Annotated in this window: 426 protein-coding genes, 8 tRNA genes and 1 pseudogene (1 of these 435 cut by a window edge); 228 read left to right on the top strand and 207 right to left on the bottom strand. The window is 57.0% G+C overall.

Features of this window, described 5'->3' with window-relative positions; genetic code table 11:
• The first annotated feature begins 116 nt into the window (after window positions 1-116).
• From FIU93_RS19040 to FIU93_RS19090, 11 genes are all read left to right on the top strand, one after another.
• Window positions 117-278 carry a DUF1328 family protein gene (locus FIU93_RS19040; RefSeq protein ID WP_031268407.1) on the top strand — a complete coding sequence of 54 codons (162 nt, stop codon included), beginning with the start codon at window positions 117-119 and terminating at the stop codon, window positions 276-278.
• A gap of 69 nt (window positions 279-347) precedes the next feature.
• On the top strand, window positions 348-1,394 hold the full coding sequence (locus FIU93_RS19045; protein ID WP_152506452.1) for a sensor histidine kinase: 1,047 nt from the start codon (window positions 348-350) through the stop codon (window positions 1,392-1,394).
• A 234-nt stretch (window positions 1,395-1,628) separates the two neighbouring features.
• Window positions 1,629-3,248 carry a CHASE domain-containing protein gene (locus tag FIU93_RS19050; protein ID WP_152506453.1) on the top strand — a complete coding sequence of 540 codons (1,620 nt, stop codon included), beginning with the start codon at window positions 1,629-1,631 and terminating at the stop codon, window positions 3,246-3,248.
• Between the two features lie 75 nt (window positions 3,249-3,323).
• Window positions 3,324-4,859, top strand: a complete 1,536-nt coding sequence (locus tag FIU93_RS19055) for an NAD(P)H-hydrate dehydratase (RefSeq protein WP_152506454.1) — start codon at window positions 3,324-3,326, stop codon at window positions 4,857-4,859.
• Between the two features lie 91 nt (window positions 4,860-4,950).
• Window positions 4,951-5,035 (top strand) — tRNA-Leu (locus FIU93_RS19060).
• Between the two features lie 571 nt (window positions 5,036-5,606).
• Window positions 5,607-6,956, top strand: a complete 1,350-nt coding sequence (gene tig, locus FIU93_RS19065; protein ID WP_055654535.1) for a trigger factor — start codon at window positions 5,607-5,609, stop codon at window positions 6,954-6,956.
• A 252-nt stretch (window positions 6,957-7,208) separates the two neighbouring features.
• Window positions 7,209-7,844, top strand: a complete 636-nt coding sequence (locus FIU93_RS19070) for an ATP-dependent Clp protease proteolytic subunit (protein WP_022998420.1) — start codon at window positions 7,209-7,211, stop codon at window positions 7,842-7,844.
• Window positions 7,845-8,080: 236 nt separating this feature from the next.
• Window positions 8,081-9,346: an ATP-dependent Clp protease ATP-binding subunit ClpX gene (clpX, locus tag FIU93_RS19075; RefSeq protein ID WP_022998421.1), complete on the top strand. Its 1,266-nt coding sequence runs from the start codon at window positions 8,081-8,083 to the stop codon at window positions 9,344-9,346.
• Window positions 9,347-9,678: 332 nt separating this feature from the next.
• Window positions 9,679-12,108, top strand: coding sequence for an endopeptidase La (gene lon / locus FIU93_RS19080; protein WP_031268409.1), 2,430 nt, complete (start codon window positions 9,679-9,681; stop codon window positions 12,106-12,108).
• Window positions 12,109-12,295: 187 nt separating this feature from the next.
• The gene (locus FIU93_RS19085; RefSeq protein ID WP_031268410.1) at window positions 12,296-12,571 is read left to right on the top strand and encodes an HU family DNA-binding protein; all 276 of its coding nucleotides are present in this window, start codon (window positions 12,296-12,298) and stop codon (window positions 12,569-12,571) included.
• Between the two features lie 162 nt (window positions 12,572-12,733).
• Window positions 12,734-13,390: a hypothetical protein gene (locus FIU93_RS19090; RefSeq protein ID WP_055654532.1), complete on the top strand. Its 657-nt coding sequence runs from the start codon at window positions 12,734-12,736 to the stop codon at window positions 13,388-13,390.
• Window positions 13,391-13,392: 2 nt separating this feature from the next.
• On the opposite strand, the gene FIU93_RS19095 is transcribed toward FIU93_RS19090, so the two are convergent.
• Window positions 13,393-14,757, bottom strand: a complete 1,365-nt coding sequence (locus tag FIU93_RS19095) for an FAD-dependent oxidoreductase (protein WP_152506455.1) — start codon at window positions 14,755-14,757, stop codon at window positions 13,393-13,395.
• Between the two features lie 146 nt (window positions 14,758-14,903).
• Here FIU93_RS19095 and FIU93_RS19100 point away from each other — a divergent pair.
• The 28 genes from FIU93_RS19100 (at window position 14,904) to dnaE (ending at window position 45,442) form a co-directional block, all read left to right on the top strand.
• Window positions 14,904-14,979: transfer RNA gene (locus tag FIU93_RS19100), tRNA-Val, on the top strand.
• Between the two features lie 268 nt (window positions 14,980-15,247).
• On the top strand, window positions 15,248-16,906 hold the full coding sequence (locus tag FIU93_RS19105) for a Na/Pi cotransporter family protein (RefSeq protein ID WP_062488654.1): 1,659 nt from the start codon (window positions 15,248-15,250) through the stop codon (window positions 16,904-16,906).
• A gap of 285 nt (window positions 16,907-17,191) precedes the next feature.
• Window positions 17,192-17,268: transfer RNA gene (locus FIU93_RS19110), tRNA-Asp, on the top strand.
• A 55-nt stretch (window positions 17,269-17,323) separates the two neighbouring features.
• Window positions 17,324-17,400: transfer RNA gene (locus tag FIU93_RS19115), tRNA-Asp, on the top strand.
• Window positions 17,401-17,910: 510 nt separating this feature from the next.
• A complete protein-coding gene (locus FIU93_RS19120) occupies window positions 17,911-18,276 on the top strand; it encodes an NADH-quinone oxidoreductase subunit A (protein WP_006934719.1) in 366 nt (121 codons plus the stop codon).
• Window positions 18,267-18,845: an NADH-quinone oxidoreductase subunit B gene (locus tag FIU93_RS19125; protein WP_006934718.1), complete on the top strand. Its 579-nt coding sequence runs from the start codon at window positions 18,267-18,269 to the stop codon at window positions 18,843-18,845. The genes FIU93_RS19120 and FIU93_RS19125 overlap by 10 nt, the downstream gene beginning before the upstream one ends.
• 181 nt (window positions 18,846-19,026) lie before the next feature.
• The gene (locus FIU93_RS19130) at window positions 19,027-19,632 is read left to right on the top strand and encodes an NADH-quinone oxidoreductase subunit C (protein WP_022998427.1); all 606 of its coding nucleotides are present in this window, start codon (window positions 19,027-19,029) and stop codon (window positions 19,630-19,632) included.
• Window positions 19,633-19,831: 199 nt separating this feature from the next.
• The gene (locus FIU93_RS19140) at window positions 19,832-20,275 is read left to right on the top strand and encodes a GFA family protein (RefSeq protein WP_075282144.1); all 444 of its coding nucleotides are present in this window, start codon (window positions 19,832-19,834) and stop codon (window positions 20,273-20,275) included.
• Window positions 20,268-21,452 (top strand): NADH-quinone oxidoreductase subunit D, encoded by a 1,185-nt coding sequence (locus FIU93_RS19145; RefSeq protein ID WP_022998429.1) that lies wholly within the window; start codon window positions 20,268-20,270, stop codon window positions 21,450-21,452. Before FIU93_RS19140 ends, FIU93_RS19145 begins: the two co-directional genes overlap by 8 nt.
• An 81-nt stretch (window positions 21,453-21,533) precedes the next feature.
• Window positions 21,534-22,808, top strand: a complete 1,275-nt coding sequence (locus tag FIU93_RS19150) for an NADH-quinone oxidoreductase subunit E (protein WP_152506456.1) — start codon at window positions 21,534-21,536, stop codon at window positions 22,806-22,808.
• A gap of 9 nt (window positions 22,809-22,817) precedes the next feature.
• On the top strand, window positions 22,818-24,119 hold the full coding sequence (gene nuoF / locus FIU93_RS19155; protein WP_022998431.1) for an NADH-quinone oxidoreductase subunit NuoF: 1,302 nt from the start codon (window positions 22,818-22,820) through the stop codon (window positions 24,117-24,119).
• Window positions 24,120-24,145: 26 nt separating this feature from the next.
• Complete coding sequence (nuoG, locus tag FIU93_RS19160) at window positions 24,146-26,209, top strand: NADH-quinone oxidoreductase subunit NuoG (protein WP_152506457.1); 2,064 nt, start codon at window positions 24,146-24,148, stop codon at window positions 26,207-26,209.
• A gap of 16 nt (window positions 26,210-26,225) precedes the next feature.
• Window positions 26,226-27,284: an NADH-quinone oxidoreductase subunit NuoH gene (nuoH, locus tag FIU93_RS19165; protein WP_031268412.1), complete on the top strand. Its 1,059-nt coding sequence runs from the start codon at window positions 26,226-26,228 to the stop codon at window positions 27,282-27,284.
• A complete protein-coding gene (locus tag FIU93_RS19170) occupies window positions 27,281-27,517 on the top strand; it encodes a hypothetical protein (RefSeq protein WP_006934710.1) in 237 nt (78 codons plus the stop codon). Before nuoH ends, FIU93_RS19170 begins: the two co-directional genes overlap by 4 nt.
• Before the next feature lie 20 nt (window positions 27,518-27,537).
• On the top strand, window positions 27,538-28,026 hold the full coding sequence (gene nuoI, locus FIU93_RS19175) for an NADH-quinone oxidoreductase subunit NuoI (protein ID WP_006934709.1): 489 nt from the start codon (window positions 27,538-27,540) through the stop codon (window positions 28,024-28,026).
• An 89-nt stretch (window positions 28,027-28,115) separates the two neighbouring features.
• A complete protein-coding gene (locus tag FIU93_RS19180; protein WP_031268414.1) occupies window positions 28,116-28,730 on the top strand; it encodes an NADH-quinone oxidoreductase subunit J in 615 nt (204 codons plus the stop codon).
• Window positions 28,731-28,827: 97 nt separating this feature from the next.
• Window positions 28,828-29,136 carry an NADH-quinone oxidoreductase subunit NuoK gene (nuoK, locus tag FIU93_RS19185; protein ID WP_006934707.1) on the top strand — a complete coding sequence of 103 codons (309 nt, stop codon included), beginning with the start codon at window positions 28,828-28,830 and terminating at the stop codon, window positions 29,134-29,136.
• A 6-nt stretch (window positions 29,137-29,142) separates the two neighbouring features.
• Entirely contained in the window at window positions 29,143-31,146 is a 2,004-nt protein-coding gene (gene nuoL, locus FIU93_RS19190) for an NADH-quinone oxidoreductase subunit L (RefSeq protein ID WP_152506458.1), read from the top strand.
• Window positions 31,146-32,672, top strand: a complete 1,527-nt coding sequence (locus FIU93_RS19195) for an NADH-quinone oxidoreductase subunit M (RefSeq protein ID WP_022998436.1) — start codon at window positions 31,146-31,148, stop codon at window positions 32,670-32,672. The genes nuoL and FIU93_RS19195 overlap by 1 nt, the downstream gene beginning before the upstream one ends.
• Before the next feature lie 22 nt (window positions 32,673-32,694).
• Window positions 32,695-34,134, top strand: coding sequence for an NADH-quinone oxidoreductase subunit NuoN (gene nuoN / locus FIU93_RS19200; protein ID WP_022998437.1), 1,440 nt, complete (start codon window positions 32,695-32,697; stop codon window positions 34,132-34,134).
• 8 nt (window positions 34,135-34,142) lie between these two features.
• A complete protein-coding gene (locus FIU93_RS19205) occupies window positions 34,143-34,916 on the top strand; it encodes a biotin--[acetyl-CoA-carboxylase] ligase (protein ID WP_075282115.1) in 774 nt (257 codons plus the stop codon).
• 42 nt (window positions 34,917-34,958) lie between these two features.
• Window positions 34,959-36,644 carry a ribonuclease J gene (locus FIU93_RS19210; protein WP_055654514.1) on the top strand — a complete coding sequence of 562 codons (1,686 nt, stop codon included), beginning with the start codon at window positions 34,959-34,961 and terminating at the stop codon, window positions 36,642-36,644.
• A 44-nt stretch (window positions 36,645-36,688) separates the two neighbouring features.
• On the top strand, window positions 36,689-37,093 hold the full coding sequence (gene mce, locus FIU93_RS19215; RefSeq protein WP_152506459.1) for a methylmalonyl-CoA epimerase: 405 nt from the start codon (window positions 36,689-36,691) through the stop codon (window positions 37,091-37,093).
• Between the two features lie 3 nt (window positions 37,094-37,096).
• Complete coding sequence (locus tag FIU93_RS19220; RefSeq protein ID WP_022998440.1) at window positions 37,097-37,387, top strand: DUF1467 family protein; 291 nt, start codon at window positions 37,097-37,099, stop codon at window positions 37,385-37,387.
• 561 nt (window positions 37,388-37,948) lie between these two features.
• Window positions 37,949-39,277, top strand: a complete 1,329-nt coding sequence (gene proS, locus FIU93_RS19225) for a proline--tRNA ligase (protein WP_031268416.1) — start codon at window positions 37,949-37,951, stop codon at window positions 39,275-39,277.
• Between the two features lie 124 nt (window positions 39,278-39,401).
• On the top strand, window positions 39,402-40,706 hold the full coding sequence (locus tag FIU93_RS19230; protein ID WP_022998442.1) for a lipoprotein-releasing ABC transporter permease subunit: 1,305 nt from the start codon (window positions 39,402-39,404) through the stop codon (window positions 40,704-40,706).
• Between the two features lie 11 nt (window positions 40,707-40,717).
• Window positions 40,718-41,434 carry an ABC transporter ATP-binding protein gene (locus tag FIU93_RS19235; protein WP_022998443.1) on the top strand — a complete coding sequence of 239 codons (717 nt, stop codon included), beginning with the start codon at window positions 40,718-40,720 and terminating at the stop codon, window positions 41,432-41,434.
• Window positions 41,435-41,965: 531 nt separating this feature from the next.
• Complete coding sequence (gene dnaE, locus FIU93_RS19240; RefSeq protein WP_152507639.1) at window positions 41,966-45,442, top strand: DNA polymerase III subunit alpha; 3,477 nt, start codon at window positions 41,966-41,968, stop codon at window positions 45,440-45,442.
• A gap of 84 nt (window positions 45,443-45,526) precedes the next feature.
• Here the strand turns inward: dnaE and FIU93_RS19245 are convergent, their stop codons facing one another.
• Window positions 45,527-46,366: a LysR substrate-binding domain-containing protein gene (locus FIU93_RS19245; protein ID WP_228866622.1), complete on the bottom strand. Its 840-nt coding sequence runs from the start codon at window positions 46,364-46,366 to the stop codon at window positions 45,527-45,529.
• A gap of 198 nt (window positions 46,367-46,564) precedes the next feature.
• On the opposite strand from FIU93_RS19245, the gene FIU93_RS19250 reads away from it, so the two are divergent.
• Genes FIU93_RS19250 through atzF form a run of 5 tightly spaced genes read left to right on the top strand, consistent with a single transcriptional unit; the run spans window position 46,565 to window position 53,588 of the window.
• The gene (locus FIU93_RS19250) at window positions 46,565-48,169 is read left to right on the top strand and encodes an ABC transporter substrate-binding protein (protein WP_152506460.1); all 1,605 of its coding nucleotides are present in this window, start codon (window positions 46,565-46,567) and stop codon (window positions 48,167-48,169) included.
• Between the two features lie 3 nt (window positions 48,170-48,172).
• The gene (locus tag FIU93_RS19255; RefSeq protein WP_022998448.1) at window positions 48,173-49,198 is read left to right on the top strand and encodes an ABC transporter permease; all 1,026 of its coding nucleotides are present in this window, start codon (window positions 48,173-48,175) and stop codon (window positions 49,196-49,198) included.
• Complete coding sequence (locus tag FIU93_RS19260) at window positions 49,195-50,085, top strand: ABC transporter permease (RefSeq protein WP_022998449.1); 891 nt, start codon at window positions 49,195-49,197, stop codon at window positions 50,083-50,085. Before FIU93_RS19255 ends, FIU93_RS19260 begins: the two co-directional genes overlap by 4 nt.
• Before the next feature lie 11 nt (window positions 50,086-50,096).
• Window positions 50,097-51,728 carry an ABC transporter ATP-binding protein gene (locus tag FIU93_RS19265; RefSeq protein ID WP_055654506.1) on the top strand — a complete coding sequence of 544 codons (1,632 nt, stop codon included), beginning with the start codon at window positions 50,097-50,099 and terminating at the stop codon, window positions 51,726-51,728.
• A 21-nt stretch (window positions 51,729-51,749) separates the two neighbouring features.
• Window positions 51,750-53,588: an allophanate hydrolase gene (gene atzF, locus FIU93_RS19270; protein WP_152506461.1), complete on the top strand. Its 1,839-nt coding sequence runs from the start codon at window positions 51,750-51,752 to the stop codon at window positions 53,586-53,588.
• Window positions 53,589-53,607: 19 nt separating this feature from the next.
• Here atzF and FIU93_RS19275 read toward each other — a convergent pair whose 3' ends face one another.
• Both FIU93_RS19275 and FIU93_RS31890 read right to left on the bottom strand, forming a co-directional pair.
• Window positions 53,608-54,804, bottom strand: coding sequence for a PLP-dependent aminotransferase family protein (locus tag FIU93_RS19275; protein WP_173017356.1), 1,197 nt, complete (start codon window positions 54,802-54,804; stop codon window positions 53,608-53,610).
• Window positions 54,696-55,157, bottom strand: coding sequence for a winged helix-turn-helix domain-containing protein (locus FIU93_RS31890; protein ID WP_152506463.1), 462 nt, complete (start codon window positions 55,155-55,157; stop codon window positions 54,696-54,698). Before FIU93_RS31890 ends, FIU93_RS19275 begins: the two co-directional genes overlap by 109 nt.
• A gap of 24 nt (window positions 55,158-55,181) precedes the next feature.
• Between FIU93_RS31890 and FIU93_RS19285 the strand changes: the two genes are divergently transcribed.
• A complete protein-coding gene (locus FIU93_RS19285) occupies window positions 55,182-55,544 on the top strand; it encodes a cupin domain-containing protein (protein ID WP_152507640.1) in 363 nt (120 codons plus the stop codon).
• A 67-nt stretch (window positions 55,545-55,611) separates the two neighbouring features.
• Here FIU93_RS19285 and FIU93_RS19290 read toward each other — a convergent pair whose 3' ends face one another.
• Window positions 55,612-56,013 carry a VOC family protein gene (locus FIU93_RS19290; protein ID WP_209010170.1) on the bottom strand — a complete coding sequence of 134 codons (402 nt, stop codon included), beginning with the start codon at window positions 56,011-56,013 and terminating at the stop codon, window positions 55,612-55,614.
• Window positions 56,014-56,334: 321 nt separating this feature from the next.
• Here FIU93_RS19290 and rpsB point away from each other — a divergent pair, with 321 nt between their 5' ends.
• The 14 genes from rpsB to lpxB all read left to right on the top strand — a co-directional run bounded on the left by rpsB (window position 56,335) and on the right by lpxB (window position 70,863).
• Window positions 56,335-57,135, top strand: a complete 801-nt coding sequence (rpsB, locus tag FIU93_RS19295) for a 30S ribosomal protein S2 (protein ID WP_031268422.1) — start codon at window positions 56,335-56,337, stop codon at window positions 57,133-57,135.
• Between the two features lie 144 nt (window positions 57,136-57,279).
• Window positions 57,280-58,197: a translation elongation factor Ts gene (tsf, locus tag FIU93_RS19300; RefSeq protein ID WP_062488667.1), complete on the top strand. Its 918-nt coding sequence runs from the start codon at window positions 57,280-57,282 to the stop codon at window positions 58,195-58,197.
• Between the two features lie 69 nt (window positions 58,198-58,266).
• Window positions 58,267-58,986, top strand: a complete 720-nt coding sequence (gene pyrH / locus FIU93_RS19305; protein ID WP_022998459.1) for a UMP kinase — start codon at window positions 58,267-58,269, stop codon at window positions 58,984-58,986.
• Window positions 58,987-59,097: 111 nt separating this feature from the next.
• Window positions 59,098-59,661, top strand: a complete 564-nt coding sequence (frr, locus tag FIU93_RS19310) for a ribosome recycling factor (protein ID WP_022998460.1) — start codon at window positions 59,098-59,100, stop codon at window positions 59,659-59,661.
• A gap of 31 nt (window positions 59,662-59,692) precedes the next feature.
• Entirely contained in the window at window positions 59,693-60,460 is a 768-nt protein-coding gene (locus tag FIU93_RS19315; RefSeq protein WP_022998461.1) for an isoprenyl transferase, read from the top strand.
• A 15-nt stretch (window positions 60,461-60,475) separates the two neighbouring features.
• Entirely contained in the window at window positions 60,476-61,318 is an 843-nt protein-coding gene (locus FIU93_RS19320; protein ID WP_055654495.1) for a phosphatidate cytidylyltransferase, read from the top strand.
• 16 nt (window positions 61,319-61,334) lie between these two features.
• Window positions 61,335-62,534 (top strand): 1-deoxy-D-xylulose-5-phosphate reductoisomerase, encoded by a 1,200-nt coding sequence (locus FIU93_RS19325; RefSeq protein WP_152506465.1) that lies wholly within the window; start codon window positions 61,335-61,337, stop codon window positions 62,532-62,534.
• Window positions 62,535-62,646: 112 nt separating this feature from the next.
• Window positions 62,647-63,789, top strand: coding sequence for an RIP metalloprotease RseP (rseP, locus tag FIU93_RS19330; RefSeq protein ID WP_055654491.1), 1,143 nt, complete (start codon window positions 62,647-62,649; stop codon window positions 63,787-63,789).
• Window positions 63,790-63,953: 164 nt separating this feature from the next.
• The gene (bamA, locus tag FIU93_RS19335) at window positions 63,954-66,335 is read left to right on the top strand and encodes an outer membrane protein assembly factor BamA (RefSeq protein WP_031268423.1); all 2,382 of its coding nucleotides are present in this window, start codon (window positions 63,954-63,956) and stop codon (window positions 66,333-66,335) included.
• 79 nt (window positions 66,336-66,414) lie between these two features.
• Complete coding sequence (lpxD, locus tag FIU93_RS19340) at window positions 66,415-67,452, top strand: UDP-3-O-(3-hydroxymyristoyl)glucosamine N-acyltransferase (protein WP_055656567.1); 1,038 nt, start codon at window positions 66,415-66,417, stop codon at window positions 67,450-67,452.
• Window positions 67,453-67,501: 49 nt separating this feature from the next.
• Window positions 67,502-67,966 (top strand): 3-hydroxyacyl-ACP dehydratase FabZ, encoded by a 465-nt coding sequence (gene fabZ, locus FIU93_RS19345; protein WP_022998467.1) that lies wholly within the window; start codon window positions 67,502-67,504, stop codon window positions 67,964-67,966.
• 6 nt (window positions 67,967-67,972) lie between these two features.
• Window positions 67,973-68,770 (top strand): acyl-ACP--UDP-N-acetylglucosamine O-acyltransferase, encoded by a 798-nt coding sequence (lpxA, locus tag FIU93_RS19350; protein ID WP_031268426.1) that lies wholly within the window; start codon window positions 67,973-67,975, stop codon window positions 68,768-68,770.
• Window positions 68,771-68,773: 3 nt separating this feature from the next.
• Window positions 68,774-69,679, top strand: coding sequence for a UDP-2,3-diacylglucosamine diphosphatase LpxI (lpxI, locus tag FIU93_RS19355; protein ID WP_152506466.1), 906 nt, complete (start codon window positions 68,774-68,776; stop codon window positions 69,677-69,679).
• Window positions 69,680-69,690: 11 nt separating this feature from the next.
• The gene (gene lpxB, locus FIU93_RS19360; RefSeq protein WP_286185405.1) at window positions 69,691-70,863 is read left to right on the top strand and encodes a lipid-A-disaccharide synthase; all 1,173 of its coding nucleotides are present in this window, start codon (window positions 69,691-69,693) and stop codon (window positions 70,861-70,863) included.
• On the opposite strand, the gene FIU93_RS19365 is transcribed toward lpxB, so the two are convergent.
• The 7 genes from FIU93_RS19365 to gltX all read right to left on the bottom strand — a co-directional run bounded on the left by FIU93_RS19365 (window position 70,844) and on the right by gltX (window position 79,149).
• On the bottom strand, window positions 70,844-71,893 hold the full coding sequence (locus tag FIU93_RS19365; RefSeq protein ID WP_152506468.1) for an aminotransferase class I/II-fold pyridoxal phosphate-dependent enzyme: 1,050 nt from the start codon (window positions 71,891-71,893) through the stop codon (window positions 70,844-70,846). The two genes, lpxB and FIU93_RS19365, sit on opposite strands and share 20 nt — an antisense overlap.
• Window positions 71,868-72,200, bottom strand: a complete 333-nt coding sequence (locus tag FIU93_RS19370) for a hypothetical protein (RefSeq protein WP_152506469.1) — start codon at window positions 72,198-72,200, stop codon at window positions 71,868-71,870. The genes FIU93_RS19365 and FIU93_RS19370 overlap by 26 nt, the downstream gene beginning before the upstream one ends.
• Window positions 72,201-72,286: 86 nt before the next feature.
• Complete coding sequence (locus tag FIU93_RS31455; protein ID WP_156912487.1) at window positions 72,287-72,448, bottom strand: hypothetical protein; 162 nt, start codon at window positions 72,446-72,448, stop codon at window positions 72,287-72,289.
• 68 nt (window positions 72,449-72,516) lie between these two features.
• Window positions 72,517-72,933, bottom strand: coding sequence for a hypothetical protein (locus FIU93_RS19375; RefSeq protein ID WP_152506470.1), 417 nt, complete (start codon window positions 72,931-72,933; stop codon window positions 72,517-72,519).
• 400 nt (window positions 72,934-73,333) lie between these two features.
• On the bottom strand, window positions 73,334-75,760 hold the full coding sequence (locus FIU93_RS19380; RefSeq protein WP_173017358.1) for a methyl-accepting chemotaxis protein: 2,427 nt from the start codon (window positions 75,758-75,760) through the stop codon (window positions 73,334-73,336).
• 435 nt (window positions 75,761-76,195) lie between these two features.
• The gene (gene gltA, locus FIU93_RS19385; RefSeq protein WP_022998477.1) at window positions 76,196-77,488 is read right to left on the bottom strand and encodes a citrate synthase; all 1,293 of its coding nucleotides are present in this window, start codon (window positions 77,486-77,488) and stop codon (window positions 76,196-76,198) included.
• A gap of 236 nt (window positions 77,489-77,724) precedes the next feature.
• Complete coding sequence (gene gltX / locus FIU93_RS19390; RefSeq protein ID WP_152506471.1) at window positions 77,725-79,149, bottom strand: glutamate--tRNA ligase; 1,425 nt, start codon at window positions 79,147-79,149, stop codon at window positions 77,725-77,727.
• A gap of 422 nt (window positions 79,150-79,571) precedes the next feature.
• On the opposite strand from gltX, the gene FIU93_RS19395 reads away from it, so the two are divergent.
• Window positions 79,572-81,689, top strand: coding sequence for a ComEC/Rec2 family competence protein (locus tag FIU93_RS19395; RefSeq protein ID WP_173017359.1), 2,118 nt, complete (start codon window positions 79,572-79,574; stop codon window positions 81,687-81,689).
• A 4-nt stretch (window positions 81,690-81,693) separates the two neighbouring features.
• Here the strand turns inward: FIU93_RS19395 and lexA are convergent, their stop codons facing one another.
• The 3 genes from lexA to FIU93_RS19410 all read right to left on the bottom strand — a co-directional run bounded on the left by lexA (window position 81,694) and on the right by FIU93_RS19410 (window position 85,002).
• Window positions 81,694-82,404 carry a transcriptional repressor LexA gene (lexA, locus tag FIU93_RS19400; protein ID WP_022998485.1) on the bottom strand — a complete coding sequence of 237 codons (711 nt, stop codon included), beginning with the start codon at window positions 82,402-82,404 and terminating at the stop codon, window positions 81,694-81,696.
• A 121-nt stretch (window positions 82,405-82,525) separates the two neighbouring features.
• Window positions 82,526-83,329: a hypothetical protein gene (locus tag FIU93_RS19405; protein ID WP_209010171.1), complete on the bottom strand. Its 804-nt coding sequence runs from the start codon at window positions 83,327-83,329 to the stop codon at window positions 82,526-82,528.
• 92 nt (window positions 83,330-83,421) lie between these two features.
• The gene (locus FIU93_RS19410; protein WP_152506473.1) at window positions 83,422-85,002 is read right to left on the bottom strand and encodes an acyl-CoA synthetase; all 1,581 of its coding nucleotides are present in this window, start codon (window positions 85,000-85,002) and stop codon (window positions 83,422-83,424) included.
• 153 nt (window positions 85,003-85,155) lie between these two features.
• On the opposite strand from FIU93_RS19410, the gene FIU93_RS19415 reads away from it, so the two are divergent.
• Together FIU93_RS19415 and fumC are read left to right on the top strand one after the other, a co-directional pair.
• A complete protein-coding gene (locus FIU93_RS19415; RefSeq protein ID WP_152506474.1) occupies window positions 85,156-85,965 on the top strand; it encodes an alpha/beta hydrolase in 810 nt (269 codons plus the stop codon).
• 21 nt (window positions 85,966-85,986) lie between these two features.
• A complete protein-coding gene (gene fumC / locus FIU93_RS19420) occupies window positions 85,987-87,372 on the top strand; it encodes a class II fumarate hydratase (RefSeq protein WP_152506475.1) in 1,386 nt (461 codons plus the stop codon).
• A gap of 59 nt (window positions 87,373-87,431) precedes the next feature.
• On the opposite strand, the gene FIU93_RS19425 is transcribed toward fumC, so the two are convergent.
• The 4 genes from FIU93_RS19425 to FIU93_RS19440 form a co-directional block, all read right to left on the bottom strand.
• The gene (locus FIU93_RS19425; RefSeq protein WP_152506476.1) at window positions 87,432-88,583 is read right to left on the bottom strand and encodes a fumarylacetoacetate hydrolase family protein; all 1,152 of its coding nucleotides are present in this window, start codon (window positions 88,581-88,583) and stop codon (window positions 87,432-87,434) included.
• A gap of 196 nt (window positions 88,584-88,779) precedes the next feature.
• Window positions 88,780-89,538, bottom strand: coding sequence for an FCD domain-containing protein (locus FIU93_RS19430; protein ID WP_022998491.1), 759 nt, complete (start codon window positions 89,536-89,538; stop codon window positions 88,780-88,782).
• Window positions 89,539-89,781: 243 nt separating this feature from the next.
• Window positions 89,782-90,150 carry a PilZ domain-containing protein gene (locus FIU93_RS19435; RefSeq protein WP_022998492.1) on the bottom strand — a complete coding sequence of 123 codons (369 nt, stop codon included), beginning with the start codon at window positions 90,148-90,150 and terminating at the stop codon, window positions 89,782-89,784.
• A gap of 9 nt (window positions 90,151-90,159) precedes the next feature.
• Window positions 90,160-90,627 carry a hypothetical protein gene (locus tag FIU93_RS19440; protein WP_152506477.1) on the bottom strand — a complete coding sequence of 156 codons (468 nt, stop codon included), beginning with the start codon at window positions 90,625-90,627 and terminating at the stop codon, window positions 90,160-90,162.
• Window positions 90,628-90,898: 271 nt separating this feature from the next.
• Between FIU93_RS19440 and flgB the strand changes: the two genes are divergently transcribed.
• The 31 genes from flgB to FIU93_RS19595 all read left to right on the top strand — a co-directional run bounded on the left by flgB (window position 90,899) and on the right by FIU93_RS19595 (window position 116,499).
• On the top strand, window positions 90,899-91,279 hold the full coding sequence (gene flgB / locus FIU93_RS19445) for a flagellar basal body rod protein FlgB (RefSeq protein WP_022998493.1): 381 nt from the start codon (window positions 90,899-90,901) through the stop codon (window positions 91,277-91,279).
• A gap of 12 nt (window positions 91,280-91,291) precedes the next feature.
• Window positions 91,292-91,708, top strand: a complete 417-nt coding sequence (gene flgC / locus FIU93_RS19450; protein ID WP_022998494.1) for a flagellar basal body rod protein FlgC — start codon at window positions 91,292-91,294, stop codon at window positions 91,706-91,708.
• Window positions 91,709-91,710: 2 nt separating this feature from the next.
• Window positions 91,711-92,043 carry a flagellar hook-basal body complex protein FliE gene (locus FIU93_RS19455; protein ID WP_022998495.1) on the top strand — a complete coding sequence of 111 codons (333 nt, stop codon included), beginning with the start codon at window positions 91,711-91,713 and terminating at the stop codon, window positions 92,041-92,043.
• A 48-nt stretch (window positions 92,044-92,091) separates the two neighbouring features.
• Window positions 92,092-92,880 (top strand): flagellar basal-body rod protein FlgG, encoded by a 789-nt coding sequence (gene flgG, locus FIU93_RS19460; RefSeq protein ID WP_022998496.1) that lies wholly within the window; start codon window positions 92,092-92,094, stop codon window positions 92,878-92,880.
• A 13-nt stretch (window positions 92,881-92,893) separates the two neighbouring features.
• Window positions 92,894-93,349 carry a flagellar basal body P-ring formation chaperone FlgA gene (gene flgA, locus FIU93_RS19465; RefSeq protein ID WP_055654468.1) on the top strand — a complete coding sequence of 152 codons (456 nt, stop codon included), beginning with the start codon at window positions 92,894-92,896 and terminating at the stop codon, window positions 93,347-93,349.
• A gap of 4 nt (window positions 93,350-93,353) precedes the next feature.
• Window positions 93,354-94,460 (top strand): flagellar basal body P-ring protein FlgI, encoded by a 1,107-nt coding sequence (flgI, locus tag FIU93_RS19470; RefSeq protein WP_055654466.1) that lies wholly within the window; start codon window positions 93,354-93,356, stop codon window positions 94,458-94,460.
• Between the two features lie 193 nt (window positions 94,461-94,653).
• The gene (locus FIU93_RS19475) at window positions 94,654-95,196 is read left to right on the top strand and encodes a hypothetical protein (RefSeq protein WP_209010172.1); all 543 of its coding nucleotides are present in this window, start codon (window positions 94,654-94,656) and stop codon (window positions 95,194-95,196) included.
• Window positions 95,196-95,900, top strand: a complete 705-nt coding sequence (gene flgH / locus FIU93_RS19480; RefSeq protein ID WP_022998500.1) for a flagellar basal body L-ring protein FlgH — start codon at window positions 95,196-95,198, stop codon at window positions 95,898-95,900. The genes FIU93_RS19475 and flgH overlap by 1 nt, the downstream gene beginning before the upstream one ends.
• A 30-nt stretch (window positions 95,901-95,930) precedes the next feature.
• Window positions 95,931-96,431: a flagellar basal body-associated FliL family protein gene (locus FIU93_RS19485; protein WP_055654461.1), complete on the top strand. Its 501-nt coding sequence runs from the start codon at window positions 95,931-95,933 to the stop codon at window positions 96,429-96,431.
• Window positions 96,428-97,171: a flagellar type III secretion system pore protein FliP gene (fliP, locus tag FIU93_RS19490; RefSeq protein ID WP_022998502.1), complete on the top strand. Its 744-nt coding sequence runs from the start codon at window positions 96,428-96,430 to the stop codon at window positions 97,169-97,171. The genes FIU93_RS19485 and fliP overlap by 4 nt, the downstream gene beginning before the upstream one ends.
• Window positions 97,172-97,479: 308 nt before the next feature.
• Window positions 97,480-98,382 (top strand): flagellin, encoded by a 903-nt coding sequence (locus FIU93_RS19495; protein ID WP_031268437.1) that lies wholly within the window; start codon window positions 97,480-97,482, stop codon window positions 98,380-98,382.
• A gap of 167 nt (window positions 98,383-98,549) precedes the next feature.
• Window positions 98,550-100,196 (top strand): flagellar basal-body MS-ring/collar protein FliF, encoded by a 1,647-nt coding sequence (fliF, locus tag FIU93_RS19500; RefSeq protein WP_152506478.1) that lies wholly within the window; start codon window positions 98,550-98,552, stop codon window positions 100,194-100,196.
• Window positions 100,196-100,834, top strand: coding sequence for a hypothetical protein (locus tag FIU93_RS19505; RefSeq protein WP_055654457.1), 639 nt, complete (start codon window positions 100,196-100,198; stop codon window positions 100,832-100,834). The genes fliF and FIU93_RS19505 overlap by 1 nt, the downstream gene beginning before the upstream one ends.
• On the top strand, window positions 100,834-102,330 hold the full coding sequence (locus FIU93_RS19510; RefSeq protein ID WP_152506479.1) for a MotB family protein: 1,497 nt from the start codon (window positions 100,834-100,836) through the stop codon (window positions 102,328-102,330). Before FIU93_RS19505 ends, FIU93_RS19510 begins: the two co-directional genes overlap by 1 nt.
• Window positions 102,330-103,565, top strand: a complete 1,236-nt coding sequence (locus FIU93_RS19515; RefSeq protein WP_152506480.1) for a chemotaxis protein — start codon at window positions 102,330-102,332, stop codon at window positions 103,563-103,565. The genes FIU93_RS19510 and FIU93_RS19515 overlap by 1 nt, the downstream gene beginning before the upstream one ends.
• The gene (locus FIU93_RS19520; RefSeq protein ID WP_173017360.1) at window positions 103,555-104,844 is read left to right on the top strand and encodes a flagellar hook-length control protein FliK; all 1,290 of its coding nucleotides are present in this window, start codon (window positions 103,555-103,557) and stop codon (window positions 104,842-104,844) included. The genes FIU93_RS19515 and FIU93_RS19520 overlap by 11 nt, the downstream gene beginning before the upstream one ends.
• Window positions 104,798-105,373, top strand: coding sequence for a transglycosylase SLT domain-containing protein (locus FIU93_RS19525; protein WP_055654450.1), 576 nt, complete (start codon window positions 104,798-104,800; stop codon window positions 105,371-105,373). The genes FIU93_RS19520 and FIU93_RS19525 overlap by 47 nt, the downstream gene beginning before the upstream one ends.
• A 169-nt stretch (window positions 105,374-105,542) precedes the next feature.
• The gene (locus tag FIU93_RS19530) at window positions 105,543-106,817 is read left to right on the top strand and encodes a flagellar hook protein FlgE (RefSeq protein ID WP_022998510.1); all 1,275 of its coding nucleotides are present in this window, start codon (window positions 105,543-105,545) and stop codon (window positions 106,815-106,817) included.
• Window positions 106,818-106,850: 33 nt separating this feature from the next.
• Window positions 106,851-108,341: a flagellar hook-associated protein FlgK gene (gene flgK, locus FIU93_RS19535; protein WP_152506482.1), complete on the top strand. Its 1,491-nt coding sequence runs from the start codon at window positions 106,851-106,853 to the stop codon at window positions 108,339-108,341.
• Window positions 108,342-108,346: 5 nt separating this feature from the next.
• The gene (locus FIU93_RS19540) at window positions 108,347-109,393 is read left to right on the top strand and encodes a flagellar hook-associated family protein (RefSeq protein WP_152506483.1); all 1,047 of its coding nucleotides are present in this window, start codon (window positions 108,347-108,349) and stop codon (window positions 109,391-109,393) included.
• A gap of 51 nt (window positions 109,394-109,444) precedes the next feature.
• Window positions 109,445-109,795, top strand: coding sequence for a flagellar biosynthesis regulator FlaF (gene flaF, locus FIU93_RS19545; protein ID WP_022998513.1), 351 nt, complete (start codon window positions 109,445-109,447; stop codon window positions 109,793-109,795).
• Window positions 109,796-109,799: 4 nt separating this feature from the next.
• A complete protein-coding gene (gene flbT, locus FIU93_RS19550) occupies window positions 109,800-110,273 on the top strand; it encodes a flagellar biosynthesis repressor FlbT (RefSeq protein ID WP_022998514.1) in 474 nt (157 codons plus the stop codon).
• A gap of 11 nt (window positions 110,274-110,284) precedes the next feature.
• Entirely contained in the window at window positions 110,285-110,680 is a 396-nt protein-coding gene (gene flgD, locus FIU93_RS19555; RefSeq protein ID WP_022998515.1) for a flagellar hook assembly protein FlgD, read from the top strand.
• Window positions 110,681-110,694: 14 nt separating this feature from the next.
• Window positions 110,695-110,961: a flagellar biosynthesis protein FliQ gene (fliQ, locus tag FIU93_RS19560; protein WP_022998516.1), complete on the top strand. Its 267-nt coding sequence runs from the start codon at window positions 110,695-110,697 to the stop codon at window positions 110,959-110,961.
• A gap of 385 nt (window positions 110,962-111,346) precedes the next feature.
• Window positions 111,347-113,437 (top strand): flagellar biosynthesis protein FlhA, encoded by a 2,091-nt coding sequence (gene flhA, locus FIU93_RS19565; protein WP_055654445.1) that lies wholly within the window; start codon window positions 111,347-111,349, stop codon window positions 113,435-113,437.
• A complete protein-coding gene (gene fliR, locus FIU93_RS19570; protein WP_152506484.1) occupies window positions 113,434-114,210 on the top strand; it encodes a flagellar biosynthesis protein FliR in 777 nt (258 codons plus the stop codon). Before flhA ends, fliR begins: the two co-directional genes overlap by 4 nt.
• A gap of 30 nt (window positions 114,211-114,240) precedes the next feature.
• Window positions 114,241-114,621: a flagellar biosynthesis protein R gene (locus FIU93_RS19575; protein WP_152506485.1), complete on the top strand. Its 381-nt coding sequence runs from the start codon at window positions 114,241-114,243 to the stop codon at window positions 114,619-114,621.
• A 179-nt stretch (window positions 114,622-114,800) separates the two neighbouring features.
• The gene (locus FIU93_RS19580; RefSeq protein WP_152506486.1) at window positions 114,801-115,223 is read left to right on the top strand and encodes a rod-binding protein; all 423 of its coding nucleotides are present in this window, start codon (window positions 114,801-114,803) and stop codon (window positions 115,221-115,223) included.
• Entirely contained in the window at window positions 115,223-115,651 is a 429-nt protein-coding gene (locus tag FIU93_RS19585; RefSeq protein ID WP_152506487.1) for a hypothetical protein, read from the top strand. Before FIU93_RS19580 ends, FIU93_RS19585 begins: the two co-directional genes overlap by 1 nt.
• Window positions 115,648-116,103 carry a hypothetical protein gene (locus FIU93_RS19590; protein WP_022998522.1) on the top strand — a complete coding sequence of 152 codons (456 nt, stop codon included), beginning with the start codon at window positions 115,648-115,650 and terminating at the stop codon, window positions 116,101-116,103. Before FIU93_RS19585 ends, FIU93_RS19590 begins: the two co-directional genes overlap by 4 nt.
• Window positions 116,104-116,304: 201 nt before the next feature.
• Entirely contained in the window at window positions 116,305-116,499 is a 195-nt protein-coding gene (locus FIU93_RS19595) for a hypothetical protein (protein WP_152506488.1), read from the top strand.
• 67 nt (window positions 116,500-116,566) lie between these two features.
• Here FIU93_RS19595 and FIU93_RS19600 read toward each other — a convergent pair whose 3' ends face one another.
• The 8 genes from FIU93_RS19600 to motA all read right to left on the bottom strand — a co-directional run bounded on the left by FIU93_RS19600 (window position 116,567) and on the right by motA (window position 122,587).
• Window positions 116,567-116,824 (bottom strand): hypothetical protein, encoded by a 258-nt coding sequence (locus tag FIU93_RS19600; protein ID WP_077292797.1) that lies wholly within the window; start codon window positions 116,822-116,824, stop codon window positions 116,567-116,569.
• A 229-nt stretch (window positions 116,825-117,053) separates the two neighbouring features.
• On the bottom strand, window positions 117,054-117,500 hold the full coding sequence (locus FIU93_RS19605; RefSeq protein ID WP_022998525.1) for a hypothetical protein: 447 nt from the start codon (window positions 117,498-117,500) through the stop codon (window positions 117,054-117,056).
• Between the two features lie 25 nt (window positions 117,501-117,525).
• Window positions 117,526-118,599, bottom strand: a complete 1,074-nt coding sequence (gene flhB, locus FIU93_RS19610) for a flagellar biosynthesis protein FlhB (protein WP_055654437.1) — start codon at window positions 118,597-118,599, stop codon at window positions 117,526-117,528.
• Between the two features lie 52 nt (window positions 118,600-118,651).
• Window positions 118,652-119,716 (bottom strand): flagellar motor switch protein FliG, encoded by a 1,065-nt coding sequence (locus FIU93_RS19615; protein ID WP_022998527.1) that lies wholly within the window; start codon window positions 119,714-119,716, stop codon window positions 118,652-118,654.
• A 69-nt stretch (window positions 119,717-119,785) separates the two neighbouring features.
• On the bottom strand, window positions 119,786-120,178 hold the full coding sequence (fliN, locus tag FIU93_RS19620; protein WP_022998528.1) for a flagellar motor switch protein FliN: 393 nt from the start codon (window positions 120,176-120,178) through the stop codon (window positions 119,786-119,788).
• Complete coding sequence (locus FIU93_RS19625) at window positions 120,178-120,747, bottom strand: hypothetical protein (protein WP_075283157.1); 570 nt, start codon at window positions 120,745-120,747, stop codon at window positions 120,178-120,180. Before FIU93_RS19625 ends, fliN begins: the two co-directional genes overlap by 1 nt.
• On the bottom strand, window positions 120,728-121,687 hold the full coding sequence (locus FIU93_RS19630; protein ID WP_022998530.1) for a FliM/FliN family flagellar motor switch protein: 960 nt from the start codon (window positions 121,685-121,687) through the stop codon (window positions 120,728-120,730). The genes FIU93_RS19625 and FIU93_RS19630 overlap by 20 nt, the downstream gene beginning before the upstream one ends.
• Before the next feature lie 3 nt (window positions 121,688-121,690).
• Complete coding sequence (motA, locus tag FIU93_RS19635; protein ID WP_022998531.1) at window positions 121,691-122,587, bottom strand: flagellar motor stator protein MotA; 897 nt, start codon at window positions 122,585-122,587, stop codon at window positions 121,691-121,693.
• A 185-nt stretch (window positions 122,588-122,772) separates the two neighbouring features.
• Here motA and FIU93_RS19640 point away from each other — a divergent pair, with 185 nt between their 5' ends.
• The 11 genes from FIU93_RS19640 to FIU93_RS19690 all read left to right on the top strand — a co-directional run bounded on the left by FIU93_RS19640 (window position 122,773) and on the right by FIU93_RS19690 (window position 136,954).
• Window positions 122,773-123,561, top strand: coding sequence for a DUF1217 domain-containing protein (locus FIU93_RS19640; protein ID WP_022998532.1), 789 nt, complete (start codon window positions 122,773-122,775; stop codon window positions 123,559-123,561).
• 3 nt (window positions 123,562-123,564) lie between these two features.
• The gene (gene flgF, locus FIU93_RS19645) at window positions 123,565-124,296 is read left to right on the top strand and encodes a flagellar basal-body rod protein FlgF (protein WP_022998533.1); all 732 of its coding nucleotides are present in this window, start codon (window positions 123,565-123,567) and stop codon (window positions 124,294-124,296) included.
• On the top strand, window positions 124,293-125,084 hold the full coding sequence (locus FIU93_RS19650; RefSeq protein ID WP_152506489.1) for a hypothetical protein: 792 nt from the start codon (window positions 124,293-124,295) through the stop codon (window positions 125,082-125,084). The genes flgF and FIU93_RS19650 overlap by 4 nt, the downstream gene beginning before the upstream one ends.
• Complete coding sequence (locus FIU93_RS19655; RefSeq protein ID WP_152506490.1) at window positions 125,053-126,399, top strand: FliI/YscN family ATPase; 1,347 nt, start codon at window positions 125,053-125,055, stop codon at window positions 126,397-126,399. Before FIU93_RS19650 ends, FIU93_RS19655 begins: the two co-directional genes overlap by 32 nt.
• A gap of 328 nt (window positions 126,400-126,727) precedes the next feature.
• Window positions 126,728-127,504: a winged helix-turn-helix domain-containing protein gene (locus tag FIU93_RS19660; protein ID WP_306354511.1), complete on the top strand. Its 777-nt coding sequence runs from the start codon at window positions 126,728-126,730 to the stop codon at window positions 127,502-127,504.
• Between the two features lie 442 nt (window positions 127,505-127,946).
• Window positions 127,947-129,548: a HAMP domain-containing sensor histidine kinase gene (locus FIU93_RS19665; protein WP_209010173.1), complete on the top strand. Its 1,602-nt coding sequence runs from the start codon at window positions 127,947-127,949 to the stop codon at window positions 129,546-129,548.
• 7 nt (window positions 129,549-129,555) lie between these two features.
• Window positions 129,556-131,793, top strand: coding sequence for an EAL domain-containing protein (locus tag FIU93_RS19670; RefSeq protein WP_208993799.1), 2,238 nt, complete (start codon window positions 129,556-129,558; stop codon window positions 131,791-131,793).
• Between the two features lie 280 nt (window positions 131,794-132,073).
• Window positions 132,074-132,784, top strand: a complete 711-nt coding sequence (locus tag FIU93_RS19675; RefSeq protein WP_152506491.1) for a carbon monoxide dehydrogenase subunit G — start codon at window positions 132,074-132,076, stop codon at window positions 132,782-132,784.
• Between the two features lie 232 nt (window positions 132,785-133,016).
• Window positions 133,017-133,508, top strand: coding sequence for a (2Fe-2S)-binding protein (locus FIU93_RS19680; RefSeq protein ID WP_031268448.1), 492 nt, complete (start codon window positions 133,017-133,019; stop codon window positions 133,506-133,508).
• A 216-nt stretch (window positions 133,509-133,724) separates the two neighbouring features.
• Entirely contained in the window at window positions 133,725-136,085 is a 2,361-nt protein-coding gene (locus FIU93_RS19685) for a xanthine dehydrogenase family protein molybdopterin-binding subunit (RefSeq protein WP_152506492.1), read from the top strand.
• 71 nt (window positions 136,086-136,156) lie between these two features.
• Window positions 136,157-136,954 carry a xanthine dehydrogenase family protein subunit M gene (locus tag FIU93_RS19690; RefSeq protein WP_022998542.1) on the top strand — a complete coding sequence of 266 codons (798 nt, stop codon included), beginning with the start codon at window positions 136,157-136,159 and terminating at the stop codon, window positions 136,952-136,954.
• A gap of 133 nt (window positions 136,955-137,087) precedes the next feature.
• Here FIU93_RS19690 and glp read toward each other — a convergent pair whose 3' ends face one another.
• The 5 genes from glp to FIU93_RS19715 are packed head-to-tail and all read right to left on the bottom strand — an operon-like array spanning window position 137,088 to window position 142,558.
• Window positions 137,088-138,293 carry a gephyrin-like molybdotransferase Glp gene (gene glp, locus FIU93_RS19695; protein WP_152506493.1) on the bottom strand — a complete coding sequence of 402 codons (1,206 nt, stop codon included), beginning with the start codon at window positions 138,291-138,293 and terminating at the stop codon, window positions 137,088-137,090.
• On the bottom strand, window positions 138,293-138,805 hold the full coding sequence (gene moaC / locus FIU93_RS19700; protein WP_055654413.1) for a cyclic pyranopterin monophosphate synthase MoaC: 513 nt from the start codon (window positions 138,803-138,805) through the stop codon (window positions 138,293-138,295). Before moaC ends, glp begins: the two co-directional genes overlap by 1 nt.
• Before the next feature lie 6 nt (window positions 138,806-138,811).
• Complete coding sequence (gene trpC, locus FIU93_RS19705; RefSeq protein WP_152506494.1) at window positions 138,812-139,624, bottom strand: indole-3-glycerol phosphate synthase TrpC; 813 nt, start codon at window positions 139,622-139,624, stop codon at window positions 138,812-138,814.
• Between the two features lie 3 nt (window positions 139,625-139,627).
• Entirely contained in the window at window positions 139,628-140,641 is a 1,014-nt protein-coding gene (trpD, locus tag FIU93_RS19710; RefSeq protein ID WP_152506495.1) for an anthranilate phosphoribosyltransferase, read from the bottom strand.
• A 24-nt stretch (window positions 140,642-140,665) separates the two neighbouring features.
• Entirely contained in the window at window positions 140,666-142,558 is a 1,893-nt protein-coding gene (locus FIU93_RS19715; RefSeq protein WP_152506496.1) for a peptidylprolyl isomerase, read from the bottom strand.
• Between the two features lie 231 nt (window positions 142,559-142,789).
• On the opposite strand from FIU93_RS19715, the gene tpiA reads away from it, so the two are divergent.
• The 6 genes from tpiA to FIU93_RS19745 all read left to right on the top strand — a co-directional run bounded on the left by tpiA (window position 142,790) and on the right by FIU93_RS19745 (window position 151,287).
• Window positions 142,790-143,548, top strand: coding sequence for a triose-phosphate isomerase (gene tpiA, locus FIU93_RS19720; RefSeq protein ID WP_152506497.1), 759 nt, complete (start codon window positions 142,790-142,792; stop codon window positions 143,546-143,548).
• Between the two features lie 125 nt (window positions 143,549-143,673).
• Window positions 143,674-144,057: a preprotein translocase subunit SecG gene (gene secG, locus FIU93_RS19725; RefSeq protein WP_022998549.1), complete on the top strand. Its 384-nt coding sequence runs from the start codon at window positions 143,674-143,676 to the stop codon at window positions 144,055-144,057.
• Window positions 144,058-144,190: 133 nt separating this feature from the next.
• Complete coding sequence (locus tag FIU93_RS19730) at window positions 144,191-145,819, top strand: CTP synthase (protein WP_022998550.1); 1,629 nt, start codon at window positions 144,191-144,193, stop codon at window positions 145,817-145,819.
• Window positions 145,820-145,847: 28 nt separating this feature from the next.
• On the top strand, window positions 145,848-146,675 hold the full coding sequence (locus tag FIU93_RS19735) for a VOC family protein (RefSeq protein WP_152506498.1): 828 nt from the start codon (window positions 145,848-145,850) through the stop codon (window positions 146,673-146,675).
• Window positions 146,676-146,970: 295 nt separating this feature from the next.
• Window positions 146,971-148,131: an efflux RND transporter periplasmic adaptor subunit gene (locus FIU93_RS19740; RefSeq protein WP_208984171.1), complete on the top strand. Its 1,161-nt coding sequence runs from the start codon at window positions 146,971-146,973 to the stop codon at window positions 148,129-148,131.
• Window positions 148,132-151,287 carry a multidrug efflux RND transporter permease subunit gene (locus FIU93_RS19745; RefSeq protein WP_152506499.1) on the top strand — a complete coding sequence of 1,052 codons (3,156 nt, stop codon included), beginning with the start codon at window positions 148,132-148,134 and terminating at the stop codon, window positions 151,285-151,287. It begins immediately after the preceding gene.
• 238 nt (window positions 151,288-151,525) lie between these two features.
• Here the strand turns inward: FIU93_RS19745 and FIU93_RS19750 are convergent.
• Window positions 151,526-151,601 (bottom strand) — tRNA-Lys (locus tag FIU93_RS19750).
• A gap of 371 nt (window positions 151,602-151,972) precedes the next feature.
• Here FIU93_RS19750 and FIU93_RS19755 point away from each other — a divergent pair.
• From FIU93_RS19755 to FIU93_RS19765, 3 genes are all read left to right on the top strand, one after another.
• On the top strand, window positions 151,973-152,266 hold the full coding sequence (locus FIU93_RS19755) for a hypothetical protein (protein WP_031268452.1): 294 nt from the start codon (window positions 151,973-151,975) through the stop codon (window positions 152,264-152,266).
• A 448-nt stretch (window positions 152,267-152,714) separates the two neighbouring features.
• Complete coding sequence (locus FIU93_RS19760) at window positions 152,715-153,677, top strand: TAXI family TRAP transporter solute-binding subunit (protein ID WP_209010174.1); 963 nt, start codon at window positions 152,715-152,717, stop codon at window positions 153,675-153,677.
• A 126-nt stretch (window positions 153,678-153,803) separates the two neighbouring features.
• On the top strand, window positions 153,804-154,544 hold the full coding sequence (locus FIU93_RS19765) for a cytochrome c biogenesis protein CcdA (protein WP_022998556.1): 741 nt from the start codon (window positions 153,804-153,806) through the stop codon (window positions 154,542-154,544).
• A gap of 70 nt (window positions 154,545-154,614) precedes the next feature.
• On the opposite strand, the gene FIU93_RS19770 is transcribed toward FIU93_RS19765, so the two are convergent.
• A complete protein-coding gene (locus FIU93_RS19770; RefSeq protein WP_152506501.1) occupies window positions 154,615-155,880 on the bottom strand; it encodes a hypothetical protein in 1,266 nt (421 codons plus the stop codon).
• A gap of 182 nt (window positions 155,881-156,062) precedes the next feature.
• Between FIU93_RS19770 and glmU the strand changes: the two genes are divergently transcribed.
• The 3 genes from glmU (at window position 156,063) to FIU93_RS19785 (ending at window position 159,806) form a co-directional block, all read left to right on the top strand.
• Entirely contained in the window at window positions 156,063-157,418 is a 1,356-nt protein-coding gene (gene glmU, locus FIU93_RS19775; RefSeq protein ID WP_152506502.1) for a bifunctional UDP-N-acetylglucosamine diphosphorylase/glucosamine-1-phosphate N-acetyltransferase GlmU, read from the top strand.
• A gap of 117 nt (window positions 157,419-157,535) precedes the next feature.
• The gene (gene glmS / locus FIU93_RS19780) at window positions 157,536-159,362 is read left to right on the top strand and encodes a glutamine--fructose-6-phosphate transaminase (isomerizing) (RefSeq protein WP_055654399.1); all 1,827 of its coding nucleotides are present in this window, start codon (window positions 157,536-157,538) and stop codon (window positions 159,360-159,362) included.
• Window positions 159,363-159,365: 3 nt separating this feature from the next.
• On the top strand, window positions 159,366-159,806 hold the full coding sequence (locus tag FIU93_RS19785; protein WP_152506503.1) for a GNAT family acetyltransferase: 441 nt from the start codon (window positions 159,366-159,368) through the stop codon (window positions 159,804-159,806).
• A gap of 9 nt (window positions 159,807-159,815) precedes the next feature.
• Here the strand turns inward: FIU93_RS19785 and FIU93_RS19790 are convergent, their stop codons facing one another.
• A complete protein-coding gene (locus FIU93_RS19790) occupies window positions 159,816-160,235 on the bottom strand; it encodes a YbaN family protein (RefSeq protein ID WP_022998561.1) in 420 nt (139 codons plus the stop codon).
• A 122-nt stretch (window positions 160,236-160,357) separates the two neighbouring features.
• Between FIU93_RS19790 and FIU93_RS19795 the strand changes: the two genes are divergently transcribed.
• Window positions 160,358-161,095 carry a DUF502 domain-containing protein gene (locus FIU93_RS19795; protein WP_055654395.1) on the top strand — a complete coding sequence of 246 codons (738 nt, stop codon included), beginning with the start codon at window positions 160,358-160,360 and terminating at the stop codon, window positions 161,093-161,095.
• A 143-nt stretch (window positions 161,096-161,238) separates the two neighbouring features.
• Here FIU93_RS19795 and recG read toward each other — a convergent pair whose 3' ends face one another.
• On the bottom strand, window positions 161,239-163,341 hold the full coding sequence (gene recG / locus FIU93_RS19800) for an ATP-dependent DNA helicase RecG (protein ID WP_152506504.1): 2,103 nt from the start codon (window positions 163,339-163,341) through the stop codon (window positions 161,239-161,241).
• 231 nt (window positions 163,342-163,572) lie between these two features.
• Here recG and FIU93_RS19805 point away from each other — a divergent pair, with 231 nt between their 5' ends.
• Together FIU93_RS19805 and mfd are read left to right on the top strand one after the other, a co-directional pair.
• Window positions 163,573-163,890 (top strand): succinate dehydrogenase assembly factor 2, encoded by a 318-nt coding sequence (locus FIU93_RS19805; protein WP_152506505.1) that lies wholly within the window; start codon window positions 163,573-163,575, stop codon window positions 163,888-163,890.
• 17 nt (window positions 163,891-163,907) lie between these two features.
• Window positions 163,908-167,393, top strand: a complete 3,486-nt coding sequence (mfd, locus tag FIU93_RS19810) for a transcription-repair coupling factor (protein ID WP_152506506.1) — start codon at window positions 163,908-163,910, stop codon at window positions 167,391-167,393.
• A gap of 238 nt (window positions 167,394-167,631) precedes the next feature.
• On the opposite strand, the gene FIU93_RS19815 is transcribed toward mfd, so the two are convergent.
• Complete coding sequence (locus FIU93_RS19815) at window positions 167,632-168,288, bottom strand: protein-L-isoaspartate(D-aspartate) O-methyltransferase (RefSeq protein WP_152506507.1); 657 nt, start codon at window positions 168,286-168,288, stop codon at window positions 167,632-167,634.
• A gap of 243 nt (window positions 168,289-168,531) precedes the next feature.
• Between FIU93_RS19815 and FIU93_RS19820 the strand changes: the two genes are divergently transcribed.
• From FIU93_RS19820 to FIU93_RS19865, 10 genes are all read left to right on the top strand, one after another.
• On the top strand, window positions 168,532-168,753 hold the full coding sequence (locus tag FIU93_RS19820; RefSeq protein WP_228866647.1) for a septum formation initiator family protein: 222 nt from the start codon (window positions 168,532-168,534) through the stop codon (window positions 168,751-168,753).
• A gap of 175 nt (window positions 168,754-168,928) precedes the next feature.
• On the top strand, window positions 168,929-169,978 hold the full coding sequence (pdhA, locus tag FIU93_RS19825) for a pyruvate dehydrogenase (acetyl-transferring) E1 component subunit alpha (RefSeq protein WP_022998568.1): 1,050 nt from the start codon (window positions 168,929-168,931) through the stop codon (window positions 169,976-169,978).
• A 14-nt stretch (window positions 169,979-169,992) separates the two neighbouring features.
• A complete protein-coding gene (locus tag FIU93_RS19830) occupies window positions 169,993-171,390 on the top strand; it encodes a pyruvate dehydrogenase complex E1 component subunit beta (protein WP_022998569.1) in 1,398 nt (465 codons plus the stop codon).
• Between the two features lie 16 nt (window positions 171,391-171,406).
• Window positions 171,407-172,756, top strand: coding sequence for a pyruvate dehydrogenase complex dihydrolipoamide acetyltransferase (locus FIU93_RS19835; protein ID WP_152506508.1), 1,350 nt, complete (start codon window positions 171,407-171,409; stop codon window positions 172,754-172,756).
• A gap of 72 nt (window positions 172,757-172,828) precedes the next feature.
• Window positions 172,829-174,277, top strand: a complete 1,449-nt coding sequence (lpdA, locus tag FIU93_RS19840; protein ID WP_022998571.1) for a dihydrolipoyl dehydrogenase — start codon at window positions 172,829-172,831, stop codon at window positions 174,275-174,277.
• 181 nt (window positions 174,278-174,458) lie between these two features.
• Complete coding sequence (locus FIU93_RS19845) at window positions 174,459-174,707, top strand: GlsB/YeaQ/YmgE family stress response membrane protein (RefSeq protein ID WP_022998572.1); 249 nt, start codon at window positions 174,459-174,461, stop codon at window positions 174,705-174,707.
• 32 nt (window positions 174,708-174,739) lie between these two features.
• Window positions 174,740-174,979: a GlsB/YeaQ/YmgE family stress response membrane protein gene (locus FIU93_RS19850; RefSeq protein WP_022998573.1), complete on the top strand. Its 240-nt coding sequence runs from the start codon at window positions 174,740-174,742 to the stop codon at window positions 174,977-174,979.
• Window positions 174,976-175,416 (top strand): thioesterase family protein, encoded by a 441-nt coding sequence (locus tag FIU93_RS19855; RefSeq protein ID WP_055654381.1) that lies wholly within the window; start codon window positions 174,976-174,978, stop codon window positions 175,414-175,416. Before FIU93_RS19850 ends, FIU93_RS19855 begins: the two co-directional genes overlap by 4 nt.
• A 56-nt stretch (window positions 175,417-175,472) precedes the next feature.
• The gene (gene lipA / locus FIU93_RS19860; RefSeq protein ID WP_022998575.1) at window positions 175,473-176,447 is read left to right on the top strand and encodes a lipoyl synthase; all 975 of its coding nucleotides are present in this window, start codon (window positions 175,473-175,475) and stop codon (window positions 176,445-176,447) included.
• A 29-nt stretch (window positions 176,448-176,476) separates the two neighbouring features.
• A complete protein-coding gene (locus FIU93_RS19865; protein WP_152506509.1) occupies window positions 176,477-176,929 on the top strand; it encodes a type II toxin-antitoxin system RatA family toxin in 453 nt (150 codons plus the stop codon).
• Window positions 176,930-176,947: 18 nt separating this feature from the next.
• Here FIU93_RS19865 and FIU93_RS19870 read toward each other — a convergent pair whose 3' ends face one another.
• The 5 genes from FIU93_RS19870 to FIU93_RS19890 all read right to left on the bottom strand — a co-directional run bounded on the left by FIU93_RS19870 (window position 176,948) and on the right by FIU93_RS19890 (window position 180,470).
• Entirely contained in the window at window positions 176,948-177,382 is a 435-nt protein-coding gene (locus tag FIU93_RS19870) for a hypothetical protein (protein ID WP_022998577.1), read from the bottom strand.
• A 98-nt stretch (window positions 177,383-177,480) separates the two neighbouring features.
• A complete protein-coding gene (locus FIU93_RS19875; protein WP_022998578.1) occupies window positions 177,481-177,957 on the bottom strand; it encodes a hypothetical protein in 477 nt (158 codons plus the stop codon).
• A 171-nt stretch (window positions 177,958-178,128) separates the two neighbouring features.
• Complete coding sequence (locus FIU93_RS19880; protein WP_055654375.1) at window positions 178,129-178,476, bottom strand: hypothetical protein; 348 nt, start codon at window positions 178,474-178,476, stop codon at window positions 178,129-178,131.
• 224 nt (window positions 178,477-178,700) lie between these two features.
• Entirely contained in the window at window positions 178,701-179,210 is a 510-nt protein-coding gene (locus tag FIU93_RS19885) for a CinA family protein (protein ID WP_075283178.1), read from the bottom strand.
• Window positions 179,211-179,216: 6 nt separating this feature from the next.
• Window positions 179,217-180,470: a bifunctional 2-C-methyl-D-erythritol 4-phosphate cytidylyltransferase/2-C-methyl-D-erythritol 2,4-cyclodiphosphate synthase gene (locus FIU93_RS19890; RefSeq protein ID WP_152506510.1), complete on the bottom strand. Its 1,254-nt coding sequence runs from the start codon at window positions 180,468-180,470 to the stop codon at window positions 179,217-179,219.
• A 170-nt stretch (window positions 180,471-180,640) separates the two neighbouring features.
• On the opposite strand from FIU93_RS19890, the gene dusB reads away from it, so the two are divergent.
• The 9 genes from dusB to hflX all read left to right on the top strand — a co-directional run bounded on the left by dusB (window position 180,641) and on the right by hflX (window position 192,479).
• Window positions 180,641-181,645 (top strand): tRNA dihydrouridine synthase DusB, encoded by a 1,005-nt coding sequence (dusB, locus tag FIU93_RS19895; protein ID WP_152506511.1) that lies wholly within the window; start codon window positions 180,641-180,643, stop codon window positions 181,643-181,645.
• An 8-nt stretch (window positions 181,646-181,653) separates the two neighbouring features.
• Window positions 181,654-182,793 (top strand): nitrogen regulation protein NR(II), encoded by a 1,140-nt coding sequence (locus FIU93_RS19900; RefSeq protein ID WP_035909465.1) that lies wholly within the window; start codon window positions 181,654-181,656, stop codon window positions 182,791-182,793.
• Between the two features lie 2 nt (window positions 182,794-182,795).
• Window positions 182,796-184,235 (top strand): nitrogen regulation protein NR(I), encoded by a 1,440-nt coding sequence (gene ntrC, locus FIU93_RS19905; RefSeq protein ID WP_022998584.1) that lies wholly within the window; start codon window positions 182,796-182,798, stop codon window positions 184,233-184,235.
• Window positions 184,236-184,617: 382 nt separating this feature from the next.
• Window positions 184,618-186,882, top strand: a complete 2,265-nt coding sequence (locus FIU93_RS19910; protein ID WP_152506512.1) for a PAS domain-containing sensor histidine kinase — start codon at window positions 184,618-184,620, stop codon at window positions 186,880-186,882.
• Window positions 186,872-188,239, top strand: a complete 1,368-nt coding sequence (locus tag FIU93_RS19915; protein ID WP_022998586.1) for a sigma-54 dependent transcriptional regulator — start codon at window positions 186,872-186,874, stop codon at window positions 188,237-188,239. Before FIU93_RS19910 ends, FIU93_RS19915 begins: the two co-directional genes overlap by 11 nt.
• A gap of 50 nt (window positions 188,240-188,289) precedes the next feature.
• Window positions 188,290-189,666: a Trk system potassium transporter TrkA gene (gene trkA, locus FIU93_RS19920; RefSeq protein ID WP_022998587.1), complete on the top strand. Its 1,377-nt coding sequence runs from the start codon at window positions 188,290-188,292 to the stop codon at window positions 189,664-189,666.
• Between the two features lie 103 nt (window positions 189,667-189,769).
• Window positions 189,770-190,633: a D-amino-acid transaminase gene (locus tag FIU93_RS19925; protein ID WP_022998588.1), complete on the top strand. Its 864-nt coding sequence runs from the start codon at window positions 189,770-189,772 to the stop codon at window positions 190,631-190,633.
• A gap of 187 nt (window positions 190,634-190,820) precedes the next feature.
• Window positions 190,821-191,078, top strand: a complete 258-nt coding sequence (gene hfq / locus FIU93_RS19930; RefSeq protein ID WP_173006241.1) for an RNA chaperone Hfq — start codon at window positions 190,821-190,823, stop codon at window positions 191,076-191,078.
• Window positions 191,079-191,198: 120 nt separating this feature from the next.
• Window positions 191,199-192,479 carry a GTPase HflX gene (gene hflX / locus FIU93_RS19935; protein WP_152507645.1) on the top strand — a complete coding sequence of 427 codons (1,281 nt, stop codon included), beginning with the start codon at window positions 191,199-191,201 and terminating at the stop codon, window positions 192,477-192,479.
• A gap of 40 nt (window positions 192,480-192,519) precedes the next feature.
• Here hflX and mazG read toward each other — a convergent pair whose 3' ends face one another.
• The 8 genes from mazG to FIU93_RS19975 all read right to left on the bottom strand — a co-directional run bounded on the left by mazG (window position 192,520) and on the right by FIU93_RS19975 (window position 201,559).
• Window positions 192,520-193,341, bottom strand: coding sequence for a nucleoside triphosphate pyrophosphohydrolase (gene mazG, locus FIU93_RS19940; protein ID WP_152506513.1), 822 nt, complete (start codon window positions 193,339-193,341; stop codon window positions 192,520-192,522).
• Between the two features lie 76 nt (window positions 193,342-193,417).
• Window positions 193,418-194,563, bottom strand: coding sequence for an ABC transporter permease (locus FIU93_RS19945; RefSeq protein WP_152506514.1), 1,146 nt, complete (start codon window positions 194,561-194,563; stop codon window positions 193,418-193,420).
• A complete protein-coding gene (locus FIU93_RS19950) occupies window positions 194,560-195,450 on the bottom strand; it encodes an ABC transporter permease (protein WP_173017444.1) in 891 nt (296 codons plus the stop codon). The genes FIU93_RS19945 and FIU93_RS19950 overlap by 4 nt, the downstream gene beginning before the upstream one ends.
• Before the next feature lie 152 nt (window positions 195,451-195,602).
• Window positions 195,603-196,409: an ABC transporter ATP-binding protein gene (locus FIU93_RS19955; RefSeq protein ID WP_152507646.1), complete on the bottom strand. Its 807-nt coding sequence runs from the start codon at window positions 196,407-196,409 to the stop codon at window positions 195,603-195,605.
• A gap of 120 nt (window positions 196,410-196,529) precedes the next feature.
• Entirely contained in the window at window positions 196,530-197,987 is a 1,458-nt protein-coding gene (hydA, locus tag FIU93_RS19960) for a dihydropyrimidinase (RefSeq protein ID WP_152506515.1), read from the bottom strand.
• A gap of 69 nt (window positions 197,988-198,056) precedes the next feature.
• The gene (locus FIU93_RS19965; protein ID WP_152506516.1) at window positions 198,057-198,827 is read right to left on the bottom strand and encodes an endo alpha-1,4 polygalactosaminidase; all 771 of its coding nucleotides are present in this window, start codon (window positions 198,825-198,827) and stop codon (window positions 198,057-198,059) included.
• A 100-nt stretch (window positions 198,828-198,927) separates the two neighbouring features.
• A complete protein-coding gene (locus FIU93_RS19970) occupies window positions 198,928-200,184 on the bottom strand; it encodes a Zn-dependent hydrolase (protein WP_152506517.1) in 1,257 nt (418 codons plus the stop codon).
• A gap of 46 nt (window positions 200,185-200,230) precedes the next feature.
• A complete protein-coding gene (locus FIU93_RS19975) occupies window positions 200,231-201,559 on the bottom strand; it encodes an aspartate aminotransferase family protein (RefSeq protein ID WP_022998597.1) in 1,329 nt (442 codons plus the stop codon).
• A gap of 478 nt (window positions 201,560-202,037) precedes the next feature.
• On the opposite strand from FIU93_RS19975, the gene FIU93_RS19980 reads away from it, so the two are divergent.
• The 3 genes from FIU93_RS19980 (at window position 202,038) to FIU93_RS19990 (ending at window position 205,296) form a co-directional block, all read left to right on the top strand.
• Window positions 202,038-202,718 (top strand): TetR family transcriptional regulator C-terminal domain-containing protein, encoded by a 681-nt coding sequence (locus tag FIU93_RS19980; protein ID WP_062488726.1) that lies wholly within the window; start codon window positions 202,038-202,040, stop codon window positions 202,716-202,718.
• On the top strand, window positions 202,715-203,176 hold the full coding sequence (arfB, locus tag FIU93_RS19985) for an alternative ribosome rescue aminoacyl-tRNA hydrolase ArfB (RefSeq protein WP_152506518.1): 462 nt from the start codon (window positions 202,715-202,717) through the stop codon (window positions 203,174-203,176). The genes FIU93_RS19980 and arfB overlap by 4 nt, the downstream gene beginning before the upstream one ends.
• A 149-nt stretch (window positions 203,177-203,325) precedes the next feature.
• Window positions 203,326-205,296 (top strand): PAS domain S-box protein, encoded by a 1,971-nt coding sequence (locus FIU93_RS19990; protein ID WP_173017361.1) that lies wholly within the window; start codon window positions 203,326-203,328, stop codon window positions 205,294-205,296.
• A gap of 10 nt (window positions 205,297-205,306) precedes the next feature.
• Here the strand turns inward: FIU93_RS19990 and FIU93_RS19995 are convergent, their stop codons facing one another.
• Entirely contained in the window at window positions 205,307-206,383 is a 1,077-nt protein-coding gene (locus FIU93_RS19995; RefSeq protein WP_152506519.1) for a D-alanine--D-alanine ligase family protein, read from the bottom strand.
• A gap of 236 nt (window positions 206,384-206,619) precedes the next feature.
• Window positions 206,620-207,114 carry a GNAT family N-acetyltransferase gene (locus FIU93_RS20000; protein WP_055654346.1) on the bottom strand — a complete coding sequence of 165 codons (495 nt, stop codon included), beginning with the start codon at window positions 207,112-207,114 and terminating at the stop codon, window positions 206,620-206,622.
• A 328-nt stretch (window positions 207,115-207,442) separates the two neighbouring features.
• On the opposite strand from FIU93_RS20000, the pseudogene FIU93_RS31895 reads away from it, so the two are divergent.
• A pseudogene (locus tag FIU93_RS31895) lies at window positions 207,443-208,297 on the top strand (aminoglycoside phosphotransferase family protein).
• Between the two features lie 277 nt (window positions 208,298-208,574).
• On the opposite strand, the gene FIU93_RS20010 reads toward FIU93_RS31895, so the two are convergent.
• The 12 genes from FIU93_RS20010 to FIU93_RS20065 form a co-directional block, all read right to left on the bottom strand.
• Complete coding sequence (locus FIU93_RS20010; RefSeq protein WP_152506520.1) at window positions 208,575-208,895, bottom strand: hypothetical protein; 321 nt, start codon at window positions 208,893-208,895, stop codon at window positions 208,575-208,577.
• 194 nt (window positions 208,896-209,089) lie between these two features.
• Window positions 209,090-209,236 carry a hypothetical protein gene (locus tag FIU93_RS31900; RefSeq protein ID WP_152506521.1) on the bottom strand — a complete coding sequence of 49 codons (147 nt, stop codon included), beginning with the start codon at window positions 209,234-209,236 and terminating at the stop codon, window positions 209,090-209,092.
• A 386-nt stretch (window positions 209,237-209,622) separates the two neighbouring features.
• The gene (locus FIU93_RS20020) at window positions 209,623-209,937 is read right to left on the bottom strand and encodes a hypothetical protein (RefSeq protein ID WP_152506522.1); all 315 of its coding nucleotides are present in this window, start codon (window positions 209,935-209,937) and stop codon (window positions 209,623-209,625) included.
• Between the two features lie 65 nt (window positions 209,938-210,002).
• The gene (locus FIU93_RS20025) at window positions 210,003-211,430 is read right to left on the bottom strand and encodes an ISNCY family transposase (protein WP_152506523.1); all 1,428 of its coding nucleotides are present in this window, start codon (window positions 211,428-211,430) and stop codon (window positions 210,003-210,005) included.
• A gap of 182 nt (window positions 211,431-211,612) precedes the next feature.
• Window positions 211,613-212,608 carry an IS30 family transposase gene (locus FIU93_RS20030; RefSeq protein WP_077294751.1) on the bottom strand — a complete coding sequence of 332 codons (996 nt, stop codon included), beginning with the start codon at window positions 212,606-212,608 and terminating at the stop codon, window positions 211,613-211,615.
• A gap of 228 nt (window positions 212,609-212,836) precedes the next feature.
• Window positions 212,837-213,358, bottom strand: coding sequence for a regulatory protein RecX (locus FIU93_RS20035; protein WP_152506524.1), 522 nt, complete (start codon window positions 213,356-213,358; stop codon window positions 212,837-212,839).
• Complete coding sequence (locus tag FIU93_RS20040; RefSeq protein ID WP_152506525.1) at window positions 213,348-214,190, bottom strand: MBL fold metallo-hydrolase; 843 nt, start codon at window positions 214,188-214,190, stop codon at window positions 213,348-213,350. Before FIU93_RS20040 ends, FIU93_RS20035 begins: the two co-directional genes overlap by 11 nt.
• Complete coding sequence (locus tag FIU93_RS20045; protein ID WP_152506526.1) at window positions 214,187-214,993, bottom strand: TatD family hydrolase; 807 nt, start codon at window positions 214,991-214,993, stop codon at window positions 214,187-214,189. The genes FIU93_RS20040 and FIU93_RS20045 overlap by 4 nt, the downstream gene beginning before the upstream one ends.
• A 145-nt stretch (window positions 214,994-215,138) precedes the next feature.
• A complete protein-coding gene (locus tag FIU93_RS20050) occupies window positions 215,139-216,200 on the bottom strand; it encodes a DNA polymerase III subunit delta' (protein WP_152506527.1) in 1,062 nt (353 codons plus the stop codon).
• The gene (gene tmk, locus FIU93_RS20055; protein WP_152506528.1) at window positions 216,200-216,886 is read right to left on the bottom strand and encodes a dTMP kinase; all 687 of its coding nucleotides are present in this window, start codon (window positions 216,884-216,886) and stop codon (window positions 216,200-216,202) included. Before tmk ends, FIU93_RS20050 begins: the two co-directional genes overlap by 1 nt.
• 74 nt (window positions 216,887-216,960) lie before the next feature.
• Window positions 216,961-218,040 (bottom strand): D-alanyl-D-alanine carboxypeptidase family protein, encoded by a 1,080-nt coding sequence (locus tag FIU93_RS20060; RefSeq protein ID WP_209010178.1) that lies wholly within the window; start codon window positions 218,038-218,040, stop codon window positions 216,961-216,963.
• 200 nt (window positions 218,041-218,240) lie between these two features.
• The gene (locus FIU93_RS20065; protein ID WP_152507647.1) at window positions 218,241-219,287 is read right to left on the bottom strand and encodes a septal ring lytic transglycosylase RlpA family protein; all 1,047 of its coding nucleotides are present in this window, start codon (window positions 219,285-219,287) and stop codon (window positions 218,241-218,243) included.
• Between the two features lie 859 nt (window positions 219,288-220,146).
• On the opposite strand from FIU93_RS20065, the gene FIU93_RS20070 reads away from it, so the two are divergent.
• A tRNA-Ser gene (locus FIU93_RS20070) sits at window positions 220,147-220,236 on the top strand.
• A gap of 128 nt (window positions 220,237-220,364) precedes the next feature.
• On the opposite strand, the gene FIU93_RS20075 is transcribed toward FIU93_RS20070, so the two are convergent.
• Window positions 220,365-220,847, bottom strand: a complete 483-nt coding sequence (locus FIU93_RS20075) for a hypothetical protein (RefSeq protein WP_152506530.1) — start codon at window positions 220,845-220,847, stop codon at window positions 220,365-220,367.
• Window positions 220,848-221,272: 425 nt separating this feature from the next.
• Here FIU93_RS20075 and FIU93_RS20080 point away from each other — a divergent pair, with 425 nt between their 5' ends.
• The 15 genes from FIU93_RS20080 to FIU93_RS20150 all read left to right on the top strand — a co-directional run bounded on the left by FIU93_RS20080 (window position 221,273) and on the right by FIU93_RS20150 (window position 235,993).
• A complete protein-coding gene (locus tag FIU93_RS20080; protein WP_152506531.1) occupies window positions 221,273-222,535 on the top strand; it encodes an MHYT domain-containing protein in 1,263 nt (420 codons plus the stop codon).
• A gap of 422 nt (window positions 222,536-222,957) precedes the next feature.
• The gene (locus tag FIU93_RS20085; protein WP_152506532.1) at window positions 222,958-223,824 is read left to right on the top strand and encodes a xanthine dehydrogenase family protein subunit M; all 867 of its coding nucleotides are present in this window, start codon (window positions 222,958-222,960) and stop codon (window positions 223,822-223,824) included.
• Between the two features lie 31 nt (window positions 223,825-223,855).
• A complete protein-coding gene (locus FIU93_RS20090; RefSeq protein ID WP_031268485.1) occupies window positions 223,856-224,356 on the top strand; it encodes a (2Fe-2S)-binding protein in 501 nt (166 codons plus the stop codon).
• A complete protein-coding gene (locus FIU93_RS20095; RefSeq protein WP_077292841.1) occupies window positions 224,353-226,773 on the top strand; it encodes an aerobic carbon-monoxide dehydrogenase large subunit in 2,421 nt (806 codons plus the stop codon). The genes FIU93_RS20090 and FIU93_RS20095 overlap by 4 nt, the downstream gene beginning before the upstream one ends.
• A gap of 130 nt (window positions 226,774-226,903) precedes the next feature.
• Window positions 226,904-227,785: a MoxR family ATPase gene (locus tag FIU93_RS20100; protein ID WP_055654321.1), complete on the top strand. Its 882-nt coding sequence runs from the start codon at window positions 226,904-226,906 to the stop codon at window positions 227,783-227,785.
• A gap of 3 nt (window positions 227,786-227,788) precedes the next feature.
• Window positions 227,789-228,988: a VWA domain-containing protein gene (locus FIU93_RS20105; protein ID WP_152506533.1), complete on the top strand. Its 1,200-nt coding sequence runs from the start codon at window positions 227,789-227,791 to the stop codon at window positions 228,986-228,988.
• A gap of 87 nt (window positions 228,989-229,075) precedes the next feature.
• Window positions 229,076-229,879, top strand: coding sequence for an XdhC family protein (locus FIU93_RS20110; RefSeq protein ID WP_152507648.1), 804 nt, complete (start codon window positions 229,076-229,078; stop codon window positions 229,877-229,879).
• A gap of 21 nt (window positions 229,880-229,900) precedes the next feature.
• A complete protein-coding gene (locus FIU93_RS20115) occupies window positions 229,901-230,506 on the top strand; it encodes a carbon monoxide dehydrogenase subunit G (RefSeq protein WP_173017363.1) in 606 nt (201 codons plus the stop codon).
• Window positions 230,507-230,566: 60 nt separating this feature from the next.
• Entirely contained in the window at window positions 230,567-230,752 is a 186-nt protein-coding gene (locus FIU93_RS20120; protein ID WP_152506534.1) for a hypothetical protein, read from the top strand.
• Between the two features lie 429 nt (window positions 230,753-231,181).
• Window positions 231,182-232,252 carry a putative urea ABC transporter substrate-binding protein gene (locus FIU93_RS20125; RefSeq protein WP_152506535.1) on the top strand — a complete coding sequence of 357 codons (1,071 nt, stop codon included), beginning with the start codon at window positions 231,182-231,184 and terminating at the stop codon, window positions 232,250-232,252.
• A gap of 78 nt (window positions 232,253-232,330) precedes the next feature.
• Window positions 232,331-233,152 (top strand): ABC transporter permease subunit, encoded by an 822-nt coding sequence (locus FIU93_RS20130; protein ID WP_152506536.1) that lies wholly within the window; start codon window positions 232,331-232,333, stop codon window positions 233,150-233,152.
• Entirely contained in the window at window positions 233,149-233,991 is an 843-nt protein-coding gene (locus FIU93_RS20135; protein WP_209010180.1) for an ATP-binding cassette domain-containing protein, read from the top strand. The genes FIU93_RS20130 and FIU93_RS20135 overlap by 4 nt, the downstream gene beginning before the upstream one ends.
• Window positions 233,992-234,001: 10 nt before the next feature.
• Entirely contained in the window at window positions 234,002-235,240 is a 1,239-nt protein-coding gene (locus tag FIU93_RS20140; protein WP_209009502.1) for an agmatinase family protein, read from the top strand.
• Window positions 235,241-235,244: 4 nt separating this feature from the next.
• The gene (locus FIU93_RS20145; protein ID WP_152506537.1) at window positions 235,245-235,763 is read left to right on the top strand and encodes a hypothetical protein; all 519 of its coding nucleotides are present in this window, start codon (window positions 235,245-235,247) and stop codon (window positions 235,761-235,763) included.
• The gene (locus FIU93_RS20150) at window positions 235,760-235,993 is read left to right on the top strand and encodes a hypothetical protein (protein WP_152506538.1); all 234 of its coding nucleotides are present in this window, start codon (window positions 235,760-235,762) and stop codon (window positions 235,991-235,993) included. The genes FIU93_RS20145 and FIU93_RS20150 overlap by 4 nt, the downstream gene beginning before the upstream one ends.
• Window positions 235,994-236,036: 43 nt before the next feature.
• Here FIU93_RS20150 and FIU93_RS20155 read toward each other — a convergent pair whose 3' ends face one another.
• Window positions 236,037-237,995 carry a GGDEF domain-containing phosphodiesterase gene (locus FIU93_RS20155; protein WP_152506539.1) on the bottom strand — a complete coding sequence of 653 codons (1,959 nt, stop codon included), beginning with the start codon at window positions 237,993-237,995 and terminating at the stop codon, window positions 236,037-236,039.
• 470 nt (window positions 237,996-238,465) lie between these two features.
• Here FIU93_RS20155 and FIU93_RS20160 point away from each other — a divergent pair, with 470 nt between their 5' ends.
• On the top strand, window positions 238,466-240,115 hold the full coding sequence (locus tag FIU93_RS20160) for an alpha/beta-hydrolase family protein (RefSeq protein WP_152506540.1): 1,650 nt from the start codon (window positions 238,466-238,468) through the stop codon (window positions 240,113-240,115).
• A gap of 22 nt (window positions 240,116-240,137) precedes the next feature.
• Here the strand turns inward: FIU93_RS20160 and FIU93_RS20165 are convergent, their stop codons facing one another.
• The 12 genes from FIU93_RS20165 to FIU93_RS20220 form a co-directional block, all read right to left on the bottom strand.
• On the bottom strand, window positions 240,138-240,986 hold the full coding sequence (locus tag FIU93_RS20165) for a patatin-like phospholipase family protein (protein ID WP_286202369.1): 849 nt from the start codon (window positions 240,984-240,986) through the stop codon (window positions 240,138-240,140).
• Between the two features lie 343 nt (window positions 240,987-241,329).
• On the bottom strand, window positions 241,330-242,394 hold the full coding sequence (locus FIU93_RS20170) for a BMP family ABC transporter substrate-binding protein (RefSeq protein ID WP_022998629.1): 1,065 nt from the start codon (window positions 242,392-242,394) through the stop codon (window positions 241,330-241,332).
• Window positions 242,395-242,492: 98 nt separating this feature from the next.
• Window positions 242,493-243,407 carry an ABC transporter permease gene (locus FIU93_RS20175; protein ID WP_022998630.1) on the bottom strand — a complete coding sequence of 305 codons (915 nt, stop codon included), beginning with the start codon at window positions 243,405-243,407 and terminating at the stop codon, window positions 242,493-242,495.
• The gene (locus FIU93_RS20180; protein ID WP_022998631.1) at window positions 243,400-244,488 is read right to left on the bottom strand and encodes an ABC transporter permease; all 1,089 of its coding nucleotides are present in this window, start codon (window positions 244,486-244,488) and stop codon (window positions 243,400-243,402) included. Before FIU93_RS20180 ends, FIU93_RS20175 begins: the two co-directional genes overlap by 8 nt.
• Window positions 244,488-246,053 carry an ABC transporter ATP-binding protein gene (locus tag FIU93_RS20185; RefSeq protein WP_062491649.1) on the bottom strand — a complete coding sequence of 522 codons (1,566 nt, stop codon included), beginning with the start codon at window positions 246,051-246,053 and terminating at the stop codon, window positions 244,488-244,490. Before FIU93_RS20185 ends, FIU93_RS20180 begins: the two co-directional genes overlap by 1 nt.
• A gap of 42 nt (window positions 246,054-246,095) precedes the next feature.
• Window positions 246,096-247,109 (bottom strand): xanthine dehydrogenase accessory protein XdhC, encoded by a 1,014-nt coding sequence (xdhC, locus tag FIU93_RS20190; protein WP_152506542.1) that lies wholly within the window; start codon window positions 247,107-247,109, stop codon window positions 246,096-246,098.
• Complete coding sequence (xdhB, locus tag FIU93_RS20195; protein WP_152506543.1) at window positions 247,109-249,445, bottom strand: xanthine dehydrogenase molybdopterin binding subunit; 2,337 nt, start codon at window positions 249,443-249,445, stop codon at window positions 247,109-247,111. The genes xdhC and xdhB overlap by 1 nt, the downstream gene beginning before the upstream one ends.
• Window positions 249,429-250,913, bottom strand: coding sequence for a xanthine dehydrogenase small subunit (gene xdhA, locus FIU93_RS20200; RefSeq protein WP_152506544.1), 1,485 nt, complete (start codon window positions 250,911-250,913; stop codon window positions 249,429-249,431). Before xdhA ends, xdhB begins: the two co-directional genes overlap by 17 nt.
• 336 nt (window positions 250,914-251,249) lie before the next feature.
• Window positions 251,250-252,200, bottom strand: a complete 951-nt coding sequence (locus FIU93_RS20205; RefSeq protein WP_022998636.1) for a LysR family transcriptional regulator — start codon at window positions 252,198-252,200, stop codon at window positions 251,250-251,252.
• 13 nt (window positions 252,201-252,213) lie between these two features.
• The gene (locus tag FIU93_RS20210; RefSeq protein ID WP_152506545.1) at window positions 252,214-253,191 is read right to left on the bottom strand and encodes a quinone oxidoreductase; all 978 of its coding nucleotides are present in this window, start codon (window positions 253,189-253,191) and stop codon (window positions 252,214-252,216) included.
• A gap of 229 nt (window positions 253,192-253,420) precedes the next feature.
• Complete coding sequence (locus tag FIU93_RS20215; protein ID WP_062488756.1) at window positions 253,421-254,137, bottom strand: CDP-alcohol phosphatidyltransferase family protein; 717 nt, start codon at window positions 254,135-254,137, stop codon at window positions 253,421-253,423.
• Window positions 254,138-254,317: 180 nt separating this feature from the next.
• A complete protein-coding gene (locus FIU93_RS20220) occupies window positions 254,318-255,253 on the bottom strand; it encodes a DUF2182 domain-containing protein (protein WP_152506546.1) in 936 nt (311 codons plus the stop codon).
• A gap of 178 nt (window positions 255,254-255,431) precedes the next feature.
• Here FIU93_RS20220 and FIU93_RS20225 point away from each other — a divergent pair, with 178 nt between their 5' ends.
• Window positions 255,432-256,634: a UbiH/UbiF family hydroxylase gene (locus FIU93_RS20225; protein ID WP_152506547.1), complete on the top strand. Its 1,203-nt coding sequence runs from the start codon at window positions 255,432-255,434 to the stop codon at window positions 256,632-256,634.
• A 20-nt stretch (window positions 256,635-256,654) separates the two neighbouring features.
• Here the strand turns inward: FIU93_RS20225 and FIU93_RS20230 are convergent, their stop codons facing one another.
• Together FIU93_RS20230 and FIU93_RS20235 are read right to left on the bottom strand one after the other, a co-directional pair.
• On the bottom strand, window positions 256,655-257,077 hold the full coding sequence (locus FIU93_RS20230) for a DUF1801 domain-containing protein (protein ID WP_152506548.1): 423 nt from the start codon (window positions 257,075-257,077) through the stop codon (window positions 256,655-256,657).
• Between the two features lie 42 nt (window positions 257,078-257,119).
• Entirely contained in the window at window positions 257,120-258,076 is a 957-nt protein-coding gene (locus FIU93_RS20235) for an AEC family transporter (RefSeq protein ID WP_062488760.1), read from the bottom strand.
• 225 nt (window positions 258,077-258,301) lie between these two features.
• On the opposite strand from FIU93_RS20235, the gene FIU93_RS20240 reads away from it, so the two are divergent.
• From FIU93_RS20240 to hspQ, 3 genes are all read left to right on the top strand, one after another.
• Entirely contained in the window at window positions 258,302-259,267 is a 966-nt protein-coding gene (locus FIU93_RS20240; RefSeq protein WP_152506549.1) for a lysophospholipid acyltransferase family protein, read from the top strand.
• An 82-nt stretch (window positions 259,268-259,349) separates the two neighbouring features.
• Window positions 259,350-260,390, top strand: a complete 1,041-nt coding sequence (locus tag FIU93_RS20245; RefSeq protein WP_152506550.1) for a CoA ester lyase — start codon at window positions 259,350-259,352, stop codon at window positions 260,388-260,390.
• Window positions 260,391-260,492: 102 nt separating this feature from the next.
• Entirely contained in the window at window positions 260,493-260,816 is a 324-nt protein-coding gene (gene hspQ, locus FIU93_RS20250) for a heat shock protein HspQ (protein ID WP_022998644.1), read from the top strand.
• A 100-nt stretch (window positions 260,817-260,916) separates the two neighbouring features.
• Here hspQ and FIU93_RS20255 read toward each other — a convergent pair whose 3' ends face one another.
• Window positions 260,917-261,528 (bottom strand): invasion associated locus B family protein, encoded by a 612-nt coding sequence (locus FIU93_RS20255; RefSeq protein ID WP_022998645.1) that lies wholly within the window; start codon window positions 261,526-261,528, stop codon window positions 260,917-260,919.
• Window positions 261,529-261,793: 265 nt separating this feature from the next.
• Here FIU93_RS20255 and FIU93_RS20260 point away from each other — a divergent pair, with 265 nt between their 5' ends.
• The 4 genes from FIU93_RS20260 (at window position 261,794) to FIU93_RS20275 (ending at window position 267,311) form a co-directional block, all read left to right on the top strand.
• On the top strand, window positions 261,794-263,665 hold the full coding sequence (locus FIU93_RS20260) for an extracellular solute-binding protein (protein WP_152506551.1): 1,872 nt from the start codon (window positions 261,794-261,796) through the stop codon (window positions 263,663-263,665).
• A gap of 24 nt (window positions 263,666-263,689) precedes the next feature.
• The gene (locus FIU93_RS20265) at window positions 263,690-265,321 is read left to right on the top strand and encodes a class I adenylate-forming enzyme family protein (RefSeq protein WP_152506552.1); all 1,632 of its coding nucleotides are present in this window, start codon (window positions 263,690-263,692) and stop codon (window positions 265,319-265,321) included.
• Window positions 265,322-265,433: 112 nt separating this feature from the next.
• Complete coding sequence (locus tag FIU93_RS20270) at window positions 265,434-266,516, top strand: hypothetical protein (protein ID WP_209010181.1); 1,083 nt, start codon at window positions 265,434-265,436, stop codon at window positions 266,514-266,516.
• A gap of 120 nt (window positions 266,517-266,636) precedes the next feature.
• Window positions 266,637-267,311: a DsbA family oxidoreductase gene (locus FIU93_RS20275; protein WP_152506553.1), complete on the top strand. Its 675-nt coding sequence runs from the start codon at window positions 266,637-266,639 to the stop codon at window positions 267,309-267,311.
• Between the two features lie 75 nt (window positions 267,312-267,386).
• On the opposite strand, the gene eno is transcribed toward FIU93_RS20275, so the two are convergent.
• Both eno and kdsA read right to left on the bottom strand, forming a co-directional pair.
• Window positions 267,387-268,661 carry a phosphopyruvate hydratase gene (eno, locus tag FIU93_RS20280; RefSeq protein WP_031268504.1) on the bottom strand — a complete coding sequence of 425 codons (1,275 nt, stop codon included), beginning with the start codon at window positions 268,659-268,661 and terminating at the stop codon, window positions 267,387-267,389.
• 141 nt (window positions 268,662-268,802) lie between these two features.
• Window positions 268,803-269,651: a 3-deoxy-8-phosphooctulonate synthase gene (gene kdsA, locus FIU93_RS20285; RefSeq protein ID WP_062488766.1), complete on the bottom strand. Its 849-nt coding sequence runs from the start codon at window positions 269,649-269,651 to the stop codon at window positions 268,803-268,805.
• Between the two features lie 393 nt (window positions 269,652-270,044).
• Between kdsA and galU the strand changes: the two genes are divergently transcribed.
• The 3 genes from galU (at window position 270,045) to FIU93_RS20300 (ending at window position 272,975) form a co-directional block, all read left to right on the top strand.
• On the top strand, window positions 270,045-270,938 hold the full coding sequence (gene galU / locus FIU93_RS20290) for a UTP--glucose-1-phosphate uridylyltransferase GalU (protein WP_152506554.1): 894 nt from the start codon (window positions 270,045-270,047) through the stop codon (window positions 270,936-270,938).
• Window positions 270,939-271,050: 112 nt separating this feature from the next.
• Complete coding sequence (locus FIU93_RS20295; protein ID WP_152506555.1) at window positions 271,051-272,355, top strand: nucleotide sugar dehydrogenase; 1,305 nt, start codon at window positions 271,051-271,053, stop codon at window positions 272,353-272,355.
• Window positions 272,356-272,564: 209 nt separating this feature from the next.
• Entirely contained in the window at window positions 272,565-272,975 is a 411-nt protein-coding gene (locus FIU93_RS20300) for a DUF4864 domain-containing protein (protein WP_286202370.1), read from the top strand.
• 36 nt (window positions 272,976-273,011) lie between these two features.
• Here the strand turns inward: FIU93_RS20300 and tgt are convergent, their stop codons facing one another.
• The 5 genes from tgt to coaD form a co-directional block, all read right to left on the bottom strand.
• A complete protein-coding gene (tgt, locus tag FIU93_RS20305; RefSeq protein ID WP_152506557.1) occupies window positions 273,012-274,166 on the bottom strand; it encodes a tRNA guanosine(34) transglycosylase Tgt in 1,155 nt (384 codons plus the stop codon).
• Between the two features lie 9 nt (window positions 274,167-274,175).
• Entirely contained in the window at window positions 274,176-275,249 is a 1,074-nt protein-coding gene (gene queA, locus FIU93_RS20310) for a tRNA preQ1(34) S-adenosylmethionine ribosyltransferase-isomerase QueA (RefSeq protein ID WP_152506558.1), read from the bottom strand.
• Between the two features lie 193 nt (window positions 275,250-275,442).
• Window positions 275,443-275,916: a peptidylprolyl isomerase gene (locus FIU93_RS20315; RefSeq protein ID WP_022998657.1), complete on the bottom strand. Its 474-nt coding sequence runs from the start codon at window positions 275,914-275,916 to the stop codon at window positions 275,443-275,445.
• 44 nt (window positions 275,917-275,960) lie between these two features.
• Window positions 275,961-276,500, bottom strand: coding sequence for a peptidylprolyl isomerase (locus FIU93_RS20320; protein ID WP_209010183.1), 540 nt, complete (start codon window positions 276,498-276,500; stop codon window positions 275,961-275,963).
• A 40-nt stretch (window positions 276,501-276,540) separates the two neighbouring features.
• A complete protein-coding gene (gene coaD, locus FIU93_RS20325; RefSeq protein ID WP_022998659.1) occupies window positions 276,541-277,047 on the bottom strand; it encodes a pantetheine-phosphate adenylyltransferase in 507 nt (168 codons plus the stop codon).
• Window positions 277,048-277,212: 165 nt separating this feature from the next.
• On the opposite strand from coaD, the gene FIU93_RS20330 reads away from it, so the two are divergent.
• A complete protein-coding gene (locus FIU93_RS20330) occupies window positions 277,213-277,629 on the top strand; it encodes a hypothetical protein (protein ID WP_022998660.1) in 417 nt (138 codons plus the stop codon).
• Between the two features lie 94 nt (window positions 277,630-277,723).
• On the opposite strand, the gene gyrA is transcribed toward FIU93_RS20330, so the two are convergent.
• On the bottom strand, window positions 277,724-280,531 hold the full coding sequence (gene gyrA / locus FIU93_RS20335; RefSeq protein WP_077292873.1) for a DNA gyrase subunit A: 2,808 nt from the start codon (window positions 280,529-280,531) through the stop codon (window positions 277,724-277,726).
• Between the two features lie 226 nt (window positions 280,532-280,757).
• On the opposite strand from gyrA, the gene FIU93_RS20340 reads away from it, so the two are divergent.
• Entirely contained in the window at window positions 280,758-281,393 is a 636-nt protein-coding gene (locus FIU93_RS20340) for a MarC family protein (protein ID WP_022998662.1), read from the top strand.
• 12 nt (window positions 281,394-281,405) lie between these two features.
• Here the strand turns inward: FIU93_RS20340 and FIU93_RS20345 are convergent, their stop codons facing one another.
• Together FIU93_RS20345 and FIU93_RS20350 are read right to left on the bottom strand one after the other, a co-directional pair.
• Complete coding sequence (locus tag FIU93_RS20345; protein ID WP_152506559.1) at window positions 281,406-281,783, bottom strand: hypothetical protein; 378 nt, start codon at window positions 281,781-281,783, stop codon at window positions 281,406-281,408.
• A gap of 128 nt (window positions 281,784-281,911) precedes the next feature.
• Window positions 281,912-282,316 carry a helix-turn-helix domain-containing protein gene (locus tag FIU93_RS20350; protein WP_022998664.1) on the bottom strand — a complete coding sequence of 135 codons (405 nt, stop codon included), beginning with the start codon at window positions 282,314-282,316 and terminating at the stop codon, window positions 281,912-281,914.
• A 106-nt stretch (window positions 282,317-282,422) separates the two neighbouring features.
• Here FIU93_RS20350 and FIU93_RS20355 point away from each other — a divergent pair, with 106 nt between their 5' ends.
• Both FIU93_RS20355 and FIU93_RS20360 read left to right on the top strand, forming a co-directional pair.
• A complete protein-coding gene (locus tag FIU93_RS20355) occupies window positions 282,423-283,457 on the top strand; it encodes a zinc-binding alcohol dehydrogenase family protein (RefSeq protein ID WP_152506560.1) in 1,035 nt (344 codons plus the stop codon).
• A gap of 66 nt (window positions 283,458-283,523) precedes the next feature.
• Window positions 283,524-283,859 carry a TraR/DksA C4-type zinc finger protein gene (locus FIU93_RS20360; protein WP_152506561.1) on the top strand — a complete coding sequence of 112 codons (336 nt, stop codon included), beginning with the start codon at window positions 283,524-283,526 and terminating at the stop codon, window positions 283,857-283,859.
• Window positions 283,860-283,882: 23 nt separating this feature from the next.
• Here FIU93_RS20360 and FIU93_RS20365 read toward each other — a convergent pair whose 3' ends face one another.
• From FIU93_RS20365 to guaA, 3 genes are all read right to left on the bottom strand, one after another.
• A complete protein-coding gene (locus FIU93_RS20365) occupies window positions 283,883-284,404 on the bottom strand; it encodes a hypothetical protein (RefSeq protein ID WP_152506562.1) in 522 nt (173 codons plus the stop codon).
• A 114-nt stretch (window positions 284,405-284,518) separates the two neighbouring features.
• The gene (locus tag FIU93_RS20370) at window positions 284,519-285,241 is read right to left on the bottom strand and encodes a hypothetical protein (RefSeq protein ID WP_031268507.1); all 723 of its coding nucleotides are present in this window, start codon (window positions 285,239-285,241) and stop codon (window positions 284,519-284,521) included.
• Between the two features lie 293 nt (window positions 285,242-285,534).
• Window positions 285,535-287,106 carry a glutamine-hydrolyzing GMP synthase gene (gene guaA / locus FIU93_RS20375; RefSeq protein WP_062488775.1) on the bottom strand — a complete coding sequence of 524 codons (1,572 nt, stop codon included), beginning with the start codon at window positions 287,104-287,106 and terminating at the stop codon, window positions 285,535-285,537.
• A gap of 267 nt (window positions 287,107-287,373) precedes the next feature.
• On the opposite strand from guaA, the gene FIU93_RS20380 reads away from it, so the two are divergent.
• Complete coding sequence (locus FIU93_RS20380; protein WP_075282780.1) at window positions 287,374-288,573, top strand: tetratricopeptide repeat protein; 1,200 nt, start codon at window positions 287,374-287,376, stop codon at window positions 288,571-288,573.
• A 19-nt stretch (window positions 288,574-288,592) separates the two neighbouring features.
• Here the strand turns inward: FIU93_RS20380 and FIU93_RS20385 are convergent, their stop codons facing one another.
• From FIU93_RS20385 to FIU93_RS20400, 4 genes are all read right to left on the bottom strand, one after another.
• A complete protein-coding gene (locus FIU93_RS20385) occupies window positions 288,593-289,885 on the bottom strand; it encodes an RsmB/NOP family class I SAM-dependent RNA methyltransferase (RefSeq protein WP_152506563.1) in 1,293 nt (430 codons plus the stop codon).
• A 50-nt stretch (window positions 289,886-289,935) separates the two neighbouring features.
• Window positions 289,936-291,438 (bottom strand): IMP dehydrogenase, encoded by a 1,503-nt coding sequence (guaB, locus tag FIU93_RS20390; protein WP_022998672.1) that lies wholly within the window; start codon window positions 291,436-291,438, stop codon window positions 289,936-289,938.
• A gap of 204 nt (window positions 291,439-291,642) precedes the next feature.
• A complete protein-coding gene (locus tag FIU93_RS20395) occupies window positions 291,643-292,350 on the bottom strand; it encodes an RlmE family RNA methyltransferase (protein ID WP_152506564.1) in 708 nt (235 codons plus the stop codon).
• Window positions 292,347-294,005 carry a Ppx/GppA phosphatase family protein gene (locus FIU93_RS20400; RefSeq protein ID WP_173017445.1) on the bottom strand — a complete coding sequence of 553 codons (1,659 nt, stop codon included), beginning with the start codon at window positions 294,003-294,005 and terminating at the stop codon, window positions 292,347-292,349. Before FIU93_RS20400 ends, FIU93_RS20395 begins: the two co-directional genes overlap by 4 nt.
• 343 nt (window positions 294,006-294,348) lie before the next feature.
• Here FIU93_RS20400 and FIU93_RS20405 point away from each other — a divergent pair.
• Window positions 294,349-294,422: transfer RNA gene (locus tag FIU93_RS20405), tRNA-Gln, on the top strand.
• A 76-nt stretch (window positions 294,423-294,498) separates the two neighbouring features.
• On the opposite strand, the gene FIU93_RS20410 is transcribed toward FIU93_RS20405, so the two are convergent.
• The 5 genes from FIU93_RS20410 to FIU93_RS20430 are packed head-to-tail and all read right to left on the bottom strand — an operon-like array spanning window position 294,499 to window position 299,964.
• Window positions 294,499-295,740 carry a hypothetical protein gene (locus tag FIU93_RS20410; RefSeq protein ID WP_022998675.1) on the bottom strand — a complete coding sequence of 414 codons (1,242 nt, stop codon included), beginning with the start codon at window positions 295,738-295,740 and terminating at the stop codon, window positions 294,499-294,501.
• A gap of 6 nt (window positions 295,741-295,746) precedes the next feature.
• On the bottom strand, window positions 295,747-296,433 hold the full coding sequence (locus FIU93_RS20415; RefSeq protein ID WP_353621957.1) for a TfuA-like protein: 687 nt from the start codon (window positions 296,431-296,433) through the stop codon (window positions 295,747-295,749).
• 35 nt (window positions 296,434-296,468) lie between these two features.
• The gene (locus tag FIU93_RS20420; RefSeq protein ID WP_173017365.1) at window positions 296,469-297,638 is read right to left on the bottom strand and encodes a YcaO-like family protein; all 1,170 of its coding nucleotides are present in this window, start codon (window positions 297,636-297,638) and stop codon (window positions 296,469-296,471) included.
• Window positions 297,639-297,689: 51 nt separating this feature from the next.
• The gene (locus FIU93_RS20425; protein WP_031268516.1) at window positions 297,690-298,112 is read right to left on the bottom strand and encodes a hypothetical protein; all 423 of its coding nucleotides are present in this window, start codon (window positions 298,110-298,112) and stop codon (window positions 297,690-297,692) included.
• A gap of 25 nt (window positions 298,113-298,137) precedes the next feature.
• Window positions 298,138-299,964: an SARP family transcriptional regulator gene (locus FIU93_RS20430; protein ID WP_152506566.1), complete on the bottom strand. Its 1,827-nt coding sequence runs from the start codon at window positions 299,962-299,964 to the stop codon at window positions 298,138-298,140.
• A 281-nt stretch (window positions 299,965-300,245) separates the two neighbouring features.
• On the opposite strand from FIU93_RS20430, the gene FIU93_RS20435 reads away from it, so the two are divergent.
• On the top strand, window positions 300,246-300,746 hold the full coding sequence (locus tag FIU93_RS20435; protein ID WP_055654213.1) for a hypothetical protein: 501 nt from the start codon (window positions 300,246-300,248) through the stop codon (window positions 300,744-300,746).
• A gap of 216 nt (window positions 300,747-300,962) precedes the next feature.
• Here the strand turns inward: FIU93_RS20435 and FIU93_RS20440 are convergent, their stop codons facing one another.
• From FIU93_RS20440 to doeA, 3 genes are all read right to left on the bottom strand, one after another.
• The gene (locus FIU93_RS20440; RefSeq protein ID WP_208984162.1) at window positions 300,963-301,577 is read right to left on the bottom strand and encodes a GntR family transcriptional regulator; all 615 of its coding nucleotides are present in this window, start codon (window positions 301,575-301,577) and stop codon (window positions 300,963-300,965) included.
• A 110-nt stretch (window positions 301,578-301,687) separates the two neighbouring features.
• A complete protein-coding gene (gene argE, locus FIU93_RS20445) occupies window positions 301,688-302,863 on the bottom strand; it encodes an acetylornithine deacetylase (RefSeq protein ID WP_152506567.1) in 1,176 nt (391 codons plus the stop codon).
• 7 nt (window positions 302,864-302,870) lie between these two features.
• The gene (doeA, locus tag FIU93_RS20450) at window positions 302,871-304,055 is read right to left on the bottom strand and encodes an ectoine hydrolase DoeA (RefSeq protein ID WP_152506568.1); all 1,185 of its coding nucleotides are present in this window, start codon (window positions 304,053-304,055) and stop codon (window positions 302,871-302,873) included.
• A 175-nt stretch (window positions 304,056-304,230) separates the two neighbouring features.
• Here doeA and eutB point away from each other — a divergent pair, with 175 nt between their 5' ends.
• The 5 genes from eutB (at window position 304,231) to FIU93_RS20475 (ending at window position 309,743) form a co-directional block, all read left to right on the top strand.
• The gene (gene eutB, locus FIU93_RS20455) at window positions 304,231-305,238 is read left to right on the top strand and encodes a hydroxyectoine utilization dehydratase EutB (RefSeq protein WP_152506569.1); all 1,008 of its coding nucleotides are present in this window, start codon (window positions 304,231-304,233) and stop codon (window positions 305,236-305,238) included.
• Entirely contained in the window at window positions 305,228-306,223 is a 996-nt protein-coding gene (locus tag FIU93_RS20460) for a cyclodeaminase (RefSeq protein WP_075282770.1), read from the top strand. The genes eutB and FIU93_RS20460 overlap by 11 nt, the downstream gene beginning before the upstream one ends.
• Window positions 306,224-306,240: 17 nt before the next feature.
• Window positions 306,241-306,756, top strand: coding sequence for an Lrp/AsnC family transcriptional regulator (locus tag FIU93_RS20465; protein ID WP_173017366.1), 516 nt, complete (start codon window positions 306,241-306,243; stop codon window positions 306,754-306,756).
• Between the two features lie 90 nt (window positions 306,757-306,846).
• Entirely contained in the window at window positions 306,847-308,343 is a 1,497-nt protein-coding gene (locus FIU93_RS20470; protein ID WP_152506570.1) for an NAD-dependent succinate-semialdehyde dehydrogenase, read from the top strand.
• A 32-nt stretch (window positions 308,344-308,375) separates the two neighbouring features.
• Window positions 308,376-309,743: an aspartate aminotransferase family protein gene (locus tag FIU93_RS20475; protein ID WP_022998688.1), complete on the top strand. Its 1,368-nt coding sequence runs from the start codon at window positions 308,376-308,378 to the stop codon at window positions 309,741-309,743.
• Window positions 309,744-309,819: 76 nt separating this feature from the next.
• Here FIU93_RS20475 and FIU93_RS20480 read toward each other — a convergent pair whose 3' ends face one another.
• Both FIU93_RS20480 and FIU93_RS20485 read right to left on the bottom strand, forming a co-directional pair.
• On the bottom strand, window positions 309,820-312,036 hold the full coding sequence (locus tag FIU93_RS20480; RefSeq protein ID WP_152506571.1) for an ABC transporter transmembrane domain-containing protein: 2,217 nt from the start codon (window positions 312,034-312,036) through the stop codon (window positions 309,820-309,822).
• Complete coding sequence (locus FIU93_RS20485) at window positions 312,033-313,679, bottom strand: ABC transporter transmembrane domain-containing protein (protein WP_173017367.1); 1,647 nt, start codon at window positions 313,677-313,679, stop codon at window positions 312,033-312,035. Before FIU93_RS20485 ends, FIU93_RS20480 begins: the two co-directional genes overlap by 4 nt.
• Before the next feature lie 274 nt (window positions 313,680-313,953).
• Between FIU93_RS20485 and FIU93_RS20490 the strand changes: the two genes are divergently transcribed.
• Entirely contained in the window at window positions 313,954-324,255 is a 10,302-nt protein-coding gene (locus tag FIU93_RS20490; RefSeq protein WP_152506573.1) for a cadherin domain-containing protein, read from the top strand.
• A 112-nt stretch (window positions 324,256-324,367) separates the two neighbouring features.
• On the opposite strand, the gene FIU93_RS20495 is transcribed toward FIU93_RS20490, so the two are convergent.
• Window positions 324,368-325,651, bottom strand: a complete 1,284-nt coding sequence (locus FIU93_RS20495; protein ID WP_209010185.1) for an HlyD family type I secretion periplasmic adaptor subunit — start codon at window positions 325,649-325,651, stop codon at window positions 324,368-324,370.
• Between the two features lie 292 nt (window positions 325,652-325,943).
• On the opposite strand from FIU93_RS20495, the gene paaG reads away from it, so the two are divergent.
• From paaG to paaK, 3 genes are read left to right on the top strand one after another with little or no spacing between them, the layout of a single operon-like run.
• On the top strand, window positions 325,944-326,738 hold the full coding sequence (gene paaG / locus FIU93_RS20500; RefSeq protein WP_152506575.1) for a 2-(1,2-epoxy-1,2-dihydrophenyl)acetyl-CoA isomerase PaaG: 795 nt from the start codon (window positions 325,944-325,946) through the stop codon (window positions 326,736-326,738).
• 12 nt (window positions 326,739-326,750) lie between these two features.
• Window positions 326,751-327,176: a hydroxyphenylacetyl-CoA thioesterase PaaI gene (gene paaI / locus FIU93_RS20505; protein WP_022998694.1), complete on the top strand. Its 426-nt coding sequence runs from the start codon at window positions 326,751-326,753 to the stop codon at window positions 327,174-327,176.
• A gap of 38 nt (window positions 327,177-327,214) precedes the next feature.
• Window positions 327,215-328,525 carry a phenylacetate--CoA ligase PaaK gene (gene paaK / locus FIU93_RS20510; protein WP_152506576.1) on the top strand — a complete coding sequence of 437 codons (1,311 nt, stop codon included), beginning with the start codon at window positions 327,215-327,217 and terminating at the stop codon, window positions 328,523-328,525.
• A 132-nt stretch (window positions 328,526-328,657) separates the two neighbouring features.
• Here the strand turns inward: paaK and paaZ are convergent, their stop codons facing one another.
• The 8 genes from paaZ to FIU93_RS20550 form a co-directional block, all read right to left on the bottom strand.
• Window positions 328,658-330,706, bottom strand: coding sequence for a phenylacetic acid degradation bifunctional protein PaaZ (paaZ, locus tag FIU93_RS20515; RefSeq protein ID WP_152506577.1), 2,049 nt, complete (start codon window positions 330,704-330,706; stop codon window positions 328,658-328,660).
• A 31-nt stretch (window positions 330,707-330,737) separates the two neighbouring features.
• Complete coding sequence (gene paaE / locus FIU93_RS20520; RefSeq protein ID WP_055654186.1) at window positions 330,738-331,811, bottom strand: 1,2-phenylacetyl-CoA epoxidase subunit PaaE; 1,074 nt, start codon at window positions 331,809-331,811, stop codon at window positions 330,738-330,740.
• Window positions 331,812-331,938: 127 nt separating this feature from the next.
• Complete coding sequence (paaD, locus tag FIU93_RS20525; protein ID WP_055654184.1) at window positions 331,939-332,451, bottom strand: 1,2-phenylacetyl-CoA epoxidase subunit PaaD; 513 nt, start codon at window positions 332,449-332,451, stop codon at window positions 331,939-331,941.
• A gap of 4 nt (window positions 332,452-332,455) precedes the next feature.
• A complete protein-coding gene (gene paaC, locus FIU93_RS20530) occupies window positions 332,456-333,232 on the bottom strand; it encodes a 1,2-phenylacetyl-CoA epoxidase subunit PaaC (protein ID WP_152506578.1) in 777 nt (258 codons plus the stop codon).
• Complete coding sequence (paaB, locus tag FIU93_RS20535; RefSeq protein WP_006933303.1) at window positions 333,232-333,516, bottom strand: 1,2-phenylacetyl-CoA epoxidase subunit PaaB; 285 nt, start codon at window positions 333,514-333,516, stop codon at window positions 333,232-333,234. The genes paaC and paaB overlap by 1 nt, the downstream gene beginning before the upstream one ends.
• Before the next feature lie 16 nt (window positions 333,517-333,532).
• Complete coding sequence (locus FIU93_RS20540; protein ID WP_152506579.1) at window positions 333,533-334,015, bottom strand: DUF3291 domain-containing protein; 483 nt, start codon at window positions 334,013-334,015, stop codon at window positions 333,533-333,535.
• 5 nt (window positions 334,016-334,020) lie between these two features.
• Window positions 334,021-335,013: a 1,2-phenylacetyl-CoA epoxidase subunit PaaA gene (paaA, locus tag FIU93_RS20545; RefSeq protein WP_152507656.1), complete on the bottom strand. Its 993-nt coding sequence runs from the start codon at window positions 335,011-335,013 to the stop codon at window positions 334,021-334,023.
• 129 nt (window positions 335,014-335,142) lie between these two features.
• A complete protein-coding gene (locus tag FIU93_RS20550; RefSeq protein ID WP_075283938.1) occupies window positions 335,143-336,003 on the bottom strand; it encodes a PaaX family transcriptional regulator C-terminal domain-containing protein in 861 nt (286 codons plus the stop codon).
• Between the two features lie 171 nt (window positions 336,004-336,174).
• Between FIU93_RS20550 and FIU93_RS20555 the strand changes: the two genes are divergently transcribed.
• A complete protein-coding gene (locus FIU93_RS20555) occupies window positions 336,175-337,320 on the top strand; it encodes a zinc ABC transporter substrate-binding protein (RefSeq protein ID WP_152506580.1) in 1,146 nt (381 codons plus the stop codon).
• Between the two features lie 79 nt (window positions 337,321-337,399).
• Here the strand turns inward: FIU93_RS20555 and FIU93_RS20560 are convergent, their stop codons facing one another.
• Complete coding sequence (locus tag FIU93_RS20560; protein ID WP_209010186.1) at window positions 337,400-339,289, bottom strand: L,D-transpeptidase family protein; 1,890 nt, start codon at window positions 339,287-339,289, stop codon at window positions 337,400-337,402.
• Window positions 339,290-339,820: 531 nt separating this feature from the next.
• Between FIU93_RS20560 and FIU93_RS20565 the strand changes: the two genes are divergently transcribed.
• The gene (locus tag FIU93_RS20565; RefSeq protein WP_022998705.1) at window positions 339,821-340,297 is read left to right on the top strand and encodes a hypothetical protein; all 477 of its coding nucleotides are present in this window, start codon (window positions 339,821-339,823) and stop codon (window positions 340,295-340,297) included.
• Window positions 340,298-340,358: 61 nt separating this feature from the next.
• Here FIU93_RS20565 and FIU93_RS20570 read toward each other — a convergent pair whose 3' ends face one another.
• Complete coding sequence (locus tag FIU93_RS20570; protein WP_152506582.1) at window positions 340,359-340,916, bottom strand: single-stranded DNA-binding protein; 558 nt, start codon at window positions 340,914-340,916, stop codon at window positions 340,359-340,361.
• A gap of 584 nt (window positions 340,917-341,500) precedes the next feature.
• Between FIU93_RS20570 and uvrA the strand changes: the two genes are divergently transcribed.
• The 4 genes from uvrA (at window position 341,501) to trmFO (ending at window position 347,518) form a co-directional block, all read left to right on the top strand.
• Entirely contained in the window at window positions 341,501-344,431 is a 2,931-nt protein-coding gene (gene uvrA, locus FIU93_RS20575) for an excinuclease ABC subunit UvrA (RefSeq protein ID WP_022998707.1), read from the top strand.
• A 244-nt stretch (window positions 344,432-344,675) separates the two neighbouring features.
• Entirely contained in the window at window positions 344,676-344,825 is a 150-nt protein-coding gene (locus FIU93_RS20580; RefSeq protein WP_006933294.1) for a DUF1127 domain-containing protein, read from the top strand.
• Between the two features lie 831 nt (window positions 344,826-345,656).
• Window positions 345,657-345,806, top strand: a complete 150-nt coding sequence (locus tag FIU93_RS20585; RefSeq protein ID WP_006933293.1) for a DUF1127 domain-containing protein — start codon at window positions 345,657-345,659, stop codon at window positions 345,804-345,806.
• A 293-nt stretch (window positions 345,807-346,099) separates the two neighbouring features.
• Entirely contained in the window at window positions 346,100-347,518 is a 1,419-nt protein-coding gene (gene trmFO / locus FIU93_RS20590; protein ID WP_152506583.1) for a methylenetetrahydrofolate--tRNA-(uracil(54)-C(5))-methyltransferase (FADH(2)-oxidizing) TrmFO, read from the top strand.
• 128 nt (window positions 347,519-347,646) lie between these two features.
• Here trmFO and FIU93_RS20595 read toward each other — a convergent pair whose 3' ends face one another.
• The 5 genes from FIU93_RS20595 to yajC form a co-directional block, all read right to left on the bottom strand.
• A complete protein-coding gene (locus FIU93_RS20595; RefSeq protein ID WP_152506584.1) occupies window positions 347,647-348,498 on the bottom strand; it encodes a phytoene/squalene synthase family protein in 852 nt (283 codons plus the stop codon).
• Between the two features lie 25 nt (window positions 348,499-348,523).
• On the bottom strand, window positions 348,524-348,901 hold the full coding sequence (locus tag FIU93_RS20600) for an Mth938-like domain-containing protein (RefSeq protein WP_022998711.1): 378 nt from the start codon (window positions 348,899-348,901) through the stop codon (window positions 348,524-348,526).
• 10 nt (window positions 348,902-348,911) lie between these two features.
• A complete protein-coding gene (gene secF, locus FIU93_RS31750) occupies window positions 348,912-349,862 on the bottom strand; it encodes a protein translocase subunit SecF (protein WP_022998712.1) in 951 nt (316 codons plus the stop codon).
• A gap of 16 nt (window positions 349,863-349,878) precedes the next feature.
• Window positions 349,879-351,489, bottom strand: coding sequence for a protein translocase subunit SecD (gene secD, locus FIU93_RS31755; protein WP_022998713.1), 1,611 nt, complete (start codon window positions 351,487-351,489; stop codon window positions 349,879-349,881).
• 71 nt (window positions 351,490-351,560) lie between these two features.
• The gene (gene yajC / locus FIU93_RS20615) at window positions 351,561-351,896 is read right to left on the bottom strand and encodes a preprotein translocase subunit YajC (protein WP_022998714.1); all 336 of its coding nucleotides are present in this window, start codon (window positions 351,894-351,896) and stop codon (window positions 351,561-351,563) included.
• Between the two features lie 243 nt (window positions 351,897-352,139).
• Between yajC and FIU93_RS20620 the strand changes: the two genes are divergently transcribed.
• Entirely contained in the window at window positions 352,140-353,012 is an 873-nt protein-coding gene (locus FIU93_RS20620; protein ID WP_152506585.1) for an ATP-binding protein, read from the top strand.
• A 118-nt stretch (window positions 353,013-353,130) separates the two neighbouring features.
• Here FIU93_RS20620 and FIU93_RS20625 read toward each other — a convergent pair whose 3' ends face one another.
• From FIU93_RS20625 to nagZ, 11 genes are all read right to left on the bottom strand, one after another.
• Window positions 353,131-354,114 carry a peptidoglycan DD-metalloendopeptidase family protein gene (locus FIU93_RS20625; protein ID WP_209009507.1) on the bottom strand — a complete coding sequence of 328 codons (984 nt, stop codon included), beginning with the start codon at window positions 354,112-354,114 and terminating at the stop codon, window positions 353,131-353,133.
• A gap of 674 nt (window positions 354,115-354,788) precedes the next feature.
• The gene (locus tag FIU93_RS20630; protein ID WP_286202371.1) at window positions 354,789-355,481 is read right to left on the bottom strand and encodes a protein-L-isoaspartate(D-aspartate) O-methyltransferase; all 693 of its coding nucleotides are present in this window, start codon (window positions 355,479-355,481) and stop codon (window positions 354,789-354,791) included.
• A 20-nt stretch (window positions 355,482-355,501) separates the two neighbouring features.
• Window positions 355,502-356,260 (bottom strand): 5'/3'-nucleotidase SurE, encoded by a 759-nt coding sequence (gene surE / locus FIU93_RS20635; protein ID WP_022998718.1) that lies wholly within the window; start codon window positions 356,258-356,260, stop codon window positions 355,502-355,504.
• A gap of 189 nt (window positions 356,261-356,449) precedes the next feature.
• Window positions 356,450-357,730 (bottom strand): serine--tRNA ligase, encoded by a 1,281-nt coding sequence (gene serS, locus FIU93_RS20640; protein WP_022998719.1) that lies wholly within the window; start codon window positions 357,728-357,730, stop codon window positions 356,450-356,452.
• A 71-nt stretch (window positions 357,731-357,801) separates the two neighbouring features.
• On the bottom strand, window positions 357,802-358,602 hold the full coding sequence (gene tatC, locus FIU93_RS20645) for a twin-arginine translocase subunit TatC (RefSeq protein WP_022998720.1): 801 nt from the start codon (window positions 358,600-358,602) through the stop codon (window positions 357,802-357,804).
• A complete protein-coding gene (tatB, locus tag FIU93_RS20650; RefSeq protein ID WP_022998721.1) occupies window positions 358,599-359,027 on the bottom strand; it encodes a Sec-independent protein translocase protein TatB in 429 nt (142 codons plus the stop codon). The genes tatC and tatB overlap by 4 nt, the downstream gene beginning before the upstream one ends.
• 41 nt (window positions 359,028-359,068) lie before the next feature.
• The gene (locus FIU93_RS20655; RefSeq protein WP_022998722.1) at window positions 359,069-359,293 is read right to left on the bottom strand and encodes a twin-arginine translocase TatA/TatE family subunit; all 225 of its coding nucleotides are present in this window, start codon (window positions 359,291-359,293) and stop codon (window positions 359,069-359,071) included.
• A 126-nt stretch (window positions 359,294-359,419) separates the two neighbouring features.
• On the bottom strand, window positions 359,420-360,559 hold the full coding sequence (locus FIU93_RS20660) for an ABC transporter ATP-binding protein (RefSeq protein WP_022998723.1): 1,140 nt from the start codon (window positions 360,557-360,559) through the stop codon (window positions 359,420-359,422).
• On the bottom strand, window positions 360,559-361,266 hold the full coding sequence (gene scpB, locus FIU93_RS20665) for an SMC-Scp complex subunit ScpB (protein WP_075283945.1): 708 nt from the start codon (window positions 361,264-361,266) through the stop codon (window positions 360,559-360,561). The genes FIU93_RS20660 and scpB overlap by 1 nt, the downstream gene beginning before the upstream one ends.
• Window positions 361,256-362,086: a ScpA family protein gene (locus tag FIU93_RS20670; protein ID WP_035909502.1), complete on the bottom strand. Its 831-nt coding sequence runs from the start codon at window positions 362,084-362,086 to the stop codon at window positions 361,256-361,258. The genes scpB and FIU93_RS20670 overlap by 11 nt, the downstream gene beginning before the upstream one ends.
• A gap of 20 nt (window positions 362,087-362,106) precedes the next feature.
• On the bottom strand, window positions 362,107-363,126 hold the full coding sequence (gene nagZ, locus FIU93_RS20675) for a beta-N-acetylhexosaminidase (RefSeq protein ID WP_152506586.1): 1,020 nt from the start codon (window positions 363,124-363,126) through the stop codon (window positions 362,107-362,109).
• Window positions 363,127-363,243: 117 nt separating this feature from the next.
• On the opposite strand from nagZ, the gene FIU93_RS20680 reads away from it, so the two are divergent.
• Window positions 363,244-364,257: an alpha/beta hydrolase-fold protein gene (locus FIU93_RS20680; RefSeq protein ID WP_152506587.1), complete on the top strand. Its 1,014-nt coding sequence runs from the start codon at window positions 363,244-363,246 to the stop codon at window positions 364,255-364,257.
• 18 nt (window positions 364,258-364,275) lie between these two features.
• Here the strand turns inward: FIU93_RS20680 and FIU93_RS20685 are convergent, their stop codons facing one another.
• Window positions 364,276-365,199 carry a DMT family transporter gene (locus FIU93_RS20685; RefSeq protein WP_152506588.1) on the bottom strand — a complete coding sequence of 308 codons (924 nt, stop codon included), beginning with the start codon at window positions 365,197-365,199 and terminating at the stop codon, window positions 364,276-364,278.
• A gap of 132 nt (window positions 365,200-365,331) precedes the next feature.
• Here FIU93_RS20685 and FIU93_RS20690 point away from each other — a divergent pair, with 132 nt between their 5' ends.
• Window positions 365,332-366,249, top strand: coding sequence for a LysR family transcriptional regulator (locus FIU93_RS20690; protein ID WP_152506589.1), 918 nt, complete (start codon window positions 365,332-365,334; stop codon window positions 366,247-366,249).
• Between the two features lie 56 nt (window positions 366,250-366,305).
• Here FIU93_RS20690 and FIU93_RS20695 read toward each other — a convergent pair whose 3' ends face one another.
• From FIU93_RS20695 to FIU93_RS20705, 3 genes are all read right to left on the bottom strand, one after another.
• Window positions 366,306-368,702, bottom strand: coding sequence for an SPOR domain-containing protein (locus FIU93_RS20695; protein ID WP_173017368.1), 2,397 nt, complete (start codon window positions 368,700-368,702; stop codon window positions 366,306-366,308).
• A gap of 208 nt (window positions 368,703-368,910) precedes the next feature.
• Window positions 368,911-370,680, bottom strand: a complete 1,770-nt coding sequence (gene argS / locus FIU93_RS20700; RefSeq protein WP_152506591.1) for an arginine--tRNA ligase — start codon at window positions 370,678-370,680, stop codon at window positions 368,911-368,913.
• A gap of 97 nt (window positions 370,681-370,777) precedes the next feature.
• On the bottom strand, window positions 370,778-371,995 hold the full coding sequence (locus FIU93_RS20705; protein ID WP_077293721.1) for a deoxyguanosinetriphosphate triphosphohydrolase: 1,218 nt from the start codon (window positions 371,993-371,995) through the stop codon (window positions 370,778-370,780).
• A gap of 154 nt (window positions 371,996-372,149) precedes the next feature.
• Here FIU93_RS20705 and erpA point away from each other — a divergent pair, with 154 nt between their 5' ends.
• On the top strand, window positions 372,150-372,491 hold the full coding sequence (gene erpA, locus FIU93_RS20710) for an iron-sulfur cluster insertion protein ErpA (protein WP_022998733.1): 342 nt from the start codon (window positions 372,150-372,152) through the stop codon (window positions 372,489-372,491).
• 67 nt (window positions 372,492-372,558) lie between these two features.
• Window positions 372,559-373,341 carry an exodeoxyribonuclease III gene (xth, locus tag FIU93_RS20715; RefSeq protein ID WP_152506592.1) on the top strand — a complete coding sequence of 261 codons (783 nt, stop codon included), beginning with the start codon at window positions 372,559-372,561 and terminating at the stop codon, window positions 373,339-373,341.
• Between the two features lie 650 nt (window positions 373,342-373,991).
• Here the strand turns inward: xth and FIU93_RS20720 are convergent.
• Window positions 373,992-374,849 carry a tetratricopeptide repeat protein gene (locus tag FIU93_RS20720; protein ID WP_173013998.1) on the bottom strand — a complete coding sequence of 286 codons (858 nt, stop codon included), beginning with the start codon at window positions 374,847-374,849 and terminating at the stop codon, window positions 373,992-373,994.
• Between the two features lie 588 nt (window positions 374,850-375,437).
• On the opposite strand from FIU93_RS20720, the gene parE reads away from it, so the two are divergent.
• The 4 genes from parE (at window position 375,438) to FIU93_RS20740 (ending at window position 381,244) form a co-directional block, all read left to right on the top strand.
• A complete protein-coding gene (gene parE / locus FIU93_RS20725) occupies window positions 375,438-377,483 on the top strand; it encodes a DNA topoisomerase IV subunit B (RefSeq protein ID WP_152506593.1) in 2,046 nt (681 codons plus the stop codon).
• Between the two features lie 99 nt (window positions 377,484-377,582).
• Entirely contained in the window at window positions 377,583-378,311 is a 729-nt protein-coding gene (locus FIU93_RS20730; RefSeq protein WP_152506594.1) for a sulfotransferase family 2 domain-containing protein, read from the top strand.
• A gap of 299 nt (window positions 378,312-378,610) precedes the next feature.
• On the top strand, window positions 378,611-380,059 hold the full coding sequence (locus FIU93_RS20735) for a DEAD/DEAH box helicase (RefSeq protein WP_055654145.1): 1,449 nt from the start codon (window positions 378,611-378,613) through the stop codon (window positions 380,057-380,059).
• A gap of 105 nt (window positions 380,060-380,164) precedes the next feature.
• Window positions 380,165-381,244, top strand: coding sequence for a GGDEF domain-containing protein (locus FIU93_RS20740; protein WP_208984159.1), 1,080 nt, complete (start codon window positions 380,165-380,167; stop codon window positions 381,242-381,244).
• A 75-nt stretch (window positions 381,245-381,319) separates the two neighbouring features.
• Here the strand turns inward: FIU93_RS20740 and tenA are convergent, their stop codons facing one another.
• The 8 genes from tenA to FIU93_RS20780 form a co-directional block, all read right to left on the bottom strand.
• The gene (gene tenA, locus FIU93_RS20745) at window positions 381,320-381,982 is read right to left on the bottom strand and encodes a thiaminase II (RefSeq protein ID WP_152506595.1); all 663 of its coding nucleotides are present in this window, start codon (window positions 381,980-381,982) and stop codon (window positions 381,320-381,322) included.
• Between the two features lie 32 nt (window positions 381,983-382,014).
• Window positions 382,015-382,392: a Fe-S cluster assembly scaffold SufA gene (gene sufA, locus FIU93_RS20750; protein ID WP_077292918.1), complete on the bottom strand. Its 378-nt coding sequence runs from the start codon at window positions 382,390-382,392 to the stop codon at window positions 382,015-382,017.
• A 73-nt stretch (window positions 382,393-382,465) separates the two neighbouring features.
• On the bottom strand, window positions 382,466-382,861 hold the full coding sequence (locus tag FIU93_RS20755; protein ID WP_006933232.1) for an SUF system Fe-S cluster assembly protein: 396 nt from the start codon (window positions 382,859-382,861) through the stop codon (window positions 382,466-382,468).
• An 11-nt stretch (window positions 382,862-382,872) separates the two neighbouring features.
• Window positions 382,873-384,129 carry a cysteine desulfurase gene (locus tag FIU93_RS20760; RefSeq protein ID WP_152506596.1) on the bottom strand — a complete coding sequence of 419 codons (1,257 nt, stop codon included), beginning with the start codon at window positions 384,127-384,129 and terminating at the stop codon, window positions 382,873-382,875.
• A gap of 35 nt (window positions 384,130-384,164) precedes the next feature.
• Window positions 384,165-385,484 carry a Fe-S cluster assembly protein SufD gene (gene sufD / locus FIU93_RS20765; RefSeq protein ID WP_152506597.1) on the bottom strand — a complete coding sequence of 440 codons (1,320 nt, stop codon included), beginning with the start codon at window positions 385,482-385,484 and terminating at the stop codon, window positions 384,165-384,167.
• Window positions 385,485-385,498: 14 nt separating this feature from the next.
• Entirely contained in the window at window positions 385,499-386,254 is a 756-nt protein-coding gene (gene sufC / locus FIU93_RS20770; protein WP_006933229.1) for a Fe-S cluster assembly ATPase SufC, read from the bottom strand.
• A 67-nt stretch (window positions 386,255-386,321) separates the two neighbouring features.
• The gene (gene sufB, locus FIU93_RS20775) at window positions 386,322-387,794 is read right to left on the bottom strand and encodes a Fe-S cluster assembly protein SufB (RefSeq protein ID WP_031268546.1); all 1,473 of its coding nucleotides are present in this window, start codon (window positions 387,792-387,794) and stop codon (window positions 386,322-386,324) included.
• Between the two features lie 103 nt (window positions 387,795-387,897).
• Entirely contained in the window at window positions 387,898-389,067 is a 1,170-nt protein-coding gene (locus tag FIU93_RS20780) for a cysteine desulfurase family protein (RefSeq protein ID WP_152506598.1), read from the bottom strand.
• A gap of 300 nt (window positions 389,068-389,367) precedes the next feature.
• Between FIU93_RS20780 and FIU93_RS20785 the strand changes: the two genes are divergently transcribed.
• From FIU93_RS20785 to FIU93_RS20795, 3 genes are all read left to right on the top strand, one after another.
• Window positions 389,368-390,036 carry an alpha/beta hydrolase gene (locus tag FIU93_RS20785; RefSeq protein ID WP_022998747.1) on the top strand — a complete coding sequence of 223 codons (669 nt, stop codon included), beginning with the start codon at window positions 389,368-389,370 and terminating at the stop codon, window positions 390,034-390,036.
• A gap of 60 nt (window positions 390,037-390,096) precedes the next feature.
• Complete coding sequence (locus FIU93_RS20790) at window positions 390,097-390,573, top strand: GNAT family N-acetyltransferase (protein ID WP_152506599.1); 477 nt, start codon at window positions 390,097-390,099, stop codon at window positions 390,571-390,573.
• A 97-nt stretch (window positions 390,574-390,670) separates the two neighbouring features.
• Window positions 390,671-391,462: a GNAT family N-acetyltransferase gene (locus FIU93_RS20795; RefSeq protein WP_152506600.1), complete on the top strand. Its 792-nt coding sequence runs from the start codon at window positions 390,671-390,673 to the stop codon at window positions 391,460-391,462.
• Between the two features lie 27 nt (window positions 391,463-391,489).
• On the opposite strand, the gene FIU93_RS20800 is transcribed toward FIU93_RS20795, so the two are convergent.
• Window positions 391,490-391,972, bottom strand: coding sequence for a DUF2155 domain-containing protein (locus FIU93_RS20800; RefSeq protein ID WP_152507659.1), 483 nt, complete (start codon window positions 391,970-391,972; stop codon window positions 391,490-391,492).
• Window positions 391,973-392,149: 177 nt separating this feature from the next.
• The gene (locus tag FIU93_RS20805; protein ID WP_152506601.1) at window positions 392,150-395,080 is read right to left on the bottom strand and encodes a valine--tRNA ligase; all 2,931 of its coding nucleotides are present in this window, start codon (window positions 395,078-395,080) and stop codon (window positions 392,150-392,152) included.
• A 219-nt stretch (window positions 395,081-395,299) separates the two neighbouring features.
• Between FIU93_RS20805 and FIU93_RS20810 the strand changes: the two genes are divergently transcribed.
• On the top strand, window positions 395,300-395,692 hold the full coding sequence (locus FIU93_RS20810; protein WP_286202446.1) for a DUF1284 domain-containing protein: 393 nt from the start codon (window positions 395,300-395,302) through the stop codon (window positions 395,690-395,692).
• Between the two features lie 21 nt (window positions 395,693-395,713).
• On the opposite strand, the gene FIU93_RS20815 is transcribed toward FIU93_RS20810, so the two are convergent.
• The 3 genes from FIU93_RS20815 to FIU93_RS20825 form a co-directional block, all read right to left on the bottom strand.
• Window positions 395,714-396,457 (bottom strand): DUF2497 domain-containing protein, encoded by a 744-nt coding sequence (locus tag FIU93_RS20815; protein WP_152506603.1) that lies wholly within the window; start codon window positions 396,455-396,457, stop codon window positions 395,714-395,716.
• Between the two features lie 284 nt (window positions 396,458-396,741).
• Entirely contained in the window at window positions 396,742-398,133 is a 1,392-nt protein-coding gene (locus FIU93_RS20820; protein WP_235814873.1) for a TolC family outer membrane protein, read from the bottom strand.
• 210 nt (window positions 398,134-398,343) lie between these two features.
• Window positions 398,344-399,006: a protein-L-isoaspartate O-methyltransferase gene (locus FIU93_RS20825; protein WP_031268553.1), complete on the bottom strand. Its 663-nt coding sequence runs from the start codon at window positions 399,004-399,006 to the stop codon at window positions 398,344-398,346.
• Between the two features lie 250 nt (window positions 399,007-399,256).
• On the opposite strand from FIU93_RS20825, the gene FIU93_RS20830 reads away from it, so the two are divergent.
• Both FIU93_RS20830 and FIU93_RS20835 read left to right on the top strand, forming a co-directional pair.
• Window positions 399,257-399,330: transfer RNA gene (locus FIU93_RS20830), tRNA-Cys, on the top strand.
• Window positions 399,331-399,734: 404 nt separating this feature from the next.
• Window positions 399,735-399,974, top strand: coding sequence for a hypothetical protein (locus FIU93_RS20835; RefSeq protein WP_152506604.1), 240 nt, complete (start codon window positions 399,735-399,737; stop codon window positions 399,972-399,974).
• Between the two features lie 4 nt (window positions 399,975-399,978).
• Here the strand turns inward: FIU93_RS20835 and FIU93_RS20840 are convergent, their stop codons facing one another.
• Together FIU93_RS20840 and FIU93_RS20845 are read right to left on the bottom strand one after the other, a co-directional pair.
• Window positions 399,979-400,527 carry a hypothetical protein gene (locus FIU93_RS20840; RefSeq protein ID WP_152506605.1) on the bottom strand — a complete coding sequence of 183 codons (549 nt, stop codon included), beginning with the start codon at window positions 400,525-400,527 and terminating at the stop codon, window positions 399,979-399,981.
• A 143-nt stretch (window positions 400,528-400,670) separates the two neighbouring features.
• The gene (locus tag FIU93_RS20845; RefSeq protein WP_152506606.1) at window positions 400,671-401,000 is read right to left on the bottom strand and encodes a hypothetical protein; all 330 of its coding nucleotides are present in this window, start codon (window positions 400,998-401,000) and stop codon (window positions 400,671-400,673) included.
• A 35-nt stretch (window positions 401,001-401,035) separates the two neighbouring features.
• On the opposite strand from FIU93_RS20845, the gene FIU93_RS31460 reads away from it, so the two are divergent.
• A complete protein-coding gene (locus FIU93_RS31460) occupies window positions 401,036-401,185 on the top strand; it encodes a hypothetical protein (RefSeq protein ID WP_173017369.1) in 150 nt (49 codons plus the stop codon).
• Between the two features lie 49 nt (window positions 401,186-401,234).
• Here the strand turns inward: FIU93_RS31460 and FIU93_RS20855 are convergent, their stop codons facing one another.
• From FIU93_RS20855 to FIU93_RS20885, 7 genes are all read right to left on the bottom strand, one after another.
• Window positions 401,235-401,585 carry a hypothetical protein gene (locus tag FIU93_RS20855; protein ID WP_152506608.1) on the bottom strand — a complete coding sequence of 117 codons (351 nt, stop codon included), beginning with the start codon at window positions 401,583-401,585 and terminating at the stop codon, window positions 401,235-401,237.
• Window positions 401,585-401,803, bottom strand: a complete 219-nt coding sequence (locus tag FIU93_RS20860) for a hypothetical protein (RefSeq protein WP_152506609.1) — start codon at window positions 401,801-401,803, stop codon at window positions 401,585-401,587. Before FIU93_RS20860 ends, FIU93_RS20855 begins: the two co-directional genes overlap by 1 nt.
• A 186-nt stretch (window positions 401,804-401,989) precedes the next feature.
• Complete coding sequence (locus FIU93_RS20865; RefSeq protein ID WP_173017370.1) at window positions 401,990-402,706, bottom strand: peptidoglycan-binding protein; 717 nt, start codon at window positions 402,704-402,706, stop codon at window positions 401,990-401,992.
• Window positions 402,707-402,783: 77 nt separating this feature from the next.
• A complete protein-coding gene (locus FIU93_RS20870) occupies window positions 402,784-403,800 on the bottom strand; it encodes a late control D family protein (RefSeq protein WP_152506611.1) in 1,017 nt (338 codons plus the stop codon).
• Between the two features lie 4 nt (window positions 403,801-403,804).
• Window positions 403,805-404,020 (bottom strand): tail protein X, encoded by a 216-nt coding sequence (locus FIU93_RS20875; protein ID WP_209010189.1) that lies wholly within the window; start codon window positions 404,018-404,020, stop codon window positions 403,805-403,807.
• Window positions 404,021-404,022: 2 nt separating this feature from the next.
• Window positions 404,023-404,460 (bottom strand): phage tail protein, encoded by a 438-nt coding sequence (locus tag FIU93_RS20880; protein ID WP_152506613.1) that lies wholly within the window; start codon window positions 404,458-404,460, stop codon window positions 404,023-404,025.
• Window positions 404,461-404,470: 10 nt separating this feature from the next.
• Window positions 404,471-406,840, bottom strand: coding sequence for a phage tail tape measure protein (locus FIU93_RS20885; RefSeq protein ID WP_152506614.1), 2,370 nt, complete (start codon window positions 406,838-406,840; stop codon window positions 404,471-404,473).
• A gap of 146 nt (window positions 406,841-406,986) precedes the next feature.
• Here FIU93_RS20885 and FIU93_RS20890 point away from each other — a divergent pair, with 146 nt between their 5' ends.
• Together FIU93_RS20890 and FIU93_RS20895 are read left to right on the top strand one after the other, a co-directional pair.
• Entirely contained in the window at window positions 406,987-407,334 is a 348-nt protein-coding gene (locus tag FIU93_RS20890) for a hypothetical protein (RefSeq protein WP_152506615.1), read from the top strand.
• Window positions 407,331-407,651, top strand: a complete 321-nt coding sequence (locus tag FIU93_RS20895) for a hypothetical protein (RefSeq protein ID WP_152506616.1) — start codon at window positions 407,331-407,333, stop codon at window positions 407,649-407,651. The genes FIU93_RS20890 and FIU93_RS20895 overlap by 4 nt, the downstream gene beginning before the upstream one ends.
• A gap of 33 nt (window positions 407,652-407,684) precedes the next feature.
• On the opposite strand, the gene FIU93_RS31465 is transcribed toward FIU93_RS20895, so the two are convergent.
• The 38 genes from FIU93_RS31465 to FIU93_RS21080 all read right to left on the bottom strand — a co-directional run bounded on the left by FIU93_RS31465 (window position 407,685) and on the right by FIU93_RS21080 (window position 441,560).
• Complete coding sequence (locus tag FIU93_RS31465) at window positions 407,685-407,831, bottom strand: hypothetical protein (protein ID WP_173017371.1); 147 nt, start codon at window positions 407,829-407,831, stop codon at window positions 407,685-407,687.
• Window positions 407,831-408,196 (bottom strand): phage tail assembly protein, encoded by a 366-nt coding sequence (locus tag FIU93_RS20900; protein ID WP_152506617.1) that lies wholly within the window; start codon window positions 408,194-408,196, stop codon window positions 407,831-407,833. Before FIU93_RS20900 ends, FIU93_RS31465 begins: the two co-directional genes overlap by 1 nt.
• A gap of 66 nt (window positions 408,197-408,262) precedes the next feature.
• Window positions 408,263-408,775, bottom strand: a complete 513-nt coding sequence (locus FIU93_RS20905) for a phage major tail tube protein (protein WP_152506618.1) — start codon at window positions 408,773-408,775, stop codon at window positions 408,263-408,265.
• Window positions 408,776-408,827: 52 nt separating this feature from the next.
• Window positions 408,828-410,063 carry a tail sheath protein gene (locus FIU93_RS20910; RefSeq protein WP_006933090.1) on the bottom strand — a complete coding sequence of 412 codons (1,236 nt, stop codon included), beginning with the start codon at window positions 410,061-410,063 and terminating at the stop codon, window positions 408,828-408,830.
• An 87-nt stretch (window positions 410,064-410,150) separates the two neighbouring features.
• Entirely contained in the window at window positions 410,151-410,711 is a 561-nt protein-coding gene (locus FIU93_RS20915) for a DUF4376 domain-containing protein (protein WP_152506619.1), read from the bottom strand.
• A gap of 2 nt (window positions 410,712-410,713) precedes the next feature.
• Window positions 410,714-411,694, bottom strand: coding sequence for a hypothetical protein (locus FIU93_RS20920; protein ID WP_152506620.1), 981 nt, complete (start codon window positions 411,692-411,694; stop codon window positions 410,714-410,716).
• On the bottom strand, window positions 411,695-413,359 hold the full coding sequence (locus tag FIU93_RS20925; protein ID WP_152506621.1) for a hypothetical protein: 1,665 nt from the start codon (window positions 413,357-413,359) through the stop codon (window positions 411,695-411,697).
• 9 nt (window positions 413,360-413,368) lie between these two features.
• Window positions 413,369-416,653 (bottom strand): DUF4815 domain-containing protein, encoded by a 3,285-nt coding sequence (locus FIU93_RS20930; RefSeq protein WP_152506622.1) that lies wholly within the window; start codon window positions 416,651-416,653, stop codon window positions 413,369-413,371.
• Window positions 416,653-417,756 carry a phage tail protein gene (locus FIU93_RS20935; RefSeq protein WP_152506623.1) on the bottom strand — a complete coding sequence of 368 codons (1,104 nt, stop codon included), beginning with the start codon at window positions 417,754-417,756 and terminating at the stop codon, window positions 416,653-416,655. The genes FIU93_RS20930 and FIU93_RS20935 overlap by 1 nt, the downstream gene beginning before the upstream one ends.
• The gene (locus FIU93_RS20940) at window positions 417,753-418,604 is read right to left on the bottom strand and encodes a baseplate J/gp47 family protein (RefSeq protein WP_152506624.1); all 852 of its coding nucleotides are present in this window, start codon (window positions 418,602-418,604) and stop codon (window positions 417,753-417,755) included. Before FIU93_RS20940 ends, FIU93_RS20935 begins: the two co-directional genes overlap by 4 nt.
• Window positions 418,605-418,613: 9 nt before the next feature.
• Window positions 418,614-419,012, bottom strand: a complete 399-nt coding sequence (locus FIU93_RS20945) for a GPW/gp25 family protein (protein ID WP_209010190.1) — start codon at window positions 419,010-419,012, stop codon at window positions 418,614-418,616.
• Window positions 419,013-419,015: 3 nt separating this feature from the next.
• The gene (locus tag FIU93_RS20950) at window positions 419,016-419,201 is read right to left on the bottom strand and encodes a hypothetical protein (RefSeq protein WP_152506625.1); all 186 of its coding nucleotides are present in this window, start codon (window positions 419,199-419,201) and stop codon (window positions 419,016-419,018) included.
• 9 nt (window positions 419,202-419,210) lie between these two features.
• Entirely contained in the window at window positions 419,211-419,762 is a 552-nt protein-coding gene (locus FIU93_RS20955) for a phage baseplate assembly protein V (protein ID WP_152506626.1), read from the bottom strand.
• Complete coding sequence (locus FIU93_RS20960; RefSeq protein ID WP_152506627.1) at window positions 419,759-420,574, bottom strand: hypothetical protein; 816 nt, start codon at window positions 420,572-420,574, stop codon at window positions 419,759-419,761. The genes FIU93_RS20955 and FIU93_RS20960 overlap by 4 nt, the downstream gene beginning before the upstream one ends.
• The gene (locus tag FIU93_RS20965) at window positions 420,574-420,957 is read right to left on the bottom strand and encodes a hypothetical protein (RefSeq protein WP_152506628.1); all 384 of its coding nucleotides are present in this window, start codon (window positions 420,955-420,957) and stop codon (window positions 420,574-420,576) included. The genes FIU93_RS20960 and FIU93_RS20965 overlap by 1 nt, the downstream gene beginning before the upstream one ends.
• A 17-nt stretch (window positions 420,958-420,974) precedes the next feature.
• A complete protein-coding gene (locus FIU93_RS20970; RefSeq protein ID WP_152506629.1) occupies window positions 420,975-422,021 on the bottom strand; it encodes a major capsid protein in 1,047 nt (348 codons plus the stop codon).
• Window positions 422,022-422,079: 58 nt separating this feature from the next.
• Window positions 422,080-422,781 (bottom strand): head decoration protein, encoded by a 702-nt coding sequence (locus FIU93_RS20975; protein ID WP_152506630.1) that lies wholly within the window; start codon window positions 422,779-422,781, stop codon window positions 422,080-422,082.
• 39 nt (window positions 422,782-422,820) lie between these two features.
• Complete coding sequence (locus FIU93_RS20980; RefSeq protein WP_152506631.1) at window positions 422,821-424,164, bottom strand: S49 family peptidase; 1,344 nt, start codon at window positions 424,162-424,164, stop codon at window positions 422,821-422,823.
• A gap of 3 nt (window positions 424,165-424,167) precedes the next feature.
• Window positions 424,168-424,410 (bottom strand): hypothetical protein, encoded by a 243-nt coding sequence (locus FIU93_RS20985; protein WP_152506632.1) that lies wholly within the window; start codon window positions 424,408-424,410, stop codon window positions 424,168-424,170.
• Window positions 424,407-425,963 (bottom strand): phage portal protein, encoded by a 1,557-nt coding sequence (locus FIU93_RS20990; protein ID WP_152506633.1) that lies wholly within the window; start codon window positions 425,961-425,963, stop codon window positions 424,407-424,409. Before FIU93_RS20990 ends, FIU93_RS20985 begins: the two co-directional genes overlap by 4 nt.
• 6 nt (window positions 425,964-425,969) lie before the next feature.
• Window positions 425,970-428,063 (bottom strand): terminase gpA endonuclease subunit, encoded by a 2,094-nt coding sequence (locus FIU93_RS20995; RefSeq protein WP_152506634.1) that lies wholly within the window; start codon window positions 428,061-428,063, stop codon window positions 425,970-425,972.
• Window positions 428,060-428,689 (bottom strand): hypothetical protein, encoded by a 630-nt coding sequence (locus FIU93_RS21000; protein WP_152506635.1) that lies wholly within the window; start codon window positions 428,687-428,689, stop codon window positions 428,060-428,062. Before FIU93_RS21000 ends, FIU93_RS20995 begins: the two co-directional genes overlap by 4 nt.
• A 187-nt stretch (window positions 428,690-428,876) precedes the next feature.
• Window positions 428,877-429,452 (bottom strand): phage tail protein, encoded by a 576-nt coding sequence (locus FIU93_RS21005; RefSeq protein WP_152506636.1) that lies wholly within the window; start codon window positions 429,450-429,452, stop codon window positions 428,877-428,879.
• A gap of 9 nt (window positions 429,453-429,461) precedes the next feature.
• Window positions 429,462-429,662, bottom strand: coding sequence for a hypothetical protein (locus FIU93_RS21010; protein WP_152506637.1), 201 nt, complete (start codon window positions 429,660-429,662; stop codon window positions 429,462-429,464).
• 93 nt (window positions 429,663-429,755) lie between these two features.
• The gene (locus FIU93_RS21015) at window positions 429,756-430,547 is read right to left on the bottom strand and encodes a hypothetical protein (RefSeq protein WP_152506638.1); all 792 of its coding nucleotides are present in this window, start codon (window positions 430,545-430,547) and stop codon (window positions 429,756-429,758) included.
• Between the two features lie 296 nt (window positions 430,548-430,843).
• Window positions 430,844-433,636 carry a phage/plasmid primase, P4 family gene (locus FIU93_RS21020; protein WP_152506639.1) on the bottom strand — a complete coding sequence of 931 codons (2,793 nt, stop codon included), beginning with the start codon at window positions 433,634-433,636 and terminating at the stop codon, window positions 430,844-430,846.
• Entirely contained in the window at window positions 433,636-434,127 is a 492-nt protein-coding gene (locus tag FIU93_RS31905) for a helix-turn-helix domain-containing protein (protein WP_152506640.1), read from the bottom strand. The genes FIU93_RS21020 and FIU93_RS31905 overlap by 1 nt, the downstream gene beginning before the upstream one ends.
• A complete protein-coding gene (locus tag FIU93_RS21030; protein WP_152506641.1) occupies window positions 434,127-435,344 on the bottom strand; it encodes a phosphoadenosine phosphosulfate reductase family protein in 1,218 nt (405 codons plus the stop codon). The genes FIU93_RS31905 and FIU93_RS21030 overlap by 1 nt, the downstream gene beginning before the upstream one ends.
• A complete protein-coding gene (locus tag FIU93_RS21035; RefSeq protein WP_152506642.1) occupies window positions 435,341-435,694 on the bottom strand; it encodes an endonuclease in 354 nt (117 codons plus the stop codon). The genes FIU93_RS21030 and FIU93_RS21035 overlap by 4 nt, the downstream gene beginning before the upstream one ends.
• Window positions 435,694-436,881: a hypothetical protein gene (locus FIU93_RS21040; protein ID WP_152506643.1), complete on the bottom strand. Its 1,188-nt coding sequence runs from the start codon at window positions 436,879-436,881 to the stop codon at window positions 435,694-435,696. The genes FIU93_RS21035 and FIU93_RS21040 overlap by 1 nt, the downstream gene beginning before the upstream one ends.
• Window positions 436,875-437,918 (bottom strand): DNA methyltransferase, encoded by a 1,044-nt coding sequence (locus FIU93_RS21045; RefSeq protein ID WP_152506644.1) that lies wholly within the window; start codon window positions 437,916-437,918, stop codon window positions 436,875-436,877. The genes FIU93_RS21040 and FIU93_RS21045 overlap by 7 nt, the downstream gene beginning before the upstream one ends.
• Window positions 437,915-439,330, bottom strand: coding sequence for a helicase-related protein (locus FIU93_RS21050; protein WP_152506645.1), 1,416 nt, complete (start codon window positions 439,328-439,330; stop codon window positions 437,915-437,917). Before FIU93_RS21050 ends, FIU93_RS21045 begins: the two co-directional genes overlap by 4 nt.
• Window positions 439,327-439,530, bottom strand: coding sequence for a hypothetical protein (locus FIU93_RS21055; RefSeq protein WP_152506646.1), 204 nt, complete (start codon window positions 439,528-439,530; stop codon window positions 439,327-439,329). Before FIU93_RS21055 ends, FIU93_RS21050 begins: the two co-directional genes overlap by 4 nt.
• The gene (locus FIU93_RS21060) at window positions 439,527-439,745 is read right to left on the bottom strand and encodes a hypothetical protein (protein ID WP_152506647.1); all 219 of its coding nucleotides are present in this window, start codon (window positions 439,743-439,745) and stop codon (window positions 439,527-439,529) included. Before FIU93_RS21060 ends, FIU93_RS21055 begins: the two co-directional genes overlap by 4 nt.
• Window positions 439,742-440,236 (bottom strand): hypothetical protein, encoded by a 495-nt coding sequence (locus FIU93_RS21065; protein WP_152506648.1) that lies wholly within the window; start codon window positions 440,234-440,236, stop codon window positions 439,742-439,744. Before FIU93_RS21065 ends, FIU93_RS21060 begins: the two co-directional genes overlap by 4 nt.
• On the bottom strand, window positions 440,233-440,676 hold the full coding sequence (locus FIU93_RS21070) for a helix-turn-helix domain-containing protein (protein WP_152506649.1): 444 nt from the start codon (window positions 440,674-440,676) through the stop codon (window positions 440,233-440,235). Before FIU93_RS21070 ends, FIU93_RS21065 begins: the two co-directional genes overlap by 4 nt.
• Before the next feature lie 207 nt (window positions 440,677-440,883).
• Entirely contained in the window at window positions 440,884-441,237 is a 354-nt protein-coding gene (locus FIU93_RS21075; RefSeq protein WP_152506650.1) for a hypothetical protein, read from the bottom strand.
• Entirely contained in the window at window positions 441,234-441,560 is a 327-nt protein-coding gene (locus FIU93_RS21080) for a hypothetical protein (protein ID WP_152506651.1), read from the bottom strand. The genes FIU93_RS21075 and FIU93_RS21080 overlap by 4 nt, the downstream gene beginning before the upstream one ends.
• A gap of 105 nt (window positions 441,561-441,665) precedes the next feature.
• Here FIU93_RS21080 and FIU93_RS21085 point away from each other — a divergent pair, with 105 nt between their 5' ends.
• Window positions 441,666-442,229: a helix-turn-helix transcriptional regulator gene (locus FIU93_RS21085; RefSeq protein WP_209010191.1), complete on the top strand. Its 564-nt coding sequence runs from the start codon at window positions 441,666-441,668 to the stop codon at window positions 442,227-442,229.
• A gap of 750 nt (window positions 442,230-442,979) precedes the next feature.
• On the opposite strand, the gene FIU93_RS21090 is transcribed toward FIU93_RS21085, so the two are convergent.
• Window positions 442,980-443,684, bottom strand: coding sequence for a hypothetical protein (locus FIU93_RS21090; RefSeq protein WP_152506653.1), 705 nt, complete (start codon window positions 443,682-443,684; stop codon window positions 442,980-442,982).
• 382 nt (window positions 443,685-444,066) lie between these two features.
• On the opposite strand from FIU93_RS21090, the gene FIU93_RS21095 reads away from it, so the two are divergent.
• Both FIU93_RS21095 and FIU93_RS21100 read left to right on the top strand, forming a co-directional pair.
• On the top strand, window positions 444,067-444,525 hold the full coding sequence (locus FIU93_RS21095; RefSeq protein WP_152506654.1) for a hypothetical protein: 459 nt from the start codon (window positions 444,067-444,069) through the stop codon (window positions 444,523-444,525).
• Window positions 444,526-444,992: 467 nt separating this feature from the next.
• Window positions 444,993-445,250 carry a DUF2312 domain-containing protein gene (locus tag FIU93_RS21100; protein WP_152506655.1) on the top strand — a complete coding sequence of 86 codons (258 nt, stop codon included), beginning with the start codon at window positions 444,993-444,995 and terminating at the stop codon, window positions 445,248-445,250.
• Here FIU93_RS21100 and FIU93_RS21105 read toward each other — a convergent pair.
• Window positions 445,247-445,516, bottom strand: a complete 270-nt coding sequence (locus tag FIU93_RS21105; protein WP_152506656.1) for a hypothetical protein — start codon at window positions 445,514-445,516, stop codon at window positions 445,247-445,249. The two genes, FIU93_RS21100 and FIU93_RS21105, sit on opposite strands and share 4 nt — an antisense overlap.
• A 113-nt stretch (window positions 445,517-445,629) precedes the next feature.
• On the opposite strand from FIU93_RS21105, the gene FIU93_RS21110 reads away from it, so the two are divergent.
• The 13 genes from FIU93_RS21110 to FIU93_RS21165 all read left to right on the top strand — a co-directional run bounded on the left by FIU93_RS21110 (window position 445,630) and on the right by FIU93_RS21165 (window position 452,912).
• On the top strand, window positions 445,630-445,893 hold the full coding sequence (locus FIU93_RS21110) for a hypothetical protein (RefSeq protein ID WP_152506657.1): 264 nt from the start codon (window positions 445,630-445,632) through the stop codon (window positions 445,891-445,893).
• Between the two features lie 19 nt (window positions 445,894-445,912).
• Entirely contained in the window at window positions 445,913-446,674 is a 762-nt protein-coding gene (locus tag FIU93_RS21115; RefSeq protein ID WP_152506658.1) for a DUF2158 domain-containing protein, read from the top strand.
• 9 nt (window positions 446,675-446,683) lie between these two features.
• A complete protein-coding gene (locus tag FIU93_RS21120) occupies window positions 446,684-446,998 on the top strand; it encodes a hypothetical protein (RefSeq protein WP_152506659.1) in 315 nt (104 codons plus the stop codon).
• The gene (locus tag FIU93_RS21125) at window positions 446,995-447,621 is read left to right on the top strand and encodes a hypothetical protein (RefSeq protein ID WP_152506660.1); all 627 of its coding nucleotides are present in this window, start codon (window positions 446,995-446,997) and stop codon (window positions 447,619-447,621) included. Before FIU93_RS21120 ends, FIU93_RS21125 begins: the two co-directional genes overlap by 4 nt.
• A gap of 4 nt (window positions 447,622-447,625) precedes the next feature.
• Complete coding sequence (locus FIU93_RS21130) at window positions 447,626-447,883, top strand: GntR family transcriptional regulator (RefSeq protein ID WP_152506661.1); 258 nt, start codon at window positions 447,626-447,628, stop codon at window positions 447,881-447,883.
• 13 nt (window positions 447,884-447,896) lie between these two features.
• On the top strand, window positions 447,897-448,616 hold the full coding sequence (locus FIU93_RS21135) for a hypothetical protein (RefSeq protein WP_152506662.1): 720 nt from the start codon (window positions 447,897-447,899) through the stop codon (window positions 448,614-448,616).
• A 4-nt stretch (window positions 448,617-448,620) separates the two neighbouring features.
• Window positions 448,621-448,929 carry a hypothetical protein gene (locus tag FIU93_RS21140; protein ID WP_152506663.1) on the top strand — a complete coding sequence of 103 codons (309 nt, stop codon included), beginning with the start codon at window positions 448,621-448,623 and terminating at the stop codon, window positions 448,927-448,929.
• A 4-nt stretch (window positions 448,930-448,933) separates the two neighbouring features.
• Window positions 448,934-449,209, top strand: a complete 276-nt coding sequence (locus tag FIU93_RS21145) for a hypothetical protein (protein WP_152506664.1) — start codon at window positions 448,934-448,936, stop codon at window positions 449,207-449,209.
• A gap of 277 nt (window positions 449,210-449,486) precedes the next feature.
• Window positions 449,487-449,684: a hypothetical protein gene (locus FIU93_RS21150; protein ID WP_152506665.1), complete on the top strand. Its 198-nt coding sequence runs from the start codon at window positions 449,487-449,489 to the stop codon at window positions 449,682-449,684.
• Between the two features lie 10 nt (window positions 449,685-449,694).
• The gene (locus FIU93_RS31470) at window positions 449,695-449,871 is read left to right on the top strand and encodes a hypothetical protein (protein WP_173017373.1); all 177 of its coding nucleotides are present in this window, start codon (window positions 449,695-449,697) and stop codon (window positions 449,869-449,871) included.
• Window positions 449,872-450,126: 255 nt separating this feature from the next.
• Window positions 450,127-451,041 (top strand): tyrosine-type recombinase/integrase, encoded by a 915-nt coding sequence (locus FIU93_RS21155; protein WP_173017374.1) that lies wholly within the window; start codon window positions 450,127-450,129, stop codon window positions 451,039-451,041.
• Between the two features lie 276 nt (window positions 451,042-451,317).
• Entirely contained in the window at window positions 451,318-451,683 is a 366-nt protein-coding gene (locus FIU93_RS21160) for a hypothetical protein (RefSeq protein ID WP_075283005.1), read from the top strand.
• A 98-nt stretch (window positions 451,684-451,781) separates the two neighbouring features.
• Window positions 451,782-452,912, top strand: coding sequence for a carboxylate-amine ligase (locus FIU93_RS21165; RefSeq protein WP_152506667.1), 1,131 nt, complete (start codon window positions 451,782-451,784; stop codon window positions 452,910-452,912).
• A gap of 32 nt (window positions 452,913-452,944) precedes the next feature.
• Here FIU93_RS21165 and FIU93_RS21170 read toward each other — a convergent pair whose 3' ends face one another.
• Window positions 452,945-453,187, bottom strand: a complete 243-nt coding sequence (locus FIU93_RS21170; protein WP_152506668.1) for a hypothetical protein — start codon at window positions 453,185-453,187, stop codon at window positions 452,945-452,947.
• A 325-nt stretch (window positions 453,188-453,512) separates the two neighbouring features.
• Between FIU93_RS21170 and cobD the strand changes: the two genes are divergently transcribed.
• Together cobD and cbiB are read left to right on the top strand one after the other, a co-directional pair.
• Window positions 453,513-454,514, top strand: a complete 1,002-nt coding sequence (cobD, locus tag FIU93_RS21175; protein WP_152506669.1) for a threonine-phosphate decarboxylase CobD — start codon at window positions 453,513-453,515, stop codon at window positions 454,512-454,514.
• A gap of 9 nt (window positions 454,515-454,523) precedes the next feature.
• Window positions 454,524-455,501, top strand: coding sequence for an adenosylcobinamide-phosphate synthase CbiB (gene cbiB / locus FIU93_RS21180; protein WP_152506670.1), 978 nt, complete (start codon window positions 454,524-454,526; stop codon window positions 455,499-455,501).
• 1 nt (window position 455,502) lies between these two features.
• Here the strand turns inward: cbiB and FIU93_RS21185 are convergent, their stop codons facing one another.
• The 4 genes in view from FIU93_RS21185 to cobN are tightly spaced (at most 50 nt apart) and all read right to left on the bottom strand, a layout consistent with a single transcriptional unit that may run on beyond the window.
• Window positions 455,503-456,993, bottom strand: a complete 1,491-nt coding sequence (locus tag FIU93_RS21185) for a cobyric acid synthase (RefSeq protein ID WP_152506671.1) — start codon at window positions 456,991-456,993, stop codon at window positions 455,503-455,505.
• 6 nt (window positions 456,994-456,999) lie between these two features.
• Window positions 457,000-457,299, bottom strand: coding sequence for a YrhK family protein (locus tag FIU93_RS21190; protein ID WP_152506672.1), 300 nt, complete (start codon window positions 457,297-457,299; stop codon window positions 457,000-457,002).
• 50 nt (window positions 457,300-457,349) lie between these two features.
• Window positions 457,350-457,988 carry a cob(I)yrinic acid a,c-diamide adenosyltransferase gene (gene cobO, locus FIU93_RS21195; RefSeq protein WP_022998764.1) on the bottom strand — a complete coding sequence of 213 codons (639 nt, stop codon included), beginning with the start codon at window positions 457,986-457,988 and terminating at the stop codon, window positions 457,350-457,352.
• Window positions 457,985-461,373 carry the 3' portion of a cobaltochelatase subunit CobN gene (gene cobN / locus FIU93_RS21200; RefSeq protein ID WP_152506673.1) on the bottom strand. 370 nt of this gene lie beyond the right edge of the window, so 3,389 of the gene's 3,759 nt are visible here — the last part of the coding sequence; the start codon falls outside the window, past its right edge — the gene reads right to left on this strand; its stop codon occupies window positions 457,985-457,987. The genes cobO and cobN overlap by 4 nt, the downstream gene beginning before the upstream one ends.

Consider the following 461,373-nt stretch of genomic DNA (forward strand, 5'->3'; position numbering starts at 1 on the left):
ATCCGGCGCTGCCGGGTGCTTTGCTCCGATGTACGGGCAGTTCCTGGCTGATTTCCGGAATGAGGAACCATCCCCGCCCTTACGCGTTGCAGAAGAACTGGAATATGGAGACGGCTATGCTTTTCTACGCTTTGGCTGTGGTGGCCATTGCTCTCGTCGCAGGTTTGTTCGGGTTTTTTGGAATGGCGGGCATGTCGGCTTCGATTGCACAAATCTTGATCGGGCTGTTCCTTGCAGTTTTTGTGCTTTCCCTGATTGCGGGCATGCTACGAAGGTAGCAACGAATATCCTGGACCCACGAAACGCCATCGGGGTTCGCTTCTTTTGAGTTTAATGTGAGGTTATCCGTGCGCAGGCTCACATGGCATAACGCCAGCCAGTCTGATGAGCAGCTTCGAGAATATCTCATTCTCGCATTGCTTCGTTCGCGTGCCTGCGTGACCTTGCAGGACGACGCGCTTCAATACCTTTATATCGCGAACCTGCCTCACATATGGTCGGTGCCCGAGGGAGAGACCCCGAAGGACGAAACGGTCTTCGGTCATTCCGTGGGCAGGCAGCTCGATGACGCCAAGAAGACAGTGCTGGAGACGGGGCGTTCGGAAAAGCTCGAGGTGATGGCTGAAGGTGGCCACGTTTTCGAGATCCACATCGAAACGATTTCCGGTGTTGAAGGCATCACCCAGGTGCTGACAACCGTTGTCGATGTTACGGAAAGCCGCCGACGAGAGCAGGCGCTCAAGGATTTGCTGCTGGAAGTCAGTCACAGATCGAAGAACCTTCTGGCTGTCATCCAGAGCCTGGCAGGCCAGTCCGCTCGCTACGCCGGGTCGCTCGAGCAGTTTCTTGCCGAGTTTCAGGGGCGGATCTTTTCCCTTTCAAATTCACAGGATCTTGTGACGGAAGCTGACTGGTTCGGTGTTCGCCTGTTCGATCTTGCCCGAGCTCAACGCGCGCTGTTTGATTCAAAGCGGGTCATTCCCATCTCCATGACGGGCGAAAACCCTTTGCTGACCCCCAATGCTGCGCTTTACATCGGCCTGGGCTTGCATGAATTGATCGCCGCAACACTGGACGTCGGCTGGGCTTCGGCTGACCAGGGAATATTGCTCACCTGCAAAACGGTGATGAGGCAGGGCCGGTTGTGCCTCGTTCTCAACTGGAATGCAGGAGAGAGGGGCAGGGTAGACACCAAAAAGGCGCTTGCCGCAGGTGAAGCAGATGGTGACAGAACCGCATTTTCCGCCTTGCTGCTCGAAACAGTGCTGCCGCAATCCCTGAGCGGGTCTGCCGAATTGAGCATCTCCTCTGACGGAATAGATTACAGCATGGTGTTTCCGAAAACTGAGTACAACGTTCGGCAGGAGATGGGTGAAGACCTCCTCCGGGCTTAAATTCTGCGTTCAAATTCTTCACTGCTTGCAGTAACTCATTCGGCTGGTCGGCGGTTGTAGGGCGTTCTCGGAATGGTTGTTTTTAAATACTTCAATGAATATTGAAATTAACAAATGTTATGATGATATTTTGAAATTTGTTGTTGGTTCTACAAGTGATTTTTGTTGCTTGCATCGTGAAAACTTCCTAATTCTGTTGTCCCCATACCTTCTTCCCGGATCAGGCCCGCGGCGATGAAAAGACACATTCCCCTTCTTGTGTTCGTGATAAGTGCCGCTATTGGCCTGTCGCTGACCTACGTCATTCTGGACAGGGAGCGAGCGGTTGAGCGGCGGGAATTCGAAATACTCGCAGAAGAGGCTGTCGACCGGATCCGCGGGCGCACCGAGCAGAACTTTTCTCTCATTGCAGCCACGCATTCGTTTTTCGAAGCGGATGGCGGAGCCATGTCGAGGGCCAAATTCCAGAGCTTTGCCCTTGGCCTGTTCCTGAAGGGGCATTTGTCCGGCATGCAGGGTATCGGCTTTGCCAAGCTGATGCAGACCGGCAGGGAAGATGAAGCAAGCCTGGCATTGCAGCAGAATTACGAACTGGACCGTCAGGTCTGGCCCGAGACGGACCAGGCGCATCGTACCCCCATCATACTTCTTGAGCCGCTGGACCTGCGAAACAAGGCTGCACTCGGCTTCGACATGTTCAGTGACGAAACCCGCCGCAAGGCCATGCTGGCGTCCGCAGACACCTTCACAGTCAAGGTATCAGCCCCTGTCATGCTGGTTCAGGAAATCACGGAGGAGAAGCAGACGGGATTCCTGGCGTATCTCCCGCTGGCAAGTGAAGAGGAAGCTGCCGGAGAAAAACTGAACGGCGAAGAAAGCATCCAGGGCTTTGTCTATGCGCCTTTCCGTGCCGGGGATCTGCACAAGGCTGCCCTGACTTCTCCGACCCCGGTACCGGTTCTTGTCAACACGACCGACGTGACGGACGAGCAGCCGGAGCACCTGTACACCTCTGAAGACTATGAGGCGCGTGCCGCGGAAGCTGAAAATCTCGTGACACGGCAGATAGAAGTCGGTGGACGAATTTGGGAAATCTCCGTTATCGAAGCCGCTTCAAAGGACAACGCCTTTCTTTATTGGCGTACCTTCATGCTCGGGTCGATATCTCTGCTTTTCTCCGCTGCGCTCGCGGTTTCGATTCGCTCCCGCCTGCGGGCGAGAGAGGCCAATCAGCGCCTGAAGGAAATGTCTGAAAAGACGATCCAGGAAAAGGATCTGATGCTTCAGGAAATGAAGCACCGGATCAAGAATTCAATTGCACGCATTCTCGCGATTGCTCGCCAGACCGCCGGTGCCTCCGAAAGCCTGGAGGAATTCAATGATTCGTTCAGCTCTCGCCTGCAGGCCATGGCGAATGCGCAGGATCTGTTGACCCGGTCCAGGTGGTCGAAGGCGGACTTGAAAGCATTGCTTCTGCAGGAACTGGAGCAGGTCTTTGGTGAGGGGGCAAAGGGCATTAAGCTTGCAGGCCCGGCCGTTCAACTGAACGAGACCGGCACCCATGCGCTTGGTCTGGTGTTTCACGAGCTTGCAACGAATGCGATGAAATATTCCGATGTCTTTGCTGATGACGGACGCTTCGAGGTTATCTGGAAGGTCTTGCCGGCCAAAAAAGGCAAGCAGCTTGAGCTCGACTGGCTTGAGGAGACCGGAAAAGTGATTGAAGCTCCGAAGAACTTTGGCTTCGGCAGCAGGCTCATGGAAGCGCTGGTGGCTGGTGAGATGAATGGCAAGATCGATCGGCAGTTCACCGAGAAGGGTGTTGCCATCCGGATTTCCGTGCCTCTGGTCTGAGAATCGGCTGCTGGGCCATGATTTGCCCGAGTGCATTCTCAAGCGCCGTTTGAACATGGAAGGGACTGCCTAAAAATGAGCCAGCATGGCACGGCCCTGGATTATGTGTTGCTGACCCCGCAGGAGATGGCGAAAGCCGATCGACTGACCATTGAGGGGGGTGTTCCAGGTATCGAACTCATGGAGCGGGCCGGCCAGGCTGTGGCACGTGCTGCGGCGCGGATGGTTCCGGCTTCAGGTCGGATAGTCATTCTATGCGGTCCTGGCAACAACGGGGGTGACGGTTTCATTGCGGCGCGTTGTCTGGCGGCAGCCGGATACGGCGTTGATGTCAGGTTGCTCAAAGCGCCCGATGCTCTGAAGGGGGATGCGCTTGAAGCCTTTCGGCGCATGGGGCTTTCTTATGCACTTGCTGTTGAGGGCGATCATATCGCGAGCGATCTAGGCGCTTTATTGGATGGCGCCAATCTGATCGTGGATGCTCTCTTCGGGGCAGGGCTGGACCGCGCTTTAGGCGGTGCCGCCGAAGCTTTGGTGAAAGCTGTCAACAAGTGCGGCGCACCTGTTCTTGCTGTTGATCTTCCTTCCGGAATTCAGGGCGCAGACGGTGTTGTCAGTGGTGAAGCAGTCAGTGCGCAAGAGACGGTCACGTTCTTTCGGCAAAAGCCGGGGCATTTGCTTTATCCCGGTCGTCAAGCCTGCGGCCGGGTTACAGTTGCTCAGATTGGCATCGATGCAACCGCTCTCGATCAAATCGCGCCCGATACTTTCATCAATGGGCCGGACCTCTGGCTTGACCATTGGCCACAATTTGCGCCGACCGGTCACAAGTATTCCAAAGGGCATGCGGTTGTCTTTGGCGGTCCGGTCACGGCAACCGGTGCTGCGCGGTTGTCGGCCGGCGCTGCGCTGCGGGCGGGGGCGGGGCTCGTAACATTGGCGTCACCGCCGGATGCGCTTCTGGTCAACGCAAGCCATCTGACGGCGGTAATGCTGAAGAAGGTTGCCTCTGAAAACGGTATTCGCGAACTCTTGTCGGACAAGCGCCTCAACGCGGTACTGATCGGTCCGGGCTATGGTGTTGGTGAAAAGACCCGATCGGCGGTAGCGGAGATCCTGGACTGTAACCGGGCAAGCGTGTTCGATGCCGATGGTCTGACGAGTTGCGCCGATGATCGCGCTCCGTTTTTCGAAAGCATCAGGTCGCATAACGCGCCGGTCGTTCTGACGCCGCATGAGGGAGAGTTTGCTCGCCTTTTCCCGGAACTTGCAGGTAGCAAGCTGACCCGTGCCAGGGAGGCAGCACGAATGTCCGGAGCTGTCGTGATTCTGAAGGGGCCGGACAGCGTTGTCGCTGCGCCGGATGGGCGTGCGGCAATCAATTGCAACGCACCTCCATGGCTTGCAACGGCCGGGTCTGGTGATGTGCTTGCCGGAATTGTAGTCGGTCTGCTTGCGCAGGGTGTTTCCGGCTTCGAGGCGGCTGCCATGGCCGTTTGGCTACATGGCGAAGCAGGCCGGGAGGCCGGGCCGGGGCTGATCGCAGAAGATCTTGAGAGTGCCCTGAAACCCGCGCTTCGCGCACTTGTGGAGAAATCCGATTTACGGTGAGGCAGGGCACTGCTTTTTCCTTTGACGGGAAAATCAGCGATGCTATAGAGGCCCCGCTTCAATCGCAGGGTGGTTTGCCACTTGTTGCGACGCGGATGTGGTGAAATTGGTAGACACGCCAGATTTAGGTTCTGGTGCCGCAAGGCGTGGGGGTTCAAGTCCCTCCATCCGCACCATTCTTCAAAGTGATTTCCATCCTGTAGGCATTCGGCGCTTGTCGTTCGACGTTGCGCTTTTTGTCGAGAACCATCGCATTTGGTAGCCGGGTTTTTGGTCACGAGGTACTCGGCCTGGTCGGTCACCGTTGACTGTGCGGAATTGTTGCGCGGCGCAAATGTGCGTTCCGTGTGGCTTCAGCAGTGCGGGCCGGTCTGGTCAAGCTCTGGCCAAGCTCTGGTTTGGCGTGGTCTGGCATTTGGTTGTCAGGATCGGCGACGGGGAGCGGTTCTTAACTGCAGGCCAGCGAGGTGGGCGGAATTGGCTTCCGGCTCCTGGAAGAGACCAAATCCCTTGGTCGAAAGAGCTTATTTTAGGCGATTTACGCCAGCAAAACCCCGCTCTCCCCTTGACACTTTCGGGCCTACGCAGTATCGCGCTCCCATCGTGCGTCTTGGAGTCTCTTCAAGGCGATGCATGGCCGTTTGAACGCTCCCGGCAAAAGGGGAGTGCAGGCGATGTGGCACACGGGATTTTAAAAACGAAACCTCCGGGGCGGATTGCCGCTCGGGACCGAGGACGACAAAACCCATGCAGGTAACCGAAACCCTCTCCGAGGGCCTCAAGCGTGAGCTGAAAATCGACATTCCGGCTGGTGATCTCGCCGCCAAGCTCGACGATTACATGGCCGACCTGAAATCCAAGGCCAACATCAAGGGCTTCCGCCCTGGCAAGGTTCCGCTCGCCCATCTGAAAAAGATGTATGGCCGTCAGGCCATGGCCGAGATCCTGTCGAACACCATCCAGGAAACCACCCAGAAGGCTGTTGAGGAGCGCTCCGAGCGCCCGGCTCTTACCCCGGAAATCGATCTGCCGGAAGAAGATGCTGAAAAGATCATGGCTGGTGACGCCGATCTTTCCTTCAAGATGACCTACGACATTCTGCCGAGCTTCGAGATCGTTGATTTCGCCGGTATCGAAATCGAGCGTCCGGTCGTTGAAATCGCTGAAGAAGAAGTCGACGAGCAAGTTTCCCAGATCGCTAAGAACAACGCACCGTTCGATGCGAAAGACGGCGCGGCTGCAGACGGCGACCGCGTGACCATGTCTTACCTGGGCAAGATCGACGGCGAGCCTTTTGAGGGCGGTGCCGACGAGAACGGCATGCTGGTTCTGGGTTCCGGTCAGTTCATCCCGGGCTTCGAAGAGCAGCTTGTTGGCGTCAAGGCTGGCGACGAGAAGGTCATCGAAGTGTCCTTCCCGGAAGAATATCCGGCTGCACATCTGGCCGGCAAGGCTGCCACCTTCGACATCGTCGTCAAGGAAGTTGCCGCACCGGGTGAAGCCAAGGTCGACGACGAGTTCGCTAAGAACCTCGGCCTTGAGTCTCTCGACAAGCTGAAGGAAATCGTCCGCGGCCAGATCGAAGGCCAGTTCGGTCAGATGACCCGCCAGCGCGTGAAGCGTCAGCTGCTCGACAAACTGGACGAGCATTATTCGTTCGATCTGCCGGAAAAACTGCTGAACTCCGAGTTCGACGTTGTCTGGCGCCAGGTCGAAGAAGACATGAAGCGCAACGAGAAGACCTTCGAAGATGAAGAGACCACGGAAGAAGAAGCGAAGGCGGAATACCGCAAGATCGCTGAGCGCCGTGTTCGTCTCGGTCTGGTTCTGTCCGAAATCGGTGAGCAGAACAACATCCAGGTGACCGACGAAGAACTGCAGCGCGCGCTTTACGACCGCGTCCGCCAGTTCCCGGGCCAGGAACAGCAGGTGTTCGAATTCTACAAGAACAACCAGCAGGCTCTGGCTTCCCTGCGTGCGCCGATCTACGAAGAAAAGGTCGTCGACTTCATGCTGGAGCTCGCCAAGGTGACCGACAAGACGGTGACCAAGGAAGAGCTGGAGAAGCTGGTCGCCGAGGAAGAAGACGAGGCTTAAGGTCAATCCGCTTTCGGGGGAATGCTCTCGAAAGCGGCCAGATTGGCCGGTTGGTTTTCCCGTCTATCCCCAGATGTGGCCGCAGATTTAACCTTGCATTCACGCCGCATCTGTCATGACTTTGCGTTGAGGGCGACATCCCATATATACGGGGTGTCGCTTTTTTCGAGTCAGGCCCTGAATCGATGCGCTTCATGGCCTGTTTCCTGCCCGGAGACCCTCCGGGCAACATCTCAAGCATATGGATGAGGTATGAAGGATCCTGTCGATATCTACATGAACACTCTCGTGCCGATGGTTGTCGAGCAGACCAACCGGGGAGAGCGGGCCTTCGATATCTATTCGCGCCTGCTGAAGGAGCGCATCATCTTCCTGACCGGCCCGGTCGAGGATCACGTGGCAACCCTGGTAAGCGCACAGCTTCTGTATCTGGAAGCTGAAAACCCGACCAAAGAGATCGCGATCTACATCAATTCGCCGGGAGGTCTCGTGACCTCCGGTCTTGCGATCTATGACACCATGCAGTTCATCCGCCCGGCTGTGTCGACGCTCTGCATCGGCCAGGCAGCCTCCATGGGCTCGCTTCTGCTTGCCGCAGGCGAGAAAGACATGCGCTATATCCTGCCGAACGCGCGGGTCATGGTGCATCAGCCGTCCGGCGGGTTCCGCGGTCAGGCTGCCGACATCATGCTTCATGCACAGGAAATCCTGGCTATGAAGCGCCGGCTGAATGAAATCTACGTGAAGCACACCGGACGCACACTCGACCAGGTCGAGGAGGCACTGGAACGTGACAACTTCATGACCGCTGACAAAGCTAAGGAATTCGGGATCGTCGACAAGGTGATCACCGACCGCAACACGCTTGGCGGCGACGAAGAGAAGTGAGGGACTTACCCGGCTTTAATCATGGATTGAATTTCCACGCTTAAAGCCGGAAAATCCCCAGGTGATGCCGGGTTTTCATCTTCGCCTTAAACCTATATTGATTTTTAATGGCGAAGCATGATGACATTACATGGTGAGGTGGCGACTGTGCGCCGCTTCAGAACCGGTTCAGTCATAATTTGGCCGCAACCGGAGAGATAAGGGGAAACACTCCCCGTAAACGCGAGGTTGACTACATGACCAAGGCCAGCGGCAGCGATTCCAAGAATACGCTTTACTGCTCCTTCTGCGGCAAGAGCCAGCATGAGGTTCGCAAGCTGATCGCCGGCCCGACTGTTTTCATTTGCGATGAATGTGTCGAGCTGTGCATGGATATCATTCGCGAGGAGAACAAATCCTCGCTGGTGAAGTCACGGGACGGGATCCCGACCCCTCAGGAAATTCGCGACGTCCTGGATGACTACGTCATCGGGCAGGGCAGCGCGAAGAAGGTTCTATCGGTCGCCGTTCACAACCATTACAAGCGCCTCAATCACGCATCGAAAAACAACGATGTCGAGCTGGCGAAATCCAACATCCTTCTGGTCGGCCCGACCGGTTGCGGCAAGACCCTGCTTGCGCAGACCCTTGCCCGCATTCTGGACGTGCCTTTCACCATGGCTGATGCCACCACGCTGACCGAAGCCGGTTACGTGGGTGAGGACGTTGAAAACATTATCCTGAAGCTGCTGCAGTCCGCCGACTACAACGTCGAACGCGCGCAGCGCGGCATCGTATACATCGATGAGGTCGACAAGATCAGCCGCAAGGCCGACAATCCGTCGATCACCCGCGACGTTTCGGGCGAAGGTGTTCAGCAGGCACTTCTGAAGATCATGGAAGGCACCGTTGCTTCCGTGCCGCCCCAGGGTGGCCGCAAGCATCCGCAGCAGGAATTCCTGCAGGTGGACACGACCAACATCCTGTTCATCTGTGGCGGCGCCTTTGCGGGCCTCGACAAGATCATTTCCGATCGTGGCACGCAGACCTCCATCGGGTTCAAAGCGCAGGTCCATGCACCGGAAGATCGCCGGATCGGCGAACTCTTCTCGGTACTTGAGCCGGAAGATCTGCTCAAATTCGGTCTTATCCCCGAATTCGTCGGCCGTCTGCCGGTTATCGCAACCCTGGAAGACCTCGACGAGGAAGCCCTGGTTACGATCCTGACGGAGCCGAAGAACGCTCTGGTCAAGCAGTACCAGCGTCTTTTCGAAATGGAACAGGTGGAACTGTCCTTCCACGAGGAAGCCCTCAAGGCGATCGCTCGCCGGGCCATCGAACGCAAGACCGGTGCACGCGGCCTGCGTTCGATCCTCGAAGCCATCCTGCTCGATACGATGTACGAGCTGCCGGGCCTGAAGGGTGTCAAGGAAGTCGTGATCTCTCCGGAAGTCGTGAAGGGCGAGGCACGCCCGCTCTATATTTACGAAGATCGGGAAGAAACGTCGGCTACCAGCGCCTGAGGCGCTGAGGGCTGTTTCAAGAAACCGTGAATAAATGCCGCTCAACTTGAGCGGCATTTTGTTTTTGGGCGGTCATGCACTTGTTCGGGGCCGTTTTCCACCGGTGCAATGAGTCGTCAACAGACAAGACTTGTGGGCAGCAACCGATTGCCTTGACACCGGCAGGTCTGGTGTCCACCTAATAGACCTAAGGACGGCTTATGCGGATTGTCGGCGCGCCCATCTGGGGTGCCGTGATCTGGCCTTCAGGACCTTCCGGTTCGGAGCCGTTTTCCAGTGTTTTGGCTGCCTTTTACCGAGTGGGGCCGGGACACGCTGAGAAAGGAAAAAAAATGAGCGACGCAGAAATTCGCGCCACAGATCAGGACAGCACGTCTGTCTACCCCGTCTTGCCCCTGCGCGACATCGTTGTCTTCCCGCATATGATCGTGCCGCTGTTTGTCGGCCGCGAGAAGTCAATCAAGGCGCTCGAAGAGGTGATGACCACCGACAAGCACATTCTTCTGGCAACACAGATGAATGCAGCTGACGACGATCCCAAGCCTGACCAGATCTACAATGTCGGCACGCTCGCGACCGTGCTGCAGCTTCTCAAGCTGCCCGACAATACGGTCAAGGTTCTGGTGGAAGGCGGTGCCCGTGCACAGATCGGCGAATACACCGACCGTGCCGACTATTTCGAGGCCTCCGCAACGGTTCTGCCGGAGCGTGATGGCGAGAACATCGAAGTGGAAGCACTTGCGCGCTCGGTCGTGTCCGAGTTCGAGAACTACGTGAAACTGAACAAGAAGGTTTCGCCGGAAGTTCTGGGCGCGATCAACCAGATCGACGATTATTCCAAGCTCGCCGACACGGTTGCTTCCCATCTTGCGATCAAGATTCCGGAAAAGCAGGAAATCCTTGGCGTCGTTTCCGTCGCCGAGCGGCTTGAGCGCGTCCTGGGCATGATGGAGAGCGAAATCTCCGTCCTGCAGGTGGAAAAGCGCATCCGTTCCCGCGTCAAGCGGCAGATGGAGAAGACCCAGCGCGAGTACTATCTGAATGAGCAGATGAAGGCCATTCAGAAGGAGCTTGGCGACAGCGAGGACGGCCGCGACGAGGTCGCCGAACTCGAAGACAAGATCAAGAAGACGAAGCTGACCAAGGAAGCACGCGAGCGCGCTGCAGCCGAAATCAAGAAGCTGAAACAGATGAGCCCGATGTCCGCGGAAGCGACCGTCGTGCGGAACTATCTGGATTGGCTGATCGGCATTCCGTGGAACAAGAAGTCCAAGGTCAAGCACGACCTGGCCTTCTCCGAAAAGGTTCTCGACACCGACCATTATGGCCTTGAAAAGGTCAAGGAACGGATCGTGGAGTATCTGGCGGTCCAGAGCCGGGCCAACAAGTTGCGTGGTCCGATCCTGTGTCTCGTTGGTCCTCCAGGCGTCGGCAAGACTTCGCTCGGCAAGTCGATTGCGAAGGCGACCGGCCGTGAATTCGTACGCATGTCGCTCGGCGGTGTGCGGGACGAAGCGGAAATCCGTGGTCACCGCCGTACCTACATCGGCTCGATGCCCGGCAAGGTCATCCAGTCAATGAAGAAGGCCAAGAAGTCCAATCCGCTGTTCCTGCTCGATGAAATCGACAAGATGGGCATGGACTTCCGCGGCGACCCGTCATCGGCTCTGCTGGAAGTGCTGGATCCGGAACAGAACTCGTCCTTCATGGACCACTATCTGGAGGTCGAATACGACCTTTCGGATGTGATGTTCGTGACCACGGCGAACACGCTGAACATTCCGGGCCCGCTGATGGACCGTATGGAAGTGATCCGCATCGCCGGTTACACGGAAGAGGAAAAGGTGGAAATCTGCCGCCGTCACCTCATCCCGAAAGCCGAGAAGGATCATGGCCTGCGCGAAGGTGAGTTCACCATCGAGGATGAAGCGCTTCACTTCATCGTGCGCCGCTACACCCGCGAAGCCGGTGTGCGTAACCTTGAACGTGAAATGGCAACCCTGGCCCGTAAAGCGGTCAAGGACATCCTGATGAGCGACAAGGAAAGCATCACGGTGACCAGCGAGGTCGTCGAGAAATACCTTGGTGTGCCGCGGTATCGCTACGGCGAAGCCGAACTGGAAGACCAGGTCGGTGTGGTTACCGGCCTTGCCTGGACCGAAGTCGGTGGTGAGCTTCTCACCATCGAAGGCGTGATGATGCCCGGCAAGGGCAAGATGACCGTCACCGGCAACCTGAAGGACGTGATGAAGGAATCGATTTCTGCGGCGGCATCTTATGTCCGCTCGCGTGCGATTGATTACGGCATTGAACCGCCGACCTTCGAAAAGAAGGACATTCACGTTCACGTTCCGGAAGGGGCTACCCCGAAGGATGGTCCGTCCGCAGGTATCGCGATGGCTACGGCCGTGATCTCGACCATGACCGGCATTCCGGTTCGCCGGGATGTTGCCATGACCGGTGAAATCACCCTGCGTGGTCGCATCCTGCCGATCGGTGGTCTGAAGGAGAAGTTGCTTGCTGCCCTTCGTGGCGGAATCAAGCTGGTTATGATCCCGGAAGACAACGCCAAGGATCTGGCGGATATCCCGGACTCGGTCAAGAACTCGCTTGAGATCATCCCGGTTTCGGGCATGGAAGAAGTGCTGAAAAACGCTCTTGTTCGCTTGCCGGAGGCCATCGAATGGGATGAGTCAGCTCACGAAGCTGCAACCAAGGCGCGAGAAAAGGACGACGACACCTCCGGTGTTCTTGCCCACTAATCGCGACATTGCAGCGCACAAATTGGAAAGCCCCGGGAAAACCGGGGCTTTTCTTTTGAATAATCGGTCAAAATGGCTGTTTTCTGCGAAAAAACCACTTGCGTTTCAGTTCAATTCAACCGAATTTCGCGCAACGGCGCTGACAGGAATCGTCGGCACTCTGCCGTTTCTTAGAAAGGTATCTGCTATGAATAAGAACGATCTGATCGCAGCTGTTGCAGAAAAGACCGGCCTCACCAAGGCGCAGGCAGGCGAAGCAGTTGACGCAACTTTCGAAGCTGTCACCTCTACGCTGAAGAGCGGCGACGAAGTCCGCATCATCGGCTTTGGTAACTTCACCGTTTCCGAACGTGCAGCAACCGAAGGCCGTAACCCGCGGACTGGCGAAACGATCCAGATCCCGGCTTCTAAGACGCCGAAGTTCAAGGCCGGCAAAGGCCTGAAGGACGCCGTGAACGCCTAATAGCGCTCACGAGCGATTTCTTCGCTCAACCCCGTATCCGGAAACGGATGCGGGGTTTTTCCTTGCCTGTTTTCTATTTTTGATTGAGCTCTGGCGAATTGCCATTGCCACATTATATTGCGTTTGTCGTGAGGTGATGCCAATTGCTCGACAGGAGTTGGAATGTCACTGCAAGCCTTGATCCGCAGGCGCCAACGCGCGCTATTTGATGCCTGGGTCCGTGACCCCCTGGTGCAGGTTCAGGTGGAACACCCTGAGGCACTTGGACGCCTCGTGTTCCTCGATGATTTCGACGAGGACGTCCAGACCGGAAAAGCCGGTAGAAGCAGCCTGAAGAACGTAGCCATCGTGCAGAAACCCGGAAACGCGGACGAAAATGCCAGCGTATGGGTGAGGGCGGGGTATTCGTCCTATCAGAAAGCCTGGCTGCGCTTTGTCGAGCAAGTCTACGGCATCAAGGCCGCGCCGTCGGATCTTGCCGGGTACAATATCGACCACCTGCTCAACAAGGCACGTAGTCCCAATAAAGCCGGGTTCATTCGCATCGAAGCCATCAACGATGCCGTCAATCAGGCGTGGGGCGGTTTGTTCGAGCGAGCAGCCAGCAATCCAGAATTCAGTGCCAATCAGAATCGCCTTCGCCGGACGATGTCCTGGATCATCGCCGCCAAACTCATGGATCAGCCGCCACCAAGAGGACCGAACGACCAGCAGGGGATTGCCCGTCTGGTGCAGTTCTTCAATCAGAACGGACTTGCCGCGGACAACCCGCAGCGCGGGCTCACCGACATGCTCCAGTTCGCCTACAAGTTCCAATAGACTTAGCGGGCACTTGCGATCACGTCGCGTGCGGCGCGCTGGCCGGAAAGCCAGGCGCCGTGAACTGTTGCCGGATAGTCCTGAGCGGTGGCTTCTCCCGCAAAGAAGACCCTTCCATTGAGGTCGGCAGCCAGTGCCTTTCTTGCTCGCGGCTCCACCCCGACAGGCAGGAACGAGTAGGATCCTCGCGTTCGTTCGTTTTGCTGCCAGGCGGAACTTATGCTGGCGTCAGGCGGCGGTATGTCGCGGCCGAACATGGTCTGAAGCGCTTCGAAGGCCGCCTGTCTGCGGTTCTCTTCACCAAGTTTCTCAAGGTTCTGAGCAAATTCGCCGACGTTCAGCGCACATAGAATCGGTTTTCCGGTCACGGGCGAAAGATTCGGCCAGTAGGCAAAAGTGTCAGGCTTGCCGGATATGCGGCCGAAGTTGTGGACAGTTTCATCCCAGAAGGCTTCCGGGAACGAGAGATAGATTTTATCAAGCACGCCCATGCGCAGGGAACTGACGGCGTTGCGCTTGTTGTCAGGAAGACCAGGTGAAAAGACGATGTCGCCAGCCTTCAGGACACCCAGAGACACTGCGCAGATTGCAAAATCGGCCTCCAGTACACCGTTCTCAGTTCTTACCGAAACGCCCCTTTGGGAATGGTCGATTTGGGTCACGACGGTTTCGGTCTGGATGGTCAATCCCTCCGCCACCCCCAATGCAATCTTGTCATAGCCCTGCGGAAGCACGGCGTCGGGTCCCTTAAAGGCACCGCCTTCTTCAACGGCTGCAAGCGAAAGGTCGCTCACTGGGGCTGCAAATTCCTGCTCCAGCAGAATATGCGCCATGAAGCCGCGTTCAGCGTCAGTGAGGCTCGACAGGGCCCGTTGCCGGCGTATCTTTTCAATGGCATTGGCTGCCGTTATCCGGGTGAGGGAGGTTTCAGTGTCGTCCAGAAAATCTTCCAGGGCGTTCGCGAAAGTCTCGAAGCGTTTGACTGCTCTGCCACCGTTGCCGGTCAGGTCGAAGACCTCCTCGTTGTCGTAGTCCCACTCGAACATCGGCTGTGCGAAGCGCTGCGCGAGCGCAGTGATGGGGTTGGACCGTGTTCCATGGATCCAGCTTGCTCCAAGGTCGAGAGGTGCACCCAACGATCTGTCCGTATGCAGACGGCCGCCAATCCGGTTACCAGCCTCAAGCACGGTTACGGAGAAGCCTGTGTCTGCAAGTGTTCTTGCGGCCGCCAGACCGGCGATGCCGGCACCAACAACAACCACTCTCTGTCCGGCCACGGGTTGTGATGAGCTTTTTCTGGTCAACAGCGGCAGGCCGGTGAGGGCAGCCAGAATTCCAGTCAGAAACAACCGGCGGGATGTCACCATGGGTGCGGCTTTCTCAAGCTTTTGAAGCGGTCAGTTTGCAGGTTTTCGGAGCCGTCATCCACAGGCATTATCATTGAAACGGAAATCTGAGATTTTGCTCTTGCCAAGCAGCAAACGAGCCCCTAAAAGGCGTCTCACCTCGTTGAGGGCGATTAGCTCAGTTGGTAGAGCGCTTCGTTTACACCGAAGATGTCGGGAGTTCGAGTCTCTCATCGCCCACCATTCCCCTTATGAAATCCGTCACTTGTAACCAGGGTGCCTGCGCATCAGGGTGTTTTCTGCTGTTTGCTGCCGCTCTCACATTGCCAGGCAGTTCGCTGTTTCGGAAATTCGCACATTTACAGTCATTTCGCTTTGCCGCCGTTGCTGGGCATACCGGTGGCGGGTTGATTTCGTTTGGCCTTCGAATGGTGAGTTTTCTTTTTCCTTTTTGTCCGATAAACTTCTGCGGCTAAATAAAAAACTCGTTTAAAGGTAGCTACTTGGCAAGATGGGAATCCTAGTTTTCATCAAGATGTTCGGGGCAGTCATGCTGCTCCTTTACGCGGTTCGCATGGTTCGGACAGGCTTTGAAAGGGCGGCCGGGCCAACGTTGAGACGCGCCATCGGCAAAGCGTCCTCCGGACCGGTTGCCGGCGCCTTGTCTGGGACTGCGGTTGCCATTTTGCTGCAAAGTGCGACGGCGGTTGCGATCCTGGCGGCGGGATTTGCGACATCCGGCTTCATTTCCACAGCTGCCGGACTGGCGGTTCTGCTGGGCGCCGATCTCGGGTCGGCGCTTGTCGTGCAGTTTCTGGTGTTCGATCTCAGCTGGCTGGTGCCGTTGCTTCTGGGCGGAGGTGCATGGCTGTTCCTGAAGCTCGACGCTCGATCCGCGAAACAGATCGGACGCATTCTTCTGGGAATCGCTTTCATCCTGATTGCGCTGCAAATGATCGGCGAAGCGACGACGCCGTTGAAGGAAGCGCGGTTCATGCCGCAGTTTGCCGGCTTCCTTGCGCAGGACACACCGACGGCGATGGCGGTTGGGGCGCTTCTGGCGTTTCTGGTGCATTCCAGCGTGGCGGCCGTGCTGATGATCGCAGCCCTGGTGCAAAAGACCGGCCTGCCGCACGAGGCTGCGATTCCACTCGTTCTGGGGGCGAACATTGGCGCCGGCATCGTCGCGCTCTGGCTGACACGCGGAATGGATCGCAAGGCCAAGCTTCTGCCGCTTGGCAATTTTCTCTTCAGGTCTACCGGCGCAGTGCTGGTCATGCTGGCGCTAAAATTCCAAGATCTGCCTCTGGCTTCAATCAGCAATGACCCGGCTCAGCAGATCGTTGCCGTTCATGTGCTTTTCAATCTCCTGCTTGTTCTCGTCTGCCTGCCACTGACAAGACCGGTTGCCTGGCTGGTTGAACGCCTGGTGCCGGACAGAGAGGAACAAGAAGAGGCAGACCGGCTGACACCGCAAAGCGCGCTGGACAAGCAACTGGTCGGCAACCCCAGGCTTGCCCTGGCCAGTGCAACGCGCGAACTCCTGCGTATGGGGGAACTGGTCGAGGTGATGGCAAGACCGGTTCTCATGATGCTGGAGAAGGGCAGTGAGCCGGAAATCAGGCGCTTGCAGCAGTTGGATAAGCAGGTCAATGCGATCCATTCCTCGGTGAAACTCTACATCGCGGAGGTGAATCGTGGAGAGCTGACCGGCGAACAGGCTGAGCGCAGCATGGAACTGGTGGGGTTCGCGGTCAATCTGGAGCGCGCTGGAGACCTTGTGGCAAAGAACCTTCTCGAACTTGCCCTGGAGTTGCAGAAGAACAAGATCAGCTTTTCGCAGGAGGGGCTGAAGGAGCTCACCTGGATGCACGACCGTGTTCTGGCGAACATGGAGCTTGCCCTCAATGTGCTCGTTTCGGCGGATGTCGCATCTGCGCGTGAGTTGATTGCAGAAAAGGACAAGATGCGCACCCTGGAACGCGAAAGTCATAACCGGCATCTGGAGCGGCTGAAATCGAAAACGCTTCAGAGCATGGAATCGAGCAACGCCCATCTGGAAGTCATGCGCAGCCTCAAGGAAATCAATTCGCTGTTCGCAGCTGCTGCGGTACCTATTCTTGCCAGAGAAGGCCTGTTGCGCGATACGCGGCTGGTGCCGGCTGAATAAAACACGGCTGAAGAACGAGAATCTGCGTGGCTCAGGTCGTATTTATGAGCTGGCGAATGTGTTTGAGGCTAAGCTCATCGGAAAACAGTCCGTGGCAACGCGGATAATTCCGTTACGAAACAGGAAGTTATCCACATTGATCGGCAAGGCGGCTCTGGGGAAAACCTGCGATTGGGCGCTTCTTTGTCAAAAAACGGCAATTCGGACGGAATAGGGTGCTTGACTTCCAAAACCAGCCGCCGTACATCAGCGCCACTTCAGGGCGACAACGCGTTGCCTGACGAAGCGGGTGTAGCTCAGTTGGTTAGAGTGCCGGCCTGTCACGCCGGAGGTCGCGGGTTCGAGCCCCGTCACTCGCGCCACTTCCCATAGAAGTGCTTTGGTACTTTCGGGAATTGGCGCATATACCGTGAATGTGCGGGTGTAGCTCAGTTGGTTAGAGTGCCGGCCTGTCACGCCGGAGGTCGCGGGTTCGAGCCCCGTCACTCGCGCCACTCACGGTACCTCTTGTTTTCCCAGACTCTTCAATCGAAAACATCAAGCCTCGCGCAAAGCGAGCGCTTTGCCGCGCAGACAGGCAACCCCTTGGCATTGTCGCCAAGATGGCTATCATGCGCTCAAGGCAGGGGCGACGCAGTCCATTTAAATTTCAGCTCTTTTGGTGTTTGTCTGGCGTTTGCTTCGATTCTGCGAGGGGGGGGGGAAACGAACGCAGGTGCGGCATATTTCCTGAAGGGTTGTGCAAAGTTTTTACCTTCCTGCAAACTGGCTGAAATTAAGGATTTGTCGGGGGTAGGTGCGAAACAGGTGCAAACATGGCAAGAGTTTGACCGCATGTGGGTCTTGCGTTGCACCAAGTCGTAAGCTAAGCGTGCGCTCGCATGTTGGTTTCATAACGCCGACGGGCACAGCGTGACCTGCCGGTATAATGAAGGCAACGGGGCGCGCAGCCCTGGCACCGGATCGCCTCCCGATCCGCCTCCATATGCAAGGACGCGAAAGACATGGAAGAACTCTTGCGGGAATATGTCCCGATCGTCGTGTTCATCGGCATTGCGCTGGTGATCGGCCTTGCGCTGCTGATTTCGCCTTTCATCCTGGCCTACAAGAATCCGGATCCGGAAAAGCTGTCGGCCTATGAGTGCGGCTTCAACGCTTTCGACGATGCACGCATGAAATTTGACGTGCGCTTTTATCTGGTCTCGATCCTCTTCATCATCTTCGACCTGGAAGTCGCGTTCCTGTTCCCCTGGGCAACCGTGTTCGGTGACCTGGGTTGGTACGGCTTCTGGTCCATGATGGTCTTCCTCGGTGTCCTGACCGTCGGCTTCATCTACGAATGGAAAAAGGGAGCGCTGGAATGGGATTGACCACGACCGAGCCGCTCGTTGCACCGCAGCCGCAAGGTATTATCGACCCGAATACGGGCAAGCCTGTCGGCGCGGATGACGCATTCTTCCTGGAAGTCAATAACGAGCTGGCCGACAAGGGCTTTCTCGTAACCTCCACCGACAACCTCATCCAGTGGGCTCGTACCGGCTCGCTGATGTGGATGACCTTCGGCCTGGCCTGCTGCGCCGTTGAAATGATGCAGATGTCGATGCCGCGCTATGACGCCGAGCGTTTCGGTTTCGCGCCGCGCGCTTCACCGCGCCAGTCGGACGTGATGATCGTTGCCGGCACGCTGACGAACAAAATGGCGCCTGCGCTGCGCAAGGTCTACGACCAGATGCCTGAGCCGCGGTACGTCATTTCCATGGGGTCCTGTGCCAATGGTGGCGGCTACTACCACTATTCCTATTCTGTGGTGCGCGGTTGCGACCGCGTTGTGCCGGTCGATATCTACGTTCCAGGCTGTCCTCCGACAGCCGAGGCGCTGCTCTACGGCGTGTTGATGCTTCAAAAGAAGATCCGCCGCACGGGCACTATCGAAAGATAAGGATCTGCCGCCGAAGAGGCGGCGGATTTTTGAGGGAGTGGGCGCCTGGCGCCCGTTCAACTGACTCTCCGGGTCGCGTCCAGCGGGGCGCAACAAAGACCCGGCAAACTGGATCGATCGGCAGTCGGCACTCAATCGGAACCGGTTGAACGCTGCAGATCTACGAGTGAGGTCGAACACGATGGACGAGACGTTGAAGGAACTCGCTGAGCATATCGAGCTCGGTCTGGGTGAGTCCCTTGTGTCCTGGAAGGTCGAATACGGTGAGCTGACGCTGACCGTAAACGCGACCGACATTCTCGATGCGATCCGCTTTCTGCGCGACAACAGCTCGTGCAAGTTCGTCAATCTGACGGATATTTGCGGTGTGGATTACCCTTCGCGCGAGAAGCGCTTTGACGTTGTCTACCACTTCCTGTCTCCCGTTCAGAACCAGCGCGTTCGTGTGAAGGTCGCAACCGATGAAAATACGCCGGTTGCTTCTCTGACCCCGCTGTTTCCAGGTGCTGAATGGTTCGAGCGTGAAGCCTACGACATGTACGGCATTCTGTTCTCCGGCCATCCGGACCTGCGCCGCATCCTGACCGACTACGGTTTTGACGGATATCCGCTGCGCAAGGACTTCCCGGTTACGGGCTTTGTCGAAGTTCGTTATGACGACGAGAAGAAACGCGTTGTCTACGAACCGGTACGCCTGAACCAGGAAATGCGCTCCTTCGACTTCCTCTCGCCCTGGGAAGGCACGGACTACGTGCTGCCCGGTGACGAGAAGGCAACGACCAACTGAAGGGCGGGGCAATGGGTATTAGCGTCTGGCAAATACTTATAATGCTGATCTGGGTGATAGTGTTTGTCGTTCCCTTTTGGCGCATCTTTCCTCGTGCGGGATGGCCAGCAGCTCTTAGCTTGCTGATGTTAGTGCCGCTGTTGAATCTAGTGTTGCTTTGGGTCTTGGCCTTTAAACGTTGGCCGGGAGACGTATGAAAATGGTTGAACGGCTTTCAGGTGGGTGTCTTTGCGGCGAGGTGCGGTTTGCCGCAACGCCGGTAGACGGCGAAATGGGAGTCTGCCACTGCGCCATGTGCCGCCGCTGGACCGGTGGTACCTATATGGCTGTCAGCTGCGGATCGATGGACAGTCTGGATGTTCAAGGCAACGATGCCCTCGGCGTCTACAAGTCATCCGACTACGGCGAGCGGGTTTTCTGCAGCAAGTGCGGTTCCTCGCTGATGTGGCGCATGGCCGACGGCTCGCACGTGAGCGTTTCCGCGCAAGCCTTTGACGATCCGTCCGTTTTCAAATTCACGTCCGAAATTTTCGTTGACGAACAGCCGGCAAACTACGCTTTCGCTAATGAAACCCGCAGAATGACCGGTCCCGAAGTCATCGCCTATTTCACGCAAAAAATGCAGGAACCTCAAAATGGCTGAGGCTCAGGTTCGTAACTTCAACATCAACTTCGGTCCGCAGCACCCGGCGGCGCACGGCGTGCTGCGCCTCGTGCTTGAGCTCGACGGCGAAGTGGTAACGCGTGTGGATCCGCACATCGGCTTGCTGCACCGTGGAACCGAAAAGCTGATCGAGCAGAAGACTTATCTGCAGGCTGTGCCTTACTTCGACCGCCTCGACTACGTGGCGCCGATGAACCAGGAACACGCTTTTGCGCTTGCAGTCGAACGTATGCTTGGTGTGGAAGTGCCCAAGCGCGGCCAGCTGATCCGTGTCCTTTATTCGGAAATCGGTCGTCTGCTGTCGCATCTTCTGAACGTGACGACGCAGGCCATGGACGTGGGCGCGCTGACACCGCCGCTCTGGGGCTTCGAGCCCCGTGAAGAGCTGATGGTGTTCTACGAGCGTGCTTGCGGTGCCCGCATGCACGCAGCTTACGTTCGTCCGGGCGGTGTTCACCAGGATCTGTCTCGTGACCTGCTCGACGACATCTGGGACTTCTGTGATCCGTTCCTGCAGACGCTTGACGATATCGAAGGTCTCCTGACCGACAACCGTATCTTCAAGCAGCGCAACGTGGATATCGGCGTTGTCGACCTTGACGATGCCTGGGCCTGGGGCTTCTCCGGCGTGATGGTTCGTGGATCCGGTGCACCTTGGGATCTGCGCAAGTCGCAGCCTTACGAATGCTATTCCGAACTTGATTTCGATATTCCGATCGGCAAGAACGGCGACTGTTACGACCGCTACCTGATCCGAATGGAAGAAATGCGCCAGTCAGTCCGGATCATGAAGCAGTGCCTGGAAAAGCTGACGGTTGAAACCGGTCCGGTCTCGTCCATCGACGGCAAGATCGTGCCGCCGAAGCGCGGTGAAATGAAGCGTTCGATGGAAGCGCTCATCCACCACTTCAAGCTCTACACCGAAGGCTATCACGTCCCGGCTGGTGAAGTGTACGCAGCCGTTGAAGCACCCAAGGGTGAGTTCGGTGTCTATCTGGTCGCGGACGGTACCAACAAGCCGTACCGTTGCAAGATCAAGGCGCCTGGCTACAGCCACCTTCAGGCCATGGACTTCCTGTGCCGCGGGCACATGCTTGCCGACGTTTCGGCAGTGCTGGGGTCTCTGGACATCGTGTTCGGTGAGGTCGACCGCTGATGCGGACGGCACACAACCAATTTTCGACCCTGGCAGCCGCCCGTCCGGCTCCGGTCATTTTGACAGAACGGGGATAACACCATGGCAGTTCGCCGACTTGCCGCGGAACAACCAGAAAGCTTCGCGTTCACCGAGAAGAACCTCGACTGGGCAAAGAAGCTGATCGACCGTTATCCGGCAGGCCGTCAGGCCTCCGCGGTCATTCCGCTTTTGTGGCGTGCGCAGGAACAGAACGAAGGTTGGGTGAGTGAGCCGGCAATCCGCTATATCGCGGACCTGCTCGACATGCCGAAGATCCGCGTTCTGGAAGTGGCGACGTTCTACACCATGTTCCAGTTGCAGCCGGTCGGCAAGAAGGCCCATATTCAGGTTTGTGGCACGACGCCGTGTCAGCTGCGCGGGTCGGAAGACCTGATCAAGATCTGCAAGAGCCGCATTGCCAAGCACATGCACGAGATTTCCGAGGATGGCATGTTCTCCTGGGAAGAAGTCGAGTGTCTTGGCGCCTGTGTGAATGCGCCGATGGTGCAGATCTTCAAGGATACCTATGAAGACCTCACGGAAGACAGCTTCAACCAGCTGATCGACGATATCGCCGCCGGCAAGGAAGTAACGCCGGGCCCGCAGAACGGTCGCCGTTTTGCTATGGCCGAAGGCGGTCAGACGTCGCTCACTGAAATCGATGACAACACGAAGGGTGAGTTGCCGGTTCCCCACCTGGTCGACGGTTCGGAAAAGGCGTCTCATGCTTTTGCCGGCGCACCGATCAATGCAGGTGGCAACGACTATGACGGCGTGCCGACCCCTGCAGAAGATGCTGTTGCCAAGGTAAAGGCGGCGCATGCAGCCAAATCGGCCAAGGCAAGTGAAGCGCCAGCGGCAGCTGCGCCCAAGAAAGCTGAGGCAAAGGCTGAACCGGCCAAGAAAGCCAAGGCCGAAAAAGCAGCTACGCCTGCAGCGCGCAGTCAGAACAAGGGCAAGCCCGATTCCGACGACCGTGCCGAAGTTGAAGTTGCCCGCACAGCAGACACCAGCGGAAGCACCGACAGTCAGGAAAAAGAACCTGAACTTCTGAAGGAAGCGCGCGGCGGCAAGCCGGACGACCTGAAGAAGCTGAAGGGGGTCGGTCCGAAACTGGAAGCGACACTCAACGAACTCGGGTTTTTCCACTTCGATCAAGTCGCCTCATGGGGACAGCAGGAAGTTGCCTGGGTCGACAGCCGCCTGAAGTTCAAGGGCCGTATCGAACGTGATGGCTGGATTGAGCAGGCCAAGGTTCTGGCATCCGGCGGTGAAACAGATTTTTCCAAGCGCGTGGAAGCCGGTGAAGTGGCCTCCTCCAAGAGCGAAGACTAGGGGGAAGAGATGCTGAAGGATCAGGATCGGATCTTCACCAATATCTACGGTCTCCACGACTGGGGCCTGGAAGGCGCCAAGAAGCGCGGACAGTGGGACAATACCAAGGGCCTTATCGACAAGGGGCGCGACTGGATCATTCAGGAAATGAAGGATTCAGGTCTGCGTGGCCGCGGCGGTGCCGGTTTCCCGACCGGCCTGAAATGGTCGTTCATGCCCAAGGAATCCGATGGCCGTCCGGCATATCTCGTCGTCAACGCCGACGAATCCGAGCCGGGCACCTGCAAGGACCGCGAGATCCTGCGCCATGACCCGCACACGCTGGTCGAGGGGTGTCTTGTCGCCGGTTATGCCATGGGTGCCATTGCTGCCTACATCTATGTTCGCGGTGAATTCATCCGCGAGCGCGAGCGTTTGCAAGCTGCGATCGACCAGGCTTATGACGCCGGTCTGATCGGCAAGAACAACAAGAACGGCTACGACTTCGACATTTATGTCCATCATGGTGCCGGCGCTTACATCTGCGGCGAGGAAACCGCGCTGCTGGAAAGCTTGGAAGGCAAGAAGGGCCAGCCGCGTCTGAAGCCGCCGTTCCCGGCAAACGTCGGCCTTTACGGGTGCCCGACCACGGTGAACAACGTTGAATCGATCGCAGTTGCTCCGACCATCCTGCGCCGCGGTGCTGCGTGGTTCTCGGCGCTCGGCCGTCCGAACAACACCGGCACCAAGCTTTTCTGTGTTTCCGGCCACGTCAACAAGCCCTCGACCTTCGAGGAAGAGCTGGGCATTCCGTTTGCCGAGATGATCGACAAGCATTGCGGCGGTATTCGCGGTGGCTGGGACAACCTTCTCGCGGTTATTCCAGGTGGTTCGTCTGTTCCGTGCCTCACGGCAGAGCAGATCAAGGACGCGCCGATGGACTTCGACACGCTGCGCGGTCTTGGCTCCGGCCTGGGGACTGCAGCCGTGATCGTGATGGACAAGTCGACGGATATCATCAAGGCCATTGCCCGCTTGTCCTACTTCTACAAGCACGAAAGCTGCGGCCAGTGCACACCGTGCCGCGAAGGCACGGGCTGGATGTGGCGTGTGATGGAACGAATGGTCAAGGGCGAGTCCTCCTATGAGGAAATCGACATGCTGTTCAAGGTGACCAAGCAGGTCGAAGGCCACACGATTTGTGCACTCGGGGACGCGGCCGCCTGGCCGATCCAGGGTTTGATCAAGAATTTCCGGCCTGTTATCGAGCAACGCATCGATGACTATGTCGCCAAGTCGAAGTCTTCTTCGACCATGGTGGCGGCTGAGTAAGCGGAACGGGATTTGGAGAGCAACGGATGACGAAGCTCATCATCGACGGCAAGGAAGTGGATGTCCCGGCGGACTACACGCTGCTTCAGGCCTGTGAAGAGGCGGGCGCCGAGGTTCCGCGGTTTTGTTACCACGACCGGCTGTCTATCGCCGGCAACTGCCGCATGTGCCTGGTGGAAGTGAAGGGCGGACCGCCCAAGCCGACGGCCTCGTGTGCCATGGGCGTGAAGGACCTTCGTCCGGGCCCGAACGGCGAGCCGCCGGTGGTCGAGACCAAGTCCGAGATGGTCAAGAAGGCCCGCGAAGGCGTGATGGAGTTCCTGCTCATCAACCACCCGCTGGATTGCCCGATCTGCGACCAGGGCGGCGAGTGTGATCTGCAGGACCAGGCGATGGCCTATGGCGTCGACGGTTCCAGGTTCCACGAGAACAAGCGCGCCGTCGAGAACAAGGAAATTGGTCCGCTGATCAAGACGATCATGACCCGCTGCATTCACTGCACGCGTTGTGTGCGTTTCACCACGGAAGTGTGTGGTGTCACCGACATGGGTCTGGTCGGTCGTGGCGAAGATGCGGAAATCACCACCTATCTCGAAGCGGCCCTGTCGTCGGAAATGCAGGGCAACGTGGCAGATCTTTGCCCGGTTGGTGCCTTGACCCACAAGCCTTACGAATTCCACGCCCGTCCGTGGGAACTGACCAAGACCGAAAGCATCGACGTGATGGACGCGGTCGGTTCTGCGATCCGTGTCGACACGCGCGGCAAGGAAGTCATGCGGGTGATGCCGCGGCTCAACGAAGAGGTCAACGAGGAGTGGATTTCCGACAAGTCCCGTTACATCTGGGACGGTCTGAAGACCCAGCGCCTCGACCGGCCTTACGCCAAGAAGGACGGCAAGCTGCAGCCCGTTTCCTGGGGTGAAGCGTTCCAGATCATCTCCGAAAAGGTAAAAGGCGCGAGCGCCGACAAAATCGGTGCTCTGGCTGGACAGATGGCAGGCGTTGAGGACATGTTCGCGCTGAAGGCGCTGATGGACAAACTCGGCGTTGCCAACATCGACAGCCGTTTCCCGGGGTCTCCGCTGCATCCGAAGAACGGCCGCGCAAGCTATCTCTTCAACAGCACGATCCAAGGCATTGAAGATGCTGACGCGATCATGCTGATCGGCACAAATCCGCGTCAGGAAGCTCCGGTTCTGAACGCTCGCATCCGCAAGCGTTGGGTCCAAGGCGACGTGACCATTGGTCTGATTGGTGAAAATGCCGATCTGACCTATCCGGTAACTTATCTGGGTGCCGGTCCGGACAGCCTGAAGGAATTCGTGAACCACGCTCCGGCAAAGGCCGAACGCCCGATGTTCATCATCGGCCAGGGCGCGCTGAACCGTCCGGATGGGGCTGAAGTGCTCGCGACGCTTGCAGCAGCCGCCAAGGCGCTTGGTGTCGTCAAGGACGGCTGGAACGGTTTCAACATCCTGCACACCGAAGCGTCCCAGGTTGGTGCTCTCGATCTCGGTTTCGTACCGGGCGAGGGCGGCAAGGACACAGGCTCCATGCTGGAGCCGGGTGCACTTGACGTGCTGTTCCTGCTGGGTGTCGACGAAGTTGAAGTTCCGGAAGGCGCTTTTGTTGTCTACCAGGGAACGCATGGTGATCGCGGCGCGCACCGCGCCGACGTTATCCTGCCAGGCGCTGCGTATACGGAGAAATCCGCGATCTACGTCAACACCGAAGGTCGCGTCCAGATGGCCGACCGGGCTGCGTTCCCTCCGGGAGATGCCCGCGAAGACTGGGCGATCCTTCGCGCATTGTCCGCGGTGCTTGGCCAGACGCTTGAGTTCAACTCTCTTGCCGAATTGCGCTCAAAGTTGTTCGAAGCTGTTCCGCACATGACGGGCATCGATGCGATCGAGGCAGGTGATGCTGGCGATATCGCCAAGCTTGGCAACGCCAAGGCCAAGATGGATAGCGCAGGCTTCGCCAACGTGATCCGCGACTTTTACCTGACCAACCCGATCGCTCGCGCGTCCAAGACGATGGCCGAGTGCTCGGCGCTCGCCAAGACGCGAGCGGCAGAAGCAGCAGAATAAGGGGTAGGGGACCGATATGGCTGAGTTCATGACGACCTACGGTTGGCCGTTCCTCTGGATGGCATTCCAGAGCATTCTGCTGATGGTCGTGCTTCTGGTGATTGTCGCCTACGTGCTTTACGCGGATCGCAAGATCTGGGCTGCCGTGCAAATTCGCCGCGGCCCGAACGTAGTTGGTCCCTGGGGCTTGCTGCAAAGTTTCGCCGATCTATTGAAGTTCGTTCTGAAAGAACCGGTGATCCCGTCTGGATCCAACAAGGTTCTGTTCCTGCTGGCTCCTCTGGTATCCGTGCTTCTGGCGCTGGCGGCCTGGGCCGTTATTCCGGTTGCCGACGGCTGGGTGATTGCCAACATCAATCTCGGTGTGCTCTTCGTCTTCGCAGTGTCGTCGCTGGAAGTGTACGGTGTGATTATCGGTGGTTGGGCTTCCAACTCCAAGTACCCGTTCCTGTCGGCGTTGCGCTCCGCCGCTCAGATGGTCTCCTATGAGGTTTCCATTGGCTTCGTCATCGTGACAGTGTTGCTGTGTGCCGGCACCTTGAACCTGACCGGTATCGTGCAGGCACAGGAAACCGGCCTTGCCAACATGCTGGGTGTGCCGTGGCTGTCGTTCCTGAACTGGTACTGGCTGCCGCTGTTCCCGATGTTCGTGGTCTTCTTCATCTCGGCACTGGCTGAAACCAACCGTCCGCCGTTCGATCTTGCGGAAGCGGAATCGGAACTGGTTGCTGGCTTCATGGTGGAATACGGCTCAACCCCGTACATGATGTTCATGCTCGGTGAATATGTCGCCATCTGCCTGATGTGCGCGCTTATGAGCATCTTCTTCATGGGGGGATGGCTGCCGCCGTTCGATTTTGCACCGTTCACCTGGGTGCCGGGCATCGTCTGGTTCCTGCTGAAGTGTTTCCTTGGCTTCTTCATGTTCGCCATGGTGAAGGCAATGGTTCCGCGTTACCGCTATGACCAACTGATGCGCCTGGGCTGGAAAGTGTTCCTGCCGCTGTCGCTGGCCATGGTCGTGGTCGTCGCCGCAGTCCTGATGATCATGGGCTGGGCACCGGGCGCAGCGTGACTATCTCGCTCGCCGGTGCAATCGGTGCCGCCGTCGGTCTTTATGTCGGCTGGCTCGATTGGAAGATCCTGAAGGGAATGCTTCAGGCGGCGGAGACGAAGAACAGACAAGCTGGCGGCGACGGTGGTGTCGCGGCCAGACACAAGGCGCTCCTGGGCGCACTGGTTTTTGGAGTTCCGGTGTTCGGTTTCCCGATCATCGGCTATTGGGCTGCCAGTCAACTGGCTGGTTGAGGAAAGAGAGGCTAAAAGCGATGGGACTTAGTCAAGCCGTCAAATCGCTGTTTCTGCAGGAGTTCGTGTCTGCCTTCGTTCTGGCGATGCGTTACTTCTTCAAGCCGAAACCAACGGTCAATTATCCGTTCGAGAAGGGCCCGGTGAGCCCGCGTTTCCGGGGTGAGCATGCCCTGCGCCGTTATCCGAACGGCGAAGAACGCTGCATTGCCTGCAAGCTGTGCGAAGCTATCTGCCCGGCACAGGCAATCACCATCGAGGCCGGACCGCGGCGCAACGACGGCACGCGCCGTACCACGCGCTACGACATCGACATGGTCAAATGCATCTATTGCGGCTTCTGTCAGGAAGCTTGCCCTGTGGATGCAATTGTCGAAGGCCCCAATTTCGAATTCGCCACGGAAACCCGCGAAGAGCTTTACTACGACAAGGAAAAGCTGCTTGCGAACGGCGACCGTTGGGAACGCGAAATTGCCCGTAACATTGAAATGGATGCTCCTTACCGTTAGGAGCATACCCAACAATGGTTTCCAGCCCGGCAATCCGTCCGGGCACCGCACTTCCGGCCGCAAGGCCACACGACAGGCAGGTCTTCGAAATGATCCTGAAAGCCCTCTTTTTCTACCTGTTTGCCGGCGTCACCCTGGCGTCAGCATTCATGGTGATCGCGTCGCGCAATCCGGTGACGTCGGTACTGTTCCTGATCCTGGCGTTTGTGAATTCCGCTGGTCTTTTCATTCTGCTGGGCGCCGAATACCTGGCCCTGCTGCTGGTGGTCGTCTATGTCGGCGCGGTGGCGGTGCTGTTCCTGTTCGTCGTCATGATGCTTGATGTGGACTTCGTCGAACTGCGACAGGGCTTCCTGCAGTATTTGCCGGTCGGCGCGCTGGTCGGCGTGATCCTGATGGTCGAGCTGCTGATGGGTCTGGGTGCCTGGATCATTGCACCGGGTGTTCTCGGGCATGGCGCAGAGCCGATGCCGGCACTTAGCGACGTGAGCAACATCCAGGCGATCGGGTCTGTGCTCTACACCAAGTACATCTACTTCTTCCAGGTCGCTGGCCTGGTTCTTCTGGTGGCCATGATCGGGGCAATCGTCCTGACCCTGCGCCACAAGCCGAATGTCAAACGTCAAAGCATTCCGGACCAGGTTGCGCGAAACCGCGAAGCCTCAGTTGAGGTCCGCAAGGTGGAAACGGGCAAGGGTATCTGACGCAACCTGGTTGCGTTTTCGAGAAAGTCCGGGAACCGGCACGCTCCTCCGTGCTGTTTCCGGTTGGGGTAAACGAGGGGAGCACGGCGAGGCGCCCATGGAAATCGGTCTGTCGCACTATCTGTCGGTCGCGGCGATCCTGTTCACGATCGGGATCTTCGGGATCTTCCTGAACAGGAAAAACGTGATTGTTATCTTGATGTCTATCGAACTGCTGCTGCTGTCGGTGAACATCAACTTTGTCGCCTTTTCGTCGTTCCTCGGCGACATGATGGGCCAGATCTTCACCATGCTGGTTCTCACCGTGGCTGCCGCAGAGGCCGCCATCGGCCTTGCGATCCTGGTGGTCTTCCACCGGAACCGCGGCTCCATCGCCGTGGAAGACGTCAACGTGATGAAAGGGTAGGAGCTGATGTATTCCGCAATCCTGTTCCTGCCGCTGATCGGCTTCCTGATCGCCGGTCTTTTCGGCCGCGCCATCGGCGCCAAGGCCAGTGAGTATATTACCAGTGGTCTCCTGATCCTCGCTGCGCTGCTGTCCTGGATCACTTTCTTCGGGTTCTGGCTCGGCGGCTCGGAAATGCAGATCGTCGATCTGTTCCGCTGGATCGATACCGGTGATCTGAAGGTGTCCTGGTCCATCAGGGTCGACACGCTGACCGCCGTGATGCTGATCGTCGTGACCACTGTGTCCGCGCTCGTGCATGTCTATTCCATCGGGTACATGCACCATGACCCGCATCGGCCGCGTTTCTTCGCCTATCTGTCGCTTTTCACCTTCGCGATGCTGTCGCTGGTGACGGCAGACAACCTTCTGCAGATGTTCTTCGGCTGGGAAGGTGTGGGCCTTGCCTCCTATCTTCTGATCGGCTTCTGGTATCAGAAACCGTCCGCAAATGCGGCCGCCATCAAGGCATTCGTCGTCAACCGCGTTGGTGACTTCGGATTTGCGCTCGGCATCTTCGGCGTCTTCTATCTGTTCCAGAGCATCGAGTTCACCACCATCTTCAACGACGCGCCGTCCTTCATCCAGGAGCACGGCGAGGTGATGACTTTCCTCGGCTACCATCTTGATCCGCATGCAGCGATAACGGTTGTCTGCCTGCTGCTGTTCATGGGGGCAATGGGCAAGTCGGCGCAGTTCCTGCTGCACACCTGGTTGCCGGACGCTATGGAAGGCCCGACACCCGTGTCCGCGCTTATCCATGCCGCGACGATGGTGACCGCCGGTGTCTTCATGGTGGCACGTCTGTCACCGCTGATGGAACTTTCGCACACCGCGCTGACGGTCATCGTGTTCTTTGGTGCAACGACGGCCTTCTTCGCCGCAACTGTCGGTCTGGTGCAGAACGACATCAAGCGCGTGATCGCCTATTCGACCTGTTCGCAGCTCGGCTACATGTTCGTTGCACTTGGCGTCGGCGCCTATTCGATCGGTATCTTCCACCTGTTTACCCACGCCTTCTTCAAGGCGCTGCTGTTCCTATGCGCCGGTTCGGTGATCCACGCCGTTTCCGACGAGCAGGACATGCGCAAGATGGGTGGTCTTCGGAAGCATATTCCGATTACCTACTGGACGATGATGATCGGAACGCTGGCCCTGACGGGTGTGGGCATTCCATTCACCCATATCGGTTTCGCCGGCTTCATTTCCAAGGATGCGATCATCGAGGCAGCCTTTGCGGGCTCCGTGGGTGAACACGCCAATCCGATGGCTCTCTACGGCTTCTGGATGACCGTTATCGCTGCTGCGCTGACGTCGTTCTATTCCTGGCGCCTGACGTTCATGACCTTCCACGGCAAGCCGCGTGCGCCTGTCGATGTGATGAAACACGTACATGAATCTCCTTTGGTGATGACCGTGCCGCTGTTCATCCTGTCCATCGGCGCTGTGCTGGCGGGCATGGTCTTCTACGGTTCGTTCTACGGCGAAGGTTATGCAGAGTTCTGGAAGGGCGCACTGTTCAACAGTGAAACCAACCACATCCTGCATGCCATGCACGAAGTGCCTGGATGGGTGAAGGTGTCTCCGTTCGTCATGATGGTGCTCGGTTTCCTGGTTGCCTACCAGTTCTACATCCGCTCTCCGGAAATGCCGAAGCAGCTGGCGGAGCGCCATTCCGGCCTCTATCAGTTCCTGCTCAACAAGTGGTACTTCGACGAGCTTTATAACTTCATCTTTATCCGTCCTGCCATGTGGCTCGGCCGGGTCCTCTGGAAGAAGGGCGATGGCACCGTGATCGACGGGTATGGCCCGAACGGTGTTGCTTCCCGTGTTCAGAATGTGACCGCCTGGGTTGTCCGCCTGCAGACCGGATATCTCTATCACTATGCATTTGCGATGCTGATCGGTGTGGCTGCGCTTATCACCTGGTCGATGTTCACCGGTGCAGGCACCGGCGGGGGTGCACACTAATGATTGACTGGCCAATTCTGTCACTCACGACGTTCTTGCCGCTGCTGGGCGTGCTCTTCATTCTCCTGGTTCCGGGGAATGACGAGGGCAGCAAGAAGAACATCCGGATGGTCGCTCTTGTGACCACCTCGGTGACCTTCCTTCTGTCGCTGTTCATCTGGGGCAATTTCGACTACGCCAATTCCGGCTTCCAGTTCGTGGAACACCGGGAATGGCTTGGAAGCAACATCAGCTACCGCATGGGCGTTGACGGTATTTCCGTCCTCTTCGTGATCCTTACGACCTTCCTGATGCCGTTCTGCATCCTGGCCTCCTGGGACAGCGTGCAGAAGCGGGTAAAGGAATACATGATTGCCTTCCTCGTTCTGGAAACGCTGATGATCGGCGTCTTCTGCGCGCTGGACCTGGTCGTGTTCTACGTGTTCTTCGAAGCTGGCCTCATTCCGATGTTCCTGATCATCGGTGTGTGGGGCGGTGCACGCAGGGTCTATGCATCCTACAAGTTCTTCCTGTACACGCTGCTCGGCTCGGTGCTGATGCTGATCGCGATCATGGCGATGTACTGGAACGCAGGCACCACCAACATTGAAGCGCTCCTGGCGCATCAGTTCCCGGGCGGGATGCAAACATGGCTGTGGCTGGCCTTCTTCGCGAGCTTTGCTGTGAAGATGCCAATGTGGCCTGTGCATACCTGGTTGCCGGACGCACACGTGGAAGCACCGACCGCCGGTTCCGTCATTCTGGCGGGTGTGCTCCTGAAGCTCGGCGGCTACGGCTTCCTGCGCTTCTCCCTGCCGATGTTCCCGCTTGCCTCCGACATGTTCGCACCCTTCGTGTTCACATTGTCTGTGGTTGCGATCATCTACACGTCGCTGGTGGCGCTTGCTCAGGAAGACATCAAGAAGCTGATCGCCTATTCATCGGTCGCACACATGGGCTACGTGACCATGGGCATCTTCACGATGACGGAGCAGGGTGTGCAGGGCGGTATCTTCCAGATGCTTTCCCACGGCATTGTCTCCGGTGCGCTTTTCCTTTGTGTCGGCGTTATCTACGATCGGATGCATACCCGCGAGATCGCTGCCTATGGCGGTCTGGTCAACCGGATGCCGAAGTATGCGGTTGCGTTCCTGATTTTCACCATGGCCAACGTCGGCCTGCCAGGTACCTCCGGGTTCGTTGGGGAAATCCTGACGCTGATGGGGGCATTCCAGGTCAATTCGTGGGTGGCGTTCTTTGCTACCACCGGTGTGATCCTGTCAGCTGCCTACGCGCTCTATCTCTATCGCCGCGTCGTCTTCGGCGCGCTGGAGAAGGAAAGCCTCAAGTCGATCCTCGACCTGAACCTCAGGGAAAAGGTTATCCTGATCCCCATGATCATCCTGACGATCTTCTTCGGCTTCTATCCGATGGCGATCCTGGATGTGACCCAGGGTGCGGTCGACAATCTCATCAATCAATACACCGCGGCGCTCGACGCGGCTGGCGTTGTCCAGCACGCAGCGTCTGCCGCGGCGGCCCACTAGGTTTCGAGGACGAGACAGAGCTATGTCTGAATTGACCCTATTGCCAGATCTCAAGCCGGTTCTGCCGGAGATCATCCTGGCCCTCGGAGCCATGGTGCTGCTGATGATCGGCGCCTTCGGCGGCAAGCGCGTCAGCTACGCCGTCTTCGGTGGAGCAATGGGCCTGCTCGGCGGTACCTTCCTGGTGCTTCTGTTCGTGCCGGCCTTTGGTGAAACGTTCGGCGGTTCGTTCGTTCTGGACGATTTCGCCTACTTGCTCAAACTCCTGGTGCTGGCAGGTTCGTTCTTTGCCATCGCCATGTCCTGGGCCTACGCCAAGAGCCAGTCCTTCGACCATTTCGAGTATCCGATCCTGATCGTTCTTGCGACACTCGGCATGATGCTGATGCTGTCGGCGAATGACATGATCGCACTTTATCTCGGCCTGGAACTGCAGAGCCTTTCGCTCTACGTCGTTGCCGCCATCAACCGGGACAGCGTGCGCTCGACCGAAGCCGGCCTGAAGTACTTCGTGCTGGGCGCGCTGTCGTCGGGCATGCTGCTCTATGGCATGTCGCTGGTTTACGGCTTCACCGGGCAGGTGGCCTTCGAGGGTATCGCGGAATCGCTGTCCCACGATGGCGCTTCCATCGGACTGGTGATCGGCCTGACCTTCATTCTTGCCGGTCTTGCCTTCAAGATTTCCGCGGTTCCGTTCCACATGTGGACGCCGGATGTCTATGAAGGGGCGCCAACCCCGGTTACCGCATTCCTCGCCGCTGCTCCGAAAGTTGCCGCTATGGGCATGCTGGTCCGGATCGTGATCGAGGCCTTCCAGCCGGTTACAAACGACTGGCAGCAGATCATCGTGTTCGTGTCGATCGCATCGATGGCACTCGGAGCCTTCGCGGCTATCGGTCAGCACAACCTGAAACGACTGATGGCCTATTCGTCCATCGGTCACATGGGCTACGCGCTGGTCGGTCTTGCTGCCGGCACCCAGACAGGTGTCGAAGGCGTCATTTTCTACATGATCGCCTACATGGGCATGACGCTTGGTGTCTTCGCCTGCATCCTGTCCATGCGCCGCAAGGATGGCATGGTCGAGGAGATCGGCGATCTGGCCGGGCTGTCCCAGACAAACCTGCCGATGGCAATCCTGCTGGGTCTGCTGATGTTCTCGCTCGCCGGTATTCCGCCGCTGGTTGGTTTCTTCGGCAAGTGGTACGTGTTCAGCGCGGCCGTCGAGGCTGGTCTCTTCCCGCTGGCCGTGATCGGCGTGGTCGCGTCGGTGGTAGGTGCCTATTACTACCTGCGGATCGTAAAGGTCATGTTCTTCGACGAACCTGTTGAGGGTTTCGAGGCCATGCCGATGGAGCTGCGCGTGGTACTGGGCCTGTCGAGTGTTTTCGTGATCTTCTTCTGGCTGGCACCGGGACAGATCGTCAGCGCGGCCAGCTCTGCTGCCCAGTCGCTGTTCTGATCGATCGCATGACAAGTTATGGACATGAACGTCCGGCGCCAGGTGCGCCGGACTTTCGCTTTGTGGAGCTGGAAACTGTCGGCTCCACGAATTCGCTGTGTTTCGACAAGGCACGGCAAGGGGACGCCGGTCATCTGTGGATCAGGGCAGACGAGCAGACCACAGGTCGTGGGCGCCGCGGGCGTGACTGGTCCTCACCGATAGGCAACATGTTCGCCAGCCTGCTTCTGATCGACCCAAAACCGGCTGAACGGATCGGCGAATTGCCGCTTGCTGCTGCCGTTGCATTGGCGGAAGCCGTTGACAAAGCCGCAGGTACACTGCAACTGGTAAGCCTGAAATGGCCAAACGACCTGCTTGTAGAGGGCTCGAAACTGTCCGGCATCCTGCTGGAGGCTGAAACGCTTAACGATGGCCGGCAGGCAGTTGTCCTTGGTTTCGGTGTCAATTGTGTTTCCCACCCGCCGTTGTCCTTGTATCAGGCGACGGATCTCAGGAGCTTGGGCTATCAGGTAACAGCTGAACGGTTGTTCGAATGTCTTGCGGAGACGCTGGCGGACAACCTGTCTCGCTGGCAGCAACCGGGCGGCTTTGAAGGAATTCGCCGAGCCTGGCTGAAACGGGCGGCACATCTGGGCAAGACCATAACGGTTCGGACTGCCCAGGAAGAAATTACCGGCACTTTTGCCGATTTGGACGCGCGCGGCCACCTGGTCCTGAAACAGGATGGTGGCGGTGAGCGAACGATTTATGCGGGTGATGTGTTTTTGCCTGGCGCTTGAGCGCCGGGCCGTTGCCCGATCTGACGTTTAAAGGAGCAATCCATGGCTTCGGCCAAGAAAAACAACAACAACAACGACATCGTGTTTCTGCCCCTGGGCGGGGTAGGCGAAATCGGCATGAACCTCGGTTTGTACGGCTATGGTCCGGAAGATGACCGGACATGGCTGATCGTCGACTGTGGTGTGAGTTTCGCCGGACCGGAGCTTCCGGGCATCGATGTAGTCGTTCCGGACATCAAGTTCCTGGAAGATGAAGTCGACAATATCGCCGGCATGGTGATTACCCACGCACATGAAGACCATTACGGCGGGATCCTGCATCTGTGGCCCTTCCTGAAGGTACCGGTCTATGCAACGGCCTTCACTGCCGGTCTGCTCGCAGCCAAAACGGAAAGCGAGCCGGGAGCAGAAGAGGTTCCGGTGACGGTGGTGAAGCAGGGTGAGCGCCACAAGATTGGTCCGTTTGATGTCGAATTTGTTGCGATGGCGCACTCCATTCCGGAGCCCTGCGCGCTGGCGATCCGCACGCCTGCCGGCATGGTGCTGCATACCGGCGACTGGAAGATCGACAGGACGCCTGGCGTCGGCCTTCCCATCGATTTGGACCGCCTTGCCGAGCTCGGCCGGGAAGGGGTGATGGCGCTTGTCTGTGACAGTACCAATGCAATTCGTGACGGTGTCAGCCCCAGCGAGGCAGATGTTGCTGTCGAGCTGAAAAAGGTGATGGCAAAGGCCAGCAAGCGAATTGCGGTTACCACCTTTGCATCCAACGTCGCCCGCATTCGGGCGATTGCGGAAGCCGCCGCCGCGAACGACCGCGACATGGTGATTGTCGGCCGCTCGATGCACCGGGTGATCGAGGTTGCCGGAGAGCTTGGCTATCTGGATGGACTGAAGCCGTTTCACGATGAAGAGGCCTATGGCTATCTGCCGCGGGAAAAGACCGTGCTTTTGTGCACGGGATCGCAAGGCGAAGCCCGCGCTGCCCTTGCCAGGATCGCAGCCGGCGACCATCGCAACATCGCGCTGTCAAAGGGTGATATGGTCATCTTTTCCTCGCGCACGATCCCCGGCAACGAGAAAGCCGTTGGTGAGGTGCTGAACAACCTTGCCGACAAGGATGTCGACATCATCACCGACCGTGACGCTCTTGTGCATGTGTCCGGTCACCCGCGCAGGGGCGAGCTGGAGCAGCTTTACAAACTGGTCCAGCCGAAAGTCGTGCTTCCCGTCCACGGGGAACCGTTGCATCTTGCCGCCCACGCTGCGTTCGCAAAGGACCTCGGAGTGCCTGAAGTGGTGCGCGGCAAGAACGGGGACATCATCCGCCTGAGTGCGGGGCGTGCCGGCATCATCGACGAGGCGCCGTCAGGCATCCTGGTGAAAGACGGCGATATCCTGGACGATCCGGAAGTCACCGGCGTCAAGGAACGGCGCAAGCTTTCGTTCGCAGGCGCTGCGGTGATCGCGCTGGTGGTCAACCGATCCGGGGAGCTGCTGGACGACCCCAATGTTGTCCTGTTGGGCTTGCCGGACACGGATGATGAAGGTGATCCGATGGAGGATATCGTCATTAAGGCTGTCAGGGGCGCTGTTACCAGCATCCCGAAGAACCGGCGCAAGGACAAGGATCTGGTTGCGGAGGCTGCGCGCCGTGCAGCCCGGTCCGAGATCCTGAACGTCTGGGGCAAAAAGACGCTCTGCAAGGTGATGGTGACCCAACTATAGTCATCACGGCGGCCTGAGTGGCCGCCGACAGCGGAGGTTTGCAAATGATCGGACGGCTCAATCACGTCGCCATTGCGGTGTCGGATATCGAAGCAGCAACGGCAGTCTACCGGGACACTCTCGGTGCAGAGGTTTCAGCCAGGGTAGAGCAGCCGGACCACGGCGTCAGCACGGTGTTCATCAACTTGCCGAACACCAAGATCGAGCTGCTTGAGCCGCTTGGCGAGAATTCTCCCATTGCAAAGTTCCTGGAAAAGAACCCCTCAGGTGGCATTCACCACGTTTGCTACGAGGTCGATGACATTATTGCCGCGCGCGACAAGCTGCTGGCAGATGGGGCCCGGGTACTCGGCGACGGTGAACCGAAGATAGGGGCGCATGGCAAACCTGTGCTGTTCCTGCATCCCAAGGACTTTCTCGGTACCTTGACCGAACTTGAAGAGGCTTAATTCATGTCCATCGCGTTTGGCATGGCCATCTATTTCATGCTCTGGTGGATCATTCTGTTTGCCATCCTGCCGTTCGGCATGCGCCGGACGCAGGAGGAAGCAGGCGAGGTTGTACCAGGAACCGAGCCAAGCGCTCCCGAGCAGCCGCGATTCCGTCGGGTAATCATCCTGACCACCATCGTGACCACTGTGGTTTTTGCCGGATACCTCGGTATGCGCAACTCGGGATTCGGGCTGGACGACATTCCGTTCCTCAACCCGCCAACCGGCAGCTACAGTCACCCGTCCAACTGACGGGTGCGCCTCCCGGGGCATATTTGTTCGGATCCCACGACAAGTGCGCCCGGTTGCAAGAAAACTGACGCTATTCCGCAAAGAAAAAAGGCAGAGCCAAGCTCTGCCTTTGTAAAGTTCCGCGTCTAAATTCGACCCTGTACCCTTACTGTCCGGTATTCCCGTACAGCTGGGCGGCTGCAAACCAAAAGGTGCGCCTGAGGGTCCTTCCTCCCAAGACTCAGACCGCGATGTCCTTGAGCCTCTTGGCATTTCTGCCAAGGCATCTTTTTGTTATGAAGATGGAAACTAGCGGATTGATTCAGCCTTGTCACCTATTTGTCGTGCACAGGCTATTTTTTTTGCTTGCCTATTTCCTTGGCGGCAATTGGTACTAAGACCTTAGTTCTGAAGCCGGCAAAAAATTAGGCGGCAAACTTCAGCAAATACCTGCATTTGCGCGCTATTTTGCCGTCATTTCTGTATAAGGCAGGCATGCCTGCGCAAAGGGCTTGTATTTGGTGGCTGCTTGCGCTTTGACTGCGCACAAAACAGGCGATGCCCAAGATTGAGAGAACATTCATGCGTCTTTCCCGTTACTTTCTGCCCATACTGAAAGAAACACCCAAGGAAGCGGAAATCGTGTCCCACCGGCTGATGCTGCGTGCCGGCATGATTCGTCAGCAGTCCGCCGGAATCTATTCCTGGTTGCCACTTGGGTTGAAGGTCCTGCGCAAGATCGAACGGATCGTCGAAGAAGAACAGGCAAGGGCAGGCGCGATCCAGTTGCTGATGCCGACGATCCAGTCAGCCGATCTGTGGCGTGAGAGTGGCCGGTATGATGCCTATGGCAAGGAGATGCTGCGCATCACCGACCGTCACGAGCGGGACATGCTGTTTGGGCCGACAAACGAGGAGATGATCACCGACATCTTCCGTGGCTACGTGCGATCCTACAAGGACCTGCCGCTGAACCTCTATCACATCCAGTGGAAGTTCCGTGACGAGGTGCGCCCGCGCTTTGGTGTCATGCGCGGCCGGGAGTTCCTGATGAAGGATGCCTATTCCTTCGATCTGGACAAGGAATCGGCCCGCCACGCCTATAACCGGATGTTTGTCGCGTACCTGCGCACATTCGCCCGCATGGGGCTGAAGGCGATCCCGATGAAAGCCGACACCGGCCCGATCGGCGGCGACATGAGCCACGAGTTCATCATTCTTGCCGACACCGGCGAAAGCGAAGTCTTCTGCGACAAGTCGTTGTTGGAGCTGCCGACGCCTGCGGAAGATACGGACTTCTCCTCCGACCTGACGCCGATCGTGACCGAATGGACGACGCCCTACGCGGCAACGGACGAAATGCACGACGAAGCCGCCTTCGGTGCACTGGCTGAAGACACCCGCGTGTCGGCGCGTGGTATCGAAGTCGGTCATATCTTCTATTTCGGTACCAAGTACTCCGATGCGATGGGTGCCAAGGTTGCGACAGCAGAAGGCACGGAAGTGCCGGTCCACATGGGCTCCTACGGTGTCGGCGTTTCACGCCTTCTTGGCGCCTTGATCGAAGCCAATCATGATGAAAATGGAATCGTCTGGCCGAAATCCGTCGCGCCGTTCCATGTCGGGCTGGTCAATCTGAAGCCGGGTGACGAGCTGACGGATCCGGTGTGTGAAGATCTCTATGCCAAGTTTGAAGCTGCCGGCATCGAGGTTCTTTACGACGATACGGACACCCGGGCCGGTGCCAAGTTCGCGACGATGGATCTGATTGGCTTGCCGTTCCAGGTCGTTGCCGGGCCGCGTGGACTGAAAGACGGTTTGCTGGAAGTCAAGGACCGGGCAACTGGGGAAAAGGAAATGCTTTCTCCGGAAGCCACCTTGAACAAGCTGACGGCGGCATTGACGGACTAACCAAGTCCGGTGATCCTCTGTGTGGGGATTCGGTCGCGGCGTCTGCTGCGGCCAGCCGGCCTGCCGGAAATATTTCGGTAGGTGGGCTGTGCTGAATTTGGGGCTGTGCTGAACTGGATGGACAATGACAGCGGTAGATACGGCGGACATTGACGACGGTCGCAAACCGGCAGCCCCGACACGCGCCTTTTCCGCATTTGAATGGATGATTGCAGGGCGCTACCTGCGATCAAGGCGCCGCGAAACCTTCATATCCGTCATTGCAGGCTTTTCCTTTGCTGGCATCATGCTTGGCGTGGCAACGCTGATCATCGTGATGGCAGTGATGAACGGGTTCCGGACGGAGCTTCTCGGCAAGATCCTGGGGATCAACGGTCATATGCTGGTTCAGCCGATCGACCAGCCACTGACGGACTATGATGCGGTTTCCGCCCGGTTGCAGGGTGTGCCGGATGTGGTCAGTGCGATGCCCTTTGTGGAAGGCCAGGCGCTGGTTTCCGGGCCTGCAGGGAATTTCGGAGCGCTCGTTCGCGGCCTTTACGAAAGCGATCTGCGCCGTGTGCCGCTTATCGCGAACAATGTGCGGGCCGGAACCCTTGACGGGTTCGACGAGGGCGAGGGGGTTGCCATCGGTTCGCGCATGGCGCAACAGCTCGGCATCACCCTTGGTGACAATGTCACCATTATCTCACCGCGTGGTAGTGTGACCCCCATGGGCGTTACGCCGCGGTTGAAGGCCTATCCGGTTACCGCCATTTTCGAAATCGGCATGAGTGAATACGACGCGACCTTCCTGTTCATGCCACTGGAAGAGGCGCAGGCCTATTTCAACATGGATACCAAGGCGACCGGTATCGAAGTTTATGTCGCTGACCCCGACAGGGTCGGTATCATGAAGGACACGATCGAGGAGGCTGCGGATCGGCCGGCTTTCGTAACCGACTGGCGCCAGCGCAATGTCACCTTCTTTGCAGCCCTTGAGGTGGAGCGGAACGTGATGTTCATCATCCTGACGCTGATCGTCCTGGTTGCGGCGCTCAATATCGTTTCCGGCATGATTATGCTGGTAAAGGACAAGGGCAAGGACATCGCGATTTTGAGGACCATGGGCGCGACGCGTGGGTCGATTATGCGGATCTTCCTGATAACAGGCGCCAGCATCGGCTTCGTGGGTACTTTCGCCGGCTTCTTCCTCGGACTTTTGGTCTGCCTGAACATCGAGAGCATCCGTCAATTCGTTTCCTGGCTTACCAGGACGGAGCTGTTCGATCCGACGCTCTACTTTTTGTCACAGCTGCCCGCGGAGATTGACTCCGGAGAGACGATAACAGTGCTTGTCATGGCGCTTGCGTTGTCACTGCTGGCGACGGTCTATCCTGCGTGGCGGGCTGCGCGGCTCGATCCCGTTGAAGCCCTCAGATATGAATAGGGAGACGGGAGATGAACATGGCCGTTGACCCCAACCAGGCACCGGGACTGGCGCCTGCCGCCCTGCAATTGTCTGGCATTACCCGCAGTTTCGACGAGGGTAATCGCGAACTTCATATCCTGAACGGCGCCGATCTGCGCATCGAGGCCGGTGAGATGGTTGCCCTGGTGGCGCCTTCCGGAACCGGCAAATCGACCCTCTTGCATATTGCAGGTTTGCTGGAGCGCCCGGACGAGGGCGATGTCTTCCTCGGACCGGTCAACTGTTCGGATCTGTCTGATGATGAGCGCACGGCCATCCGGCGTAACGACATCGGGTTCGTCTATCAGTTTCATCACCTGCTGCCGGAGTTTACCGCGCAGGAAAACGTGATGATGCCACAGATGATCCGTGGCTTGCCGCGAAAGATGGCAGCGGAGAGAGCAGACGAACTTTTGAAATACATGCGTCTCGGTGAGCGTGGCAGCCATCGCCCTTCGGAGCTTTCCGGCGGGGAGCAGCAGCGCGTTGCCGTTGCCCGTGCAGTTGCGAATGCGCCTCGTATCCTTCTTCTGGATGAACCGACGGGAAATCTGGACCCCAACACTGCAGGCTATGTATTCGACGCCTTGCAGGCATTGGTGCGGGCGTCCGGTGTTGCGACGCTGTTCGCAACTCACAACCTGGAACTGGCGGGCCGTATGGACAGGGCAATAACGCTGTCCGAAGGCTTGGTCAGGGACCTCTAGGTTTTTCCAGTCAGACAAGCCAAAAAATTGTTTCTACCCCATGTGAGCGGGCTCCTCAGGGCTACCGTTCTCCAGAAGAACAAAGCAAAAACCCTAAGTTTTCAGCAAATTTGATTTGCTTGATGACAAGGGGAACAAAAAGGGCTTGCAATAGGAACAAAAATGGAACATCATCCAGTTACGCAATTAGCAACGGTTGGAGGATGTGATGATCCATATCGCTCGTGATTTTGCCGCTTTCGGTGCAATGGTTTGCTTCTGCACGACGCTCGCTGTCTGGGGCGACGTGCTTCTGTCCGTCGGCTGATCAATCTCTGCTGAACGGTCGTTGTTTCGGCAAATGGTGCCAGTGCGTTTTTTGAGTTCCTTGACTCAGTCCACTGCGGTGTGATGCGAAGTCAGGATTACAAAGAACAGCGGTAACAACTCCTTCGGCGTCTCGACACGCTATTCCGAACACGCTTCACTTGAGCGCTGATTCTGGAAGATGTTATGAGAGCCGCCATGTCTGCTACAGATCCCAATAATTCTCTGTCTTCCGGTTCGTCAGAAAATGCCGGCAGTGAGGCAAGCGGTCCCGGCTATGTTCACCTCCGGGTCCATTCGGCGTTGTCGCTTCTGGAAGGTGCGTTGCCGATCAAGAAGCTTCTCGACCTCGCCAAGGCCGATGACCAGCCGGCGCTGGCGATTGCCGATACCAACAATCTGTTTGGCGCACAGGAATTTGCGACCAAAGCGTGGGGATCCGGAATTCAGCCGATTGCCGCGTGTCAGCTTTCCGTCTTTTTCGACGATGGACTTGAAAGCGGGCGGAGAGGGGAACCTGCGCTTTCGGACGTTGTTCTTCTCGCCATGACAGAAGCCGGTTACGGCAATCTGATGGAGCTGAGTTCTCGGGCGTTCCTCGACACGGAAACCGGTCTGAGGCCACACGTTTCCTCCGGGTATCTTCTATCAAAGTCCGAAGGCGTTATCATTCTGACCGGTGGTGTTGGCGGGCCGATCGGGGCAGCGCTCCTTGCCAGCCGCAAGGACCTCGCAAAAAGCCGGTTGGAAACATTGGCGGACCGTTTTCCCGGTCGTTGCTACGTGGAAATCCAGCGCCATGGCATGGAAGCCGAGCGCAAGACCGAAGACGCGTTTCTCGATCTGGCCTACGAATACGGGCTGCCACTGGTCGCCACCAACGAAGCCTTCTTTCCCAAGCGCGAAGACTATGAAGCTCATGACGCCCTGATCTGCATTTCCGAGGGCAGGGTGCTGATCGAGGACGACCGCAGACGGCTGACACCGGAGCACTACTTCAAAAGCCGCGCGGAAATGTGCGCGCTCTTTGCGGATTTGCCAGAGGCACTTGTCTCAACGGTAGAGATTGCCCGGCGCTGCAGCTTCCGCCCGTTGAAGCGCGCGCCGATCCTGCCCCGGTTTGCCGGTGCGGATGCGGATCCGGAAGAAGCGGAGAAGGCAGAAGCGGAAGAGTTGATCCGCCAGGCACGCGAAGGATTGCAGGCGCGCCTTGATGCCCACGGACTGGCGCCGGGTCTTGAGGAGAAGGACTACTGGGACCGTCTCGACTACGAGACCGGCATCATCGAGCGCATGAAGTTTCCCGGGTACTTCCTGATCGTTGCCGACTTCATCAAATGGGCAAAAGGGCAGGATATTCCGGTCGGCCCGGGTCGCGGGTCCGGTGCGGGGTCCCTGGTTGCCTGGTCCCTGACCATTACCGACCTCGATCCCATGCGGTTCTCGCTGCTGTTCGAACGCTTCCTCAATCCTGAACGCGTTTCGATGCCTGACTTCGATATCGACTTCTGCCAGACCCGGCGTGAAGAAGTGATCCGCTATGTTCAGGAAAAATACGGCCGGCAGCAGGTCGCGCAGATCATCACCTTCGGATCGCTTCAGGCCCGTGCCGTGTTGCGCGATGTCGGCCGCGTACTGCAAATGCCTTATGGCCAGGTCGACCGGCTCTGCAAACTTGTTCCCGCCAACCCGGCAAATCCTGTAACGCTTGGTCAGGCGATCGAGGAGGAGCCACGCCTGCGCGAGGCAGCCAAGGAAGAGGAAATCGTCGAGCGGCTGCTGGGCATGGCTCAGAAGCTCGAAGGCCTTTACCGGCATGCTTCCACGCACGCGGCGGGCGTTGTCATCGGTGACAGGCCTCTGGAACAGCTGGTTCCGCTCTATCGAGACCCGCGTTCCGACATGCCGGTTGCCCAGTTCAACATGAAGATGGTGGAAGACGCCGGACTTGTTAAGTTCGACTTCCTCGGCCTGAAGACACTGACGGTTATCGATACGGCGGTGAAGCTGATTGAACGGCGCGGTATCGATGTCGACGTCGCAGCCCTGCCGATCGACGACGAGAAAACCTACAAGCTGCTGGCGCGCGGCGAAACGTTTGGCGTGTTCCAGCTGGAAAGTCAGGGCATGCGCCGCGCGATTGCAGGCATGAAACCCGACCGGTTCGAAGACATCATTGCCCTTGTGGCTTTGTATCGTCCCGGACCGATGGAGAACATCCCGGTCTACAACGCGGTGAAGCACGGCGAACAGGACCCGGACTGCCTGCATCCGCTGCTTGAACCCATCCTGATGGAGACGAACGGCATTATCGTCTACCAGGAACAGGTGATGCAGATTGCACAGGTTCTGTCCGGCTACTCTCTCGGTGAAGCTGACCTTCTGCGCCGCGCCATGGGTAAGAAGATTGCCGCGGAAATGGAAGTCCAGCGGGCGCGTTTTGTCGACGGCGCGGTGGAGCGTGGGATCAACAAGAGCCACGCCGGAACAATCTTCGATCTTGTGGCGAAGTTCGCCAACTACGGCTTCAACAAGTCGCACGCTGCGGCGTATGCACTGGTCTCCTATCATACGGCCTGGCTCAAGGCGAACCACCCGGTCGAGTTCATGGCCGCTTCCATGACGCTGGATCTGGGCAATACGGAAAAACTGGGCGACTACCGGCAGGAATGTCGGCGCATGAAGATCGAGATCGAGCCGCCGTCAATCAACCGCGGGCAAGTCTATTTTGACGTTGCCGACGGCAAGATCCTCTACGCGATGGGCGCGATCAAGGGTGTCGGCGAGCAGGCGGTTGAACACATTGTTGAGGTTCGGGGCGACAAGCCTTTCAAGAGCCTTGGCGATTTTGCGCGTCGGATTTCACCCAAGGCCCTCAACAAGCGAACGCTTGAAAACCTGGTCGCAGCCGGAGCATTCGATGAGCTTGAGCCCAACCGGGCACGGGTTTTTGAAGGCCTCGACCGGATCATGGGCCTGGCTCAACGCACCGAGGAAAACAAGACGCTCGGCCAGGACGAGCTTTTTGGAGGCAGCGACAGCGAAGAACCCTTGCAGCTGGATGATGTCCATGGCTGGACAAACGAAGAGAAGCTGCAGCGGGAACACTCGGCGATCGGGTTTTACCTGTCAGCGCATCCGATCGACGAATACGCCTCCGTGCTGGAAAAGATGCGGGCACAGCCGTGGAGCCAGTTTTCGGAAGCGGTCAAGAAGGGGGCGTCTCACGGCCGGCTTGCCGGCACCGTTGTGTCCATGCAGGAACGCAAGACCAAGACCGGCAATCGCATGGGTATCGTTCGCCTGTCCGATGCTACGGGCCAGTATGAGGCGTTGCTCTTCCGTGAGAAACTCGAACAGTTCCGGGATGCCTTGCAGGCTGGACGTTCCGTTGTCGTGCTCGTCGGGGCCGACATGCGCGACGACGAGCCCTCCCTTCGAATCGAACAGGTTGATCCGATCGATCAGGTTGCAGCCCGTCTGCAGAAAAGCATGCGTGTCTTTGTTCGCGATGAACGTCCAATCCCGAGCCTTGCAAAGCAGTTGCAGGTGAGGGGTGAAGGTGACGTGACGGTGATTGTGCTTCTGGAAAACGGCGCACGGGAAGTGGAGGTCAAGCTCCCCGGCCGGTTCCGCCTGTCACCGGAAATTGCGGGCGCGCTCAAGGCAGTGCCAGGTGTAACGGACGTACAGGTGGCGTGAGCGTCCAGAGGCGCCAACAATTCGACTTCACTACGGGAGCGCTGGTGCGCCAGGGTTTCTATGGTCCTGAAAATGCTCGCTCAGTCAGTTGCCGATTCGGGCGCTGTGATAGTCCTTGAGCGCAGTGGCCAGCTGCAACGCAAAGCGCGCTGAAGCCACGGGAAGTGTCCGCCCGCGCATCTGGCCCAGAATTAGGTTACCGGGTGGCAGGTCCTTGCTCGAGATCGGTTTGAAAACCAGCGAGCCGTCATCCTGCTCTCTGAGCCCCAGAGGGATCTGGAAGCCGATCAGTTTCTCACAAAGAACGTAGTGCCGGATCAGGTCGAAGCTTTCGGTTTCGACAGCGGGAGATACGCGGCGACTGCCACGCCGGGCGGCAAAGTCCAGCAGATGCCTGACGCCATATTTGGTTGTCGGGGCGACGTGGGGCACGTCGAGACAATCCCGCAGGCGCACCTCCGCTTTTTTTGCCAGTGGGTGGTCGCTAGCCATGACCGCATAAACCTCCTGCGGGATGACATGAAGCACCTCGAAATCCACCAGATAGACTGGCTCGAACACCAGTGCCAGGTCGCTGGAATAGGACACGAGTTCCTGCTCGGCCTGGGTTCTGTCCCTGACGTTGACCGAAAACGTGACGCCCGGATGATCACGCCGGTACCGGGCGATCTGCTCGGGCAGGAAATAAGGAACCATAGCCTGCGAGCAGGCGATGGAAACGTGCCCTCTGCGTTCTCCTGCAAGATCCGCGACCTGGCTCTGCACACGAGCAAGGTCTGAAAGGCTTGCGCGGTAGTGGTGGAGAAGAAGCTCTCCGGCAGGGTTGAGACGTACACCCTTCGGTAGGCGCTCAAAGAGCTGTGCGCCAAACTCCTGCTCGAATCTTTGCACCCGGCGCGTGAGCGCCGAGGCGGTCAGGTTCATGTCTTCCGCCGCTTTTCTGATGGAACCCGCTCGGGCGACAGCCTCAATGAGCTGAAACGTGTATAAGTGTCTCATTTCAATAGGCTTTGTTTATAGCGTTGCATTTTTTTCATCGCATCTGTGAATTTATAGCATTTTTCGGAAACAGAAAACACCTGCAAGCTTCGGAAAGCCAATCGCACAGCGGAGTTTCCGAACATGTCCCTACACAGACGCGAATTCCTCAAAGTCGGAGCTGCCGTCGTCGGCGCCCTCCCGTTTTCCCGGTCCCTGTCTGCCTTCGCCGCAAGCGATACTCTGGTGGCGGTGACCGGTCAGACCATCAACAGTCTGGATCTTCACCGTACCGGTACCAACAGGGCCAGCTATCAGGTTGCCATCAACAGTTATGACCGGTTGATTACGTTCGGCAGCAAGACCCTGGAAGATGGCAGCGTTTCCTTCGACTATTCGAAGCTGGAACCGGAACTCGCGGAAAGCTGGACAATTTCCGACGACGGTTTGACCATTACCTTCAAGCTGAAGCCGAACGCCGTCTTCTGGGACGGCAGCAAGGTGACTGCTGAGGATGTAAAATGGTCTTTCGACAGGGCCGTGTCAGTTGGCGGGTTCCCGAGCACGCAGATGAAAGCTGGCGGCCTTGTGCGGCCGGATCAGTTTGAAGCCGTCGACGAGGAAACCTTTGTCGTCAAGCTCGACAAGCCATCAAAGCTATCCTTGCCGGATCTGGCAGTTCCTGTGCCATTCGTCATCAATTCGAAAGTCGCCAAGGAACATGCGACAGCCGATGATCCCTGGGCGACTGAGTATCTTCACACGACACCTGCCGGGTCCGGGGCCTACAAGGTTGCCCGTTGGGATTCCGGCCAGCAGATCGTTTACGAACGCTTTGACGAATGGGCTGGTGGACCTTTGCCAAAGGTTCGCAGAATCATTGTTCGAGAAGTGCCGAGCCCGGCAACGCGCCGCGCCCTGATCGAACGTGGTGATGTGCAGGTGTCCTTCGACATACCGGATAAGGATGCTGCTGAGCTCGCTGAAAAGGTGAAGGTGTATTCCACACCGATTGCCAACACCATGCATGTGGTAGGCCTGAATTACACTTTCGAACCTTTCCAGGATCCGAATGTGCGCAAGGCTATCGCCTATGCGATTCCCTACAAGGACATCTTCGATACTGCAGCTTACGGCCGCGGCGCACCGTTGTGGGGCGGTAGCGAGACCATTGAAGACACCTCCTGGCCGCGTAAGTCGCCCTATAGCCATGACATGGAGAAAGCCAAGGAGTTGCTTGCAGCATCCGCCTATCCTGATGGCTTCGAAGTCCCTCTGTCGATCAGCACAGACCTTGCATCCTGGATGGAGCCAACTGCACTGCTGATCCAGGAAAGTCTCGGCAAACTCGGCATCAAGACGGAAATCGAGAAGATCCCCGGGGCAAACTGGCGCACGGCGGTGCTCGTGGAAAAGCGCTTGCCACTACATCTGGAAAACTTCGGCGGCTGGCTGGACACACCCGACTACTACTTCTTCTGGGCGTATCAGGAAGGCAACCTTTTCAATTCCTCGAATTATCGAAACGAGGAAATCGAGACCCTGACCTCGGAAACGCTTCACATGGCGCAGGACGATCCTGAGTACGCGCCGAAGATCAAGCGGATGTTCGAGATCGCGATGGAAGACCTGCCGAGGATTCCGCTTTATCAGCCGGCGCTCAACGTCGCGGTCAACAGTGCCGACGGTTACGAGTTCTGGTTCCACCGCCAGCTCGATGTCCGCTCTCTGACGAACGTGGAGAGCTAGGTCATGGCGCGTCGCAGCTCAGCTACGCTTAACCGCATTCTGCAGGCGATACCGGTTCTGATAGGCGTTGTGGTGATCAGCTTCATCCTCACCCGTGCCTTGCCCGGTGACCCAGCAGTGCAATTTGCCGGAGCTGCGGCAACGCCTGAATCCATCGAAGAGGTTCGACGGTCTCTGGGCCTCGACAAACCGTTGCCGGAGCAGTTCCTGATCTATGTAGGAGATCTGCTGCAGGGAGATCTGGGCCAGTCGGTTTCCACCGGCCGGCCCGTTGCGACGGAACTTGCGTCCCGACTGCCGGCCTCGCTCGAATTGACGCTGTCCGCCCTGATCCTGTCCTGCCTGATAGCCGTTCCACTCGGCGTTCTGGCAGCGACACGGCCGGGAACCTGGATTGACCAGCTATGCCGGATACTTGTCACCGCCGGCGTATCTCTGCCGACATTCTTCACTGGCATCGTTCTGATCTATGTTTTCTATTACCTCTTGGGCATCGCTCCGTCGCCCCTCGGCAGGCTCGATTTCATCTATCTTGATCCGCCCAGGATTACCGGGTTCTTCCTGATCGACGCTGCAATTGCCGGAGATTGGGAAACCTGGTTCGGGGCGCTGAAGCAGCTGGTCTTGCCAGCAACGACGCTAGCCCTCTTCACCCTTGCCCCGATCGCGCGCATGACGCGAGCGGCGATGCTGTCTGCATTGGCGGCCGACTATGTCAGAACCGCACGGGCAGCAGGCCTCGGACCAGGGATGGTCCTCTACGGCTACGCTTTCCGCAACGCCCTGCTTCCGGTCGTGACCACGCTGGGCATGGTGTTTTCCTTTGTGCTTGGGGCGAATGTGCTGGTCGAGAAGGTCTTCGCCTGGCCAGGCATCGGGTCCTATGCAGTCGAGGCGCTTGTGGTTTCCGATTACGCCGCGGTTCAGGGGTTCGTTCTGGCGATGGCATTGCTGTTCGTCATTCTCAACCTGTTGATCGATCTGTCCTATTCGCTGATTGATCCACGTTTCGGGACATCTTCGAAATGAGTGATACGACGTTGCCTCCAACCGTCGCGGAGCGGAAGACCGGCTCCGGTGCGCTGGCCCATACGATCTATGTCCTTCGGGAAAATCCGGTCACGGCCCTGTCTTTCGCCATGTTCGCTTTTTTCATCGGATCAGCAGTGCTCGGACCTGCACTGGTTCCCTACGATCCGCTGCAGACGAATGCGGCAAATGCATTGCAGGCCCCCAGCTGGTCTCATTGGTTCGGAACCGACAATCTTGGCCGCGATGTCTTTTCAAGGGTGATCGTTGCAACGCGCCTTGATCTGATCATCTCGGTGTCCGCTGTCGCGCTTTCCTTCGTCATCGGTTCGGTCCTCGGTGCCGTGGCCGGTTACCGTGGAGGCTGGCTGGATGTCGTGCTCAACCGGTTTCTCGACACCATCATGGCCTTTCCATTGTTCGTGCTGGCCATGGGCATTGTGGCGGCGCTCGGGAATTCGATTTCCAACATCATTCTGGCCACTGCGATCATCAACATTCCGTTCTATGCCCGTCTTGTTCGTGCGGAGGTCAACATCCGGCGGGAAGCCGGCTTCACGCTTGCCGCAAAGCTTGCCGGCAATTCGGATACCAGGGTGCTCGCGTTTCACATATTCCCGAATGCCCTGCCGCCAATGATGGTGCAGGTCTCGCTCAATCTGGGGTGGGCCATTTTGAACGCGGCCGGGCTGTCCTTTATCGGCCTTGGTGTTCGTCCGCCCACACCGGAGTGGGGCATCATGGTTGCTGAAGGCGCGAATTTCATCGTGTCCGGCGAGTGGTGGCTGGCGTTGTTTCCGGGGCTCTGGCTGATGCTGGCAGTCTTTACCTTCAACCTGATGGGAGACGGTCTTCGCGACATCGTCGACCCGCGTCGCCGGACCTGAGGAGCTTTGCCATGCTGACCATCAAGGATCTCAAAGTTGCCTTCAAGACGCGCCGCGGTGACGTTCAGGCCGTCAAGGGTATCAGCTTCGATCTGGCCAAGGGCGAACGTCTGGGCATTGTGGGGGAAAGCGGATCGGGAAAATCCGTTACATCTTATGCCCTGATGCGCATTCTGGACGCCGGTGGCCGGATCAAATCCGGTGAGGCGGTATATGACGGTATCGATCTCAAACAGGCGGCGGAGCGCGACATGCGTGAAATCCGCGGTCGGGAGATCTCGATGATCTTTCAGAACCCGCGTGCCGCACTCAATCCCATTCGGAAGGTTGGGCACCAGCTTGAGGATGTCCTTCGCCAGCATGGCCGGGCGACCAGGCAAAATGCGAAAGCAAAGGCAATCGAGGCACTGGAGGCGGTGAAGATCAACGAGGCAGCTGAGCGTTACGAAGCCTATCCCTTCGAGCTTTCGGGGGGCATGTGCCAGCGTGTCGTGATTGCCATTGCGCTTGCCTGTGACCCCAAGCTTCTCATCGCGGACGAGCCGACCACCGGCCTCGATATCACCACCCAAAAGGCCGTCATGGACCTTGTCGATGATCTTGTTCGGGCGCGCGAAATGTCGTCGATCCTGATTACGCACGATCTCGGCCTGGCGTCCGAATATTGCGACCGCATCGTCGTGATGAAGGACGGTGTCATTGTGGAGGAGGGCAGGCCGGCGGACCTGTTTTCAAACCCTCGACATGCCTATACCAGAAAACTGGTGGACGCGACGCCGCGGCGCGGAGCCAGCATTCGTTCATTGCTGCCGGAAGATCAACGCGCGCCGCTGGCCGCACGGACAATCGGCAATTCTCCGATGATGGAAGTCGTCAACCTGACCAAGACCTACCAGGGTAAATCCGGTCCGGTGTACGCCGTCAAGGGCATCAGCTTCACTATTCGCGAAGGCGAAAGTGTCGGACTGGTCGGCGAATCCGGCTGCGGAAAATCCACCACGTCTTCCATGATCGTGCGACTGCTTGATCCGACGTCGGGCCACCTGCTTTTCAGGGGGGAGGATATTGCCAAGCTCCCGTCGGAGAACTTCTCCCGGCATCCACTGCGGCAGAAAATCCAGATGGTCTTCCAGGATGCGACGGACAGTCTCAATCCCAGACATACCGCCCGCCAGTCGATCGCCGAACCCTTGAAGCGTTTGACAGGATTGAAAGGCGCCCACTTGGGCGAACGGGTGGAAGAGTTGGCCGCATTAACAGGCTTGCCGAGCCATCTTCTTGATCGGTTTCCGCACCAGCTGTCAGGGGGGCAGAAGGCGCGCGTCGGCATAGCCAGGGCAATCGCCCCGGATCCCGATCTCCTGATCCTTGATGAGCCGACTGCCGCTCTGGATGTTTCCATTCAGGCCGTTGTCCTGAACCTGCTTGCAGACCTGCGGGCCCGGCTTGGCATGAGTTACCTTTTCGTCAGCCATGATCTCAATGTCGTGCGTCTGCTGTGCGACCATGTCGTCGTCATGAAGGGCGGCAAAGTTGTTGAGGCTGGAGCCGTCGAGACAGTCATGGACACGCCCCAGAACCCGTACACTCGCGAATTGCTTACGGCTGCGCCCCAGGCACCGGCGCGCAAAACCGCCGCCTAAGACATTTTGGAAGGACTAGACATGATCCGCGAACTTCCCTTCACGCTCGCCGGGCTCCGGCAGGCCTACGCCGAAGGCTTGTCTGTTGAGGCCGTGATCGAAGAAGCCTTCAGGCGGCTTGATGCTATCGGCGACCCGGGAATCTTCATTCACCAGGCACGAGAAACGGCACTTGCTGAGGCCCGTAGTCTTGGCAATCCCGATAACCGGCCTCTTTGGGGAATTCCCTATGTGGCCAAGGACAATATCGACGTGGCTGGCATGCCGACGACTGCAGCGTGCCCGGATTTCGAGTATTTCGCTGATAGCGATGCTTTTGTCGTTGGACGTCTTCGGCAAGCGGGTGCAATTTGTCTTGGCAAGACCAATCTCGATCAATTCGCGACTGGCCTCGTCGGAGTGAGAACGCCATACCCCGTGCCATTGAACGCGGTGGATCCGGAAATCGTTCCCGGTGGCTCTTCCTCAGGCTCGGCCGTTGCTGTTGCCCACGGCTTTGCGTGCTTCTCGCTGGGAACCGACACGGCAGGGTCCGGGCGTGTGCCGGCAGCCCTCAACGGCATTGTGGGGCTCAAACCAAGCCTGGGCGTTCTGTCCGGCTCAGGTCTGGTCCCTGCATGCCGGACCCTCGATACGATCTCGATTTTTGCCATGACCGTTGCGGATGCATGGGCCGTATTCGAGACTGCTGCAGGCTACGACCCGGCAGATGCCTATTCCAGGCAGCTGCCGGTCCAGCAATTGTCTGCCAGTCAGGGAACTGTACGGATCGCGGTCCCTGACGATGCTTCACTGAAAACCTTCGGTGACATGGCTCAGGCGGACCATTTCAGGGCAACGATCGCATCGCTGCGTACGCAGGGGGCCGTTGTGCAGGAAATCGATTTTCAGCCGTTTTACGATGTCGCTAGCCTGCTCTACGAGGGGGCCTGGGTCGCGGAACGTACAGCTGCTGTCGGTAATCGTCTGATTGATGCGCCGCAGACGCTTCATCCGACGACGCGCGCAATTATCGAACCGGGTCTTTCTTTGACCGCTGTCGACGCATTCCGTGGACTTTACAAGCTCCAGGACCTGCGCCGGATATGTGATGAGCTTTTGGCAGAGACCGACTTCCTCTGCGTTCCGACGATACCGACATTTGTCTCTGTAGAAGAAATTACCGCTGACCCCATTGGCCCGAATTCGGGCCTTGGCACCTACACGAATTTCGTCAACCTTCTCGATCTTTGCGGTATTGCCGTGCCAACAGGTTTGCGACAGGACGGCCGGCCTGGAAGCCTGACCGTTCTGGCCCGCTGCGGTCAGGATGCAGCCGCCGCCGCGCTTGCCGCTACAGTGGAAGCGGGGCCGCTTGGAGCAACGACCTGGGCTCGGCAGAAATCTGCGCTGACCACAAGCGAAATCGCTGCCGGTGAAATAGCTGTTGCGGTCTGCGGCGCCCACATGTCGGGACTGCCGCTAAACAAGGAGCTGATTTCTCACCGCGCACGCTTTGTAAAATCCAGCAAGACAGCACCGGAATACCGTTTCTTTGCGCTTGCAGGCGGGCCTCCGAAGCGGCCGGGCCTTGTGCAGGTTGGGGCCGGCTCGGGCGGATCAATCAATGTAGAGGTCTGGGCAATGCCGCTTGAGACCTTCGGCAGTTTCATGACGGGTATTCCGGCTCCGCTGTGCATCGGCACGGTCAAGCTGGAAGACGGAACCGACGTAAAGGGATTTTTGTGTGAAGGACATGCAGTTGAAGGGGCTGTTGAAATCACCGAACTGAGTTCCTGGCGAACCTATCTTTCGTCAGTGGTTGCTTCCGTTTCCCAGCCGGATGTCTCGGACGAGAAGCTGACCGCGCATGCAAGCTGAACTTTTGACATACGAGGGTTCAGTCAGTGCGGGAAATTGAGGGTAGGCGGAATGTTTCTTCTGATTGCTGATTACCAAGCTCTTCGCAGGCCAGCGTCCCCAGGCGGTAAATAGCGGATTCAAGCGTGTCCGACCAAACGTCGCCGCAACTGATGCGAAGGCAATGTGCATAAAGGCCTGAAGCGGTGAAAAGACTGCCAGGAGCAAAGCAGATATTTTGATTTAAGGCCTTGTAATAAAGCATTGTTGTGTTGATGTTTTTGTCCATTTCTATCCACAAGACGAAACCGCCGTCCGGATGTGTGACCCTGGTACCAGCCGGAAAGGACTGTGCAATGGCCCGGCGTGCGCGCGCGACATTGGTTTCCATTCTCCGGGCCATGCGAGACACATGGCGCTCGAAGTCCCGGGATGACAGAAATTCAGCCAAAGCCAGTTGAGGTGCCAACAGGTTGCAGATTGAGGCGGAGAACTTGGCCTTGGTGATTTGGGCAATGCGGCCGGGCGCGCGGATCCAGCCGGTTCGGTAGCCTGGGGCGAGGGTTTTCGAGAAAGAGCTGCAATAGAAGATCTCGGTCTCGTGCGGCAGACTGGAAAACGGTGCCGGACGGCATCCGCCAAACCCGAGGCCGCCGTAGGTATCATCTTCGATCAAGGGTGTCTTGTAACGGTCCAGCAGCTTCAGGACAGAACGTTTCACAGGCTCCGGCATCATGGTGCCAAGTGGGTTGGTGAAGCTGGACGACAAGGCAACGGCAGTTACGGTACCCGATTTCAGTGCCAGCTCGAGTGCGGACGGATCGATGCCGTCCCGCGAGGTTGGCAACTCCCAGGCCTTCAGTTTCAGGCGTTCGAGCACCTGCAGCAGTCCGAAATAGGCGGGCGATTCGACGGCAATCGTATCGCCCGGCTGTGTGAGCGTTTGAAGTGCGAGCCCTAAAGCTTCGGTGCAGCCACTCGTAATGACAATTTCTTCCTGGGAAACTGTGCTGCCATGCAGGCACATAAGCTTTGCGATTTCTCTCCTGAGTTCCGGTAACCCCTGAGCAGACCCATAGGCGTTGAGTTGCTGTCCTTTCGAGCGGAGGATGCGTGCCTGCAAGGCGTTCAGCGGCTCTGCGGCCAGCAGAGACGGGGCGGGAATGGCGCAGCCAAGCGGCGCATATGCCGGGTTTGACGCATGTTCGAGCATCTCCAGGTAAGGAGCTTGAAACACGACACTGCGGCTGGTCTCCGGTGGCGTTGTTTACTGGGCTCGATGAGCCTGTGGCTTGCTGGACGGGTGACGAAATAGCCGGACTTTGCCTGTGCCCGGATATAGCCTTTGTCCTCGAGATGGGCATAGGCCTGGTTGGCTGTCGACAGGCTAACGGAATAACTGCGCATGGTGCGCCGGAGGGACGGGAACCTCTCCCCGGGCTTCAAGGTGCCATTGTCGATCAGCTGAGCCAGGGACTGGGCAACGGACTGGTATTTGAACGAAACCATTTCATCTGTATCTGTTCGTTTTCGAGTTTTTGTATCTGTTTTGATATTAGGAGAGATGTCAAACCGGGTCGGACATTTCATCAATCAGGAGTGCCGGACATGGCAATGGAACATCCGATCCGTTTCACGGAAAAACTTGCAAGGCTCGAAGGGTTATGGTCGCCGCGCGTCGTTGCGGAAATGAACGATTACCAGTTCAAGATCGTCCGCATTCAAGGAGACTTCGTCTGGCATGATCATCCTGAAACGGATGAGACCTTCATCGTTCTCAAGGGCGAAATCCGCATCGATTTTCGCGATCGAGCCATTGTACTGGGCGAGGGGGAAATGTACGTCGTGCCGAAGGGCGTCGAGCACAAGCCTTATGCGGAATCGGAAGCCGAGCTGCTGCTGATCGAACCGAAGGGTATTCTCAATACCGGCCATGCGGGCGGAGACAGGACCCAGGAAAACGATCTCTGGATCTGACAAGGTTGTTTGGGCCGGGACTTTTGTGCGTTCCGGCCTGGCCAACGAGGCAGTTCTCGGCGCGCTGTCACTGCCCTGCGGGCCAGATAAATTCGATGCGGATACCACCGGGTTCAGCCAGCATCATGTGCTTGCGCGGGCCTCCGCCGAGAGGCTCCGGCATAAATTCGATCTCGACTCCCGGCCAGGCCTTCACCTTTTCGGCAATTTCCAGCAGCTTTTCTTCGCTTGAGACTTCAAGGGCCAGATGGTGGAGGCCGATATTGGTTTTCCTGTCGAAGCCCGTCACAGGCCTTGTGCGGTCTGCCTGCCAGAGCGTCAGGCGGGCGGTACCGTCGGAAACGGTTGTTCGCGGGTAGTTGTCATCACGTGCCAGCAGTTGCCAGCCGAGCAGCTCGGTGAAAAAGGCGGTGGTCTGGTCCAGATCTCGGACTGTAAGGCCCAGGTGGTTGATGCCTTTGGTGGTCACGGTGGAGTGTCCTTGCTGTGGCGAGTTCAAAATAGGTATAAATGACATGATTGATCGTCAACACATGTCGCTGCTTATCAGGGTATCGAAACGTGAGCTTGCGCCAGGGCGGGAAAATTCGATTTTCAAACAGCGATTGGGTTGAAGAAAACCGGCCCTTGGGCCTTGAAATAAAATTTCTTCCCAACTATAAGGCGCGCATTCCACACGCAAGGGGCGGAAACCGAGCTTATCGGGGTCCTTCCGGTGGCCGAAGGGAAATCTCTCCGGTCCACATCCTCTTGCGGAGGTCAAACCGGAAAAACTCAGGAGATAAGGGCCATGTCTTTGCCCGATTTCACCATGCGTCAGCTGCTGGAAGCTGGCGTTCACTTTGGTCACCAGAAACACCGTTGGAACCCGCGCATGGGTCAGTACATCTTTGGTGTACGCAACGATGTTCACATCATGGACCTGTCCCAGACCGTTCCGCTTCTGCACCAGGCTCTGAAGGCCGTGTCCGACACGGTTGCCGGCGGTGGCCGCGTTCTGATCGTAGGTACCAAGCGCCAGGCACAGGAATCTGTCGCATCTGCAGCGCGCAACTCCGCTCAGTATTATGTCAACGCACGTTGGCTCGGCGGCATGCTGACGAACTGGAAGACCATCTCCCAGTCCATCCAGCGCCTGCGCAAGCTGGAAGAAACCCTGTCTTCCGACGCTGCCAACGCTCTGACCAAGAAAGAGCGTCTGTTCATGGACCGCGAGCGTGAAAAGCTCGAGCGGAACCTTGGCGGTATCAAGGACATGGGCGGCATTCCGGACCTGATCTTCGTGATCGACACCAACCGCGAAGCCATTGCCATCCAGGAAGCCCGTCGTCTGGGTATTCCGGTTGCCGCGATCCTCGATTCCAACTCCAATCCGGAAGGCATCACCTATCCGGTGCCGGGTAACGACGATGCCGGCCGCGCTCTTTCGCTGTACTGCGACCTGATCGCTCGTGCCGCCATCGACGGTATTTCCCGTGCGCAGGGTGCTTCCGGCATGGACATCGGCGCTTCCGAAGAAGCTCCGGTTGAAGAAGTTCTTGCTGAGGCTTCTGAAGAAGCTCCGGCTGAAGCAGCAGCTGCCGAGGCTTAAGCCTCTCCTGCCGCGGTCTGCCGCGGCAGAATACTGTTGAAATTCGCAAGGCGGGCTGCATTTTGTTGCAGCCCCGTCATAAAGGCGCGGAAGGCCATGGGCTAAACCGTGTCTCATCTGAAACCCCCATGCACGAGGCAATCGATGAGCATTACCGCTGCGATGGTAAAAGAGCTCCGCGAGAAATCCGGCGCTGGCATGATGGACTGCAAGACCGCCCTGACTGAAGCAGGCGGTGATATGGAAGCAGCTGTTGACTGGCTGCGTACCAAAGGTCTGGCCAAGGCTGCCAAGAAGGCAGGCCGTGTGGCTGCTGAAGGTCTGGTCGGCGTTGCCGCCGATGGCAACAAGGCTGCCGTGATCGAGCTGAACTCCGAAACCGACTTCGTTGCACGCAACGAAGGGTTCCAGGAGCTGGTCTCCAATGTGGCCAAGGTAGCCGTCGGCACCGATGGTTCCGTTGAAGCCGTTTCCGCCGCAAACCTTGGCGGCAAGCCGGTTGCAGAAGCGATCACCGATGCGATCGCCACGATCGGCGAAAACATGACCCTGCGCCGCACTGCGGTTCTGGCTGTAAACGAAGGCGTTGTCGCGACCTACGTTCACAGTGCTGTTTCCGACGGTCTCGGTAAGATCGGCGTTCTGGTGGCCCTGGAGTCCACTGGTGACAAGGACAAGCTGAATGGCCTTGGCCGTCAGATTGCCATGCACGTTGCTGCAACCAGCCCGTTGTCGCTGAACACCGAAGAACTGGATCCGACCGTTGTCGAACGTGAGAAGTCTGTCTTCTCCGAGCAGGCACGCGAATCCGGCAAGCCGGAAAACATCATTGAAAAAATGGTGGAAGGCCGTTTGCGCAAATTCTACGAGGAAGTTACCCTCGTGAAGCAGGCCTTCGTGATCAACCCGGATCAGACGGTTGAGCAGGCCGTAGAGGCGCTCGCTAAAGAAATCGGCGCTGAAGTCAAACTTACCGGCTTTGTCCGCTTCGCAATCGGCGAAGGGATCGAGAAGGAAGAGCAAGACTTCGCCGCAGAGGTGGCAGCAGCCACCGGGCAGTAAGCTCAAGGAAAAGCGCCGGCAAGTCCGGCGCTTTTTTTTTAGAAAGACAATTTCAAAAAGGGTGCACCCATGACGAATTCCTTGCGCTGGAAACGGATCCTTCTGAAACTCTCCGGCGAGGCCCTGATGGGATCGCAGGCTTTTGGAATTGACCCGGCCATCGTGCAAAGGATCGCCAAGGAAATCGCCGACGCAGTGGCTCTTGGAGCTCAGGTCGGCGTTGTCGTCGGGGGAGGGAACATCTTCCGCGGTGTTGCAGTCGCCGCCAAGGGTGGCAACCGCGTCACCGGCGACCACATGGGCATGCTGGCCACCATCATGAACAGCCTGACGCTTGCGGATGCCCTGCGCCGCCTGAAGGTCAATGCCCGTGTTCTGTCCGCCGTATCCGTTCCCTCGATCTGTGAAACCTTTTCGCAGCGTGTCGCAGACCGCTACATGGAAGACGGCGATGTGATCGTCTTTGCAGGGGGCACCGGCAACCCGTTCTTCACCACAGACAGCGGTGCGGCTCTGCGGGCTGCCGAAATGAAGTGCGACGCCTTCCTGAAGGGGACACAGGTGGATGGCGTCTACTCCGAAGACCCCAAGGTCAACCCGAACGCGGAGCGCTATGACACCCTTGGTTATGACGAAATCATAACCCGCAACCTGAAAGTCATGGACACGACGGCCATTGCCCTGGCCCGTGACAATTCCATTCCCGTCATTGTGTTTTCCATTCACTCACCCGGCGCCCTCGTCAGTGTGCTTCAGGAAACCGGCACCTACACTGTCGTGGGTGACTGAAAGTTTTAAGAACCAATCCCGGTTCAAGCTCTTGTGTTTCGGTGCGTTTATGCCATGTTGGCGCGCGCCGAGACTCTATTAAGCCAAGCACAAAACAACAGTGAGGATAAAATGTCGGTAGAAGGTGTGGACCTTGATGATCTGAAGCGCCGCATGCAGGGAGCCTTGTCGGTTCTGAAAACGGAATTTGCCGGACTGCGTACCGGCCGCGCCTCTTCTTCCATGATGGATCCGATTACTGTTGATGCCTATGGCCAGTCCATGCCGATCAACCAGGTAGCCACCGTCTCCGTTCCCGAACCTCGCATGCTGGCTGTTCAGGTCTGGGACAAGAGCATGGTGTCGGCCGTTGAAAAGGCGATTCGAGAATCCAACCTTGGTTTGAACCCGGTTGTAGACGGCATGCTTTTGCGGCTGCCGATTCCCGAGCTGAACCAGGAACGCCGCCAGGAGCTCATCAAGGTGGCCCACAAATACGCCGAACAGGCAAAAGTTGCGATCCGTCACGTCCGCCGCGATGGCATGGACGCTGCCAAGAAGGCCGAAAAAGACGGTGACATTTCCCAGGACGACAGCCGTGTCGCATCCGATGAAGTGCAGAAGTTGACCGACCAGATGATTGCTGAGGTCGACGGCATGCTGGAGAAAAAAGAGCAGGAAATTTCCCAGGTCTGATCGACCTGGGGAGTGTGAGTTGGGGGAGCACATGAGCGTCAGCCCGGACCGCAACCTGCATGCACCTGCTGCGGATGAAACCGGTGCGAAAATGCCCCGTCACGTTGCCTTCATCATGGATGGCAACGGGAGATGGGCAACTGCGCGCGGTTTGCCACGGACAGAGGGACATCGACAGGGGCTTGCCGCACTGCGCAAGGTGATCCGCCACGCTGGCCGTGTCGGCATCGAAACCATCACGATCTACAGCTTCTCATCCGAAAACTGGAACCGGCCACAGGCTGAAGTTTCTTTCCTGATGGGGCTGCTGCGCCGTTTCGTCCAGCGCGATCTGAGCGAGCTTCACGAAGCCAATGTGCGTATCCGCATCATCGGCGGGCGCAGTGATCTGGAACCCGGGATTTTGGCGCTTCTGAAAGAAGCTGAAGACCTGACCCGTCACAACACCGGCCTGAACCTGGTCGTTGCGTTCAACTATGGTGCACGGTCGGAAATCGTGCGGGCGGCACAGGAGCTGGCAGCAAAGGTTCAGGCTGGAGAAATGCAGCCGGCCGAGATAACCGAAGACGCGATCACGGCGGCGCTGGATACCTCCGGTTTGCCGGATCCCGATCTCATCATCCGCACCAGCGGAGAAATGCGTCTTTCCAATTTCCTGCTGTGGCAGGCCGCCTATTCCGAGTTCTATTTCTGCGATCTTTACTGGCCGGACTTCGATGAGGCGGCCTTCGACAAGGCTTTGAGCTGTTTCTGCAGCCGTGAGCGCCGGTACGGCGGCCTTGACGCCAAGGCCAACTGACCCCCGGCTTGAGCAATGGCAGAACCACACCAGAACCCGAAAAAACTGTCCGACCTTCGCCTCAGGTTCATTTCGGCACTCGTTCTGGGGCCTCTTGTTCTTCTGATCACCTATCTGGGCAATCTGCCCTTTGCTGCGCTGACGCTGGTCGCGTCCGGACTGTTCCTGTGGGAGTGGTTCACGATCACCGGGACACAGGCAAAGTCACCCAGTTCACTCACCGGATTTGCAACGCTGTTTGCCATTGGGGTGCTGACAGTAGCCGGACATCCTGACCTTGGTCTCGGGGCCATGGTTGCTGGTGCTTTCATCGCCTATGCGCTTGGTGGTTTCTCCAAGGCTGGACGATGGGCCATCGAAGGGATCCTCTACAGCGGGCTTGCACTGTTCTCGCTGCTTGTACTTCGTGAAGGAAGCAACGGGCTTCTGGTCGCGTTTTTCCTGCTGTTTGTTGTCTGGGCAACCGACATTTTCGCCTATTTTACCGGCCGTGCATTGGGTGGGCCCAAGCTCTGGCCACGTGTATCACCTAAAAAGACCTGGTCTGGTGCTATTGGCGGGCTGGTGCTCGCCACGGTTTTCGGCGCTGGCGTTGCTTTTGTCGCAAATGCGCAAGACCTGATGCTTTGGGCTTTGCTGGCGGCCGGGCTCTCGGTCGTCTCTCAGGCAGGGGACCTTCTGGAGTCTGCCATCAAGCGGCGGTTCGACGTCAAGGATTCCAGCAAGCTGATCCCCGGGCATGGCGGCATCATGGACCGGATCGACGGTCTGGTGGCCGCTGCCATTTTCGCCGTGCTGATTGGCCTTGTCGCTGGCGGCAGCCTTGCAGACCCTATTGCCGGCCTCGGTCTGATTTGAATTTGGAGTAACAGGCATGGCAGCTGCCTCTGCAGCCCGCGACCCTGGCGCGAAAATCCGGATAACCGTTCTAGGGGCCACTGGGTCCATCGGCCAGAGCTTGGCGGATCTCATTCAAAGAAATCCGGACAGCTATGAAGTCGTCGCGCTGGTTGCGAACCGGAACGCCGCGGGCCTCGCCGACATGGCAAAAGCGCTAAAGACCGGTTCCGCTATCCTTGCCGAGGAAACCTGTTATCCGGAGCTCAAGGAGCGGCTTGCCGGCAGCGGCATTGCAACGGGAGCCGGTGAGGCTGCCGTTCTGGAAGCGGTCACGCAGGACACGGATATTGTCGTCGGTGCCATTGTAGGGTCAGCGGGATTGAAGCCGACCATGGCCGCGATCCGGCCAGGACGCCGCATTGCACTTGCCAACAAGGAATGCCTGGTTTGTGCAGGTGATCTGTTCATGGCCAAGATCCGCGCGACCGAGGCGGAACTCCTGCCCGTCGACAGCGAGCACAATGCCATCTTTCAGGTTTTTGAAACCGACAAGGCCGACATGGTCGAGAAGATTATTCTGACGGCTTCGGGCGGACCGTTCAGGAGTGTCTCGAAAGCCGACATGGCAGGGGTAACACCACAGCAGGCGCTTAAGCATCCCAACTGGGATATGGGCGCACGCATTACGATCGACAGCGCAACGATGATGAACAAGGGCTTCGAGGTTATCGAAGCGTCCCATCTTTTTCCGGTCGCCCACGATCAACTTGGCGTGCTGGTCCATCCGCAATCGACGGTTCACGGACTTGTGCAATACAAGGACGGATCCCTGCTGGCTCAACTCGGCAGTCCGGACATGCGCACGCCGATCGCCCACTGCCTTGCCTTTCCCCGCCGGATGAACGTTCCGGTGAAACGTCTGGATCTTGCCGAACTCGGCACACTCACTTTTGAAGCCCCGGATCTCGACCGGTTCCCGGCGCTCCGTCTTGCACTGGAAGCCATGCGGGCAGGGGGAATGGCACCGGCTGTGCTTAACGCTGCAGATGAGGTTGCCGTGGACGCTTTTCTGAAGGGCCGGATCGGCTTCATGGACATTCCGGCTGCCATTGAAGAGGTGCTGGATGCGATGGGGGCAGGCGGCAAGCTGACGGACGCTGCCGGCGTCGAGGATGTTCTTGCCATCGACGCAGAAGCACGGCAGAAGACTGGTGAATGGATAAGAACACGGTAATCGGGGTGTTGAAGGCCCTGAATTTTTGGTCTCCCACCATTAACACGCCGTAATTTTCTTTTTAGTACAATCCTTCAAAACAATCCTAGCTGCGCAGGATCGGACACAGTTCATGGACCTTCTCGTTTCCGCCTATTCCCTGATAGTCGGCACAATCATTCCCTTTCTTTTTGTGCTTACAATCGTCGTCTTCTTCCATGAGCTCGGCCATTTCGCTGTGGCTCGTTGGTGCAACGTAAAGGTGGATGCTTTTTCCGTCGGCTTCGGGCGTGAGCTTTTCGGTTTTAATGACCGGAAGGGAACTCGTTGGAAACTCTGCTGGATTCCGCTTGGTGGCTACGTCAAGTTCGCCGGCGATGAAAATGCGGCAAGCGTACCAAGCCGTGAAGCGATTGCGCAGATGAGCGAAGAGGACCGGAAAACGGCTTTCATCGCCAAACCGGTCTGGCAACGCATGGCCGTTGTAGCCGCGGGGCCCATCGCCAACTTCCTTCTCGCAATCGTGATCTTTACCGCTCTCTTCGTAACCTCCGGCAAACAGGGTTTCGAGCCTGTCGTCGAACAGGTTTTTGCGGGCGGCGCAGCCGAGCGCGACGGGCTTCTGGCCGGCGATATCGTGAAGGAAATCGACGGCAGGCCTATCCAGACGTTCGGCGAGATGCGTCAGATCGTCCTGATGAACGCCAACACGCCTCTCGTTTTCGAAGTCGAACGGGGCGGGCAAGACGTCACTTTGACCGTTACGCCCGACGCGAAGGAGAAAGAAGTCTTTTTCGGTGAGAGGCAGGTGGCCGGCGATATCAGCCTTCGCGGCGTGTCCGATCCGTCTCATCTCATTCACATCAAATACGGGCTCGGCGAAGCGGCTCTTGAAGGGACTGCGGAAACCTGGCGCATCATCGAAAGCACGGTCAGCTATATCTGGGGCATCATTTCCCAGCGGCAGTCGGCGGACCAGCTTGGTGGTCCGATCCGCGTGGCCCAGATCTCCGGGCAGGTCGCAGATCTCGGGTTCCTTCCGCTCATTTCTCTGGCGGCCGTACTTTCTGTCAGCATCGGTCTGATCAACCTGGCGCCGGTGCCGATTCTCGACGGTGGACACCTCGTTTACTTCGCTGCAGAAGCCCTGCGTGGCAAACCGCTCAGCGAAAGGGTGCAGGACGTTGGTTTCCGGATCGGTCTGGGACTTGTTCTCATGCTGATGGTGTTCGTCACATGGAAGGATATCATGCGGCTCGTGGGAACCAATTCATGACACCCGTGACATTGACGCAACGTCTTCAGACTAAATCGCTTTCCGCCCGGAAGGGCGGTTGCGTTATCGGTAAAAACCTATAAAACACTCGTCGGTTCCGAGAATCTGCTGGGGTGAGTGCGGATTCTCGGGAGGGGTATTAAAAACAAAGGCATAGCGCAATAATGCAGCGATTGCAGAGACTTACACGGGCCGTACTGTTGGCGGTTGCCGTATTTTCGATCGGGACGGTTTTGCCGAAAGCTTTCGGGCCGGTGTCCCTGGTTTCACAGGCACAGGCAGCGGTGGCCAGAAGCATTGACGTGCGTGGCAATACCCGTGTCGAGGATGAAACCGTTGTCAGTTACATGACCATCGTTCCCGGACGCTCCTACAGCGCGTTCGATGTCGACGAGTCACTGAAGGCGCTCTACGCAACCGGCCTTTTTGCAACGGTCGACATCACCCCGCGTGGCAGCGTTGTCGTTGTGACGGTTACCGAGAACCCGATCATCAACAGGGTCTCTTTCGAAGGTAACCGGAAGATCAAGGACAGCGCGCTGGAAACCGCCGTACGGTCTCAGCCGCGCTCGATGCTGTCCCGTGCCAAGGTTCAGGCTGACGTCCAGAATATTCTTGAAGCTTATCGTCGCTCCGGCCGCTATGGCGCGTCCGTCGAGCCGCAGATCATCGATCGTGGTCAGAACCGTGTCGATCTCGTGTTCGAGATCAACGAAGGTGCCAAGACCGGCGTCGAGCGTATCAGCTTCATCGGCAACTCCGCATTCAGCGACGGCCGCCTGCGCGATGTCATCCGTACACGCGAAAGCGGCCTTCTGAGCTGGCTGCGCAGCACCGACACCTACGATCCGGACCGTTTGGCTGCGGACGAGGAGTTGCTGCGTCAGTACTACAACAAGAAGGGCTATGCGGACTTCCGTATCGTCTCCACCAGCGCAGACCTCGATCGCGAGCAGAACATCTTCTACGTGACCTTCACGGTGGAAGAGGGCGAGAAGTACGAGATTGGCGATGTCGAGATCGTTTCCACGATTGCCGACGTTGATCCGGAAGATCTTCGTCGCCTGATCCGTACCAAGAGTGGTCAGACCTTCAACTCGCTGCGCGTCGAACAGTCTGTCGAAGACATCACGCTTCGCGTGTCGGAAGAAGGTTATGCCTTTGCTCGTGTCCGTCCGCGTGGTGCTCGTGACTACGACAACAACACGATCTCCCTGATCTACTACATCGAAGAAGGTCCTCGCGCCTACATCGAGCGGATCAACGTGATCGGCAACGACCGTACCCGTGAGTATGTCATTCGCCGCGAGTTCGACATTGCTGAAGGCGATGCGTTCAACCGTGCGCTTGTCGACAAGGCGGAACGCCGTCTGCGCAATCTCGGTTTCTTCGAGAAGGTTTCCATCACGACGCAGCAGGGCAGTGCACCTGATCGCGTTGTCGTGAACGTTCGCGTCGAAGAAAAGCCGACTGGTGAAATCTCCTTCGGTGTCGGTTATTCGACGGTTGACGGTGTCATTGGTGACATTTCGCTGACCGAGAAGAACTTCCTGGGCCGTGGCCAGTTCGTGAAGCTCGCTGTTGGCGGCGGTACGGACACCCAGTCCTACGAGTTCCGTTTCGTTGAACCGTTCTTCATGGGGCGCCGTGTTGCCCTTGATCTGGACCTCTATCGCAAGGTGGATGATGCCAACGACTACCGTTCCTTCGATCAGAAGAAGACCGGTGGCGGGTTCGGTTTCACTCTGCCGCTTCGGGAAGATGAGCTGACTGTCCGTCTGTTCTACAACATCTTCCAGGAGAAGAACTCCGATCCTGACAACAACTCGACCAACATCAACAACTGTGACACCGCAAGCCTTTCCCTGGCGGTCTGTGACTCCCTCGGCACCTACCTGACGTCTCTGGTTGGCTACGAGCTGCGTTACAACACGCTCGACCGAATCCTGGATCCGTCTGACGGTATCTATGCTTCCTTCGGTCAGGAAATTGCTGGTCTGGGTGGCGACAGCTTCTACATCAAGACCGAAGCTCAGGCTCGCGCCTACAAGGAAATCCTGGCTGACTACGGTCTGATCGGTAGCCTGTCGGTGCGTGGTGGTAACATCATGGCCCTTGGTGATGAGCGTCTGCGTGTGTCCGAACAGTTTATGCTTGGTGGCACTCTCGTTCGTGGCTTTGAGAACCAGGGTATCGGCCCGCGTGACGCAACGACCGAAGACGCTATCGGTGGTCGGTTCTACTTCGCGGCAACTGCCGAAACCCGGTTCCCGTTCCCGGTCATCCCGAAGGAATTCGGCCTGAGTGGTGCAGTGTTTGCCGATGCCGGTTCGCTGTGGGATGCCGACAGCAGCCTGGTGAACCTGGTGGAAACCAACGGTGGCCAGATCGACTCGAACGACTTCAACGTTCGTGCGTCGGTTGGTGCAGGTATCCGCTGGAACTCTCCGTTCGGACCTCTGCGGGCAGACTTTGCTTACCCGATCGTCAAAGACGACTCCGACAAAACGCAGATTTTCCGGTTGAGCGGCGGTACGCGCTTCTAAACTGCGGTCACATAGGATAAAAAACGGCCGCCGACACGTTCGGCGGCCGTTTTTGTTGGCTGGCAAGAAGGATAACATCATGTCCGAGCCAAAATTTTTTGAGTCTCCGGCTCCGGTCTCTCTTTCAGACATCGCAACGTGGGCGGAAGCTGAGATCGCTCGCGGCGAACCTACCCTGGAAATAACAGGTGTAGCGCCATTGGAAGATGCCACGCCCGGTGCTCTGGTGTTCTTCGACAACACCGCTTACCTGAAACAACTGGACGGGACCACGGCAGCTGCATGCCTGGTCAACCGGAAACACAAGGACAAGGTGCCGGAGGGCGTTGCTGTTCTTGTATGTTCAGATGCCTATCGCTCCTGGGCGAAGGTTCTCGCCAAACTTTATCCAGCAGCCATGGTACCGGTAGAACCTGGCGCCGCAGTCATTTCAGAACGGGCTGTAATCGATCCGGCTGCGTCGCTGGAAGACAATGTCACGGTCGAACCTGGTGTCGTGATCGGTGCAGGGGCAGAGATCGGCGCGGGCACTGTGATCCGGGCCAACGCTGTCATCGGACAGGGCGTCAAGATTGGCCGGGACTGTGTGATCGGTTCGAATTGCACGGTTCAGCACACCGTGCTTGGCAACCGCGTCTATATGCATCCTGGCGTTTGCTGCGGTCAGGATGGCTTTGGCTATGCGATGGGGCCGATGGGGCATCTCAAGGTACCCCAGGTTGGCCGCGTGATCATTCAGGACGACGTTGAAATCGGCGCCAACACCACCATCGATCGTGGCGCAAACCGGGATACCATCATCGGCGAAGGCACGAAGATCGATAACCAGGTTCAGATTGGCCACAATGTCGTGGTCGGACGTCACTGCGTGATCGTTTCTCAGGTCGGTCTTTCCGGAAGCTGCACGCTCGAGGATTTCGTCGCCATTGGCGGGCAAACCGGTGTGCGTGGTCACGTAACGATCGGCATGGGGTCGCAGGTGGCCGCGGTGAGCGTAGTCAACGATGATTTGCCTGCCGGGGGACGCTACGGCGGCACGCCCGCAAAGCCGGTCAAACAGTGGTTCCGTGAAGTCGCTGCCGTCAGAAAGCTTGCAGAGCGTGGCGGCGGATCGTAAACGGAATACAAACAGGACTTTGCGGCGGTAATTCGCCAAGGGGTATTATATGGAAGACGCAGAAAACAAAACACTTGCCAGCGCAGACATCATGCGGATCATGAAGCTGCTGCCGCACAGGTATCCTTTTCTTCTGATCGACAAGATCATCGAGATGGATGGGGACAACAGCTGCATCGGCATCAAGAACGTCACCATCAACGAACCGCACTTCACCGGACATTTTCCGGAGCGGCCCGTTTTCCCGGGTGTTCTTCTGATCGAAGCCATGGCACAGACAGCCGGGGCCCTTTGCGTTCATGCCCGTGGTGACGATGCGCCGCCGCAGCTTGTCTATTTCATGACCATCGACAAGGCGAAGTTCCGCCGGCCTGTTGAGCCTGGTGATCAGGTTCATTTCCACGTCAAGAAGATCAAGCAACGCTCCAACATCTGGAAGTTCGACGCCGTTGCCAAGGTAGATGGCAACAAGGTCGCAGAAGCTGAAGTCAGCGCCATGCTGGTAGATGCGTGAGGAAATATGACTGACATACATCCAACGGCCATAGTCGAAGACGGGGCCGTAATCGGCGAGGGCGTTCGAATCGGGCCTTATTCTACAGTTGGCCCGAACGTGAAACTTGCTGACGGAGTTATCCTGGAGTCGCATGTCGTCGTCACGGGCCACACGAGTGTGGGTGCCAAAACGCATATCTTTCCCTTCGCCAGCATTGGTCACAAGCCACAAGATCTCAAGTTCGCGGGTGAAGTGAGCTTTCTTGAAATCGGCGCCAACAATCAGATTCGTGAACATGTCACCATGAGCCCCGGTACGGAAGGTGGCGGTGGCTATACCAGGGTCGGTGACAATTGCCTGTTCATGATGAGCTCGCATGTCGGCCACGATTGTCAGGTCGGCAATCACGCAATTCTGGCGAACAACGCCACGCTTGCAGGTCACGTCGAGCTTGACGACTTCGTCATTCTGGGCGGCTTGAGTGCGGTCCGGCAATGGTCTCGCGTTGGAACCGGTGCGATCGTCGGCGGAATGACCGGGGTCGAATTCGACGTCATTCCCTATGGTTCTGTGATCGGTGACCGCGCACGTCTTGCCGGTCTCAATCTGGTCGGTCTCAAGCGCAAGGGCTTGCCTCGGGAGCAGATCCACGCTTTGCGGGCCGCTTATCGCGCGCTGTTTGAGAGCACCGAAGGAACCTTGCGCAGCCGGGCCGAAGCTGTTGCTGCAGAAGGCGCCGATCAGCCCCTGGTCAAGACGGTTACCGACTTTATCCTTGAAAAGGAAGACCGCCGGTTCTGCACACCGCGCAGCGAAGACTGACGGATGAACAGGGCAGATACGGGACTGGAGCCACGCCTTGCCCTGATCGCAGGCAATGGCAGTCTGCCCTGTCAGATCGCTGAAGCGCTCAGCAGCGCCGGACGTGAATTCAGGATTATCGCTATCAAGGGCGAGGCTGATGAACGCACGCGGGCGCAGGCCGATACCGAACTCGGCTGGGGTGAAATCGGCCGGCTTTACAAATTTCTGAAAAAGACCGGGTGCCGGGACGTGCTTCTGATCGGAGGTGTCTCCAAGCGCCCTGATTTCACGTCCATACTTGGCGATTTGGGCACATTGAAGCGATTGCCGACGATTATCCGGGCACTGGCCGGCGGTGATGACAGTCTGTTGACCAAGGTGATCCGGCTGTTTGAAGTTGAGGGGTATCGCGTTGTGGGGATCAAGGATGTGGCGCCGCAACTGCTTGCCTCAAGTGGTGTGCTTGGCAAAGTTCAGCCGAACCAGGGAGACTGGCGGGACGCTGAGCTGGCCTTGCGGGCGACGGAAAAGCTCGGTGAACTCGATATCGGTCAGGCGGCGATTGCTGTTGGTGGGCGGGTTGTTGCGCTTGAGGGGGCAGAAGGGACCGACGCCATGCTGCAGCGCTGCGCAGAGCTCAAGCGTATTGGCAGGATCCGTTCCAAAGGCCGCGCGGGTGTCTTGGTAAAGACAGCAAAGCCGAACCAGGACTTGCGGGTGGATCTTCCAACCGTCGGCCCGATGACTATTGACCTCGCAGCTGCAGCAGGCCTTGCCGGCATTGCAGTTGAGGCGAGTGGCGCACTGATCGCGGAAAAGGAAGAGACGCTCAAGAAGGCGGATAATGCCGGCCTTTTTGTCATCGGTATAGAGCACGGCACCAGTTTCGGGGTCACCTCAAAGGGACAATCGGACGAGCGTTCGTGATGACAGGAAAAATGCCCACGATTTGCCTGGTTGCAGGCGAAGAATCTGGTGACCAGCTCGGGTCGGAATTGATGAAGGCGCTCAACGAACGGTTGGGCGTAGGTGTTCGTTACTGCGGTGTCGGCGGCGAACGGATGATGTCTCTGGGCCTCAAAAGCTTCTTTGACATGTCTGATGTTTCCGTCATGGGATTGACGGCAGTCCTCGCCAGATTGCCGTTGATCATCAGGCGGGTCTACCAGACCGTGGATGCCGTGGTTGCGGCCAATCCGGATATTCTGGTTATCGTTGACAGTCCGGACTTCACGCATAACGTTGCCAAGCGCGTGCGCAAGCGCGCGCCGCACATACCCATCGTCGGTTATGTTTCACCTTCTGTCTGGGCTTGGCGTCCAGGCCGGGCCCGCAAGATGAGCGTCTACGTCGACGACCTTCTGGCCTTGTTGCCGTTTGAACCTGATGTGCACCGCAAGCTCGGTGGCCCGCGCACCCATTACGTTGGCCATCCCTTGAGTGAAATCGCATCCGAACTGCGCCCCTCGGTTGGCGAAAGAGCGCCTGTAGAGGCAGACGAGAAGATCCTGCTTGTGCTGCCGGGGAGCCGGCGAAGCGAAATTGACAGGTTGCTAGGCGACTTCGCTAAGACTGTTGCGATCGTCAAAGAAAAGTTGCCCGGGCTCAAGGTTATTCTGCCGGCAGTCGCGCACCTTGAAGACAAGATCCGGCAGGATACGGCCCATTGGCCTGTTCCGGTCGAGATTGTGACCGGCCTGGACGCCAAGCGGGCGGCCTTCCGAAAGGCGCACGCAGCCTTGGCCGCGTCCGGCACTGTTTCACTTGAGTTGGCTCTATCAGGCGTTCCGATGGTCGTTGCCTACAAAGTCGACTGGTTTTTCAGACGGATGAAGGAACTCAACCGGGTCTTCAAATTCTCGAGCGTTGATTCCTTTGTCCTGCCAAACATCATCCTGGGAACAAAAGCCATCCCGGAGTTCCTTGATGAGGAAGTGCAGCCAAAGGTGCTGGCGAACCATCTCGTTGAGCTTCTGAACAGCGGTCCTGAACGCCAGAAACAGATCGAGCATCTGCAAAAGCTTGATGATGTCATGCGCTTGCCGGACGGGCATAGCCAGCGCGGGGCTGCGGCCGATGTCGTGCTTGCTGCTATGAAGACAGAATCCTGACGATGTCGTCGCCTCGCTCAAAAGCGGCGGGGAACAGTTTCACCGCGTCTTCATAGCCGGGCAGCCGTTGATAGGCGAGTGCGGGTATTCCACTGTCATTCATCGTGCTGACGATTTCGCTGCAATCGCTGCGTCCGGTGCGTAACAGAAGAAAGTCACAACTGCCAGAAACCGGATGGCATCGGGTCTCCTGCGCGATCCTGCGTCCAGTGTCGTCGCGCATGCCTGCGAGACGGGCTGCCATGCGCCGGAGCTCATCGTATTTGCCGAACAAGCGTATCGCCATGGCTGCTTGAATGGCACTTATCATACTGCTCACGCGCGACTGGAGGAACTCCACGGCAGTTGTCTCGCAACAAAGCATGTAGCCAAGTCCTATGCCCGCGAGACCGCTCTTTGAGGTGCCGCGCAAAAGAACCAGGTTGGGATGCTTCTTCAAAAAGGCGAGGCGGTGTTCTGGGGCTTTTGAGAAAAGCACGTAAGCCTCGTCCAGGAGCACCAGTCCTTCTCTGGCACTCACCAGGCTCTCCAGTTCACAGGGTGAAAGATCCTGCGTGGTCGGATTGTTTGGGGCACTTAGCAGGACAGTGTGATGCGAAGGAGATTTCCTGATCAGCTCGTCCAGTGTCGGGAACTTCTCCTGTGCGATACCGAGTTTCATCAAGGTCTTGTCGAACAGGAAGAAATCCCTGTTCAAGGTCGACACTGGATGGTTCTCGGATCGGGTGATCAGAACCTGCTCCAGGAGCTGGATAATACTGTGGCCGAAGACAGCCGAGACACCATCCGAAAGTCCCAAGGCAGTGCGCGCTGCTCTCTCGGCTTTTTCCTGAAGGTCCGTTTCAATCCCGGTCAGTACGCCCGCGCTGGCAGCTTCGCCAATGTGGGCAGTTATTGCATGAATGTCAGCTTCGAAGGTTTTGGGCCACCTGAAAAGGTCCTGGCGCTCCTTCAGAAGATGATCCAGCCTGAAGGGCGCAGCAGTTCTCGGGTGTTTGAGACGGTTACTGGCTGGGCAAAACTGGTTCATGGTGCAGATATTGTCCGAAGACCGCTTCGCAGTCCTTGAAGTATTTTCGCGTGAAGAGGATGTGGGTGTGCCAGAAGATATCGACGACGTGGGTTGGCTGCAGGTGCACACTCGTGTCGGCGCCACATTGCATCTGGTCTCTGGCAGATTTGAGGAACGACCTGTAGGCCTCTTCAACCTTGCGGGCCGAGGAGACAGGCCAGTTGTATCCGCCGGCGGTATCCGAGGCAGTCAACTTGGTGATGATGCATTCCAGATCAAGCTCATCGACAGTATCGAAGCGCAAGGCAAATTCAGCTGACGGCATCGCATTCCCTTTCTCCTTGATGCCCGATTTCCGGGGCGAACGAAGGCTCACCTTTTCGCCCGGGAAACGGTTAAATGTTGGAAGGGTTACTTCTTTTCTGACGTTTTACGGTCGGCCGTTTCGACCTCGGCAGAGGGATCAATGTGTACAACGCAATGACCGCCGTAGCAGAGAGCCTTGCTGTCGGCCTGGTTGATGTCGTGCGGAAAACGATTTGCTTGTTGGTAGAGTTTCAAGAGATTTTTCATGTGATTTTCTCCCAATTCAATGAATGCGGAAACAAGAAGGAAATTATGGAAGTTTCGGCTTCGCCGGTTCAGGACGCTGACATATCAACGTGGCCGCGGCAGGTGCCATCCGAGAAAGTTCCACGGAACACCGGTTCGCCGGCCAGACCTGTCGCCCACAGCTCAGCTGAAACAGGGTCCGTTTCACCATCAAAGGACATCAGGTAGGTATTGTGAAACGAAACGACCCCCATGTTCTGAGAAACATCGTTGCTGACTACTTTGAAGGAGTGTCCGTTGTCCGTCACCCGGTGCTCGGCGCCTTTGTCAGATGCGCTTGTCTTGTAACCGGATCCATACCTTTTGGTGCACACCGACATGTCGCCGTCAGCTTCGACAGTTGTTATCTTGTCAAAGGAAAGACTTACGTCGGCTGCGATTGCTGGCAACCCGAAGAGGCTAATTGTTGCCGCAACTGTAAGTGATTTAATACTAAGAGCATTCATTATCTTCTCCCTTCATTTCAAAGAAACGAAATGACTAGAGGAGCGTATCAGCAATTTTTTTAAGTGATAACCGAATATAATTGGTGAATTTATACTAACTAACTTTAGGTGAATTTCTGCTTAATCGGTGGTATTTTAACGAATATTGATTGGAATATTGTGAATATTCTTATCTTCTTCAAGTGATTGTTTTTACGCGAGAAAAACTCAGCTTTCGCTGAAATGGCAACTCTGTCGCGACGACATTTTCATGCTGAAAATTAAGACATGAAGCAATCGCGCCCCTGTTTGGGGCACGCTTTTGGAAGCTCCGATGAACCGGTGCAGGCCAGACAGACAAAAAAACCGGGTGCAGTTCGCCCCCGGTTTTTCCAAGTCTCGTGGGATCAGGTTGCTTCGTTCAGGCGTTGGCTACGTTGTCCAGGAAATGCCCGACTTCATTCTTCAGAATATCGGTTTTCTGCGACAATTCGCTTGAAGCGCCGAGAACCAGATTGGCGTTCTGACTGGTCTGGGCGACTGCCTGCGATAGATCCGACATGTTGGTCTTTACGGAACCTGTGCCCTCGGCAGCCCGCTGAACGTTGACCGAGATTTCGCTCGTTGCAGCACCTTGCTGTTCGACTGCCGCTGCAATGGTTGAGGTGTATTCGTTGACCTCTTCCATAGTCTGTGTGATCGCCTCAATTGCGACAACGGCGTCCTTGGTTGCATTCTGGATTTCGGAGATCTGCGAGCTGATTTCCTCGGTGGCCTTGGACGTCTGGGTTGCCAGTTCCTTCACTTCGGCGGCAACGACTGCAAAACCCTTGCCGGCCTCGCCGGCGCGTGCGGCTTCGATCGTTGCATTGAGGGCCAGGAGATTGGTCTGCTCTGCGATCGCCTGGATCAGGTTGACGACTTCGCCGATCTTGGTGGCTGCTGTCGAAAGGCTTTGAACCTTTTCGTTGGTGACCTGTGTGCCTTCGGTTGCCCGATCGACAACCTGCGTGGTCTGGTTCACCTGACGGGAGATTTCCTGAATAGAAGCGGCAAGCTCCTCTGCGGCGCTTGCAACCGTCTGAACGTTCTGTGTCGCTTCGTCGGTTACACCATAGGTGCTATCGGCAAGGCTGGAGTTCTGGCTGGCGATAGCGCTGAGATCCTGAGCGGTGCCATCAAGTGTCTGTGCCGTTTCTGCAACGGAGCCCAGGACTTCTGTCGCCTTCTCACGGAAACCGGAAATCAGAGCCTCAATGCGGGCTTGCCGCTCTGCACGCAGGTGCTGGTCTTGCTCTGTTTCCGACTGCAGGCGCAGTCGCTCAACAGCGTTGTCGCGGAAGACCTGCATGGTTCGGCTCATGTCGCCAATCTCGTCACCACGCCCGGTGCCGTCGATCTCGACATCCGTGTCACCTTCCGCCAGGCGGGACATGGTTTCCGTCGTCCGGCGAAGAGGGCGTGTTACCGCGAAGTTGAGTGCAATAGCCATCCCAACGCCCGCCAGGATGGCTGTCAGAAGGGCGAGGCTGATAACGCCAAGTGCGCTGGAGCTGGAGGCTTGTGCAGCAGCGCTCTGATTGGTGGAGATGGTGGTGATTTGCGTCTGCACTGTCTGAGACAGTTCCGTCATGGTGTCGATCTGTTCGGCGAGCTGGAGCTGATTTGAAGCCAGTTCGGAAAAACTCGCAGCGAAGCTGTCGATAGAGCTCTTCACAGCCGGGACGATGTCGGAGATCGCCGGGAAGTCCTTGGCGCTCGATTCGAGCCGGGACGCCAGTTTGTCGAGGCCCTCGATACCGGTCGTCACGGTCTGCTGAGACGTGTCGCTCGGCGAAAGCATGAAGTAGAACGCGGCGGCCTTTACTGCGTTTGCGTCTGCCTCGATCTGCATAACCGTGTCCGCGACACTGTCGACGACATAGAAACGCTGGTTGATCTGGTCAGCCTGTGCATAGACATTGTCGATGGCCACATTTGCCTGTGAACGGATTTCCTTCACATCGGAAACAAGCTGCTCGAACCCCGCCTTGGCAGCATCTGTCAGGTCGAAGATCGCAATGTAATCCTTCGTCTCGGTCAGTTTGCCGAGTGTCTGCTCCAGTTCGGCCGTTTTGGCAGCAAGCTGCTGGAACTTGCCGGGGTCGACGCCGTCAAAACTGTTTGCTGCCATCTGCTTGGCAGAGGGCACAAGCAGGGCAACCCGATCCTTGATGTCTGAAAGCTGCTTGGCGTTGTTGGCTGCAGCGTTGAAAAGATTTTGAAGAGTAAGCGCCTCTTCCTGGAAACCGGCAGCAGCCTGGCCGACCTTGTTGGCGAGCACCAGCGTCTTGCGTGCGTTTGTCTCGTCCTGGCTGACGCCGTCTCGCGCCATCAGGGCCTTGCCGAGGATCTCCGAAGAGATCTTCTCAAGATTTTGCACAGCGCCATCAAGTTGCTGTTGCTTTGCGGTCTGTGTCTGCGTCAGGCCGACGACCTCTTCGAAAGCCTCACGGAATTGCTTTACAGCGGTAGCTGCTTCAGCGACGGGAACCTGAGCTTCGGGATCAGCCTTGAGCTGGTTCTGGAGCGTTTCAAGTTCGGCACTCAACACACCGATGTCGGAGATTGTTGCTTCAGCTGTCTGAAGGTCCTGTGAGGACAGGAAGCTTTCCTTCTTGCTTGCCAGGTTTTGCAACTGTGCAATGGCGGAAGTTGACTGTTTGGCAACCTCCATGCGCTCCGAGAGGGTCAAGACGCTGTATGCGCCAACACCACCTACAATGCCCGTAAGGGCAACAACGGCAGCAAAACTACCGCCGACTTTTACCCCAAACTTCAAGTCAGAAGCGAACTTCAGGAAACTCATGTTAACCCCTCGAAACCCCAGCGTATTCAATGTGCGCTATTTGTTTGAAAGGGTAAGCAAAGATTCCTTATTATTCGTGAAAATTCTCTATTACGGGAATTTAGGGCGTAATTATAACGATTAATTCTTTATCTCATATGTAAGTGAGGAAAGTTAGAGAAATATCATTCTGAGTTTTAAGTGCGTGTTTTTTATTTTTTGTTTCATTTTATTTTTCGGAAAATATTCGATATTTTCTATTCTCAAGAATAATGACAGGTGAATGCTTTTTTCCTTGCCTCGATTGAACGGGAAAAATATTTCTTGGATTTGTTTTGTTTCCGCTGGGTAACAAAATAAAGAAGACGCCCGGCAATAAAGCCGAGCGTCTTCCGTTTTGATATGCATTCAGCTGAAATGCTGCTGCAAATTCCAGGCGCTTGTCTGTGTACGGCCTTAGCGGCGCTGGTCGATCGGCGTGTAGTCGCGCAGTTTTTCACCAGTGTAGAGCTGACGCGGACGGCCGATGCGCTGGGACGGATCTTCCACCATTTCCTTCCACTGGGCGATCCAGCCGACGGTACGGGCCAGAGCGAACAGAACGGTAAACATCGTGGTCGGGAAGCCAAGCGCGCGTAGCGTGATACCGGAATAGAAGTCGATATTCGGGTACAGCTTCTTCTCGACGAAATATTCGTCGTTGAGCGCGATTTTTTCCAGCTCCATGGCAACGTCCAGCAGCGGATCGTCCTTGATGCCAAGCTCGCCGAGAACTTCGTGCGTGGTCTTCTGCATGATGCGCGCACGCGGGTCGTAGTTCTTGTAGACGCGGTGACCAAAGCCCATCAGACGGAATGGGTCGTTCTTGTCCTTGGCACGAGCGACATATTCCGGAATGCGGTCTACGGAGCCGATTTCCGACAGCATGTTGAGCGCTGCTTCGTTGGCGCCGCCATGTGCCGGCCCCCAGAGGCAAGCGATACCGGCTGCGATACAGGCAAACGGATTTGCACCGGAAGAACCTGCCAGACGAACCGTAGAGGTCGATGCATTCTGCTCATGGTCGGCGTGAAGAATGAAGATGCGATCCATGGCGCGGGCCAGAACCGGGTTCACCTTGTATTCCTCGCAAGGGACCGCGAAGCACATGTGCAGGAAGTTTGCCGCATAGCTCAGGTCGTTGCGCGGATAAACGAATGGCTGACCAACGTGGTACTTGTAAGCCATTGCGGCGATGGTCGGCATCTTCGCGATCATGCGCAGGGAGGCGACCATGCGCTGGTGCGGATCGGTGATGTCGGTCGAGTCGTGATAGAAAGCGGACAGCGCCCCAACCGTTCCGACCATGACTGCCATCGGGTGGGCGTCGCGACGGAAACCGGAGAAGAAACGGTTCATCTGTTCGTGGATCATCGTGTGGTAGGTCACACGATTGACGAAGTCGTCCTTCTGGGTCTTCGTCGGCAGTTCGCCGTAGAGCAGAAGATAGCAGGACTCCAGGAAGTCGCCGTGGTCGGCGAGTTGCTCGATCGGGTACCCGCGGTAGAGCAGGGTGCCTTCGTCACCATCAATATAGGTGATCTTGGACTCGCAGGAGGCGGTGGAGGTGAAGCCCGGGTCGTAGGTGAACATGCCGGTGTCCTTGTACAAGGACGAGATGTTCACAACCGACGGTCCGATGGATCCGTCAAGAACGTCGAATGCGTGGTCGTTACCACCGACATTGAGCTTGGCGTTGTTGTCGGCCATTCAGAAACCCCTTTACGTTAAACGGATGTGCTGTCCTGGTTTGACCCTTCAGGCGATGGGTCCCGTTTCCGGTTGCCGGACCAGCACTGGAGACTTTTTCGCGTCTTGCGTAGCCCATTTACTGCACTGCCGCAAGCTGGCCGATATAACGCTTTGGTCAAAGACGGATTTCGCCAACCAGAGCGACTGCCGGAAGCTTGGCTTTTGCCTAAAAATGCATCCGGCAGTGCTTTGTCTCAGGTTGCCTGATCCTGAATTCTGGCAAGGGATTCTTCCCGGCCAAGAGCGATCAGGACGTCATAAATGCCGGGTGACGTGCCTCGGCCCGTCAGCGCGGCCCGTAGCGGCTGCGCCACCTTGCCCAGTTTCAATTCCTTGTCTTCCGCGTAGGCCTTTACAGCAGTTTCCAGCGGGTCCGCGCTCCAGTCAGAAGCGCTGGAAAGAACTTCGTGAAGATCCTTCAGGATCGCCCGGGCCTCGTCGTCCAGGATCTTCTGGGCCTTTTCGTCGGTGTCGAGCGGGCGCTGACGCCACAGATAGGAGGCGCTTTCCGTCAGTTCGACCAGGGTCTTGGCCCGTTCCTTCAGTCCGGGAAGTGCTGCAAGTGCGGTGTTCTCGTTGTCACCATCGGCAAGCCAGGCGAGAATCTGGTCGCCGCCTTCGGCATGTGCGAGATAGACCTTCCAATGGCTCAGCAATTCGCCGTCATCGGTCGCGCGCATGTAATGACCGTTGAGGTTCTCAAGTTTCTTGAAATCGAAACGCGCAGCCGACTGGCCGACAGCGTCGAAACCGAACCACTTGATCATGTCTTCGAGTGAAATGATCTCCTCGTCACCATGGCTCCAGCCGAGACGTGCCAGATAATTCCGCATGGCCTGCGGCAGATAGCCCATCTCGCGATAGGCTTCGGCGCCGGTGGCACCGTGACGTTTTGAAAGTTTTGCGCCGTCCGGCCCGTGAATGAGCGGAATATGCGCCATTGCCGGCACATCCCATCCCAGAGCCTTGAAGATGAGCGTCTGGCGGGCTGCATTCGTCAAGTGATCGACGCCGCGGATGATGTGTGTGATGCCCATGTCGTGATCGTCCACCACAACAGCGTGCATATAAGTCGGCGTCCCGTCGGAGCGCATCAGTACGAAGTCATCAAGGTCCTTGTTCGGGATCATGACGCGACCCTGAACGAGATCGTCGACCACCGTCTCGCCTTCCTGAGGGGCCTTGATGCGGATGACTGGGTCAACGCCGGCCGGGGCTTCGGAGGCGTCTCGCTCGCGCCATGTCCCGTCATAGCGGGGTGGCTTGCCCTCGGCGCGGGCTTTCTCGCGCATGGCGTCAAGCTCTTCCGGGGTGCAGTAGCAGCGATAGGCCGTGCCGTTGGCCAGCATTTCCTCGACCACTTCCTTGTGGCGCTCAACACGGGAAAACTGGGAGATCGGATCTCCGTCCCAGTCGAGCCCAAGCCAGGACAGGCCGTCAATCAATGCGTCCACCGCTTCCTGCGTGGAGCGAGCCCGGTCCGTATCTTCGATCCGCAGCAGCATCTTGCCGCCGTGATGACGCGCGAAGAGCCAGTTGAAGAGCGCGGTGCGGGCGCCGCCGATATGCAGGAACCCGGTCGGGGACGGGGCGAAGCGCGTGACGATGTTCTGTGCCATGGTGCTTTATGAAAGTCTCTGTCAGTATGACGGCGCGGAGCGCGCCGGATTGGTGGCGCGGTCTTAGCACAGGCTTTGGCGAGGCTAAATAGGGGCTCCGGCCATTTCTTGGACCAAAACGAGGAGCTGAAGTGACGTCACGGTCCGGTCCGCTCGATATTTCTGCCGGCCGGTCGCAAACGGCAACCCTTGACGTTGAGCGCGAGGATTTATCACCTGCCGTGCTCAAGCCTAAATTACGTGAGAAACGGCGTTCAAGGCTAGCGGGCGCTGGTCACACTTATTTTGCTCACAATGCGTCAGCAGATCGTCTTTGGGATTCGCAAGGGCTGTTGTGGTGTGCCTTCGCGTTTGCCGGGGGAATTGGTGTCTACGTTTGGTTGCCCGAAGAACCTTCCTGGGTTCTGTTGGGAGTTCTGGTCGTGCTGGTAAGCGCGGTTCTCTGGCGTGTGAAGCAGCGCGGCACTGTGGCGGTTTCCGTCGTTCTCTTCCTGGCATTCTTTGCCGGACTGGCAGCCTCCAGTCTTCGCACGGCATATGTTTCGGCGCCGCGCCTTGCCGAACAGATGAACGCGGATCTGGCTGGCTACATAGAAGAGATTGACAGCGGGGCAGCCGGTCACCGGATCGTACTGGCCGTATCCTCGGTCAATGGGCGTCCTGTCGAGGAGGGCGAGTTTCCCGCCAAGGTGCGCTTGCGCGTTCCGGCGGGAGGCGACATTGATGTGGGGCGCACCGTGAGCGTCAGTGCGCGGCTGTTTCCCCCCGCGGGTCCCGTCTTTCCAGGAGGATACGATTATTCCTTCCGGGCCTTCTTTCAGCAGATAGGTGCGACGGGTTTCAGTTTCGGGTCCCCCGAGGTCATCGAGACTGAGGAGGCTGGAAATGAATTTCGCCCTGCCGTTGCCGTTGCCAAGCTTCGAATAGACCTCGCGGAACGCATCAGGGCCAATCTTTCGGAAGGGCCGGAAACCGCACTGATCGTTGCTCTTCTGGTTGGAGACCGCAGCGGAATAACCGAAGAGCAGGAAGAGATTTTGCGGGCCGCCGGACTGGCTCACATTCTTGCAATTTCTGGACTGCATATGGCGCTCTTTGCCGGCGGCGCCTATGGCGCGGTCTTAGTGCTCTTTTGCTTGGTGCCGGTCCTGACGCTCAGGTGGCCAGTGCACAAGTGGGCCGCGCTTTCAGCCCTTGGTGCTGCCGTTATTTATCTGCTTCTGTCCGGTGGTGCGGTTGCGACGCAACGATCGTTCCTGATGATCGCGATTGTCTTTGTCGGAATTCTGGTGGGGCGACGCGGCCTAACCCTGCGAAGCGTAGCGTTGGCTGGCCTCGTACTCTTGCTGATTGCTCCTGAGCGGTTGTTTTTTCCCGGCTTCCAGATGTCCTTCGCTGCCGTGATCTGCCTGGTCGCCGTATATGACCTGTGGCGGCAGCGAGATCGTTCCCTGTCATCTGGTGAAAGAGTGTCCGGATGGGGCAAGGCGACTTGTCTCTACCTCGGCAAGTGGGTTGCAGGGTTGTTCGTAACCGCATTGGTCGCAGGGTTGGCGACCGGCATTATAGGAGCTCATCACTTCAGCCGCATTGCGCCCTATGGCCTTGTAGGCAACTTGCTGGGAATGCCGGTGTTTTCACTTGTTGTGATGCCTATGGGAGTACTTGCATTCGTTCTGATGCCCTTCGGCCTTGCGGCTCTCCCTCTGGCTGTCATGTCTTTCGGAGTTTCACTTCTGTTGAAGGTTGCTTCCTTTACCGCAGCCCTGGATGCCGGCGGCGGAACTTCCGGAAGGCTCGACGGGGCTGCTGCATTGCTGTTGCTATCAGCATTATTTGCCGGATTGTTGGTGCCTGGCAGAAAGCGTGTGCTCGCAGGAGTGCCTCTCGTCGCAGGAATATTGATTGTTCTCACCAGCCGGCCTCCGGATATACAGATTGCTGCAAGCGGCTCTCGAATAGCTGCCCGCGATGAAACGGGAACTTTGCGTTACGCAGCTAGGGGGAGATCGTTTGCAAGTGATCTCTGGCTGCAGTCGGAAGGAGTGAGGAATGATGCGATCTTGTCGCGCAAGATGAAATCGCCTCAAAGAAATTGCGATGACGACGGTTGTGTCATCAGGGCCTACGTCAATTCAGAGGACGCAGAACGGCTGGATGGCAGGCAATCGTTTCTTGCAATCGCGCAGCCAAAGACATTTGAAGCGTTTCAGCTGGATTGCCGATATGCCGATTTGGTCGTGACCGATCTTGTCGCTCCGGAGAGCTGCGGCGCAGCCCTCGTCCTGGATCATGGTACGCGCACCGAACGTGGTGCCGTCTCCATCTGGCTATCGCCCGGTGATTTCAGCCAGGCCGCGAATGCTACGAGCGGTGCCAGTGGACCGGGCCATCCGCCAAAGGAAAATCTGAAAATCGAGAAACTGAAGTTTGCCATCCCTGACCCACCGCGCCCTTGGCATCACCAGGGTAAGGTAACGAGAGACAGCCTGCGTCTAGCCGAGCGCGCCTCGGTGGCCGAAGCGCGCGCAGAGGAGTGACTGGTCAATACTGACGAAACAGGGCAACGAGGCGGCCCTGAACACGAACGCGGCCGGGACCGAAGATCCTGGTTTCATAAGCCGGGTTGGCTGCTTCAAGAGCGATGGAAGCGCCTTTCTTGCGCAGCCTCTTCAAGGTGGCTTCTTCATCGTCCACAAGTGCAACCACGATGTCGCCACTGTCGGCGCTGTCGGTCCGGCGGATAAGCACGGTATCACCGTCCAGAATGCCCGCCTCAATCATGGAATCACCACGAACTTCCAGCGCGTAGTGTTCCCCGCGACCAAGCAGGTCCTGCGGCACTGTGATGGAATGGCTGTGTGTTTGAATGGCCTCGATGGGCACGCCGGCTGCAATGCGGCCCATGACGGGGATTTCCGTAACACTGGACACCGGCACCGGTGCAGCTTTTTCAGGCTCCGGTTTGCCGAGTGAGCCTTCAATGACTTCAGGTGAGAAGCTGCCTCTTGGCCGTGGAGCGCCCAGGCCGGGTGCGATGGAGTCCGGAAGACGAACAACTTCCATGGCTCTGGCCCGGTTCGGCAGGCGCCGGATGAAGCCACGTTCTTCAAGCGCGGTGATCAGGCGGTGAATACCGGACTTGGAGCGCAGGTCGAGCGCATCCTTCATTTCGTCGAAAGACGGCGGCACACCGGTTTCTTTCAGTCTTTCGTGAATGAACATGAGCAGTTCGTACTGCTTGCGCGTCAGCATGTAGGCGTCCCCTGACCGAGAAAACATCTGGTACAAATCAAGAACATGGTACCTGTTCTCATTGTGTTCTGCAAGGGTAAATGTTCTCTTACTGTTCTTGGCCTCGAACAAGTTGCCGTATTCAATCCGTCTCCGATATCGGATTCAGGTCATCCTTCGATCCGGTCATGATCAGCAGTTCACAGGTGATCAAAGTCGGCGCGCCACCAGCGGTTAGAATGCCCCGATGCAGTCCACCTTCGAGATCAACGGCGCGGATTGGGACGCAAAGCTCTTGATCCGGTTTCGCGCCAGCGTTTTCAGTCAGGAGTATCTCGGAGATCAGACCTGTCATCGGCTGGGCGTCGCGAAACGCTGCTCCGGCCAGACTGCCCAGTCCATAGACTTCGTAGGAGGGTGCTTTCAGCTCTTTTGCGAGTTCTTGGATGCTGTCCGTCAGGTCGGCAAACGGAGCGAGTGTGGTGATAAGCGCATTGTAGTCGGTTATCCGTGACTGTTCGTCATCCTGTTGCACACGAAACAACGTGAATTCGGTTTCCGGATCCAGCGATGCCACGAAGGCTGCGCCTTGCAGGCCGTACCCTTTGATGGCCCCCTGATGCGCAACCTTCAGCGTATGCGGCAGTAAGTGGCCAAGGTGCTCGACTTCTTCCTCACGCCAAGAGGCGTGTACATGAGCGAACCATTCACCATCTCGTATCCCGAGAATGGCAACTGCGGACTCCAGCGTTGCGCCTTTCGAGGAGTGCGTGTCGCTGTACCAGGCTGCATGTCTGTCATCGATTGCACAGGCAGGCATTACGAAGTCGAACGCTTCGAGCGTGAGCCCGGAAAGATCGAGAACGGCGGAGCTCAGTCCTTGGTGCGTGGCGAAGCGGCCCAGCGCCTCCAGCAAGGGAGTTTGCTCTGCCAGGGAGATTTCCAATGGTTTCGCCAGACATCTGGCATGGGGGAGCCGATTGATGGCAGAAGGGCCGGGATGACGAATGTCGGACAGAGACCTGGGGGCGGGCCGTCTCACAACAGGCCTTTCTCGGTCAAATGCTCCCGCACCAGTTTCTTGGTGATCTTGCCATAGGCACTTGTCGGCATTGCGGGAATGAAGAGATAACGTGCAGGCATCTTGTAGCGGGCGATCTTGCCGTTCAGATAGTCGCTGAGTTCCTGAGGGTCGGGTGAATTGTCTGGGGCAGCCACACAAACGGCTAGGCCAACTTCGCCCCATTGCCTGTCCGGAATGCCGAGAATTGCGACCTCGGAAATATCCGGATGTGTAAGCAGCACTTCCTCGACTTCCTTCGGGTAGACGTTGGAGCCACCAGAAATGTACATGTCCGACGCTCGGCCTGTCAGGAAGAGGTAGCGCTGTTCATCCATGTGACCGATGTCTCCGGTGCGGAACCAGCCGTTCCGGAAAGACTTCTGGTTGGCGTCTTCGTCTTCCAGATAGCCAGCACAGACCGCCGAACCGATGACGCAGACTTCACCCGTTTCATTGGGGGGCAGATGATTGCCTTCCTCGTCCTGAATCGAAACCTCTATACCTGTGCGCTCCGTACCGCATGTGCCGCTGCGTGTCTCAGGTCCATCCTCCAGAAAATGATCCTGTGGCCGCAGCACGGTGATGTTTCCGGTGACCTCGCCAAGCCCGTAGTATTGAACCAGAACGTGCCCCAATTTCTGGAGTGCCAGCTTCTGGTCCTCCCTATACATGGGAGCCCCCGCATAAATGACGTGACGAAGGCTCGAGTGATCGTACTGATCAACAGAAGGGTCTTCCACCAGGCGTTTGACGATTGTGGGAACGGTGAAGAGATTGCTGACCTTGTGTTTTTCGATCAACTCGAATGCAGTCGAAGGATTGAAGCCACCTCCGGGCAGGAGAACATGTGTGGAACCAGCTGATAGCTGGGCAATCAGTTGCAACCCTGCACCGTGTGACAATGGAGCTATGACCAGCGACGCATCGCGCTCCGTCGTCCCGGGCAACAGGTCTGCCATGTAGTTGACGCAAACGAATCCGATCTGCCCGTGACTGAGTACAACCGCCTTCGGGCGGCCGGTTGAGCCTGAGGTGAAGAACAGCCAACAGGGATCGTTATAGTCCACTGCCTCGTTCTGCAGGACCTGTCCCCGGTAACGGGAGAGGAGATCCTCATAGCTTGTGCCAAAGTCGCTGGCTCCAATTGTAATGCATCCTGTCAGCTGATCTCTGGCGTTTCGCACTGCATCGGCCTGAGCACCAAAATCAGCGTCACACAGGAAAACCTTCGCCTTCGCTTTTACCGCAGCATAGGCCGTTTCGCCCGGAGCCTGTCTGAAATTGCAGGGAACCCAGATGGCTCCCAGACGAAATGCGGCCAACATGATCTCGATCATCTGATGCGAGTTCTGGGCCTGGACCAGCAAGCCGTCGCCCTTGGAAACGCCGAATTCCGATTGGAGACCCTTGGCAAGTGCGGAGACGCGCGAATCGATTTGTGACCAGCTCAAGGTGACCCCATCCTCGACAACCGCAGGCCCTGAGGGCCACCGGGCAGCGTTCCTGGACAGAAAATGCGCAAGATTGGCCACGCGATTGGAACAGCGCTCCACCATCTAAGTTTGCCTCCCGACTACTGGTTTTTTCAGACGTTAGGTTGATGGCAGTCCGTTTGACAAGTTGAGATTGGCATTCAGGCCGTTCCGCTTTCTAGGTAAATCGTGCAAGTATGCCGCCGATCGGTTTCGACGTTTGCCTGAGGATTTCGAATGAGTGAGATGACGATTATTGATTGGGACGATGCCTATTCAAATGCTGCCTATATTCCAGGCGCTGACGATTTCATCGTGCGCTGGGCGCAGGAAGCGGAAACCTTCCGGAAAAGCTGGGTCGAAAAGGATCTGGATGTCGTTTACGGGGAAGGGGATCGTCAGCGGTTCGATGTGTTTCGGCCGCAGAGGAAGTCCAAGGGGCTCGTCGTGTTCGTGCACGGTGGCTACTGGCTGAGATTCGATAAAAGTTCCTGGTCGCATTTTTCTAGCGGCTGCCTGGCAAGAGGCTGGACGGTATGCATGCCGTCGTATGATCTGGCTCCTGATGCGCGGATCGCAGATATCACGCGGCAAATCTCTGTCGCGATTACGAAGGCGGCTGCTCGCGTCGGTGGCCCGATCCGTCTTGCCGGGCATTCCGCTGGTGGGCATCTGGTCACACGCATGATTTGCGAAGACAGCCGGTTGCCGAAAGACGTTCTGGATCGAATCGAGCGTGTTGTTTCCATCAGCGGTTTGCACGACCTTCGCCCGCTCAGAAACACGGTGATGAACAAGTCCTTCCAGATGAACGAAGACGATGCCATGGCCGAAAGTGCGGCATTGATGGTGCCCGCCGTTGACTGTCCGGTTGTCGCCTGGGTCGGTGGAGCGGAGCGTCCGGAGTTTCTAAGGCAATCGAAACTCCTTGCGGATGCCTGGCCAATGGCCACCTACAAGGAGGATCCCGGCCGCCATCATTTCGATGTCATAGACGGTTTGAAGGATCCCGATAGTGAACTGACGGAAACCTTGCTGGCCCCTTGAGCCACTTACGAGGAGGCGCATATGCGTACTGAAAGCGACAGCATCGGCGAAATAGACGTGCCGGAGGACAAATACTGGGGGGCACAGACACAGCGCTCCTTGAAGTATTTTTCCATCGGTAGCGACCTGATGCCGATAGAGCTTGTCCACGCTTATGGCGTTTTGAAGAAGGCAGCGGCCCTTGCAAACGAAGAGCTGGGGTTGCTGGATGCAGATCTTGCTCGGTTGATTGTCCAGGCTGCCGACGAAGTTATTGATGGAAAACTTGACGACCATTTTCCGTTGCACGTGTGGATGACCGGCAGCGGAACACAAACCAACATGAACGTGAACGAAGTGATCTCCAATCGCGCCATTGCCCTTGCCGGTGGTGTGCTGGGGTCAAAAGATCCGGTTCATCCGAACGATCACGTGAACCTGTCTCAATCGTCCAATGACAGCTTTCCCGCAGCGATGCACATGGCTGCTGCACTCCAGGTGACGCATCGCCTTTTGCCCGGCGTGCAGATGCTCCAAAAGAGCCTGCAAGACAAAGCCGACGCCTGGGACGACATCATAAAAATCGGCAGAACGCATATGCAGGACGCCACGCCTTTGACGCTTGGTCAGGAGTTTTCCGGTTATGCGGAAATGCTGCGTCAGGACATTGAGCGCATCAGTTTTGCCCTAAAGGATGTCTATGGACTGGCGCTGGGCGGAACTGCAGTCGGGACGGGCATCAATGCTCATCCCCTTTTTGCGGAGTTGTCTGCCACCCGGATCGCGGAACTGACGGACTTGCCGTTCTATACGGCTCCGAACAAGTTTGCGGTTCAGGGGGCGCATGATGCTCTTGTCATGTTGAGCGGAGCCTTGAAGACGCTTTCAGTGTCATTGTTCAAGATCGCAAACGATATCCGCCTCTTGTCCTGCGGGCCCCGCTGCGGTTTCTTTGAGCTGAAAATTCCGGCAAACGAGCCCGGCTCTTCGATCATGCCAGGCAAGGTCAACCCGACGCAGTGCGAGGCACTGGCGATGGTTGCGGCACAGGTGATGGGCAATGACGTCGTCGTCGGGATAGGTGGCGCCAGTGGCTACCTGGAGATGAATGTCTACAAGCCGCTGATGATCAATGCGATCTTGCAGTCGGTAAAGATCATGGGCGACGGTTGCACCAACTTCTCCCTATTCCTGGTGGAAGGCATGGAGCCGAACGAGAAGCGCATCAGGGAGTTTCTGGATCAATCCCTGATGCTGGTGACTGCGCTAAGTCCGGTGATCGGATATGACAAGGCCAGTCATGCCGCACACCATGCGTTTGAGCATGATCTGACCTTGAAGCAGGCGTGCCTTGACCTTGAATTCGTCAGTGCGGAGGAATTCGACCGGGTTGTTGATCCGGCGAAGATGGTCCAGCCGTCGCTTTAGGTCGGCCGAAAGTTTCCTGATGAGCGCTTTCGTGATGCGCTGGGCAATTCGGCGTACGACTACAAGAGACCCCTTTGTGCGAGATTGCGCATGAGGGAGCTTATGCCGAATGTCCATTCCGGACATTCGGTCGAAAGCCGGACCGTGTTGCTCAATCGACCGAGGCCCGGACTTTCGATTGTAACGACGTCGCCCAGTTTGTGAGTGAAACCTTCTCCGGCAACGTCCCGGTCCTGCGTCGGTGCGAAGAGGGTACCGAGAAACAGCATGATCCCGTCGGGATACTGATGATGACGGCCCTGGGTTTGCCGGACCAGATCCACAGGATCCCGACTGATTTCCTTCATCGAAGATCTCCCCTTCAGGATGAAGCCGTCCGCTCCCTCCACCGTCAGGTCCAGTTCTGCCAGTCGAACGTCATCCAGAGAATATCCCTGGTCGAATAGTCGGATCATCGGTCCGATGGCACAGGATGCATTGTTGTCCTTTGCCTTGGACAAGAGCAGAGCCGAACGGCCCTCGACATCACGCAGATTGACATCGTTTCCAAGCGTCGCGCCAACAATCACACCCTTTGAAGAGACTGTCAGAACCACTTCCGGCTCTGGGTTGTTCCAGCTGGACACTGGGTGAAGTCCGACGTCGGCTCCGGTGCCGACGGAGGAAAGAACCTGCGCCTTGGAAAAGACCTCGGCATCCGGGCCGATGCCGACTTCCAGGTATTGGCTCCAGAGCCCCTCGGAGATAAGCGCTTGTTTGACCTTGGCAGCTTCTTCGGATCCGGCTCGCAGGTTACGCAGGCTGTCGCCGATGGTTGCACCTACCCGTGCCCGGATGGCTTCGGCCTTTTGAGGATCTCCTGCCGCTTTCTCCTCGATCACGCGTTCGACCATGGAGTTTGCGAAGGTCACGCCACATGCCTTCACTGCCTGTAAATCGCAGGGAGCCAGAAAATGCAGGTTGGCGAGATCGCTGCAGGTACCAGCCGCGATTTCATCCAGAGTGCCAAGATCTTCTCCTTTAGCTGCGGCAACATAGGCAGCCGGTTCCGTTAGTTCGCAAATATCCCGAACGGTGGGGGCGTCTGCGGACGTGATGTCGAAAACGCGGTTTTCGCGCAGCGTGACGACGGCGGGCCCCCTGACATCGGGTCGCCAGACACGGCCCAAAAATGTGCCGGAGGACAATTCGGTTTCTGAATAGAATTTCATGGCGTTCCCAGGTTGGCCGTTAGGCCATCATTGTTGGTTTTCCATAGTCTGCTGGGAAAATTCTCAGTTGTCCAACAAATGTGGAAACGCAGGCGCCATTCCATAGGTGCGCTAGAGGGAGTGGGTATCTGGTCAGGAAATTACCGGTGTCTCTCTCTGTTTGCCAGACAGACCAACAGGTTTGCCGGCAACCAGGTCACTCCTGGAGGGTCGACGCGACCAGTTTGTCCGCCATGGCCTTGTTTTGCACCAGCATGTCTTTCATGCGTCCACGTGCCAGTTCTGCGTCTCCGGAATCGATCGCTTCAGCAACGCCGACGTGATTGCGACGTGCAATCTTTTCTTCCGGAGGAGTTCGTTGTGAGGCGGCATAGGAAAAGAGCATGACCGCGTAGATCAGATTCTGGAGCTGGGAAAGCATCTGATTGCCACTGGCCTGCAGGATCGTGGCATGGAACATGTAGTCGGCGCCGATCATGCTTTCCTGACCATCCAGAGGATGGATGGCACGCGCGGCCGCAAGAATGGTGTCGCGTTGCTCCCGGCTTGCGTTGACGGCTGCCAGGGCGGCGGCCTCCGGCTCGAAAATCAGTCTGAGGTCGGTTGCTTCCGCATAAATTCTCGCAGTCTGCGGACTTCTTGGGTCATGCCAGCGAATGACGTCCGGATCGAGAAGGTTCCAGTCGTCAAAGGGGCAGACCCGAGACCCATATCTGCGTGCCGTTCGAACGAGCCCTTTTCCGCAAAGCACCTTGATGGCTTCTCGGACAACAGTTCGCGAAACACCGAGGCTGTCGACAAGTTCGTCCTCACGCGGAAGGATCGCGCCTGTCGGATATTCTCCCCGCGCAATCTTTCTACCGAGATGTTCGACCGTATCTTTGACTGCCCCCGTCGGCAGGGATGTGAGGACCTTGTCCGGAAGTTCGAAGAAATTACGCTTTTTATTATCCATTCAACAGACTCAGGCAGTCGGGTCTTTCCAATCGAACTTGATCGGCGAGACCGGCGTTGTGTCCTGCGCATGTTTTACAAGCGAATTTTATAAAATACTAGATTTAATGAGTTGCCACGACGTTTTGCAAAGCTAATACGTCGCTTCTGGAGTCTCTTTATGTCGCTGCTGTTTGAATTATTGACCATTCAGGCAAGGAAATGAATTCGCTGCTTTGAAATTTGTAGGACAATTACTCGGGGCCTAGCCATCCAGAGCATAAAGCCTTTGTGCAAGTTTTCTGACGCCGGTGTTCTTGAAGTGCCGGATACTTGCAGGTGGAACTAAATAGACAACTCCGGCGGCCAGTCCGTCGCGCCAGCGCAGCTGCACTTCGGCAACGGTTTTGGGGACGGCATCGAAGACATAGAACTCTTCCGGCAGGTCGGTAACCTCGTTCAGCACGAGACGGACACCTCCATCGGAAATGTCCCTGATCGTGCAATCGCAAATAAATTCATTGTCCAGACTCGCAAGTTTCGCGGGGCGCAATCTTGTGCGTTGGCGCGGATGCAGGCGACGCTGAATTGCTGCGGCAATGGAGTCCCGTTTCGAAGACAGAAATGAAAACATGGCACAACCTCAGTTGTTGGGTTTTGATGGGGCAAGCGGTCCAGCTGGCCTTAACGGCTCTGGTCTGCCGGAACCGGGGAGTGCGGGCCGATAGCTGGGATCTCCCAGCGTCGAGGGGCGGTGTGTGACTGGTGATTGTGCGTTCCGGCAAAGGCGATATGCAAGATCATACAAACCGCGCCATCCAGCCGGTGTACTGCCAAGGTTGTCTAGCACGGCAAGTGCACCGCCCGTCAATGCACCCCTGCGTGCTCCACTTGGGCCTTCCCAGGCGCCACCTGCAACGGCTCCCTCCATCGCGCCGTCGACGATCGGCATGTCCGATTGATCCGGGTTGATATGCGCATCTGCATAGGCTCTTGCGTAGGCATCGCAGTTCGTGGTCTGGGCTGAGGCTTCTGGAGCCAGGCAGGCAACTGAAGCAGCGATTGCAGCCTGCAGGAGCCCGGCCTTCGCCAGCTGGACACGGTGCATCATGTAGGCGCGACATATGAATTGTTGGACCGAGGGTCTGGCTGCTTTCCTTGCGCAGGTCGGCGGCTGCAGACATTTCATACGCTTCTCCCTAATACCGAATACTGAAAGGGCAGGGGCGCCCGCACCGGTAATGCATGCACACCGAAGATTGCGTGAAACTTGCGTCGCAGGCGTCCGGGAAGGAACCCTGCCAAATCATCACGGTCGAACAGTTTCGGGCAAGCTTGGCTGACTATCCCTTGGGGCAACCTGAGCTGATAGGAGGTCTTCTATGGAACCTGTGTTCCTGACCAAACTCGTTTCGAATAGCAATGACTGGCTGTCCGTCCGCCAGGCGACCATTGCCGAAAACATTGCCAACGCCAATACGCCAGGCTTCCGCTCCAAGGACCTGGAACCGTTCACAACCGTGATCAGCAAAACCCAGCTTGCCATGACCGCAACCCATGACGGCCATCTTGGTCAGACCATGGAAGCCGCGCGCAAGTCCGATGTCGAAAAGGCGGACAGCTGGACGGTCACGCATTCCGGTAACTCCGTCAGCCTGGAACAGGAACTCATGAAGGCAGGAGAGGTCGCGCGCGATCATTCGTTGAACGCCAGTATCGCGAAGTCCTTTCACCGCATGTACCTCTCCACAGTGAAATCCTAAAGGAAAACAATCATGTCTGATCCGCTTTCCGCAACCTTGCAGATTTCCGGCGCCGGTCTCAGAGCGCAGTCGGAGCGGTTGAGAGTTGTGTCCGAAAACCTCGCCAACGCCCGCTCTACCGGTGAAGCAGCCGGCGATGATCCCTATCGGCGCAAGACCATCACGTTCGAAAGTGAATTCAACCGCGCCGTCCAGGCCAACCTGGTGTCCGTGAAGGACATCGGCAAGGACAAAGCCGAGTTCGCGGTGGAATACGACCCCGGCCATCCGGCGGCGGACGAGAACGGCTACGTCAAGATGCCGAATGTCAACACGCTGCTTGAACTGGCCGATATGCGCGAAACCAACCGCTCGTACGAAGCCAATCTGAAAGTCATGACGCAGGCCCGCGAGATGGTCATGCGCAACATTGACCTGTTGAGGAACTGATCATGATCAATGAAATCTCTGCGCTGACATCGTCGACCGACGGCGTCCTGAAAGCAGCCTCCACAACCAGGTACACGGCGAGCACGCCGGATCTTGGCGGCACGGGCGCCGTGGGCGAAACCAGTTTCTCCGATGCGATGGCGAAAGTTTCGACCGATGCGATCGACAAGATCAAGCAAGGCGAAGCGGTATCGATTGCAGGTGTCGACGGACAGGCGTCGGTACAGCAGGTGGTCGAGGCCGTAATGGCTGCTGAATCGACCCTCCAGACCGCAATTGCCATCCGCGACAAGGTCGTGAGCGCCTATCAGGAAATCAGCCGCATGTCGATCTGATCGTAGGCTTGGCCTCGATAAGCGATTGTAATTACCAGGAGAAAATCCATGAAAGCCCTTGCTATCGCCGCGACCGGCATGAGCGCCCAGCAGACGAATGTCGAAGTGGTCGCCAACAACATCGCCAACATGAACACCACGTCCTTCAAACGTTCGCAGGCGGAATTCTCAGACCTTCTCTATCAGGCCGAGCGCCTGCAGGGCGTGCCGAACCGGGGTGGTGAAGATCCTGTACCGGAAGGTGCTCAGCTGGGTCTGGGCGTTCGTACCGCCGGGATCCGCAAACTCCATGCCCAAGGCTCGCTGACCAACACCGGCAACCAGTTCGATGTTGCGCTTGACGGGCGGGGATGGTTCGAAATTACCGGTCCTGATGACGAAACACTGTTTACCCGAGCCGGTTCGTTCAACAAGAATGCCGACGGCAGACTGGTGACCATTGACGGCTATGCCGTCGAACCGGCGATCATTATTCCGCAAGAAACCATTGAAGTTGTCGTCAATGAATCGGGTCAGGTTTATGCCAAGGTCGATGGCGAGATGACGCCTCGTGAACTCGGACAACTGACGCTTTCCAATTTTGCCAACGATGTCGGTCTGGAACCAGTGGGTGGCAACCTCTTCCGTGAAACCGAGGCCTCTGGCACGCCTGTTACCGGTGTTGCGGGTGATCCGGGTTTCGGCGTGGTTCGCCAGGGGTATCTGGAAAGCTCCAACGTTGATCCGGTAAAGGAAATCACTGCCTTGATCAGCGCTCAGCGCGGCTATGAAATGAACTCCAAGGTCATGAAAGCCGCCGACGAGATGGCCGGTACCGTCACCAACGGCATTCGCTAACAGGGAGAAGGTGATGACGATCCGATCCCTTTTCCTGGTGCTGGTCATGATCTTCAGCACCGGGGCAGCGAAAGCAGCCGGAGGCATAGATCTGCCGGTTCCGCGCCAGACAATACCGGCTGGAACCGAAATCACTCACCAGGATCTGATCGAACGATCGTTTCCAACGCGGACAGCACAGCAATTCGCGGTGTCTACCAACAGGGGCCAACTGGTTGGCATGGTTGCGCGGCGTACGTTGCTTCCAGGACAGCCCGTACCGATAAATTCGGTCGAAAAGCCGGTCCTTGTTCGTCGTGGTGAGCCGGCGCGACTGGTTTTCCGTGAGCAGGGGCTGGTGATCATCATGCAGGTGGAAGCTCTTCAGAACGGCGGAGCCGGCAACTTCGTACGCGTACGCAATGTCGATAGCGGTCTGGTTGTTTCCGGGCGGGTTCAAGAAGACGGCACCATACGTGTGGAGAACTGATTTTATGACCCGGTTACTCGTTTTTGTTCTGGCTGCACTGTTGGCCTTGCCGGTGTCGGCAATGTCCATGGTGCGGATCAAGGACATCGCCAGTCTGCAAGGGGTGCGCGACAACCAGCTTGTCGGCTATGGCCTCGTTATCGGTCTGAAAGGATCCGGCGACACGTTACGCAATTCCCCATTCACGGAGCAATCGCTGCAATCGATGCTCGACAGTCTGGGGGTGAACGTACGCGATGCGCGACTGCGGACGCGTAACGTAGCAGCCGTTGTCGTGACCGCCGAAATGCCGTCTTTTATCGGTCAGGGATCGACGATCGACGTAAGTGTGTCCTCGCTTGGCGATGCGACGTCACTTGCCGGGGGTACTCTCATCGCTACCCCTTTGCTGGGAGCTGACGGGCAAATTTACGCGGTTGCGCAGGGCCCCGTTGCAGTATCCGGTTTCTCGGAGCTGGGGCAGGCGGAAAGCCTGACCCAGGGGATACCGACCGTCGGTCGGGTTCCAAACGGTGGTCTCATCGAAAGAGATTTGCCGGCTAAATTTTCGCAAATACCCAACCTGGTTCTCGAACTTTCCAATCCGGATTTCCGCACCGCAGTGCGTATTGCCGATGCGATCAACCAGTTCACCAGGGAGCGATACGGCATCAAGGTGGCCAAGGAGCGCGACTATCGCACTGTGGTACTCACGCCTCCGCAAAACATCAGTGTCACGAGGTTCATTGCGGAAATCGAGGCTATTCGGGTGACGCCTGACCAGATTGCGAAGGTCGTGATCGATGAGCGAACAGGGACTGTGGTTATTGGCAAGGATGTGCAGATTTCGACCGTTGCGATTACCCATGGCAATCTGACGGTTCGTATATCGGAAGCACCCGAGGTTTCGCAGCCGTCGCCGTTTTCGCTGAATGGCCAGACAGTGGTCGTGCCACGAACATATGTCGATGCTCAGGAAAGCGGTGGTCAACTGGCTGTTGTCGGTGGAACGGACCTGCCCACACTGGTGCGGGGTCTCAACCGGATCGGTCTGCGACCAACCGGTATCATCGCCATCCTTCAGGCGATCAAGACAGCCGGCGCGCTGCAGGCGGAACTCGTGGTGCAATAAGTCAGACTTGGTCCTAACCCAACAGGGAAACCAGCACTCATGTGGTCTGAACCCCTGAAGGCCGGGGAGATGTCTCCATCATGTGAGCAATTCTGAAACGCCGCTTTTTAAAGCGGCGTTTTTTTGCGACAGCCTCACGCAAGCTCGATCTCCGATTGTGCGGTCAAAGAGGTTCTGCACAAGGGAAGGCCTTATGCCACGACATTTGGACCGCGGCCGCACACTCACGCTTCTGGTGCTTGCGGCAGTTTCGCTCACATTCGGCGGCCAGGCCATTGCCCAGGCGCCGCGCCAGAAGCCCCAGGCACGCGAAAGCGCGATTGCGCCCGTACCGCCACAGGACAGCGAGCTCTATTGCAAGAACATCGCCGAAGCGGCTTCGGATGCTCGCATTAAGTGGCAGACCTGGAAACTGATCAGCCTGGAGGCAAGCCTCCGGGACAGGATTGAAGAATTGCAGCGCAAAGAGCGCGAATTCGAAAAATGGGTCGAGCGGCGCGAAGACCTTCTCAACGAAGTCGAGGATCAGGTCGTCTCAATCATCGGGCGCATGCGTCCGGAAGCAGCTGCGGCGCAGCTGCAGACGACCGACGAGGAAGCCGCCGTTGGCGTTCTCCTGAAACTGAAGGCCCGTGTTGCCAGCAGCATTCTCGACGAGATGGAGCCTTCCCGTGCTGCCCAGCTGACCCAATCGATGATGGGCCTGACCCATCCCGAAATACAACGGAGTTTCTGATGCGCGCTTTTGTGATCTCCCTAGGAGCTGCGATGCTGACCGGCTGTGCCGGGCAGCTGGAAGACGTTGGTCGCGCACCGGAGATGTCTCCGGTCGGGTACGGCCTTGCCGTTCAACAGCCGGCAGCTTATCCGCTGAGTACTTTCGGGCAGGGCACGGTCAAGGACTACAACTCCTTGTGGGCCAGCGGTCGCGACAATTTCTTTGCAGACCCGCGTGCAAAGAAAGTCGGTGATGTGCTGACCGTGACCATCCAGATCAATGACCGCGCGAACATGGACAACAGTTCGGATCGCCGCCGCACTTCCGATATCGGCTGGGGCGGCACCATGGATTACGACTGGGATGGCATCGGGCATGGTGGCAGCGGCAATCTTGGCGTTGATTCCGGCTCCGGTTCCGCGGGTTCCGGCTCTATCGATCGGTCGGAAGAAATCCAGCTGTCCGTTGCGGCCGTGGTCACGGACCGCCTGCCGAACGGCAACCTGGTGATCTCCGGCTCGCAGGAAATGCGCGTCAACTTCGAGATGCGCATCCTGCAAATCGCCGGAATCGTGCGTCCGCGGGACATTCAGGCCAACAACACCATTCCTTACGACAAGATTGCCGAAGCGCGGGTCTCCTATGGTGGCCGCGGCAGGATCACCGAGGTTCAGCAACCGGCCTGGGGGCAGCAGATCTACGACATCGTGACGCCCTTCTGAGCCCTTCCTGAAAGTACCGGAAAGACCCAAATGCCTAATATCATTGAAGTTCCTTTTGAAGGTGCGCGGGAAAATCAGCGCAGCTCCGGTTTCGTCGCGGCGTTGGTGCTCCTGACGCTGATTGGCGGTGGCGCTGGAGCGGGCCTTGCAAAATATGTTGCGGACTATACGGAAGAGGAAGTTCATGGCCGGCTTCGCCAGCAACAGAGCTTCACCGAAACGCTGCCGTTTTCGCCTTCGACACGCCTGCAGACGCTTGAACCGCTCGTGACAAATCTGGCGTCGCCGCAAGATGCCTGGATCAGGTTGCAGGCTTCAATTCTTCTGGAAGACGATCCGGACGGTGATGTTGGTGTGCTCAAGAAAAAGGTCGAGGACGATTTTCTCGGCTACATGCGCACGCTTACGCTCTCTCATCTGGAAGGTGGTATCGGTTTGCAGCATCTTCGCGAAGATCTCACCGAGCGCGCTCAGACACGCACCAAAGGTCAGGTGAACGAAGTCATTCTGGAATCGGTGGTTATTCAATGAGCCGTCTTCTTGTTGCCGGCCTTGTACTGGTCGCGATGACGGGGGCTGCGGCTGCCCAGGTGCCCGATCTTTCTGCGTTGCTACCAGCAGGAGAGGGCAGTGCCAGCGGCCGTATCATCCAGATGATTGCACTCTTGACGGTGCTTTCTCTGGCTCCGGGCATCCTGATCATGGTGACGAGCTTCACCCGTTTCGTGATTGCTTTCTCGTTCCTGAGGTCCGGTATCGGTCTTCAAACAACACCGGGTAACCTGATCCTCATTTCGCTGGCCCTCTTCATGACTTTTTATGTCATGGCTCCAACCTTCGACAAAGCCTGGGAGCAGGGTGTTCAGCCTCTGATGAACAACGAGATCTCCGAGGAAGAGGCCTATGTGCGGATCACAACACCCTTCCGGGACTTCATGCTCAGCCAGGTGCGCGAAGAAGATCTCGTTCTCTTTGATGATCTTGCGGCCGGCCGCGTGACAGAAAACGAAGCGGCCTCTGCAGAGGAAGTTGAACTGCGTGTCTTGATCCCGGCTTTCATGATTTCCGAGTTGCGCCGGGGTTTCGAAATCGGATTTTTGATCGCGTTGCCTTTTCTCGTGATCGATATGATCGTCGCAACGATCACCATGTCCATGGGTATGATGATGTTGCCACCAACAGTCATATCGTTGCCTTTCAAGGCGTTGTTCTTTGTTTTGATCGACGGATGGAACCTTCTGGTCGGTAGTCTTGTGCGATCATTCTTGTAACCGACGGGGGGCGTCGGGGCGCCAAAGGGCGGGGCCGAAAGGCTCCGCCTTTTTGTTTTTGGCGATAAGATCGTGCGCGACTATATCTTTTGGTCCAAGATTGGGTCTTGGAGAAATTCGAAAAAGATCAAATTGCCCGTATCGACGTAAGCTTCACGCAAGATTGAGCCGCTAGGGTCATTTTCACAGCAGGTTGAACCCCAAACTACCCACGGTTCAAAAGCATGACGCTGCTCCTGCTGTGCCGGTGCAAACCCGGCATGTCCCAATCCAATCCAGTACACACTGACACATTGAAGGGACATATCATGTCTAGCTTGATGACGAACGCTTCCGCAATGACCGCTCTGCAGACTCTGCGGAACACCAGCGCCAACCTGGCAGAGACGCAGAACCGCATCTCCACCGGTTATCGCGTTGCCGGCGCGGAAGACAACGCTGCCTACTGGTCCATCGCAACCACCATGCGTTCTGACAACATGGCTCTTAGCGCCGTTGAAGACTCTCTGGGTCTGGGTGCTGCGACCGTCGACGTCATGTACACTGCTATGGACAGCACTGTTGATGTCATGAACGAAATCAAAGCCAAGCTTGTTGCTGCCCGTACTCCGGGTGTCGACCGCGGCAAGATCCAGTCCGACATCAACGAACTGCAGAACCAGCTTAAGTCGACTGCCGAATCCGCTGTTTTCAACGGTGAAAACTGGCTGTCTTCCGACGTGACCACCGTTACGTCGAAAGAAATCGTCAGCTCCTTCACCCGCGTCGGTGGTGCGGTTTCCGTTCTGACGACCACGGTTGATATTACCGCTACCCAGCTCTATGACACCACTGGTGGTGGTACCGGTATCCTCGATCGTGCTCTGACGAACGGTAACGTTGTCGACACCATCGACATCTCCGCTCTGACGGACAGCGCTGCCGACCTGACCACTCTGGAAGGCATGATCTCGGATGTCGACGAAGCTCTGGGCCTCATCACAGACTCCGCAACCCTGCTCGGTTCCACCAAGAAGCGCGTTGATTTGCAGAAGGACTTCGTGTCCGCTCTGATCGACTCGATCGACCGTGGTGTCGGCCAGCTCGTGGATGCTGACATGAACAAAGAATCGACCCGCCTCCAGGCTCTGCAGACTCAGCAGCAGCTCGGTATCCAGGCTCTGTCGATCGCCAACCAGGGTTCGCAGAACATTCTGTCCCTGTTCCGTTAATCCAACCAGTTTATCTGACCGGATTTCCAGGCAAGAGGACCGCGCCCTTCGGGGCGCGGTTTTTTTGTGTCCAGAATTTCCGTCTTCAGGCCCGGGTGACAGGCTCGCGCAAGGTCCAGTTCCGATAGTGGGTCAAACAGAACGTTACGTGCATGAAGGGGTTATGCATGCCGGGCCGTGAACACGCCGAAAAACTATGGGCAAACCTGATGGAACTGGGAGTGCGCAGACTTATCGCGCTCGCCTTGATCGGGCTCGCCACAATCGCGACCGTCGGCGCGGGAGCATATTACTTGAGCCGACCGGAACAGACCGTCCTCTATACGGGTCTCGATGGTGAAGACGTCACCCGCATCGGTTCCGCGTTGCGGGACGCCGGCATTCCTTTCGACATCAATTCGGAAGGCTCCGCCGTCATGGTGAGCCATGCGCAGACAGCCAAGGCGCGCATGCTTCTGGCCGAAAAGGGGCTCCCGCGTGGAGCCAACTCCGGCTACGAGCTCTTCGACGAGTTGGGGTCGCTTGGGTTGACGTCCTTCATGCAGGAAGTGACACGGGTGCGAGCGCTTGAAGGTGAGCTTGCCCGAACCATCCAGCTCATGAAGGGGATCCGGGCAGCGCGCGTTCATATCGTGTTGCCAGAGAAAGGATCTTTCAGGCGCGATCAGCAGCCGCCGTCGGCATCTGTCGTCATCCGTTCCGATGTGCCAGACGATGTGCGAACCGCCGATGCCATCCGCCACCTGGTTGCTGCCGGTGTTCCGGGCATGCAAGCCGACAAGGTTACAGTGCTCGACACGTCCGGTGGTATCCTGGCGGCCGGCCAGGATCCGACCAAGGCCTCCGCAGGCCAGCTTGCCAGCCTTGAGACAGCTGTCAGCAGCCGGATCCAGGAAAACATTCGCAAGACCCTGACGCCATATCTTGGCCTGGACAACTTCGAGGTCAGTGTCGCCGCGGAGCTAAACACGGACCGCAAGACGATTGCCGAGACGATTTTCGATCCGGACTCACGGACCGAGCGCTCGATCAGGACCATTCGCGAAAACGAGAACGCTCAGAATTCCAGTGTCTCGGCACCGACAACGGTCGAGCAGAACCTTCCGGAAGAGGATGTGTCCGCGGACAACGGTGAGCGTTCCAGCGAAGAAAACGAGCGGCGCGAGGAAACCGTCAATTACGAGATCTCCTCCAAACGCATCGAGACGTCTCAGGATGGCTATCGTGTCGACCGTCTGTCCATTGCGGTTCTGGTTGATAAGTCCCGTCTTGCACAGTCTCTTGGCGGCGAACCGACCCAGGCTCAACTGGATGAACAGCTGACGGAAATCGAAGCACTAGTTGCTTCTTCTGCGGGGATTGAAAAAGAACGGGGAGACCTGGTCAAGGTTGCTGTCGTCGACTTCATTGACGGCGGCCGGGCCATGGAGCCGATCCCGCCGATCAGCATCACCGAGTATCTGATGCGCCAGTCCGGCAACATCATCAATGCGCTCGCAATCCTGACCGTGTCGATGCTGGTGATCTGGTTCGGTCTGCGGCCCGCCGTGGCTGCACTGGTGCCGCAAATGGCCAAGCCGCAGGTCGAAATGGCCGAACTCGGAATGCTGCCGGAAGCTGCGGAAGGGACTGCAGAAGCAGTCGACGGGGATCAGAACTTCCTGATGCCGCCGGATCATTCCGACATGCTGCAGGACCTCAACAGCCGGCGCAACAAGTCCGCGCTCCGGAAGCTGGAATCCTTGCTGGAGTTCAACGAGGAACAGTCTGCCGCGATCCTGCGCCAGTGGCTCTATGAATCGGAGCGCATCTAATGACCACCTCAATCGCTTCCCATATTCCCGTCCTGTCCGCCTCCAGATTCAAGTCCTTCGGTGCATTCGACCCCGCTCTCGTGGACGTTCTGGAGCCTTGCGAGGAAGCTGTGCCCGAACCCAGCCTGGAAGAACAGCTTCAGGCCGAATACGAGCGCGGCTTGGCGGAAGGCAGTGACCGCACGATGGCTCATTTTCAGGCCATCCTGGAACAGGAGCGCGAGGAGCACGCAAGGCAGCTCAAAGACGAGCGTGACCGGTTCGACATGCGTGAATCGGCCAACGTGAGCGCCTCCATCGAAGGCTTCCTCAATGTGATGGAGCAGCGGATCTCCTATTCGCTTTCCAAGCTTCTTCAACCTTTCCTGACAGAGCAGATCGTCGACCAACTGGTCGATGCCTTTGCCGGCAATCTTCGGCAACTGACCGAGGAAACGGAAGGCAAAATGATCAGGCTGCGCGGACCGGAAACTCTGGTCAGCCGAGTGCTGGAGCAGTTGCCGGCCTTGAGAGACCGGATCGACGTTCAGCATGCTGATCAGGTCGAACTGGTGGCTCTGCTTGACGAGACAACCATTGAAACACGGCTCGGACAATGGCTCGGCCAGCTTGAAGCCTTGAAAGGGGAGGCAGACTGATGTTGGACGGCGTCCCGAATGAAATCGTAATTGTCCGGCGCAAGAACGGCTGGGAAGACGATCAGCTGCCACATGGCGTCTGGAAGATTGCCTACGCGGATTTCATGACCGCATTGATGGCCTTTTTTCTGGTCATGTGGCTGATCAACGTGACCGACGACAGCGTGCGTCGCGGCGTTGCGCAGTATTTCAACCCGGTTAAACTTGCCTCCACGGCTCCGAACCGCAAGGGCCTGAACGATCCGGAGATCAACGGCGATACCAACGAAGCCGGCACCAAGCTTTTCACCGGCAAATTGGGTGGGTCTGATGCGCCGGTCGATCAGGATGAGAACTTCGGTGATGGCCTGGACAAGGGACACAGGCTGGAGGAGGTGGTCGAGACACCGGAGATGGGTGGGGCACCGGCCTCTGGGCAGTTTACCCAGACCCATTCGGAATCGATTCTTTTCACGGATCCCTATGCCGTACTCGACACCCTTTCGCAGAAAATCCGTGTCGCCGATGTGCGGGAGGACAACCCAAAGGGTATCGGCACAGGTCTTCAGAAAAACGAAGGCGTTCAGGGTGGGCAGGCCTATCGGGATCCCTTTGATCCGATGTTCTGGCAGTTCCGTCCTGGCCGAGGTGTCGCCAGTGCCGAGGCAGCTCCTGACGTAAGTTTGCCGGGCGATGGTTCCGCGCCTTCTACCCAGGCTCTGGCCGGTGAATTCGCCTTTGCTGCGCCGTTTGAAGATGGCACGCAACCTGAGACCGGCATTACCCGGCAAAACGGAAACGCTGCCCCTGGAAATGGGCCTAGCAACGGGGACTACATGGCGGAACAATCCGGAACGACGTCCTTTGAATTTGTCGGCAACGGCGCACTTCCCGACAACGGGGATACGACGGATCAGGTCGTCGCTCATGTGCTTGGCAAGTCGCTTGAGACGTCTTCAGCCGAGGTGATCGCTGAAGTCCAGACAGAAACGGTCATTGGTACCGGAGACGGTGAGGGCACTTACGAAGAAGACTTCACGGAAAGCAGTGCCGAGGTACTGGTCGCCCGTCTTTCGGAAGTCCTTGCCCAGACTGAAGGGACTGCTCTTGAGGAAACCGCCAGTCAGATTACGGTGACGAGAGAAGGTGAGGGAGCCTTGATCAGCCTTACCGACGACCAGAACTTCGGTATGTTCGCCATCGGGTCTGCCGAGCCGCGCCCGGAACTCGTCAAACTGCTTGAACGGATTGGCAAGGTGGTTGCCGAAACTCCGGGACAGATTGTCATCAAGGGTCATACGGACGCGCGCCCTTTCAAAAGCAAGACCTATGACAATTGGCGCTTGTCGTCGGCACGCGCTCACATGGCTCTCTACATGCTCACTCGCGGAGGTGTCGGCAAGGACAGGTTCAACCGGGTCGAAGGCTACGCCGATCAGGATCTGAAAGTTCCGTCCGATCCTCTAGCTGCCTCCAACAGGCGGATTGAGATCTACTTGCTGGAAGGGGCTCGGTAATGCGCTGCCTCTCCATAAGGATCCCCTGCTTCAAAGGTCTGCTCCTTGGCTTGATGGCGGCCGTCTTCTGGGTGTCGGCAGGCTGGGCGCAGCAGGTTGGCAAGCAGACTTCGGATCCGGAACCATTTGAAATGATCCGGTCGCTGCAGTCCTTGCAGGAGCAGATCGCACAGGGCAACAGCCATGCGATGCAGGCGCAGCGAGCCTTGCTGACAAAGATGGACGCAAGTTTCGTCGTGTTGCCAGCCGATGCGTGGCAGGAACCGCGCAACGCCCGGGCGGCCGTCATCCATCTTCTGAGTGGCGGACATCCAGACGTAATGCGGTATCTCTTGTCTCTCGATCCGGCACCCGCTGTCGACCGCAAACTCATGGAAGCGTCGCTTGCCTATGTCGAAGGCAGGGAAGAGGACATGATCGTTCTTCTGGCGGAGATCGATCCGCTGGAACTGCCGGCAAGCCTGGGGGGGCATGTCGCACTGGTAAAGGCTGCACCCTACATCCGCACGGATCCGGAAAAGGCGATGGAACTGCTTCAGGTCGCCAGCCTACTGATGCCTGGAACACTCGTCGAGGAAGCTGCTCTTCGCCGGGAAGTCTTCGTCGCTGGGATGACCGGCAACGTCGATCGCTTTCGAGTTCTCAGCATCCGATATCTTCGCCGGTTCCGCACATCGGTTTACGCCGGTGATTTCCGCAGGCGATTTGCCCTGTCACTGGACACGCTCGGATTTGTCAAAAGCGAGGACAAGTTCGCGCTTCTGGATGACGTGCTGCACGAATTCGATGCCGACAGCAGGCGCGGTCTTTATCTTCGGCTGGCCCGTTCCGCCCTGCTGGCAGGCCATCTGAATGTCGCGCGAAAGGCAACGGGAGAAGCGCTGACGCTAACCGTCGACGGCACCAAGGAAAACGAAATCCTGAAGATCTATCTTGCGGCAACCCGTCTCGACCCGGAGTTCATTACAGCCAACCGAGACCTGTTGTGGTCGATCGACAAGTCGATCCTGACAGCGCAGGACCTGGCGATGCTTGACGGCGTCTACACCGTGCTCAACTCGGTCCGGCATTTTCCGGAGCCGCCGCACAACGTGATCGGCGAATTCAACGTCGCGACCAATATGGACGCTCCTGAAGATCAAAGCTGGGTCAGCGCGGACATGGAACTTGCGAATGTTCTGTTGCGCCGGACGGGAAAGTCCCTCGCTCAATTGGGAGAACAGGATGAGCGTTAACACTCAGGCATTCGTTCCGACTGCGCCGAAGTCCGGCAAGTCGACGGACGCTGGAACGGGCGAGCGCGGGCAAACCTCTTCCAAGGAAGCCGCGGCTGCATTCCAGGCCGTCATGCAGAACATGAAAAAAGGCGATGCTGCCGAAGATGCGGCAGGAAAACCCGGGTCTGAAACATCTGATCAGGCAGACGGGGCTGCGGGCGACGCCAACGGCAAGACCGGTTCCGGCAAGGAACAGGCGGCAGGTTCAGCGGCGTTTTCGACCAGCAATCTTGTCGACGCCCTGCGTCAGGCTTCCCAGAACGCACTGTCACGCAAGGCGAAGGATGGCGAAGGCCTGGATGGTGCGGCCGAGGGACAAACGGACCCGAAAGCCGAAACCATGTTGCAGAGTTCGGCAGCGCATGTGGGATTGTCGCTAAATGCGGTGCTGGCTGGAAAAAACGGTCAGGTTCCCTCGTCGCAGGCCCAGTCTGGCGCAGCCCCGATGCCTTCGCTCCTGCAAGGGCAGGCCAACGGCATGCCGGTTGGCGATCCCGATGGACCTGCACAGACCGGAACGTCTTCGCTCTTCGCGCAGTTCGGCGTCGAACCGGAGGCAATTTCCGACGGCGAGGGACGTGGGGCTATTGGCCGGTCCATGTTGCCGGACGAAGCGGCGGGCACCGTCAAGGTTCTGCGCCAGGAAACCCACTTTGCACCGAATATGCGACTCTCCCCCGCGCAACAGGTGGGTGACCAGATCGCCGCTGCGGTAAAGGATATGGCTTCCAGCTCCGCATCACTTGACGGTGGCATAACTGCCAAGGCGGAAGGTCCTGTTCTGAAAACACTGGATATCCAGCTCACGCCACATGAACTCGGCACCGTGAAAGTGTCTCTCAGGATGGTCGGTGATACAGTGGAAGTGTCGCTTGTAACGAGCAGGGCGCAAACTGCGGAACTCCTGAAGCAAGACCGGCAACTGCTCGATCAGATGCTCAGGGCGACCGGGGTCAAGGCTGATGCCATCTCGATCCAGGCCGGAGACGACCGGATCCAGGTCCAGGCGGGAAGCAACGCTTCAGGCCCTCAGGCCCAGAACCAGAACCAGAGTGGCGCTGGTGGCGGTAACCCGTTTGACGGCCAACCGCAGAGTTCCGGCAACGGTGCCGGACAGCAAAATGGACGTCCGGGCCAAAACTCCAGAGAAGACGCGTATCAGCCTTCTGAAACAACAAGAGGAACAGGTCATGAGGAAGGTTCTGACATCAGCCTTTCTGACGGCATCTATCTTTAGTGCTCTCGCCGTTAGCGTGCCTGCGGCTGCCGAGACCCAGAACGTTTGCGAACGCGAGATGATCTCGGCAGCGCGAAAGTACAACGTGCCGCTCGGCGTGCTTTATGCGGTCGGGCTGACGGAAACCGGGCGGCGCAATTCGCTGTACCCCTATGCCCTCAATATCGAGGGAAAGTCCGTGTTTCCTCCCAGCCGGCAAGCCGCGAAGCAGGATGTGATGGATGCACAACAGCACGGCAAGAAGCTGATCGACATCGGCTGTATGCAGATCAACCATCATTACCACGGTGACCAGTTCCGTTCGGTGGATCAGATGCTGGAACCACGTGCAAATGTGCAATATGCGGCAAGGTTCCTGAAGGACCTGAGGCGGCGCCAGGGATCCTGGACGATGGCTGTTGCCCGCTATCACGCGGGGCCGAACAATGATCCCGCGCAAAAACGGTATGTCTGCACGGTGATCCGCAACATGGTTGCTTCCGGTTTTGGAAACTGGACACGGCAGTCCAAGCAATTCTGCGGCGCCTGATCTCTGAAAAGCACCGGACAGCTTGCCCGGTGCTTTCGTTTTGTTTGATAGATAAATTTTTACATAATTAAGTATCTGAATGGAAAGAATAATTATTTTCTCGCAACAGCTTCGCGCAAGTTAGGTCGGTTTGACTGTCTCCAGTTGATTTGGACACAGGAGACCTGTCATGGGCCTTTTCGGAGTTATGCGAACCGGCGTTTCCGGCATGAACGCACAGTCGAGCAAGCTCGGCACAGTTGCCGAAAACATTATGAACTCGAGCACGACAGGCTATAAGCGGGCCCAGTCGGAATTTTCCTCACTGGTCGTTTCGCAAGGGGCTGGCTCGTTCAACTCCGGCGGCGTCGAGGCACACACCCAGTACCAGGTTTCCAAGCAGGGAAACATCAGCTTCACCACGTCGAAGCTTGATCTTGCGGTGGATGGCAACGGCTTCTTCGTTGTCGGCAACGAGGCAGGTGAAAGCTTTCTGACCCGCGCCGGTCACTTCGTTCCGGATGGAGATGGATATCTCCTGAATACGGCCGGCTATTATCTCCAGGGCTATCCGATCACGGGCAACACCGCGCCAACAACCGTTGCCAACGGTCTTGGTGGTCTGGAGCGGATCAACATCACCCAGAACCAGCTGGAAGCCACTCCCACCAGCGAAGCGTTCCTGCGCGTAAACGTGAGTGAAGACGCGGCGATTGTACCGGCGGCGGATCTGCCCTCCGCCAACGCAGCAACCGCGAGCTATTCCCACAAGACGTCCATGATCGTGTACGACAACCTCGGCAACGAGGTGAAACTGGATGTCTATTACTCCAAGGTCACGGAAACGGCTGCAGACAGTGATTGGGAAGTCTCGATCTACAACGCGGCAGATGCCGCACCCGGTGGCGGGTTTCCCTATACTGCTCCGGCATTGAATACCCAGACGCTGACCTTCGACGTCACCACAGGCAATCTCACCGGTGCCAGTGCGACCGCAATCAATATTGCGGTTCCCAACGGTGGCACCTTCGACCTGGACCTTGATCAGTCGACCTACCTGAATGCCGATTTCACGGTCACCAACGTTGATGCGGACGGGAACGCACCGAGTGCGGTGAAGAACGTCGAATTCTCCGACGACGGCACTCTGTTTGCCATCTACACCAACGGGGACCGCCGGGCGATCTACAAGATCCCGCTGGCGGATGTACCGAGCCCGGACAGGCTCTCCAACAAATCCGGCAACGTCTACAGCACGTCATTCGATTCCGGTGATGTCCGGGTCGGTTTCGCGGGCGAGGGCGGCCTTGGCAGCATCAAAGTTGGTGGTCTTGAGGACTCCAACGTCGATCTCGGCAACGAGCTCACCTCAATGATCGAATCCCAGCGCACCTACACGGCCAATTCCCAGGTGTTCAAGGCCGGTTCCGACCTGCTCGAGCAGCTCGTCAACCTGGTCCGCTAACACGGCTCACCCGCCAATCGGAAAGTTATTGTCATGAGTTTGTCTGTAGCCCTCAAAGTCGCCCAGTCCGCGCTGGCCGCAAGGCAGACAGAATCCTCTGTGGTTTCGCGAAACATTGCCGGGGCTCAAGACCCCGGCTACTCGCGCAAATCCGTTCTGTTGAGCCAGACCTATACCGACACCGGTCAGGCCGGCGGCCTCAAGGTCGACGGTATCGGCCGGGTGACGGACAGCGCGCTGTATTCGTCGCTCCTGTCCTCCACCTCCACTGGATCCTCTCAGGAAGCGGTCCTGGCGGGCCTTACCCGTCTCGCTGAAACCACCGGCGATACCCAGAACCACATGTCCGCTGCGGCAAAACTCGGGGCGCTGAAGCTGTCGCTTCAAAACTATGCTTCCGATCCCAGCAACGCGATCCAGGCGCAGGACGTTCTGCAGGCCTCCAAGGACATGGTGCAGACGCTCCAGTCCGGAACGGCACTGGTGCAGGATGTGCGCACCAACGCGGATGCGGACATGGCGACCTCCGTGCGTGAGATCAACACGCTGTTGAAACAACTCGAAGATCTCAACTCGGTTATCGTGCGGGGAACGCAATCGGGGGCTGATGTCACCGATGCCCACGACAGCCGCGACCAGGTTCTGCTCAAGCTGTCCGAGGAAATCGGCATTACCACGCTGAACCGCAGCAATGGCGATATTGTGGTCTACACGGACAGCGGCGTGACGCTGTTTGAAACCAAGGCCAGAGCGGTCACCTTCGAGCCGACCATTGTTTATGGTGCTGCCACCACGGGTAATTCCGTGATGGTGGACGGCGTTCCCGTGGCGGGACCGGGCGCTCTCATGGAGATCAAGTCCGGCAGGCTGCAAGGTCTTGCCGAACTGCGCGACGAAGTCGCGGTGACCTATCAGGGCCAGCTCGACGAAATCGCGCGTGGTCTGATCGAAGCCTTCGCCGAAAGCGATCAGAGCGGTGGCGGCAATCCGGATCAGGCTGGCCTGTTCACGTGGTCCGGTGCACCGGCGGTGCCTGCATCCGGCACCCATATCACCGGGCTTGCTGCGGAAATCGTCGTCAATGCCAACGCCGATCCGGATCAGGGCGGCGACCTGGACAGGTTGCGCGATGGCGGCATCTCCGATCCGTTCGATCCCAATTACAACTACAACCCGTCCGGCGCTGCCGGGTTCTCCGACCGTCTGCAGGAACTGGTTTCCGCGTTTGACAAGGACACCGTTTTCGACAGCGGCGTGGAACTCGATCCGACCGACACGTTGTCCGGCTTTGCCGCTTCGTCCGTCAGCTGGCTGGAAGCCGGCCGAAAGACCATGACGAGCAATGTCGAGGTGCAGACCGTCATTCTCAGTCGGACGGCAGAAAACCTCAACAACAAGACAGGCGTCAACATCGACGAAGAAATGACGCTGCTACTGGAAATCGAGCGATCTTACTCAGCGGCGACACGGCTCATCAGCGCCGTCGACGGCATGCTGGAAGACCTTCTGGCCGCGGCGAGGTAACAGTTATGAAAACCACCAATATCTCCACGATCACACTCGCCGATGCGTCTCGCCGGCAGATCCAGAACCAGTCCAGCCTCGTGCAGAAGCTCAGCATCGAGCTGTCCTCCGGCCGCAAATACGACGTCGGCCTGGATCTTGGGACCAAGACCGGCGAAAGCGTGACGCTTCGGTCCGAGTTTCATTTTCTCAATGGCATCATGGATACCAACGCGCTTACCGCGTCGCGGCTCGATGTCAGCCAGGCGGCAATGGGCGACATTCTGACGGATGCGCAGGACTTTCTGGCGACCCTTGTGGCCCTGCGTGAGAACAACGGCAGTTCGGACATCGTCAAGGCGGATGCCGTCGGCAATCTGGAGCTTCTGACGTCCCGTCTGAACACCCAGCTCAACGGCAATTTCGTCTTTGCCGGCATCAATACGGACCAGGAACCTTTCGCGGATTATTCCGATCCGACGTCTCCGAACAAATTGGCCGCCGATGCAGCGTTCATGACCGAGTTCGGGATGGCGCAATCCAACCCGGGCGTTTCGGGCATCACACCTGCGGCAATGTCCACTTATCTGAACGGTGCCTTCGAGACGATGTTCCAGAACCCGGCCTGGGGCACGTCCTGGTCGAGTGCGTCCAGCAACGTGATGGTCAGCCGTATTTCGGCGAGTGAAACGGTGTCCAGTTCCGTCAGCGCAAACGAGCAGGCCTTCAGAGACCTGGCCGCGGCCTACACGATGATGTCCGACCTCGGTAACGAGGACCTTGATCCCGAAACCTGGAAGGTGGTGGTCAACAAGGCGATCGAGAAGCTCGGCACCGGTATTGCCGATGTCACCAGCCAGATGGGCAAGCTCGGCAATGTGCAGGAGCAGGTCAAGCTGGCGAGTGAACGGTTGAAGGTTCAAACCGACATCCTGAACCGGCGCATCAACGACCTTGAAAACGTCAATCTGGAGGAAACGTCGGTGCGTCTCAACACGGCTCTGACACAGCTTGAGACCACCTATGCGGTCACGGCCCGCATGCAGGGTCTGAGCATTCTCAACTACCTGTGATCGTGGCCGAATGTCTGATTTTTCGTATCAAACCCAACCTTGAGAGGGCCCATGTACAATTTGTCTTACGCTGAGGTTATGGACGATCTTTGCTCTGACCAGCGGCTCAACGAACATGAGGCAATGTCGATCGTGATCGGCAAGCTCAACGTCGCCCAGGAGCGCGGCGTCAAGTCTCCCGAAGCCGTCGACGCGCTGTTCTACACACGGCGCCTGTGGAGCTACTTCCTGGAACACCTGGCGGACGACGCCAACGAACTGCCGATCGAAACGAGAGCCAATCTGATCTCTGTCGGCATCTGGGTCCTGAAAGAGGTCGAATCCTTGCGCCAGTGGGAGCAGGAGGACTTCTCCGACATCATCCAGATCAATTCCATCATCCGCGACAGCCTGGACGGTTAAGCTCATGAAAATCGGTTTGAAAGCGGGCGAACGCCTGTTCATCAACGGTGCGGTGATCCGGGCCGAACGGAAAACCAACATCGAACTGCTGAATGATGCCGTATTCCTGCTGGAAGCCCATGTGCTTCAGCCAGAAGAGGCGACGACGCCGCTTCGCCAGCTCTACTTCATTCTCCAGACCATGATCATCGATCCGGCAGCCGCCGGTGCGGTTCAGGACATGTTCCATCTCGTGCTCGGTTCCGTGAAGTCGGCGTTCTCGAACAAGGAGGTGCTGATGCATCTCGACAAGGTTGAGGAGCTGGCAAAAACGGATCGGTGGTTCGAGGCAATGAAGGTTGTGCGTGCGCTCTATCCGCTGGAGGCAAGCCTGATGCTGGCCGAAAAGAACCGGCGCGCGCAGGAGACCCGGCAGACCGCGCCCCGGCCGGCGCCAAGAGAAAATTTTCAGTACGGCCCCAGGTTGGCCGTTGTTTAAGGAGTGATTAGATGACCAGTGTTGAAGGCGTCAGCGCCACCCAGGGTGCTGCCTCGACTGCATCCGCTCAGAAGCAGCTGACTGTCGACTACGACACCTTCCTGCATCTGATGATGGCTCAGATGCAGAATCAGGATCCGACCAATCCCATGGACGCGTCAGAACAGCTCGCGCAGCTCGCAAGCTTCAGCCAAGTTGAGCAGTCTATTCAGACGAACGCCAAGCTGGAAACGCTTCTGACCAACCTTTCGTTCGGTCAGGTAGATGATCTGATCGGGCGGACCGTGACCGACGCCAACGGCACGACAGGTGTCGTGGAAAAGGTTGAAGTCTATTCCGACGGCACCGTGCTCGCGCTCGACAACGGTCAGGGTGTTCTGCTTGGACCGGGTGTAACCATTTCCTGAGCGGATGGAATGACATGAATGAAGTTGATGCCCTGGACCTGGTCCGGACTGCAATCTGGACGATCCTCGTCGGATCTGCCCCCGCGATCGTACCGGCGATGATTGTCGGTATCGGAATTGCGTTGCTGCAGGCCCTGACCCAGGTTCAGGAAATCACTCTTACCTTCATTCCGAAGATCGTGGCGATCCTGGTCATGATCGTGGTCGCCGGACCTTTCATCGGCGGCCAGATCTACTCGTTGACGACCCTGATCTACAATCGGATCGAAACGGGGTTCTAGCGACGGTCCGCAGGACTATTCTTGCATGGTTTCAGGTGCCGTCGTGGTCCTGAATTTATCTGTCGTCCCGGTTTGCAGCGAAAGCTGTAAGCCGGGATCAGGTCCTTTGCGTTGTCGGCGAAACCTTTCACCTTGGCGCATGTCGCTAATGGATCCAGGCCTTTGCCGCGATGACAAGGTAGATGCGTTTCTCGCATCCATTTCTCCTTGAAACACGACTTGCTTCAAGTGCGAAGGCCGCTCCCTTCAGAGCCTGGAGCGACCATCGTCGGTCAGAGCGCTCTACCTTTCCCGAACTTCCCTCCTGAAATCCTTCTTCAAAAAAGCCTCGCGCAAGCTTCAAGGGCGAGGTTGCCAGGTATCAGACCTGCAGCAGAGAGAAGGCATGACAGACACCTCCCTTTCGCCGGCTGCCGGCAATGCGCCGGACAGCCGCCGCGACGTCGGCTTTGCCATAGGCATCGTCCTAATCCTGGCCGTTCTTTTTCTGCCAATCCCGACATTCCTGATCGATATCGGCCTGGCCATGTCGATCGCACTGTCGGTGTTGATCCTGATGGTTTCGCTCTGGATCCAGCGTCCGCTTGATTTCTCGTCTTTCCCGACGATCCTGCTGATCGCCACCATGCTGCGACTGTCGCTCAATATCTCGACAACGCGCATGATCCTTGCCAACGGCCACGAGGGGCTGAATGCGGCAGGCTATGTGATCAACGGCTTTTCGCAATTCGTGATGAGCGGTGACTTTGTCATCGGTCTGATTGTTTTTGCGATCCTGGTCATCGTCAACTTCATGGTCATCACCAAGGGCGCAACCCGTATTGCGGAAGTTGGCGCACGCTTCACTCTGGACGCGATCCCGGGCAAGCAGATGGCGATCGATGCGGATCTTTCCGCAGGCCTTATCGATGACAAGGAAGCACAGCGTCGGCGCAAGGAACTGGAGGAGGAAAGCTCCTTTTTCGGCGCCATGGATGGTGCCTCCAAATTCGTCCGCGGCGACGCGATTGCCGGCCTTATCATTACGGCTGTGAACATCCTTGGCGGCATCGTCATTGGCGTGACTCGCTATGACATGACGGTTTCCAACGCGGCAGACGTTTTCACCAAGCTCTCCGTAGGCGATGGCCTCGTCTCCCAGATCCCGGCGCTGATCGTTTCGCTGGCGGCTGGTCTGCTGGTGTCCAAGGGCGGCACCAGAGGGTCGACCGACAAGGCTGTTCTCGGCCAGCTTGGCGGCTATCCGCGTGCCCTGTTCGTCGCAGCTATCCTGATGGCCATCTTCGCGTTGATGCCGGGTCTGCCGATGTTGCCGTTCCTGCTGCTGGCGATCCTGATGGGCTTTATCGGCTATGCCATTCCGAGGCGTTTGGCAGCGGCGAAAAAGGTCGAGGACGACAAGATACGCGCAGCGGAGGAACAGGCAAAGCTTGAGGAAAAGGACTCCGTCAAGGAAACGCTCAAATCGGCTGAGGTCGAACTGGTGCTTGGCAAGCAGCTTTCCGCCGAGCTGCTGACGCGAACCGGTGAACTGTCTCGCCGCGTTGCCAAGATGCGCCGGAAGTTTGCCGAGCAGTATGGTTTTGTCGTGCCCGATATTCGGGTCACCGACAGTCTGACGCTTGATCCGAAGAGCTACCAGATCAAGATCCACGGCACCATCATTGCTTCGCAGCATCTGAAAGTGGGTGAACTGCTGGTCATTCCGAACAATGACGAAGCACTGCCGGTACCGGCTGACCAGACGCGTGAGCCTGCATTCGGGATGCCAGCCTACTGGGTGCCGCCTGCGTACAAGGACGAACTCAAGCGCCGCGGCATGACGCCGGCCGAGAACATTACGGTCATCCTCACGCATCTGAGCGAAGTGATCCGCAACAACCTGCCGCAGCTCTTGTCCTACAAGGATATGCGCAAGCTGTTCGACAGGCTGGACCCGGAGTACCAGAAGCTTCTCGACGATATCTGTCCGGCGCACACGTCTTTCTCCGGTCTGCAAGCGGTGCTCAAGCTTTTGCTGGCGGAACGGGTTTCGATCCGGAATCTCAACCTGATCCTGGAAGCCGTTGCCGAGATCGTTCCACACGTCCGCAGATCGGAGCAGGTGGTGGAGCACGTTCGAATGCGCATCGCCCAGCAGATTTGCGGCGACCTTGCAGAAGGCGGCCCTCTGAAAGTGCTGCGTCTCGGAAACCGATGGGATCTAGCCTTCCACAATGCCCTGAAACGGGACGGGAAGGGCGACGTCATCGAGTTCGACATCGAGCCGCAACTGGTGGAGGAATTCGGCACGCAAATGTCCGACGCGGTCAAGAAACACATGAAGGACGGCAGCCGCTTCGCGGTGGTAGCGGCACCTGATGCCCGGCCATACGTACGCATGATCGTGGAGCGCATGTTCCCGACCTTGCCGGTCCTGTCGCATCTTGAAATCGCACGCGGAGTGGATGTTTCCGCACTCGGAAGCGTCTCGTGATTTCCGGCGGCCTCTTTTTCAGCACCTTCAGCTCCTCGCTGCTTCTGGCGGTCTTCCTGTTGTTCTGCCGGATAGGAGCGTGCCTGATGGTGATCCCGGGGTTCGGTAGCAACCGTGTGCCGGTGCATGTTCGCCTGTTCATCGCGCTTTCCGTCGCGTTGGCCTTGTCGCCTCTGTTGGCACCAGGCGTACAGGCGTCCCTGCCGGATGAGCAGCTCGGCACTGTTGCCGGCTTCATCGGGGCGGAGTTGCTGACCGGAGCCTTCATCGGTTTTCTGGGACGCATCTTTCTCGCGGCCCTGGAGACTTTGACGACGCTGGTGTCCATGGCAATCGGCCTGTCGAACATGCCGGGCATGCCGATCGATGGCGTGGATTCCCTGCCGCCTGTCGCAAACCTTTTCACGGTGACGGCAACGGCGATGGTGTTCATCACCAACCAGCATTGGGAAATTCTGCGCGGGCTGGCTGCCTCCTATGAAGCGATCCCGGTCGGGCAGCCGCTGGCGGCCGTAACAAACCTGGAGCAGTTCGCCGAGCAGTTGGGCCGAACCTTCATCCTGGCATTGCGGGTTTGCAGCCCGTTCATCGTCTACACGGTTGTTGTGAACTTTGCCGTCGGCCTCGTCAACAAGCTGACACCGCAGATCCCGGTCTACTTCATCTCCATGCCGTTCGTGATCGCGGGTGGTCTCTACTTTCTTTATCTCGTCATCGCGGAGGCCATCATGATCTTCCTCGACGGCTACTTCACTTGGCTCCAGATAGGTTAGGCAAACCTGACCGTGAAAGGTTCCTGTTCCATGGCAAGAAAAAGTCAGGATATTGAACGTTTGTTCCGGATGCAGAAGCAGATTTTCCTGTTTTCATCCTGGCTACTTCAGAAGCTTGACGCTCAGGTCTTTCAGCTGAACGAAAAGGAAAGACGCATTCTGCTGGCCCTTTCGAATGGCGACCTGGCACAGCACGACAGGTTCATCGCCAACGCTGCCGAGCGGCTGAGACGCATCATCGAGGAGATGTCACGGCTCAGCGAAGCACGCGCAAAGGTGAACTCCGAATATGATCGCCAGCGGTTGATGCTGAAACTCATGGCTGAACGTCTCGCCAGGATGCGTGGGGAGGAACAGCGTGCTGAAGAAGAACGGGACCTGATGGATCTGCTCGACCGCAGATACGGGTGAAAGCCACTTGGCGTGAACGGGGCATATTCGTCGCCGTCCAGCAAGAAGACGCAAGCCTCCCGCAAGCTGCGCAGGCTATTCCTGAGGATGCAAACAAGGTTCGGTTCAAGTGTATTGCTTGCCTTGCCCTGTCGCCTGCCGGGCCTTGTTTGCACCTTATGTTTTTCGAGGAGCCCAGCATGGCGATTTCGCCTCCTTCAGATCTGATCCTGGATGTGTCCAAGGCTGCCGATCCGGTGAACCTTGCTGACGCCACGAACCGTCTCAGGTCCATTTCCGCTGGTGGTTCGGGAGATGGCTTTGCACTTGCCTATGCCAGTGCGACGAACCGGGCAGGAGCCACTGAAGGCAGTTTTCGAACCGCCAATTACGAAGGACCGTCCCAAAAGTCTCCTGCGGAGAAATTTGAGGCGATGATCCTCAGCCAGTTCGTTGAAACAATGCTTCCGGATGACTCCGAAGCGGTCTTCGGGTCCGGAACCGCCGGGGAAATCTGGAAATCGATGCTTGCCGAACAGGTCGCAAACCAGCTTGCCGCTAGTGGTGGTGTCGGTATCGCCGGCCTGATTTCAGATACGCTTGAAAAGGGAGTTAAAGCCTGATGGACGCTGCCAACGATGTTGACTTTCAGGACGTTGCCGTGACCGATCTCGCACTTCAGGAATTCACCCCCGATCCGGTGCGATCCATGCCGCTGGTTGTCGCCGTTCGCCGAGCAATAGGCGCTGTGCGCGAGGAAACCCGAGCGCTTCGTGCAAACCCGACAGCGGACCTGAAGATCTTCGAATACGGCAAGAGCCAGGCTTTGCTTGACCTGTCCAGGGCTCGGACACTCGTGCCGCCGGCGTTCTATTCTGAAGAGCTGCGCGAAGACATCGCCGAATTCAAGGAAGTGCTCGATGAGAATGTCGGCCTGTTGCAACTGCATATGAATGCGGTGACGGAAGTTGTCGGCATGATGTCCAGAACCATGATCGACTTTGAATCCGACGGCACGTATCAGGCACCGTTTCCGGAGAGGGCTCGATGATAAAGACCCTCGTTGCCGGCCTCTGGATGTCTGCCACCATGCTGGCGTCCGGTTACGGCACCACGCAGTATCTGGCAGCCCAGAAAAGGGTCGGCGACGATGAGCCGGCGTTTGTAGGGCTGGATTATGAGACAGTGAACCCGGTCAACGTGCCGATCCTGTTTGATGGCACGCTGCAGGGATATGTGGTGATCAAGATGGTCTTCACAGCGGATGGCGATACATTGCGCCGCCTGCCTGTGCCGCCACACCCTTTCCTGGTGGATGAAGCCTTCCGGGTACTCTATTCGGATGAAACCCTCGATTTCCGTAGCCTGGAACGTTACGACCTGGAGGCTTTCACCGAACGTCTCAAGAAAACCACCAACGCTCGTCTCGGCCGACCCGTGGTGCACGATGTCCTGGTGGAGGAATTCAACTATTTCGACAAGGAAGACGTGATCACGCACTAGCCGCCGATCCTTGTCTTGTACTGAAAAACTTCTTCTGCCGCCTCCCAGGCAATTGGCGCCCAGTTTCGGCTGGGCGCTTTTTTTTTGATCCTCACCGCGGCCTGTTTTGTGCTTGATGGAACAGGACTATTCGGAAAACCTACGGAATAGACCGAGCGCAGAGTGCACGACTTTGCCTGGTACGGTTTGGAGGATAGGCCCATGAAGACGATACCGGTATCGAGCAGTAGTGGCTCAATCGATCTGACTTCCGATGATATCCAGGTTTTGGAAAACGCAGTTGAAATCCTGCTTTATTCCGATGTTGAAGACGGTGAGCAGGCGAGGGAAATGCGGCTGACCGGAAAAAGCCTGCACGAAATCATGGAGCGCTTGTCGACGCTTCTGAGAGAGTGACTTGGAGCGATGGCAGGTCAATATAAATTCGTGGTGCTTGTTTCGCGGCATTTAGTGAATGCCGATTTCAGCCATCAGTATCGAAAATCGTGTCGATCGCCTGGAAGATGGTCTTGTAGACACCGATTTCGTCTTTGGCGAAATCTCCGTGTGGCACCGCTCTTTTTGCTTCGGCAATCAAGTCGGCCTTGATGGCTGCCAGATCCACTTGCGTACCCATCGGCCGATTTGAGAGCTCCACGTGCAGGCGTTTGGCGATCCCGGCATAGGCGACGATTGCAGTCACCATGTGGGCGGGATCCTCCGGGATCTGGATTTTCTTCATACGCGCCGTTTCTCTGGTTTCAGTTGCAGGTAGTTTCCAGGTCCGGAAGACCCGAAACGCGCGGCAGGGCCAACAGCATATGGTGCTAGGCTGGCAGAATTGAAGCAAGTTGGCGAATTTCGGTAAGTTGCCGATGGGGCAGGCGAAATAGCGGGCCGGCACACTGTTCGCACCTGTGCGGACGAGTTGACTGACAAACTGCAAATTATTTGGGATGCCTGAAACGCAACTACCGCAACCGGGCGTCCTTCAGGGCCTCAAGCAGCAGTTCCGTTTCTTTCGCCTTGTTGCCACCGGCGTCCGGCACTTCAACATAGGAAACGTTGACTGCATTGTCCGGCCAGGCGAGGACGGCGGTAAAATAGATCCAGACACCCTTGTTGAAGAATTCCAGGTCCAGGGAAATGCGCGGGGTGGTTTCCCACTCGACATCTGCCTGTGCGGCCATGGAATAGCGCAAGGAGCCTTCCTTGAAGAAGAGCTCGGCCGATGTCTTGATCAATTCATCGATATTGCCGTGCTGGTCTGTTCGGATATAGGCGACGAAGTCGACCACATCGACCAGTTTCAGATCTTCGATAAATTCGGTCAGAGCAGAGGCAATTGCTTCCTGGCGCTGCCGGTCGCATTCCAGTGGCGACGGTTTCGTGCCGTTGCCTTCAGGCATATCGTGCATTCCCCGGACCTCCAAATACATTAAATTATACAGCAGTTTTGGTCTGGCGTGAGTACACGTAGCAAATGATTTCCGCAACTGCTCTGTAGAATTCCGGCGGGATCATCCTTTCAACTTCTGTAGCGGCGTAGAGAGACCGTGCAAGTTGCCGGTCCTCGATCACGGGAATATTGTTCGCCTCGGCGATCTCCCTGATCTTCAGCGCAATCAGATCCTGCCCTTTAGCTACAACAATCGGGGCAGGGTTTTGGTCCCCGTCGTAGCGCAAGGCAACAGCGAAGTGTGTCGGATTGGCAACAATGAGGGTTGCTTGCGGCACGGCTGACATCATGCGGTTTCGTGCCCGGTCGCGCGCGAGCGAGCGTTGCCGGGCCTTGACGATCGGGTCGCCTTCCATCTGCTTGTGCTCGTCCTTGATCTCCTGCTTGCTCATGCGCAGGTTCTTGCGCCAGTGCGAGCGGGACCAGAGAATGTCGACTGTAACCAGTAGAATGGTAACGATGCAGACGCCGGCGATCAGCTTCATCGATATCTGAAGGATCGCTTCGGGAAGTGCGCTTGGATCTGTGAACATGGCGTTGATCAGTTCCGCTTCATTCGCCCGGAACTGGCCATAGACAATGGCGCTGACCGTGGAGAACTTGAAGACTGCCTTGAGGAACTCCACAAGGCCCTGGGCTCCGAATATGCGGCTCCAGCCCTTCGCCAGCGAGAGCTTGGAGGCATCCGGCTTGATGCGGTGAAAAACGATGCTGGGCGTGTTCTGCAAAAAGGCGGACGCAAGACCGGACACGGCAAGCAGTGCGACAATCGGGGCGAGGAAGACCATGACCTCGATCGACACCGCATGGGAGAGCAACAATGCGTCGGCGCTGTTTCCAAGATCCACTCCTCCCGAAAGGTCCAGAAGATGCGTCAGCGTTTGCACGAGCTGACTCGATGCCGATGTAACAACGAAACTGCCGATCAAGAGCGTCGCGATAAATGTTGCCAGAACGGGGGCTTCCCGTGAGACCGGGGTGTTGCCCTTTTCTATGGCATCGCTGATCTTTTTCTCGGTCGGTTCCTCTGTTTTTGAATCCTTGTCTTCTTCCGACATCCAGCCACCCGGTGTTCAGGCTCAGATCACGTCGAACCGCTTGCAAAGACGATTACGCAAAGAATGCGCCTTCGTCCTGCTTCGGATTCAGCTCGATTTCGCCACGCGACGCCATTTCCAGTGCGAGGTTGGTGATCGCACTGCGGGCATCCAGAACGTCGCGCTGAGCGGCCGGTTCGCCGGCTGCAAGTTCGTGTTCGGCGATACGACGTGCGCGTGATGTCAGCGATGACAGGATCACTTCCCGGAACTGGGCATTGGTTCCCTTCAGTGCCAGCACGATCCGGTCCGTCGGGATCTGATCGAAAATCGCCATGCGGGTCCGGGCGTTGAGATTGGTGATGTCGTCGAAGGTGAAGAGCAGACCCTTCAGAAGTTCTGCGGTTTTCGGTTTCACCTCGTTCAAGTTCTCCAGAGCGTCTTCCATGTGCTCGCGGTCCATCTTGTTGAGAATGTCCGCCATGCGAGCATGGGAGTCGGCTTCCAGGGTGCCCGACAGGTTGAGCATAAAATCCTCATGCATTGTCTTTTCGACGTCGCGCATGATTTCCGGCACAACCGCCTTGATCGACAGCATGCGCCGGACAAGAGAGTTGCGCGTCTGGTTATTGATCTGGCCGAGAACCTTTGCTGCTGCACTCGGCTTTATTTTTGTCAGGATCAGCGCTGCGGTTTGCGGGTGTTCCTTCAGGAGATAGTTTGCGAACACCGTTTCGGAAACCGTGGTCAACCGGTCCCAGATGGACCGGTTGGAGTTGCCGAGCACGTCCGACATGATGTCTGCAAGCTGATCGTCCGGCAGGACACCTTCCAGCATTTTCTCCACTTCGTTGGCCGAACCATAAAGCGTCGTGCCATGAGAGAACTGCTCGATGAATTCCTCGGCCAGTCGATCAAGTTCTTCCGATGCCACTGTGCCGAGCTGAGCTGCGGAGACGGTGATCATCCGGATTTCTTCCTGATCGAAATGCCGGAGCAGTTTCTGCGAACTCGTCTTGCCCAGCGACAGCAGCAGAGCGGCCACGCGCTGTGTACCGTTCATTCGGCGGGCAGGCGGAGCTGGCGGCTTGGCCAGGTTTGCAGCGGTTGCTGCGGCGGCGTTGGCGGAATTCATCATTTTGTCACTTCAATCCTAAGGAGACAGCCTTGGGCAAACCGGAGAATGTGAGGCCGGAGAAATTCGACCTCAGATATCCATACCGCCGGCCTGGGCGCTCATGATCTCCGTCAGCGAAACGCCGAAGCGCGAGTTGTCGTCTTCCACGACCACTACTTCTCCGCGGGCTATGACACGGCCGTTGACCACGATGTCGATCGGTTCGCCGACACGATGATTGAGCGGAATGACCGCGCCGCGACCGAGTTTAAGGAGGTTGGAAACCAGCATGGTCGCAGATCCGAGAACCACCTGGATGTTCACGGGAATGCCGAGGATGGTGTCGAGATTTCGGTCGTCACCGATGGTATCGCCATTCTGGTTCTTTTCCGGCGATTCCACTTTGGCAAAACTCGCGGCATCGGCCGGGCGGGTTTTCGGGCCTTTTTCAGCGTCGATGTGATCGATGATTGTTTCGGACATTACATCTTATCCTTCTGGTTCATGGAGACCGTGCGGAACGGGCTTTGCAGCGAATTGTCGATACGGTGGACGCGTGTCGGCGCCTGTTGATGGACCTGGCCGCGATGAATGGTCGTTTCCTTGCGCCCGCCGGACTGAGCGGAACCGGCGGCGCCAGCTGCCTGCTCGCCTGCAGTGTCGTCGGCGAAGATGTCGATGTCGTCGCGAACGGGCGCAAAACGTTTCGGGTCATGCAGGACGGCGGTCGCCTTGGAGAGCTCCTTCAGCTCCGCGCGCAGCACGGACTGCTGGCGCTTTGCCTCACGAGTCAGACCGTCGATTTCCGCGATCAGCTCCCGAGCATCGTCCATCCGGTTGCCGAGCGCATTGAGGATCTGTGCACCCTTGACGTTGATCTCCTGGATCGAGACCTCGATGCCGTCGAGCGCGAGGGCGGTCTGATCGAAGATACGCTGGTAGTCATCGTGGTAGCTGCCCAGTCGGCGCAGCTCCCGGTGCATGGAAAGCATCCGGACCGTGGTCGCGACAAGCGCGAGCAGGAGAACGCCATCAACGATTGCGGAGATCATCGAACAGATCCTTTTCTTCCTCATGGATGAGCTCTTCGATCTGCAACGTGTAGGATCCGTTCAACTGTCCAAGCTGGCAGGTGAAGACGGGCTGGTCGTTGCAGGCGAGTGTGACCGGAGAGCGGGCTGTCGCCTGAAGTTCGATGACCTGTCCGACCCGGAGGTTTGCAAGGTCGCCGAGCGACATTTCACGTTCTTCGAGAATGGCTTCCAGCTTGACTTCGGTGCGCTGGATCTCGTTGTGGAAATGCTGGGTCCACTGTTTGTCGCGGCTCGACATCTCACCGGACAGAACCTGGGAAAGGCGCTGCCGCAGCGGGTTGAGTGTCGAGTGCGGCATGACGATGAACACTTCGCCGCCACGCCCGATTGCCTGTTGCAGCAGGCGAGCAACCACGGCAGGGTTGTTCCGCCGGCCGACCACCGCAAAGTCCATGCGGCTTTCGATGCGCTCGATCTTCAGCGTTGTTTCCGCAATCGGGGCAAAGCTCTCGGCAAGTGCCTTGGCGGCTACCTCGAACATGGTGCGCGCGATCCGCGTTTCGATGTTCGAGAAGGGGCGTTCATCATCGATGGGAGGCTCGGTCCCGTCAGCACCGAAGAGGACATCCACTAGTGTGAAGATGAAGTCCCGGTCGAAGCCGACGAGTACACGGGCGTCCCATTCCGGAGAATAAAGCACGGCCACCAGAGCATTGGATTCGAACTCATCGAGTACGTCGCCGATGCGGTTGTTTTCAACGTAGCTCACCGAAATGTAGGACGGTGAGGGGGACTTCTGGCGCATGGCGTCGGCCATCAGGCGGGCCATGCGGTCGAACACCACCGGAAGCATCGGCAGGCGGTCAACGGAAATTCCGGCGGCATCCAGCAGTCTGTCGGCGATCATCGCGCGTTCGGAGCTGGAAGCATTGGAGCTTGCGGTCGCTGCTTCGATCATGGCTTAGGCGGCTCCCTGCAGATCCTGGACGTTATCGGCACCAGCGCCGCCAGCACTCATCGTCTCGTTTTCAACTTCGTCGATGGTTGGACGGTCGTAGTCGGAGATGGTCTTGCGGCCATGCTCCAGGGCGATCTGCGGATCGGCGCCGTTCATGAAGGCAAGCAGGGTCTGCTTGACGACGATGTAGGTACGAAGGCGGGACTCGCGGACGTTGCGGATCTTGGAGGCGATCGGGCCGAACAGCGAGTAGGAGAAGAAGATGCCGACAAACGTGCCCACGAGTGCCGCGCCAATCAGGCTGCCCAGCAGCTGAGGGGACTGGTCGATGGCGCCCATGGCCTTGATGACACCGAGTACGGCCGCGATGATGCCGATGGCAGGCAATGCATCAGCGATGCTGCTCATGGCGTGGTACGGCTTCATCTGGTCGCGGTGGATCGTGTGAAGTTCTTCGTCGACCAGCGCTTCGATTTCGTGAGCGCGGGCATTTCCGACAATGATCAGTCGGAAATAATCGCAGATGAAGGTTGTCAGGCTGGCATTGCGCAGGACCGACGGATACTTCTGGAAAATCGGAGAAGTATTCGGGTCTTCAATGTGCGGCTCGACCTGGTTGCGGCCCTTGGCGCGCAGCTCACGCATCAAGCCGTAAAGAAGTGCCAGAACGTCGAGATATTCCCGCTTGTTGGGAACTGCGTTGCGCAGCGCATCCGACACGGCAACCAGGGTTCCTCTGATTACCTTCATTGGATTGGCAACGACAAAAGCACCGATAGCGACGCCAAGAATAATGACGAGCTCCCACGGCTGCCAGAGGACGGAGACTTTGCCTCCGAGTGCGGCAAAGCCGCCTATAAGGGACGCGCCTGCTATGATCAGGCCGATAAGAATAGTCACCTAACAGCTCCCAACTGGTGTGGATTGCAACTCTGATTGGGAGGACGCTAGCGGCCGAGACTTGCCTGAAGCTGACGCGCGAAAGCCTATTGGAAATCATCTCCGGTCGTCAGCCTGGCGTAAGGTTTGCGAGTGAGTGTTCCCCGAAAGCCTGCCCGCCATGGGCCCGCAATGGGGATAGAACCATGATCAATACATTGAGCCAGGTTCAGCTGGTCAGAACCAATATGGAACGCTCGCTGAAGACGGTCGCCGCGGACCCTATGGTCGAACGTCAGACCGAATATTATCGCGAGAACATCCGCAATATTAAGTCCATCGACGAATTCCTGGCTGATGATCGCATCTTCAACTACGCAATGACTGCCATGGGTCTGGAGGACATGATCTACGCGAAGGCATTTATTCGGAAAGTGCTGGAAGAAGGCACGGACGAACGTGGCGCTTTCGCCAATCAGCTGGCCGACACCAAGTACAAGAATTTTGCTGAAACCTTCAATTTCAAGCGGTATGGCGAAACGACGACTTCTTTTGCCCGGACGCAGGACGCGATTGTACAGAAGTATCATCGGCAGACACTGGAAGTGCGCGAGGGTGAACAAAATCAGGGTGTCCGTCTGGCACTCTATTTCGAACGCCGTGCGCCCGATATCACCAACGCGTACGATGTTCTGGCCGACCGCGCGCTTGCCGAGGCCGTTTATACTTCCCTTGGCCTGCCGCAAGAATTTGCGATGACCGACATCGACAAGCAGGCAGCCTACCTGGAAGAACGTCTGGATTTCAGCAAGTTCGGAGATGCGGACTACCTGGCGAAATTCCTCAACCGGTTCTCGGCACTCTATGACCTTTCCAACGGCCCGTCCGGCAACATGTCGCCAACACTTGCTCTTTATGGCAATGGCCGAGGGGTTATCCAGATGGGCGAGGGACTGTTGGCAAGCATCCAGAATTTCCGCCTCGGAGGCTTTTGATCCATGGAATCCGCTCTTTATGTTGCGCTGTCTGCGCAGGTTGCACTTTCGAACCGTCTGGAAACGGTTGCCAGAAACGTTGCCAACATGAACACAGCCGGCTACCGGGCAGACGAGGTCAAGTTCGCAGAGCTCGTCTCAAAGGCAGCTCAGGACAAGGTCAGTTTCTCCACCGGTGGCGAGAAATACATTTCCCGGCAGTACGGCAGTCTGAACAAGACCGACAATCCGCTTGATCTCGCAGTGGAAGGCGAAGCCTGGTTTGCAATCCGCGATGTCAACGGCAACTTGTCCTATACACGGGACGGGCGCTTGCAGATCGGCAATGACGGAACCTTGCGTACCTTGACCGGACAACAGATCCTGGGAGCAGGCGGGCAGCCGATTGCACTCGATCCGGATGCCGGGACACCCTTGATCACGCAGTCGGGCGAGATTTCCCAGGGTGACGTTGGAATTGTCGGCCAGGTCGGTTTGTTCCTGATCCCCGACGATGCCCAGCTCACGCGTGCTGAAAACTCGGCGGTCATTCCCGACAAGCCGGTTATTCCCGTGCAGACCTATGACACAAACGGCGTTCGCCAGGGATATGTCGAAGGCTCGAATATCAATCCCGTCCGGGAAATGACCAAGATGATCATGATCTCGCGCGCCTTTGAGAGCGCGACGAAGATGATCGATACCAGTAATGAAAGCCAGGAGAAGGCCATTCGCGAACTGGGGGCTACCTCATGACGGCGGTGGATGCAACACAGGCGGTGGGCAAGCCGATGGACCTCAATGCTGTCATGGATGGTTCACCCGTCAAGGCAGCGCGGCCCGGGGTTTCGCCCAAGGCTGAAAACTCTGCTTTCAGTTTCGGTGACTTCATCGACGTGATCAATCCCTTGCAGCATATTCCGGGGATTGCGGAACTCTATCGATCGGTAACGAACGACGAGATTTCCGACAACGCCCGCAAGGCCGGCAATGCTCTTTACGGCTTCGCACTCGGCGGGCCGGTCGGGCTGGGTGCCATGCTCGCCTATAACGAAGTCGGCGATCGCCTGAACAGCAGTCAAGAAAATGTCACGGCACAGCCCGTCGAAGTTGCGGAAGTGGCTCCTGCCGGCGAACCGGCGCCCACAAGCGATGTTCCTGTGCCAGTGCGCAAGCCTGGTGTTGAGCCAACTGCAACTGAAGCCGATAAGGCTGCTGCCACAGCCGTACTTGGTGAAACCGTGGCATCTGCTGGTCGCAAGGGCGCTCCGCCAACTGCTCTTGTCGATCTCATCAACAGCACCGGTGCGGCTCCCGGGCCGGATGGGGAAACAATGACATCACCCGACAAGTCTTCTTCGGGTAATGCCTCATCCGTTTCCTATCTCGACATGCAAGATAGTGCCACGCCATCGGGGCCGGTAATGCCCGACCAGCAGGGCCTTGACCGTCTCGCTTCGCACAAATCCAACCATCTGCCTCTCGATGTCTTGAAAGCTCTTCAGGAACGCCATGCCGAACGCTCCGTATCTGAACGCACTTGATCAAATCTCCGCGTCTTTGGCGGCCCTGGAAACTGAGATCGGGCCCGTCAAACTCAGCGGACGTGTGACCCAGGTTTCTTCCGAATCCATCCGCGTCTCCGGTCTTTCCCGCGTGGTTTGCCTGGGCGATCTGGTGCAGTTCGAAGGGCGGGCCGGCATCCGGCAGGGCGAGATCATCCGGCTCGACCAGAAGGACGTGGTAATCAAGCCATTGGAGCGCGTGACCGACATTGGCATCGGCAGCGTTGCTTCGGTCATGGGCGGACTTGCCATTCATCCGGACATGAGCTGGCGCGGCCGGATCGTGAATGCGCTTGGTGAACCGATTGATGGGGCAGGGCCGCTTGCCCATGGTGTGGAAGCGTTTCTTCTTGACCGCGCACCGCCACCGGCGATGAACCGAAGCAAGATTTCCGAAGGCGTTCGAACCGGTGTGCGGGTGATCGATCTGTTCACACCACTGTGCGTCGGACAGCGTGTCGGCGTTTTTGCTGGTTCCGGCGTTGGCAAATCCACACTTCTTGGCATGCTGGCCGGGTTTGGGGACTTTGACACGGTTGTGGTCGGTCTCGTTGGTGAACGCGGCCGCGAAGTGCGCGAGTTCATTGACGACATCCTGGGCGAGACCTTGGCGCATTCCGTTGTTGTCGCCTCGACTGGCGATGAAAGCGCCATACAGCGCCGGCTTGCGCCCAAGACGGCCATGAGCGTTGCCGAGTACTTTCGTGCGCAAGGTCACAAGGTGCTGCTCATTCTGGATTCCGCCACCCGATTTGCCCATGCGGCACGGGATGTGGCTCTGGCGGCTGGAGAACCTCCTGTCGCCCGCGGGTTTCCGCCAAGCGTCTTTGCTGATCTTGCCCGCCTCATCGAACGCGCCGGACCCGGAAGCAGCGGCGAGGGCTCAATCACAGGGATCTTTTCCGTTCTTGTTGACGGTGACGACCACAACGATCCGGTTTCCGATGCCATTCGTGGTCTTCTGGATGGGCACATCGTACTGGATCGTCAGATTGCTGAGGCCGGCCACTATCCGCCAGTCAGCGTATTGAAATCCACCTCGCGGCTTGCCGACCGGGCCTGGACACAGGATCAGCAGGAACTGATCCATCGGATCAAGGGGCTGATATCCTACTATGAAGATACGAAGGATCTCCGCCTGATGGGCGGTTTCCAGACTGCGGGCGACGAAAAACTGGAAAAGGCCTGCAGACTTGTGCCCAAGATTTACGAAGCGCTGAGACAGCGCGCAGACCAGGTGGCCCCCTCCGATCCCTTCGCAGACCTGGCCCAGGCTTTAGCTGCCGATACGTAAACCATTTTCCACATCTCTAGTATAAATACGAAATTGCCGCCTTGTCTGGCGGCGATTTTTGTATATATCAGTGTTACATCTTATTAAGGATTGCGGAAAAACGCGGTCCCCGGCATTTTAATAAATTTTTCTCTCAGTTTATTGGTAATGTCCGTGATTTTTTATTTAGTTTTCTATGTGGATATAAGAACTTCCCCCACTATAAATTCTGAAATAGTTGTCGAGTTAGGGAAGAAACGTTGACCTTGTGAAGCTCCAAAATTACGGATTCTACATTGGTAAAATCCAAGGGGCTGATATGTTCATAATCGTAGACTCAAGAGAGATAGTGACCGCAGGCTATGCCTCGGCATTCGACCGGGAAGGCTATGCCTCCCTGGAACTTCATCCATCGGAACTTCTTGACTGGCTGGAAATCACCTGTGCCCAGGATCTGGGCTCGGTTGACGCCATCCTTCTGGGAGAGTGTGAAGAAAGATGCGGCTACGTTGCATCGATCCGAAGCCGGTGTCCGGAAGCCCAGATCGTGGCTCTGGAAGATACCGCCAACCTTGAGAGCACGCTCGACCTGTTTTCCGCAGGTATGGACGATGTTCTGAAGAAGCCGGTTCATGTTCGGGAAATCATTGCCCGCGTCGGAGCTTTCCGCCGCCGGATCACTTCCCGGAACAATTCAGCAGGCACCGGTGCCATCGAAGTCTTCTTCGACGGTCGCGATCCAGTCGTCGGTGGGGACGTCATGGAACTGCCGCGCCGGGAACGCCGCATTCTTGAATATCTCGTCAAGAACAAGGGACGGCGTGTCACCAAGACGCAGATCTTCAATGCTGTTTACGGCGTCATGAACGACGGCGTGGATGAATGTGTCGTGGAAAGCCACATCTCCAAGCTGCGCAAGAAATTGCGGAAAAAACTTGGTTACGATGCAATCGAGTCGACGCGCTACATCGGCTACATGCTGAAAGATGCCACGGCCACCAAGCAGAAGGTTGCAGACACCCGGCGTCAGGTTCAGGCCTCGCCAGCAACCGCACACGCTGTAGAGGTTCCGGTTGACAGCCGCACCACCACCAACAAGCCGTTTTTGTCAGTGGTCAATGCCTGATCGGAATAAGCTCTGAATATGAAGACCTTGCAAGGAACAATAATTTGCAATGGCAACGATCGAGCGGACTGGTATGAAAGTTTTGCCGGAGACAATTGCATGATGCGATGCCGCTCTAATTCGTCGAATTCAGGTTTTTCGTAGATGCAAGACTATCTGTTTTGCTGTGGAAAGAAGGCTCTTTCAATTTACAATTGATTTTTATGGAAAATTTAGAAAACCTACCCAGAATATACGACACACTGACGCTCTAATCACATGATCTCCGCTACGCGGCGCATTGATGGGGCGAGGGGCAATGTAGATGTGTCTGTGAATCAAGTATTGAAGAGACGGTCCGCAAAGGCGGTTCGGTTTTCGTCCTTGACCGGAAGCCATTTAAATCGGCGTTCTGCCGGAGTTTTATGAGCTGGAACGGACACCGTGATTTGAGGTGGGCGTCTTGACACTGAACGGCAGTACGTCGTTGCCATATACTCCCAAGGAGATGGGCCGTTCCAGCCTGTCCCGGACATTCATTCTCTATACGCTCGGTCTTTTCGCTGTTCTTGGCGTCATATTCATCGGCATTCTCACGAAGATCACGTGGGACGCCTCTCACGCACGCGCCATTCGTGTGACCGAGGCCTTCTTTCAGGCAACCAAACGCCCGTTTGAACGCGCCATCTGGACAGTCAATGCGGACGCGACCCTGCAGCTCATCCGCGGGTTGGAAAGTCTCGAAGTTGTCGAGAAAGTCTGGGTTGAAACACCGGACACAGGCAATTTCGGTGAACCTGTTACCGGGCTACGCGCAGCCGAAGCTCTTAGTTATACACTCAATTCGCCCAGCACCATCCTGCACAAGGATGCAATCGGGCAGGTGTTCATTCTCATCGACCGCAACACGATTTCCTATGAAATCGTTTCGACTGTCGGGTTCATCGTCACCGCGATCATCGTCTATCTGCTGTTGCTCGCCATCGTCATTAGAACGGTCTTTCGCCGTCTGATCGGTCAACCGCTTTCGGCAATCGTGGACTACCTTTCGACGCCGCGCCTGATCGAAGACCCGCCCAAGGCCGAACTGATGCCTGGCCGTGCGGACGAAATCGGCATTCTCGCCACCAGTCTCCAGTCCATGGTTCAGCGCCGGCATCTGGATTTGCAGAAAATTCAAGAATACCAGACTAATCTCGAGGACTTGGTCGCACACCGGACGGAGCAGCTTAAGTTGGTGCAGGAAGAGCTTATCCAGGCAGATAATCTTGCCGCGCTTGGTGCGCTGGTCGCCGGGGTCTCGCACGAACTGAACACGCCTCTTGGAAACGCGTTGATGGCGGCCACGACCATCAAGGATTCAACCGGTTACTTGCGCACCGAACTTGAAGAGCAGAAACTGAGCAAGGAAGCCCTGGAAAACGAAGTCGAACGTATTTCCGATACCGCGCATATCATCGAGAAGACACTCGGCCGAGCCCGCGAGCTCGTCGGAAACTTTCGTCAGGTGGCTGTCGACAGGCAGAGCGAGAAGAAGCGGTCCTTCAATTTCGACCACATCATTCGTGAAACTCTTGCAACACTGCAGCCGACGCTCAAGAAAACGCCTTTCAAGGTCGAGCTTGATCTCCATGCGGACGAAATCATCGACAGCTATCCTGGCGCGGTCAGTCAGCTTGTCTCGAATTTTGTCGAAAACGCCATCAAGCACGGATACGAAGGTCGAAGCGAAGGTCTGATCAAGCTGTCTTCCCAGGTGGTTCACCCGAAGGACAAGAACCGAAACAATTCGAACGAACGCAAGATTATCTTCAAATGTCAGGATTTCGGTGTAGGCATTCCGGAGAAGAATCTGAAAAAAGTATTCGAGCCGTTCTTCACGACGAAGTTCGGCAAAGGAGGATCCGGTTTAGGGATGGCGATTTGTTACCAGCTGGTCACCGAAGCCCTGAACGGAACCATCTCGGTGACTTCCAGCGTCGGGTCGGGAACGGAATTCATTATCGAATTCCCCGCCATGGTCGCTCAGGATACCAGGAAGCCTCTCGGACAGAAGGTGCATTGAGATGGTGATGGACTTTCTTGCCCCGTCCGAGCCGGAAGTGAAGAAGATCACGAAGGCGCCCTGGAAAATCCTGATTGTTGATGACGATCCCGACGTACATGAAGTCACCAAGATCGCCGTTGGTGGATGCATCTTCGAAAATCGTCCGTTTGAACTTTTGCATGCTCTCTCGGCTCAGGAAGCCCGGCAGATCCTGTTGAAACACCCCGATATCGCGGTGGCGCTTGTCGATGTCGTCATGGAAAGCGATACGGCAGGTCTCGGGCTTGTGAGCTGGATCCGTTCCGAACTCGGCAATCATTTCACGAGGTTGATCCTGCGCACAGGTCAACCCGGATATGCACCGCAGACCGACGTGATCATGAAATTCGACATCGACGGCTACACCGAAAAAGCCGAATTGTCGCGGACCAAGCTGATTACAGCCATCGTAACAGGTCTGCGCGGTTACAAGCTTGTCATGTCGCTTGAGACCAACCGCAAGAAGCTCAAGCAGTTAAACGAGCATTTTGCAGCTATTGTCGAAAAGAACGCCCTGAGTGAATTTGCTGCGGCAGTCCTGAAGCATTTCACGGTTCTTGTCGGGCAACCTGTCGACAGCCTGTTGTGTGGTCTTGAGACGCTTCCCGACTACGGTTCCTTCGACAAGTCCAACGTCCGTGTGCTCGCGGCAACGGGAAATTTCGAGGACAAGATTGACCTGCCGGTGGACGTCATCAGTGACGATGCGATCCGCAATGCCGTGGCAAGATGCGTCGAGACACAGGCAACATGCGCGTCGCCCAAAGGGCTTGCTCTTCCGCTTGTCACTCGTAACGGCATGACAGGCGCGCTTTATCTCGGTATTTCCGAGGAGTTGCTGGAGGAGCTCGTCGGGTCGGAAGTCGTGCAGTTGTTTGTTTCCAACGTCGCGCTTGGCTACGAGAAGACCGGCCTTTTGGAGCATATTCGCAACCTTGCCTATGTCGATCGCGTGACCGGGTTGTCGACATTCTCCGGTTTCATCGAAACCTTTCAGCGCCACGCCGCCAACGGTGCCAAGCTGCTGGTCGTTCATTCCGACATCCAAAGGTTCCGTGTCATTGTCGACGGGATCGGCGACGAAAAGGCGGGCGCGGTCTTGAAACGGACCGGCCACCGCCTGTCGCAGACCTTCCCCGATGCGCTCACCATTGCCAGGAAGGAAAAGGACGAATTTCTGATCCTTCTGAAGGGCGGTGAAGAGAATACGATTCAGGATGTGGTTGCGCGGATCGAAGATGCTTTCCAGCAACCGATAACGCTCGAAGACAACCAGATCACCCTTCGACTGCGGCTGGGGTTTGCATCCACCGGCACCGAGACGCAGGGCGCGGAAGAACTCGTGCGTTTTGCCTCCATCGCCCTTAACGATGTGCGTCAGAAAGGGGTGACCAACCACGCGGTTTTTCATCCGCTGATGCAGGAGGCAGCCTTTGAGCGCCTGCGGCTTGCTTCGCTGCTTACCGGTAGTTCCAACCAGACGAAGTTTTCGCTGAATTATCAGCCGATCATGCACGCCCGGGACGAGAGCCTTGCGTCCTTCGAGGCCCTGATGCGGTTCCGTACCCCCAGTGGAACGTTCCTGAATACCGCTCGGATGATCGAAGCTGCCGAAGCCAGTGGTCTTATTACCGAAATCGGCGCATGGATGTTCAAGACGTCCTTTACCGAGTTCAGCAGCTTGACCGGAATTTCCGATGACGTTCGGTTGAATGTGAACCTGTCTCCCAGGCAGGTTCAGGCAAACCGGATCTACAAGGACATCGAAGATGCTGTGACAGCCGCGGAATTGCCGCTGGATCGCCTGGTCTTCGAGGTGACCGAAGGGCTGTTCCTCAGCAACGATCAGGTGACCCTGGCCTTCCTGACGTGGCTGCGTGACAAGGGGGCGCGCGTCGTTATTGACGATTTCGGCACCGGGTATTCCTCGTTCAGTTATCTGCGCAAGCTGCCGGTTGACGGTATCAAGATCGACCGAAGCTTTATCATGAACATGGATCAGGATGCGGATGCGCTTGCTGTCGTGAAATCCATCATCGCCGTTGCGCAGGCGCTGGATCTGAACGTTACAGCAGAAGGTGTCGAGACTGTCGCCCAGAGAAATATCATGCAGGAGCTGCATTGCGACTACCTGCAAGGATATTTCTACGCCAAGCCTCTGGCGACCAATGACCTGTCCGGTTTCATCCAGAAGGCCGTCGAACCGGGCGTTGCCTTCGGATAAAACAGTTTATCCGTCCGTTTATCAATTTCTGGCCGGAACTGTCAGGACAGAAGTGCCTTTTTGGCGCATACTGCGACAGCTAGGTCATACGTTGAATTGAAGACATCGGACAGTCTGTCAAGGATTGCGTTCTGCAATTCTGTTCACATAAGCGATTGAAAATTTGTACGAAACACGCTCTCATGCGGGAAAACGTGTTTGCGGCGGACGCGTCAATCGCGTTGAATGTCGACTGAACCTTTGTAAATATGCGCTAAAGCGCAACTTGGGGAGAAAACATATGGACATGAGCGGCTCCCACCGGATTCCGGCCAAACGGGAAACCGTATGGCAAGCCTTGAACGATCCGGATGTCTTGCGGGCCTGCATCCCGGGCTGCGAAAGCCTCGAGAAGACCTCGGACACCGAAATGACCGCCGCGGTCACATCGAAAATCGGGCCTGTCAAAGCCAAGTTCAAAGGGGAAGTGACCCTTGAGAACATCAATCCTCCGGAAAGCTACACGATCTCGGGAGAAGGCAAGGGCGGCGTCGCCGGGTTTGCCAAGGGGTCTGCGGATGTGAAGCTTACGGAGGAAGGTGACGAAACCATACTTTCCTACGAAGCCAAGGCGCAGGTCGGGGGCAAACTTGCCCAGCTCGGCAGCCGGCTGATCGATTCTACCGCCAAGAAAATGGCGGAAGACTTTTTCACGAAGTTCTCCGAGATGGTCGGTTCACCGGAAGGACAGGACGAAACTGCGACCGCAGCTGGTGCCGATGACGATCTGGATCCCGGAGTGGCCGAGGAAGCCAAGCGGATCGCGATCGAAGAGTCCCCTGGCGAAGTCATGCACGCAATTGAGGATGCGGAGCATGCAGTCGAGGAAAAGATCCATCAGGCGGAACAAAATATTGAAGCCGCTGCGGGACGCAACGTGTTCGGCGGCCCCATGGTCTGGGGGCTCGTGTTGCTCGCCGCCGTGATTGTCGTGCTTGCACTTGCAAGTTGACCGGGTAGGACAAATCTTGAAATGATCGGGCTCTGACAATTTAGGACGCGCCAGGGCCCCAGCACAAAACACGGTGACAAGCCGGGAAATTGGGTCAGTGACACGCAATCGAATTCGATTGTTTATTCGTACGCTGGTCTGGATCGGACATCAGAGGTCTTGCCTGTCATTTCATGCAGGTGGGTCGGCTTGATCGGTCCGGTTCAGGGAATTTCATGAGGGAGAGGAATTCATGTCGAAAGTATCGATGGTATTGAACGGCAAGACGGTTTCGGCTGATGTCGAAGACCGGACGCTGCTCGTATCGTTTATCCGGGACGTGCGCGGATTGACTGGTACGCACGTTGGCTGCGACACCTCGCAATGCGGTGCCTGCGTTGTGCATGTCGACGGCAAGGCCGTAAAGTCTTGCACCATGCTCGCAGCCCAGGCCGACGGCGCAGAGGTTGTAACACTTGAGGGGATCGGCACAGCCGACAGCCTGCACCCCGTACAGGCAGCTTTCCGTGAACATCACGGGCTTCAGTGCGGCTTCTGTACCCCCGGCATGATCATGACCGCCGTGGACATGATCAAGCGTCATGGTGCTGGAAATCTCGACGAGGCAACCATTCGCCACGAGCTGGAAGGCAATATCTGCCGCTGCACCGGCTACCACAATATCGTCAAGGCGATCAAAGCCGCCTCCGATCAAATGGCCGGTATGGCTCAGGCCGCCGAATAACGGCGTTGGCCTGAACTCCCAAAATTGATGCGCGAACACGTTCGCGCAGCAGGACAGCAAGACCGATCAATCGCATGAAATGCCGGGAGGAACAGGCATCTTCGTATTGACCGCCAGGTCTTGAGAGACAGTTGCCTTGATGGCAGCAGCCGGATTGTCCGGCGAGTGGAGGATGTCCGGTACTGGCGGAGCCGGCAGATATTCGGGAGAGAAGAAATGGCAGTTGAAGGGATTGGCGCCCGTGCCTTGCGCAAGGAAGACAAGCGCTTCATTACCGGCAAGGGCAAATACACCGACGATATGACCATGCCGGGCATGGGGTACGCTGCTTTCGTTCGCTCGCCGCACGCGCATGCAAAGGTCAAGGGGATTGACGCGAGCGCTGCTCTGGCAATGCCGGGAGTGGATGCGGTTCTCACCGGCGACCAACTGGTGGGTGATGGTATCGGCAACCTGATCTGTGGCTGGATGATCCATTCCAAGGATGGTTCGCCGATGAAGATGGGCGGTTGGCGCGCATTGGAACCGGAAATTGTCCGCCATGTCGGGCAGGCCGTTGCCGTGGTTGTGGCCGATACGCAGGCTCAGGCACGTGATGCCGCTGACGCGGTTGTGGTTGATTATGAGGAATTGCCTGCCGTTATCGATCCGCTTGCGGCACTCGAAGCAGGTGCCCCGCAGATTCACCCGGAAGCCGAAGGCAACCTGATCTACGATTGGGAAATTGGCGACGAGGCGGCCACAAACGCGGCCTTCGAAAAGGCTGCTCATGTCACGCGCATGGAGATCCACAACAACCGCCTCGTCCCGAACGCGATGGAGCCGCGCGCAGCTCTTGCAGGTTACGATGCGGCCGAGGAGCACTATACGCTTTACACCACTTCGCAGAATCCACATGTGGCTCGCCTGGTGTTGTCGGCCTTCTACAACGTTGCTCCTGAAAACAAGCTGCGTGTGATTGCGCCTGATGTCGGCGGTGGCTTTGGTTCCAAGATCTACATCTACCCGGAAGAAATGGTCTGCCTGTGGGCGTCCAAACGTGTCGGTCGTCCGGTCAAGTGGGTGTCTGACCGGACCGAAGCCTTCCTGACGGATGCACATGGCCGGGACCATCGCTCTGAAGCGGAACTCGCGCTTGACGCGGACAACAAGATCCTGGGCCTCAGGGTCAAGACGATTGCCAATCTCGGCGCCTACATGTCGTTGTTCTCGTCTTCCGTGCCGACGTATCTCTACGCTACGCTTCTTTCGGGTCAGTACGACATTCCGGCTATCCACGCCAACGTGAAGACGGTCTACACCAACACCACACCGGTGGATGCCTATCGGGGCGCAGGCCGGCCGGAGGCGACCTATCTTCTGGAGCGGATCATGGAAACGGCTGCCCGTGAAGTGGGCTTGTCGCCGGCAGAGTTCCGTCGCAAGAACTTCATCCGAACGTTCCCGCATCAGACACCGGTGATCATGTGCTACGACGCAGGTGATTATGATGCGACGCTGGATGCAGCCCTGAAGGCCGCGGATTACGACGGCTTTGCCGCCCGCAAGGCGGAAGCAGCTTCCCGCGGCAAGCTGCGCGGTATTGGTCTGTCCTGCTACATCGAGGCGTGCGGTATTGCACCGTCCGCTGCGGTCGGTTCACTTGGTGCCGGTGTCGGTCTTTGGGAATCTGCCGAAGTGCGTGTAAACCCTGTCGGATCGATCGAGGTTCTGACGGGATCGCACAGCCATGGTCAGGGACACGAGACAACCTTTGCCCAGCTGATCAGCGAACGTTTTGGCCTGGATACCAATGCGGTGTCCATTGTTCATGGCGATACCGACAAGGTTCAGTTCGGTATGGGAACCTACGGCTCGCGCTCCGGTGCGGTCGGCATGTCGGCAATCGTCAAGGCGCTCGACAAGGTCGAAGCCAAGGCGAAGAAGATTGCTGCTCACCTGATGGAAGCCTCCGAAGGAGACATCCAGATCGAAGGCGGCGAATTGAAAGTAGCCGGTACCGACAAGAAGCTGACCTTCACCGAGGTGGCTCTCGCTGCCTACACGGCGCACAACCTGCCTGAAGGCATGGAGCCGGGCCTGAAGGAAGGAGCCTTCTACGATCCGACCAACTTCACCTTCCCGGCAGGTACCTATGTCTGCGAAGTCGAGGTGGATCCGGATACGGGCAAGACGGAAGTGGTCAACTTCGTCGCGGCTGACGACTTCGGCAACATCATCAACCCGATGATCGTGGAAGGTCAGGTGCATGGCGGTATTACGCAGGGCATTGGCCAGGCACTTCTGGAAAATGCGTCCTACGATGAAAACGGCCAGCTGCTGACGGCGTCCTACATGGATTACTGCATGCCGCGTGCCGATGATGTGCCGTCCTACAATCTGTCGACGCATGTCACGGCCTGCCCAGGCAACCCGCTTGGCATGAAAGGTTGCGGCGAGGCTGGGGCTATCGGATCTCCGCCGGCAGTTATCAATGCGATCACGGATGCGATCGGGGACAACAGCCTGTCGATGCCAGCCTCTCCTGAAAAGGTCTGGGCGCTTTACCATGCAGGTGTGAAGCAGGCGGCCGAATAACGCCACAACGGGATTTTCGGGCGGGGCAACCCGCCCGCCATTGCACAGTTCGAAATCCGGGGAGACCCAGCATGTATGAAACGACGTATCACAAGGCCGGATCGGTAGCGGAAGCTGCTTCACTAATGGCCAATGCCGATGACGGCAAATTCCTTGGTGGTGGCCAGACTTTGCTGCCAACCATGAAACAGCGGCTTGCAGCCCCCAGCGATCTGGTGGATGTGACCAAGATTGCGGACATGAAGGGGATCAGCGCAAACGGCGATGGTGTGACCATCGGCGCAGCAACGAGCCATTTCGAAGTCTCGACTTCCGATCTGGTGAAGCAGAAGCTTCCTGGACTGGCGTCACTCGCCGGTGGCATTGGTGACCCGGCGGTTCGTCATATGGGCACCATTGGCGGCTCGATTGCCAACAATGATCCTGCAGCCGACTATCCTGCTGCGCTGGTTGCGCTCGGTGCTACCGTTGTCACCAGCAAGCGGGAACTGGCAGCGGAAGAGTTCTTCACCGGCATGTTTGAAACCGCGCTTGATGAAGATGAAATCGTCGTCGCCGTCAAGTTTCCGGGTGCTGCGGCCAGTGCCTATGCCAAATACCCGAACCCGGCATCGCGTTATGCCATGGCCGGTGTCTTTGTTGCCAAAGGCAACGATGGCTCCGTCAAGGTTGCGGTGACCGGAGCAGGGCAGGGCGGTGTCTTCCGCATGTCCGCCATGGAAACGGCGCTTGCAAGTAATTTCTCAGCCGACGCCGTCGCCGGCATAGCACCCGACGCAGACGATCTTCTGTCAGACATTCACGGGTCTGCTGCTTATCGTGCGAACCTGGTTACCGTTATGGCAAAGCGCGCCGTCCAGAAGGCGTAACCGACCACGTGCTGATTTAAGAATAAGAACCCGGCCGACACTCGGCCGGGTTTTGTTTTCCTGAGGGAGGAGTAGTAAGCTTCTCGATTGGGGCACGAGCGCAGACAGTCGCACTGCTAGCTGCCACGTCACGTCAGAGTACCAATATGGGCACTTCTGCTCCGGCTTCCAGTGCAGGTGCATGAGGTGGACGGACCACAAGTGCGCCTGATTTGGCGAGCAGGTTCAACATGGAACTGTCTTGCCGGGAAAACGGCGTGACAACCAGATCTCCGTGTTCCGATCTGGATAGCGTTGCCCTGACGTAGTCCTGCCTGCGGTCGTTCTCGGGCAAGGGAGAAGCGAGTATGGCTCGTTGAGGTCCGGACTGTTCCGGCGTCTGACCGAGCATTGCCTGCATGAGTGGCTTCAGAAACAGCAAGCCGCATATAAGGCTTGAGACGGGGTTTCCGGGCAGACCAAGAACCTTGGTGCCGCCAAGACGGCCTGCCATCAACGGCTTGCCCGGACGCATTGCAATTCGCCAGAACGCCAGGTCCATGCCTTCCTGTCCAAGGACACTTTGAACAAGATCGTGGTCGCCGACCGAGGCCCCCCCAAGTGTGACCAGAATGTCGGCCTTCTCCGTGATTGCACGCCTAACGTGGGTCGCAAGTGCCACCGGTTCGTCAGGTGATATTCCAAGATCGAGTGCTTGACCGCCGCAATCTTCCACGAGTGCGGCGATACCTGCGTGGTTCGAGGCGATTATCTGATCCGGTCCCGGTTCCGTTCCTGGGCGAACGAGTTCATCCCCGGTTGCGAGTATCGCAACCTTCGGTCTGCGGTGCACCGGCAGAACCGCGTGGTTCATTGCAGCGGCAAGGGCGAGATGCCGGTATGCAAGTTTGAGTGGCGGTTGCAGAAGCACATCACCTTCGGAAAAGTCCAGGCCGGCCGGACGGACGAATGCGCCCTTGGCCGGGTTCTCCAGAACGGTTATGCGCTCGCCTTCACGCTCAGCGTTTTCCTGGATCAGGATCGTGTCCGTACCGGCCGGCACAGGAGCACCGGTAAAGATCCTCACCGTTTCACCGTTGCCGACCGTTTCGGAAAAACCATGGCCGGCCGGTGCTTCGCCGACAACGGTCAAGGATGTTCGGGAAGCGGAAAGATCTTCATGACGAATGGCGTAGCCGTCCATCGCAGACGCTGCGAAAGGCGGTTGGGTTCGGGTGGAAACAAGGGGGGCGGACAGATATCTGCCGTTGGCGCTCTCGAGCGGAACATATTCCGTTTCAAGAGGTTTTACGCCGGAAAGGAGCTTCGTCAACGCTTCGTCGACAGGCATCAGGCTCATCAGGTGCCACCCAGGCTGCCGTCCTTGTCGAGTGTCCAATGGCCGGATTTGCCACCGGATTTTTCGACCAGACGGATATCTCCGATGACCATGCCCCGGTCTACGGCCTTAGCCATGTCGTAAATCGTCAGGCAGGCCAGCGAGCATGCGGTCAAGGCTTCCATCTCGACACCTGTCTGGCCGCTGACCTTGGTTGTCGCTGTCACTATGAGGCCGGGAAGATCATCATCGGTATCGATGTCGATGGACACCTTGGACAACATCAGTGGATGGCAGAGCGGTATCAGTTCGTGGGTCTTCTTGGCGGCCAGGATGCCGGCTATACGTGCCGTGCCGATAACGTCGCCTTTCTTGGCGTTACCGGACCGAATGAGATCCAGGGTTTCAGTCCGCATGGTGACGGTCCCGCGCGCGACGGCAATCCGATGCGTTACGGACTTCTCGGATACGTCCACCATGTTGGCAGACCCTGCCGCATCCAAATGGGTCAGAATGGCGTCCTTGTTGGCCATGTCCGCCTAAACCGCTTCGGAGAGGGCTGGACGGGCCAGGAGCGTTCTGGTAGCCGAGGCGACGTCTTCCTGACGCATCAGGCTTTCGCCGATCAAGAACGTTGAAATACCAACCTTGTTCATTCGGGATAGGTCGGCTGGAGTGAACAGGCCGCTTTCGCCGACGATGATTCTGTCGTCCGGAATGCGCGGTGCAAGCTCTTCGCTTGTTTCCAGCTTGGTCTCGAATGTCTTGAGATTGCGGTTGTTGATACCGAGCAGACGAGACGACAGCTTGAGCGCACGCTCCAGCTCGTCAGCGTCATGTACCTCGAGCAAGACATCCATTCCGAGTTCGAACGCGGTGTCTTCCAATGCTTTGGCGGTGTCGTCATCAACAGCGGCCAGAATGATCAGGATGCAATCGCCACCCCAGGCTCTGGCTTCATATACCTGGTAAGGATCGTAGAGGAAATCCTTGCGCAGCGCCGGAAGGGCAACAGCGTCACGTGCAGCAGCCAGAAATTCAGGCTTTCCCTGAAAAGAGGGCGTATCGGTCAGGACCGAAAGACAGGCTGCGCCGCCTACTTCGTAAGCCTTAGCCAGGAGAGGTGGATTGAAATCTTCCCGAATGAGCCCTTTCGAAGGGCTGGCCTTCTTGATTTCCGCAATGAGAGCGTACTCACCGTTATCGTGTTTGGCTTCGATCGCCTTGAGAAACCCGCGTGGAGCACTCACGTGTTTGATGCGTGCCTTGAGTTCGTCGATCGAAACGGATGCCTTTGCAGCGATGATTTCCTCGCGCTTGTAGGCTTCGATCTTTTGAAGAATGTCTGCCATGTCTTACCCGTTCGATGCTGCGACAAGCTTTTCCAAGGTGTCGGCTGCGGATCCGCTGTCAATGGATTGCGCCGCCAACTCGACACCATCCTTCAAGGTTTCCACCTTGTCTGCAACCAGCAGAGAGGCAGCCGCATTGAACAGCACCACATCGCGATAGGCGTTCTTTGCTCCGGCGAGGACGTCGCGCAGGGCTTTCGCGTTTTCCGAGGGAAGTCCGCCCTTGAGATCTTTCGGATCGGAAACGGAAAGGCCGACATCTTCGGGTGAAATTTCAAACGAACGGATTGTCCCGTTCTTGAGTTCGGCAATTGCGGTTGGACCGGTTGTGGTTATCTCGTCCATTCCGTCGGACCCGTGAACGACCCAGGCCTTTTCGGACCCTAGCTCGCGAAGAGCTTCCGCAAGCGGCTCCACCCATTTGCGGGCAAATACACCAACCATCTGACGCTTCACGCCTGCGGGATTGGTCAATGGGCCAAGCAGATTGAAGATTGTGCGCGTGCCGAGTTCCATGCGGGTTGGACCCACGTGTTTCATGGCTGCATGGTGCAGCGGGGCGAACATGAAACCGATACCCGCCCTGTTGATGCAATCGGATATCTTCCTGGCATCGATATCGATGTTGACGCCAAGTTCGGCGAGCGCTTCTGCAGCGCCCGACTTGGAAGACAATGACCTGTTGCCGTGTTTGGCGACCGGTACGCCGCTGCCGGCGACGACCAGGGCCGTGCACGTGGAAATATTGTAGCTGCCGGAATTGTCGCCACCCGTTCCCACTATATCCATCGCGTTGGCCGGGGCCCTCACGGGGATCATCTTGGACCGCATGGTCGCGACTGCACCCGTGACTTCGGCAATGCTTTCGCCGCGCACACGCAAGGCCATCAGAAACCCGCCAAGCTGCGATGGTGTTGCAGATCCCGACAGGATCACCTCAAAGGCTTCGCGGGCTTCTTCAGGGCTCAAGGCGTGACCGTCTGACACCTTGGCGATGAAGTCCTTGAATGTGCTCATGTCGTCATTCCACTTTCAAACGGATCAATTCCGGTCCAACCCGATCATCTGGGCGATACCGGCATTGTTTATCTCGACCCCTGCCTTGGTTTCCCGGTCGGAGATGAACTGGCCGAGCAGCGTGTCCTGAATCTGCTGGGAAAGCTGCTGACCCAGGGCCGCTACTTGCGGTGCGTCGCTCTGGAAGTCCGGTACGTTGGAACCGCTCACCTTAAGCACGATCCGACCCTTGCCATCGTTGGTTTCGGTGACCGCGCTTGTTCCAACGGGGCCGTCGAATACTGCCGAAACAGCTTCGCGGCCGAAATCCCCGGACGGCGTGTTGCGCTTCAGGTCAGCCGCGGATTTCACTTCCAGCCCGGTTTCTGCGGAAAGGGCAATGAACGGCGTGCCGCCTTCTGCTTTGGCCAAGAGGTCTGCCGCAGTGTCGCTCAAGCGTTTGCCGAGTTCATCCTGCTTCCAGGCGGCAATGACGTCTTCGCGAACTTCGTCGAGGGTCCGTTCGCGCGACGGAATAACCTTTGCGACGTCATACCAGAGAAAGCCTTGCTCACCGAGCTGAAGGACATCGTTTTCGATGCCGATGTCACTGTCGAACGCACCTGCTACAAGTCCCTCTGCATCAGGCAAGGTTACGGGTTTACCGTCTTCACCGTTTCCGGATGCATCAAAAGCTGACGGAGTTTCTACAGTCAGGGAGAAACGCTCGCCGATTTCGTCCAGCGGAGCACCGCCGGCCCGGGCATCCTCGACTTCGTTAAGCAGATCCAGAATTTCCCGTTCCGCCTGTTCCTTTGCGAGGCTCTGGACGATCTCGTCCTTCACGTCTTCGAAGGGTTTGGTGCTTTCAGGAAGGATTTCTTCGACATTCAGAATGACAGTCGAGAACCTGCCTTCCACCGGACCGCTGGTCGCGCCTTCTTCCAGGCTGAAAGCGGCGTCGCCGATAGCTTCATCGAGAAAATCGGCCTTTGCCATGACGCCAAGGGCAACGTCGTTGTTGGCAAGGTTGCGTTCACTCATGAGTTCGTCAAAGGTCTTGCCGTTCGCGATTTCTTCGGCAGCTTCTTCCGCAGCCTGTTGAGACGGGAAGGACATCTGACGGATCTTGCGGCGTTCGGGCTGGAAGAAATCTTCCGACCGGCGCTCAAACTCAGCGCGAGCGTCTTCGTCGGAAATGTCATCCGGACGAGAGAGAGACGTCGGCGTGAGTGAGACGTATTTGATTTCACGGAACTCGGGTGCGCGGAAATTGTCCTTGTTTTCGTCGAAGTAGGTTGTCAGGACACCTTCGGCCGGATCCTCGATGTCTCCGATGAATTCCGGTGTAACGACCAGGTAATCAACGCTTCGCGTTTCGCCCTGATAGGCGTCAAGAACTTCCAGATAGGCAATCGGCGCCTTCATGCTGCCGGCGAGGCCTTCTGCAAGCTGCGCACGCTCTGCAACCTTGCGGCGTTCGACGACATATTCGTCTTCCCGGTATCCGTTTGCCTGCAGAACCTGCTGTAGCCGGTTCTTGTCATACCTGCCGCCCAGGCCCTGAAATGCAGGGTCACTCTGGATAATGGTCGCCAGGCGTTCGTCCGAAACACCGAGTTTCATGTTTTGTGCGGTGTTGTTCATGGCCGCTTCGGCCACAAGCTTGCCCAGGGTTTGCTGCGGAACACCGAGGGTCGCACCTTCTGCAGGCGTCAGCGGCCGGCCGAACTGTTGAGCCAGCCGTCCGAGGTCCTGCCTGTAGGCCCGGTCAAAATCGAACAGGGAGACTTCCGTGTCACCGACCTTGGCGGCGGTGTTCTGGCCGACACCGGTCAAGAAACCGCTAATGCCCCACACGGCGAAGCTAAAGATCAACAGAGCAATAAATAGTTTGGCAACCCAGGTGCCAGCGCCCTTGCGCAGCGCGTCAAGCATGACGACTCCCGTATTCTTCTTCGTTCCGGCAGCCGGCGTCACCGGCTGAATTCAGGACCGGCCTTGGCCGGAGCGGGCGGATCATAAAGACGCCGCGCCGCCGCCGCAAGGCGGCCTTTTACAAACTTCGGAAGCGATTTGGGTTTTCCCGTCCTTAGGGTGATTGCAACGCGTGTGCGCTTCTGCTCTATAGGCGGCAAATCAAGGATCATGCCGCGGGAGAAACTGAACATGAGCGCAGCGATCAAGCCGCTGGTTGCCGGTAACTGGAAAATGAACGGTCTGAAGGCAAGCCAGGCTGAAGTCTACAAGATGATCGCCGGCATCTGTGACGATCTGGCGGATTCGGTTGATGCGATGATTTGTGCGCCTGCAACGCTGATCGCAGCAATTGCGGAAAAGGCTGGCAGCGGCGCGCTGTCTGTAGGTGGTCAGGATTGCCATACCGCTGTTTCTGGTGCCCACACCGGTGACATTTCTGCTGAAATGCTTGCAGATGCCGGCGCAAAGGCCGTCATCGTCGGTCATTCCGAACGCCGGACGGATCACGCTGAAAGCGATGTTGATGTCAATGAAAAGGCTCGGGCAGCCTGGAGAGCCGGCCTTGTGGCGATTGTGTGTGTCGGCGAGACAGAAGCCGAGCGCAAGGCAGGCCAGGCACTTGCTATTGTCGACCGCCAATTGAACGGATCGGTTCCGGATGGGGCGACTGCCGAAAACTGCGTGATTGCCTACGAGCCGGTCTGGGCGATCGGTACAGGTTTGACACCCACCGCAGGTGATGTTGAGGAAATGCACAAGGCAATGCGGGACAATCTTTCCGCAAGGTTCGGCGGGGAAGGAGCTTCCATGCGCCTTCTTTACGGCGGGTCTGTGAAACCGGGCAATGCGCGTGAACTGATGTCTGTTGCAAATGTCGACGGCGCGCTTGTTGGCGGCGCCAGTCTCAAGGCTGAAGATTTCCTCGGCATACTTGCTGCTTATTCCTGAAGACACCGAATATATTGTGCCCGGCCTTGAAGCTTCTGTGTCGAAGGCGCAATTGAAGGGTGGAAAGCTGGCGGCGTCTGGTGTAGAAGGCCGCCAATCTTGAATTCAATGAAGAATGGCGTTCGATGGAAACCGTAGTCATCGTAATCCACTTGATGGTCGTCCTGGCCCTGGTGCTTGTTGTCCTCCTGCAGCGTTCCGAAGGCGGCGCGCTTGGCATTGGCGGCGGAGGCGGTGGTCTGATGTCCAGTCGTGGGACTGCGAATATCCTGACGCGTGCAACTGCCGTTCTGGCGGTCGCTTTCTTCGCTACATCGCTGACGCTCAGCCTTATTGCAAAGAATCAGGACCGGCCCGGTTCGATTCTTGATGCTGTTCCGACGGCAACCCAGGAAGCGCCTGCCACGACGGACGGCACGACCGAAGGCGGTTCAGGCGGTGTTCTCGATTCGTTGAAACAGCTGAACCAACAGCAACCTTCCGGACCTCAGGTCCCGGCCGCCCAGTAAGGCGGCCGAACGGGTCTTCTGGCCCATTCACCCGACATATGCCCTGCGGCTTAACTCGCAGGGCATTTTTATGTGTTGAGAACGCAACTCCCGAGTGGCCAAGGCGCCCTCGGCAAGGATATGGTATTGGTCCATGGCGCGATATATTTTCATCACTGGCGGCGTGGTCTCCTCGCTTGGAAAAGGTCTTGCTTCTGCAGCACTGGGCGCATTGCTCCAGGCTCGCGGTTACAAGGTCCGTCTCCGCAAACTCGATCCCTACCTGAACGTCGATCCGGGCACCATGAGCCCGTATCAGCATGGCGAATGCTTTGTGACCGACGATGGTGCGGAAACAGACCTCGATCTCGGCCACTACGAACGGTTCACCGGTCGTCCTGCGAACCAGCAGGACAACATCACCACCGGGCGGATCTATCAGGACATCATCGCCAAGGAACGGCGCGGCGATTATCTGGGCGGAACCGTCCAGGTCATTCCGCACGTGACTGATGCGATCAAGAACTTCGTTCTGACCGGCAACGAGGACTACGATTTTGTTCTCGTCGAGATCGGCGGAACTGTGGGCGATATTGAAGGCCTGCCGTTCTTCGAGGCGATCCGCCAGCTTGGCAACGATCTTCCGCGAGGCGATGTCGTCTATGTGCATCTGACCCTGATGCCCTACATCCCGAGCGCCGGTGAAATGAAGACCAAACCGACGCAGCACTCTGTAAAGGAACTGCGGTCCATCGGTATTCAGCCGGATATCCTGATGATCCGTTGTGATCGCCCGATCCCGGAAACGGAAAAACGGAAGCTGTCGCTATTCTGTAACGTGCGCGAGAGCGCGGTCATTCCGGCCTACGACGTCAAGTCGATCTACGACGTGCCGGTCGCCTACCACAAGGAAGGGCTGGACGACGAAGTTCTGGCTGCTTTCGGCATCAAGGGGGCACCTGCACCGGTGCTCGATCGCTGGAACGGCATTTCCGAGGCGGTTGCCAATCCGGAAGGCGAGGTCAAGATCGCGATTGTTGGCAAGTACACCGTTCTGAAGGATGCCTACAAGTCGCTGATCGAAGCATTGGTCCATGGCGGTATCGCCAACCGGGTCAAGGTGAACCTTGAATGGATCGAATCGGAGACCTTCGAGAAGGAAGACCCGAGCCCTTATCTGGAAGGTGTTCACGGAATTCTGGTTCCCGGTGGTTTTGGGGAAAGGGGCGCAGAGGGTAAGATTGCTGCGGCACACTTCGCCCGGACCCGCAAGATCCCGTATTTCGGAATTTGTTTCGGCATGCAGATGGCGGTTCTGGAAGCGGCGCGCAATCTCGCCGGGATCGCCGAAGCCAATTCCACCGAGTTTGGCCCGGCGAAGGAACCTGTTGTCGGCCTGATGACCGAGTGGACGAAGGGCAACCGCAAGGAAGTGCGCGACGCCGAAGGCGATCTGGGCGGTACGATGCGCCTTGGTGCCTATCCTGCTGCGCTCAAGACCGGTTCCAAGATTGCTGAAATCTATGGAACGACAAGCATTTCGGAGCGTCATCGCCACCGGTATGAAGTCAACATCGGCTACCGCGATGAACTCGAGAAATGCGGTCTGATTTTCGCCGGGACATCGCCAGACGGTGTTTTGCCGGAAACGGTCGAAATCGCGGATCATCCCTGGTTCGTCGGTGTTCAGTACCATCCGGAACTGAAGTCCCGTCCTTTCGATCCGCATCCGCTGTTTGCATCCTTCATAAGCGCAGCGATCCATCAGGGCCGTCTGGTCTGATCGACCAAGGCGGGAAGGGGACAAGATAATGGTGCGCGGGCTCGATCACGTCGTTGTAGCGGTGAGGGATCTGGAGGCCGCGGGCCAGGCGTGGGCCGATCTCGGTTTCACGGTTACCCCCGAAAATCGCCATTCCTGGGGAACGGCCAACCGTTTGGTTCAGCTCGACGGTTTTTTCGTCGAGCTGTTGAGCGTTGCCGATCGGGATCTCATTTTCGAGGCTTCTGAAGAGGTTTTCTCGTTCGGGGCTTTCAACCGAGATTTTCTGTCCCGGCACGAAGGGGCCAGCATGCTGGTGCTGGACAGTTCCGATCCTGCGAAGGACAGGGACGATTTCAGCAAGGCAGGACTGAAACTCTACGAGCCGTTTTCCTTCGAGCGCACCGCCAATCTGGCGGATGGCGGCAAGGTGCAAGTTGCCTTCGACCTGACATTTGTCCGTGATGCACTTGCACCGGAGATCGGCTATTTCACCTGCAGGAATCGATTTCCCGAAAATTTCTGGAAAGAAGCCTTTCAGGATCATGCCAACGGCGCGTCAACGATAAAGACAGTCTATCTCGTTGCCGGCGATCCCTCGGATCATCACGAGTTTCTGGGTGGGTTCACGGGCCAACGTGAAATGCGCGCCACCAGTCTGGGTCTGGAGCTCAAGACTGCTCGTGGAACAATATCCGTGCTAACGCCATCTGCGTATGCGTCACTGGTTGGCACTGATGCAGCTGCGCAAATTGCCGGCTCCCTGCCGCAGATTGTTGCTCTGGAAATCGGTTGCAAAGGCCTGGATGAGCGCAAAATAGTGCCGGCAGGCCAGCTCAACGGGCTCACGCTGATCCTGTCGCCAGTTGTCTCATAAATGAAATTCATTCTTTGTGAGAAGGCTTAGCCGGGAGACGTGTTCCGCCCACGGCTCTCTGGCTGGATTTGCTGCACTTTATAGCATTCAGAAAATTTGCCGACGCACAAACCATTAGGTGTGTTTCGTGATTGCCGTGTCGGGCAATGTATACGTGACTTTGAAAACGTTAAGGAATTTTTCCCGCCAAGACCACACGGCAAGGGCACTATTCACTTGTTGAATCAACCAGTCCTTTTATAGTGAACCCCAAATTATGCGCCTTGACCTGATGGTCGGACTGCGGAGTTCCCGAATGACTTTTTTGCCTTTTGCCTCTTTCCCTCGCAATTTTGCACTCGTTGCTGCAACCTCGGCTCTGTTGGCCGCGTGCTCTGACGACTCGCAAAAGGCAGCTCCGGCAGCGCCGCCACCATCGGTGACCGTTGCGAAGATTGCGTCCCAGGATATTCGCCAAAGCGCACGTTTTGTCGGGCAAGTCGCTGCAATCGACCAGGTCGATCTGATGGCTCGCGTCAAAGGTTTCCTGGAAGAGAAAGCTGTGCCGGACGGCTCCGTCGTCAAGAAAAACGACCTGTTGTTCACGATTGAAAAAGCGCAGTATCAGGCCGCACTGACAAAGGCCAAGGCGGATCTTGCAAGCGCAAAGGCAGACGCTGCGCTGAAGGCTGCTGACGAGAAGCGTGACAGGGACCTCCGAGACAAGGGGCATCTCTCCGAGGCTGCTTACGAAGCGACCTTGGCGCAAAAGCAACAGGCGGAAGCCTCTGTCGAGGCAGCGCAATCGTCTCTGCAGGAAGCGGAACTCAACCTCAGCTACACCGACATTTCGGCACCTTTCGACGGCCAGCTCGGCAAGACCACCTACAGCGTTGGCGAGGTCGTCGGACCCACGACAAATTCACTGGCCAGCTTGATCAGCCTTGCTCCTGTCTATGTCAATTTTTCCGTCAGCGAGGCGCAGTATCTCAACGCGGTCAAGACACACGGGATAAACCCTGCCGATATCCAGCCGGATGAGTCTCCAGACCTGAAACTGGTTCTGCCAAACGGGCAGGACTATAATGAAAAGGGCAAAATCGTCTTCATCGACAATCAGGTCGATACGGCGACAGGCACCATCTCCTTCCGCGGACAATTCGACAACAAGGACATCCGCCTGATTTCCGGCACGTATGTGACGGTGGTTCTTGAAGCGCCGAAAACGGAAACGGCGCTGGTTGTGCCGCAGGCTGCCATTCAAAGGGACCAGGAAGGTGCGTTTGCACTGGCAATCACGTCGGACAAGAAGGTCGAACAGCGCTACGTGACTCTGGGTCAGCAGGAAGGCACGGATTTCGTCGTCTCAAAAGGCCTGAAGGAAGGTGACGAGGTCATCATCGAAGGGTTGCAGAAAGTGCGCCCCGGCGTTGTGGTGAACCCGGTACTTGCTTCCAAGCCGGCGGAGAAAAGCTAAATGTTTTCGCGCTTTTTTATCTACCGGCCGAAATTCGCGCTGGTCATTTCCATTGTTATCACTATTGCCGGTGTGCTTGGGTATCTGTCGCTTCCGGTTGAACAGTTTCCGAATATCACCCCGCCGGTCGTAAACGTTACGGCGACCTATACCGGCGCCAATGCCGAAGTGCTGGAAGAAACTGTTGCCGCCCCAATCGAAGGGCAGGTCAACGGCGTCGACGACATGATCTACATGCAGTCGACCAGTAACGACAGCGGCAACTATTCGCTCAACGTTACCTTCGCTGTCGGAACAGACCCGGACATTGCCACGGTCAACACGCAGAACCGGGTCAGTCAGGCCAACAGCCAGCTGCCAAGCGATGTGACCAACAACGGTGTGACAGTGCAGAAAGCCAGCACGAACATGTTGCTGGTCATCACACTGTTTTCGCCAAACGGCAGTTACGATCCGGTCTTCCTGTCAAACTATGCCTCGATCAACCTGAAGGATGCACTTGCCCGTGTGCCTGGGGTTGGTCTGGCAGACGTCATGACCGACTTTTCCTACGGCATGCGCATCTGGCTTGATCCGGACAGGTTGACCAGCCTGGGCATGACGCCGACGGATTTCATCACCGCCGTACGTGACCAGAACATTCAGGTGGCTGCCGGTCAGATCGGCGCACCTCCGGTTCCGGACGGACAGCAGTTCCAGTACACGATCAAGGCAAAGGGCCGTCTGGCCACACCGGAAGAATTTGAGCAGATCGTTCTGCGGACCGGTGCAGACGGCGCAGTCGTAACGATTGGCGATGTTGCCCGCGTCGAACTCGGCGCACAGGTTTACAACGCCTCCGGCGAATACAACGGCAAGCCCTCCACGGTTCTGGCAATCTATCAGGCACCAGGTGCTAACGCGCTTCAGGTATCGGAAAACGTGCTGGCTCGCCTGGATGAACTGGCCAAGAACTTTCCGCCGGACATGCAGTACGGCGTTCCCTTCAACACCACGGATTTCGTTCAGGCTTCCCTCAACGACGTCATCACGACACTTTTCCTGACCTTCCTTCTGGTGGTCTCGGTGGTGTTCATCTTCCTCGGGAACTGGCGAGCGACAATCATTCCAACTGTTGCCATTCCAGTGTCGCTGATCGGCACGTTTGCGGTCCTGCTGGCACTTGGCATGACGCTCAACACGATTTCGCTGTTCGCACTGGTGCTGGCTATTGGTATCGTTGTGGATGATGCCATCGTCGTCGTGGAAAACGTGGAACGCATCATTGCCGACGAAGGCTTGTCGCCGAAAGAAGCCACGACGAAAGCGATGGAACAGATCACCAGTCCGGTGATTGCCACGACGCTGGTGCTGCTGGCGGTGTTCGTTCCGACTATCTTCATGCCAGGCATTACCGGCCGTCTCTATTCCCAGTTCGCAGTCACCATCTCGGTCTCTGTGTTGATTTCCTCAATCAACGCGCTGACGCTGTCTCCGGCTCTCTGTGGCCTGATCCTGAAAGCCCGTTCTGGCCCGCCGCGCGGCATCATGGGGCTGTTCGACCGTGGCATCACCTCGGTACGCAACGGATATACCGGTATTATTCGCCGCCTTGTTCGCTTCGCCGTGATTGGGCTTGCCGTTGTTGCAGGGGCGGTCGCCTTGATCGTGACACTCGGCGGATCACTGCCTCAGGGCTTTCTGCCTTCGGAAGACCAAGGCTACCTGATGGTCGACGTTCAGCTTCCCGATGGAGCGTCGTTGCAACGGACGGAGAACGTGACCAAGCAGGTGGTTGACCTGACCTCCAAAACGCCGGGTGTGGAAGACGTCGTCATTGTCAACGGCTACTCAATCCTCAACGGCGCAACGTCCTCGAATGCGGCGCTGGTGATTGCGACCATGAAGAACTGGGAAGACCGTCAGGCTCCCGACCTTCGCATTGACGCGATCCTTGCAAAGTTCTGGGCGGAATTTTCGACTATTCCCGGTGCGAATATCATTGCCTTCAACCCCCCGCCGATTCCGGGCCTTGGCACGACCGGTGGTGTTCAGGTGATGCTGCAACAAACCGGTGGAGGTTCGCCGCAGGACTTGTCATCGGCACTTGGCTCGATGATTTATTCTGCCAACCAGAGTGCCGAAGTTGGGCGCGCCTACTCGACTTTCCGGGCCAATGTGCCTCAGGTCTTTATCGATCTTGATCGTGAAAAGGCCAAAACGCTCGGCATCAATGTGTCGGATGTGTTCACGACACTGCAGGCTTATCTGGGCTCGTACTATATCAACGACTTCAACATCTTCGGCCGGGTCTACAAGGTGATGATCCAGGCGGAAGGCAAGTTCCGCGATCGGGTGGAGGATATCGGTGCACTTTATGTGCGGTCGAGCGACGGCACCATGGTGCCCATGCGCAGCATTCTGACGACACAGAATGTCCTCGGTCCGCAGATTCTGACCCGCTACAACATGTTCCGTGCTGCTGCCGTGATGGCTGATCCGGCACCTGGAGCCTCAACAGGTGTGGTCATCAACGAAGTCAATGCCGCGGGGGCTGAAGCCCTTCCGGACGGGTATTCTCTCGAGTGGACAGGTACAGCGCTGCAGCAGCTCGGATCGGGGCAGATCGTTCTTTTCATCCTGCTTTTGTCAATCTTGTTCACGTATCTCTTCCTTGTCGCTCAGTATGAGAGTTGGACGATGCCGATTGCGATCTTGATGTCGGTGTCCTTTGCAATCCTCGGGGCGCTTGTTGCGGTCTTTGCGACTGGGGGGGATGTCAACCTCTACACACAGATTGGCATGATCATGCTTGTCGGAATGGGCGCCAAGAATGCCATCCTCATCGTGGAGTTTGCAATGGAGCAGAGGGCCGATGGCAAGTCGATCAAGGATGCAGCAGTAGAAGCGGCTCATCTTCGGTTCAGGGCGGTCATGATGACGGCCTTGTCGTTCTTGCTGGGCGTCGTGCCTTTGATGACCGCATCAAGTGCTGGTGCGGCCAGTCAGAAGGCCATTGGCTTCGCGGTGTTCGGTGGCATGCTGTTTGCGACCTGCATCGGCATTCTCATGATCCCGATTCTTTATGTGAACATGCAGACCATGCGTGAAACCGTCAAAAGCTGGTTTGGCGGAAAAGGAAAAACCCAGACGGAACAGGAGCCTGTTGCGTCCTGACGTGAGAAAATTTTCAATAGGCAAACGGTTTTGCGTTGTTTGAATCTTACTTAAGGTTAGTTTGGCCGGGCGATCCAGATGGGTTGTCCGGCTTTGCTTTTAGGTCAAATGCCAGCAAGTTCTCAGGTCTCGGGATCGCGAACTTGGATAGTGAAAATACAGATCTCGTCCACCGTGCGACGCGCAAGCGGTGGATACTACAAGCTTAAAATTTTTAAGGCTAAGCTTTTGGAAATATTGGTGAGCCGACAGGGGTTCGAACCCTGGACCTACTGATTAAAAGTCAGTTGCTCTACCAGCTGAGCTATCGGCTCTCACCAATTTCCGAAGCGGTTCAGTGCGTTGTTGCAGCGCCACCGCGTTGGTGGCGTGTGTTTAGGCCGACCTTGAGGACAATGCAAGAGGCAAAATCGATTTTTTCAACAGGGTAGCAAAAAACAGCGTTGTTCAGTGGTCACTGTTGAAAACACACAACCAAATTCGGGAAATGGTGAATTCTCGCACATGTTATTAGCAACAACGGTCCTTCGATTGATAGTATTATCAAGTACAGTAGATTTTACACTTTTTAACTCTAGTTGCTAATTTTCGCTTCTAAGAAAATAACGATCATTCTCCTGCGAAAACTGTCAGGTAGCGCAATAAAGCTATGTGAGGTAACGTTATCAGGCACATGAGAGGTTACATGCACACAACGACAATCGACACCCACACGAGCTCCGTCGAGTTCGATTTCGTGAAAGGGCACATCGCTGCGACGATGACGCTGATTCACGGATTGATCGACCAGGGCTTGATCGACCGGGAACGGCTCGACCTGTTTTTCGCGTCGTTTATCGGAGACCTACCGCATAGCCGGGAAACGCTCGGCTTGCGTCTCATCCTTGACCAGTGGCGGCAGGGCCTTCGCGACGGTGATGCTGAAGAAGAGCTAAAGGGGAAGCTCTTTGAGGTAATCCGGGGAGGGCGAAACAACTGACGCTGTCTGGAGTATGGCCGGTCCAAGGGGTTGGGGACCGTGGCATATTCTCGTCCGTAGCATTTGTTCAATCGAAATTTGTTCTGACCAGAAATTTTTTCAAACTGTTTGCGCTATCGGTCCAGTCATGGGCTCGGTAACTTGTGATTGAACCGATCGTCCCGAACTGGTGTTGACGCGTCGCCTTTGCTATCCCTTCGACATTGCGTAATCTTGCGGGTGCTCGGCAGCCAGATGTGCAGGCGTCGCACTGCAGCGCCTGATGCTGGGTTGTTGTGGTCGGTGTGTAGCCGCGTTGTTGAAGGATACCGCCATATTTGTCGGCGGCAGAAGGGCGGAACATTTGGCAAAGTCTCTGGAGACCCTCGTAGCAGCGCAGTGCTTTACGCGCCAGTTGTCCGGTTCCAATACCGCATGCAGCCGTCTTACCGCCCTTCTGGGAGCGGGATTGTTGGTTTTGAGCGGTGCAATCGATGGCGTGCGTGCGGATGAACAGCATTTCATCACGATTGGCACCGGCGGCGTTACCGGCGTCTACTATCCGTCCGGCGGGGCGACTTGCAAGATCGTCAACATGACACGCGCCGACCACGGCGTTCGTTGCTCAGTCGAAACCACGCTGGGGTCAATTGCCAATATCGATAAGATTCGTTCCGGTGAAATCGATTTTGGTTATGTACAGTCCGACTGGCAGCATCACGCATTTCTCGGGACCTCTGCCTTTGAAGAGGTCGGGCCGTTTGACGAGCTACGCTCCATCTTTTCACTTCATGCCGAAGTCGCAACAATCGTCGTTCGAGACGAATCTTCTTATCGGGTCTTCGATGATTTGAAAGAGGCAAAGATAAATATCGGCAGCAAGGGATCGGGGTCCGCTGCTTCCTGGAACGCACTGATCAGCGGCCTTGGCTGGACGCAGAGTGATCAGGAAGATCTTGAAGAGCTCAAGACATCGGAGCTGTCTGAAGCGCTTTGTTCAGGCAGAATTGATGCCTATTTCGAATTGATAGGTCATCCGGCTGCGTTGATCGAGGAAACTCAGGCTCGTTGCGATATTCGACTGATTGGTATCGATGGCAAGGCGGTTGACGAGCTTTTGACAGAAGTTCCCTACTACATGCCGGCCAACATCCCTGCGGGCCTTTATGGTCTTTCGCAGCCAGTGGATTCCTTCGGCGTTGTCGCGACCTTCGTAACGTCTGCGCGCATGCCGGAACCGATCGTGACAACACTCGTAGAAGCGGTTTTCGAAAATTTCGACAGCTTCAAGCGTCTGCATCCCGCACTTGGCCGCCTGACCGAAAATGACCTGGTTGCCTACGGCATGCCGGCGCCGCTACATCCTGGCGCATTGACCTATTTCCAGGAAAAAGGCCTAGTGCCCGCAACCGCACCGGCCAAGGCAAACTGACCGGTGTTCACAGCTCTCCAAATGGTGAGCACCTTGTGTCTTTGGTCAAAGCGGGGAAGCGGCTAATAAGGTCGCTCCGAGCCTCGCCGGATTGCCGGTGGGCTGCCTGAACAACCGGAATGTCGAATGATCCAGGAAGTCACCATCATAGGCGCCGCACTTGCCGGTGTCCTATCTTTTGTCTCGCCTTGCGTTCTGCCGTTGGTGCCACCTTATCTGGGGTTCCTTGCGGGCGTTTCGCTGGAGCAACTATCAGGTGAAGCAGAAGACAGCACGGCTGCATCGCGTCGGGTGTTTCTGAGTGCCCTGTTCTTTGTGCTTGGTTTTTCAACCGTGTTCGTTTTGCTGGGGGCGACGGCCAGTTTTCTTGGCCAGTTCATTCGCGCCTATCTCGATTACCTGAGCTATATTGCCGGCGCCGCGATCATCGTTATGGGCCTGCATTTCCTTGGCGTGTTCCGCATAGGCCTGCTTTACAAGGAAGCGCGTGTTCACGTGGAGAAAAAGCCTGCGGGTCCGCTTGGCGCCTATGTCATCGGCCTTGCCTTCGGCTTTGGCTGGACACCTTGTGTCGGCCCAATACTGGCTGCCATTCTGTTTGTCGCTGGCGGAAAAGAAACGGTGGGGCAGGGAGCCTTGCTCTTGAGCGCGTATGCACTCGGCCTCGGTATCCCGTTCCTGATTGCAGCGCTTTTCGCTTCGCCGTTTCTCAAGTTCATGCGGCGGTTCCGCAAGCACATGGGTGTCGTTGAAAAGACCATGGGCGGCGTTCTCGTATTGACCGGGGTCATGTTCCTGACCGGGCAGATGGCGGTCTTGTCCTATTGGCTCCTGGAAACGTTCCCCGCGCTGCAGACCATCGGGTAAACGCAGCGCCAAGGTTCTTCGCCTTGGCGCATTGCATCAACCGACTGAAATCTAACGAGATTAGGTTGCCTTAAAACGCCGTGTCGCGAAATTCCGCCGCAGTCACGAGCGGGTCACCCGCGAACAGGGCCGGGTGACAGAGCTCAGTCACATCCAACAGGTGAAGACACGCAACGGCAGCGTCCGCCGCATTGGCAAACGGTCCGACCATCAAGGCAATACCGCCTTGAGGCGTATTTCGTTCCATCAGGAGCGGGCGAAGGTCACGCATGCGTTCCGCATTTTGATTCTTGAAATCGGCCCAGGCTTTTGCTGCTGCAGCAGTTGAGCTGTAGTGACCGATAATCGCCCCGAAATCGCTTCGCTTCAGTTTGCTGTCACCGCCACCGCGAAGCCGTCCGGCGGGACTGGAAGGCGTGATAACCGCAGGTCGACTTGTCGTCTGGGTAGGTGTTGCGTCGAACGGCTCCGGCGAGGGCGGTGTAGAAGGCGTATTGTCTTCGACAGCCAAGGGTATTGAACCTGTCGCTTGGGGTTCGCCACCTGGCGCGGGCAGATCTACCCTTGGCAGGTCGACTATCCGGACCGGTTCGGCAGGATTGAAACTTCGGGTAGGCGCGTCGACTGGAGCGGCACCGGAATCGATGCTGACCATCCGGGGGGGCGCCTTGGGGACGTCAAGGGCAGGCGTTGCAAATTGATTCTTGGTTTCCACCCGATCTGGTGCCGCAGAAGTCGTCTGGTTCAGCTTTGAAGCATCGCGTTTTGCTTTTGGCGACGCTACGGGGACGGGAAGTGGTTTTTCCAGTTTTTCCGTCACCTCGGTGCGGACGATACCCGGGCTCGGTTCCACTGGTTCGCCGCTGTCTCTGTCGGTATTTCCCGTTTCAGAAAGCCTGGAAAAAGAGGCTTCCTTCTCCAGTGCAGCGATGCGGCGCGAATACGCAAGATTTTGTTCGGCAAGTGCGCTAAGGCGTCGGCGCAACCCGACGATTTCTTTCTGCAGCACCGCGATCTGGCTCTGGTCCAGGCCGGGAAGGGGGGCGTGATCGCTATCTTCCGGCAACTGCATGACTTCTATCGGCACCCCTCTGCCGGAAGTTGACGTGATGGAGGCAGTTGAACCCACGCTTCCGATTGGGGGCAGGGCTAATCCCGTCGGGAAATCGAACTTCGGTGTGAACTGGCCGTGGGCGTTGCTGAACTGATAGGAAGCAAGGCCGACAGTTCCCATGCAAACGGCCGCAAATGCCCAGGAAAGCAGGCCGACACGCGAAGGCGTGAACGTATCCCGGACAACGTCCCGAACAGATTTTTGTGCCTTCCGTTTTGCCAAAAGTCCTGCTTTCCGAGCCTGAAATCGAATCTCAAAGAAGATACCTCATCAGGTGTGCATTATGGTTAATGAAAAGCAAACCGAAGCACTCAGGAAGTCAGATCTTTCAATGTTCTGTGGATCGGGGCATATAGAGGCCGACTTGTGTGGGTGATGCCCGAAAAATTGACAGTGGACCTTTGATGACTTCCCGTTCTTGCCTTTCGATTGTTCTGGCCGCCGGACTCGGCACCCGGATGAAATCCAACCTGCCAAAGGTGATGCATGAGATCGGCGGACTGCCGTTGGTCGGGCATGTGGTAAAGACCCTGAAACAGGCTGGCTCTGACCGAATTTCCGTCGTAACCGGCCCAGATATGCCCGAGCTTGAAAAGCTGGTTCAAAACCTTGCGCCGGAAGCGCATTGTCATGTCCAGCACGAGAGGCTGGGTACGGCTCACGCGGCGCTTGCCGCCCGGTCTGCGCTGGCCCCGCCTTCAGACGATGTCCTGATCCTGTTCGGCGACACTCCACTGGTAACGGCAGACACGATCGGCAAAGTTCGACGGGCCTTGTCGGATGGCGCAGATCTGGCCGTGCTTGGGTTCGAAACCCAACAACCATTCGGCTATGGCCGGTTGCTGACCGATAACGGGCAACTGGTTGCCATTCGGGAAGAGAAGGACGCCTCGGACGCAGAACGGAGGATCACGTTCTGCAACTCCGGCATCATGGGTTTCTCGGGGCAGCATGCGCTTTCTTTGTTGGATGCGATTGGCAATGCCAATGCCAAAAGCGAATTTTACCTGACGGACGCGGTTGAAATCGCCAACAGCAGGGGCTTGAAGGTTGTTGCGGTTTCCGGCTCGGAAGTCGAAACGCAAGGCATCAATACACGTGCTCAGCTGGCTGCCTGTGAAGAGGATTTCCAGGTTCGTATGCGTAATTTCGCTTTGGAAAACGGCTGCACATTGCTTGCTCCGCACACGGTTTATTTCTCGCATGATACCGTTCTGGAATCCGATGTGGTCGTAGAGCAGAATGTCGTCTTCGCCACGGGGGTAAGGGTCGCAAGCGGAGCAAGGATCCGCGCCTTCAGTCACCTTGAGGGGGCATCCGTTGGCAGGAACAGCGCTGTTGGCCCCTATGCCCGTCTGCGGCCCGGTGCGATTCTGGGGGCCGACACCCGTGTCGGCAACTTTGTCGAAGTCAAAAACACGACCTTCGAAGACGGTGCCAAGGCCAATCATCTCAGTTACATCGGCGACGCCAGTGTCGGTTCGAAGTCGAACATTGGTGCTGGCACGATTACCTGCAATTACGACGGCTACCTGAAACACCGGACAGAGATTGGAGCGGGCAGTTTTGTCGGTTCCAATTCCACGCTGGTGGCACCGGTCAGCCTTGGCAGTGGGACTTTTGTCGCTGCCGGAAGCGTGATCACCGATGATGTGGACCAGGATTCCATGGCATTTGGCCGTGCTCGGCAGATCGTCAAGGAAGGCAAGGCAAAACAGCTGCGGGAGCGGCTGAAGGCTGCCAAGGAAACCAAATCCTGACTTTCATACAATTCTCGACCCTTGTCATTTAATGAAACAGGGATTGATTTCTGGTTGGCAGGCGCTGTCGTCTAAAGCAGTGCGGTCCGTTGGATCCATTTTTAAAGGGCTTTTTGCATGTGTGGCATTGTTGGCGTGTTGGGAACGGTTGATGCGGCGCCGCGGATCGTGGATTCGCTGAAGCGGCTGGAATACCGGGGCTATGATTCTGCTGGCGTTGCCACATTGGTGGATGGTGCCATCGTGCGCCGCAGGGCGGAAGGCAAGCTGCGCAATCTTGAAGCTGTTCTCGAAAAGTCCCCCCTGACAGGCATCTCCGGGATCGGTCACACACGGTGGGCAACACACGGCGCACCAACTGTTGCCAATGCCCACCCGCACCAGGCCGGCTCGGTGGCCGTCGTTCATAATGGTATCATCGAAAATTATCTGGAACTGCGAGAGGAAATCGTCGCTGCCGGCGCCGTGCTGAATACCGAAACCGACACAGAAGTTGTGGCCCATCTGGTCAATCTGGCGATGGCCAACGGACTTTCTCCTCGCGATGCTGTTGCACAGGTTCTGCCGCGCCTGAAGGGTGCTTTTGCATTGGCGATGCTGTTTTCCGGTGAGGAAGATCTTCTTATCGGTGCCCGCAAAGGATCGCCGCTTGCTGTCGGGCATGGAGACGGGGAAATGTTCTTCGGGTCCGATGCCATCGCCCTGTCGCCGTTTACCGACCGGATTACCTATCTTGATGAGGGCGATTGGGCCGTCATCACAAGGGCGGGTGTTGAGATCTTTGATCAGGCGAACCAGCCTGTCACGCGCCCGGAAGCAAGGTCGTCTGTCACCTCCAGTCTTATGGACAAGGGCAACTACAAGCACTTCATGGCCAAGGAAATCCACGAGCAGCCGGAAGTGCTGGGCCACACGCTGTCACGCTATTTCGATTACACGACCAAGCGGGCCCGTGTGGAAGGGGCTGACCAACTCAAGTTCAAGGACCTGTCACGCCTGATCATCACGGCCTGCGGGACAGCGTATCTTGCCGGTCTGGTGTCCAAATACTGGTTCGAGAAATACGCCCGTCTTCCCGTGGAGATCGATATCGCCAGCGAGTTCCGCTATCGCGAAACACCGGTGAGCGACAAGGACACGGCGCTGGTGATTTCCCAGTCTGGTGAAACTGCAGACACGCTCGCCTCACTGCGCTACTGCAAGACGAATGGTGCCACCATCGGCGCGATCGTCAATGTTCCGGAAAGCACGATAGCCCGTGAAGCCGACAGGGTTTTCCAGACCATTGCCGGACCTGAAATCGGCGTTGCCTCGACAAAGGCCTTCACGTGTCAGCTTGCGGTGCTCGCCGGACTTGCCCTGCAGGCCGGACGGGAGCGCGGCGTGCTGACGCCAGAGCGGGAGCAGGAGCTTGTCGCGGAATTGATCGAAGTGCCGAGCCTCGCTCTCAAGGCCCTGGCCCGTGAAAGCGATATCGAGAAACTGGCGCATCCGCTCTCCAAGGCAAGCAATGCACTTTACCTCGGCCGGGCAACAAATTTCCCGCTTGCTCTGGAAGGCGCGCTGAAGCTCAAGGAGCTCTCCTACATCCACGCAGAAGGCTACGCTGCCGGGGAACTCAAGCACGGTCCTATAGCCCTCATTGATGAAAACATGCCGGTTTTCGTGATCGCGCCCTTTGACGCGATTTACGAGAAAACCGTTTCCAACATGCAGGAAGTGGCCGCGCGCGGCGGACGGATCGTGCTCATCACAGACGAGCGCGGTGCGTCGGAGTGTGGCAATGCGGCCGAAAATACCGTCATTCTGCCGGACATGTCGGATATCGTTGCGCCGATCATCTACGCGTTGCCTGTTCAACTCATTGCCTACCACACGGCTGTCTTCATGGGCACCGATGTCGATCAGCCGAGGAACCTGGCCAAATCCGTGACGGTTGAATAGTCCATGGACAGCAAAAGCACGCAAGATCGGGTTTTGCCCTTCGAGGAGCGGTACAGAGCCGACGTCATTGCGCTCTGGGAGAAATGTGGCCTGACGCGCCCCTGGAATGATCCGGACAAGGACATCGACCGCAAGCAGACCGACGAAAACGGTGCCTTCTTCGTGCTTCTGCGCGGGGACAGGCTTATCGGGTCCGTCATGGCCGGGTATGACGGCCACCGCGGCTCGATCAACTATCTTTCAGTCGATCCCGAATGTCAGACGGTGGGCCTTGGGAAAATGCTGATGAGCCGCTGCGAGGCATTCCTGGTTGCGAAGGGCTGTCCGAAGATCAACCTTATGGTACGTCAGGACAACGACAAGGTTCTGCGGTTTTACGAACAACTCGGATATGCGGAGGAAAGCGCTGTTTCCCTTGGGAAGCGGCTTATTCCAGACATTTAGCCCGTCGACCTATGACGGATCCTTGCAACCGTCGGGAGGGTTGTTGCCCGGGCCCGATGGACGAGACAGGACGTAGGCTGCGCAGCCGATCATGAACAGTCCGACACCTATGGCAAGCCACAGGTCAGGATGGGCTGAAAGATAGAAGACGCAATATCCGAAGGTCATTCCGGAAATGGCGAAGATCTTTGCCTTCGGCGGGATCGCGCCATGTTCGCGCCAGGCAATCACTGGCGGCCCGAAGATAGGGTGGTTGAGGATGCGCGCCTCAAGCGCGGGAGAGGATCTGGCAAAACAGGCAGCGGCAAGGATGAAGAAGATCGTGCTCGGCAGAATGGGAAGGAACGCACCGACAATCCCGAGGCCGACACATCCGGTTCCCAGAAGTTTGAACGTGGTCCGCCGCAACACTGCCTCCAAATCCGGCATAATTTGAATACATCGCTGAAAAATAAATCAAGCGAAGGATACCGCACTGCGATAAAGATGCTTATCTAATTGCGGGTCAGTTGAAAAGACGAGCACACACAGGGAAGTTTCGGGTTTAACCCATGAGCCGACACAAACATAAAGCAGAAGACGCGCACAAGATAGGCCATCGGCCGGGTGCGGCAACACGTCTTCGCAACTACTTCCTGACAGGGCTGGTCATCGCCGGCCCGATCGGCATTACCCTGTGGTTGACTTGGACCTTCATCAAATGGGTGGACGGCTGGGTCAAGCCGTTTGTACCCAAGATTTACAATCCGGACACCTACCTGCCTTTTCCGATACCCGGTTTCGGGCTCATTGTTGCAGTGTTTGTCCTCACGGTCGTCGGCTTTCTTGCAGCAAACTTCCTTGGGCGCAGTCTTATCTCGGTTGGCGAAAAAATCGTCGGTCGCATGCCGCTCGTTCGTAACATTTACAGTGGCTTGAAGCAGATTTTTGAGACAGTGCTTGATCAGCGCGGAAGCAGCTTTACCACAGCTGCACTGATTGAATATCCGCGCAGAGGCCTCTGGGCGATTGTGTTCATCTCCACCGACACCAAGGGCGAAGTGGAGCGCCGGCTCAAGGACAAGGCCGATACACTTTCCGTGTTCCTGCCGACTACGCCGAACCCGACATCGGGCTTTCTGCTGTTTGTTCCCAAGGAAGATGTGATTGAACTGGACATGAGTGTCGAAGATGCCGCAAAGCTCGTGATCTCGGCTGGTCTGGTCAATCCGAAATATCCGGAAATTCTCGCAGACGATATTGTCGATCCGGCGCAGCTGGAGCGGGTGAGAAGCTCTGAAGACGCCTGAGTGCGTTAGCAAGCAATCTAATCCATTATTCGCTTTGCCCTACGTCGTCAGGCGTCCTTGCCGACTTACGTACGATTGGCTCAAATGGCTGCTGGTGTAGTCGTGCCGACACCTGGGTATTGACTTGCTGCTGTTCGAACTTGTCAGCCGGCCCTGAGGAGCCTGATCGCGGCATCGCGGCCGAACAGATACAAAAGACACCGCAGAGCTTCGCCGCGTTTGGTTTTCAGATCCGGATCCAGTTCAAGGATAAGTCTCGCGTCGTCGCGTGCAACTTCCATCAGATCGGCGTGTTCGTCGGCGCGTGCGATACGAAAACCTGGCGTGCCGGATTGTCGGGTGCCGAGAATTTCACCACCGCCGCGAAGCTTCAGATCTTCTTCCGCGATCAGGAAACCATCGTTGGTCTGGCGCATGATGTTGAGGCGCGCGCCAGCCGTTTCTCCAAGCGGTCCCTTGTAAAGAAGGACGCAGGACGAGGGCTTGTCACCGCGTCCGACACGGCCTCGCAGCTGGTGCAACTGCGCGAGGCCAAAACGTTCGGCGTGTTCGATCACCATAATGGTGGCATCAGGCACATCAACGCCGACTTCAATAACGGTTGTTGCCACCAGCACCTTGGTTGCGCCGGACTTGAAGTCTGCCATGGCGGCATCTTTTTCGTCGGCGTTCATGCGGCCGTGGACCAGTGAGACGCGTTGCCGAAGAGCATGTTCCAGAACCCGGTGACGCTCCTCAACGGCGGCCAGGTCGATCTTCTCGGATTCTTCCACAAGTGGACATACCCAATAGACCTTCTGTCCGTCGGCGACCGCTGCACCAACCCGGCCAATGATCTCGTCCAGGCGGTCCAGGGACACTGATACGGTTGTGATGGGCTTGCGGCCCGCGGGCTTGTCCGTCAGGCGCGATACGTCCATGTCGCCAAAGCCGGTCAGCACAAGCGTTCTCGGAATAGGGGTGGCAGTCATGACCAGAACATCGACGCCGTTGCCCTTGGCTGAGAGGGCGAGCCGTTGATGCACACCGAAGCGATGCTGCTCGTCTACGACGACCATGGCCAGATTGCGAAAAGTCACGGTTCCCTGGAAAAGGGCGTGGGTGCCGACTACGAGGTCGATCTCACCTGCGTCCAACTGCTCCTGTCGAAGGCGACGTTCCTTCTGGCTGTCCTTTCCGGTCATCAGGGCAAGGCGAATGCCTGCCTTTTCGCACAGTGGCAACATCGACGCGTAGTGCTGGCGGGCGAGAATTTCCGTCGGCGCCATCAGGGCCCCTTGCGCACCGGTTTCTATCACCTGTGCCAGGGCGGCAAGCGCAACAACGGTCTTGCCGGCGCCGACATCGCCTTGCAGAAGCCGCAACATGCGCACCGGCTTGGCGAGGTCTTCATTTATTTCTTCGATCGCTTTTGCCTGACTGCCGGTCAATTGAAACGGCAGTGACGCTATCACCGCTTTTTGCAGTTCCCCTTTGGGGCGTCGCGATATTCCGCCAAGCGTACGCATGTGTGCCCGCACCATGGCAAGAGCCAACTGGCTGGCGAGCAGCTCGTCATAGGCAAGCCGCTGCATGAAGGGGGAGGCGGGGTCGATGTCGTTGCGTTCATGCGGTGCATGCAGTGTCTTCAAGGCTTCTGCAAAGTCCGGCCAGCCAGTCTGGTGAAGATGGGCGTCATTCAGCCATTCCGGGAGGTGAGGCACACGGTCGACAGCCGCCCGCACAGCCTTTTGCAAGGTTTTGGAACTCAAACCGGCGGTTAACGGATAGACCGGTTCGATCGCCGGCATTTCTTCCGCTTCCTCAGGTTTCAGCGAATAGTCCGGGTGCACCATCTGAGGGCGCTCGTTGAACCATTCGACCTTGCCTGACACGATTCTTCGTTCGCCTTCGGGAAAAGTTTTCTCCAGCCAGTCATGGCGCGGGTGAAAGAAGACAAAGGTGATCTGGCCTGTCTCGTCGTAGGCGTTGATCCGGTAGGGTGCTTTCGAATGCCGGGGGGGCGCCATGTGCCGGCCGATGGTGACATCCAGTGTGACGATGTCGCCATTTTCCGAATAGGCGATGCCCGGGCGGTGCCGCCGGTCTATAAGGCTATGAGGAATATGAAAAAGCAGATCAGCAACGGTCGCATCACGGTCCGGCTGGCTGCCGACGAGGCCGGACACCAGCTTTTCGATCTTTGGCCCGATTCCAGGCAAAGTCGAAACCGGGGCAAACAGGGGATCGAGGACCGGCGGGCGCATGTTCGGCGTGTAAACCTTCGAGAGACGGCAGGGTATTCGGTATCACGAACCCCTGTTCTGCCACGAAGGCGGAGCGCTGCGCAACAAATAGAACATTCTGTGAACTGGGCGCTGACAAGCTCGTTCTCTGGCGCTATATAACCGACACGAAATCACTCGTCCGGCCGATATCGGCGAAAACAATACTGCCTTTGCCTAAAGGCCGGTCAGCTTCTCATAGGTCTGTTTCTCATGTCCGAAACGTCCGGCGCACACGTCGATACCAATGGTGGCGAACGGGATTCCCGGCGCAAGAAAATACTGTTTCGGTGCTGGCATCGGGGCATGAAGGAAATGGATCTGCTGTTGGGTGGATTCGCGGATGCCAAGATCGACAGCCTCACGGAAGAAGAACTCCTGGAACTCGAGCACTTGCTGACAGCGCATGACCAGGATCTGTACGCCTGGATGACAGGTCGCAAGCCCTTGCCGCAGGAGTGGGACGGTCCGCTTTACCGCCGCATCATTGCCTATCATGAAGCCGCCGGTCCGGCCGGGTTTGGCAGATAACAACAAGGACGCCAGCTGTGTTTGACAGCCTGCTGAAGGATCAGGCCAACGTGACGCTTGCCGGCGTTCCGGATGGGGCCGAAAGCTACGCTCTTGCAAGGCTGCTCGCCGAAACCCGGGCGCAGGGTCTTGCCCTGGTATTTGTCGCTCGCGACGCCACGCGCATGGCCATGGTCAGCGAAGCACTTCAGTTCTTCGATCCCGAGGTCGAAATCCTGCAGTTGCCCGCCTGGGATTGCCTGCCATACGACCGCGTTTCGCCCAACTCTGCGATCAGTGCACGCCGCTTGCTGGCGCTCGGCCAACTTGCGCGTGGCATGACGGACGGCAAGAAAACCGTACTGATGACAACGCTCAACGCGGCACTTCAGCGTGTTCCCGAGCGCTCTTTCATGGCCGACCAGACCTTCTCCATGGCACCGGGTAACCGGGTCGACATGGGAGCGATCTCCACATGGCTGGAGATGAACGGTTTTTCGCGAACTCCGACCGTTCGTGAAACCGGTGAATATGCTGTTCGAGGCGGTATTGTTGATCTCTTCGCGCCTGGAGCGGAGGAGCCCGTGCGGCTCGATTTCTTCGGCGATACCCTTGAATCGATCCGCTCATTCAACGCGGAAACACAGAGAACCTCCAAACAGCTGAAACGCCTTGACCTGGTTCCGATGAGCGAGGTCGTATTGTCCGAGGAAGCCATCTCCCGCTTCCGTCGTTCCTATCTTGCCAATTTTGGTGCAGCCAGCCGAGAAGACGTGCTCTATCAGTCGATCAGTGACGGTCGCCGATACGCAGGCATGGAGCATTGGCTGCCACTGTTCCACGACCGACTGGAAAGTCTGTTCGATTACATCGGCGATACGCCTGTCGTTCTGGACACCAGCATGAGTGACGCAGTCCGCGAACGCGTTGACCAGGTCACGGAATACTACCGCGCACGTCAGGAAGCGCGCGAAATGGGGACAAGCGCCGGAACGGTGCCTTACATGCCGGTGGAGCCGGCCAGTCTCTATGTCACCGAAGAGGAATGGCGTGCAGCTGTCGCCGACCGCGCAAGCGCCGCACTTGATCCCTTTACGCCGCCGCCAGGCAGCGGCAAGAGGATTGTCGAACTGGGTGGGCGTCAGGGCCGGAGTTTTGCTGCCGAAAGGGCAGCGGGCGACATCAACATTTTTGACGCGCTGACAACTCACGTGCGCCAACTGCAAAAGCAAGGCAAACGCACGGTGATTGCCTGCTGGTCAGAAGGTTCGCGCGACCGTCTCGGCCAGATTCTTGAAGACCATGGTCTTGGAGCGGTCAAGAATGCGGACACGCTGAAGGACATCGAGGGCCTTCCCGCCAAGACAACCGCGCTGTGTGTACTGGGCATCGAGCATGGCTTTGAGCTCAATGACGTCGTCTTCATCGGCGAGCAGGACATTCTCGGCGACAGGCTGGTTCGCAAGTCGCGTCGCAAGTCCAAAGGCGCCAACGTCATTACCGAAGCGACGGGACTTTCGGAAGGCGATCTCGTCGTTCACGTGGACCACGGTATCGGCAGGTTCATCGGTCTGAAAACGATCGAAGCAGTCGGCGCGCCGCATGACTGCCTGGAACTTCAATATGCCGGTGGCGATAAACTCTATCTTCCGGTCGAAAACATCGAGCTTCTGTCCCGCTATGGCTCGGAAGACCAGGAAGCCCAGCTCGACAAGCTCGGTGGCGGTGCCTGGCAGGCACGCAAGGCCAAGCTCAAGAAGCGCATTCTGGAAATCGCCGACGGCCTGATAAAGACAGCAGCTCAACGCGCTCTCAAGACTGCGCCGGTGGTGGAAACACCGGAAGGCGTCTACGACGAGTTCGCGACGCGATTCCCCTACGAGGAAACAGACGATCAGCTTACGGCGATCGATGCGGTTTTCGACGATCTGTCTTCGGGGCGGCCAATGGATCGGCTGGTTTGCGGCGACGTTGGATTCGGCAAGACGGAAGTGGCACTTCGTGCAGCTTTCATTGCCGCCATGTCCGGGCGCCAGGTTGCGGTGGTGGTACCTACGACCCTTTTGGCCCGTCAGCACTTCAAGACCTTCTCCGAGCGCTTTCATGGCTTGCCGATCAACGTAGCCCATGCATCCCGCCTGGTGCCCACCAAGCAACTGAGCCTGACCAAGAAAGGCATCACGGACGGGTCAGTCGATATTGTCGTCGGCACCCATGCGTTGCTGGGAAAGTCCATCGAATTCCGGGATCTCGGCCTTCTTATCATCGACGAGGAGCAGCATTTCGGGGTCAAGCACAAGGAGCGGCTGAAGGAGCTGAAATCGGACGTTCACGTGTTGACGCTATCGGCGACACCGATCCCGCGGACCTTGCAGCTTGCGCTGACCGGGGTACGCGAACTGTCGCTGATCGCAACGCCGCCTGTGGACCGGCTGGCAGTGCGCACGTTCGTTTCGCCGTTCGATCCGTTGGTGGTGCGAGAAGCCCTTCTGCGCGAGCATTACAGAGGCGGGCAGAGCTTCTATGTCTGTCCGCGCCTTGCCGACATTGCAGAGCGCCTCGAGTTCCTTGAAAATCAGGTGCCTGAACTGAAAGTGGCGGTTGCCCACGGCCAGATGCCTCCGGGGGAACTGGAAGACGTCATGAACGCCTTCTATGAGGGCAAGTACAACGTCCTGCTGTCGACAACGATCGTGGAATCCGGGCTGGATATTCCGACCGCGAACACGTTGATCGTGCACCGGGCGGATATGTTCGGCCTTGCGCAGCTCTACCAGCTGCGCGGCCGTGTCGGCCGGTCCAAGACCCGCGCCTACGCGCTCTTTACGGTTCCTGCCAACAAGACGTTGACGGCGACTGCCGAGCGCCGATTGAAAGTCCTTCAGTCTCTCGAAACGCTGGGTGCAGGCTTCCAGCTGGCCAGTCACGATCTCGACATTCGCGGGGCCGGGAACCTGCTTGGTGAGGAGCAGTCCGGGCATATCAAGGAAGTCGGATTTGAACTGTACCAGCAGATGCTGGAAGAGGCGGTTGCCCAGCTCAAGGATGGTGGCGCGGATTTTGGCGACGAGCAGTGGTCACCTCAAATCAACATCGGCACGCCTGTGCTTATCCCGGAAAACTACGTCGCCGACCTGCAACTGCGTCTGCAGCTTTACCGCCGTTTGGGCGATGTCACCGAGGCGGAGGAAATCGATTCCTTCGGCGCGGAACTGATCGACCGCTTTGGACCGTTGCCGGAAGAAGTGCAGCATCTCCTCAAGATCGTCTTCATCAAGGGGCTTTGTCGCAAGGCCAATGTCGAGAAGGTCGATGCCGGGCCGAAAGGGATCGTCATCACGTTCCGCAATAGCGAATTCTCCAATCCGGCCGGTCTGGTTTCCTACATTGCCGAGCAGGGTGTCCTTGCGAAGATCCGACCGGATCAGAAGGTGGTCCTGACGCGCGATTGGGATAAAACCGACGCGCGTTTGAAAGGAACCGCAACGGTGCTGACCAAGCTGGCGCGCCTGGCAGCCGCCTGAGGCAGAGTTCGCCGGCTTGCTCATACGTGTGGAACGAAGGCGTGGACCCGAGCAGGGGCCAGCCTAAAATCGCACTGAAGGTGTGGTTATCCGGAGGACCGGGGAGTTCGCGATGGACGAGCTGGTGGCCCCAAGCCAGAGTAACTTCCTGTTTGACAGAGTTTTTCTGTAACAACGCTTGAACCAATAGAAGGGGCCGCCGGGATACCTGATGTTGGTGGTTGACACCCGACAGGCATCAGCCTGCATCCGTCCATCCTTCGGCGCCTACCAGAGGTACGTAGGCGACGGCTCCGAGATTGTCTGTTTTGAACTCGGTTTCGGAAAGCCTTTCGATCCGGATGAGATCTTGCTGCCGCTTTGACCTGCCAACCGGAATCACCAGTCGACCGCCTACCTTGAGTTGCTTTTTGAGAGAATCGGGGACAGCCGGCGCTCCCGCCGCAACTGCGATGGCATCGAAAGGGGCTTCCGCCGGACAGCCAAGTGTTCCGTCGGCGCAAATAACCTCGACGTTCCTGCAACCTGCCTGTTCCAGATTTTCCCTGGAAAGGTTGACGAGCTCCTGAAGTCGATCGATCGAAATGACTTTGTGAGCGAGATTTCCAAGCACAGCAGCTGCGTAACCAGAACCTGCTCCGATCTCCAAAACCTTCGCGTTTTCGCTGATTTCAAGCAGTTCGCAAGTGAGAGCAACAACATAGGGCTGGGATATTGTCTGGCCATATCCGATGGACAAAGGCCCATCCCAGTAGGCTCGGTTTACCTGGCTCTCCGGAACAAAGATATGGCGCGGCACACTGGCCATGGCGGACAGAACCCGTTTGTCGCTAATACCGCGCCTGTGCAGTTGCTGCTCAACCATTTCTGCGCGTGCGGTCGTCCACTGATCCATGGGCTGCTCTCGCCGGACACAAATTTACCGTGCATTTGATTGGCTGTCTCAAGACTCTATTAAACCTAAATCCGCATAGTGAGAGAACCAAGAGGCCAGTGTATCAGCGTTAAGGTCCAAAGAGTGCCCCGAGCAGCTACCCGTCAGCGAAAACAGTCATTTCTCCGTCGATTGATCACGCCTGCAATCGCCATTGCTGCGCTTGGTTATTTTGGCTTCCATGCGATGAGCGGTGAGCTCGGGATGGTTGGCCGAGCAATGATCGAGCGTCAGGTTTCCGAACTTGAAGGTGAATTGGCTGTCTTGACCGCCCAGCGTCAGGAGCTCGTCTCAAGGGTTAGTCTGCTTCGGCCGGAGAGCCTCGATCCTGATATGCTCGATGAGCGCGCAAGGCTCAATCTCAACCTGGTGCATCCTGACGAGCTGGTTGTTCTCAGGCCAGGGCACCGTTACAGCATGAACTGAATTTCAGTTGATTTTGCTGCATTAACAATAATCTGGTTAAATATAAAATTCTGTAGCATTAACAATGCTTTGGTGCTGTTGTTGCAGTGCGAGATGCGTGGATTGGATTGACAGACCCAACCGGATAAGTTGCTCCTACCTATCTTAGGGGAAACGTCACGCCGAGATGAGGGTTATGGCCACAGCATCAAAGACCACTTCCGCTAGCTCCAAGAGCACCAGCCGGACACGCAGCTCCGCCAAGAAGGCGCAGCCTGCGATCGCCGAGTTCGATAAGGACGAAGAACTTCACGCTTACCGCGAAATGCTTCTGATCCGACGTTTTGAGGAAAAAGCCGGGCAACTGTACGGCATGGGCCTCATCGGCGGGTTTTGTCATTTGTATATCGGACAGGAAGCTGTCGTCGTCGGTATGCAGATGGCCAAGAAAGACGGCGATCAGATGATCACCGGTTACCGGGATCATGGCCACATGCTGGCAATGGATCTCGATCCGAAAGGCGTGATGGCGGAACTGACCGGTCGTCGCGGTGGCTTGTCGAAAGGCAAGGGCGGCTCCATGCACATGTTCTCCAAGGAGAAGCATTTCTATGGCGGCCATGGCATCGTCGGTGCGCAGGTGTCGCTTGGCACCGGCCTCGGGTTCGCGAACAAATACCGTGAAAACGGCAACGTTGCGATGGCCTTCTTTGGTGACGGCGCGTCCAACCAGGGTCAGGTCTACGAGAGCTTCAACATGGCCGAGCTGTGGAAGCTTCCGGTCGTTTACGTGATCGAGAACAACAAGTACGGCATGGGCACCAGCGTTGCCCGCGCCTCCGCCACCACAGATCTTTCCCAACGCGGTGCTTCCTTCGGAATTCCGGGCAAGCAGGTCGACGGTATGGATGTGCGCGCAGTCAAGGCAGCCTCCGCTGAAGCTCTGGAATGGTGCCGTGAAGGCAAGGGGCCGTTCATTCTTGAAATGATCACCTATCGCTACCGCGGCCACTCGATGTCGGATCCGGCGAAATACCGCTCCAAGGACGAAGTCCAGAAGATGCGGACCGAACATGATCCGATCGAACAGGTGCGTGCGCGCCTCATGGACAAGGGTTGGGCATCCGAAGACGACCTCAAGGCCATCGACAAGGATGTGCGGGCCAGGGTCGCGGAAGCTGCCGAATTTGCACAGACGGATCCGGAACCGGATGTGTCTGAACTCTACACCGACATTCTGCTCTAAGGCCGGGGGACAACATGCCGATTGACATTTTGATGCCGGCGCTTTCGCCGACTATGGAAGAGGGCAAGCTCGCCAAGTGGCTGAAGGCCGAGGGCGACACCATCTCTGCAGGCGATGTGATCGCCGAAATCGAGACCGACAAGGCTACCATGGAAGTGGAAGCGGTTGACGAAGGCACGCTTGGAAAAATCCTGGTTGCCGAAGGAACCGACAACGTCAAGGTAAACGCGAAGATTGCGGTTCTGCTGGCCGAGGGCGAAGACGCCAGTGCCATCGACGCCGCAGCTTCCGCGCCAGCCGCCGCTGCGGCCCCTGAAGCCCCTGCGGCTGCAGAAGCCTCGAGCGCACCGGCTGTTGCCTCCGCTCCGACGCCTGCTGCTCCTGCGCCTGAAACTGCTGACGATCCGGAAATTCCGGCCGGTACGGCAATGAAGTCCTCCACCGTTCGCGAAGCTTTGCGGGATGCGATGGCAGAGGAAATGCGCCGTGATCCGGACGTCTTCATCATGGGTGAGGAGGTCGCGGAGTATCAGGGCGCCTACAAGATCACCCAGGGCCTGCTGGACGAGTTTTCCGCCAAGCGTGTCATCGATACGCCGATCACCGAGCACGGCTTCGCCGGTCTTGGCGTCGGGGCAGCGATGGCCGGTTTGAAGCCGATCGTCGAGTTCATGACCTTCAACTTCGCCATGCAGGCGATTGACCAGATCATCAACTCCGCCGCCAAGACGTTGTACATGTCCGGCGGTCAGATGGGTGCACCGATTGTCTTCCGTGGACCAAACGGTGCCGCGGCGCGAGTCGGTGCCCAGCATTCACAGGATTACGCTTCCTGGTACGCCCACGTGCCGGGCCTGAAGGTGGTCCAGCCGTATTCGGCTGCGGATGCAAAAGGTCTTCTGAAGGCAGCAATTCGCGACCCGAACCCGGTCATCTTCCTGGAAAACGAAATCCTCTACGGTCATTCCTTCGAAGTCCCGGACATGGACGATTTTGTTCTGCCGATCGGCAAGGCGAAGGTGGAACGCGGTGGAACGGACGTGACGCTGGTTTCCTGGGGCATCGGCATGACCTACACCATCAAGGCGGCTGAAGAGCTGGCCGGAATGGGGATCTCGGCCGAGGTCATCAACCTGCGCACCATTCGTCCGCTGGATATCGACACCGTGCTGGCGTCCGTCCGCAAAACAGGCCGGATCGTGACGATCGAAGAAGCCTTCCCGATGTGCTCCGTTTCATCGGAAATCGCCTACCAGGTTCAGGAAAAAGCGTTCGACTATCTCGACGCACCGATCCTGCGCGTGACCGGCAAGGACGTTCCCATGCCTTACGCTGCAAACCTGGAAAAGCTGGCTCTGCCGAATGTTGGTGAAGTCATCGATGCGGTCAAAGCCGTAACCTACACCGCCTGAGGCCAGGGAGACGGACATGCCAATCAATATTACCATGCCGGCCCTTTCTCCGACCATGGAGGAGGGCAACCTGGCCAAATGGCTGGTCAAGGAAGGCGATCAGGTTTCGGCCGGCGATGTAATCGCCGAGATTGAAACCGACAAGGCGACCATGGAAGTGGAAGCGGTTGACGAAGGCACGGTCGGCAAGATTGTTGTGCCTGCGGGAACCTCAGGTGTGAAGGTCAACGAACTGATCGCCGTACTTCTGGAAGACGGTGAAGATGCCAGTTCCATCGACACCTCCGGTGGATCTTCGGCACCTGCTTCTTCATCGGGAGGCGACAAGGCTCCGGCTGTGCCGGAAAGCTCGCCGGCGATTGAGGTCGGGGCAAAGGCGGCAACGGATCCGGTTCCGGCTCCCAAAGCCGCTGACGGAAACCGCATCTTTTCGTCCCCGCTGGCTCGCCGTCTGGCTCAGCTCAACGGTCTTGACCTGAAAGCTCTTTCCGGTTCGGGTCCGCATGGCCGCATCGTCAAGCGCGACATCGAGGCAGCTCTTGCTGCAGGTACAGGCAAGGCAGCGCCCGCTGCTGCTGCTGCGGAAGCACCGAAGGCTGCCGCAGCACCGGCCATGGCAACCGGCCCGTCCGCGGATCAGGTTCTGAAACTGTTCGACAAGGACAGCTACGAACTCGTGCCGCATGACGGCATGCGCAAGACCATTGCCAAGCGTCTCACCGAGTCGAAGCAGACCATTCCGCACTTCTATGTGTCCGTGGACTGTGAACTCGACGCTCTCCTGGCTCTTCGGGCACAGCTCAACGATGCTGCCGCCAAGGACAAGGAAGGCAAGCCGGCCTACAAGCTTTCGGTCAACGACATGACCATCAAGGCTCTGGCTCTGGCTCTGCGCGATGTTCCTGATGCGAACGTATCGTGGACCGACGATAACATGGTCATGCACAAGCATGCCGATGTCGGTGTCGCCGTTTCCATCCCGGGTGGCCTGATCACGCCGATCATCCGCCGGGCGGAAGAAAAGCCTCTTTCCGTCATTTCCAACGAGATGAAGGATTACGGCAAGCGCGCGAAAGAACGGAAGCTGAAGCCCGAAGAGTACCAGGGTGGTACCACCGCGGTCTCCAACATGGGCATGATGGGCGTGAAGAACTTCTCGGCCGTCGTCAACCCGCCGCATGCGACCATTCTGGCCGTCGGCGCCGGCGAAAAACGCCCTGTCGTCAAGAACGGCGAACTGGCTGTTGCCACGGTGATGAGCGTGACGCTTTCGACCGACCACCGCTGCGTGGACGGTGCGCTTGGCGCCGAGCTTCTTGCCGCTTTCAAGGGCTACATCGAAAACCCGATGAGCATGCTTGTTTAAGCCTCATCTCCGGCGCGGCGGCAACGCCGCGCCGTTTTCAATCGATGACTTCATTCGCCGGGGAAATACACCATGGCTGATACCAATTACGACGTGATCATTATCGGCTCAGGGCCGGGTGGTTACGTGACCGCTATTCGTTCTGCCCAGCTGGGCTTCAAGACTGCGATCGTTGAACGCGAGCACCTTGGCGGCATTTGCCTCAACTGGGGTTGCATTCCGACGAAGGCGCTGCTGCGTTCTGCAGAGATCCTGGACCACGCAAACCATGCCAAGAGTTTCGGGTTGACGCTGGAAGGCTCCATGAAGGCGGACGTCAAGGATGTCGTTGCGCGCTCGCGCGGCGTTTCCGCCCGACTGAACGGTGGCGTCGGTTTCCTCATGAAGAAGAACAAGATCGACGTGATCTGGGGTGAGGCCAAGCTCACCAAACCGGGCGAAGTCAAGGTCGGAAAATCTTCCAAGCCTGTTGTCGAGCCGCAGAATCCGGTTCCGAAAGGCGTGAAGGGTGAAGGCACCTACACCGCCAAACATATCATCGTGGCAACTGGTGCGCGTCCGCGTGCTTTGCCTGGCATTGAACCGGACGGCAAGCTTATCTGGACTTATTTCGAGGCCATGAAACCGGCCAAGATGCCAAAGTCGCTGGTGGTCATGGGGTCGGGTGCGATCGGGATCGAATTCGCGTCTTTCTATCGATCCATGGGCGTCGATGTAACGGTTGTCGAGCTGATGGCCAACGTGATGCCGGTCGAGGACGAGGAAATCTCGAAATTCGCGCGCAAGGCTCTTGAGAAGCGCGGTCTGAAGATCATTACCGAAGCAAAGGTGACCAAGGTCGACAAGGCGGCAGATTCGATTACTGCCCATGTGGAGACCAAGGATGGCAAGGTCAGCCAGATTACGGCTGATCACCTGATTTCCGCTGTCGGCGTTCAGGGCAACATCGAGAATATCGGTCTGGAAGCGCTCGGCGTGAAAACCGACCGAGGCTGTGTGGTCATTGATGAGTATGGGCGCACCAATGTGCCCGGCCTCTATGCCATTGGCGATGTCGCCGGTCCGCCAATGCTTGCCCACAAGGCTGAGCATGAAGGCGTGATTTGCATCGAGAAGATTGCAGGTGTGCCTGGTGTTCACGGGATGGATCATCGCAAGATTCCGGGCTGCACCTACTGCAACCCGCAGGTTGCCTCTGTTGGGCTGACCGAAGCAAAGGCAAAGGAACAGGGCCGCGACATCCGCGTTGGCCGGTACATGTTCAACGCCAACGGCAAGGCCATCGCGCTTGGCGAAGACAATGGCATGATCAAGGTTATCTTTGACAAGAAGTCCGGCGAGCTTCTCGGTGCGCATATGTGCGGCGCAGAAGTGACCGAACTCATCCAGGGTTTTGTCGTCGCGATGAACCTCGAGACTACCGAAGAAGAGCTGATGCACACGATCTTCCCGCATCCGACCTTGTCGGAAATGATGAAGGAAGCCGTGCTGGACGCCTACGGCAAGGTGCTCAACGCCTGATCCCTTTTGGCCTCGGGGTAAAACTGCACCGAGGCCGCTTTCCATTTGCCGTACTCTGGATCTGCAAGCAGTGAAAGAAATGCGCAGACCTGAACGTTGATCAGGACATCAACGCTGGACGCTTTTTCTGAAACGGGTAACGTGAAACCGTCTGAGAAAAGGCTGAAAGGAGCCGTCAGTCATGGATGTAAAAGCAATTTTGATCTGGGTTGCAATCGGCATTATAGCCGGTTGGCTTGCAAGCGTCGTCGTTGGCGGCGGTGGTCTGATCCGTTACCTCGTCAGCGGTCTCATTGGCGCGTTTGTTGGTGGTTTCCTGTTCAAGCTCGCAGGTATCAACGTCAATCTGGGCAATGCCTACGTCAATGAAATTGTCGTGGCGGCTGTTGGAGCAATTGTCGTTGTGCTGCTTGCGCGACTGATCGCCTGACGAATTGAAATTTCTGGAAATAGGAGTCCGCGATGGGGTGGATCATCACAATCATCATCGGCCTCATTGCGGGCGCCGTTGCTCACCGGGTGCTGAACAGTCGCGGAGGTTTTCTTGGCAGCCTCGTTGTCGGCCTTGTCGGGGCACTGGTTGGCGGTGAACTCGCATCGCTGCTCAACCTGCATGTGACAGGTGGTATTCTCGATCGTCTGATTATCGCGGTTCTGGGCTCTATCCTTTTCCTGTTCATCTGGAAGAAAATGTTCAAGTGAGCACAAATCCGGACGAATTCGAGAGCCTGGAGGCTTTTGTTCTCAGGACAGGCGACAAGCTTCGTTATGGTGATACGGACCGGCAGGGGCACGTCAACAATGCCGTGTTCGCCACTTTTCTGGAAACCGGCCGCGTTGAATTGCTCTACAATGAAGCGCTGGCTGACCAGGGCGCAGCTTTTGTGATCGCGCGGCTGGAGCTGGATTTCCTGGCGGAAGTCAACTGGCCGGGCGAAGTGGAGATCGGCACAGCCGTGCTTGACGTTGGTCGCAGTTCGTTCAAGCTGTTCCAGAAGGTTTTTCAGGATGGAAAGCCGGTTGCGCAGGCGGTGACCGTCATCGTCCAGATGAGCGAGAGCACGCGAAAGTCTCAACCGCTGTCGGAACGTGCACGCGAGCGGCTTCAGGAACTGACCGGTCCTGCGTTAAGCACATAGCTGGCTCAACGCTAATCCGTCTTGACCTTTCACCGGAATAACGACACTTAAGGCCCATGGTTACGATCGTCGACACGCTCAATCGCCCGCAGCAACAATCCGAAGCGCGCCCGCGCCACCCGGAAAAGGCTCACCGTCCGGACAATCCAATACAGCGCAAGCCGCACTGGATCCGCGTCAAGGCACCGACATCGCCGGTCTACCGCGAAACGCAGAATGTCGTGCGCGAGAACAATCTCGTTACGGTTTGCGAAGAGGCGGGATGCCCGAACATCGGTGAATGCTGGTCGAAGAAGCATGCCAGCTTCATGATCCTTGGTGATACCTGTACGCGTGCCTGCGCCTTCTGCAACGTGCGCACGGGCATGCCAGGGCCTGTCGACCCGAAGGAAGCCCAGGGTGTTGCGGATGCCGTTGCCGCAATGGGGCTCGAGCACGTGGTGATTACCTCCGTTGACCGGGACGATCTGGACGATGGCGGTGCACAGCATTTCGCAGATGTGATCAATGCCATTCGCAAGACCGCGCCATCGACCACGATCGAGGTTCTGACGCCTGATTTCCTGCGTAAGGACGGTGCTCTGGAGATTGTCGTGGCGGCGAAGCCCGATGTCTTCAATCACAACCTTGAGACAGTGCCGTCGAAATATCTGACCGTTCGACCCGGCGCGCGCTATTTCCATTCGATCCGCCTTCTTCAAAAGGTCAAGGAACTTGATCCGGAAATGTTCACCAAGTCCGGGATCATGGTCGGGTTGGGTGAAGTGCGCAACGAAGTGCTGCAGCTGATGGACGACCTCCGGGCCGCCGATGTCGATTTCCTGACGGTCGGCCAGTATCTGCAACCTTCCAAGAAGCACCATCCGGTCGTTTCCTTCGTGACGCCGGAAGAGTTCAAAGGCTATGAGCGTATTGCTTACGCCAAAGGTTTCCTGAAGGTGTCGGCAAGCCCGTTGACGAGGTCGTCTCACCACGCTGGTGAAGATTTCGCGGATCTTCGCGCCGCGCGCAAGGCAAAGCTCGGCCACTAACGCCAAAGCAACAGGACACTGGACACCGTATGCCCAGTTTTTCATCCGACCACAAAGTCAACCACAAGGCGGACGAGATGTTCCGCCTTGTTGCCGACGTAGAGCGGTATCCCGAATTCGTGCCGTTGTGCCAGGATCTTCACGTGCGCGGTCGCAAGGAGCTGGATGGTGGACGGACGGTACTGGTGGCCGACATGACGGTTGCCTACAAGCTGTTCAAGGAAACCTTCACCAGCCGCGTTGAACTGCGCCCGCAGGACAGAACGATCCTGGTTGAGTACCTGGATGGCCCGTTCAAGCACCTGGAAAACAAGTGGACTTTCGAGGATGCAGGCGAGGGCAGCTGCAACGTCGGTTTCTATATATCCTACGAATTCCGCAGTCGGACGCTCGGTTCTCTCATGGGCGTCATGTTCGAAAAAGCCTTCCGAAAGTTTTCAAGCGCCTTCGAAGATCGCGCGGACCAGGTTTACGGGACCTGATTAAGCAGCCTTTTGGGCCTACTTGAACTGCTTGAAGGCGTCGCGAATGATGCGGATACGGCTCGACTGCATGTCGAGGGGCTCTGCCTGGCGACGGATCTGCTCGATTTCCTTCTTCTTCAACCCGAGACTTTCGAGTGTTGCGAAGGATGTATAATCGGTACAGACGGGAGTGCGGCTGGAGCCGACATTCTCTTCGACCACGAGGTTTCTTCCGGCAGCAGCTTCTTCTTCCGTCCAGATAACGGTGTTCGAGGATACCCAGAAAGTGCGGTCGCAATATTGGGCCTGATAGTAGCCCTCTTTCGGCTTTGTCAGAATTTCATGAAATCCGGTGAACGTACCGTTGGAATACTGGGACCTGATATAAAAGTCGCTCTGAGCGTGAGCTACGCCGGCAAAGGTAGTGCCAGCGGCCGTCAAAGCAGCGAAGAACGCGAGGGCGCGTTTCATGTCAGGGTCCTTTTTTCTGCGCGTTTATGTCACCTGTTCCTGTTGAAAGTCTAAGCTGACCAGCTTACCCGAGCCTTACCAGCCCGGTGCCGGCTTTTTTAGTTGCCGTGATATGACTTGGCAGCGTTGTCGCCGTCCGTTGTTTTGAACGCTTCGCGAATGACCGCGAAACGGTTTACCCGCTTTACTGACGACCCGTCATTTTGAACGACAAGTCTCGGATCATCCTGTACGCCGAGGTCTTCAAGCGTCACTTGTTCTTCAGGATGGTCGCAAATCGGCCGCCAGCCCTTGCCCCGATTGAACTCCACCCGAACCTTGTAATCCTGCTGCACTTCAAGCTGCGTCCAGGCGACTGTCGCATAGCGTACAAAATAGGATCTGCCGCAATACTGAACTTCCACCAACCCGTCCGCCATCCGGTCATAGATGCGGTGGGAGCCGCGGAACAGCTGATTGCCGTCGCGCGAAATAATGTAGGTATCACCCGGTTTCGGCGTGTTGTTGCCGGCCTGCGCATTGGCGCACGCAAGGGCGAGGGCACTTCCTGCAAGAAGCGCACGTTGGATTAACATATCCCGTTCCCTTTACCGCGAAATCATTTCGCGAGTTGGTTCCTGCTTACGGTGACCATACGGCAAGTGTTTGTAAAAGTGATTTCGTAAGGGAAATGAGTTTGATTAAAACTTTAAAAGCACTGATTTTGTTGACGAAATATCGAATATCTGTCCAGAGCCGACTGGTTTTTAGCGTGTGTGATACGTGCTGTGGCCTTCTTCGGCGCTATTGCTCTGGAACATTGCGCCGATCGCGGAAAGTCTGCTTTGCGGGGCCGAAGTCTCATCTGGAGCGGCCAGAAGATCGTGCGCACTCATTGTGACGCCGATGTCCTCAAGACTGACCTGTCGCTCGGGATTGCCGCAGATCGGACGCCAGCCACGGCCAAAATTGAATTCCACCTGAACTTTGTTGCCGCGTTCGGTTTCCACTTGCGTCCAGGCGACCGAATGGCTGCGTACAAAATAGCTACGCTGGCAATAAGAGACCTTTTTCAATCCGCGGGCGTTTTCCGTGAACAGCTTGTGACTGCCCACGAAGTGTCCGCTGCGATCGCGTGAAATCAGGTAAAAGTCACCAGGCTGAGGTATGGCACCTGCAAAAGCGGTGGAGCCTGCGCACAAAAATGCAGCCAGAATGGTCGCTGGTTTAATCATAAAGGTTCTGATCTTGAGTTACGTTGAGGTCAAGTTGTCTGGAATATACATATGACCAAGCGGAAGCCCAGCGCGAACTCCCATGAGCGTTAATGAGCATTTACTCAGGAAATTGCATTTAAAATCGATGTGAGGGCAGTTCTGACGGTGGCAAGCCGGATTGATTGCCGGCCGTTGTCTGCAAACCAGCAATGGAGATGATCCGTCGGGCGATCCTTTGCCGCGACGGCAATATGGACAGTGCCAACCGGCTTTTGAGGACTTCCGCCACCTGGTCCAGCGATACCCGTTACAGAGACTGCTACATCCGCATTGGATCTGGCGAGTGCTCCTTCTGCCATGGCTATCGCGACTTCCTTGCTGACGGCCCCATGCTTTTCGATAAGGTCTTTCGGAACGCCCAACATTTCGTTCTTTGCTTCATTGGAGTAGGTCACAAACCCCCGGTCCACGGCGGCCGAAGATCCCGCGATCTCCGTAAGTGCTCCGCAAATCAGGCCTCCGGTGCAGGATTCTGCCGTCGCTACCATTTTCTTGGCGGCAATGAGCCCGTCCAGCACAGCAATTGACAGAGGTGCAAGCTCTTCCAGGTTGTTCGGAGATGTCTCGGTCATTGATTTCTAGTCCTCGTCCTGAAAAGGAAGACGCACAGTCACACTGGCCAGGGCCGCAATACCTTCCTTGCGGCCTGTGAAACCGAGGCGCTCGGATGTCGTGGCCTTGACCGAGATCCTCGAAACAGGCACGGCGCAAATTTTGGCAATCGAAGAGCGAATTGCCTCGCGGTGGGGGCCGATCTTCGGTTCCTCGCACACGATGGTGACGTCGACATGCGCCAGTCTTCCGCCGCGTTCAGACAAACGGCGCATGGCGTCCAGTTGAAACTGGTCAGAAGAGGCACCTTTCCACTGCGGGTCGCTTGGTGGGAAATGCTGGCCGATATCGCCATCACCAATGGCGCCAAGCGTAGCGTCCGTAATAGCGTGCAGCACCACATCCGCGTCTGAGTGACCTTTGAGCTTGCTGGAGTGGGGAATGGCTACTCCGCCCAAAATGACGGCATCGCCATCTTCAAAGGCGTGAACGTCGTATCCGATCCCGGTTCTGACGTCGGCAAGTTCTGAAAGCGGCAACGGGGAGGCGGGGGTAGTCGACATCAGTTGTAACTCGGCCTGTTGTTCTGCACGACGGAGGTCGGCGGCAGTTGTGATCTTGAATGCAGCGGGGTCGCCCTCCGTCAGGACAATGGTCATCCCGTCCCATTCCGCAAGGCCGGTGTCGTCAGTAAAATCGAGTTTTCCCGCAGCTACCGCCTTTTCATGCGCCCTGAGTATGCGCTGCAAGGGAAAGGCCTGTGGCGTCTGCGCTGCCCAGAGCCCGGCTCTGTCAACGGTTTCCAGCGAACGACCCGATTGATCTGCTCTTTTTAACGTGTCGGCCACGGGCAGTGCGGCGAGAACGCCTTCGTTCCCTCCCTGCAGTCGCTCAAGCAATCTGTCTATCACGGCAGATGGGAGGAACGGCCGTGCAGCGTCATGGATCAAGACGTAATCAAATCCTTCGAGGGCGAGGGCCTTCAATCCTGCCAGGACCGATTGCTGCCTGGTTGCGCCACCGTAGACTGCCGGTCCGATCTTGGACGCTGTTTCAGTGGAGGCCGCTCTTGCTGCTTCAGAGTAATGGTTCACGTCGTCAGGGTGAATGACGGTTACGAGGCGGTTGATCCGGGGGTGATTCCCGAGAGCATCCAGTGTATGGCTCAGCACAGGACGGCCAGCCAACGGCCTGTATTGCTTGGGTAACGCATTGTCGGAGCCCGCAAGACGGGTGCCACGCCCTGCGGCAACGACAAGGGCGGCAGCGGTTTTTGTCATTAACGGGCTCCTCGTGCTCTGCATCAAACCGTCAGCTTTGAACCGTCTTTACCTAGGAACCTGTTCGGACCGCAAATTTTGACTTGTTGCATTGCGAAACTTGTCTACAATATAGGCAATTATGAATCTGCACAGTCAATAAGCAGAAAAGAGACGCTGTGTCGCCGTCTATGAAAACACTCACGATTGGCCGGTATCAACTCGCAAACCCGGCCGTGCTCGCGCCGATGTCCGGCGTGACCGATCTCCCTTTCCGCCGGCTGGCTGCCAGATACGGCGCCGGCATGGTTGTCAGCGAAATGGTTGCGAGCGAATCCTTCGTCAAAGGCGACGCCGAAACGCAAATGCGTGCGGAGGCTCAGGACAAGGGTCTTCATGTCGTTCAGCTTGCAGGGCGTGAAGCCCGCTGGATGGGGGAGGCCGCCAAGGTTATCGCTGGTCTTGGTGCCGATGTAATCGATATCAACATGGGCTGTCCCGCAAAAAAGGTGACGTCCGGATACTCCGGTTCCGCACTGATGCGGGATCTCGACCATGCCCTGACGCTGGTTGATGCGACGGTGGCAGCGGTCGATGTGCCCGTCACTTTGAAGATGCGCCTTGGCTGGGATGACAAGAACCTGAACGCACCGGAGTTGGCCCGCCGTGCGGAAGCCGCCGGGGTGCAGCTCATCACCGTTCACGGGCGCACCCGGTGCCAGTTTTACAAGGGCAAGGCCGACTGGCGTGCGATAGCAGCTGTCAAGGAAGCTATTTCGGTTCCCCTGATCGCCAATGGGGATTGCAAGAGTTCTGAAGATGCCTTGCGTATGCTTGAGCTTTCCGGCGCGGACGGCGTTATGATCGGCAGGGGCGCATATGGACGTCCCTGGTTGCCGGGCCACATCGGACATTTTCTGGCAAGTGGCGAACAGCTCGACGCACCAACGGGAACAGAGCTGGCGGAGTTAGTGGCGGAGCACTACGAGGCCATCCTCAGCCACTACGGTGAGCGGCAGGGTGTTCGCATCGCGCGCAAGCATCTCGGTTGGTATCTGGACGAGACAACGTCTGCTGGCGCGGACGACATCCCTGGATCTGTCCGCAAGATCCTTATGACTTCCAATCAGCCGTCGGAGGTTATCCGCCTCGCAAGCGACTGGCTTTCTTCCTCGAACAAACGGACAGCAGCTTGAAGGACATCATGTCTCAGACAGGCCGTACGGCCGCGCTTGCCAGTGACGGGCCGACTATACTGGATGCCTTGCCACACCCGGTGCTTCTGGTTGCGCCGGACGGCGTGATCGAGTCTGCCAACATGGCCGCGGAAATTTTCATGCGGTCCAGTGTATCGGTGCTCCGTCGCCATCCAATCAGCGACTTTGTTCCTTTCGGGAGCCCCTTGCTGACCCTGATCGAGCAGGTGCGCGAACGCAGCGCGCCGGTCAACGAATACAAGGTCGACATCGGTTCTCCGCGCATCGGTGCGCCGAAGGTGGTTGATATCAACGCTGCACCTGTATCGGAGCGGCCGGGGGCAGTGGTGTTGATGTTCCAGGAACGCACCATGGCGGAAAAGATCGACCGGCAGCTGACGTCCCGTGGAGCCGCCCGCACCGTGACGGGACTCGCCGCCATGTTGGCGCATGAGATCAAGAATCCGCTGTCAGGAATTCGCGGAGCCGCCCAGCTTATAGAGCAGTCGGTGCCAGCCGAAGACCGGGCGCTGACACGTCTGATCATGGATGAGACCGACAGGATCGTGAAGCTGGTCGACCGGATGGAAGTATTTTCGGACGAACGACCGATCGAAAGAGAGCCGGTCAATATTCACGTGGTTTTGGACCACGTGAAGCGCTTGTCGGATTCCGGCTTTGCCCGCGGCAAACGCATTGTGGAGATTTATGATCCGTCCTTGCCTCCGGTTTATGCCAACAAGGATCAGCTGATTCAGGTTTTCCTGAACCTGATCAAGAATGCCAGCGAAGCGATTGGCGATGATCCCGACGGTGAAATTCGCGTTTCGACGGCGTTTCGGCCCGGTGTGCGGCTGTCCGTTCCCGGTACTGACGAAAAAGTCAGCCTGCCGCTGGAGTTCTGTGTTCAGGACAATGGACCGGGCGTTCCGGAAGACCTTCTTCCGCATCTGTTTGAGCCGTTTATCACGACTAAGACCAATGGCTCAGGCCTTGGTCTTGCACTCGTTGCCAAGATCATTGGTGACCACGGCGGTGTCATCGAATGTGACAGCCAACGCCAGAAGACAGTTTTCCGCATTCTGATGCCCGCGTTCACGGGTGACAGCACAGCTTCGTCCGACCGGACCAGCAGAGGAACCGAGTAACCATGCCGACGGGCACGATTTTAGTTGCAGACGACGACGCAGCCATCCGCACCGTTCTCAACCAGGCCCTGTCCAGGGCAGGTTATACGGTGCGGCTGACTTCCAACGCCTCAACGCTCTGGAGATGGGTCTCATCCGGCGATGGCGATCTTGTGATCACCGACGTGGTCATGCCGGACGAAAATATCTTCGACGTGCTGCCACGCATGAAAAAGATGCGGCCGGAGTTGCCGGTTCTGGTCATGAGTGCGCAGAACACCTTCATGACGGCCATCAAGGCTTCGGAGAAGGGGGCGTATGAATATCTGCCCAAGCCGTTCGACCTGAAGGAGCTGACCAGTATAGTTCAGCGCGCACTGGAAGAGCCGAAGAAGCGGCCGGCTGTCGATCTTGATGATGCGGGCGAGGGCATGCCACTTGTGGGGCGGTCTCCCGCCATGCAGGAGATCTACCGGGTTCTTGCACGGTTGATGCAGACCGACCTGACGGTGATGATCAACGGTGAATCCGGTACCGGCAAGGAACTTGTCGCAAGGGCGCTTCATGATTACGGCAAGCGGCGCAACGGACCGTTTGTTGCCATCAACATGGCGGCTATTCCACGAGACCTCATCGAAGCCGAGTTGTTCGGTCACGAAAAGGGCGCCTTTACCGGAGCACAGAACCGCAGCTCCGGTCGGTTTGAACAGGCAGATGGCGGTACATTGTTTCTGGACGAAATCGGCGACATGCCGATGGAAGCTCAAACCAGGTTGCTGCGCGTCTTGCAGCAGGGCGAATACACCACTGTCGGTGGTCGCACTCCGATCAAGACGGACGTCAGGATCATTGCAGCCACCAACAAGGACCTGCGGCACCTGATTAATCAGGGCCTATTCCGCGAAGACCTTTATTTCCGGCTGAATGTGGTTCCAATCCGCCTGCCGCCGCTGCGCGAGCGCGTCGAGGACATTCCGGATCTGGTGAGGCACTTCTTTACGCTCGTTGAAAAAGAGGGGCTGCCGGCAAAGCAGATCGACCAGGGAGCGCTCAATCTTCTGCGCCGGTATCGCTGGCCTGGAAACGTGCGCGAACTGGAGAACCTCGTTCGTCGTTTGGCCGCGCTGTATCCGCAGGACGTGATCAGCGAAAACCTGCTGGAGCAGGAGTTGAGTCAGCCTTCGGTCTCGCCGATGGAAGAGGAATCCCAGGAGACCGTCAATCTCGGTGGGTCGGTTGAGCGTTATCTGTCCGGTTATTTCGACACGTTCGGCGATGCCTTGCCGCCTCCCGGCCTCTATCACCGGATCCTGAGGGAAGTGGAGTACCCTCTGATCAGCGCAGCGTTGGCGGCGACGCGTGGTAACCAGATCAAGGCGGCAGAGCTTCTCGGTGTCAACCGGAACACGCTGCGCAAGAAGATCCGGGATCTCGACATCCAGGTGATGCGGTCTACCCGATAGTCTTTTCAGGACAGGGCGGCAAATTGATGCGGTCAGGCCGAAAGGTCTGGCCGCTTTTTTGTTCCAGGTGCAGGTTGTCGTGACGAGTGATCTTGTGATTCACGGGGTGGGAAACCACGAGGAGATATTTTCGCCCTCAATATCAGCCTGGTTTCATTGGGTCATCTGAAGGGAAATTCCAATTACAGACGGGGCATTCATTTTGTGAATGCTGCAAAAAAGAATAACGAATTCAGCAGTGTGCGATAAAGTGATCACCTGTCCACCGCAAATTTTCTGCGCCTCTTCTGGTCTGTCGCAATTTCGCAACATTGTGTGATAAGTTTGCCGCAAATACAGCAAGACAGTCCGCATTTGGCGAGCTGAAATCAAAAGAGACCGAATGATACTGGAAGCAGTACAAGAACCCGTCGCTCAATCCAGCGCCGCAGGCAAATTCTGGCGGCGCGTGGGTCTTGCGATCATCCTGCTTGCCCTCGTTTCCATCGGTGTCACCTTCGTTATCCTGATGGGGTTGACGTCCATCGATCCCACGCGGGAAGTCATCATGGTCGCAATGACCATAAATGGTGCGCTCGCGGCAATTCTCGTGGGTGTCATCGCCTTCGAGATCCTGAAGTTGTGGCAAGCGCGGCGGCGTGGACGGGCTGCTGCTCGCCTTCACGTTCGGGTCGTGGCCCTGTTCAGCGTGGTTGCTGCTGTACCGGCCGTTCTCATGGCAATTCTGGCGGCGATTACGCTTGACCGGGGTCTTGATCGCTGGTTCGAGGACCGGACGCGTCAGATTATCGACAACGCCCTGACCGTTGCTCAGGCCTATCTTCAGGAACACGCCAGGGTTCTGCGCGGCGACCTGATCGCCATGACCAACGATATCGACCGGGCGAAGGCGGTTTATGAATTCGAGCCGACCCGTTTCGATCAGTTCTTTGCCACGCAGGTTTCCCTTCGCGGTATCCTCGCGGCCTTTATCCTGAACGAGAACGGCGAGGTGGTCACCCGCGTCGTCATAGATCCCAATGCGGAAGTGCCGCTGCCGCCTGCCGACAGTTTCTTCAAGGCAAAATCCGGGGATCCGATCCTGATCGCACCGGGAAGTTCCAACCTTGTCGGCGGTGTCATGAAATTGTCCGCCTATGACAATTTCTATCTCTATGCCGTTCGCGCCATAGATCCGCGTGTTGTCGAATATCTGCGTCTTGCCGAGACAGGTGCTTCGCAATATCAGCAGATGGAGAATAGCCGCTTTGGCGTCCAGGTGGCCTTTGCTCTGGTCTATCTCGGCGTCGCGCTGGTGTTGCTCTTGTCGGCGATCTGGATAGGTTTCGGATTTGCCAATCGACTTGTTTCGCCGATCCGAACGTTGATTTCGGCAGCGGACGAGGTGTCCAAAGGCAATCTCGTCGTCAAGGTTCCGACCGAGAAATCCGGTGGTGACCTCGCCAACCTGGGCGAGACCTTCAACAAGATGACCGGTCAGCTTCTCGGGCAGCGTGATGCGCTTCTGGCGGCGAACGAGCAGATCGACCGCCGCCGCCGCTTCAACGAAGCCGTTCTTTCCGGAGTGTCCACCGGCGTCATTGGCGTTGACGATGAAGCCTCGATCATGCTGATCAACCGCTCGGCCCTGGAATTGCTGCAGCTGGATGAAGTGCAGATCCTCAACAAGTCTCTGATCGAGGTGGTGCCGGAGCTGAACGACAGCATTTCCGGTGTCTTGAAGAATGACAGTGACAGGGTTCCGGAAACGCAGATCGAGATCACGCGGGGCGGACGCCTGCGTACGATCAACGTGCGTATAACGAGGGAGCAGTCTACCCGGCGCGAACATGGTTTTGTGGTGACACTGGATGACATTACAGATCTGGTTTCGGCACAGCGCAATTCGGCCTGGGCGGATGTTGCCCGGCGCATCGCGCATGAGATCAAGAATCCGCTGACACCGATCCAGCTCTCGGCAGAACGCATACGCCGCCGCTACGGCAAACGCATCGAGGAGGACCGGGAAGTCTTCGATCAATGCATCGACACCATTGTTCGGCAGGTGGGCGATATCGGCCAGATGGTGGACGAGTTCTCGTCCTTCGCCCGTATGCGCAAGCCAACGAAGACATCTGGAGATCTGCGCGAGGCGGTGCGCGATGCGGCGTTCATGCAGTCGGTGGCAAATCCGGAAATCAGTGTTACCGCGGATGTTCCGTCCAGTCCGGTAACGGCTGTCTTTGACGCGCGTCTGGTTGGCCAGGCTCTGACCAATGTGGTCAAGAATGCTGCGGAGGCGGTGAGTGCGCGTATCGGAGACGATTTGCCCAAAGGCAAGGTGACCGTGCATTTGCGCGGTGAACTGGAAGACGGCAGCGGCCGGATCGTGATTGATGTCATCGACAATGGCATCGGGCTGCCGGAAGAAAATCGCAGCCGGCTTTTGGAACCCTATATGACAACCCGGGAGAAGGGGACGGGCCTTGGCCTTGCCATCGTCCGCAAGATCCTGGAAGACCACGGCGGAGGCATCGAATTGCTCGACGCCCCCAAAACCAACCCAGAGGACACGGGCACGCTCGTTCGACTGACATTGGCAGCACATGCCGAGATCGAGCCGGAGACCGACCTGCAAAACCAGACTGTGACTGCCCATGGCGCATGATATTCTTGTCGTAGACGACGAAACCGATATTCGCGAAATGATTGCCGGCATCCTGGATGATGACGGTTATGGAACGCGGACCGCGCACGATTCAGACAGCGCCCTGGCTGCAGTGAAGGAGCGCAAGCCTTCGCTTGTCATTTTGGATATCTGGTTGATGGGAAGCCGCCTCGACGGCCTGGCCCTGCTCGATATCTTCCGTGAAACGGATCCTGAAATGCCGGTCGTGATCATCTCCGGTCACGGCAACATTGAAACAGCGGTCTCTGCCATCAAGCGCGGGGCCTACGATTACATCGAAAAGCCGTTCAAGGCAGACCGGCTGGTTCATATCGTCGAGCGCGCCCTGGAAGCTTCCAGCCTGAAACGTGAAATCCGCGATCTGAAGCAGCGCAGCGGCGAGACCAGTGAAATCATTGGCAACTCCTCGGCAGCTCACAACCTTCGGCAAACCATCCAGAAGATCGCAGGAACGAACAGTCGTATCCTGATCGTCGGTCCTTCCGGTGCGGGCAAGGAGCGCGCTGCCCGGATGATCCACGACATGTCGCCGCGTGCCAAAAGCCCGTTCGTTGTGCTGAACGCTGCAACCATCACGCCGTCGCGGATGGAAGAAGAACTCTTCGGCATCGAGGATGAAAACGGCAATCTGCGCAAGATTGGTGCGCTGGAAGAAGCCCATGGCGGTACGCTTTACCTCGACGAAGTCGCCGACATGCCCGCCGAGACCCAGGGGAAAATCCTGCGGGTTCTCGTGGAGCAGAGCTTCGCTCGTGTTGGCGGCACCCAGAAGGTTCAGGTCGACATTCGCATCCTGTCCTCGACATCGAAAAATCTCGAGGAACACATTGCGTCGGGACTGTTCCGGCAGGATCTCTACCACCGTCTGAGCGTGGTTCCCCTGCGTGTGCCCGGTCTTGCAGAACGGCGTGAGGATATTCCGGTATTGGTGCATCACTTCATGCATCAGATTTCCGGTGCTTCGGGCATTCCGCAAAGGCCTATCGGTGATGACGCCATGGCAGTTCTGCAGACACATGACTGGCCGGGCAACGTGCGTCAGCTACGTAACAACGTCGAACGTCTGATGATTCTTAGCCGCGGCGATCCGGACAGCACCATCACTGCGGACCTGCTGCCAGCGGAAATCGGCGAAACTCTGCCGAGCCTGCCCACGTCAGGTACGGGGGAACACCTGATGTCCGTGCCTCTGCGCGAGGCCCGGGAGATCTTCGAGCGTGAATATCTTCAGGCTCAAATCAAGAGATTTGACGGGAACATCTCGCGGACTGCCGAATTTGTCGGTATGGAACGGTCTGCGCTTCACCGGAAGCTGAAAACCCTGGGCATGACCTGAGGCACTTCGGGAAGCGATAGGTAACGGCAAGGCGGGAAAGGGATCTTTCCATGAAAATCGTGATTTGCGGCGCGGGGCAGGTGGGCTACGGCATTGCCGAGCGTCTGGCTGCGGAACAGAACGACGTGTCCGTGATCGATTCTTCTCCGCAACTGATCAACGCCATTGGCGATCAGTTGGACGTGCGTGGCTTTGTCGGGCATGGCGCGCATCCGGACGTCCTTGCACAGGCCGGGGCCGAAGAGGCCGACATGATTGTTGCCGTCACGCTTTATGACGAGGTCAACATGGTGGCCTGTCAGGTGGCGCATTCGCTCTTTAACGTTCCCACAAAGGTCGCCCGTATCCGGGCGCAATCCTATTTGCAGGGGCGCTGGCGCAATCTGTTTTCGCGCGATCACATGCCGATCGACGTGATCATCTCGCCAGAAATCGAAGTTGGCGAGATGGTACTGCGCCGTCTGGCGCTTCCGGGCGCCGTCGAGACTGTCCGGTTTGCCGACGACCAGGTTGTTGTCGTCGGGATCATGTGCGAGGAGGACTGCCCGGTCGTGGACACTCCCTTGCGCCAGCTTACCGAACTCTTCCCGGACCTTGGGGCCGTTGTCGTCGGCCTTTATCGCAACAACAGGCTGTTTGTTCCCAAGAGCAGCGATTCCATTCTGACGGGTGATCTTGCCTATGTGGTTGCCCGCCGCGACCAGGTTCGCAGAACGCTGAGCATTTTCGGACACGAGGAACCGGAAGCGGCCCGTGTCGTGATTTGCGGTGGTGGCAACATCGGGCTCTATGTCGCCAAGGCACTTGAACAGCGTCAGTCCGGAACAAAGATCAAGCTTATCGAAGCCTCCCGTGAGCGGGCGATGGCTGTTGCCGATGAGTTGAAGCGATCAGTCATCCTGCACGGCAGCGCGCTGGATCAGACGATCCTGAATGAAGCCGATGCCGGCGATGCAGATACCATGGTGGCTCTCACCAACGAGGATGAAGTCAACATTCTGTCTTCCGTCATGGCGAAGAAGCTTGGCTGCAAGCGCTCCTTGTCGCTGTTGAACAATCCGAGTTACCCGGCTTTTGCCAACGCGCTGGGGATTGATGCGTTTATCAACCCGCGCGCCGTAACCATCTCTCGTATTCTCCAACACGTCCGACGTGGTCGTATCCGGGGCGTTCATTCGCTTCAGAACGGGGCTGCGGAAATTGTCGAAGCGGAAGCACTTGATACGTCGCCGCTGGTCGGCAAGCCGCTTAGGGTTATCGATCTGCCGTCCGGTATCCGCATTGGTGCGGTTTTCCGCGGCGGCGAGGTGCTTACGCCTAATGGTGACCTGCAGATTCAGGCACAAGACCGTATCGTGATCTTCGCGGTTGCGAACCGCGTGCGCCAGGTAGAACAGATGTTCCGCGTCAGCCTTGACTTCTTTTAAGGCTGAGTGGCTTCTTTCTGGCCTTGCTTTTGTCTGACCGAAAGGTCAAAACTTTCAAAAATACCAATCGGTTCGTTTCGAACCGTCCTGTTCTGGAGGAACCATGAGCCGGATTGCCTATGTCAACGGCCAGTATGTGCGTCATGCCGATGCTGCGGTGCATGTTGAAGACCGCGGTTATCAGTTTGCCGATGGCGTTTATGAAGTCTGTGAAGTCTGGCAGGGCAAGATCGTCGACGTTCCGCGCCATCTGGACCGCCTTGGCCGGTCCTTGAGTGAGCTGCGCATAGACTGGCCAATGGCCCGCAACGCCGTGGAATTCGTGCTGCATCAGGTAGTCCGTCGGAATCTTGTTCGCAACGGACTGGTTTATATTCAGGTGACGCGTGGTGTTTCCAAGCGCGATCACTTCTTCCCGCCGGCGCATGTTGCACCGTCGATCGTGGTGACCGCCCGTTCGTCCAGCCCGACTGCTGCCAAGGCACAGGCCGAACAGGGTATCTCGGTGTTCAGTTATCCGGAAAACCGTTGGCCGCGCGTTGATATCAAGACCGTTGCGCTTTTGCCGAACGTGCTGGCGAAACAGAACGCGAAGGAACAGGGCGGCAAAGAAGCCTGGTATGTGGATGCCGACGGCAATGTCACAGAAGGCGGATCGACAAACGCCTGGATCGTTACCAAGGAAGGCGTGCTGGTCACCCGGCCAGCCGAGAGCGGAATCCTGCGCGGTATTACACGCGCCGTGGTTCTTGATCTCGTCCAAAAGGAAGGGCTGACGTTTGAGGAAAGACCGTTTAGCCTTGAAGAAGCTTTCGATGCGAAGGAAGCTTTCGTCACGGCAGCGACGACTGTCGTGATGCCTGTGACACGTTTGGACGGCAGGATTATCGGAAACGGTCATCCTGGATCGGTGGCAACCCGATTGCGCGAATTGTTCCATACTGCTACTGATTTGCAGGCGGTATGATTCGATTGGCCTCATTGGGTCGAAAGTACGAAACTATTTTAGACCGAGGCAGACGGTCTTGACTGGTGGGCTATACGAAAAGCGGGCGGTGCGTCAAACATTAGTCATTGATACTGAACGGCTTTTGACGGTAGGCTGCTGAAACGCCGGATGCTCGGCCGCATCCGGGGCAAATAGGATAAAAAGACTGATGGCTGAGCGCGCACAAAATCTCCAAGACACTTTTCTTAATCACGTTCGCAAGCAAAAAACTCCTCTGACGATTTTTCTGATCAACGGTGTGAAATTGCAGGGTGTCGTGACATGGTTCGACAACTTCTGCGTTCTGCTGCGTCGTGATGGGCATTCCCAGCTGGTTTACAAACACGCGATTTCCACAATTATGCCAAACGGACCTGTTCAACTGTTCGATCAGGCTGAGGAAAACGCTGAAAAGGCAAGCTGATTGAAACCGAAGTCTCGCGCAGACGATTTTTCTAAATCCAACGGTTCCGAGGAACCTGGCCAGAAATCTCTAAGGTTGAAAGATACTGGGGTGGACCGTCTGCCCCAGCCCTTCCGTGCGATGATTCTGGAGCCGGTTCTGCAGTTGCGTGGCGAGTCCGCGCAGACAGAACTTCGCGGCAATCGCAGCCCGGAAGCGCGGTTGGAAGAAGCCCTCGGCCTGAGTGCTGCCATCAATCTCAATATCGCGCATTCCGGCGTTGTCCGGGTCAACAATCCCAAGCCTGCAACCCTGTTTGGCGATGGCAAGGTTGCCGAACTTGCCGGGATCGTTGCGAGCGAGGATCTGGATCTTGTTGTCATAGATCATCCGCTCACCCCGGTTCAGCAGCGAAACCTTGAACGCCGACTGAAAACCAAGGTCATCGACCGCACCGGTCTTATCCTGGAGATCTTTGGTGACAGGGCCCGCACCAAGGAAGGTCGGCTTCAGGTCGATCTGGCGCATCTTACCTGGCAGAAGAGCCGTCTCGTCCGCTCCTGGACCCACCTTGAGCGCCAGCGCGGCGGCGCAGGTTTCATGGGTGGTCCGGGTGAAACCCAGATCGAGGCCGACCGGCGCCAGATTCAGGACCGGATCATTGCGTTGCAGAAACAGCTGGAACAGGTTCGCCGGACGCGTGACCTGCACCGCAAGAAACGCAAGAAAATCCCGCAGCCGGTTGTCGCGCTAGTCGGTTATACCAATGCTGGGAAATCGACGCTTTTCAATCGGATGACCGAATCTGACGTTTTTGCCAAGGATCTTCTGTTCGCCACGCTCGATCCGACCTTGCGCAAGGTAGCCTTGCCGCATGGCAAGGAAGTCATCCTGTCGGATACGGTTGGGTTCATCTCCGATCTTCCGACCCATCTGGTCGCCGCATTCCGGGCGACGCTGGAAGAGGTGCTTGAAGCGGATCTCATCCTGCATGTGCGGGACATTTCGCATCCCGACACCGAAGCGCAGGCAGAAGACGTCAAGAAGACGCTGACCGATCTTGGTGTTGACGCGTTGACAGGCGCGCCGATCATCGAAGTCTGGAACAAGATCGACTGCCTTGATCCGGCTTACCGCGAAAAGTTGCTGGAAGATGCCGGTGAAGAGGGGCCGATTGCCCTTTCCGCGCTGACCGGCGAAGGGATCGAACAGCTTTACGCCCGTGTCGATGCTTTCATGGCGCAGCACGACGACATCCTGACTGTGAAGATCCCCGTTGCCGATGGCGCTTTGCTGGCGAAACTTTATCAGATGGCAGAGGTGCTGGAACGCACCGATGCCGAAGATTTCGTAACGGCGGAAGTGCGCGTTTCCGACAAGCAACGTGGCCCGTTTCGCGAGCTTTATGCCGCTTATCTTTAGCTAGTCGGATAGAAAGCCGGAACGAGCCGAGCAGGGGGAACTATTTGTTCTTCGCGGCCTGCCAGGCAGCTTCCATCTCATCCAGCGTCATCGCTTCAAGTGTCGTGTCCGTTTTCACTGCGTGAGCTTCGATGGCTGCAAAACGCTTGCGGAATTTCCGGTTTGTGCGCCTGAGAGATTCTTCCGGATCGATGTCCAGATGCCGGGCGAGGTTTGCAAGCGCGAACAACGTGTCGCCGAGTTCGTCGGAGATCCGGTCTTTGTCCGGAGCGGATTTGGCGAGTTCCTCGTCGAGTTCGTGGGTTTCTTCTCTGATCTTGTCCAGAACCAGTCTGGCATCGTTCCAGTCAAAACCAACCCTTGAAGCCCGTCGCTGCAGCTTTTCGGCTTCCTGAAGGGCCGGGAAGGCGGTCGGGACGTCGTCGAGAAAGCCCTTTTGCGCTTCTTCCATGCCGAGCGCTTCCCTGGCGGCTCGCTTTTCCGTTCGCTCTTCAGCCTTGATCCGTTCCCAGATACCTTTGACCAGTTCAGGTTTTTCTCCGTTTTCGTCACCGAAAACATGCGGGTGCCTGCGGATCAGTTTTTTGGTGATTGCTTCGACCACATCGCCAAAGTCGAAGTGGTCGTCTTCTTCAGCCATGCGTGCATGGTAGACGACCTGAAGCAACAGATCGCCGAGCTCCTCGCGCAGTTCCACCAGATCGTTCTTGGCAATGGCGTCCGCGACTTCGTAGGCCTCTTCCAGCGTATAGGGCGCGATGGTTGCGAACGTCTGTTCCAGATCCCAGGGACAACCGGTCACAGGCGTTCTGAGCGCTGCCATGATTTCGATAAGGCGGGAAATGTCTCGGCTGGGAGTCATGGAGTGGAAACATCCTGTCTGCTTGTCATCCGGATGATGCTTTTGGCATATCCGGGATGACAAGTGGAGAGGCAAATCACCCCCTGACGGACGGATGCCAGAAGGTGACGGCGCGTTCCAGGAGCGCGACGAGGCCGTAGAACAGCGATCCGGCGAGGGCGGCAACGGCGATTTCTGCCCAGACCATGTCAACGTTCATGCGGCCGACTTCCGTGGAGATACGGAAACCCATGCCGACGATTGGTGTGCCGAAGAATTCAGCGACAATCGCGCCGATCAGGGCGAGCGTCGAATTGATCTTCAGCGCATTGAAGATGAAGGGCATGGCCATCGGCAGACGCAGCTTGAAAAGCGTCTGCCAGTAGTTGGAGGCGTAGGTGCGCATCAGGTCGCGTTGCATGGCATCAGACGCGGCAAGGCCGGATACCGTGTTCACCAGCATCGGGAAGAAGGTCATGATGATCACGACCGCTGCCTTGGACGGCCAGTCGAAGCCGAACCACATCACCATGATGGGGGCGACACCGATGATCGGCAGTGCAGATACCAGATTGCCGATCGGCAGCAGCCCGCGGCGCAGGAACGGCACCCGGTCCACCAGAATGGCAGTGATGAACGCCGAACCACAACCGATGGCGTAACCGGCCAGAACGGCTTTCAGGAAAGTCTGGCGAAAGTCAGCCCACAACGTTGGTCCGGAATTGGTCAGGCGAACCCAGATTTCGGAAGGGGCTGGCAACAGAACCTTCGGAACGCCCGCGCCAGTGACCACGATTTGCCAAAGTACCAGAAGGGTAATGCCAAAGAGTGCCGGAATGGCGAGGTTGATGAGCCGGGCTGCAAGTGGCGACAGGTTGCGCCATGTGGCGAGACGCTCAACGAAGAGCCAGGCCGCTGCCCAGGTTGCTGCTACCAGGGCCCAGAAACCGAGCGTGGCCTGCCCGACGTGGTGCGAGGAGGTTGAGATCAGCAGCCAGGCAGCAATGGCGGTAATGATGCCGAGGACAACGTCTCCAAAGGGGTTGCGCATGAAGCCAAGTTCGTAGCGTACACCGGCGACTGCCAGGATGACCAGGCAAAGGGCCAGACGTGGTACATCCATGATGCCGTAGTCCGGTCCGAAGATCGGACTGAACAGGCCAACGACCACCATGGCTACGATGAACCAGGCCAACAGTGCCGGCATATCGATGCGGCTCTTTTTTGCGGTCATGGTGCTCATCCGGCCATCCCCATGCGTTTCAGCGTGCGCTTCTCGATCATGCCTATCAGGGCAACCAGGGACCCGGCCAAAAAGGCGGCCATCAGAAGTGCCGACCAGATCTGGACAGTCTGGCCGTAGTAGGAGCCGGCAAGCAAACGCGCGCCGAGACCGGCCACGGCACCGGTCGGCAGTTCACCGACGATCGCTCCGACGAGAGAGGCAGCCATGCCGATTTTCATCGATGTGAAAAGGTAGGGCACTGCATAGGGCAGGCGCAGTTTCCAGAACGCCTGGAAGCGTGTCGCCGAATAGGTGTGCATCAGGTCCATGTGAATGACTTCAGGTGATCTCAGTCCCTTCACCATGCCGACCGTGACCGGGAAGAAGGACAGGTAGGTGGAGATCATGGCTTTGGGCAGCAAACCGGAGATACCAACGGCGTTCAGGACGACGATGATCATTGGCGCGATGGCCAGAATGGGAATGGTCTGCGAGGAAATGACCCACGGCATCAATGATTTGTCTAGAACACGCGAATGAACGATGCCAATTGCCAGAAGAATGCCGAGTGTCGTGCCGATCAGAAACCCGAGTAGCGTCGAAGAGAGTGTGATGCCCGTATGATAGACCAGCGACCGTTTTGACGTGATCTTCTTGTTTACAGTCGTGTCCCAGATTTCAACAATCACCTGGTGCGGCGCAGGCAGGACCGGGCGCTCCTGGTAAAGCGTATCGGTGACAAGTTGAGAGAACCCGACATCACTTTGTCCGGCGCGCTCATACATGTCTTGCTGGAATGGGGTGTTGAGTGCAACTGCAGCGACATACCAGAGCGCTATGATCGCCAAGACGACGACAGTGACCGGACCGACCGTTCCAGACATCAGGCCGGCAAATGGGTTCATGCTATGGGTCTGCGAAAGAGAGGCGTCAGTCATGTATCCGCGCCTTTCCCGCAATCGCAGAAATGCGCTGCCAAACCCTGGCCGCAAGACCACCAAGAGCCTGAATTTCCACGGCAGGATCGACATCCAGAAATGTCGCGGGTCGATGCGATTTAGTCTTCATAGGAGTGCCCTGCCTTCAGTCCATCGCGCACCCGGTGGGCGATTTTCAGGAACTCCGGTGTCTCGCGAATATCAAGACTGCGGTTGCGAGGCAGATCGCTTTCGATCACGTCGTAGATACGGCCCGGGCGCGGGCACAGCACGACGATCTTGGTCGACAGGAACACCGCTTCCGGGATCGAGTGGGTTACGAAGACAACGGTCTTGTTGGTCTTGGCCCAAAGCTGCAGCAATTGTTCGTTGAGATGGTCGCGGACGATTTCGTCGAGCGCACCGAAGGGTTCGTCCATCAGGAGCAGATCCGGCTCAACGGCGAGGGCGCGGGCGATCGACGCGCGCTGCTGCATGCCGCCTGAAAGCTGCCAGGGATACTTCTTTTCGAAGCCGGTGAGGTTCACCAGCTCCATGTTTCGGGAAATCCGCTGTTGCTGCTCGGCCTTTGAAAGCCCCATGATTTCGAGAGGCAATGCCACGTTCTTGGCAATCGTGCGCCAGGGATAAAGGGCGGCAGCCTGAAAGACATAGCCATAGGCCCGATTGAGGCGTGCTTGTTCCGGAGAGACACCATTGACCGTGATGGACCCCGCGGTCGGCTTTTCAAGATCGGCGATAACCCTGAGCAATGTGGTCTTGCCGCAACCCGACGGACCGATGAAGGAAACGAAGTCTCCCTCTTCGATCTTCAGATCGATGTCTGAAAGCGCGTGAACCGGGCCGTCGTTCGTCTCGAATGTTAGCGAGAGGTTCTCGATATCGATCACCCGGTTCGGGCTGGCGCTTTGTTTGTTTTCCACCATTTCGGTGTCCTTTGCGCTGGCAAGTGCAGTCATCAAGTTCCTCGCGGCACGAGTCGGGTCCGGATTGACGTGTTCGTTTCTTGAAGGCCCCGCCTGTTTGAAAGGCGGGGCCGGATTGGATCAGACGCCGCTGGCGGGAATGCCGGTGCGTTCCACCTTACGCGGTGCCGTCAGTTCCTTCCACGTGCTTAGCGCCTTGTTGACGGCCTGATGCGGTTTGCGGGCGACAAATTCGCCATGACCCTGGCTGTGGTTGACGGTCCCGTCTTCCACTGCAACGCGGCCACGGGTGAGTGTGTAGCGCGGCAGCCCTTTGACGGCCTTGCCTTCGAAGACGTTGTAGTCGATGGCGGACTGTTGGCTGGAGGCGGAAATGGTTTTCGATTTTTCGGGATCCCAGACGACAAGATCGGCATCTGCGCCAACCAGAATTGCTCCTTTTTTCGGATAGATATTCAAGATCTTTGCAATATTGGTTGAAGTGACCGCGACGAATTCATTGGGTGTCAGGCGACCTGTATTCACGCCATATGTCCACAACATCGGCATCCGGTCCTCAAGACCACCGGTGCCGTTCGGGATTTTGGTGAAATCGCCGACACCGGTGCGCTTCTGCTCGGTGGAGAATGCGCAATGGTCGGTCGCAACCACCTGCAAGGAGCCGGAAGCGAGACCTGCCCAGAGGCTGTCCTGATGTTTCTTGTCGCGGAACGGAGGCGACATGACCCGGCGTGCGGCGTGGTCCCAGTCGGCGTGCTTGTATTCGCTGTCATCCAGCGTCAGATGCTGGATGAGCGGTTCGCCATAGGCACGGATGCCGTTCTGGCGAGCCCGGCGAATGGCCTCATGCGCCTGTTCCGAAGACGTGTGAACGATATAGACCGGTACACCAGCCATATCCGCGATCATGATGGCGCGGTTGGTTGCCTCGCCTTCCACTTCCGGCGGGCGGGAATAGGCATGTGCTTCGGGGCCATTGTTGCCTTCCGCCAGCAGCTTTTGCTGCAAGGTGGCGACGACATCGCCGTTTTCCGCGTGCACGAGAGGAAGGGCGCCAAGCTCGGCGCAGCGTGAGAACGAGGCGAACATCTCGTCGTCATTCACCATCAGGGCGCCCTTGTAGGCCATGAAGTGCTTGAACGTGTTGATGCCCTTCTGCTGGACGACGGTCTGCATGTCGTTGAAGACCTGTTCGCCCCACCAGGTGATCGCCATGTGGAAGGAATAGTCGCAATGGGCCATTGATGACTTGTTGTCCCACATCTGCAGGGCTTCCAGCAGCGACTGGCCGGGCGAAGGCAGGGCGAAATCAACGACCATGGTCGTGCCACCGGCCAACGCGGCGCGTGTGCCGCTGTCGAAGTTGTCTGAAGAGAATGTGCCCATGAACGGCATTTCGAGGTGGGTGTGCGGATCGATGCCACCCGGCATGATGTAACAGCCGGTCGCATCCAGGGTTTCGTCACCAGACAGGTTGGGGCCGATTTCGACAATGCGGCCACCTTCGATTTTCACATCGGCTTCGTAGGAAAGATCGGCAGTTACAACCGTACCGCCCTTGATCACTTTGCTGGCCATTTGTGTTCCCCTTCTCGTTTGTTCACTCGTCCGGTGCGTTGCACCGGAAATTTCCTTCGTCAGCCTGCCTCATGGACAGGTTTGTACCGGTGACGTCAGATCCCGGTCTTTCAGGATCATCGCAATGTTCTGCTGCGCTGCGAATTCGCAGGCTTCTTGAAAGTCTATCGGCCGGTCCGTGTATTCTGCATCGAAGATCGGCTTGCCTGCCCGGACATAGGCGTTGACGTCGTCGCACCATTTGTCCTGAAAACAGCTTTCGGCGATCAGGAAGTCCATGTGGTTGATCAGATCGGCAGTCAGGTCGGGCACATTCTTCTGCCCGATGCCGAGATCGAGCGAATGGGCAATGGTGGCCAGTCTGGCGACATAGGCAACAACGTCGTCCGCGGTGATCGGAAACCCGCTGTCGTTGTCATGAACGTCCATGTTGTCAGGTTCAATCGCGTCGAAACCCTCGTTCCTGCAGGCCTCGAAACGGGATTTCATGATGGGAAGCAGGACATCGAGGCGGCGGATATCGAGAAAACGCTCGTCCGGCCAGTCTTCATAGGTTTTGCCGAGCACGTCGTCCGGAAATGCGTTGAAATCCTCGGAGGTGTTTTCCAGGGTTCCGATGCTGACATAGCAAATGGTGCGGACACCTTTTTGCCTGAGAGCTGCCAGGTCATCCGGCGTCACAAGGTCTGGGTGCAGATCCAGAACCCTGACATTCCTGTCGAGATCGACCGGCTCCGTGAGTTGCCAGTCCCAGCTGTCTCCAACGGAAAAGGCAAAGGCAGGTGCTGCGGCCCAAAACTGGGCGCAGACCATTGCCAATGCCTTTCCATTAAAAGTCATGTTCCTCTCATTTCCCTGTAACGGGCCTCGGTTCAGGTCCGGGGCAGCCAGGTGTTCGTTCAATCCGGTCGCTGACGCGACAGGTTGGCCGATGTTTGTGCTATTCCACGATCCCCGCAGTCTCGACCACCGCGTGGAACAAGACGTCAGCACCCGCTTTGGCCCAATCCTTGGAAATCTCTTCTGCCTCGTTGTGCGACAGACCATCGACACAGGGGCACATGATCATCGCAGTCGGTGCGACCTTGTTGAGCCAGCAGGCATCGTGACCCGCGCCGGAAATGATGTTTTGATGGGAATATCCGAGACGCTCGGCAGCGTTGCGAACCGCATCGACGCATCCCTTGTCGAATTCTACCGGGTCGAAACCGCCGACTTTTTCAAATTCGACGTCCAGTCCCATGTCATCGCAGATCTTCTTGGCGCCTGTCTTCAGGCGATCTTCCATATCCTTGATGACGGCGAGATCCGGAGAGCGAAAATCGATCGTGAAGACAGCCTTGCCGGGGATCACGTTTCGTGAATTCGGGAAAACCTCGATGTGGCCGGCAGCTCCCACAGCATGTGGAGCATGCGACCAGGCGATTTCATCGACCAGTTCCAGAATACGGGCCATGCCGAGGCCGGCGTTCTTGCGCATGGGCATCGGCGTGGAGCCCGTGTGGCTGTCCTTGCCGGTTACCGTCACTTGCGTCCAGGAAAGGCCCTGGCCGTGGGTCACGACACCAATATCCTTGCCCTCGGCTTCCAGGATCGGACCCTGTTCGATGTGGAGTTCGAACATTGCGTGCATCTTGGTCTTGCGTGCACCGACTTCTTCATCACCAACCCAGCCGATGCGCTTCAACTCATCGCCGAACTTCAAGCCTTCGTGGTCGGCCCGGTCATAGGCCCAGTCCTGTGTATGAACACCAGCAAAGACGCCTGACGCAAGCATTGCCGGTGCAAAGCGAGTGCCTTCCTCGTTGGTCCAGTTGGTGACCACGATCGGGTGTTTGGTCTTGATGCCGAGATCGTTCATGGTTCGGATGACTTCCAGTCCTCCAAGCACGCCGAGAACGCCGTCATACTTGCCGCCGGTCGGCTGTGTATCGAGGTGCGAGCCGACATAGACGGGCAGGGCGTCCGAGTCTGTTCCCGGCCGGGTCATGAACATGTTGCCCATGGTGTCGACAGCCATGGTCATGCCGGCTTCCTCGCACCATTTCTGGAACAGCTTGCGGCCCTCGGCATCGGCATCGGTCAGGGTCTGGCGATTGTTGCCACCGGCAACACCCGGACCGACCTTTGCCATCTCCATCAGACTGTCCCAGAGGCGTTCTGCGTTGATCCTCAGGTTTTCGCCGGGGGCTGCCATGCTTGTGTCTCCTAAAACGTGTCTTTGTCTCTTGTCTTGCCGGGTATCAGTCGATGGCGTTCAGCACGCTGCGCAGCTTGCCGAACAACTCGTCGATCTGTTCCTTCGAAATGATCAGCGGCGGGGACAGGGCGATGATATCGCCAGTCGTGCGGATCAGCAGCCCGTCGTCGTAGGCCTTCAGGAACGCCGAGAACGCTCGTTTCGTCGGTTCCCCTGCAATTGGCGTCAGTTCGATTGCGCCAATCAGACCGAGGTTGCGAATGTCGATGACATTCGGGCAATCCTTGAGCGAATGCAGGCCGTCTTCCCAATATTGAGCAAGGTCAGCCGCACGTGTCAGCAGGCCTTCTTCATCGTAGGTGTCGAGTGTTGCAAGAGCGGCTGCGCAGGCGAGCGGATGCGCGGAATAGGTATAACCGTGGAACAGCTCAATCATGTGTTCCGGGCCGGTCATGAACGTATGATAGATGTCCGATGTACAGAACACCGCCCCCATCGGGACGACGCCGGACGTCAGGCCTTTCGCTGTTGTGACAAGATCCGGCGTTACACCGAAGAAGTCAGTCGCAAACGGTGAACCCAGACGACCGAAACCGGTGATAACTTCGTCGAAAATCAGCAGAATGCCATGCTGAGAGCAGATTTCGCGCAGGCGTTCCAGATATCCCTTGGGCGGGATCAGAACGCCGGTCGATCCGGCGACCGGTTCAACGATGACAGCTGCGATGGTCGAGGGATCATGAAGCTGAATGATACGGATCAGCTCTTCGGCATATTCAGCGCCGTTTTCCGGCATGCCGCGGGAGAATGCATTGCGCTCGGGATCGTGCGTATGGCGCATGTGGTCGACGCCGGTCAGCATCGTGCCGAAGGTCTTGCGGTTGGAGACGATGCCGCCAACCGATATGCCGCCAAAGCCGACACCGTGGTAGCCACGTTCACGGCCAATCAAACGGGTGCGAGTGCCCTGTCCGATCGCGCGCTGGTAGGCAAGTGCAATCTTCAATGCGGTGTCCACGCTTTCCGATCCGGAATTGGTGAAAAAGACATGGTCCAGCGGGGAGGGCATCATGGCCGCGAGACGCGCAGCAAGTTCAAATGCCTTGGGATGGCCCATCTGGAAGGCGGGTGCATAGTCCAGCTCGGCAATCTGCTTCTGGACCGCTTCAACGACCTTGGGACGGGAGTGACCGGCGTTGCAGCACCACAGGCCGGCCGTGCCGTCGAGAACCTGGCGGCCGTCGGCTGTGGTGTAATGCATGTCCTTGGCCGACACGAACATGCGTGGGGCCTGCTTGAATTGCCGATTGGCCGTGAACGGCATCCAGAAAGCTTCGAGATTGTTGGTGGCAGCCTGGCTCGATGCTGACATACGTCCTCCTTGCGACCCTTCGTGCTTGAAGCGGCCGACTGTTGCTGATTTGTGATGGAAGGAATAGCACGCGCACTGCGTCAACGGCAGTGCCGACTGCGCTGGTCCTCTCCCCACACTGTTCCCTGGCGTTCCGGATGGGCTTTTGCCTCTTTCCCGTTCGCCTAAATCCTCTGTCTGGCCTTGCAGCCGCCCCGGGTTGCCGGGATTCCCGAGTTGGCCGATGGCTGCCGTTTGTTCAAGACATCCCCATTGCGAGGGACGGATCAATCGACTAGCCTTCTGACCATCTGGTCAATTTACCCTAGGAGGGATTTGACCAAATGGTCAAGATGCAAATCCGGTCGTCATGACTAATTTCTGGTCATTCCTTCCGGTGCTGAACTTGGCAGTTGTGAAATCGGTGTTTTTTCCGGAAAAATGCCGTGTGGTTTGGGTGTAGGGTTGCGACCCTTCACGGCAGAAGACGGAACGGTAGATGGCGGATTTGGGCGAGCAGACGCAGGCATCCTTTAAATCAGGCGGGCTGAGCCGGATCCAGGAAAAGAACCGGTCCCTGATTCTGGAAGCGGCGCTTGGCGAGTTTTCCATGAAGGGATTTTCCGGCGCGACAGTTGAGCGGATCGCTGCGGATGCCGGAATGTCGAAGTCCAACCTGCTCTACTACTTCTCCTCCAAGGAGGCGATCTATAACGCGACGCTCGCCCATATTCTGGAGGTGTGGCTTGCCCCTTTGAAAACGCTCAATCCGGATGGGGAGCCGGCGCAGGAACTGGCTGCCTATATTCGCCAGAAGATCGAAATGTCTGCCAGGTTTCCGGAAGCCTCAAAGTTGTTTGCCAACGAAGTGATGCAGGGTGCGCCACAGATATTGCCGATCCTGCAAACGGATCTGAAGCGTTTGGTGGCCGAAAAAAGTCAGGTGATCGAAGACTGGATCGCGGCAGGCAAGATGCGAAGTGTCGATCCTGTCCATCTCATCTTCACGATTTGGGCAACCACCCAGCATTACGCGGACTTTTCGGTGCAGATCAAGGCGTTGACCGGGAAGGACCTTTCCGACGCGGCCTTCCAGGCCGAAACGGAAGCTGCGGTGACGTCGCTTATCTTGAACGGTGTCGGCCTGAAGTTGCCGGCCGAGAGTGATCAGGCGGTATGAGCGGCGAGACGGACGATCCCTTTGCTGCTTCAAAGATTGCAGTGACCGGACGGCTGTTCATCCTCAAGGATGATCTCACAGAAGATTTCATTCGCGCCTCCGGGCCTGGCGGGCAGAACGTCAACAAGGTCTCCACGGCAGTTCAACTTCGGTTCGACCTTGCCGGCAATGAAACACTTCCAGAAGACGTCAAGACGCGAGCGGCGAGGCTTGCAGGCAGTCGGCTGACTCTGGGCGGCGAGATCGTCTTGCAGGCGGATCGGTTCCGGACCCGCGAACGGAATCGGGAAGACGCGTTGGAGCGTTTGCTGGACTTGCTTCGAAAGGCTACGGAAAAGCCGAAACCCCGCAAGGCCACGAAACCGACCCTCGGATCCAAGAGGCGTCGTCTCGACGCCAAGAAACAACGTGGTCAGATCAAGAAAATGCGCGGCCGTTCAAGTGGTTACGACGGTTAAGGGACGTAGAGTATGGCGTCGATTACAGGTCCGTGCCGTACATGTGCGCAGCAACCCTAGATATATTTACCTATAGTTCACGTTAAACAAGATTCAAGAAGATGTCGCTAGTGTGATACGGGAAAACACCTACCTAAAGGCGATTTCTTATGACGTTGTTATTGCCGCAAAGTGACTGCCGAGAAATCGTCGACGCGTTTAGTCGTTCACAAGCGATCATACAATTCAAACCCGATGGCACAATTTTGGAAGCGAATGAGAATTTTCTCAGGACCTTCGGGTATTCGTTGGATGAAATAAAGGGACGACATCACAGGATGTTCGTCGATCCGGACTATGCAAAGTCGTCCGATTATGAACGTCTTTGGAAGGCTTTGTCGAAGGGAGAGTTTCAGTCCGCTGAATTTGCCCGGATTGCCAAGGGAGGCAAGGAAGTCTGGATCCAGGCAACCTACAATCCGGTCATCACCAGGTCGGGGACCGTTCGGAAGATCGTCAAGATCGCAACCGATATTACCGAGAAGAAACGAAAGGCGCTTGAAGCCCAGGGGCAGATAGACGCGATCAACCGATCGCAAGCCGTTATTCAATTTGATCTGGACGGCACGATCCTCGATGCGAATCCGAATTTCCTGAAGTCGCTCGGTTACGAACTTTCGGAAGTGAAGGGCAAGCACCACAGCCTGTTTTTGGATCCGGAAGATCGGAACAAGCCAGAATACAAGGCTTTCTGGCGCAAGCTTGGAGAAGGGGCTTACCAGAGCGGCGAGTTCAGACGCCGGCATAAGGACGGTAGGGATATCTGGATCCTGGCTTCCTATAACCCGATCCTCGATGCTGCGGGACACCCGTTCAAGGTCGTGAAATTTGCGACCGACGTAACCTCCGAAAAGCTTCGAAACGCCGAATATGAAGGTCAGATAGCAGCAATCAGCCGTAGCCAGGCGATGATTTCCTTCACCAGGGAAGGGATCATTCTCGACGCGAACGAGAACTTCCTGCGTACGACCGGGTATTCTGCCGCTGAGGTGGTTGGTAAACACCACCGCATGTTTGTTTCCCCCGATTACGCACAGAGCAAGGAATATGCCTCGTTCTGGAAGGCACTGGGGGACGGGAAACATACGTCGGCCATCTATCAGCGTTACGGCAACAGTGGCAATCCTATCTGGCTGCAGGCGACCTACAATCCGATCTTCGACGCGTCCGGTAGGCTCATCAAGATTACCAAGTTTGCCACCGACGTTACGCAGAACATGAAGTCACGACAGACAGCCATTGCGGCCGCCGAGGAGACACTTGGAACTGTTGAGCAGACAGTTGCTTCTGCCAGGGAAATTACCGGCTCTGCACAAGATGTGTCGCGTGGAATGGACGAGGCGCAGCGGGCAGTCGATGACATGCAAACCCGCTCCGAAGCAGCCGGAAGATCCACCGAAACTCTCCGCAACGCTGCGGCTTCCATGGACGATGTCGTTCAGTTGATTTCAAAAGTTGCGGATCAGATCAACCTTTTGTCTCTCAACGCAACGATAGAGGCCGCACGCGCAGGCGAGGCGGGACGGGGCTTTGCTGTTGTGGCGAACGAGGTCAAGGATCTCGCGAGCCAGACATCTCAGGCAACTACGCGCATTTTCGCCGAGATCGAGGAGATGCAGACCGTTGCGGGAGCTGTAGATGAAGCGCTGAAGGCCATCCAGTCGTCAATCACCGAAGTGCAGGAACTGGTTCAGGGAACATCAACTGCAGCAGAACAACAATGCGCTGCCACGGACGAGATTAGCAGCAAGTTGATGCTCGCATCCGAAAATGTTGCGTCCGTCTGCAGCAATCTGGACAATTGGGTCGTCGGCATGGAAAACCGCCGGAAAAGCGAACGAACCCGCGTGCATCAACATGCCGAAATCAGGTTTGGCGAAAATGAGAGCCTGCAGTGTTCGGTGAGGGATATTTCAGAAACCGGAGCACGGCTTCATCTGAAAAATGCCGGAAATGTTCCGAGCCAGTTCACTCTCCATTTCAACGATGGAAAGGCTGAAAGAAGTTGCCGCCTTGTGCGCAGGGATGGTGACAACATCGGCATAGAATTCGTGAAGAACGTTCTTGCGTTGAGCGCATGACGGCCAAGTTTCAAATATCCCGTTCTGCCCGGGTAATGCCGTGGGTGATCAGACGATCGATGATCTCCGGATAGCTGACGCCACTTGCAGCCATCGCTTTGGAATACATGCTGATATTCGTAAAGCCGGGGATGGTGTTTAGTTCGTTCAGCAGGATATTCATTTCCTGCGTCACAAAAAAATCGACGCGGGCCATGCCGTCGCATCCCAGGGACCTGAACGCCTTTGCCGCCAGATCCTGCATCCGGCCTTCGACATCGTGTGGCAAATCTGCAGGTACCTTCAAGGCCGCGCCGTCTTCGTCGACATATTTTGCGTCATAGGTGTAAAAGCCATGGCTTTCGGCGGGAACGATTTCGCCCGGCCTGGAGACGAACAGCGTGCCGTCGCTTTCCTCCAGAACCGCGAATTCGATTTCGCGGCCAAGAACGAACTCTTCGGCAAGAAGCTTGTTGTCGTGCTTGAAACCTTCCTTCAAGGCGGCCTCAAAGCCGTCTGCCGTCTGAACCTTGCTGACACCGACAGAGGAACCCTGGCGGGCAGGTTTGATGAATACGGGCAAACCGAGTTCGTGCTTCAGGAGTTCGAAGTCCGGCACATCGTCCGGCCGAATTGTGAGTGATTTGGCCGTGGGGAGGCCGGCCTCGATGAGAAGCCGTTTTGCAAGATCCTTGTCGAGTGCATTTGCAGACCCTGCGATACCGCATCCAACGAGCGGAACCCGGGCCACTTCAGCAAGTCCCTGTACCGCACCATCTTCGCCATGGAGGCCATGAAGCACGGGAAAGACCGCGTCAAGCTTGGCAAAGTCACGAGGCAACCCGTTTTCATCCAGTGCAATCACTCGGCCACGGCCACCTGGAACCGGACAGATTTCAATGCCAGTTGTCGGCCGTGCCAGATGTCCATTCTCAAAATTGCTCAACAGCCATTGTCCTTCACGGGTGACGTAGACCGGAACCGCGTCGTACTTGGAGGGATCGAGTGCGTTCATGACATTTGTGGCGGAAAGGACCGAGACTTCGTGTTCCGCAGATCGCCCGCCAAACAGGATGGCTACACGCAGTTTTTGAGGAAGATGGGCCAAAAAGATCTCCAATAGAATCGAATATGCAAATCAAATGCCGCATCAGCGATAGCGTGATATTGTGGCTACGCAAAGTCTGGTTGGCGGCGTACTCGGGTCCAATTCACTGAGACGGGGTTTGGGCGCACGATAAGACAGTGTTGTTAGCAAATGGCACCGTTTTGCCAGGACGAAGGAGAGGGGGCAGGGATGGCATCTAGAAACACCATGCTGCCTGGAAAAACCGAACGGGCGCCTTAACTTGATGAACTGACCTTCATGGGGAGTATCAAGCCCCATTGTGTCGCCTGGGAGCTACCAAACACTTCAAAACCCGCTTTCTTATACGCTGAAATGGCACGAGTGTTGTCCGGGTGGGGATCGGTCGCAACGACCGGGACGCCGGCCTCGAACAGTGCCTTCAGGTGCTGCGCGATAAACGCAGGGCCGTGCCCTTTGCCTGTCATGTCTGCTTCGCCGATGTACTGATCGATGCCCCGAGATCCCTTGGGTAGCGAGAAAAAGTGGTGATCTTCCCAGCCGTGAACGCTGTAGTCCTGCAAGTAGGCGAAGGGGCGCTGGGTTGTCTCAACAATCCAGCGCTTCACCCGAGTGTCTTTGAGTTTTTGCGCAGTAAAGGGCTCGGCCGTGTCCCACCACTTGCGGACATGCGGTCGCAACTGCCATTCCGCCAAGAGAGGTAGATCTGCCGGGGTCACTTCTCGAAAAGTGTAACGTTCGCTTGCTGACATATCAGAACAATATCATACAGACATAAGCACCGGCATCAGGCGCGTCGATACTGTGTGCGGTTCAGACTAGCTGCGAGAAGTGCAGTGTTTTTCGGGGAACAACCTCGTAATAACAGTAGCTTATGAACTTGTGCGGGAAGGGGTGTCCAATCCGGATCTGTGATCTGCCGGAGATGAGAGGCATTGTTTGAGGCAGGTTTTGAACCGCCGCAAAAGCCATGTTCACTCGGCAACGACTTCTTTTCCGGGGGGGCATTTGGCTGGCATAAGATGCTGATTTGATTAGATTTAATGGTATGATTTGAATGGAAAAGCAACCGTGGACAATATGGAAATCGACCGAAACACAGTTGCGCTTCTCATACGCCAGCAGTTTCCACATCTTGACCATCTACCAATTGAACCGGTTTCCAAACAGGGCTGGGACAACGCCACCTTCAGGCTCGGTGATGCTCTTTCCGTGCGTCTGCCACGAAATGAATCCTATGCCGAAGCAGTAAATAAAGAAACGCATGCGCTGGCTGTCTTGGGTGAACATCTGTCCGTTGAAGTGCCGAGTGTCGTCGCTGTCGGCCTGCCAAGCGATACATTTCCGCTACCGTGGTCGATAAGGCGTTAGGTCGAGGGAGATACACTTGAAAGCGCTGACGGTGTAAATCCGGAAACATTCGCGGTTTCGCTTGGTAAAACCCTGTGTGATTTGAGAGCGATCGATACGGGTGGCGGATTCATTGCAGGCAAGCACTCATTCTATCGCGGTTGCCATCCCAGCGTTTACGGCGACGAAGTTCAAAGGAGTTTGAACGTCCTCGGCAGCAAGGTGGACGCAATGCGGTGCCTTGAGGTCTGGCAGCGCGGCATGACGTCAGCCTGGACGGCCAGACCTGTCTGGTTCCACGGAGATGTAGCGGTCGGAAACATCATCGTCACCAATAGCGTCGTCAAAGCTCTCATAGATTTCGGGACGTGCGGTATCGGTGATCCTGCCTGTGACTTCGTTATGGCCTGGACGTATTTCGATCCCGAAAGCCGGAAGATTTTCCGAGATGCGTATCAGACCTGGCAACGGGCCAGAGCATGGGCGCTCTGGAAAGCTCTGGTTTGCATGTCCGGTCTTTCAAGCCCGGACACCGATGGAACGCAAGCCAAAGCTCTGCTAGCTATCTGCAATGACGTCGACTAGCTGACATTGCCAAGGTCCAGCGCTTGAGCGATGGTGAGATAGCCCGATAGGTGACATTTGTTGCTGGGAAGATGGAGGGCTCCCAATCCACATCACCTGTTGTGACTAAAGAGATTGGTCACGATATGTGCCGAACCGAACGGTCACAAAGGGCTGTGCAACAGGGCAGGGCTTGAGCAAGGCTGACCGCCCGTAGACCCAAGGCAGGGAAGCCTTGCGGTGAGGAAGGCGCTGCACATCAGATCGGTTTTGAGATTTGTTTCCCTTCGAGCTCGGCTTAAACTGGCTCTCCAAAGAACCCGATAATAAGTAATAGAGCGGCGAGCGCAGCAATGCAGGCGCTTGCGGAAAAGAGCATTAGGCGCCGCAGGTTCCTGAAATCTTCCCGCAAGAAGAAGCCGCCAAATCGTGTGTTTAGGCGAGCAGCTTTTTCCCAATAGGAGGGAGTATTTTCATCGTCAGCTTCCAAAGCTCGAATTTTTAGCATGATTGAAATAATACCCAAAAAGAAACATACGAAACCAACAATGAATATTGAAAAACACATCCAAACAGCAAATTGAATTAAAAGATGTTCATCAGACAGTACAATTTTCATATTCGATAACCTTTATTCAGTAATTTATTCTGCAACTTCAATGCGCAGCCTATCTTTTCTTCGAATCGCAATATAGTCTGGATCATCAAACACACTCGGTAGCCTTGGAGGGTTCCGACCGCGCTTCTTATAGCTGTCTTTCTCGCTGTTTGATTTGACTTTTGTCGGCGGCTGATTTGCATACTGCTGTTCCTTCACCCAAGACAGAACTTCGTGGAGACGTTTGTTCTCCGCGATAGCCGCATGGGACAGCGGCCTCTGGCACGATGACGGATCCCGCCTGGACCTTTGGAGCGGAAACGATCCCGCAGACGATAGGCATGCAGTCTCGACATGTTCATCAGGTTGGCCGCAGTCGTGACGCCAATGTGGCCATCTTCGACCTACGCCTGGATCTCGACCCGATTCAAATCTCGCTCACTCACCAAAATCTATCCCATGTCCATGTTCCAGACACTCAAAGGGACGCGGGAAGCGTGACATTTTTGAATTGCACATGTGAGACATTTTAGTCCGACGTTTACATGACTTGTCAAAGCCGAATAGGGACGCGACAGGTTCAGCCCGATAGAAATGCGACAGTCAGACTTTGAAGGTTGGTGAAGCGGTCAGCCCCCGATCCGACCGGCTGGGCCGGGTTGTAAGGGAGGTGAGGGGGCGGGTGGTCGCAACGTTAAGACGGTAGCCCGTATAAGGTCCTGCTATCCTTTGAGGCTAGGTGAGTGCTTTAGCGTTGTATTATTCGAATGTAGATTACTGGCTGTTTGTCGCGAACGAGAGCGATACCTTCATGTCCATGAAGCGGGCCAATTACACGGCTTCGACACAGCCATAAACTGTCGCCATCACGCAGTTCTTCATAAATCGGAGCAAGTCCCCTCATAAGCGTTGTCAAATCACGAATAGGCTCCACAAGATGTTGCGGCAGCGCTCCAAAATGTCGCATTAGCCAATTCGAAAATTGTTGCAGCGTAACTTCTTTGACTAACTCAATATCTGGAGGATCACGTTTTACTGCACTTGGTGAAAACATATCAATCATAGCACCGAGCCTCACTGCTATCGGTATAGAAGACACGCAATAAAAATCTACTTTTAAACGAACGATCAATCACATGCAGCGATTCTCGCCAATGCCTTCTGCCTCTTAGCATTGACCTCGGGATCATTCGTGAAATCCGTCCGTCGACCAGGTTTGCGACCGCGCTTCTGGTAGCCGTTGCTCACGCTGCCATCCGGGATGCCGAACATATGATCCTTTTGCCCTTGGCGGCTCGGACCATGCTGCCTCCGCCGTTGTTGCTCGCGCCCGTCCTGCATCTCAGCCACAATCGAAAGAATATCGTCCAGACGTTTGTTCTCGACCACTGGGCTTCTATGAACTGAGCGCAATGTATCAAAGGCTCGATAGGGAAGAATTGTGCCTTCATGCATGATCTCCAGCCGGCCATCGGGATAGTCGCAGACGATCACCTTCTGGCGGGGCAGGGTCTTGGCGTAGTCCGTCGGATCCAGAATGAAAATCACCTTCTCATAGCGTAGCGTCAGAGCCTGTGACACCGTGCGGACTTCTTTCCGGCACATGGCCCCATCCAGATTCTCATGATCGGCCAGTGGTCGATGCATGTCCTTCGGATTGCGCGGTTCCCTGCCAAAACGACCGTTGAAATCCGCGATGAATTCCGGGGCGAATGCGTTGGCCTCTTCAAGCGTGCAGATACCGCGCAAACGCAATTCCTTCACCAGCCGGTCCTGAAGAGTTCTGTTGGCGCGCTCGACCCGGCCTTTGGCTTGCGGGGTGTTGGCGCAGATGATGTCGATGTTGAGCTCGTAAAGAGCGCGGCCAAATTGCGTTAGCCCGCTGGTCCGGTCCATCTCGGACGCATGTGTGGTCCGGAAAACCCCGTGTTTGTCGCTGTAGAATGCAAGCGGCTTTCCCCATTGTTCCAGATAGGCCTTAGTTGCCAGGAGGTAGTCGAAGGTGTTCTCGGATAACGCAAAACGCAGATGTAGCAGCTTGCCGGTCGCGTCGTCGATGTAGACAAGCAAGGCACATTTGGGGCCGCGGTTCTCGAGCCACCAGTGATGCGAACCATCGATCTGGACGAGTTCACCGAGGCAATCGCGCCGGCCGCGCGGCTGAAAGATCCGCTGCTTGCGTTCGCGCCGCGATGTCCAAATACCAGCTTCCGTCATCCATTGGCGCAAGGTCTCTTTGCCGACGGCAATCTGATGAAGCTCAAGCAGCTTCTCACGGGCCAGGGTTGGACCGAAGTCGTGATAACGCTCGCGCACCAGGTCGAGGACGGCATTGCGAAACTCGTCGCTGTGACGGCGGTTGCTGGGACGGCCACGCTTGCCGGAAACAAGACCAGCGGCACCGTCACGCTCGTAAGCCTGCAAGAGCCGATGGACCTGGCTCCGGCTGAGGCTCAGAAGCCTGGCAGCGTCAACGACACTCAATCTTCGATCGCGGATCTTCTGGATGGCTTCCAGCCGGTTCAGTTCATGTTGCGACATGGTGATCAAAGACATTGCAGCTCCGTCAGCGCTTAGGCGTGCGGAAGCCAGTCTTCCTTCCAACGTTGATATTGACCAGCGTCAGACGGACGGGAAGTGTCACATCTCTAACTGGCCCAAGTGTCGCATTACTAAATGGCTTGTGAGCGATACTTGAAGTGCGACTTCTGCGGATTGCAAGGGTAGGGGGCGTTCACTCATTGCGCCAGCATCTTCTCCCTGAAGACTTCGGCCGGCGTCTTCCAACCAAGGCATTTCCGGGGCGTCGCATTGAGCCGGTCACAGATCCCTTTCAACTCAAGATCGGTGACCCGGCTCATATTGAGTTTGCGGGGAAGCCATCGTCGGGCACGTCGGTTGGTGTTTTCCACGGTGCCTTTCTGCCAGGGGGCAGATGGATCACAGAACCAGGTTTGTGTACCGATTTCCGCTTGAAGATGCGGCCAGGCCACAAACTCGGTTCCTCGATCGAACGTGATGGATTTTCGGGAACGGATTGGCAGGTGGCGGATCGCATCGATGACCTTGCCAAGCACCAAATGTGTTCTTCTGTTGTCATTCTTTAAAAGCAAGGTGAACCGGGTGACGCGTTCCACCAGGGACGTAACGTTGCCAGAACCAAAGTGCTGTTTGAACAGCATTAAATCACCTTCCCAGTGCCCGAACTCCTGCCGATGTGCCACGGCATCTGGCCGGAACAAGATGCTGACGTCACGATGGAATTTGGGTGGCAGGCGCTTTCTCGCTCGTCTGGGCTTTCGAGACTTTCGATGTGTCGGCAAGTACCACCACAGCTCCTGGGCAAGGCCTTCCTTCGAATAGATATAACGGTAGATCGTTTCCTGGCAGACCCGGTGGGAGGCGCCTTCGTATCTCATGCGTCCGGCAATCTGTTCCGGCGTCCAGCCATCCTTGATGCGATCGGTCACAAGATGACGCAGATCCGAATGCTTGATCAGTTTTCGTTTTCGTGACCGACGCGTGGCGCATTCCTGGTGGGCCGCCACAGCAAAATAGCCGACGATGTCCGGCAACTGTTCATCTTGAAAATGGTTGCGTTTCAATTCTCGAAAAATCGTTGATCGGTGCCGCCCAAGGATCTTCGCCATTCGGCAAGGTGACACTTTCGCCTGGCGCCAGCGTTCAATCTTGCGGCGCTCCTCCAGCGTCAGGTGGCTGTATTTTGATCCCATGACACAATCCTCCTGTTTGATAACCTATTGGTTTCAAACAGAAGTCGCACTTGGGAATAGCGCGCACCCTGCTATATGACTAATTCGCATAATCAATATTATGGAACATTTATAGCTGAGCGTGTTTGCCATGCTTTGCCAATGCCTTAGTGTCGGATCCGGTTGGCGTTACCTGTCAGTTTGTGTTGCGGAGCGTCATTCCGCCCGTCAGTCGTGCTGTCGTAAAGATCAATCGCTGTCGTCCGCGTCGATCACCTTGCGAGCGATTTCAAAGGAAAAGCCCGCCCGGCACATTGCAGCCAGATCCTTGTCGCGCCGGTCATCTCGCGTTCGTGTGGTTCTGTATGGACCAAGCCGCCTGCGTCTTGCGAAGATCCGAGCGGCTTCCTCGTCGCTGCGTTCGTCTTGTGCCAGCACCGTGTGTATCGTTTCTCTGTCAACGCCTTTGGCAGCCAACTGAGCTTCGATTTTTCGCGTTGAGCCACCGCGGCGCCGCAGCCCGGCAGTTTTGGTTTCCGCGTAGGTCTTGTCGTTGACGAGACCTGTCTGAACGCACTTTTCAACGACCGCATCAATCAGGTCGGCATAGTCGGCCGGATCGAGTTCCAGGCTCATGCAGGCTTTCAAAACCTTGCGTTCAAGAACCTTGCGAAGATTGGCGGCCGATGTCGCATAGCGTTCCAGGTAATGAAGCGCAGACTTGATCAGCCGATCTTCCGTCGGTTGTTTGTAGCGTGGCTTACCAGCCATCGGTGGTTAGAGCGCTTTCTTTGCCTGTGCCTGTGTCTTCAACGGACAGGAGCATACCATCATAGGCAGGTTCTATGGTTTCAGGCAGTTCCGATGACAGGACTTTGTAGTCCAAGTCATTGTGGAGATTGGTGAAAATGGTGCGTTTGGGAGCAATTCTGGAAGTCCAGCACAGCGCATCCGCCAGACAGAAATGGCTTGGATGTGGTCTACGGCGCAAGCAATCCAGGATCAGAAGATCCAGGTGTTTCAATTGGTTGAGGCTGTTCTCCGTAATGTCCGAGACATCGGGAATGTAGGCTGTGTCACCAATGCGAAATCCAAGTGCATTGATCTCTCCGTGGACAACCTCGAAAGGTTCGAAGGTGATCGGACCGCCGTTTCCCTCAATGGTGACTGGTGTATCCGGACGAAGATCACGGCGTTCCAGAATTGGCGGATAGTTGGAGCCTGCCGGTGTTTCAAAGCAGTAGCTGAATGCTGTGAGTGCCCTCGCGCTTGTCGCTTCGTCCATATAGACGGGAACTCTTTTGCCGGATTGCACCCAAAAGGCCCGCAAATCGTCGATACCGTGCAGATGATCGGCATGCGAATGTGTATAGACAACCGCGTCCAGGTGCTTGACGTTGGCAGCCAGCAATTGCGACCTGATGTCGGGTCCGCTGTCTATCAACACGGTTGTGCACTCGTTATCCACACGCTTTTCCACAAGAAGCGCACAGCGGCTGCGGCGGTTCTTCGGTTCACCGGGATCGCAATCGCCCCAATCATTGCCGACACGCGGCACGCCTCCGGAAGAGCCGCATCCTAGAATGGTCAGCGTCAAGGTCATGAAGAAATCGCTTTTGTCTGCAGGTTCTGACGAGGCACCTTGCTGAAGAGCCTGAAGAAATTCTCTGTGGTCTGCCGAGCTATCTCTTCTTCCGAAACGCCCCTGGTTTCCGCCAGAACCGCTGCAGTCATCGCTGTATAGGCTGGTTCGTTGCGTTTGCCGCGTCTCGGCTGCGGTGCGAGATATGGGGCGTCGGTTTCCACCAACAACCGGTCAGCCGGCAATTCACGGGCAATGTCACGGATCTCTTCCGAGCGCTTGAAAGTCAAAATTCCGGAAAAGGACACATAAAGGCCAAGCTCTATTCCGGTCAGTGCAAGGTCTCGGCCGGACGAAAAGCAATGCAGCAGGGCCGGGAAGGCCCCCTTCCCCATTTCTTCGCGCAAGATGGCTGCCATATCGTCATCCGCGTCGCGTGAATGAATGACCAGTGGCAAGCCGGTGCGCCGTGCGGCTTCTATGTGGATGCGAAGGCCTTCCGCCTGTGCATCGCGTGGGGCCTTGTCATAGAAGTAATCGAGACCGGCCTCGCCGATGGCGACCACCTTGGAGTGGTTCGCCAATTGCACGATTTCATCGGCTGGAATGCCGCGCTCCGTGCCGGCGTTGTGCGGATGGGTGCCAACCGAACAATAGACTTCCGGATATTCCTCGGCGATTGCCAGAACCTGGTTAAACTTGCGGATGTGGGTGCAGATGGTGACCATCAGTTCCACGCCGGCCGCCTTGGCCCGCGCGATCAGTTCGGCACGTTCACCGTCAAAATCCGGGAAATCGAGATGGCAGTGGCTGTCGACAAGCATTGAGGATCCAAATGAGTTTGATCGGTATGGCGCATATAGGTGGTACTGCCGCCTTTTAACAAGAGAATCGGGGCTTGCCCAAGTCACGAACTCTCGCTCGTGACGATTTCCAATCTGTGTTGCCCGCCTGGTGGGCCTTTACGGGTCAGGCTGCCCGCAAAGCGAAGAAAAAATCCAGCACGACCTGTTTCTTGTCGAGATTGAGCGCGTCAGCATCCCGGATCGCCTTGTTCATTTTTTCCCAGATCTCGACGATCCCGTGTGCGTCACGCACACCCTTGCCAAGATCTCGGCGCATACGGTCATGCAGCCAGATCTGAACGATGTGCTGAAAGCTCTCCCAATTGTCGGATTGGCCGCGTGCGGCCACCAGGTCCGCCAATGCATGCGCAGCGGCAAGATCGAGCTGTTCCGGACGGTCGGCGAGCTGACGAACGCCCTTTGCTATTGCAAGACCATCTCCTGAAAGCAAAGTGATGGCAGATCGCAAGCTGCCGTCGGCTGTCTGAGCGAGTTCACGAAGGTCATCCGCCGAGGCAACCGATCCGCCAGACAGGTCCTGCAGGCCCTGACCAACCTCCTGCTCGCTTAAGGGATCCAGATCGAGGCGCCGGCATCTGGACCGGATTGTCGGCAGCAGCCGGCCTGGTGCATGGCTCAGCACCAGGAACAGGCATCGTTGCGGTGGTTCTTCAAGGATCTTCAGGAGCGCGTTGGCGGAACTGATGTTCATGTCGTCCGCAGCATCGACAATGCAGATCCGCCAGGCCTTGGCGGATGCTGTGGTACCGAAGAAGGAAACGGTTCTGCGCACCTCATCTACCGGCAAGTCGGCTTTGAACCGTTTGGATTTCTCGTCCCAGGGTCGACGCAAATGCAGAATGTTCGGATGCCCGCCAGCCTTCAGCTGTCGGGACACTGGATGGTCGGGCGCAACCGCAAGGTCGCGCGCGGCGGCAACCTGCTGTCCGAATCTGTCCGGATTTGCGATCACGAAACGCGCGAAACGAAAGGCAAGCGTTGCCTTGCCGATCCCCTTCGGACCGCCCAGGATCCAGGCATGGTGAAGTCGCTCGGACCTGTAGGCCTCCAGAAGAGCCTGTTCCGTTTTGGTGTGTCCGATCAGGATGTCCCGCTCATGGGGCAGCGGATAGCCAGGAAGAGCATCAACTTCAGGAATGTCGATCGGTGCATTGGCACGGGCCATCAGTGCGCCCCTTCAGCAGTGACGCCCGATACGCCGCCTTCATTCAGGTCGCCGGCAAAGGTTTCCTGCACGGCATTGCGAATGGCCGTTTCGACCTCGGCAGGCTCCTTGGCACCGTCGATCACGGCAAATCGGTAGGATTCGCTTCTGGCGAGTTCGAGAAAAAGCTCACGTCTTCGCTGATGGACCTTGAGTTCTTCCCCTTCAAACCTGTCCGGGCCGCCGCTGTCATCTGTGCGAGAACGTTCCGCCACACGCCCAAGCCCGACTTCTACCGGAACGTCGATGAGGATCGTCAGATCGGGATAGATTCCGGCAACCGCGGCCGTTTCCAGCAGTTTCAAATAGTCGCGATCGACGCCCGCCTCGCCCTGATAAACCCAGGTCGAATCGGCGTATCGGTCGCAGAGAACCCAGTCGCCTCGCTCCAGCGCCGGTTTGATGGTGGTATCCACATGGTCCGCGCGAGCCGCGGCGAAAAGCATTGCTTCGCCGCGAGGACCAAGGTCCTTTGCGCCGCCAGACAACAGCATTGCACGGATCTTCTCAGCCCCTGGCGAGCCGCCTGGTTCGCGGGTAACGACAACGGATAGCCCCAGACCTTCAAGATAGGTTTTCAGGCGGGCGATCTGGGTCGATTTTCCGGCCCCCTCGCCACCTTCAAAGGTAATGAAATGTCCTGGCACCCTATCCCGGCTCCGCTAGTTCTTGTTGGTCTTTGTCACCGGCTTTAGCAGCAATTGCAATCTTTGTGCACCGTTTACCCGATCCAGCCGAACAGCAGCTCCTGCAGGCCGTCCAGAGCCCTGCCGATCATGGTGCCTTCCGCAACAGCGCCACCGGTTACCAATGGAGAGCGGTAGACGATCCCATCCTTGCCGATTACCCGGATTTCGCCAACCTGCTCTCCAGCGTTCACTGGTGCGGGGAGCGGTCCGTTGTAGATAACGCGTATCCTGTAATCGAGTGTGCCACCTCGCGGCAGCAGCACGTCAACGCTTTTCTCGGACACCAGCGGAACACTGCTGGTCACACCGCCAAACACCCGGCCGTCCGCAACAACATCGCCCGCTGAGAACAACGTCTGAACGGAAAAATACTCCCAGGCGCCTTCGATGACCTCCTTGAGTGTCTGAAGGCGGTGTTTGTCCGACGAAAGACCCGCAACCGCAGCAATAACTCTGCGCCCATTCCTGTCCACCGAACCGAGGCCGGAATATCCTGATTCTGCATCATTGCCGCCGCCGAGGCCGTCAAGGTTGCGGATTTCACCGAGCAAGGGGTTCTTGTTGCGCTGGAAAATCTTGTTCCAGGTGAATTCCGGGATAGCGAACATCGGATAAAGATTCGCGTGGCTCTCCAGAATGTACTCCGCAAGCCTTGCCTGATCACGGACAGTGGTCTGGCTTGGGACCTCCGGATAGCCAGTCGGGTTGCCGAAGCGGCTGTTCTTCATGCCGATGGATTGCGCGAATTCGTTCATGCGCACAGCAAACGCTTCTTCGGTCCCATCCAGGCATTCGGCAAGCACGATGGCGGAATCGTTGCCATTGTGAACCAGCAATCCCTTGAGCAAGTCTTCAACCGAGATATCGGATTTGATCGCGGCGAACATTGTGGCACCACGACCCGAGGGAGCGCCGCCGGTTCGCCAGGCGTGTTCGCTGACCTTGCAAGTCTGATCAAGCGAGAGATCGCCGTCTTTCACAGCCTTGAAAACCGTTGCCGCTGTCATGACCTTGGCGAGAGCGCCGGGAGCGAACGGCTGGTCAGGTTCCTTGGCAAAAAGGATTGTGCCGGAGCCGGGCTCATAGAGGAAAGCCATCGGAGCTTTCGTCACGATGGTTTCGGCTGCATTCCCTGGGAGAGCGAACGCAGAGACGACAAAAAAAGCAGAAAACGCCCCTCGCCCGACAAGGCGACGAGACGCTCTCAAAAATCCGGATACAGAATATGCGGAGGCCATGAACCGCTTGCCCTATTTATAGATACAGGCGCGGCGTGTGGAAGAAGCCGGACCTACTCCGGGTTCCGGGCCGATTAGCCGTCGTTTTCCAGTTTGACCACCAGCTCACGCATCGAAAGGCCCGTGTCGGCCACATTTGAAAGCAGCGAATGCGCGTCGGAAATTCGGCGGTTCGCAGCAAATGAGGAAATTGCACTGCCTGACACGAGACCTGCGGACGTTCCCGGAGCCGGGACGCGCAGCACGCCGAGTGTTCCTTCCGCGGGCGCAAGACCCGGAGCGGAATAGGCCGATTCGACCGGCTCGAAGCGGTTGTTGGACGCAACTTCGATTGTCGGCTTGCCGGCTTCGAATGCCTGCGCCGGATCGAAGGCAACCGTCAAGGTTGTCTGCTTCGCCCGGAAAGCCGTGGTCGTGGATGCGGTGGTCAGATAAGGACGTGCGCTTGGCGCCGGAACAGCCCCGAAGGTGACCTGCGGTGTGATTTGCTGAGGCACAACCTGCTGCGGTTCTGCCTGTGCCAGCATTGTGCCCGGCATTGTCGCGCCAGGTTCGACCGCACCTGGGCCACGGTAAGAGGCCATAAGGAAGCCTTCGTCCTGTCCGTGCAGCGGTGCACGGCCGACGTACTCGACCTTTACCTTGCCGATGCCAGCGCTCTTGGTGCCAAGCATCGTTGCGGCGCGTTCAGAGAGGTCGATGACGCGGTTGCCGTGGAATGGGCCGCGATCATTGACGCGAACGATCATCGACCGGCCGTTTTCCACGTTCGTCACGCGGGCATAGGATGGCAGCGGCATCGTCGTGTGCGCAGCGGTAAGGGAGTTACGGTCGAAAACCTCGCCGTTGGCTGTCTTGCGACCGTGGAAAGTCGGTCCATACCAGGAAGCCAGGCCGGTCTTCTTGTAGTCCGGGTCTTCCTTTGGGTAGTACCACTTACCGGCAATCTTGTATTTCTTGCCGACGATATAGCGCCCGCCACCCTTCGGCACGGGTTGGCCTTCAGCAACCATTTTCGGGCTGCCTTTGACACCATATTTTTCCGGGCTGAATTTTGATTTCTGCTGCTGCGGCGCGGTGCTGCAGGCTGCCACGGCCGAAACCGCTGCTGCCACAATCAATCCCGTGCGCAACTGGGCGCTGAGTTTCCGTGCAGGACGCGATTTACCATCAAGCGTCACAGCTCGTTCCCCTGAAGACGTTCCTGCCACCTGGTTTGTCACCTGGCAAGATTTCCCGCCTGTCCCTTGCATACTGCCGTCCTACTCACTTACGCGCTGGCGGCCCCGCAGCTCACGCGATCATTCCGGCGTGTGGTTCGGTCCACACCGGTTTTCAAGGCATTGTTCCGATCTTCAGATCAGTCCCCGCAAGACGCACTAGCCCCCGCTGCACATCCCGCATATGCCCTTGTTAAAGCGTAGTTTTATTACTTCAAAGTAAACTGCCCGTCGAGGCCGCCGCGTTGCCCAAATTCAACTCTCCACCGGATTCAGGCGACCCGAGGTTCATTTCTCAAAGGCTGTTTGTTGTAACAGTCTGAAATATATGACTAAAAACTGCGTCAATTTGCCTGCCGCCGGCTGTTGCGCACAGGACACAGGTGAGAAGAAATCGTCATTCGGATCAGTTGTGACGTACATCACATTCAGACCTGTCAAATCAGCTTAGGGTGAACTCATTGCTGATGACCGCCCTGTCACAGCAATGCTGGACCCCACCTCCAGCTTCGGCCGCCGGTTCAAAACCCTGCCCACGACACCGGACCGGCGGCCCCTACCCTTTGGCGATGTTCCTGCGCCCGCACTGCCCGTCCTGCCCCTGTGTGCAAGCGGCGCGGGAACATCCCAAAGGAGCTTGATCCCCCCGTACATCCACACGATTTCGCCCACCTGAACTTCATGCTGGTGATTCCGGCTTGACTTTCCGAGTGAGAAAAAGGAAACGGTTTGCACAGTCGGGCCGCCAAGGCACCGGCATGGTGAGGTGGCCGAGTGGTTTAAGGCAGCGGTCTTGAAAACCGCCGTGCGTGAGAGCGTACCGTGGGTTCGAATCCCACCCTCACCGCCATTATTTTTCCAAGTTATTGATATCAGTGAATAAAATGGCTGCTCAGGTGCAGTCATGACTGTGGATATTGATTGAGCAGGCTTTAAATCGCGTCGAACTCAAAGAATTTGGTAGTTTCGCTAACCTGTTCAGATCGACCATACAATAATAAATACGCCAACAAAAAAGCATATATAAGAAACCCATAGTAATAACTCCTGTATATTTCTCAATACGGGCATTATTTTTTCTGCTGGGTATTTTGAGTTGTTTTCGATGACTCCTAATGTTTCGTCAATTTCTTGTATTATTTCTTTTGAGGTCCTGATAATTTCAGTAGAGTCTTGACTAATATTCGCCTTGTTTTCGTGCCTTTCAATTATTTCAAGCAAATTTTTCCTTGCTTCAAGGTGAATATTGCCGATTTGGTAGTAAAAACTAAAGATTAGATGGAGGCCGCCTGAAAAAAGACCAACGAAAAATAGCCAAATTGGTAGTTTCCCAGCTGTGGAAAGAAACTGGCCATTCGGCAATTTGTTGATCGCAGCTAGTGACAGAGTAAGCGCTGTAGCATTTGCAATAGTTGAATACTTAACTATCGTTGACCAAATTGTTTTGGCGTCATCGATCATCGTACACTCCAAACGTGTGCTAATTCTCTTGATACCATGTGAATTTTAAAGGTCACAACGCATTTGGGCTTTTCCAAAGTCCGTCGCCGTCGCCATAAATTCCGGGCTTGTCTAGGCTGCGAATTCTGGCTTCTGATAACTTGTAGCTCGCCAATTTCATTCCCCGTTGCCATTAACGCCGCTATGCATTTAGGGAAAATACTGAATTTTGGCGCCTAATATGTCAGTAGTTTCAATAGTTTCATAGAGATCACGGATACCTTCACCGCCATTTCTTCCGAAATCAATTCAACTCAGTCACGCCGCCGGTGCACATATACGTCGGCATCACGCGTAATTTGATGCAGATTTCTCTTTCGCCTATCATCTGATCCGGAGGAACCGTCGCTTGTTGCGGCGGCGGCTACTGGGAGGAGATAGCCGGCATGTCAGTGATGCACGAGCCCTGGCTTGTTGCGCTGTCCCTGGTGATGGCCTTTCAGGGGAGTTTCGTAGGCTTGAACCTTGCCGTTCAGGTTCGCAGCGCGATTGACCCGAGACGTCGGCTGTTGCTTGCAGGGGCAGCTTTGACCGTCGCCCTTGCCATCTGGTCCATGCATTTCGTCGGAATGCTGGCAGCCCGTCTGCCTGTCGCCGTTGATTTTCTCGTTCTGCCGACACTGCTGTCGTTTCTCGTCTGTGTACTCGTTGTCGGTATTGCTGTTTTCGCAGCGAGCAATGCGCGGCTGACCCCGATTCGCCTCGGCCTCTCCGCCTTCGTCATGGGAAGCGGTATCTGCACCATGCATTATCTGGGCATGTACGCCTTGCATGGTTCGCTGCAAATGGAGCACGACCCGGCCTACGTTTTTGCAAGCTTTCTGATTGCCTTCAACGCAGCCGGTCTCGCCATGTGGCTGTTGTTCGGTCTGGGCAGGCGCCCTCCTATCGTCATTTCGGCAGCGGTTCTGGCGCTTGCGATTTCAGCTATGCATTACACGGCCATGGCAGGATTGACCTATGAAACGCTGCAACCGGTTTCAGGTACTCTTGCGCCAGCCCTGAGCCCCGGAATGCTGGCTATTCTCGTTTCCTGCGTAGCATTTCTGGTGTCGGGCCTGTTCCTGCTGGCCCTCGTTCCAGCCCAGGAAGACCAGACCGATCGCGGCATGGTCAGGAACCAGCAGCTAGAGGAAGAGCTGCGTGCGGCAAGTGAAGACAAGCAGGGCCAGTCAGCGCAAGCCGTTATGGCTGTCAGCGGCAAAACCGCATCAGGATTGCAGGCGGTGGCTCAAGCGGTCCGGCCAGGTCAGCCACTTGGCAAGGGAATGCTGCCGATCGAGCGGGACGGCCAGAAGACCAAGATCGGCGTGCTGGATATATATGCCATTCACGCGGACGCCCATTACACACGTCTTTATGATGGCAGCAGAGAATTCTTCTGCCCTCTTTCCATCAGTGAAGCGGAACAGCAGCTTGATCCGCGCACCTTCAACCGTGTCCACCGAAGTCACATCGTCAACCTCAGCCGCGTTGTCAGCTACAAGCGCTCCGGTGACGGTGGTGTTCTAATCCTGGCGGGCCAGGAGGGGCAGAGTGTTCCTGTCAGCCGGTCTCGTTGGGGGCGGGTGAAAGCGCGATTGAAGGCGCTTGGCCAAAACAGGCATCAAAGCCATACGGGGCATGAACAGCCTGCTGCCGCCCAATAACCAGATCATCGGTTTGGTTCACTTTCGGTGTTGCAGTGCATGCAACGCCGCAAAATACGCCGTTCGTGCAAATGGGCATCAAGCGGACACTCTTCATGGTGGTGGTATTTGCGGCTTGGGCTCCTATTGTAAGCTATTGTAATTACCTTACTTTTTTGAAAGCATTTCAATTTAAGCCGTGAAATGCGTCAGAAGAGCTGTCGCAGTTCGTGCAGGACAGCACGTCATCCGTGTGGCCAGACAGGCTGTTTGTGCAAGCGTTCTTGAGTGTGCGCCGCACTGTTCCGCACCCTTCTCAAACGTGAACAATTCGGCCGTTTCCAGCGTCCGGACACGACGTTGCCGGTGGAAGGCGAAACCAATCGCTTTTCGGGAAGACCGGCATCCGGCCCAGAGGTGGCCGGCAGAGGGAGGAGAAAGACGTGATACCTGGTGCATTCACCTATCACCGGCCATCGTCCGTGGCGGAAGCTGTCGCGATCCTGGTCAGCCATGGCGACGAAGCCCGGCCACTGTCCGGTGGCCATAGCCTGATCCCCATGATGAAGTTGCGCATGGCAGCGCCGGAACATCTGGTCGACCTTGGTGGCATTGCCGATCTCAAAGGCATTTCCGACGACGGCGGCACGATCACCATTCGCGCCATGACCACGCAGCATGAGCTGATCGCCTCGGACCTCTTGGCGTCAAAACTGCCGATCATTCGCGAAACGTCGCTTCTCATTGCCGATCCGCAGATCAGATATGTCGGCACCCTTGGCGGAAATGTCGCCAATGGCGATCCGGGTAACGATATGCCGGCGCTGATGCAGTGTCTGAATGCGACCTATGTTCTGACCGGGCCGGACGGCGAACGAGAAGTGCCTGCACGCGACTTCTATGAGGCGGCCTATTTTACGGCCCTTGCGCCTGAGGAAATTCTGACAGCCGTTCGTATACCCGTCCCGCCTGCAGGGCATGGCTATGCCTATGAAAAGCTGAAGCGCAAGGTTGGCGACTATGCGACAGCCGCTGCTGCCGTGGTCCTGACGTTGGAAGGTGGCAGTGTGTCCTTCTGTTCGATTGCCCTCACCAATGTCGCGGATACACCGCTTTTTGCGCAGGAAGCCGGAGAGATTCTGGCTGGTTCGACGCTCGATACGGCAACAGTTGCCCGCGCGGTCGCGGCGGCTGAGGCGATCACCGAGCCCGCTTCGGACGGACGTGGACCTGCAGAATATCGCACCAAGATGGCAGGCGTGATGTTGCAGCGGGCGCTCGCAAAAGCCGCATCGCGCGCATCCAGCTGAACCAGGATCGAGGGAAACGACTATGAGCGATATTGAACAGATCCCGGTCACCATGACCATCAACGGCAAGAAGGTGCAGCGTTTTGTTGAACCGCGCACGCTTCTGATCCATTTCCTGCGAGAGGACCTCAACCTCACCGGGCCGCATATCGGTTGCGAGACCTCTCATTGCGGTGCCTGCACGGTTGAGCTGAACGGTATGTCCGTGAAGTCCTGCACCATGTTTGCCGTTCAGGCAGACGGCGCGGAACTGACCACCATCGAGGGCATGGCCAATGCGGATGGTACCTTGTCCGCGCTTCAGGAAGGCTTCCGGCAGATGCACGGGCTGCAGTGCGGCTTCTGCACCCCGGGCATGATCCTGCGTGCACACACGCTGCTGAAGGAAAACCCGAACCCCACGGAAGAAGAAATCCGCATGGGCATTTCGGGCAATCTTTGCCGCTGCACCGGTTACCAGAACATCGTCAAGGCGATCCAGTACGCCGCTGCGAAGCTGAATGGTACTGAATTTCAGGAGGCTGCAGAATGAACGACATGACCCCGACACGGGAACAGCGCGAAGCCGCCCTGGAAGGCATGGGCTGCAAGCGCAAGCGTGTGGAAGATATTCGCTTCACGCAAGGCAAGGGCCAGTATGTCGATGATGTGAAACTGCCCGGGATGGTGTTCGGCGATTTCGTCCGTTCTCCCTATGCCCACGCCAAGGTCACGAAGATCGACGCTTCCGAAGCGTTGAAACTGCCCGGCGTGATTGCCGTGCTGACAGCGGAAGACCTGAAAGGCGTCAATCTTGCGTGGATGCCGACACTCGCCGGTGACGTGCAGATGGTGCTGGCCGATGGCAAGGTGCTGTACCAGAACCAGGAAGTCGCCTTCGTGGTGGCCGAGAACCGCTACATCGCCGACGATGCCATTCAGCTGGTGGAAGTCGAATATGAAGAGCTTCCCGTCCTGACGGACCCTTTCAAGTCGATGGATCCGGACGCTCCGGTTCTGCGGCCTGATCTCGACGGAAAGATGGAAGGCGCCCACGGGCCGCGCAAACACCACAACCACATCTTCACCTGGGAAGTTGGCGACCAGGAAGAAACCGACAGAGCCTTTGCTGAAGCCGATGTCACCATCAAGGAGCTGATCTCCTATCACCGGACGCACCCCTCACCGCTCGAAACCTGTCAGTGCGTTGCATCGATGGACAAGATCAAGGGCGAGTTGACGGTCTGGGGAACGTTCCAGGCACCCCATGTCATCCGAACGGTGGCCTCTCTGCTCTCGACTATTCCGGAGCAGAAGATCCATGTGATCGCGCCGGATATCGGCGGCGGTTTCGGCAACAAGGTCGGGGCTTACCCCGGTTACATCTGTGCCATCGTTGCCTCCATCGTCACCGGTGTACCGGTGAAGTGGGTCGAGGATCGGATGGAGAACCTTTCGACAACGTCCTTTGCTCGCGATTATCACATGACCGCGGAAATCGCTGCAAAGAACGACGGCACCGTCACTGGTCTCAAAGTGCATGTTCTGGCTGACCATGGTGGCTTTGATGCCTGTGCCGATCCGTCGAAATGGCCGGCTGGTTTCTTCAACATCGTGACCGGGTCCTACGACTTCCCGGCAGCGCATCTGGCTGTCGACGGGGTCTATACCAACAAGGCACCGGGCGGCGTCGCCTACCGCTGTTCGTTCCGCGTTACGGAGGCAGCCTATTGCATCGAGCGGGCGATGGATATCCTGGCCCAGAAGCTCGACATGGATCCGGCGGACTTGCGGATGAAGAACTTCGTCAAGCCGGAGCAGTTCCCCTATCACTCGGCCCTTGGCTGGGAATATGACAGCGGCGACTATCACACCGCCATGCAGAAGGCGATGGACACGATCGGCTACCGCGAGCTGCGCGCTGAGCAAAAGGCCAAGCAGGAAGCTTTCAAGCGGGGGGAAACCCGTGAGATCATGGGCATCGGCGTGTCGTTCTTTACCGAGATCGTCGGTGCCGGACCGTCGAAGAATTGCGATATCCTCGGTGTCGCGATGTTCGACAGTGCGGAAATCCGCGTGCACCCGACCGGCTCGGTGATTTCCCGCATGGGCACCAAATCGCAAGGCCAGGGGCATGAAACCACCTGGGCGCAGATCATCGCCACGGAAATCGGCATTCCAGCCGCCGATATCATGGTGGAAGAAGGCAACACGGATACCGCGCCCTACGGTCTGGGGACCTATGGTTCACGCTCCACACCTGTCGCCGGTGCCGCGATTGCGCTTGCGTCTCGCAAAATCCGCAACAAGGCGCAGATGATCGCGGCGCACATGCTGGAAGTTTCCGAATACGATCTGGAATGGGACGTGGACGGCTTCCAGGTGAAAGGCAATCCGCAGGCACGCAAGTCCATGAAGGAGATTGCCTGGGCTGCCTATCACGCTCCGCCTCCAGGCATGGAACCGGGTCTTGAAGCGGTCAGTTATTATGACCCGCCCAACATGACCTATCCTTTCGGCGCCTATCTCTGTGTAATGGATATCGACGTCGACACCGGCGTTGCAAAGACACGGCGGTTCTACGCGCTGGACGACTGCGGCACCCGGATCAATCCGATGATCATCGAGGGACAGGTCCACGGCGGCCTGACGGAGGCCTTCGCCATCGCGATGGGTCAGGAAATCCGCTACGACGAGATGGGCAACGTGCTGGGTGCGTCCTTCATGGACTTCTTCCTGCCGACGGCGGTCGAAACACCGCATTGGGAAACGGATTTCACTGTCACCCCCAGCCCGCATCATCCGATCGGAGCAAAAGGCGTAGGCGAAAGTCCGAATGTCGGTGGTGTGCCGGCCTTCTCCAATGCGGTCAACGACGCCTTCAAGTTCCTCGGATCGACCCATATCCAGATGCCGCATGACGCCTGGCGTATCTGGCAGGCGGCCAAGGACCTGGGTGCGCACGCATAAAGCACTTCTTACCGCAGGCTGGCTCCTCCGGGACAAAGCCTGCGGTGATGTTCCGGTCGTCCTCTCGTGACTGATTCTGGATCAGCACCTGAAAGACGATGGATGCGACCTTCTCACCGAACGGACCAGCATGACCCAGACCAAGGATCAGATAGCGCTTCAGCTCGCGGATGCCGGTTATATCGCGGACGAAGGTCTTGCGACGGCACTCCTCCTGACTGGAATGCTCGGGCGGCCACTGCTTCTGGAAGGTGAAGCTGGTGTCGGCAAGACGGAAGTGGCGAAGGCTCTGGCGCGGCTGGAGAACACCGATCTCATCCGCCTGCAATGCTATGAGGGCCTCGACCGCTCCGATGCCATCTACGAGTGGAACTATCAGCGCCAGCTTCTGGCCATCAAGGCGCGGGAAGGATCTGGCGACAGCGCGGAAACTGTCGAGGAAGCGATTTTCTCCGAGAAATATCTACTGGAACGCCCACTTCTTGCGGCCATCCGAAAGGACGTGCCGCCGGTTCTGCTGATCGATGAAATCGACCGGGCAGATGAGGAATTCGAGGCATTCCTGCTTGAGATCCTGTCTGACTTCCAGGTGTCGATCCCGGAACTCGGAACGGTTCAGGCAGTTACAATCCCACGGGTGGTTCTGACCTCAAATGGTACACGCGAACTGTCGGACGCATTGCGCCGGCGTTGCCTTTATCATTTCGTCGATTACCCCTCGCCCGACCGCGAAACACGAATTCTGCTGGCGCGTGTCCCGGATCTGGATGCTGCTCTCGCCCAACAGATCGCCGAACTTATGAACAAACTGCGCAAGGAAGACCTCGTGAAGGTTCCAGGCGTTGCCGAAACCATAGATTGGGCGGCGGCTCTTCTCGGCCTTGGGGCCAAAAACCTGCAGGAGAGCCGGGAGCTTGTCTTTGAGACGCTGTCTTGTGTCCTGAAAACCCGGGAGGACAGTGCCCGTGTCAGCCGCGAAGTTACCGACAGGTTGCTTGGAAAGGTCGCTTGAGCAATGTCCGGCCTTTTCCTTGAAACCAGTGCAGACATCGGGCCGATCCTGAGGCTGCGGCTGGCAGGGTTTGTCCGCTCACTGCGTGACAGCGGCTTCAAGGTCGGATTGGCCGAGACCCGGGATGCTAGCCGGTTGCTGTGTTCGCGGATGATTCAACGCCCCGGAAGCTTGAAGGCGGCCTTTCGCAGTCTTTTTTGCGGACGCTTGTCTGACTGGCAGCGTTTCGACGACATCTTCGATGCCTATTGGATCGGCAAGGGTGTCAAATCTGGCGTGAAGGTTACCGGGACAAGTACGCGCAAGGGCATGAAGACCATTCGCGAACTGATCGATGCAAGTGGTAACCGTCAGGAGACAATTGCAGGCGATGTCGAACGCCTTCCCGGCGAAGAGGATGAGGCGAGCGACGACGCTCCCTCCGGACGCCGGGAAGGTGCGAGCATTGCCGAAAACCTCGGTCAGCTGGATTTCCGACATCTCAGCGATCCGGAGGCGGTTAAACAGGCCCATGAGCTGGCCGAACGGCTCGCACGGGCAATGCGCATAAGACTGACCCGCAGGGATCGTCAGAAGCGAAAGGGCCGAAAGCTGGATCTTCGCAGAACCATCCAGCGTTCTATTGCACATGGTGGGATCCCCATAGATCTTGTGCGTAAAGGCCCACGTGAGAAACTGTTGCGATTGGTGATCCTGCTCGACGCGTCCGGGTCGATGAACAACTACACGGGTGTCTTCACTCGGTTCGTGCACGGTTTGCTTGATAGCTTCCGCGAAGCAGAAGCGTTTCTTTTTCATACCCGTCTTGTGCATGTCTCCTCAGCCCTTTCGGAGCGGGACGCCGGCCGTGCGCTCGATCGCATGGGGCTGATGGCGCAAGGGATCGGTGGCGGCACGAAGATCGGCGCGGCGCTGGCCGACTTCAACAGATGGCACGCCGCCCGGGTCGTCCACTCGCGCACCTGCGTCCTGATCCTGTCGGATGGCTACGACACAGGCACGCCGGAAGCACTTGGCGATGAGATGGCAAGGTTACGGCGGCGCTGCAGGCGCATTGTCTGGCTCAACCCGCTGCTTGGCTGGCAGGGATATGAACCGACGGCCGGAGGCATGGCTGCTGCCCTGCCCCATGTCGATTTCTTCGCGCCAGCCCATAACCTCGCCAGCCTTGAAGCCCTTGAGCCTTATCTTGCGAGACTTTGAACGATGGGAGATGTCGAGATGAAGCATTCTGTTCCCGTGTCCGGCAAAGAGGCCGCGCCAGAGGTCGTGCAGGACCTTCCGCGCCTGATGAACCGATTGCAGGGTGACAACGAACCTTTCGTTCTGGCAACCGTTGTACGCACCATATCGGTGACCGCAGCCAAGGCGGGCGCGAAGGCCGTGATCGACAGGAATGGGGATATTGTCGGCGGCTGGATCGGCGGTGGCTGCGCAAGATCGGCTGTCATCAAGGCGGCAAAGTCCGCTTTTGAAGATGGACAGACACGATTGATCTCCCTTCAACCGGCGGACCTGCTGGCGGAGATCGGCGTGGAAGCCGGTGAGGAGCGCGAAGGCATTCAGTTTGCCCGGAACATGTGCCCGAGCCAGGGCACAATGGATATCTTCATAGAACCGGTTCTGCCGCGGCCCACGCTTGTCATCTACGGCGCCAGTCCGGTTGCCGTTGCCCTTGCGAGCCAGGCGCCTTCCATCGGATTTGACCTGACCTTCTGCGCGCCTGCAGAAGAGCTGTCCGTCTTTTCAGGTGCCGGGAAAAGAGCGGAAGGGTTTGACAGTCCCATTCGAAGCAACGGGCAGATCTACTCCATTATTTCGACCCAGGGGCGCGGCGATCTGGCGGCCCTGAAGGCAGCTCTTCTGACGGATGCGCGCCACATCGGGTTTGTCGGGAGCCGCCGGAAGATTGCAGCCCTCAAGTCTAAATTGCGCGAGGAAGGCGTAGCGGATCAGACCCTCGACCGGATCAAGGGGCCCGCAGGCCTTGATCTGGGAGCCATCGCACCGGAAGAAATTGCACTCTCTATCCTGGCGGAACTCTTGATGATCCGCCGCAGCGGACACCGCCAGACCAACATCCATCACGTTTGACCCCACCAGGGAAGCAACCACATGCAAATGAACGACAGCCAGCGGATCGAAGCTCCAAAGCATAAGGTTTGGGAGGCATTGAATGATCCGGAAGTCCTGAAGGCCTCTATTCCGGGATGTGAAGACCTGATCAAGCATTCCGATACTGAACTGGAGGCGAAGGTACGTCTCAAGGTGGGCCCGGTAAAAGCAACTTTCGGCGGCAAGGTGACGCTCAACGATCTCGATCCGCCGAACGGTTACACCATTGAAGGCGAAGGTTCCGGCGGGGTAGCCGGCTTTGCCAGAGGTGCTGCCAAGGTTCATCTGGAAGAAGACGGTCCTGACGCGACGATCCTTCACTACGAGGTTGATGCGAAGGTTGGCGGCAAGCTGGCGCAGCTTGGTGCCAGACTGATCGATTCGACCGCTAAAAGGCTTGCCGGTGAGTTTTTTACCGCCTTCGGCGAACAGGTCGCCCCGGGAACACCGGCTGCATCGAACGAGATGGAAGCCGATACCGCGCCAGCAGACGCTTCTCCTTCAGATGGCGAAGAGAAGAAGGGATGGATCAAAGGCCTTTTCGGCGGCAAGAAAAAGCAGGACGTGGCTGGTGACGAGGGTAAGGTCGACGAACCTGCGGAATAAATCCCGACTGCAAGAGCCGCTTGCCTGGCTCTTGCAGATATTCAAACCGGAGGAATTGTTATGGTACATACCGAAGTTCAAACCATAAGTGGCATTCGCGAAATGATGCGTGATCCATCGCTGGTTCTGGCGCTCGTCACGGGTTCGGCCTTGACCGGTTTTTTACTGGTGGCGCACGCCTGTTGTCTGGGCATCACCGAACAGCATTTCCTGCCGTTGGTTCAGATCTGCTCTTTCGCCGGCTGAGACTGTTTTATGATAGATCGGCTAAGGCTGCTTAAGGTCTGGGCATGGTGCATTCTTCACCATGCTGCCCATATTCTGCTCAGAACACCATTTGCTGTTGATTGGTTTCGACCAACTCAATCCAGATTCTATTTCTTAAATTATTGAAACAATGTACGAAATTTCCATCTTCGCCTTTCTGGCATTCCCCTTGCTTTGGTTATGATGTGCAGCGCGCCTAGGGATCCGGTCGCAAGACGACGCAGGACCGAGAGGTGCAAGCCGGTTGAGAGGCATATGCCGACATAGACCGGTGACACGGCGGGACAAAAACCCGGGAGACAACTGCACGAGGTTTCGCGCGCGCGAACCTGCTCCCGGCCGTGCGCAAAAACCTCATGACGTAAGTCCGGTTCTGATGACCGGGCCCAAGACAGGAGACGCGCACAGATGTTGAAATCGATTGCCAAAGCTTCCCTCCTCGCCGCAGCGCTGACGCTGCCTCTTTCCCTCACTTCGGCCAGGGCCGAGGAAAAGACGGATTTCAAGGTCTGCTGGTCCATCTATGTCGGCTGGATGCCCTGGGGTTATCTGCAGGACAGTGGTCTCATGAAGAAATGGGCCGACAAATACGACATCTCCGTCGAGATCGTTCAGATCAACGACTACGTGGAGTCCATCAATCAATACACCGCAGGGGAATATGACGGCTGCTCCATGACCAATATGGACGCCCTTTCGATCCCGGCTGGCGGTGGTGTAGACACGACTGCGCTTATCGTCGGTGATTATTCCAACGGTAACGATGGCATCATCCTGAAGGACAAGACCGAGCTTGCCGATATCAAGGGACAAAGCGTCAATCTGGTGGAGCTTTCCGTCTCCCACTACCTGCTTGCACGGGCACTCGACACGGTTGGTCTCAGTGAACAGGATCTGACGGTCGTCAACACATCCGATGCAGACATGATCGCTGCCTATCAGACACTGGATGTCACGGCGGTGGTCACCTGGAACCCGCTCCTGTCTGAAATTGAAGCGGAAGCAAATGCCACCAAGGTGTTCGACAGTTCCGGCATTCCAGGCGAAATCATCGATATCATGATGGTCAATACCGAGACGCTTGCGGACAATCCCGCCTTCGGCAAGGCTCTTGTAGGCGCCTGGTACGAACTGATGGGGATCATGTCGTCAGACAGTGACGAAGGCATCGCGGCACGCACCGCCATGGCCGAAGCCTCCGGCACGGACCTTGCCGGCTACGATGCGCAGCTCGCGACGACCAAGATGTTCTACACGCCCGCAGAAGCGGTCGCGTTCACCAAGTCCGCTGAACTTCCCGAGACGATGAAATTCGTTGCCGAGTTCCTTTTCGACAAGGGCATTCTGGGTGAAGGGGCACCCAGCCCTGAATTCGTCGGCGTCTCTTTCCCGGATGGATCGATCTATGGCGATACCGGAAACGTGAAACTGAAATTCGACCCGAGTTTCATGACGATGGCAGCAGAAGGCACGCTCTAGGCTTCCTTTGCTGATCCGGTGTTCCGGCGCCTCGGCGCCGGAGCCGCAGCCGCAGCCATAGACCGATCGGACCGTTTCATGCGTATTATCAACCGGAAACCCTCCCGGGTCACCGCCCTGGCGCTTGGGCTCCTGCCTTTCGTGCTGACATTGGTCGCCTACGCGATTGCCAGCCATTATCGCCGGCTCGACAATCCGGCGGACAAGCTCCTCCCCTCCATCACCAGCATGGGAGAAGCCTTCTGGCGCATGGCGGCAGTGCCGGACCGGAGGTCGGGAGACCTTCTGCTCTGGTTGGATACTTTCGACAGTCTCTGGCGTCTTGGGACAGGAATGGCAGTGTCGACGCTTCTGGCGATCTCCCTTGGCATTGCCATCGGCTTCATTCCCCATATCCGCAGCGGACTAGCGCCTTATCTCGCGACATTCTCGCTGATACCGCCGATCACCATCCTGCCGATCCTGTTCATCACCTTCGGTCTTGGCGAACTCGCAAAAATCGCCCTGATCGTGATCGGAACGGCACCAGTGATGATCCGTTCCACGGCCCAGGCGGTTCTGGACATTCCGCGGGAGATGATCATCAAGGGGGAAACACTTGGGGCCAGCGTCTGGCAAATGGTTACGCGGCTCGTGTTGCCGCAGGTGCTTCCGCACCTGATCACCAGCCTGCGGCTCTCTCTCGTGCCAGCCTGGATCTTTCTGATTTCAGCAGAGGCTATCGCGTCCACTTCGGGGCTTGGCTACCGCATCTTCCTGGTGCGCCGTTACCTCGCGATGGATGTGATCCTGCCTTACGTCGTCTGGATCACGCTGCTGGCCTTCCTGCTCGACAGAGCCCTGCTCCTCCTGTCGCGCCGCGCCTTCCGATGGCACCATCTGGGAGGGGATGCGCTATGAACACTGCGTCCAAACTCTCGGTCCAGAACCTGGCAAAATTATACGACGGCGTGCCTGTTCTCGAACGGGTCAACCTGGAAGTCCAGACCGGGTCTTTTTGCACGATCGTTGGAGCATCCGGCTGCGGAAAATCGACATTCCTGCGGATGCTGCTTTCCCAGGAACATCCAACCCGTGGACAGATCCTCCTGGACGGCACTCCCTTGCCACTTGAGCCGACACCCGAGCGCGGGATCGTCTTCCAGAAATACTCGGTGTTTTCGCATCTGACCGTGGCTGAAAACCTCATCCTTGCGCAAGAGTTTGAAACGTCGCGCTGGACCGGGCGGCTTTTTGGCACTTCCCGCAAGGCGGCTTTTGAGTCGTCCGACGACCTGCTTGACAGGATCGGGCTGCGTCCAGCGGCAAACAAATATCCGGCGCAGCTGTCCGGTGGCATGCAGCAACGTCTCGCGATCGCCCAGGCCTTGATCAAGAAGCCAAGCATCCTGCTGCTCGACGAGCCTTTCGGCGCACTAGACCCGGGCATACGCGTCGACATGCATGAATTGCTTCTGGGGCTCTGGAAAGAGTTGTCCATGACGGTGTTCATGGTGACGCACGATATTCACGAGGCCTTCAAGCTCGGCACGCGTCTGCTGGTGTTCGACAAGATCCGCCACGACCCGCAGGCGCCACAGGCCTACGGCGCGACCATCACCTACGATCTGCCACTCAAATCGCCAACGGGAGCCTCCTTGCGGTCTCCGGAGGCCATCGCAGGTGCAATTGGTGCTCCACAAACAAACAAGCCCACTCCGTCTTTCCAAAGCATCCATACCCCAAACAATCAGGAATGAGGACCATCCCATGAGTTTCAATCGAGCCTCAGGCCCCAGGACGCACCACCTTGCCGCAGGTCAATTCACCCGAGCCCCCAACCGAAGACAGCATCATCCTGACTTCGACAAACTGCAATTACGAGGTTGGAAGGCCGCTGAAAAGGAAGGTGCCCTGCCCTCCGCCGCGTGGGAAAAGGAAAAGGCCTGGGCACTGCGAATGGGACTGACAGGATCGGATAGTCTTACCGACAAATCGATCCCAACCTTTGCCCGTGGAGAACTGCCCCACTATGCGGGGATCAACACCTTCCTGAAAGCGCCTTACATCGAGGATGTGACAAAGGTCGGGGCTTATGATGCCGCCGTCATCGGCATCCCTTTCGATGGGGGGACCACTTACAGACCCGGTACACGGTTCGGGCCGCAAGGAGTTCGGAAGATTTCCGCGCTCTACACGCCCTACAACTACGAGATGGGTGTCGATCTTCGGGAACAGATGACGCTTTGCGATGTCGGTGACATCTTTACCATTCCTGCCAATATCGAAAAGACGTTTGACCAGATAACGCGGGCGGTCTCGCACGTCGCATCGTCCGGAGCCTTGCCGATCATGATCGGCGGCGATCATTCAATCGGCTTTCCTTGCGTACGCGGGATCGCCCAGTGCACGTCCAAGCGCATAGGTATCGTGCATTTCGATCGGCATATCGACATTCAGGAAAAGGACCTGGATGAGCGGATGCATACGACGCCCTGGTTCCACGCGACAGATCTCGTCAACGTGCCGGCCGTCAATCTGGTTCAGATCGGTATCGGAGGGTGGCAGGTGCCGCGCGAAGGTGTGGAAGTTGCCCGGGAGCGGAACACCAACATCTTCACCATGCGCGATGTCGAGGAACTGGGATTGGCGGAAACGGCCGCACGGGCGCTGGAACTGGCATGGAAGGACGCAGATGCAGTCTATATCTCGTTCGATATCGACAGTGTCGACTGCGGCTTCGTGCCCGGTACCGGCTGGCCGGAGCCAGGTGGCTTTCTGCCGAGAGAGGCACTTGAACTGGTGTCGCTGGTCGCGAAGGAAGGCATCTGCGGTCTGGAGGTCGTAGAAGTTTCACCACCTTACGATTGCTCCGACATCACAGCCCTTCTGGCAACTCGGGTGATTGTAGATGTTCTCGGGACCCTGGTTTCCCACGGAAAAATGGGTTCGCATAAATCCATCATCGACAAGCCGGTGTCCATTCCGGCCGGTCCGGACGTGGAGTAAGGCGATGGCGCGACATCATCACGGGCACGATCACCATGTTCACCACGATCATGAACATGGTCATCATCACCACCACCACCACCACAGACATGACCACGATCATGGTAGTCTCGCCGGACATAATCACGTGGGCCCGGACCATCTGCATTCTCATGTTCATGGGGCCTCGCGTGCGGACCGGGCCGAAGAACTGCAGGCACTTGCGGTGAGCTTCATCGACGGCTTTCGGGCTGCCGACGACAAGACCAGTTACCTGCGTCTTGCCGGCGTCCCGTTTCACCGTCCCGGTGCCGATGGTCTCATACAGCACCTTGTCGACGCAAAGATCGTCAGCAATTGGCAGGTCGGTACAGCCTCGCCGGCCTTTGCTTCCCGAGAACTCGTCTACATGAGTTTTCCAGGTTCAATGGTCCAAGCCCGGGAAACCATGACCTTCACCTTTGTATCCCTGTCGCAACGGTCAGACATTGACCTCATCGACATCCTCACCACTCGTCTGGCCCATGGAGATATCGCAGAATGAAACAGCTTTTGATGACGTCAATTCTTGCCTTGGCATCCACCCCTGCATTTGCACACCCTGGTGCGCACGATCATCTGACCGGTTGGCAGGGCGCAGGTGAGCATCTGCTTGGCTCGCCATTTCATCAGCTGCTGCTCGTCGTGGCTGTTAGCGGGCTGGTTCTGGCCATTTCCCTGGTCCGGAAATCGAAAAAGACCACGAGGAAACAGCCTGTAGAACGCAGGTCCTGAGGGTCTCTCTCGTTAAAGCGGGGCCTTGATACCAACCGAGGTATCAGAGCCCCGCAAGAGTGCTTTTGGAATGATCCGAGAAGAACAGGGTCGTTATGTCGTCGATCGCCATTGGACCGCCGAACAGGTAGCCTTGGCCGATGGTGCAGCCGATATCGACCAGTACATCGCGTTGCTCGACTGTCTCGATGCCTTCGATCAAGACCTGAGAGCCCATGGTTTCGGCAATACCAAGGACCATCTTGAGAATATCGCGAATTTTCTTGTCCTTGACCGCCTTGGTGGCAAACGACCTGTCGATCTTGATTTCGTCCCAGTCAAAGTCCGTCAGGTAAGACAGGGCGGAATAACCGACGCCAAAGTCATCCAGCGAAATGCCGATACCCAGTGATCGCAACTCAACGAGTGTCGTTTGAATGCGGCGCAGATCGCTCATCAGGGTTGTTTCGGTCACTTCCAGTTTCAGCCTGGAGGCTGGCAGACCGGTCCGACCGAGGCATTCGTCGAGCATTGCAACGACGTCGTCGCTCAGAATCTGCGCAACAGAAAGGTTGACCGACAGACTCAGGTCCGATGGCAACAACTGTACTTCCGAACACGATGTTTCCAGGATCTTCCATCCCAGCGAGACGATATCGCCATTGCGTTCAGCGATCGGGATGAATTCCGAGGGTGAAATCCATCCCAGTTCGGAATGGTACCAGCGTGCCAAAGCTTCAACGCCGAAAATCCGCCCGGTCATGAGGTTGAACTGAGGCTGGAAGTGCGGAAGGCATTCGTTCGCCTCTATGGCGCGGGCAAGTGCGTTTTCGACGATTGTACGCCGTTCCATTTCCGCGCGCATGGCCGGTTGGTAGGTCACGACGCGGCGGCGGCCGTGGCTGACGGCATTACCAACCGCGAGATCCGCATTGCGAATGATGTCGGTGGCATCTCGCTCGACGGTGGTTGAATCCGCATAGCCGATAGCTGGTGAAATCAGGAAGGATCCGAGTGCCGTTGGGACCGGGCGCAGGAAGATGTCGTGGATCCGGTTTGCGACGACAGAAGCAGTCAGCCCAACCTCTTCATCACTTACAGTCATGAGGAGAAATCCCTTGCCTCCTGAGCGGGCAAGGCAATTTACACCTTCCATCCGGTCTACCGCGTGACGCAACAGGTCCGCAGTCGATGCCAGGATAGCTTCCTCCGTTACAAGGCTGAACTTGTTGATAGCCGGCAGTCTGGACTCCAGATCGATGTTGAGAATGCTCAAGGTCTGATCAGGAGCAAGTGTATCGTGCGTAGAGCGCACGATCTCTGCAAAGACACGGGAATTTACCAGGCCTGTAACACTGTCGTGGTCCAGCCGGTGCTCCAGGAGCCTGGTTTGCTCGCGAGTTGCCTCTGCCTGTCCTTGCAGCACCTGGCTGCGCTTGTTGGAGAACCAGATCCATCCAAGGCTGACCAGAAGGAAAACAACAACGAGCGCGTCTTGTACAATCTGGTGGAAATGAAAGCTCTTTCTCGCCGCCGACATTTGCTTGGCAGCTTCCTGGGTCACCATCTGATTGATTTGTTGAAGGGAACTTCCTATCCCCTGCAAGATGATCAGTGCATTGCTCACGGAGGTCTGGTCATCGAGCGTATCCAGGAACGGTTTCACCCGGTTGCTCGTACGAACGATGTGGACCAGTTTGTCCTGGATGTAGTCTGACGGCCCCACAATTTCGCTATAGGCGTCGCTGGGCCACGTTTCGAAAGCGTTCAGCAGTGCTTCGTAGGTTTTTCCGGCCTCTGCAGCATCTTCCGGGCTTTTCAAGGCACTGTACCGTGCAATCAGTTTTTCCAGGGCCGTAGTGTTAAAGCGCAGCGTGTCGTTGAGGACCGAACGTTCCAACTGATCCTTGTGAAGGTAGTCGGCTTGAGCGCTATAGAGCGAGTAGGCGTTTACACCGAGCAAAAGCGTAAGGGAGGCGCAAAGCGCCGGAAATCCTATTCGCAACAGTTTATCAAAAATCATTGGCTCAACCGCCCTGATGACAGATTACACCGCCCCAATTGGAGCTTATCGATAGTCCTTTCCGGCCCAATGTCTCTGTCACAGACGAACCGGTGCCCCCCGGCTTGCCATTTCCGGTATCAGCGGCAGGCCATCTACCTGCTGCGCTGGACCAGCGGTGGATTACGCCCGATTGTTAGCGCCGCAAACTTTCACGAAACTTGCGAGTTAAAAACGGTTGTAGACCCTGATCGCGGAAAGATCTTTCTGCCCTTCAATCCACGATGTAGGAATTTAGACCCGACAACGGTTAAGACCGTCTAAATGCCAAAAGACGCAACGTAAATTATGCTTGGTTTTGCGGTGGATAACGGGGATGGGCACAAGATTGCTGTCATGTTGCCATTGTTTACCCAAGGTTGTCTTGACGCGCTCATTCCAACACGAAATCCTGCAGCTGAATCGTGAAATCGTGTTGGGAGCGGGTGCAAATGCCGATCTTAAGGACACTCCGAGATGGGCTTACGCCAACCGGGCTCATAGTAGCGGCCAGTTTCTTCGGTGCCGCACTGACGCCGTCGATGATGCCGAGGGAACCAATTGTACAAGCGACCCTCGCCGCCGTGGCAGCGACGTTTGGCTATGAGGTGACCCTTCTGGCAAGGAGTGTCTGGCGTTATCTGGAGTTGCCGGAGCCCAAGGGACGTTTGTGGACACTCTGGCTCCTTGCCGCTTGCGGTATCAGTCTTGCGATCATGGTCTACAGTCTGTCGAAAGCTGCCAGTTGGCAGAACGCGACCCGTGAAGCTGTTGGTTTGCCGCCGCTCGAGAGCGCAGCGCCGTTCTTCATCGTCACTGTTGGCGTGTTGATCGCACTTTGCTTGTGGCTGGTTTTCCGGGTTGCAGGTGCCTTGCGTAGAGCCGTTGCTGTTGTTCTGGACAAGATGCTTCCAAGGCGCGTCGGCGTGGTCCTGTCCATCGTTCTTGTTGGCTGGTTCCTGTGGGCACTTGTCGATGGAGCCCTTGTACGCAATGCGTTTCGTATGGCCGATACGTCTTTTCTGGCTGCAGACCTGCTGCTTGAACCTGATATCGAAAAACCTGCTGATCCCGAAAAAACCGGCAGTACCCGGTCGCTGGTCAAATGGGAGGAGATGGGGCGTTGGGGTCGTCACTATGTTGCGACCGCTCCGACTGCAGCAGAGATTTCCGAATTCTGGCCGGATAATGCCGTTGATCCGATCAGGGTCTATGTTGGACGAAGGTCTGGCGACACCGCAGAAGAACGCGCCCAACTTGCTTTGCAGGAACTAATCCGCGTTGGCGGATTTGACCGATCGGTTCTTGTGGTTGTGGTACCACCCGGTACCGGTTGGATGGATCCCGGAGCTCACGACACAATCGATTTCATGCTTGGCGGTGATGTGGCGACGGTGGCTGTCCAATATTCCTACCTGACCAGTTTTCTGGCGCTGCTTGCCCATCCAGACTACGGGGTAGATCAGGCTCGAGCCCTTTTCAACGCGGTCTATGCCCACTGGACGCAGATGCCCAAAGACAGTCGGCCGGAGCTTTATGTTCACGGTCTCAGCCAGGGGGCCTTCAACTCCCAGGCGACACTTCCCCTGTTTGACATGCTGGGTGACCCGATCCAGGGCGCCTTTTGGGCTGGGTCTCCTTTCTTTTCGCGATATTGGTCGGAGGTCCGGGATCGGCGGAAGGCTGACAGTCCGGCATGGCGTCCGAACTATGGAAACGGCTCGCTTGTCCGGGTGATGGATCAATATGGCGGACTGGAGGGGAACTATGCGCCCTGGGGGCCAATTCGTGCGGTGTTTCTGAATTATGGCAGCGACCCTATCGTGAACTTCACGTTCGATACGGGTTTCAGGCCGCCAGCCTGGATGGCCTCACCGCGTGCGCCGGATGTTTCAGAAAAACTGTCCTGGTTTCCCGTGGTGACAATGCTTCAGATTGCGCTGGATTCCATGTTTGCGCTGGATGTTCCCAGATACGGGCACTACTACATTGCGCCTGATTACATCGACGGATGGGCTGCAGTTGTCGATCCGGACGGCTGGTCACCAGAAAGAGCGGAAGCGCTGAAAAAGATATTCGAGCGCCGTGATCCTGCGATCTAACGCCTTGAACCAATTGGTTCGACTATCGATTTTCCAGGAGGCTGGCCAGGCCACGCTTGAAGGTTTCTCCGGCTGGTTCTGCTGCTTTCACGATGTCCGCGACCTTGAAGAATTCCATGGTCTTGAAACGGCCGACTGGCGGTTCAATCAACAAATCAGGTTGATTGCAGGCCAATTTGGCGGCGACCAATGAGTGAAGGGTGATCGAGAACGAGCCGATCCAGGTTTCCAGGCCGGTTGGAAGCCCGCTTTTTCGCTCTTCGAAATTGCTGCCAGTAACATCGACAGCGACTGTCGGAATGCCGTCGTCCTGAAAGACATCAAACGGTGTCGGGTTGACGAAGCCCCCGTCTATCAAAACCTGGCCGTCTATCCTGACAGGCGTCAAAAGCATGGGGAGAGCGGACGAGGCTGCAATTGCAGGCAGCAGGGGCCCCTCCTCCAGAACCACCTGCGACTGGGTGTAAAAATCCGTCGCAACGATCTTCATTGGAAGTTTCAAATCCGAGAACTGCTCGGCCAGGTCTTCAGGAAACACCGTTTCGAAAAGAACGATGGGATCGATAATCGCCGGACGGACGACATTGAAAAGCGACGACCAGGTTCGGCCATCCGTCAGAAACAACTTTTGAAGCAACTGCGTTTTCTGGGTGAAGAGATCAACGGCAAACTGTCGGATCTCTCGACCGCTCATACCGCTGGCGTAAAAAGCACCCAGGATCGACCCCATTGATGTCCCGGCAATTTCGACGGGTTTGACACCCAGGTCATCCATCGCTTCCAGAATGGGAATGTGAGCGAATGCCTTTGCGGCTCCGCCACCAAGGGCCAGACGGAACCCCTGGGCAGAGCTGCGGCTGTGTTTCGTCATTTCTGCCTCTGGGGCGCTGCTGGCAGAGGCCAAGCCAGCCATGCTGCCAGATCCAGCAGCGGCCGCGGCGAGCATCAGTTCTCGTCTGCGGATCATTCGTCAAAGGTCCGTATCGTGTGCATGCCGGCGATCCATCCTGGATGGAAACGAAATTACAGTTTCGTTTGTAGAGGTGTCGATGTTGCGATTCAACGTTGCTGAGAGTTCTACGCAAGTCATCAATCAGAACGATCGCGATCGGAAGCAGGTGCTTTACGCACAACATTCAGACAATCGGTCACCGGAATTGAAAACGGCCCGGAACCGCTGGCTCCGGGCCGTCCTGGATAGGTGATAACCGCGATTATTGCGGCAGTTTGTCGTCGATACCCTGCACGTACCAGTTCATGCCGAGAATGGCTCCATCGTCGAGGGCGACGCCATCTTCAGCGGCAACCGAGCCGTCCTGCTTGGTGATCGGGCCGGTGAACGGCTCCCAACCGCCGGCGATCTTGGCTTCGGTTTCCTTGGCCATTGCAACGACATCATCCGGGAGATTGGTGTAAGGCGCCATCACGACGTGACCTTCGGCAAGGCCTGCCCAGGTGCTCTTGGGCTCCCAGGTGCCATCCATGACTTCCTGGATGCGCTCGATGTAGTACGGACCCCAATCGTCGATGATTGCCGTGTATTGGGCTTCCGGTGCGAACTGGATCATGTCGGATGCCTGACCGAAGCCATGCGCGCCACGTTCCTGTGCCACCTGAAGCGGTGCGGTGGAATCGGTGTGCTGCGTAATGACATCGGCACCCTGATCGATCAGCGCCTTTGCAGCGTCGGCTTCCTTGCCCGGATCGAACCAGGAATTGACCCAGACGACCTTCAGCTTGAAATCCGGGTTGACGGACTGAGCACCGAGCAGAAATGCATTGATGCCGGACACCACTTCCGGGATCGGGAACGAGGCGATGTAACCTGCGACGCCGGATTCGGACTGTTTGGCGGCAATCTGGCCGATAATGTAACGGCCCTGGTGGAATTTGGAGTTATAGGTCGCGACGTTGTCGGCAGTCTTGTAGCCGGTCGCGTGTTCGAACTTCACATCCGGAAACTTCTTGGCGACCTTGATCGTCGGGTTCATGTAGCCGAAGGACGTGGTGAAGATGACATTGCAGCCTTCACGGGCGAAACGCTCGATCGCGCGCTCTGCATCCGGACCTTCCGGCACACTTTCAAGATATGCGGTTTCCAGCTTGTCGCCGAAATGCTTTTCCGCATCGAGACGACCCTGATCGTGCTGATAGGACCAACCGAAGTCACCAACTGGTCCAACGTAGATAAAGCAGGCTTTGACGTCTGCAGCGTTTGCGGCAGAGCCGGCAGCTGCGAAGGCAACGGCGGCAACGGTTGCTTTCAAAAGAGATTTCATCTGGTTCTTTCCCCTCTGTTTCGATCTCTCTGTTGCGATCTTGTTTAAGGCCAAACCCCCGATCGCACCGGGGCCGGGCCGACCGGTGGCTGGGAGGCTTACCGGTCTGGAACGAATGGCTTGCCGAGACAGGCTGGCGTGTTGACGAGCGTCAGTCTGCGGTTTGCCGAAATGAGCACAAGCACCAAAATAGTCGCAAGGTACGGCAAGCTGGACAGCAGTTGGGACGGAATGTCCAGCTCAACTGCCTGGGCGTGGAGGTTCAGCACACTGACTGCACCAAACAGATAGGCGCCAACAACCACGCGCAGCGGCAGCCAGGACGAGAACACGACCAATGCCAGCGCAATCCAGCCTCGGCCTGCAGTCATGTTTTCAACCCACTGAGGCGTATAGGCAAGCGACATGTAGGCACCCGCAAGACCTGCACAGGCGCCGCCAAAAAGAACCGCTGCGAACCTGATGCGAATAACGGAATAACCAAGAGCGTGAGCCGACACGTGGTTGTCACCAACAGACCGAAGCACGAGGCCAAGCCGGGTCCGGAACAGGAAATAGGCGACAGCGATGACCAAGGCGAAACTCACATAAACGAGCGCGTCCTGCTGGAAGAAGACAGGCCCGAAGAATGGAATGTCGGACAGTACAGGAATGTAGAGATCTGGAAGTTTAAGGCCTGGAATGCCGATGAAGGCCTCCCCGATCAGGCCCGAGAAGCCGACGCCGAGGATGGTCAGGGCAAGACCGGTTGCCACCTGGTTGGTTACCAGGACGAGCACCAGGAAGCCAAAAAGTGCCGACATGGCCATGCCGGCGGCAATTGCCGCAAAGACGCCGAGCGTCCCGGATCCGGTCTGATTGGCGACGGCGAATCCGACCACGGCCCCCATGATCATCATGCCCTCGACACCAAGGTTCAAAACACCGGAGCGTTCAACGACGAGTTCGCCGATCGCAGCGATCAACAGCGGTGTTGCCGCGGTGATAACGGTCAGGAGAACGGCTTCAAACATGGGAGACCTCCCCTGCCGAACCACGCCGGCCGACAAATCTGATGCGATAGAGGATGAGTGTGTCGCAGGCGAGTACGAAGAACAGCAGAAGGCCCTGAATGACACTGGCAATCTTGTTGGAGACACCCATCGCCGATTGCACCGCTTCGCCGCCGATATAGGACAATGCCAACACGAAACCCGCGACGATGATACCGAAGGGATTCAGCCTTCCCAGAAAGGCGACGATGATGGCTGTAAATCCATAACCGGGAGAGATGGTCGGGAGGAGCTGGTTGAGTGCGCCGGACACTTCCATCGTACCGGCAAGGCCTGCTAGACCACCGGCAATTGCGAAGGAAAACAGCGTCAGTTTCTTTGCAGAAAAACCGGCAAAGCTGCCTGCGCGAGGACTTTCGCCCATCACCCTGATCTCGAAACCCTTAATGGTCTTGCCGAGGACCACCGCAAGCACGACTGCGACGATCAACGTGATCGGGGCCGCATAGCTGAGTGACGTGCCAGGGACGGTGGACAACGTGGCGGCGTCGGAGAAGAGCGCCGATTCCGGGAAGTTGTAACCGCCGGGATCCCGCCACGGTCCGCGAACCAGGTAGTCCAGCAAGAGACTGGCGACATAGACAAGCATGAGGCTGGTCAGGATTTCGTTGGTATTGAACCTGGTTTTCAACAGCGCCGGGATCAGGGCCCAGAGTGCCCCTCCAATAGCGCCGAAAGCCATCATCAATGGAAGCGTGGCAGCACTTTCGAAGTCCGGCATCAGAATGGGCAGAGCAGAGCCGAACAGCGCGCCGACGACGAACTGGCCTTCAGCACCGATGTTCCAGTTGTTCGACAGGTAGCAAACCGACAAGCCGCAGGCGATCAGGATGAGCGGTGTTGCCTTGGCGATTGTCGCGTTGAGAGACCATTCTTGCGTCAGTGGTTCAATGAAAAACTTATATAATCCGAACAATGGGTTATGTCCGGATATTGAGAAAATGAGTCCGGCTGCGATTGCGGTCAGACCAACAGCGATCAACGGCGACAGCAGTGCCATCTTTCGGCTGTGCTCTTTTCTTTTCACGAGTTCGACGCGCATCAGGCAACCTCCCCTTGCGCTTCCGCGCCGCCTGCCATGAGCAGGCCGACCCGCTCGCGGTTCATGTCTGAAGTCGGCTCGGCCGCAGACAGATAACCTCTGGAAATAACCGCAATCCGGTCGGCGATTTCGAAGATTTCATCCAGGTCCTGGCTGATCACCAGCACCGCCGATCCGGAGCGGGCAAGGTCGATGAGTGCCTGCCGGATAAGAGCGGCGGCACCGGCATCGACACCCCAGGTTGGCTGGTTCACGATCAGCACACCAGGTTTGCGGTCCAGCTCGCGGCCGACTACAAATTTCTGAAGATTGCCCCCTGAAAGGGAACGCGCTTCCGGATCGTCATGGGACATGCGCACGTCGAAGGACTTCTTGATGCGCTGTTCCATCTTGCCTGCATTGGCATTTGAGACAAAGAAACCACTGACCAGCTTGTCGCCGGTTCTGTGGCGCGTTAGAACGATGTTCTGCGATAGTTTCATGCCCGGTACGGCGCCGTGGCCGAGACGTTCTTCTGGCACGAAAGCCGCGTTCTGCCTGCGTCGCCAGGTAATGTTCCTGTTGCCGCAGGGCTTGCCGTCCAGAACGACCATGTCGGCTGCCACTGGCATTTCACCGGAGATCGCGTCGAAGAGTTCACCCTGGCCGTTGCCTGCAACGCCGGCGATCGCAACCACCTCACCGGCCCTGAGATCCAGCGAGACCTTGTTCAGCGCTGTTGCGAATGGCGTTGCGGCTTTTGCGGACAGGTTCTTCAGGGCAAGCCGGGTTTCGCCGATCTGCGGCTTTTGAGAGCTGGCGCTTACGGAGGCAACGTCGGCTCCCACCATCATGCTGGCCAGAGATGCCGGTGTTTCCTTGGTAGGATCACATTCGCGCACCACCTGGCCATGCCGGAGGATCGTCGCGTGGTGACAGATGCGTTTGACCTCTTCCAGCCGATGGCTGATGTACAGAACGGCGCAGCCTTCCTTGGCCAGACGCTCCAGCGTCAGGAAGAGAAGATCCGCTTCCTGGGGCGTAAGCACCGACGTCGGTTCGTCCATGATGATCAGCTGCGGTTCCTGAAGCAGGCATCGGACAATCTCGATACGCTGGCGGATGCCGACCGGCAAGTCTGCGACAATGTCGTCCGGATTCAGGGGCAAGCCATAGTCGCGAGACACGGATTGGATCCGATTGGCAAGCTCAGACATTCGCCCCGGATTTGGCAATGCCAACGCGATATTTTCTGCAACCGTCAAGGCTTCGAACAGCGAAAAATGCTGGAACACCATCCCGATGCCGAGTTCGCGGGCAGCTGCCGGGTTGCCGATGTCGACCCGTTGGCCCTGCCAGAGAATTTCACCGCCGTCCGGCTCCAGTGAACCGTAGAACATTTTTACGAGGGTCGATTTGCCTGCGCCATTTTCGCCAAGGAGTGCATGTATTTCACCCTTGTTTATGACGAGATCGACCCTGTCGTTCGCCAGAATGTCGCCAAATCGTTTGGTCAGGCCCCGGGCATCGAGCAAAGTATCCTTTCCGGATCTGCTTTGCCGCGCCGTGCCGCCGTCCCCTGTCATCGTTTCTGTTTCTGCCACGCCGTCCCCCAAGCGAATGCCGCCTTATTGACCAAGTGTTAGTTTTTGTGCAAGCCCCCCGCCTGCAGCGGCCTGTTGACGATTTCCAGCTTCGTCCCGAACCAGCAGATCGACAGCTATTCCTGCAGCGATTGCAGCCGGTTGTTTTGATTTGACTGAAGTCACCCCGACGGGACAGGCCATGTTTGCCGTCAAAGTGTCATTCAGCCCCCGGGCCTTCAGTCGTTTCAGGAAGCGCGCCCGCTTGGTTTTGGAGCCGATCACACCGCAATAGGCAAAGCGTTGTTGAAGCAAGGCACGTGCCATGATGTCTTCATCCAGGGCGTGAGAGTGGGTCATCGCCAGGACAAAGGCGCCATCAGGGGCTTGTTCAAGGCAGACAGCTGGATCAGGGTTTGAAACTTTCCGAACATTTCCCGGAACCGCAGCTGGAAACTGGTCCGCCCTGCTGTCGATCCATGTCACGCTGAATGGCAGAGGTGCGAGCGCCAGGACAACCGCTTTTCCCACGTGCCCGGCACCAAAAAGATAAAGTTCGCGCCGCTTGCTGCCAAATTGCTCGATCAGCAATTGCTTGCCCGTTTTTTGGTCACGTTGAAGGAAGAAGCGGTTCGTTGAAACGTCCGGCAGCAGATCGCGTGTCTGCACCACACCGTTCACAATACTGGCCTCGGTGGAAAACTGCGTTCCGTCGTTCTCCCGAAGCGAGAGTGTCTGAGCCATTTCAAGCGATGACGTTGTCAGCACCTCGATGGCGATTTGCGTACGCCCACCGCAGCACTGACCGAGGTCCGGGCCAAGCGAGACATTGTGGAGCTCAAGGCTGGCCATGCCATCCCGGAGAGCTTTGTGGGCACGGCGGATGGCTTCGAACTCAAGCGTGCCGCCACCAATCGTGCCATAAAATCCACCACCAGCCGTTACCACCATACGAGCACCGTCTTCGCGTGGTGTCGAGCCGTCGGCACGAGCAACGGTTACGAGTGCACAAGCGGCGTTTTGCTTCAAACAGTCGGCAATGTGCCCCCAGACCTTCATCAGGAGATCTTCCTCCGGCGCATATCCTGGACGGCTTTCATGATTGCCTCAGGTGTTGCCGGTGCGTCCAGATTGGGAACAACTCCTGGGCTGAGGCTCGCGACGGCATCATTGATGGCGCAAAACACTGCATTGGCCAACATGACAGGCGGTTCGCCAACGGCCTTGGACCGGTAAACGGTTGCTTGAGGGTTGCCGCTGCCTTCATAGAGACGGACGTTGAATTCCTCGGGAATGTCGGATGCTGTCGGGATCTTGTAGGTCGAGGGAGCGTGGGTACGAAGGCGCCCCTTTTCGTCCCAGACCAGTTCTTCGGTGGTAAGCCACCCCATCCCCTGAACAAAGCCACCTTCGATCTGCCCCAGGTCAATCGCAGGGTTCAGCGAATGGCCGACATCGTGAAGAATATCCACCCGGTCGACGGTCATCTCGCCGGTCATCGTATCGATTGTCACCTCGGCGCATGCGCCGCCAAAGGCAAAGTAATAGAAGGGGCGCCCGGTAGCGCTTTCCCGCTCCCACGTTATCCCTGGCGTTGCGTAATAGCCTGCGTGTGAAAGCTGAATACGTGCCATGTGCGCCAGCTTGGCGACTTCCGAAAGGGCAAAGCTCTGGTCACCGACAACCACCTTGTTATCGCCGAAGAAGATTGCTTCCGGTCCGCATTGATGCAGTTCGCACAGGAAGGTTATCAGTCGGTTCTTGATTTCCTTCGCCGCCAGCTTGGCGGCCATGGCGTTGAGGTCTGTCCCGGAAGATGCAGCCGTTGGGCCCGTGTTGGGAACCTTTGAGGTGTTGGTGGCGGTGATGCGTACCTTGGTCAGGCTGACACCGAATTCCTCCGCAACAACCTGCGCCACTTTCTGATACAGCCCCTGGCCCATCTCGGTGCCACCATGGTTCAGATGAATCGAACCGTCGGTATAAAGATGAACGAGCGCACCGGCCTGGTTGAGATGTTTCAGCGTGAAGGAAATGCCGAACTTAACCGGTGTCAGGGCCAGTCCCTTTTTCAGAACAGCGTTGTTTTCGTTGAAGAAGCGCACATCATCACGTCTTGCCCAATAGTCTGAACTCTCTTCCAATTGGGCAATCAGGTCATGCATGACCTGAAACTCTTCCACCGGCATGCCGAAAGGCGTCAGGTTCCGTTCCCCGTCATAGAAATTCAGCTTGCGAATATCGAGCGGGTCCTTGTCGAGACTGATCGCGATCGCATCGATCATGCGTTCGGCAGCGAGCATGCCTTGTGGTCCACCGAACCCGCGGAATGCGGTGTTGGAGCAGGTGTCCGTGCGCAAGCGCCGGGAGCGGATGAGTGCATCCGGGTAGAAGTAGCTCGAATCGGCATGAAACAGCGTTCGATCATTCACACCGAGTGAAAGATCGACGGAATAACCGCAACGGGCCAGGAATTCCATGTCGACGGCGCGGATGCGACCTTCGCTATCGTGGCCGACCTGCCAGTTGACCTTAAAGTCGTGCCGCTTGCCGGTCATGATCATGTCATCGTCGCGGTCGAGGCGGATCTTGCAGGTTCGGCCCGTGTGACTGGCTGCGATGGACGCCAGGGCAGCCCATTGGTTCGCCTGCGATTCCTTGCCGCCGAAACCGCCTCCCATGCGGCGAACCTCAGCCGTGACAGCGGCATCGGGCACTCCGAGCACCTTGGCAACCGTGTGCTGGATTTCGGTCGGGTGCTGGGTCGAGGAATACACCAGCATGCCGCCGTCTTCCTGTGGCTGGGCCATGGCGACCTGGCCTTCCAGGTAAAAATGCTCCTGTCCGCCGATTTTCATGCTGCCAGTGAGGATTTCCTCGGCTGCGTTCATGCCGGTTTCAGGCGAACCACGCCGGAACTGATAATCAGGAAGCACTGTGGTGTCGGCGTCGACAGCGTCTTCAGCCGTCAGGATGGGGGTGATCGGTGCAATATCGATCTTTGCCTTCAACACCGCTTTGCGCGCCAGGTCTCTTGTTTCGCCGACGACGGCAAAGGCGACCTGCCCGTAAAACAGGATTTCATCCTCGGCGAAAACGGGATCATCGCCAAAGGCGGATGAACAGTCATTCTTTCCCGGGACATCCTTTGCGGTCAGGACGGCAACCACACCAGGTGAAGCCTGGACTTCGTCAAGGTCCATTGCCAGGATCCTGCCCCTGACAGCCTGCCTTGACCAGCCGGGCACAACGTGAAGTGTACCAACGGGTTCGACCATGTCGTCGATATAGGTCGCCGTACCGGAAACGTGTTTAGCCGCGCTGTCATGCGGCAACGCCTTGCGGACATGCTTCAGAGGTGTTGTCAGGTCATTGGGGTCAAGCTGCGCGGTCATGGCCTGCCTCCCGCTTGGCAAGCACACGGAGTTCTTCCGGTGCGGTGCCGCTGACCTCCATAAGGGCCTTTGCGAGCAACGCCCGCGCCGTTTCCATTCGGTACTCGGCACTTGCGCGCATATCTGTCAGTGGTGTGTAATCGGACAGCAATGCCTGCATGGCAGCGCCCCAGGTGGACGGATCGTCCAGCGAAGCTCCTTTCAAGGCAGCTTCCGCACCGGTTGCCCGTTTCGGTGTTCCTGCCATGCCGCCAAAGGCGATCCGGGCATCCGTAACCATGCCTTCTCCATCCACAGTCAGGCGGAATGCTCCCATGACGGATGAGATGTCCTGATCGAAGCGCTTGGTGATCTTGTAGCAACGGAAAGCCTGATTGGCAGAAAGCCGGGGCACGAAGAGACCGGTGACGAACTCTCCCGGTCTGCGATCCTGCTTGCCGTAGTCGATGAAGAACTCTTCCAGTGGCAACGCCCTTGAGCCTTCTGCAGAATGCAGTTCCAGAGTTGTCCCCAGAGCGATCAATGCGGGTGGTGTGTCGCCGATCGGCGAGCCATTGGCGATGTTGCCACCGACTGTTCCCGAGGCGCGAACCTGCTTCGAGCCGATCCGGCGCCAGAGTTCACCCAGGTTTGATGAAATGCCGGTCATGGCTTCTTCGGTCGCGGCATAAGTAGCCGTTGCGCCGATCAGCACTCCGGACGGACTGTCTTCCACACGGTCGAGGCCCTCTATTCGGCCAAGCCAAATCATCTTGGGCAAGTCGCGCAGATGCTTCGTGATCCACAGACCGACATCTGTCGCCCCGGCAACAAGGGTCGCATTGGGGTGCTGGCCGTAAAGAGCTGCCAAACCGTCAAGCGTTGCCGGCGAGGAAAAGAAGCAGTCGCTATCTCCGATGAAGACATCGCTGCTGTCGGACAATTGTCGCAACTGTTCCCGCGTTTCATGAGCACGCCAGGAAAAAGCATCGTCTGCAGCGTCAAAACAAGAGTCCAACGCCGCGTCGATAATCGGCCTGTAGCCGGTGCACCGACAAAGGTTTCCAGCCAGCCATTCGGTTACGGTCTTGCGTGATTTTTCCGCCCCTGCGTCATGATAGAGCGTGAAAAGCGTCATGATGAAGCCGGGTGTACAGAACCCGCATTGTGAGCCATGCATCTCGACCATCGCGGCCTGAACCGGGTGGAGCCTCGTATCGTCGGAGAGGTCTTCGACAGTCACCAGTTCAGCGCCATCAATCATGCCGAGCAACTGGATGCAGCTGTTCACGGGCTGATAGACCAACTTGCCGTCGATCAATCGGCCAAGCGCGACGGTGCAGGCCCCGCAGTCACCTTCGCCGCAGCCTTCCTTCGTTCCGGTTTCGCGGCGGCGGAGGCGCAAGTAATCGAGAACGGTTTCCGTTGGACCGACATTCGAAAGTTCAACGATTTCACCACCCTTGAGGAAACGGATCGTGTCACGCATGGTCCTGCTTCCCCATGTTAGCCAAAACCGGACCGGAGACATCTGATGCGTAACAGTTTGAACACTCCGCACGCATTGGGAGCTTTGCATCACGAGCCGCAAAATGGTGGTCATGGAGCACCCGGTGCGAAGCGTACGGACCAGGTGCCTTACCCATGCGCCACAGCCTGCTCAGCAGGCCGCTTTCGGGCCCTGCCAAGGCTGTATTCAGATCGTGCGTAGGCAAACGCCCCATCAGTTTTCTCCCTCGCACGGCGCATTGCCGCAAAACTGTCACAAAAAATGTGCCTTAAAAAAACATGGAACCAAAGCGCTCATTTGAGACCGCAATGTTGCCTATTTGGCATCAAGAGCTGAAAGTTGGTCCCTCAAAGCGAACACGGCATGGTCGAAAAACATGCCCGGCGCAAGCGCAAGAGCACGTAGAGACGACGTTACCACACAGAGTCGGTCGGCCTGAAGCGGCGTATCGGACAAAGGTTTGAAGATTAGGAAACCGTTGGCAAGGTCGTCCTCGCAACCGATCATCGTCTGAAAACCAATTACCTGTTCCTCCCTGGCAAGGGCTCGCATCAGCCTGAGCGAATTGGCCTCCACATAAGTGCGCGAAGCGCCGGGTATCCGGCTTCGAACGATGTCCAGGCGGGTGCGCAGTGACAGTCCTTCTGCGGGCAGCGCCACCGGATATTTCAGGCAGTCTTGCAGTCCAAGTGTTTTCGCTCCGGCCAACGGATGATCCGGACGCATGAGTGCTCCGATCACGAGATCATGGTGAAAGGCTGTTGTGAGAGCCGAGGTTTCCGGCGGGTCGAAGGTGAAGCCGACATCCGCTTCAGCCGCCTCCACCTTTCGGGCGGCTTCTCTGGATGAGGAAATCGAGACATTCACGTGAATGCCGGGATAGCTCTTGCGAAACGTGCTGATGACCGCCGGGAGGAGCTTTTCGGCAACGCTTTCGACGCTTGCAATCGAAACCGTACCGCGTCGCAGTCCCTTCAAGGCGTCGAGTTCGGCAACCGTGCCTTCGAAATCGGAATAGGTGCGCCGGATATGTGCCAGCAGCAATTCTCCGGCTTGCGACAGACGCAGGCGCCGGCCGACACGGTCAAACAACTGTAGTCCGAGCGCCTCTTCCAGCCAGAGAACCTGCCGGTTTATGGCAGATGACGCCACGTTGAGCTCCCGGGACGCGGCGCGGATCGAGCCGGCCTCGGCGACGGCCAGAAAATAGCGCATCGCCGGGCTGTAAAGATTTCGAGAAAGATCCTGTGCTCGTCCGGACCGCATGAATTTCCTGCTCTTAGGGGATCAGGACCGTGGTGCCGGTGGTCTTGCGGCCTTCAAGGTCCTGATGCGCCTGAACGGCATCGGCAAGCCTGTATTCCTGGTTGACGCCGATCTTGACGATGCCTTTCTGGACGACATCGAACAATTCGCCCGCGGTCGCTTCCAGTGCTTCGCGGCTGGCGATGTAGCTGAACAGCGTCGGCCGGGTTGCGAACAGAGAGCCTTTCTGGGCGAGGAGCGCCAGGTTGAAGTCAGCAATCGGCCCGGAGGACTGACCGAAAGTGACCCAAAGGCCCCTCGGTTTCAGGCAGTCGAGCGATCCGGGATATGTGTCCTTGCCGACACTGTCATAAACAACATCGCAGCCCTTGCCGCCGGTAATATCCTTTACCCTGTCGACAAAGTTTTCAGTCCGGTAGTTGATCACGTGCTGGTAGCCGTGTGCCTTTGCAAGTTCGACCTTTGCTTCCGAACCGGCAGTGCCGATGACAGTGGCGCCGAGATGTGCCGCCCATTGACCGGCAATCAGGCCGACGCCTCCGGCAGCAGCGTGAAACAACAGTGTCGTGTCCGGGCCAACGGAATAGGTCTGGCGCAGAAGGTACTGTGCCGTCATCCCCTTCAGCATCATGCCGGCAGCGGTCTTGTCATCAATCCCGTCTGGCAGGACGACAAGACGATCAGCGGGCACAATTCTTTCCTGCGCGTAGGCACCGAGCGGGCCAACGTAGGCAATACGGTCGCCGGGGCTGAGATGTATCACACCCTCACCGACCGTCTGCACGACCCCTGCCCCCTCGTTGCCGGGGCTGAACGGCACGCCGGCAGGAGCTGGATAGAGGCCGGAGCGGAAATAGGTATCGATGAAATTGAGGCCGACTGCCGTATGGCGGATGCGCGCCTCACCTGGGCCGGGCTCACCTACTTCGATATGTTCCCAGCGCATGACATCCGGTCCACCGGTTTCGTGTACGCAGATTGCTTGAACCATGACTTTATCCCCGGGGTGATGGGCCGAGACCGATTTGGTCTTGCGGCAATTGAAGTTGGCAAGACCATAAATGATTTCAACGCCATCGGAAAAGGTCATTCCGAAGCATAAATGGCATCAGGCGTTCGTGACGCTTCCTTCCGGTCAGCGCTTCAAGAGAAAGCGCGGCACAACACCGGCACCTTGGTTCGCGCCAGTGCCAAAACTTTATTTTGAATGTAGGGAAAGGTCAGTCGACCCTGTCGAGCAATTGCTGAACAGCAGAGACCAGCAGCAAATAGAAGCTGGCAGCCGTGAATGCCCATGCGAGCGGGCCGTTCAAAACCATACCATCCAGAATTGCGTAGGCGGCCAATCCCATCCAGAGCAATGTCACCGGCAAGGTAATCATGCGCCAGCGACGCACGCGGACAGGATGGACAAAGCGGACCGGTGCGAACGTCAGTGCGCAGCACAAGAGCACGAACATGATCGTGAAGCTTTGCGATGGCGACAGAACCATGAGGCCGAAAACGACCATGTTCCATCCAGCGGGAAAACCCTTGAAGGAGCCGTCGGGTGTCTTCATGCCGTTGTCGGCGAAATAAAGAGCGCCGGTAAAGACCACGAGCCCGCCACAAATCCAGTTCCAAGGGCTTGTCAGCATCAAGCTCCAGGAAAGCGCGAAAGCGGGAAGAAACACGTAAGTGGCGTAGTCGATCACGAAATCCAGCGAGGCACCGGACCAGCGAGGCAGACGCTCCGCAATCTTGTAACGGCGCGCCAGCGGGCCATCGATGCCATCGATGAAAAACGCGAGTCCAAGCCAGGCGAACATCTCCGCCCAGTTTTCACGCGCACCTGCCAAGAGGGCAATAAGAGCGATCGGAGCACCGGAAGCCGTCAGGATATGGATCAGGAACAGAGCGGGCTCAGTCCTCTCTTTACCTGGTGTAATATCCGCCACGGGGTTCCCTCACTTTATGATCTGAACGCAGTAAACTGGTGCATTTGCGTTCTGAGATGTGTGCGGTTCACGATTGACCCGCTGGCCCATGGATCACACACTGACGCTGATACGGTCCTTTATTGCAATCGTATGACAGTGTGAACCTAAAAAACAGTCCCCGCACCAATAGCAGTGAATTTAGGTTGCCGCATTTCCCAAAAGGATGAGGGAAACGAGGATACCTGCCCAGACCAGCAGAACAGCCCCGATGGCAGGTGGCAGAATGCGGCTCGGGAACGTCTTTTCAATGGCCATCAACGCGCCGAGTAGCGCGATCCAGACGATGTTCATCAGGCCGACCGCGAACATGACAGTCATTACCGCCCAGCAGCAGCCAAGGCACACCCAGCCCTGCACCAGCCCTTCCCGCAAGCCAGACATCGCACCCGGCCCAGCATCGTCACTGGCAAACACCCAGCGCGGATACCAGCAGCGCCGGAGACAGGCCTTCTTGGAGGGGGTGAACTGATATAAACCAGCGGCAAAGAGGACCGACGTCGTCAGAGCCATGCTTGCAGGAGCCATCATATTCGTCATGGCACCTGCCCTTGACAAAGCCCATTGCGCCGCGGTTGCTGCAACCGCATAGCCAAGCCAGACCGCCAGATAGCCGAACATTGCGGTGATAACGAGAAGTACCGGCGTTGCCGTACCGCTGAACTGCGCCGAAATTTCGGTGTAATAGGCCCGAAGCATCGGCACGGCCGTGGGCAACATCATGGCAAGGGCCATCATTGCCCACATCAGGAAGATCTTCACAAGATCAACCGTCGTCATGTCCGCACCTGGCATTCCGAATGTTGCGCTGGACGGCAGGCAAAGAACCGCAAGTGCGGCCCGCGCTTCAGCAGGCAAACCTGCGAACTGGTTGAAACTGTTGAGAATCACCATGCCGGGGCCGGCTTCGCTCATATCCATGACCGGTACCATGTCGGCAACCATTGCAATCAGATATGCCCAGCCGGCGGCGGCCAGTATCGAGACCAGCACAAGCACCAGCGGCCAGCCACGCATGTTTTGTTCCGGCTTGGTGGAACCGGCCTGATTGGAAGGTGTGCGGGTCAAACTCGTCATTTCGGCCTTAAGGTGGCGTGTTGGTCCGGGGTCTTGAGACGTCTTAGCGGATTAGTCGAAGCAGGCATTTGATCTTACTCATGGTCGACCTCGAATGCCCTGCGTGTATTCGTCCCGTTGATTTTGAGCCCGCAAACAGCAATTTAGATCTCAAGATCAAATCAGATGGAATTTTACCATGTCCAGCAGCCACGCGCCGGAACAGTTTGACATTGCAATCGTCGGCGGCGGGCCATCCGGGCGAATTGCAGCTCTTGCTCTGGCCCAGCAGGGGCTTTCCTGCGTCCTGATTGCCCCCTCAATGGAAATCAAGGATGGCCGGACAACCGCGCTGTGGCAACGTTCCATCGATCTGTTGCGCGATATTGGCGTCTGGTCGGACATAGAAGGCAACGCCGCATCCTTGAAGAAGATGCGCATGATCGACAGCACGGGGCGGCTTTTTCGTGCACCTGAAGTGGTCTTCGACAGTTCTGAACTTGGCCTCGAAGAGTTTGGTTTCAATATCTTGAACAGTGAACTTAATGTAGTGCTTGAAAAATTCTGTGCTGCGCAAGCCGGACTTGAAGAGATTTCGGAAACCGTCGAGAGTGCCGAGTTCGGAGACGAACACGCTACTCTTGTCACCCGCAAGGGTCGGACGATTTCTGCCAAATTGGCCGTAGCCGCAGATGGCCGCCGGTCGACACTGCGTGAAGCGGCAGGGATTGAAGTTAAAAGCTGGTCGTATCCGCAGGTGGCTGTTGTTCTGAACCTTGAGCACCGGCTTCCACACCAGCAGGTCTCGACCGAATTCCATACTGCGACAGGTCCGTTCACACTGGTACCGCTCCCCGGCAGACAGTCGTCACTTGTTTGCGTGGAAACTGCGGACGGTGCTGCAGATCTGTTGGCGATGACGGAGGAGGAGCTGGAAGCGGAGCTCGAACGGCGGGCGCATTCGATTCTGGGTCGTTTCAAACTGTCTACGAAACCACAAAGTTTTCCGCTTTCAGGACTGACTGCCACTTCCCTGGTTGGGCCGCGCCTGGCGCTTGTGGGCGAGACCGCGCATGTCTTTCCGCCCATCGGAGCGCAGGGTCTAAACCTGTCGTTGCGTGATATCCGGGACCTCATCTCCGTCGTGGCATCGGCGGTGCGCGCGCACGCCGACTTTGGTGGCAAGACCGTTTTGAGTGCTTATGAGAAGAAACGGTTCAGCGATATCCGGACACGGACAAACGCGGTGGACATGCTGAACAGATCACTGCTGACAGGCTTTCTGCCGGTCCAGGCTGCGCGAAGCGCGGGCATGTATCTGGCCGGCAAGATTGGTCCGTTGCGGCGCTTGCTCATGCGGGAGGGCATTGCACCGGGAACCGCGTTTCAATTGCATCGATAGACGGCTTTTTGGTGCTGCCTTCAAACACGTGACTGTGCTGCTGATCGCTTGGCGCTGTGATACGTCAAGGCCATGACGATCATCTGACGGAGCGCATCTTCTGGCAACGGCTGGCCTTGACTGAAGTGAACGCTTCTATCGCCGCCAAAGACGAGTTCCGGGAACATTGTGCGCCAGTCAGACACCAGTGAAGATTGACAATTGACATAGAGAGCTACGTCCCCTGCCCCGGAATTGTCCCGGTCTATCCGGATTGTCGTTCCGGTTTTCGGGCGCTTCGTCAGATAGCTGGCCTGACCCCATTTCAAGGTTTCTTCCAGTTCTCCGATATCGTCGCGCTGCGTCGCCGTCTCGGTGATCAATGACCTGATGGTCAGCAGTCTTTCGCGGATATCCGCCGAGTAACTTTCGAATATCGCAAGGACTTCCGGATTGCCTTTCACCACAAGCCCTCTTGTTGTTACCGGGATGCCTGGCTTGATCGTCTAACCACCGGTTGGAAGGAAACCGCTCGTCAGCGCCCAGATGAAACCGGTAACAGTGACGATCGACAAGGCCGTTCCTATCAGTACGAAGCTCGACGCCCGCTGAACATACGTCCCGTATTGCTGCGCGATAACAAAGACGTTTGTCGCCGGCGGCAGGCAGGACATCAGAACTGCAGTTGCGATCCAGTTGGGATCGAAGCCGCCAAGCCATGTCAGGAGCAGAAAAATCAGGATCGGGTGCAACAGCAACTTCACACCCAGCACAAGCGGCAGTTCCAGCGGTATCCGACCGATCGGACGAAGCGCAATGCTGACGCCCATGGCAAAGAGGGCGCAAGGTGCTGCCGCGTTGCTGAGATAGCGCAGAAGCGTATCTATCGCTTGAGGTGGCTTGATCTCCAGCGCGGCGGCGAAGACGCCGGCAATCGTAGCCAGGATGAACGGATGGGTGAAGATCCTGACCACAATCTTCTTCAAGGTCCCAAGGATCGATTCTTCTTCGGTACCGGCCAATGCCATCATCAGCGGCGCCAGAATGAACATCAGTGCATTGTCAAAGGCCAGAATGAGCGCGGTCGGTACGGTTGCCTGCTCACCCAGAACAGCCAGCGTCAACCCCGGCCCCATGTAACCGATGTTGGAATAGGCGCCGGCAATGCCCAGGATCGTGGATTCGCCGATGTTGCCGCGTGTTGCGACCACACCTATGCAGAAGGAGATCGCGAACACGATGTAGGTCGTGAAGGTCGTGGCGGTAATGTAGGACGCATTTGCGAGTTCTTCGATCGGTGTCTCAGACAACAGACGGAAGAAGAGCGCCGGAAGGGCCAGGTAGATCACGAAGAAGTTCATCCAGCTCAGGCCTGCCTCGGGCAGGTTCTTGATCTTGCCGGCACCGAAGCCGAGAAGGATCAGTCCGAAAAACGGAAGAGCCAGTGAAATGACGTTCTGCATTCAAATACCAAAGATGAAGACGACGCGTTGTATCGCGGTTGGTTGGGTTTGAAGGCGCTTGCATCTTGCGCCTGGCTTGGATATGGACGCGTGACTTGGAGGTCACCTCGGTGATCCGCATTCCAATCAGGTCTGAGGGCGCATCGCAAGGCCCCAATCAGTCGGACAAGGTCGGAAGTGCCCTCTTTTCAGGACGGGCGGACAACATGAAAGCATTCGGTCGTAATGTCCCGCAAAAAAAAGCATCGTAAACACCCGAAGCTCACAGCTGTGCAAAACCGGGTGGAAGGCTTTGCGCTGACGTTGGCCATCTGGCTGTTTCGCCTGATCCCCGTAGACGTTGCCTCCTATGTCATGGGTGCATTCTGGCGTCGGCTGGCACCGTTCAATCCCAGACACAAGCGTGCTCTGCGCCACTTGAAGAAGGCCTTTCCGGGCATGCGGCGCGCGGAACGAGAACTGATTGTGCGTGGGATGTGGGAGAACCTCGGCCGCGTGGCAGCCGAAACATTCCACATCGACCGGCTTCTGAAACAGGACTACCGGTTTGAAGCAGTTGCGGATGAAATCACCGATCAGGTTCTGAACGGCGAGCGTGCCTGTTTGTTCGTTTCATTCCACAGCGCAAACTGGGAATTGTGTGTTCAGCCCGCCGTCCGGCGCGGTATCGAGATAACCGGCGTCTATCAGGCTCTGCGCAATCCGGAGGCCGACAAGGCCCTGCAGGCGCTGAGGAAAGACCTCTACAAAGGCGGTCTTTTGTCGAAAAGCCACCAGACAGCTCGCAAGATCCTGGCGACCCTGAAAAGCGGCGGTATCGTCGCGATGATGGGAGATCTCAGGGAAACGCGCGGTGTGCAAGTGCCCTTTTTCGACCAGATGGCATACGCCACGCCAGTCCCGGCTTCGCTCGCCCGGTCCTGCAACGTGCCGATTGTTCTCGGCCGGGTCGTACGCAAGAAAGGTGTGCATTTCCGGATTGAGGCCCAGGCTGTTGAAGTGCCTGTAACGGGTGACAGGCAGGCGGATATCGAGGTCGCAACAGCAAGGATCCACGCAATTTTCGAAAGCTGGATCCGCGAACACCCCGAACAATGGATGTGGATCCACAAGAAGTGGGCGCCTCCAGGTAAAACGTCTGCCCAGAAGCAGGCCCGGCGCGCAGCAGCGGCTCGCCTGGAAGACGATTAAGCCTGTTCTCCTTTCGGGGTATGGTTGCAGCGCAGCATTGACGTTATAGCTATTCCTCAAACTGGTGGAGGACAGCTGTTTCATGAAAACCCCAAGCGCATTCTACAAGCCGCTCGCAATCGGCGCGCCGGACCCGTATCGCGAACTTCCCGTCTCGCTGGAGCGCATGATCCATTTCGTCCCTCCGCATATTGAAAAGATGCGGTCCAAGGTGCCGGATCTCATCAAGAACGTCGATGTCGTACTCGGCAACCTTGAAGATGCAATCCCCGCCGATGCCAAGACGGACGCCCGCAGGGGCTTCATTAAAATGGCGCAGGATAATGACTTCGGCACCACAGGCCTGTGGACCAGGGTAAATTGCCTCAACAGTCCCTGGTTTCTCGACGACCTTCTTGAGATTGTTCCTGCTGTTGGAGAAAAACTCGACGTGGTGATGCTTCCCAAGGTGGAAGGCGCCTGGGACATTCACTATCTCGACCAATTGCTTGCGCAGCTGGAAGCCAAGGCTGGTCTTTCCAAGCCGATCATGATCCACGCCATTCTGGAAACGGCCGAAGGCGTCAAGAACGTCGAAGAGATTGCAGCAGCCAGTCCGCGGATGCATGGTATGAGCCTGGGACCGGCAGACCTTGCGGCTTCGCGAGGCATGAAAACAACACGTGTGGGCGGCGGCCATCCCGACTATGCGGTCCTTTCAGATGCTGACGGCGCAGGTGGCCGAACCGCTTATCAGCAGGATCTTTGGCATTACACGGTCGGAAAGATGGTCGATGCCTGCCTGTCTTACGGCCTGAAGCCTTTCTACGGCCCGTTTGGTGATTTTTCCGATGCGGCAGCCTGCGAAAGTCAGTTCCGCAATGCATTCCTGATGGGCTGCCTTGGCGCGTGGTCCCTGCATCCGACACAAATCCAGATCGCGAAGAAGGTTTTCTCTCCGGATCCAGGCGAAGTCGCCTTTAGCCGCAAGATCCTTGAGGCTATGCCGGATGGAACCGGTGCCGTGATGATCGACGGCAAGATGCAGGATGATGCAACCTGGAAGCAGGCAAAGGTGATCGTCGACCTTGCAAAACTGGTTGCATCCAAGGACGCGGAACTCGCGGAGGTCTACGGCCTTTAGACTTTCGCAAGGCTCGTCGTCTAAGGTTTAATGTTACAATGCTTGCACGCCGGCTGCCGACACGGTATCCCGGCAGTGCATGCAGTATGCGGACGAGTAACCATGCGAACGGCAAAATTCAGAATTGGCCAGGTCGTCCGGCACCGGATCTACCCCTTCCGTGGCGTTATTTTCGATGTCGATCCGACCTTCAGCAATACGGAAGAATGGTGGAACGCCATCCCGGAGGACGTGCGTCCTTTGCGCGACCAGCCGTTCTATCATCTCCTCGCCGAGAACGAGGAGACCGAATATGTGGCCTATGTCAGCGAACAGAACCTGGAAGCGGATATGACCGGCGAACCGGTGCGCCATCCGCAGGTTGAAGAGATTTTCGAGGAACAGACGGACGGCTCATATCTACCGCGCAGCGTAGAGATCCACTAATCGTCCCAATTCCCGGCGGTTTTCAGTCTTGATCTTCGAATACAAAAAAGGCCGGAACTTTCAAAGTTCCGGCCTTCTTCAATTTTGGCAAAGCAGCCTGTTACTGGCTTTGCTTCTGAGCGTCGATCAGCTTCTGACGCGCTTCGTCAGCGCGCTTCTGCAATTCGCTCTGCAGTTCTTCCTGACGCTTTTGCAGCTCGGCAATGTTCATCGGCTCGCCGTCGTAAACCTTGGTGAAGCCGATCAGGGTCATCTTGAAGACGATTTCCTTGGCTTGCTGGTTATACGGAGCCACAATCACCTCACCACCCTGCTTCATGGTGTTGATGAACGAGTCATCAATCGCCAGTTCAGCGTAGCAGGCATTGGGTGCGCAGATGCTGTACTTGCCCTGTACGGGCTTGCCATCATCGATCTGAATGCGCACACCCGGCTGGATAAGAACGCCGGTCGGTACAGCGACCAGCAGTTTCTTGCGGGCTTCGCCCTCAGTTTCCTGAATAGCAATGTTACTCAGGAACTGTCCGGTATTTGTGCGCAATTCAATCGAAATAAAGCAGATTTCCTTCTGCGTGTTCGGATTGGTGTTACACGCTTTCGTCCATGGGCTTTTTTCTTCCTGGGCGATTGCGGGTGCACCTGCAAAAGAAGATAGGGCTACGAACGCACCTACTGCACATCCGAACAATCCTCTTTTCAAAACACTCGTCATCGATACGTCCTCAATCGTGCGTGTACGAAACTTTCGCGTTGTTCTGAGCCATTCCGGAACCAACCGCAAGGCCCGTAACGACATTCAAACCGTGAAACCATGGTAAGACACTTAATTTGGGCGAGAGGGTGGCCGATTTGCAACGCACCCCTATTGGCGAATTGAAACCTGAATATCTTGCGGTTTGTTGCTTGTCCCGGGCGCGTCCGTAGGAACCCTGTGCTACTGTAATCGCTGAGAATCAACAGAATCTCCGGCGGTGGTGATGCGTAGTTCGATAGTTTCCGGTCTTCTTTTTCATGCCGGCAAGGCGATCGGTTTGGCAACCTCGTCTGCATGCCTGCTTGCCTTGGCAATCAGCCTGCCCGTCAGCGCGGACGATGAAAACGTGCCCTGGACGCATGCCATCGCCATGCACGGGACACCAGCACTTGGACCTGACGAACCCTTTCCCTACGCCAACCCCGATGCGCCCAAGGGCGGCACAATCACGCTTGGTGTACAGGGAACCTTCGACAGCCTGAATTCCTTCATTGTACAGGGCGGCTGGACCTCGGCACGTGGAATGCGCGAACGCGAATTCGGCAACAACATTCTGGAAAGCCTGATGGTCCGCTCCTATGCGGAACCCTTCTCCCTTTACGGTCTTCTGGCGCAACGTGTGCGCATGCCGGACAGCCGGGAGTGGATCGAGTTCGAGCTTAATCCGGATGCAAGGTTTTCCGACGGGACACCAGTCACAGTCGATGATGTCATCTTTTCTCTGGAAGTGATCCGCGACAAGGGGCGCCCGCCCTATCGAAACTGGTATGCGGCCATCACCGAAAAGCAGGTCACCGCACCGAACCGGTTGAAGCTGGTATTCGAAAACGGTGAAAACCGCGAACTGCCGCTGTTGATCGCGTTGGCTCCAATTTATTCCAAGGCAGCCACGGATGCGGAGAATTTCGACAAATCGTCGTTGAACCCGCCAACCGGCACAGGGCCGTACACCTTCAAGACGATCGAGCCAGGCAGGCTCGTCGTTTATGAGAAGAACCCGGACTATTGGGCCAAGGATCTGCCTGTCAAAGCCGGTTTCGACAATTTCGACGAGATCCGGGTAGAATATTTCCGCGACGAGACGACCTTGCAGGAATCCTTCAAGAAGGGCCTGGTCCAGGCGTTGCAGTTCCGGGATCCTGCCCGTTGGGCAACGGGGCTTGATTTTCCGGCAGTGAAAAATGGCGATGTTCTCAAGCGGGCAATTCCGCTCGGGATTCCCGCCGCCATGCAGGGCATCGCATTCAACACCCGCAAAGACCAGTTCTCCGACCCGGCCGTGCGCAAGGCCTTGCGCATGCTGTTCGATTTTGAATGGGTGAACCGCAATCTCTATTACGGACTTTACACGCGCACGGCAGGGTACTGGGACAATTCCGAGCTTTCATCGATCGGCCGTCCGGCAAGCGACCGGGAAAAGGAATTGCTGGCTCCCTTTCCTGATGCAGTCGATCCCGAGGTGATGGACGGCACCTGGCGTCCGGCAGAAGCAGACGGTTCAGGACGTGACAGAAAAGTGCTGCGGGCAGCGCTGGAAGCCTTCGGCAAGGCCGGTTACAGGCTCAAGGACGGAAAACTCCTGCACTCCGAAAACGGCAATCAGCTTTCCTTTGAAATTCTTGCCAAGAATGAGGACGAAGAAAAGCTGGCTCTTGCCTATATCCGTACTCTTGAGTTGCTCGGCGTATCCGCAAGCGTACGCAGTGTAGATCCGTCGCAATTCGAAGACCGCAGGACGAAACGCGAGTTTGATATGGTGTTCAACACCTGGTTCTCCTCGCTGTCTCCCGGCGCCGAGCAATACGGACGCTGGTCGTCAAAAGCAGCGGAAACGGAAGGATCCTTCAACTTTGTGGGCGCACATGAACCGGCGATCGATGCGATGATCGACGAGATTGTCGGAGCAAGGAGCCGCGACGAATTCGTGGCTGCCGTTCGCGCATTCGACCGCGTTTTGATTTCGGGAGCCTACGCGGTCCCGCTTTATCATGTCGCGGACGATTGGGTGGCGCACTGGAAGCAGATCGTTCCGCCGCAAAACGAGTCGCTTTACGGCCACGAGTACGACACCTGGTGGTCGGCCACGGCGCAATAATCGGACCAATGGACGAAAAACAAGATGAAAGCCACGCCTGAAAGCCTGTCTACGGAGTATCATGAAAGCGGAGCCTGTTCCGATGTGCCGCTTGATGAAATGTTCCGCAAGACAGCCGCAGAACACCCCGACCGGCTTGCGCTGGTTGATGCTCCTGACAGGGCTACCTGGACAGGTGGTGCTCCCCGAGCGTTGAGTTATGCCGAAGCCGATCGGGAAATTGATCGTCTTGCCGCTTTCTACACCACCGTCGGACTGTCATCCGATCATGTCGTCGGTGTCCAGGCTCCCAACACGGTCGATACCGTAATCGCGATCCTGGCAGCCCTGCGAGCAGATCTGATCATTTCTCCCTTGCCATTGCACTGGCGGCAGAAGAACGTTCTGGAAGCCTTGAACTCCATAGGCGCCAAGGGATTTGTCGCGGCCGACCGGGTGGAAACACGCGAGGTTGGCGTTGCCGCACGCGATGTTGCTGCGGATCTGTTCTCGTTGCGGTTTGTTTTCGGCCTTGGCAAGGACGTTCCCGATGGATTGATTGAATTGGGGCCGATGCTTGCCGAAATGGGTGACGATCTGAAGTTCACTCCGAGTGAGCGCCCTGATCCGGCTGACCACACCGCGACCATCTGCTGGAGCCGAAGCGGCGAGGAAAACGTTCCGGTTACCCGCTGCCATAACCATTGGGTATCGGTCGCACAGATGATCGTGCAGGAAGCTCATGTGCGCGATGCCAGCGTGATGGTCCTCCCCTATTCGCTTAGTGGCTTGACCGGCCTGGGCGGAGGACTGGTTCCCTGGTTGCTCACCGGCGGCACCTTGCATCTGCACCACCCGACTTCACTTGCCAATCTTGCCGCTCATGCCAACGAGGTTCAGGCGGATATCGTCATGACACCCGGGCCGCTGGCACAGACGCTCGACCGTAAACTTGAAAACACCAAGACGACGCTACTTGCAGCCTGGAATATCGCGGCCCCGCACCCGACGACTTTCGTTGCGCGGCGCCGTCTGATCGATCTTCACATCGCTGACGAATTCGCACTCGTTGCCAAGGCGCGAGGTCCCTCGGCGAAGATGAAGGCCACCGCGCTGGGAAAGCATAGCGGGCCGATCGGGTGTGAAAGCGGGCCAGCCCTTCTTGAGATTGCGGTCACCGACGAGGTGGATACGCAAGCTCCAACGCTTCTGGTGAAGGGCCCCATGGTTCCCGATGTCGGATGGCGAACCATCAACGGTGACCAGCGGCGAGTCCGCTGGGAAGGTACCGGTTTTCTGAATACCAACATCAAGGTTGAACTGACGGATGGCGGCATCGCAGGTTTCGGTATCCCGGGCCACTATGCCCTCGGCACCGGCAACCTTGAAACGGTGGATGTTGTCTACGCAGGGTATCCTGGCGTCAAGGAAGCTGCCGCCTTCATAGTGGAAGATCCTCTCCTCGGAGCCAGGATGTACGCAGCGCTTGTACCCGAGGCCGGGAACGTTCCTGATGCGGGTGCCTTTTTCGCGTATCTGGATGCCGAAGGCGTGGACCTTGCCAAGATCCCCCATCGTGTGTTGATTTTACAGTCTCTGCCGCGGAACGAGGATGGAACCATCAGCCGTGAACGGCTGACCATGCGGACACAGCGATTGCCTGCTGCCGTGGCGTAGGTGGGGATAAGGAATGGATGTTGAAACCTCGCTTTCCTGGCGCGGCCCGTATTGGTATGCGGGACGTCGGCCAAGGCGGAGCAGCAATGGTGATGCGCCAGAAGATTTAGACGTGTCGCTTATCAGCATGTTCGACCGTCGCAGCAAGCTGCCCATGGCGCTGCCCGCAGCGATCGTGGTTGATATCAGCATCCTGGAAAACGACCGCAGAGACGAATTCTTTTCCTGGCTGCTTCCGCAAATCAGACTCCTGGCAAGTGAAGTCCCTTTCTACATCCTCACCGGCAGCGACGATATTCTGCCTCCCGGTCTGCAACCGACTGCAATCATCGACAAGGTCGTGCCCGATGAAGTCCTGCTGATGTTGATATGCATTCATCAGCGCGCATTGCTTCGGTCAGAGGAAGCCCAACTTCGCAGACGTATTTTTGGCAGGATTCCAGGTTTCGGGAGCGCTCCGCATCATTCAGGAACCAGCAGCCTGCTTGTCGTTGGCCTGAGCGGTCGGTTTCTTGAATGGCAGGACGCCAGTGAAGAAAAGGTCGAGGTTGTCGGTGCATTCGACGGCAGCATGGCGGTCGAATTCATGTCCAAACGTGCATTTGACGCCGTGGTCATTGATGCCCCCTTTGAAGATGCCGTCGACTATATGCAGCAGATTCGCCGGGATGCCCGTTTCGCGGGGTTGCCGGTTCTGGCTGTCTGTGAGCGGGAGGAAGATCTCGTTCAACTGTTCCGAAACGGAGCTTCGGACGTGCTGGTTGGAGAAAACCGCAAGGAAACCCTCGCCCGCCGGCTAAACTCCGCCACCCGCTTTGGCAAGAGGCGCCGTCTTGCAGACAGGGTGCTTGCGGAAAGCCACATGTGGTTGCGCCAGCAGATCCTTCAGGGCGGACTTGGTGTGGATGATTATACGAACTATCTCGAAGCCTGCAGCAACGGCCTTGCGGCGCGTGGCCTCGATCTTTGGGAAATGAGGCTTCAGCCGGAAAACTTCGGCATTGCCGTCACTTCCGCTGAAGAACTGGAAGACATCAACACGACATTGCTGTCCATCGCGGACGCCACCAGCCGTGACGAGGACCTTGTCTGCCTGGTGAAGGACTTCGGGCCGGTTGCCGTCTTGAAGAACGAGGCTGGCACGACAAGGCTGCAGAAGCGGATCAGCTCGATCCTCACACACACTGTTCTGTGAACAGACGCTGGTCTGTATGCGTCTTTTGTCTATTGCCTTAACACTGCCGCGAATTTGGGGTTGGCATATTTGTCAGAGTCTTTAGCCTGACAAAAATATCTCCAACGTTCTGGATGTCCGATGACCCTATCATCCGCCCTTACCGTCGATGTCGTATCCGATGTGATGTGCCCCTGGTGCTTCATTGGTAAAAGACGCCTTGAAACGGCGTTGAAGTCGGTTCCGCAGCTCGATGTGCTGGTTCGTTGGCACCCCTTTCAACTTGACGCGACCTTGCCGAAGACTGGCAAGGACAGAAAACAGTATCTGAGCGACAAGTTCGGTGGTCTGGAGCGGGCGGACACGTTCTACAAACAAATCCGTGCAGCGGGACAGGAGGAAGGCATCAATTTTGCTTTTGATGATATCACCTTGTCGCCGAATACCCTTGATTGCCACAGACTGATCCTTTGGTCACGTGACGACGATCTTCAGGACGAAGTCGTGGAGCTTTTGTTCAAGGCCTATTTCCTGAATGGAGAAGATCTGACACGCCCCGAGGTTCTTGTGCGAATTGCCGAGGAAGCAGGGATGCAGTCCGATCTGGTGGAGCATCTATTGGGAACCGAAACCGATCTCGACAAGGTCGAGGCCCAGATTGCCAACGCTCAAAAGTCCGGGATCACGGGTGTGCCATGTTTCATTATCGATGGCAGGTTTGTTCTGGCAGGTGCAGAAAAACCGGAAACAATTGCCGCAGCGCTTCTACATGCCGACGAAACACGGACCGATCCACAGGCAGCAGTTTCCAATTAAAAGCAGTTTGAGCTGCCGAAACAAAAAAGCCCCGCACGAATGCGGGGCTTTTCTGATTTTGCTGACCCGAAAAGATCAGCCGCGCAGAATGGAACGGCCTGCATAAACCGCCTGTGCGCCCAGTTCTTCCTCGATACGGATGAGCTGGTTGTACTTTGCGAGCCGGTCGGACCGTGCGAGTGAACCGGTTTTGATCTGGCCGCAGTTGGTGGCAACCGCGAGGTCAGCAATGGTGCTGTCCTCGGTCTCGCCCGAGCGGTGGGACATCACAGCGGTGTAGGCAGCCTTGTGTGCGGTCTCGACGGCGTCCAGTGTTTCGGACAGCGTACCGATCTGGTTGACCTTGATCAGGATCGAGTTGGCAACGCCGAGGTCGATACCCTTGCGCAGACGCTCGGAATTGGTGACGAACAGGTCGTCGCCGACCAGTTGGCACTTGTTGCCGATAAGGTCGGTCGTCGCTTTCCAACCGTCCCAATCGTCTTCTGCCAGACCGTCTTCGATCGAGATGATCGGGTAGCGGGAAACGAGGTCGGCGAGATATTTTGCCATTTCCTCAGGAGCCAGCGTCTTGCCTTCGCCTTCCAACACATATTTGCCGTCCTTGAAGAACTCGGTCGATGCCGCGTCCAATGCCAGGAAGACATCTTCGCCTGGCTTGTAGCCGGCGGTTTCGATCGCCTTCATGACGAAGCCGATAGCTGCGTCGGTCGATTCCAGATTGGGAGCAAAGCCGCCTTCGTCGCCAACATTGGTGTTGTGACCGGCTGCGTTCAGTGCCTTTTTCAAGGTGTGGAAAATTTCAGAACCCATGCGCACGGCATCGCCAAGGGACTCGGCGCCAACCGGCATGATCATGAATTCCTGGAAATCGATCGGATTGTCGGCATGCGCGCCGCCATTGATGATGTTCATCATGGGAACCGGAAGCGTGCGGGCAGAGGTGCCGCCCACATAGCGGTAGAGCGGCAGACCGGATGCCTGGGCAGCGGCGCGGGCAACCGCGAGCGATACGCCCAGTATGGAGTTGGCGCCAAGACGCGACTTGTTGTGTGTACCGTCGAGATCAATCATGGCCTGGTCGATCTGAAGCTGATCTTCAGCGTCCAGACCGCCAACGGTCTCGAAAATTTCTCCGTTCACGGCATCAACTGCATTCTGGACACCCTTGCCCATGAAGCGGTCACCGCCATCGCGCAGTTCGACGGCTTCGTGTGCACCGGTGGAAGCTCCGGACGGAACGGCTGCCCGGCCGAAGGAACCGTCCTCCAGGAAAACGTCGACTTCAACGGTCGGGTTACCACGGCTGTCAAAGATCTGACGGCCGATAACATCGATAATGGCGGTCATGGAAAGAACTCCCTTGTCGCATGCACCTGAATTGACGGTCTGCCGGAGAAATTCCGGCCGTTTGGAAGCCGGAGCACCGGCGTTTTTCCGGAGCTCTTGCCCCTCAAAGGAAAGCCGCACACGAGGTGCGGCTGAAATTGACTATTCTGCAGCGGCTGCCGGTGCCTTGACGACGTTGTCCAGTGCCTTCAACTGGGCCAGCAACGCTTCGAGTTGGTCGAGCGGCACCATATTCGGACCATCTGACGGGGCGTTGTCCGGATCAGGGTGCGTTTCGATGAAGAGACCTGCAACACCCACGGCCACTGCAGCACGCGCAAGAACGGGCACCATTGTCCGGTCACCGCCGGTGGAAGCACCCTGCCCGCCCGGTTGCTGCACGGAATGTGTTGCATCAAAAATGACCGGCGCACCGGTCTGTGCCATGATCGGCAGCGAACGCATATCGGTAACAAGCGTGTTGTAGCCGAAGCTGGCGCCGCGTTCGGTCAACATGACATTGGCATTGCCCGAACCGGTCACTTTCCCCAGAACATTTTTCATGTCCCAGGGCGCCAGGAACTGGCCTTTCTTGATGTTGACCACGCGGCCGGTCTTTGCGGCAGCCACAAGCAAGTCCGTCTGGCGGCAGAGGAATGCCGGGATCTGCAGGACATCGACAACTTCCGCAACCGGTGCGCATTGCTCGGGGCTATGCACATCGGTCAAGACCGGCATGCCGAATTTTTCCTTCACTTCGGCAAAGATCGGCATGGCTTCTTCCATGCCAACACCCCGTTTTCCTGCGAGAGATGTCCGGTTGGCCTTATCGTATGAAGTCTTGTAAATGACGCCGATACCGAGACGATCCGTAATTTCCTTGATCGCGGCTGCGCATTCCAGTGCGTGTTCGCGGCTTTCAAGCTGGCACGGGCCGGCAATGAGACTGAAAGGCGCATCATTGCTGAAGGTTACATTGCCAACGGAAACTACGCGGTTTGCCTCGGTCATTTTCCACCTTATGCCATGCGGTTGCCGTTTGAGCGCGGCAACTCGTTCAGGAAACAAGTCCCATCTTGGAACTTGCGGAGTTCCATAGCGTTCTTTTTGCCTGCCCGCAACATCGCTCTGGCGGAAAGCGGACAAGCCTTAAATCGATTTAAAAGTGTGTAGTCTCAGCCCGACATAAAATGATCACTTTGTCGAAGTTATTGCGTTAGTATTGCAGTGCACAAGCTTGCAACCGGCCAAAGGCCTGAGGGTCCGGCTGATTGCCACTTGGGCTAAATGCAACGTCGCGCCCGCGGACGATCTGAGTTTAGAACGTGTATTCGACGGCTCATGAGACTATTAGTGGGTAAAAGAAGATTGAGTTCGTATTTGTAGACCATCGGAAGGCCTGACATGAACAAGCCCATTCGCAAAGCGATCCTGCCCGTGGCAGGTCTTGGCACTCGGTTTCTGCCCGCGACCAAGGCAGTACCGAAGGAAATGCTGACGATCGTTGACCGTCCGATCATCCAGTATGTGGTGGATGAAGCACGGGCCGCAGGTATCGAACATATCGTTTTCGTCACCGGGCGAAACAAACAGGTTATCGAAGATCATTTCGATATGGCCTATGAGCTGGAAGATACCCTCAAGGCGAGAAACAAGACTGCTGCTCTGGAACTGCTTGAAAAGCACCGCCCGGTTCCGGGTGCCACTTCCTTCACCCGTCAGCAGGCCCCGCTTGGCCTCGGCCACGCTATCTGGTGCGCACGCGATATTATCGGCAACGAGCCCTTTGCCATTCTGTTGCCGGACGTGATTATCAAGTCTCAGGTCAGCTGCCTCAAGCAGATGGTAGACCTCTATCAAAATACGGGTGGCAACATCATCGCCGTGGAAGAAGTTCCCGAAGACCAGACAGATCAGTACGGCATTGTGGAACTCGACGGAGAACTCGGTGCAAATGCGCACAAGATCTCAAACATGGTCGAAAAGCCTGCCCCCGGTACGGCGCCTTCCAATTTGATGATCACCGGCCGCTACATTCTTCAGCCGGAAATTTTCGATCTCCTGTCCAACCAGCGCAAAGGTGCAGGTGGCGAGATCCAATTGACCGACAGCATGCTGGCCTTGATGAAGGAACAGCACTTCGCGTCGCTCAAGTTCGAAGGTCGGAGCTACGACTGCGGTAACAAGGTCGGCTTCCTGAGCGCCAATATCGCATTCGGCATGGACGATCCGAAACTTGCTCGGGAACTGGTTCCGTTCATGGAAGAGATCATTCGCAAACCCTTGGCCGCCGAATAATCTGCGATCGTTTTCACTGCGGACTTGAAAAGGTTCGCCAGAAGCCTTTAGGAGTGGGCCGGGTCTTGCGCAAGACCCGGCCCTTTCCGTTTGCTTCAATCCCGGATGCCTCATGCACGACAATTCCATTCACTCCACCAAGATCGCGGTTATCGGTCTGGGTTATGTCGGTCTGCCCGTGGCGGTGGCCTTCGCTGCGAAGGGTTTTGACGTTCTCGGGTTCGATATAAACGAAAACCGGTTGAACGAGTTGCGCAGCGGTCAGGACAGCACGTCGTCTGTCGATGACGCGGATCTGCAGCAGGAATCGCTGTTTTTTTCCAACAACGAAAAGGATCTGAGCGATCGGGATGTCTTGATCGTGGCCGTGCCGACACCTGTCGATCACGCCAAACGACCCGACCTTTCGCCTTTCAGAAACGCAGCTGCAACCGTCGGCCGCAATCTGAAACCAGGGGCCATCGTTGTCTTTGAATCAACCGTGTATCCGGGGGCAACCGAAGAGATCGCAGTTCCCGTCCTCGAGACGGAATCGGGGCTGCTCTTCAACAGGGATTTTGCCGTCGGTTATTCGCCAGAGCGCATAAATCCTGGCGATACCGAGCGAGGCTTTGCTGACATCACCAAAATCGTTTCGGGTTCCAGCCCGGAAACAGCCGAAACTCTCAATACGCTCTATGGAGCGGTTGTCACGGCTGGTATTCACCTTGCTCCGTCGATCCGCGTAGCGGAAGCGGCGAAGGTGATTGAGAACACACAACGCGATCTCAATATTGCTCTCATGAACGAACTGGCGATGCTATTCCACCAGATGGGCATCGATACCCGGGACGTGTTGAAGGGGTCTTCGACCAAATGGAACTTCCTACCGTTCCAGCCGGGACTGGTCGGGGGGCACTGCATCGGTGTCGATCCCTATTACCTGACCCACAAGGCACACGAGATCGGCATGACACCTCAGGTTATTCTGGCGGGTCGCGGCACCAACGAAGCAATGCCGGCATTTATTGCAGGCAAGATCATCCAGGAAAGCGTGAAGCTTGGCATGCCCATGCCTCCGAAAGTTGTCGTTCTCGGCATTACCTACAAGGCGAATGTGCCTGATACCCGTAATTCCAAGGTCGTCGATCTCATCAGGGAGTTGGAAAAGTTTGGGGCGCGTGTTCAGGTCTGTGATCCACTTGCGCATCCGGATGAGGTTGCGGCCGAATATGGAATCACCCTCACTCGGCAAGAGGACCTTGATGCTGCGGATGTTGCCGTACTTGCGGTCCCACATCGGCATTTTTTCCAGGATGAAACCGGTTGGCAGGTCCTGAAAGACGTTCTGAAAGATCGACGCGGCCTGGTCGCTGACATACCGGCGCTTTTGGATCGCTCCACTTGTCCGGAGGGAATCCAGCTCTGGCGCCTTTGATTCTACAGGACTATTTCCCGGTTTTGTTGTGCCTCGGTACGCGTGACGAGAATTCGCAGTTCAAGGTCTGCTAAAAAACGGATCAAACTGCCGGGAATTGCCGCAAGGGTTTGCTCGTATTTTAGCAATCTGAAAAGGGTTTCGAGCCGTATACTATTCGGGTTTCAGGAAAGGAGACACCGAACATGGCTCATGCTCGTTTCTGGAAGATGGTGGCGGTGGCCGGCGTCAGCGCGTTGCTGGCTAAAGGGTCTGTCCGCGCCGAAGAAGGGCTCGACAGCAGTGCCTTTCACAAGATCATCAAAAATCAGATGAGTGCCTTTGCGACGGGTAATGCCCAGGCAGCCTTCTCTTTCGCAACCAGTTCCTTGCAACAGCGGTTTCAAACACCAGAGTTCTTCATGGAAATGGTGCGGCAAGGCTACCAGCCAGTTTACAAGCCTCAAAGCGTGACGTTCGGCCGGTCAAAAATGACCAAGCTCGGACCAACGCAGGAAGTCTATGTAACCGGCCCAAATGGTCAAAACTGGTTGGCTCTCTACAGTTTCGAGCAACAGGATGACGGCAGTTGGAAGATTTCCGGGTGCTATCTGACGAAAGCGGACGGATTTTCCGCCTAGTCAGTTACAGCCTGAACCTGGATTGAGTGTGCCGGGTTACAGCGCGGCAATATCGCCGCGCGCCCAGTCTTCCTTGGTTTTCGAGTAGAAGTCTTCGAACGACCCGGCCTCGATCGCGTCGCGCATGCCCTGCATCAGGTACTGATAGTAGGCGATGTTGTTCCAGGTGAGCAGCATGCCGGCCAGTCCTTCGCCAGCCCGCACCAGATGGTGCAGATAGGCTCTGCTGTAGACGCTAGACGCGGGACAGGTGCTCGCCTCGTCCAGCGGGCGTGGGTCGTCCTGGTGACGGGCATTCTTGAGGTTGACCTTGCCATAGCGCGTATAGGCGAGACCGTGACGACCTGCCCGGGTCGGCATCACGCAATCGAACTGGTCAATGCCGCGCTTCACGCTTTCCAGAAGGTCGTCAGGTGTCCCAACGCCCATCAGGTAACGTGGCTTGTCCACCGGCATCACTGGCGTCGTAATGTCGAGCATGCTCAGCATGACGTCCTGAGGTTCACCAACCGCCAGACCACCAACCGAATAGCCTTCAAACGGCATTTTGCCGAGTTCTTCTGCCGAGCGAATACGAAGATCGGGTTGATCACCACCCTGAACGATACCGTAAAGCCCCTGCCCTTTTCCTGGGCCACCCATGGCTTCGAACTGGTTGCGAGAGCGTTCTGCCCATCTGAGAGACAGCTCCATTGCTCTTTGGACTTCTTCACGGGGGCTCGGCAACTTGATGCACTCGTCCAGCTGCATCTGGATATCTGACCCGAGAAGTCCCTGTATCTCGACTGAACGTTCCGGTGTGAGATGGTACTTCTGACCGTCAATGTGGCTTTGAAAACGCACACCGTCTTCATCCAGCTTCCGCAGCTGAGCCAGCGACATCACCTGGAATCCACCGCTGTCGGTCAGGATCGTGTGAGGCCAGTTCATGAAGGTGTGCAGTCCGCCAAGTCTGGCGACCCGTTCGGCAGTCGGGCGAAGCATCAGGTGATAGGTATTGCCGAGCACCACGTCTGCACCGGTTTCCCTCACCTGTTCCGGGTACATCGCCTTCACGGTTGCCTGAGTGCCCACCGGCATGAAAGCGGGTGTACGCACGACACCGTGGGGCGTCGTGATTTCGCCTCGCCGTGCAGCGCCGTCCGTGGTGATCAGCTTGAAGCTGAAGGTCTTGCCGGTTTTTTCAGTCATGATTGGTCCTCAGACAGCACCTTCCTGCGGGAAAAGCAGGGAAGCGTCGCCATAGCTGTAAAAACGGTATTCCTGCGAAATAGCGTGTGCATAGGCACGCCGCATCGTGTCCAGGCCCGAAAGAGCCGACACCAGCATGAACAACGTAGAGCGCGGAAGATGGAAGTTGGTCATCAACGCGTCGATCGCCTTGAAGCGGTAGCCGGGCGTGATGAAGATCGAGGTTTCACCCGCAAAGGCGGCAATGGCGCCACTTGCTTGGGCGGAGCTTTCAAGGATCCGCAGGGATGTCGTGCCGACGCTGACAACCTTGTTTCCCCTTGCCTTGACGGCCAGAAGTGCGGCAGCGGTCTCTTCGGAGATTTCGCCCCATTCTGCGTGCATCTTGTGATCAGCCGTGTCTTCCGCCTTTACCGGCAGAAAGGTGCCGGCTCCGACATGCAGTGTTACGCGGTGCTGTTCGATACCGCGCTCGCTCAATGCCTTCAGCAGTTCAGGCGTAAAATGAAGACCCGCAGTCGGTGCGGCAACGGCACCGTCCTTTTCGGCGAATATCGTCTGATAGTCCTTGCGATCCTGGTCGTCTTCGCCACGCTTTTGCGCAATATACGGTGGCAAGGGTATGTGTCCAACGGATGCGATTGCAATGTCCAGATCAGGTCCGGACCGGTCGAAAGTCAGCAGTACTTCGCCGCTATCTCCCTTGTCGCTCACTTCCGCCGTTAGCCGTGTGCCGAACCCTTCGAAAAGCACAGTGTCGCCAACTTGCAACTTCTTTGCCGGCCGGACGAAGGCCTTCCAGCGGTCTGGTCCGGTGCGCATGTGCAGCGTCGCCCCGATGCCCGCGGTAATATCTCCTCGCAGGCGTGTTCCTTCAAGCTGTGCGGGTATCACCTTGGTATCGTTGAAGACCAGCGCATCGCCGGGCTCCAGCAACAGCGGCAATTCGCGAACACCCTTGTCGGATAGTTCAGGTTCAGCACCTGGTTTAACGACAAGCATGCGAGCGGAATCACGTGGCCGAGCCGGGCGCAAGGCGATCCGTTCGTTGGGAAGAACAAAGTCGAATTGGTCGACGCGCATGGTAATTTGCTACTGACGGATCTCTGGAAGGTTTCGGGGTGCGGTGCCATTCCATCCAGAGTGGCAACCGGACTTTCAGTCAGCGGCTCTTACTGGCGACGGCGGAGCAGGTCAACCGTCTGAGGGGACATCCAAAACAAAACAGCGCGGATGACTGATCCGCGCTGCATCGTTAAAGCCACTTTCAGGTGGTTCAGGCCGCGTCGGCCGCCACTTTCAAGGAGACGATATTGTCCGGATTGGAAACCGGTTCGCCACGCTTGATCTTGTCGACATTGTCCATGCCTTCGATCACTTCACCCCAGACGGTGTACTGACCGTCGAGCCAGGGTGCATCGGTAAAGCAGATGAAGAACTGGCTGTCACCGGAGTTCGGGTCCATTGCGCGAGCCATGGAGCAGGTGCCGCGCACGTGCTTCTCGTTGCTGAATTCCGCTTTCAATTTCTTGCCGGAACCGCCAGTGCCAGTGCCCTGCGGGCAGCCGGTCTGTGCCATGAAGCCGTCGATTACGCGGTGAAAGACGATGCCGTCGTAAAAACCTTCGCGGACCAGTTCCTTGATGCGTGCGACATGCGTCGGCGCGAGGTCCGGCTTCAGTTCGATAACAACCGGTCCCTGGCTGGTTTCCATGAGAAGTGTGTTTTCGGCGTCTTTGATTTCAGCCATCGAGTATCTCCTTGGGTATTTTCGAAATTGTAGTCGCGTGAACGTTATTGTGCGTCCGATGCGACCTGCATCTTGATGATCTTGTCCGGATTTGCCGGCGGTTCGCCGCGGATGATGTTATCGACGAATTCCATACCGTCGACGACTTCACCGAATACGGTGTACTGGCCATTCAGCCAGTCGCCATCGCCGAACATGATGAAAAACTGGGAATTGGCGCTGTCCGGGCTTGCGGAACGTGCCATGCCGAGCGTGCCACGCTTGAACGGTGCGTTGGAAAACTCAGCCTTCAGGTTAGGTTCGCTGGAACGGCCCGTGCCAGTGCCCGTCGGGTCACCGGTCTGGGCCATGAAGCCGTCGATCACGCGATGGAAGACGATACCGTCGTAAAAACCTTCGCGGGAAAGCTTCTTGATCCGCTCAACGTGAGCAGGAGCAAGGTCCGGACGAAGCTGTATGACGACGCGCCCGTCCTTCAAATCGAGATAAATTGTGTTTTCCGGATCGGTGCCTTGGGCATTGGCAGCCGAAGGCAGGATCAGAATTGAAGCCAGAACGGCAAAAATTGCAAAAAAGCGCGACACTGGAGACTCCTAAGGTTCAGGTCTAGAGCTTGGCTTTGAATTACGCGCCGGGTTTCGCGCGCGATCTCAATGGTTCGGCAACCGGTTCCGGCACAAAAGCGGAAATTTCTCCGCCCATCTTCGCGATTTGACGTACCAAGGTGGCCGTGATGTGGCGCACGTTCGGAGAAGCCGGAAGAAATACCGTACGAATGTCCGGTTCCAGCGTGCCGTTCATGCCCGCCATCTGCATCTCGTAGTCAAGATCCGTGCCGTCCCGCAGACCGCGAACCAGGTAAGCTGCGTTTTGCTGGCGTGCCGTTTCGATGACCAGATTGTCGAAGGCGATGACATCAATCCGTTCAGCTTCCTCCGGAGTGAATTCCGAACGAGCCGAAGCATGGATCAATTCGACCCGTTCCTCGAAAGAAAACAGGGGAGACTTGCCGGGGTGAATGCCGATGGCAACCACCACCTTGTCCGCCAGCGCAAGCGACTGACGCAATATATCCATGTGGCCATTGGTGACGGGATCGAAGGATCCAGGATAAAGCGCAATACGGTTCATGGCACCTTCCTTACTCTGCCTGCACCTGCCTAACAAGTAGAACGCAGGCATGAACGCGTCTTTTGCCAGTAACTGACATTGTGTGACGACCGTCACAACTCTCTTTGCAAACCTAGGTCAAAGTGGCTCCATCGAAATCAATTGGCGTGAGCAGGAGCCAGCATCATGAGGAGCACTACTACAATCGACCGGACCGCAACGGCTATCGCGGTACGTCCTTTTGCCTTTCAGGCGAAGGCAATCGATCCGGCCGGACAATTCAAGATGGCCGCTATTTTCGTTCTGGCGTTGTTGACGATGATTGCCGCAGGCATGATGAGCATGCACCCGAGCAAAGCGTCGCAGGCAGAAGGTCTGACCAGCCTGGCAACGCAGGGACTTGCTTCCACAAAGTCCGACCGCGCTGTGCAAATTCCGGCATCAAAGGCATGTGAAACACAAGCTTGGGGCGCCTGGAGCGAAGACTGTGCAGCGGCACTGACCGGTGCGAACCGTGTACGCAACGTGTCCTTCGTCACCGTCGAGAAAACTGCACCCACCGTAAATGAAACAATTCTGGCCCGTTACCCCGTGGCCAACTGAGCTTCGTCTCAAACCTCCCTCCCCGTAACGGCAAACAGCGGCTCAGGTTCCACCCTGGCCGCTGTTGTCGTTTTCAGGTCTAGCCAATCAAAGATCAGGCTTCCGGAGGCGTTTCATCTCCTTCGGCGGAATCGTTCCCGGCGTCATTCTCACCCGGTTCAGCTGAACCCTCAGCTTCTCCTTCCAGGGCGTCTTCGAGGACGTCGTCTTCATCGACTTCGGAGATCCCTTCGACCGCAACGACCTTTTCGTCGGCTGCCGTCTTGAAGACGATCACGCCCTGGGTCGCACGTCCGGCGATGCGGATACCGTCCACCGGACAGCGGATCAACTGGCCACCATCCGTCACCAGCATGATCTGGTGACTGTCTTCGACAGGGAAAGAAGAGATCAGACCGCCATTCCGGCTGTTGACAGCCATGGCCGTGATGCCTTTGCCGCCTCGGCCGGTGACCCGGTACTCGAAGGAGGACGTCCGCTTGCCGTAGCCGTTTTCAGAGATGGTCAGGATGATCTGCTCGGCTGCACTCATCTGAGCGTAACGTTCCTGAGGCAGATCGCCTGCAACTACGCCCTCTTCATCTGCACCATTACCGTTCTCATCTGCTTCACCACGCATTGCACGGGAAAGCTTCAGGTAAGCGGCGCGCTCTTCTGCCGTCACATCGATGTGGTGCAGTATCTGCATGGAGATCACACGATCCTCATCGGCCAGACGAATTCCGCGGACCCCGACAGAATTACGACCAGCGAAGACACGAACATCCGTTACGGGGAAGCGGATACACTGACCGAAGTTGGTCGTCAGCATCACATCGTCATGTTCAGAACAGGTGTCGACGCCGACAATCCCGTCACCGTCTTCCAGCTTCATGGCAATCTTGCCGTTGCGGTTGATGTTGACGAAATCGGACAGTTTGTTGCGGCGGATGGTGCCACGAATGGTCGCGAACATAACATCCAGGTTTGCCCAGCTGTCCTCGTCTTCCGGCAATGGCAGGATCGAGGTGATCTGTTCGCCCTGTTCGAGAGGTAGCAGGTTGATCAATGCCTTTCCGCGCGAGGTCGGTCCGCCGAGTGGAAGACGCCACACCTTCATCTTGTAACAGATGCCGCGCGAGGAGAAGAACAGAACCGGCGTGTGGGTATTGGCGACGAACAGCCTGGTAACGAAATCCTCGTCCTTGGTCGCCATGCCGGACCGGCCCTTGCCTCCGCGTCGTTGTGCACGGTAGGTCGCCAGCGGCACGCGCTTGATGTAGCCACCGTGAGACACGGTCACGACCATGTCTTCGCGCTGGATCAGGTCTTCTTCGTCGAAATCTGCCCCGCCTTCGATGATTTCGGTTCGGCGCGGAGTTGCAAATTCTTCCTTGATCTCAAGCATTTCGTTGCGGACGATCTCCTGGATCCTGGCCCGGGAGCGCAGGATGTCGAGATAGTCGGAAATTTCCGCACCGATCTTGTTGAGTTCTTCCTCGATTTCATCGCGGCCCATCGCCGTCAGGCGCTGCAGACGCAGATCGAGAATGGCTCGTGCCTGTTCTTCAGACAGTTTATAGGTGCCGTCGTCCTGCACCATGTGGCGCGGATCGTCGATCAGAAGAATGAGCGATTCAACATCCTTTGCCGGCCAGTTGCGCTCCATCAGCTGCGCTCTCGCCGTTGCCGGGTCCGGTGCGCTGCGGATGAGCTTGATGACTTCATCAATGTTGGCAACAGCAATGCCCAGGCCCACCAAGATGTGGGCACGGTCACGGGCTTTCTTCAGCAGGTAGCGGGTGCGTCGCTGGATCACCTCCTCGCGGAAGGAGACGAAGGCGCGCAGCATGTCGGAGAGGTTCATCTGCTCCGGCTTGCCGCCGTTCAGAGCAACGATGTTGGCACCGAACGATGTCTGCAACTGACTGAAACGGTAGAGCTGGTTCAGGATCACGTCCGGAACCGCATCGCGCTTCAGCTCGATCACGACCCGCATGCCCGAGCGGTCGCTCTCGTCACGGATGTCCGAGATGCCCTCGATACGCTTGTCGCGCACCAGTTCGGCAATCTTCTCAATCATCGTCGATTTGTTGACCTGATACGGAATTTCCGTGACGATCAGTGCCGTCCGGTCCTTGCGTACTTCCTCGACGTCGACTTTCGCCCGCATGACGATCGAACCGCGGGCCGTTTCATAGGCACTACGGATACCCGACCGACCGAGGATCATGCCACCCGTTGGGAAATCCGGGCCTGGAACGATCTGCATCAGTTCTTCGAGTGACATCGCCGGATTTTCCATCACGGCAATGGCGGCATCGATCACTTCGCCCAGGTTGTGCGGCGGAATGTTGGTAGCCATGCCGACTGCGATACCGCCGGCACCGTTGACGAGGAGGTTCGGGAACTTGGCAGGAAGGACGACGGGCTCGCTCTCGGAGTTATCGTAGTTTTCCTGAAAGTCGACCGTCTCCTTGTCGATATCGTCCAGCAGTTTGTGGGCGACCTTTTCAAGACGGCACTCAGTGTAGCGCATGGCCGCGGCTGGATCGCCGTCGATGGAGCCGAAGTTACCCTGCCCGTCAATCAACGGCAGTCGCAGCGAGAAATTCTGCGCCATGCGCACCAGCGCATCGTAAATCGCGCTGTCGCCATGCGGGTGATACTTACCCATGACGTCACCGACCACGCGGGCCGACTTGCGATAGGGCTTGTTCCACTCGTAGCCGTTTTCGTGCATCGAGTAGAGAATGCGCCGGTGAACCGGTTTGAGGCCGTCGCGGACGTCAGGCAGCGCTCGCGACACGATCACGCTCATCGCGTAATCGAGATAGCTGCGCTTCATTTCATCGACGATGGAGACCGGTTTGATATCGGACGGGAGACCGTCAGTGGGCGTGCTATTGTCCTGGTCAGCCAAGGAAGACACTCATTTCATTGTTATTGCTTGCTCTTTTATATCCGATTCAAGACGCCGCTCCAAATTCTCGGCGCTTTTCCACCTAAGTAATAGAGGTTTAATTTCAATGCCTTACGAGGAGTATACACAGGGGGCAAAAATCATTTGGCTTGAGAACATGCCACCACATCGCAAAGCTCTATAGTAAGGCGACAAAAGCGCCTTAAAAACCGGTCCGGGAATCGCCATGCTCGACTACTACATCAACGCCTTCGCGACCCTATTTGTCACCATTGATCCGGTCGGCCTGGCCCCGATGTTTCTTGCAATCACGGCTGGAATGAGCAAGCACGACAGGCGCAAGGTCGCCATTCGGGCAACCATTACGGCGGCGGCCATACTCCTTGTTTTTTACGCGTCCGGACAGACGGTGCTGAATGTACTCGGCATCTCCGTTTCCGCTTTCAGGGTCGCCGGAGGCATCCTGTTGTTCCTGATCGCGATCGAGATGATTTTCGGCAAGCGCCAGGCGCGTAAAACCGAAACCGCCGAAAAGGCGATGGAATCGGAAGCGCATCATGGAACGATCAATGAACTCGCCATCTTTCCTTTGGCGATACCGCTTATTTCGGGACCTGCGGCAATCTCCGCGATCATCCTGTTGTCCAGTCAGGCTCCGGATACCCTCGCCTATGCAGGCCTCGGCGGCGTCATCGCGATCATCCTGCTGAGTTGCATGGGTGCCTTTCTCTTGGCTGACAAGATTGAACGTCTCCTGGGAGAAACCGCACAGTTGGTTATCACCCGACTTCTCGGCGTGTTGTTGGCAGCTCTATCCGTACAATTCGTTGCCGACGGCATTTTGGCCTTTATCCGCACCTGACTGAGGCAACGCTTAACGGTCCAGGTTCAACTTGTATTCTTGTGGCGAAACACCGTGCACCGTGTCTCGTGCCCGGATGATGACCTGTGACACGCCCTCTGGGATCGTGATGCCCGATTGGGATCGCGTGAAGGGTTGCTCGTCGACATGGGGGTGAAGGAGCACTCTCTCGCCTAACAATTCTCCGTCTGGCGTCAAGATCTGCCAGAGGTCGGCGTAGTGGTCCCAACCCGTATCGTCATGCCTGAGAGTTACTGCGAAGGTCCACGTGCCTGCAGATCCGGTTGCTTTTGCCGAGACAATCTCGACCTCACCTGCCCGTGCTGAGCACGCTCCGAACACTAAGGACAGGAGCAACACCGCAAGCGCTGTCGAACATCTTAGGTTCATGACGCATTTCTCCCTTGGATTTCACAGGAGCATCCTCGCAACGGGCCGCGGATTGACAAAGTCACGAATGCGTCAGGAGGCTCAATGGTTTGCGAGCGACAAACGAAACTCATCTTCCTGGAAAAACGTCAGCCTGCCTGCTGAAGGTGGCTGTCCCGTTTAAACCCTTTTGGCCAGAGCGTCTTGTTTTCGTTCCCCCAGCGTGCAAGGGCCTTCACCACCGGCTCCAGCGACACGCCAAGGTCGGTCAGTTGATATTCAACCTTCGGCGGAACAACAGGATAGACGGTCCTCACGATCAACCCGTCAGCTTCCATACTACGGAGTTGAGCGGTCAAGATCCGTTGTGTGATGTCCGGAAGCGCTTTCTGGAACTCGTTGAAGCGCATGACTTCTTTTTCCATCAACAGGAACAGAATGACGCCTTTCCACTTGCCGTCGATCAAACTGAGCGCTGCTTCGACAGCACAGCCCGGATGGCAGCCATAAACGTCCTTGACCAGTTTGGGTCCTGATTTCCTAACGGTATCCATTTTGTGCCTAAGGTTCTTTTTTGTCAGTTACGGCTAGAATTGTGCATTCTTGCGCCAAACAATTTTATGATCAATTTGATTGGTACGCAAATCAGGAGAACACAGCATGCGTGCCATCGGATTTTTTGAACCACTTCCTATTGATGACCCGAAGTCGTTGACTGATCTCGACCTACCAAGGCCGGTGCCTTCCGGAAAGGATCTTCTCGTTGAGGTCAAGGCTGTTGCGGTCAACCCAGTCGACACCAAGGTGCGGCAATCCCGAACTTCGCAAAACGGCGCGCCAGTCGTCCTTGGATACGACGCGGCCGGGATCGTCGCCGAAGCTGGTCCTGACGTTACCAGCTACAAGGTGGGCGATGAGGTCTATTATGCCGGCGACATCACCAGGGACGGAACCAACTCGGAGTACCATCTCATTGATGAACGCATTGTGGGCCGCAAACCCACGAGCCTGAGTTTTGCCGAGGCAGCAGCCATGCCCTTGACGGCGATCACCGCCTGGGAAGCCCTGTTCGACCGGCTGAAGGTGAAGGACCCGGTTCCGGCTGGTTCGAACACTCTCCTGATCATTGGCGGTTCGGGAGGCGTCGGTTCCATTGCGGTTCAACTTGCCCGCCAATTGACGAACATGACGATTATCGCAACTGCTTCACGACCGGAGAGCCGTTCCTGGGTGAGTGAACTTGGTGCGCATCATGTTCTCGATCATTCAAAACCGATGGCGCCTCAGATCGAAGCTCTGGGACTGGAAGCCCCCGGCTATGTTTTCTCGACAACGCACACAGAGCAACACGTGAACGACATTGCAGAATTGATCGCGCCACAGGGCCGTTTTCTGCTCATCGACGATCCCGACAACGTCAGCATTGGGCCCTTCAAACTGAAGGCGATATCGATCCACTGGGAGATGATGTTTACACGTTCCATGTACCAGACAACCGATATGGATGAGCAACGCAAGCTGTTGAACAACGTCGCTGACCTTGTTGATGCAGGCAAGCTCAAGACCACATTGACGGAAGTGATTGAACCCATCAATGCAGACAATTTGCGCGTCGCACATCAGAAGATTGAAAGCAATAAAACCATTGGGAAGATCGTTCTTGCCGGGTTTTTAGGATCAAGTGTTGCCGTTTAACAGGTGACACTTACCTCCTCTTGACAATCAGGCCGCCGTCTTCATGCTTTCGCTGGAGGCTTGGAGATGGCGGAACACAACGTTGAAGACATTCGGATCAAGCTCTTGTCGCTCAAGTCCGAACTTGAAACATTGAGCGAATTGTCCGGGGAAGCCCGTGCCACGGTGGAGCTAGATCAGCAATCAGTCGGTCGATTGTCGCGTATGGACGCGCTTCAAGGACAAGCTATGGCACAGGCATCCGAACGGCAGCGCCGGGCGACAATCCAGAAAATCGACGCGGCCTTATCAAGGTTGGAAGCTGGCGAATACGGTGACTGTGTGGAGTGCGGTGAAGAGATTTCCGTGAAACGGCTACAGGTGGACCCGGCCGCAGCATTCTGTATCAAATGCGCAAGATAAGGGCACACATTTCACTCTCAGGCCTATCGCTCGAAATGTCGACGCAAGCCTGTCAGGAAATCCGACACTTTTCGTGAAATCTCAACCAGCGGGAACGCCTTCAGCCGAGATTCCGTCCAGTCTGACTGCGGAGCAAGCTGTATCTGCAGTTCGACTAGTGCTTGTCGTTCCCCGATACCAAGCGGAAGTTTTTCAGCCGCTGCCAGGAGCAGCAGTTTCTCATGAATTTGCCGCAGGACGGAAAGCGCCTCTCCCATCCGTTCCGTAAGTCCGGGATCATCCCGCCATGTGTGCCCGTGAAACACTTCCTGCGTCACACGTTGTCCTGCACCGTGACAATCGTAGCTAATGCATCCACTGAAACCGAGACGCGACCTGTCAACGAAGATGGCACAACGTCCGCAGCTATCAAGTTTCGGGCAAACCTCGCCTGCTGCCTTGTCGATACCAAAGGACTCGGATTGGTCAAATGCAAAGACAACACAGCAAAGGGCTGCACAAGAAGCACAGTCTGGTGTCAGGTCTGGATGCCGTGGTGTATTCATTCACGCTCAAATCTCAACAAGGCGCTGAGCCACCAATTTCGAGAGCTCGTATCGTGATCTTTCGAAAGCCTGTTGGGTATTCAAATCTATAAAGTTGAGCAATCCAGTCTCTTTTCAAGAAGAGACTTCTTCCCCGTCAACTCTGACAGCCATGAAGGACTTGGTCAAAAACAGGAATTTTTCCTGCTTGACGAGCGCATCATCGAAAAGCGCCTTGAACATGGACTTGCTCAGCAGGCGCGCGCTTTCGACGATTTCGACGGCCTCATCGGTATTGGCCCCTTTTGCCCAATGCCCCAAGGAAAAGTGAGCAACAAGCCAGACCCTTAAAGGCTTCGGCAGCCAATGGAAAAAGAGCGTCATGCAATGCGGCTCAATGGGAAACCAGAAATTTGGTGTCTGGACAAAATAACCGCCGTGGAAATCCCGGATATTTGACGCAAACCGCTTCATTTGCGCCCAGTCACCAACATGCTCGATTACGGAGTTTGAATGGATCAGGTCATAGTCCTGAGGGTCCAGGTAACTCCAGATGTCTTCTGTGGCATTACCTGTCAAAAAATCAAATCTCCCGTCTGCCTCAAAGGCTTGAGATCCCGGTAGATTTAAAAGGGTAATCTGTACGTTGTTGCGATCCAGAAAATCTTTGTCGATGATGTTCCAATATTGAACAGTCCCGCCAATATCTAGTATTTTTACACGCCCCTTCTCAGAAAACTTACTCTCTATCAATTCACAAAAATACTTAATTCTCTTTTTTCTAGCTGCTTTGCCGAGACTGAAGCCGTCATTTTCATATCCAGAAATAATTTTAGTTAATTTACTCACTTCAATCATTCCCATCTTTATTCGGCGAAGCAACTGATAGAGCAACAGTTTGTAGACTGTTTATATGAGCGCCTGCAAATATTCAGTTAATCGAAGCAAATTGCAGTTCGTTCACAGCATCGAGGCGCTATAAACAAAAGCAAATGCACGAGCACAATCATTGACCTTTCGCCAATGCATGCAGGCTCGACAATCGTTCGTGCAGTCACATTCCTGCATTCGCAGAGTTACCTGCGATATTTCGGTCCGCCCACGTCAAGACCCGCCAAGCAACGTCGGGTCCAAGTGATCCAAAGCCTTGCTTATTCCCACTCAATAGTGCCGGGTGGTTTTGACGTAATGTCATAGGTTACGCGGTTGATGCCCTGTACCTCATTAATGATACGGGTTGCCGTCTCACCCAGGAAATCATGCGTGAAGGGGAAATAGTCGGCAGTCATGCCGTCGACTGACGTGACGGCTCTCAACGCGCAGGCGTAGTCATATGTGCGGCCATCGCCCATGACACCGACCGTTCGCACTGGAAGGATGGCAACGAAAGCCTGCCAGATATCGTCATAGAGACCGTGCTTACGGATCTGGTCGATATAGACCGCATCAGCCTTTCGAAGAATTTCAAGCTTCTCGCGGGTGATTTCACCCGGACAACGAATGGCAAGTCCAGGTCCCGGGAAGGGGTGGCGGCCGATGAACTTCTCGGGAAGGCCGAGTTCACGGCCAAGCGCCCTCACCTCGTCCTTGAAGAGCTCACGCAGCGGCTCGACCAGCTTCAGTCCCATCTTTTCCGGCAACCCGCCGACATTATGATGCGACTTGATGGTGACCGACGGACCTCCGGAGAAGCTGACGCTCTCAATCACGTCCGGATAGAGCGTACCTTGAGCAAGAAACTCAGCGCCCTCAATCTCATTCGCATGTTTCTGGAAAACGTCGATGAACAGTTTTCCGATGATCTTGCGTTTGGTTTCCGGGTCGGAAACACCGTCCAGCTCTCCCAGGAACAGTTCGCTCTCATCCGCATGGATCAAGGGAATGTTGTAGTTGTCCCTGAACATGGAAACCACTTCTTCCGCCTCGTTCAGGCGCAACAAGCCGTGGTCCACGAAGACACATGTGAGCTGATCCCCGATCGCCTCATGGATCAACACGGCAGCAACGGAGCTGTCGACACCACCGGACAGACCACAAATGACCCTCTTGTCACCGACCTGCTCGCGGATGCGCGCAATGGCATCGTCCTTGTAGGCTCCCATAGTCCAGTCACCGGTAAAGCCGGCAAGTCGGACGAAATTCTCATAAAGCTTCTTGCCGTTCGGCGTGTGGTGCACTTCCGGGTGAAACTGTACGGCGTAGAAGTTTCTCTCCTTGTCCGCGGTAATCGCGTAGGGAGCGTTTGGCGATGTGCCGAAGACCTCAAAGCCTGGTGCGATCCGGCTGACATGGTCGCCATGGCTCATCCAGACCTGTTCTTTCCCGTCGGCAAACCATCCATCCAGGATCGACAGTTTGTTCTCGACAGGTGTCACGAATGCTCTGCCAAACTCGGCCGTGCCGCCACCGCCGGAAATCTTGCCACCGTCAACCTGTCCGCCCAGCTGTTGCATCATCACCTGTTGGCCGTAACAGATCCCCAGGATCGGAACGCCCATTGTGTAGACACTTTCCGGCGGACGTGGTGAACCGGCTCGTGTAACCGAATCCGGGCCGCCTGAGAAAATTACCGCCTTGGGCGAAAACTCGCTCAAAAAGGCGTCGGTAACGTTCTGATATGGGTGGATTTCGCAGTAGACATTTAACTCGCGCAGGCGCCGCGCGATGAGCTGCGTGACCTGGGAGCCGAAGTCGATGATAAGAAGGCGCTGATGCTGGGTCATGGCCAGCTTCTAACCGGTCTTTTGAGTAAAATGAACCCGAATTTCACAGCCGATGCTGTCCCGCACAAGATTTTGCCGCCAACGCCTGTTTCGCGGCTTTCTTGTGTCGTAACTTTGGCGGGCAAATGTTTCCGGCGGACAAGCTGTGTACGGCTGAAATTCGCTTTTGACCGGCGCGCGCCTGCTCCTTAGGTTAACCATAAGCCCCCGTGCTTCGTCTCCGGTGAGACAAGCTGCTGGCAGGTGCTTTTAGGAAAACCGACCCAGATGACCGCAGCTGCCCGTAAAGCGTTTGAAGAAGCCGTAGCCCTTGAAAATGCGGGCAATCTTGACAGGGCGCTGGTGTCTTATCTGAAAGCCCAGGAACTGTCGCCGGACGACACGGAAATTGCCTACAGAACGGCATCCGCGTTGCTCCAGACCGGTTATCTGGACGAGGCGCAATCGCAGTTGCGCCGCATCGTGTTTGCCGAACCAGACCACCTGAATGCTCGCGCGAGTCTCGGAAACTGTCAGTTGCTGCTCGGTGACATGGCAAACGCTCGGCAAAATTTTGCTGATGTGCTCGCCCAAGCACCGGACAATCGAAATGCGCTCTATGGTCTTGCCAGTGTCTTGCTGAAAGAAGACAAACCCGAAGAAGCTTCCGTTCCGGCCCGACGCCTGGTCGAGCTATTGCCGGATACGCCAGCTGTCTTGTCTCTTTTCGCAGACACACAGGCGCGTGTTGATCAAAAGGCAGCAGCGATCGCAGCTTATCGGAAAGCGCTGAAGGCCGATCCGGATTACGGTCCTGCACTAATTGGTCTTTCGCAGACATTGCTGCTGCGTAAGCGCTTTGACGAAGTGATCGAGCTGACGATCCGGGCAAGTGAGCGAGCGCCGGCAGACCCGCTTCCCCTGGACCTGTTGTCCGATGCACTCGCCGGGAAAGGCGCCCTGGAAGATGCTCGTGAAGCCGCGCTTGCCGCGTTGAAGCTATCTCCGAGATCAATACAGACCCACGTTCGGCTCAGCAGTATTGCGCGTAAGTTTGGAGATCATGGTGCAGCTCTGAAACACGCTCTGGCCGCGCACGATCTCGACAAATCAGCAAAAGAACCTCTGAATGCACTTGGAGCCGCCCTCGCCGCACTCAAATATTCCAATCAGGCCAGATCCGTCCTGACGGCCATGTCTCGAGGCGACGGTCTGGAGCCGGCCATTCGAGAACTCGTCGAAGGCCTGGTTGTCGCCGAAAGGAAATCACCGGAAGCAGGCCCAGTAAGCTCGCCTGCGACTTCAGCAACGGAAGAACCCTCGTCAGATAATCCCGACGCTGCTGTAAAAATCGCTCAAGAAAAAGAAACCAAACAGGAAATTCAACACCAGGAAAGCCTTGAGCCCGTGACTTCGAAGAAGTTACTCGCAACAGACGGCGATCAATTGCCGAACGTTCTTGGGCTGCGCCGTCAGGACAGATCCTGACGGCAAAAACTGTCTGATCTCACTGCACGCGCCGGAACAGGGCAATGAAGAAACCGTCCGTTTGGGTAGACCCGGGCGTCAGCAGAATGTCGCCACGGTCGGAAACGTATTTCGGGAGCCGTGCATCCGGCAGAGTTGTTTTCCAGATATCCAGTGCGGAAACAGACTGGAACGATGGATTTTGCTCCAGGAACCAGTCCGCCTGGGCCTGGTTTTCCTCACGCAGGACGGAACAGGTCGCGTAGGCGAGACGTCCCCCCGGCTTGACGTATCTGCTCGCGCTTTCCAGTACACGGCGCTGGTCTTCGATACGATCCTGCAAGGCCTTTTCCGCCAGCTTCCACTTGGAGTCCGGCCGGCGACGCCATACGCCGGTCCCCGTGCAAGGGGCGTCGATGAAAACCAGGTCCATCTGATCGACAAGATCGTCTAGGCTTGAGGTTGCAGGATCTCTCACCTGAATGTTTCGAACACCGGCCCGCTGCAGTCTTTCGTGGATCGGAGCAAGCCTGAGCCGGTCCGCGTCATAGGCATATAGCTGCCCCTTGTTCTGCATGGAGGCAGCCAGAGCCAGTGTCTTGCCACCACCGCCAGCGCAAAAGTCCAAAACCTGATCACCAGGTTTGGCTTGCGCAAGATGAGCCGCCAGTTGGCTGGCTTCGTCCTGCAATTCAAACCAACCCTTTCGATAGCCTTCCTCAGCCTGAACATGCGGCATGCGGCCAAGATCAGGCTTGGCCTCGATGCGCGCACCAACCGGTGACAGCGGTGTTGCCTTTGCCCCGGTATGAGCCAGCCGCTTGAGGACCTTGTCCCGGTCAGATTTGAGCGTATTGGTTCTCATGTCGACCGGAGCGCGTGTTGCCAGCGCCTGGCCTTCTTCAATGGCGCTTTCGCCGAAGACGGTCTCAAAATGCGGCCAAAGCCATTCTGGAATATCTGCCTGTTCAAAAGGCGACGGCGTGCTGTCAGGCTCCTGCGAGAGGCAAGCGATTTCATCAGCTGACAATGCAGCCGGAGCATGATGATCCTGCTCAAGAATGTCGCTTAACGCCTGCAGGCCTTTGCCCCAACCCAGGCAATAGGTCGCTAGAACGATGGCTCTTGACGAACCGTCTTTCATTCTTGCACCAAGCGAAGCCTTGTTCCGAAGTGCGTCAAACACAAGATTGCCGATGACCGTCCGGTCACCAGAACCTGCAAACCGGTGCGCGGAACCCCAGTCTTTCAGGGCAAGCTGCACAGGCCTGTGCCGCGTTTCCACTTCTGTCAGGACTTCAATTGCCGCCGCCAGGCGTCCGCCATCTTTCATGCTGTTCCTTTGCGGGGCGCCTATAGCAAAGCGCCCCGGTACCGAGTGGTTTAAACGTTGGACGGGTAATTTGGGCTTTCTCGTGTAATCGTCACATCATGGGCATGGCTTTCCCGCAAGCCTGCACCAGAGATCCGCACAAAACGCGCCTTTTCCTGAAAATCAGGAATGTTGCGGCCGCCAACATAGCCCATTGCAGCCCTCAAGCCACCTGCCAGCTGATGCAGAACGCTGCCAAGCGCACCTTTGTAAGGCACCTGACCTTCGATGCCTTCCGGTACAAGCTTGAGACTGTCGCGTACTTCCGCCTGGAAATAGCGATCGGCCGAGCCACGTGCCATGGCGCCGACGGACCCCATGCCCCGATAGGATTTGTAGGATCGTCCCTGGTGCAAATAGACCTCGCCCGGGCTTTCTTCAGTGCCTGCCAGAAGAGAGCCGACCATGACGGACGCCGCGCCGGCGGCAATCGCCTTGGCCAGGTCGCCGGAAAATTTGATGCCGCCATCAGCGACCACAGGTACGCCCTGCTTGTCCGCTTCGTTCACTGAATCCATGATGGCCGTGAGCTGCGGAACGCCAACGCCAGCGACAATTCGGGTGGTGCAAATGGAACCTGGGCCAATGCCGACTTTTACCGCATCTGCACCGGCGTCAATCAAAGCCTTGGTTGCGTCACTGGTTGCCACGTTGCCTGCAAGTACCTGCACGGAATTGGAAAGGCTTTTTACCCGACCGACCATGTCGAGAACCTTCTGGGAATGACCATGGGCCGTGTCGACCACAAGAAGGTCCACACCTGCGTCGATCAGACGTTCTGCACGGGCAAACCCTTCCTCCCCGACGCTGGTTGCCGCTGCAACGCGTAACCGGCCCTGATCGTCCTTGGACGCATTCGGATTGAGCTGTGCCTTTTCCATGTCCTTGACGGTGATGAGACCGATACAGTTCCGGTTGTCATCCACGACCAGAAGCTTTTCGATGCGGTTCTGATGAAGGAGCCGCTTGGCGTCATCCTGGCTGACGTTCTCGTTGACAGTAACGAGATCGTCCTTCGTCATCAGTTCATGGATCTTCTGGTCGGGATTGGACGCGAACCGCACGTCCCTGTTTGTCAGGATGCCAACCAGCTTGCCAGTAGTCTGACCGCCTGCTCCGCCGTTTTGAACGACCGGAACGCCGGAAATGCCATACCGTTTCATCAGGTCAAGAGCGTCCTGCAGGGTCGCGTCCGGCCCGATGACCAGCGGATTGACCACCATCCCGGATTCGAACTTCTTGACCATCCGGACCTCTTCGGCCTGCTGGTCGAGAGAAAGGTTGCGGTGAATGACGCCAATGCCACCTGCCTGAGCCATGGCGATTGCCAGACGGCCTTCGGTAACTGTGTCCATTGCCGACGAGATGATCGGAATATTGAGTTCAAGTTCCCGTGTGACCCGGGTGCGCAGGTCAACTTCACCCGGCATGACTTCCGAGTGGCCAGGGATCAGCAAGACATCGTCAAACGTCAGGGCTTGCTGTCCAGTGGTAGGGACATAGAAGGATGCCATTGCCAATTCCCCTTTGTAAAAAAATAGCTGAGACGCACGCTTTGATCAAAAGCCTGCATCTTTCGAGTCGCTTCGGCTGTGCCGGAGAAGTTGGCGCGGGTCAATAACACGCAGGTGACAGAAAGAAAAGGGGGTGACGCCCGCTATGGGGCGTTCCCCCTGTATCTCTAGGCAAACCGGCTTCCCGGTCGAGTTGAAAACGATTCAGTCCGGATCAAGATCACTTCCGCGAAAGCCCTTCGCGATCACATAAAGTTCCGGGCTTTCCTTGCGGCTTGCCGGCGGTTTCAGATGGGCGACCGATTTGAATTCGCGCTTCAGGTCGTTAAGCAGTGCATTTTCCGTCCCGCCCCGAAAAACCTTCGCCAGGAACGAGCCGCCCGGAACGAGGTTGCGTCTCGCGAAATCGATTGCGATCTCGAAAAGATGCGTCGTGCGCAAATGGTCGGTCTGCTTGTGGCCGGTGGTCGGCGCCGCCATGTCGGACAGAACGACATCGGGCTTGTGGCCACCGAGTGCTTCCAGCAAGGCGGCTGGAGCATCGTCGTCCAGGAAGTCTTTTTGCAGGAATGTCGTTCCTCTCACGTGGTCCATTTCCAGATAGTCGATCCCGACCACCTTGGGCGCTTCCACGGAGGACTGTACCCTTTCCACCGCAACCTGACACCAGCCACCCGGTGCGCAACCAAGGTCGACCACCCGGTAACCGGGTTTCAGCAATTTGTGCTTGTCGTCGATCTCTATCAGCTTGTAGGCAGCTCGCGACCTGTAACCGTCCATCTTCGCGCGGCGCACGTATGGATCGTTCAATTGCCTCTGCAGCCAACGCGTGGAGGATTCGCGCCGACCAGCGGACGTCTTCACCTTGACGTGGAGACCTCGGTCGCCTGTTCCCTTTTTGCCCTGATTCATGTTCTGTTCCCTTGGCGCCCGCGATTATGCCGGGAGCCGTTTTTGCGGTGCGACCAGACACCATCGGCCGCCATCAATTCTGTAAGAATGCCTTCGCGAAGTCCTCTGTCCGCGACGCGCAGACGTGAGCAACTCCAGCGGCGGCGGATAGCTTCCAGGATGGCACAACCTGCCAGAACAAGATCAGCCCTATCCGCACCAATGCATGGATTATCCACGCGTGCCTCATAAGGCATGTCGCGCAGCTGATCAATCATTCTGGAGACGTCCCCATCTTCCAGCCAGGTACCGTCGACCCTGCGCCTGTCATAACGTTTCAGGCCCAGATGGACACCGGCCAGTGTGGTGACCGTACCAGATGTTCCGAGCATATGAACCCTGCCCGACGCGATAGCTTCGGTCAGGTTATTAGCAAGATTGAACGCTGCCAGATGTTCGGCGGCATCTTCAATCATGGCTTCGAAGATATCCGGTGTCACGTGAACACCGCCGTGCCGCTCTGCAAGGTTGACGACGCCGACCGGCAACGAGATCCAAGACCGGATGAAGCGGGTCAATGCATAGCCCCGAGCGCCACAACGGTTGCGCAGGTCCAGCCAGACTATCTCCGAGGACCCTCCGCCGATATCGAACAGAATCACGCCATCGGCGTCGTGATCCACAAGCGAAGCGCATCCGGCGACTGCCAGGCGGGCCTCTGTCTCGCGGTTCACGACCTCGAGCGCCAAACCTGTCTCCGCCTTCACCCTTTCGATGAAGTCAGCTCCATTTTCGGCTGCCCGGCAGGCCTCTGTCGCGATAAGCCTTGAGCGAGCAACCCCTCTGTCGGCAAGTTTCCGGTGGCATTGGGCAAGAGCATCGATTGCCCGCTCCATGGCCGCATCGCTCAACATTCTGTTCGATCCGACACCTTCTCCGAGGCGCACTATTCGGGAATAGGCGTCGACCACACGAAATCCGCGATCTTCAGGTCTGGCGATCAAAAGACGGCAATTGTTGGTCCCAAGATCAAGCGCGGCATAAAGCGGTGAGTTGTTCCTGCCCGTAGACCGATCATATGGTGCAGGATTACGAGAACCGTCGACCTGTTCCTTCCGGCTTGCTGACGGGCGATTTTCACCATCCCGACGCACGCGCAATTCATGATTACGGTGGGAGGGTGTACCGGTACTCTTTTCGAGTGTCTTTGAGCTGACAACGATGTCGCCATCGTTTGTCCGTGCAACAGGGACTGATTCCGCTCCGTTGGCGGACTGTTTGCGCCGTCGGCCGCGTCTACGGGCTGCCTTCTTTCCCTTCAGGCTCGTCGTGGTGTCAGGTTGTCGTTCCGCACCATCCTGGTTCAGTCCGCCTGCCTGGACGTTTTGCACGCCCTCACCACCGGCTGCCCGCCCGCGCTTCCGTTTTTTGCGACGTTTCTGGGAAGTGGACGCACCCTCACTCTTTCGCGCAGGCTGTTCCTGCGCGGCGAGTGCTTGATCGACGGGTCCGGTCACAGCACTGGACGGAATTCGCCCGTCCGTATCAGGCACTCCGTTGACGACACCGTTTGCCTGTGTCGCAGAGTTGCCTTTGGGGCGCTTGCCAGACTTGCGCTTTCGGCGTCGTCTGGATGTTCCCCCGGGCTCCCTGGAAGCCCCGCTGGTTCCGGACACATCAGGGGTACGACGCCCTTTCTCGGGCGGTTCCTGACCTGACTGAGTCACGTTTTTGCCTTTCAGATCTCCAGTGCTGCCGCCGTTTTTCACGGGGCGCTGCTGGGGACTGCGTCTTTCGTTGACAAAACTGTAACAGGTTGCCCCTCGCCGGAAAAGCTTTCCTTGAAACGAATGCATACAGTCTTTCGCGAGACTTTCCACAGGCATGCAATTTCACAAAAAAGTCGTCGACGGGTCTTGCAATCGTGAATGTGATGGATGTATATGCGGCACACCAATCGAGAGCGACCAATCATTTCGCCCTGTACCGACGATTGGCAGCTCGCCTTATGAGCATTGTTGGGGAATAGGTTAACGGTAGACCCACGGACTCTGACTCCGTTAGTCCTGGTTCGAATCCAGGTTCCCCAGCCAACCTCTTCTTCTGAAAAAACTAGCCTGATGCTGAAGACACACGTGTCCGTGTCGGTTTGCATCTAGTTCCGTTCGATCAAGTCGCTTGCCGTCTGATTACCTTGCTGGCACAGCGCAGTGCGCCATTTGCATGGGCAAGGCTTTCCCAGCCGAAGACCAGCTTGGGATCGAAGCCGAGATCCTTCCAGATCCTGGCGTTCTCCGCATCGAATTCCGTGAATCTGCTGTCTTCGCCGAAGCATGGCAACCACATGATTGGTTTGCCATTTCCCTCTCGTAACGCATTTTCCAGAAGAACGTTGTTGTAGAGCCGCGGTCTGACTGCGTTCTTTACGTCGACCCCAAAGGGAACTGGATTGCGGATGATTTCGAAACCCTGGTCCCTCAACCAATGTTCCGACGCATCGAGAAGTCTCTTTTCCCGCTTCGCCTTGCTGATGGCTTCTGGGGCCACGGCCACCGGGTCTGCCAGCAATAACAAGTGCTTGCCGTTGTGGCGCAAACCTGTTGGAGAAACATATCTGTCGACATGGCTTTCGCACCGCTCAATGGTCGTAACCAGATCCGGCCGCAAATGAGAAAATGAAAGGTCTACGAGCAAATCATTCGCTGTTTGCCAGTCCAGGTCTCCCTCACGGTTAGAATCTGCAGTGTTCTTGCCGACCCCGCTTTCTTGAGCATCGACGGCGGGCTTTTCGAACAGGTCTTGTCTTCGGTATCCCCAATAGCAGACAGGTCTGTTATCGAGTTCACCGATACGCCGATCTGCGGCAAGCAAAGTGCTGTCACCGCGATACTTGCTGGAGGCTGATCTCAACCGGCTTGTGTGACCGATGAGACGAAAGCCCTCACCAACGATCTGGTCTCCACCCGGCAAAAAGAGTGGCAGATCGTGGCAGGAGACAGAAAGGTGTTCGGCCAGTAACCCCGGCAAGTTGCCCCTGGGCCAGTCGCATGCTGGAGCGGCAATCCGCAGGTCGTTGCCTCGCATTTGTACCAGTATGGAATCCTGTGCCCAAATATCTGCACTTTCAAGCGGCCTAGCGCCTGCCACGACAATGTCATAGCGACACTCGGTTTGTGTTTCGATCCAGTTTCTTGCAGCCACCTCGTTAAATGAATCTGCAAATACCAGGATTGAAACGCTCGAAGGCATGGCCTTGAGCAAATTTCCGATCGCGGCGAGTATCTTTTCGGCGTGAGGATTGCCGGGATCAAAAACCTTTTGAGGTAGTGAGATCGCTATCGTTTCAATCAGACCGCCACAATCCGGCACGATTGACCATGTGGTCCTGGCTTTTACAATCTCCATTTTCATTAGCTGTCACCTGCCGAGAACTTCTTTTTCAAGTGACTTGAGAAAAAGGGTGTTCTGTATTTTCCAACTGTCCTGACCATCATGCGTCTCAATCTCGATGTTCTCTTTCAGATTGGTCAGGAGCTTTTGAGCATCTTGCCGTTTCAAGCTCTGCTCGAACTCGGGCAGGCACTTCAGAAAGTGAGCGCTTTCAGCTTCGGAAAGTCCTGTTTCGCTCAGCACGCGCACCCAGGTTCGCGTGGAAAAATGCAGACCGGTTGCAGCTTTCAGCAATGCATCATGTGCGCTTTCGGCTATGAACCCGCCTTTCAAAGCTGCAGACAGCGTCGCCTCCGCATCCACCAGCGCCAGTGTCAGCGGGCAATAGGCCAGTTCTGCCGGAGCGTGCGAAACAGCAACATCCGCATCCGATTGACGCCTTCCCGCTTGATAGTCTGCAAAAATTGCCCCGACACCAACCATCCCGAATGGAAAACACTCTGCAGCCCGTAATGCGCCCATGCTGGCCGCGCCGTACACCCTGCACCCCTCCTGTAGGGCGAACAGGATTTCCTTGTGCCAGACAGAAGGGGTGGAGTTGAAGTAACCATCAATCAATCCGATCACGCGGCGCCCCTGCCCCACGGCTCGCAGAATGTCTCCGCGTGCCGCAGGTGGGAATACGTCCAGGTCGTCAAAAAGATCGCCGGCCAAGCCGTGAACGCTCGGTCCTGCAAAAACGACGGGTTTCAACATGCAGTGCTCAGCACTTCTGTCGTCAGCAGTATCGAGTTCATGGACATTTCGGAGAAGCTGCCGGAATGTGCGTCAAGGCCTGTAACGATCGTCCTCACCACGTGCACGTCCGGGACCGGCGATTTGAGCGGGAACATGTAGGCATCTTCAATGCCGGCCGCCCGCATCAGCTTCAGGACATCCTGCCACCCCATGGACGACTGTCTTGCAGGGCGGAACTCAGCCTCAAGTTTGGCAAGAGGAATAAGTGGTGGCTGGTTCCTGGCTACGCCATCCTTGGACTGCTGAAAACGATCCATCGCAAGGTCGTCGCGCGCACCGGCGATGTCCGTCAGACGTGACTGCACCGCTTCAAGCAAGGCTGCGAGTATCGCCTCGGCAACGTTCGTCCGGCAGGCAATTCCGGCAGGAGCACGCGAAATGACACCGGATGGCCCATTCACCTGCCTAGAGATGACAGCGGCAATGACCGGAAGTTTCACGCGTCCTGGAAGAGCATATATGTGAAGATCAAGGCCGGCTTTTGAGACCTTCTCCAGAATGGCGTCTAGATCGGCGTTCGCGCCCTCGTAGTCGGTGACCTCCCGGATATTGTTGACGAACAAACCGAAAGTATCGACCACACTGGACGCGTCATGTTCCACGAGTTCGAGCAGGGCGTGTTCGATGGCCTTGTCGATCGAGAAATGCGCCGCCAACCCCTGGGATGTCATACGGAAGGCATGACGGTCCCAAGGCATGTCGCTACGCATGTCCATCCCGACCAATTCGTAGGGCGCGAAGCGTTGCTCGCCGGATATCAGGGACGTTCCAGGAACCCAGGCGCGCTGGCGGGTCGGATCGAGCTGATGCGGGTTGACCCTTGCTAGATCAAAGAACGGAATGACGCTCCTTTGCTGTCGCGCCATGTCTTCGATCGTCGCGAACTCCGTGACGTGCTGTCGCGGTTGTTCGGCGACAGCACATTCCACGGCTTCCATGATCGCTGAAATCTTCGCCTGATCGTTGGTCACACCCTTTCCCTGGGAAACGGAAAGAGACCTGGAATTTGGCCTGGTTGCGAACCAGACCGGTATCCCGATCGTGTCCAGCCCGGTGATCTCACCCAATCTGGTTATGCCGAAGCTGCGCAGGAATTGCGGAGAGAAAGGATCGGATTGCACAGCGGATACCTCCTGTAGCGGTGCGATTTTGTCAGTCAGGCGCCTTCCGGATCAATCGTCCGAAAGCACGGCATCCTGAAGCGTGTCGGGATTTCCGGAATCAGAACCGGAGCCGGTCTTGGAAACCGGATCCTGGATCGGCGCCCAGCTCATTCTGTTGAGGTCCCAATCGCTGTCATCGACATCAGTGAGGAATGCAAAATCGACATCCGAGATCGTGCTGCCCTGCTTGATAGCCTGGTAGATACCTTCCGACTCGACCTGGCTGAGGCTTGTTTCCGGATTGCCGTCACTTTCGGCGAACAGAACCCGGGCAGCAGCGGCGATGCGTGCATAGCCGTCGACACCGGCGTTTTGCGCTTCGTAAGCCAGAATTGTCTGGTGCGACACACGAGATACGCGCAGCGGATCCATCCGCAAAAAAACAACACCGTGACCACGTTTTCCGATCACGTAAAATGACGAATTAGGCATAATTTTCTCCTGTAAATGGTTTTACTTAATCGAAGCCGGCGAGTTTCAGACCTTCCAGAAAGATCTTGCTGTTCTCTGGGTTCTTGTCTGGCATGAAGCGACTGATTTCCTGCGCGGTCATCCCCGGATAAACATCCATGAGACGCCGTGCATATTGTCTTGCGCTCTCAATTTGCCCGTCTAGAGCGAGGCTTGCCGTCAGGATGCGCAACGCGGGTTCCTCGTCATCCATCTGCTTGCACAGTCGGACGGCCTCTGCGTAGTCGGCCAGCTTGAAGGCGATGCTCGCACCCGCCCACCAGTAGATGTCCGGTGCAAGTGGATTGAGATCGATCGCGTGCTTGAAACGGTTCCAGGCGTCCTTGGGCTTGCCGAAATGCGCAAGCGCATCTGCGTGCTGTATGAGCAGATCCGAAGAGTTGGGGCTCAAGGTTTCGGCTTCCTGGAACTTGGCTTCCGAGGTCGCGTAATCACGTTGATAAAGCGCGATGACCGCAGCCATCCAGTAGCCGATACCGGCCGTCGAATCGATCTCGATGGCTGCGTCCGCTTCCGCCTTGGCGCGGTGAAGGAGGTGCGGATCCGTCCCCCCGAGCAGCAACCATTCCAGTTGCATTGTCTGCGCTATGCGAGCGCGGGCGATGGACAGGTCCTTGTCGTACGTGAGGCCTTGCCGGAATTCCTTTCTGGCCCGGCGAATCATGCTCAAATTACAGGTCTTGATGAGGTTCTGCCCCCGCAAGACGTGCAGATAGCTCTGGGCATTTATCGATCGGCCGGAGTCGAGCATCTGTCGCTCGATCTGCTGGGCGAGATTGGCTGCCACGGTTTTTGCAAGAAGCCGGAAGGTATAGTGAAGGTCCTCCGGCTCCATCGAATACTCCGCAGACCAGATGATCTCCCCTGTGCCGTCATCGATAACGGTAAAGGAAATCTTTTGGCTGCCCGGGAGCAGAAAACTCTGCACGGAGTAGTTGGACCGAATTTTTTCCCAGTTGCTTACATTGCCGCCGCGAAAGTCACGCATCGTACTGAACGGCGAGACCACGACAAATGTCTTGAACCTGGAAAAACTGTTCGCGACATCCTCGACGAATGCCTCGGCAAGCTGCGCATCCGGATGTTGATCGATGTGGCGGGGCGACGAAAAGGCAACGCGCGGAACCGGTGGTTTGGGAGGTGCCGGACGCTCCTCAACCGGTTTGACCCCCGTCGGTGCGACCCAGACTGTTCCTGAAGGCTTGCTGCTTGTATTACCAGGCACACGAGGCAAGGCAGGATTGAGAACCGAATTCATCAACCGGTCGATACGATCGACACCATCCTGATCGCCACACCTGCCATAAGCTTTTGAAATGATACGATAGCATTCGGGGCTGTCAGGTTCGAAAGCCAGAAGCCGATCAGCGATCTTGCCGATGTTGCCGCCACGATCCGCTCCAAAGCGTGTCGTTTCCTCAAGGGCTGCTGCTGCTCTGTTAAACAGTTTCTCCCTCAGGCTCGCGCGCTCGGTCAGCAGCCAAAGGTTCAGCTGTTCACCTTCGAACTCCATGCCATCGAGCAGTTCGCCGGTGAACTGCTCTATCCCGGCCATCATGCCTTCAAGATCGGTTGCCTTGCAGGACTGGAGAAAAGCGGCCAGGTCGGAACTTTGCGCCCCGGGACCAAGACTGATTCTGGTCTGGGTTGTTTCAATGAGCGGTCCGGCTTCGGGCTGCTTGCTTTGAACCCTCACAAGCAATTGCCTGAGGTTTGCCATGGCCCTGGTTTGGGCGACATCCTCCCAAAGCAGGGCAGCCGCCTTTTGACGCGCAAGCTCGTTGCCAGGAACAAGCAACAATACTGCAAGCAACGCGTATCCCTTGGCAGGAAACGGGGTATTCCGCGAGTAATACACTGACGGAACGCCAAGTAGTCGAATATTAGTGGCTGAACTACTTTTATTCATCACGTTGCCCCCTGGTAATTTTTTCTAACACAGTTCCCCCCACAGAAGAACAGCACTGCCGTGACGGAGTCACGCCTGTGTGACGGCGCTATTGGGAATGTAGCTTTGCCGAAGGGACGAAGAGTGATCACACTTCGCGGCCAATAGCAAAAACTACGTATTATCAGATAGTAAGGAAACCATTCATGTCTGGTAAGATCTCCTTCAGGAGGACCTATGCAGGGTACGGAGACAATGTACGACCATTTGAGAGGGCTAATGACATAGGGTCCGTTATTACGGAATTTCTTTGGTACGAAGGTTCCCCATTTTATCCTCTTGGCGATTTGATCTCTGCAAATATCAGTTCTGTCTGGCTTGGTGCGGGAGAGCCGACGAAAGACGACGAAGACAATCTGGATCTCGTTTTCAAAATGCCTGAAAGCGACGGGGGCAATTTTTTCGAAATCGTCCTCAGGTCGAATGGTGGCACTTCTTATGGTGGCTGGGCCTGGGGTCAGGATCTGGAAGTAACTGACACAGTGGTTTCCGGTCACAGAGTGCTTGTCGCTCATGCAAACGAACTTAGTGTATTTCTCGAATATTCTCTCGAAAAAGGAAAATACGTTCAGCGAAACGTAGAATCCGATTGCAAGATCACGACTTCTACAGTCAGAAAACTGACGAAAATGGCAAAGAGACACTGAATTTTTTAGGAATAACTAGGCACACCGAGCATATTTGAGGTGAAAACGCCACTTTTGTTTGAGGCTATTGAAAGGATTACCCGTTCAAAGAAGTTCGTTCATCTTCTTTGAAAGCCCGGGCCGCTCCCGGAAGCAACTGATTGTATCCCACCACAATCGCTTCCGGGGGCGGTCTTATTCGTTCAAGCAACCCCCAAAACTCCAAGAAGCCCTTGGCTAACCAGCCTTCCGGTCGGTGCTTTGTCGTGTTGCGGTTTTCAGTCGGTTGAACCCCATGGAGAGATGTGCTCGCCTAATCAAGGCTGCGGCCTGGAAGTCTCCAAGTCGCACAGCATTCGAAATTTCCGCGATTTCGCCGCAGAAGATGGCGACCTCTGTTGGCAGGTCCTTCTCATCTATCAAAGTCAGCCAGATGCGACAGGTCTTGTAGAACAGCTTTTCAGAAACTTCGCGCAGCGGCATATTCAGTGTGAGCTGCAAAAAGGCCTGAAAGAAATCGATATTGAGTCGGGCAAAAACCGCACGATCCGGCGTTGAGCTCAATCGCTCCGCCCGAATTTTGAGACTGTTGAATGTGGCTTCCAGTTCCGAGTCGAGAGAACGCGGGCCCAACCTGCCGGTCAATTCATTCAGCTCAAGCCTGAGTTCGTAGACCTGCGCCAGCTCTTCCAGATCCACTTCAGTCACCAGTGTGCCTACGCCTTGCTGCGACAATAACAACCCGTCTGCTTCGAGTATCTGCAGCGCCTTGCGCAATGGCGAGCGACTGACACCGAATTCGGATGCCAACGCCTCTTCACTCAGTTGCGTTCCAGGCGGATAGACAAGCATGCAGATCCGGTCTCTCAGAACGGAATACATGATCTGAAACCGTTCCTGAGCGCTTGCGGCCTGGTTCAACAAGTCTGCAACGTCGGCCGTCGCTGTTATGTCCTGATCGGTCATGAGGCCTGTAACAAGGTCCTTTCCAGTCCCGTGAGCATGTCGAGACATTTATCGAGCTGGTCAACGGCCAGATATTCATCAGGCTTGTGCGCCTGTGCGATGGAGCCCGGGCCACAAACCACAACAGAAAGCCCCAGGGCCTGAAACAACCCGGCCTCGGTGCCAAATGAAACGACATCACACAGGTTCGCGCCAGTGAGCGATGTAACAATGTCCCTTGCTTCATTTTCCGGCATCACGGCCAGTCCGGCGACTTCTCCTATAATTTCGGTGACAATCTCAGCGTCGGGATAGACGGACGTCATTTGAGGCAGCAGCACGTCCTGGCAATAGGCTTCCAGGGCAGACTTTATCTCGAGTGCGTCCTGCATCCGAACCGGGCGCATTTCCCACTCCACCGCGCAATGCCGAGCAATGACATTGCGTGCAGAGCCGCCGTCTATCCGGCCAACCTGAAGTGTCGTCCACGGCGGTGAGTAGCGCTCGCTGTCCGGACCTGACTTGTCCTTCATGGTTTCTGCCAGTTCCATCATCCTGGTGATGAAAGCGGCGGCGACGTGGATAGCGTTGACACCCTTGTCCGGTTCGGAGGCATGCCCATCGGTGCCGTGGAACGCTGTCGTATATTCGTAACACCCCTTGTGCCCCTCAATGACCCGCATTTCCGTCGGCTCACCGATAATCGCTACGGAGGGACGAATATCACTGCGCTTCAGTTCCTCAACCAGATGCCTTGCGCCAAAGCAGCCGACTTCCTCATCATAGGTCAAGGCGACATGCAGCGGCCGTTTCAGGTCGAGTAGCGCATAGTCCTGCGATTTCGCGAGGACCGCAGCGATATAGCCTTTCATGTCGCAACTGCCTCGCCCGTAGAGCAAGCCGCCTTCTTCGCGCATCTGATACGGGTTGCAGGTCCATTCCACGGGATCTGCCGGGACGACGTCCGTGTGCCCTGACAAGACAATTCCGCCGGAGACATTTGGGCCAATTGTTGCGAACAGGTTGGCTTTCTTGCCGGTCGCATCCTTGGAAACCGTCACGTGCGCACCAGCTTCACGAAGCAGGGTCGCGGCAAAGCTGATCAATTCAAGATTGCTGTCTGCCGAAACCGTCGGAAAACCGATCAGGCGATCCAGTATGGAAATCGTTCGGGTCAACAAGTCCGAGCGCATATTCACCTCAGGACTTCACGAACAATCTGCGCGGCCTGTTGCACAGGCATTCTGCAGGTCCGTTTTCCTTGATGAGGATGCTCTCTGTGATTTCCAGTCCCCACCCATCCATCCAAAGCCCCGGCATGAAGTGAAAGGTCATGCCGGGCTTCAGAACGGTGTTGTCTTCTTCGCGAATGGAAATCGTGCGTTCGCCCCAATCAGGTGGATAGGAAATGCCGATCGGGTACCCTGCCCGCGCGCCGCGTTCGATCCCCGCGGCCTCAAGAGGCTTCGCCAAGGCACGTGCGATGTCACCCGCGGTATTGCCGGCCCTTGCGGTGTCCAGGCCGGCTTCGAGCCCCTCGACCAACGCCTTCTCGGCATCAAGCAGGTACTGTTCCGGCTTGCCAAGAAAAACGGTGCGGCACAACGGGGCATGATAGCGCCGGAAACAGCCGGAGAGTTCGAAAAATGTCGCCTCCCCTTCCTGCATGAAACGTCCGTCCCACGTCAGGTGCGGAGCGGACGCATCCGCGCCACTGGGAAGCAGCGGCACGATAGCTGGATAGTCCCCCCAGGCGTCGTCTAATCCTCGGATGGCGTCGGCGTAGATCTCTGCAACAAGGTCGGCCTTGCGCATACCCGGCACAACACGCTCCAAGACGCCGTCCATGATTTTCTCGGAAATCCTGGCTGCCTTGCGCATGAACACGAGTTCTTCGTCGGATTTGACCGCCCTCAACCAGTTGACCATGCTTGTGGCGTCGATGAATTCAGCGTTCGGCAACTCACCCTGCAGCGTCAGGAACGCCTTAGCCGAGAAGTAGTAGTTCTCAAGTTCAACGCCAATCCTCTTGTTTGCGTATCCCCTCAATTCCAGCAGCCTGGCAAGGTCCTGCATGGGGTGTCGTTCAGACGACTGAATGAAATGATCGGCGTAGGAAGCGACGCGTGCGTCGTCCATCCAGACAGTTCGACGGGCACCATTGGCATCCTGCCTGCGTCCCCACCAGATCGGTTCTTCGTCCAGAAAGACAACGACCCCCTGATGCACATAGAAAGACCATCCGTCATAGCCTGTGGTCCAGGCCATATTGGAAGGGTCCTCGAGAAACAGGACATCTATTCCCCGTTTGGACATGTCGGTACGGACAAGATCGAGACGGCGTTGATACTCGGCACTGCTGAAAGGAAGGTCGTGACCTGGCATGATTGGGCCTCGTCGTTTATTTGTACACAAATAAGAACTCAGCCATTTCAGAAATCAAGAAAATAAACACATCCGAATATCATCGCTTGCACTTTTTGGGTCATTTGTACACAAATGAGAATGTTCCCCCTTGCAGGATCTTCATGATGACCACGAGCGATACCGGAAACAGTCCATGCAACTGACGCTTACGGATATTTTCGAAGCGCGAAGAGCCATCGCCGGGCGAGTGGTCAGGACACCCCTCCTGCCCTCGCGATTCATGACAGAACAAACCGGACAGCCATTTTTCCTGAAGATGGAGACGATGCAGCCAACAGGCGCCTTCAAGTTGCGCGGTGCAACGAATGCGGCCCGCAATGCGCCCGAAGGCACCACGACGCTCACATGCTGTTCGACCGGAAATCATGGCCGCGGTGTTGCCTATGCGGCACGGGAACTTGGATTGAAGGCCGTGATCTGCATGTCATCCCTGGTTCCGCAGACCAAGCTGGATGGCATCAGAGCCCTTGGGGCTGAAACTCGGATCGTCGGCAACAGCCAGGACGATGCCCTTGCCGAGTGCCGTAAGCTGGCTCAGGCAACTGGCGTCTTTGAAATCTCACCGTTCGACGATCCATACGTGATTGCAGGCCAAGGCACCATCGGGCTTGAGATTCTGGAAGATGTTCCAAACCTCGACACCCTTTTGGTTCCCCTGTCGGGAGGCGGGCTTGCCGCGGGTGTCGCGCTTGCGGCTAAATCCATCAATCCACAGGTCCGGGTTGTCGGACTGACCATGGACAGAGGCGCGGCGATGAAGACATCGATAGACGCCGGCCGGCCAGTGGAAGTGCCAGAGGTGGCAAGCCTCGCGGATTCGCTTGGAGGCGGCATAGGCCTCGATAACCGGCTTTCGTTCGCAATGTGCCGGGATCTTCTGGACGAAATCATTCTGGTAACTGAAGGCGAAATCTACCGGGCCATGCAGGCTCTTTATTACGAGGATAGTCATGTCGCGGAAGGCGCTTGCGTGGTTGGCATTGCAGCAGTCCTGGCCGGAAAGCTGACCGAGCCAAAAGGCCCGGTCGCAACAATCATTACGGGTCGAAATGTCGACATGGTTCAATTCACAAAAGTCGTGACCGGTCAGGACGTTATGCTTGGGGACTATCTGTTGGAGGGAAAACGCTATGGCGCATGAAATCAGGCTGGTGAACGAGGCCGATCTGCGCCGGGCTGTTCATCTTGATCTTGAAGTCATCGACTGCATTGAAAAAGCATTTGCAAAGCTGGCAACCGGAACAGTCGTGATGCCTCCCGTGCTGTCCATGGCCCTGCCGGAGGTGAATGCGGAAGTTGATGTGAAAACCGCCTACGTGCCAGGTCTCGACGGTTTCGCGATCAAGGTATCTCCCGGCTTTTTCAATAACCCTGCTCTCGGGCTTTCAAGTCTCAACGGGTTGATGGTGCTTTTTTCGGCGCAAACCGGTCTGGTTCAGGCTGTCTATCTGGACAATGGTTATCTGACCGACATCCGCACGGCTGCAGCCGGAGCGGTTGCGGCACGCCACCTTGCACCTGCAGTCGTTTCAACGATCGGCATTCTGGGAACCGGCGTTCAGGCCAGGCTGCAGCTGATTGCGGCAGCAAAGGTGCGGCCCGCGGAAAGGGCGCTGGTCTGGGGACGAGACCGTGACAAGGCCAGAGCCCTGGCCAAGGATATGTCTGCAGCGCTCGGGATAGACGTGGTCGCAACCGAGGATCGGCAGCAACTGGTTGCCGACAGCCAACTTGTCGTCACCACGACCCCTGCGAAGGAGGCTATCCTGGGCGCAGATTGTCTGCATCCCGGCTTGCATATCACTGCAATGGGATCTGATCAGGAGGACAAGAATGAACTTGCCCCGGAGATCCTGGCTAAGGCCGATGTCCTGGTCTGCGATCGGATAAGCCAATGCGAAAAACTCGGAGAGCTGCGTTCCGCCCTTGAGAACCGCACCTTGCAGGATGTGAGCCGTGTACGTGAACTCGGTGAGATTGTTTCAGGCAAGGCGCAAGGCAGGACTGGTGATGCCGATATCACCGTCTGCGATTTGACCGGCACCGGCGTTCAGGATACGGCCATTGCCACGCTGTCTCTTGGCAAGGTCAAGAAGGCAAATGCGGGCACGATGCTCGTTTCCTGAACCGGCAAGAGACATTGATGCTGAAACTGGACAACCGAGATCTGGAAATCCTGAAGGTACTTGCCAAGGAAGGACGCATTTCCAAAGCGGATCTCGCAAAGCGTATAAATCTTAGCCCGAGCCCATGCTGGAAGCGTCTTGAGAGGCTTGAGGCTGCTGGTATCATCGAAGGATATGGCGCGCGTTTCTCGCTCAAGAATCTCGCGCCTCATGTCACCGTTTTCGTGACGCTCGAACTGGAACATCACCGCGCCGAATATTTTCAGGCCTTTGAGCGGGCAATCCGCAATTGCGATGAAGTCGTTGCCTGCTGGGCGATCGGTGGCGGGCTCGATTATCTGATGCAGACCGTCACGCGTGACATCGACAGCTATCAGCGGTTCATGGATGCCCTGCTGGACCGCGGCCTTGGCGTCGTTCGCTACTTCACTTACGTGGTGACAAAACCGGTGAAACAGAGCGCTGCTCCAGCACTGGATATGTTGCTGGCCGGGATGCTTGGAACAGATACAACTGCTGACAACTCCGAATAAGAACGAAACAGCTGCCAAGCTTGTCAAGAAAAGGCGTTTCGTTCCCGGGTGCCATTCTAGGCTCTGCTCACCACTTTGGAGAGCAACGCCATGCAGTCCCGAATCCTTGCCGAGACATCCCTTGAAAGCTCGCTTTTTCACCTGATCGACAACCGTCACCTGGTAAAGCACTTCGCCTATGTCGATGGACGTTGGGCAGCGGCACGTGATGGTGCCGTGTTTCAAGTAACCGATCCGGCGGATGGAAGTCTTCTCGGAGAAGTGACATCTCTTTCCAGCGCACAATCCGCCGAAGCTATCGATGCCGCCAATGACGCCTTTTCGAGTTGGTCCACCTTGCTGCCTCAGGAAAGAGCATCCTTTCTGTTGGCCTGGCACGACTTGATCTTGGAAAACAGGGAAGATCTGGCACGTCTGATGACGCGTGAGCAGGGAAAACCACTTTCGGAATCCCGCGGCGAGATCGATTATGCAGCCTCCTTCGTATCGTTTTACGCCGAAGAGGCCAAACGACCGAATATCGAGAGCATCACTTCCCACTTGCCTGACGCAGAGATGGAAGTCTGGCGGGAACCTGTTGGCGTTGCCGCATTGATCACTCCGTGGAACTTTCCGTGCGCGATGATCACACGAAAAGCAGCTGCCGCACTCGCTGCCGGCTGTACCGTTGTCGTGCACCCTTCACAGGAAACGCCGTATTCCGCACTGGCACTAGCTGAACTTGCTGACCAGGCAGGGCTTCCGGCAGGTGTTTTCAACGTGCTTCCCGGGAACGCGGAAGACATCGTGAAGCCGTGGATGTCAGACCCGCGCGTCAGGGCGGTTTCCTTCACCGGATCGACGGGTATCGGACGGCTTCTTTATTCGCAGGGTGCTCAGACTGTAAAACGACTTGTGCTTGAACTCGGCGGTCACGCCCCCTTCCTCGTGTTTGCAGATGCTGATCTTGACCATGCCGTCGATCAGGCAATCGCCGCAAAATTCGCAACATCCGGTCAGGATTGCCTCGCGGCAAATCGCATTCTGGTTGAAAGACCGGTCTACCAGGCGTTTTGCGAAACCTTCACCAGCCGTGTTGAAGCCTTGTCTGTCGGACCAGGGCTTGAAGACCCTGACATCGGACCGCTGATGCATGAGCGGGCGGTTGCCAAGCAGGAGGACCACGTTCGAGATGCACTGGCTCGAGGTGCGCGCCTCCTCACCGGTGGCCACCGTCACACGGCCGGGCCATTGTTTTTTCAGCCGACCGTTCTGGCGGACGTTCCCGCTGATGCATCGATTTTCCGGGAAGAAACATTTGGTCCGGTGGCAGCCCTGGCAGCCTTCGATAAGGAGGAGGACGCCATCGCACGGGCAAACGACACCGAATACGGCCTTATCGCCTATCTCCACACGCAGGACCCGCGCCGCATCTACCGTGCAAGCCGCGCGCTTCAATACGGCATGGTTGCCGTCAATCGCACAAAAGTGACCGGCTATCCGATCCCCTTTGGAGGCGTGAAACAATCCGGCCTTGGCCGCGAAGGTGCCCGCTACGGACTGGAGGCCTTCACCGAAATCAAATACGTCTGCCGGGACTGGAGCTGACCTGGCCCAACCAACACTAGAAGGACTTGAATATGCTCAAGAACGACCAACTGGATGCCTGGGACAGAGAGAACTTCTTCCATCCCTCGACCCATCTTGCCCAACATGCGCGCGGAGAGAGCCCTAACCGGATCGTCACCGGTGGCAGCGGCGTCTATATCGAAGACCGTGACGGCACCAAGCTATTGGACGCATTCGCCGGACTTTATTGCGTCAACGTCGGCTATGGCCGTTCCGAAATTGCTGACGCCATTGCGGAGCAGGCTCGTGAATTGGCCTATTACCACGCATACGTCGGCCACGGCACCGAAGCCTCCATCACGCTTGCACAAATGGTGATGGAGCGAGCGCCCGACCACATGTCCAAGGTCTATTTCGGACTGGGCGGATCTGATGCGAATGAAACCAACATCAAGCTTGTCTGGTACTACAACAACATTCTCGGCCGCCCGGAGAAGAAAAAGATCATCTCGCGCTGGCGCGGCTATCACGGCTCGGGCCTGATGACCGGTTCTCTCACAGGCCTCGAGTTGTTTCACAAGAAGTTCGATCTGCCGCTTTCACAGGTTCTGCACACGGTCGCGCCCGACTATTTCCGCAGGGAAGACCTTTCCCAGTCCGAAGCAGAATTTGTTGCCTATTGCGTTGCTGACCTGGAAGCCCTGATCGAACGCGAAGGCGCTGACACCATTGCAGCCTTCATTGGCGAGCCGGCCCTTGGTACGGGCGGGATCGTACCGCCCCCAAGCGGGTACTGGGAGGCCATTCAGGCCGTGCTCAAGAAACACGACATTCTGCTGATTGCAGATGAAGTTGTTTCAGGCTTTGGACGTCTCGGCACGATGTTCGGGTCAGACCACTACGGTATTCAGCCGGATTTCATCACCATCGCAAAAGGCCTGACATCGGCATATGCTCCCCTGTCCGGCTCCATCGTTTCCGACAAGGTCTGGAAGGTGCTGGAGGACGGTACCGACGAATTTGGTCCGATCGGCCATGGGTGGACCTATTCCGCACACCCGATCGGTGCCGCAGCCGGCGTTGCGAACCTCAAGCTTATCGACAGTCTCGGTCTGGTGGCGAATGCCGGATCCGCAGGTAGCTACTTCAAGAATGCACTTACGAATGCGCTCGGAGATCACGCCAACGTTGGCGACATCCGCGGCGACGGTCTGCTTTGCGCGATCGAATTTGTATCGGACAAGGCCAGCAGAACCTATCTCGATCCGGCAAGCAAAACCGGCCCACAGGTTGCAGCTGCCCTGTTAAAGGAAGGCGTCATCGGCCGGGCGATGCCGCAGGGTGACATCCTGGGGTTCGCCCCTCCCCTGTGCATTTCTGAAGCTGAAATCGACAAGGTTGTTGATGCAACCGTGAAAGCAGTAAAATCCGTCTTCTAAGAAGCGGCACCACCAAATAACAAAGCCCGTCGGAGCAACCCGGCGGGCTTTTTGGTATCTTCGGTAGGAAAGCTGCCTATCCGGCTTTCGCGGTCTGTCCCATGAGTGCCGGTACTACTTGTTCCGGTGGCCCCATCATCGCAATCTGGCCACCTCTGAGCACAACCACCCGGTTGGCCATTTTCATGTGGCTAGGCCGTTGGGTATTGATGAGGATAGTCGCCTTGCCCTTGAGTTCCTCGATCATCGCCATGAATTTCTTGTCGCCCTCGAAATCGAGATGCGTGCCCGGATTGTCGAACAGGTAGAGCGGTGCCGCCTTCACGAAGGCACGGGCCAAAACAATTCGCTGCTTCATGTTGTCCGGGATTTGCTTCAGGACCTCGCCATTGAGGCGCGTTTCAAGTCCATTAAAGTTCTCCTCCAGGTAGGACAGCAAGCCAAGTTTACCGGTAACCTCGATCAGACGTTCGTCGGTAGCACCCGGATCCGACATCAGCAGATTCTGTTTTACCGTGCCGTAAAAGAAGTCGAGATCGTCGGGTGCATAGCCAATGGAAGAGCGCCACTCTGCGGTATCAAGCTGGCGCACATCCAGACCGTCAAACAGGATGGAACCCACCTGGGGCTGGAACAAGCCGATGACAGCCTGGAACAACGCGGTCTTGCCCGAGCCGCTCGGGCCCGTGATGGCAACGGTTTCGCCTTCCTTCACCGTCAGCTCAAGGCCCTTCAGCGAGGCTTCCGTTGCCCCTGGATACCTGAGGACAAGTGAGGACACTTTCAGATCACCGCGAATGTCACGTGTGATTTTCGGCAAATGCCCCGGCTCGCGCTCGAGCTGCACTTTCATGAGGTTGTTTATCTGTTCGATCACCGTGCGGCTTTGCGCGAGCTGCGTGATGCTGAGAAATGCCTGGTTCATCGGGTTCAGAACCCGCCAGCTGAGGGCCATTGTGGCAATCAGGGCGCCCAGGCTCATTTCTCCTTCCATGACTCGCATTGCCCCGATCCCCAGAACCAGGACACCACAAATGGTCATCAGCGTCTGTGACAGTGTCTGCAGCACATGCGTGATATGACGTGCATGGATGTTGAGTTTGTTGAAGTTGGTGGAAAGCGCCGAAAATCGCTCCAGCCAGGTATCTTCTACAGAAAGGTTCCTGAGAGCCCTCTGGTTGCGAAAGGTCTCGATCATGAAACTGTTGAGTTTCGACTTCTGCTCGCCAACGGCAGCGACTTCGCGCTGGACCTTCGGCAGGACATAAACGGCCAGCAGCGTGTAGATGGTCAGCAGTGCGAGCGGCGGCAGCGCAACAGGTCCGCCGATCAGGAAGATCGCGACAATGAAGATCAGCGTGAAGGGAATATCGACGATCGCGTTGAACAGCGAACTCTGGAATATGTCGCGCACGCTGTCGAAATAGCGCAGCCGCATGACCTGGGTGCCGATCGGCGCTTCGGACAGCATCGCATATGGAAGATGCAGTATGCGCTCAAAGGTCTTGTTGCCGACAATCGCATCAACCCGTCCGCCGAGATAGGATTGTAGCCATGTCTTCATTCTGCGCAGCGCAACTTCGCACAGAAGAATGATTCCAACGCCGACCGCCATGGTCAGAAGCACTTCAGTCGATTTTGCTCCCATTGCCTTGTCGTAGATCGCCATGATGAACAACGGCGGTGCAAGAGCGAGAATGTTGAGAACAAAACCGAGGGCCAGAATGGAGATGATACTGGTCCGGAACCGTTTGGATACGGTCGAGAACCAGCTTCGGTTATTTTGAACCTGCCCCTGTTCCTCAGTGTCTTCGGCCGCGAGATAGATCTCGTTTTTCAGAATATCCGCAGCAGGAACTGAAATTGCCTCTCCCTGACGGCCGGAATAGGCGCGAAACTCACCCGTTCCGGTTTTTCCAACGAGAACCTGAACGTCGTCCCTGGTTACACGCAGACACGGCATCTGTGCATGGGTCAGTTCCCCGGCACTTCCATGAAAAGGTGTCGTCTTGACTGTCAAGCGGCTGAGGACGGTCCGCAAGACCTGGAAAGTTTCAATCCGGTCGAAGTGCGGCAATGCCTCGAAAAGAAGCCGGTCATTGCCCTGCCAGCGCATCTCCCGCAAAAGCGGAATCAGGCACCTTTCGGCGGGCGCCGCACCGTCATCAGGAAGTCCTAGCCGGCTTGTGGCGGTCCCATCGGCTGCCAGTTCGGCCGACAGATCGCGCCACTGGCGGTGTACGGCGTTGTCGGCAGCGTGGACGTCTTCAAGGTTGAATAGCGGTCTGCTCACGCCGGCATCCCCATTTTCTGAGGTGTACCGGTTACGTTCATCGTGCCGAGGTCATGCACGCTGCCGTCCCTGAGTTCGTATTGGTGATCCGCGACTGCCAGCATGGAAGGACGGTGGCTGATGATGATAACCGTCAGATAGCCCTTCAGACGGATCAGCGCATCGACAAGCGCCTTTTCTGCCTGTTGGTCCAGTTGCGCATTCGCCTCGTCTAGGATCAGGATCTTCGGCTCGCCTGCCAATGCCCTTGCAATGCAGATACGCTGCAAGGTAGCTGCAGGAACCTTGCCGCCCAGGTCTGACCCCAGCTGCGTCTCATAACCGCGCGGCAAGAGATGGATTTCCTTTTCAAGCCCGATCAGCTTTGCCGCCATACGCGCATGAGCGATGTCGGATACGGCACCAAACATCGTGATGTTTTCAAGGATTGTGCCGTTGAAGATAGCAGACTGGTTGTCGACATAGGCAACGGTCTTGCGCAGTGCATGTTGGTGGAGGCCATCATAATCCTGCCCGCCGATCATGACCTTGCCGGTCGTCGGCGTCATTTCACCGGTCAGCAATTTCATGAGTGTGGACTTGCCGCTGCCGTCCGCACCGCGGAAACCGACGAATTGTCCAGCTTCGATTGTCAGGTTGATGTCCTCGAACACCCGGCGCTGGCTTTCGCCCAGTTCGACTGACACGTTGATCAGGTGAATGGAACCGTCGGTATCGACCGACAAAGGCTCCTGTTGCGCTACCTCCGGCAGCTTGAAGAGCGAATTGACCTGAGCGTAGTCGTGCTTCAGTCGTTGCATGTCTGTCAGTTGGTTGATCGCGCGAAGGAAAGGCTGCACGAACTGACCGGACAAGAGTGTGCTGGCAGCGACACCGCCGACGCTGAAATTGCCATAGATGGCCATCAACGCGCCGCAGATGACCACAAAGATAGTCGTGAGGGTTCCGAAAAGTGCGGACGCATCCCTCGCCTGGCCGGACAAGCGCATATATCTGGAGCTGAGCTCTGCCGTTGCCCGCTGCAATCGCTCGAAGCGGCGCATGATCAGTGCTTCCATCGCCTGGGACTTCACGGTCTTGGCGCCGGACAGTACCTCCAGGATGAAATCGGATTTGCGATCGTCCTGATCTGCCCGGTCGGCGACAACCTGCTGCAGCACCTTGTTTCTGTTGAGGGCAAACAGCATGAAGATGCCCAGCAAGGTGATCGGCACCAGAGCCAGCGGCCCTGCGATGAAGATGAGTGCTGCCAGGAAGATCCCCCCCGCAGGCAGGTCGATGGCGAGAAGGCGGTTCTGGTCGCCATAGTGATCTGCAACCGATTGCAACGCCCGAAGCTGGTGCACCTGTACGGAAACAGGCGTTTTGGCAAACTGGGAAGGCTCGGCATCAAGCACCCGGCGGAAAAGTTCGGTGTGCGCCTGATGATTGAACCCTGCCCCGAGCCTGCCGACAACCGCGGTACGGGAGACCTTGATGACGGCATCGGCAATTAGAACGACAGCCACCCCGAGGATGAGCACAAGCAGCGTGTCGGTGGAAGCATTTGGCAGAACGCGGTCATAAACCTGAAGAATGGCCAGCGGCATCGCCAGCCCCATGATATTTGCGAAAACGGAAGCAACCACAACGTCGCGCGGCAATCCGGGCGAAGAAATCCAGCGTCCGGACGGAGAATGCCGGATCCTCAGACGAGGCAAAAAGAAAGATGAAAATACCGATTTCAGCATATGCGGGCCAGAGTCGTGTAGCTACTCGCTCAAACTGTGCTGATCGGGTTTAAAAAGCGTTTACCCTACGCCGTGTTTCCCGAATTTTATTAGAACTAAACTTCAGATTCCAAGAGGAATTTTGCGCTTTGTTAAGGACGCCGACGTTCATTGGCATTATCGGAAATTGTGCGGACGTGCGACCGAAATGGCAAGCGACACTCAGAATCGAGACACCCAGGTAAACACCTCGTCAGAAGGTAACACTACGGAAACCAGGACGACCCTGAATTCCGATAGCATCCTGCATTCGGGACTTCTCGATAATCGAGATGAGCATCTCGACAAGGCGCACGACTATCATCTCGACCAGGACATGGGCGAATCCATGGAACAGGTCAACGCCAACCTGCACCTTGGAAGCGACGAGGAAGAACAACGCTACGTCGAACAGGAAGACCCATCGTCCGGCGCGCAAGGTATCGGGTTTGAGGATGATGGCACGGAGCTTTCTGCGCTTGAAGACAGCGATGCAGTCAATGCATACGCTGAGCAATCTTCCGACAATACAACTGGCACACAGGACTTTTCAGGGTCGAACAGCGACGATTTCCCGTTGGGTGGCGGCACGTCCGCAAGCATAGCTTCTGCTCTGGATGATGGATCGAACCAGACCTATTCGAATGGCTCTGCAACCAACCCGGGCGACGGCACTTTCAGTAGCCAGAATGGCCAGGTGCAATCAGGCGCAGGTTTCGATGACGGCAACAACGACCGTGCTGCGGGCATCGTCGCTTCCGATTTGTCTGCGGTCACCGATATCGATGCAACTGAAAATGCCGTTGATGAAAATTCAGCAGTCGGATCTGCAACCGGCATTCGGGCAAGCGCAACCGCCGCAGAAGGGGCCAGCGTAACCTACAGCCTCCTGGACGATGCGGGTGGTCTGTTCTCCATTGATCCCGAGACGGGCATCGTTACGGTAGCCGGTTCGCTCGATGCCGAAACGGCTGGAAGTCACCAGATCATCGTGCTTGCCACTGGATCCGACGGAGCGACGCAGACAGAAACCTTCACGATCAATATCCGTGACGTGAACGAATACGACGTCAGCCCGATCAGCACGGTCGGCGCTGTTGCGAACACAATTTCCGAAGGTGTAGACGGCGGCAGTCAGGCTGGCATCACTGTTGTTGCGACCGACCGGGACGTGAGCGACAGTGTCTCCTACTCCATAGACGACCCGCGCTTCGTCATCGATGACCAGGGTGTGGTCAGCATTGCCGAAGACGCCGTGTTTGACGCTGAAACCGAAGCGACTGTCTCCTTCACTGTGACCGCCACCTCCACCGACGGCTCGCAGTCCACGCAAAGCTTCACATTAAAGGTCGAAGACGAAAACGAATACGCTACGTCTGCAATTCAGGACACAGACACTTCCGCCAACACCATCGCGGAAGATGCTGCGGCTGGTACGCAGGTGGGCGTCACTGCATTCGCCGAAGACAAAGATATAACGGACACCGTCTCCTACACCGTCGATGATCCCCGTTTCACGGTTGATGAGAATGGCGTCGTTCGAGTTGCGGATGGCGCGAGCTTCGATGCCGAAACCGAAGGTTCCATCGATATCATCGTGACAGCAACCTCGACCGACGGTTCGACCTCGGAAGAGACATTCACGATCGCGGTATCTGACGTCGATGAGTATGACGTCACCGCTGTTACCGATACGGATTCTTCGGCCAACACCATCGCGGAAGATGCGAGCGCGGGCACCCAGGTTGGCGTAACTGCACTGGCGACTGATGCAGATGCCACAGACACTGTCTCCTACTCCGTCGACGACACACGTTTCACTATCGATGAGAACGGCGTGGTTCGGGTTGCTGACGGTGCTAGCTTCGATGCCGAAACCGAAGGTTCCATTGACATCACTGTCACGGCGACCTCTACCGACGGTTCGACCTCGGAAGAGACCTTTACGATATCGGTGTCCGACGTCGATGAATATGATGTCACCGCCGTAACCGACACAGATACATCTGCCAATACAATTGCAGAAGATGCTGCAGCTGGCACGCAGGTGGGCGTCACTGCATTCGCCGAAGACCAGGACATCACCGACACGGTTTCTTATTCGGTTGATGATGCCCGCTTCACGGTTGATGAGAACGGTGTCGTTCGGGTTGCCGACGGCGCGAGCTTCGACGCGGAGACCGAAGGGTCCATCGACATCACTGTTACCGCAACCTCTACCGATGGATCAACTTCGGAAGAGACCTTCACGGTCTCCGTTTCAGACGTTGATGAATATGATATCACCGCAGTGACCGACACAGACACTTCCGCCAACACCATCGCGGAAGATGCTGCGGCTGGTACGCAGGTGGGCGTCACTGCATTTGCCGAAGACAAAGATGTGACGGACACCGTCTCCTATTCCGTGAACGACGCCCGTTTCACCGTTGACGAAACCGGCGTGGTTCGGGTTGCTGACGGCGCAAGCTTCGATGCCGAAACTGAAGGGTCCATCGACATCATCGTGACGGCGACCTCCACCGACGGCTCGACCTCGGAAGAGACCTTCACGATTGCGGTTTCCGACGTCAACGAAAGCGCCGTTTCCGCTGTCACCGACACGGATTCCTCAACCAACACCATCGCCGAAGATGCGAGCGCTGGTACGCAGGTTGGCGTGACTGCCCTGGCAACTGATGCAGACGCCACCGACACGGTTTCTTATTCGATCAACGACACCCGTTTCACCGTTGACGACAATGGTGTGGTTCGGGTTGCGGATGGTGCGAGCTTCGATGCCGAAACCGAAGGCTCCATCGATATCATCGTGACGGCGACCTCCACCGATGGATCAACTTCGGAAGAGACCTTCACGATCTCCGTTTCAGACGTTGATGAATATGACGTCACGGCTGTCACCGACACAGACGCATCTGCCAATACCATTGCAGAAGATGCTGTCGCAGGCACACAGGTCGGTGTCACCGCATTCGCCGAAGACAAGGACATCACCGACACGGTCTCCTACACCGTCAACGATGCCCGTTTCACGGTTGACGAAAACGGTGTGGTTCGGGTTGCAGATGGCGCGAGCTTCGACGCCGAAACCGAGGGCTCCATCGATATCATCGTCACGGCGACATCGACTGACGGTTCGACTTCGGAAGAGACCTTCACGATTTCCGTTTCAGACGTCAACGAAAGCGCCGTGTCTGATGTTACCGACACGGATTCTTCGGCCAACACCATCGCGGAAGATGCAAGCGCAGGCACCCAGGTCGGCGTGACGGCCCTGGCAACAGATGCAGACGCCACCGACACTGTCTCCTACTCCGTCGACGACGCACGATTCACTATCGATGAGAACGGCGTGGTTCGGGTTGCTGACGGCGCAAGCTTCGATGCCGAAACCGAAGGGTCCATCGACATCATCGTGACAGCGACCTCGACCGACGGCTCGACCTCGGAAGAGACCTTCACGATTGCGGTTTCCGACGTCAACGAAAGCGCCGTGTCCGCTGTTACCGATACGGATTCTTCCGACAACACCATCGCGGAAGATGCAAGCGCGGGCACTCAGGTCGGCGTGACCGCCCAGGCAACGGATTCAGACGCCACCGATACCGTCTCTTATGCTGTCAACGACAGCCGCTTTACCATCGACGAAAACGGAGTGGTTCGGGTTGCCGACGGTGCAAGCTTCGACGCAGAAACCGAAGGGTCCATCGATATCATCGTGACGGCGACCTCCACCGATGGATCAACTTCGGAAGAGACCTTCACGATCTCCGTTTCTGACGTTGATGAGTATGACGTCACCACCGTGACCGACACAGATTCATCTGCCAATACCATTGCAGAAGATGCTGTCGCAGGCACACAGGTTGGTGTCACCGCATTCGCCGAAGACCAGGACATCACCGACACGGTCTCCTACACCGTCGACGATGCCCGTTTCACGGTTGACGAAAACGGCGTGGTTCGGGTTGCTGACGGCGCAAGCTTCGATGCCGAAACTGAAGGGTCCATCGACATCATCGTGACGGCGACCTCCACCGACGGCTCGACCTCGGAAGAGACCTTCACGATTGCGGTTTCCGACGTCAACGAAAGCGCCGTGTCCGCTATTACCGATACCGATTCTTCCGACAACACCATCGCGGAAGATGCAAGCGCGGGCACTCAGGTCGGCGTGACCGCCCTGGCAACGGATTCAGACGCCACCGATACCGTCTCTTATGCTGTCAACGACAGCCGCTTTACCATCGACGAAAACGGAGTGGTTCGAGTTGCGGATGGCGCAAGCTTCGACGCAGAAACCGAAGGGTCCATCGATATCATCGTGACGGCGACCTCCACCGACGGCTCGACCTCGGAAGAGACCTTCACGATTGCGGTTTCCGACGTCAACGAAAGCGCCGTGTCCGCTGTTACCGATACGGATTCTTCCGACAACACCATCGCGGAAGATGCAAGCGCGGGCACTCAGGTCGGCGTGACCGCCCTGGCAACTGATTCAGACGCCACCGATACCGTCTCCTACTCCGTCGACGACGCACGATTCACTATCGATGAGAACGGCGTGGTTCGGGTTGCTGACGGCGCAAGCTTCGATGCCGAAACCGAAGGGTCCATCGATATCACTGTCACGGCGACCTCCTCCGACGGTTCGACCTCGGAAGAGACCTTCACCATCGCGGTGTCTGATGTTGATGAGTTTGACATTTCAGCTGTTACCGATGCCGACACTTCTGCGAACACCGTAGCGGAAGATGCTGTGGCAGGTACCCAGGTTGGTGTGACCGCATTTGCCGAAGACAAGGACGTCACAGATACTGTCTCATACTCGGTGAACGATACGCGCTTCACTGTTGATGACAACGGTGTCGTCCGTGTGGCTGAGGGGGCGAGCTTCGATGCGGAAACCGAAGGTTCCATCGCCATTATCGTGACGGCGACCTCAAGCGATGGATCGAGCTCTAAAGAGACCTTCACAATCGCTGTTTCCGATATCAATGAAAGTGCCATTACTCCCGTAACTGATACGGACGCAGCGGCAAATTCGATTACCGAAGATGCCGCAGCCGGAACGCAGGTTGGCATCACGGTTCTTGCGACCGACAGCGACATCACTGACACGGTTTCCTACTCGGTAGACGATAACCGTTTCACGGTGGACGAAAACGGCGTAGTCCGCGTTGCAGATGGTGCATCTTTCGACTTTGAAAGCGAACCCAACATCACTCTGACGGTGACCGCGACGTCTTCAGACGGCTCCACGTCTTCGGATGCATTCTCGGTTTCAGTAACCGACGTTGCTGAAGACTATCAGCTCGAAGACGGCGGCCAGACCTTCACCGATGTTTCTGTCGCTGAAACCAGCATCACTGGCGGCTCCGGTGACGATACCATTGTGGCACACGCCGACGGTGGCAACGTCGATGGCGCAGATGGCAACGACACGATTGCCGGAAACAATGCTGCCGATACTCTTGCAGGTGGTGCGGGTGACGACACGATTGAAGGTGGCGCCGGGAATGACACGATCTATGGTGAAAATGCACCTGTGTCCGGCACCTGGCACTACCAGGTTTATGATCACAACTTCAGCGGCGATGCCGGCCAGACTGTCGACATTTCCTCAGGCACGCTGATCGACGAAGGAACGACGGATGCGTTCGACCTGGACACAATTGTCCAGAGTGCACGCGGGTCGACTGATAACCCTGAAGATTTTGGTGTCATTCTGACGTCCAACTTCACCGCCACCGACGGCGGCACCTATCGTTTCTCCACCCGCTCGGACGATGGATCCACCATCGAGATCTTCGATGCCTATGGCAACCGACTGACGTTCACCAACCAGAACGGTACGCAGACCGACTATCTCGACAACGATTACCACCAATCAGCGACCACCCGCTGGGCGGACGTTGATCTGGAACCGGGTGAGATCTACACCATTGTCGTCAAGGTCTGGGAGAACCAGGGACAAGAGGTTCTCGATGCAACTGTAACGCCTCCGGGCGGAACGTCAGTAGACCTGTTCACCTCCGATTTCGTCAGTGCGGCCGCGGTTATCCCGGGGGACGACACGCTGACGGGCGGTGCCGGCGACGATATGATTGACGGTGGGCTGGGTACTGACACAGCAGTCTACAGCGGCAATTTCGCTGACTACACCATTACCGAGAACGAAGGCATCTTCACCGTTACGGACAATCGTCCAGGTTCTCCCGATGGTACCGACACCGTCGTGAATGTTGAAAACTTCCGGTTTGCCGACGGCGATGTTCTTTCGGGCGATTTGATCGCGCAGGATATTTCCGCCGTTTCCGACAAGGACAGCAGCGCAAACACGGTTGCGGAAGATGCTACTGCAGGAACGGCTGTCGGCGTCACCGCGTTCGCTGAAGATGGAAACACGTCTGATACTGTGTCCTACACCGTAGATGACGATCGCTTTGTCGTGGACGAAAACGGCGTCGTCCGGGTTGCGGATGGGGCCAGCTTCGACGCGGAAACCGAAGGTTCCATCGACATCGTTGTAACCGCCACGTCTTCTGATGGCTCGGCTTCCGAAGAAACATTCACGATTGCCGTGTCCGACGTCAACGAATACGACGTCTCAGCCGTTTCCGACACCGACGCCGCGACCAACACGATCTCCGAAGACGCAACTGCCGGCACACAGGTTGGCATTACAGCACACGCGAGTGACGCGGATATCACCGCGACTGTGAGCTATTCCGTTGATGACAGCCGCTTTGCTGTCGATGCGAATGGTGTTGTCCGTGTTGCCGATGGCGCTAGCTTCGATGCAGAAACCGAAGGATCCATCGACATTGTCGTAACTGCTACCTCCTCTGACGGTTCCACGTCGCAGGAGACCTTCTCGATTGCCGTTTCCGACGTCAACGAGGGCGCCGTTTCAAACGTCACCGATACGGACACCTCTGAAAACACGATTTCGGAAGCAGCAACTGCCGGCACTCAGGTTGGCATCACGGCCCTGGCAACAGATGCAGATGCCTCTGACACGGTTTCTTACGCCGTTGATGACACGCGCTTCACAATCGATGAAAACGGTGTGGTTCGTGTTGCCGATGGTGCCAGCTTCGACGCAGAGACTGAAGGGGCCATCAACGTTACCGTGACCGCGACGTCTTCTGACGGCTCGACGTCAACAGAAACCTTTACCGTAGCGGTGTCTGATGTCGACGAATTCGACGTTTCCAGCGTGACTGACGCAGACATCTCGGCAAACACAATCGCAGAAGATGCGACCGCAGGCACACAGGTTGGTATCACGGCGTCGGCAAGCGATGCCGATGTCTCGGATACGGTTTCCTATGCTGTCAACGACAGCCGCTTCACCGTGGACGAAAACGGCGTGGTTCGGGTAGCGGAAGGTGCGAGCTTTGATGCGGAGACCGAAGGGTCAATCGACATCATCGTGACGGCAACTTCAACCGATGGCTCAACCTCGGAAGAAACCTTCACGATCGGCGTTTCCGACGTCAATGAAGTTGCCGTATCCGCGGTGACCGACATCGATGCGACGGCCAATGGCTTCGCGGAAAATGCCGCCGAAGGCACCACAGTCGGTATTACTGTTCAGGCAACGGACAGTGATGTGACCGACACGGTAACCTATACGGTGTCCGATAACCGGTTTACCGTTGGCGAAGATGGCCTGGTGACCGTAGCCGCCGGAGCAACGTTCGACTACGAGAGCGAACCGACCATCAACCTGACGGTGACCGCGACGTCTTCTGACGGCTCCACGTCACAGGAAACCTTTGCTCTTTCGGTTGCCGACGTCGCTGAAGCCTATCAGTTGGCGGAAGGTCAAACGACCTTCACCGATACCGGCGTCGCCGAGACATCCATAACCGGCAACGACAGTGCCGACACGATTACCGCTCATGACGACGGCAGCACCATCTACAGCGGTGCGGGCGACGACACCGTCTATGGCGGCGCAGGCAATGACACCATCATCTTCGGCGAAGGCAACGACGTCGTTTACGGCGGTGCGGGCGACGATTTCATCGATGATGAGCGTGGCACCCAGCCGAACACCGGTGACAACTACCTGGATGGCGGCGAAGGTAACGACACCATCTTTGGCGGCAGCGGGAATGATACACTGATCGGTGGCGCGGGCAACGATAGCCTGTCCGGCGAAAATGACGACGACACCCTTCAGGGCGGCTCAGGCAGCGACAAGCTGTACGGCGGCGCCGGAAACGACACGCTCGAAGGTGGGGCCGGCAACGACTATATCGACGGCGGAAGCGGTACGGACACCGCAATCTATTCCGGCAACCGTTCCGACTATACCGTTACCGAAAACGCGAACGGCACCTACACGGTCGTCGACAACCGTTCCGGCTCGCCGGACGGAACCGACACTGTCGTCGGAGTTGAGAACTTCCGCTTTGCGGATGGCGACGTTCTTGCGGGCGATCTTGTCGCGAAAGATATTTCTGCGGTTTCGGATACGGACGCCGCCAACAATACCGTCAACGAAAGTGCAAGTGCAGGATCAACCGTTGGCATTAAGGCATTTGCAGATGACGCAAACGCTTCTGATACCGTTTCCTATACTGTCAACGATAGTCGTTTTACAGTAGATGCGGACGGAACGGTTCGCGTCGCGTCCGGCGCCAGCTTTGACTACGAGAGCGAACCACAAATCAGCATCACCGTAACCGCGACGTCGACGGACGGGTCCTCTTCGAACAAGAGCTTCACGCTGACTGTTTCCGATGCTGCAGAGAATCTGCAACTTGCCAATGGCGGTGTGACCTTTACCGATACCGGCGTTGCTGAAACTTCTGTCACTGGTGGCACGGGCGACGATTCAATCACCGCTCATCGCAATGGCGGCAATATTGACGGCGGAGAAGGCAACGACGTTCTCACCGGCTCTTCTGGAAGCGACAAGCTGCAGGGTGGTGCCGGAAACGATACGCTGACAGGTGGTGCTGGCGCAGACCTTCTTCAGGGTGGCGAGGGTGATGATACGTTCCAGATGGGCGGTGACGGCACTTGGTCCGGCTATTCGGCGGTCAACACAGTAACTGGCGAATCTGTTTCCATTGCAGGTCGCACAATGAACTCAGACGTCTTCCAAGGTGGAGACGGTACAGACACGCTGCTGGGCACCGAAAGCTCCGATGCAATTTTCCTGGACGACACTTTTTCAGGCATGCACGCAGAAGCTTCCGGGCCACGTATTGACAGCATCGAAAGCGTAAATCTGGGCGCCGGTGACGACATACTGGACATGACCAGCGACACCTACACTTATACCACCGATATGACGATTGACGGTGGGACTGGAAACGACGTCATCTGGGCAGGAGCAGGCAACGACACCATACTTGGTGGCGAAGGCAACGATACTCTTTTCGGTGGTGCTGGCAACGACAGCCTCGACGGTGGCACTGGAACGGATACCGCCATCTATTCCGGTAACTGGGAAGACTACAACATTGTCCAGAACGAAGATGGCAGCTACACGATTTCCGATCTTCGCTCCGGCGCTCCTGACGGTATCGATACGGTGTCCAACGTCGAGAACTTCAGGTTTGCCGACGGAGAACTCCAATCTGAACATCTGATCGATCGCCCAACTGGTGATGTGACCGATACCAACGCGTCCGCCAACACGATCCACGAACTGGATGGTGCCGGCACGCAAGTTGGGATAACGGCCTTCGCAGACGATCCAAACGGTGACGCGGTCACTTACACTCTGAGCGACGACCGTTTCGAAATCGACTCCGACGGCAATGTCACGATTGCAGACCATGCGTTCTTCGACAGCGAGATTGAAAATTCGATCGATCTGACGATCACCGCCACTTCCGCGGATGGATCCCAGTCGAGTGAATCTTTCTCGATTGCCGTTACCGGCGAATATGACGTCACCTACACCGATACTGACGAAAGCAATACCGGCAGCGGTGCAGGCTACGACTATACGTACCACCTTGACGGCGCCGGTGGTGATGACGTTATCGAAGGCGGTTCAAACAACGACAGGATCGAAGGCGGCACCGGCAACGACAACATTTCGGCAGGTGACGGCCGCGACCTTATCTTCGGTGGCGACGGGCACGACAACATCAGCGGTGGCGCTGGCGATGATGTGATCATCGGTGGTCTTGGCAACGACAACCTGAGCGGTGGTGATGGTTCCGACCTGTTCATGTACGGCCTGGGCGACGGCAGTGACACCATCAACGCAGGCATGGGGGCCGGTTGGACTGACGTTATCGATCTGGGTGGTGGTCCAGGGATCACTGCCGCCGGCGAATACGGTACGGACTGGACAGTGACGATCACCAACGGCTCGATCGAGACAACAGACCTTGAAGGCGGCAGGCTCGACCTTTCCCAGGATGCCGATGGCTATATCGACTTTGCAGATGGCAGCCGTGTCAACTTCAACGATGTTGAGGAAATCCGCTGGTAGCTGATGTCACCGGACAGCGGTAACTGACGAAAAGCCCCGCCGGAAACGGCGGGGCTTTTCATTTATCTGCCAGTGACAGAATTCGGAAAATGGGATTTGGATATGACCCGGCTCAACGTTCGCTGAGCGGATCTCCGATTGCGCGGGTGACCGGCTTCAACATGTACTGGAGCACGGACTTGGACCCTGTGACGATCTTTGCGTCAACGACCATGCCTGGCGAGATTGTTTCAGCGCGCGCACCCTGCCCGATCGTGTTGGTTTTCAGCGGGATCATGGCCTTGAAATAGTAGTTGCCGTATTCGTCCCTGAAACTTGACGCCGAGATGACGGAAACTTCCCCCTTCAAGGTACCTTCGATATTCGGGTCGAAGGTCGTAACGGCGATTTCTGCTTCGTCACCGACATCCACATGGCCTATATCGCGCGGTGAAACACGAACCTCGGCAACAAGATCGCTATCGCTCGGCACAATTTCGGCAACCACATCGCCAGGCGCCAGTACACTGCCCGGACCTTTGAGATAAAGCGCCTTGATGTGCCCGCTGACCGGAGCTCGCACGAACAGTCGGTCGTACCGATCTTTCTGTTTATCGGCTTCGAAAGTCAGCTCACTGCGCTCCTGCGCAACCCGGCTGCGCTCTACGGCCTGCTCCTCTTCGGCTACGGCAATCGAACGTTCCAGGCTGGCGGTTGCCTCCGTCAACTGTGCTCGAACACTGCCGCTCATACCGTTCAGTTCGCTCAAAAGGCTCTGGGCATTCTGAAGAGACGACTTGGCTTCCAGAAAGCGCCGCTTGGATGTGTAACCCTGTTCGAAGAGGTTTTCCTGGATCTTGTACTGTTCCTGCTGGATCTCGATCTGGGTTTCCTGCAGGGCTATCCGCTCCAGAATACTGGCTAGCTCCGCCTGCTTTTCACTCACCCTCGCCTTCAAGGCCTGCTGTTCTTTTTCCAGTGCCAGGCGTTGAGCGTCATAGGCAGCCTGTTGCGCTTCGCTGAAGCCTGCATCGGCGCCTAGTCTCAGACCATTGGCGCCACTGCCAAGACCCGGATTTCCGAGCCGCTGCTCTTCGGTCGCCAGAAACTTCAAGCGGGTCTGGACCTTCTCGAGATCACTCGACGCCGCGGTTTCCTGCAACCGAACGATAGGGGTGCCTATTTCAACCAGTTGGCCTTCCTGAACCAACACTTCTGCAACGATGCCACCTTCCAGGTGACCGACAGTCTGCACCTTGCCTGCCGGAACAATTTCCCCTGTCGCACTGGCGACTTCACGCACCTGTCCGATTGCCGCCCACGCCAGAAAAGCCGCCGCAGTCAGCGATAAAACCTGCAGAACGCGCCGGTACGCGACTGGCGGCGGGCCTTCCTCAAGTTCAAGAGGAATGTCCAACGAAAAATTGTCAGCGGTGGTTTTACGGATAAACATGTTGCCCTAGCGCTGGCCGAAACTGGGCTAACTATTGACGATTAAAGTAAATATCAGCTGAATCGGGCTGACCATATTTTAAGCGCCTTTTCTCACAAGAGTTGAAAAGCGGACGTGTTGCCAGTGGCGAACCGACCAAAGTGATTTGGCGTACCGGAAAACTGCATTCTGCCTTTGACCAGAACAGTTCGTCGTGCATTAATGTCACAACATTATCGATTTTCATGCAAAAGGTGTGATGCTTTGGGAGGGGCGCATGACAGACCGTGATACTGTGCTCGCTGAACAGCGGGATGGCTGTCTTTTTCTAACACTCAACAGACCGGACCGGCTAAATGCCTTCAACGAAGACATGCATCATGCGCTTCGCAAGCATTTGACCACCGCAACGGAAGACAGCTCAATCAGGGCAGTGCTGCTGACCGGGGCGGGCCGCGCTTTCTGCGCTGGTCAGGACCTTTCCGATCGCGACATGCGCGGAGGTGGCGAGGCACCTGATCTCGGCGTAACACTCGAGACACTTTACAATCCCCTGGTTCGGCAAATCAGGGCTCTCAGAAAGCCTGTCATCTGTGCGGTCAACGGCGTTGCCGCGGGTGCAGGCGCCAATGTAGCGCTTGCCTGCGATATCGTCCTCGCCGCCCAGTCTGCCCGTTTCATCCAGGCTTTCTCCAAGATCGGCCTGGTGCCCGATTCGGGCGGCACATGGTTGCTGCCACGCCTGATTGGAGAAGCCCGTGCGAAGGCACTCGCCATGACCGGCGAACCGTTGGGGGCCGAGACAGCTGCCTCCTGGGGCCTCATCTGGAAGGCAGTTCCGGACACGGACCTGATGACGGAGGCCGGAACGCTGGCAACGCAGCTGGCCGCGGGGGCAACCACCGGCCTTGCGCTTACCAAGGAACTGATACAATCGGCAGCAGACCAGTCGCTCGATCGGCAACTGGACGCCGAGCGCGATAGCCAACGCCAGGCAGGACGCACGAATGATTATCGGGAGGGCGTCACCGCTTTCCTTGAAAAGCGGTCCGCCCGATTTACCGGCGCTTGAATGAGGCACAGAATGACACCGGATGAATTTGCGCGCGCCTGCGCCGACCGCATGTGGTCGCAGGATACGGCGACACAGCACCTGGACATGAAACTTGAAGATGTACGTGCCGGACATTCGACGATGGCGATGACGGTTACGAAGGCCATGACCAACGGCCACGGCATTTGCCACGGCGGCTATATCTTCACGCTTGCCGACAGCGCCTTCGCTTTTGCCTGCAACACATACAACCAGGTTACGGTTGCCCAGCATTGCGACATCACGTTTCTGGCACCGGCCCATCTCGGAGACCGCTTGACGGCTACGGCCAGCGAGAAATCGCGTACCGGCCGATCCGGCCTCTACGACGTGACGGTGGCCAACCAGAATGGCACTGTCATTGCCGAATTCCGCGGCAATTCCAGAACGACCAAAGGTACAATCTTGCCGGAATGACGGCGAGCGGCCAGACGGGCTGCTCAAGGGAGGAAAATATGGAAAATCTGGCTCCGCGACCGGGAGATCTTGAGCCTATTGAAACAGCCAGCCGGGACGAATTGTCGGCCCTGCAGCTGAAGAGACTGCAATGGTCCCTCACCCATTCGTATGAAAACGTTCCGCTTTTCAAGCAACGCTTCGACGAGAAAGGCGTACACCCTTCCGACCTGAAAACCCTCTCGGACCTGTCGAAATTTCCGTTTACGACCAAGAGCGATCTCCGGGACAATTATCCGTTCGGTTTGTTCGCTGTCCCGCGCGACAAGATCGTACGCGTACACGCCTCCTCGGGCACGACCGGCAAACCGACGGTGGTTGGCTACACAGCCAACGATATCGATATGTGGGCCGGTCTCGTCGCCCGCTCCATTCGAGCCTCTGGCGGCCGATCGGGTGACATCATCCATGTTGCTTATGGCTACGGTCTCTTCACCGGCGGACTGGGCGCCCATTACGGCGCAGAAAAACTAGGCTGCACGGTTGTACCGGTCTCCGGTGGCATGACGGAACGCCAGGTGACACTTATCCAGGATTTCAAACCGCGCATCATCATGGTGACGCCGTCCTACCTGCTGTCCATTCTGGATGAATTCCGGCGGCAAGGCATCGATCCTCGGGAAACGTCGCTTGCGACGGGGATCTTCGGCGCCGAACCCTGGACCAACGCAATGCGCAAGGAAATCGAAGACGCGTTCGACATGCATGCTGTCGACATCTACGGCTTGTCGGAAGTGCTTGGACCGGGCGTTGCCAACGAATGCGTTGAGACGAAGGATGGTCTCCACATCTGGGAAGACCACTTCTACCCGGAAATCATTGATCCGGTGACCGGCGACGTTCTGCCGGACGGCGAAATTGGAGAGCTGGTCTTCACCACGCTTACCAAGGAAGGCCTGCCAATGGTCCGCTACCGCACGCGCGACCTTACCAGGCTGCTGCCCGGCACGGCCCGGTCCATGCGGCGAATGGAAAAGATCACCGGTCGATCTGACGACATGATCATTCTGCGCGGCGTCAACGTATTCCCGACCCAGATCGAAGAACAGATCCTGAAATGCGAAGGCCTGTCGCCGCATTTCCAGATAGAGCTTTCCCGATCCGACCGCCTGGACGTCATGACAGTGCACGTCGAAGCCCTGCCGACAGCAGCAACAAGTGACGCACGTCAGGCATCGGCGAAGGAACTCTCGCATCACATCAAGAGCGTGGTAGGCGTATCCGCAAGGATCGATGTTGCCGAGCCCGGCAAAGTGGAACGTTCCGCCGGCAAGGCAAAGCGGGTCGTCGACAACAGACCCAAGGAATAAGGGAACACGCAGGCCAGGCGTTCGGAGGACGTTTCTCCAAGACATCAAAATCAGCCGGTCCTTTCCAGACCTTTCGCTAAAGAAAAAGGCCACCTGATCAGGTGGCCTTTTTCATTTGGATATGTGGTCGGCTTACGCAGACATCGGCCATTCCTTGGCGACCAATGTCAGAACGTCGTACTGGGCAACAGCTTCATCATTCTGGTTGGTCACAAGACAATCCCACCGCACTTCGCCATAGTCTGCTGAAATACGCGGCGAAATCTCCTTGGCGGTCAACTGAACCTTGAGTGCATCACCTGCGTTCACCGGCGTCATGAAACGCAGATTATCAACGCCGTAATTCGCCAGCACCGGACCTTCATCAGGATCGACGAACAGACCGGCGGCGAAGGAAACAATCAGATAGCCATGTGCCACGCGGCCTTCGAAGAACGGGTTCCGTTTCGCAGCGGCTTCATCCATATGCGCATAGAAGGTGTCGCCGGTGAACTTGGCAAAATGCTCGATATCTTCCAGGGAAACTTCCCGTGCCCCGGTGTTCAGCTGATCGCCGATCTTGAGGTCGGCCAATGACTTGCGGAACGGGTGCCGGCTGTCTTCCTGACCTGGTGCACCGGAAATCCAGCGGCCGGTCACTGCGCCCAGCAAGGCGGGTGTTCCCTGGACCGCCGTCCGTTGCATGTAATGTTTGACCGAGCGCAGACCGCCAAGTTCTTCGCCGCCACCTGCCCGGCCCGGTCCGCCGTGCACAAGCATGGGCAAGGGAGAACCATGTCCGGTTGAAGACTTTGCACTTTTCCGATTGCCGATCATGACGCGTCCATGGAAAGGCGCCATGCCGAGAACGGCTTCCTCGGCAACCAAGGGGTCGTTTGTGAACAGCGAGGCAACAAGAGAGCCCTTGCCCTTGTGGGTGAGTTCGACCGCTTCTTCCAGCTCGTCGTATGGCATCAATGTCGCAACCGGTCCGAACGCTTCGACCGAGTGAACCGCTTCTGCGCTCATCGGGTTGGCGCAATGCAAAAGTACGGGAGCCGCGAACGCGCCGGTTGCGGGGCTTGAGCCTGCAAGATCGGAAACGATCTCAGCTTCCACCTTCAGATCACTTACGCGCGCAAGCACTTCCTCACGCTGACCGGCTGAAGCGAGTGGCCCCATCGACACCGCTTCGTCTCGAGGATCTCCGATCACGGCCTTCCCAAGCCTCTTGCCGAGCGCATCAGCAACCGCATCGGACAATTTACGCGGCACGATGACCCGGCGGATCGCAGTGCACTTCTGCCCTGCCTTCACGGTCATTTCCCGGGCAACTTCCTTGACGAAGAGGTCAAATTCGGGATCTTCGGGGCTGACATCCGGGCCCAGAACCGCAGCATTGAGGCTGTCGGCCTCCATGGAGAAGCGAACGGAATTCTGCACGATTGCCGGGTTCCGACGCAGCATTAGTCCGGTGGCGGCGGATCCGGTGAAGGTAACAACATCCTGTCCCGTGACATGGTCGATCAGATCACCCGCCGACCCGCAAAGAAGCTGAAGCGAGCCTTCAGGAAGAATGCCGGTCGCCAGTATGTGGCGAACCATCAGCTCGGTCAGATAAGCAGTCTGGCTGGCAGGCTTGACCAGGCAGGGTACGCCCGCGATCAGGGCGGGTGCGATCTTTTCCAGCATTCCCCAGCAGGGGAAGTTGAAGGCGTTGATATGAACGGCAATACCGCGCAGTGGTGTCAGCACATGCTGCCCTGAAAAACTATTGTCCCGCGACAGCGGCTCCACCGCACCTTCGACGAACTCCCGGGTGTTCGGCATCTCGCGACGGGCTTTGGAGGAATAGGCGAACATGGTGCCAATGCCGCCTTCAATATCGATCCAGCTGTCCTTGCGCGTTGCCCCGGTCGCGAAACTCTCCTGGTAGAAGATTTCCTTTTGATCGGTCAGCGCCTGCGCCAGGGTTTTCAGCATCAAGGCGCGCTCGTGGTAGGTCATCTTGCGCAAGGCCTTGCCACCGGTGTCACGCCCCCAGGCAAGGGCCTCGCCAAGGTCCAGACCGGATGCGTCAATCGCGGCGACAGGCGCACCGGTTGCAGCGTCAAGCAGTGGCTTTCCCTCGGCCTTACCTGGCCTCCAGCTGCCAGCGAGATAGCTTTCCAAAACGCGGACTTTTTGCGGATGAACGGTCATTTTGAATTCCAGTTCTTGAAACGGAATGGTCTCAGGCGTCGTAAGTCACGACGAGGCGTTTGCTCAGCGGCCGCGACTGGCATGTCAGAACGTAGCCATCCCGAATTTCGTCGTCTTCCAGAGCATGATTGGCCGCCATTTCGACCTCACCTTCCAGCACCTTGCCGCGGCATGTGGAACACACGCCTGCACAGCAGGAATATGGTGCATCGATGTTGTGACGATGCGCTGCTTCCAGAATGGTCTCACCCGGTTCCATGTGGATTTCCCGCGTGGTGCCGTCGATGGTCAACCGAAGATCGGCCTCCTTCGCTGAACCATCGATGACCTCCGGCCGCAGCCGCGCCGGCAAGCGTCCCGGCTGGTCGGACTTGAACAGTTCCTGCCGTATCTTGTCCGCCGCGACACCGCGCGTTTCCAGGCTGCCACGAACGGTTTCCATCATGCCGTGAGGGCCGCAAAGAAATGCAATATCAATGTCCTGAGGATCGATCAGCGTATCGAAGAGATCGTTCAGCTTCTGCTCATCGACGCGGCCGGAAAACAGCTCGGTGTCCTGCGCATCGCTTTTGAGGATGTGGATCACCTGCAGGCGACCGAGATACCGGTTTTTCAGATCCTCCAGTTCCTCTCGGAACATGATCGAAGATATCTGCCGGTTGGCATAGACCAGTGTGAATTGAGAATTCGGCTCGCGGGCCAGTACCGTCTTCAGGATCGACAGGATCGGCGTGATGCCAGACCCACCGGCGAAACCGACATAAAAACGTGCGAGATCCGGTTCGATCGGGGCATTGAAGCTGCCGAGTGGTGGCATGGCCTCGACCATGTCTCCCGGCCGCATGCTTTCATGCGCCCAGCAGGAAAAAGCCCCTCCGTCGACGCGCTTGATCCCGACCTTCAGTGCACCGTCTTCGGTCCCGGCACAGATTGAGTAGCAACGGCGCACCTCGTGTCCGTCGAAATCACGCCGGAAGGTCAGATATTGCCCCTGCTCGAAACGGAACAGATCCTGTTCCTCCGACTGCGGCTGAAGGGTCACAACGACGGAATCTCTTGTATCCGGCGTTACGTCAGTCACTGTCAGCGCATGAAACCGCGACATGCATGTCCTCCCGAAACATGATCTGCTGCACCCTGCCTATATCGGCAAAAACGGATGCCAAAAAACTCAGGACGGCCTATGGAAGCTTTTCACCTTCCCTGGCGACCCGACTAATTGCAGTGCCCTCTCAGTGGCACTTGAAGTAATCGAATGGCTCCAGGCACGACCGGCAGCGATAAGCCGCCTTGCAGGGCGTGGAGCCAAACTGGCTGACCTTTTCCGTGTTTTCCGAACCACAGCGAGGACAAGCGACCTGAAAGCTCCCCTGACCTGTCAGCCGCGCGAGCCTTCCGGCTGCCGAACTGTCCGAACGGGTTCCGTCTACCGGCGGTGCAATGCCGTAGGCACGCAATTTCGCCCGGCCTTCCTGCGTCAGCCAATCGGTTGTCCAAGGCGGGCTGAGCTGCTGCTCAAGACGCACCTTGGTAACGCCGCATTCCAGCAACTTGGTTTCGATGTCCAGATTGATCACCGCAGTTGCCGGGCAGCCGCTGTAGGTCGGCGTGACGGTTACAACAAGCGTTTCGTCTTGCCAGGAGACATCACGAATGACGCCCAGGTCCGTCAGGGACAGAACCGGAATTTCCGGATCAGGGATCTCGGAAAGCCATTGCCAGACCGTGTCCATGGAAACAGGCATCGGATCACCAGGTTGCGCCGGGGTAGGCCCGCTGAAGGAACTGCATTTCTGCCAGCATGTGCCCCAGGTGTTCGGAATGACGACCAGTCAAGCCGCCCATATGGGCGAAGTCGCTTTCCGGAAGGGTAAGCGTAGCTTCATCCAGAACAGCTTCGACTGTTTCTTTCCATTCCGCTTTCAGGGAGGCGGCATCTGGAGCAAGCCCAGCCTCCGCCATCGCGGTGTCGATGGCATCACTGGCGAACATTTCACCGGTGTAGGACCACAACGCATCAAGAGCCTGCTGCATGCGGCGATGGCTCTCTTCAGTACCGTCTCCTAGACGGATCACGAGATCCGCGGATCGGTCGAGATGGTAGGCAACCTCCTTGCCAGCCTTCGCTGCAATGGCAGCGATCCGCTCGTCCTTCGAGCTTTTCAGGGCCTCGAGCAACGGCACCTGATAGGCATCGATCAGGAACTGTCTCATCAACGTCTGGCCAAAATCACCATTTGGCTGTTCGGCCAGCAGGAAGTTGCGAAAGTCCCAGGCGTCCCGAAGGTAAGCCAGCTCATTTTCGCCGCGTCCCTTGCCTTCAATTTCGCCGGCAAGCCCCAGCCACATGCGCGCCTGCCCGATTAGATCGAGAGCGACATTGGCGAGTGCGATATCCTCTTCCAGGACAGGAGAATGCCCGCACCATTCCGAAACGCGGTGCCCCAGAACAAGCGCGGTATCGCCTCTGCGCAGTAACCATTCGAAGAGAGTGTCGCGTGCGACTAGTTCGTCTTTTCTGGTCATCACATTTTTCCGACTTCATCCGGAATGTCGTAAAAACTTGGGTGACGATAGATCTTGTCCATGGACGGCTCGAACAAGGCATCCTTCGCGCCCGGATCAGAAGCAGTGATCTGTGCTGACGGCACGACCCAGATCGAAACGCCTTCCTTGCGGCGCGTATAGACGTCGCGCGCATTCTTGATTGCCATTTCAGCGTCCGGCGCATGCAGTGACCCTACATGGCGATGATTGAGACCATGCTGGCCGCGAATAAAGACCTCCCAGAGGGGCCATTCCTTTTTCATGATTTCCTCCGAAATGTCAGGCTGCAGAACTTGAGCATTGTGCCGACCGCCACAGATTGGCGTCTTTCACATGCTCCCAGCCGAAGGCAAGATCCGTTGACCCGTGCTCGTTCAGATAGTCGAGCTTCTGCCAGGCTTCTTCGAGCGTTGGCACATGGCCAGCGGCGACCGGCCACATGACAAAATGCATGCGCTCCATCACTTCGAACCATTCCGCCCGTCGGTCGTAGATGCGTTTGTGAACGGTCTTGAACACGAAGTTTTCCAGAGACCCGACGTCCGTCCAGACCGAAAGGTTCGGTATGACCAACGGGTCGCTTTCGCGCGTCATGGAAACCGCGTTGCCGGCCTCATCCTTCAAGCGCCAGACAAAACCGTTGCTGCGTTCGGCGGCGGCGTTTACCCGGTTCAGATTGTTGACGAAATCGGCAATCCGCGGATCGTTGATATCGTAACGGAGCCGAGCCACATTCAATTCGGCCAGATGAGTTTCGGTCATGGCGCTTACTCGGCCGCGGTTCTGGCAGCGACCTGCTTGTCAGCATGCGCCATCAACCCGTCACGCACCCAGGCACCATCTTCCCAGGCCGTCACCCGGGCTTCCATGCGTTCCCGGTTGCATGGACCGTTGCCCTTGAGAACTTCGAAAAACTCGCTCCAGTCCGGTTCGGAAAAATCGTAACCGCCCTTTTCCTCGTTCCACCTGAGGTTCTCGTCAGGCACTGTCAGCCCGAGATACTCAGCCTGGGGAACGGTCTGATCGACAAACTTCTGGCGCAGCTCGTCGTTGGTGTTGATCTTGATCTTCCAGGCCATCGACTGGGCGGAATGGACAGAGTCCTTGTCGGACGGACCGAACATCATCAACGACGGATACCAGAACCTGTTCAAGGCATCCTGCGCCATGCGGCGCTGCGCTTCCGAACCCTTCGCCATCTTCATCATGATGTCGTAGCCTTGGCGCTGGTGGAAGCTTTCTTCCTTGCAGATACGGATCATCGCCCGCGAGTACGGCCCGAAGGACGTCCGCTGCAACGGCACCTGGTTCATGATTGCCGCGCCATCCACCAACCATCCGACAGCACCGATATCGGCCCACGTCAGGGTTGGGTAATTGAAGATCGAGGAATATTTCATTTTGCCGGCATGGAGCAGCTCGATCAACTCGTCCCGGCTTACGCCGAGGGTTTCAGCCGCACAGTAGAGGTAAAGGCCATGGCCTGCCTCATCCTGAACCTTGGCGAGCAGGATCGCCTTGCGCTCGAGTGTAGGCGCACGAGTTATCCAATTGCCTTCCGGCAACTGGCCGACAATTTCTGAATGAGCATGCTGACCGATCTGACGGATCAGGGTCTTGCGATAGCCTTCCGGCATCCAGTCCGTTGGTTCGATTTTCTCACCACGGTCAATGCGTTCCTGAAAGGCTCTTTCCTCGTCCGTCATCTCCGCGAGAGAGAGAACTTTGGTCGAGTCGGTTTTTACCATCTGGGCATACATGACGCCTCCTTTCGTCATGTTGAATTTCCAAAAGGATACCTCACAACACATCACAGAAAAAGCATGAAATTAATTATTTTTGTGATGTTTTGTCGCCTGTTTCAGATGATTGCCGAAACACGATATAATTTAATCAGTTAGGGAAAGTGACCGCATACGTTCCTGCACCGCATCCGGTGTGGCCGGTAGTGGACCGTCCTGGTTCAACAGGTTCCGACCGATGTAACTGTCGGCTGCCGGAGAAAGGCCCGCGTAGAGCGCGGCGAACAACGAACGCGCTTCATATCCGGCCCAGTCTGCCGGCAAGACCGAGCGTGGCAGGCGGGGATCCCGCAGGCGAATGCCGCGATAGGCATGCACCAATGCCAGTCGGAACAACAGTGCGGACGGAGGCGCAACACCATCTGCGATCAGGTTCTGCATGGGTTTGAAGTGGGAGACAAAGCCTGTGTAGTCCCGAGCCAACAGCTCCAGTCCGAAGGAGGAAGCAGCTATTTTTTCCAGTTCACCTGATTTCAGGTTCAAAGCCGACGCGCGAAACGCGGTGCCAAGGATGGGGCGTCCCGGTCTGTCGGCGCCGATGTAGACATTCCCCTCAAGTGACGCGAAACCAAACCGCATCAGAACGGCCTGATCCGCTGCTTCCGTACAACGGGTCAACAGCCAGCCACAATCCGGATCCTCAGGGCCATAAAACAAGTCTGCCGCCAGGTGATATTCCTCCCGGGCATCCGGTGTCAGAGCGTAAAAGCTTCGCCTGCCTTCCCGCTCACCTTTCAACTGACCTTTTGAAACCAGGCGAGACACCGCGGTCCTGACAAGCGATTCATTAACGCTGAAGCCGGCGCAAAGGCTGATCAGGTCTCCCATCCAAAGCACACCGCCACGCGGTTCAACGATGTCGCCGTAGATGGTCACGATCAGCTGCGCAGCCTTGGGCGGAAAGGGCCGCAGGAAACTGTCGGCAAGTATTTCGGTTCCGGTGTGCATGAAGCTTCTGATCCGTCAGCATTTTTCTAAAGCTTATCTGTACGGCGGCTGCAAACCAAGATGTTCACGGATGCTCTCGACAACATTCCGGCGAAAGCGGACTTGAAAACCCAATTTTTGAACGTTATAAAATAACACGTTATAAAATTACATCATCCTGAAGGCCTACTTATGCCCCTCACCTTCTCCGCCATCAAGAACAGCGCCTGCAGGTCACTTTATCTGACGGCTCCCGCCGCAGCAGCACTAGTGACCCTGACAGTGAATGCGCACGCCGACGCCCCCAGTGTCGTCACGTCCATCAAACCGATCCATTCCATCGCATCGGCCGTTATGGAAGGTGTCGGGACGCCCTATGTCCTTGTCGACGGCGCCTCCTCTCCTCATGGCTACGCGCTGAAACCGTCGCAGGCGTTTCTACTTCAGGGAGCCGATGTGGTGTTCTGGGTTGGGCCAGAACTGGCTCCCTCGCTCAAGAAGCCGATCGAAACCATGGCCAAGAATGCTGTAACGGTCGAACTGATCGATGCGTCTGGAATTCATCAACTCAACATCCGCGAAGGTGCCAGCTTCGACGCCCATGATCACGATCATGACGATGGGCACAGTGGCGAAGAGCATGCGCATGATCATGCAGAAAAAGATGACCACGACCACGCCGGCGGCGAACATGATCACGAAGAGGGCGAACATGAACATGCCGGCCACGAACATGATGACGACGACAGCCACGCCGAAGCCCATGACCACTCGGGTCACGACCACGACGCAGAGCATCAGCACGCGGCACACGGGGCTGTCGATCCGCATATCTGGCTGAACCCGGAAAACGGCATAGAGATCGCAAAAATCATGGCAGATACCCTGGCGAAACAGGATCCTGCCAACGCCGAAATCTATAAAAAGAATGCAGCGGCTTTTTCCAAGCGGATCGCGTCACTCGATCAGGACATTTCCGCTGAACTGGCTCCGTTTGCAGGCAAAAAGTTCATCGTCTTCCACGATGCCTATCATCATTTCGAACATCACTATGAAATCGAGGCCAGTGGATCGGTTACCGTTTCTCCGGAAGCTCTGGCGAGTGCAGACCGAATTCAGGAAATCCAGGGCAAGATCCGGGACCTCGGCGTAAGCTGCGTTTTTCAGGAACCGCAATTTGACGCAAAGCTGGTTTCGGTTGTTCTGGAAGGCAGCAGCGCTCGGTCAGGTACGCTTGACCCGCTGGGCACCGATCTTGAAAATGGCCCGGACCTTTATCCGCAACTTCTGAAGGGGCTCTCAAGTTCTCTGAAGGAATGCCTCGGCGGCGCCTCCTGATATTGCCTCTTCGCGAGTGCAAACAAAAAGCCGCCGGAGGTCACCCCTTCGGCGGCTTTTGTTGTTCTGCTATCCCAGATCAGGACGTTCTGACTTTTTCCCGCTCTGCTTCGGTTTTCTCGATGGCCTTCAACAGATGCATGTCCCGATCGTAGACGTCGGTATAGAAGGCAACCGTCCCGTCCAGTTCAGGCCACGCCGTAAAGTAGGACACATAAACCGGAATATCGCCGGTCACCTGTTCTTGCTGGTTCTGACCGCCCGAAATACGCGAGCTCACGTAATCCTTGGATTTGCCGAGAACCGCAGCGGCCATGGCCTTCGGATCCTGCAGACGGATGCAGCCATGGCTGTATGCGCGCATATCCTTGTTGAAGAGGTTCTTTGACGGCGTATCGTGCATGTAGATGTGATGCCTGTTCGGGAACAGGATCTTGACTTCGCCAAGCGCGTTTGAGCTGCCCGGATACTGGCGGACGTTGACCGATTGCTGTTTGGAAGCAACCGCGTACCAGTCGACCGCGGAAGACGAAACCTGCCGGCCGCCTGGTGTCGTTACTTCATAACCGGCGCGGTCGAGATAACTCGGGTCGTTGGCCAGTTTCGGCAGCATTTCATTGACAATGATCGAATACGGCACGCCCCAATACGGATTGTATTCAACGATTTCGATCTTGTCGTAGAAGAAGTTGGTCTGATTGGATTTCTTGCCGACTACCACCCGCATGCTCAATGGAGCTTCGTCAGGCGCGGTATAGGTCGCGGTGAAGGCAGCCTGGTTGATGAAAACCTTGCGTTCGCCGAGCTCTTCGGGAAGCCAGCGGCTGCGCTCCATGGCCAGTTCGACCTTGGCGATCTTCGCCGCGTTGGTTTCGCCGACCATCGCGTTGATGGTGTTCTTGCCGATGATACCATCCGGCGTGAGCTTGGCTTCCTTCTGGAAAGCCTTCACCAGCTCAACGAGTTCCGGAGAATAAAGTTCAGCGCCATCATAGGCAGTCAGCGTCTCTTCATGAGCCGACTTGAGTTCCTCCGAGCCGTTCTTGGCGATCGCGGCGACGATGTTCTTCATTTCAGGGCTGGATTTGCCAGCCTTCAGGAATGTGCCGGGCGCGATGACGATCTGGTCGGCGTCTTCATCTTCTGCTCGCAAGCGGGCCAACTCTTCGGTCAGCTTGCGGAAATGTTCACTCTGAGGCTGCGCTTTGGCAACTGCTGTTTCGGCATTGGCCGCTGCCTTGAAGCCTTCCAGGGCTGCAACGAGATCGACTTCATGCCTCGGAAGATCGTGATATTCGGAAATCCGGTTTGGATCGACACGTCCGCGCCTCGAATCCAGAACATATGTCAGAACGGCTGCACTCATCTCCATCTCGAACCGCATCGTGGCGGCATCGAGTGCCTCACCTTCAAGACCTTCAGTTACGGGAAGATCGACGACATAGTCTTCCGGGTTCAGCGCAAATTTGCCTGTATCAGCGAGACTGCTACGGACCGCGATTGCCTTTTCTGTCGGCTTACCGTCTTTCACCCAGACGAAATCGGGATGCTCACGATAGAATGAAATGACTGCAGAACCCACTTCCGGAAGGACGGTGAGCGACATGTCTTTCAATGCCGGACGCGCCGTGTCGAATGCGGTCAGAACGACCGGAGCCTGTGGCAGGCTATCGCTTTCGGTGCTCGGGGCATCCGTCGTTTCAACGGGCTGGACATCAGGCTTCACCTCGGCGGACTTGATCTCCGACAATTCAGCCAGCGAAACCTTCTTCCAGCTGTCGGCCGTGTAATTGAGGTAGCGCGGCGCAGAGACCTTTGCGGTAACGACCTTCTTGCTAAGATCCTGTTGGCGCTCACGTTCCTGCTGTCGGCGATGCGCTTCCGGATTGAACAGACGCTGGAACAACCCCTGCGCGGAAGCAGGCTCAACCGAGACCAGGTTAAAACCGGAAAAAAGCACCGTCGCCATCAAGCCAGCCCTGAGGGACGTCCCCAGGACAGAACGTTTCGGTTTTTTCCCGGTACATTCGCTCAGTGCCATTGCATTCGCTCGCATTGTCTAAACCCGCTTTTTTTAAATCTTTTCGAACCTGACGCCTTGCCCAAGTCACCAGGGTTTTATTGCTTCCCTGCAAGGATCGAAGGCTGTTCGGCATATCCGCCGAGGATGTTCTACATCCGAACGTGATATGGCAACGCAGTTACCGTGCAACCGGGCCCCGCGACCCGATTCCCGGAAACTGCGCCCGTAAACCGTTTGATACTATAACAGGGTTCATCAGATGGTTAAGGGGCGCCGTCCTACACAGGTTTGAAATCAGTCGACTGTGACGATTTTGCCTCGTTGCTGACAGTACGGCTGCCCACCATCACGGTGCCAGAAACGGCAGAACTGCGGCTGTTTGGAAAAACAACCTCGCGTGATTGGCATCACGCCACCTTCTTCATCAAAGGCGTATCTACGGCTTCACGAGTACGTGAGACATTACCGGAGAGCCAAATGCCGTTTCAATTCAATGTTGGTGACCATTCGTCACCGATCTGGAAATACACAAGTTTCAACTCTTCCCAGTATTCAAAGCTGAAATGGGCCAGAAACAAGCTTTTCAAGATGGTCAAGAACAACCCGGGATGTAATGCCTATTTCCGGACGCTGCCCAAGGGGCGAAGCTTGTCGGACATGATCAACGACAGCTCGATTTGGGTGAATTACGGACCGACCATTTCACCGCTACATGGGGAAATCCACGTTCCTTCCGGGGAAATCGCGGTTGGTGACCGGGCCTTTAAAATGGGCAGGTGGATGGTGCTGGCCACCATCATTCATGAATTCGCGCATCACAACGGCGCCCCGATTACGGGTGGCGACACACGCGCAGAAGAAGCCGTCTATCACTGCGGTCTCGGCAGTGCGAAGGAATATTACGACGGCGTTGATGACCCGAACACGCCTTACGACCCGAACGTTGGCGGTTGATCAACATAACCTGGTGCGCGGCCCCAAAGCATGGGACCGCACCCGGTAGGGCAGAAAAAGATCAGAACGGAATTTCGTCGTCCATGGGGCCACCACCACCGCCGCCGGACGGACCGCCGTAACCGCCACCGCTGCTGGAACCGCCGCCATAGCCACCACCGAAATTCCCGCCGGAACCGGAACCGCCGCCGCCGAAGCCACCTCCGCCACCGCCTTGTGAGTCATTGCCGTAATCGGGAAGACCGCCGGATGCACCGCCACCTTCGCCGCGGCCGTCAAGCATGGTCAGGTTGGAGTTGAAACCCTGCAGCACGATCTCGGTGGAGTACCGGTCCTGACCGGACTGATCCTGCCATTTGCGGGTCTGAAGCTGGCCTTCGAGATAAACCTTTGATCCCTTGCGCAGATATTGCTCCGCAACTTTGCAAAGACCGTCGTTGAAGATCACGACGCGGTGCCACTCCGTCTTTTCACGACGCTCACCGGTGTTGCGGTCTCGCCAGGATTCCGACGTCGCAATCCGGAGATTGGCGATCGGGCGGCCATCCTGCGTACGGCGGATTTCCGGGTCTGCTCCCAGATTGCCGACCAAAATTACTTTGTTGACGCTGCCCGCCATACTGAACTCCTGTTTGTTTTTCGTTGACCCCGCCGACGATGTTCGTGTGCTTCTCCGGCACGTGTCGATAAACGGTCAACGTTGCAAGCTTTGCTGCTAGAAACCAGAACCCTAACGGCACGCCAACAGCTTCGCCGCTATTTTCGCCCGGCTTCACTCATTTTCCACAAGGCAACTCACAAACTGCCGCCTGGTTCATCCGCCTAAAATTCGAGCAAAGTCGACAGACACAATCCTTGATTGCGCCAAGTTACAATTTGCTCCACTTTTGTTCCAATCAAGCCTCGATTTTTCTGTCAGGACATTATCTCATGAACTGCGAGGTTTCGGTCACCTATTTCTGCTCGGCTCCTGACGCGGCAATCGTTAATGTACTTGTTTTGTTCTTATCATTTCGGTAAAAGCGATTCAATCAGGCATCGCATCGACAAGTGCCTCCGGCACGATAATGAAAATGCCTCACTGGAAGCTCCGCCCGAAACTGCTATATCGGGGCAAACAGACATCATCGGCAATGGACCATCTTAGCGTATGCGAGAGCAACAATCGTCTTTGGGCGACGCATGCGGTCAGGAAGAACGACAATGAAGACAGCCAAGGGATCGCAGTCGGAAGAAGCCTGGAAGGCGGACCCAACACGGGTCATCAGCATCCGTGGCGCACGGGAGCATAACCTGAAGGGCGTCGACCTGGACCTGCCCCGCGACAAGTTGATTGTCATGACCGGCCTGTCTGGCTCAGGCAAGTCGTCACTCGCCTTCGACACCATATATGCAGAAGGACAGCGGCGGTACGTGGAAAGCCTGTCCGCCTACGCGCGTCAGTTCCTGGAAATGATGCAGAAACCGGACGTCGACCAGATCGACGGACTGTCTCCGGCAATCTCCATCGAACAGAAGACCACGTCCCGCAATCCGCGCTCCACAGTCGGAACGGTTACGGAAATCTACGATTACATGCGCCTTTTGTTTGCGCGTGTCGGCGTTCCCTATTCCCCCGCCACCGGTCTGCCGATCGAAAGCCAGACCGTCAGCCAGATGGTGGATCGCATTCTGGAGCTGGAAGAAGGTGCCCGCCTCTACCTGCTCGCGCCGATGGTTCGCGGCCGCAAGGGCGAGTACCGCAAGGAACTTGCCGAGCTGATGAAGAAGGGTTTCCAGCGCGTCAAGATCGACGGAACCTTCCATGAGATTTCCGAGGCCCCTGCCCTCGACAAGAAATTCAAGCACGATATCGACGTCGTCGTAGACCGTATCGTCGTGCGCGACGATATCTCCGGCCGGCTTGCCGATTCACTGGAAACGGCGCTGAAACTTGCCGATGGCATTGCAATTGCCGAATTTGCCGACAAGACCGACGAGAACGGCAACCCGGAACGGCTGATCTTTTCCGAAAAATTTGCCTGCCCGGTATCCGGCTTCACCATTCCGGAGATCGAGCCGCGCCTGTTTTCGTTCAACAATCCCTTCGGTGCCTGCCCCACTTGTGACGGCCTTGGAACGACACTCGCCTTCGAAGAAGACCTGGTTGTTCCTGACCACTCGCTTTCCCTGCGCGAAGGAGCTGTCCTGCCGTGGGCGAAGACAGGGTCGACATCACCTTATTATGCCCAGACGCTGGAAGCACTCTGCAGTCATTTCAAGGTGTCCATGGCAACGCCCTGGAAGGATCTTCCATCGGAAGTGCGCGAGGCAATCCTTCATGGAACCGGCAATGCGAAGATTGAATTCGTCTATGATGACGGCGTCCGCAGCTATCGGACAGAGAAGACCTTTGAAGGTGTAATCGGCAATATCGAAAGGCGGTGGCGTGAGACGGAATCCACCTGGGTTCGCGAGGAACTGGCAAGGTTTCAATCCGATCATGCCTGCCCGGCTTGCAGCGGGTTCCGTCTGAAGCCGGAAGCGCTTGCCGTCAAGATCGCCGGCAGGCACATCGGTCAGATCACCGAACATTCCATTCGCGATGCAAGCCTCTGGTTTGAAGCCCTGCCGGAGCAACTGAACGACAAGCAGAGCGAAATCGCAGGCCGCATCCTGAAGGAAATTCGCGAGAGGCTGAAGTTCCTGAATGACGTTGGCCTTGAATATCTCACCTTGTCCCGCTCTTCCGGAACACTGTCAGGCGGCGAAAGCCAGCGTATCCGCCTCGCCTCGCAGATAGGCTCGGGGCTGACAGGAGTTCTCTATGTACTGGATGAGCCGTCCATCGGCCTTCATCAGCGCGACAACGCCCGTCTTCTGGAAACGCTGAAACACCTGCGCGATCTCGGCAATACGGTGATTGTGGTCGAGCATGATGAAGACGCGGTGCTGACTGCCGATTACGTTGTCGACGTCGGACCTGGAGCGGGCGTCCATGGCGGGCAGATCGTCGCCAAGGGCACTCCCTCCGAAATCATGGCCAATCCCAATTCGTTGACGGGGCAGTACCTGTCTGGATCCATGATGGTTTCGCGCAACGACGAGCGCAGAAAAATCAACAAGAAGCGGAAGATCTCCGTTCGCGGCGCCCGCGGCAACAATCTGAAGGACATTGACGTCGACGTGCCGCTCAGCACGTTTACCTGTGTCACCGGTGTGTCGGGTGGCGGCAAGTCCACGTTCCTGATCGATACGCTCTACAAGGCCGCGGCTCGTCGCCTCAATGGCGCGCGGGACAACCCTGCCCCGCACGATCGTATCGAAGGCCTGGAAGTGCTCGACAAGGTCATCGACATCGATCAGTCACCGATCGGCCGGACACCCAGATCCAACCCGGCGACCTACACCGGTGCCTTTACCCCGATCCGTGAATGGTTCGCCGGCATGCCTGAAGCCAAGGCCAGAGGCTATCAGCCCGGCCGGTTCTCCTTCAACGTCAAGGGAGGCCGCTGCGAAGCCTGTCAGGGCGATGGCGTCATAAAGATCGAAATGCACTTCCTGCCGGATGTGTACGTCACTTGCGACGTATGCAAAGGCAAACGGTACAATCGAGAAACGCTCGAGGTCGAGTTCAAGGGCAAGTCGATTGCCGACGTGCTCGACATGACCGTGGATGAAGCCGCCGTGTTCTTCTCCGCAGTTCCTGCCGTGCGCGACAAGATGGAGACCCTGGCGCGTGTCGGTCTCGGCTACATCAAGGTCGGCCAACAGGCGACCACGCTTTCAGGTGGTGAAGCGCAGCGCGTAAAGCTTGCGAAGGAACTCTCCAAGCGCTCGACGGGCCGTACGCTTTACATTCTGGACGAACCCACGACAGGCCTGCATTTTCACGATGTCGCAAAGCTGCTGGAAGTGCTTCACGAACTGGTTGACCAGGGCAACACGGTTCTGGTGATCGAGCACAATCTCGAAGTCATCAAGACGGCAGACTGGATTATCGATCTGGGACCGGAGGGTGGTGACGGTGGCGGTACGGTGGTTGCAACCGGACGCCCTGAAGACGTTGCTGAGGTTTCGGAAAGCTACACGGGACAATTCCTGCAGGAACTGCTGCAGCGACGTCCGCAACGGGCGCACGACGCTGCGGAATAAGTCTTAACCAGTCTCCAGTTACGTGACGACAGGCATGTGTGCACCGCACACATGCCTTTTTCATTTGTATTTCCGCATGTTCCACGAATCATCCGGATTCTGGCTGCGCAAGCTTTGCTGCATTGCATCAAACGCATGTCAGGCATGCAGAGATGGCACTTCTTTTATTTCGAGTGGTGAAATATATCATTGGACAACAACGGCGCGGAACGCACACGCGTTTCGATAATTAAGGAATAAGAAGATGTTTGACACCGTGCGCCAAAAGTACAGCAACTGGGTAAGCTACCGCCGTGCGGTTGACGAATTGTCCCGCCTTTCGGCCCGTGAGCTTGCCGACCTCGGCATCTGCCGCAGCGACATCAAATTTGTCGCACGTCGTCAGATTGGCTGAATGAAATAAAGAGATCGCGTCCCTAGGCATCCTCCTCCCAGCCGACGGGCGTGTGACACGCAGGGCATCCTCCTCCCAGCCCTGTCACGTCGAAACGTCGCCCGCCAGCACCTCCTCCCGCTGGCGGGCGTTCGTTTTTCTGGCGTCCTGATTTCCTCCCATGCCTGCCTGGTCAGGCAAGAGATTCCTCAAAATTCTGACACTCCAACGCCAAGTGCGATATCTGGATGTGTTCAACTGTCTCCAGGTCGATGTCTCTGCTTTTGCGGCGACAGCTCGCTCTTTCCTCCAAGCGAAGCAATCCCTGTGAGAACGCCCAAGCGATGCAAGTCAGCAGAAAATAGGTATTCACAAGCTGGGTCGTTACCCGGGCCGGGGGCGCATTCGGATAATTTGATGTCTTCGCTTGTTGCGATGCCGTGTTTTCAATTGGGCTGGTAGATCGACAATCTGTCTTGTAAACTCCGCCGTCTTCTCCGTCTATCGCCGCCTGCCTTCCGTCAGCGCAGATCACTCGTGCGTACCAGGTCTGTCTATAGTTTTCAGGCGATACCAAATGACGGACTGATCCGTAGAAAGGAACCCTCCCGACTGCATTTTCATTTCGCACCTGCGAACACTCAAATCATGACAGCTATGCGAAGCATGCGGGTCGTTTTGCCATTTCAACCCCATTAAGGCTTTTTTAATCTGCATTTTTTGCATATCAGCTTCGCGATTTCCCCTCTACCTCGCACTGCACAAAACACCTATCTTCCAGCCTGTAAGAGATGAACGGGCCAGACGCCGATCCGCGGTGCCATGGCCATGAGATAGCGAAAGGCCTAAACCATGATCGATACTGTTGTTCGCAAATTCAATAACTGGAAACGCTTCCGTCAGACCTATGACGAGCTGTCCAACCTGTCCAACCGCGAACTGGACGACCTGGGCATTGCCCGCTCCGACATCGCTCGCTACGCGCGCATGTCTGCGAAATAACAAAGCTTCGCGGTCAGAAGGTATCCTCCTCCCAACCTGATGACCGCATCTTCCGCGCTCCATGCGTGGAACTCCAAAAGCGCCTGCCGGTACCTCCTCCCACCGGCGGGCGTTTTTTTGTTTTGTCGGCAATCATATCTGTGCCCGACCTCAGACCATTCCGTCACATCGATATGGCGCACATTGCGGTTGCCCGACTTTGCCTGTAATCAGGGCGGCAAAGCAATTGTCCGGATCCACCTTGCCGCAAGTCGGTGACGAAAGGCGGCCGGAACAAGTCCCAGGGACACAAAATGACCCCCATCCATATCATCGGCGGCGGCCTTGCCGGTTCAGAGGCTGCCTGGCAGATCGCACAAGCCGGACTGCCCGTCGTCCTCCACGAAATGCGCCCTGTCCGCAAAACGGATGCTCATCAGACCGAAGGTCTTGCCGAACTTGTCTGCTCGAATTCTTTTCGTTCTGACGATTCCGAGCAAAACGCCGTTGGACTGATACATCATGAACTGCGTCAGCTCGGTTCTCTCATCATGTCTTGCGCTGACGCTCATCAGGTACCTGCCGGCAGTGCACTTGCCGTGGATCGGGACGGATTCTCCAATGCTGTTACGACCGCACTTCAAAATCATCCGAATGTGACGATCTCGCGTGAGGAAGTCGCAGGTCTGCCCCCTTCTGACTGGGAAAAGGTCATCATTGCAACGGGACCGCTGACGTCACCGGCTCTCTCGGCGGCAATCCTGGAAAAAAGCGGGGAAGATGCTCTTGCATTCTTCGACGCTATTGCACCGATCGTCCACTTCGAAAGTGTTGATCTTTCCAAGGCCTGGTTCCAGTCACGCTATGACAAGGTGGGGCCTGGCGGCACTGGCAAGGACTATCTCAACTGCCCGCTGGACAAGGTGCAATACGAAGCCTTTATCGATGCGCTTCTTGAAGGTGAAACAGCGGACTTCAAGGAATGGGAAGAAAACACGCCCTACTTTGATGGCTGCCTGCCAATTGAAGTCATGGCTGCCCGCGGCCGCGAAACACTTCGGCATGGCCCGATGAAGCCCATGGGACTGACCAACGCGCATAATCCGGAGGTGAAGGCCTACGCGGTTGTGCAACTACGTCAGGACAACGCACTCGGCACGCTCTACAACATGGTTGGTTTCCAGACAAAGCTGAAATACGGTGCCCAGGCCGAAATTTTCCGGATGATTCCAGGCCTTGAAAACGCACAATTTGCCCGCCTTGGCGGCCTTCACCGCAACACCTTCCTGAACTCGCCGAAGGTTCTCGATGGAACTTTACGGCTCAAAGCCGATCCTCGGCTGCGGTTTGCCGGTCAGATCACCGGCTGTGAGGGCTATGTGGAATCGGCGAGCGTCGGTTGCCTCGCCGGACTGTTTGCAGTCCTTGAAGCCCGCGGTCAGGAGATCGTCTCGCCACCCGCAACGACTGCCATGGGTGCGCTGCTCGGTCATATAACCGGCGGACACATCACACGGGACGAAGGTGCCGGCAAACCGGGGTCTTTCCAGCCGATGAATGTCAATTTCGGCCTCTTCCCCGAAGTGGACGCACCAAACAAGGATGAAAACGGCAAGCGACTGAAAGGCAAGGACAAGACCCGTGCCAAGAAACTTGCGATGACCAATCGGGCGAAGACGGACTTCACGGGCTGGCAGGCCAAGTTAGGCCTTGTGAAACAGGCCGCCGAATAGTCGGTGCCGATTGGCCCCATGTTCAGGCATGCGCGGCCGGATCGAATGCATTTTCATGATTTTCAAACAGGCGCTTTTTCACTCGGGAAAGCGCCTTTTTGCGCGTCGGGAAATCAGTCCATTCAGGATCAGATGGCCTTCAGTACGTTCCCGGACGCTCGCCAGAGTATCCATTGTCGCCTGAGTTGAGACATCTCCGCGACTTGCTTCAACGGATCCAGGTCTTCCCGTTCCAGTTTTTTCAGGAATGGCACCACAAGAACCAGTGGCAGGTAGGCTGCCTGACAGGCGGTTGGTACATCCTTCGACGCCTGACGTACACGGCCGAGGTGATGGCGGACATGGCCGCGCATTTCAGCAAGCACAGCCCGAATTTCAGCCGTCGTTTCGCCTCGAAACACTGTCTGGACGTCAAGATTGTGCCGGTCACAGACGTCCTTCGGCAAATACATCTGCTGCCGCGACGCATGCCAAGGAAGTGCGCGCATCAAACCGGTCAGCGCATACGCCACGCCCGCGTGCCCTGCGGCCGTTGCCGTGCCGGCTTCCTTGCCATCATTCAAGACAAGGCAAGCCAGCTGGATCACCCCAGAAACGGTTTCACCAGCGTAACCTTCCAGATCGTTGAGACTTGGCATCTGGTCGTTGTAGAGATCGAAAACCCTTGCCTCCGCCATCGCCACAAGGCTTTCTTTCGGCAATTCGTATCGGTCGATCGTCTGCAACAAGGCATTGGCAACCGGATTGGACGCAACAGCTCCATGTTCCGTGCCTTCGAGCAGGTCTCGCCACCATTGTAGCCGAACTTCACCCGGAAGCGGTTCCGACACCAGTTCTCGAATACGGGAAATCTCGGCGCTGTAGGCATAGAGCGCCATCAGTCCATTGCGATGGGCTTCTGGTGCCAGCAACGCACTGAGATAGCGGTCCTTGTCAAATTGACGAACCACATCGGCAGCATGGTCAAAATCGGTCGTCATAAATCCCGATAGCCTTTGAGGTGCTTCAGTCGACAGCGATCAGTGCAGCAGCGACAGCCCGGTCTTCCGACAAAAGCACATTGAAGGTCCGAAGCGCGGCGCCTGTCGACATCGGGTCGGACAATATGCCCGCCTCCCGAAACAGCGTTTTCAGCTCTGCCGGCAAAGGTCGAAGTTCCTTGCCGGTTCCGACCAGAAGCACTTCAATGTCCGCCTGTTCCTCCAGAACCTTCTGAAAGGCTTCAGGAGTAAAGGCGGACGCATCGCTAACGTCCCAGCCGTAGATTCCGCTCGGAACGCATAACAAGGATCCGCGATGAGACATCCCGGCAAACCGGAAGCCGCCGTTGCCATAAGCTTCGAGCGGCGCCCGACCGGGAAAATGCGCATCGCGGATTTCCATCGTACCGTCCCTAAGCCGACGCTTTTGCCTTTGGATCCTTTTCGCCATCGTCGTCCTTCGGAGACATGGCCTCCGCACGAAGATTGAACAGGATCAGGAAAGGAGCCGCCAGGAAGATCGACGAATAGGTGCCGATCACGATACCGAAGATCATTGCCAGGGTGAACGACTGGATGACCTCACCGCCGAAGATGTAAAGCGCGAAAAGCGCCAGCAGCGTCGTGAGAGACGTCATGGTCGTACGAGACAGCGTCTCGTTGATCGACATGTCGAGCACTTCCGTCAATGGCCGCTTCTTGTATTTGCGCAGGTTCTCGCGAATACGGTCATAAACGACCACGGTATCGTTGAGTGAGTAACCGATGATGGTCAGAACGGCCGCGATACTGGACAACGAGAAATCAAGCTGCAGCAGGACGAACAGGCCAATGGTTATGACCACGTCGTTGGCCGTTGTCAGAATGGCCCCAACCGCAAACTGCCACTCGAAGCGGAACCAGATGTAGAACAGGATCGCCAGCAACGAGGCGGCAACCGCGATTGCCCCTGCCTGAGCCAGCTCACCCGAAACACGCGGGCCCACAACTTCGACACGGCGGAAATCCACTTCCTGACCTTCGAAAATGGTTCGCACCTTGCCGATAACGGCCTGCTGGGCAAGCTCGCCACCCGGCTGTTCTTCAACACGGATCAATATGTCGTCCGACCCGCCGAATTCCTGTACCTGGACATCCCCAAGGTTCAGGGAAGACAGATCGGAACGGATCGAGGCGACATCGGCCGGACCATCGGTCTTGATTTCGATGATGGTACCGCCCTTGAAGTCGATGCCGTAGTTCAGCCCAATGGTGAAGAAGGCGGCAATGGAGGCGATCACCAGTACGATGGACAGCGGAAAGCTGACTTTCCGCAGCCACATGAATTTGATTTTGGTGTTGTCCGGAACAATTCTCAGCAACATTTGAAAGTCTCCCGGATCAAATCGGCAATTTCGACGGACGGCGGTGGCGGAGCCAAAGGGCTACCAGCAACCGGCTGAACGTGAATGCCGAGAACACTGTGGTGAAGATACCGATGGCCAATGTCACGGCGAAGCCCTTGACCGGACCCGAGCCGAGCTGGAACAGGATCACGGCGGCGATCAGGGTCGTGATGTTGGCATCCAGGATCGTACCGAGGGCACGGCTGAAGCCTGCATCCACCGCAGAAATGACAGATCTCCCTGCCCTTGCTTCTTCGCGAATACGCTCGAAGATCAGCACGTTCGCATCCACCGCCATACCGATCGTCAAAACGATACCTGCAATGCCGGGCAAGGTCAGTGTTGCCTGCAGCATTGTCAGCGCACCGAAGATCAGGAAGATGTTCACCATCAGAGCCAGGTCGGCAATGATGCCGAAGCGGCCATAGGCCAGGATCATGAAGACGATCACCAGACCGCCGCCGATGATAGACGCCAACTTGCCCGCTTCAATGGAATCAGCGCCGAGGCCCGGACCGATGGAGCGTTCCTCGATGACGGTCAGCTTGGCCGGCAACGCACCGGCGCGCAACAGCACGGCAAGATCGTTGGCGCCCTCCAGCGTGAAGCTGCCGGAAATCTGACCTGAACCACCGGTGATCGGCTCACGGATAACCGGCGCGGAAATGACTTCATTGTCGAGCACGATTGCGAACGGACGGTTGACGTTCTGCTGCGTGATCTGGGCGAACTTGCGCGCGCCGGACTGATTGAAGCGGAAGTTCACAACCGGTTCGTTGTTGCGCTGGTCGAAGCTGACCTGAGCATCGACAAGGTCTTCGCCCGACAGGAGCGGCGCTTCCTCGAGAAGATAAGGAATGGGCGGATCATCAACCGAAGTCATGATGACGGTGCCTGCAGGCGGACGGTTCTGAAGCGCCTGTTCGCCGGACATGGACGTATCGACCATGTGGAAAGTGAGCTGCGCCGTCTGGCCGACGAGATCTTTCAAGCGTTCCGGATCATCTTCACCCGGCGCTTCGACCAGAATCCGGTCGGCGCCCTGGCGCTGGATGCTGGGTTCCGTAGTCCCCAGTTCATCGACACGACGCCGGATGACCTCGATGGATTGCTGGACGATATTCGTCATGCGATCCTCAAGGCCACGCTCGGAATAGGAAAATCGAACCAGACCGTCTTCCGTCACGGTCATGTCAAACTCATTGACCGCCTGACCGCCAAAAACACTGGAGGCCAGCGGGTTGACGAGTGGTTGCAGACGCTCTTCCGCATCGGCCAACCGGGTCAGATCGCGAATACGAACCTGAGCGGCGTCTCCCTGAACTCCGAGCCCCGTATACCCGATGCGCGGATCTTCGCGCAGGGTTGACCGGATATCGCCGACCAGCGCCTTCATGCGCTTCTGGACGTAATCCTGCTTGTCGATTTCATAAAGCAGATAAGCACCGCCCTGAAGGTCGAGACCGAGAACCATCTGGTTCTTCGGCAGGAAGTCCGGCCAGCTTTCAAGTTGTTTTTGGGAGAAGAAATTCGGCAGCGTGGTCAGGATGCCAGCGGCAACCACAAGCACGATCAGCGCGATTTTCCAGCGTGCGAAATAGAGCATGGTCAAGCCTTAAATGCAGCCAGGCCGATCTGAACCGGCCCGGCGGTATCATCGAAGCGGCGGGGATCGCGTTACGCGTTTTCCTTGGCCGGTTCGGTTTTGGAGCGCACTTCCTGCACCATGGAACGTACGAGACGAACCTTGACGCCCTCGGAAAGTTCGACCTGCACTTCACCGTCGTCTACGACTTTGGAAACCTTGCCGATCAGGCCACCGGTGGTCACGATGGTGTCACCACGGCGAAGGTTGGCAACCATGTCCTGATGCTTCTTCATGCGCTGACGCTGCGGGCGGATGATCAGGAAATACATGATTGCGAAGATCGCCACGAAAGGCAGGATCTGGATCAAGAAACCGGAAGCGCCTGCCGGACCGGCTGCCTGCGCGTAGGCTGGGGTGATAAACATTCACTTCTCCTAAGTGGCGTTTTTGGGGACCACCGACCCCGCTGTCGGGTCTTCGGCAAAAACGCTCTCATTCTGGTGGCGCGGACTATAACTGCGGCGCGCCTCATTTCAAGCTTTGCAAGCAGTTTCCTGCGTACCGGTATGGGAATAACTGACGTTTTCGTGTTTCCCGCACCGTGTTAATCCTGCCATCACTTAATTCAGGGCCTGACATGGGCCTTTTTGACAGGGCTTGCAAGAAGAATGAACGCTGAAAACGACCTCACCGCATTAAATGCAAAACTCGATTCCCTGATCGACCTTATCACACGTGCGGTGCCGGCCCGTCCCGGCCGCCCGGATTTTTCGGTTGCTGACGCTTTCGTCTGGGCGCCTGATCCGGGTGAGCTGCTACCGGTTCAAAAGGTCAATCGCGTCGACATCACCTTGCTTTGTGCGGTTTCCCATGTGCGTGATCTTCTTCTCGACAATACGCGCCGGTTTGCGAAAGGATTACCTGCAAACAACGCATTGCTCTGGGGCGCCAGAGGCATGGGCAAATCCTCACTGGTCAAGGCTGCCCATGCAGCGATCGCGGTCGAAAACGCTTCCGCCGGCTTGAAACTCATTGAAATTCATCGAGAAGACATCGAGTCGCTGCCCAAACTCATGAACCTTATCCGGGACGTTTCCTGCAGGTTCATCGTCTTTTGCGACGACCTGAGTTTCGACAATGACGACACCTCGTACAAGTCGCTCAAAGCCGTTCTTGAGGGCGGGATCGAGGGTCGGCCTGATAACGTCATTTTTTATGCCACTTCGAACCGCCGTCACCTTCTACCACGGGACATGATCGAGAACGAACGCTCGACTGCAATAAACCCCGCAGAAGCCGTTGAAGAAAAGGTTTCGTTGTCGGACCGGTTCGGGCTTTGGCTCGGGTTTCACAAGTGCAGCCAGGACGACTACCTGGATATGGTGCGCGGCTATGCCGCACACTTTGACCTGAAGATCGAAGCAGACGAATTGCGGGCAAAAGCGATGGAATGGGCGACGACACGCGGCAGCCGGTCGGGCCGTGTCGCCTTTCAGTTCATTCAGGATCTGGCCGGCAGGCTCGGCAAGACGATTTCCTGAAATGACAAAGCCCGGCGCAAGGGCCGGGCTGATTGACAAGATTAACGGTTTTCGCCACGGACTGCCTTTTCTCATCCGGCGGATCGCAAGGTCCCACCGGATACGAGAATTGTCAGCGTCAGCGTCGCGGCAGGTATTTCAGCGGATCGACGGGCTTGTTGCCCTGGCGCAGTTCGAAATGGAGCTGCGGCTGGTTGACTGACCCAGTCGCGCCCGCCAGCGCAACCACATCACCGCGGCGGATCGTATCGCCCCGCTTGACCTTCAACTCGCTGTTGTGTGCATAGGCAGAGACCCAGCCGTCATTGTGTCGCACGAGGATCAGGTTGCCGTAGCCCTTCAGTTCGTTGCCTGAATAGATCACAGAACCGTCGTCAGCAGCATGAACAGGTGTTCCTTCAGGAACAGCAAGATTCACACCCTCGTTCTTGCCACCACCTGGCTTTGCGCCGAAGTCGGAGATGATACGGCCACGAACAGGCCACCGGAACTTGGCATCCGCGCTGTCGTCTTCCTGAACCTTGGCAACGACAGTTGGCGTCTTGATCGGTTCTGTGGGCCGGGCTTCCTGCGTGAGAGCGGGCTGTGGCAGCTTGGTTTTCTCTACCGTTCCCGACGGTGCCGCAGCAACGGGCTGCGAGCCCGCGGACGAAGTCTCTGGCTGACGGCGCGGTGTCGGCACGCTCGAGGAAGACGATCCGGACGAAATGGAAGCTGTGGTCAGAGTTTGATCGGATCCACCGGGCTTGCGCCTCGGCAAGGTGCTGACGCGGACAACGTCGACCTTGCCCTGGCTGATATCAGCAAATGTCGGCTGCTGACCGTTCTTCTGATCAGGCCTCGGCATCGTCCCGACAGACGTCGGCACGGAGCCAGTGACAACATTATCGCTTCGTCCAGCTGTCGGCAGTTTGACCTTGCCGCTTTCGCCTTCAGTCGTGCTCGTTGAACCGTTTCGTTCAGCGTAAACGTAAGTCGGGATGATGACGCTCTGACCCGGCTGTACCTTTGCCGGGTCGTCGATGCCATTGACAGCAACAATAGCCTGGATCGGAACACCATACCGGCGTGCCATCGAATTGATGGAATCACCCTGACGCATTTGCACCCGGGTTCCGCCGGCAGATGTCCACCCTTTCCAGCTCCTCACATTCCCGGTCGATGCCACTGCTTCAGGTGCGGGCTGTGTCGCAACTGGTGCTGCGCGGACAGGTGCAGGACGCTGAGCCGTCGTCACCGGCGCCGGCAACGGCGCAGACTGGACAGATGGTGCTCTGTTCGGGATGGACCCCGTCGTCACTGGCTGGGACGAACTCTGTGGAAGCCCTGCGGCGGTCCCTCCAGGCCCATTCACGATATCCTGGTATGTCGGCTGCTTCTGGCCGCCGTTGAGAATATCCCGCTGATTCTGGGTATTGCCCGTATAATAGGGTGGTTCACCAAATCGCTCGACCGCGCTGGAACATCCCGCGAGAGCAACAGCAACCAGCGACACTGTCGCTACCTTGCCCATCAGATCCCTGCGGAGGGTACGCTTCCGCTTCATCATCGCCTTAACTCTAACCGCTGACTGTGGCTGTTATGGTTAAGAGTAGACGGTAGTAAGGTTTATAAAGGCTAAAGACGGTTGACGCTTTCGCTGAAAAACAACGATTTCTCAGTATTGAAGCAAACCAGAAAGCCAGCAATCGCGCCGATTATAGTAAATTTGAACAGGCAAGTGGTCGAGTAAGCTCAACGAATGCATGGGCCCAAGAATCGGCATGAATCACCGTTCTAGAGCTTCTTGGCGATTCCCGGCTGCAACATGACCGTCCGCACCATCATCAGCGTTTCCGCAGTCACAACACTCTCGGTTTTCTGGAACTTGATCAACGGCTGGGCCATTTTTGCCTGACCGACCGGCGCGATCAGGATGCCTCCCGGTTTCAGCTGCTGCAGCCAAGGGTCTGGCACTTCTTCCACTGCCGCGTTGACGACAATCCTGTCGTAGGGGCCTTTCTGGCGAAACTCGCTCAAACCGTCGGCCTGCCGGGCTTTCACGTTCGTCAGTTTGAGCGCCTCAAAACGTCGTGTTGCCAGATCCGTCAAGGTGGCGAACCTGTCGAGCGTTTCCACCTGGGCGGCCAGATGGGACATAACGGCTGCCTGATAGCCGGAACCGGTCCCTATCTCCAGAACCACGTGACTGGAGTCGATTGCTAGCGCCTGTACCGTAAAGGCAACGATTGAAGGTGCTGAAACGATCTGCCCGCATTCGATCGGCAGCATTGCGTCTTCATAGGCAAGACTGTGATGGCGTGCGGACAGGAAAAGGCGCCGGGGGACGCGTTCAATTGCAGCCAGTACGTCCCTCGCCCCGACACCGCGCTGTCGCAGTGCCAGAACCAATGCAGCGCGGGCTTCCGCTTCATCCGGCAAAGCGGACGCCATCGTCCTGTTTTCCTTGCCGGGCAATTGACCGGCCATGAACCGTTCCCCCTCAGGGTTTACCCCAAAGCCTCCGCCAAGTGTGTCACCAGGTCGTGGGCTGTCAGATCTATGCGTAGCGGCGAAACGGAAACATATCCATCCGCAATTGCCTGCAGATCGGAATTATCAAGTACGGATTTGCCGCGATCCTGAAAACGCAGCCAGTAATAGGGATAACCACGCCCGTCCGAACGCTCGTCGATGGACAGTCCGCTTTGTTCATGGTGCCCCTGTACGGTAACCTTGATCCCCTTCACGTCCTTGGCGTCACAGGCCGGAAAGTTGACATTCAACAACGTATATTGCGGAAGTTCGAAATCGATCAGCCTGCGGAAGAGCGCTGGTGCGTGGGCTTCTGCGGTCGAATAGTCCGGCTCGGCACGCACATCCCAGTTGTAAGCCTGGGAAACGGCGATCGACCTGATCCCGAGGATTGCTCCTTCCATCGCTCCGGCAACAGTTCCGGAATAGGTCACGTCTTCAGCGAGGTTCTGGCCCCGGTTGATTCCCGACAGCACTAGATCCGGCAAACCGGGAAGCACCTTGCGCACGCCCATGATCACGCAATCTGTTGGCGTCCCTTTCAAGGCGTAGTGGCGGTCATCGAGCTTACGAAGGCGCAGCGGGTCGCTCAGTGTCAGGGAATGGGCAACACCACTCTGGTCGGTTTCAGGAGCGATTACCCAGACATCGTCGGAAAGTGTCCTGGCAATGTTTTCCAGAACCGTCAGCCCGGGAGACTGAATTCCGTCGTCATTGGTGATGAGGATACGCATCTCGATCTTTGCTCCGTTTTCCCACGAGCTCTTCTGACATCATGTCCGAAGAGGCCCAAATGAAGATGGACGGCAAACTTGCGCGGTTGCCGTCCATTGCAATCAAAATTCCGGCGGTATGCTGCGACTGAACGCCGGCGCTCACGATCCAGGCAATGCCGATCAGGCCGCCCTTCCCGCCGGTCCCGCTCAGCCGATCTTTTCCAGACCACCCATGTAAGGTCGCAGAACGTCGGGAACGGTGATCGTGCCATCGCCATTTTGATAGTTTTCCAAAACGGCAATCAATGCCCGCCCAACTGCGATACCCGATCCGTTGAGGGTGTGCACGTGGAGCGGTTGTTTTGAGTCAGTGGGCCGGAACCTTGCATTCATGCGGCGCGCCTGAAAGTCGCCGCAAACGGAACAGGACGAAATCTCGCGGTAGGTATCCTGTCCGGGCAACCAGACCTCGATGTCGTAGGTCTTGCGTGCACCAAAGCCCATGTCGCCGCTGCACAAGGTCATCACCCGGTAATGCAGGCCGAGTTTCTGCAGAACTTTCTCCGCGCAGCCCAACATGCGTTCCAGCTCGTCGAGCGAGTCTTCCGGCTTGGTAACGGAAACGAGTTCGCATTTCTGGAACTGATGCTGGCGCAGCATTCCACGCGTATCACGCCCGGCAGACCCGGCCTCGGACCGGAAACAATAGGTGAGCGCAGTCACACGAAGCGGCAGTTGATCTTCCGGGAGGATCTCACCGGCAACCAGATTGGTCAGCGGTATTTCGGCCGTCGGGATCAGGTAGTGATCCGTGGTGGTCTTGAAGAGATCTTCCTCGAATTTCGGCAGCTGACCGGTCCCGTAGAGCGGATCGCTATGAACCAGAAGCGGCGGCGAAACCTCTGTATAGCCGTTTTCCTGGGTGTGCAGGTCAATCATGAACTGGCCAAGAGCGCGTTCCAGCCGGGCAATCTGACCCTTGAGGATCACGAAGCGCGAACCAGACAGCTTGGCCGCAGCGGCAAAGTCCATGCCGCCGAGGTCTTCGCCCAGCTCATAGTGTTCTTTCGGAGCTTCATTGAACGTGAAGACCGGTTTTTCACCGTGCGTCTTCAGAAGCACGTTGCCGGCTTCATCCTCGCCCACAGGAACATCGTCATGCGGCAGATTGGGGATGACGGCCATGGCCGCTTCCAGATCGGCAATGAGCTTACGCTCTTCTTCTTCACCCGACTGAATGAAAGCCTTGATCTGTGCGACTTCGTCAATCAGCTCCTGCGCACGCGCGTCATCGCCCGAGCTCTTGGCCTTGCCGATTTCCTTGGAGGCGGCGTTGCGCCGTTCCTGGGCTTCCTGAAGTTTGGTGATATGGGAGCGGCGGGAATCGTCCAGTGCGATCAGCTTGGCTGCGGAAGCTTCATAACCCCGTTTAGCCAAAGCCTGGTCAAAGGCGACTGCGTTTTCCCGTATCCATCTAATATCAAACATCTTCGCTTCCCGAACGACGGTCGTTTCAATCAATTCCGTCTGTCAATCCGGGAAGCGCAGCGTTCAAAGCATCAAGCGGCCGCATCCTCGGCTTCGCGTTGAGCCTCCCTTTCGGCACGCTGGCGTTCCACCAGTTTGACGGACAGAATGGAGACTTCGTAGAGAAGCAGCGTAGGCAGCGCAAGACCGATCTGCGAGATCGGGTCGGGTGGTGTCAAAATTGCAGCAGCAGCAAAGGCACCAACAATCGCATATTTGCGTTTTTGGCGAAGCGTATCGGAGCTCACCAGGCCAGCCCTGCCGAGCAAGGTCAGCACCACCGGCAACTGGAACACCAGGCCGAAGGCGAAGATCAGGATCATGATCAGGCCCAGGTATTCACTCACCTTGGCAAGATGCTGAATGGCAACCTTACCGGTGGCCGCAGCCTGTTCCTGAGACAGGAAGAAGCCCATGGCCATGGGCATGACCAGGAAATAGACGAGACAGGCGCCGATCAGGAACAGAACAGGCGTTGCGACCAGAAACGGCAGGAACGCGCCACGCTCATGCTTGTAGAGCCCGGGCGCCACGAACATGTAGATCTGGCTGGCCACGACAGGAAATGCCAGAAAGAGCGCGCCGAAAAGCGCGAGCTTCAACTGGGTGAAAAACCATTCCTGCGGCGCGGTGAAGATCATCTCCACCGGGTGGCCCTCTCCTGCAGCGCGCAGGTAAGGCACAGTCAGGATGTTGTAGATATCCGTGGCGAAATAGAAGCAGATAACGAACATCACGAGGATCGCACCGATCGACCACATAAGTCGTTGGCGCAGTTCGATCAGATGTTCGATCAGTGGCGCCTTCGAGGCGTCGATTTCGTCCTGGCTCATGCCTTTACATCTTCCGTCACCGGCGCGGTTTTCGGCTTTGCCTCGGTTTCAGCCTGGGCTGTTTCCGTAGGAGAAACCTTGTCCGCATTTGCGCTGTCTGCCGGCGGCGACGCCGGTTCGCTGGCTGCCACTTTTGGCTTGTCGGCTTTCTTGGTCGCGTCTTCTTCGATGGATTTTTTCAAATCACCCAACGGATTGAAGTTGGCGGCCGATTCGACCTGCTTCTTCATGTCAGCGATATCGGCCTGTTGTTCGGCCTCACGCAGCGCGTCGTTGAAGGTCGACTGGAACTCACGCGAAAGCTTTCGCATCTTCCCAATCGTCTGGCCAAGTGTGCGCAGCATGCGCGGCAAATCCTTTGGCCCCACGACGATGATCGCCACACAGGCGATCACCAATAGTTCGGTCCACCCGATATCGAACATGAGATGTATCGTCCCTTAAGGAGACGCGATGCAGATTGAGATCAGCTCGCTTTGGTCTGATCTTCGGCGTTCACGGACGATGCCGTTTCGCTGCTCTTGTGGTCGATGGTCTTCGGAGAGTCGGCTACGTCGTCTTCGGCCATGCCCTTCTTGAAGCTTTTGATTCCCTTTGCAACATCACCCATGAGATCGGAAATCTTGCCACGTCCGAACAGCAGAACAACGACCACTGCGATGATCAAGATCTGCCAAATACTAATGCCCATACGCCAAACTCCTGATAATCGGCTTTAAAAGCCCTTAGGCCCTTCTTACAAAAACGGCCCACTCCCTGCAACATGCCAGTCTATTTGATTTCGATCACTTAGACGGAATGATAAGTTGCCCTCCCCTTAGACTTGGGAAGGTGAACGCGGAAAAACAAGCACGTCTTTCGGATCAGTCGTGACGGCAACGTCCATTCCACGCTCCCAGGGACTGCCCGCACGAACCCTTGCCTGAAGGGGATGATTGAGCCCGTCTATTGCAATAGACAACAAATCGACCTCGCCGACGAATCGTTTCGAACGAATTCTGCCGGGAACACCGCACAATCCGGCATTGTTCAGGACAACGCCTTGTGGCCGAACGCAAACATCAACCTTCTGCCCCGGCGACAAACCCTCCGATGACAAGACGCCGACCGGCGTTTCGACACCTGCCGGGGTCACAACACCTTCCAACTGGTTCAGTTCCGAAAAGAACCTGGCGGCAAACAGGTCGACGGGCGCCTTGTAGAGGTCTGCGGCCGTGCCGTGCTGAACCAGGCGGCCCTGGCGCATCAGCGCGATCTTGTCGCCCATGCGCATGGCTTCTTCCGGATCGTGGGTCACAATGATGCAGGTGGCGCGCGTTTCGCGAATAACCGCGAGCGTTTCATCGCGCACATTGTCACGGAGACGTTTGTCGAGCCCCGAGAATGGTTCGTCCATAAGGAGAATGCCGGGCCGGGGAACCAGTGCACGGGCCAGCGCGACACGCTGCTGTTCACCACCGGAAAGCGCGTGAGGATAGTCGGCTGCATAGTCCGCCAGACCGACGCGGCCGAGAGCACTCAGGGCGGCGGTCTGGGCTTCCCGTCTTGGCATGTTGGTCAGGCCGAACATTACATTCGCCAGAATGCTCATATGCGGAAAAAGCGCGTAATCCTGGAACATCAGGCCGACACCGCGCTTTTCGGGAGGCTGAAACAGTTCATCGCCGGCAATTTCCCGGCCGTTGATCAGCACCCTGCCCTTGCTCTGACGCTCAACGCCTGCGGCAATACGCATCAATGTGGTCTTGCCGCAACCGGAATGACCAAGCAGACAAAGGATCTCGCCTGGTGCGATGGACAGGCTCAGGTCCTGAACCGATGTCACGCCATCATAATCGTGAGACACATTCTCAAAGACGAGACCTGCGGCGATGGTTGCGCCGGCTGTTCCGGGCGCACCCCAGCTCAGCGTATGGCCATTGCCATTGTTTGAAGTCGGCTTTTTGCGATCGGGCATCAGGATCCGGCGGTCTCGTCCGCGTCATCATCGTCAAACAGAGACCCGTCTTCTAGAGGATCCTCATCTTCCGTCAATGCGATATCGTCATTGGGTGTCGGCACAAGGAACGAGGCCGGCACGGCGCTGTCCAGAAGCCCCGCTCCCTTCAGCTCCTCGAGTCCCGGCAAGTCTCGGACATTCTCCAGACCGAAGTGGATCAGGAAATGATCGGTGGTTCCGTAGGTGACCGGACGGCCGGGAGTTCTGCGGCGTCCACGCATTCGTATCCATGTCGTTTCAAGCAGAACATCAAGCGTTCCCTTCGAGGTGGAAACGCCTCGGATTTCTTCAATCTCGGCGCGCGTGACCGGCTGATGATAGGCGATGATCGCAAGCGTCTCGAGTGCAGCGCGCGACAATTTGCGCTGCTCTTCGACGTTCCGGTGCATCAGATAGGCGAGATCCTCAGCCGTTCGGAAGCACCATTTCCCGGCGACCCTGACCAAATTGACGCCTCTCGAGGCATAGGTGTTCTGCAACTGCTCGAGAAGGGCCAGCACATCCGTGCCTTCAGGCAGACGTAGTGTCAGCTCTTCAAGCGACAGCGGTTCGGACGAGGCGAACAGCAACGCTTCGACCATGCGAAGGCCAGCCGGATCCAGAGGCTTAGATGGAGCGGTTTCCTCGTCGTTTTCCAACTGCAGAAGATCGAAATCAGACGCCATGATCCGGCTCCTTCATGACGGCACGGATATAAACCGGCGAAAAAGGTTCGCCCTGCCGGATTTCGACCTGTCCTTCACGCACCATCTCGAGACTGGCGCTGAAGGTGCTTGCGACAATCGTCGCCCAATCCTTGTTGTCGTAGAGATAATCGCGCAGATAGGCATTCATCGGGGCCCATTCACCAACCCGGCCAACCAGTTTGGTGAGCAGTTCGCGCGCTTCCTGCAGCGACCATACCGTCCTGCGCAACACACGGACGGAGGTTACGGATTGCCTTTGGCGCTGCGTGGCATACGCAGACAGCAGATCATAGATGGAAGCGTCCCAGATGCTCTTGTGTTGCACCGACATGGTTTCAGGTTCACCACGATGGAACACGTCCCGTCCCTGTCTGTTCCGGGTCAGGAGTTTTTCGGAAACCTCCCGCATAGCCTCCAGACGCCGCAAACGGAATGCGAGAGCCGCGGCAAGTTCCTCACCTGTCGGTTCGTCCTCATTCTTCTGCTCAGGCAGCAACAATTTGGACTTCAGGAAGGCAAGCCATGCAGCCATGACCAGATAGTCCGCGGCCAGCTCCAGCCTCATCCTGCGGGCTTCGGCCACGAATTCCAGGTATTGTTCGACGAGTTCGAGAATGGAAATACGCGCAAGATCTACCTTTTGCGTTCGCGCCAGGCCTAACAGGAGGTCGAGCGGGCCTTCGAAACCTTCCACATCGACAACAAGTTGCGGATCGGAACTCGCACGCTCCTCGGGAGTGCTGACAGAACTGAGAAGATCATAGGAACCATCCTGCTGTCTCTTCGAGCTGTTTTCCATTTCCGCCATTGCCGCTCCGGTCAAACGCCCTGCCAGCCGGTCAAGGAGTGAAATTCATCAAAGGCCGCAAGCCTGTCAAATTCCGGATCGGGAACCTGGAAACCGCTCAAGGCCGTCTCGCAACGCCGCCTGGCTTCACCCGAAAGCTCGGGCACCACCTTCGCGACTGCAATCATTTCATCCATATCACCATTGCAGTGCAAAACGATGTCGCACCCTGCCTCAATGATCTTGCCGGACCGATCCTCAAAACTGCCTCCGAGCGCCTTCATGGAAATATCGTCGCTCATCAGACAGCCGTCGAAGCCGATTTCACCCCTGATGATTTCCTGAATGACTTTCGCGCTTTGCGTCCCAGCTGTATTCGGATCGATCCCCTCGTACACAATATGGGCTGTCATCCCCAATGACACGTGAGAAAGGGCCTTGAAGGGCCGGAAATCCACGCTTTCCAAAGAAGAAATGGCCGCATTGACACGCGGCAGCTCAAAATGACTGTCGACACGTGCGCGTCCGTGGCCCGGAATATGTTTGATCACGGGCAACACGCCACCTGCCAAAGCACCTTCCGCCATCGCCTTGCCGAGTATTGCAACGACTTCCGGATCCTGTGAAATCGCCCTGTCTCCGATAGCATCGACAGTTTCAGGGAACCTGACATCCAGACAAGGCAGGCAATCGACCGTTATGCCAACCTGGTTGAGATCATCTGCAATCAGCCGCCCGGCAAGCCAGGCAACTCTTTGTCCTGCTGCAGCGTCCCGGTCGTACAGATCACCGTATGCCTTCGGTGCAGGATACTTTGGCCAATGAGGTGGCTTCAACCGTTGCACCCGGCCACCTTCCTGATCCACCAGAACGGGTGCATCGCTCCGACCTACAGCTTCCCGAAAAGCCGACGTGAGTATCCTGACCTGTTCCGGCGTTTCGATGTTGCGCGCGAACAGGATCAGTCCCCAAGGGTCTTCCTGTTGGAAAAAGTCGATTTCGGAACTTGTCAGGGTCGGTCCGGCACACCCGGATACAAAGGCTTTGGTCATTGATCCGGCTTAGCCGCAGCGCCGGGAGCCGTCAAGAAATGCAAGTGCTGCCTCTTGCACCCTTGTCACTATCTTGCAATCTAGACGACCTTCGTCCCAGATCTGATTGGAGCCCCCATGCGCGCGCGTCTCGACATTCCTGCCGGCACCCTGCACCGTTTTTCCCATAGATCTGAAATCCTTGGACGAAACCGGCTGGGAGATACGGCAACGCGCGAGATCCACGTCTATACCCCACATGGTCATGACGGCAGCGGCTTGCCGCTTCTGGTGGATATCGTCGGATTTACCGCCGGCGGCCCGGCTCACACAAACTGGAAGAATTTCGGAGAGAACGTACCGGAGCGGCTCGACCGGCTCATCCATGACGGTGCCATGCCACCTGTTGCAGTCGCCTTTCCCGACTGTTTCACGCGTCTTGGCGGGAACCAGTACATAGACAGCGACGCAATGGGGCCCTGGGCAACCTGGCTGACAACCGAAATGCTGGAAGATGTTGAAAATCGCTTCAAGTGCGGCGGCACCGGCAAGCGCGGTATCTTCGGAAAATCCTCAGGCGGCTACGGCGCGATCATTCACGCGATGAAACACTCAGACGTCTGGTCTGCCGCCGCCTGCCATTCCGGTGACATGGCGTTTGATCTTTGTTACCTGCCCGAAATGCCAAGCGCATTGAGGGCAATTGCAAAAGCGGGCTCAATCGAAGCTTTCGTCCGGGATTTTGAAAAGGGTCCGAAATATCCGGGCAACTCACTTCATGACCTGATGACCTTTGCCATGGCTGCGACCTACGATCCGGATCCCGATCCGGAGGTCTTTTGCGGCATCCGGCTGCCTGTCGATCCGGAAACATGCGAACTCATTGAAGAACGCTGGAATGCCTGGCTGAAGTGGGACCCTGTGCATATCGTAGGTCATCACATCGATGCGCTGAAATCCTTGAAGGGGCTATGGATCGAATGCGGCGACGTCGATCAATACAACCTGGTCTATGGTGCGCGCCGCCTGCACAGGAAACTGAGCGAAGCCAGCGTTGACCACGTCTATCAGGAATTCAGCGATAATCATTCCTCAGTGGACTACCGGCTGGATGAGAGCCTGCCGTTTCTGGCAGAAAAGCTCAGTCATTGACCTTCGGCGCCAGGCATCTCAGGAAGCCTGGCGGAACTTTCTGAAAGGGTTCGGCAGGGTCAGAATAGCACCTCCTGCCACAATCAGAACGGCCCCAAAGACAGCAACGCGAGTGGGAATTTCTCCCCAGACTGCAAAACCGAAAACAGCCGACATCACCACTGTGCCGTAATACACGGGGGCAAGTGTTGCCGCCCCTGCTCTTCTGTAGGCGGAAATATTCATGGACTGGCCGACAATTGCCAGTGGACCCATCCAGGCAAAAATCAGCAGATCGCTCCAGGAAACTCCCTCTTTGACGATCAGCCAAAGGACCGGCCCACTCAACAGCACCGCGGCAAAGACATTGACATATGCCAGGATGGTGATGGTGTCCTCGCGCTGGGCAATATAGCGCATGATCAGGGCTTCACAGGCCATGAACACGGCGCCCATGAGCGCTGACATGACGCCAGCCAGTGCAAGCTCGTCATAACCCGCAGCACTTTCCGCAGACCGGACCACGAGATACGCCCCTGCAGCGCACAACACACCTGCGACCCAATGGCGACCGGTGATCACCTCCTTGAGGACAAGACCAGCCAACACGATGGCGATGATACCTTTTGTGAGGCCGATCGCGGTTGCGTCCGCCAAGGGCAGAACACTTGCGGCGTAGATGGAGCAGGCAAGTCCGCCAACACCACAAAACGCTCGCATGAGGTGCAGTTTCCAGAGCGGGCTGACACGTGTGAACACCGGAACACGCTTGACGGCCGCAACACTCACGATCGTTGCAGCTCCCCCAATGAAACGAAGCCAAACCAGCACAGCAACCGGCAACAAACCTCCAGACAGTTTGCCTGCGGCAAATATCGGTGTGAAAGCAGCCATACCGGCAAGTGCAAGCAACAGGGCGAGCAACGTGTTATCCGGGCGGTGATAGACGGAGTTCTGTGACATTCAACGGTTCCAGGTAATTTCAAGAGAGTCTTATCACTGCTCCGGCAGCCAAATCAGTCGTGAAAACCCCATAACGGGTATGCGTATACGCATCACGTTGCTCCTCGCCTTGTATATTGGTATAACCCACCCATGAACTGGGATGATCTGAAACTGGTTGATGCGGCTGCCCGCATGCGCTCTCTCTCCGGGGCGGCAAAGGCACTGGACATCAGCCAACCGCAACTGAGCCGCCGCCTGAAGAGCTTTGAAGACCGGATAGGCGCAAGACTGTTCGACCGCACGCCGACAGGACTGAAACCGACGGATGCCGGGCTGCGGCTGATCCCACTGGCAGATGACATGCGCAAGAAGGCGGAGGCGGCCGCACGGATCCTGCCCGATCTGTCCGGATCGGCACTGAAGGTTGTTCGTGTCGCCGTGGACGAAGTCCGTGCGCGGGTTCTGACTGACCGGTTTGAACTGCTGACGGGCCTGCTCGACGGTGTTGAGCTTGAACTGATATCAAGCCACCAGCATGTCAATCACCAGTCACGCAGTATTGAGCTGCAGATCCGCAATTGCCTTCCGGAAACCGACACGTTGATTGCACGGAAAATCGGTGAATTGGCCTACGCGGTTTACGGTTCGGCCGATTACGTCGCAGAACACCCTGCCGCCAGAACACCGGACCGTTACAAACTCTGTACATGGCTTGGCTTTGCTCCAGACGACCTCTGGTATCCCTCGCAGATGCGCTGGCTGGAAACCCGGCTGGCTCAGATGCCGAAGCTGCGTTCCAATACCATGACGACTCTCATGAACATGACCGCATCGGGAGCCGGATTGTGTCTCTTGCCGGTTTTCATGGGCGACAGTAACCGCGAGCTCGTCAGATTGACTGAGCCGCTTGCGGAACTCACGAACGTCGAGCACATCATCGTTCACCGGGACTTGCGCCGGGAACCCGCCGTGCGTCAGGCCATGGATGCCATCGCCGAGGTCTTCCGTCACATGGGACCGCAGTTGCGCGGCACCTCGTTGAACGAGCCAGTCGCAGCAGCAGAATAAAACGGCCGGGAATACCCGACCGTCTTAGTTACGCTTTTCGATTGTGTAGTCCGTCGTCAGGGCTGTCTGCGAACGAAGCAGTCGCCACCGGCTGCCTGGAGGCTTTCGCACAAGCTTATTGCTTCATCGCGCGACCCGGTCGGGATCCGCGCCCTGTAGAACACACCCCTGTCTTCAACAGTCGCTGCAACGATCACTGCGTTCCGGTTACCCAATACGGCCGGGAACCGCCGTTGCAGTCCAGAGTATGCGTCGCTTGCAGCAGCTTCAGAACGTTGAGACGTTACCTGAACGATATAGGTTCCAGACGGGATGCTGCCGCCGGAGGTGCTGGCAACTGGCGCCGGAGCTGCGGGCGCAGTTATTGCCGGGGTGGCAGGCTGTTGCGTCAGGTTAAGAGGACTATCGTTCTGCTGCGCCTGCACCGGCGTTGTGACGGCGGCTGGGGCACTGGCAACCTGAACAGGAGCATCCGGCTTCTTGCGAGGCACAACAGACGGCACCGGTGCAGCAGGTTCACTTGCAGCTGGCTCCGGCGCTACGTCGGCACCGGTTACGATTGCGGGTGTATCGGGTTGAGCCGGTTCCGGAGCCGTGGCTGACGGATCTGCAGGCGCGACATCCGCACCGGTCACGACGGGCGAGGTGGAAACAACCCGCGAACCGTTTTCGCCGGAAGCCGCATCAGGCTCTGCAGGAACCGCCGGCTGAGGCTGCGCAGGTGTCGCTACAGCAGGTTCTTCACCTTCAGGAATGATGGTTCCGTCCGGTCGCACGACCACAGTCCTTACCCGTTTCGGAGTTCCGGGAACGAGATCGGCGTCGCCATTGGTGCCTGCAGGTGCCGGCGGCAACTCTGCGGGTTGCGGAGATTCTGTCGGGATAAGCCTGTCTGGTCCGGCTACACCAGTGCCGTCGACCCGATCATAAATAAGCTTTCCGGCTTGATCGTTTGCCGAAGCCTGGCTCTGCTCCGGATATACCTTGAGCGGCTCCTGCAGACCGCTGATGACCGGTGGCGGACCACTGGGTACAGGAACGGCGTCGCTATCGAACAGAAAGAAGCTTGCGCCGCCCAGGACAGCAACGCCAAGCACTCCAGCTGCAACGAACAAGCCTTTCCGGGATTTTTCGCCCGCATGCGGTATTGCGTTGCGTTCGGCTGCCGAGTGAGGCGGCAGGACGCCAGCACCGGTAAGGCTTGGATCGCTTTCCTGCATTGCCCGTGCAACCGCATCAAGGTCATAACCTTCCGGCGGTGGCGGCGTTTCGTCGTCTTCCGATTGAGGAACCGCTGCAGCTGCGGCCGGCCAAGCCATATCGTCCAGATCCGGCTCTGTTGACGGAGTGTCCTGCGACGATGGGTCGATCGAGCCACCAACAGGCTTCCGAGTCGTTGGAGCCGGGAAGTCAAGATCGGCAAAAAGGGCGTCTATGCCGGCAGGATCTCCTGCCTGTTCCGGCGCGGCTTCCACCTTTTGCGCCGCTGGTTCGGACTGAACCGGGTTCAGCGCAGCAAAGAAGTCATTCTCGTCAATCTGCGGACGTTGCCCGGTTACCGGCTGCTGGTAGCTGGAGGTTTCGAATACCTCCTCATCTCCAGCAACTGCCTCAACCGGTTCATCGTGTTGCACGCCACCAATCCGGTAGTCGTCCGAGGGACGCGGCGCATCAATTGGCTTCGAAATGCTGGACGCTGCGGTCCCAATGGCGGGAGACACGGACGGCGCGCTCGGCACCTGGGTTGCGCGGGTCAAGCTGTCAGAGGAAGCAAAATCCGTTTTTTCGCGGGAGTATGAAGATGCCGTTGGCATCACAGGAATTGAGGGAGTTTGAGGAGCAGCCTCTTCCACCTCGTCTGCATATCCCATATCGGGCGCGCTTGCCGGATGTGTCTCGTCAACGGACTGACGCAAGGCGCCGATCAACTCGTCTTCCAGTTCTGCCGTAAGATTCTGTTCGAGATCCATGGCAACGGAAGGTGCGAGATAGGACTTGTCGTTTGCGCCCTCCGGCTCAGCGTGCACTGCGGCAGCCTGCGGCGTGCGAAACTGCACGACATGATCCACCGGAGCATGTGACACGCCAACTGGGGGAGCGACTGGTTGTACAGGTTCTGCGGCCTGCTCCGGCTCGCTCGGCCAAAGCGAAGAAACGTGTGAAGAAGGCGTCACTGGGGCTGTTTGAACCGGCTCTTCCAGCTGGAAAGACTGCTCGAAGCTGGACGGCGGTGTCGCCGCGTAGAAATCATTCCTGGAGGCGCTGTATGTTCCTTCAGGTTCTTCTGCAAAGTCCGCGCCAGCAGTGGCTTCAGGCGTATTCGACACCGGACGTAGATTTGAAAACGAAGGTTCGATGCGCGACGGCGCCGGGGTGGATTGTGCAGGCGCATCGCCTGCCACATCGTCCAGCCCCGCAAAATAATCTGTACTACCAACGCGGCCGCTGCTCACATTTGCCCCCGATTGCTTGTTCTTGTGGACAATCCGGGCCAATTCAACCAGCGGATCCTCCGCGGCCGGCCGTTCGCCGCCCGCCTCGTTTTGCGAGGCGCGCAAATCTGATCGCTTTGTTTCGTAGTCTTGTGACATGAGCTTTACGAAAACCGGTCCACTTCAAGTCGCTGGCGAGCCATTTAGTCGTTCCCAGCGGCCATTAAAACTAGCGCATTTCTTCAGGAGCATTCACGCCGAGAATCGTTAGACCTGAAGCGAGCACCAAAGATACTGCACGAACCAAAGCAAGACGCGCTAGGGTTAATTTCAAGTTACCGGCCTGAATAAAACGTAAATGAGGCAATTCGTAGCCTTTATTCCAGTGGCCATGCAAAGAACTAGCGAGTTCATGTAGATAAAACGCAATTCTGTGCGGCTCATGTGTTTCTGCAGCTGCTTCGACCACTTTCGGCCATTCCGCCATCTTGGCGATAAGCTCCTGCTCGCCGATATCATCCAGCAAGGTGAAATCGGCCCCGGCAAGATCATCAACCGCATACCCGGCTTCCTTGAGCTCATCGGCCGCCTGCCGCAAGACCGAACAGCAACGCGCATGGCCGTATTGAACATAGAAGACCGGATTGTCTTTCGATTGTTCCGTAACCTTTTTGAAGTCGAAGTCCAGCGGTGCATCATTCTTGCGGAACAGCATCATGAAGCGAACCGGGTCCGGCCCGACTTCATCCACGACATCGCGCAGTGTGATGAAATCGCCGGAGCGTTTGGACATCTTGACCGGTTCGCCGTCACGCATCAGCTTCACAAGCTGGCAGAACCGGACGATAACTTCCGTCTTGCCGTCGGAAATCGCCTTCCCGACTGCCTGAAGGCGTTTGGCGTAACCGCCGTGATCGGCACCAAGCACGTAGATCGTCTCGGAAAAACCCCGCTCGAACTTGTCCTGGAAATAGGCGACGTCGGCAGCGAAATACGTGTAGGAGCCATCGGATTTCTTGAGAGCCCGGTCGGTATCGTCACCAAAGTCGCTTGCGCGAAACAGTGTTTGCTCGCGGTCTTCCCAGTCATCAGGAACCTGACCCTTGGGCGGCGGAAGCGTGCCTTCGTAAATCAGACCCTTGTTCCGGAGAGTTTCGAGCATGTGATCGATCTTCGAACCGTTGCTCGAGCCGCGATCATGCAAGGTTCTTTCGGAATAGAACACCTCGTGTTCCACACCGAGCGCCGCCAGGTCCTGCCGGATCAACTCGAGCATGGCGGCAATCGCGCGTTCCTTTACCAGCGGCAGCCAGTCGCTTTCTTCCTTGCTTGCCAGCGTCGGACCGAATTCCGCCTTCAGTTTTTCACCGACGGGTTTCAGGTAGTCTCCCGGATAAAGGCCAGCCGGAATGTCGCCGATGTCCTCGCCAAGTGCCTCGCGGTAACGCAGGAAGGCGCTACGAGCCAGCGTATCGATCTGCGAGCCAGCATCGTTGATGTAATATTCCTTGACCACGTCATTGCCGGCAAATGCCAGAATGTTCGCCAGAGCATCACCCACGACCGCTCCACGAATATGACCGACGTGCATCGGGCCTGTCGGGTTGGCGGAAACGTATTCGACGTTGACCTTCGGAGCAGGAGAACGTTCCTGGGCTCCGAAGCGGATACCCTGATCCAATACGCTGGCCAGAACCTTGTGCCAGACCCCCTGGGCGACACGCAGGTTGATGAAACCAGGGCCGGCGATCGTCGTCTCGGTAATTTCCGGGTCAGCGTTGAGCTTGGCAACAAGCTGCTCGGCAAGATCGCGCGGCTTCATGCCGAGTGGTTTTGCAAGCACCATTGCAGCATTGGTGGCAAGATCGCCATGTGCCGGATCACGCGGGGCTTCCACGACGACTCGCGAAAGATCCGGTGCCTCTCCATTTGCATCTTTTAAATCAAGGCTTTGGAGGGCGTCTTTGACGCGCAGCGTGAAGTCCGCGAAGATATTCATAGAACACCGGTCTGGTTTTGGTTTTCAAACACAAAGCCCCCGCGCGCTGCGAAGGAAAAGCCTTCGGCGCCACGGGGCTGTAAAGTCGCCTCTGCGCCTACCCCAAATCAGGAGTGTCGTCAAACAGTCTGCGGTGCTCTTCGATGGCGTATCGGTCGGTCATTCCGGCGATATAGTCGCAAACCAGTCGCGCGACTTCCGCTTCACCCAGATTGCCAAGGCCACTGTTCCATGGTTTCGGCATGAGGTCCGGTTCCGCAAGGAACCTTGTGAACAGGTCCCGCACAACCCGGGCAACCAGCTTTCGAACTGCAAGAACATCTTCATGCCGGTAGACCCGGGCGAACAGGAACCGTTTCACTTCCTTTTCCGCAGCCGTCATGTCCGCAGAGAAACCAACGAGACAACGCCCCGCCATGCGAATCTCCTGGACGCTTTGCGGAGCAACGTCATTCAGATTACGCACCGCTTCGCGAATGACATCCTCGACCATGCGCGTGATCGATCGCCTGACGATCTCGTGGATACGTCGGCTCTCTTCGAGACCCGGATATTTGCCATCGACCTCGGCAAGGATGTCGGCCAGGAACGGCACATCGCGCATGTCTTCGATCGCGAACAGCCCTGCCCTCAATCCGTCATCGAGATCATGGGCGTCATAGGCAATATCATCGGCAATGGCAGCGGCCTGTGCCTCTGCACCAGGCCAGGTATGCAACAGGAGGTCCTGTTTCCTGGCATAGTCGCGGATTGCAAACGGCAACTGGCTGTCCTTGAACTTTCCGAGCGGCGCACCGCTGGCATCAATCAGGGGGCCGTTGTGCTTGACCAACCCTTCCAGAGTTTCCCAGGCGAGGTTCAGACCGTCGAATTCGGCATAGCGCTGCTCCAGATGGGTCACGACCCTCAGTGATTGCGCGTTGTGGTCGAACCCGCCGAAGGGTGCCATGCACTCATGCATGACGTCTTCGCCTTCATGCCCAAACGGCGTGTGACCGAGATCATGTGACAAGGCCAGGCATTCCGCCAGATCTTCATCAAGCCGCAAAGCGCGTGCCAGCGAGCGCGCGATTTGCGATACCTCGATGGTGTGGGTCAACCGTGTGCGAAAATGGTCACCTTCGTGATAGACGAAAACCTGCGTCTTGTGCTTGAGCCTGCGAAACGCGGAAGAATGAATAATCCTGTCCCGATCCCGCTGGAAGGGTGTCCGCGTCGGGCTGTCAGGCTCGGGGAAGAGCCTTCCCCGGCTTTCCAGAGGGTTTTCCGCGTAGATTGCGCGGGATTGTCCCCCAAATCCGATATCCGCTTTCATCAGTTTCCAGCCATCCTTCACAGAACCGGTCTGCGTTTGCTGTTGCTCGGGCCGCGGGCAACACATTGACGCGGGCGGTCGCAAAACATACTTATCTGAACAAATCAGGTTTAACGTTCCCGCACATTGCCGGAACTAAGCGAGTCGGTGAAAGATGACCGAAACACTTGAAATTGGCGTAACAGTCAGCGACCGCGCTGCCAAGCGCATTGCATCGATTTTGTCCAAGGAACCGGGCGGCAGCATGCTGCGTGTCAGCGTAGAAGGTGGCGGCTGTTCCGGACTGCAGTACAAATATGACGTGGTCGACAGCCGCGAAGACGACGACCTGGTGATCGAAAAGCCGGGGGCAACGGTTCTGATCGATTCCATTTCCCTTCAATATATGAGCGGATCGGAAATCGATTTCGTCGATGATCTGATTGGCCAATCTTTTCAGATCAACAACCCGAATGCGGTCGCCGGATGTGGCTGCGGCACCAGTTTCACGATCTGACACTGTTGCGATACCGCATTGACGCCGGTTGCCCCGGCAGTTTCGAACAATTGAGGCAACCGCGCTCATGAAAATTGCGACCTGGAACATAAACGGCGTCAAGGCACGTATCGACACTGTCCTGGAGTGGCTCAAGGAAGCGTCTCCGGATGTCGCCTGCCTTCAGGAAATCAAGTCCGTCGACGAGAACTTTCCCCGTCAACCGTTTGAAGACCTCGGTTACGTGGTCGAAACGCACGGCCAAAAGGGTTTCAACGGCGTGGCGCTTCTGTCCAAGACGCCGCTGACTGATATTCAGCGCGGCTTGCCCGGAAACGACGCGGACGAACAGGCCCGTTATATTGAAGGCAGTCTGTCGACGGATAGCGGCCAGGTTCGAATCGGTTGCCTCTACCTTCCCAACGGCAATCCGCTGGGAACAGAAAAATTTCCGTACAAGCTCGAGTGGATGGACCGCTTGATTGCGCATGCTCAAATGCGTCTTTCAGAGGAAACGCCATTCCTGCTGCTGGGAGACTACAATGTGATCCCCGATCCCGTGGATGCCAAGAACCCGCAGAACTGGCTGGAAGACGCTCTCTTTCAGCCTGAGAGCCGGCAACGCTTCCGTGCCCTCACCCACCTCGGCTTGACCGAAGCAGTCCGGTCCTGCAGCGAAGCGCCGGAAACATTCACGTTCTGGGACTATCAGGCAGGTGCCTGGCAAAAAAACAACGGCATTCGGATCGATCATATTCTGATGTCTCCGCAGGCCACAGACCGGTTCTCAGGCTGCGGTATCGACAAGCATGTGCGCGGCTGGGAAAAGCCGTCGGATCATGTGCCAGTTTGGGTGAAGCTGGCTGCTTGAGACTGAAACCGCCTCCAGAAATCCAGCTCCATTGCTGATGCAGGCGTGAAGCGCGGTGCGTGCCCGGAAACCGGGCTTGCAGTCGGCTGACGTCATGGTAAGCTTTTTTCCATCATGGGATGACGCTCAGCCGACCAACATCCGCGACGGCGACATGCGGAAAGGACATACCGGTAACGACTTCGATTGCCGGTCGTTCGGTCTTTACTGTCACCGCATGGTTGTTTTCCGGACTGATTTTCGGTCTGGTTCTTGGGTCAGGCAGCGCGGCTCGGGCGCAAGACGTCTCGTGTACCTGCCGATACCAGGGCGAGAAATACGGCGTAGGTGAATCTATCTGCCTGAAGAGCCCATCCGGGCTGCGAATGGCGACATGTGAAATGGTGCTGAACAACACGTCCTGGCAGATCAGCAACGCGCCTTGCCCACTGACCCAAATTCAAAGCCCTGCGATCGATAAATTCACGACCAAGCGTCCGACGACACCGGCTCATCCTTCGGTTGAAGTCCAATCATAAGATAAAGCGGATTTTCTGCAGCCCTGGCACTTTCCAGCTTCGAACCGGAGCAAGACATGACTTGGCTGTGCGAAAGCCATTGCAGCCGATCACACGCACCTGGTGTTCAGATCGGTCTCTATGAGCTTGAGGTTATTGTGCGGGCAACTGCTGTGCGGTGAGCACGTCCGGGCGATTTTGCTTCAACCATCCGTCAGCCATTGATCTGGCCATCTGCCTGACAGGCTCGGGCGAAACCGCGAAATACTGCTCGTGCATGGAATGAATCCAGCTGGCATCCGTCCCCTTGGCCTGTTCCCGGGCAACGGTCATCCACATCAGGCCGCGAGCTTTTTTCTTGTCCGACGTACCGAGTGCATAGAGCGTTTCACCAAGGCGTGCCTGGGCACCCACATGTCCCTTGAGCGCGGCAAGATTGTACCAACGAACGGCCATGCGGCTGTTGTTTTCCTGGTACATGCGGCCAAGTTCATACTGGGCATCGGCATCGCCGAAATAGGACGCGGCATGCGTGAAGATCTGACGGGCACGTGATTCATTCTTGGGCACAGCGCCGTCGATGCCGTTCAGATAGTAGGAACCGAGCGCAACGAAGGCGCTTGAGACGAAGGGAGCATCCGGTGCATCGGGGCGATCTTCCCCGTGCTCACGAACGATCTGACTGTAATATTCGAACGCCTTGAGGTCGTCTTCCTTGACGCCGTCGCCGGAGGCATACATTTCGCCCAGCTTCCAGGCGGCCATGGGCTGACCGTTTTCGGCGGCATACTGCAGCGACCCAAGTGCAGCGGCCTTGTCGCCGGAATAATATTGGCGGGCACCGGCCCGCAGTGCTTCAGACGGGGAAAGATCGTTCGGACCGATCGCCCGTGCAGGCGCCGGCTGACCGTCAAAGGCGGCCACGGGCCCTGTCAGGCCGATCAGGATCAACGCACCGAGCACGGTTCCGGCTCTTCCCATGCGTTGAAGCTTTGTGCTGTTCTTAGGCATCCCAGTCACACTATTATCCGTCGGCAACGAAACAGATCCCCGACGGACTTTCTTGTTATTTGTCCGCGCCAAGCGCATTTGCTGTCTCTTTGGTCCCAAAAGCATATGCCTGCGGGACCCACTGTTTCGGAGTGGCCTAAATTGGCCGATCATTTCGTCTTAAGTTGGGCCATACGACGCCGAAATAAGACCATTTCCTGACACTTTTGTCCGGACTGTGAACCACTTCAGGAGTTGATCCCGATCTGGTCGTCCCAGACATTAGCGTAACGGGTGACGGGCAAACATGGCCGAACAGGGGCAACGGCGGTAAACCGGGGCCCTGCAAATGACTCTGTCAGTAACTGTTGCGGAATTAGCACATATTGTGACCGCCCCTCTCTCATTCAAGACCCTTATTTCATCACAGGCGGGTTGATGATGTGTTTCCAGATCGGATTTTTGGGCCCAGGGCTGTTGAAAACGGGGGCTTTTGGCCAATTACCTTTGCCGTTCTATCTTTGTCCTTCAAACTGAGACATGATTCGGTGTAGGTAACAGCGCTGAGTTTGTAGAAACTGTGACCCAAGACCCATCAGGCGATACGGAATGAGCGCAAAAGACGATCTGTTTGCAGGCAACGCGGCGGTCTCTGCCCCAATGACACAAGATGAGCCCGCCCCAGCTCCGCAAAAGCCGCGTCCCGTTGCGCCAGTCGCGGTCAGCGACGATTATTCAGCGGCCGACATCGAGGTTCTCGAAGGGCTCGAGCCGGTTCGGCGCCGGCCAGGCATGTATATCGGCGGCACTGACGAAAAGGCGTTGCATCACCTCTTTGCCGAAGTGATCGACAACTCCATGGATGAGGCGGTTGCCGGCCATGCGACGTGGATCGACGTGTCGCTTTCCAACGATGGATATCTGACGATCACCGACAACGGCCGCGGTATTCCTGTCGACCCTCACCCGAAGTTCAAGGACAAGTCCGCACTCGAAGTGATCATGACGACGCTACATGCGGGCGGCAAGTTCGACAGCAAGGTCTATGAGACCTCTGGCGGTCTGCACGGTGTCGGAATTTCCGTGGTCAACGCGCTGTCAGAGGAACTGATTGTAGAGGTCGCACGCAGCCGCAAGCTCTATCGCCAGATTTTCCGCCGCGGTCACGCCCAGGGTCCTCTCGAGCTGGTTGGCGACACCCAGAACAGACGAGGGACCCAGGTCAGCTTCAAACCAGACGATCAAATCTTCGGCAAAGGCGCCAAATTTGTCCCGGCGCGCCTTTTGAAGATGGCACGGTCCAAGGCCTATCTCTTTGGCGGTGTCGAGATCCGCTGGCACTGCGCACCTGAATTGCTGTCTGAAAAGGACGAGACACCGGCCGAGGCCGTGTTTCACTTCCCCGGCGGTCTTCGCGACTTTCTCAACGAGAGACTGACCAAGGAACGCCGTGTCGTCGACGACGTGTTCTTCGGCCGCACCGACAACGCCGGCAAACACGGATCCGTGGAATGGGCAGTGAGCTGGTTTGCCGGCGATGGCTTTGTCAGTTCCTACTGCAACACCGTGCCGACACCGGAAGGCGGAACTCACGAAGCGGGTTTTCGATATGCCCTGCTGCGCGGCCTCAAGGCATATGGCGAACTGACAAACAACAAGAAGGCATCCATCATCACCGGCGATGATGTGATGACATCAGCCGGCGGAATGCTGTCCGTCTTCATCCGTGAGCCCGAATTCGTCGGCCAGACCAAAGACAAACTGGCGACCAACGAAGCCACGCGCATTGCGGAGACGGCTGTCCGAGATGCATTTGACCATTGGCTGACGGCCTCCCCCAACCAGGCAAACAAGCTTCTGGAGTGGGTGATCGATCGCGCGGATGAGCGCTTGCGCCGTCGCCAGGAAAAAGACGTCGCCCGCAAGACAGCCGTGCGCAAGCTGCGCCTTCCGGGCAAACTTGCCGACTGCTCGGCAAACCAGTCCGATGGCACCGAACTCTTCATCGTGGAGGGTGACTCGGCAGGTGGCTCGGCCAAACAGGCGCGCAACCGTTCCAACCAGGCCGTCTTGCCGTTGCGCGGCAAGATCCTGAACGTTGCAAACGCCGGCCGCGACAAACTCGTTGCCAACCAGCAGCTCGCCGATCTCATCCAGGCCCTTGGCTGCGGCACGCGCTCCCAATACCGGGAAAGTGACCTGCGGTACGAGAAGATCGTCATCATGACGGATGCAGACGTCGACGGCGCCCACATTGCATCACTTTTGATTACTTTCTTTTACCGCGAAATGCCGGAGCTAATCCGTGGCGGCCATCTCTTCCTGGCCGTGCCACCACTCTATCGTCTCACCCAGGGGGGGAAGACCCTCTATGCACGCGACGATGCCCATAAAGACGAATTGATGGACACCGTCTTCAAGGGTAAATCCAAGGTGGAAATCGGCCGTTTCAAGGGTTTGGGTGAAATGTTGCCGGCTCAGTTGAAGGAAACGACGATGGATCCGTCCAAGCGGACCATGCTGAAGGTCGTCGTCGAAGAAGAAGCTGTAACAGACACCAACGACACCGTTGAACGGCTGATGGGCAACAAGCCGGAAGCGCGCTTCCGGTTCATTCAGGACAACGCTGAATTCGCTGAGGATCTTGATATTTAGCCGCAACAGCAGGTATTTTGATCTATATCTTTTTTTGAAGAGGTTGGGCGGGCGTATATTTTTGCCCGCACTGCCTATTTGACCGGTCGGAAACGTAGCATGTTAAACCGGATGTATTCGATACTGGACAGACGGCTTCGCCCCTTGCGAAATCATGTCTTCCTGGCTTTTCCCAAGCACAAGATCGCCTTTGCCCGTATCGCAGAACCTGCTTTTCAACTTCTGCGCCCGGTTCTTCATTGCCTTGCCGGTACCGACAAGCTCAAGGCCCTTTCCGGTTTTGATCTTCGGACCGCCGCCACGGAACGGCTGCTCTTCCATGGGAATGTGGAGTTACTGACAGCACGCGAACTCAAGCGGCGGCATCCCGAAATGAAAGTCGCGGCCTGGGTCCAGGATCCGATGCATCGGTTGGCCTACTGTTATGAGAAAGTCATCCTGAGTGCCGATCCGCTTCCTGCCTACTATGAAGAGCGCCAGTTCAATCAGGACATGACACCTCAGGAGTTCGTGTCACACGTTGCGTCGATCTCGGACCTGGAAGCAGACAATCTGTTTCGCAGCCAGACAGCTGCCCTCACCTACAAAGGCATGTTGACGGCCGATCTGATCTTGCAGCTTGAAGATTTCGACCAGTCATTCGCAACTTTTCTTTCGGAAAGCTCTCTCAGGTTCCGCACGAAATCTCCTGTCGCGTATCACGTGGACAATTTTGTCGGCAGGGACACGCTGCTGTCCTTTACCGAAGACAGCCTGGTTCAGCAGCTGCGGCGGCGCTACAAGTCAGACTACGACCTGTTCTACAAACCGGTGGCTCTTTCTGCCTGACGCTGCGCAATTTTACGTATCGAATACCGGCTGAAGCGATACTTTCGGAAACACATACCTTCGTTTGCGCCTGCATTTTGGGCAACGCATACTGATTTTCCAGCCGATTTCATGAACCAACTTGGTTGCACTATTAACTGAGATGGCAAATCGTACTCGGAATTACTCGATTTTCTTGAGATTTTACCTCTCAAGCGCATTGACACCTGAGCGCATGAATGTAGGGTGTGCGCACATTGGCACCGGCGGTTCCCACGGCGCCGCCGATTAACAATCACAACATTCGGGCAAAGCGCTCCATGGCATTTAATACTCTCGGTCTTAGCGAGAAGGTCCTCGCTGCAGTTGAAGCAGCAGGTTATAAGGAACCCACGGCAATCCAGTCGGGCGCCATTCCGCAGGTGCTTGAGCGCCGCGACATCCTTGGCATTGCCCAGACCGGAACCGGCAAGACTGCAAGTTTCACATTGCCCATGCTGACGCTGCTCGAAAAGGGCCGCGCTCGTGCGCGGATGCCGCGTACGCTCATCCTGGAACCGACGCGCGAACTCGCTGCGCAGGTTGAAGAAAATTTCGCCAAATACGGCACCAACCATAAACTCAATGTCGCCCTGCTGATCGGCGGCGTCTCCTTTTCCGACCAGGACAAGAAGCTCGACCGTGGCACAGATGTTCTGATCGCGACGCCTGGCCGTCTGCTTGATCACTTCGAACGCGGCAAGCTGTTGTTGCAGGGCGTTGAAATTCTCGTCATCGACGAAGCCGATCGTATGCTCGACATGGGCTTCATTCCGGATATCGAGCGGATCTGCAAACTGATCCCGTTCACTCGTCAGACTCTTTTCTTCTCGGCGACGATGCCACCGGAAATTCAGCGTCTGACCGAAACGTTCCTGCAGAATCCGGCCCGTATCGAAGTCGCTCCGACTTCGTCGACGGCTGAAAACGTCGCTCAGTTTCTGAAGGCAGCCGAGTCCAAGGACTACGAAAAGCGCGCAGCCCTGCGCGAACTGCTGGAAGGTGCTGAAGACCTCAAGAATGCGATTGTCTTCTGCAACCGCAAACGGGACGTGACGACGCTTTACCGGTCTCTGGAGCGTCATGAATACAACGTCGGCGCTCTCCATGGCGACATGGACCAGCGTACACGCATGATGATGCTGGACAATTTCCGGAAGGGAACGATCAAGCTCCTTGTCGCGAGTGACGTTGCCGCGCGTGGCCTCGATATTCCCGAGGTCAGCCACGTCTTCAACTTCGATGTTCCGAGCAATGCCGAAGACTATGTCCACCGGATCGGCCGGACGGGCCGCGCCGGACGCAAGGGCACAGCCTTCACGCTCGTAACCGGTGAAGACCAGAAATACCTCGATGCCATTCAGACATTGATCAAGAAGGACATCGACTGGCTGGGCGATGCGATAGACTTCGAAGCTGCAGCTCAGGAACGCAAGGCACGCCGCAAGGCCGGCAAGCCTTCCAGGAACGCACGGTCGAGCAACGACAACGAGGCTGCCGAACAACCCAAGCCCTCCAATCGTCGCCGGTCGCAGAGTAAGCCACGCGAAGTCGTGGAAGAGCAGATGGAGGAACTCCCTGAAATGCTGAACCCGACACCGGTCTCAAACCTGCCGCAACGGCAGACTGGAAAGCGCTCCAGAAACGATAAACTGGAACCTGCCTTCGGTGCTGGCGTTCACATTCCTGCGTTTCTCCTGCGTGAGCCACGGCCTAAAAAGGCATCGTAACGCCGAATTCTCTCCAGGTTTCGCTTTAAGCTTAACGGCTCCTTAAACCTTCCAGCCGAGTTTAAAACCTAGTTCTTGTGTCCGTGTGGGGCGGATTCGCAAGGCATGGGTGAGAGAAACTTGATGGCGGATGAAGACGACCATAAGCGGACTATCCAGTATGGAGAGTCCGCAATCAGTTACATCAAGAAGAATGTGCTGCCAGCCTACCCTCGTTCCTACGAGCTTTGGTACACTTACGCGGCTGGATACAATCAAGGCCTGAACAGGGCCGTCAATGAGTCCATAAAATCCAACGGCAGGATCAGCACCGACGAGATGCTGACCCTTTACGGTCGCTTCCTGTCGCCGACACGGCTCGGTGATCGCCTGGATGAAGTTGGCTCCAAGGTTTCCCGGGAAGTTGAAGAACTGGTTGACACGCTAAAGCTGAGTGCTGACGCCACGTCCGATTATGGCACCGCGCTCGAGCAGGCAGGCGAAAAGATCAGGTCAGTTTCCGATCCGGAGAAATTACAGAACTACGTCACACATCTGGTGAAATCGACCCAGAATGCAGTTGCGTCCAACCGCAAGCTTGAGAGCCAGCTGCTTGAGTCCAAGAAACACATTGAGAACCTGCAGTCGTCACTGGAAGCGATCCGCTACGAATCCCTGACGGACGAGCTGACGACACTCAACAATCGCAAACACTTCGAGAACTCGATTGAACGTGTCATCGATCAATCAAAGGAGAGCGGTCGTGGCTTCTCCTTGCTGATGACCGATATCGATCACTTCAAGAAGTTCAACGACACCTATGGCCACCAGACTGGCGACCAGGTTCTGCGACTTGTCGCACTTGCGGTTAAACAGAACATCAAGGCACAGGACATCGCCTGCCGGTATGGCGGTGAGGAATTTGCGATCATTCTGCCACATGTCGGGCTCGAAGATGCCGCTGAAATTGGCGAGAACATTCGAAATGCGGTGATGTCCAAAGAACTCGTGAAACGTTCAACGGGAGAAAATCTCGGCCGTGTGACCATCTCTGTCGGCATCGCAACCTACGAGAACATCGATACGGTCCATTCCATCGTTTCGCGCGCGGACGAAGCGCTCTACCTTGCAAAAGATGCCGGTCGAAACCTTGTGAAGACTGAAAAGGATCTTGCAGGAGTGGATCAGCGGGAAGACGTTGCCTGATCCAAGGCATCGTCTCCGATCAAGTATCGGGTCTCAAAATCCATCGGAAAAACAGGGGCTGAGCAGAAAACTGTCTCAGTCTTTTGCATTCAGCCCCATTTGCCAGAAATCACTTTCCAGTCGGCAGGCCTTCTCAAAAATGGACAGGACGCGCGGATAGCGGTGCTCCGTCAACGTCTGGCCTGCAGTTCCGTCGAGCCAGGCGATAAAGCCCTTTGCGAGTTCCTGATAGCCTTCGCTGGCGTATTCCCGGATCCAGCGTGCGTAGGGATTGCCATCGGTGTCGCAACCTTCCGCTGCCAGCCTGGCTCCAATTTCCGCATAACCAATTACGCAAGGTGCAAGAGCTGCCTGAAGGTCCAGGAGATCACCAGCCATACCGGCATCGAGCACAAAGCGCGTATAAGCCATTGTGGGCGTGTCTTCTGGCGCCTGCTCGATCATGTCACGCTCCATGCCCCAACTGCGGCACATCTCGACATGCAGATCGAGTTCGTCATCCAGAATCGCCTTTACCCCGTCCAGTGACTGACGCATGTCGGCGACTAACGGGCTTTTGTAGACGCCAAGCGCATAAGCGCGGGCGAACTGAATGAGAAACAGATAGTCCTGAACCAGGTAGTGCTTGAAACAAGATAGCGGCAGCGTTCCCGCGCCAAGCTGCTGAACAAATGCGTGACGGGTGTAGTCGGACCATTGCGGACCGGCGTCGGCCTTCAGCCGCTCGAAAAGGCTCATGAAAATCTCATCGAATAGATAGAAAGGCGCGATCAGCGTGCCAGGGCATTCAGGTCGGCAGCCTGAAGCGAAACGGATTCCCCACAGCCACAGGCGGACACTTCATTCGGGTTCTTGAAGATGAAGCCTGAACGGAACTTGGTCACTTCGAAGTCCATTTCCGTGCCGAGCAAAAAGAGCACGGCAGAAGGATCCACGAAGAGTTTCGCCCCCTTATCTTCAACGGCATCATCACCTGGCCGCGCCGCATCCACCATTTCCATGGTGTATTCCATACCGGCACAGCCGCCCTTCTTGATACCGACACGCAAGCCGATGGCATTCTTGTCGGAGTTATCGACAAGTTCCTTCACGCGCTCAGCGGCGGCGTCAGTCAGGGTCATCACCTGGAATTTAGCGGCGGAAGCCATATGATCCTCGTTCAGTGCAGCGAATGCTAAACCTGATATGGGGTTTCAGCTTATCCGATTAAAGGCTTGAAGCTCAATACCAGTTGAGCGCAACCTTCGCTTCGTCAGACATGCGATCGGGTGTCCAGGGAGGGTCGAAGACCATATCGACGTTGACCGGCCCCACCCCTGCAACCGCAGAAACGGCATTTTCCACCCAGCCCGGCATTTCGCCAGCCACAGGGCAGCCAGGGGCCGTCAGGGTCATGTCGATGTTGATCGACCTGTCGTCCTCGATATCGACCTTGTAGATCAGGCCAAGCTCATAGATGTCACACGGAATTTCCGGATCGTAGACCGTCTTTAGAGCACCGATGATATCGGTGGTCAGCTGGTCGAGTTCATTTGCCGGAATGGCGCTCTTGGCCGAGACTTCCGTCTGCAACTCTTCGCCGTCCGCGCCGGTATCGATTGTGGTAGCGTTTTCCATGGGGTCCGTCCTTACCCGAAAAAGCTCTGAGCCTTCAACAGGGCTTCATACAGCGCGTCCACTTCCGCACGCGTGTTGTAAAGCCCGAAGCTTGCCCGACATGTAGAGGTCACACCATATCTTGCCAAGAGCGGCTGTGCACAATGGGTCCCTGCCCGCACGGCGACCCCTGCCCGGTCGATGATCGTGGCAACGTCGTGCGCGTGGGCGCCCTGCAGTTCGAACGAGACAATTGCGCCCTTGTCCGGCGCATCCCCGAAAATCCGCAGCGAGTTGATCTCGCGCAGCTTCCGGTGGGCATAGTCCTTCAGATCTGCTTCGTGGCGTGCAATGTTTTGTCGGCCTATCGCATCCATATAGTCGAGCGCCGCGCCAAGACCGATTGCCTGCACGATCGGCGGCGTCCCGGCCTCAAACCTGTGCGGCGGTTCATTGTAGGTAACAAGGTCCTCGGTCACGTCGAGGATCATCTCGCCGCCACCATTGAAAGGACGCAAGGCTTTCAGCCGATCCGGCTTGCCCCACAGGACCCCGATGCCCGACGGCCCATAGACCTTGTGTCCCGTGAAGACATAGTAATCGCAGTCGATGTCCTGAACGTCGACAGGAAGATGTACGGCCGCCTGGCTTCCGTCCACAAGCACCGGGATGCCCCGTTCATGCGCGATCCGGCAAACTTCCTTCACCGGAACGACCGTGCCTAGAACATTCGACATGTGCGTGAGCGCAACCAGTCTTGTCTTGTCCGTCAAGGTATCAGCAAAGGCATCAAGATCGAATGAGCCATCCTCGCGAACATAGACCCATTTCAGCTTTGCACCGTGACGCTCCCGATGGAAATGCCACGGCACGATGTTGGAGTGGTGCTCCATGATCGATAGAACGATTTCACCGCCATCGGCAAAATAGTCGGGCCCGAGGCCATATGACACCAGGTTGATCGCTTCGGTCGTGGACTTGGTGAAAACCACCTCATCGACGGATCCGGCATTCAGGAAACGGCGCACTTTCTCGCGCGCGGCTTCATAGTTGTCCGTTGCGGTATTCGACAGGAAATGCAGGCCACGATGAACGTTGGCGTACTCCTCCGAGTAAGCCTTGGTCACCGCATCTATCACCTGCTGGGGTTTCTGGGCGGAAGCACCGTTATCCAGATAGACCAGCGGCTTGCCGTAAACCTCCCGTGACAGGATCGGAAAATCCCGACGGATGGTTTCGACGTCGTAACCGGTGTTGCCGGTTGTTTCTTCTGCGGTCGCGACCGTCATGCGGCGCTGCTCCTTATTCCCGTTCGCTTCAGATGTCAGTGATTGGCAAGCCAGTCACGCACGCGCGCTTCCAGGCCTTCAGTCACATCATCCTCGCCGTATTCTTCAATCGCTTCGGACAGGAAAGCGAGTACCAGAAGGGTCTTTGCCTCGTCTTCCGGAATGCCTCTGGCGCGAAGGTAGAAGAGCAGGTCTTCATCTATCTGTCCGCTGGTCGCACCATGGGCACACAATACGTCATCCGCGAAAATCTCCAGCTCGGGCTTGTTCGCCATTTCCGCATCCTCGGAGAGGAGCAGAGCCTGGGTCATCATCTCGCCATCGGTTTTCTGCGCATGCTGGGCCACGTTGATGCGGCCCTGGTAGACACCCCTGGCCTCACCGTCCAGCACGGTCTTGAAGAACTCGCGGCTGTTGCAGTGTGGCACAGCATGATCGACGATCAGCGTCTGATCAGCCAGCGATTTACCGCCAGCCATGGTCACGCCGTAGATCTTCGCTTCGGAGTTTTCACCGGTAAAGTTGATGAATTGCTGGTTACGCGTGAACTGCGGCCCAGCGACAAAGCCAAGCGATTTCAGCTCGGTTTCAGCGCCTAGCGTAGCGATTGTCGTGAACAGCTGCGCGGCGTCCGTCTTGCCGACGATCAATCGCGTGGCAGCAAGCGCTGCCTTGTCGGCGAGATCGTAGTCAAACACCGTGTTCAGTTCGCCTTCACCGGTATCTCCGACAAAGGTCTCCAGAAGACGTAATTTTGCGCCTTCGCCAAGTTCGATGCGGTTGCGGACGGCCTGAGCGCCCTTGGAAGTCGCCACCTGAACCAGCTCGACCGGCTTGGACACTTCCACGCCCGCCTCGACTGTCATGACGACGCCGCCTTGGAGGAAGGCAGTGTTCAAGGCAACGACACCGTCGGACGGTCCCGTCTTTGGCGACGCAATCAACTGGGTGCCTGTTTCGCCGGCAAGAGTATCTGCAACGTTTGTCAGGGTTACACCTTCGCCTGCGAGCGCTTCCACGTCCGAAAGCTCGGCAAGATAGGACCCATTGGCAACGACGACGCGGTACCGGTCGAGATCTCCGAAGCCGTCCTGTGTCTCGATCAGCTTGCTGGCAATGGCCGCGTCAGTTGCACCCGCAAGGGAGGCAGCCGACTTCATGTAGGCACGCAGGTCGGAATACTTGTATTCCTCTACCCGGCGATGCGGCAGTCCACGGTCCCGAATCTGGCCGAGCGCCGCTTCGCGCAGAGCCTTGACGGCAACCGAGCCGGCCAAACCGTCTTTCGCGCTGTCGAAACGCTCCAGCAGGTCGCTTTCCGCCTGGGTGTGTTTGATGGGTGCGCTGGCGTTCATATCGCTTTGCTCCCTCAGGCGGCCGTGTCGATGTAGTCGGCGTAACCGTTCTTTTCCAGCTCCAGCGCCAGGTCCTTGTCGCCGGTCTTGACGATGCGGCCCTTGGACAGAACGTGGACGACGTCCGGAACGATGTGGTCAAGCAAACGCTGATAGTGGGTGATCACCACCATGGCGCGATCCGGACCACGCAGCTTGTTCACGCCTTCGGAAACGATCCTGAGCGCGTCGATGTCGAGGCCGGAATCGGTCTCGTCGAGCACGCACAGCTTCGGCTCCAGCAAGGACATCTGCAGAATTTCCGCACGCTTCTTCTCACCACCAGAGAAGCCTACATTGAGCGGGCGCTTCAGCATGTCCATGGACACGTTCAGGTGGCCGGCGGCTTCCTTGACGCGCTTCATGAAGTCCGGGATCGACAGCGTGTCCTCACCGCGTGCCTTGCGCTGTGCGTTCATCGCCGTCTTGAGGAATTCCATGGTGGCAACACCCGGGATCTCGATCGGGTACTGGAACGCCAGGAACAGGCCCGCAGCAGCGCGCTCATCCGGCTCCATCTCAAGGAGGTTTTCTCCGTTGAACAGGATCTCGCCTTCGGTAACCTCGTAGTCGTCCTTGCCGGCCAGGATGTAGGACAGCGTCGACTTGCCGGAACCGTTCGGTCCCATGATGGCGTGTACTTCGCCTGCATTGATGGTCAGATCGATGCCGCGCAGGATCTCTGTTTCGTCTTCCGCAATGCGGGCATGCAGGTTTTTGATCTCAAGCATTGAGATTGTTCCTCGTATTTCGGCGGGCATTCAAGGCCCAAATCAATTCGTAACTTTGCAGGGCCCTTTAGCCCACGGATCCTTCCAGGCTGATCGAGATCAGCTTCTGTGCCTCGACGGCGAATTCCATGGGCAGCTGCTGGATGACGTCCTTGACGAAACCGTTGACGATCAGCGCCACGGCTTCTTCTTCCGACAATCCGCGCTGCAGGCAATAGAACATCTGGTCGTCCGAGATCTTCGAGGTGGTCGCCTCGTGTTCGAACTGGGCCGAGGCATTCTTGCTCTCGATGTAAGGCACGGTGTGCGCACCACAGTCCTGGCCAATCAAGAGCGAGTCACACTGGGTGAAGTTGCGTGCATTCGAGGCCTTGCGGTGAGCGGAAACCAGGCCACGATAAGTGTTCTGGGACTTGCCTGCGGAAATGCCCTTGGAAATGATCCGGCTGGAAGAGTTCTTGCCCAGATGGATCATCTTTGTGCCGCTGTCGACCTGCTGGTAGCCGTTGGAAACCGCGATCGAATAGAACTCGCCACGCGAATTTTCGCCGCGCAGGATGCAGGACGGGTATTTCCAGGTAATCGCTGATCCGGTCTCGACCTGCGTCCAGGAGATCTTGGAATTCTTGCCGCGGCAGTCGCCACGCTTCGTGACGAAATTATAGATGCCGCCCTTGCCGTCCTTGTCGCCCGGGAACCAGTTCTGAACGGTGGAGTATTTGATCTCCGCATCATCCAGGGCCACCAGTTCAACGACAGCGGCATGAAGCTGGTTCTCGTCGCGCTGAGGTGCCGTACAGCCTTCCAGGTAGGACACGTAGGCGCCCTTCTCGGCAATGATCAGCGTGCGCTCGAACTGACCGGTGTTCTGTTCGTTGATACGGAAATAGGTCGACAGTTCCATTGGGCAGCGAACGCCTTCAGGAACATAGACAAAGGATCCATCCGAAAAGACGGCCGAGTTCAGCGTCGCGTAGTAGTTGTCGGTCACCGGAACGACGGAGCCGAGATATTTCTTCACCAGATCCGGATATTCGCGCAGCGCTTCGGAAATGGAACAGAAGATCACACCGGCTTTTTTCAGCTCTTCCTTGAACGTGGTGACGACGGAAACTGAATCGAACACAGCATCGACCGCAACCCGGTTCTTGGGCTCGACACCGGCCAGGATTTCCTGCTCGCGCAGCGGAATACCGAGCTTTTCGTAGGTCGCCAGCAGTTCCGGATCGACTTCGTCCAGGCTTTTCGGGCCTTCGACGGATTTCGGAGACGCCCAGTAATAGAGGTCGTCGAGATCGATCTTCGGGTAGGAAACGCGCGCCCAGGTCGGCTCTTCCATCTGCTGAAAGCGGCGGAGCGCATCAAGGCGCCATTCGGTCATCCACTCCGGCTCGTTCTTTTTAGCCGACAGAAAGCGAACGGTTTCCTCGGACAGGCCTTTGGCGCCTTTTTCCGACTCGATATCGGTCACAAAGCCGTATTTATACTGGTCGACATCGATGGCTTTCACCGTATCGATGGTTTCCTGTACAGCTGGCATGTCTTGCCTCCATTCAACAGGCCTCGTGCCTGCTTTTGTTATTTCCTGCAGGGACCTTGTCACCTGCGCCATGTCTGGCAGCGAAGCTGCCTAAATCTTGTCGTCAAGCCGCCTGATGACGTGCTTGCGGATTGAGCCTGCCGACGATTTTCGGCCACAGCTCAAGGAACCTGTCGATATCGGCGCCGCTGGTATTCCACCCCATGCTGATACGCAACGCGCAGCGGGCAAGATCTTCCGGAACGCCCATGGCTGTCAGCACATGAGACACGGAAACCTTGCCGGAAGAACAGGCTGAACCGGATGAAACCGAGATATGGTCGAGATCGAAAGCGATCAGCGCGGTTTCTGCCGGAATGCCCGGAACGGCAAAGCAACAGGTGTTGGACAGTCTTTCGCCCTTGTCGCCAAAAATAACTGTCGAAGGACAAATCGCGCACAGCCCGGCTTCGAGCTTCGCCTTCATATCGGTCAGATGGCGCGTATCGGCGGATTCTTCAAGAGCGGCTTTGCTGGCAATGCCGAAGCCGGCGATTGCCGAAACATTCTCCGTGCCGCCACGGCGCCAGTTTTCCTGTCCACCACCAACCATCAAAGGCGCAGGAACCCGGGCTGTTGAGCGCACCACAACCGCGCCGATGCCTTGCGGACCACCGAACTTGTGAGCAGACAGCGTCAGGACATCTGCCTTCCAGCTTTCCAGATCGATCGGCATCCGGCCGGCAGCCTGAACCGCGTCGACATGAAAGAAGTGGCCGTGTCTTTCGGCAATGGCACCGATTTCGGCAAGAGGCTGGATGACACCGGTTTCATTGTTGGCAGCCATCACGGAAATGAGGCTTGGCCCGGCGTCCTTGACAGCCAGTTCGAGGGCACCGAGCTCAACACGGCCATCGCTGTCGACAGGTATGACCACTTGATCGGAAACCGCAAAGCGTCCGCCAGTCATCACGGAAGGATGCTCGATAGCGCTCCTGAACAACTTGTCGAGGTAAACGGGCGCTCCCTGGTCTTGCCAGGCCGGTGATAGCGCCGTCATGTTCGCTTCCGTTCCGCCGGACACAAATGTCACAGCACGGTTCCTGGCATTGCAAAGACGGGCGACCTGTTCGCGTGCAGTTTCAATGCGTCCACGCGCCTTGCGGCCGTGAGCATGAACGGAGGATGCGTTGCCTGCATCATTCAGCACCTCGACCATGACCTCACGCGCGGTTTCGCGCAAAGGCGCGCCGGCGTTGTGGTCCAGATAGATCGGGGCTGACTGCTGCTGCATAGCGCCTCTTACGCTTGAACTCGAGTTTCGCAAAGAATCGAATTTTCGCTTTACTATCAGCTACATGTGCGAAAAACCTTGAATTTTTCCGCCATGATGACGATAACTGCCCCCAACCGGTCGAACCGAGCATCGTCTGCCTGTTGAGGGATGGTGCGAACTTTCGAATAATTCTAAACAGGGTTCTAGAAACTCGGAGACAAAGAGTCAAGTTTAGACTTACGGGAAACCACGTATCGTGAGCCCAAATTACCGCGCGATCTTCTTCTGCGCGACAAAATGACAAGGACATAGCGTTTCATGCCTGAGGTGATCTTCAACGGTCCCGCCGGCCGGCTTGAGGGCCGGTTCCATCCCGCCAGAAAACGCAACGCGCCCATTGCCCTGGTTCTGCATCTGCATCCGCAATTCGGCGGCACGATGAACAACCAGATCGTCTACCAGATGTACTACATGTTCGCCCGGCGCGGATTTGCAGTGCTGCGTTTCAACTTCCGCGGCGTCGGCCGTTCGCAAGGCTCCTTCGACCATGGCCAGGGCGAACTGTCCGATGCAGCGGCGGCTCTCGACTGGGTGCAGACCGTTCATACAGACGCCCGCGCCTGCTGGATTGCCGGTTTCTCGTTCGGTGCCTGGATCGGCATGCAGTTGCTGATGCGCCGCCCTGAAGTGGAAGGCTTCATCTCGGTCGCCCCACCGGCAAACCTGCACGACTTCTCGTTCCTGGCCCCCTGCCCGTCCTCCGGCCTGATCATTCATGGTGATAACGACAAGGTCGTTCCGCAGAAGGATGTGCAGACGCTGGTCGACAAGCTGAAAACCCAGAAAGGCATCGTGATCGATCACGAAACCATTCCGGGAGCCAACCATTTCTTCGAAAACGATATGGACGAGCTCATGCAGCGTTGCGGCACCTATGTGGATGGGCGGCTTGGGCTGACGCCATCCGATTACGTCGACATCGACTGACACAACACCGAAGCCCGCCACCCGGCGGGCTTTTCATTTGTCCGAACGCCTGCGGTTCTCATGCCCGTCTCAACAGACAGTCTCGTCATTCGCTCGGCAAAGTCCGAAAATTTCCAGGGACTTTGCGCGCTCTATGCCCAACTGATTTCCAACGACATTGCCGCTGATGATGATTTTCGCCTCGAAACTTTTCACCAGATCCTGACGCAACACGGTGTCGATTTGCTTGTCGGAGAACTGGCAGGCACATTGGTTGCGACCTGCATGCTGATTGTCGTGCCTAATCTGACGCGTGGCTGCGCACCATTCGCCCTTGTTGAAAATGTCGTTACACATGCCGACTGGCGGGGGAGCGGAATTGGAAAGGCACTACTTCGTGTTGCCACCGACAAGGCGTTTTCGGCCGGATGTTTCAAGGTGATGTTGCTGTCGGGTTCAGCCAACAAGGACGCTCATCGGTTCTACAAGAACCTCGGGTTCACCACTTCCAAGACTGGCTTTGAATTGCGCGCTCCAGGGTACCCTGCACGCAATTGAGAGCAACCGCCAAGTCCCTGTAACAATTAGCAGACTGGACAGACCGGTATTTGCCTGCCTTGATTTCCCAGATTGAGAACCGGGAGGCGTGAACACGATGGCCGGCTACTTCGGGACGGAACAGCAAATCAAGCTCCAGCAGCGAGCGGAAGAACGTTACGGCTGGACCATGAAGACGCCCGGAGCCTGCTGCAATGTACGCACGCTCGGTACGGACGATCCTGATGCCCTGGGGCTCGACACCATTTTCGAAGTACTGGCAGAAGATGGCGTGTTCGGGTTTCGTCTGCTTGAAAAAGCCCGTCAGCCCGACCTGGAAAACGCTCTGACAGAAAACGGCTACCGGCTGGACACCTGGGATGTCTTCGTGGGCGACACAAATGCGATCCGCGACGCAACAAGGCCGACCCTTTCAACCGCCCTTCCAGGCGGCATTCGCGCATTTTCAGAGCTTGACGGCGCAGAGGGTCCGCTGACGCGTTCGTTCCAGGAATTCATGGCAACGGCTGGAATCGCTCCGTTCTCAGGATCGTTCCTGAATGGCGATCATGGTGCGGTTGTTTCCGTCGGGTTGATGGATGACGCCGGCAGTCTTGCTGCTTGTGCCCACGCCTATCTGCCGCACAATCATCACAGCCCCTATCACAGTTATGCCTGGGGTGGTCTCGTTGCCGTTGCTCCCGAACATCGCGGTAAAGGGCTCGGCACTTACGTCAATGCGCTGATGGCGGACGCTGCACTGACACGACTTTCCGCGACACATGTCTATGAACTGGTAGCGGCAACGAACACAACGTCACGCCGAATGGTCGAAGGTTGCGGGCTGTCTTTGTCGCAAGAACTCTATTCCGGGCTCGCGACCAGGGGAGCAGAACGGTTTACGCGATAAGACCCAAAGCCGTTTTCCGACTTCTGCCTACCCCTGGAAGGGTTTCGGACGCGGCACGCCCGGACCAGTATCCACACCGTCGTCAGGTCCAGCCAACGGGTCTTCGCCCTCTGCAACGGTGCCTTTAATCGGAGGACCGGCATAATCTTCTGGCGGCGGAACGCTTGAGGCAAGTTTACAATCGGTCAGCCAGATATCGTACACGGGGTGCTCAACCGCGTGGAGGCCCGGGCTGGCTGCAAACATCCAGCCGGAATAGATCCGCCGTACTTCGTTGTTGAGCGTGATTTCATCGACCTGAACAAAACCGGTCGTGAGAGGCGATTCTGTCTGAGGGCGCGTGTGACAAACTCTTGGCGTGACCTGCAGCGCACCGAACTGGACGGTTTCACCAATGTAAACATCGAAGGAGATGATACGTCCGGTGATCTTGTCGAGGCCCGAAAAGACTGCGACCGGGTTTTCGATTTTTTGAGCGTTTGCAGAAACCAGGGGCGTGACCATCGCCATCGCCGCGATTCCTAGGCCTGCGCCCAGGCGCTTTACCGCTTTCATCGTGTCAAACTGGTCCGCCATCAGCTTCAATTCGATTCCTTAGGTGCTAAGCATACGTGTGTTCTTTTATGCGGCGCTAGCACCGAATTGCGGCCCGGAAAAGACAAAGCTCGTTCCGGGCCGAGAAATGATCTAGCCGATTTCCGCCAGACGACCGAGCGCCGTCTGGACCTTCTCCAGCTTTTCCTTGGATTCGGCAACTTTTTCGCGTTCGCCGTCAACAACCTCTTCGGGGGCCTTGGCAACGAATGCCGGGTTGGAAAGCTTCTTCTCGATCTTCGAGATCTCACCTTCCAGCTTGCCGGCTTCCTTCTGAAGTCGGGTCTTTTCTGCACCAAGGTCGATGACCCCGGCGAGTGGCAGACAGACCGTGGCTTCGCCAACAATAATCTGGGCCGCTCCGGAGGGAGCTGCATCAGCCAGGGAAACGGTCTCTGCCCTTGCCAGACGAAGAATGGCAGACTCGTGGGTCTTGAGCCGGGCCTTGGTCTGTTCACTGGCCCCTGCGACGACCACCGAGACCTTCGCACCTGCCGGAATGTTCATTTCCGCGCGAACCGATCTGATTTCGGAAATCAGATCGACAAGCCAGTTGATCTCACCAGCCGCAGCCTCATCGGAAACCTTGGGCTCCGGCCAGGCAGTCAGCATCAGCAAGCCATCATGCGCGTTGCCTTCGTCTCCGAGACGCTCCCACAGTTCTTCCGTCAGGAACGGCATGATCGGATGCAGGACCTTCAGGATTTCGTCCAACGCCCATGCTGCCGTTGCCCGGGTTTCAGCCTTGGCAGCTTCATCATCACCGTTGAAGATCGGCTTTGCGAGTTCCAGGTACCAGTCGCAGAACGTGTTCCAGGTGAACCGATAGGCAGCACCGGATGCATCGTTGAACCGGAAGTCCTCGAGTGCCGCGGTCACCTCGGCGATACAGCGGCTTGCTTCCGTTGCGATCCAACGGTTGAGCGTGTGCTTGGTTGCTGCCGGGTCGAACCCTTCCATCCGGGCACAGCCGTTCATTTCGGCGAACCGGGCAGCGTTCCAGAGTTTGGTGGCAAAGCGCTGACCGCCTTCGGCTGCCTGGTCGGACATCCGAAGCATTCTGCGGGCCTGAACCTCCTGGCTCGCAAGCGCAAACCGGGTGGCATCGGCGCCGAAACGGCCGATCAGATCGAGAGGATCGATCACGTTTCCGGTCGACTTGGACATTTTCTTGCCCTTGCCGTCAACAACGATCGAGTTGAAGTAAACCGTGTGGAACGGCACTTCGTCCATGAAATGAATGCCCTGCATCATCATCCGGGCAACCCAGAAGAAGATGATGTCGAGACCCGTGATGAGCACATCCGTCTTGTAGTAGCGCTCGAGTTCCGGCGTCTTGTGTGGCCAACCAAGCGTCGAAAACGGCCAGAGCGCAGAGGAGAACCACGTGTCCAGGACGTCCTCGTCCCGCGTCAGCGCCTTGCCGCCTGCCATTGCAACGGCCTCTTCCTCGGAATGTGCGCAGTATTCCTTGCCATCTTCATCGTACCAGACAGGGATCTGATGGCCCCACCAGAGCTGGCGGGAAATACACCAGGGCTGAATGTCGTTGAGCCAGTTGAAATAGACCTTGTCGGCGTTGCCGGGAATGAGCTTGGTCGTGCCGTCCTGAACGGCTTTCAAGGCGGGAGCCGCCAGTGTCTTGGCATCGACAAACCATTGGTCCGTCAGCATAGGCTCTATGACCACCTTGGAGCGGTCTCCGAACGGCTGCATGATCTTCTTGGACTCGACCAGCGGCAACCGCTCCGGCGCTTCCGCGCCTTCCTCCAGCGGACGAACGACGGCCCGGCCAAGCGTGTTCCATTCAGGGGCCTGCCCCTTCATCCAGGCAACGTCCGGATGATCCGCCGGCGCCGTAACTGCCAGACCTTCCGCCGTGATCTGTTCGATAACGCGTTTGCGCGCCTCGAACCGGTCAAGTCCACGCAGATCGTCCGGAACGATGTTGATGAGATCGACCTCTTGAATGGTCATCTCTGCGCCATCGATGATCGCCTGGGCCTTGGCAGCCTCTTCGACATAAGGCGCACCGTCGGCGCGCATCGCACCCTTGGTGTCCATCAGGCGGTACATAGGGATCTTGTTGCGCTGAGCAACACCATAGTCGTTGAAGTCATGTGCACCTGTGATCTTGACCGCCCCCGAGCCGAAATCCGGATCCGGATATTCGTCGGTGATGATCGGGATCAGACGACGATGTTCCTTCGGCCCGACCGGGATTTCGCAGAGTTTGCCGACAATTGGCTTGTAACGCTCATCGTCCGGATGAACGGCAACGGCACCGTCACCCAGCATGGTTTCCGGCCGCGTCGTGGCAATCGAAATATAGTCACGGGTCTCGCGAAGGGTGATGTTCCCCTCTTCGTCTTTCTCAACGTATTCATAGGTCGCGCCACCGGCCAGCGGGTAGCGGAAGTGCCACATGTGTCCATCGGTTTCGATGTTCTCGACCTCGAGATCCGAAATGGCTGTCTCCATCTTCGGATCCCAGTTGACGAGCCGCTTGGACTTGTAGATCAGGCCCTCGTTGTAGAGGTCGACAAAAACCTTGCGGACGGCCTCCGACAGGCCCTCGTCCATGGTGAACCGTTCACGCGACCAGTCGCATGATGCGCCCAGACGCTTGAGCTGAGCGATAATCGCGCTGCCGACTTCTCCCTTGTAGCGCCACGCACGCTGTACGAATGCCTCGCGGCCGATCTCTGTGCGGCTCGGCTCGTTGCGTTCGGCCATCTGTCTTTCGACAGCGATCTGAAGCGCGATCCCCGCATGGTCGGTGCCCGGCTGCCAAAGAGTATCGAAGCCCTGCATGCGCTTCCAGCGGATCAGGATGTCCTGAAGCGTGTTGTTGAGAGCATGCCCCATGTGCAGCGAACCGTTCACGTTCGGCGGCGGAATTACGATGGAAAAGGAGGCTGCACCCTCTTTGGCACCAGCTCCGGCCTTGAAGGCCTCCGCCTTTTCCCAGGTTTCGTAAATCCGCGGCTCAACGCTGGCCGCATCGTAGGTCTTATCCAGCATCAGGGTCACTCAATGGGAGAATGAATTTCGATTTTCGTGAAGCACCGTGTAAATCGGATGCGCTGCCGCAAGTCAACCGCCTATGCAGGCCAATCCCGCAGCCATGTGGCGCATTTGGAGGGAGAAGCGCCTATCCGACGGTCAGAACTTGGGTTGAATGACGTTTGCTGCGATAAGCGGGTCATGACCGTTTCAATCCGTCCACACCACCTGCTTTGCATGCTGACCTATCTGGGCAAAGGCTATACGCCGGCCTTTGTCGAAAATTACAGCACAATCGTTCAGCGCCTGAATGAAGGTGAACCCATTGAGCTGGTAGAAGGCCCAGACACCTTGTGCCGGCCAATGTTGGACGAACCGGGGTGCCATTGTCGAAATGAAAGCGTTCGCAACAGGGACCGGACAGCGGCCGCGGATATTGCACTGGTGCTCGGACGCCCTCTTGAAATGGGCAATTCCATCGTTTTGGACCGACAGACCCTGTCTTTTCTGAGGGATGCGTTCGCTAACGGCTCAATCCGCAAGGCTTGCCAAGGCTGCGAATGGCAGAGCATGTGCTCAGCGATTGCCAGAAACGAATTCAGGGGATGCCATCTGACATCCCCTGACTGAAAATCGTCGAATTAATCCGGCCTAGCGCCGGCGCGTCACGCGCTGAATTTCCTTTTGAACCATCTGCTCGACCATGCCAGGCAGGTTCTGGTCCAGCCATGCCTTCAGCATCGGCCGCAGCATTTCCTTGACCAGCTCCTCAACCGTCTGCGCCTGGGAGCCTACAAACATGTTCGACAGGTTGTCGAATGCCGCGTGAACGGCTTCACCGGTGTTCTGAGATGTCAGAGGGGCATCGTCCGCCACATTCGGCAAATCGTCTGGCACCGGCCGAGCGGCCATCACAGGTTCAGGGTCGAAAACAGGTGCTGGTTCGGGATCAAATTCAGGAGCAGGTGGAGCCGCGAAGGAAATGTCTCCTTCGTCGCCGTCCAGGTCCTCTGCCATTCCTTCGACAATGTCCATCGCATCATCGTCAGGAATCGCCAGTTCCTCGGTCAGCTCCAGAACGTCTTCGCCTTCGTCCTCTTCGGCATCCGCAGCCATGGCTGCAGCCATGTCATCCGCGTCGTCGTCTTCTACCGGAAGGTCGTCTTCATCATCGTCGCTGCTCATGTCGAACAGCTTGTCGAGATCGTCCTGGGACATTTCGGAGGCATTGCCCATATCGTCCGCCGCCTCTTCTTCTACTGGTGTCTCTACGGGTTCGCTGCTGCCGCTTTCGCCGTCTTCGGCTCCCTGGGAGTCCTCATCGGATATGATTCGGCGGATCGACGCGAGGATTTCCTCCATCGACGGCTCATCAGCCTTCTTCGCCTGCGCCATGACTTCCCCCGTACTTACCGGCTACGCTCAGGAACAGTCTGTTCCATCAAAATGATTCGTTAACCGAAATTATGCGGGTCAATAAGAAACGCGCAAAGTGAACGCGCCCCGAAGCATCGCCTTATCCCCTTTTTAGTCGGGAATTACCGATCAAGGGTGGAATTCGGCCAGACGTTTCACGTCATCCTTCGTAAATTTGTCAGGATGTTCAGCCGAATAACAAAAGCGGCTGAAGATCTTTCGACCGTCAGCCGCCATCGTGAAGAATATAAGTTACCAGTTTCTTACCGGCCATCCGGAGTGCGCAGACCAAACCACTGGTCCCGCACAGCCTCGTAATGCTGCTTCGGATTGTAGCGGGCAACGTTGAGGCCAAGTGATTCAGCGTCCAACCGGCCAATCGAAGCAACCAGCTGATATCCGCTGACAATCCGGTTGCGCTGCGCGGTTACGAGATTGGACTGCTGAATGACCAGTTCGCGCTGCGCGTCAAGAACGTCGAGCGTGGTGCGCTGACCGACGCGCTGCTCTTCAATGACGCCTTCCAGAGCCAGCTGCTGTGCTTCGACAGCGGCCTGGGCTGCAACAATGGAAGCTTCAGCCGCCTGGTAGTTACCCCAGGCGGAAATGACGTTGGCGCGAATCTGATCGCGCGCCACATCCAGCTGCAGACGGGTCTGGCCCAGTTCTTCCTTGGCCTGTCGCACACGCGAAGACACGCCACCACCCTGATAGAGCGGAATGCTTACGTTACCGAAGATCTGCGCATTGTCGCTGTAGTCGGTCGTTGCAGACGGGTTCCACGATCTGGAAATGCTACCATCCAAGGTGACGGTCGGCAGAAGTTCACCTTCGATCGTCTTGATGTTGAAAATGGCGGCATCGACAAGGTGTTGCGCCTGCCGGATCAACGGCTGATGTGTTTCGCTCAGCTGCATCGCCTGGTCAATGGACTTGGGAACGTAGCGGCTGATCGACGTATCGGCCGAAAGGCTGCGTGCCTCAACGCCGATCACCTGACGGTAGATGGCGCGACTTGTATTCAGGTTGGCCATCGCGGTGTTGAGGCTGGCGCGGGCTTCGGCAGCGCGGGCTTCCGCCTGGCTGACGTCCGTCCGGGTGCCCTCACCTACGTCGAACCGGTCACGTGCGGCTCTTACCTGTTCCTGAAGGAAGGCAAGGTCACTGCGCTGAAGCGACACCAGAGCCGTATCCCTGATCACATCCACGTAGGACGTTGCCGCATCCAGCAGCGTGTCCTGTTCCGTCGACATCAGGCTTTCGCGCTGAGCACGCACGACAGCTTCTGCCTGACGGGTGGAATTGATCGTCCGGAAGCCGCGGAACAGAGTCTGACTGATCGTCAGCGAGATCGACGCGTTGTTGCGATAGTCGATCGCCGAGTCGGCCCCGGCTGCGAGGCGTCCGGCCGCTGCGGATGCTGTCACGGTTGGCCGCCAGCCCGTCAGTGCCTGAGGCACATTCTCATCCACACCACGAAGCTGCGCACGCGCCGCGTTCAAGGTGGGATTGTTCGAATAGGCAAGCGCCAGCGATTCTCTGATGGTTTCAGCATCAGCGGGAGACAGGGAGGCACCGGTCAAGGCGGTGGCGGAAACGCCACCCAACAGGCCAATAGCAATGGTCAAAACTTTTAGAGTTGAACGACCAGACACCCCACACTCCTTCCGGGTCAACCTACTTGATCCTGTTGAGTAAACTGATGGGTGTTATTCTTCAACCGTTTGAGAGCGGATAATTGCGAATTTCCGCGAGTGCGGCTTAATGGCAACAAGTTATCGCTGCGTTAAGCCATTTCTCCGCTTTTAAAGCAAAAACCCGCCATCATTCGGCGGGTTTCTGTCAGTCCAGACCAAATTGATCGCTCAGAAAACGAATTCGTCAGCCTTGTCGAAGCCAGGAAGCACGCTAACGGAGGCATTGAAACCGAATCGGCTGCTCACCGCTGAACCCGATTTCTGGTAGAGTTTGGCGACGCCAGCACCACCGCGTCCTTCAATCACTGCCAGACGTCCTGTCGGCTTCAGCTGGTCAGTCAGAGCCTTTGGCAGCACCTCGACGGCTCCGTCCACGAAAATGACGTCGTAAGGTCCTTCAGAAGAATATCCTGCTGCCAGTGCGCCTTCCACAACAACCGCATTTTCGATGCCGAGATCGACCAGAACCTCGGTTGCCGTCTTGGCAAGGTCCGGATTTTCCTCAAGAGCCACGACGGAAGCAGCAAGTTTGGAAACGACTGCAGCGCTGTAACCGGTGCCAGCTCCAATGACCAGAACGACATCGCCTTCCCGGATATCCGCTAGTTGAACCAGCTTTCCGAAAATATGCGGCTTCATCAGCATGCGGCCGGTTTCGACTGCTCCAATCGGCAGATCTTCGTCGATATAGGCAACGGCACGTTTGGATGCGGGAACGAAGCGCTCGCGCGGCACCACTTCCATTGCGTCCAGGATCCGGTGATCGGTCACATCGTTGGTGCGCAGCTGGTTATCCACCATCTTGCGGCGGGACTGATTAAAGTCCGTCATATCGGCCCTCACTTTGACATGCCGGATTACCGGCGCCTCTTGAGAAACGTTCATTAGCGATGCAAAGGCTGCCTGACAAGTATGCGCGCGAGCAGATCCTGCGATGGCACCCGGTTTCTGCGGAAAATAAGCAGCAACTCATGGCTTTCCTCAAATCGATAATCGGCAACGGTGGAAATGTGTACGACGTTGAAAACAGGGCTTGACCAAATCGCGCAACTGTTTGATAAGGCGCGGCACACCACCTAGGGGCCCTGTGGCGGAGTGGTGACGCAGCGGATTGCAAATCCGTGTACACCGGTTCGATTCCGGTCGGGGCCTCCAGACTACTTTCCCCCCATTGATTTCATTGGCTTTTTTGGGTCTAAACGTCCCACTTTTTGCCACCCCTGAAAAAGTGGGACATTTTTGTTCCCAGTTCACCCCTCCCCAGGGGCGCCCTTGAAGTCACCGCGAGCGTGCCGAAGCGCTCCTTCAAAAGCTTCTGCAACCGCGGCCACTTCAACCCAATCAGCTGAGCTACTGCACTTGTCTTGAGCGACTTTTGCGAGTCCTTCCAAACCTTCAGGCTCTTGTGGGTGACCGTCCAGAAGCGCCCTCGCCATATATATAGACGCGCAAATATCATTCGAATTCATTCGTATCTCCATTTGTTCGTGACCGGATCTTGCCAGATTAACCGGAAGATCGATATTGGAACAAAGTGAGAACAAATTTCAGGACTGGATATGTCACGTCGCAGTGGACGCGGTTTCATCAACACCCAGGAAGTGCTGGAAAAGCTCTGCGTTGGCAGAGCTGGAGCTGTCCAGGTCATGCGATCGGCAAAGATCGGATCGCCGATATATCGCACAGCCATGCACTTGAGCGAGGCGATTGACGACATGGCTGAAAAGCTGACCGGCGATCGAACCCATTTTCACGACAAGCCCGCAACGACCGCGCCACGGGAAGATCCGGTGAAATGACCTTTCATTTTATTGCTAACAGAACATCTCCCGCCAGCTGACACCCCCGAAAAAAACATCCGAAACTAGCTGCAGCGAATATTACGCCAATCCAAGCTGTGATGGATGCCCACTTATTGGCGCTGGTAAGCTTCGGCAGGTTTATCGATTTTGTTTCTTCGAAGTGCTTCTTATTGGCTTCAAAATATTCCGGCATGTGATCACTATGCCACTTTACATATTCAAGTCTTTGCAGGTTGTCTGAACTTTCAGCGATAATCTGATAGTTGACATATGCAACAAAACTGCAAACTCCCGATGCGACAACGCCAAAAACGAAATACGCAGCAGGCCAATACAGACTTGAAGCTGCGACACTGTCGCCGTTGTTTGAAAAGCCAATCAATACTGGAGGTAGAGCGAACAGAGCCGCTCCATTCAGGAGAAACGCACTTCGAACCGCCAGCATCGCGAAATTCGCGGACATTTGATTAAATGCGATCCCACGCGTATTTGCGCGGTCCAACGACTTGTCATATCGACCTGATACGATCTCTTCGCCTTTGCGTGTCACCTTCAAGTGCTCCATCGCAGTTCTTGATTGCATCGTAAGAAATTACAGAACACAGGCTATATCAGAAGGAGCAGAAAGGCGAGCAACGCCCGCCTTTTGCTTGCACACTGGAGGCAGTGATGGAAATCGCCTCGCGAGACAATTTACCTGCGGGGAACTCCCCGCCAGATTTCCAGCAGGTCCTGCGCAAATGTCTTTGGGTCACGGCTTGCCCTCAGGAGGAAAACCGCGATGTTCCTGCCCGTCATCGCAAGAATTCCGGCCATGCCGTAAGCCCACATTTCACCAAATCCGAGCAGAGCCCTCACCGGCTCTCCGAAAACGAGCGCAGCAATAAACCCGACAAAGAAGGTCATGCAGCGATCGCGCGCCGACAAGTCCTTCGGCAGAGCCGCACCAATCATTGCGAAGGCCGTAATCGCCGCTATTTTTGTAAGTGGCAGGTGCCAGATCCATTCGAGAAAGTCTTTCATTCCACATCCCCGCCTAAGCTGTTTCGATAGGTGTCGTGCCAGATCGCGCAGCGCGCGACCCGGCTGTTCGCCCGGCCGAGGGCCTGGTCTGTTTTTATGAGCGCGACATCAAGCGGATCGCCGAGAACAACGCCCGATCGTTCTCGCTTCCTGCAGTCTTCCGGCAACGGCGGATCTGTCTGTGACTGCGCAGCCGCCGCGCCGATCCGTGCGCCGGCCGAGATCGCCCGGTCCCTATCGGTTTGACAGGCGGTCAAGAAGACGCTGATCAACAACATCACGGGAAGTCGATTCATAGTTGTCCAGCTCCTGCGCTTGGATAGTGGCAATGGCTTCAGCTTCCGAGAGTTGTCGTTGGAAGGAGAAATTCGCCGCCTCCGCGGCGTCGGCCCGTTTGCGAGCCGCCGTCAGTTCGGCCTCGGCCGCCGCCAGCTCGACGTCTGCGACGTAAGACGTCACAGCGGCACGAACGGCACTCGACTTATCCAGCCGGTGCCAGGTGTAGAGCGCCGCCGCAACCGCAAGAAACGCGAGCACGACGGCGCCGGTTCTGGATTTCCAGACCGCAACGGCAAGCGCCAGCATCAGCCGTAATCCTGAGGCGAAGGTGCTTTCGACATCAGCTGCTTGCCCACAGCATCGAGGCCGAACGCGGCAACGGCAAAGGTGATTACCGGAGCAACGAACAGCTCTGCCCAATCACGAGCCGCCGTGCCACCGCCGTGCAGCAAGTCATAAAAACAGAGCGCCGCCAGACCAGCCAGCAGCGCCCACGCGGTTTCCCGCTTGTAGGTCTTCACCATGGATTTTCTCTCAGTCGGGGATGATCGAAATTCGGTCGTCGATCTGCAGTCGCCAGACGCCGTTGAGGCACCGAAATGTTCCGATTGAAGTTGAAATGAACTGTCCGCGCCGCTCAATCAGCTGCACTTCCAACCCGTGCCATGCATGCCCCTCAGGAGCCTGCACGACACATCTGTTTCTGCGCGTCACCGGGTAGCTGCGTAATCAGCCGGCTCAACGCTATCCGCACGCAGGGCCGGATATCTGCGAAACGGGAAGGTCTTCGGCCAACGGAACGCGATAAACTTGCTTGCAGGAAACGAGCTGATCGTGACCGCGTTCTGCTGGTTGCCCCCCATCAGAAAGACGCGGCGTTTCGCGGCGTCATAGCCGACAACAATGCCGACATGTCCGGAGTTTGCGGTCCAGCGAATGACGCCAATCGCTCCAACCAGAGGGCCACCGGCATCCATGCCGAACGCGCGCCAGTTCTGAGCAAAGAACGGATTGGACGGAACCGGCTCATCCGGAAGAGTCTTCACGATGCAGGTTTCAACGGCATCTCCGCACCAAGGCAGCTTCGAAGGATCGCCAAGGAACTTTCCGAATTTGAGCCATCCGGACAAGGCAGTCTTGTCGCGGACCTCGTGCAGGCCCATGCGCCGATCCATTTCCTTGAGCCAGGGCGGCATGTCCTGGGAAGGAACATCACGCGTCGCCACTCGGCCGCGGCCGTTCGGCGACTGCCGAAGAAGTTTGATCGTATCACTGTCCGCAAGGCCTGACACTTTCAGCCCCTTGAGAGCTTGGAACTTCTTAATTTCGCTGGTGGTCTCGTTTCCGATCTCCCCATCTTCAGCGATATCTGCACCATGCAGGTTAAGTCGCTGCTGAAGCCATTTTTCAAACGTCAATGTGCTCATTGCGCCCTCCATCGTTTGGGCATGAAAAAACCCGCCACTTGGGCGGGTTGGGTGAATTCTGCGATTTGGATCGACCGTCAGCGGCTGTCAGTTCCTGCGCCATCCTGAGGCTGTTGCAACTCCAGATCAGTCGTTGCGCCGCCCGTTCGGCTTGCTGAGTGCGTGACGGATACAATCCGGTAGGTGCCATCGACACCAGCCCGCGTTCCCTTCAATTGAAACTGCGCCTCGGCCTGCGCCTCAGGCATCAGATCAAGAGTGACCCGGCCTTTTCCGCCCTCGCGCTCAATCTGCGCCTTGCGAGCCTCGGCTATTTCCTTCGCCTGATTTTCATCGTGCGCGACAGACCGAACAAGATTGACGGCTTCGGCACGCTCACCAGCCTTGCCCGCATCCGTCTTGTAGATCAGCGGCAGCCCCTTTTTCCTGTCGACGTATGGCACCTCGACGGACTTGAACACTGTGCGTGTCGACAGCGGCTCGATATCCCACGAGATCAGGTTGCCGGACCCATCCGGCTTGAAGAGACCGGAGATCATCGGAAGGCCGAAGTCCTGTCCATGTTTGGCAAGAACTGCCATAGGGCCGCGAAGCTTGAAGGTAGCACCGAGTTCGCGGGCCAGTTTCTCGCCGATGTGCAAAAGGCTTTCGCCATCCGCTGCGATATAGTCGCGTGCGATATTTGCTAAAGCCGGGTCGATCTTCATTTCGAAACCGGCCCTTTGCCCCAGCTTCTTCAGGAAGTCCCCGACCGTCCCCTCATCCTGATGAAGGCGCTGCGGCTGCTTTGCCTTGCCTTTCACGTCGAAGCCCTTGGCAGAGACAGACAGCGATCGGCCACCGGACCTGTTGCCGGAGGACTTCACGCTGTCAATCACACCGGAGAACACCTGAACGCCGTTCAGCCGAACCGCGACTTTGCCGCCTGGCTGCGGCAGTTTGATCTGGCCGCCGGCATCATCGAGCGTCAGCGAACAGCTGTCAGATGAAGCGCCGGCCTTGTCGGTCACCGTGATCTGCTCCAGGTAGTTCGCCATCTTCGAACTCACGTCCTGACCGTCGATCTCAACCGCCCATCTCGTTTTCCACGCCATCAGATCACCCGAACAAGGTTATGACTTCGCGGGCCTGGACGGTTTCCGCAGGAAGGTCTGGCAAGACGACATCTGTGCCAACCGGCACATAGACACCGATCAGCTTCGGATTGAGTTTCATTGCCTCTTCAATGAGAGCCAGGCCGCGCAAACCATGCTTGCGCCACAAGATCAGATCGAGCGTAAGATTATCGCCCACGATCTTTATTGTTTCGGTCATTATCACCCCAAGATGTCGAAAAGCTGCAAAAGCGAAGGGATGACCTGCAGGCCGGTAGACTGCTGTGCAGGCACCTTTTTTAGGGAAACCGAAACCCGAACCCTTGCGCCGATACCGTCCCGCAGAAGGTCGCTGTGGTGGTCGCGAAGGCTCACAATCATGTAGCTGCCAAGCCGCACCCCGTCCCCGCGCATCACCGGTAAGGCAGCGCCCTGTTTCATATGAGAGCGAAGCGCTTCCAGTTGCGGCAGACCGCCGATTTTCGCCGGCAGGAGCTGACCGCGCATGCTGAGCGTGTCATCCCCCTCGCCCATGAACTCCGCGCCCTTGAGGCCGTTCAACAGAGGCTTGAAGGCAATGTCCGCCGAGCCCGACCGGCTGACAGCATCAAAGGCAAACGGGTATGTGTCGACCGCGACCGCGCCGATCATGTAGAGCATGCTTTTCCCCTTACACCACTGACCAACCGGTATCGGCCTGAAGCCCTGCCAGCTGCGAACGGATCTCTTCACCGATCTTCTCGGCAATTGCCTTGGCGTCCTGCGCGCCGTGAACGTTGATATTTTCGATTGAGAGGCTTACGGATTGCCCGCCACCTTGCTCCTGCCCTGCACCGGCCAGAATGCGCTTTGTCGCGGAAGCGCTGTGAACGAACCCGTTACTGTCAGGCGTGAACAGCTCATCGCCTTTTTCCGCCGTGCGGTAGGTTCTGCCGGCGACGACTGGACCGCCGAGGGCGCGAGCCCCTTCAATCTTTGGCTGAGGTACCGCAGGGGCTTCACCGCCGCCACCGCCGAGGAACGAAGGCCAGCGGAAATTTCCCGACAAGTCGATGCTGCCAATTGCCGAGACGATCCGATCCGGGATTGAACGCAGGAAGGCAAAGAAACGTGTGAAGGGTTCGATCAGGGCGTCGACAAGGACTTCACCAACCCGGCGACCCGCATCGCGGAACTCCCCTTCCATCTGGGCGGAGTGATCCTTGATCGTGAAGATGTCGCTGATCCAGTTGCCGACCCGGCCAGGTATCCCCATCACAAATTCGACCATGCTGTCGAAAGTGGATGTCATGACCGAATAGGCGGTGTTGAGCGTCGAGCGGATTTCCGCCTCATCCAAGCCAAACATCGCACCGAAGTTGACGATCTTTTGTGTCGCCCACTTTCCGATATGATCGGCAATGTCGCCCGCAAAACCGGCAACCTGCTCTACCAGCCTGCCGAGACCAGCGCCGACGACCTCGGCAAATCCGAGTGTGTACGCCTTGATCAATTCCCAATGGTGATAAACGGTTGCGGACAGCGCCGCGATACCGGCAACCAACAAAAGGACTGGCCATGAGATACCTGCAATCGCTCCGCCAATCACAAGAGCGGCAGCCTTCACCGTACCGGCAGCAGCAGTCGCGGCGGCTGCGATAACGCCAAATATCGTCCCGCCGCCGGTAGCTGCGCCTAACATCGATGCAGCGAAGACCGCAAGGCGAAGCCGCTTTGTGGCCGCAAGGATAAGATCCGCACTGCGGCCAATGACAAGCGCCGCATTCAAAACCCCGCCCTTCAGGAAAAGGAAGGAATACCGGCTTGCGATGGCGGCAATATTCAAGGCGACGAGCGCTGCCGTCACGCCGACAACCGCAGCAGTCACCTGCGGATAGGCAGCGGCCAGATCCGCGATCGCGCTAATCGTAGGCATCACCGCCTCGATGATCGCTGTCAGCGCCGGCAGCAAAGCATTGCCGATCGCAATGGCAAGTTCGGTCATGCGGTTCTGGAAACTTTGAAGCTTCGCATTGAAGGTCTGCGAACGAACCTCGAATTCCTTTTGCGCGGAGCCGAGATAGTTGGTTTCGCTCGCCACCTGGCCGAGGGCATTCTGCAAAAGCTCTGCGTTCTCGATCAGCGGCATGACGGCGCGTGCCTCATCCCCGAACAGATCGGAGATCGTCGAGGCCTGCAATTCCTTCGGCAGCGCGCGGATGCGCGCAATGACATCCTGCAGTGTGCCAACTGCATCCTTTTGAAGGCGCTGCGCTACGTCCGTCGCGGACAGGCCGAGCTTCTTGTATGCCTCATGCTGGCGCTTGGACGCAGACTCGCCACGCGCCAGCGCCTTGGTCACATTGCGGAAGCTCGTGGCCGCAACATCAGCCTGCGCACCGGCCGCAACCATCGCCGAACCAATCGCCGCAACCTCGCGCGCCGAAAAGCCCATGGCGGTACCTGCAGACCCAACCCGCCGCATGAAGTCCAGCAAGTCAGCAGCCGAGGACGCAGACGTATTGGATAGGTGGTTGAGCACATCAGCCAACTCGCCGGTCTGTTCCACGGTCAGGCCAAGCGCGGTTTTGATCTTGGCAAGGCTTTCGCCCACCTGGTCGGCCGACAGGTCGAAGGCAACGCCAACCTTTGCCGCGATTTCAGCGAAGGCGAGCAGTTCCTCACCCTGCATACCGGCCTGCCCGGCAGCGGCAACAATCTCCGCAATCCCGGTTGCAGCCACTGGAATGACCCGGCTGAGTGCAAGGATATCGGCGCTCATTTGCTTGAGCCCGTCCGGCGTGTCGAAATCAACCACCTTGTTGACATCCGCCATCACCGCTTCGAATTCGCGGGCTGCATTGATCGGCGCAGAGATCGCCTTGGCGAGCACATAACCGACGCCAACTGCGTCCAGCATCCGGCCGCGCATGGCATCCATTGCCCTGGCGTTTGCATCGACGCGCAGGCGCATTTCGGTCAGGGACTGACTGACGGCGCGCGCCGGACGGGACACGCGCTCAATCAGCGACACAATGAGTTGTGACGTGAGGGTTGCCATTCTCGTTGGCCTCTAGGTTGTAAAACTGATACGTCAACACCACCCGCTCGACACGCAACGGTTGACGTGCTTTCCTGCGCACTATCCGAACCAGGCGGCCCGCACCTGCGGATAGCTACTTTTCTGATTGCGAGCGGAGTTGAACTATGAAGAAGGCTGGTGGAATAATTGCGCTAATTGCCGGCATTTTTGCCGTGCTTGCAGCATTGGTAACTCTATTTATTGGTGGCGTAGCAACTGCCGTGGAGGCGGATCAGGCCGATGTTGCTGTCGGCCTTGGTTGGGGCGGTATTGTTTTTTCGTTCCTCACAATTGCCCTGGGAGCGGTGGCGATAGGATCGACATCCCGGTGGCCCGGTATTCTTCTGATCGTTTGCGCCATTGCCGGAGCGATCCTCGGTGGCACGCTGGTAGCGGTTTTCATGTGTCTGGCCCTTATTGGCGGGCTGATCGCAGCCTTGGGCAAGTCCCCGCAGAAGGAAGTTCCGCAATGAAACTAGCCGTTTTCGCTGCTGTTGCGTTGTCTGCCCAACCCGCTTTTGCTTGGAGCGAGTCAGAGCAATATGACGCCGCAAAGCGGTTAGGTTCGGTCATTGCAGCAGAAAGCTTCTGCGGCATGTCCTACAAGCAGAGCGCCATCAGCGGCTACGTCGAGCGAACGGTTCCCGCCGACGACATGGGCTTTGCGTCCATACTGGATACCGAAATCTACAGCGCTAACTATGACCAAGGGGAAATGGAACAGTCGCAAAAGACCGCTCACTGCACACAGATGCGCCGTGTGGCAAAGTCATATGGTTTCATAGACTGACCCGTTTTTTCAGGCCTTACAACGTGGGCAGGGTTATTCCCTGCCCTTCGTCTTTTTGGCTTCAGCCTCGATCTGCAAGACCTCTTCGACATGGTCGAAATAACGGAAGAAGGTTGGAACGTCCCAGTCCTCGATTTCCGTCAGGGACTGATAAAGGTACCGCGCGATCTGCGCGGCCATCAGTCCGAATTTTGTGCCCGCCGAGCCATTTCTGCCTGAATGCCTTCCCTCAGGCCGTAGTTCATCGCCTCTTCCGTCACGAGGCTCATCTTGACGTCCTCCCAGGACTTTCCCATGAGAGGTGCGACCTGTTCTTCAAGCGCCGCATAATCATCGGCATTGAGATCGAAGATCACTTCCGCCGGAACACCTGCCATTGAGGCGTAGACAGCCCCGGTCTTTTGCAGAATGCTTTTGTAATCATCCGCCGCGACGAGGTCCCGGACCTTGCGTTTGCGCGCGAAAGTCAGCTTGTCGAAGGTCTTGCCGTCGTGCTCGACCGGCTCTTCGAGGGTAAGTTCGACGGGAGCGATTTTCTGAGACATGTGGTTTCTTTCAAAAGAAAGGCCGGGACTGAGCCCGGCCGGTAGAGGTTGCGAGGAAGGATTGAGTTACGCGCCGAGCGCGCCGCGCACGCCCTCGAACAGATCAACACCGTTCCGGCGAAGGATGCGTTCCCAGAAGTCGATGTAGAACAGCTCCTTGCCGTCGAGCGTGAACTCGAAGTGCGTCACTTCCGTCAAAGCGTGGTTGCAACCCTGGAAATCGACCGGGTCGCTTTCATCGGACTCCCATTGCGTGACGGCACCTTCGATAACCGCGCGAGCAGGTACCTGAACTCCGGTATATTTCTCAGTGTACGCACCCGCAAAAACCCATCGATCGCGCTCACCGAGACCGCCGAACACCTCGGTATCGAGGCCTTTGACCATGAACTTTGGCTCAAGCGCCTCAATGCGAGGCAGGGTGAAGTCCGTAGCCATCACGCTCCCGCCAGGGTTATGGCCTGCCGTCGCGAATTTGATCGGCGGGATAGTCAGCTTCGAAATTGTGTGAACCCTCGACGTACCGGGCGTTTCCGCACGGCGAACATCTACGGCTGTCAGCATGTATATTTTCTGCATGATCAGATCCTGATTTTTCGAAAATCGTTAGTCGTTACCGTGTCAGCGCCGATCAGAGATCGTTCGACAGACGGGCGATGATTTCGTTGACGAGGTTGTCGACCGCGGGTCGGTACCGGCGGATCTCGTGCTGAGCGAGCTTGAAGACCGGGCACGGCTCAATGCCGATTGTCAGCTTGAGCCGGCCAAGGCGGATGTTTTCCGGGCTGTTCTGACTGGCCTTGAACATCTGGTCCTTCGGCGTGTAGCCGAGAATATTGCCTTCATTGACATGATCACGCAGCGCGAATGCAATCGAGTTGATCCAGGACTCCGTTGTGTCCGCATGAATGCGGCGACCAAGGAACTGGTTCGTGATCTCGATGATCTGCGTGATGATGTAATCGGTACCGCGCACCTGGTGGATCTGCTCCCACAGTTCGCCGGTCTGGGCATTGTCCGTACCGATGAAGCGATACCCGCCATCGGCAATCGCACCATCAACACCGGTTTCGCCTTCGGCCACGATGGCGACGTTCGCCGCAAGCAACTGCTGGCCCTCGGTGGAACCGTCCAGCGTGGAAAACGGGATCTTCCGGGAAAGACCGGCAAGGCCGTACAGCTCACGGTTTGCAAACGGGTGGAACGGCTTGCCGCCGCCAACCTGGTTGTCGATCCGCGCCATCAGACCGGCAACGCGCGGCATCATCGGACGGGTGACAACCTGCGCACCATCCCAGACCTTTGCCGCGACACCGATCGGCATCAGACGTTCCGAGGTCATCGTCTCGCGCGCGTCGATGGCGTTCGCCGCGGAAGTGTCGTCGACGTCGACAGGGGCGACAGCCATGATCTTGCCGAGGTTGGCTTCCAGCGCAGCGATCACCGGGTTGGTGGTTTCGAGATCCGGGCGCCAGGCAGTGCGACCGGCAACGACAATGCGCGGGGTCTTGTTGACTGCGGAGGGGATGCTGGCAATGCCGTTGACAATGGTGGCAATTGCAGCCGCGGTCGCGGCGACGTCCACGCCCTCGGCAACGCGAACGATCGTCACATCCGCTCCGGAGTTCAGATCGGTCAACTGATCGTTGATCCCTTTGACGGCATCAGCCAGCAGCCCGGTACCGAGGGCGGACACGGCCTCGGCATCGCTGGTCGAGATCCGCACCGGTGTATCGGCCGGGTATTCCGCAACCGAAGCGTCCTCGGACGTTTCGATCAAGAGCATCTGGGAGAAGTCGGCACCAAGCGCCGGAACGATCTCATCGTCCGGGCGCGTGAAGCTCATTCCAAAGACTGGTTCGGTCATCTTTCCTCACAATCAGCCCGACAACCGGGCACAAAAAAACCGCCTCACGGGCGGTTGCGGTCAGGGGTTAGAAATTTGCGGAGCTGGTTACGGCCAGAGCGCGACGATCTCATCGAAGTCGGACGGGACCGGGTCCATTGCCTTGATGGCGTTGGCAGCGAAGATATGCGCCGACTTGTGATCGAGGACAGCTTCACCGAAAGCCATCATCGTCTGCGCGTCCATCTTCACTCGGCTATCATCGGCCGCGATCCATTCGAAGTCGCCAGGGCCACCGTGCCAGGTGAAATCACCAGGCTGGGCACCGTCGATCAGAATAGCCGACTGAGCGCGGGAATAAGCGCCCTGAATGTTCTCGCGATCTTCCGGACGGGTCTGGAACAGTACGCCGTTGAAGTTAATGCCGGCGTCAATCCGGCGATCGCGAGCAGCGTTGATCTGATCGTTGGTTACGCCCGGCACCGGTTTCAGGGCCGGCTTCAACAATGCCGGAACTTGCGCCGCAAGGAACGCGGCGACGGCTTCGGCCTTGCCGTCATCCCGGATCGGCCACGCCCAGTTGCCGGAGCGCTCGTCACTGTCCTGCGTGAACGTCACGTCAACGCGGGTTTCGGTTTCATCGGTGAAGTGGATTTCTGTGACCTGCATCCCTAAATCTCCGCATCTACGTTAATGGCTGAGAACCCACATCGCGTTGTTGCCCCGGCTACGGTATCGAGCCTTGCAGCGAGTTCTATGTATCCGGGTTCGGAAGTTACTGCGTGAGAAGACCACGTCCCCACGTTCGAACTGAACGTATAAGTGACGTCAGGATCTCTGATCATTGTGGCAGGCAGGCCTATCGGCGTTTGGTAGTAATACCCCGCAGTCTGCCCCCGAAGCGTAATCCCCGGTATGTGGTAGAAAAACCTCTGGCTCCGCAGCAGTTCCATACTGGCGTCCCGCAGTCCCTTCAGATCTCCCGGCACATTCAGAAGGTTCCCAGGGAACACCCCGAAATTGGCAATATCGAAATCAGCGGCTTGCGGACCAACATTGAGCGGTTCGGTACGAGCTGTCCCCATGGAGAGCCAGAAAAGCAGCTCGTACCGTGCAAAGTTTCCGAGTGCCGAAGGTGTCCAAGCCGGGACGTTGACCAAAAACCTGTTGCGCTTCCAAATCCCGGTCGTGGTCATTGCATGCGTCTTGTAGTCAATGCCATTTACGTCATCGGCAGGGTTGCCGCTGTTTGCTGCAAGCCTCCCTTCGATGCCCACAGTCAGCGGATTATTCACACGCCCGTAGAACTCAACAGTGTACTGCTGATTGGTCATCCTCTGCGGATAAGGGAACTTGTATCTGAACCCGGCGTAATGCTCCGTTCCGGCCCCTCCAAGGGTGCCGTTGAAAGAGACCCGTAGATAGTTATCCGGGTTTTGCGGAACTTGCCCGTGGGCAGGCGTGAACGCCATGTCATCGGCAGAGAAAAGGCCGGGAAGTTCCGAGGCAAACACCGACATCCGGTCATGAACCAAACCTGTGGTAGTTCGACTACCCAGACCGCGCTGGTTTACATCCATGAACCCGTTGATTACGAGGTCCTTATTGGGGCCGAATGGACCATCGATCAGGCTTTGGGGGAGAAACGTCATTTAAACCTCCGCCAGCAAAAGAAAATCTGCTTCGAAACGGTTGATGTTTGCCCCGCCTGTCCCTTCGGCGTAGACCGCAAATCCATTCGCAGTGACATCGGCCACAATCTCATTTTTTGTGTTTTGACGAGTGGTGACCGTCATGTCGATATCCGGAACTCGGTGCATCGGCGGCGCAACGCGCACGTCTTCAAACAGGAAATCGACACCGTCAGGAATAGTGTTCTGATGGCGGAAACCGAAATTCACAGAATCGAGTTTTCGCGCAAACCTTTGGCACCGCTGATCTTCCAAATCTTGGCCCCGGTAGTGCCGCGTGACGTCTGCCAAGGTGTCGAACTCGTCGCAAACATCACCTTCAAAAACCAGAAATCCTGTGTAGTCCAACCGCCAAGGGTCGGTGCTAGCATCGAGCAATTGCCCAATTCGCAGCTTCAAAAAACTGTCAGAGAGCAAGTCAACCCCGTCGATCTCGGGGATATCCAGGACCACTTTCTTAAGCGACCATGTTGCATCCACGCTGAAGCTCTGGCTATCCACGGTGTAGCGCTCTGGCGTAGTTGAAGCCGCCCCAAAAAACTGATCCGCAGAGACAAACAAACTGCCACCGGCAGGGTTCACGCCACGGGCAAGAAACACGACAGTGATTGTGTCACCCGCAAACTGACGTGCGCTCGGCCACCGCTGAGCCACACGGCAATTGTCGTTGCCCACCGTGACATCGAAACGCAGGAAATGACGGATGTCGTAAGGCATGCCATCTTCACCTCGCGGCAATACCTCTTGCGTAACAATGCCGGTGGCACCTGATAATTCCAGAACCCACCTATCGAGCGTGTAGCCGTCTAAGGTGTAGGACGCCTGCCCCCTGACGTTGTTCAACATGTATGGGTTCCAAGAGTGGTTCCAGCGGAACGGCTTTTCGCCCGATGCCGTGAGCGCTTGCCTGATCAGGGCGAGTTCCGACACGTCTTTCGACAACTGTGCGAAGCCTACAGTTTCGAGAGACGGCATGCCGATCTCAACAGCGGTCAACACCAAGGCGTTAAGCGTAATCCCCTCAGGAGGCTTGTAGCTCAAGGTGACGTCCGAACCGGCCAGCGTGAAATCTTCGTGAAGCACCGAGACCCCATTGAGATTGAGGATCACGGCATTCTTTGAATTTGGCGTTGCAGGAAGCGTGAAGGTGTCGGTCTCGCCATCGCATTCATAAGACGCCACAGAAGGATCGACGGTAGGTGTCGTGACTTCCTGGACCAGCTCGGCAAGTGCCGCCTGGACGTTGTTCGCGGAAAGACCGTTGATCGGGTCGATAGCAAAGAACGCGGCCTTGGCGGCAACAGACACCCACTTCTCATTGAGGTATTGCAGGAGCATGCCCTGTGTAGCGTCGGATACGTCCGTATCTTCCAGCCCCGCTAGCGTGCCGGACACGTTGGCAATGCTGTCTGCCAGCGTGTTCAACTCGGCTTGCAGGCCTTCGACATCGTCAATGACATGGCCATGATTTGCGGCCGCAACGCCAGCAAGTGCTGTCTGGAGCGCATGGATAAAACCATCGATCATCTCCATCGCCAGAATAAGCCGGGTGAAGTCATAATCGACATCGTTGGCCGGGTCCGGCATTGGAATGCCGAGTTGTGCTGTAATTGCGTCGGTTGGCATCAGAACCTCTTAGTGACCGTAAGCACGCAAACGCGCGATGGAGGGACGCGCGGCAGGCGTGCCGTTGAGGGTGACTTTCACGCGGCCGCCGTTGGGGGCGGAAAAGCCTGCAAGATTAAGCTTCGGTTCCGTCCAGCCGCCGCCAAGCGCGCGGGCGCTCTCCTGAACGAGCGGCTGCCAATTTTCATCCCCATTGCTGTCAACGAAGATCGTCACCGTAGCGCCGGCCGGCTGCCAGCGATCGAACAGCGCTCGTAAGCCAACCGGACCTTCGATCTTGAAATTCTTCGAGACATAGTCCGCTTGCTCCTGCACCTGCCCGCCAATGATCGTGGTGCCCGGCCAAAGGACAGGCGACAGGTACTCGTTGCCGTTCAACACGGCGCGCAGAGTGATCGTCTCGGAGACATATTCATCGAACTCGATGGACTGCCCTGAAGCGAGCGGGATCACATCGCCATTGGCGCGAACAAGCTCGTACCGGAACCTGGTCTGATCGGATTGCAGCTCGACCGTGCCGCGAACGACCAGGTCGGTGATCGCCTCGATGTCGCCCTGGTACAGATCTACGGTTTTTTCCACCGGACTGAACTTGGCTGCGACGATATCGATCTTGAGATCGCTTTTCGGATGCGCCACCCAAGTGGTGCGGTTCGATCCGGAGAACAGGTCGCCATTGGTATAGGGCTGCGATGAAACCAGCTGCTGGGATTCAGGAACCACCTCACCAAGCGTTGCGATCTTGAGGGCGTGGTCCGCATCGTCGGTCATGATGACAACGCAGTATTTTTCCGAAGCACTGAGATAGTGCGGCGCATCCCAACGCGGGCTGACCTGGTCACCAGGCTGAACGCCAACCATCGGAATGAACGTGGTCGCCAGAACTTCATTGGTCGGATAGCCGTTCAAGGTCCGGGCGAGCTGGCAAACCAAGCCATTGGCCGGATCTCCAACCTCGGCGATCTCCACGTCAAACCCGAGCATCATGCAATCCACCGGCGGGACGAACGTGAATGCCAGTGGATCGCCGTTCATGCCCCCTTCGCGTCCGGAGCCTTCACCGGGGCCGCGATTGTTGGACACGTTGTTTACGTTGGTGACACGCACGATATTGTTGATCACGTTGACCACGGGTGGCGGCGCGGCCCTGGTCACCAGATTGACCCGGCGCATCACCTCGACGGTGATTTCACCTGCGCCAACGAAGGACGCCTCGGCGAAGCCACCGGCTGCGCCTTCCGCCCGGATCGCATGCGTTCCGGTCGGGACACGGGGCGGGATCTGGAATGTGCCTTGCACGTCACCGTTGGCACCGGCAACAAGCGGACCTGCTGGCGTCACGTCCCGCCCTGCGAACAGAAGCTTTTCCAACTCTTCGTTGGGGGCAAACCCTTCGATCGTGAAGTCGATATCGATCTGCCGCAGGAACTCTGCCGCCCGTGTCGTCTGCCGCACTTCTTCGGTAATCGTAGTGCGGCCCGGAGACTGACCGGGAGCTGCCGTGAACTGGCGCGTGATGGACGAGGTCCACTGCGTTTCAGTCGACGTCCAGAAGTCGTTATTCGGGTTGAGAGCCAGCAAACCCGGCATCGGGTTATAGTTGGCGTACGGGTTGACCTTCATGGACCCGGTTGCCAGTGGCTGCGAGATGATCACTTCTTCGGTGTAATCAAGGATCGCGAGCGTGTTGATCGTCTCGACAAACTGCTCATAGACCGGCAGCTGCAAGACGCCCTGGTTGGCGGCCGCTGTTTGTACGACACCCTCATCGCGGTAGAAATCACTCCAGAAATCATCCGTGAAGATGCCATCGGCAGAGATCGCAGCCGCGTCCGGTACCGATTGTTCCATGAGCGTCCGGTTGAGCTGATCGGCGAGTTTCACCGTAAGCCGCAGATATCCCCAAAGCTCATCATAGGTCGGTACACGGGTGCCGTTGTTGACGATCTCCGGAGCGCCGTCCCACGTGTTGTGGATCTCGGCAATCTTCAGGTAGCCCTCGGGCGGCTTCGGCGGCAGAGCGCCCTTGCGAGCGGACTGCCCTTTGACGACGCTCGGCGTGCCATCGATATCAAAAACAAGAACATCCTTGCGCGGGATCTTCGAGTTGTAAGTCAGCAATGCCGTTTCGTCGGTCACGCCGCCTGACAGCGTGATAGTCGTTGCGTCGAAGGCATCCGGCGCGACCTGCTTGAAATACCGATAGGTGACGACATACGTGCTGCCGGCAGCCGGCTCATCACCAGCCGGAGCCCACGAAATATTGTCGCCAGACAGGGAATATGTTGCCGGATCAAACGTGGTCGCGGCCTGCGTGACGCTTATGATTTCGACAATCGATGCTTCCTGCAGTTCATCCAGACCGTTGGGCACAGGCCCGCGCGTCACGTTCTCGGAGATCTGCATGGTGACAACCGCAGAAACCACGTTCGCGATCGGCGGCCTTGCGACTGTCAGAACTGCTGTGCCGCTGCCGCCATCGGTGAAGGTCTTCGCCTCGGCCGAGACCAGTTCAAGATCCGGATCTTGGGTCTGGAACAGGGTGAAAGCGGTTTCGCGCGTGCGGCGCCAGCCCTGAATGTTCGCAGCACCGGCACCCACCGAAAGGATCTGCCGGTCGTTGCCGTCATCCCCAAGCGCACTGACTTCACACCCTTCAACGATGTAAGAGCCGCGTGCGCGGTCGTAAATGGCAGCGGTCGCAAGAATGCCATCAAGCGCAGGCGGAGCGGTCTGATCAACGACAGTGCCGTCGAGCAGCTTGTAGACCTGAATAAACTGGCCTTCGCCGCCATCGTTCAGCAAACCCCACTCAAGCGACCGGTTGGTCCGGTAAGCACCCGGTTCCCCTTCTGCATCGGTACCCGGATGCAGGCCGACGAGAGAAGCATCTTCCTCGTGACCGATGCGGGTGACCACCTGGCGCACGCCGACGATCACGTCGCCAGAGATCGGAACATCATCAAACTGAGCGGCTGCAACGGAAAGAACATGACCGTCAATGTAGATTCGGCCGGCCTGCAGGATGATGCTGGCCGTGGTCGGAATGGCGTTCGGGTCTTCCGGGTCTATGTCGAATGCGACCTTGATTGCCGCATCGCTTTCCCGGTTGCCATTGCCAGCAACCAGATCGCCAATCGCCTGGATACGGCGGCCGGTCAGTCCCTGCAGTTCATTCAGTTCCGCGCCCTGAATGAAGCGGTCCTCGACAAATACCAGATCCGTCCGGGTGGACGGCGCGTCTGGAGTTCTGTCATAGGCTGCGGCAATGCCGGACTCGTGTTCGTAGGCCATCAGAACCTCAAGAAAAATTGGACGTATTCACGAACCGTCTCGCCAAAAAGGATCGAGATCGGCTGTGACGCGATTTCAACGCCTCCGGTCAGGCCGGCAGGCTCCAGCCAGAGTTGGCCGGGTTTCGACTGGTCGGTGACATCAGCGCCGAAGACGATGGAGACAGACGCGGCTTCTGAGCCGTAACCGTCGCCGAACCCGGTGCGCACAAAGACATGCACCCCGATCGGGTTCTCAAGGCTCGGCTCCAGAAAGTCAGTGCCGAACGCGTATCCGGTGAGCCCTTGTTCAACACCCCGGCAGATAGCCCGGCGATAACCAATCGTCTGGTCACCGTCATCGGCAAAGCGAAGCCAGCAAGGCAACGCCTCAATGGAACTCGCCATCGAGACCCTGCGGCCAAGCGCGGCGTCATCGGCCCACTTGAACGTGGCCGTTGCCCAGGGAAACTCCATGTCGGCCCAAAGCTGACTCGGTACTTCGGGAAGCCAAACACCAAGCGCGGTCAGGTCATCTTCCGTCAGAACGTGGGTGTAGCGATAAGCTCGACCGAAAGACCATTTCGGCCCCTTGCCATCGATCCGGACACCGCTGTCATCTCCAAGGATCGACCCGCTCAAAAGGGTTCGGCAACCTTCGGCGGCCGGCACATCGTAGCCATGGACGCCACGGCGGAATGTTGACCGCTCCGGGCGGCTGATCTCGACGAGGCCAGCTATGATGCCAAGATCGTCTTTCTCATCGCGGACCCGGTCCAGATCAATCTGGAACTCGGCCCATGCGAGACGCCGAGCTGGCGGATCTTTGAGCGTGCCGGAATAACCAGCAACCGCGAGGCCTTGGGAAATGGCTTCATGCGTGCCCCTCACCTCGCACCAAGGCCTGCGAAGCGCCAGAATGCCGCCATAGGTCGCGACATAGGGCTGGAGAAGCCCCATGCCGAACTCATGAACCAGATACGGCCTCAGATCGTCAGGCTGCACGCTATGCTTCCACCCGGAAATATAGCTCAGAGCGGGATCAATCTTCGGTGCCTGATCCCCTGCCCGATCGAGCGCGACTTCAATCGGTGTCGCATTGGACGGAAGAAGTGTCTCTGTCATCGACCCCGCCCGGCAAACTGAACGGTCACGTCACCAATCTTGACGGCTTCCTCCGGGCTTGCGACCACATCAGCCGCCGGTGCGTTGACCACGACATTTGAAACGCCGGACACCATTGCTGCCTTGCTCACCCAAGCCCGGTACAGGTCGAGCCCCAACAGGTTCTCCTGGTCGCGCGCCAGGCGAATGAGATCTGGAAGCTCTGCGAGAACGTCTTCCGAAGCATCCGGTGTCAGGGTGACCGAAAGATCAACCGCCACAACTTTCTGAACGGCGGAGATCACGTTGTAACGGTCGGACACCAGTCGCACCGCGGGGGCTTCAAGTGCTGCCCGAACAGTCGCAAGAAGGGACGCAGAAGCCGCGCCGCCAACGTCAGTTGACAGAACTGCAATGTTGACGGTCGGGTCTCTGTCTTCGGTCCATGTTGCGATATCGCGAACCTTGGGGCTCGATGCCATTGCAATGGCCTTGAACCGCTCATGGGTGCCGCCAGGAGACCGGCCAATGGTCGCCAGCTGAACGCGCTCACGCAAGCGCTCATCCGTTTCACCTGCGAGCCTGGCAACACCGTAGTGGGACGCCAAATGCTCAAGATCGGTACCGGTCGAATAGGCAAGGATCTGGTTCCGAGCGACATGGTTCGCACGGGTGCGCAAGCGGATCTCGCGATAGGAGAAGGCTTCCAGAACGATCTTGACCGGATCTGTTTCGAGCGCACCGACATCATAATCGATGCCTTCGGCAGCAAACAAATCCCTCACCTCATCAATGAAGCTTTGCAAAATGGTCTCGTAATCCAGTTCCTCAATCACTTGAGGATCTGGAAGGCTGGAAAGATCGATCACGGTTTACCCTCAGATGACCGAGGCCGAGGCGGAGCCGCCTGCAAAACGCACGGAAAAGGAAAGATTGCGCTCGATGGTGAAGTCACCAAGATGGCCGCGGGGCCGATAGTCCGCCTCAATGACGATGCCGACTGTCCCGCGGCGTACTGCGTCAGCCGAACCGCTGAAGGAAACCCGGCGCACATGCAGACGGGGCTCCCAGAGATCTATGGCGGTTCCGATCACTTGCTGCACGATCGCCATCAGTGACGGCTTGACCGCCCGGCCGAGCAGCTCAGCGACCCCGCCTCCGAACTGCCGGCGCATCACGCGCGATCCGATGCCCGTTGACAGGATCACTTCCACGCTCTGAAGCGTGTGTGTGAGATTGTCGATCGGGAGCATCGTCACGCGGTCAAAACCGGACATGGCTTATTCTTCGCCTTCTGCGGACCCGAAACTGTCTGCCGCAGCTTTCGGCTTGGACGTCAGGAGTCGCCCGAGCGACACGTCATGCATCGCCTCTCCCTCGGTCAGACGCAGTTTGCGGCTTTCGGGAATGCGAGCGGCGCTGATCGCGCTGACACCGTCAGCGACGTAATAAGTCTTCTTCGACATGGATTTCTCCTAGTGCGGTCCTTCGGTGTCCGCTCCGCCGGGGATAACCCCGGAGTGGACATGATCATCGCCGATGTTTGTGCCGTTGTGCATGACGTGCCCGTCCTCAAAATCGACATCGCCTTTGACCAGCAAGTTTCCTTCGATTTCAACGTCAGCGATGAATTTCACCAAGCCACAATCAACGGTCAAAGTTCCGTCTTTCAATGTGACTGTAGCGCCCAATCCCTTTAGGACGTTTGCCATCAAATCGGCGCTCGGCGCAGGATTGCTGTCGGTGAATCCACCTCGAAGTAACACCCCCTGCCGAATGTCACCGTTCGGGCTGAGAACACCGACAACTTGCCCCTTCGATAGAGGTATCCAAGATGATGTCTGACCGCCGCTTTCCGGATGCGGCAACCAGGGCGACAGAAACGGGCCGTCTTCATCGTCGCCAAGCTTGATCCGGTATCCCTTCGCAGGGTCGATCTCTTCAATAGGCCCGATCCGGATCATTTGACCGAACCGGGTTTTCAGCATCTCGATATCGATGCGCTGCCCTGTCAGAAACTCAATCATGTCCCTACCTCAACCGGCTGACCGCCCGCGACATCAATCGTCACATTGCTGATCTCGCTGTCCTCATCCGCATCTGGCACGTATTCAAAGCCGAGCGAACCGAGTTCGGTCAGGGTCAGGCCGATCCGCTCGCGCGCCTCTTCAAGATCCTCCGGGGACACCGGGATCTGATCGAGGATCAGCGCTCCGAGCTTCTGGTCATCGGCATCGCCAGCCGCGAGCAATGCGAGGAACCGTGAAAACGGCGCGCCCTCAGGCACGTCCTGAAGGAACTGCGGATCTTGCAGGGCGTCGACCGTAAACGTCAGCTTCTGAGCCGCGACACGCTCCCCTGTCCGGTCGCTGCCGGCGCGCTCACAGGTGACTTTGACGACGCGGCGGATCAAGCCGCGCAACACTTCCGCAGCTTCATTCTTCCCATCTGACAGACCAGACCGAATTTGCCGCCCCAGAATGTCCAGGTAGAAATCATGCATCCGGCTCGCATGCGGGATCGTCGGGAAAATGACCTGCATCTTTCTTCCAGGATGGTCCGGATCATCAACCTCTTCACGCATGGCGTCGGTGACACCGTATTCGAGGCAAAGGTTTACTAGGCCGTTCTCGTGAAACGCACGCTGCTCGTCAGGCTTGGCTTCCGCGTCATCGGTATAGACCGCGATGAAGCGGCCCTTTTCCGGTTTGATGTTCAGACCATTTTCGTCCTCACCGAGAATGCCGATCTCGCTGTCGAGCACGTTTGCACCGGCCACGGTGCGATCCTTGAGGGCTTTGACCGCGAGCATTCTGAGTGCGATCCGCACGAGGCTCATCAGTTCTCTCCCAGATTGATAAATAAACGGCCGTGACCACGATCATCGACGGATGAAACCTTCCAACGGGGTTGCCCAGGGCGGTCCAGTGCAATGACATGGTCATCCTTGCGGACAACGAGATCCGGATATTTCACCGGATCCGGTTTCAGCACAGCGCCACCCGTCCGGATATTGCCCAGAAACTGGCCGGAACGGTCACCGGAAAGCGATTGTGTCTGACGTCCTTCCTTGACCAAGGGCGCTTCAATCTCGCGCGCAGGGCGTTCCGGGTCTTCTCGGCCATCCTTCCACGAGACGATCCGCACACGTTCCGCGAAATCCCCATCGTTTCCGGCAATGACAGCGTTGTTGACATCGGCATTGCCGGAAAGAATTGGCATTTCGGGTTCCTTCGGACTTAGTTCGAAGTTTCCATTTCGACGATCGTGTCAGGCTGCTTGCAAACAGCCAGACGATTGGACTGGCTCTTCAACTCGTAGCCTTCCCCATGATCCAGCTCTTTGCGGGAGATGAAGATCGAGTCCTGGTCGGGCGCGTCATTGACATGCGCAATGTGATGAACCGGCGCTTCGAAGGTTTTCATCATGTCCTGTGTGCCGGCAGGATAGGCGTGGCCCTTGCCAGCCTGGACATTGGCGACGGTTTCGATCGTGCCATTCTTCCGCTTCACCGGCAGGCCGCCCTTGTATTCCCGGAAGAGGATATCGCCGAATTCAAACACGCGGCCCCAGCTGCCACCCATCATCTGCCGGTTGAGTTCCCGATGTTCGGAACTGTTCTGCGCTTGCAGCCAGAACTTCTCGACGTTCGGATGAGTGATAAGCTTGTTGAAGAAAGTCGGCGAAACCACGGAATGAACGCCGCTGGTGGTCTCGCCCTGAAGATTTGTCATCTGATGGTCGACGACTTCTTCACATTTCGCGCGAACATCAGTCGCCGCCGTGCCGAGCAAGAAATCAACGGTCTTCTTCTGAATGTCGAACAGGTCATAGAGATCATAGAGGGTCGTACCCTCACCGTCTGTGATCAGACCTTTGAGCATGCCGAGGCGAATGAATTCCAGAGTGATCGAGTGATGTTTGCGGATGTTCATCAGTTTCCGCGCTAGCTCGCGATCCAGAGACCGAGGTGTCACCTGGCCGTTGACCACTTCGAGCAGCCCGTCCACATCATCGACAGAGATATTTTCCAGATGCGGGAAGTACGGAATTTCGATGATCACGCCGCCTTCCGTTTCATCAGGCCCAACGGTACCAGGTGCACCACGGGGGCGAGCTGCCAGGACATAAATCTGCCCGTTCTTGAACTCGATGCGGACGAAGCGGGAAGTCTTGGTTTCAAACGGGGCGATGCCGAGTGCATTCAGCAGGCCATACTGGTTGGGAATGCGGTTCACTTCCTGAGTGAGATCCGAATTCGTGTAAAGAAAGTCAAATTCAGCCATGACAGGTCCTCGTGAGGGGCAACAAAAAAGCGGCCCCGAGGGCCGCCGTTGGTAGGTGTTAGCGGACGATCATCCGCATCTGTTCAAGTTCGACCACCGCGGCGGCCTTCTGATCGTCGGTGATGCCGTCCGGCCATGCGATTTCCTGCCCGGCCAGGATAACGTCACCACGGCGAAGAGCGAGCCCACCGGAGACGTCTTCACCATCCGGTGCTTCCAGATCGACCAGAGAAACACCCCAAATGCGTTCGGTGCCGTCCACCGCGTCCGGGTCCCATTCAACGACCTTGTTAGTTGCAGCACCGAGTTCGACGGCAACAGAAACAACGAACCGGTCACCTTCAACAAAATCAGTGCCACCACCGGCAATCGTAAACTTGATATGTTTGGCGAAGGATGTGCCGCCAGTCGCGGTGCCGACATGGTTGCCTTCCGGATCTTCAACCCGGAATTTCGATACTGCGTCAGCGCCGCCGGTCGTGCAGACAACCGTGTAATCGCCGGGCAGCACCGCATTGGTGTAGGCAGGATCTGCCAGTGTAAGCACGCCGTTACCGGTGTTGCCCGCGTCCGCTGCCTGGGCTACGTTCACAGCGCCAACACCAAACGTCATTGCGAGCAGCATGCCCAAGCCGATAGCGCGAACGCCGCCGGCACCGCCGAGAAGCGTGAAGGTTTCGCGCGTGAACTCGGGATTGCTTTCAAATTTGACCAGTTGAGACCGGCGTTTTTTGCCGGTGTACTTGTAGGATGCAAGCATGTGTTTGATCTCCGATTACGTGACCGGTGAAAAGAAGGGTTAGCGAGCGGAAGTCATCCGATCGACTTGTGCGCCAACCAGCTTGGAAAGGCCGCTCTTCGGTGCCGGAGTACCGGCAGCTTCGCCAATCGGGTCCTGATCGGACTCGCGGGCGGAAAGGCTTGCAGCGTCATCTGTGGTCGCTGCCGTGCCAACGTGTTTGGTTGTCATTGCAACAACCTTATCCGCCGGCATGTCCGGAGCCTCGGCAGCCAGTTCCAATGCGTGGTTCATGCGGGCGGAATTTCCGGAAATACCTTCCGCAGAAAGGACTGACATGAGACGTTCGCGCTCGGCAGTTGCGCCTGCGCGACGGCCTTCCACGGTTGCGTTTGCAACAGCGGCATCATGGTCGGCTTTGGAAATGCCCGTATTTTCAGCGGCGGGCACGCTGGTCGGATTGTCCATTTGAGTTCCTCTCGTTAGGACGGTTGTGCGCCCGCCTGGGGCGCGGGAAAGCTCTTCCAGCACAGACTCGAACGTGCCGACACGATCAGCGAGACCATGTTTGACAGCGTCGAGATCTGGATTGTCGCTCTGGCCGAAGTAGGTTCTGGCTTGTGTCGCGCGCGCCATTTCTTCGGTCAGTCGGTCACCGCGGCCAGCGGCAACTGTTTTCAGGAATTGTGCATAGAGGCTGTCCACCTCCGCCTGCAGGCTGGCGCGGACATCGGCAGAAAGCGGCTCGAAGGGATTACCGTCGACCTTGTGCTGACCTGCGAAAATGAGGGTCGGTTTCACGCCGTCTTCCGACAGCGCTTTGGAAATGTCGGCGTGCAGCAAGACGACACCGATCGAACCGGAAACACCGGAGGGTGTCGTTACGATCTCTGTCGCACCGCTTGCAATGGCGTAGGCAGCGGAAGCTGCCATCCCATTGACAACAGCAATAACAGGCTTCTCGGCGGCAAGTTCGCGAACGAGTTCGGCGGTTTCAAAAGCTCCAATGGCTTCGCCGCCAGGACACGTAATATCAAGGATACCCGCCTTGAACGCATCGTCTTTGCGGGCCTTTTTGAGCTGGTGCTTGACACCCTCATAAGAGACCAGACCAGACGAGGCGCCAACGTAGGCGCCACGGTGAACCAGCGAGCCGGCGATAGAAATGATACCCACGCCGCGTTCTGTCAGACGGTAGGGAGCTAGAACTGGATCTCCCCACGCATCCCGCTTAACGCGGCCATCGTCATCCCGTTCATACGGATCGCCCTCAAAGCGATCAGCAGCGGGCATATTGACACCAATCCGGCTACCAAGAACCGACATGATGACCTGCGCCTTTTCAGGCGTGATCAGCAGGGGGCGGTTAAGCACCCTGTCCGCAAGATGTGCATGAAAGGACATAGTTTATCCGAAGGTTATGGCGCGACGGGCCGGACGGGCACCGCGCTTTCGTGCGCAGGCCATCTGCAATTCACGAATGCGGCGACGAAGTTCTGGAATGTTTGATTGCTGCCACTGCCGCTCGTCTTCCCCGACGCGAGCACGGACAACCATTTCACCGGTAAGCAACCTGTCCAAAACTTGCTCAAGCTTCGGATACACCGCACACGGATCGCTCATATCGATCCCTTCGAAGATCGAACTCATGGCTTATCCTCTTCCGTGTCGATGGCCTTATCGGTGCCAATCTTTGCTTCTTCAGAGCGGTCGCCTGGATGCGGCAGGTTCTTGTCTTCCCGGCTCTGCCGTTCCCGTGCGAGCCCTTCGTGAACATCCGAAATATCGTCGCCGCGCTCGGCTGCAATCCGGCCCTGCGTCCTGACGCCGAGGTTGTAGTAAATCTCATCGGCACGAGCGGCCTTGAGTTCGTCGGCCACGGGTTTCGGAGGTCCGCGCCACTCAGCGCGGCATGCAGCGGTTTTGTTTTCGAGAAATCCCCGAATGCCGCCTGGAAACTCAATGCGGCCGGCATCGATCTCTTCTTCTAACCAAGCCTCGTAATCAGCCTGTTTGAAAGGCATGGCGATATGCTGACGGCGATAGAGCGTGATCGGCCAGATTTTCGCGATACCATTTTGGAGCGATGAATACGTCGCACCTCGATAATCCCCGGTCAGGTCCTCAAAAAGGCAACCGAGGCAGCGAGCGATCTCACGCAACAGGAAATTTGCAAGGGCTTCATAGTTCGCGTTCGGGAATTTCGAACCCTGCAGGTTCAATTTCTCACCAGCAAACAGGTGCGGGATCTTGCCGAAGTCCCCGAGCTTGATATCGACGTTCTTGTGCCATCCGGATAGCTCTGACATGAACCCAGCCATCGGGGTGTCTCCGCCGAGGGCATTCAGAACGTCTTCAGTCGGATAGTCGCTTTCGATAGTCGCCGCGAACATGGCATGCAGAAACGACGCGGCAAGGGTCGATCCTGTCAACTTGTCATAGTGCTGGATCGTCTTCAGCACCGGCGCGAAAACGGTGATGCCGCGATACTGGCCAGGCATGCCGTCAAAGATATGTTTGATGATCGGTCGACCTGCCCGGTCGCGAGCCCGATATTCGACATCCTTATGGACGCCATCTCCATCCTTCAGTCTAAAGCGATAAGACACCGGAGCGCCGTGGTTGTCGATCCGAACACCTTGATGCAGTCGTTCGGAAACACTGGTTTCCCGAGACAGCCAGTGAGACGGCAGCAGCCGGGCGCGGGTTCTGCTGGTAACGCCTGGACGGGAGAACATCAGGAACTGAGTTACCCCCTCACCCGTTGCAAAGAACTGGCGAAGGTGAGCAGCCTCCATCTGTCCCGCTGTGTATTGACCGCTTGCGTCACATTCGAACGCGTTGCGACAGCGCGCATCATATCGGCGCTCGACGTTTCGTGACCACCTATCCGCCTCACTGGTGGTCATCCCGATAACTTCGTGATCCGGATTTGCATTCAGCTTCAAGCCGGTGCCTATGATGGTCGAAATCGCCGCTTCGACGCCGCCAGCAATCCATCCGTTATTCTGCAGCGCTTCAATTGTGCGGGCTGCAGCCGGGGTCCAAGCCTGACGGATCTCATCGGAGATATCTCGGATCGCCGGACCACCCATGAAGAATGCAGGCCCGGTACCGGTATTTCTCAGATACCCCGCGCTCGGCGCAGCTCGACCGTCAACAGCCGAACCAGGCCGCGGAATAACTGGAACCGAAGTGCGCATGCAATCCTACTTGTTCAGGGTTTTCGATAGTTCGGCCAAAGACATCTTCGGCGCTTCCTTCTTGTAGAAGGGATCTTCAGCCGCGACGGTGAAGAGGTCCGGCGTAACAGGCTGGCCGTGAACGTCCAGCAGCAAGTTCGACCAGCGCTCCTGGTTGAGACGCAGTTTCGTTTCGAGGTACCATGCGAGGGCAACACCGTAGACGGAAACGTCAAACCAGTCGTTCTTGCGCCCGCTGATCTTTTTCCATTCCTTCTTCGCCCTCGGGTCGATCAGATCGCTAGACCTGCGATTAACCGATTTCTTGAGTTCCTCTTCCGGATCAACCAGCCTTTCAGCTGTCAATTCGAGGGCAAGATCGTCGTCGCAGAGATCCGCGGCGATCTGGAATGTGTTCCTCGGCCATTTGCCGTTTGCATCCTTGCCGAGGACCAGGTTGGCAAGACCGGCCATGACCTCTGTTTTCACGTCATAGGCATTGACGGGATAGAGCATCACCTGAGCGATCTTGCGTTTGTACTCGTCGACAATCGCCTGTTTTGTTGGCGTCCCCAGCCACGCAACAGCCTGCGTTTTGCGTCCGTCCAATGCGTAGACGTTCGGCCGGCTTGAGCAGAACCTGTAAACACGCTGTGTAGCCCAACCGGAATCAACGCCGGAAAGATCAATGCCGCGTTCCAATCCACCCGCACCCGGATACTTACGACCGAGTGCATCTGCCAGAGCGATCCAAGGTTCATCACTCTGATCGGGAGCACCTTCGAAAATCTCCCTGTCGATCATGTATCGCTGGCTGTTCGGTCCAACGGCAAAGCAGGCCCACTTGATGCCATAGCCCTGAATATCAGCCGTGGACACAAGCAGCCCCGCGTCCCGCGGGATTGCCCGAGCAACGACCGGGTTGAGCCGCGCGGTTTCTACGATCTGCTCGTGATCGACTTCTGACGATCCGGGGTCATAGGGCTCTGCCAGATCCTGCTGGTAAAACGTCCGAAGTTTGGTCGTGTTGCCGTCAGCCAGTTCCCACCGTTCCCAGATCGCCTTGAAGCTTTCCTTCGGAGCGTAGGCTGCCCAAAGGTGATAGCTGGGCTGCCAGTCGATGCACCGGCCCTCGCAAGGGGCGCACTGCCATTCCCGTATTTCGTTGGCCGACAGGACCTGCGGCACCTTCGGCTCACCGTCATGAACCCGCGTCGCAATCCAGATGCCGCTGGCGTTCAGCTCGGTCTTGTGCCCGTTTACGATAGCCTCGTTACAAGCCAGGCACTTGAAATGGACGGGCAGACCATTTTCGGGATCAGGACCGTACATCTGATCGAAAATCAGTGGCTGATACCTGTCGCAATGGGGGCACGGAACGTAATAGTACCGCCTGTCCCCTGCGTTGAAATCCTCCGAAATGGCGCATTCATTCACCGTTCCGGGCGTTGATCCCTGCCATTCCTTCGCAAGGTCGCCGTACATCTTCTGGCGGGCGCGAGCCTGGTCGCGAGGTGATCCGCGATTATCAACATCCTTCGGGTATCCCGTCACCTCATCCATGGCGAGATATTTGATGGACACCATTTGCAGGCCCTTTGAAGAACCTGCATTCACGATCTGGCAGAAGCCGCCGGCATACCGCTTATAGAAAGTGGTCGAGGACTGTTCGTCCCGGCTGTTAACCGGCACAACCTTGTGCGACACCCGCGGCGTCACTTCGATCGTCGGCTGCAACTTGATCCGGTTGAACTTCGTTGCCTCTTCCAATGTCGGCAACGTGATCATCATCGAACCGGGAGCCTGGTCCACGATGAAGCAAAACCAGTTTTCGATTGCCGTCGATTTGCCGAGCTGCGCGGCCCATCTTGCCGTCACCCTACGCGCCGGATGATCCGGATGCAGACAATCCTGCGGCTCCCTCAAGTAAGGGACGCGGGATGTCTTGAACTGTCCCGGCCAGGGTGAACCGGATTCCGCTGATACGTGGCGATACCGATCGGACCATTCGCTGATGGTCAGGTCTTCAACTGGCTTTGTTGCCTCGACGAAAGCCTTGAACAGCACCTCGCCACCGAAAGGCAGAGCCGGAAACAGTTCGCGCGTGTCGTGGAACGTCATTGCAAAACATCGGTTCGTTGGTCGGCAGTCTCTTCGCCTGCCATTTCCGGAGCGTCCGCCGTCCGTTTGAAGTCATCGAGCCGCTGCAGGATCTCGCGATGGAAGATATCGAGACCGCTACGGGCGAATTTTTTCAGCGCCAGGCGCGTGGTTCGTTCATCCCAGCCATACTTGACCGAGAGAGAAGCCGCTTCGCTTTCAACGGCGCGCTCAAATGCGCTGTTCATCAGTGCGATAGCATCACGGCCGGCACGGTCGACTTCACCGGTTGGCGTGACTTGCTTGCGGCGCTGCGCCAGGTCCAGTTCCCGAAGCTCGGCATCGGCCATCGCTTTTCGGGCTGCACCATGGTTTTGCGTCCCGGTGCCCTTGGTCGGAAGTGACGGCGCGACGGACGGCGCCGGGCTGGCCGTTACCGGAGCGGACACGTTTTCAATGCGGATATTCTCCGCCCGGTGCGCGCGCAGCTGCACATAGTCCACCTGCGTCTCCCTACCGCTCTTTCGAGTGGAAAGTGCGTCGGTGTGCTTGCTCAAATAGCGAGACAACGTCGAGCGGGTGACAACGTCGCCAGCCTTACTCAGGCGCTCCGCCGCTTCCGTTATCGAGATCCAGTCCTCATTCATTTGTGCATCCGTGCAGCTGCACGCGTGCATCCGTGCAAAGCGTGTATCGGTTGAAAATCACCCTACTGGTGAAATCTCGGGAGCTTTCCGCCCGTGGGAGGCAAAATACCCCCGTACGGTCCCTATGTTTCACGGGTCCTTCCGTGAAACATTTCGCGTCCATCTCGCTCATTGGTGCGGTGAATGGTTAGCCGAACGCTTTACCGGTCTCGCGCTTCAGCTCATGAGCCAACCGCCGAGGAAGAACGAGAGCTACCGTGCTCTCCCAAGCCTGGGCGCTCGTGCCCTTGATCATTTCATTCGGGATGACCACCCCGGACTTCACTGCCTTGAATGGAAAGCGATCCGCGCTTGTCCTCTTCATGACATGACCATGGAACACGATGCCCTTGCGGTTTGGAAACCTACCGCCTTTCAGGAATGTGCCGTCGAAGACCTGGCGCTTGCGGAACGGGTTAGCGCTCACCCCCTTACGAGTTTCGCGGGGGGCGAAGAATTTCAACGAGACATCGCCACCACTTGCGCGAACTTTGTACTGGAGGTTCGTTGCGTTTGCGCGCACCGGGACCATGGCACGTCTTACGATCTTGAGCTTGAGACCAGTATGTTTTGCCAGCTCCCGGCTTGCCTTGGTCCGAGCCATCGAACCGACACGGTTCAGGGCACGGGAGCTGACGCGCCGAATGGACAACGGCTCCAGCTTTGACAGCGCACGGTCCAACGTTCTCAGACCGGACGTGTCTGACCAATACATCCCCGCCATACCAGAACCTCAGATCAGGGTTTGGACGATGATGCCATCGTCTAGATAGATCATCACATCCGCCATTTCGAAACAGCCTGGCACGATCTCAATCATGCGGGCGTCCGGGAATGCCTCACGCAGATACATCTTGGCAGAATAGAAATCGGGGTCCTGATCGATACAGTCGAAGAGCTGCGCACAGCTGTCGATACGATCAAGCGCGCACATGGCTTACCCCAACAAAAAACCCCGCGGGCGTTGCCAGCGGGGTTGTCTAACCTTTTTCAGTGCGGCTGTTGTATGTCAAGCGGCGCTGTCACGTCAAGAATAAAATCGCAGGTCGTTCAGGATGCGGGGACCATGCCACCCCTCCCCCTCCCAAGGACAGGCAGCGCGCGGTGATGGCGTCAACGCCCAAGAAGTCAGCTTTTCTGCCAATTCCTCAGTGAGGATATCGAGACATGACCTCCAGATTTGATACTCGCCACGGGCTATAATCAATCCGGTCGGGTCCGGCTTCAGAATAAACTTCTGGTATGCACCGACCTTGGGAGCCTTGGTGTTCCGGTTCCACCCGTCCTCAGTTTCGCTCCGGAACTCGACAGCGTTGCCGCTCTCATCGAGCGAGTGTGTAATCCGCATCTGATACCAGATCGGCGCACCATTCCCGTTCCGCACAACTTCTCGCGCTGGCACATCACCCTCCCAATCAGGGCACCCGCCGAGGATTGCATGTTTGCGGACCAATTCAGCAGCAGTCTTGCGGCGGCAACCAATGCCAAACCGGGCGGCGCTGAGTACATGATCACACTCCGGGAAGTCCGCGATTTCCGGCACAGGGTTCCAGTCTAGCGGGAAATCGATCTGCAGCATGTCAAGATCGCAGACAGCCTCATGCACACGCAAAGCATCATCATTCGGTTCTCCATCAAGCGGGCTCAAGGTCGGAACGACGCCATACTCGTTGTCATCGATCTTCGTGAGCAACTGCATGAAACTCTCAATCGATGCCCATGCAGACCCAGCCCTACCTGATGAACTGTTGCCGCCCTTCGGCAACTCATCGCAATAAGCCCACTTCAGCAGCTTTTCGATATCGATGCGTTTTTTCATCAAAATCACCCACTCTAGATAGTTATAGATAGTTAGTGACAGTTAAATAGAGAGTTTAAGTGATGGTTTTTATGTTTTGTTTCATACACTTAACGGGAAACAAAGACAGTTGAGATAGTTTCTAGCGCACCACATATAGCGCTGAAAAAATTACCCCAAACCCCTCTCATATATAGAGAGACACGCCAAACCCTCTTCAACCCTCATAAGTCATTGTTTTGATGAAGTTTCCCCACACCCCCAACCCTCATAGAACTGTCAGGAAACCCTCTCTAACCCTCTACAGAAGTGAGGGTTCAGTAGTCTGACCGCGTCTCATAAAGGGGTCCGGGGTCAGAGGGTTGAGGCACATCGGTGAGCTTGATCCCTTCGTAATAGATCCGCCCGTTCTTTGTCACCTTTTTTACTTGGTCCTTGATCGTTCGCCCGAACTTTGTTTCCGTCCTCACGCGCTTGGCGTTGGCCGTGCTCCAGTCCCGATATGCATTGTAAAGGTCACGTGCCTGGATCTCGCAGACCGGGTCTTCCCTGACGCAGGTCATCCAAAATTCCCCGATTGGGTCCATTTCCTCGTGATAGGAGTCGGTTTGCGCGCGCACGGCTGGAGCTATGAACAGTCCGTTCTGGAGATAGTCCAGGACGCCGGCAGCAAGCCAGGCAAGTATCCCGGACCCATCTTCGCGCACCAGCTCGGCGACCATTTCCTCAAAGTCACGCCGTTCGTTTTCCGGGATGATCTGATCCCAATTGACCAGAAGCATCCGTCGCCAGATGCCGTTGTCCGTCCCGTTGATCGTTGGAAGGCCGTTACCGGACATGTGCGGCGTTGCCACGTTATGGAACTCGAAATAGCCTTTGAACAATGTCCGGACGGGGAACGGCTCGCCGCCCGTAAGTTTCTTGATCAGGTCCTCATGGAGCGGCTCATCGCCGGGGACTTCCAGAATGCGAACCATCGTCTTACCGTAGAGCCGATAGAGATCCGGCGAAGCACCGCCAACAGATCGTTCACCGGAACCGATGATCGACTCCCTCGGGAGACCGACCATAAGGCCAGGGCCAAGCACGCGGGCCAGGGTTTCCAGAAACACGGATTTGCCGTTCGCCCCTCGGCCATAGTGGAACATGACAAACTGGGGCGACATCGCCAGAAGGCCGAGGCCGGCCACCTGCTGCACCGTTCTGCGCTTTTCCATGTCAGGCAAGCAGCGATCCAGAAACTTGGACCATTTCGGCGCAGGGCAGTCCAACCCGCGCCAGACGATCGGCACACTCGCCATGCGCCAGTCCTCGCGGCGATGCCCGTCAATCACCTGCAGTTCGGCAATGTACCTGTCAACGTCCGGGTCCGGGCAATCAGGGTCGATCTCACGCGTGAACTTGAGGGTATGGGACCTGGTTGAGACAAGAAGGGGATCGGGGTTGAACTCATCGGCCGGCTTGCGGATCTCCGAGACCGCCATCTTCAGCATCGCCTCCACCCTGCCGGCATTCTTGGAAGTCACCCCGAAGTTTGCACGGTTCGCCACCCGCTTTTGCCACGCCCGCAGAGCTTTCGCAGCATGCTTCACCGGCTCGGGGAAATCGCTCAAGGTCAGGAATGGTTGATCAAGCATCTCGCGCGGCCAACCGTCCTCGGCCGCCCTGTCGAGAAATTCTGTTTCGATAGGCGTTTCAAGAATATAGGCGGTTTCCAGGTTGATCAGATCGCCAACCTTTTTCGCCTTTTCCTGAACGCCTGCCAACCCGCCAGACATATCCCAATGCGTCCCGCACCAGTGCAGCCAATCGCCACCGGCAGACCCGTCCATCGCCAGAACAGCGAGATCCGACCCGAAGTGTGTCAGCAAACGCTTCGCATTGTCGGTATCGGAGGTATCGAGTTCCGCACATTCCCGCAAAGCATCGAGGGAAACCCCGTTTGCAATTGACGGATCTTCCGGCATGTCGGCGCCATGATCGGTACCGCCTACCACGCGAAAACCGCCTTCAGGTCCGGGAGGCCCATCCGGAATATCAGTATGCGGCGGGGGTTCTGCCTTCCGCCAACCACCACGCCGGGAGGCCCTGTCCTCCACCTCACGGCGGATTTCTTCAAGCCGTTGCTGTGCTTCGGCGGCATTGACCGACCCCGCCTCCAATCCACGGCGGATCTTTGCATCTCGCTCATTGGGGCCATCGACGCCTGTCATGCCATTGGCGTCGGCCGCATCCGCAAGTGCAGCCCAGACTTCCCGCTCCGACAACGCTCCGGCTGCAACAAACTTCCCGAGAGAAAAAGCAACGCTGTTCAAAGTCGAACCGCGCGTTCCTTCCGCTGCTGCCTTCACTTCGTTTGCGGCATTCGTCACGGCCGCCTGCACATATTTCCTGACGGCATCGCTGCCGGCGTCATTCTGGTTTGCCGGGCTCGGTAGTGTCCGGCCGGAAAAACCGGAACCGTACCCTCCCTTTTCAAACTGTTTTGCATGCCGGGCGAACGGCCCGCGCTGATAAATCAGATCAAGCAACAGTGGCGTTGCTTCTGCTGCCTCCCCCTCATCAGGACCGAGAGACCACTCATATCCGGCACCGTCCAGCATGACAGACGGCGGCACAATCACATATCCGCCATCACCCCGCCAATCGATGCCCTTCAGCTTCTTGGCAGCATTGCGCGGGGTCTCTTCGCCTTCAGGAAGCTTGAAATAATAGTGCGCGCCGCCAGATGGGGTTGTCGCCCGTAAACCGGGGGGCAAGTCACCAACAGCTGCTGACAAACGCTCTTCAACATCATCGAGCGTTTCCCCGTCGCGAGGGTCCAGGTCCACAACAAACACACCAGAGGCATTGCCTGTTCTCATGCCTATCAGCGCCTTGGGCCATTTGGTCCACCACGCACGGATCTGCTTTTCATCGCAGGTCGCCTTGTAGAGACCTCCGGTTTTCGGGATTGGATTGAAATTGGCGTCCCTGTCATTGCCGACAAGCGGGGACTTCGCCTGTTTCTTCTTAGCGCTCGGCACATCCGGCATGGGGTTGCAGGGAAAAACCGGCCACCCCGCGCGGGCATAGGCCAACGCAGCTTCAAGCACATTGCTCAACGGCATTACCTCCCACACCGCATGCCGGGTGCATCCCGTCCGATCCGTTTGGCGTGCTCCTGCACGCTGTAATAAACGGTGGTGTGATCCAATCCGTAGAATCGGCCAATGACATCCAACGACTTGTCAGTTCCGACGCGGGCGCCAAAAATCGCGCGCTGTCGGGCTGCGACAAGAGGGCTTTTCCGGCAAGTTCGTTTCAGGTCAGACAGAAAGAACCCCGTTCTGAGTGCAACCTTCATCGCGATTACGCGGCAGGTTCGGGAAGCCCCAAGACCCTCTGCCCTTATGATTTCCGCAATCAACCGGCGGCGCTTCAGGTCGTCAGATTGCTTTTCCATTTGTCGCGCATAGGGATCTGGTTTCGGCTTGGGTGGAACCACGACAATGGACCTGGACACAACAACCGGCAGACCGAGGCGCTCAGCCTCTTTCCGGGTTATCTGGTATGACCGTGATCCCGCGTGGACATGCAAAAGTTTCATTTGTGCCGTCATCACATCATCAGCGGCTGCACTGTGCCGTCCCCGTAAACAGTATCAAGTGGCGTGTCGGCGGTCGGCTCGGAACCAGTCCACCCTTTTGGCCATGTTTCCAAGGAGATCAATTCGCGAATGCGCGCTTCTTCCTCAGCGTTCAGAATGTCGATTTCCGGTCGACCGAGATTTCGCGCGGAGGTGTTTACCGCCTCTTGAATGGCGATGATCCTCGCCAGCGCCATGAGCCGCGCATCGAATGTCAATGGCCCCATCCGTTGTGGGTTCTTTGCGAGCGTGCCGTCTTTCAGCGTCTCTGCGCCAGGCTTGCGCAATCTGTGTTGGGGCAGACGCAGTTCGCGATAAAGCTGTTTCAGCCCCTGCAAAGGCTCCAGATAGTACCAGTCTGGATTGGTGAGAATGGTTTCAAGGGCAAGTTCACGACTTGCCAGCGGGCAACCGATACAGCCAGTCCGAGCAGCTATTTCGGCCGCCTCATCTCCACCATACGCGTCTGCTATTGATGCAGTTGCCCAGGAACCGTAATCGCGCATCGGTGCATAAATTTTCAGCCAATCCCACACGTTGCAAACACGCCAGTGAAGGATTGGCGCTAACGTAGCGATGCGGCCACGAATACCTTTGGCATTCGGCAGAACCTGCTGATACCACCCCTGCCCGCACTCTGCCCCGTCTTTGCCGCAAGACATAGCTATCCGCTGATCTCGTACCGCGCTTTCCCCCTGCCGGACGCCCGTGATCATCAAGATGCTGCTGTCAAGTTCTTCGATCCGAGCGGCCAAGGCATCGGTCATCGGATCGACCTTGATCTGCCGCGTACACCAGCGAAGCGTATTGTTATTGGGAGGCGGAACACCTCGGCCGAGCATATAAACCAAAAATCGTTTATCGAGCGGCGCGGTCACAATCTCCAGGTTGATGTTGCGCTCAGCAAGTTGACGCATGATCAACTGAGCCGCTATTGCCAACGGCGGCAACTCCTGGCGCGTATCGGCATAAAAAACTGAAAGCGTTTTCGGTGGCGCAAGTCGGCCTGCATCTAACAGGTGGACAATCAGTGTCAGCACTGCTGACGAGTCTTTTCCACCTGACCAGGCAATCCCCCAATGGTCATGCTGCTGTCCATAGGCCTGCATCGACTGCAACGTCATTTCCACCGCATCGTCGTAAACCAGGCGCTGCCCGCCTTCGAAGAGCGTCGACTGAAACTCCCTCATGCCGCCTCCGCATCCGAACTTGGATAAGTTCTCTTTTTGTTCCGAAATGCTTCCGGTATTTTTTCCGGATCAGGCGTTTTGCGGACGGCGTTGCCGCAACATGAGCACCAGCGAGGCGTGTCGCGCCTGGACTTGAGCCACGCTTCAAAATCGCGCCCCGCCAGTGGGAACTCATGCGCCAAGGTGACTTTGCAACCCGCTGCGACTGCGGCTTTCACCAAGGGCGATCCGGCAGAGAGGCATTCCGTATGCTCACGTACCCGCCGTTCCGCCGTCTCATCGGGCGTATATCCGATGTAATGACCGGCATGCAGATACGGCGGGTCGAAATGGAGAACATAAACAGTCATTACGCCACCTGCGCGGCGGCATCGGCGTCGTTGTCACCACTGCGCGCCAACGTCAGAAGCGATTTTCTGGTGAATTCATTTCCGTTTCGCACGGGCATGAGCACAATGAGGGCTTTGGAGCCTTCATGGCTTAAATAGACCGGCGCATTGCTCTCAGTCCCGCGAATGACAAGTTCGTCTGCCTTCCGGTTCAGGCGGCAGATTTCCATGAGGTAGGTTGAGCTTGCAGACCAGATACTGTTCGCCATCCGCGACCAGTTCTCGGCTGTCCCCTTGTCGAGACGCTCTGCACATTCTTCGCCGTCTGAACCTTTGCAGGTCACAACAACAAGGTCGCCCGATGCGTTGGCGCAAATATCGACCGCGCGCCAGCTTCCATTCCTGGACGCCAGCTTCATGCGGCCGAGGACCCCAAGAAACTCGCGGGGCGATATCTTCAATTCAGCAGCGTCGGCCGGGAGATCGGGAACAACGCGCGTCCAAGCCGGATAAGTTCCATCAATCAGCTTGGATTTCAGCCAGTTTCCACCCGGCAGGTGAAACACCATCTGCTTTTCTCCGCGCATCACCCGCTCAGGCTGAGCCAAACCAAGCAACGCCGGCAATGCCAGTCGCGGAAGGATCGGGTTGTCCTGGCAGTCATGGGCATATTGATAGGCAATCAGGTGATGCCCGGTAGTCGCGACGATGACGCCATTTCCTTCCTGGTCTCGGCTGAAACAAACCCCGTTCAGATAATACCGGGTCTCTTCGGTCGAAATGAAAGGCTGGCAGGTTTTCAAAGCCTCAAGCAAACCGTCCGGAGAAGCCATCTCCTGCAGATCATCGTCCCTGACCGTCCACTCGGGGAAATCTTCCGCTGGATAGGACGGGAGGTAATAGCGACCGCCCGCAAATGTCACGAACACGCCGTAGCCGCTCCGGTCTGTATCCTGAAGCCTTAACTTCGTTTTCTGCGGCAGGCCTCCAACAAGATCCAGAAGCTGGAAGAACGGGATGGCCGCACTGCCTTCGAACCGCTTTGCGGCAAACTTGATGCGGATTTCCAGATCCAGATTAGTGCCGGTCACAGCCCCGTCTTTCAGCAAGACAGCGCCGAGAACCGGTATGCAGTTCCGGCGATAGATCACCGGCTTGAGGGCATCCAGCGCAGTTTTCAGTTCACCTGCCGTTGTTTCGATCAGCATGCCATTGCTCCTTTCGGCTCCACTTCGGAAAAGAACTGAGGCGCATTGGCTTCCGCATCGGCTAGGTTCTTCGCCGCGTCGCGCCAGTAGTTCGGGTTGAGTTCGATGCCCAGAAACTTTCGATCCGCTCTCAGGGCCTGATAGCCTTCGGAGCCGATGCCGGCGAAGGGCGACAGCACAACGTCACCAGGGTTTGACCAAAGCCGGATACAGCGATCGATGATGTCGAGCGGCATCGGGCAAAGGTGCTTTTCCGCATCTTCGTTGGCAGCCTGCTTGACGTTCAGGACATTGGTTTCACTGGTATCCAGCCAAACCGGATCGGCCCATTTCTGCCAGATGTCGAGCGCTTCCAGATATCGCGGATCTTGTTTCTGCAGCTTGTCGGAAAGCGCTGCATAATCGGGCAGCTCCAGCCCGTCCGGCGTCCGGTTCGATACGAACTGAACGCCCTCACCGCCCCACTCCGGCCACAGGCCCGGCAGGTGCACAACGGGCTCTGCCTGGTCACCGTCTGCCCATTTCCGGAAAGTGATGATGTATTCCGGCAGGCCTTGACGAACCCGCGCGGCGTCGAGCCGGAAATTCTTGTAGAGCAGCCCGTCCGGTTTGGACTTGGTCATTTCCCGGACCGGGCAACGGCGCACGGTCACCTTGGAATGAAGCGTCCAATCGGCCGCCTTATGTGTTTTGATGCAGTCGCCGGAAAAGTCTGTCAGGCCACGATCGCCCTTTGCCGAGGCATTGGAGTAATAGACCAGGTCCTTGACATGGATCGAACACAGCCGCCCCGGCTTCGTGATACGGAACAACTCACGCGCCACGAAGCTATAGGCCTCCTGAAACGCTTCATTGTTTTCCACGTTGCCCATGTCACGGGCACTTTCGGAATAGATGTAGAGATTGGCGAAGGGAGGCGAGAAGACGCTGAAATCAACGCTGTTGTCTGGCAGCTGCGCCAACACCTCGACACAGTCGGCATTCCACAACGTCCAATTGGCCCCTACGGCCACATCGATGCAGGAAATCTCAGTCATGACACCATCCAGGCCGGCAGGCCTGACCTCTTGTTCGGTTCGTATGCCTGGTAGACCGACGACGACCGGGATGCGCGCGCCATGGCAGCGGTCATTTCCCGCTTCATGGTCTGGTGATCGGCTGCCTTGCGGGCCTGCGCGTTCCAGATGCCGTTTTCGGTGTCGGTCCCGACGATATGCGCCTGCACGGGCCGGGTCTGCCCGAACCGCCAGCAACGGCGCAAAGCCTGGTAATAGGTCTGGTAGCTGAAATTGATCCCGGCAAAAGCCATCCGGGCACAGTGCTGCCAGTTGGACCCGAAACCGGCGATCGATGGCTTGGTCAGCAACCGGTCCAGCTCTCCGCGTGCAAAGGCATCGAGCTTTTCTTCCTTTTCATCGATGTGCTGCGAACCGCTCACCTCGACGATGTCGCCAAGGCAATCACGCAGGGCCTCGGCCTCGTAGTCGGTATCGCACCACACCAGCCAGATCTCATCGGGATCTGCCGACAGGATATCGGCAACCTTTTCAGCGCGGGCAACGCAGCTGCGCCGCTTCTCGGTATGAATGGACGTTGCGGAGTTCTCAGGCACACGGAACAACCGCCCCTGCCCGTTCCGTTCCTCGCCCGTGTCGCTGAAAACGTCCGCACGCAGGATGTGGCGCAAGGTTTCCAGTTCCGGCAGTTCATACCCCTCATCGGAAAACCCGAGATCTGACGGCATGGAAACGCAGCGCGCCCAACTCGCAACCCACTCCCAGAATGGGCCGACAGCGGCGCGCTTCAGCCGGTACTTGCCCATCTGGCGGCTGTCGTTGATGAACCAGCGGGTCAGCATTTCAGCTGACCGCATAATGCCGAGAAAGCTTGCGTGCTGGCCGAGTTCGGTCGTGTCGTTGGGTGCAGGCGTCGCCGACGCAGACAGGCGGAATGGGGTTCGTTCAAACGCCTTCGTCAGCTTGCGGGTGGTTGCCCCGGTGAAGTTTGCAATGATCGAGCTTTCATCAAGGATGACACCGGAAAACATGTCCGGATCGAACCGCTCAAGCCGCTCGTAATTCGAGATGATGATCCGTGCGCCGTCCGTTGGCTTGGCCTCGCGGCGATAGACCGCGTCAATGCCCCAGCGCTCCGCTTCACGCTCATGTTGCAAACCTACCGCAAGCGGCGCCAGCATCAGGACGGGCTTGTTCGTATGCTCGACAACAACCCGGCCCCATTCCAACTCGTCAAACGTCTTGCCGAGGCCGGTATCCTTGAACAGCCCCGCGCAACCGCACCGCAAGCCGAACTCGACGCAATGCGCCTGCAGAGGTTTCAGGTTGCTGTTAAGCTCAGGGATCTTGATCAATCCGGAGGGCTCGAAGGCCACCCGCTTGCGCGTGATATGATCGTGATACGCGCCAAGGGAAGAAGCATGGGCATTCATTGCGCAGTGCCTCCCCGTGCAGCTTCAAGCCCCCATTCCACAAGAATGCGAACCTGCTCGTTGAAGCTGGTACGTTCAGAAATCGCGCGCGCCCGGATCTCGGCGAACAGTTCGTCCTCGAAGCGGCAAACGGTTTGAAGATGCTCTGGAAAACGCGGGTCGCGGGTCCCTTTGGCGACAGGCCTGGTTTGCGTTCTCACCGCATCACCTCCGGATCTTCCGGGAAGAGATGCGGATGGGTGAGAACAGCGGTCACCGCACCAAGCTCTTTCAGAACCGTCATGCGCGCCGCGATCTTCTCTTCACCGTCCTGCGCCGGCACATAAATGTCTCTCGGCCCTTCGGGATGAAACACCCACAACACCGCTGCAGGCGGGTCCAGTTCCGCAATCTGCTCAGCTGTCATCTTCATCATTCCGGGTCTCCTTCGGTGCGGCCGAGCGGCGTCAGCGCGTAGGCGCGGCCGTCGCGGGTCAAGAGGTCGGCAGAAACAAGAAATTCGAGGGCCTTGCGCACAGCGGCCGGGCCGACGCGCAGGTCCATTGCAGCGCCCTCGACAAAGATGCGATCGGGACCGGCATCGAGATCGCGCTGCGCCTGGCGCAAGAGCGTCTTTTCCAGACCGGACAGCGGCGGCATGGTCCCCGCCCGCCAGACAAACAGAATGTCGCCATCCTGGTCGCGACGGGCTTTCAACTGCCGTGCGCACAGGGCGATCTCGACAATGTCGTGCGCTTCAAGGAACAGGAGCCCGTGATAACTGGCGATATCGATGACACGGACACCGTCCGGATGCCGCTTGGCGAGATAGTCCATCGCGACGGGGTCGATCACCTGATCGGACTTCCGGACAAAGTCATTCATCGGAGCGAGCAAATCAGGAAGGATGCGCGGAGACTGGTTCATTGCACACAATCCCGATTGCCTGATCGGAGTGTGCAGTGCTTCAGCAGCTTCGCTTTATTGTCGGGCGTGAGGTACCAACCCCAGCCCCACTTTGTACTGATATCGATGCCAAGTGGGCGCAGGAACTTCCTTAGGTGACAGATGTATACGTCAACAATTTTCGAACTCGGCTCATCCCCCGCCCGATCGCTGAAAAGCGCCGCCATCGCAGCGTCTTTTGTCATCAGGTTTCGAGCGAGAAGGCACCGCAGGACGGTCGCCCAGGTCTTTCTCAAATGCCACTCAAACGGGAACTCTATTTCCGGCTTGATCAACTGGCTCTTGAGGTACTCAACCTCGTCTTCCAACGCCTGAATGCGCGCATCTTTGATGTCGATCTTTTCGCGCAAAAGTGCTTCTGCGCTTCTGCCGCCTTTACGGTATGCCTGGATTGTGTCCATCGCCCTTACCCTCACGCCTTCGAGGATCTGCGGCACAAATCGGCCAGGCAAAACCAACTTTTTCCCCACCACTTGCCAACCCACGCTCCGCCGCGACCAATGGCGCGAAACGTGACTTCTAGAACCGCAAGGCCCTGTTGACCGTGCGTTTTTCTTTCTGTACTCGGTTTGTTCTGCCCGTACATTCCGGCCTCCAAACAAAGGGATTTACTGGTCGAGCATCCGTTGCAGCTCGGCGATGTCTTGAAGTGCTTTTTCACGCTGCGCGTTGCGAGCGGCTTCACTCAACCAGCCCGGTGTCTCAGGCAGCAGCACTGAGAGAAATTCCGGGCCGTATACCCAGATAGCCGTCACCAAATGGGCAGCGCGAGGCGCAGAAGGGGTAGACCCAAGCCAGCCTTCCACCGTGCGCAACGACACACCTAGATCATCTGCGACTTGTGCAGCCGTTCCAGTCGGATACCGCTTGCGAAAGAATGTTGCCAAACGGGCCATATCCACTCCCAAAGCCTGCGGTCGGTTCCGCAGGATTTGCGTGTCGTTTCCGCAGGAAATGGTCATTGGCCTTCCCCTATATTGGCTTCATCAAATTCAACAGAACGAGGGTCTTGAGCAGTGTTGTCGTTTGCATTTTCCAGATCGGAGATCAGCAACCGCTCCTGCTCGGTAAAAACCAATTCTTCAAGAGAGATCGGCTTTCCGCGACGGATTAGCTCACACCAAATCAGGAACAAATTCCCACCTGGAACGCGACCATCCGCGCCACCTTTGCTCTTAGGTGAGCGCCAGCGGAAAACCGAAGAAGTGTCTTTTCCGACCAGTGCCGCAGTGGCTTTCAAGCCACCACACGCACGGACGACGAGAACTGCAGGATCTTTGCTCATGAGGCGACTATGAGATTATCGCATATTAATTGTCAATATCCTCATTTCAGAAAATATGAGAATTACGGCAGTGCGCCGATTTGCGAAAATATGCAAAATTCTCCTATGAATGAGATCGACGCACGAACCCGCATAGCCACGTGGCTAAAAAACGCACTTGATGAGACAAGACTCTCGCAGGTGGACCTGGCGCGAGAAATCAAGAAGCGCCAGATCAATTTGGATCAATCCAAAATAAGTCGGATCATCAACAATGATCGAGGAATGTCCGCAGAGGAAATGCTGGCTGCGGCAGAAATCCTGAACGTCCCCCTTCCCACCATCGGAACAACACAACCAAGGTTCTTGGCGTCGGATGGTAACGAAATGACTGAAGAGGACTTCAATCCAGACCTGTCTGATTTAGCCCTGAAAATTACCAAGGAACTTGAAGCAAGTGAGTTCCAGGGTGAGATGCATCCTGACACTTATATCGAAGCATCGGCCTTGATTTATAACATGTTAAGAGGTGCCGGAGCCTGGCATCCGCAGCTGTTTGCTGCATCGCGAAAAATGATGGCCAAAGTACAAAAGGAACGCAACCTTACGAATTTGTCCTTTACAGATTACGTGAAATCGGTTGCGATATACTACCGTACATTGGCACAAGCTGAAAAAAATTCCACTTAAGCGTGCCTTAGCTTAGACAGGCTCAGAATGAATTTTCGAAAAATCTCTACGGAAGGATTATTGCAACCCGGAGCACAACCAAGGATTGGTCTGGAGAGGTTGTTCAATCTTATGCTTCGCGCTCAAAAGCACAATTTAATGTGGATCATACTCGATGAATGCGAAAACGAGTTCAACCACAGAAAGCTCCATAAGCTTTCACTGAAGGAGCAGGAGAAACTCTACAATATTGCCCGTGACGAGATAGCCAGCTACTGGCACCGTAATGAAATTATTGAGTTTTCTACCCCAAGGGAAACCGTTCAATGAGTTGCGATATCCATACCGAGCCCTGCGACCTGGTTGACAGGGGGTACGTAGATGAAAAAGCGAAATACCTCCTGACATTATGGCGCCAAACCAAAGGTGAAATTGAAGACCCAAATTTGTTTGAAGGCATTGCGCCGTATCTGGTTCGCTTCGCCGGCCACGTCCCCGAAACGGACAGTCCGGAGATCCAGTTTGTGGGCCGTGCGAGTCTCTTAGGCAGATCTGTTAAGCTGGCCCGACGCACCAAGAGCGACCGACGCAAGTTGTTCAAGACTGAACATAGAAAGACCTTGCGCGCAGGATTTGAACTGGCACTGTGCGAACCCACTCTTCAGCTTGTGCAGGATGACTTTGCTACTGACGATGGCCTCTGCAAAATGACCTATGAGAAGCTTTCTCTGAGATGGAACGCAAACGGAATTCCGTTTCTGTTCAGCTATTCTAAGCTTCTAAATATTTCGCCGCTAGAACGTCGATCACATCCAGCAGCTGCACACGATCGTTTACAGCTGCAACCAGATCAGGGTCTATGGAGGCAGGCGGGTCGTCCCACCGAAGACCATTTTCATACGTCGTTGTGAACCCGTACGCGAGCGGATATCTCATAGACCAATCGCGCGGTTTCACCCAGGTCATGTACCAATCTGCACTGAATTTCTGTGCGGCAAGCAAGAGCATGAACGGCCCGAATAGCTTAGGCAAACCCTTGCCCTGGAAACCCTTTTTCTGCAGAGCAAACTCTCCGAAGTAAACGATCCGGCCACGCATACGTCGCCAAAATCGCGGCTGTACTGCACTTGCTTTTGCGTTCTCCGACTTCTTACCCGGATAACATCGGTGCCAATATCTCGGCAACCAATCCGCCATACTTCCTTCGCCGAGATCGTCCATCCTAACAGCGTTTAACGCGACTAGGTTTTCGTCCGCATCAAAGCCACCAACCCAGAAAGCGTTTGCTTCTGAGTAGGTGTTGAGAACGGTTGAAAAATGAGGGGTGAGTTCTTTCTTGTCATCGATCGGCAAGAGTTGCTCAAGGCGCTCAAAACTTGTGTCGTACCGAACGGTCACGCCAAGTTTCGATATTTCACTTTCCAACGCCGCAATTAATTTGCTGAGCTGGATTGGATCGACCGTACCCAACTGCATAAATTCTCCTTCTCAAAATATGGAAAATACGCTTTTCACATTTTCCTATTGACATCAACTATGTGTTTTTCTCATATTGCGTTCTAGATAGGAGGCGCGGATCGTTCTCCGTGCGCTTTTTTAGCTCGAAAAAATCGGCTTACACGATTCAGAGCCCAAGGCAGCAGAATTGACAAGGGCATGACCGAAACAACCGAAATCTTAGCTCAGGCCAAAACTTTGGAGAACGTGCTTCGCGGTATTGCGGGCACATCTTTCGAACCTAGCTGGATCGGCTTGAGCGAAGCTGCAGTCGAAATCACCAACGATGGCAATGAATGCTGCCATTGTGCCGTCTGTCGCGGTAGCGTTTCCGCAAAAGTTTCAATCAGGAGACGCACAAATGAGTTTCGTTCAAAACACCTGGTCCAGCCTGAAGGTCCTGAAAAACGGACTGGAATGGTTTCACACGGCAACACACGAAGAGCCGGAATACCGGGTTTGGATGGTCGGCACGCTGGTCGACAGCCTGCAAAAGTGCATCGCGCGGTTGGAGGCCGAGATCCGTTACTACCACTCAGCAAAAAGCCCTACGCGCGCTCTTGCCATCACGGAACCGGACGGCTCCCAGCGGTACGTGCATGGCGCGCAGGTGGAAACCTTGTGCCTGCGCTTGCCCGGCTCGGCCGAGGATGCCGTTGTCTACGGCAAACCTGCAGCCTTGAAAGCAATTGCCGACGCATTGGCCGCCAATGGTCAGCCGGTGTACGGCCCCGCTCCCATCCATGAACTTGCTCAGCAACTGGCAGACGCATGCGATCCGCCGGGAAATGGAGATACGAATGAGCATCGAAGTTCTTGATCTTATTGCCCACGGCACCCCCTACGCGGCGACAGGGCTTTCCGGCCTTTGCATCGCCGCCGTTTTCTGGATGCAGCACCGCCAGGGTGTAAACAAGCCCCGCTCGCGATCTTCCAATTCCCTGATTTTCGGCCAGTGGCCAAACCTTTCCTGCCCCGTAGACAGCAATGCCGACGCCACCTCCCCGTCGCTGCACTCGGGCAGGTTCGGCCGGAGTGTTGGCAGCTCCGCTCCGGCCGGCCCCTTTTCCCTTATCAACCGGACACAGATCCGGACTGCGCCGCCCCATCGGAGAGCCGAAGCTTCATGCCCTCAAGCGGAAAGGACAGCCGAATGAAATAGCAGACACAAGGGACGGCGCCCGGACCTGACCACGTACAAATCCCTGAAAGGCGCGCCGTCCTGCCAAGCAGATTTTGGACCCTCAATCTGTTTCGCAGGACTTCCCCAAAACCAAGGAGATCGAAATGAGTGATCCAGGCGGCGTTGCCGGCGACCAGCTGCGTGCTTTTGTCGAGCGCATCGAGCGGCTCGAAGAAGAGAAGAAAGTCATCTCGGATGACATTAAGGACGTCTACGCCGAGGCCAAGGGCAACGGGTTTGACGTTGGCATCCTCCGCAAGGTCGTATCCCTGCGAAAGAAACAGCCGCACGAGCGCGAAGAGGAAGAGGCCGTTCTTGATCTCTACCTGCACGCCCTCGGCATGGCGGGTGGAGCTGACTAATGTTCCGAGACCGGAAACGCAGCAGCCTTCAACTGCCTTTCGACCCGGGCAACCTGCTCAGTCGCGCGCTTGTGAAATTCAAGAGCGCCTGGGCTGTCTGCCCCAGACGGATCGAAATGCGACCGGAGCTGAGCGAGCACGTTGGTGAACGTGACCTCCGGCTCGGGCGAGTCCGCGATAAGGCTTCCCGTAACGTCAAACAAAAGACGCTCGGTCACGGCAAGTCGCACAATGAGATCGTTCAGCATTTCGTTGATGTCGGCCACAGCACACCCCCTCAAATCGCCCCGGAGACGGCTTCACTGTACCGGGCATATGTCGATTGGAGTGATCGCTGTAGCACACGGCTGATGCAACCGGAAGCGGAGGCTATTTCCTGATGCCTCAAGTTTCCGCCCTGCAAGTTGCCGATGCAAAACGTTTGCAGCCGCCGGCCGCTCACAGGGCGGAACGGCTCCTGACCGATGCTGGCGACCTGATTGCCGAAATCGGCACACTCAAAACGGATCTGGAAGCCTGCCTTGAGATCCGCCCCCACGACAAGGCCGAGATCCTCCGCCTTGTCGAAAACCTCAAGAAGCGCGCCATGACGCTGCACGGCCAGGCAGTGCAGGCCTGTCAGGCAATCAAGGAAGGCCGATAACGGCCGGAAAGGAAGCGGAATGCAGTTCATCCACGTCCACGGGCCGGCAGCGACCGGCAAGACATTGAACCGCGATCTGATCGCCGAACACTTTAATTGCGACATGATTATCGATGACGGCAGGCTCGTCCAACACGGCACGCACAGGGCACTGGTTCTGTGCCAGGAAGCACCGGATGAGGACACCCCCTCTGATGGCACTTTCGATATCGGTACCACCCGTAAGTATATCCTTAACCACCCAGGATATGCCGGTCGGTGGATTGAGCCGTCGCCGAAACTTAAACCCAAAGAGACCTCGCAAGAGGACAACCTGTCCAGTCTCTTCTTTCGCGTTCCGAGATCTTTAGTGCCGACTGACCCGCGGGTGGAGATTCGCAACACGGTCCATTTTGACGATCTGAAAGAACCGGACCCGGATTATCTGTGCCCCGACACGCGCAAAATGGCGGAAAACATGATCGGCGCCATGATGCAGACGCCCGACATCTACCCACGCGCTCTGTATGGCCGCCAGCCCTGCGAAATCGATGTTGCGTGCAATGCCCCGCCGATGGGGGAAGATGGTCAACCGGCTACGGAAACACCTCAATTCAAACTCGGCGCGGTGGTTCGCCTGAAATCCTGCGTCAAACCGATGACGGTGGTGTCTGACCGCTGCGGCAACACCTATGACGTCATGTGGTTCGACGGCACCGAATTGAAAGAAGAGTCTTTCCACGTCGATTGTCTGGCTCCCAGCGAACCCGACATTGACCATCGCTTCGATGTTCCGTGGTGAGACAATCAGATGTTTGACAACTCCCACAACACTTGGCGCCAGGGCCGATTTATCGAGCTTGCTAGCTACGATATGCGGTCTCCGGCCTGGAAGGACACGCAGCGACAGACCGAAGCGTATCTGGTTCGATCGTCACCAAGACAAAACGCGATTTGCACCGCGTGTACCCCGTGCGCTGCAGTTTGGATCGCCGAACGGCTCAACTTAGCCGCCGATCTGGAACGCCTCGTCACCGATTTTGCGCGCGGCGAAACCGATGGCCAGAAACTCAAAGACTTCATTCGCTCGAAAGAGCAATCACCGGCAAGGAACCCTGTCCCATGACACAGCATGCCAATCCTGTTTCCGCCCGCTGCATGGCAAACCCGATGCTGATGGCATCCGGCCGCGCAGTCGATCTCGCTAACCTTGCGCCCGCCGGTATTTTCTGGCCTGACCTCGTCGAGGCGCTTGTGAAGATACCCCGCTTCAATGGCGCAACACCTCATGTTCACTACAGCGCCGCGCAGCATTGCTGCCTGATGTACGATCGGGCACTCGATGCGCACAAGGCTCATGCCCTGCTGTCTGATTTCCATGTCGCGTTTTCCTGCGAGCCCGCTTGGCCGTTCCTCGCGTTCGCAGCGGCAAAAACCGACTTCGCCGACGCCTTCATGGACGCGATCCGCGAGGCGAAGGGCGAACTGACCGACGCCATCTATGCAGCCGCTGGCCTTCCGGTAGATGAAGACGACGAAATCGCCATGGCTCGGCTTAAGTACCTTCAGATCCTCGACAAATCCGTGACCGCAACCGAGGTTCGAGATCTCCTGAAGGCAAGCGCCGTCATGGAAACATGGCACCTGCCGAACCCCTTCAAGGAAGTCATCAAGCCCTGGGGCCTGGACGAAGCCCGCACCCAGCTAGAGTTGCGCCTTACCTTCATCGGCATCCGGACGCGGGGCTAAGACCGTGTCCGAGGCAAAAAGAGACACCCAGCGAGCCCTCAAGGCAGCCCAGGAAATTCTTGACGGTCGCGGCATGGATGATGCGGCTGCCGTCATGGTGACGCTTGAGCACGCAGTGGCGACACTTCTGATGGCCCTCTACCGCGATCATGCCTTCGCCGCCTCGATGCTGAATGAAAGCCTGGTACCGGGCATCGAGGCCAGGATCGCCCGCACCCGCACATCATCCAATTCCGCCTGCTGGCGGCTCGCAGAGCAGTAAGAAAGGTTCTTTCATGCCTGATCACTATCTGTCTGATGAAATGATTTCCGAGTTTTGGCCTGAGGCAAAAACGGCGGAAGATCGCGACGAATTACGCAAGCAGTTTCATGCGCTCATGGCTCAGCTTAGACGTGTTTGGTTCCGAAGGCTTCCTCGCCACCATGAACTATTTGCCCAAATCACCGCCGAGAAGGCAAAAGAACTTCCAATCCGGGTTGCCGAGCTTGAAGACGCTCTCGCAGGACTGCCCAACCACTGGCATCAGTATCAATGGAAAGCTGATAAAAAACCGGTCTTCGGAGAGAAGTATATTCGCTCGGTCTACGGAGATAACGGCAACGGAGCGGGACGTCAGGCAATTGCCGTTGTTCCTCATCAAAAAGAATACTTTGGCACGGTCGCTGATTTCATCGCGGCCGCAAATCCCGACACGGTTACGATGCTGCTGGCAAGGCTGAGAGATCTTGAAACTCAGACGCCCGAGATACCAGCGCTCGATTGGGAAGAGCCGAGCAGCAAAAACAATCAGTGCTGGGTCGCACGCACCATCATCGGCGAATATTGGGTAGCCTTCGAAGACGGATGGGACGCCGGCCTCGAAGACGGCCCGAAGAGTTGGGAATGGGAACCGGAATATGATCGCAGATCGTACGAAGGGCCGCACGCAGCCATGAAGGCCTGCCAACAGCACTATTCGAGCGTTCTCAACAGCGCGTTGCGGCCCGCGCGGTAACTCCATGGCGGCAGCACAGAACATGCGGATCTACAAGAAGCGCGCCAAACGTGCGCGTGAGATCCTGACTTGTGAGTTCGGTTACAGGTCCAACAGCTTCGACACCCTGAAACCGGATGACGAAGCTGGATACGAGCTTCTCGGCAATATTGATGGCCCTGAGCCGTTGACCGGGACGCCTGTTGTTGTCGAGAGGGACTATTGGACGGCAGACTGCAACATCGCATGCTGCGTCGAGTATGTCCTGGACCATCTTTTATGGGACGTTTCACACGCTCAGCTTAACCGCCGTTACAGCCAAATGCGAGGGTAAGGACATGGGAGCAACGCAAAATCACCCGTCCGTCGCACCGCGCGGCCTTAGCCGTGCTGATGCAGCACGGTATGTCGGTGTCGGTGTCAGTCTCTTCAATCAGATGATTTCGAAGAACCTCATGCCCCCAGCGCGGGCAATTGGTGGCCGGCACGTCTGGGATATTCGTGAGCTTGACGCAGCATTTGACGAACTTCCCCACATGGACGAAGGTTCAACTTCACCGCTAGTAGCTGGGAACGATGATCCCGCCGGCAGTCCTGACAACGATTTTGTTTAGCACCAGATGGGAGCCATAGATGCCGGCAAGTCCTGATCGGAAGCCATGCGCGGTCTGCACAAAATGCGGGATCTATGGGCGCTCGATGCAATTCATTAATGAGCAATGCGGCCAGCGCATCGGTAAAAAGCGATGCCAGGGCGTAATGGGTAGCGCTCTTGGGAATGACGACTGGATTGAATGCCCTTCTTGCGACGGTACCGACCGTAGCTGCCCTACATGCCAGGGGACCGGCTGGAGATACAACCGGCGTTGATAGAGAGCCAAGGAACCAAGCATGACATACAGCTGGACCACAGCAGCTGCTCACCCCCCCTTCGTTCAGTTCGTCATTGAGAACATTTCAAACGATGACGTTCCCGACTTGTCTGCATGGCCGTATTCGGCTCAAACTTACAAGATGCTACGCGGCCAAATCTTGGCTGCATTGGGTGAAAAGAAAACACCTTCAGCAGGATTGAAGCTGAAGGGATAGGAGTGACCAAATGGCCGTATATTCGAGCGAAAATGGCGAAGAAGTCAAAAAGCTTATTGAGGAAATGAATGAGATCCTCAACAAGATTAAAGAGTTGAGCGCAACCGGTGATCTCCAGGGAATTCTGGAAATCGAGAAGCGACATCACGAAATCGCCAATCGACTTCGCGAACTCCAAATTTCCTGATTTGATTTGCCGAATAAGGAGGCGTCCATGACCAGGAAGATTAAAGGTGTAGTGAAAGACACCGACCGGCATGGAAACGTCAGGGTATATTTCCGGCCGACTGAAGGGCCGAAGGTTCGATTGCATGAACCATACGACAGCGCAGAGTTTCACGAAGAGCTTGCATGTGCCCGGCTAGGCCTTCCCTACAAGAAGGCTTCTGACCAGGCTGACGGTCCCGAGATCAGCAAAATACGCCGTGGCTCTTTCGGCTGGTTGACCGAGAACTACCTGTCTCGCGCGCCCATGGCAGATAGCACCAGGGCGCAGAAGCGTCGAGTGCTCACAGCGATCGGCGACGAAACCTGTCTCAGCAAGTCTGGCACCCCTCTCCGCCACATGAACTACAACGGCCTGACACGCAAACATATTGCGCTGTTACGGGATCAGAAACGAGACAAGGTCGAAGCCGCAAACCACCGCGTCAAGGCACTGTCGGCCTTATTCGTCTGGGCGATCGATGAGGAGTTTATGACTGAGAACCCGGCATCCTCTGTGAAGAAGTTCAAGGGAAACGCCGGCGGACATCACACCTGGACCGATATGGAACTCGAACAATTCGAGGATCGACACCCCAAGGGAACCAAGGCACGGCTCGCCTACACGATTTTCCGCTACACAGGCCTGCGGATCTCCGATGTTGCCAGGTTCGGGAAACAGCACCTCTACTGGCGCAATATCACCGTTGACGATGAAACCGGTGACACTGAGAAGGTCCAGTTCTTCAGGATCAAGACCTTCAAGGAAACCGGCGCGAAAGAACCAGTGTGGATCGACATGCCGGTATTGCCGCCACTCGCAGAAGCCCTTGCCGAGGCAGACTCGGATCACCTCACCTTCCTTATTTCCGATCACGGCAAGCCATTCAGCGTCAAGGGCCTCGGAAACAGGATGCGCAAGTGGTACGACGAGGCCGGCCTAAAACATTGTTCTTCGCACGGCATCAGAAAAGCCGATGCTGTAATCGCCGCTGAGAGCGGTGCAACCGCGAACCAGCTGCTTTCCATGTTTGGATGGGTAAATATCAAACAGGCTCAGCGCTACACCCGCGCAGCGAACCGGCGCAAGCTTGCAGAAACCGGCGTTCACAGCCTTCTTGGAACCAAGAAAGTGGGACAATCAAAAAGCTAACTGCTTGATATTCAATAACCTGCAAACTGTCCCACTCTTCTACTAAGTTATTGATTTCATTAAATCTGGCACGCCCGGTCGGGGCCTCCAGACACTTTTTCAGATCATTGCATGTTTTCAGGCGTTCGTTGTCTTGAACGAAGCCGATGCTACATCTTTCCCTACGTCATGTTAACTTCTGTCCAGAAGCCTTGAAAAAGGGGATGTGCAATGAAAACACCAGGTGGAAGTCCGCCAGCGCCAGGCAAACCGGCGCGAGTGATCACGACATCAACCATGAAACGCGTTGAACCGCCCCGGCCGCGCAAGACACCGCAAGCGGTATCCGCCAGCGACAATACCGCGGCTCTTGTGGAAGCCTTGCGCCAGCGCATCAATGACCTGGAAAACCGAATAGCTGATCTGGAAAGCGTGATTTCGCTACAGAACCAGGATGTCATCATCAGTGCGCCTAAAAGCGTGCTCATCCAGGGCATGGACACTGTCGAGATCTCGGCCGGCAGCAAATTCAAGGTTTCTGCCAGCATGACCGAGACAAGCACACCCATCGTCAGGTTTTCCGGCATTCTTGAGTGCGACATCGTCAAGGCGAACACGGTGATGGGTGCTGCCTATACGCCTGGCGCGGGTAACATCTGGTAGTTTTTGGCAAGGATGCGGGTGTCGATCGTATCTCAGGTGCTCCATCCGCATTTATCCTGCCTTGACCGACCGCTGTAACAGCACGGAAGCTGCCTGGCATGAAGGAACCGAGTTTCAGCATTGGCGTCGAGGAAGAATATCTCCTTGTCGACAGATCGACCCGCATGTTGGCGAGTTCGCCGCCACCGGAACTGTTCAAGGCCTGCGAAAGCGCCCTCGAAGGACGAGTCAGTCCTGAATTTCTGAAATGTCAGATCGAGGTTGGAACACCGGTTTGCTCCAGTCTGCAGGAAGTCCGCACGGAACTCGGTTATTTCCGCAAGACCATTGCGCGCGAGGCGGCAGTGTTCGACCTGGCGCCGATTGCGTCTTCAACCCACCCGTTCGCCGACTGGACAGACCAGCCGCACACAGACAAGGAACGTTACAACGAGATCGCCAGGACCATGCAGCTCGTGGTCAAGCGCATGGTGATCTGCGGAATGCATGTTCATGTCGGTATCGAAGACGAAGAACTGCGCATCGAGCTGTTCAATCAGCTGGCCTATTTCCTGCCGCACCTGCTCGCACTCAGCACTTCATCCCCGTTCTGGCGTGGTCGGAACACCGGCCTGAAGTCCTATCGCTTATCGGTTTTCAACGAAATGCCGCGGACCGGCCTGCCACCTGGATTCGACAGTTACTTCGACTATCGGCACACGGTCGACATCCTCGTTCGCGCCGGTGTCATCGAAGATGCCACCAAGATCTGGTGGGACCTGCGCCCCTCCGACCGGTTTCCGACACTGGAAATGCGCATTACCGATGTCTGCCCGTTGCTTGACGATGCCGTCGCCATAGCGGCGACTTTCAGATGCCTGTGCCGCATGCTTTACCGCTTGCGCCGCGCCAATCAGGGTTGGCGGCAATATTCACGGTTTCTCCTGGCGGAAAACCGCTGGCAGGCACAACGACACGGCACAAATGCACAACTGATCGATTTCGGCCGCAACGAAACGGCAGCCTTTCCGGACATGATCGAGGAACTGATTGAACTCATTCTTCCGGACGCAGTTCATTTTGACTGCGTGTCCGACGTGAACCATTTGAGGGAGATCGCCGCCAGGGGCACCTCCGCAGAACGCCAGCTGGAACTGGCTGGTGATATTCCTGAAGACGGTCACCTGCCCCAGGACACTCTCGACAGGATTGTCGACCTGTTGATTTCCGAGACCCAACGAGGGCTTTGATCAATCCAATCTTGGGTCGGTTCTCGCCACGATCAACCTGGTTGTCTTGGCGGCGTTCCGTGAGCGTCTGTGTGAAAAAACTCGGTCGAACCGGTCAGCACAAAGGCAAACTCGTCGATTTCTTCTATCACCGCAGTGGCAGAGCGTGACAGTCCGGATCTGGGGCGCATGCCGCGCTGCGCCTTGATCAAGGCCTGCCGCGCCAGCGCAAGCTGAGCCAGCAGGGCGTCGCGTTCCACGTCCTGCAATGGTGAATGGTGGCTGATCTTTGCCATCAGGGCGTCCTTCGGTGCACATTGTTCTTCTTTTGTTCTTTTTTCTGCACTTTGACGGATCTGTCAATGCGCCCAAAGTTGCGTCGCCTTGCGCCGTACCCGCCTCCCTTGCACCCTAATAATAGAAGTGTAGTACCGAACCCTGATAAATGTTTGAAAAGGCAGGCAACATGCGCATAACAGCCTTTGGGACAGGACGAACCAAAGCGCAGGACGTTCTTGCGGCAACGCATGTCGGGAACCGTCTGTACTTTTTGTCTCCCTACCGGCTAGATGAGTAACGAAAGGCAGATCGGCCGACCTGCCAACTGCAAGAGGCATTTTCATGGAACACGGCGGGGATTTGACCCTTGCGATTGAGCGCTTTGGCGGAACGCATGACGACTGGCTGGATTTATCAACCGGGATAAATCCATACAGCTATCCCGTGCCTGACGACCTGCCGCTGTCCACCTGGACCAGCCTGCCGGCACGCGGGGCCGAAGAACACCTGATTGCAGCTGCTCGCCAAGCTTATCGCATTCCCGACAATCTCGCGGTCTGTGCAGCGCCTGGAACACAGGTCCTGCTGTCGCTTCTACCGACCATCCTTCCTGAAGGACCGGTCGTTCTCGCCTCACCCACCTATACCAGCCACAGGGATGCCTGGACGCGGGAAAGCCGAGCACCTATCGAAGTATCCAGCGTCTACTCCCTGCCCGCTGATGCAAAGATCGTGGTTCTGGTCAATCCGAACAATCCGGACGGACGTCTGATAGATGTCAAAAGCCTGATCGAAATCGCGCGGACACTGAGCGCACGCGGCGGTTATCTGGTGGTGGACGAAGCCTTTGCCGATGTCGTACCGGGCGCGACCTTGCTGCCGCACATCGGAACCGAAAACGTTGTCGTTTTGCGGTCCTTCGGAAAGTTCTTCGGTCTTGCGGGACTGCGGATCGGATTTCTTGCAGGCGAAAAAACCGCCATTTCCAGAATGTCCGGCCTGCTGGACAGCTGGAGCCTCAGCGGACCGGCACTGGAAATCGGGGCCAGGGCACTGCGTGACAGCACCTGGCAAGATCGGACAACCAGGCAGTTGATCGAAGACATGGTGGACCTGACAGTCGCACTTTCCGAGGCAGGCCTCAGTGTCTTCGGCGGCACCCCTCTCTATGCGCTTGCCGGTCTGCGCAATCCAAAAGGCCTGCATGAGGCCCTTGCCCGCAGAAGGATCTGGACGCGGATCTTCGACTACGCACCAACCTGGATCCGCTTTGGCCTTCCAGGTGGACCTGAAAATCTCAAACGTCTGACAGACGCTCTTGCAGAAGCGCTAAAAGAGGTCTGACGGACCGGGATGCTGCTTTACGACCACGCTCTCTGGCTGCTTCTCGCCGCGCTGTTGCTGGACGCCCTGATCGGTGATCCCGACTGGATGTGGCAACGTCTGCCGCATCCGGTTGTTTGGATCGGCAAGTTGATCGGCCTGTTCGACCGGCATTTCAACAAAACGGAATTCGCGCCGGCGACACGCAAGCTCGGCGGCGTGCTGACACTCCTGGCGCTGCTTGTCAGCGCCGGACTTGCCGGCGTCGTGATTGAGGCAGTTGCGAAGTGGTTGCCATATGGCAGGGTGCTTGAAGCTGTCGTAGCTGCGATATTTATCGCCCAAAACAGTCTTTACCGTCACGTGGCAGCCGTGCGGGATGGCCTGTTGAAGGACGGGTTGGAAGGTGGCCGCAGGGCGGTTTCCTTGATTGTCGGACGTGACCCGAACCGGCTGGACGAAGCCGGTGTCTCGCGGGCGGCCATCGAATCCTGCGCCGAGAATTATTCCGACGGAATCGTGGCGCCGGTCTTCTGGTTCGCCGTGCTCGGCCTGCCCGGATTGATCGTCTACAAGGCGGTGAATACAGCCGACAGCATGATTGGCCACAAGAACGAGGTTTATGCCGACTTCGGCTGGGCCGCGGCCCGTTTCGACGATCTGGTCAATCTGCCCGCCTCGCGCCTGGCGGGACTGTTTATCGCCCTGTGTGCGCCCTTGTCCCGGGGCTCGGTCCGCAAGAGCATTGCCTGTATTCTGGACGACGCCCGCAAGCACCGCTCGCCAAATGCCGGTTGGCCGGAGGCGGCCATGGCAGGCGCATTGAACTTGGCTCTTGCAGGACCTCGGATCTATCCGGGGTACACCGTCAATGACCGGTATCTGAATGCGAGTGGACGAAAGGATGCGAGGGCGGAGGATATTTCGCGCGCCTTGAGGATCCTCATTGGCTGCTACGCACTCGAGGCGTTGCTGATCGCAATTCTGGCGCTATTGCTGGCCTTCTAGGTCAGGCGTTTTCATCGGCACCGCGTGCGATCTTCAGGATGGCCTCCACGTCGAGGACGCTGTCCAGATGCCCTGCAAGATCATCCAGAATCCGGTCTATGTCCCTGTCATAACTGATGTCTGAGCGCACGCCGAAAGCATTCAGGTATGCCGTCCGGAACGCATCGGCGGTGAACAGGCCGTGAATGTAGGTTCCGTACACTCGGCCATCCGCTGAGACCGCACCATCGGACCGACCATCATCAAGGCGCATCATGGGATTGGTACAGTCTGGCCCGGACGTTCGGCCGACATGAATTTCGTAGCCGGAGACAGGGGCTCCGCTGGCAACATGGGTCGCGCGTGCGGCAACGGTCGATTTATCTGCCGTCAGGATGGTCTCGACATCCAGATAGCCCAGGCCTTCGACCGTTCCGGGGGATCCCTCGATACCGTCCGGATCCGAGATGACCTTACCTAGCATCTGATATCCACCGCAGACGCCCAGGATGTGCCCGCCCCGCCGGTGGTGTGCCTTGAGATCTATGTCCCAACCCTGTCTGCGGAAAAAGGCAAGGTCACCAACCGTGGACTTCGACCCGGGTAACAGCACGACATCGGCGTTTCCCGGCAACGGGGTGCCGGGTTGAACAAGCTCAAGCGTTACACCCGGTTCAAGCCGGAGCGGATCCAGGTCGTCGAAGTTCGCGATCCGCGAGATCACGGGAACAACGATCTTGAGCCCCCCGTCACCAAATCCGTCCGCCAGACCGAGCGCATCTTCTGCCGGGAGTTTCGCAGCATCCGCAAACCACGGGACAACACCGAGACCTTGCCAACCGGTGCGCTGCTCGATTTCTCGCAAGCCTTCGTCGAACAGGCTCGGGTCTCCCCTGAACCGGTTGATGAAGAAGCCCTTGATGCGCTGCCGTTCGTTTTCTTCCAGCACAGCACAAGTTCCGACGACTGATGCAATAACCCCGCCGCGATCAATATCCGCACACAGGATCACCGGCAGATCCGCCGCCTCGGCAAATCCCATGTTGGCGATGTCTCCAGTGCGGAGATTGATTTCCGCAGGGCTTCCTGCCCCCTCGACAATCACCAGATCAACACCTGAGGCGTTTATCGAAAAACTCTCCAGAACCTTCGGTAATAATTCAGCTTTCTGCTTTCCATATTCGCGCGCCCGCATCGTGCCATGTCGCTTGCCCTGTACGATTACCTGAGCACCGGTGTCGGTTTCGGGCTTCAACAGTACGGGGTTCATGTGAACACTCAACGGAACACGGCAGCCCATGGCCTGAAGCGCCTGGGCCCTGCCGATTTCGCCGCCGTCGGCTGTAACGGCAGCGTTGTTCGACATGTTCTGCGGCTTGAAGGGGCGAACGTTCAGGCCGCGGTTGGCAAAGAGACGACACAGACCGGCGACGATCAGGCTTTTGCCAACATTCGAGCCTGTGCCCTGGACCATGATTGCCGGCACCTTGCCGGCCGCTTTTGTCTCAACCATGCAACGTCAATCTTTGCCGAATGGTGCTGCGCCATATGGCCGAATTTCGCTTGGTACCGGAAGATTGGCGAGCCGCAATTCCAGCATCAAGCGAACTGTTGGCCGAACGGCAAAGAGAACGGACCCGATCACGAACAACCATGTTCCTGCATACATCAGGCTGTCGTAGAAAAAGAAGACGCTGCCGACAAGAAACGTCAATGCAGCCAGAAATTCGACAACGGTTCGGTAAAGTTCGTATTTCCGGACCGTTTCCACATGCACCTGCGAGGCCGTGCGAAGACTGTGATCGAATAGCTTGCTCATCCTCGATCCCCTTTGATTACCTCTGGGTTTCGTGATCCAAGTGCCCGGGTCTAAAACTCGATGCCTTCCTGTGGTTTCACACCAGATCGGAAGGGATGTTTTATCTGGGTCATGTCAGTGACAAGATCTGCAATGTCGATCAGCTCGTCCTTGGCATTGCGCCCCGTGATGACGACATGCACATCGTCCGGTTTTTCGTTCTTCAGAAAATCGACCACTTCGGCAATGTCCAGATAATCGTAGCGCAGAACGATGTTGAGCTCGTCACACAGGATCAGACGATATTCACCGGATGTGATCATGTCCTTGGCGGCTTGCCAGGCTTCGTTCGCGGCATCGATATCCCGTTGCCGGTCCTGTGTTTCCCACGTGAACCCCTCACCCATCCGTTTGATCGTGACGAGGTCAGAGAACCGTTCCAGAGCCATGCGCTCACCGGTTTCGATCCGTCCCTTTACGAACTGCACCACGCCAACCTTGTGGCCGTGACCGAGAGAACGGAACACCATTCCGAAACCGGCTGTCGACTTGCCTTTGCCCTTGCCCGTGTGGACGATCAGCAAGCCCTTTTCGATGGTCTTGGTCGCCATGATCTTGTCACGTGCGGCCTTTTTCTTGCGCATCTTCTCGGCATGGCGGGCATTGAGTTCTTCTTCGGTCAGTTCCGGCTTGTCCTTGTCGGCGGTCACGATGCGTCCGTCCCTTCCAGTCTTGTTTTCAAATCATTCAGCGCAGCATGGGTCGAATTGCGCCGCGGCGTCCAGAGGCCGCGTTCAATTGCTTCATGAAAGCGGTCCAGCATTTCGTTGAGACCCGCCGGGTTGGCGTCCTTGAGGAAATCCAGAACCTGTTGGTTATCCACGTAGGCATCATACAGCTGGTCAAAATGGTGATCTCCCACGGCCCGGGTGGTTGCGGCAAATGCGAACAGATAGTCGAGCGTCGCAACCATCTCGAACGCGCCCTTGTAGCCATGCCGCATGACACCTGCGATCCACTTCGGATTTGCCGCACGAGCGCGCACCACGCGGCCGATCTCTTCCGAAAGGGTGCGGACCACCGGACGCTCAGGCCGCGAATGGTCGTTGTGGTAGACCGTCGGTGCTTCGCCTTTCAGTGCTTCGACAGTCGCTGCCAGTCCGCCCTCGAACTGATAATAGTCGTCACTGTCCAAAAGATCGTGTTCGCGGTTGTCCTGATTGTGCAGGACTGCGTCCACGGTTTTCAGCCTCGTTTCGAGATCGTGCCTGGCGACGGAGCCTTCCGCACCGCCACCGTAGGCGTAACCACCCCATGTCAGAAAGGCATCGGCAAAATCCGAACGTTCCTCCCAAAGCTTCTCGTCGATCAGCGCCTGCAGACCAGCACCATAGGCACCCGGTTTTGAGCCAAAGACACGGAACCCGGCCCTGCGTTCGGCTTCGTTCTTGTCCAGCCCTTCAGCCTGAAGCCGTGCACTTTCCGATCGCATTCGTGCGGCAATCGGATTGGCTTCGTCCGGTTCTTCAAGCGCACCGACCGCACGGGCGGCGCTGTCAAAAAGATCCATTTGATGCGGGAAGGCATCGCGGAAAAACCCGGAAACCCGCAAGGTAACGTCGACACGCGGTCGTCCAAGTTCTGAAAGCTTCAGAATTTCGAACCCGGTGACACGGCCCGAACCCTGCTCCCACACCGGACGAGCCCCAATAAGCGCCAGCGCCTGGGCAATGTCGTCACCTCCGGTTCGCATGTTGGCAGTGCCCCAACATGTCAGGACCAGCGATTTCGGCCATTCGCCTTCTTCCTGGAAGTACCGTTCTGCAATGAGAGATGCGGATTGCCAGCCGAGCCGCCATGCGGTTTCGGTCGGCACTGCACGTACATCGACGGAGTAGAAGTTCCGGCCAGTGGGCAGCACATCCGGACGCCCACGCGAAGGCGCGCCGGACGGCCCGGGGGCAACGAACCCACCTTCCAATGCCGTCAGCACTGCGCTTGTTTCAGCGTGTCCGGAGCCGGTTACAGCCGGTCGCAGAACCTGGTTTAGATCATCCAGAACAGCAAGGGTCGATTGCCACGCCTCAGGCACTCCGCGATTACCCGCAACGATTTCGCGGGCAAGAAGCTCGATACGTTCAACCGTATCGCCTTGCGATCTCCAGGGAGCCTCCAGAACAATTGCAAGGAGCTCCGGTCGACCCTGCTGCCAGGGGGCAGAAAAATCGCAATCCAGTGGATCAAATCCATCAAAACCGAGGTCCGAAGCGATAGCCCTTTGCAGGCTCCGCTGTTCCGGCCTGTTGCCTCGCGGTACCCTTGCCAACGCAACCAGCAGATCCATCAGAAGATCGCCTTCGGGACTTTCGCCAAGAATATGCAGCCCGTCCCTGATCTGCAGTTCCTTCAGGTCGCACAAGTGAGCGTCGAGGCGCGCAAGGCGGGTTTCCTCGTCCATGGTCTCGGTAATACCGATATCCTTGTCCAGACCATGCCGCGCAGCGGTGTCCAGGATGTCCCGCGTCAATGCCTTAAGGCGGCGCGGGTCAACGCCGCTCGCCAGATAATACTCATCAAGCAGCGTCTCCAGCTCTTCGGCGACGCCATGGCTCTCCGCCCGGGCCAAAGGCGGTGTCAGGTGATCGACGATGACGGCCGAAGTCCGTCGCTTGGCCTGCGCCCCCTCGCCTGGATCATTGACGATGAACGGGTAGATGTTCGGAATTGGCCCCAGAACGGCTTCCGGAAAACAGCTTTCAGCCAGGGCCAGTGCCTTGCCGGGCAGCCATTCCAGATTGCCGTGTTTGCCGAGGTGAATGACGGCATCGACGGCGAATTGTTCCCGCAGCCAGATGTAGAAGGCAAAATAGTGGTGCGGCGGCACCAATGCCGGATCGTGGTAGGTTTCCTTCGGATCGATGTTGTAGCCACGCGCCGGCTGAATACCGACCACCTGATTGCCGAACCGGTGCAGGGCCAGGCGGAAATGGCCATCCGTTACATGAGGATCGTCCGACGGTGCTCCCCAACGATCAACAACTGCTGACCGAACAACGTCGGGCAACTGGTCGAAGGAGCGCTCGTAGTCCTGAAGCGACAAGGCCTGATATTCTTCCTTGGCTGATCGGCCCTCCAGGGCATTGGTTACGCCCGAAGTCAGGATTTCCATCAGATCGGCGGAGCTTGCTGGAACCTTGCCGGCGTCATAGCCCGCGGCGGCCATGACCTTGAGCAAATGAACGCATGACGCAGGCGTGTCGAGCCCTACGCCGTTGGCAAGACGCCCGTCCCGGTTCGGATAGTTTGCCAGGATAAGGGCCGACTTCTTGGCTGCGGCCGGTTTCCGGCCGAGTTTCCCCCAGGCGGCCGCAAGCGCCGCGGTAAACATGATCCGATCCGGAACAGGCGTAAAGGTAACCGGCGTCGACTGGGTGGCCTCATCGAAGACCCCTTCTTCCTTGAAGGAGACAGCACGGGTCAAGATCCGGCCGTCAATCTCCGGCAAAACGACATGCATGGCGAGGTCACGTATCGACAAGCCCTGATCGCTGTCTTCCCAGCCCTCTTTGGACGAAGACGAAAAGACGACCTGCAACACGGGTTTGCCGGGTCGATCGAGCGGTGTCGGCTGATGGGCTGCTCCGGCCTTCGAGACGGCGAAGGCAGTACCGTTCAACACGACATCAGGCGGTGCCTCATCGAAAAGGCTTTCCAGAACGGCGACGGATTCCGCTTCCTTCAGGCTGGAAACATAGATCGGCAGTGCATTTACGCCGGCTTTGTCGAGAGCAGCGATCAACGCATCCAGTGGTGCGGTTTGGGCACCTTGCACCAGAGCGCGGTAGAAAGTGATCGCTGCAACAGGTCTTTCAGGATCCCGCCAGGAGGCCTTCAGTTGCGCTATATCCGGGGCGGCCTTGCCAGCAAGATAGATACCCGCGCGAGGAAGAGGCACCGGATGCGCGGGCTCTTCTCCCTTTCCGATCAGGTGCGCTGCATATCTCAAGGCATTGGCGTAATTCTCCGCGCCGCCTTCCACACAATATCGCCAGAAGCGATGCACTTCAGCTGGTGATCGGGTGGAGCGAGACGTCA

The sequence above is a fragment of the Labrenzia sp. THAF35 genome (genome assembly GCF_009363595.1).
In the GTDB taxonomy this organism is placed as follows: Bacteria; Pseudomonadota; Alphaproteobacteria; order Rhizobiales; family Stappiaceae; genus Roseibium; species Roseibium algicola.

Bases quoted from the DNA above. Each gene is read 5' to 3' on its own strand.
- FIU93_RS19040 (WP_031268407.1), top strand. From the start codon at position 117: ATGCTTTTCTACGCTTTGGCTGTGGTGGCCATTGCTCTCGTCGCAGGT.
- FIU93_RS19050 (WP_152506453.1), top strand. From the start codon at position 1,629: ATGAAAAGACACATTCCCCTTCTTGTGTTCGTGATAAGTGCCGCTATT.
- FIU93_RS19055 (WP_152506454.1), top strand. From the start codon at position 3,324: ATGAGCCAGCATGGCACGGCCCTGGATTATGTGTTGCTGACCCCGCAG.
- tig (WP_055654535.1), top strand. From the start codon at position 5,607: ATGCAGGTAACCGAAACCCTCTCCGAGGGCCTCAAGCGTGAGCTGAAA.
- FIU93_RS19070 (WP_022998420.1), top strand. From the start codon at position 7,209: ATGAAGGATCCTGTCGATATCTACATGAACACTCTCGTGCCGATGGTT.
- clpX (WP_022998421.1), top strand. From the start codon at position 8,081: ATGACCAAGGCCAGCGGCAGCGATTCCAAGAATACGCTTTACTGCTCC.
- lon (WP_031268409.1), top strand. From the start codon at position 9,679: ATGAGCGACGCAGAAATTCGCGCCACAGATCAGGACAGCACGTCTGTC.
- FIU93_RS19085 (WP_031268410.1), top strand. From the start codon at position 12,296: ATGAATAAGAACGATCTGATCGCAGCTGTTGCAGAAAAGACCGGCCTC.
- FIU93_RS19090 (WP_055654532.1), top strand. From the start codon at position 12,734: ATGTCACTGCAAGCCTTGATCCGCAGGCGCCAACGCGCGCTATTTGAT.
- FIU93_RS19095 (WP_152506455.1), bottom strand. From the start codon at position 14,757: ATGGTGACATCCCGCCGGTTGTTTCTGACTGGAATTCTGGCTGCCCTC.
- FIU93_RS19105 (WP_062488654.1), top strand. From the start codon at position 15,248: ATGGGAATCCTAGTTTTCATCAAGATGTTCGGGGCAGTCATGCTGCTC.
- FIU93_RS19120 (WP_006934719.1), top strand. From the start codon at position 17,911: ATGGAAGAACTCTTGCGGGAATATGTCCCGATCGTCGTGTTCATCGGC.
- FIU93_RS19125 (WP_006934718.1), top strand. From the start codon at position 18,267: ATGGGATTGACCACGACCGAGCCGCTCGTTGCACCGCAGCCGCAAGGT.
- FIU93_RS19130 (WP_022998427.1), top strand. From the start codon at position 19,027: ATGGACGAGACGTTGAAGGAACTCGCTGAGCATATCGAGCTCGGTCTG.
- FIU93_RS19140 (WP_075282144.1), top strand. From the start codon at position 19,832: ATGGTTGAACGGCTTTCAGGTGGGTGTCTTTGCGGCGAGGTGCGGTTT.
- FIU93_RS19145 (WP_022998429.1), top strand. From the start codon at position 20,268: ATGGCTGAGGCTCAGGTTCGTAACTTCAACATCAACTTCGGTCCGCAG.
- FIU93_RS19150 (WP_152506456.1), top strand. From the start codon at position 21,534: ATGGCAGTTCGCCGACTTGCCGCGGAACAACCAGAAAGCTTCGCGTTC.
- nuoF (WP_022998431.1), top strand. From the start codon at position 22,818: ATGCTGAAGGATCAGGATCGGATCTTCACCAATATCTACGGTCTCCAC.
- nuoG (WP_152506457.1), top strand. From the start codon at position 24,146: ATGACGAAGCTCATCATCGACGGCAAGGAAGTGGATGTCCCGGCGGAC.
- nuoH (WP_031268412.1), top strand. From the start codon at position 26,226: ATGGCTGAGTTCATGACGACCTACGGTTGGCCGTTCCTCTGGATGGCA.
- nuoI (WP_006934709.1), top strand. From the start codon at position 27,538: ATGGGACTTAGTCAAGCCGTCAAATCGCTGTTTCTGCAGGAGTTCGTG.
- FIU93_RS19180 (WP_031268414.1), top strand. From the start codon at position 28,116: ATGATCCTGAAAGCCCTCTTTTTCTACCTGTTTGCCGGCGTCACCCTG.
- nuoK (WP_006934707.1), top strand. From the start codon at position 28,828: ATGGAAATCGGTCTGTCGCACTATCTGTCGGTCGCGGCGATCCTGTTC.
- nuoL (WP_152506458.1), top strand. From the start codon at position 29,143: ATGTATTCCGCAATCCTGTTCCTGCCGCTGATCGGCTTCCTGATCGCC.
- FIU93_RS19195 (WP_022998436.1), top strand. From the start codon at position 31,146: ATGATTGACTGGCCAATTCTGTCACTCACGACGTTCTTGCCGCTGCTG.
- nuoN (WP_022998437.1), top strand. From the start codon at position 32,695: ATGTCTGAATTGACCCTATTGCCAGATCTCAAGCCGGTTCTGCCGGAG.
- FIU93_RS19205 (WP_075282115.1), top strand. From the start codon at position 34,143: ATGACAAGTTATGGACATGAACGTCCGGCGCCAGGTGCGCCGGACTTT.
- FIU93_RS19210 (WP_055654514.1), top strand. From the start codon at position 34,959: ATGGCTTCGGCCAAGAAAAACAACAACAACAACGACATCGTGTTTCTG.
- mce (WP_152506459.1), top strand. From the start codon at position 36,689: ATGATCGGACGGCTCAATCACGTCGCCATTGCGGTGTCGGATATCGAA.
- FIU93_RS19220 (WP_022998440.1), top strand. From the start codon at position 37,097: ATGTCCATCGCGTTTGGCATGGCCATCTATTTCATGCTCTGGTGGATC.
- proS (WP_031268416.1), top strand. From the start codon at position 37,949: ATGCGTCTTTCCCGTTACTTTCTGCCCATACTGAAAGAAACACCCAAG.
- FIU93_RS19230 (WP_022998442.1), top strand. From the start codon at position 39,402: ATGACAGCGGTAGATACGGCGGACATTGACGACGGTCGCAAACCGGCA.
- FIU93_RS19235 (WP_022998443.1), top strand. From the start codon at position 40,718: ATGAACATGGCCGTTGACCCCAACCAGGCACCGGGACTGGCGCCTGCC.
- FIU93_RS19245 (WP_228866622.1), bottom strand. From the start codon at position 46,366: ATGAACCTGACCGCCTCGGCGCTCACGCGCCGGGTGCAAAGATTCGAG.
- FIU93_RS19250 (WP_152506460.1), top strand. From the start codon at position 46,565: ATGTCCCTACACAGACGCGAATTCCTCAAAGTCGGAGCTGCCGTCGTC.
- FIU93_RS19255 (WP_022998448.1), top strand. From the start codon at position 48,173: ATGGCGCGTCGCAGCTCAGCTACGCTTAACCGCATTCTGCAGGCGATA.
- FIU93_RS19260 (WP_022998449.1), top strand. From the start codon at position 49,195: ATGAGTGATACGACGTTGCCTCCAACCGTCGCGGAGCGGAAGACCGGC.
- FIU93_RS19265 (WP_055654506.1), top strand. From the start codon at position 50,097: ATGCTGACCATCAAGGATCTCAAAGTTGCCTTCAAGACGCGCCGCGGT.
- atzF (WP_152506461.1), top strand. From the start codon at position 51,750: ATGATCCGCGAACTTCCCTTCACGCTCGCCGGGCTCCGGCAGGCCTAC.
- FIU93_RS31890 (WP_152506463.1), bottom strand. From the start codon at position 55,157: ATGAAATGTCCGACCCGGTTTGACATCTCTCCTAATATCAAAACAGAT.
- FIU93_RS19285 (WP_152507640.1), top strand. From the start codon at position 55,182: ATGGAACATCCGATCCGTTTCACGGAAAAACTTGCAAGGCTCGAAGGG.
- rpsB (WP_031268422.1), top strand. From the start codon at position 56,335: ATGTCTTTGCCCGATTTCACCATGCGTCAGCTGCTGGAAGCTGGCGTT.
- tsf (WP_062488667.1), top strand. From the start codon at position 57,280: ATGAGCATTACCGCTGCGATGGTAAAAGAGCTCCGCGAGAAATCCGGC.
- pyrH (WP_022998459.1), top strand. From the start codon at position 58,267: ATGACGAATTCCTTGCGCTGGAAACGGATCCTTCTGAAACTCTCCGGC.
- frr (WP_022998460.1), top strand. From the start codon at position 59,098: ATGTCGGTAGAAGGTGTGGACCTTGATGATCTGAAGCGCCGCATGCAG.
- FIU93_RS19315 (WP_022998461.1), top strand. From the start codon at position 59,693: ATGAGCGTCAGCCCGGACCGCAACCTGCATGCACCTGCTGCGGATGAA.
- FIU93_RS19320 (WP_055654495.1), top strand. From the start codon at position 60,476: ATGGCAGAACCACACCAGAACCCGAAAAAACTGTCCGACCTTCGCCTC.
- FIU93_RS19325 (WP_152506465.1), top strand. From the start codon at position 61,335: ATGGCAGCTGCCTCTGCAGCCCGCGACCCTGGCGCGAAAATCCGGATA.
- rseP (WP_055654491.1), top strand. From the start codon at position 62,647: ATGGACCTTCTCGTTTCCGCCTATTCCCTGATAGTCGGCACAATCATT.
- bamA (WP_031268423.1), top strand. From the start codon at position 63,954: ATGCAGCGATTGCAGAGACTTACACGGGCCGTACTGTTGGCGGTTGCC.
- lpxD (WP_055656567.1), top strand. From the start codon at position 66,415: ATGTCCGAGCCAAAATTTTTTGAGTCTCCGGCTCCGGTCTCTCTTTCA.
- fabZ (WP_022998467.1), top strand. From the start codon at position 67,502: ATGGAAGACGCAGAAAACAAAACACTTGCCAGCGCAGACATCATGCGG.
- lpxA (WP_031268426.1), top strand. From the start codon at position 67,973: ATGACTGACATACATCCAACGGCCATAGTCGAAGACGGGGCCGTAATC.
- lpxI (WP_152506466.1), top strand. From the start codon at position 68,774: ATGAACAGGGCAGATACGGGACTGGAGCCACGCCTTGCCCTGATCGCA.
- lpxB (WP_286185405.1), top strand. From the start codon at position 69,691: ATGCCCACGATTTGCCTGGTTGCAGGCGAAGAATCTGGTGACCAGCTC.
- FIU93_RS19365 (WP_152506468.1), bottom strand. From the start codon at position 71,893: ATGAACCAGTTTTGCCCAGCCAGTAACCGTCTCAAACACCCGAGAACT.
- FIU93_RS19370 (WP_152506469.1), bottom strand. From the start codon at position 72,200: ATGCCGTCAGCTGAATTTGCCTTGCGCTTCGATACTGTCGATGAGCTT.
- FIU93_RS31455 (WP_156912487.1), bottom strand. From the start codon at position 72,448: ATGAAAAATCTCTTGAAACTCTACCAACAAGCAAATCGTTTTCCGCAC.
- FIU93_RS19375 (WP_152506470.1), bottom strand. From the start codon at position 72,933: ATGAATGCTCTTAGTATTAAATCACTTACAGTTGCGGCAACAATTAGC.
- FIU93_RS19380 (WP_173017358.1), bottom strand. From the start codon at position 75,760: ATGAGTTTCCTGAAGTTCGCTTCTGACTTGAAGTTTGGGGTAAAAGTC.
- gltA (WP_022998477.1), bottom strand. From the start codon at position 77,488: ATGGCCGACAACAACGCCAAGCTCAATGTCGGTGGTAACGACCACGCA.
- gltX (WP_152506471.1), bottom strand. From the start codon at position 79,149: ATGGCACAGAACATCGTCACGCGCTTCGCCCCGTCCCCGACCGGGTTC.
- lexA (WP_022998485.1), bottom strand. From the start codon at position 82,404: ATGCTGACGCGCAAGCAGTACGAACTGCTCATGTTCATTCACGAAAGA.
- FIU93_RS19410 (WP_152506473.1), bottom strand. From the start codon at position 85,002: ATGGTGGAGCGCTGTTCCAATCGCGTGGCCAATCTTGCGCATTTTCTG.
- FIU93_RS19415 (WP_152506474.1), top strand. From the start codon at position 85,156: ATGAGTGAGATGACGATTATTGATTGGGACGATGCCTATTCAAATGCT.
- fumC (WP_152506475.1), top strand. From the start codon at position 85,987: ATGCGTACTGAAAGCGACAGCATCGGCGAAATAGACGTGCCGGAGGAC.
- FIU93_RS19425 (WP_152506476.1), bottom strand. From the start codon at position 88,583: ATGAAATTCTATTCAGAAACCGAATTGTCCTCCGGCACATTTTTGGGC.
- FIU93_RS19430 (WP_022998491.1), bottom strand. From the start codon at position 89,538: ATGGATAATAAAAAGCGTAATTTCTTCGAACTTCCGGACAAGGTCCTC.
- FIU93_RS19435 (WP_022998492.1), bottom strand. From the start codon at position 90,150: ATGTTTTCATTTCTGTCTTCGAAACGGGACTCCATTGCCGCAGCAATT.
- FIU93_RS19440 (WP_152506477.1), bottom strand. From the start codon at position 90,627: ATGATGCACCGTGTCCAGCTGGCGAAGGCCGGGCTCCTGCAGGCTGCA.
- flgB (WP_022998493.1), top strand. From the start codon at position 90,899: ATGGAACCTGTGTTCCTGACCAAACTCGTTTCGAATAGCAATGACTGG.
- flgC (WP_022998494.1), top strand. From the start codon at position 91,292: ATGTCTGATCCGCTTTCCGCAACCTTGCAGATTTCCGGCGCCGGTCTC.
- FIU93_RS19455 (WP_022998495.1), top strand. From the start codon at position 91,711: ATGATCAATGAAATCTCTGCGCTGACATCGTCGACCGACGGCGTCCTG.
- flgG (WP_022998496.1), top strand. From the start codon at position 92,092: ATGAAAGCCCTTGCTATCGCCGCGACCGGCATGAGCGCCCAGCAGACG.
- flgA (WP_055654468.1), top strand. From the start codon at position 92,894: ATGACGATCCGATCCCTTTTCCTGGTGCTGGTCATGATCTTCAGCACC.
- flgI (WP_055654466.1), top strand. From the start codon at position 93,354: ATGACCCGGTTACTCGTTTTTGTTCTGGCTGCACTGTTGGCCTTGCCG.
- FIU93_RS19475 (WP_209010172.1), top strand. From the start codon at position 94,654: ATGCCACGACATTTGGACCGCGGCCGCACACTCACGCTTCTGGTGCTT.
- flgH (WP_022998500.1), top strand. From the start codon at position 95,196: ATGCGCGCTTTTGTGATCTCCCTAGGAGCTGCGATGCTGACCGGCTGT.
- FIU93_RS19485 (WP_055654461.1), top strand. From the start codon at position 95,931: ATGCCTAATATCATTGAAGTTCCTTTTGAAGGTGCGCGGGAAAATCAG.
- fliP (WP_022998502.1), top strand. From the start codon at position 96,428: ATGAGCCGTCTTCTTGTTGCCGGCCTTGTACTGGTCGCGATGACGGGG.
- FIU93_RS19495 (WP_031268437.1), top strand. From the start codon at position 97,480: ATGTCTAGCTTGATGACGAACGCTTCCGCAATGACCGCTCTGCAGACT.
- fliF (WP_152506478.1), top strand. From the start codon at position 98,550: ATGCCGGGCCGTGAACACGCCGAAAAACTATGGGCAAACCTGATGGAA.
- FIU93_RS19505 (WP_055654457.1), top strand. From the start codon at position 100,196: ATGACCACCTCAATCGCTTCCCATATTCCCGTCCTGTCCGCCTCCAGA.
- FIU93_RS19510 (WP_152506479.1), top strand. From the start codon at position 100,834: ATGTTGGACGGCGTCCCGAATGAAATCGTAATTGTCCGGCGCAAGAAC.
- FIU93_RS19515 (WP_152506480.1), top strand. From the start codon at position 102,330: ATGCGCTGCCTCTCCATAAGGATCCCCTGCTTCAAAGGTCTGCTCCTT.
- FIU93_RS19520 (WP_173017360.1), top strand. From the start codon at position 103,555: ATGAGCGTTAACACTCAGGCATTCGTTCCGACTGCGCCGAAGTCCGGC.
- FIU93_RS19525 (WP_055654450.1), top strand. From the start codon at position 104,798: ATGAGGAAGGTTCTGACATCAGCCTTTCTGACGGCATCTATCTTTAGT.
- FIU93_RS19530 (WP_022998510.1), top strand. From the start codon at position 105,543: ATGGGCCTTTTCGGAGTTATGCGAACCGGCGTTTCCGGCATGAACGCA.
- flgK (WP_152506482.1), top strand. From the start codon at position 106,851: ATGAGTTTGTCTGTAGCCCTCAAAGTCGCCCAGTCCGCGCTGGCCGCA.
- FIU93_RS19540 (WP_152506483.1), top strand. From the start codon at position 108,347: ATGAAAACCACCAATATCTCCACGATCACACTCGCCGATGCGTCTCGC.
- flaF (WP_022998513.1), top strand. From the start codon at position 109,445: ATGTACAATTTGTCTTACGCTGAGGTTATGGACGATCTTTGCTCTGAC.
- flbT (WP_022998514.1), top strand. From the start codon at position 109,800: ATGAAAATCGGTTTGAAAGCGGGCGAACGCCTGTTCATCAACGGTGCG.
- flgD (WP_022998515.1), top strand. From the start codon at position 110,285: ATGACCAGTGTTGAAGGCGTCAGCGCCACCCAGGGTGCTGCCTCGACT.
- fliQ (WP_022998516.1), top strand. From the start codon at position 110,695: ATGAATGAAGTTGATGCCCTGGACCTGGTCCGGACTGCAATCTGGACG.
- flhA (WP_055654445.1), top strand. From the start codon at position 111,347: ATGACAGACACCTCCCTTTCGCCGGCTGCCGGCAATGCGCCGGACAGC.
- FIU93_RS19575 (WP_152506485.1), top strand. From the start codon at position 114,241: ATGGCAAGAAAAAGTCAGGATATTGAACGTTTGTTCCGGATGCAGAAG.
- FIU93_RS19580 (WP_152506486.1), top strand. From the start codon at position 114,801: ATGGCGATTTCGCCTCCTTCAGATCTGATCCTGGATGTGTCCAAGGCT.
- FIU93_RS19585 (WP_152506487.1), top strand. From the start codon at position 115,223: ATGGACGCTGCCAACGATGTTGACTTTCAGGACGTTGCCGTGACCGAT.
- FIU93_RS19590 (WP_022998522.1), top strand. From the start codon at position 115,648: ATGATAAAGACCCTCGTTGCCGGCCTCTGGATGTCTGCCACCATGCTG.
- FIU93_RS19595 (WP_152506488.1), top strand. From the start codon at position 116,305: ATGAAGACGATACCGGTATCGAGCAGTAGTGGCTCAATCGATCTGACT.
- FIU93_RS19600 (WP_077292797.1), bottom strand. From the start codon at position 116,824: ATGAAGAAAATCCAGATCCCGGAGGATCCCGCCCACATGGTGACTGCA.
- FIU93_RS19605 (WP_022998525.1), bottom strand. From the start codon at position 117,500: ATGCACGATATGCCTGAAGGCAACGGCACGAAACCGTCGCCACTGGAA.
- flhB (WP_055654437.1), bottom strand. From the start codon at position 118,599: ATGTCGGAAGAAGACAAGGATTCAAAAACAGAGGAACCGACCGAGAAA.
- FIU93_RS19615 (WP_022998527.1), bottom strand. From the start codon at position 119,716: ATGATGAATTCCGCCAACGCCGCCGCAGCAACCGCTGCAAACCTGGCC.
- fliN (WP_022998528.1), bottom strand. From the start codon at position 120,178: ATGTCCGAAACAATCATCGATCACATCGACGCTGAAAAAGGCCCGAAA.
- FIU93_RS19625 (WP_075283157.1), bottom strand. From the start codon at position 120,747: ATGATCTCCGCAATCGTTGATGGCGTTCTCCTGCTCGCGCTTGTCGCG.
- FIU93_RS19630 (WP_022998530.1), bottom strand. From the start codon at position 121,687: ATGATCGAAGCAGCGACCGCAAGCTCCAATGCTTCCAGCTCCGAACGC.
- FIU93_RS19640 (WP_022998532.1), top strand. From the start codon at position 122,773: ATGATCAATACATTGAGCCAGGTTCAGCTGGTCAGAACCAATATGGAA.
- flgF (WP_022998533.1), top strand. From the start codon at position 123,565: ATGGAATCCGCTCTTTATGTTGCGCTGTCTGCGCAGGTTGCACTTTCG.
- FIU93_RS19650 (WP_152506489.1), top strand. From the start codon at position 124,293: ATGACGGCGGTGGATGCAACACAGGCGGTGGGCAAGCCGATGGACCTC.
- FIU93_RS19655 (WP_152506490.1), top strand. From the start codon at position 125,053: ATGCCGAACGCTCCGTATCTGAACGCACTTGATCAAATCTCCGCGTCT.
- FIU93_RS19670 (WP_208993799.1), top strand. From the start codon at position 129,556: ATGGACTTTCTTGCCCCGTCCGAGCCGGAAGTGAAGAAGATCACGAAG.
- FIU93_RS19675 (WP_152506491.1), top strand. From the start codon at position 132,074: ATGGACATGAGCGGCTCCCACCGGATTCCGGCCAAACGGGAAACCGTA.
- FIU93_RS19680 (WP_031268448.1), top strand. From the start codon at position 133,017: ATGTCGAAAGTATCGATGGTATTGAACGGCAAGACGGTTTCGGCTGAT.
- FIU93_RS19685 (WP_152506492.1), top strand. From the start codon at position 133,725: ATGGCAGTTGAAGGGATTGGCGCCCGTGCCTTGCGCAAGGAAGACAAG.
- FIU93_RS19690 (WP_022998542.1), top strand. From the start codon at position 136,157: ATGTATGAAACGACGTATCACAAGGCCGGATCGGTAGCGGAAGCTGCT.
- glp (WP_152506493.1), bottom strand. From the start codon at position 138,293: ATGAGCCTGATGCCTGTCGACGAAGCGTTGACGAAGCTCCTTTCCGGC.
- moaC (WP_055654413.1), bottom strand. From the start codon at position 138,805: ATGGCCAACAAGGACGCCATTCTGACCCATTTGGATGCGGCAGGGTCT.
- trpC (WP_152506494.1), bottom strand. From the start codon at position 139,624: ATGGCAGACATTCTTCAAAAGATCGAAGCCTACAAGCGCGAGGAAATC.
- trpD (WP_152506495.1), bottom strand. From the start codon at position 140,641: ATGAGCACATTCAAGGACTTCATCGCCAAGGTGTCAGACGGTCACGCC.
- FIU93_RS19715 (WP_152506496.1), bottom strand. From the start codon at position 142,558: ATGCTTGACGCGCTGCGCAAGGGCGCTGGCACCTGGGTTGCCAAACTA.
- tpiA (WP_152506497.1), top strand. From the start codon at position 142,790: ATGAGCGCAGCGATCAAGCCGCTGGTTGCCGGTAACTGGAAAATGAAC.
- secG (WP_022998549.1), top strand. From the start codon at position 143,674: ATGGAAACCGTAGTCATCGTAATCCACTTGATGGTCGTCCTGGCCCTG.
- FIU93_RS19730 (WP_022998550.1), top strand. From the start codon at position 144,191: ATGGCGCGATATATTTTCATCACTGGCGGCGTGGTCTCCTCGCTTGGA.
- FIU93_RS19735 (WP_152506498.1), top strand. From the start codon at position 145,848: ATGGTGCGCGGGCTCGATCACGTCGTTGTAGCGGTGAGGGATCTGGAG.
- FIU93_RS19740 (WP_208984171.1), top strand. From the start codon at position 146,971: ATGACTTTTTTGCCTTTTGCCTCTTTCCCTCGCAATTTTGCACTCGTT.
- FIU93_RS19745 (WP_152506499.1), top strand. From the start codon at position 148,132: ATGTTTTCGCGCTTTTTTATCTACCGGCCGAAATTCGCGCTGGTCATT.
- FIU93_RS19755 (WP_031268452.1), top strand. From the start codon at position 151,973: ATGCACACAACGACAATCGACACCCACACGAGCTCCGTCGAGTTCGAT.
- FIU93_RS19765 (WP_022998556.1), top strand. From the start codon at position 153,804: ATGATCCAGGAAGTCACCATCATAGGCGCCGCACTTGCCGGTGTCCTA.
- glmU (WP_152506502.1), top strand. From the start codon at position 156,063: ATGACTTCCCGTTCTTGCCTTTCGATTGTTCTGGCCGCCGGACTCGGC.
- glmS (WP_055654399.1), top strand. From the start codon at position 157,536: ATGTGTGGCATTGTTGGCGTGTTGGGAACGGTTGATGCGGCGCCGCGG.
- FIU93_RS19785 (WP_152506503.1), top strand. From the start codon at position 159,366: ATGGACAGCAAAAGCACGCAAGATCGGGTTTTGCCCTTCGAGGAGCGG.
- FIU93_RS19790 (WP_022998561.1), bottom strand. From the start codon at position 160,235: ATGCCGGATTTGGAGGCAGTGTTGCGGCGGACCACGTTCAAACTTCTG.
- FIU93_RS19795 (WP_055654395.1), top strand. From the start codon at position 160,358: ATGAGCCGACACAAACATAAAGCAGAAGACGCGCACAAGATAGGCCAT.
- recG (WP_152506504.1), bottom strand. From the start codon at position 163,341: ATGCGCCCGCCGGTCCTCGATCCCCTGTTTGCCCCGGTTTCGACTTTG.
- FIU93_RS19805 (WP_152506505.1), top strand. From the start codon at position 163,573: ATGTCCGAAACGTCCGGCGCACACGTCGATACCAATGGTGGCGAACGG.
- FIU93_RS19815 (WP_152506507.1), bottom strand. From the start codon at position 168,288: ATGGATCAGTGGACGACCGCACGCGCAGAAATGGTTGAGCAGCAACTG.
- FIU93_RS19820 (WP_228866647.1), top strand. From the start codon at position 168,532: ATGGTTGGCCGAGCAATGATCGAGCGTCAGGTTTCCGAACTTGAAGGT.
- pdhA (WP_022998568.1), top strand. From the start codon at position 168,929: ATGGCCACAGCATCAAAGACCACTTCCGCTAGCTCCAAGAGCACCAGC.
- FIU93_RS19830 (WP_022998569.1), top strand. From the start codon at position 169,993: ATGCCGATTGACATTTTGATGCCGGCGCTTTCGCCGACTATGGAAGAG.
- FIU93_RS19835 (WP_152506508.1), top strand. From the start codon at position 171,407: ATGCCAATCAATATTACCATGCCGGCCCTTTCTCCGACCATGGAGGAG.
- lpdA (WP_022998571.1), top strand. From the start codon at position 172,829: ATGGCTGATACCAATTACGACGTGATCATTATCGGCTCAGGGCCGGGT.
- FIU93_RS19845 (WP_022998572.1), top strand. From the start codon at position 174,459: ATGGATGTAAAAGCAATTTTGATCTGGGTTGCAATCGGCATTATAGCC.
- FIU93_RS19850 (WP_022998573.1), top strand. From the start codon at position 174,740: ATGGGGTGGATCATCACAATCATCATCGGCCTCATTGCGGGCGCCGTT.
- lipA (WP_022998575.1), top strand. From the start codon at position 175,473: ATGGTTACGATCGTCGACACGCTCAATCGCCCGCAGCAACAATCCGAA.
- FIU93_RS19865 (WP_152506509.1), top strand. From the start codon at position 176,477: ATGCCCAGTTTTTCATCCGACCACAAAGTCAACCACAAGGCGGACGAG.
- FIU93_RS19870 (WP_022998577.1), bottom strand. From the start codon at position 177,382: ATGAAACGCGCCCTCGCGTTCTTCGCTGCTTTGACGGCCGCTGGCACT.
- FIU93_RS19875 (WP_022998578.1), bottom strand. From the start codon at position 177,957: ATGTTAATCCAACGTGCGCTTCTTGCAGGAAGTGCCCTCGCCCTTGCG.
- FIU93_RS19885 (WP_075283178.1), bottom strand. From the start codon at position 179,210: ATGACCGAGACATCTCCGAACAACCTGGAAGAGCTTGCACCTCTGTCA.
- FIU93_RS19890 (WP_152506510.1), bottom strand. From the start codon at position 180,470: ATGACAAAAACCGCTGCCGCCCTTGTCGTTGCCGCAGGGCGTGGCACC.
- dusB (WP_152506511.1), top strand. From the start codon at position 180,641: ATGAAAACACTCACGATTGGCCGGTATCAACTCGCAAACCCGGCCGTG.
- FIU93_RS19900 (WP_035909465.1), top strand. From the start codon at position 181,654: ATGTCTCAGACAGGCCGTACGGCCGCGCTTGCCAGTGACGGGCCGACT.
- ntrC (WP_022998584.1), top strand. From the start codon at position 182,796: ATGCCGACGGGCACGATTTTAGTTGCAGACGACGACGCAGCCATCCGC.
- FIU93_RS19910 (WP_152506512.1), top strand. From the start codon at position 184,618: ATGATACTGGAAGCAGTACAAGAACCCGTCGCTCAATCCAGCGCCGCA.
- FIU93_RS19915 (WP_022998586.1), top strand. From the start codon at position 186,872: ATGGCGCATGATATTCTTGTCGTAGACGACGAAACCGATATTCGCGAA.
- trkA (WP_022998587.1), top strand. From the start codon at position 188,290: ATGAAAATCGTGATTTGCGGCGCGGGGCAGGTGGGCTACGGCATTGCC.
- FIU93_RS19925 (WP_022998588.1), top strand. From the start codon at position 189,770: ATGAGCCGGATTGCCTATGTCAACGGCCAGTATGTGCGTCATGCCGAT.
- hflX (WP_152507645.1), top strand. From the start codon at position 191,199: ATGATTCTGGAGCCGGTTCTGCAGTTGCGTGGCGAGTCCGCGCAGACA.
- mazG (WP_152506513.1), bottom strand. From the start codon at position 193,341: ATGACTCCCAGCCGAGACATTTCCCGCCTTATCGAAATCATGGCAGCG.
- FIU93_RS19945 (WP_152506514.1), bottom strand. From the start codon at position 194,563: ATGAGCACCATGACCGCAAAAAAGAGCCGCATCGATATGCCGGCACTG.
- FIU93_RS19950 (WP_173017444.1), bottom strand. From the start codon at position 195,450: ATGAACCCATTTGCCGGCCTGATGTCTGGAACGGTCGGTCCGGTCACT.
- FIU93_RS19955 (WP_152507646.1), bottom strand. From the start codon at position 196,409: ATGGTGGAAAACAAACAAAGCGCCAGCCCGAACCGGGTGATCGATATC.
- hydA (WP_152506515.1), bottom strand. From the start codon at position 197,987: ATGGCCAGCAAAGTGATCAAGGGCGGTACGGTTGTAACTGCCGATCTT.
- FIU93_RS19965 (WP_152506516.1), bottom strand. From the start codon at position 198,827: ATGACTTTTAATGGAAAGGCATTGGCAATGGTCTGCGCCCAGTTTTGG.
- FIU93_RS19970 (WP_152506517.1), bottom strand. From the start codon at position 200,184: ATGGCAGCCCCCGGCGAAAACCTGAGGATCAACGCAGAACGCCTCTGG.
- FIU93_RS19975 (WP_022998597.1), bottom strand. From the start codon at position 201,559: ATGTCAGCATCGAGCCAGGCTGCCACCAACAATCTCGAAGCTTTCTGG.
- FIU93_RS19980 (WP_062488726.1), top strand. From the start codon at position 202,038: ATGGCGGATTTGGGCGAGCAGACGCAGGCATCCTTTAAATCAGGCGGG.
- arfB (WP_152506518.1), top strand. From the start codon at position 202,715: ATGAGCGGCGAGACGGACGATCCCTTTGCTGCTTCAAAGATTGCAGTG.
- FIU93_RS19990 (WP_173017361.1), top strand. From the start codon at position 203,326: ATGACGTTGTTATTGCCGCAAAGTGACTGCCGAGAAATCGTCGACGCG.
- FIU93_RS20000 (WP_055654346.1), bottom strand. From the start codon at position 207,114: ATGTCAGCAAGCGAACGTTACACTTTTCGAGAAGTGACCCCGGCAGAT.
- FIU93_RS20010 (WP_152506520.1), bottom strand. From the start codon at position 208,895: ATGAAAATTGTACTGTCTGATGAACATCTTTTAATTCAATTTGCTGTT.
- FIU93_RS31900 (WP_152506521.1), bottom strand. From the start codon at position 209,236: ATGAACATGTCGAGACTGCATGCCTATCGTCTGCGGGATCGTTTCCGC.
- FIU93_RS20020 (WP_152506522.1), bottom strand. From the start codon at position 209,937: ATGATTGATATGTTTTCACCAAGTGCAGTAAAACGTGATCCTCCAGAT.
- FIU93_RS20025 (WP_152506523.1), bottom strand. From the start codon at position 211,430: ATGTCTTTGATCACCATGTCGCAACATGAACTGAACCGGCTGGAAGCC.
- FIU93_RS20030 (WP_077294751.1), bottom strand. From the start codon at position 212,608: ATGGGATCAAAATACAGCCACCTGACGCTGGAGGAGCGCCGCAAGATT.
- FIU93_RS20035 (WP_152506524.1), bottom strand. From the start codon at position 213,358: ATGGCTGGTAAGCCACGCTACAAACAACCGACGGAAGATCGGCTGATC.
- FIU93_RS20040 (WP_152506525.1), bottom strand. From the start codon at position 214,190: ATGACCTTGACGCTGACCATTCTAGGATGCGGCTCTTCCGGAGGCGTG.
- FIU93_RS20045 (WP_152506526.1), bottom strand. From the start codon at position 214,993: ATGCTTGTCGACAGCCACTGCCATCTCGATTTCCCGGATTTTGACGGT.
- FIU93_RS20050 (WP_152506527.1), bottom strand. From the start codon at position 216,200: ATGGCCCGTGCCAATGCACCGATCGACATTCCTGAAGTTGATGCTCTT.
- FIU93_RS20075 (WP_152506530.1), bottom strand. From the start codon at position 220,847: ATGATCGATGACGCCAAAACAATTTGGTCAACGATAGTTAAGTATTCA.
- FIU93_RS20080 (WP_152506531.1), top strand. From the start codon at position 221,273: ATGTCAGTGATGCACGAGCCCTGGCTTGTTGCGCTGTCCCTGGTGATG.
- FIU93_RS20095 (WP_077292841.1), top strand. From the start codon at position 224,353: ATGAACGACATGACCCCGACACGGGAACAGCGCGAAGCCGCCCTGGAA.
- FIU93_RS20100 (WP_055654321.1), top strand. From the start codon at position 226,904: ATGACCCAGACCAAGGATCAGATAGCGCTTCAGCTCGCGGATGCCGGT.
- FIU93_RS20105 (WP_152506533.1), top strand. From the start codon at position 227,789: ATGTCCGGCCTTTTCCTTGAAACCAGTGCAGACATCGGGCCGATCCTG.
- FIU93_RS20110 (WP_152507648.1), top strand. From the start codon at position 229,076: ATGAACCGATTGCAGGGTGACAACGAACCTTTCGTTCTGGCAACCGTT.
- FIU93_RS20115 (WP_173017363.1), top strand. From the start codon at position 229,901: ATGCAAATGAACGACAGCCAGCGGATCGAAGCTCCAAAGCATAAGGTT.
- FIU93_RS20120 (WP_152506534.1), top strand. From the start codon at position 230,567: ATGGTACATACCGAAGTTCAAACCATAAGTGGCATTCGCGAAATGATG.
- FIU93_RS20125 (WP_152506535.1), top strand. From the start codon at position 231,182: ATGTTGAAATCGATTGCCAAAGCTTCCCTCCTCGCCGCAGCGCTGACG.
- FIU93_RS20130 (WP_152506536.1), top strand. From the start codon at position 232,331: ATGCGTATTATCAACCGGAAACCCTCCCGGGTCACCGCCCTGGCGCTT.
- FIU93_RS20135 (WP_209010180.1), top strand. From the start codon at position 233,149: ATGAACACTGCGTCCAAACTCTCGGTCCAGAACCTGGCAAAATTATAC.
- FIU93_RS20140 (WP_209009502.1), top strand. From the start codon at position 234,002: ATGAGTTTCAATCGAGCCTCAGGCCCCAGGACGCACCACCTTGCCGCA.
- FIU93_RS20145 (WP_152506537.1), top strand. From the start codon at position 235,245: ATGGCGCGACATCATCACGGGCACGATCACCATGTTCACCACGATCAT.
- FIU93_RS20150 (WP_152506538.1), top strand. From the start codon at position 235,760: ATGAAACAGCTTTTGATGACGTCAATTCTTGCCTTGGCATCCACCCCT.
- FIU93_RS20155 (WP_152506539.1), bottom strand. From the start codon at position 237,995: ATGATTTTTGATAAACTGTTGCGAATAGGATTTCCGGCGCTTTGCGCC.
- FIU93_RS20160 (WP_152506540.1), top strand. From the start codon at position 238,466: ATGCCGATCTTAAGGACACTCCGAGATGGGCTTACGCCAACCGGGCTC.
- FIU93_RS20165 (WP_286202369.1), bottom strand. From the start codon at position 240,986: ATGACGAAACACAGCCGCAGCTCTGCCCAGGGGTTCCGTCTGGCCCTT.
- FIU93_RS20170 (WP_022998629.1), bottom strand. From the start codon at position 242,394: ATGAAATCTCTTTTGAAAGCAACCGTTGCCGCCGTTGCCTTCGCAGCT.
- FIU93_RS20175 (WP_022998630.1), bottom strand. From the start codon at position 243,407: ATGTTTGAAGCCGTTCTCCTGACCGTTATCACCGCGGCAACACCGCTG.
- FIU93_RS20180 (WP_022998631.1), bottom strand. From the start codon at position 244,488: ATGCGCGTCGAACTCGTGAAAAGAAAAGAGCACAGCCGAAAGATGGCA.
- FIU93_RS20185 (WP_062491649.1), bottom strand. From the start codon at position 246,053: ATGACAGGGGACGGCGGCACGGCGCGGCAAAGCAGATCCGGAAAGGAT.
- xdhC (WP_152506542.1), bottom strand. From the start codon at position 247,109: ATGAAGGTCTGGGGGCACATTGCCGACTGTTTGAAGCAAAACGCCGCT.
- xdhB (WP_152506543.1), bottom strand. From the start codon at position 249,445: ATGACCGCGCAGCTTGACCCCAATGACCTGACAACACCTCTGAAGCAT.
- xdhA (WP_152506544.1), bottom strand. From the start codon at position 250,913: ATGCGTGACACGATCCGTTTCCTCAAGGGTGGTGAAATCGTTGAACTT.
- FIU93_RS20205 (WP_022998636.1), bottom strand. From the start codon at position 252,200: ATGCGGTCCGGACGAGCACAGGATCTTTCTCGAAATCTTTACAGCCCG.
- FIU93_RS20210 (WP_152506545.1), bottom strand. From the start codon at position 253,191: ATGGTTCAAGCAATCTGCGTACACGAAACCGGTGGACCGGATGTCATG.
- FIU93_RS20220 (WP_152506546.1), bottom strand. From the start codon at position 255,253: ATGACGAGTTTGACCCGCACACCTTCCAATCAGGCCGGTTCCACCAAG.
- FIU93_RS20225 (WP_152506547.1), top strand. From the start codon at position 255,432: ATGTCCAGCAGCCACGCGCCGGAACAGTTTGACATTGCAATCGTCGGC.
- FIU93_RS20235 (WP_062488760.1), bottom strand. From the start codon at position 258,076: ATGCAGAACGTCATTTCACTGGCTCTTCCGTTTTTCGGACTGATCCTT.
- FIU93_RS20240 (WP_152506549.1), top strand. From the start codon at position 258,302: ATGTCCCGCAAAAAAAAGCATCGTAAACACCCGAAGCTCACAGCTGTG.
- FIU93_RS20245 (WP_152506550.1), top strand. From the start codon at position 259,350: ATGAAAACCCCAAGCGCATTCTACAAGCCGCTCGCAATCGGCGCGCCG.
- hspQ (WP_022998644.1), top strand. From the start codon at position 260,493: ATGCGAACGGCAAAATTCAGAATTGGCCAGGTCGTCCGGCACCGGATC.
- FIU93_RS20255 (WP_022998645.1), bottom strand. From the start codon at position 261,528: ATGACGAGTGTTTTGAAAAGAGGATTGTTCGGATGTGCAGTAGGTGCG.
- FIU93_RS20260 (WP_152506551.1), top strand. From the start codon at position 261,794: ATGCGTAGTTCGATAGTTTCCGGTCTTCTTTTTCATGCCGGCAAGGCG.
- FIU93_RS20265 (WP_152506552.1), top strand. From the start codon at position 263,690: ATGAAAGCCACGCCTGAAAGCCTGTCTACGGAGTATCATGAAAGCGGA.
- FIU93_RS20275 (WP_152506553.1), top strand. From the start codon at position 266,637: ATGACCCTATCATCCGCCCTTACCGTCGATGTCGTATCCGATGTGATG.
- eno (WP_031268504.1), bottom strand. From the start codon at position 268,661: ATGACCGCCATTATCGATGTTATCGGCCGTCAGATCTTTGACAGCCGT.
- kdsA (WP_062488766.1), bottom strand. From the start codon at position 269,651: ATGACCGAGGCAAACCGCGTAGTTTCCGTTGGCAATGTAACCTTCAGC.
- galU (WP_152506554.1), top strand. From the start codon at position 270,045: ATGAACAAGCCCATTCGCAAAGCGATCCTGCCCGTGGCAGGTCTTGGC.
- FIU93_RS20295 (WP_152506555.1), top strand. From the start codon at position 271,051: ATGCACGACAATTCCATTCACTCCACCAAGATCGCGGTTATCGGTCTG.
- FIU93_RS20300 (WP_286202370.1), top strand. From the start codon at position 272,565: ATGGTGGCGGTGGCCGGCGTCAGCGCGTTGCTGGCTAAAGGGTCTGTC.
- tgt (WP_152506557.1), bottom strand. From the start codon at position 274,166: ATGACTGAAAAAACCGGCAAGACCTTCAGCTTCAAGCTGATCACCACG.
- queA (WP_152506558.1), bottom strand. From the start codon at position 275,249: ATGCGCGTCGACCAATTCGACTTTGTTCTTCCCAACGAACGGATCGCC.
- FIU93_RS20315 (WP_022998657.1), bottom strand. From the start codon at position 275,916: ATGGCTGAAATCAAAGACGCCGAAAACACACTTCTCATGGAAACCAGC.
- coaD (WP_022998659.1), bottom strand. From the start codon at position 277,047: ATGAACCGTATTGCGCTTTATCCTGGATCCTTCGATCCCGTCACCAAT.
- FIU93_RS20330 (WP_022998660.1), top strand. From the start codon at position 277,213: ATGAGGAGCACTACTACAATCGACCGGACCGCAACGGCTATCGCGGTA.
- FIU93_RS20340 (WP_022998662.1), top strand. From the start codon at position 280,758: ATGCTCGACTACTACATCAACGCCTTCGCGACCCTATTTGTCACCATT.
- FIU93_RS20345 (WP_152506559.1), bottom strand. From the start codon at position 281,783: ATGAACCTAAGATGTTCGACAGCGCTTGCGGTGTTGCTCCTGTCCTTA.
- FIU93_RS20350 (WP_022998664.1), bottom strand. From the start codon at position 282,316: ATGGATACCGTTAGGAAATCAGGACCCAAACTGGTCAAGGACGTTTAT.
- FIU93_RS20355 (WP_152506560.1), top strand. From the start codon at position 282,423: ATGCGTGCCATCGGATTTTTTGAACCACTTCCTATTGATGACCCGAAG.
- FIU93_RS20360 (WP_152506561.1), top strand. From the start codon at position 283,524: ATGGCGGAACACAACGTTGAAGACATTCGGATCAAGCTCTTGTCGCTC.
- FIU93_RS20365 (WP_152506562.1), bottom strand. From the start codon at position 284,404: ATGAATACACCACGGCATCCAGACCTGACACCAGACTGTGCTTCTTGT.
- FIU93_RS20370 (WP_031268507.1), bottom strand. From the start codon at position 285,241: ATGATTGAAGTGAGTAAATTAACTAAAATTATTTCTGGATATGAAAAT.
- guaA (WP_062488775.1), bottom strand. From the start codon at position 287,106: ATGACCCAGCATCAGCGCCTTCTTATCATCGACTTCGGCTCCCAGGTC.
- FIU93_RS20380 (WP_075282780.1), top strand. From the start codon at position 287,374: ATGACCGCAGCTGCCCGTAAAGCGTTTGAAGAAGCCGTAGCCCTTGAA.
- FIU93_RS20385 (WP_152506563.1), bottom strand. From the start codon at position 289,885: ATGAAAGATGGCGGACGCCTGGCGGCGGCAATTGAAGTCCTGACAGAA.
- guaB (WP_022998672.1), bottom strand. From the start codon at position 291,438: ATGGCATCCTTCTATGTCCCTACCACTGGACAGCAAGCCCTGACGTTT.
- FIU93_RS20395 (WP_152506564.1), bottom strand. From the start codon at position 292,350: ATGAATCAGGGCAAAAAGGGAACAGGCGACCGAGGTCTCCACGTCAAG.
- FIU93_RS20410 (WP_022998675.1), bottom strand. From the start codon at position 295,740: ATGAAAATGGAGATTGTAAAAGCCAGGACCACATGGTCAATCGTGCCG.
- FIU93_RS20425 (WP_031268516.1), bottom strand. From the start codon at position 298,112: ATGCCTAATTCGTCATTTTACGTGATCGGAAAACGTGGTCACGGTGTT.
- FIU93_RS20435 (WP_055654213.1), top strand. From the start codon at position 300,246: ATGTCTGGTAAGATCTCCTTCAGGAGGACCTATGCAGGGTACGGAGAC.
- FIU93_RS20440 (WP_208984162.1), bottom strand. From the start codon at position 301,577: ATGCTTGTCTATCCGCCTGGAACGCAACTGAGTGAAGAGGCGTTGGCA.
- argE (WP_152506567.1), bottom strand. From the start codon at position 302,863: ATGCGCTCGGACTTGTTGACCCGAACGATTTCCATACTGGATCGCCTG.
- doeA (WP_152506568.1), bottom strand. From the start codon at position 304,055: ATGCCAGGTCACGACCTTCCTTTCAGCAGTGCCGAGTATCAACGCCGT.
- eutB (WP_152506569.1), top strand. From the start codon at position 304,231: ATGCAACTGACGCTTACGGATATTTTCGAAGCGCGAAGAGCCATCGCC.
- FIU93_RS20460 (WP_075282770.1), top strand. From the start codon at position 305,228: ATGGCGCATGAAATCAGGCTGGTGAACGAGGCCGATCTGCGCCGGGCT.
- FIU93_RS20465 (WP_173017366.1), top strand. From the start codon at position 306,241: ATGCTGAAACTGGACAACCGAGATCTGGAAATCCTGAAGGTACTTGCC.
- FIU93_RS20470 (WP_152506570.1), top strand. From the start codon at position 306,847: ATGCAGTCCCGAATCCTTGCCGAGACATCCCTTGAAAGCTCGCTTTTT.
- FIU93_RS20475 (WP_022998688.1), top strand. From the start codon at position 308,376: ATGCTCAAGAACGACCAACTGGATGCCTGGGACAGAGAGAACTTCTTC.
- FIU93_RS20490 (WP_152506573.1), top strand. From the start codon at position 313,954: ATGGCAAGCGACACTCAGAATCGAGACACCCAGGTAAACACCTCGTCA.
- paaG (WP_152506575.1), top strand. From the start codon at position 325,944: ATGACAGACCGTGATACTGTGCTCGCTGAACAGCGGGATGGCTGTCTT.
- paaI (WP_022998694.1), top strand. From the start codon at position 326,751: ATGACACCGGATGAATTTGCGCGCGCCTGCGCCGACCGCATGTGGTCG.
- paaK (WP_152506576.1), top strand. From the start codon at position 327,215: ATGGAAAATCTGGCTCCGCGACCGGGAGATCTTGAGCCTATTGAAACA.
- paaZ (WP_152506577.1), bottom strand. From the start codon at position 330,706: ATGACCGTTCATCCGCAAAAAGTCCGCGTTTTGGAAAGCTATCTCGCT.
- paaE (WP_055654186.1), bottom strand. From the start codon at position 331,811: ATGTCGCGGTTTCATGCGCTGACAGTGACTGACGTAACGCCGGATACA.
- paaD (WP_055654184.1), bottom strand. From the start codon at position 332,451: ATGCCTGTTTCCATGGACACGGTCTGGCAATGGCTTTCCGAGATCCCT.
- paaC (WP_152506578.1), bottom strand. From the start codon at position 333,232: ATGACCAGAAAAGACGAACTAGTCGCACGCGACACTCTCTTCGAATGG.
- paaB (WP_006933303.1), bottom strand. From the start codon at position 333,516: ATGAAAAAGGAATGGCCCCTCTGGGAGGTCTTTATTCGCGGCCAGCAT.
- FIU93_RS20540 (WP_152506579.1), bottom strand. From the start codon at position 334,015: ATGACCGAAACTCATCTGGCCGAATTGAATGTGGCTCGGCTCCGTTAC.
- paaA (WP_152507656.1), bottom strand. From the start codon at position 335,013: ATGTATGCCCAGATGGTAAAAACCGACTCGACCAAAGTTCTCTCTCTC.
- FIU93_RS20550 (WP_075283938.1), bottom strand. From the start codon at position 336,003: ATGCACACCGGAACCGAAATACTTGCCGACAGTTTCCTGCGGCCCTTT.
- FIU93_RS20555 (WP_152506580.1), top strand. From the start codon at position 336,175: ATGCCCCTCACCTTCTCCGCCATCAAGAACAGCGCCTGCAGGTCACTT.
- FIU93_RS20560 (WP_209010186.1), bottom strand. From the start codon at position 339,289: ATGGCGACGGTGCTTTTTTCCGGTTTTAACCTGGTCTCGGTTGAGCCT.
- FIU93_RS20565 (WP_022998705.1), top strand. From the start codon at position 339,821: ATGCCGTTTCAATTCAATGTTGGTGACCATTCGTCACCGATCTGGAAA.
- FIU93_RS20570 (WP_152506582.1), bottom strand. From the start codon at position 340,916: ATGGCGGGCAGCGTCAACAAAGTAATTTTGGTCGGCAATCTGGGAGCA.
- uvrA (WP_022998707.1), top strand. From the start codon at position 341,501: ATGAAGACAGCCAAGGGATCGCAGTCGGAAGAAGCCTGGAAGGCGGAC.
- FIU93_RS20580 (WP_006933294.1), top strand. From the start codon at position 344,676: ATGTTTGACACCGTGCGCCAAAAGTACAGCAACTGGGTAAGCTACCGC.
- FIU93_RS20585 (WP_006933293.1), top strand. From the start codon at position 345,657: ATGATCGATACTGTTGTTCGCAAATTCAATAACTGGAAACGCTTCCGT.
- trmFO (WP_152506583.1), top strand. From the start codon at position 346,100: ATGACCCCCATCCATATCATCGGCGGCGGCCTTGCCGGTTCAGAGGCT.
- FIU93_RS20595 (WP_152506584.1), bottom strand. From the start codon at position 348,498: ATGACGACCGATTTTGACCATGCTGCCGATGTGGTTCGTCAATTTGAC.
- FIU93_RS20600 (WP_022998711.1), bottom strand. From the start codon at position 348,901: ATGGAAATCCGCGATGCGCATTTTCCCGGTCGGGCGCCGCTCGAAGCT.
- secF (WP_022998712.1), bottom strand. From the start codon at position 349,862: ATGTTGCTGAGAATTGTTCCGGACAACACCAAAATCAAATTCATGTGG.
- secD (WP_022998713.1), bottom strand. From the start codon at position 351,489: ATGCTCTATTTCGCACGCTGGAAAATCGCGCTGATCGTGCTTGTGGTT.
- yajC (WP_022998714.1), bottom strand. From the start codon at position 351,896: ATGTTTATCACCCCAGCCTACGCGCAGGCAGCCGGTCCGGCAGGCGCT.
- FIU93_RS20620 (WP_152506585.1), top strand. From the start codon at position 352,140: ATGAACGCTGAAAACGACCTCACCGCATTAAATGCAAAACTCGATTCC.
- FIU93_RS20625 (WP_209009507.1), bottom strand. From the start codon at position 354,114: ATGCGTCAGGGTGATTCCATCAATTCGATGGCACGCCGGTATGGTGTT.
- FIU93_RS20630 (WP_286202371.1), bottom strand. From the start codon at position 355,481: ATGGCCGGTCAATTGCCCGGCAAGGAAAACAGGACGATGGCGTCCGCT.
- surE (WP_022998718.1), bottom strand. From the start codon at position 356,260: ATGCGTATCCTCATCACCAATGACGACGGAATTCAGTCTCCCGGGCTG.
- serS (WP_022998719.1), bottom strand. From the start codon at position 357,730: ATGTTTGATATTAGATGGATACGGGAAAACGCAGTCGCCTTTGACCAG.
- tatC (WP_022998720.1), bottom strand. From the start codon at position 358,602: ATGAGCCAGGACGAAATCGACGCCTCGAAGGCGCCACTGATCGAACAT.
- tatB (WP_022998721.1), bottom strand. From the start codon at position 359,027: ATGTTCGATATCGGGTGGACCGAACTATTGGTGATCGCCTGTGTGGCG.
- FIU93_RS20655 (WP_022998722.1), bottom strand. From the start codon at position 359,293: ATGGGCATTAGTATTTGGCAGATCTTGATCATCGCAGTGGTCGTTGTT.
- FIU93_RS20660 (WP_022998723.1), bottom strand. From the start codon at position 360,559: ATGCCCGATCGCAAAAAGCCGACTTCAAACAATGGCAATGGCCATACG.
- scpB (WP_075283945.1), bottom strand. From the start codon at position 361,266: ATGGCGTCTGATTTCGATCTTCTGCAGTTGGAAAACGACGAGGAAACC.
- FIU93_RS20670 (WP_035909502.1), bottom strand. From the start codon at position 362,086: ATGGAAAACAGCTCGAAGAGACAGCAGGATGGTTCCTATGATCTTCTC.
- nagZ (WP_152506586.1), bottom strand. From the start codon at position 363,126: ATGACCAAAGCCTTTGTATCCGGGTGTGCCGGACCGACCCTGACAAGT.
- FIU93_RS20680 (WP_152506587.1), top strand. From the start codon at position 363,244: ATGCGCGCGCGTCTCGACATTCCTGCCGGCACCCTGCACCGTTTTTCC.
- FIU93_RS20685 (WP_152506588.1), bottom strand. From the start codon at position 365,199: ATGTCACAGAACTCCGTCTATCACCGCCCGGATAACACGTTGCTCGCC.
- FIU93_RS20690 (WP_152506589.1), top strand. From the start codon at position 365,332: ATGAACTGGGATGATCTGAAACTGGTTGATGCGGCTGCCCGCATGCGC.
- argS (WP_152506591.1), bottom strand. From the start codon at position 370,680: ATGAATATCTTCGCGGACTTCACGCTGCGCGTCAAAGACGCCCTCCAA.
- FIU93_RS20705 (WP_077293721.1), bottom strand. From the start codon at position 371,995: ATGAAAGCGGATATCGGATTTGGGGGACAATCCCGCGCAATCTACGCG.
- erpA (WP_022998733.1), top strand. From the start codon at position 372,150: ATGACCGAAACACTTGAAATTGGCGTAACAGTCAGCGACCGCGCTGCC.
- xth (WP_152506592.1), top strand. From the start codon at position 372,559: ATGAAAATTGCGACCTGGAACATAAACGGCGTCAAGGCACGTATCGAC.
- FIU93_RS20720 (WP_173013998.1), bottom strand. From the start codon at position 374,849: ATGCCTAAGAACAGCACAAAGCTTCAACGCATGGGAAGAGCCGGAACC.
- parE (WP_152506593.1), top strand. From the start codon at position 375,438: ATGAGCGCAAAAGACGATCTGTTTGCAGGCAACGCGGCGGTCTCTGCC.
- FIU93_RS20730 (WP_152506594.1), top strand. From the start codon at position 377,583: ATGTTAAACCGGATGTATTCGATACTGGACAGACGGCTTCGCCCCTTG.
- FIU93_RS20735 (WP_055654145.1), top strand. From the start codon at position 378,611: ATGGCATTTAATACTCTCGGTCTTAGCGAGAAGGTCCTCGCTGCAGTT.
- FIU93_RS20740 (WP_208984159.1), top strand. From the start codon at position 380,165: ATGGGTGAGAGAAACTTGATGGCGGATGAAGACGACCATAAGCGGACT.
- tenA (WP_152506595.1), bottom strand. From the start codon at position 381,982: ATGAGCCTTTTCGAGCGGCTGAAGGCCGACGCCGGTCCGCAATGGTCC.
- sufA (WP_077292918.1), bottom strand. From the start codon at position 382,392: ATGGCTTCCGCCGCTAAATTCCAGGTGATGACCCTGACTGACGCCGCC.
- FIU93_RS20755 (WP_006933232.1), bottom strand. From the start codon at position 382,861: ATGGAAAACGCTACCACAATCGATACCGGCGCGGACGGCGAAGAGTTG.
- FIU93_RS20760 (WP_152506596.1), bottom strand. From the start codon at position 384,129: ATGACGGTCGCGACCGCAGAAGAAACAACCGGCAACACCGGTTACGAC.
- sufD (WP_152506597.1), bottom strand. From the start codon at position 385,484: ATGAACGCCAGCGCACCCATCAAACACACCCAGGCGGAAAGCGACCTG.
- sufC (WP_006933229.1), bottom strand. From the start codon at position 386,254: ATGCTTGAGATCAAAAACCTGCATGCCCGCATTGCGGAAGACGAAACA.
- sufB (WP_031268546.1), bottom strand. From the start codon at position 387,794: ATGCCAGCTGTACAGGAAACCATCGATACGGTGAAAGCCATCGATGTC.
- FIU93_RS20780 (WP_152506598.1), bottom strand. From the start codon at position 389,067: ATGCAGCAGCAGTCAGCCCCGATCTATCTGGACCACAACGCCGGCGCG.
- FIU93_RS20785 (WP_022998747.1), top strand. From the start codon at position 389,368: ATGCCTGAGGTGATCTTCAACGGTCCCGCCGGCCGGCTTGAGGGCCGG.
- FIU93_RS20790 (WP_152506599.1), top strand. From the start codon at position 390,097: ATGCCCGTCTCAACAGACAGTCTCGTCATTCGCTCGGCAAAGTCCGAA.
- FIU93_RS20795 (WP_152506600.1), top strand. From the start codon at position 390,671: ATGGCCGGCTACTTCGGGACGGAACAGCAAATCAAGCTCCAGCAGCGA.
- FIU93_RS20800 (WP_152507659.1), bottom strand. From the start codon at position 391,972: ATGGCGATGGTCACGCCCCTGGTTTCTGCAAACGCTCAAAAAATCGAA.
- FIU93_RS20805 (WP_152506601.1), bottom strand. From the start codon at position 395,080: ATGCTGGATAAGACCTACGATGCGGCCAGCGTTGAGCCGCGGATTTAC.
- FIU93_RS20810 (WP_286202446.1), top strand. From the start codon at position 395,300: ATGCTGACCTATCTGGGCAAAGGCTATACGCCGGCCTTTGTCGAAAAT.
- FIU93_RS20815 (WP_152506603.1), bottom strand. From the start codon at position 396,457: ATGGCGCAGGCGAAGAAGGCTGATGAGCCGTCGATGGAGGAAATCCTC.
- FIU93_RS20825 (WP_031268553.1), bottom strand. From the start codon at position 399,006: ATGACGGACTTTAATCAGTCCCGCCGCAAGATGGTGGATAACCAGCTG.
- FIU93_RS20835 (WP_152506604.1), top strand. From the start codon at position 399,735: ATGTCACGTCGCAGTGGACGCGGTTTCATCAACACCCAGGAAGTGCTG.
- FIU93_RS20845 (WP_152506606.1), bottom strand. From the start codon at position 401,000: ATGAAAGACTTTCTCGAATGGATCTGGCACCTGCCACTTACAAAAATA.
- FIU93_RS20855 (WP_152506608.1), bottom strand. From the start codon at position 401,585: ATGCTGGCGCTTGCCGTTGCGGTCTGGAAATCCAGAACCGGCGCCGTC.
- FIU93_RS20860 (WP_152506609.1), bottom strand. From the start codon at position 401,803: ATGGTGAAGACCTACAAGCGGGAAACCGCGTGGGCGCTGCTGGCTGGT.
- FIU93_RS20865 (WP_173017370.1), bottom strand. From the start codon at position 402,706: ATGAGCACATTGACGTTTGAAAAATGGCTTCAGCAGCGACTTAACCTG.
- FIU93_RS20870 (WP_152506611.1), bottom strand. From the start codon at position 403,800: ATGGCGTGGAAAACGAGATGGGCGGTTGAGATCGACGGTCAGGACGTG.
- FIU93_RS20875 (WP_209010189.1), bottom strand. From the start codon at position 404,020: ATGACCGAAACAATAAAGATCGTGGGCGATAATCTTACGCTCGATCTG.
- FIU93_RS20880 (WP_152506613.1), bottom strand. From the start codon at position 404,460: ATGCTCTACATGATCGGCGCGGTCGCGGTCGACACATACCCGTTTGCC.
- FIU93_RS20885 (WP_152506614.1), bottom strand. From the start codon at position 406,840: ATGGCAACCCTCACGTCACAACTCATTGTGTCGCTGATTGAGCGCGTG.
- FIU93_RS20890 (WP_152506615.1), top strand. From the start codon at position 406,987: ATGAAGAAGGCTGGTGGAATAATTGCGCTAATTGCCGGCATTTTTGCC.
- FIU93_RS20895 (WP_152506616.1), top strand. From the start codon at position 407,331: ATGAAACTAGCCGTTTTCGCTGCTGTTGCGTTGTCTGCCCAACCCGCT.
- FIU93_RS31465 (WP_173017371.1), bottom strand. From the start codon at position 407,831: ATGGCCGCGCAGATCGCGCGGTACCTTTATCAGTCCCTGACGGAAATC.
- FIU93_RS20900 (WP_152506617.1), bottom strand. From the start codon at position 408,196: ATGTCTCAGAAAATCGCTCCCGTCGAACTTACCCTCGAAGAGCCGGTC.
- FIU93_RS20905 (WP_152506618.1), bottom strand. From the start codon at position 408,775: ATGCAGAAAATATACATGCTGACAGCCGTAGATGTTCGCCGTGCGGAA.
- FIU93_RS20910 (WP_006933090.1), bottom strand. From the start codon at position 410,063: ATGACCGAACCAGTCTTTGGAATGAGCTTCACGCGCCCGGACGATGAG.
- FIU93_RS20915 (WP_152506619.1), bottom strand. From the start codon at position 410,711: ATGCAGGTCACAGAAATCCACTTCACCGATGAAACCGAAACCCGCGTT.
- FIU93_RS20920 (WP_152506620.1), bottom strand. From the start codon at position 411,694: ATGACGTTTCTCCCCCAAAGCCTGATCGATGGTCCATTCGGCCCCAAT.
- FIU93_RS20925 (WP_152506621.1), bottom strand. From the start codon at position 413,359: ATGCCAACCGACGCAATTACAGCACAACTCGGCATTCCAATGCCGGAC.
- FIU93_RS20930 (WP_152506622.1), bottom strand. From the start codon at position 416,653: ATGGCCTACGAACACGAGTCCGGCATTGCCGCAGCCTATGACAGAACT.
- FIU93_RS20935 (WP_152506623.1), bottom strand. From the start codon at position 417,756: ATGACAGAGACACTTCTTCCGTCCAATGCGACACCGATTGAAGTCGCG.
- FIU93_RS20945 (WP_209010190.1), bottom strand. From the start codon at position 419,012: ATGTCCGGTTTTGACCGCGTGACGATGCTCCCGATCGACAATCTCACA.
- FIU93_RS20950 (WP_152506625.1), bottom strand. From the start codon at position 419,201: ATGTCGAAGAAGACTTATTACGTCGCTGACGGTGTCAGCGCGATCAGC.
- FIU93_RS20955 (WP_152506626.1), bottom strand. From the start codon at position 419,762: ATGATTGAGTTTCTGACAGGGCAGCGCATCGATATCGAGATGCTGAAA.
- FIU93_RS20960 (WP_152506627.1), bottom strand. From the start codon at position 420,574: ATGAGCCTCGTGCGGATCGCACTCAGAATGCTCGCGGTCAAAGCCCTC.
- FIU93_RS20965 (WP_152506628.1), bottom strand. From the start codon at position 420,957: ATGCCAATTCTTTCCGGCAATGCCGATGTCAACAACGCTGTCATTGCC.
- FIU93_RS20970 (WP_152506629.1), bottom strand. From the start codon at position 422,021: ATGGCTGAATTTGACTTTCTTTACACGAATTCGGATCTCACTCAGGAA.
- FIU93_RS20975 (WP_152506630.1), bottom strand. From the start codon at position 422,781: ATGCTTGCATCCTACAAGTACACCGGCAAAAAACGCCGGTCTCAACTG.
- FIU93_RS20980 (WP_152506631.1), bottom strand. From the start codon at position 424,164: ATGTCCTTTCATGCACATCTTGCGGACAGGGTGCTTAACCGCCCCCTG.
- FIU93_RS20985 (WP_152506632.1), bottom strand. From the start codon at position 424,410: ATGAGTTCGATCTTCGAAGGGATCGATATGAGCGATCCGTGTGCGGTG.
- FIU93_RS20990 (WP_152506633.1), bottom strand. From the start codon at position 425,963: ATGCGCACTTCGGTTCCAGTTATTCCGCGGCCTGGTTCGGCTGTTGAC.
- FIU93_RS20995 (WP_152506634.1), bottom strand. From the start codon at position 428,063: ATGACGTTCCACGACACGCGCGAACTGTTTCCGGCTCTGCCTTTCGGT.
- FIU93_RS21000 (WP_152506635.1), bottom strand. From the start codon at position 428,689: ATGAATGAGGACTGGATCTCGATAACGGAAGCGGCGGAGCGCCTGAGT.
- FIU93_RS21005 (WP_152506636.1), bottom strand. From the start codon at position 429,452: ATGGCGGGGATGTATTGGTCAGACACGTCCGGTCTGAGAACGTTGGAC.
- FIU93_RS21010 (WP_152506637.1), bottom strand. From the start codon at position 429,662: ATGTGCGCGCTTGATCGTATCGACAGCTGTGCGCAGCTCTTCGACTGT.
- FIU93_RS21015 (WP_152506638.1), bottom strand. From the start codon at position 430,547: ATGAAAAAACGCATCGATATCGAAAAGCTGCTGAAGTGGGCTTATTGC.
- FIU93_RS21020 (WP_152506639.1), bottom strand. From the start codon at position 433,636: ATGCCGTTGAGCAATGTGCTTGAAGCTGCGTTGGCCTATGCCCGCGCG.
- FIU93_RS31905 (WP_152506640.1), bottom strand. From the start codon at position 434,127: ATGACGGCACAAATGAAACTTTTGCATGTCCACGCGGGATCACGGTCA.
- FIU93_RS21030 (WP_152506641.1), bottom strand. From the start codon at position 435,344: ATGAGGGAGTTTCAGTCGACGCTCTTCGAAGGCGGGCAGCGCCTGGTT.
- FIU93_RS21035 (WP_152506642.1), bottom strand. From the start codon at position 435,694: ATGACTGTTTATGTTCTCCATTTCGACCCGCCGTATCTGCATGCCGGT.
- FIU93_RS21040 (WP_152506643.1), bottom strand. From the start codon at position 436,881: ATGCTGATCGAAACAACGGCAGGTGAACTGAAAACTGCGCTGGATGCC.
- FIU93_RS21045 (WP_152506644.1), bottom strand. From the start codon at position 437,918: ATGACTGAGATTTCCTGCATCGATGTGGCCGTAGGGGCCAATTGGACG.
- FIU93_RS21050 (WP_152506645.1), bottom strand. From the start codon at position 439,330: ATGAATGCCCATGCTTCTTCCCTTGGCGCGTATCACGATCATATCACG.
- FIU93_RS21060 (WP_152506647.1), bottom strand. From the start codon at position 439,745: ATGATGAAGATGACAGCTGAGCAGATTGCGGAACTGGACCCGCCTGCA.
- FIU93_RS21065 (WP_152506648.1), bottom strand. From the start codon at position 440,236: ATGAACCAGTCTCCGCGCATCCTTCCTGATTTGCTCGCTCCGATGAAT.
- FIU93_RS21070 (WP_152506649.1), bottom strand. From the start codon at position 440,676: ATGGACACAATCCAGGCATACCGTAAAGGCGGCAGAAGCGCAGAAGCA.
- FIU93_RS21075 (WP_152506650.1), bottom strand. From the start codon at position 441,237: ATGACCATTTCCTGCGGAAACGACACGCAAATCCTGCGGAACCGACCG.
- FIU93_RS21080 (WP_152506651.1), bottom strand. From the start codon at position 441,560: ATGAGCAAAGATCCTGCAGTTCTCGTCGTCCGTGCGTGTGGTGGCTTG.
- FIU93_RS21085 (WP_209010191.1), top strand. From the start codon at position 441,666: ATGAATGAGATCGACGCACGAACCCGCATAGCCACGTGGCTAAAAAAC.
- FIU93_RS21090 (WP_152506653.1), bottom strand. From the start codon at position 443,684: ATGCAGTTGGGTACGGTCGATCCAATCCAGCTCAGCAAATTAATTGCG.
- FIU93_RS21095 (WP_152506654.1), top strand. From the start codon at position 444,067: ATGAGTTTCGTTCAAAACACCTGGTCCAGCCTGAAGGTCCTGAAAAAC.
- FIU93_RS21100 (WP_152506655.1), top strand. From the start codon at position 444,993: ATGAGTGATCCAGGCGGCGTTGCCGGCGACCAGCTGCGTGCTTTTGTC.
- FIU93_RS21110 (WP_152506657.1), top strand. From the start codon at position 445,630: ATGCCTCAAGTTTCCGCCCTGCAAGTTGCCGATGCAAAACGTTTGCAG.
- FIU93_RS21115 (WP_152506658.1), top strand. From the start codon at position 445,913: ATGCAGTTCATCCACGTCCACGGGCCGGCAGCGACCGGCAAGACATTG.
- FIU93_RS21120 (WP_152506659.1), top strand. From the start codon at position 446,684: ATGTTTGACAACTCCCACAACACTTGGCGCCAGGGCCGATTTATCGAG.
- FIU93_RS21125 (WP_152506660.1), top strand. From the start codon at position 446,995: ATGACACAGCATGCCAATCCTGTTTCCGCCCGCTGCATGGCAAACCCG.
- FIU93_RS21135 (WP_152506662.1), top strand. From the start codon at position 447,897: ATGCCTGATCACTATCTGTCTGATGAAATGATTTCCGAGTTTTGGCCT.
- FIU93_RS21140 (WP_152506663.1), top strand. From the start codon at position 448,621: ATGGCGGCAGCACAGAACATGCGGATCTACAAGAAGCGCGCCAAACGT.
- FIU93_RS21145 (WP_152506664.1), top strand. From the start codon at position 448,934: ATGGGAGCAACGCAAAATCACCCGTCCGTCGCACCGCGCGGCCTTAGC.
- FIU93_RS21150 (WP_152506665.1), top strand. From the start codon at position 449,487: ATGACATACAGCTGGACCACAGCAGCTGCTCACCCCCCCTTCGTTCAG.
- FIU93_RS31470 (WP_173017373.1), top strand. From the start codon at position 449,695: ATGGCCGTATATTCGAGCGAAAATGGCGAAGAAGTCAAAAAGCTTATT.
- FIU93_RS21160 (WP_075283005.1), top strand. From the start codon at position 451,318: ATGAAACGCGTTGAACCGCCCCGGCCGCGCAAGACACCGCAAGCGGTA.
- FIU93_RS21165 (WP_152506667.1), top strand. From the start codon at position 451,782: ATGAAGGAACCGAGTTTCAGCATTGGCGTCGAGGAAGAATATCTCCTT.
- FIU93_RS21170 (WP_152506668.1), bottom strand. From the start codon at position 453,187: ATGGCAAAGATCAGCCACCATTCACCATTGCAGGACGTGGAACGCGAC.
- cobD (WP_152506669.1), top strand. From the start codon at position 453,513: ATGGAACACGGCGGGGATTTGACCCTTGCGATTGAGCGCTTTGGCGGA.
- cbiB (WP_152506670.1), top strand. From the start codon at position 454,524: ATGCTGCTTTACGACCACGCTCTCTGGCTGCTTCTCGCCGCGCTGTTG.
- FIU93_RS21185 (WP_152506671.1), bottom strand. From the start codon at position 456,993: ATGGTTGAGACAAAAGCGGCCGGCAAGGTGCCGGCAATCATGGTCCAG.
- FIU93_RS21190 (WP_152506672.1), bottom strand. From the start codon at position 457,299: ATGAGCAAGCTATTCGATCACAGTCTTCGCACGGCCTCGCAGGTGCAT.